The sequence below is a fragment of the Panacibacter microcysteis genome (assembly GCF_015831355.1).
GTDB classification, from domain to species: Bacteria; Bacteroidota; Bacteroidia; order Chitinophagales; family Chitinophagaceae; genus Panacibacter; species Panacibacter microcysteis.
In genome coordinates this window covers 1,903,159-2,364,531 of sequence record NZ_JADWYR010000001.1, presented here as the reverse complement: position 1 = coordinate 2,364,531, position 461,373 = coordinate 1,903,159, and the positions used below count along the sequence as shown (strand labels likewise).

371 protein-coding genes, 3 tRNA genes, 1 other RNA gene and 1 riboswitch (2 of these 376 cut by a window edge) are annotated in these 461,373 nt (G+C 42.4%); of the genes, 164 read left to right on the top strand and 211 right to left on the bottom strand.

All coding sequences use genetic code 11. The features are described 5' to 3' along the window. A protein-coding gene (gene rnr / locus I5907_RS09580; protein ID WP_196990489.1) for a ribonuclease R crosses the window boundary here: on the top strand, positions 1-299 show its end. 1,747 nt of this gene lie to the left of the window's left edge; the window shows 299 of its 2,046 coding nt (coding positions 1,748-2,046); its start codon lies off the left edge, out of view; it ends in the stop codon at positions 297-299. Between the two features lie 241 nt (positions 300-540). Continuing rightward, the gene (locus I5907_RS09575) at positions 541-750 is read left to right on the top strand and encodes a hypothetical protein (protein WP_196990488.1); all 210 of its coding nucleotides are present in this window, start codon (positions 541-543) and stop codon (positions 748-750) included. Between the two features lie 2 nt (positions 751-752). Here the strand turns inward: I5907_RS09575 and I5907_RS09570 are convergent, their stop codons facing one another. Then, positions 753-1,589 carry a CvfB family protein gene (locus I5907_RS09570; RefSeq protein ID WP_196990487.1) on the bottom strand — a complete coding sequence of 279 codons (837 nt, stop codon included), beginning with the start codon at positions 1,587-1,589 and terminating at the stop codon, positions 753-755. 258 nt (positions 1,590-1,847) lie between these two features. Here I5907_RS09570 and greA point away from each other — a divergent pair, with 258 nt between their 5' ends. Continuing rightward, positions 1,848-2,321 carry a transcription elongation factor GreA gene (gene greA / locus I5907_RS09565; protein ID WP_196990486.1) on the top strand — a complete coding sequence of 158 codons (474 nt, stop codon included), beginning with the start codon at positions 1,848-1,850 and terminating at the stop codon, positions 2,319-2,321. Positions 2,322-2,452: 131 nt separating this feature from the next. After that, a complete protein-coding gene (locus I5907_RS09560) occupies positions 2,453-2,842 on the top strand; it encodes an HIT family protein (protein WP_196990485.1) in 390 nt (129 codons plus the stop codon). On the opposite strand, the gene I5907_RS09555 is transcribed toward I5907_RS09560, so the two are convergent. Together I5907_RS09555 and ruvC are read right to left on the bottom strand one after the other, a co-directional pair. Next, positions 2,835-3,329 carry a hypothetical protein gene (locus I5907_RS09555; protein ID WP_196990484.1) on the bottom strand — a complete coding sequence of 165 codons (495 nt, stop codon included), beginning with the start codon at positions 3,327-3,329 and terminating at the stop codon, positions 2,835-2,837. The two genes, I5907_RS09560 and I5907_RS09555, sit on opposite strands and share 8 nt — an antisense overlap. Before the next feature lie 4 nt (positions 3,330-3,333). After that, positions 3,334-3,903, bottom strand: coding sequence for a crossover junction endodeoxyribonuclease RuvC (gene ruvC / locus I5907_RS09550; RefSeq protein WP_196990483.1), 570 nt, complete (start codon positions 3,901-3,903; stop codon positions 3,334-3,336). A 213-nt stretch (positions 3,904-4,116) separates the two neighbouring features. On the opposite strand from ruvC, the gene I5907_RS09545 reads away from it, so the two are divergent. The 5 genes from I5907_RS09545 to I5907_RS09525 all read left to right on the top strand — a co-directional run bounded on the left by I5907_RS09545 (position 4,117) and on the right by I5907_RS09525 (position 12,516). Beyond that, the gene (locus I5907_RS09545) at positions 4,117-4,875 is read left to right on the top strand and encodes an NUDIX hydrolase (protein ID WP_196990482.1); all 759 of its coding nucleotides are present in this window, start codon (positions 4,117-4,119) and stop codon (positions 4,873-4,875) included. Between the two features lie 422 nt (positions 4,876-5,297). Beyond that, complete coding sequence (locus tag I5907_RS09540) at positions 5,298-8,267, top strand: SusC/RagA family TonB-linked outer membrane protein (protein ID WP_196990481.1); 2,970 nt, start codon at positions 5,298-5,300, stop codon at positions 8,265-8,267. 30 nt (positions 8,268-8,297) lie between these two features. Beyond that, complete coding sequence (locus I5907_RS09535; protein WP_196990480.1) at positions 8,298-9,881, top strand: RagB/SusD family nutrient uptake outer membrane protein; 1,584 nt, start codon at positions 8,298-8,300, stop codon at positions 9,879-9,881. A 21-nt stretch (positions 9,882-9,902) separates the two neighbouring features. Next, positions 9,903-10,742 (top strand): SusE domain-containing protein, encoded by an 840-nt coding sequence (locus I5907_RS09530; RefSeq protein ID WP_196990479.1) that lies wholly within the window; start codon positions 9,903-9,905, stop codon positions 10,740-10,742. A 19-nt stretch (positions 10,743-10,761) separates the two neighbouring features. Further along, a complete protein-coding gene (locus tag I5907_RS09525; protein ID WP_196990478.1) occupies positions 10,762-12,516 on the top strand; it encodes a SusE domain-containing protein in 1,755 nt (584 codons plus the stop codon). Between the two features lie 231 nt (positions 12,517-12,747). Here I5907_RS09525 and I5907_RS09520 read toward each other — a convergent pair whose 3' ends face one another. Continuing rightward, positions 12,748-13,215, bottom strand: a complete 468-nt coding sequence (locus I5907_RS09520; protein ID WP_196990477.1) for a hypothetical protein — start codon at positions 13,213-13,215, stop codon at positions 12,748-12,750. 189 nt (positions 13,216-13,404) lie between these two features. On the opposite strand from I5907_RS09520, the gene trhO reads away from it, so the two are divergent. After that, entirely contained in the window at positions 13,405-14,451 is a 1,047-nt protein-coding gene (gene trhO / locus I5907_RS09515) for an oxygen-dependent tRNA uridine(34) hydroxylase TrhO (RefSeq protein WP_196990476.1), read from the top strand. A gap of 51 nt (positions 14,452-14,502) precedes the next feature. Here the strand turns inward: trhO and I5907_RS09510 are convergent, their stop codons facing one another. Both I5907_RS09510 and I5907_RS09505 read right to left on the bottom strand, forming a co-directional pair. Further along, positions 14,503-15,000 (bottom strand): RNA recognition motif domain-containing protein, encoded by a 498-nt coding sequence (locus tag I5907_RS09510; RefSeq protein WP_196990475.1) that lies wholly within the window; start codon positions 14,998-15,000, stop codon positions 14,503-14,505. A gap of 526 nt (positions 15,001-15,526) precedes the next feature. Next, complete coding sequence (locus tag I5907_RS09505; protein ID WP_196990474.1) at positions 15,527-15,685, bottom strand: hypothetical protein; 159 nt, start codon at positions 15,683-15,685, stop codon at positions 15,527-15,529. A gap of 10 nt (positions 15,686-15,695) precedes the next feature. Here I5907_RS09505 and I5907_RS09500 point away from each other — a divergent pair, with 10 nt between their 5' ends. Continuing rightward, positions 15,696-16,577, top strand: coding sequence for a phytanoyl-CoA dioxygenase family protein (locus I5907_RS09500; RefSeq protein ID WP_196990473.1), 882 nt, complete (start codon positions 15,696-15,698; stop codon positions 16,575-16,577). A 61-nt stretch (positions 16,578-16,638) separates the two neighbouring features. Here I5907_RS09500 and I5907_RS09495 read toward each other — a convergent pair whose 3' ends face one another. From I5907_RS09495 to I5907_RS09485, 3 genes are all read right to left on the bottom strand, one after another. Next, the gene (locus tag I5907_RS09495; protein WP_196990472.1) at positions 16,639-17,721 is read right to left on the bottom strand and encodes a glycoside hydrolase family 18 protein; all 1,083 of its coding nucleotides are present in this window, start codon (positions 17,719-17,721) and stop codon (positions 16,639-16,641) included. A 152-nt stretch (positions 17,722-17,873) separates the two neighbouring features. Next, positions 17,874-18,752 (bottom strand): bestrophin family protein, encoded by an 879-nt coding sequence (locus I5907_RS09490; RefSeq protein WP_196990471.1) that lies wholly within the window; start codon positions 18,750-18,752, stop codon positions 17,874-17,876. Positions 18,753-18,822: 70 nt separating this feature from the next. Next, positions 18,823-20,319 carry a S10 family peptidase gene (locus tag I5907_RS09485; RefSeq protein ID WP_196990470.1) on the bottom strand — a complete coding sequence of 499 codons (1,497 nt, stop codon included), beginning with the start codon at positions 20,317-20,319 and terminating at the stop codon, positions 18,823-18,825. Between the two features lie 266 nt (positions 20,320-20,585). Between I5907_RS09485 and I5907_RS09480 the strand changes: the two genes are divergently transcribed. Further along, positions 20,586-21,272: a hypothetical protein gene (locus I5907_RS09480; RefSeq protein ID WP_196990469.1), complete on the top strand. Its 687-nt coding sequence runs from the start codon at positions 20,586-20,588 to the stop codon at positions 21,270-21,272. Between the two features lie 7 nt (positions 21,273-21,279). On the opposite strand, the gene I5907_RS09475 is transcribed toward I5907_RS09480, so the two are convergent. Together I5907_RS09475 and I5907_RS09470 are read right to left on the bottom strand one after the other, a co-directional pair. After that, entirely contained in the window at positions 21,280-21,816 is a 537-nt protein-coding gene (locus tag I5907_RS09475; protein WP_196990468.1) for a DinB family protein, read from the bottom strand. Positions 21,817-21,897: 81 nt separating this feature from the next. After that, the gene (locus I5907_RS09470; protein ID WP_196990467.1) at positions 21,898-22,863 is read right to left on the bottom strand and encodes a polyprenyl synthetase family protein; all 966 of its coding nucleotides are present in this window, start codon (positions 22,861-22,863) and stop codon (positions 21,898-21,900) included. A gap of 124 nt (positions 22,864-22,987) precedes the next feature. On the opposite strand from I5907_RS09470, the gene I5907_RS09465 reads away from it, so the two are divergent. Continuing rightward, the gene (locus I5907_RS09465; RefSeq protein ID WP_196990466.1) at positions 22,988-23,887 is read left to right on the top strand and encodes an SAM hydrolase/SAM-dependent halogenase family protein; all 900 of its coding nucleotides are present in this window, start codon (positions 22,988-22,990) and stop codon (positions 23,885-23,887) included. 11 nt (positions 23,888-23,898) lie between these two features. On the opposite strand, the gene I5907_RS09460 is transcribed toward I5907_RS09465, so the two are convergent. Continuing rightward, positions 23,899-24,564, bottom strand: a complete 666-nt coding sequence (locus tag I5907_RS09460) for a DUF1349 domain-containing protein (protein WP_196990465.1) — start codon at positions 24,562-24,564, stop codon at positions 23,899-23,901. 112 nt (positions 24,565-24,676) lie between these two features. Between I5907_RS09460 and I5907_RS09455 the strand changes: the two genes are divergently transcribed. From I5907_RS09455 to I5907_RS09410, 11 genes are all read left to right on the top strand, one after another. Beyond that, positions 24,677-25,795, top strand: coding sequence for a Gfo/Idh/MocA family protein (locus I5907_RS09455; protein ID WP_196990464.1), 1,119 nt, complete (start codon positions 24,677-24,679; stop codon positions 25,793-25,795). Beyond that, the gene (locus I5907_RS09450) at positions 25,783-25,947 is read left to right on the top strand and encodes a hypothetical protein (protein WP_196990463.1); all 165 of its coding nucleotides are present in this window, start codon (positions 25,783-25,785) and stop codon (positions 25,945-25,947) included. Before I5907_RS09455 ends, I5907_RS09450 begins: the two co-directional genes overlap by 13 nt. Before the next feature lie 22 nt (positions 25,948-25,969). Beyond that, positions 25,970-26,668 (top strand): GNAT family N-acetyltransferase, encoded by a 699-nt coding sequence (locus I5907_RS09445; RefSeq protein ID WP_196990462.1) that lies wholly within the window; start codon positions 25,970-25,972, stop codon positions 26,666-26,668. Positions 26,669-26,824: 156 nt separating this feature from the next. Beyond that, a complete protein-coding gene (locus tag I5907_RS09440; RefSeq protein WP_196990461.1) occupies positions 26,825-27,811 on the top strand; it encodes an NAD(P)H-dependent glycerol-3-phosphate dehydrogenase in 987 nt (328 codons plus the stop codon). 17 nt (positions 27,812-27,828) lie between these two features. After that, positions 27,829-30,102, top strand: a complete 2,274-nt coding sequence (ggpS, locus tag I5907_RS09435; RefSeq protein ID WP_196990460.1) for a glucosylglycerol-phosphate synthase — start codon at positions 27,829-27,831, stop codon at positions 30,100-30,102. 456 nt (positions 30,103-30,558) lie between these two features. After that, on the top strand, positions 30,559-31,110 hold the full coding sequence (locus tag I5907_RS09430; protein WP_196990459.1) for a DNA-3-methyladenine glycosylase I: 552 nt from the start codon (positions 30,559-30,561) through the stop codon (positions 31,108-31,110). 34 nt (positions 31,111-31,144) lie between these two features. Next, positions 31,145-31,972, top strand: a complete 828-nt coding sequence (locus I5907_RS09425) for a class I SAM-dependent methyltransferase (RefSeq protein WP_196990458.1) — start codon at positions 31,145-31,147, stop codon at positions 31,970-31,972. Between the two features lie 200 nt (positions 31,973-32,172). Then, the gene (locus I5907_RS21650) at positions 32,173-32,475 is read left to right on the top strand and encodes a hypothetical protein (RefSeq protein WP_231402011.1); all 303 of its coding nucleotides are present in this window, start codon (positions 32,173-32,175) and stop codon (positions 32,473-32,475) included. Positions 32,476-32,507: 32 nt separating this feature from the next. Beyond that, positions 32,508-32,741: an acyltransferase gene (locus tag I5907_RS21645; RefSeq protein WP_346266777.1), complete on the top strand. Its 234-nt coding sequence runs from the start codon at positions 32,508-32,510 to the stop codon at positions 32,739-32,741. Between the two features lie 62 nt (positions 32,742-32,803). Continuing rightward, positions 32,804-33,073 (top strand): hypothetical protein, encoded by a 270-nt coding sequence (locus I5907_RS09415; protein ID WP_196990457.1) that lies wholly within the window; start codon positions 32,804-32,806, stop codon positions 33,071-33,073. After that, positions 33,063-34,130 (top strand): Gfo/Idh/MocA family protein, encoded by a 1,068-nt coding sequence (locus I5907_RS09410; protein WP_196990456.1) that lies wholly within the window; start codon positions 33,063-33,065, stop codon positions 34,128-34,130. The genes I5907_RS09415 and I5907_RS09410 overlap by 11 nt, the downstream gene beginning before the upstream one ends. A 54-nt stretch (positions 34,131-34,184) precedes the next feature. On the opposite strand, the gene I5907_RS09405 is transcribed toward I5907_RS09410, so the two are convergent. Then, positions 34,185-34,553, bottom strand: coding sequence for a hypothetical protein (locus tag I5907_RS09405; protein WP_196990455.1), 369 nt, complete (start codon positions 34,551-34,553; stop codon positions 34,185-34,187). 232 nt (positions 34,554-34,785) lie between these two features. Continuing rightward, positions 34,786-36,531 carry a tetratricopeptide repeat protein gene (locus tag I5907_RS09400; protein ID WP_196990454.1) on the bottom strand — a complete coding sequence of 582 codons (1,746 nt, stop codon included), beginning with the start codon at positions 36,529-36,531 and terminating at the stop codon, positions 34,786-34,788. A gap of 288 nt (positions 36,532-36,819) precedes the next feature. Between I5907_RS09400 and I5907_RS09395 the strand changes: the two genes are divergently transcribed. Both I5907_RS09395 and I5907_RS09390 read left to right on the top strand, forming a co-directional pair. Further along, the gene (locus I5907_RS09395; RefSeq protein WP_196990453.1) at positions 36,820-37,710 is read left to right on the top strand and encodes an ATP-binding cassette domain-containing protein; all 891 of its coding nucleotides are present in this window, start codon (positions 36,820-36,822) and stop codon (positions 37,708-37,710) included. Positions 37,711-37,713: 3 nt separating this feature from the next. Further along, complete coding sequence (locus I5907_RS09390; protein WP_196990452.1) at positions 37,714-38,517, top strand: ABC transporter permease; 804 nt, start codon at positions 37,714-37,716, stop codon at positions 38,515-38,517. 13 nt (positions 38,518-38,530) lie between these two features. On the opposite strand, the gene I5907_RS09385 is transcribed toward I5907_RS09390, so the two are convergent. The 14 genes from I5907_RS09385 to mraZ form a co-directional block, all read right to left on the bottom strand. Next, entirely contained in the window at positions 38,531-39,538 is a 1,008-nt protein-coding gene (locus I5907_RS09385) for a TIGR01777 family oxidoreductase (protein ID WP_346266776.1), read from the bottom strand. Between the two features lie 338 nt (positions 39,539-39,876). Next, complete coding sequence (gene ftsZ / locus I5907_RS09380) at positions 39,877-41,796, bottom strand: cell division protein FtsZ (RefSeq protein ID WP_196990451.1); 1,920 nt, start codon at positions 41,794-41,796, stop codon at positions 39,877-39,879. A 158-nt stretch (positions 41,797-41,954) separates the two neighbouring features. After that, positions 41,955-43,373, bottom strand: a complete 1,419-nt coding sequence (gene ftsA / locus I5907_RS09375; protein ID WP_196990450.1) for a cell division protein FtsA — start codon at positions 43,371-43,373, stop codon at positions 41,955-41,957. Positions 43,374-43,624: 251 nt separating this feature from the next. Then, positions 43,625-44,641, bottom strand: coding sequence for a cell division protein FtsQ/DivIB (locus I5907_RS09370; protein ID WP_196990449.1), 1,017 nt, complete (start codon positions 44,639-44,641; stop codon positions 43,625-43,627). A gap of 39 nt (positions 44,642-44,680) precedes the next feature. Further along, positions 44,681-46,039, bottom strand: coding sequence for a UDP-N-acetylmuramate--L-alanine ligase (murC, locus tag I5907_RS09365; RefSeq protein WP_196990448.1), 1,359 nt, complete (start codon positions 46,037-46,039; stop codon positions 44,681-44,683). A gap of 26 nt (positions 46,040-46,065) precedes the next feature. Beyond that, positions 46,066-47,193 (bottom strand): undecaprenyldiphospho-muramoylpentapeptide beta-N-acetylglucosaminyltransferase, encoded by a 1,128-nt coding sequence (murG, locus tag I5907_RS09360; protein WP_196990447.1) that lies wholly within the window; start codon positions 47,191-47,193, stop codon positions 46,066-46,068. A 261-nt stretch (positions 47,194-47,454) separates the two neighbouring features. Next, positions 47,455-48,747, bottom strand: coding sequence for an FtsW/RodA/SpoVE family cell cycle protein (locus tag I5907_RS09355; protein ID WP_196990446.1), 1,293 nt, complete (start codon positions 48,745-48,747; stop codon positions 47,455-47,457). A 69-nt stretch (positions 48,748-48,816) separates the two neighbouring features. Continuing rightward, positions 48,817-50,217, bottom strand: coding sequence for a UDP-N-acetylmuramoyl-L-alanine--D-glutamate ligase (murD, locus tag I5907_RS09350; protein WP_196990445.1), 1,401 nt, complete (start codon positions 50,215-50,217; stop codon positions 48,817-48,819). Between the two features lie 248 nt (positions 50,218-50,465). Then, positions 50,466-51,779 (bottom strand): phospho-N-acetylmuramoyl-pentapeptide-transferase, encoded by a 1,314-nt coding sequence (gene mraY, locus I5907_RS09345; RefSeq protein ID WP_196990444.1) that lies wholly within the window; start codon positions 51,777-51,779, stop codon positions 50,466-50,468. A 63-nt stretch (positions 51,780-51,842) separates the two neighbouring features. Continuing rightward, positions 51,843-53,309: a UDP-N-acetylmuramoyl-L-alanyl-D-glutamate--2,6-diaminopimelate ligase gene (locus I5907_RS09340; protein WP_196990443.1), complete on the bottom strand. Its 1,467-nt coding sequence runs from the start codon at positions 53,307-53,309 to the stop codon at positions 51,843-51,845. A gap of 91 nt (positions 53,310-53,400) precedes the next feature. After that, complete coding sequence (locus I5907_RS09335) at positions 53,401-55,515, bottom strand: penicillin-binding protein (protein WP_196990442.1); 2,115 nt, start codon at positions 55,513-55,515, stop codon at positions 53,401-53,403. A 78-nt stretch (positions 55,516-55,593) separates the two neighbouring features. Further along, positions 55,594-55,932 carry an FtsL-like putative cell division protein gene (locus I5907_RS09330; protein WP_196990441.1) on the bottom strand — a complete coding sequence of 113 codons (339 nt, stop codon included), beginning with the start codon at positions 55,930-55,932 and terminating at the stop codon, positions 55,594-55,596. A 224-nt stretch (positions 55,933-56,156) separates the two neighbouring features. Next, positions 56,157-57,089 (bottom strand): 16S rRNA (cytosine(1402)-N(4))-methyltransferase RsmH, encoded by a 933-nt coding sequence (gene rsmH / locus I5907_RS09325; protein WP_196990440.1) that lies wholly within the window; start codon positions 57,087-57,089, stop codon positions 56,157-56,159. A gap of 33 nt (positions 57,090-57,122) precedes the next feature. Continuing rightward, positions 57,123-57,581 (bottom strand): division/cell wall cluster transcriptional repressor MraZ, encoded by a 459-nt coding sequence (gene mraZ, locus I5907_RS09320; protein WP_196990439.1) that lies wholly within the window; start codon positions 57,579-57,581, stop codon positions 57,123-57,125. Between the two features lie 341 nt (positions 57,582-57,922). On the opposite strand from mraZ, the gene I5907_RS09315 reads away from it, so the two are divergent. Both I5907_RS09315 and I5907_RS09310 read left to right on the top strand, forming a co-directional pair. Beyond that, complete coding sequence (locus I5907_RS09315) at positions 57,923-58,741, top strand: rhomboid family intramembrane serine protease (RefSeq protein ID WP_196990438.1); 819 nt, start codon at positions 57,923-57,925, stop codon at positions 58,739-58,741. Between the two features lie 91 nt (positions 58,742-58,832). Continuing rightward, positions 58,833-59,459 carry a hypothetical protein gene (locus I5907_RS09310; RefSeq protein WP_196990437.1) on the top strand — a complete coding sequence of 209 codons (627 nt, stop codon included), beginning with the start codon at positions 58,833-58,835 and terminating at the stop codon, positions 59,457-59,459. A gap of 360 nt (positions 59,460-59,819) precedes the next feature. On the opposite strand, the gene pbpC is transcribed toward I5907_RS09310, so the two are convergent. After that, on the bottom strand, positions 59,820-62,258 hold the full coding sequence (pbpC, locus tag I5907_RS09305; protein WP_196990436.1) for a penicillin-binding protein 1C: 2,439 nt from the start codon (positions 62,256-62,258) through the stop codon (positions 59,820-59,822). A 65-nt stretch (positions 62,259-62,323) separates the two neighbouring features. Then, positions 62,324-62,998: an endonuclease III gene (gene nth, locus I5907_RS09300; RefSeq protein WP_196990435.1), complete on the bottom strand. Its 675-nt coding sequence runs from the start codon at positions 62,996-62,998 to the stop codon at positions 62,324-62,326. Positions 62,999-63,169: 171 nt separating this feature from the next. On the opposite strand from nth, the gene I5907_RS09295 reads away from it, so the two are divergent. The 4 genes from I5907_RS09295 to I5907_RS09280 all read left to right on the top strand — a co-directional run bounded on the left by I5907_RS09295 (position 63,170) and on the right by I5907_RS09280 (position 69,727). Next, complete coding sequence (locus I5907_RS09295; RefSeq protein WP_196990434.1) at positions 63,170-63,562, top strand: hypothetical protein; 393 nt, start codon at positions 63,170-63,172, stop codon at positions 63,560-63,562. Positions 63,563-63,638: 76 nt separating this feature from the next. Continuing rightward, positions 63,639-64,760 (top strand): efflux RND transporter periplasmic adaptor subunit, encoded by a 1,122-nt coding sequence (locus I5907_RS09290; RefSeq protein WP_196990433.1) that lies wholly within the window; start codon positions 63,639-63,641, stop codon positions 64,758-64,760. A gap of 327 nt (positions 64,761-65,087) precedes the next feature. Next, positions 65,088-68,273, top strand: coding sequence for an efflux RND transporter permease subunit (locus I5907_RS09285; RefSeq protein WP_196990432.1), 3,186 nt, complete (start codon positions 65,088-65,090; stop codon positions 68,271-68,273). Positions 68,274-68,275: 2 nt separating this feature from the next. After that, positions 68,276-69,727, top strand: coding sequence for a TolC family protein (locus I5907_RS09280; protein WP_231402010.1), 1,452 nt, complete (start codon positions 68,276-68,278; stop codon positions 69,725-69,727). Between the two features lie 192 nt (positions 69,728-69,919). On the opposite strand, the gene I5907_RS09275 is transcribed toward I5907_RS09280, so the two are convergent. Both I5907_RS09275 and I5907_RS09270 read right to left on the bottom strand, forming a co-directional pair. Beyond that, complete coding sequence (locus I5907_RS09275; RefSeq protein WP_196990431.1) at positions 69,920-70,393, bottom strand: hypothetical protein; 474 nt, start codon at positions 70,391-70,393, stop codon at positions 69,920-69,922. A 237-nt stretch (positions 70,394-70,630) separates the two neighbouring features. Next, positions 70,631-71,869, bottom strand: coding sequence for a DEAD/DEAH box helicase (locus I5907_RS09270; RefSeq protein ID WP_231402009.1), 1,239 nt, complete (start codon positions 71,867-71,869; stop codon positions 70,631-70,633). Between the two features lie 308 nt (positions 71,870-72,177). On the opposite strand from I5907_RS09270, the gene I5907_RS09265 reads away from it, so the two are divergent. From I5907_RS09265 to I5907_RS09235, 7 genes are all read left to right on the top strand, one after another. Next, positions 72,178-73,689 carry a M28 family peptidase gene (locus I5907_RS09265; RefSeq protein ID WP_196990430.1) on the top strand — a complete coding sequence of 504 codons (1,512 nt, stop codon included), beginning with the start codon at positions 72,178-72,180 and terminating at the stop codon, positions 73,687-73,689. 51 nt (positions 73,690-73,740) lie between these two features. Further along, positions 73,741-74,349 carry a hypothetical protein gene (locus I5907_RS09260; RefSeq protein ID WP_196990429.1) on the top strand — a complete coding sequence of 203 codons (609 nt, stop codon included), beginning with the start codon at positions 73,741-73,743 and terminating at the stop codon, positions 74,347-74,349. After that, complete coding sequence (locus I5907_RS09255; protein ID WP_196990428.1) at positions 74,349-75,110, top strand: CPBP family intramembrane glutamic endopeptidase; 762 nt, start codon at positions 74,349-74,351, stop codon at positions 75,108-75,110. The genes I5907_RS09260 and I5907_RS09255 overlap by 1 nt, the downstream gene beginning before the upstream one ends. Positions 75,111-75,694: 584 nt before the next feature. Continuing rightward, positions 75,695-76,888, top strand: coding sequence for a carbamoyl phosphate synthase preATP-grasp domain-containing protein (locus I5907_RS09250; protein ID WP_196990427.1), 1,194 nt, complete (start codon positions 75,695-75,697; stop codon positions 76,886-76,888). A 198-nt stretch (positions 76,889-77,086) separates the two neighbouring features. Further along, positions 77,087-79,450, top strand: a complete 2,364-nt coding sequence (locus I5907_RS09245; RefSeq protein ID WP_196990426.1) for an ATP-binding protein — start codon at positions 77,087-77,089, stop codon at positions 79,448-79,450. A gap of 676 nt (positions 79,451-80,126) precedes the next feature. After that, positions 80,127-82,937: a M1 family aminopeptidase gene (locus tag I5907_RS09240; RefSeq protein ID WP_196990425.1), complete on the top strand. Its 2,811-nt coding sequence runs from the start codon at positions 80,127-80,129 to the stop codon at positions 82,935-82,937. Between the two features lies 1 nt (position 82,938). Beyond that, on the top strand, positions 82,939-83,841 hold the full coding sequence (locus I5907_RS09235) for a hypothetical protein (RefSeq protein WP_196990424.1): 903 nt from the start codon (positions 82,939-82,941) through the stop codon (positions 83,839-83,841). A gap of 88 nt (positions 83,842-83,929) precedes the next feature. Here the strand turns inward: I5907_RS09235 and I5907_RS09230 are convergent, their stop codons facing one another. The 3 genes from I5907_RS09230 to pruA all read right to left on the bottom strand — a co-directional run bounded on the left by I5907_RS09230 (position 83,930) and on the right by pruA (position 86,677). Then, complete coding sequence (locus I5907_RS09230) at positions 83,930-84,610, bottom strand: 2-C-methyl-D-erythritol 4-phosphate cytidylyltransferase (protein ID WP_196990423.1); 681 nt, start codon at positions 84,608-84,610, stop codon at positions 83,930-83,932. Between the two features lie 44 nt (positions 84,611-84,654). After that, entirely contained in the window at positions 84,655-84,909 is a 255-nt protein-coding gene (locus tag I5907_RS09225; protein ID WP_196990422.1) for a hypothetical protein, read from the bottom strand. Between the two features lie 136 nt (positions 84,910-85,045). Next, positions 85,046-86,677, bottom strand: coding sequence for an L-glutamate gamma-semialdehyde dehydrogenase (gene pruA, locus I5907_RS09220; protein ID WP_196990421.1), 1,632 nt, complete (start codon positions 86,675-86,677; stop codon positions 85,046-85,048). A 531-nt stretch (positions 86,678-87,208) separates the two neighbouring features. Between pruA and I5907_RS09215 the strand changes: the two genes are divergently transcribed. Both I5907_RS09215 and I5907_RS09210 read left to right on the top strand, forming a co-directional pair. Next, positions 87,209-90,724 (top strand): PAS domain-containing protein, encoded by a 3,516-nt coding sequence (locus I5907_RS09215; RefSeq protein ID WP_196990420.1) that lies wholly within the window; start codon positions 87,209-87,211, stop codon positions 90,722-90,724. A 1-nt stretch (position 90,725) separates the two neighbouring features. Beyond that, positions 90,726-91,094 carry a response regulator gene (locus I5907_RS09210; protein WP_196990419.1) on the top strand — a complete coding sequence of 123 codons (369 nt, stop codon included), beginning with the start codon at positions 90,726-90,728 and terminating at the stop codon, positions 91,092-91,094. A 420-nt stretch (positions 91,095-91,514) separates the two neighbouring features. Here the strand turns inward: I5907_RS09210 and leuS are convergent, their stop codons facing one another. After that, entirely contained in the window at positions 91,515-94,328 is a 2,814-nt protein-coding gene (gene leuS / locus I5907_RS09205) for a leucine--tRNA ligase (RefSeq protein WP_196990418.1), read from the bottom strand. Positions 94,329-94,714: 386 nt separating this feature from the next. Between leuS and I5907_RS09200 the strand changes: the two genes are divergently transcribed. From I5907_RS09200 to I5907_RS09180, 5 genes are all read left to right on the top strand, one after another. Continuing rightward, positions 94,715-95,590, top strand: coding sequence for a cell division protein FtsX (locus tag I5907_RS09200; protein ID WP_196990417.1), 876 nt, complete (start codon positions 94,715-94,717; stop codon positions 95,588-95,590). Between the two features lie 142 nt (positions 95,591-95,732). Then, complete coding sequence (locus I5907_RS09195) at positions 95,733-95,987, top strand: DUF3098 domain-containing protein (protein WP_196990416.1); 255 nt, start codon at positions 95,733-95,735, stop codon at positions 95,985-95,987. Positions 95,988-96,071: 84 nt separating this feature from the next. Next, positions 96,072-96,866: an undecaprenyl-diphosphate phosphatase gene (locus I5907_RS09190; protein WP_196990415.1), complete on the top strand. Its 795-nt coding sequence runs from the start codon at positions 96,072-96,074 to the stop codon at positions 96,864-96,866. Between the two features lie 71 nt (positions 96,867-96,937). Then, positions 96,938-98,233, top strand: coding sequence for an MFS transporter (locus tag I5907_RS09185; protein WP_196990414.1), 1,296 nt, complete (start codon positions 96,938-96,940; stop codon positions 98,231-98,233). 10 nt (positions 98,234-98,243) lie between these two features. Then, positions 98,244-99,083: an MBL fold metallo-hydrolase gene (locus I5907_RS09180; RefSeq protein ID WP_196990413.1), complete on the top strand. Its 840-nt coding sequence runs from the start codon at positions 98,244-98,246 to the stop codon at positions 99,081-99,083. A 367-nt stretch (positions 99,084-99,450) separates the two neighbouring features. Here the strand turns inward: I5907_RS09180 and I5907_RS09175 are convergent, their stop codons facing one another. Further along, complete coding sequence (locus I5907_RS09175) at positions 99,451-101,016, bottom strand: helicase HerA-like domain-containing protein (protein WP_196990412.1); 1,566 nt, start codon at positions 101,014-101,016, stop codon at positions 99,451-99,453. A 149-nt stretch (positions 101,017-101,165) separates the two neighbouring features. Here I5907_RS09175 and ligA point away from each other — a divergent pair, with 149 nt between their 5' ends. Further along, entirely contained in the window at positions 101,166-103,289 is a 2,124-nt protein-coding gene (ligA, locus tag I5907_RS09170) for an NAD-dependent DNA ligase LigA (RefSeq protein ID WP_196990411.1), read from the top strand. A 217-nt stretch (positions 103,290-103,506) separates the two neighbouring features. Here ligA and I5907_RS09165 read toward each other — a convergent pair whose 3' ends face one another. Both I5907_RS09165 and I5907_RS09160 read right to left on the bottom strand, forming a co-directional pair. After that, on the bottom strand, positions 103,507-104,931 hold the full coding sequence (locus I5907_RS09165) for a sugar transferase (protein ID WP_196990410.1): 1,425 nt from the start codon (positions 104,929-104,931) through the stop codon (positions 103,507-103,509). Positions 104,932-104,944: 13 nt separating this feature from the next. Beyond that, positions 104,945-105,922: a Gfo/Idh/MocA family protein gene (locus I5907_RS09160; protein WP_196990409.1), complete on the bottom strand. Its 978-nt coding sequence runs from the start codon at positions 105,920-105,922 to the stop codon at positions 104,945-104,947. A 361-nt stretch (positions 105,923-106,283) separates the two neighbouring features. On the opposite strand from I5907_RS09160, the gene I5907_RS09155 reads away from it, so the two are divergent. Further along, positions 106,284-106,526, top strand: coding sequence for a hypothetical protein (locus tag I5907_RS09155; RefSeq protein WP_196990408.1), 243 nt, complete (start codon positions 106,284-106,286; stop codon positions 106,524-106,526). A 245-nt stretch (positions 106,527-106,771) separates the two neighbouring features. Beyond that, the gene (locus tag I5907_RS09150; protein WP_196990407.1) at positions 106,772-108,079 is read left to right on the top strand and encodes a Gfo/Idh/MocA family protein; all 1,308 of its coding nucleotides are present in this window, start codon (positions 106,772-106,774) and stop codon (positions 108,077-108,079) included. 73 nt (positions 108,080-108,152) lie between these two features. Here the strand turns inward: I5907_RS09150 and I5907_RS09145 are convergent, their stop codons facing one another. The 3 genes from I5907_RS09145 to I5907_RS09135 all read right to left on the bottom strand — a co-directional run bounded on the left by I5907_RS09145 (position 108,153) and on the right by I5907_RS09135 (position 111,066). Further along, a complete protein-coding gene (locus I5907_RS09145) occupies positions 108,153-108,800 on the bottom strand; it encodes a response regulator (RefSeq protein ID WP_196990406.1) in 648 nt (215 codons plus the stop codon). 43 nt (positions 108,801-108,843) lie between these two features. Beyond that, positions 108,844-109,629, bottom strand: coding sequence for a sensor histidine kinase (locus tag I5907_RS09140; RefSeq protein WP_196990405.1), 786 nt, complete (start codon positions 109,627-109,629; stop codon positions 108,844-108,846). A 618-nt stretch (positions 109,630-110,247) separates the two neighbouring features. Continuing rightward, positions 110,248-111,066, bottom strand: coding sequence for a hypothetical protein (locus I5907_RS09135; protein WP_196990404.1), 819 nt, complete (start codon positions 111,064-111,066; stop codon positions 110,248-110,250). Positions 111,067-111,508: 442 nt separating this feature from the next. Between I5907_RS09135 and I5907_RS09130 the strand changes: the two genes are divergently transcribed. The 9 genes from I5907_RS09130 (at position 111,509) to I5907_RS09090 (ending at position 120,148) form a co-directional block, all read left to right on the top strand. After that, positions 111,509-112,078, top strand: a complete 570-nt coding sequence (locus tag I5907_RS09130) for a hypothetical protein (protein WP_196990403.1) — start codon at positions 111,509-111,511, stop codon at positions 112,076-112,078. Positions 112,079-112,292: 214 nt separating this feature from the next. After that, the gene (locus I5907_RS09125; protein ID WP_196990402.1) at positions 112,293-113,027 is read left to right on the top strand and encodes a DNRLRE domain-containing protein; all 735 of its coding nucleotides are present in this window, start codon (positions 112,293-112,295) and stop codon (positions 113,025-113,027) included. 177 nt (positions 113,028-113,204) lie between these two features. Then, the gene (locus I5907_RS09120; RefSeq protein ID WP_196990401.1) at positions 113,205-113,999 is read left to right on the top strand and encodes a 3-keto-disaccharide hydrolase; all 795 of its coding nucleotides are present in this window, start codon (positions 113,205-113,207) and stop codon (positions 113,997-113,999) included. Between the two features lie 267 nt (positions 114,000-114,266). Continuing rightward, positions 114,267-114,878, top strand: a complete 612-nt coding sequence (locus I5907_RS09115) for a TetR/AcrR family transcriptional regulator (protein ID WP_196990400.1) — start codon at positions 114,267-114,269, stop codon at positions 114,876-114,878. Between the two features lie 142 nt (positions 114,879-115,020). Then, complete coding sequence (locus I5907_RS09110) at positions 115,021-115,977, top strand: HlyD family secretion protein (protein ID WP_196990399.1); 957 nt, start codon at positions 115,021-115,023, stop codon at positions 115,975-115,977. Between the two features lie 76 nt (positions 115,978-116,053). Further along, positions 116,054-116,974, top strand: a complete 921-nt coding sequence (locus I5907_RS09105; RefSeq protein ID WP_196990398.1) for an ABC transporter ATP-binding protein — start codon at positions 116,054-116,056, stop codon at positions 116,972-116,974. Position 116,975: 1 nt separating this feature from the next. Further along, on the top strand, positions 116,976-117,722 hold the full coding sequence (locus I5907_RS09100; protein WP_196990397.1) for an ABC transporter ATP-binding protein: 747 nt from the start codon (positions 116,976-116,978) through the stop codon (positions 117,720-117,722). Positions 117,723-117,904: 182 nt separating this feature from the next. Further along, positions 117,905-119,011: an ABC transporter permease gene (locus I5907_RS09095; protein ID WP_196990396.1), complete on the top strand. Its 1,107-nt coding sequence runs from the start codon at positions 117,905-117,907 to the stop codon at positions 119,009-119,011. A gap of 18 nt (positions 119,012-119,029) precedes the next feature. Then, a complete protein-coding gene (locus I5907_RS09090) occupies positions 119,030-120,148 on the top strand; it encodes an ABC transporter permease (RefSeq protein ID WP_196990395.1) in 1,119 nt (372 codons plus the stop codon). Between the two features lie 428 nt (positions 120,149-120,576). Here the strand turns inward: I5907_RS09090 and I5907_RS09085 are convergent, their stop codons facing one another. From I5907_RS09085 to I5907_RS09040, 10 genes are all read right to left on the bottom strand, one after another. Continuing rightward, the gene (locus I5907_RS09085) at positions 120,577-122,610 is read right to left on the bottom strand and encodes a M13 family metallopeptidase (RefSeq protein ID WP_231402008.1); all 2,034 of its coding nucleotides are present in this window, start codon (positions 122,608-122,610) and stop codon (positions 120,577-120,579) included. 84 nt (positions 122,611-122,694) lie between these two features. Then, positions 122,695-123,618 carry a PfkB family carbohydrate kinase gene (locus I5907_RS09080; RefSeq protein WP_196990394.1) on the bottom strand — a complete coding sequence of 308 codons (924 nt, stop codon included), beginning with the start codon at positions 123,616-123,618 and terminating at the stop codon, positions 122,695-122,697. Positions 123,619-124,065: 447 nt separating this feature from the next. Next, a complete protein-coding gene (gene typA, locus I5907_RS09075; protein ID WP_196990393.1) occupies positions 124,066-125,877 on the bottom strand; it encodes a translational GTPase TypA in 1,812 nt (603 codons plus the stop codon). A gap of 533 nt (positions 125,878-126,410) precedes the next feature. Next, complete coding sequence (locus I5907_RS09070) at positions 126,411-126,890, bottom strand: tryptophan-rich sensory protein (RefSeq protein ID WP_196990392.1); 480 nt, start codon at positions 126,888-126,890, stop codon at positions 126,411-126,413. A 109-nt stretch (positions 126,891-126,999) separates the two neighbouring features. Next, complete coding sequence (locus I5907_RS09065; protein WP_196990391.1) at positions 127,000-127,818, bottom strand: sugar phosphate isomerase/epimerase family protein; 819 nt, start codon at positions 127,816-127,818, stop codon at positions 127,000-127,002. Positions 127,819-128,012: 194 nt separating this feature from the next. Then, entirely contained in the window at positions 128,013-128,516 is a 504-nt protein-coding gene (locus I5907_RS09060; protein WP_196990390.1) for a hypothetical protein, read from the bottom strand. A gap of 46 nt (positions 128,517-128,562) precedes the next feature. Then, on the bottom strand, positions 128,563-129,081 hold the full coding sequence (locus tag I5907_RS09055) for a DinB family protein (RefSeq protein WP_196990389.1): 519 nt from the start codon (positions 129,079-129,081) through the stop codon (positions 128,563-128,565). Between the two features lie 10 nt (positions 129,082-129,091). Continuing rightward, a complete protein-coding gene (locus I5907_RS09050) occupies positions 129,092-131,644 on the bottom strand; it encodes a M1 family aminopeptidase (protein ID WP_196990388.1) in 2,553 nt (850 codons plus the stop codon). A 194-nt stretch (positions 131,645-131,838) separates the two neighbouring features. Beyond that, positions 131,839-132,756: a GlxA family transcriptional regulator gene (locus tag I5907_RS09045; protein WP_196990387.1), complete on the bottom strand. Its 918-nt coding sequence runs from the start codon at positions 132,754-132,756 to the stop codon at positions 131,839-131,841. 239 nt (positions 132,757-132,995) lie between these two features. Continuing rightward, positions 132,996-136,334: a vitamin B12-dependent ribonucleotide reductase gene (locus tag I5907_RS09040; protein WP_196990386.1), complete on the bottom strand. Its 3,339-nt coding sequence runs from the start codon at positions 136,332-136,334 to the stop codon at positions 132,996-132,998. A 509-nt stretch (positions 136,335-136,843) separates the two neighbouring features. On the opposite strand from I5907_RS09040, the gene I5907_RS09035 reads away from it, so the two are divergent. Together I5907_RS09035 and I5907_RS09030 are read left to right on the top strand one after the other, a co-directional pair. Next, positions 136,844-137,041, top strand: a complete 198-nt coding sequence (locus tag I5907_RS09035; protein ID WP_196990385.1) for a hypothetical protein — start codon at positions 136,844-136,846, stop codon at positions 137,039-137,041. Between the two features lie 51 nt (positions 137,042-137,092). After that, positions 137,093-137,530 (top strand): hypothetical protein, encoded by a 438-nt coding sequence (locus tag I5907_RS09030; RefSeq protein WP_196990384.1) that lies wholly within the window; start codon positions 137,093-137,095, stop codon positions 137,528-137,530. Positions 137,531-137,716: 186 nt separating this feature from the next. Here the strand turns inward: I5907_RS09030 and I5907_RS09025 are convergent, their stop codons facing one another. From I5907_RS09025 to I5907_RS09010, 4 genes are all read right to left on the bottom strand, one after another. Continuing rightward, positions 137,717-138,535 (bottom strand): SDR family oxidoreductase, encoded by an 819-nt coding sequence (locus tag I5907_RS09025; protein ID WP_196990383.1) that lies wholly within the window; start codon positions 138,533-138,535, stop codon positions 137,717-137,719. Positions 138,536-138,557: 22 nt separating this feature from the next. Next, entirely contained in the window at positions 138,558-139,130 is a 573-nt protein-coding gene (gmk, locus tag I5907_RS09020; protein WP_196990382.1) for a guanylate kinase, read from the bottom strand. A gap of 49 nt (positions 139,131-139,179) precedes the next feature. Further along, entirely contained in the window at positions 139,180-139,914 is a 735-nt protein-coding gene (locus tag I5907_RS09015; protein WP_196990381.1) for an HAD-IIB family hydrolase, read from the bottom strand. A 131-nt stretch (positions 139,915-140,045) separates the two neighbouring features. After that, positions 140,046-140,630 (bottom strand): nitroreductase family protein, encoded by a 585-nt coding sequence (locus I5907_RS09010; protein WP_196990380.1) that lies wholly within the window; start codon positions 140,628-140,630, stop codon positions 140,046-140,048. Positions 140,631-140,732: 102 nt separating this feature from the next. Between I5907_RS09010 and I5907_RS09005 the strand changes: the two genes are divergently transcribed. Both I5907_RS09005 and I5907_RS09000 read left to right on the top strand, forming a co-directional pair. Then, positions 140,733-140,805: transfer RNA gene (locus I5907_RS09005), tRNA-Lys, on the top strand. Positions 140,806-140,815: 10 nt separating this feature from the next. Continuing rightward, a tRNA-Gln gene (locus I5907_RS09000) sits at positions 140,816-140,886 on the top strand. A 177-nt stretch (positions 140,887-141,063) separates the two neighbouring features. On the opposite strand, the gene I5907_RS08995 is transcribed toward I5907_RS09000, so the two are convergent. The 7 genes from I5907_RS08995 to I5907_RS08965 form a co-directional block, all read right to left on the bottom strand. Continuing rightward, positions 141,064-141,954, bottom strand: coding sequence for a metallophosphoesterase family protein (locus I5907_RS08995; protein ID WP_231402007.1), 891 nt, complete (start codon positions 141,952-141,954; stop codon positions 141,064-141,066). A 107-nt stretch (positions 141,955-142,061) separates the two neighbouring features. Further along, positions 142,062-143,036: a deoxyhypusine synthase family protein gene (locus I5907_RS08990; RefSeq protein WP_196990378.1), complete on the bottom strand. Its 975-nt coding sequence runs from the start codon at positions 143,034-143,036 to the stop codon at positions 142,062-142,064. Between the two features lie 529 nt (positions 143,037-143,565). Next, the gene (gene rsmI / locus I5907_RS08985; RefSeq protein WP_196990377.1) at positions 143,566-144,255 is read right to left on the bottom strand and encodes a 16S rRNA (cytidine(1402)-2'-O)-methyltransferase; all 690 of its coding nucleotides are present in this window, start codon (positions 144,253-144,255) and stop codon (positions 143,566-143,568) included. A 74-nt stretch (positions 144,256-144,329) separates the two neighbouring features. Continuing rightward, positions 144,330-144,578 carry a phosphoribosylformylglycinamidine synthase subunit PurS gene (purS, locus tag I5907_RS08980; protein WP_196990376.1) on the bottom strand — a complete coding sequence of 83 codons (249 nt, stop codon included), beginning with the start codon at positions 144,576-144,578 and terminating at the stop codon, positions 144,330-144,332. After that, positions 144,575-145,339: a CDP-diacylglycerol--serine O-phosphatidyltransferase gene (gene pssA / locus I5907_RS08975; protein WP_196990375.1), complete on the bottom strand. Its 765-nt coding sequence runs from the start codon at positions 145,337-145,339 to the stop codon at positions 144,575-144,577. The genes purS and pssA overlap by 4 nt, the downstream gene beginning before the upstream one ends. 77 nt (positions 145,340-145,416) lie before the next feature. After that, positions 145,417-146,706, bottom strand: coding sequence for an aminopeptidase P family protein (locus I5907_RS08970; RefSeq protein ID WP_196990374.1), 1,290 nt, complete (start codon positions 146,704-146,706; stop codon positions 145,417-145,419). A 177-nt stretch (positions 146,707-146,883) separates the two neighbouring features. After that, positions 146,884-147,399 (bottom strand): acyl-CoA thioesterase, encoded by a 516-nt coding sequence (locus tag I5907_RS08965; protein ID WP_196990373.1) that lies wholly within the window; start codon positions 147,397-147,399, stop codon positions 146,884-146,886. A 255-nt stretch (positions 147,400-147,654) separates the two neighbouring features. Here I5907_RS08965 and I5907_RS08960 point away from each other — a divergent pair, with 255 nt between their 5' ends. From I5907_RS08960 to I5907_RS08920, 9 genes are all read left to right on the top strand, one after another. Then, the gene (locus tag I5907_RS08960) at positions 147,655-149,037 is read left to right on the top strand and encodes an alpha-amylase family glycosyl hydrolase (RefSeq protein WP_196990372.1); all 1,383 of its coding nucleotides are present in this window, start codon (positions 147,655-147,657) and stop codon (positions 149,035-149,037) included. 125 nt (positions 149,038-149,162) lie between these two features. Beyond that, positions 149,163-149,615 (top strand): RrF2 family transcriptional regulator, encoded by a 453-nt coding sequence (locus I5907_RS08955; RefSeq protein WP_196990371.1) that lies wholly within the window; start codon positions 149,163-149,165, stop codon positions 149,613-149,615. 71 nt (positions 149,616-149,686) lie between these two features. Then, positions 149,687-151,078: an alginate export family protein gene (locus I5907_RS08950; RefSeq protein ID WP_196990370.1), complete on the top strand. Its 1,392-nt coding sequence runs from the start codon at positions 149,687-149,689 to the stop codon at positions 151,076-151,078. A gap of 64 nt (positions 151,079-151,142) precedes the next feature. Further along, entirely contained in the window at positions 151,143-152,120 is a 978-nt protein-coding gene (locus I5907_RS08945) for a PstS family phosphate ABC transporter substrate-binding protein (protein WP_196990369.1), read from the top strand. A 151-nt stretch (positions 152,121-152,271) separates the two neighbouring features. Further along, the gene (locus I5907_RS08940) at positions 152,272-153,237 is read left to right on the top strand and encodes a PstS family phosphate ABC transporter substrate-binding protein (RefSeq protein WP_196990368.1); all 966 of its coding nucleotides are present in this window, start codon (positions 152,272-152,274) and stop codon (positions 153,235-153,237) included. Positions 153,238-153,619: 382 nt separating this feature from the next. Next, on the top strand, positions 153,620-154,504 hold the full coding sequence (gene pstC, locus I5907_RS08935) for a phosphate ABC transporter permease subunit PstC (RefSeq protein WP_196990367.1): 885 nt from the start codon (positions 153,620-153,622) through the stop codon (positions 154,502-154,504). Further along, entirely contained in the window at positions 154,501-155,340 is an 840-nt protein-coding gene (gene pstA, locus I5907_RS08930) for a phosphate ABC transporter permease PstA (protein ID WP_196990366.1), read from the top strand. Before pstC ends, pstA begins: the two co-directional genes overlap by 4 nt. A gap of 41 nt (positions 155,341-155,381) precedes the next feature. Beyond that, a complete protein-coding gene (locus I5907_RS08925; protein ID WP_196990365.1) occupies positions 155,382-156,188 on the top strand; it encodes a phosphate ABC transporter ATP-binding protein in 807 nt (268 codons plus the stop codon). Between the two features lie 267 nt (positions 156,189-156,455). Then, entirely contained in the window at positions 156,456-157,262 is an 807-nt protein-coding gene (locus I5907_RS08920; RefSeq protein WP_196990364.1) for a glycerophosphodiester phosphodiesterase, read from the top strand. A gap of 2 nt (positions 157,263-157,264) precedes the next feature. Here I5907_RS08920 and I5907_RS08915 read toward each other — a convergent pair whose 3' ends face one another. Continuing rightward, positions 157,265-158,311 (bottom strand): RluA family pseudouridine synthase, encoded by a 1,047-nt coding sequence (locus I5907_RS08915; protein ID WP_196990363.1) that lies wholly within the window; start codon positions 158,309-158,311, stop codon positions 157,265-157,267. Positions 158,312-158,527: 216 nt separating this feature from the next. On the opposite strand from I5907_RS08915, the gene I5907_RS08910 reads away from it, so the two are divergent. After that, a complete protein-coding gene (locus I5907_RS08910) occupies positions 158,528-158,941 on the top strand; it encodes a hypothetical protein (RefSeq protein ID WP_196990362.1) in 414 nt (137 codons plus the stop codon). 123 nt (positions 158,942-159,064) lie between these two features. Further along, entirely contained in the window at positions 159,065-159,967 is a 903-nt protein-coding gene (locus I5907_RS08905; protein WP_196990361.1) for an SMP-30/gluconolactonase/LRE family protein, read from the top strand. 56 nt (positions 159,968-160,023) lie between these two features. Here the strand turns inward: I5907_RS08905 and tamL are convergent, their stop codons facing one another. The 6 genes from tamL to I5907_RS08875 all read right to left on the bottom strand — a co-directional run bounded on the left by tamL (position 160,024) and on the right by I5907_RS08875 (position 169,737). Next, positions 160,024-162,315: a translocation and assembly module lipoprotein TamL gene (gene tamL / locus I5907_RS08900; protein WP_196990360.1), complete on the bottom strand. Its 2,292-nt coding sequence runs from the start codon at positions 162,313-162,315 to the stop codon at positions 160,024-160,026. A 262-nt stretch (positions 162,316-162,577) separates the two neighbouring features. Then, the gene (locus I5907_RS08895) at positions 162,578-167,575 is read right to left on the bottom strand and encodes a translocation/assembly module TamB domain-containing protein (RefSeq protein ID WP_196990359.1); all 4,998 of its coding nucleotides are present in this window, start codon (positions 167,573-167,575) and stop codon (positions 162,578-162,580) included. A gap of 26 nt (positions 167,576-167,601) precedes the next feature. Continuing rightward, a complete protein-coding gene (locus tag I5907_RS08890) occupies positions 167,602-167,910 on the bottom strand; it encodes a YtxH domain-containing protein (RefSeq protein WP_196990358.1) in 309 nt (102 codons plus the stop codon). 74 nt (positions 167,911-167,984) lie between these two features. Continuing rightward, positions 167,985-168,344, bottom strand: a complete 360-nt coding sequence (locus I5907_RS08885; protein ID WP_196990357.1) for a hypothetical protein — start codon at positions 168,342-168,344, stop codon at positions 167,985-167,987. Beyond that, positions 168,319-168,708, bottom strand: coding sequence for a phage holin family protein (locus I5907_RS08880; RefSeq protein WP_196990356.1), 390 nt, complete (start codon positions 168,706-168,708; stop codon positions 168,319-168,321). Before I5907_RS08880 ends, I5907_RS08885 begins: the two co-directional genes overlap by 26 nt. A gap of 171 nt (positions 168,709-168,879) precedes the next feature. Then, positions 168,880-169,737, bottom strand: a complete 858-nt coding sequence (locus I5907_RS08875) for a pirin family protein (protein WP_196990355.1) — start codon at positions 169,735-169,737, stop codon at positions 168,880-168,882. Between the two features lie 93 nt (positions 169,738-169,830). Between I5907_RS08875 and I5907_RS08870 the strand changes: the two genes are divergently transcribed. Next, positions 169,831-170,100 carry an acylphosphatase gene (locus I5907_RS08870; protein WP_196990354.1) on the top strand — a complete coding sequence of 90 codons (270 nt, stop codon included), beginning with the start codon at positions 169,831-169,833 and terminating at the stop codon, positions 170,098-170,100. 186 nt (positions 170,101-170,286) lie between these two features. Here the strand turns inward: I5907_RS08870 and I5907_RS08865 are convergent, their stop codons facing one another. Both I5907_RS08865 and I5907_RS08860 read right to left on the bottom strand, forming a co-directional pair. Then, positions 170,287-171,561 (bottom strand): hypothetical protein, encoded by a 1,275-nt coding sequence (locus I5907_RS08865; protein WP_196990353.1) that lies wholly within the window; start codon positions 171,559-171,561, stop codon positions 170,287-170,289. Between the two features lie 32 nt (positions 171,562-171,593). Next, a complete protein-coding gene (locus tag I5907_RS08860) occupies positions 171,594-172,208 on the bottom strand; it encodes an SGNH/GDSL hydrolase family protein (RefSeq protein ID WP_196990352.1) in 615 nt (204 codons plus the stop codon). Positions 172,209-172,333: 125 nt separating this feature from the next. Between I5907_RS08860 and I5907_RS08855 the strand changes: the two genes are divergently transcribed. From I5907_RS08855 to I5907_RS08835, 5 genes are all read left to right on the top strand, one after another. Then, the gene (locus I5907_RS08855) at positions 172,334-173,425 is read left to right on the top strand and encodes an outer membrane beta-barrel protein (protein WP_196990351.1); all 1,092 of its coding nucleotides are present in this window, start codon (positions 172,334-172,336) and stop codon (positions 173,423-173,425) included. Between the two features lie 251 nt (positions 173,426-173,676). Further along, positions 173,677-174,861 carry an acyl-CoA dehydrogenase family protein gene (locus I5907_RS08850; protein WP_196990350.1) on the top strand — a complete coding sequence of 395 codons (1,185 nt, stop codon included), beginning with the start codon at positions 173,677-173,679 and terminating at the stop codon, positions 174,859-174,861. Positions 174,862-174,889: 28 nt separating this feature from the next. Beyond that, on the top strand, positions 174,890-175,396 hold the full coding sequence (locus I5907_RS08845; protein ID WP_196990349.1) for a shikimate kinase: 507 nt from the start codon (positions 174,890-174,892) through the stop codon (positions 175,394-175,396). Beyond that, positions 175,389-175,775, top strand: coding sequence for a DUF423 domain-containing protein (locus I5907_RS08840; RefSeq protein WP_196990348.1), 387 nt, complete (start codon positions 175,389-175,391; stop codon positions 175,773-175,775). The genes I5907_RS08845 and I5907_RS08840 overlap by 8 nt, the downstream gene beginning before the upstream one ends. 1,112 nt (positions 175,776-176,887) lie before the next feature. Beyond that, entirely contained in the window at positions 176,888-178,276 is a 1,389-nt protein-coding gene (locus tag I5907_RS08835; protein ID WP_196990347.1) for a T9SS type A sorting domain-containing protein, read from the top strand. A 68-nt stretch (positions 178,277-178,344) separates the two neighbouring features. Here I5907_RS08835 and I5907_RS21995 read toward each other — a convergent pair whose 3' ends face one another. Beyond that, positions 178,345-178,578, bottom strand: coding sequence for a T9SS type A sorting domain-containing protein (locus I5907_RS21995; RefSeq protein ID WP_428842559.1), 234 nt, complete (start codon positions 178,576-178,578; stop codon positions 178,345-178,347). Positions 178,579-178,786: 208 nt separating this feature from the next. Beyond that, on the bottom strand, positions 178,787-179,014 hold the full coding sequence (locus tag I5907_RS08825; RefSeq protein WP_196990346.1) for a hypothetical protein: 228 nt from the start codon (positions 179,012-179,014) through the stop codon (positions 178,787-178,789). Positions 179,015-179,185: 171 nt separating this feature from the next. Between I5907_RS08825 and murA the strand changes: the two genes are divergently transcribed. The 4 genes from murA to I5907_RS08805 all read left to right on the top strand — a co-directional run bounded on the left by murA (position 179,186) and on the right by I5907_RS08805 (position 183,711). Then, positions 179,186-180,490 (top strand): UDP-N-acetylglucosamine 1-carboxyvinyltransferase, encoded by a 1,305-nt coding sequence (murA, locus tag I5907_RS08820; RefSeq protein ID WP_196990345.1) that lies wholly within the window; start codon positions 179,186-179,188, stop codon positions 180,488-180,490. A 1,055-nt stretch (positions 180,491-181,545) separates the two neighbouring features. Beyond that, complete coding sequence (locus I5907_RS08815; protein WP_196990344.1) at positions 181,546-182,739, top strand: DUF5009 domain-containing protein; 1,194 nt, start codon at positions 181,546-181,548, stop codon at positions 182,737-182,739. Between the two features lie 4 nt (positions 182,740-182,743). Then, the gene (locus I5907_RS08810) at positions 182,744-183,142 is read left to right on the top strand and encodes a VOC family protein (RefSeq protein WP_196990343.1); all 399 of its coding nucleotides are present in this window, start codon (positions 182,744-182,746) and stop codon (positions 183,140-183,142) included. Next, positions 183,139-183,711, top strand: coding sequence for a GNAT family N-acetyltransferase (locus tag I5907_RS08805; RefSeq protein WP_196990342.1), 573 nt, complete (start codon positions 183,139-183,141; stop codon positions 183,709-183,711). The genes I5907_RS08810 and I5907_RS08805 overlap by 4 nt, the downstream gene beginning before the upstream one ends. Before the next feature lie 112 nt (positions 183,712-183,823). Here the strand turns inward: I5907_RS08805 and I5907_RS08800 are convergent, their stop codons facing one another. Continuing rightward, positions 183,824-184,102 (bottom strand): YtxH domain-containing protein, encoded by a 279-nt coding sequence (locus I5907_RS08800; RefSeq protein WP_196990341.1) that lies wholly within the window; start codon positions 184,100-184,102, stop codon positions 183,824-183,826. Between the two features lie 43 nt (positions 184,103-184,145). Then, positions 184,146-184,715: a hypothetical protein gene (locus I5907_RS08795; protein ID WP_196990340.1), complete on the bottom strand. Its 570-nt coding sequence runs from the start codon at positions 184,713-184,715 to the stop codon at positions 184,146-184,148. Between the two features lie 180 nt (positions 184,716-184,895). Here I5907_RS08795 and I5907_RS08790 point away from each other — a divergent pair, with 180 nt between their 5' ends. Next, on the top strand, positions 184,896-185,258 hold the full coding sequence (locus tag I5907_RS08790; RefSeq protein WP_196990339.1) for a response regulator: 363 nt from the start codon (positions 184,896-184,898) through the stop codon (positions 185,256-185,258). Positions 185,259-185,300: 42 nt separating this feature from the next. Here I5907_RS08790 and I5907_RS08785 read toward each other — a convergent pair whose 3' ends face one another. From I5907_RS08785 to ssrA, 8 genes are all read right to left on the bottom strand, one after another. Next, positions 185,301-185,648, bottom strand: a complete 348-nt coding sequence (locus I5907_RS08785; protein WP_196990338.1) for a hypothetical protein — start codon at positions 185,646-185,648, stop codon at positions 185,301-185,303. Continuing rightward, complete coding sequence (locus I5907_RS08780; protein ID WP_196990337.1) at positions 185,624-185,917, bottom strand: hypothetical protein; 294 nt, start codon at positions 185,915-185,917, stop codon at positions 185,624-185,626. The genes I5907_RS08785 and I5907_RS08780 overlap by 25 nt, the downstream gene beginning before the upstream one ends. A 35-nt stretch (positions 185,918-185,952) precedes the next feature. Then, the gene (locus I5907_RS08775) at positions 185,953-186,432 is read right to left on the bottom strand and encodes an FAD-dependent oxidoreductase (RefSeq protein WP_196990336.1); all 480 of its coding nucleotides are present in this window, start codon (positions 186,430-186,432) and stop codon (positions 185,953-185,955) included. A gap of 149 nt (positions 186,433-186,581) precedes the next feature. Then, positions 186,582-186,791 carry a DUF6132 family protein gene (locus I5907_RS21640; protein ID WP_231402006.1) on the bottom strand — a complete coding sequence of 70 codons (210 nt, stop codon included), beginning with the start codon at positions 186,789-186,791 and terminating at the stop codon, positions 186,582-186,584. Next, positions 186,772-187,014 carry a hypothetical protein gene (locus I5907_RS08770; RefSeq protein ID WP_196990335.1) on the bottom strand — a complete coding sequence of 81 codons (243 nt, stop codon included), beginning with the start codon at positions 187,012-187,014 and terminating at the stop codon, positions 186,772-186,774. Before I5907_RS08770 ends, I5907_RS21640 begins: the two co-directional genes overlap by 20 nt. A 191-nt stretch (positions 187,015-187,205) precedes the next feature. Next, positions 187,206-188,624: an MBL fold metallo-hydrolase gene (locus I5907_RS08765; protein ID WP_196990334.1), complete on the bottom strand. Its 1,419-nt coding sequence runs from the start codon at positions 188,622-188,624 to the stop codon at positions 187,206-187,208. A gap of 144 nt (positions 188,625-188,768) precedes the next feature. Further along, positions 188,769-189,866, bottom strand: a complete 1,098-nt coding sequence (locus tag I5907_RS08760) for a glycoside hydrolase family 130 protein (protein ID WP_196990333.1) — start codon at positions 189,864-189,866, stop codon at positions 188,769-188,771. Between the two features lie 251 nt (positions 189,867-190,117). Next, positions 190,118-190,494, bottom strand: a transfer-messenger RNA (tmRNA) gene (gene ssrA, locus I5907_RS08755). Positions 190,495-190,725: 231 nt separating this feature from the next. Here ssrA and I5907_RS08750 point away from each other — a divergent pair. Next, positions 190,726-192,528, top strand: coding sequence for a MutS-related protein (locus tag I5907_RS08750; RefSeq protein ID WP_196990332.1), 1,803 nt, complete (start codon positions 190,726-190,728; stop codon positions 192,526-192,528). Between the two features lie 55 nt (positions 192,529-192,583). Here the strand turns inward: I5907_RS08750 and rseP are convergent, their stop codons facing one another. The 4 genes from rseP to ribD all read right to left on the bottom strand — a co-directional run bounded on the left by rseP (position 192,584) and on the right by ribD (position 197,223). Further along, positions 192,584-193,948, bottom strand: a complete 1,365-nt coding sequence (rseP, locus tag I5907_RS08745) for an RIP metalloprotease RseP (protein WP_196990331.1) — start codon at positions 193,946-193,948, stop codon at positions 192,584-192,586. Positions 193,949-194,234: 286 nt separating this feature from the next. Beyond that, positions 194,235-195,395 (bottom strand): 1-deoxy-D-xylulose-5-phosphate reductoisomerase, encoded by a 1,161-nt coding sequence (locus I5907_RS08740; RefSeq protein WP_196990330.1) that lies wholly within the window; start codon positions 195,393-195,395, stop codon positions 194,235-194,237. 141 nt (positions 195,396-195,536) lie between these two features. Continuing rightward, complete coding sequence (locus I5907_RS08735) at positions 195,537-196,145, bottom strand: IMPACT family protein (RefSeq protein WP_196990329.1); 609 nt, start codon at positions 196,143-196,145, stop codon at positions 195,537-195,539. Positions 196,146-196,149: 4 nt separating this feature from the next. Beyond that, positions 196,150-197,223 (bottom strand): bifunctional diaminohydroxyphosphoribosylaminopyrimidine deaminase/5-amino-6-(5-phosphoribosylamino)uracil reductase RibD, encoded by a 1,074-nt coding sequence (gene ribD, locus I5907_RS08730; protein ID WP_196990328.1) that lies wholly within the window; start codon positions 197,221-197,223, stop codon positions 196,150-196,152. Positions 197,224-197,391: 168 nt separating this feature from the next. Here ribD and prmC point away from each other — a divergent pair, with 168 nt between their 5' ends. Further along, positions 197,392-198,255 carry a peptide chain release factor N(5)-glutamine methyltransferase gene (gene prmC / locus I5907_RS08725; protein ID WP_196990327.1) on the top strand — a complete coding sequence of 288 codons (864 nt, stop codon included), beginning with the start codon at positions 197,392-197,394 and terminating at the stop codon, positions 198,253-198,255. On the opposite strand, the gene I5907_RS08720 is transcribed toward prmC, so the two are convergent. From I5907_RS08720 to I5907_RS08705, 4 genes are all read right to left on the bottom strand, one after another. Continuing rightward, positions 198,245-198,727, bottom strand: a complete 483-nt coding sequence (locus I5907_RS08720; RefSeq protein WP_196990326.1) for a hypothetical protein — start codon at positions 198,725-198,727, stop codon at positions 198,245-198,247. The genes prmC and I5907_RS08720 overlap by 11 nt on opposite strands. 6 nt (positions 198,728-198,733) lie before the next feature. Beyond that, positions 198,734-199,129 (bottom strand): ExbD/TolR family protein, encoded by a 396-nt coding sequence (locus tag I5907_RS08715; protein ID WP_196990325.1) that lies wholly within the window; start codon positions 199,127-199,129, stop codon positions 198,734-198,736. 183 nt (positions 199,130-199,312) lie between these two features. Then, positions 199,313-199,990: a MotA/TolQ/ExbB proton channel family protein gene (locus I5907_RS08710; protein WP_196990324.1), complete on the bottom strand. Its 678-nt coding sequence runs from the start codon at positions 199,988-199,990 to the stop codon at positions 199,313-199,315. Between the two features lie 244 nt (positions 199,991-200,234). Next, entirely contained in the window at positions 200,235-201,158 is a 924-nt protein-coding gene (locus tag I5907_RS08705) for an SPFH domain-containing protein (protein WP_196990323.1), read from the bottom strand. Between the two features lie 115 nt (positions 201,159-201,273). Here I5907_RS08705 and I5907_RS08700 point away from each other — a divergent pair, with 115 nt between their 5' ends. Further along, positions 201,274-201,534: a hypothetical protein gene (locus tag I5907_RS08700; RefSeq protein WP_196990322.1), complete on the top strand. Its 261-nt coding sequence runs from the start codon at positions 201,274-201,276 to the stop codon at positions 201,532-201,534. A 4-nt stretch (positions 201,535-201,538) separates the two neighbouring features. Here I5907_RS08700 and pepT read toward each other — a convergent pair whose 3' ends face one another. The 3 genes from pepT to I5907_RS08685 form a co-directional block, all read right to left on the bottom strand. Further along, on the bottom strand, positions 201,539-202,783 hold the full coding sequence (gene pepT / locus I5907_RS08695; RefSeq protein ID WP_196990321.1) for a peptidase T: 1,245 nt from the start codon (positions 202,781-202,783) through the stop codon (positions 201,539-201,541). 196 nt (positions 202,784-202,979) lie between these two features. After that, the gene (gene tig, locus I5907_RS08690) at positions 202,980-204,341 is read right to left on the bottom strand and encodes a trigger factor (RefSeq protein ID WP_196990320.1); all 1,362 of its coding nucleotides are present in this window, start codon (positions 204,339-204,341) and stop codon (positions 202,980-202,982) included. Positions 204,342-204,425: 84 nt separating this feature from the next. Continuing rightward, a tRNA-Leu gene (locus tag I5907_RS08685) sits at positions 204,426-204,507 on the bottom strand. A 276-nt stretch (positions 204,508-204,783) separates the two neighbouring features. Between I5907_RS08685 and I5907_RS08680 the strand changes: the two genes are divergently transcribed. The 4 genes from I5907_RS08680 (at position 204,784) to clpX (ending at position 207,907) form a co-directional block, all read left to right on the top strand. Next, positions 204,784-204,957 carry a hypothetical protein gene (locus tag I5907_RS08680; RefSeq protein WP_196990319.1) on the top strand — a complete coding sequence of 58 codons (174 nt, stop codon included), beginning with the start codon at positions 204,784-204,786 and terminating at the stop codon, positions 204,955-204,957. A 150-nt stretch (positions 204,958-205,107) separates the two neighbouring features. Beyond that, complete coding sequence (locus I5907_RS08675; protein ID WP_196990318.1) at positions 205,108-205,800, top strand: ClpP family protease; 693 nt, start codon at positions 205,108-205,110, stop codon at positions 205,798-205,800. A 141-nt stretch (positions 205,801-205,941) separates the two neighbouring features. Then, the gene (locus I5907_RS08670; protein WP_231402004.1) at positions 205,942-206,574 is read left to right on the top strand and encodes a ClpP family protease; all 633 of its coding nucleotides are present in this window, start codon (positions 205,942-205,944) and stop codon (positions 206,572-206,574) included. A 97-nt stretch (positions 206,575-206,671) separates the two neighbouring features. Continuing rightward, a complete protein-coding gene (gene clpX, locus I5907_RS08665) occupies positions 206,672-207,907 on the top strand; it encodes an ATP-dependent Clp protease ATP-binding subunit ClpX (RefSeq protein ID WP_196990317.1) in 1,236 nt (411 codons plus the stop codon). 203 nt (positions 207,908-208,110) lie between these two features. On the opposite strand, the gene I5907_RS08660 is transcribed toward clpX, so the two are convergent. The 12 genes from I5907_RS08660 to I5907_RS08605 form a co-directional block, all read right to left on the bottom strand. Next, the gene (locus tag I5907_RS08660) at positions 208,111-208,599 is read right to left on the bottom strand and encodes a c-type cytochrome (protein WP_196990316.1); all 489 of its coding nucleotides are present in this window, start codon (positions 208,597-208,599) and stop codon (positions 208,111-208,113) included. 107 nt (positions 208,600-208,706) lie between these two features. Continuing rightward, a complete protein-coding gene (locus I5907_RS08655) occupies positions 208,707-209,849 on the bottom strand; it encodes an acyl-CoA dehydrogenase family protein (RefSeq protein ID WP_196990315.1) in 1,143 nt (380 codons plus the stop codon). 68 nt (positions 209,850-209,917) lie between these two features. Beyond that, on the bottom strand, positions 209,918-210,637 hold the full coding sequence (locus tag I5907_RS08650) for a ComEA family DNA-binding protein (RefSeq protein WP_196990314.1): 720 nt from the start codon (positions 210,635-210,637) through the stop codon (positions 209,918-209,920). Between the two features lie 35 nt (positions 210,638-210,672). Further along, entirely contained in the window at positions 210,673-211,422 is a 750-nt protein-coding gene (locus I5907_RS08645) for an MBL fold metallo-hydrolase (protein ID WP_231402003.1), read from the bottom strand. A gap of 44 nt (positions 211,423-211,466) precedes the next feature. Then, positions 211,467-211,742 (bottom strand): hypothetical protein, encoded by a 276-nt coding sequence (locus I5907_RS08640; protein ID WP_196990312.1) that lies wholly within the window; start codon positions 211,740-211,742, stop codon positions 211,467-211,469. A 78-nt stretch (positions 211,743-211,820) separates the two neighbouring features. Continuing rightward, a complete protein-coding gene (locus tag I5907_RS08635) occupies positions 211,821-212,252 on the bottom strand; it encodes a response regulator (protein WP_196990311.1) in 432 nt (143 codons plus the stop codon). 205 nt (positions 212,253-212,457) lie between these two features. Beyond that, entirely contained in the window at positions 212,458-213,489 is a 1,032-nt protein-coding gene (gene recA, locus I5907_RS08630) for a recombinase RecA (protein WP_196990310.1), read from the bottom strand. Between the two features lie 346 nt (positions 213,490-213,835). Further along, entirely contained in the window at positions 213,836-217,030 is a 3,195-nt protein-coding gene (locus I5907_RS08625) for a VCBS repeat-containing protein (protein WP_346266775.1), read from the bottom strand. Between the two features lie 327 nt (positions 217,031-217,357). Then, a complete protein-coding gene (locus I5907_RS08620) occupies positions 217,358-220,723 on the bottom strand; it encodes a VCBS repeat-containing protein (RefSeq protein WP_196990308.1) in 3,366 nt (1,121 codons plus the stop codon). A gap of 111 nt (positions 220,724-220,834) precedes the next feature. Beyond that, positions 220,835-221,764, bottom strand: coding sequence for a hypothetical protein (locus I5907_RS08615; protein WP_196990307.1), 930 nt, complete (start codon positions 221,762-221,764; stop codon positions 220,835-220,837). Positions 221,765-221,971: 207 nt separating this feature from the next. Next, complete coding sequence (locus I5907_RS08610) at positions 221,972-223,513, bottom strand: RagB/SusD family nutrient uptake outer membrane protein (RefSeq protein WP_196990306.1); 1,542 nt, start codon at positions 223,511-223,513, stop codon at positions 221,972-221,974. Between the two features lie 21 nt (positions 223,514-223,534). Then, entirely contained in the window at positions 223,535-226,492 is a 2,958-nt protein-coding gene (locus I5907_RS08605) for a SusC/RagA family TonB-linked outer membrane protein (RefSeq protein ID WP_196990305.1), read from the bottom strand. Between the two features lie 516 nt (positions 226,493-227,008). Here I5907_RS08605 and I5907_RS08600 point away from each other — a divergent pair. Further along, entirely contained in the window at positions 227,009-227,866 is an 858-nt protein-coding gene (locus I5907_RS08600; protein WP_196990304.1) for an AraC family transcriptional regulator, read from the top strand. 32 nt (positions 227,867-227,898) lie between these two features. Continuing rightward, positions 227,899-228,888, top strand: a complete 990-nt coding sequence (locus I5907_RS08595) for a LacI family DNA-binding transcriptional regulator (RefSeq protein WP_196990303.1) — start codon at positions 227,899-227,901, stop codon at positions 228,886-228,888. Positions 228,889-229,074: 186 nt separating this feature from the next. Here I5907_RS08595 and I5907_RS08590 read toward each other — a convergent pair whose 3' ends face one another. After that, on the bottom strand, positions 229,075-229,908 hold the full coding sequence (locus tag I5907_RS08590; RefSeq protein WP_196990302.1) for a murein L,D-transpeptidase catalytic domain family protein: 834 nt from the start codon (positions 229,906-229,908) through the stop codon (positions 229,075-229,077). A gap of 460 nt (positions 229,909-230,368) precedes the next feature. On the opposite strand from I5907_RS08590, the gene I5907_RS08585 reads away from it, so the two are divergent. The 7 genes from I5907_RS08585 (at position 230,369) to I5907_RS08555 (ending at position 240,910) form a co-directional block, all read left to right on the top strand. Further along, the gene (locus tag I5907_RS08585; RefSeq protein ID WP_196990301.1) at positions 230,369-231,148 is read left to right on the top strand and encodes an alpha/beta fold hydrolase; all 780 of its coding nucleotides are present in this window, start codon (positions 230,369-230,371) and stop codon (positions 231,146-231,148) included. Positions 231,149-231,180: 32 nt separating this feature from the next. Next, complete coding sequence (locus I5907_RS08580) at positions 231,181-231,840, top strand: CBS domain-containing protein (protein ID WP_196990300.1); 660 nt, start codon at positions 231,181-231,183, stop codon at positions 231,838-231,840. 111 nt (positions 231,841-231,951) lie between these two features. Continuing rightward, a complete protein-coding gene (locus tag I5907_RS08575) occupies positions 231,952-233,418 on the top strand; it encodes a POTRA domain-containing protein (RefSeq protein ID WP_196990299.1) in 1,467 nt (488 codons plus the stop codon). A gap of 173 nt (positions 233,419-233,591) precedes the next feature. Then, positions 233,592-234,461 (top strand): NAD kinase, encoded by an 870-nt coding sequence (locus I5907_RS08570; RefSeq protein ID WP_196990298.1) that lies wholly within the window; start codon positions 233,592-233,594, stop codon positions 234,459-234,461. A gap of 330 nt (positions 234,462-234,791) precedes the next feature. Continuing rightward, positions 234,792-236,834 (top strand): penicillin-binding protein 2, encoded by a 2,043-nt coding sequence (mrdA, locus tag I5907_RS08565; RefSeq protein WP_346266774.1) that lies wholly within the window; start codon positions 234,792-234,794, stop codon positions 236,832-236,834. Positions 236,835-236,837: 3 nt separating this feature from the next. Further along, entirely contained in the window at positions 236,838-238,178 is a 1,341-nt protein-coding gene (gene rodA / locus I5907_RS08560; RefSeq protein ID WP_196990296.1) for a rod shape-determining protein RodA, read from the top strand. 161 nt (positions 238,179-238,339) lie between these two features. After that, positions 238,340-240,910 carry a cation-translocating P-type ATPase gene (locus I5907_RS08555; protein ID WP_196990295.1) on the top strand — a complete coding sequence of 857 codons (2,571 nt, stop codon included), beginning with the start codon at positions 238,340-238,342 and terminating at the stop codon, positions 240,908-240,910. 142 nt (positions 240,911-241,052) lie between these two features. Here the strand turns inward: I5907_RS08555 and I5907_RS08550 are convergent, their stop codons facing one another. The 3 genes from I5907_RS08550 to I5907_RS08540 form a co-directional block, all read right to left on the bottom strand. Next, positions 241,053-241,841, bottom strand: a complete 789-nt coding sequence (locus tag I5907_RS08550; protein WP_196990294.1) for a segregation/condensation protein A — start codon at positions 241,839-241,841, stop codon at positions 241,053-241,055. Between the two features lie 108 nt (positions 241,842-241,949). Then, positions 241,950-242,333, bottom strand: a complete 384-nt coding sequence (mscL, locus tag I5907_RS08545; RefSeq protein ID WP_196990293.1) for a large conductance mechanosensitive channel protein MscL — start codon at positions 242,331-242,333, stop codon at positions 241,950-241,952. 64 nt (positions 242,334-242,397) lie between these two features. Beyond that, positions 242,398-243,144, bottom strand: coding sequence for a PPK2 family polyphosphate kinase (locus tag I5907_RS08540; RefSeq protein ID WP_196990292.1), 747 nt, complete (start codon positions 243,142-243,144; stop codon positions 242,398-242,400). A 66-nt stretch (positions 243,145-243,210) separates the two neighbouring features. Between I5907_RS08540 and I5907_RS08535 the strand changes: the two genes are divergently transcribed. After that, positions 243,211-244,083: a DMT family transporter gene (locus tag I5907_RS08535; protein WP_196990291.1), complete on the top strand. Its 873-nt coding sequence runs from the start codon at positions 243,211-243,213 to the stop codon at positions 244,081-244,083. A gap of 24 nt (positions 244,084-244,107) precedes the next feature. On the opposite strand, the gene I5907_RS08530 is transcribed toward I5907_RS08535, so the two are convergent. The 3 genes from I5907_RS08530 to I5907_RS08520 form a co-directional block, all read right to left on the bottom strand. After that, entirely contained in the window at positions 244,108-246,153 is a 2,046-nt protein-coding gene (locus I5907_RS08530) for an adenylate/guanylate cyclase domain-containing protein (protein WP_196990290.1), read from the bottom strand. Continuing rightward, complete coding sequence (locus I5907_RS08525; RefSeq protein WP_283016269.1) at positions 246,134-247,546, bottom strand: metallophosphoesterase; 1,413 nt, start codon at positions 247,544-247,546, stop codon at positions 246,134-246,136. Before I5907_RS08525 ends, I5907_RS08530 begins: the two co-directional genes overlap by 20 nt. 271 nt (positions 247,547-247,817) lie before the next feature. Continuing rightward, positions 247,818-251,249, bottom strand: coding sequence for an alpha/beta fold hydrolase (locus I5907_RS08520; protein WP_196990288.1), 3,432 nt, complete (start codon positions 251,247-251,249; stop codon positions 247,818-247,820). A gap of 370 nt (positions 251,250-251,619) precedes the next feature. Between I5907_RS08520 and atpD the strand changes: the two genes are divergently transcribed. The 4 genes from atpD to I5907_RS08500 all read left to right on the top strand — a co-directional run bounded on the left by atpD (position 251,620) and on the right by I5907_RS08500 (position 254,917). After that, positions 251,620-253,122: a F0F1 ATP synthase subunit beta gene (atpD, locus tag I5907_RS08515; protein ID WP_196990287.1), complete on the top strand. Its 1,503-nt coding sequence runs from the start codon at positions 251,620-251,622 to the stop codon at positions 253,120-253,122. A 61-nt stretch (positions 253,123-253,183) separates the two neighbouring features. After that, positions 253,184-253,435: an ATP synthase F1 subunit epsilon gene (atpC, locus tag I5907_RS08510; protein WP_196990286.1), complete on the top strand. Its 252-nt coding sequence runs from the start codon at positions 253,184-253,186 to the stop codon at positions 253,433-253,435. A 208-nt stretch (positions 253,436-253,643) separates the two neighbouring features. Next, positions 253,644-254,273, top strand: coding sequence for a DUF4136 domain-containing protein (locus I5907_RS08505; protein ID WP_196990285.1), 630 nt, complete (start codon positions 253,644-253,646; stop codon positions 254,271-254,273). Positions 254,274-254,284: 11 nt separating this feature from the next. Next, on the top strand, positions 254,285-254,917 hold the full coding sequence (locus I5907_RS08500; RefSeq protein ID WP_196990284.1) for an outer membrane beta-barrel protein: 633 nt from the start codon (positions 254,285-254,287) through the stop codon (positions 254,915-254,917). A 272-nt stretch (positions 254,918-255,189) separates the two neighbouring features. Here I5907_RS08500 and I5907_RS08495 read toward each other — a convergent pair whose 3' ends face one another. From I5907_RS08495 to I5907_RS08455, 9 genes are all read right to left on the bottom strand, one after another. After that, positions 255,190-255,603: a VOC family protein gene (locus I5907_RS08495; protein ID WP_196990283.1), complete on the bottom strand. Its 414-nt coding sequence runs from the start codon at positions 255,601-255,603 to the stop codon at positions 255,190-255,192. A 253-nt stretch (positions 255,604-255,856) separates the two neighbouring features. Further along, on the bottom strand, positions 255,857-256,435 hold the full coding sequence (locus I5907_RS08490) for a MarC family protein (RefSeq protein WP_196990282.1): 579 nt from the start codon (positions 256,433-256,435) through the stop codon (positions 255,857-255,859). A gap of 107 nt (positions 256,436-256,542) precedes the next feature. Continuing rightward, on the bottom strand, positions 256,543-257,253 hold the full coding sequence (locus tag I5907_RS08485; protein WP_231402002.1) for a Dph6-related ATP pyrophosphatase: 711 nt from the start codon (positions 257,251-257,253) through the stop codon (positions 256,543-256,545). After that, the gene (locus tag I5907_RS08480; RefSeq protein ID WP_196991042.1) at positions 257,250-257,465 is read right to left on the bottom strand and encodes a cysteine-rich CWC family protein; all 216 of its coding nucleotides are present in this window, start codon (positions 257,463-257,465) and stop codon (positions 257,250-257,252) included. Before I5907_RS08480 ends, I5907_RS08485 begins: the two co-directional genes overlap by 4 nt. Beyond that, positions 257,458-258,393, bottom strand: coding sequence for an ABC transporter substrate-binding protein (locus I5907_RS08475; RefSeq protein ID WP_196990281.1), 936 nt, complete (start codon positions 258,391-258,393; stop codon positions 257,458-257,460). The genes I5907_RS08480 and I5907_RS08475 overlap by 8 nt, the downstream gene beginning before the upstream one ends. 52 nt (positions 258,394-258,445) lie before the next feature. Next, on the bottom strand, positions 258,446-259,024 hold the full coding sequence (locus I5907_RS08470; RefSeq protein ID WP_196990280.1) for a DUF6580 family putative transport protein: 579 nt from the start codon (positions 259,022-259,024) through the stop codon (positions 258,446-258,448). Between the two features lie 30 nt (positions 259,025-259,054). After that, positions 259,055-260,920 (bottom strand): TonB-dependent receptor plug domain-containing protein, encoded by a 1,866-nt coding sequence (locus tag I5907_RS08465; protein ID WP_196990279.1) that lies wholly within the window; start codon positions 260,918-260,920, stop codon positions 259,055-259,057. A gap of 119 nt (positions 260,921-261,039) precedes the next feature. Then, positions 261,040-261,225, bottom strand: a riboswitch (cobalamin riboswitch). A 308-nt stretch (positions 261,226-261,533) separates the two neighbouring features. Continuing rightward, positions 261,534-262,814 carry a Xaa-Pro dipeptidase gene (locus I5907_RS08460; RefSeq protein ID WP_196990278.1) on the bottom strand — a complete coding sequence of 427 codons (1,281 nt, stop codon included), beginning with the start codon at positions 262,812-262,814 and terminating at the stop codon, positions 261,534-261,536. Positions 262,815-262,879: 65 nt separating this feature from the next. Continuing rightward, on the bottom strand, positions 262,880-264,448 hold the full coding sequence (locus I5907_RS08455) for an N-acyl-D-amino-acid deacylase family protein (RefSeq protein ID WP_231402001.1): 1,569 nt from the start codon (positions 264,446-264,448) through the stop codon (positions 262,880-262,882). 170 nt (positions 264,449-264,618) lie between these two features. On the opposite strand from I5907_RS08455, the gene I5907_RS08450 reads away from it, so the two are divergent. The 4 genes from I5907_RS08450 (at position 264,619) to I5907_RS08435 (ending at position 270,363) form a co-directional block, all read left to right on the top strand. After that, the gene (locus I5907_RS08450; RefSeq protein WP_196990277.1) at positions 264,619-266,220 is read left to right on the top strand and encodes a L,D-transpeptidase family protein; all 1,602 of its coding nucleotides are present in this window, start codon (positions 264,619-264,621) and stop codon (positions 266,218-266,220) included. 120 nt (positions 266,221-266,340) lie between these two features. Continuing rightward, entirely contained in the window at positions 266,341-267,837 is a 1,497-nt protein-coding gene (glpK, locus tag I5907_RS08445) for a glycerol kinase GlpK (RefSeq protein ID WP_196990276.1), read from the top strand. Between the two features lie 316 nt (positions 267,838-268,153). Continuing rightward, a complete protein-coding gene (locus I5907_RS08440) occupies positions 268,154-269,632 on the top strand; it encodes a glycerol-3-phosphate dehydrogenase/oxidase (RefSeq protein ID WP_196990275.1) in 1,479 nt (492 codons plus the stop codon). A gap of 23 nt (positions 269,633-269,655) precedes the next feature. After that, complete coding sequence (locus tag I5907_RS08435; protein WP_196990274.1) at positions 269,656-270,363, top strand: MIP/aquaporin family protein; 708 nt, start codon at positions 269,656-269,658, stop codon at positions 270,361-270,363. A gap of 217 nt (positions 270,364-270,580) precedes the next feature. Here I5907_RS08435 and I5907_RS08430 read toward each other — a convergent pair whose 3' ends face one another. The 3 genes from I5907_RS08430 to I5907_RS08420 form a co-directional block, all read right to left on the bottom strand. Beyond that, positions 270,581-270,847 carry an ArsR/SmtB family transcription factor gene (locus I5907_RS08430; protein ID WP_231402000.1) on the bottom strand — a complete coding sequence of 89 codons (267 nt, stop codon included), beginning with the start codon at positions 270,845-270,847 and terminating at the stop codon, positions 270,581-270,583. 135 nt (positions 270,848-270,982) lie between these two features. Beyond that, complete coding sequence (gene tsaB / locus I5907_RS08425; protein ID WP_196990272.1) at positions 270,983-271,675, bottom strand: tRNA (adenosine(37)-N6)-threonylcarbamoyltransferase complex dimerization subunit type 1 TsaB; 693 nt, start codon at positions 271,673-271,675, stop codon at positions 270,983-270,985. 64 nt (positions 271,676-271,739) lie between these two features. Further along, a complete protein-coding gene (locus I5907_RS08420; protein WP_196990271.1) occupies positions 271,740-272,348 on the bottom strand; it encodes a 3-hydroxyacyl-CoA dehydrogenase family protein in 609 nt (202 codons plus the stop codon). Positions 272,349-272,419: 71 nt separating this feature from the next. On the opposite strand from I5907_RS08420, the gene I5907_RS08415 reads away from it, so the two are divergent. Further along, on the top strand, positions 272,420-272,806 hold the full coding sequence (locus tag I5907_RS08415; RefSeq protein WP_196990270.1) for a RidA family protein: 387 nt from the start codon (positions 272,420-272,422) through the stop codon (positions 272,804-272,806). A gap of 87 nt (positions 272,807-272,893) precedes the next feature. Here the strand turns inward: I5907_RS08415 and I5907_RS08410 are convergent, their stop codons facing one another. The 5 genes from I5907_RS08410 to I5907_RS08390 form a co-directional block, all read right to left on the bottom strand. Next, entirely contained in the window at positions 272,894-273,616 is a 723-nt protein-coding gene (locus I5907_RS08410; RefSeq protein ID WP_196990269.1) for a YoaK family protein, read from the bottom strand. A gap of 60 nt (positions 273,617-273,676) precedes the next feature. Then, positions 273,677-274,084 carry a YidH family protein gene (locus I5907_RS08405; RefSeq protein WP_196990268.1) on the bottom strand — a complete coding sequence of 136 codons (408 nt, stop codon included), beginning with the start codon at positions 274,082-274,084 and terminating at the stop codon, positions 273,677-273,679. Between the two features lie 186 nt (positions 274,085-274,270). Next, complete coding sequence (locus tag I5907_RS08400; RefSeq protein ID WP_196990267.1) at positions 274,271-275,644, bottom strand: Gfo/Idh/MocA family protein; 1,374 nt, start codon at positions 275,642-275,644, stop codon at positions 274,271-274,273. Between the two features lie 173 nt (positions 275,645-275,817). Further along, positions 275,818-276,765, bottom strand: a complete 948-nt coding sequence (locus I5907_RS08395) for an aldose 1-epimerase (RefSeq protein ID WP_196990266.1) — start codon at positions 276,763-276,765, stop codon at positions 275,818-275,820. Positions 276,766-277,099: 334 nt separating this feature from the next. Then, complete coding sequence (locus I5907_RS08390) at positions 277,100-278,254, bottom strand: MFS transporter (RefSeq protein WP_196990265.1); 1,155 nt, start codon at positions 278,252-278,254, stop codon at positions 277,100-277,102. A gap of 97 nt (positions 278,255-278,351) precedes the next feature. Here I5907_RS08390 and I5907_RS08385 point away from each other — a divergent pair, with 97 nt between their 5' ends. Then, a complete protein-coding gene (locus I5907_RS08385) occupies positions 278,352-278,759 on the top strand; it encodes a Dabb family protein (protein ID WP_231401999.1) in 408 nt (135 codons plus the stop codon). Between the two features lie 112 nt (positions 278,760-278,871). On the opposite strand, the gene I5907_RS08380 is transcribed toward I5907_RS08385, so the two are convergent. The 9 genes from I5907_RS08380 to I5907_RS08340 all read right to left on the bottom strand — a co-directional run bounded on the left by I5907_RS08380 (position 278,872) and on the right by I5907_RS08340 (position 297,082). Then, positions 278,872-280,599: a RagB/SusD family nutrient uptake outer membrane protein gene (locus I5907_RS08380; protein ID WP_196990264.1), complete on the bottom strand. Its 1,728-nt coding sequence runs from the start codon at positions 280,597-280,599 to the stop codon at positions 278,872-278,874. A 36-nt stretch (positions 280,600-280,635) separates the two neighbouring features. Further along, positions 280,636-283,911, bottom strand: coding sequence for a SusC/RagA family TonB-linked outer membrane protein (locus I5907_RS08375; protein WP_196990263.1), 3,276 nt, complete (start codon positions 283,909-283,911; stop codon positions 280,636-280,638). Between the two features lie 152 nt (positions 283,912-284,063). Next, positions 284,064-286,007: a T9SS type B sorting domain-containing protein gene (locus tag I5907_RS08370; RefSeq protein ID WP_196990262.1), complete on the bottom strand. Its 1,944-nt coding sequence runs from the start codon at positions 286,005-286,007 to the stop codon at positions 284,064-284,066. 221 nt (positions 286,008-286,228) lie between these two features. Then, positions 286,229-287,929: an FG-GAP repeat domain-containing protein gene (locus I5907_RS08365; protein WP_346266773.1), complete on the bottom strand. Its 1,701-nt coding sequence runs from the start codon at positions 287,927-287,929 to the stop codon at positions 286,229-286,231. Positions 287,930-288,016: 87 nt separating this feature from the next. Continuing rightward, positions 288,017-289,786 carry a RagB/SusD family nutrient uptake outer membrane protein gene (locus I5907_RS08360; RefSeq protein ID WP_196990260.1) on the bottom strand — a complete coding sequence of 590 codons (1,770 nt, stop codon included), beginning with the start codon at positions 289,784-289,786 and terminating at the stop codon, positions 288,017-288,019. Between the two features lie 20 nt (positions 289,787-289,806). Beyond that, on the bottom strand, positions 289,807-293,016 hold the full coding sequence (locus I5907_RS08355; protein WP_196990259.1) for a SusC/RagA family TonB-linked outer membrane protein: 3,210 nt from the start codon (positions 293,014-293,016) through the stop codon (positions 289,807-289,809). A gap of 188 nt (positions 293,017-293,204) precedes the next feature. Then, on the bottom strand, positions 293,205-294,113 hold the full coding sequence (miaA, locus tag I5907_RS08350) for a tRNA (adenosine(37)-N6)-dimethylallyltransferase MiaA (protein ID WP_196990258.1): 909 nt from the start codon (positions 294,111-294,113) through the stop codon (positions 293,205-293,207). 161 nt (positions 294,114-294,274) lie between these two features. Further along, positions 294,275-295,435: a sigma-54-dependent transcriptional regulator gene (locus I5907_RS08345; RefSeq protein WP_196990257.1), complete on the bottom strand. Its 1,161-nt coding sequence runs from the start codon at positions 295,433-295,435 to the stop codon at positions 294,275-294,277. Positions 295,436-295,549: 114 nt separating this feature from the next. After that, the gene (locus tag I5907_RS08340) at positions 295,550-297,082 is read right to left on the bottom strand and encodes a hypothetical protein (protein ID WP_346266772.1); all 1,533 of its coding nucleotides are present in this window, start codon (positions 297,080-297,082) and stop codon (positions 295,550-295,552) included. Between the two features lie 562 nt (positions 297,083-297,644). On the opposite strand from I5907_RS08340, the gene I5907_RS21765 reads away from it, so the two are divergent. The 3 genes from I5907_RS21765 (at position 297,645) to I5907_RS08330 (ending at position 298,468) form a co-directional block, all read left to right on the top strand. After that, positions 297,645-297,770, top strand: a complete 126-nt coding sequence (locus I5907_RS21765; RefSeq protein WP_283016268.1) for a hypothetical protein — start codon at positions 297,645-297,647, stop codon at positions 297,768-297,770. Between the two features lie 217 nt (positions 297,771-297,987). After that, on the top strand, positions 297,988-298,188 hold the full coding sequence (locus I5907_RS08335) for a hypothetical protein (RefSeq protein WP_196990256.1): 201 nt from the start codon (positions 297,988-297,990) through the stop codon (positions 298,186-298,188). A gap of 28 nt (positions 298,189-298,216) precedes the next feature. Continuing rightward, a complete protein-coding gene (locus I5907_RS08330; protein WP_196990255.1) occupies positions 298,217-298,468 on the top strand; it encodes a hypothetical protein in 252 nt (83 codons plus the stop codon). Positions 298,469-298,619: 151 nt separating this feature from the next. Here the strand turns inward: I5907_RS08330 and I5907_RS08325 are convergent, their stop codons facing one another. From I5907_RS08325 to I5907_RS08305, 5 genes are all read right to left on the bottom strand, one after another. Next, positions 298,620-299,108 (bottom strand): hypothetical protein, encoded by a 489-nt coding sequence (locus I5907_RS08325; RefSeq protein WP_196990254.1) that lies wholly within the window; start codon positions 299,106-299,108, stop codon positions 298,620-298,622. 100 nt (positions 299,109-299,208) lie between these two features. Next, the gene (locus I5907_RS08320) at positions 299,209-301,176 is read right to left on the bottom strand and encodes a DUF3857 domain-containing protein (RefSeq protein WP_196990253.1); all 1,968 of its coding nucleotides are present in this window, start codon (positions 301,174-301,176) and stop codon (positions 299,209-299,211) included. Positions 301,177-301,184: 8 nt separating this feature from the next. Beyond that, a complete protein-coding gene (locus I5907_RS08315; RefSeq protein ID WP_196990252.1) occupies positions 301,185-303,131 on the bottom strand; it encodes a DUF3857 domain-containing protein in 1,947 nt (648 codons plus the stop codon). 202 nt (positions 303,132-303,333) lie between these two features. Continuing rightward, positions 303,334-306,633, bottom strand: coding sequence for a tetratricopeptide repeat protein (locus I5907_RS08310; protein ID WP_196990251.1), 3,300 nt, complete (start codon positions 306,631-306,633; stop codon positions 303,334-303,336). A 408-nt stretch (positions 306,634-307,041) separates the two neighbouring features. Further along, the gene (locus I5907_RS08305; RefSeq protein ID WP_196990250.1) at positions 307,042-308,403 is read right to left on the bottom strand and encodes a glycoside hydrolase family 140 protein; all 1,362 of its coding nucleotides are present in this window, start codon (positions 308,401-308,403) and stop codon (positions 307,042-307,044) included. Between the two features lie 304 nt (positions 308,404-308,707). On the opposite strand from I5907_RS08305, the gene I5907_RS08300 reads away from it, so the two are divergent. From I5907_RS08300 to I5907_RS08280, 5 genes are all read left to right on the top strand, one after another. Continuing rightward, positions 308,708-309,496 (top strand): universal stress protein, encoded by a 789-nt coding sequence (locus I5907_RS08300; RefSeq protein ID WP_196990249.1) that lies wholly within the window; start codon positions 308,708-308,710, stop codon positions 309,494-309,496. 180 nt (positions 309,497-309,676) lie between these two features. Next, the gene (rsmA, locus tag I5907_RS08295) at positions 309,677-310,444 is read left to right on the top strand and encodes a 16S rRNA (adenine(1518)-N(6)/adenine(1519)-N(6))-dimethyltransferase RsmA (RefSeq protein ID WP_196990248.1); all 768 of its coding nucleotides are present in this window, start codon (positions 309,677-309,679) and stop codon (positions 310,442-310,444) included. Then, on the top strand, positions 310,441-311,364 hold the full coding sequence (locus I5907_RS08290) for an NAD(P)-dependent oxidoreductase (RefSeq protein WP_196990247.1): 924 nt from the start codon (positions 310,441-310,443) through the stop codon (positions 311,362-311,364). Before rsmA ends, I5907_RS08290 begins: the two co-directional genes overlap by 4 nt. Before the next feature lie 290 nt (positions 311,365-311,654). Continuing rightward, positions 311,655-312,677 carry a histidine kinase gene (locus tag I5907_RS21635; RefSeq protein WP_196990246.1) on the top strand — a complete coding sequence of 341 codons (1,023 nt, stop codon included), beginning with the start codon at positions 311,655-311,657 and terminating at the stop codon, positions 312,675-312,677. Then, the gene (locus I5907_RS08280) at positions 312,674-313,384 is read left to right on the top strand and encodes a LytR/AlgR family response regulator transcription factor (protein WP_196990245.1); all 711 of its coding nucleotides are present in this window, start codon (positions 312,674-312,676) and stop codon (positions 313,382-313,384) included. Before I5907_RS21635 ends, I5907_RS08280 begins: the two co-directional genes overlap by 4 nt. Positions 313,385-313,547: 163 nt before the next feature. On the opposite strand, the gene I5907_RS08275 is transcribed toward I5907_RS08280, so the two are convergent. The 4 genes from I5907_RS08275 to I5907_RS08260 all read right to left on the bottom strand — a co-directional run bounded on the left by I5907_RS08275 (position 313,548) and on the right by I5907_RS08260 (position 318,559). Beyond that, complete coding sequence (locus tag I5907_RS08275; RefSeq protein WP_196990244.1) at positions 313,548-315,605, bottom strand: LTA synthase family protein; 2,058 nt, start codon at positions 315,603-315,605, stop codon at positions 313,548-313,550. Further along, positions 315,602-317,059, bottom strand: coding sequence for a glycosyltransferase family 2 protein (locus I5907_RS08270; protein ID WP_196990243.1), 1,458 nt, complete (start codon positions 317,057-317,059; stop codon positions 315,602-315,604). Before I5907_RS08270 ends, I5907_RS08275 begins: the two co-directional genes overlap by 4 nt. Beyond that, on the bottom strand, positions 317,056-318,147 hold the full coding sequence (locus I5907_RS08265; RefSeq protein ID WP_196990242.1) for a HEAT repeat domain-containing protein: 1,092 nt from the start codon (positions 318,145-318,147) through the stop codon (positions 317,056-317,058). Before I5907_RS08265 ends, I5907_RS08270 begins: the two co-directional genes overlap by 4 nt. Positions 318,148-318,211: 64 nt before the next feature. Continuing rightward, entirely contained in the window at positions 318,212-318,559 is a 348-nt protein-coding gene (locus tag I5907_RS08260) for a response regulator transcription factor (RefSeq protein ID WP_231401998.1), read from the bottom strand. A 412-nt stretch (positions 318,560-318,971) separates the two neighbouring features. Here I5907_RS08260 and I5907_RS08255 point away from each other — a divergent pair, with 412 nt between their 5' ends. From I5907_RS08255 to I5907_RS08245, 3 genes are all read left to right on the top strand, one after another. After that, positions 318,972-320,090: a GAF domain-containing sensor histidine kinase gene (locus tag I5907_RS08255; protein ID WP_196990241.1), complete on the top strand. Its 1,119-nt coding sequence runs from the start codon at positions 318,972-318,974 to the stop codon at positions 320,088-320,090. Between the two features lie 285 nt (positions 320,091-320,375). Continuing rightward, positions 320,376-321,659: a YaiO family outer membrane beta-barrel protein gene (locus tag I5907_RS08250; RefSeq protein WP_196990240.1), complete on the top strand. Its 1,284-nt coding sequence runs from the start codon at positions 320,376-320,378 to the stop codon at positions 321,657-321,659. Further along, a complete protein-coding gene (locus I5907_RS08245; RefSeq protein ID WP_196990239.1) occupies positions 321,660-322,829 on the top strand; it encodes a hypothetical protein in 1,170 nt (389 codons plus the stop codon). 120 nt (positions 322,830-322,949) lie between these two features. Here I5907_RS08245 and I5907_RS08240 read toward each other — a convergent pair whose 3' ends face one another. Next, the gene (locus I5907_RS08240) at positions 322,950-325,451 is read right to left on the bottom strand and encodes a phosphocholine-specific phospholipase C (RefSeq protein ID WP_196990238.1); all 2,502 of its coding nucleotides are present in this window, start codon (positions 325,449-325,451) and stop codon (positions 322,950-322,952) included. A 249-nt stretch (positions 325,452-325,700) separates the two neighbouring features. Further along, on the bottom strand, positions 325,701-326,126 hold the full coding sequence (locus I5907_RS08235) for a hypothetical protein (RefSeq protein ID WP_196990237.1): 426 nt from the start codon (positions 326,124-326,126) through the stop codon (positions 325,701-325,703). A 261-nt stretch (positions 326,127-326,387) separates the two neighbouring features. Between I5907_RS08235 and I5907_RS08230 the strand changes: the two genes are divergently transcribed. Beyond that, the gene (locus I5907_RS08230) at positions 326,388-326,831 is read left to right on the top strand and encodes a DUF2721 domain-containing protein (protein WP_196990236.1); all 444 of its coding nucleotides are present in this window, start codon (positions 326,388-326,390) and stop codon (positions 326,829-326,831) included. 3 nt (positions 326,832-326,834) lie between these two features. Here I5907_RS08230 and I5907_RS08225 read toward each other — a convergent pair whose 3' ends face one another. The 4 genes from I5907_RS08225 to I5907_RS08210 form a co-directional block, all read right to left on the bottom strand. Continuing rightward, complete coding sequence (locus tag I5907_RS08225; RefSeq protein WP_196990235.1) at positions 326,835-327,065, bottom strand: DUF3820 family protein; 231 nt, start codon at positions 327,063-327,065, stop codon at positions 326,835-326,837. A 265-nt stretch (positions 327,066-327,330) separates the two neighbouring features. Further along, complete coding sequence (locus I5907_RS08220) at positions 327,331-327,528, bottom strand: hypothetical protein (protein ID WP_196990234.1); 198 nt, start codon at positions 327,526-327,528, stop codon at positions 327,331-327,333. 242 nt (positions 327,529-327,770) lie between these two features. Continuing rightward, entirely contained in the window at positions 327,771-327,962 is a 192-nt protein-coding gene (locus I5907_RS08215; protein ID WP_196990233.1) for a hypothetical protein, read from the bottom strand. A 78-nt stretch (positions 327,963-328,040) separates the two neighbouring features. Further along, complete coding sequence (locus I5907_RS08210; protein WP_196990232.1) at positions 328,041-328,595, bottom strand: type 1 glutamine amidotransferase domain-containing protein; 555 nt, start codon at positions 328,593-328,595, stop codon at positions 328,041-328,043. A gap of 324 nt (positions 328,596-328,919) precedes the next feature. Here I5907_RS08210 and I5907_RS08205 point away from each other — a divergent pair, with 324 nt between their 5' ends. Beyond that, the gene (locus I5907_RS08205) at positions 328,920-331,061 is read left to right on the top strand and encodes a xanthine dehydrogenase family protein molybdopterin-binding subunit (RefSeq protein WP_196990231.1); all 2,142 of its coding nucleotides are present in this window, start codon (positions 328,920-328,922) and stop codon (positions 331,059-331,061) included. Positions 331,062-331,237: 176 nt separating this feature from the next. Here the strand turns inward: I5907_RS08205 and I5907_RS08200 are convergent, their stop codons facing one another. Beyond that, complete coding sequence (locus tag I5907_RS08200) at positions 331,238-332,014, bottom strand: alpha/beta hydrolase (RefSeq protein WP_196990230.1); 777 nt, start codon at positions 332,012-332,014, stop codon at positions 331,238-331,240. Positions 332,015-332,359: 345 nt separating this feature from the next. Next, complete coding sequence (locus I5907_RS08195; RefSeq protein WP_196990229.1) at positions 332,360-333,157, bottom strand: TIGR00266 family protein; 798 nt, start codon at positions 333,155-333,157, stop codon at positions 332,360-332,362. A 96-nt stretch (positions 333,158-333,253) separates the two neighbouring features. Here I5907_RS08195 and I5907_RS08190 point away from each other — a divergent pair, with 96 nt between their 5' ends. After that, positions 333,254-333,811: an ExbD/TolR family protein gene (locus tag I5907_RS08190; protein WP_196990228.1), complete on the top strand. Its 558-nt coding sequence runs from the start codon at positions 333,254-333,256 to the stop codon at positions 333,809-333,811. 221 nt (positions 333,812-334,032) lie between these two features. Here the strand turns inward: I5907_RS08190 and I5907_RS08185 are convergent, their stop codons facing one another. From I5907_RS08185 to I5907_RS08130, 12 genes are all read right to left on the bottom strand, one after another. Beyond that, positions 334,033-334,692: a response regulator gene (locus I5907_RS08185; protein WP_196990227.1), complete on the bottom strand. Its 660-nt coding sequence runs from the start codon at positions 334,690-334,692 to the stop codon at positions 334,033-334,035. Beyond that, complete coding sequence (locus I5907_RS08180) at positions 334,685-335,473, bottom strand: sensor histidine kinase (protein ID WP_196990226.1); 789 nt, start codon at positions 335,471-335,473, stop codon at positions 334,685-334,687. Before I5907_RS08180 ends, I5907_RS08185 begins: the two co-directional genes overlap by 8 nt. A gap of 628 nt (positions 335,474-336,101) precedes the next feature. Next, positions 336,102-336,944 (bottom strand): hypothetical protein, encoded by an 843-nt coding sequence (locus tag I5907_RS08175; RefSeq protein WP_196990225.1) that lies wholly within the window; start codon positions 336,942-336,944, stop codon positions 336,102-336,104. 248 nt (positions 336,945-337,192) lie between these two features. After that, a complete protein-coding gene (locus tag I5907_RS08170; protein WP_196990224.1) occupies positions 337,193-338,074 on the bottom strand; it encodes a lysophospholipid acyltransferase family protein in 882 nt (293 codons plus the stop codon). Between the two features lie 15 nt (positions 338,075-338,089). Further along, the gene (nadB, locus tag I5907_RS08165) at positions 338,090-339,703 is read right to left on the bottom strand and encodes an L-aspartate oxidase (RefSeq protein ID WP_196990223.1); all 1,614 of its coding nucleotides are present in this window, start codon (positions 339,701-339,703) and stop codon (positions 338,090-338,092) included. Between the two features lie 304 nt (positions 339,704-340,007). After that, positions 340,008-340,421, bottom strand: a complete 414-nt coding sequence (locus tag I5907_RS08160; RefSeq protein WP_196990222.1) for a hypothetical protein — start codon at positions 340,419-340,421, stop codon at positions 340,008-340,010. A gap of 338 nt (positions 340,422-340,759) precedes the next feature. Next, complete coding sequence (obgE, locus tag I5907_RS08155; protein ID WP_196990221.1) at positions 340,760-341,761, bottom strand: GTPase ObgE; 1,002 nt, start codon at positions 341,759-341,761, stop codon at positions 340,760-340,762. Positions 341,762-341,912: 151 nt separating this feature from the next. After that, positions 341,913-342,512, bottom strand: a complete 600-nt coding sequence (locus I5907_RS08150) for a hypothetical protein (RefSeq protein ID WP_196990220.1) — start codon at positions 342,510-342,512, stop codon at positions 341,913-341,915. Between the two features lie 26 nt (positions 342,513-342,538). Continuing rightward, on the bottom strand, positions 342,539-343,138 hold the full coding sequence (locus I5907_RS08145) for an acyltransferase (RefSeq protein WP_196990219.1): 600 nt from the start codon (positions 343,136-343,138) through the stop codon (positions 342,539-342,541). Positions 343,139-343,149: 11 nt separating this feature from the next. After that, on the bottom strand, positions 343,150-343,572 hold the full coding sequence (paaI, locus tag I5907_RS08140; protein ID WP_196990218.1) for a hydroxyphenylacetyl-CoA thioesterase PaaI: 423 nt from the start codon (positions 343,570-343,572) through the stop codon (positions 343,150-343,152). Positions 343,573-343,586: 14 nt separating this feature from the next. Next, positions 343,587-344,363 carry an enoyl-CoA hydratase-related protein gene (locus I5907_RS08135; protein ID WP_196990217.1) on the bottom strand — a complete coding sequence of 259 codons (777 nt, stop codon included), beginning with the start codon at positions 344,361-344,363 and terminating at the stop codon, positions 343,587-343,589. A 342-nt stretch (positions 344,364-344,705) separates the two neighbouring features. After that, on the bottom strand, positions 344,706-345,806 hold the full coding sequence (locus I5907_RS08130; RefSeq protein WP_196990216.1) for an AI-2E family transporter: 1,101 nt from the start codon (positions 345,804-345,806) through the stop codon (positions 344,706-344,708). A gap of 429 nt (positions 345,807-346,235) precedes the next feature. Here I5907_RS08130 and I5907_RS08125 point away from each other — a divergent pair, with 429 nt between their 5' ends. After that, positions 346,236-347,060 carry an energy transducer TonB gene (locus I5907_RS08125; RefSeq protein WP_196990215.1) on the top strand — a complete coding sequence of 275 codons (825 nt, stop codon included), beginning with the start codon at positions 346,236-346,238 and terminating at the stop codon, positions 347,058-347,060. Between the two features lie 163 nt (positions 347,061-347,223). On the opposite strand, the gene bioB is transcribed toward I5907_RS08125, so the two are convergent. Then, positions 347,224-348,234, bottom strand: coding sequence for a biotin synthase BioB (gene bioB / locus I5907_RS08120; RefSeq protein ID WP_196990214.1), 1,011 nt, complete (start codon positions 348,232-348,234; stop codon positions 347,224-347,226). A 220-nt stretch (positions 348,235-348,454) separates the two neighbouring features. On the opposite strand from bioB, the gene uxuA reads away from it, so the two are divergent. Further along, positions 348,455-349,633, top strand: coding sequence for a mannonate dehydratase (gene uxuA, locus I5907_RS08115; protein WP_196990213.1), 1,179 nt, complete (start codon positions 348,455-348,457; stop codon positions 349,631-349,633). A gap of 93 nt (positions 349,634-349,726) precedes the next feature. On the opposite strand, the gene I5907_RS08110 is transcribed toward uxuA, so the two are convergent. The 3 genes from I5907_RS08110 to I5907_RS08100 all read right to left on the bottom strand — a co-directional run bounded on the left by I5907_RS08110 (position 349,727) and on the right by I5907_RS08100 (position 352,210). Beyond that, a complete protein-coding gene (locus I5907_RS08110; RefSeq protein WP_196990212.1) occupies positions 349,727-350,260 on the bottom strand; it encodes a rod shape-determining protein MreD in 534 nt (177 codons plus the stop codon). Further along, the gene (gene mreC, locus I5907_RS08105) at positions 350,260-351,111 is read right to left on the bottom strand and encodes a rod shape-determining protein MreC (RefSeq protein WP_196990211.1); all 852 of its coding nucleotides are present in this window, start codon (positions 351,109-351,111) and stop codon (positions 350,260-350,262) included. The genes I5907_RS08110 and mreC overlap by 1 nt, the downstream gene beginning before the upstream one ends. Before the next feature lie 73 nt (positions 351,112-351,184). Beyond that, positions 351,185-352,210, bottom strand: coding sequence for a rod shape-determining protein (locus tag I5907_RS08100; protein ID WP_196990210.1), 1,026 nt, complete (start codon positions 352,208-352,210; stop codon positions 351,185-351,187). 501 nt (positions 352,211-352,711) lie between these two features. Between I5907_RS08100 and gcvT the strand changes: the two genes are divergently transcribed. Both gcvT and I5907_RS08090 read left to right on the top strand, forming a co-directional pair. Next, positions 352,712-353,803: a glycine cleavage system aminomethyltransferase GcvT gene (gcvT, locus tag I5907_RS08095; RefSeq protein ID WP_196990209.1), complete on the top strand. Its 1,092-nt coding sequence runs from the start codon at positions 352,712-352,714 to the stop codon at positions 353,801-353,803. A gap of 17 nt (positions 353,804-353,820) precedes the next feature. Next, positions 353,821-354,183, top strand: a complete 363-nt coding sequence (locus I5907_RS08090; protein ID WP_231401997.1) for a septal ring lytic transglycosylase RlpA family protein — start codon at positions 353,821-353,823, stop codon at positions 354,181-354,183. A gap of 371 nt (positions 354,184-354,554) precedes the next feature. Here the strand turns inward: I5907_RS08090 and I5907_RS08085 are convergent, their stop codons facing one another. The 3 genes from I5907_RS08085 to I5907_RS08075 all read right to left on the bottom strand — a co-directional run bounded on the left by I5907_RS08085 (position 354,555) and on the right by I5907_RS08075 (position 359,560). After that, on the bottom strand, positions 354,555-355,460 hold the full coding sequence (locus I5907_RS08085; RefSeq protein WP_196990208.1) for a hypothetical protein: 906 nt from the start codon (positions 355,458-355,460) through the stop codon (positions 354,555-354,557). 39 nt (positions 355,461-355,499) lie between these two features. Beyond that, positions 355,500-356,498: a 2-hydroxyacid dehydrogenase gene (locus tag I5907_RS08080; RefSeq protein ID WP_196990207.1), complete on the bottom strand. Its 999-nt coding sequence runs from the start codon at positions 356,496-356,498 to the stop codon at positions 355,500-355,502. Between the two features lie 140 nt (positions 356,499-356,638). Continuing rightward, the gene (locus I5907_RS08075) at positions 356,639-359,560 is read right to left on the bottom strand and encodes an FAD-binding and (Fe-S)-binding domain-containing protein (protein WP_196990206.1); all 2,922 of its coding nucleotides are present in this window, start codon (positions 359,558-359,560) and stop codon (positions 356,639-356,641) included. Positions 359,561-359,941: 381 nt separating this feature from the next. Between I5907_RS08075 and I5907_RS08070 the strand changes: the two genes are divergently transcribed. Next, positions 359,942-360,937 carry a DUF4421 family protein gene (locus I5907_RS08070; protein ID WP_196990205.1) on the top strand — a complete coding sequence of 332 codons (996 nt, stop codon included), beginning with the start codon at positions 359,942-359,944 and terminating at the stop codon, positions 360,935-360,937. Between the two features lie 3 nt (positions 360,938-360,940). Here the strand turns inward: I5907_RS08070 and I5907_RS08065 are convergent, their stop codons facing one another. Next, positions 360,941-361,987: a transglutaminase domain-containing protein gene (locus tag I5907_RS08065; protein WP_196990204.1), complete on the bottom strand. Its 1,047-nt coding sequence runs from the start codon at positions 361,985-361,987 to the stop codon at positions 360,941-360,943. A 256-nt stretch (positions 361,988-362,243) separates the two neighbouring features. Between I5907_RS08065 and I5907_RS08060 the strand changes: the two genes are divergently transcribed. Continuing rightward, positions 362,244-363,650 (top strand): BatD family protein, encoded by a 1,407-nt coding sequence (locus tag I5907_RS08060; protein ID WP_196990203.1) that lies wholly within the window; start codon positions 362,244-362,246, stop codon positions 363,648-363,650. 15 nt (positions 363,651-363,665) lie between these two features. On the opposite strand, the gene I5907_RS08055 is transcribed toward I5907_RS08060, so the two are convergent. Beyond that, positions 363,666-364,376, bottom strand: coding sequence for a response regulator transcription factor (locus I5907_RS08055; RefSeq protein WP_196990202.1), 711 nt, complete (start codon positions 364,374-364,376; stop codon positions 363,666-363,668). Further along, positions 364,373-365,353, bottom strand: a complete 981-nt coding sequence (locus I5907_RS08050) for a sensor histidine kinase (RefSeq protein WP_196990201.1) — start codon at positions 365,351-365,353, stop codon at positions 364,373-364,375. The genes I5907_RS08055 and I5907_RS08050 overlap by 4 nt, the downstream gene beginning before the upstream one ends. 107 nt (positions 365,354-365,460) lie before the next feature. Here I5907_RS08050 and I5907_RS08045 point away from each other — a divergent pair, with 107 nt between their 5' ends. The 3 genes from I5907_RS08045 (at position 365,461) to I5907_RS08035 (ending at position 370,099) form a co-directional block, all read left to right on the top strand. Further along, positions 365,461-366,801: an MFS transporter gene (locus I5907_RS08045; RefSeq protein ID WP_196990200.1), complete on the top strand. Its 1,341-nt coding sequence runs from the start codon at positions 365,461-365,463 to the stop codon at positions 366,799-366,801. A gap of 218 nt (positions 366,802-367,019) precedes the next feature. Further along, entirely contained in the window at positions 367,020-367,973 is a 954-nt protein-coding gene (locus I5907_RS08040) for a carbohydrate kinase family protein (protein WP_196990199.1), read from the top strand. Between the two features lie 188 nt (positions 367,974-368,161). Continuing rightward, positions 368,162-370,099, top strand: coding sequence for an alpha-amylase family glycosyl hydrolase (locus I5907_RS08035; protein WP_196990198.1), 1,938 nt, complete (start codon positions 368,162-368,164; stop codon positions 370,097-370,099). A gap of 132 nt (positions 370,100-370,231) precedes the next feature. Here the strand turns inward: I5907_RS08035 and I5907_RS08030 are convergent, their stop codons facing one another. Continuing rightward, positions 370,232-371,995 carry a peptide MFS transporter gene (locus I5907_RS08030; protein WP_196990197.1) on the bottom strand — a complete coding sequence of 588 codons (1,764 nt, stop codon included), beginning with the start codon at positions 371,993-371,995 and terminating at the stop codon, positions 370,232-370,234. A gap of 138 nt (positions 371,996-372,133) precedes the next feature. Here I5907_RS08030 and purD point away from each other — a divergent pair, with 138 nt between their 5' ends. Beyond that, positions 372,134-373,411, top strand: a complete 1,278-nt coding sequence (gene purD, locus I5907_RS08025; RefSeq protein ID WP_196990196.1) for a phosphoribosylamine--glycine ligase — start codon at positions 372,134-372,136, stop codon at positions 373,409-373,411. 406 nt (positions 373,412-373,817) lie between these two features. On the opposite strand, the gene I5907_RS08020 is transcribed toward purD, so the two are convergent. The 3 genes from I5907_RS08020 to I5907_RS08010 form a co-directional block, all read right to left on the bottom strand. After that, positions 373,818-376,010, bottom strand: a complete 2,193-nt coding sequence (locus I5907_RS08020) for a PspC domain-containing protein (RefSeq protein WP_196990195.1) — start codon at positions 376,008-376,010, stop codon at positions 373,818-373,820. Then, on the bottom strand, positions 376,007-376,384 hold the full coding sequence (locus tag I5907_RS08015; RefSeq protein WP_196990194.1) for a PadR family transcriptional regulator: 378 nt from the start codon (positions 376,382-376,384) through the stop codon (positions 376,007-376,009). Before I5907_RS08015 ends, I5907_RS08020 begins: the two co-directional genes overlap by 4 nt. A gap of 442 nt (positions 376,385-376,826) precedes the next feature. Further along, positions 376,827-377,267, bottom strand: coding sequence for a hypothetical protein (locus I5907_RS08010; RefSeq protein WP_196990193.1), 441 nt, complete (start codon positions 377,265-377,267; stop codon positions 376,827-376,829). A 396-nt stretch (positions 377,268-377,663) separates the two neighbouring features. Here I5907_RS08010 and I5907_RS08005 point away from each other — a divergent pair, with 396 nt between their 5' ends. Beyond that, a complete protein-coding gene (locus I5907_RS08005; protein WP_196990192.1) occupies positions 377,664-378,485 on the top strand; it encodes an alpha/beta fold hydrolase in 822 nt (273 codons plus the stop codon). Positions 378,486-378,774: 289 nt separating this feature from the next. Here the strand turns inward: I5907_RS08005 and I5907_RS08000 are convergent, their stop codons facing one another. Further along, positions 378,775-380,466 (bottom strand): GMC oxidoreductase, encoded by a 1,692-nt coding sequence (locus I5907_RS08000; RefSeq protein WP_196990191.1) that lies wholly within the window; start codon positions 380,464-380,466, stop codon positions 378,775-378,777. Between the two features lie 36 nt (positions 380,467-380,502). Then, the gene (locus tag I5907_RS07995; RefSeq protein ID WP_196990190.1) at positions 380,503-381,036 is read right to left on the bottom strand and encodes a gluconate 2-dehydrogenase subunit 3 family protein; all 534 of its coding nucleotides are present in this window, start codon (positions 381,034-381,036) and stop codon (positions 380,503-380,505) included. Positions 381,037-381,319: 283 nt separating this feature from the next. Here I5907_RS07995 and I5907_RS07990 point away from each other — a divergent pair, with 283 nt between their 5' ends. After that, entirely contained in the window at positions 381,320-383,164 is a 1,845-nt protein-coding gene (locus I5907_RS07990; RefSeq protein ID WP_196990189.1) for a sensor histidine kinase, read from the top strand. Between the two features lie 149 nt (positions 383,165-383,313). Here the strand turns inward: I5907_RS07990 and I5907_RS07985 are convergent, their stop codons facing one another. Beyond that, positions 383,314-385,734: a TonB-dependent receptor gene (locus I5907_RS07985; RefSeq protein ID WP_196990188.1), complete on the bottom strand. Its 2,421-nt coding sequence runs from the start codon at positions 385,732-385,734 to the stop codon at positions 383,314-383,316. A gap of 190 nt (positions 385,735-385,924) precedes the next feature. Here I5907_RS07985 and I5907_RS07980 point away from each other — a divergent pair, with 190 nt between their 5' ends. From I5907_RS07980 to uvrC, 4 genes are all read left to right on the top strand, one after another. Then, positions 385,925-386,632 carry an RNA polymerase sigma factor gene (locus I5907_RS07980; RefSeq protein WP_231401996.1) on the top strand — a complete coding sequence of 236 codons (708 nt, stop codon included), beginning with the start codon at positions 385,925-385,927 and terminating at the stop codon, positions 386,630-386,632. A 48-nt stretch (positions 386,633-386,680) separates the two neighbouring features. Beyond that, complete coding sequence (locus I5907_RS07975; RefSeq protein ID WP_196990187.1) at positions 386,681-388,153, top strand: outer membrane beta-barrel protein; 1,473 nt, start codon at positions 386,681-386,683, stop codon at positions 388,151-388,153. A 261-nt stretch (positions 388,154-388,414) separates the two neighbouring features. Further along, a complete protein-coding gene (locus tag I5907_RS07970) occupies positions 388,415-388,858 on the top strand; it encodes a hypothetical protein (RefSeq protein WP_196990186.1) in 444 nt (147 codons plus the stop codon). A 15-nt stretch (positions 388,859-388,873) separates the two neighbouring features. Then, complete coding sequence (gene uvrC, locus I5907_RS07965) at positions 388,874-390,676, top strand: excinuclease ABC subunit UvrC (protein WP_196990185.1); 1,803 nt, start codon at positions 388,874-388,876, stop codon at positions 390,674-390,676. Positions 390,677-391,167: 491 nt separating this feature from the next. Here uvrC and porN read toward each other — a convergent pair whose 3' ends face one another. From porN to I5907_RS07940, 5 genes are all read right to left on the bottom strand, one after another. Further along, positions 391,168-392,271, bottom strand: a complete 1,104-nt coding sequence (gene porN / locus I5907_RS07960; protein ID WP_196990184.1) for a type IX secretion system ring subunit PorN/GldN — start codon at positions 392,269-392,271, stop codon at positions 391,168-391,170. Between the two features lie 21 nt (positions 392,272-392,292). After that, a complete protein-coding gene (gene porM / locus I5907_RS07955) occupies positions 392,293-393,813 on the bottom strand; it encodes a type IX secretion system motor protein PorM/GldM (RefSeq protein WP_231401995.1) in 1,521 nt (506 codons plus the stop codon). 54 nt (positions 393,814-393,867) lie between these two features. Further along, a complete protein-coding gene (porL, locus tag I5907_RS07950) occupies positions 393,868-394,629 on the bottom strand; it encodes a type IX secretion system motor protein PorL/GldL (protein WP_196990183.1) in 762 nt (253 codons plus the stop codon). Positions 394,630-394,731: 102 nt separating this feature from the next. Next, entirely contained in the window at positions 394,732-396,018 is a 1,287-nt protein-coding gene (gene porK, locus I5907_RS07945; protein WP_196990182.1) for a T9SS ring complex lipoprotein PorK/GldK, read from the bottom strand. Positions 396,019-396,137: 119 nt separating this feature from the next. Continuing rightward, positions 396,138-398,183 (bottom strand): thioredoxin domain-containing protein, encoded by a 2,046-nt coding sequence (locus tag I5907_RS07940; protein WP_196990181.1) that lies wholly within the window; start codon positions 398,181-398,183, stop codon positions 396,138-396,140. Between the two features lie 313 nt (positions 398,184-398,496). On the opposite strand from I5907_RS07940, the gene I5907_RS07935 reads away from it, so the two are divergent. From I5907_RS07935 to atpA, 6 genes are all read left to right on the top strand, one after another. Continuing rightward, a complete protein-coding gene (locus tag I5907_RS07935) occupies positions 398,497-399,339 on the top strand; it encodes a penicillin-binding transpeptidase domain-containing protein (RefSeq protein WP_196990180.1) in 843 nt (280 codons plus the stop codon). 97 nt (positions 399,340-399,436) lie between these two features. Further along, positions 399,437-400,618 carry a F0F1 ATP synthase subunit A gene (gene atpB / locus I5907_RS07930; RefSeq protein ID WP_196990179.1) on the top strand — a complete coding sequence of 394 codons (1,182 nt, stop codon included), beginning with the start codon at positions 399,437-399,439 and terminating at the stop codon, positions 400,616-400,618. Between the two features lie 33 nt (positions 400,619-400,651). Then, on the top strand, positions 400,652-400,900 hold the full coding sequence (gene atpE, locus I5907_RS07925) for an ATP synthase F0 subunit C (protein ID WP_196990178.1): 249 nt from the start codon (positions 400,652-400,654) through the stop codon (positions 400,898-400,900). A gap of 206 nt (positions 400,901-401,106) precedes the next feature. After that, complete coding sequence (gene atpF, locus I5907_RS07920; RefSeq protein WP_196990177.1) at positions 401,107-401,601, top strand: F0F1 ATP synthase subunit B; 495 nt, start codon at positions 401,107-401,109, stop codon at positions 401,599-401,601. A gap of 76 nt (positions 401,602-401,677) precedes the next feature. Next, positions 401,678-402,241, top strand: a complete 564-nt coding sequence (atpH, locus tag I5907_RS07915) for an ATP synthase F1 subunit delta (RefSeq protein WP_196990176.1) — start codon at positions 401,678-401,680, stop codon at positions 402,239-402,241. Positions 402,242-402,404: 163 nt separating this feature from the next. Then, positions 402,405-403,982 carry a F0F1 ATP synthase subunit alpha gene (gene atpA, locus I5907_RS07910; protein ID WP_196990175.1) on the top strand — a complete coding sequence of 526 codons (1,578 nt, stop codon included), beginning with the start codon at positions 402,405-402,407 and terminating at the stop codon, positions 403,980-403,982. 150 nt (positions 403,983-404,132) lie between these two features. Here atpA and I5907_RS07905 read toward each other — a convergent pair whose 3' ends face one another. From I5907_RS07905 to I5907_RS07890, 4 genes are all read right to left on the bottom strand, one after another. Further along, a complete protein-coding gene (locus I5907_RS07905) occupies positions 404,133-404,927 on the bottom strand; it encodes a DUF6515 family protein (protein WP_196990174.1) in 795 nt (264 codons plus the stop codon). Positions 404,928-405,082: 155 nt separating this feature from the next. Beyond that, positions 405,083-405,997 (bottom strand): hypothetical protein, encoded by a 915-nt coding sequence (locus tag I5907_RS07900; protein ID WP_196990173.1) that lies wholly within the window; start codon positions 405,995-405,997, stop codon positions 405,083-405,085. A gap of 184 nt (positions 405,998-406,181) precedes the next feature. Continuing rightward, positions 406,182-406,481 (bottom strand): hypothetical protein, encoded by a 300-nt coding sequence (locus I5907_RS07895; RefSeq protein WP_196990172.1) that lies wholly within the window; start codon positions 406,479-406,481, stop codon positions 406,182-406,184. A gap of 167 nt (positions 406,482-406,648) precedes the next feature. After that, on the bottom strand, positions 406,649-406,948 hold the full coding sequence (locus I5907_RS07890; protein ID WP_196990171.1) for a PepSY-like domain-containing protein: 300 nt from the start codon (positions 406,946-406,948) through the stop codon (positions 406,649-406,651). Positions 406,949-407,136: 188 nt separating this feature from the next. Between I5907_RS07890 and I5907_RS07885 the strand changes: the two genes are divergently transcribed. The 3 genes from I5907_RS07885 to I5907_RS07875 all read left to right on the top strand — a co-directional run bounded on the left by I5907_RS07885 (position 407,137) and on the right by I5907_RS07875 (position 410,422). Then, positions 407,137-408,030 (top strand): sugar phosphate isomerase/epimerase family protein, encoded by an 894-nt coding sequence (locus I5907_RS07885; RefSeq protein WP_196990170.1) that lies wholly within the window; start codon positions 407,137-407,139, stop codon positions 408,028-408,030. 268 nt (positions 408,031-408,298) lie between these two features. Beyond that, on the top strand, positions 408,299-409,720 hold the full coding sequence (locus I5907_RS07880; protein WP_196990169.1) for an alpha-L-fucosidase: 1,422 nt from the start codon (positions 408,299-408,301) through the stop codon (positions 409,718-409,720). 9 nt (positions 409,721-409,729) lie between these two features. Next, a complete protein-coding gene (locus I5907_RS07875) occupies positions 409,730-410,422 on the top strand; it encodes a DUF1345 domain-containing protein (protein ID WP_196990168.1) in 693 nt (230 codons plus the stop codon). 23 nt (positions 410,423-410,445) lie between these two features. On the opposite strand, the gene I5907_RS07870 is transcribed toward I5907_RS07875, so the two are convergent. Continuing rightward, positions 410,446-411,222 carry an enoyl-CoA hydratase/isomerase family protein gene (locus I5907_RS07870; RefSeq protein ID WP_196990167.1) on the bottom strand — a complete coding sequence of 259 codons (777 nt, stop codon included), beginning with the start codon at positions 411,220-411,222 and terminating at the stop codon, positions 410,446-410,448. A gap of 80 nt (positions 411,223-411,302) precedes the next feature. On the opposite strand from I5907_RS07870, the gene uvrB reads away from it, so the two are divergent. Continuing rightward, positions 411,303-413,339 (top strand): excinuclease ABC subunit UvrB, encoded by a 2,037-nt coding sequence (gene uvrB / locus I5907_RS07865; protein WP_196990166.1) that lies wholly within the window; start codon positions 411,303-411,305, stop codon positions 413,337-413,339. Positions 413,340-413,627: 288 nt separating this feature from the next. Here uvrB and I5907_RS07860 read toward each other — a convergent pair whose 3' ends face one another. From I5907_RS07860 to I5907_RS07850, 3 genes are all read right to left on the bottom strand, one after another. Continuing rightward, a complete protein-coding gene (locus tag I5907_RS07860; RefSeq protein WP_196990165.1) occupies positions 413,628-416,078 on the bottom strand; it encodes a T9SS-dependent choice-of-anchor J family protein in 2,451 nt (816 codons plus the stop codon). A 109-nt stretch (positions 416,079-416,187) separates the two neighbouring features. Further along, the gene (locus I5907_RS07855) at positions 416,188-418,467 is read right to left on the bottom strand and encodes a S41 family peptidase (protein WP_196990164.1); all 2,280 of its coding nucleotides are present in this window, start codon (positions 418,465-418,467) and stop codon (positions 416,188-416,190) included. 171 nt (positions 418,468-418,638) lie between these two features. Beyond that, positions 418,639-419,361 carry a hypothetical protein gene (locus I5907_RS07850; protein ID WP_196990163.1) on the bottom strand — a complete coding sequence of 241 codons (723 nt, stop codon included), beginning with the start codon at positions 419,359-419,361 and terminating at the stop codon, positions 418,639-418,641. Between the two features lie 108 nt (positions 419,362-419,469). Between I5907_RS07850 and I5907_RS07845 the strand changes: the two genes are divergently transcribed. Next, the gene (locus tag I5907_RS07845; RefSeq protein ID WP_196990162.1) at positions 419,470-421,467 is read left to right on the top strand and encodes a S9 family peptidase; all 1,998 of its coding nucleotides are present in this window, start codon (positions 419,470-419,472) and stop codon (positions 421,465-421,467) included. Between the two features lie 275 nt (positions 421,468-421,742). Here I5907_RS07845 and rplS read toward each other — a convergent pair whose 3' ends face one another. From rplS to I5907_RS07825, 4 genes are all read right to left on the bottom strand, one after another. Further along, on the bottom strand, positions 421,743-422,093 hold the full coding sequence (gene rplS, locus I5907_RS07840) for a 50S ribosomal protein L19 (RefSeq protein ID WP_196990161.1): 351 nt from the start codon (positions 422,091-422,093) through the stop codon (positions 421,743-421,745). Positions 422,094-422,161: 68 nt separating this feature from the next. Further along, positions 422,162-423,727: a ribonuclease Y gene (rny, locus tag I5907_RS07835; RefSeq protein ID WP_196990160.1), complete on the bottom strand. Its 1,566-nt coding sequence runs from the start codon at positions 423,725-423,727 to the stop codon at positions 422,162-422,164. A gap of 348 nt (positions 423,728-424,075) precedes the next feature. After that, on the bottom strand, positions 424,076-424,999 hold the full coding sequence (gene fmt, locus I5907_RS07830; RefSeq protein ID WP_231401994.1) for a methionyl-tRNA formyltransferase: 924 nt from the start codon (positions 424,997-424,999) through the stop codon (positions 424,076-424,078). A 46-nt stretch (positions 425,000-425,045) separates the two neighbouring features. After that, on the bottom strand, positions 425,046-426,305 hold the full coding sequence (locus I5907_RS07825; RefSeq protein WP_196990159.1) for an exo-beta-N-acetylmuramidase NamZ family protein: 1,260 nt from the start codon (positions 426,303-426,305) through the stop codon (positions 425,046-425,048). Positions 426,306-426,518: 213 nt separating this feature from the next. On the opposite strand from I5907_RS07825, the gene I5907_RS07820 reads away from it, so the two are divergent. Further along, a complete protein-coding gene (locus tag I5907_RS07820; RefSeq protein ID WP_196990158.1) occupies positions 426,519-426,974 on the top strand; it encodes an FKBP-type peptidyl-prolyl cis-trans isomerase in 456 nt (151 codons plus the stop codon). Positions 426,975-427,099: 125 nt separating this feature from the next. Here I5907_RS07820 and I5907_RS07815 read toward each other — a convergent pair whose 3' ends face one another. From I5907_RS07815 to bla, 3 genes are all read right to left on the bottom strand, one after another. After that, positions 427,100-429,007, bottom strand: a complete 1,908-nt coding sequence (locus tag I5907_RS07815) for a RecQ family ATP-dependent DNA helicase (RefSeq protein WP_196990157.1) — start codon at positions 429,005-429,007, stop codon at positions 427,100-427,102. A 105-nt stretch (positions 429,008-429,112) separates the two neighbouring features. Beyond that, positions 429,113-431,239 (bottom strand): heavy metal translocating P-type ATPase, encoded by a 2,127-nt coding sequence (locus tag I5907_RS07810; RefSeq protein WP_196990156.1) that lies wholly within the window; start codon positions 431,237-431,239, stop codon positions 429,113-429,115. 230 nt (positions 431,240-431,469) lie between these two features. Continuing rightward, entirely contained in the window at positions 431,470-432,321 is an 852-nt protein-coding gene (bla, locus tag I5907_RS07805) for a subclass B3 metallo-beta-lactamase (RefSeq protein ID WP_428842558.1), read from the bottom strand. Between the two features lie 242 nt (positions 432,322-432,563). On the opposite strand from bla, the gene I5907_RS07800 reads away from it, so the two are divergent. After that, on the top strand, positions 432,564-433,973 hold the full coding sequence (locus tag I5907_RS07800; RefSeq protein WP_196990154.1) for an FAD-binding oxidoreductase: 1,410 nt from the start codon (positions 432,564-432,566) through the stop codon (positions 433,971-433,973). Between the two features lie 32 nt (positions 433,974-434,005). Beyond that, positions 434,006-434,626: a hypothetical protein gene (locus I5907_RS07795; protein ID WP_196990153.1), complete on the top strand. Its 621-nt coding sequence runs from the start codon at positions 434,006-434,008 to the stop codon at positions 434,624-434,626. On the opposite strand, the gene I5907_RS07790 is transcribed toward I5907_RS07795, so the two are convergent. Further along, positions 434,595-435,146 carry a TIGR00730 family Rossman fold protein gene (locus I5907_RS07790; protein ID WP_196990152.1) on the bottom strand — a complete coding sequence of 184 codons (552 nt, stop codon included), beginning with the start codon at positions 435,144-435,146 and terminating at the stop codon, positions 434,595-434,597. The genes I5907_RS07795 and I5907_RS07790 overlap by 32 nt on opposite strands. A 280-nt stretch (positions 435,147-435,426) precedes the next feature. On the opposite strand from I5907_RS07790, the gene I5907_RS07785 reads away from it, so the two are divergent. The 5 genes from I5907_RS07785 (at position 435,427) to I5907_RS07765 (ending at position 441,368) form a co-directional block, all read left to right on the top strand. After that, positions 435,427-436,884 carry a sodium:solute symporter gene (locus I5907_RS07785; protein ID WP_196990151.1) on the top strand — a complete coding sequence of 486 codons (1,458 nt, stop codon included), beginning with the start codon at positions 435,427-435,429 and terminating at the stop codon, positions 436,882-436,884. After that, a complete protein-coding gene (locus I5907_RS07780; protein WP_196990150.1) occupies positions 436,884-437,522 on the top strand; it encodes an O-methyltransferase in 639 nt (212 codons plus the stop codon). Before I5907_RS07785 ends, I5907_RS07780 begins: the two co-directional genes overlap by 1 nt. 2 nt (positions 437,523-437,524) lie before the next feature. Beyond that, positions 437,525-438,598: a glucosaminidase domain-containing protein gene (locus I5907_RS07775; RefSeq protein WP_196990149.1), complete on the top strand. Its 1,074-nt coding sequence runs from the start codon at positions 437,525-437,527 to the stop codon at positions 438,596-438,598. A gap of 9 nt (positions 438,599-438,607) precedes the next feature. Next, on the top strand, positions 438,608-439,144 hold the full coding sequence (hpt, locus tag I5907_RS07770) for a hypoxanthine phosphoribosyltransferase (RefSeq protein ID WP_196990148.1): 537 nt from the start codon (positions 438,608-438,610) through the stop codon (positions 439,142-439,144). Positions 439,145-439,601: 457 nt separating this feature from the next. Further along, complete coding sequence (locus I5907_RS07765; protein WP_196990147.1) at positions 439,602-441,368, top strand: YfbK domain-containing protein; 1,767 nt, start codon at positions 439,602-439,604, stop codon at positions 441,366-441,368. 10 nt (positions 441,369-441,378) lie between these two features. Here the strand turns inward: I5907_RS07765 and I5907_RS07760 are convergent, their stop codons facing one another. Together I5907_RS07760 and I5907_RS07755 are read right to left on the bottom strand one after the other, a co-directional pair. Continuing rightward, positions 441,379-444,687, bottom strand: a complete 3,309-nt coding sequence (locus I5907_RS07760; RefSeq protein WP_196990146.1) for a T9SS type A sorting domain-containing protein — start codon at positions 444,685-444,687, stop codon at positions 441,379-441,381. Between the two features lie 314 nt (positions 444,688-445,001). Beyond that, positions 445,002-446,996: a T9SS type A sorting domain-containing protein gene (locus tag I5907_RS07755; RefSeq protein ID WP_196990145.1), complete on the bottom strand. Its 1,995-nt coding sequence runs from the start codon at positions 446,994-446,996 to the stop codon at positions 445,002-445,004. A gap of 378 nt (positions 446,997-447,374) precedes the next feature. Here I5907_RS07755 and I5907_RS07750 point away from each other — a divergent pair, with 378 nt between their 5' ends. After that, on the top strand, positions 447,375-450,707 hold the full coding sequence (locus I5907_RS07750) for a TonB-dependent receptor (protein ID WP_196990144.1): 3,333 nt from the start codon (positions 447,375-447,377) through the stop codon (positions 450,705-450,707). A 716-nt stretch (positions 450,708-451,423) separates the two neighbouring features. Here the strand turns inward: I5907_RS07750 and I5907_RS07745 are convergent. Beyond that, entirely contained in the window at positions 451,424-452,302 is an 879-nt protein-coding gene (locus tag I5907_RS07745; protein WP_196990143.1) for a TraR/DksA C4-type zinc finger protein, read from the bottom strand. A 6-nt stretch (positions 452,303-452,308) separates the two neighbouring features. Next, entirely contained in the window at positions 452,309-455,698 is a 3,390-nt protein-coding gene (ileS, locus tag I5907_RS07740; protein WP_196990142.1) for an isoleucine--tRNA ligase, read from the bottom strand. A 177-nt stretch (positions 455,699-455,875) separates the two neighbouring features. Between ileS and I5907_RS07735 the strand changes: the two genes are divergently transcribed. From I5907_RS07735 to I5907_RS07725, 3 genes are all read left to right on the top strand, one after another. Beyond that, positions 455,876-456,445 carry a hypothetical protein gene (locus I5907_RS07735; RefSeq protein WP_196990141.1) on the top strand — a complete coding sequence of 190 codons (570 nt, stop codon included), beginning with the start codon at positions 455,876-455,878 and terminating at the stop codon, positions 456,443-456,445. A gap of 243 nt (positions 456,446-456,688) precedes the next feature. After that, positions 456,689-459,295: a T9SS type B sorting domain-containing protein gene (locus I5907_RS07730; RefSeq protein WP_196990140.1), complete on the top strand. Its 2,607-nt coding sequence runs from the start codon at positions 456,689-456,691 to the stop codon at positions 459,293-459,295. Between the two features lie 175 nt (positions 459,296-459,470). Further along, positions 459,471-461,373, top strand: partial view of a PSD1 and planctomycete cytochrome C domain-containing protein gene (locus I5907_RS07725; RefSeq protein ID WP_196990139.1) — the 5' portion only. It continues 434 nt past the right edge of the window; 1,903 of the gene's 2,337 nt are visible here — the first part of the coding sequence; it begins with the start codon at positions 459,471-459,473; the stop codon falls past the right edge of the window.

Here is a 461,373-nt window from a genome sequence, read left to right as displayed (position 1 = left end):
AGACTGTTGCACACAAATGCGAAGGGCTGGTAAGCCTTGCAAGCCTCAGCGATTATGATGATTTCAGGCACATTGAATCTGATTATGCCTTGGTGGGTCGCAGAAGCGGGCGCTCTTTCAGAATGGGCGACAAAGTGTTTATACGCGTGGTTGCAGCCAACCTCGACAAACGCCAGCTCGACTATGAGTGGATCTTAAAACCTGAGGCAGATGAAACAACAGCAGAGAAAAGCCAGAAACCCAAAATCAAAAAGGAAAAAGGAAAAGGCGCAGTAAAGAAACCAAAGAAAGAAAAATAGCATTTGGTTACAGGCATTTGTTTTTATGGCATCGCCTGTTGTGTCACTCACTTGTGCGTTCCATTCATGTGGCAGCTGCAGCGATCAGGCAATATTCCCGCCAGACCACCCCGGCCTGGCGTATTTTTTCGTTTCGCAGACTTGCTGGTTTTAGTAGCATTATAATTATGCATAACGCTCATGGTTTTACGCCGTACAGTGTGTTTGGCAGCATAATTGTTTGCATTAATAAAACATAACCATGAAAGCACTATCAATCGCTGTTTTTACCACCATACTTTTAAGCGCATGTGGTAATGGCGCAAACGAAAACAAAGGAACAGAAACAGAACCAGCCACCACTTCTCCGGGTGCAACCGTTACAGATTCAGGCAAATCAATGGGTGATACCATGATGCAACCTAACGGCGTAAGTAATGGTACGGTAGTGGTAGACAGTACAAAAGATTAAGATTACACGGCGGTAATCAGTGAAATTCCTTCACTATCTATACTGATGCGTTTTTGCTTATACAAAGCCCCAAGCGTCATTTTAAAAGTTTTTTTGCTCATCGCAAAAAAACGATAAATATCTTCGGGTTCACTTTTATCGTGGTAAGGCAGAAAGCCATTATTTTCTTTCAGGAGGCGCAGAATTTTTTCTGCCTCTCCTTCTACTTTGCTATAGCCTGGCTTGTCCAGAACAATGTCTATTTTATTATCTGGTCTTATGGTTTTCACAAACCCTTTCAGTCGGTCACCTACATGCACATCCCTGTACACTTCGTTAGCATGCAACAGGCCTGTGTGTTTACCATTGATGATCATTACAAAGCCAAGATCACTTTTACGTTGCACGTAAAGGTCAACTTCCTCCGCTTCTGCAACAGTTAGCTCTTCATTACTTATCTGCCGTTCTACTTTTTCGGTTGCGGCCACCCTGCCGGTTTGCGCATCTATGTAAATTTTCACCAGGTACTCACCGCCTTTCTGCATACGTGCAAGCTGCTGGGATTTTGGTACAAAAATGTCCTTCATTAAACCCCAGTCGAGAAATGCCCCATGCTCTGTGGTGCTTACGCATTTCAGCTTTACAACATCGCCTACAATACCTTTGGGTTCCTGGGTGGTTGCTACCAGCCGGTTATCAGAATCATGGTAAATAAATACTTTGATTTCATCCCCGGTACGAAGGTCTGCAGGCGCAAATCTTTTTGGTAATAATATACCTTCCTTACCATCATCAAGATAAAACCCAAACTCAACCTTGCGGGAAACTTTCAGTGTATTATAAACTCCAACTTCTATCATGCGTATTAAGTAAGGGGTCAAAAGTAAAAAACAATAAACTGCAAAAGGAAATTTACTTGTGGGAATATTCTAATACAAGTTTTGCCGGGCAAAAAAGTGTACTTATACCGACAGCCTCAAAACACGAAAAAGTAGTGCAGGCAGATTATTTTTAATACTTGTCTTTGTATATGGATTTTTGTATTTTTGATATTCTGCAACGCTACGTACAAAATATGTGGCGTTGTATTTTTTTTATCTAACGCAAACCTCAATTTTATGAGTGACGTAATGTATGTATCCAAAGAGGCTTATGAGAATATGAAAGAGGAGCTTCACCGCATGAAAACCGTAGACAGGCCTGCGGCCTCCAGAGCCATAGCTGAAGCAAGAGAAAAAGGGGACCTTAAAGAAAATGCTGAATACGATGCCGCCAAAGAAGCGCAGGGAATACTCGAAGCCAAGATGAAGCTGCTCGAAAGCCAGCTTGCCATTGCACGCATTGTAGATGCCAGCAGTGTGGATACAAGCAAGGTTTCCATTCTTACAAAAGTTACCATTACCAATGTGGCCACCAAAAAGACGGTTACATACCAGATTGTTGGTGAAAAAGAAGCAGATCTTAAAGCCGGCAAAATTTCCGTTGGTTCTCCCATAGGCCAGGGCCTGCTGGGAAAAACAAAAGGCGAAATTGCTGAAGTAAAGGCACCTACCGGTCTTATAAAATTTAAAATAGAAGATATTACGGTGTAACAAATATTTACCTCTTTGTATAAAAGCCTTCAATGAAAATTGAGGGCTTTTTGTTTGTTCAAAATATTTTGCTGCAGGCTATTTCTTTATCAGCAATAATCACTAAATCTGCACACACAAAACAGCGTTATATGACCATCTTTTCAAAAATAATAGCCGGGGAAATTCCCTCTTACAAAATTGCCGGGAACGATAAATTCTATGCCTTCCTCGATATTTTTCCCACGGTTAAAGGCCATGTGCTGGTTATTCCAAAACTGGAGATCGACAAATTTTTTGATTTGCCGGATGATTATTTAAGTGAGCTGCTCATATTTGCCAAACCAATTGCCAAGGCTATTGAGAAAGCTTTCCCGTGCGACCGCTGCGGTATAGAAGTTATAGGCCTTGAAGTGCCGCATGCACACATGCACCTGCTGCCAATCAATTCTTCAGACGACCTGAACTTTACCCGGAAAAAACTACAGCTAAGCGCGGAAGAATTAGTGGAAGTGCAACAGCAGATACTTGCTGCTATGTAACATTGGCAGCGTTTTGCAGCGCTTCCAGTTGAAGAATGTATTTACGGCAAACAAGTAAGGGTATAATACCGAACACTCCAAAGCTGCAATCGATAAGTATATGATATAAGGGTATACTTCGGATGGTTCCACAAATAAAGGCAAGCGGTATAATGCAAACACAGCAAAACATACCCCAGCCCATGATAAACTTGTTGCGCACAGGATCTCTATACACACCATAAAATAAAGCTGCAATCATCAGGTGGGCAAATGCCAGCCAGTCGTAGCCATAAAACAAAAAAGGATATTTTTTATAAGTGTCTGCAACACCGTTATATACTTTATCCAGCCATGCACCCAATACATGATCAGTATTTATAAAGCCCTGTTGTTTTAAAAAAGTGAGTTCTGTATAAACCGGGAAGGCGGTAATGCCGCTTATTGCAAGCGCAATGATAAAGAATACAACAAGTATTCTTATTTTCTTTAAGAGTGGGTATGTCATCGGTTTATTTTTTAAGAATCCTGTCCTGGTTTTTTACAACAAATTCTTCCCATCCTTTAAATCCTTTACTCATTTTACCAATGGGCGAAGATGTTTGATAATGGTGGCACAAGGCTACAGCCAGTGCGTCTGTGGCATCGAAGTATTGCGGCTTTTCTTCAAGCCCAAGTGTTTGCTGCAGCATCTTCCACACCTGTTCTTTAGCAGCATTTCCATTGCCTGTTATTGATTGCTTCACCTTTTTGGGCGAGTATTCTGTAACACCAATTTTACCCTGCATAGCTGCTGCAATAGCCACTCCCTGTGCCCTGCCTAGTTTAAGCATACTTTGTACATTTTTACCAAAGAATGGTGCTTCAATGGCAAACGTATGCGGCTTGTATTGGCTGATGAGCAGGTTTACTTTGGTATGGATCATCTCCAGCCGCTCATAAATATCTGCCACGGCGGCCAGTTTAAGCACATCCATGGTAAGCACCCGTATATGGCTGCCGTTTACATCTATGATAGCATAGCCCATTACCAGTGATCCGGGGTCTATACCAAGAATAATATTGTTTTTTGTGGCCGTCATACAGGCGTGAAGATAAGACGATAACCAGAAAACAGTGCAATGATCGCTGCAGCCGCACAAAGAACAGAATGATGCAGTGAGTGACACAACCAAAGCTGAACAGCGATCTGCAGCCGGTTTCAAAGCGTCACTTATACACAATTAAAAAATAGTTTTATTTTCGGGAAGTTTTAGATTTGCCAACAACTGACTGTCTTTTCGAAATTTGCCAACATGAAACAAGAAGCTACTGCTCAATCTGAATTCCGGCTAAAAAATGAGGGGCTTATAAACGACGCAAAAAAACTGGTGGAATCTTACCCGCGTGTTCCAATTACCGTTGACTGTGTAATTTTTGGCTTTGATGAAAATGAACTGAAAGTATTGCTGATACGTAGCGATCTTGAAATTTTTAAAGACAAATGGTCGCTGCTGGGCGATTTTGCTGCCGACAATGAACTGCTGGATGACGCCGCCTACCGCGTACTTAAAGAAAGAACAGGTATGGATGATGTGTACCTGGCCCAGGTAAAAACCTTTAGCCGGCCAAACCGGCACCCCGGTGGCCGCGTGCTTACCGTTGCGTACTGCTCACTGCTCAATATTGAGCACCACCAGCTTAGCAAAATGGATAATGAACTGCACTGGCACGCCGTAAAAACCATACAGGAGATGGACATGGCATTTGACCATAAAGAAATTATGAACGAATGCTACTGCTGGCTGCAAAAAAGAATACAGGAACACCCGCTTGGCTTTAATCTTTTACCCGAAAAATTTTCTCTCAGAGAACTTCAAAACCTCTACGAAGCCATTCTCGACATAAAAATGGACCGCCGCAATTTCCGGAAGAAATTCTTTGCCATGGACTTCCTCATAGACACCGGCGAGTTTGAAGACGATGTACCACACCGCCCCGGAAAGCTTTACCAGTTTGACTTTCAGAAGTACAAACACACCAAGAAAAAATGGAGCGGCATCGATTTCGGTTAATTTTTTTATGAGCCCGGCAGTATTGCTACTATGTGGCTTTTGTTGCGTCGCACTCTTCAGCGTTCTGCTCTTTGTTAAACAAGTGCTGCCCCGCATCTGATATACCTGCCTCTAAAAAGGCTAACCAGTAATGTTCTATAACCTGCCCCGGCAAACAGTATTTTTCGCCTTATTTTCTACGGCCATTGTTTAAGCAGGAATTTTTAAAAAATTTTTTCTGTTGTGTAAAAAATACACATATTTGCGTACTAATGTGTATAAATTACACCTTACCTGAAACGATTGCCAGATAAACCATGAGACTGACTGCACTGCTTAAGAACGACTAAACCAGCAATAAATACATGGGCCTGCCTGATCATCTTTCAGTATAACTGCGGCTTTTAAGAACTCACATAAAACCAAAGTAAAAAACCATTACTATGAACTTTAAGCGATTGTTTACGACGCTTGTGTTAGCGCTGGTATTGTATGCCATGCCCGCACTGGCACAAGAGAAAACTGTAACCGGCAAGGTTACCGATCTCAAAGACGGAAGCCCCGTGGCCGGCGCTTCTGTTTTGGTTAAAGGAACCAATACCGGAACACAAACAAAAGAAGACGGAAGTTTCTCGCTAAATGTACCGGCAAGTGCCACGACCATCGTTATCAGCCATATTGGCTTTGCACCACAGGAACTGCTTATTGGCAGTGCACCCATGAAGATTTCTCTGGTAGCAGCAAACAGTTCTCTCAACGACATTGTGGTGGTGGCCTACGGCACACGCAAAAAAGGAGACCTTACAGGTGCCGTAACTGCAGTTACCACCAAAGACTTTCAGAAAGGTGTAAACAACTCGTCTGAGCAATTGCTGCAAGGCAAGGTTGCCGGCCTGCAAATAACATCCGGCGGCGGTTCTGCAGGTGGTGGCAGTAAAATACGCATACGTGCAGGCGCATCATTAAATGCCAGCAACGACCCACTCATTGTTGTAGATGGTGTACCGGTAGAAGGCAATGGTATAGCCGGTAGCGCAAACGTACTTAGCACCATCAACCCAAACGATATTGAATCGATGAGCGTACTGAAAGATGCATCTGCAACAGCATTGTACGGATCCAGGGCATCCAACGGAGTAATTATCATTACCACAAAAAAAGGCGCAAAGGGCAAAATAAAACTCAATTTTAATTCCACTGCATCTGCCGGCATAGTGCCCAAAAAGATTGACGTACTATCCGCAAACGAAGTAAGAAGTATCATCAATGAAGATGCTGCCGCATCCGGGAACAATACATACAAAGACCTGCTTGGCAGTGCAAACACAGACTGGCAGGATGAAATTTACCAGGCGGCGCTGGGCTTCGATAATAACATCAGCGCCAGTGGCAGTATTGGTAAAATACCGTTCCGTGTTTCTCTCGGCTACCTTAACCAGGATGGTATTCTTAAAACAAATAATTTTAAAAGATTATCTTCTTCACTAAACCTTAACCCCCGTTTTTTTGATGATCACCTGGCAATAAACCTTGCCGTAAAAGCATCTAAAACCAATAACCGTTTTGCCAATGAAGGCGCTATTGGCTCGGCTGTATCATTTGACCCTACGCAGCCTGTTTATGCAGATAATAAGTATGGCGGATTTTTCGAATGGCTGCAGCCAAATGATACACCGGTAAACCTTGCTACAAGAAACCCGCTTGCATTGCTCGAACTGCGTGACAACACATCCGGTGTGAACAGGATTATCGGGAATGTGCAACTTGATTACAAATTACATTTCTTACCTGACCTGCATGTACTGGTAAACCTCGGTATAGACAATATCAGCGGTGATGGTAATGATAACACAGACCCTATAGCCGCCACAAATTTTCTAACCAACGGGCGCTATGTCTATTATAAAGAGAATAAAAAAAATACGCTGGCTGATGTATCACTCTTTTACAACAAAGAACTAACCAGCCTTAACTCAAAAGTTGATCTGCTTGTGGGGCACAGTTACCAGGATTTTCTTACGGAAAACTTCAACTACCCGGCATACGGCGCAGATGGAGTATTAATACCTGGTTCCGAACCCGCTTTTGCAACTGACAGACCAAGGTTTAGACTCGAATCTTACCTGGCAAGGCTAAACCTTACGATTGCTGATAAATACCTGCTTACAGCTTCTTTAAGAAGAGACGCCAGCTCTAAATTTTCGAAAGAAAACAGGGTAGGTTATTTCCCTGCACTTGCTGCCGCCTGGAAGCTGAAAGACCAGTTTTTTAAGACTTCATCTTTTATCAGTGATCTGAAATTACGTCTTGGCTGGGGCATCACCGGTCAGCAGGATGGCATTGGCTACTATTCATATCTGCCTGTTTATAAAGCGAGCAATAATACTGCCCAGTACCAGTTTGGAGATATGTTCTATACTTTTCTTCGCCCGGAGGGTTATGACCCGAATATCAGGTGGGAGACAACCACCACATCCAACGCAGGTATTGATTTTGGTTTTTTCAATAACAGGATTACCGGTAACGTAGATTATTTCTACAAAAAAACAAAAGACCTGCTTAGTACAGTGCCTGTAGCACCCGGTGCCAACTTCGTAAACCAGATCACCACGAATGTGGGCAACATGGAGATCAAAGGCGTTGAACTGGCAATCAACACAGTTCCCGTTAAAACAGCCAATCTTACATGGGAGTTTGGTTTCAACTATACCTACAACAAGCAAACTATTACCAATCTCTTAAAACAGGAAGATCCCAACTTCAAAGGCATTGAAGTAAGCGGTATTTCAGGCGGCACAGGCAATAATATCGGGAAACATTTTGTGGGGTATAGCCCATACACATACAATGTTTACAAACAGGTATACGATCCTACAACCGGCAAACCTATAGAAGGTTTATACGAAGACATTAACCGGGATGGTCAGATCAACAGCGATGACAGGTATTTTTATAAGAAACCTGCACCGGATGTATTGATTGGTATCAACACACAGCTAACGTATAAATCATTCAGTCTTGGACTGGCTGCACACGGCTATTTTGGTAATTACCTCTACAACAACTATTTCTCAAACAGTGGTGTGATCAGGTCGATAAAAAACCCGATCAATTTTATTGGTAACGCATCAGCAAATTACCTGGAAACAGGTTTTGAAAACAACCAGTATCTCTCCGATTACTATATCGAAAATGCCTCGTTCCTCAGGCTGGATAACATCAACATTGGGTACAACGTAGGAAAAATATTCAAAGATGCTGCATCGCTCAGGCTGGCAGCCAGTATCCAGAATGTGCTGATCATAACAAAATACAAAGGTTTAGATCCGGAGAATGCAAGTGACAGTGGTGTTGATAACAATATTTATCCAAGACCGCGCATCTTCTCGCTCGGTTTAAACCTCGATTTCTAAAAACTAATGCTGAACAAGATGAAAAATTCAATGAATAAAATAGTTGTGGCGCTCATTGCTGCAGCAATGATCTCTTCCTGTGCAAAAAAGCTGGACCTGTACCCGCAGAACGATCTTACACCGGAAACAACTTATGCCACAGCAGACGGCTATAAGAACGTATTGGCAAAAGTGTATGGTGGTCTTGCCACTACTGGTAATACAGGGCCTGCCGGCTCTTCTGATATTCAGGGGCTGGACGAAGGTTCGCAAAGTCCATTCATACGCGGCTTTTTTAACTGCCAGGAATTGCCGACAGATGAGGCAGTTGTTGCCTGGAACGACCAGACCATCAAAGATTTTCATAATTTAAAATGGAGCAGTGCAGATCCTTTTTTGCTCGGTATGTATGCCCGCCCTATCTATAATATCACTATTTCCAATGAATACCTGCGTGAAGCAACAGACGATAAACTGGCATCCCGGGGTATTGAAGGTGCAGAAGCTGATGATATAAAAAAATCAAGGGCCGAGGTGCGTTTTCTAAGGGCATTCAATTACTGGGTAATGATGGATCTCTTTGGAAAATCAACTTTTATAACAGAGGATGATGCAATCGGTACAGATCTGCCTGCAGAGATCGGCAGAGCCGATCTGTTTACCTACATAGAAAGCGAACTGCTTGCTATAGATGCGGATCTTGCGCCGGCAAAAACAATTGAATACGGCCGGGTAGACCAGGCCGCAGCCTGGGCGCTGCTTGCAAGAATGTATCTCAATGCTAAAACATATTCCGGAGCAGACAGGTATGCAGATGCGTTGAACTACGCACAGAAAGTGATCAGCAGCGGCTACACCCTCCGCCCTGGTTATGCCAAACTTTTTATGGCTGATAATGACAAGCAAAAAGATGAATTCATTTTTGCAGTAAACTGCGACGGTCTTAAGACACAGTCTTATGGCAACACAACCTTCTTTGCACATGCAGCAGCAGGTGATGATGCCAGCAGCAAATATGGTGTAAACGGCGGGTGGTATGGCTATCGCACCACAAGTGCGTTTGCAAACCTGTTTGCAGACAAAACCGGCGCTACCGACCAGCGTGCACTATTTTCCAATCTTGGTAATGAAACCATCAGCGATATCAGCAATTTCGGCCAGGGTGTGCAGGTAAGAAAATATGTGAATCTTCGTTCAGATGGCCAACCCACTTCAGATGTACAAAGAAATTTTGCCGACATTGATTTTCCTGTTTTTCGTCTTTCCGAAATGTACCTGGTATACGCAGAATGCTTCCTGCGCGGCGGCGGCGGAGACAAAGCAACAGCGCTCGAATATCTTAATAAAATAAGATTCCGTGCCTATGGTGAAAGCTATGGCCCCGGTGATGTTGGCAGGCTAACCGACTTCGATCTGCAAACTATTCTTGATGAAAGAGCAAGAGAACTTTATTGGGAGGGCCACCGCCGTACAGATCTTATCCGCTATGGATTGTTAACAAGCAATACTTACCTGTGGCCATGGAAAGGTGGTGTTGCTTCGGGTACCGGTGTAGACAGCAAATACAATATTTTTCCTGTACCTGCCACTAACCTTACAGCAAACCCAAACCTTACACAAAACGACGGCTATTAATTCATCTAACAAATTATTGATATGAAAATGCTTTCAAAAATACCGGGACTACTGTTATTGTTCACAGTATTGCTTTGGTCATGCGAAAAAGACGAGCATAAAGTTTACCTCGAAGGCGGTACGCCGCCGGTCTTTACTGCCAGTGCCACAGAATTTGTGTTGCTGCCTGCAAACGCAACACAGCAGGCCGTTGTGTTTAGCTGGACTAACCCCAATTACCAGTTTAGCACAGGTGTGAGCTCGCAGGATGTTACTTATATTTTGCAGGCAGATACCGTAGGTGCCGATTTCTCAAGTCCTGTATTACAGGAAGTATCCATCTCCAAAGACCTGGGTCTTACCTACAGTGTGAAGGAATTAAATGCCATTCTTACAAAGATGGACTTACTGGAAGATGTGGCCCATAATATTGAGTTCAGGATAAAAGCTTCCCTTCTAAATAACACTGCAGCATTATTCTCCAACACTATTCAAACGGTGATCACACCTTACCTCGATGTAGCAGTGCCCATACCACCAACAAACGAGTTGTTTATTACCGGTGATGGCACGCCATCCGGCTGGACGAATGCGCCACCCGAAGATCAGCAATGTACACAGGTAAGCAAAGTGGAATACAACATTGTAATGAATTTTACGCCTGGGTTTTATTACAAGTTTCTTACTACCGAAAATCAATGGCAGCCACAGTATGGCATCAGTAAAGCTGCAGGTGCAGGCGGCGATGCGTCCGGTGGAGATGTTGGCTATAATTTTGGCCCCCAGGGCGACCCTGATGCTATTCCAACCCCATCTGTGGCCGGTACATATAAAGTAACCGTAAACTTTAAAACAGGCAAATACACTGTTACAAAACAATAACCCAACTAACTTTTATAATATGAGAAAGATCATTCTTGCTGCAGGAGCTGTACTCACAGCAATATTATTCCTGGCAGCTTGTAACAAAGTAAAAGATCTGCCATTCTATGCAAACGGAAACGCGGTTACGTTATCAGCATCCGGTACCGAAATTGCGCCAACCCCGGCAGATTCATTAAATGAAGTAATCAGCTTTGCATGGACCAATCCCGCCTATGCTTCAGACTCTGATACTTACAAATATGTATTGGAAATTGACTCTACCGGCAGAAACTTCTCCGATAAATTTACCAAAACAGTTACCGGGGCATTATCTACATCATTGACGGGTAAAGAACTAAATGCAGTGTTGTTAAACTATGGCTTTACACTGGGCTCCCCTACCGTGCTGGATGTTCGCATCATCTCATCCTATGGTAATAACAATGAGCAATACACATCAAATATCATAAACTTAACTGTTTCTGCCTATGGCGATGCGTCTGCACTAACGGCGTCTGAAAGCAGTATAGTTTGTGATATAAATACCGCAAACCAGGATGTTATTACATTCTCCTGGACGCCGTCTTTCAGCGGTTATAATGGCAACATAACGTATGTATTACAGTCAGATTCAGCAACACAAAACTTTGATACGCCGGTTGAAACCGCACTCGATGCAGGCGCGTTAAGTAAAACACTTACACAATCTGTAATGAACGAAACAGCCCTTACTGCCGGCATTGCAGGCGGTAACAGCGGCAGTGTTGAATATCGTATAAAAGCAACAACCGACCTTGGTGCTACCGTATACTCAACGCCGGTTACAGTTGCTGTAAAAACGTATTTTCCCTTACTGAGGTTTTACCTGCCGGGCAGTTATCAGGCAGCAACAAACAATGGAGCCAACTGGGATCCGGGTACCGCACCTGAATTTATCAGGGACCTTCGTACAGCCGTTTTCAACGATATGTATTACATGTACATTTATCTGCCCGCCAATTCATCTTTTAAAATTACACAGGGAAGAAGCTGGGATGTAAACTATGGCGGTAGTGGTGGTAACCTTGCACAGGGAGGTTCGGATATTTCCGTTTCAGCTGCCGGCGTTTACCGGATCTCTATTAACAGGAAAACCATGAAGTACGATATTCGCGCAGGACGAATGGGTTTTGTAGGCGGTGGTGTAGACGCGGGCTGGGAGCCTTCTAAAGTATTTCCAAATTACCAGATGGGTGCACCTGCAGACAATCTTTTTGTAGGTATTACCAACTTTAAAAGTGATGAATGGAAGATGATCGATAACGACCAGTGGAACAACGGCAGCAATACCGTTGATGAAACAAGAAGTTACGGCAGCAAAAGTGGCAGCGGCAGTACCATGCAGGTAAATGGTGACAATTTTACACCGGTACCGGCGCCAGGCATATACAGGGTTATCTGGGATGGCCGCAATAAAGACGACATAAAGTATGAAATGTCTCCGGCCACAGAAATGCGTGTGGTAGGCAATGGCATACAGGGCGTAAATGAGTGGGATCCCGGCACCAGCCCCCAAATGACCTATCTTGGCAACGGCGTATGGCAGATATCTTTAACGCTTATTGCCGGCAAAGACATCAAATTCGTGGCAGGCAATGCCTGGGGTGCTTTTGATTACGAAGACAATGGCGACAATGGCAATGGTGGCCGCAACATTAAATGGGAAGGTGGAGACAACTTCAAAACACCTGCTGCTACCGGCACATACACCATAACGTTAGATGAATATACACAAACACTTACCATAGAGTAAGAGAAAAGAACGCAAAAAAAAGGCCACCGGCAGGTGGTCTTTTTTTGTTTGCAGTAATTATAAAAGAAAATGTATGAGCCGGGGCTGCATTGCTACTATGAAGCTTTTCTTGCGTCGCACTCTTCTGCGCCTTGCCGGCCACTCAGCATCGTGTAGCTGCGTAATGATATACTGTACAAGTGTGCGACGCAACAGCCGTTAAGCAAAGCGTTGCTGCCGGGCTCATAAAAATTACTTCGCTTTCAGCGCCGGGTGAGATGCATTGATAACAGTAACTTTTGTACGCTGCACCTGTTGCTGCCGGTAGCTTTCTGTAAGTATATTGTAAAGTCTTGTAAGAAGCAGTTCAACAGAACTGTCGTTGATCTTACGCAGAAAGTATTCTTCAAATGTTTTATTTGTCCATATAGCGTAAGTTAATGCCTGCAGAATGGCACTTATGTCCAGCGTATTAGCCCATGCTTCAAAACCATTGTTGCCGGCGGGCTTCTGAAGAATAACGGAATAATCGCTGTCTGCAAGATTATGCTGGCAAAAAATTTCTATGAATGAATCGATGAATTGCTGTAGTGTTAGCTTGCTGCCGGGTACAGGCTTTGTCTTCAATGTAAGCGGGGAATCACTTGACTTGAAGACACTCCTATATTCAGCAAGCTGTTGAAGTGCTGCGATCTGGTATTGGTTAAATTCTTGAGGCATCGTCCGTAAAAACTAAATTATGACAGTGGTCATACTTTGGCTAACCTTTTATACTTATTTATACGCATTTTAATAAATCCATTAAAGCACTATTAAATTCTATCTTGTTTTTTACAGCATATGAATATGCATAAAACATAATATGATATAGCTTTTTACCGAACCATTCTGAAATAATAATTTTGCACTATGGCAGTTTTACACAACAGGATCTCCAACAAAGAGTTGAAGCAACAGCTGATGGAAGAAAAGGAAAAGCGTGCTACCATTAGCTTTTACAATTATTTTCATATTGCAGATCCAAAACATTTCAGGGATTACTTATACACTAACCTGTACCAGCTAAAAGTTTTTGGAAGAATTTATGTAGCGCATGAAGGTATCAATGCCCAGGTAAGTGTACCTGAAAGCAACTTCGAAGCATTTAAGGCTTTTCTTTATTCCATTGAGCCACTCAATAACCTGCGCCTCAATATTGCGGTAGACGACGATGGAAAATCTTTTTGGGTACTTAAAATAAAAGTACGCAACAAAATTGTGGCCGATGGTATAACCGACGATTCGTTTGATATGCGCAATAAAGGCAGATATGTAAACGCGCAGCAAATGAATGAACTGCTGCATGACCCAGAAACAATCGTAATAGATATGCGAAACCATTACGAGTTTGAAGTGGGGCACTTTGTAAAAGCACTGGAAGTACCGTCTGACACTTTTCGCGAACAGCTACCCATGGCAGCAGATATGCTGCATGGTAAAGAAGATAAGAATATTATTATGTACTGCACCGGTGGCATACGCTGCGAGAAAGCAAGCGCGTATATGCTGCACAAAGGTTTTAAGAATGTGTTTCACCTGGAAGGTGGTATTATCAACTACGCAAAGCAGGTAAAACAAGCCGGGCTGGAAAGCAAATTCATTGGTAAAAACTTTGTTTTCGATGACCGGCTTGGCGAAAGAATTACAGACGATGTTATTGCGCATTGCCACCATTGCGGTAAACCATGCGATACGCACCGCAATTGTAAAAATGACGGCTGCCACCTCTTGTTTATACAATGCGATGACTGTGCTGAAATGTATGATGGCTGTTGCAGCACAGCCTGTAAAGAAACATTGCACATGCCCGTGGAAAAACAAAAAGAAATAAGGAAAGGAGTAGACAAAGGGCAAAATATCTTCAATAAAAGTAAAGCTAGGCTAAGGCCCCGCATAAAAGACAGGCAGGAGCATTAAAACAAAAAGAGCCGGGTAGCCCGGCTCTTTATTATTCCTGGTAATTTGTTATTAATACCTGTCGCGATCACGGTTGTAACCACCGCTGCGGCCGCCACCATCATTCCTGTCCCTGTTATAACCACCGCCGCCGCCTCTGTTACCATCATTACGGTCGCGGTTATAACCACCACCGCCGCCACCTCTGTTACCATCATTGCGGTCACGGTTGTAGCCACCGCCGCCGCCACCAACCCTGTAGCCCCCAACAGGACCACCACCACCAGGTGAAGGCCTGCGCGAAGAATCTCCGCCGCCGGAAGGCATGCTTCTTTCTTCCGCTGCTTTAACTACTAGTGGTTTCTTACCAAGAGAGATATCATTGAGATTCTCTATGGCATCATTGGCTTCATCGGTATTGGGCATCTCTACAAATCCGAAGCCCCTGCTTTTACCTGTTTCCCTGTCAAGCGTAACTTTTGCTGATTTTACGGTGCCGAATTTTTCAAATATTTCTTCCAGTTCTGCATCGTCCAAATCATAGGGAAGGCCTGCTACGAAAATATACATGTTGGTGCTTTTTTGTAAAATTACAGATTAAACGTGTTTTAGCCGTCACTATTGCCTTTTTGATAACAATTACTTTTGAATTCAACGGCCCCACCGCCACCTGCATATTGCCGCTACGTCTGAAAAGAGCTTTTAACGTGCTAAAACCCCTGCGGTAAAACGATAACCCTAAAAGACATTTGTTAAAAACACTAACTAAATAACGTGTTTTACCCACGCTTCTTAACGCCCTTTTCTGTTTTCTGCAAATCCTTGGTTAAAGACATAAGCGCAACATTACTTCGGAATACACTTTGCAAAAGCTGATGCAGCAACACATTCATAACGATAAAAACTTGAAGCAATGAACACATCTTTACACTCAGCAACAGAAGCAAAAAACTTTACCGTATTTATGCTTATAGCAGATGCCATTTTTGTAAGCCTGCTATTCATTACGCATATGAATTAGTTTGTATTATGTTTCTTTTACAAAAGAGGTTACGCCCATGTAACCTCTTTTTTTTGGTAGCCGGCTGCATTGCTACTATTGAGCTGCGGTTGTGTCACTCACTTCATCATCATGTTCATTATTCGGCATATGCAACCACGCTTTTTTGTTCTTTGCAGCACGTGCTTCAACGCACTGAGCAACCCATAAAAATCGGGCACTTTTTATACGCAGGAAGTCTTTAATTTTAGTCAAACGATTTGCTATGTTATATAAAGACCTCAGCACAGTGCATGCACTGGTAAGCGATATATTTCGCCACCCGCAAAACCGCGAAGAATGGGAGCAATACAAGCTAAGCGATGAACAGGTAGACTTCTTCAACGAGAACGGCTACCTGCCCAATGTTAATCTGCTCGATGAAAAACAGATTGCCACGATCAATGCAGAAATTGAACAACTGGCAGACGTAAAACATCCCGGCCACCAGCTCTTTTACGAATTTCACAGCAATGAGTCAACAGATCCTTCCACCATACTCTTTCATGCACTGGGTGCCTGGCGTATAACACCGGGCTTACACGATGTTTTATGGAACCCGCGTTTTCTTGTGGCCGCAAGCCAGCTATTGGGCAATGAGCCTGTACGTTTCTGGCACGACCAGTTATTTTGTAAACCACCCAAAAAAGGCGGCGTGGTAGCATGGCACCAGGACTACAGTTACTGGACCAGGACAAAGCCTGTTGCACATTTAACATGCTGGTGCGGTCTAGATGATTCAACTGTTGAAAACGGTTGCCTGCAATATGTACCGGGCAGCCACCGCTGGGGCTTACTGGATAAGCCCGCACTGGCAGGAGATATGATGGAGATCGTAAACTACCTTTCAAGAGAACAACGCAAAGAATTTAATCCTGTACATGTTGAAACAAGGGCCGGTGAAGCCATCTTTCATCATTCGCTTACCCTACATGGCTCGGGAGAAAATAAGAGCGACCGGCCACGCCGTGCATTTGTATTGAATGTTTTTAAAGACGGTGTAATAAGCGACAGCAACGAACCATTGCTAAGCGGTGTACCGCCGGTAAATAAAGGCGAAAAAATGAACGGACAATTCTTCCCGCTGTTGTTTGAAGGTTTGAAATAAGCATAGATAAAAGATAACGGCGGCCCTGCGGGCCGCCGTTATCTTTTAAGGCAAATTTCCTCTACTCATGTGCAGCTTTATACATTACATCGAGCAGGCCACCTGTTGGCTTGTCATCTGCAAGTTGCCAGAACATAATTCCATTCAGCTTTTTATCAATGGCATATTTTGTTTTTAAGGCAATTGATTGTTCGTTATCAAAAGTGATGATCTTCTTTTTTGCTGCATTGTACATGTACGGCGCTTTGGCTACATCATCCCAGTAATAAACATACCCTTCTTTCTTCAATGCTTCCATATCAAACTGGTTCCAGGAAAATCCGCGATCAAATTTGCCGGGCTGGTACAGTCCATTGCTGGCATCTACATCTGCATCAAAAATCCTGGCGTAAAAAGCTGCACCAATGACCAGTTTATTTTTTGGAAAACCAATGGAATCAAGATAACGGATAGCATTATCTGTTGACTCTGTTTGTTCCGGTGTTGAATAAAGCGGTGTATGATGGCCGGTTACTTTGCTATAGCCATGTACAAGATCGTATGTCATAAGGTTTACCTTGTCAACATACGGAACAATTTTGTCCCACTCAATCGATTGCTGCAAAAATTTTGTAAAGCCACCTGCTGCAAAACTAACTTCATATTGATCGCCAAGTACCTGGCGCAATTCCTGTAACAACAGGGTAAAGTTGTGTTTATCTTCCGGCACAAAGCGATGACCGGGATAGCCTTCTATGGCAGGATATTCCCAATCGAGGTCTATACCATCTGTTTTAAAATATTCATTCAGGTGCTTTACAGAGCGTGCAAATTCATTTCTGCCTGCGGCTGTTGAAAACACCTGTGAGCATGGTTCGCAGCCGCTCCAGCCACCCAGCGACAAGATAACTTTTAAACCAGGCTTTTTCTTTTTGAGTGCTACGAGATGTTGTATGGTTTGTGAATCGCCTTTATTATCTACGTTTAGCTTGTTGCCTTTTAAATGGCAAAAGCTGTAAATGATGTGCGTAAGCTTTGTGACATCATAGTCATCTATGCGTTTTGCATCTCCGGCATAATAACCGATTATGGTAACCTGGTCTTTGGTTTGTGCACATACTACAGAAGCAATAAAAACAACACTTAACAGGAGTAATTTTTTCATTTTACAGGTTATACTTTTTTACGGTCTTGTTTAAAAAAGAAGGTGAAGGAAAACATACGCCGGTTGCGCTCTTGCTGAATAAAGCCTCATACGTACAAGTGAGTGACACAACCGCAGCCCAATAGTAGCAATGTTGCCGGTTACCAAAAAAACTACAACAGCTCGGCCACGTGCTTGTTGATGTTTTCAGATATTTTTACAATAGGTAAATCGTTCTCATCGCCATCAAAAGGATCTTCGATTTCTTCCGCAATTATTTCAAGGCTTGTTAAGGCATAAAAAATAAATATTACCACAGGTATAGCCCAGTATTTAAGGCTTAGAACAAAACTGAATGGTAGTGTAAGCACAAAAAAGAAAATGAATTTTTTGAGGAATGTGCTGTAAGACATAGGGATGGGCGTGTTCTTAATTCTTTCGCATGCGCCACAGATATCTGTAAAAGAAAGCAGTTCTGCATTTAAAACGATCAGTTGATCTCCTGTTATCTTTTTTTCTTCGTACAGCCTGTTTGTTCTTCTGAAAATGAGCGCGGCCACATGGTTTGGTATATGCTTATTATGATCAATGGCTGCCAGTTCGGGATGTTCTTTTTCATCGAGTGCAAGACGTGTTATTTCACTACGTAAATGCAGCGATAATACATGCGCATACATAGGTATCATTTTTTTATAGAACATCCTGTTGTGCTTATCTTCCTGCGGCAGCATGGCGCCCAGCTTTAATGCCAGGTTGCGGCTATTGTTTACCAGTGCGCCCCAAAGTTTTCTCCCCTCCCACCAGCGGTCGTATGCAGAGTTTGTTCTAAACACCAGCAGCATGGATATTACAAACGTAAGCATGCTGTGCATTACGCTCAGGTTTTTAATGTATTCCCTTTCTGTAAGTACAAGATACTTTAGTTCGAGAAACGCAATAAGCCACGTAAAGAGGCCTACGCCGATGATACCGGGCAGCAATGTTACCACCGTATCTGACCGTCTGAAAAAGAAGATAAACTTGAACCAGTCTTTGGAATTGTACGTGAGCATATTGTAAAAATAGAAAAGCGTACCAAATTATGATACGCTTTTTATACAATTGATTACAACAAATTAAACATTACGGCGCTGCCAGGGCCCAATCGAAAAAGGCATCGGTGTCTTTTTTAAATTGTACAAGATCTGGTTTGTTGATATAATACATATGCCCCGCATGATAAAAATAATGTTTAATGTTTGCCTGTACCTCTGGGCGAAGGAACATGTGTGCCAGATCAAAACCGGCAATAAAGTAAGGCGTGGCAAAATCAAAATACCCTGAGCCTACATACACTTTCAGTGCCGGGTTTTTTGTCATGGCATCGCGCAGGCTTTCTGCAACATTCAAAAACCTGTTTTGCACATTGCTGTAATTCCACGGGTACACATTGCCAAAAATATTGTACGCCTTTTCTTCTGCCAGCTTAAGGTCTTTTTGAAAATAATCATTAATGGCAGATGTAAAAGGCCCGTCAATATTGGTAAACGAAGGATCATAACTTACATATTCACCGGCATCGTCAATGTCTCTGCCGGTAAACCTTGCATCAAGACGGCCAATGGTTAAACCATCTCTTCTCCTCAGCTCTTTATAAAACCTGTTCTCGTCCACACGCAGGTTTGCCTGCAGGCAGTAGTTTTTATCAAGGCCTGTATAGTAGCTCATTTTTGCTGCTATGTTTTCTTTCTCTGCCTCGGTAAGTAAAGAGCCTTTGAGCAGAGCGGTGGCATATTCGCCCATGGCAAATGCCTCTGCTTCTTTCAATGCTTTCTGCAGATCGCCCTGTAATGCAGGCAACAGTTTTTTATGGTACCAGGCAGCGGCTGTATAAGATGGCAGGTACAATGCACGTGGCAGATCATGCCCCTGGTAGTAATCACTGCTGCCAAAATTTAAAACGGGAGAAATAAGAAAAATACCATTGAAGTAGATCCTGAAATTATCCTGCAGGTATTGCGATAAGCCTGCAGCTCTTGTGGTACCGTAGCTTTCGCCCGCAAGAAACTTTGGTGAACCCCATCTTTCGTAACGTGAAAGGAAATCTCTGATAAATGCGGCAACAGAACTGATGTCTTCTACATAACCATGAAACTGGTCTGCCTTCTCGCCGCTGGCGGCTTCACTAAAACCTGTTGATACAGGATCAATGAAAACAATGTCTGTTTTATCAAGCCATGTGTATTCATTGTTGATCACCGTATAAGGCGGTGCAGTAGCCGTGCCGTCATCTTTCAGCGCCACACGCTTTGGCCCCAGCCCGCCCATGTGCAGCCATACAGATGATGAGCCGGGCCCGCCATTAAATGCAAACGTTATGGGCCGCTTACCTGTGCTGTTATCTTTTTTGTAGTAGGTAAAGAATATTTTTGCCATCAGTTTGCCTGTGTCATTTTTTAAATCAAGGTAACCTGAGTGTGCAGTATAATTAAGCACTGTATTGTTGACGGTAACAGACCCTTTTGCAACAGTAACATGCACGCCTGCAGGCACTAACTCTTTAACGTTTGTGTTGTCGTTCTTTTGCGCAGCCGCAAAAAAACATACCAGTAATAAAAAAGCGGTAACAATATTTTTCATGTTTTCTACTTTATGCTTATAGCCCGCAATAAAGTTATTCGCTTTACCTGTGCAGGTACAATATTTTTTAAGAAAGATTTATGTGCCGGCTGCATTGCTACTATTGGGCGGCGGTTGTGTCACTCACTGCAACGGTTTTTTCTTTATTGGGCATGTGCCGGGTGGCTGGCATAACACAACCAAACTTGTTTCCCGGGGTTGATTTCCTGGTGCATGATAACCACAGGTAATAAAAAAAATTTACCTTGTAGCACAAACCATAAGTTATGAAAACGATGCTGCTTGCTTTGCTATGCTATTTGTCTACTATACCGCTGAATGCACAAACAGAAGAGTTTCGTGTAAAAGCCGGAGACGATATTACAACCAAGATATCGGAGCATGGCAAATACCGGTTTACCGCTTTTAAACAAGGAAGAATATACTATGATTACGGAAAGTCTGCTTCCGCAAAGTTCAACTACAATTACCTGGTAGAAGAAATGCAGTTTATCAACCCCGATGGAGACACGCTTTCTATTGCCAACCCCGAACAGGTGAAGTATGTTGTTTTCGACAGCGCTATTTATTACTACAACGAAGGCTTTATTGAACTGGTAAAAAACCTTGACTCAGTAAAGATTGGCAAAAAACAAAAACTGAAAATAGTGTATGAAAAAATTGGCGCTTATGGGCAACCAACAAATTCTTCTGCCATTGACAACAATAAGTTTTACCTGGAAAACAACACTTTCTACAGGCTCACAATCAACCAGGATGCGATTATAAAAAAGCAAACTACGTGGTATATTATTTCAGATAAGGAAGAAAGGCCGGTAGAAGCAGATAAGGCCGGCTTTACTAAATTATTTCCACAGCATAAAGATGATATCAAAGTATTCACCAAAGAAAATAATGACGCATTAAAAACTGCGGATGGATTGGCCAGGCTGCTTTCTATCTGTATGAAGTAGCAGCAGTTTAAACCAATGCCCTTTTGTGCAGCAGCAGTGCCACGCTGTTCCGGTGGTGTTCTGCATGTAGTATATTGAAATATAACATTTCCCTTAAGGTAAGTTTACCGAGCAACGGGTGAGGGAGCAAATAGTTATCCAGCGCGGCTTCAGTGTATGATCTAACTCTGCGGCATAACCTATTGTTTACAGCAAGTATAGCAGCGCATATTTTTTCTTTATCGGTATAAGCAACCTGTGGTGGCAGGAACCTGCCCGATGCCCGGCCACCTGCAGCCAGTTTGGTTTGGTATTTCTCCAGCAAGGCATCATACGTTCGGGATGCGCGGTTTGCCTTGCCAAAAAACACACTCAGCAATAAGGTTGGTAACCCGAATGCAAGTTTCACTGGTTTTATTGAGCGCAAAATATGTTCTGCCTGTTGGCCCGCAGTCCACTTTTCATGCGCAGTAAAAAGAAAATCTGCTTCGTTCAACTGCCTGATTAATTCAACAAATGCCAGGTGATTTTCCTGTAGCTGCGTGATGATTACTGCCTTCTCCATAGCTCAATATTTGTACAAAAGATGAACGGAATGCGACGCAACGAAGCTCAACCGGAGTTACAGGTGCCGGTACCATACAAATTACGACTCCCGCTGCAGCAGGTAGTCTGCCAATTCAACCAATGGCATTTTCCTGGAAGAAACTACCGCAATACTATCGAGGTGCTGCATTGCTTTATCGGTATAGCTTTGTTTTAGTTTTTTTGCCCACTCATCAATATTGCAGTCTTTAAAGATCTGCAAAACACGCTGCACTTTATCCTCCGGGTTTGTATCCATCAAGTATAACAATTCCTGCCTTTGTGTGGTACTTGCTGCTTCCAGCGCATGTAGCAGCAGGAATGTTTTTTTATTCTGCCTGATATCGCCGCCTACATCTTTACCAAATTTTTCAGGGTCTCCGAATGCATCAAGATAATCATCCTGCACCTGGAAAGCGATGCCGAGGTTTCTGCCAAATTCATAAATATTTTGCCTGTTGCCTTCTCCGGCACCACCGAGTATTGCACCCATTTGTAAACTGGCCGCAAGCAGTACAGACGTCTTTAGCTCTATCATCCTGATGTATGCATCAAGGCTAACGGTTTGCTGTTTCTCAAAATCCATGTCCAGTTGCTGGCCTTCACAAACTTCCCTGGCAGTCTTGTTAAACAATGCAATTACTTTATGCAGGTAATTGCGGTCAATCTTGTTTAAATAATCGTACGCAATTACAAGCATTACATCTCCGCCAAGCAATGCCGTATTGGTGCCATATTTTGTGTGCACAGTTTGCATACCTCTTCTCAACGGGGCAGCATCCATAATATCATCGTGCAGCAACGTAAAATTGTGGAACAACTCAATAGCTGTTGCTACATGCCATGCATCAGGATTAATATTATCAAACAATTCGTTTCCCATCAGGCACATAACCGGTCTTACACGTTTACCACCAATGCTTAAGAAATAATCGCACGACTCATACAAACTGGCAGGCTCCTGCGGAAAATGCTTAACCTCAAATTTGCTCTTAAACTGCTGTGCTAACGCTTCAAATGAATACATGATTTTATATTATGAACAGCCGCTAAAATAACGATGATCGCTTGCATAAAAAAGATTATTCGGCAAAAGACAGGCGGCTACTCATTTACCGATTGATTATATTTGGTTCAACAATTTTGTACACATGAAAAAATCTTTTTTACTGGCCATCTTTATTTTCTGTATTGTCTTCAGCAACCTTTATGCGCAGAATAAAATTGTTGTTTTTCAAACAGATTTTGGTTTAAAAGATGGCGCCGTTGCTGCCATGAAAGGTGTGTCAATGGGTGTTTCCACAGAACTTAAATTGTACGATCTCACGCATGAAATACCTGCCTATAATATATGGGAGGCATCTTACAGGCTTTACCAGACTGCACAATACTGGCCCGCAGGTACAGTGTTTGTTTCAGTGGTAGACCCTGGGGTGGGCAGCAAAAGAAAATCAGTGGTATTAAAAACAAAAACCGGTCATTATTTTGTTACGCCGGATAATGGCACCCTTACACTTGCTGCAGGATCTTTAGGCATAGAAATGTTGAGAGAAATTGATGAAACAAAAAACAGGCTCAAAGGCTCCGGCGAATCTTATACTTTTCATGGGCGTGATGTGTATGCGTACACCGGCGCAAGGCTGGCTGCTGGTGCTATAAAATATGAAGACGTGGGGCCGCTATTGCCTGCTAAAGTAGTTACCATAGATTACCAGCAACCTGTATTTGAAAACGGTATTGTGAAAGGCAATATCCCGATTCTCGATATTCAGTATGGCAATGTGTGGACAAATATTGATAAAACCACTTTTGCCAAAACCGGAGCAAAAGCAGGTGACCTGCTGAATGTTACAATATACCACAACAATACAAAAGTCTTTGAAGGAACGATGCCTTATGCAGCTACATTTTCAGCAGTTGAAGAAGGCAAACCGCTGCTTTACCTCAACAGTTTATTAAACGTATCTTTTGCACTGAACATGGATAATTTTTCTGAAAAGAATAAGGTATTCAGTGGTGCAGAATGGAGTGTGGAAATAAAAAAACAATAGCTGTAAAAGCATCATTCACCCGCATACGGGTCTTTGATTTTTTTTGCTTCATATTGTATGTTGCTGAAAGTAACAGTACACGAATCACCGGTGGGTGACTGCGCCAGGAAGCCTGCGGCAAAGCCTTTTGCAAAATCAAATTGCAGGTGGCGTACCAGCAACCATTCTTTACCTGTCAACGAATAATACAGTGTTATTACATTGCCCGCCTTCGCAATTTTGAAAAATACTTTATTACCTGCAACTTCCGCAGCATTGCAATCGTCAGACACATTTTTTGTTACAACGCTTACAATCCTTTTCGCACCTGTATAATCTTTTTCAAAGCAAAACTTTACCCAGTTTAGACTGTCGGCTTTTAATACCAGTGCACCACCATCCCATTTACTGGTAAAGTCATGCTCAATGGCTGCGGTAAGTACAAAATCATTATCAGGCTTAAACAAGAGTTTGGGAGCATTGTCTGTATTGTATGTAACATTCGGATCCCTGAACATATCTGTCTTGGCACCTGCCGTTATTACAAGTTTATCTGCGGTTGCTTCTACTTTCGCAGCGCTGTTTTCGAGGTATAGTGAAAATGGAATTGCGGGAACTTTCACCGGCTGATTATTTTGGGCACAAAGAGAAAAAGATGTGCACAGTAAAGTAAGAAAGATCAATAAGATTTTTTTCATTTTTATATACTTGTTTATATTATATGAATTTAGCCAATAATCTTTTCTGCTGTTGGTGTAACTTCAGGCAGCACAGACACCATCGCCTTACAAAAATAAAAATTGTTTCACCATGAGTTCACGCCGCAACTTCCTGCAAAAAATTTCTTTCTCCGCCGCAGCATTGCCTTTTATGAGTTTAAAAGACACAGCACCGGCTGCTGTTGAAAAAAACTATGACGGACCGGTTTTGCGCGTGGCCATCATGGGTCTTGGCAGTTATGGAACAAGGGTTGCAGAAGCAATGCAGCAATGTACAAAAGCTAAACTGGTGGGCGTTATAAGCGGCACGCTATCCAAGATCGCAGCATGGCAGGCCAGGTACAACATACCCGCAAAAAACTGTTACAACTACGAAAATTTTGATGCTGTAAAAGATAATCCGGATATCGATGCCATCTATGTAATTACGCCAAACGCTTTGCATAAAGAACAGGTAATACGTGTGGCAAAAGCGGGTAAACACGCCATTTGCGAAAAACCCATGGCCGTAAATGCTGCAGATGCACAGCAAATGGTAGATGCCTGCAAAAAAGCCAATGTGAAATTACTCATCGGCTATCGCATGCACTTCGAACCAAAAACGCTCGAGGTAATACGCATGCGCAAAGCCGGCGAATTTGGTGCCATCAGGTTTTTCCAGGGTCTTAGCGGTTTTGTCATTGGAGATCCGTCTCAATGGAGAATGAACAAAGCGCTGAGCGGCGGTGGTGCTATGATGGATATTGGCATCTATTCCATCAACGGTGCACGGTACATGACCGGAGAAGACCCTGTATGGGTTACTGCGCAGGAAACAAAAACAAACCCTGCCAAATTCAAAGACGGGCTGGATGAAACGATACAGTTCCAGATGGGTTTTCCATCAGGTGCAGTTGCATCATGCCTCTCTACATACAACATGAATTTCCTGGATAAATTTTACCTCAATGGTGAAAAAGGCTTTGCTGAAATGCAGCCTTCCACCGGCTATGGCCCTATAGAAGGTAAAACCCACAAAGGTCCGCTTACACAACCACACATCACACACCAAACGCTGCAGATGGATGGAATGGCCGCACTCATACTCGAAAACAAACAGCCTGTTGTGCCGGTAGATGGTGAAGAAGGAGTAAAAGATATGAAGATCATCGATGCCATTTTCGAAGCCATTAAAACAGGTAACAAAGTTTCACTATCATGGCAGAAATGATGGTACCGGCATTTGTACAGGTGGCATCGCCTGTTGCCACGCTCGGTTCAGGGTTCCACTTTTATGGCGACACCAGCGATCCTGGTCCCCCGTCTTCCTGCGGTCAGTTGCCACAGCATACAAAACTGTTACGTAAGTTCTCATTTGTCTAATTTTACAGCAACTTCATTGTTAATGCAAACGCACAACCATGTAAAATTCAACGGGCCATTATTAGATAATTTACTGGCACAAGGCTACTACAGGATGCGCCAGGAAATATTCACAACAGATTTCATTTTTGATAAAGACAATATTTATCACGTTTACTGGTTACGCTTTAAACTGGCAGATTTCCGGTTTTCCACCGCGGCAAAAAAACTGCTCAAAGCAAATCAACATTTCTCGGTTTCTTTCACTCCTTTTCAATTAACAGGTGAGCTTACAGCGCTGTACCAGTTATACTTCAGCCAGGTAAATTTTGATGCGCCGCCAACCATACAGGATTTTCTTTTTGGAGAAAACAACAAAAATACAAAGCGCAAAAATCTTTTCGAATCAATAAAGATTGAGTTAAGAGACAATGATCATTTAATTGCAGCAGGCTTCTTCGATAAAGGTTTTTCAACGCTCGCAGGTATCATGAATTTTTACGATCCTGCATATAAAAAACATAGCCCGGGCAAACTGCTTATGCTGCTCAAGATGCAGTACGCCATACAAAATAATATGTCCTACTATTACCCGGGTTACATCGCTTATGGTTATCCAAAATTTGATTATAAACTTTTCCCCAATGCATCCTTCGCAGAAGTGTACGACTCAGGTAAAAGACTATGGTATCCCTACAACAATACATTGTTGCAGTTATTGTCTGCACGAAAAGCACCATAACATCTTTGCATTTCTTTAACATCCGCTATGTTGTTAAAATAGCCTGCGTTACAGGCTGTACACAGTTGCTTTTACCGCGCTACAATTGGCAACTACGGCCATTCCGGCCATTTATAGGTACCTTTGCACCGCTTCAGATAATTAATAAAAAAATGTATGCTAACACATGTCGCTGTTTTAGGCAGTGGCAGTTGGGCAACAGCATTGGTTAAAATTTTCGCTGAGAGTGGTGTTTTTGTTTCCTGGCACGTTCGCACACAAGACCAGGCAGACGATATTAACGCTAACGGTAGAAACCCACGCTATCTCAGTTTTGCCGAATTAAAAATGTCATTCATCAATGCATACGCTGCTGTTGAACAAACAGTAGCGCATGCAGAAATGGTCATTTTTGCTATGCCCGCTGCTTATCTGCCGGATTATATAAAAAATATTGATAAAAGTTTGTTCGACGGCAAAACGGTCGCTGTTTCAATAAAAGGTCTTATACCCGGTACATCTACAATTCCCGGCCTGTACCTTGAGCAGCAATTGGCAAAAAAAAATGTGGCGGTCATTGCGGGCCCGTGTCATGCAGAAGAAGTGGCTACACAAAGTACAACCTACATGACCATTTCATGCAATGATGAGACGATTGCAACTACTATTGCCTCTTCTATAAAAACAGGTTATGTAACCACTATCATCAATAACGACCCCGCCGGCGTTGAATATGCAGCCATTCTCAAAAATATCATTGGTATTGCCGGCGGTATTGCAAAGGGCTTACAGTTCGGCCACAACTTCAGGGCGGTACTGGTTAGTAATGCCATGCGGGAAGTGCAGCAGTTTATGACAGCCATCGTGCCACGCAGCCGTGATTTGTTTGACTCTGTTTATTTTGGTGACCTGCTGGTAACTGCATACTCAGACTTTAGCAGGAACAGAACATTGGGCAAACTGGTGGGCAGAGGTATGAAACCGGTAAACGCGCTGGATGCCATGGAAATGGTTGCAGAAGGTTACCAGGCCTCAAAGGAACTTGCACCTGTAATAGAGAAAGCACAGCTTAACCTGCCTGTTATAAATGGCGTGTACAGGATACTGCATCAGCACGCCAATCCTTATTATCAATTTATGCTTATTGAAAAACATTTACGTTAACACTAAAATTATTTTCTATGCTTTTAGCAACAGATCTCGACGGAACTTTCCTGGGCGGTAAAAGCCTGCACAAACAACAACTTTACAGGATCATCAGGAAAAATCCTGGTATACGTTTGGTGTTTGTTACAGGCCGCGGCCTGGAAAGTGTAATACCGTTGTTGAACGATCCTATTATTCCGAATCCTGATTTTATAATATGTGATGTTGGCGCAACGATTGTTAACGGTCATACCCTTGACGCAATTGATTCCATACAGGGAGAGATCGAAAAGAAATGGCCCGGCGCTATCAACATCCAGAAACATTTCCAGGGTGTGGACTGGCTGCAATACCAGGAAGTACCGCAACAACGAAGGTGTTCATTCTTTTTAAAAAATACCGCACTGTTGCCGCAGGCCAAAGAACTGGCAGATGATATCAACTGCGATATGTTGTATTCCGCAGGCCGCTTTTTAGACATTCTTCCAAAAGGTGTAAACAAAGGAAGCAGCCTTATCAAACTCATCGATCATCTGCAGGTTTCAAAAGATGATGTACTGGTAGCCGGAGATACGCTTAATGACCTGGCCATGTATGAATGTGGCTTTAAAGGTGTAACTGTAGGACTTTCTGAACCGGCATTACTCAATGCCACACAGGAAATGAAAAACGTGTACCACGCAGAAACGCCCGGTGCAGGTGGCATACTGGAAGCCATGAAACATTTCGACAGTTTTAGAACCTTTATACCCGAAGAAAAAGAACTGAACTTCAAAACCGGCAACGCAGATGAAGAGCCACAACTCATCATGATGTACCACCGCTTTCCTTATGAGCTGAAGAATGTTGGCGGCGAAGTACATCGTGTACCACCCAAAAGCCCCAATGGTATTTTACCAACATTGCAAAGTTTTTTCGATAAGGGCCGCTCCGGCGTTTGGATAGCCTGGGAAGAAACAGCCAAAAGTGGCGAAATTTTGCGCAATGTGTACATCGATAAAGAACGCTACCCAAACCTGATGGCGTCACGCATCGGGCTTACAAAAAAAGAGGTAGACATCTTTTATAAAACGTTCTCTAAAGAAGCATTCTGGCCCACTATTTTTGCCTTTACAGATAAGGCAAAATTCAATCATGCACACTGGGATCACTTTGTAAAGGTAAACCGGCTCTTTGCAGAAAAAGCTGCGCAGCAGGCCGATTACGAAGCCATTGTATGGATCCATGACTATAACCTTTGGATGGTGCCGGGCATACTGAGAGAACTAAGGCCCGACCTGAGAATCGGCTTCTTTCATCACACTGCATTTCCTGCAGCTAATACGTTTAATATTTTACCGTGGCGCAGGGAGATTATTGGCAGCCTGCTTCAATGCGATTACATAGGTTTTCACATACCGCGTTATGTAGAAAATTTTGTAGATGTTGTAAAAAGCCTCATGCCTGCAAAGATCAACAACAAAGTAAATTGTGCACCGCGTTTTCTTACTTACAGCACTGCGCTTGGCGTAGAGCAGATGACTACCGAATTACAGCTTGGCAACCGCACGGTGTACCTTGGCGCAAACCCTGTAGGCGTTAATGTTGATTATATAAAATCTCTCATGGAGAAAGACAAGATCCGCAGTAAGATCAACGCACTAAAAAAACAAACCGATGGCAAGCAGGTTATCCTGAGTGTTGAAAGACTCGATTATGTAAAAGGGCCACTTGAAAAAGTGCTTGCCTTCGAAGAGTTTCTGAAAGACTATCCCGAATTTCATGGAAAGGTAGAACTGGTAAATATTTGTACACCGCCTGCACAAGGCATGAAGGTCTACGAAAAAATACAACATGAACTGGAACAGGCTATCGGCAGGATCAATGGCCGTTATGCGCAACTAAACTGGACACCCATTCATTTCTTTTTCCGCTCCCTACCCTTTGAAGAAGTGGTAACATATTATGCACTGGCAGATGTTGCATGGATTACACCATTGCGGGATGGTTTAAACCTTGTAGCCAAGGAATACATTGCAGCACAGGGCGAGCTTGATAACACCAATGGCATCCTTATATTGTCAGAGTTTGCAGGTGCTGCAGTAGAATTGCAATATGCGTTGCTTACAAACCCGTATGACTACAGGTCATTAAAAGACGCTTTGTTGCAGGCACTTATCATGAACCCTTCTGAAAGAAAAATGCGTATGCAGCGTTTGTATGAGCATGTTACACATTACGACATAGATTTTTGGGCAGATGATTTTATTGGCAACCTTTTACATGCAGCGCCCAAACAAGATACACAGGTGGTAGCAATGGCATCTTAAATAATTGTTTTTGTTTCTAACCGAGGCATGCGACATTGCGTTGCATGCCTTTTTTATGGAATACCGATCAATATTTCTGTACAGGCAGTGGAATGCATGGCATCGCCTGTTGTGTCACTCACTTGTGCGTCCCGTTGTTATGGCGGCTGCAGCGTTCCGGGCATAATCTTACCAATGTACCTGCACGCGCTAAACAACGAATGTCACTATCATTTTTTTATAAGCGTCTGTTAAAGAATGTGGTGATGATTTTTTTTAATGCCGGTGGTTGTACCGCTGCGAACAGCCGCCATGAAATACGGCAGTACAAGTGTGCGACGCAAGGAACGATGACACCTGCACTATTGCCCGGCCCCAAAAAACCATTTCCGGTAATTTAACCGGCCACTATTCGCAGCATTTGCTTTCTTTGTGTACAGGCTGAATTAACCCACATTACTTTTAAACCAACAACGCATGTCTTACTGCAACGCGATTATAACAATGCAACCTGCTGAAAGAAAAGCTTTGCACCAAAATTATCATGATAACCTTTACGGCTTTCCGATACACGACGACAATGAACTATTTGGCAGGCTGATCATGGAAATAAACCAGGCCGGCCTTAGCTGGGAAACGATTCTGAAAAAAGAAGCCGCGTTCAGAAAAGCATACAGCCAGTTCAACATAAAAAAAGTTGCTGCTTATACTGAAACAGATGTTGAACGGCTGTTGAATGATGCGGGCATTATCAGGAACCGCCTTAAGATCAATGCTGCCATTGAAAATGCAAAGTCAATACTTGCATTGCAGCAAACATTTGGCTCTTTTGAAAACTGGCTCAACCAGCAACATCCTAAAACAAAAGAAGAATGGGTAAAGCTTTTTAAAAAGACATTTCGTTTTACAGGTGGCGAAATTGTAAATGAATTTTTGATGAGTGCAGGCTACCTGCCGGGCGCACATGCAACAGATTGCCCGGTGCATAAAAAGATATTAAAAGCAAAACCAATGTGGGCTTCAAAATAATGCTGCTATTGTATAAGAAATTAAACGTTGCTGTATGAAACCTGTATCTCAGACTGCCTGGTACTGTTGCGGTGTACGCATGACAGATGCTGAATCGAAAAATCCTTTAACCGGTGATGCCTACGCCAAACTTTTTATGGGTGATGAAGGCCTAGCATACTGGCAGGAATTCAGGCACTTCAAAGCACCTGTTGCCAGCAATATTGCCAGGCATTACCTGATAGATGCCGGTTTGCAGGAACTGCTTGCCCGGCAACAAGCATCAACAGTTATACTGGTTGGTGCAGGGTTCGACAGCAGGGCGTTCAGGTTTAACACAGGTGAGTGGATTGAAATTGATGAGCCCGCGGTTATAGAACGCAAGAATGAGATTTTACCACCTATCAAATGCAGTAACATGCTTACGAGAATAGCGATCGATTTTACCACAGAAAAACTTTCTGATAAACTGGCGCCGTATAGCACGCGTGAAAACATCATTATTGTACTGGAAGGCGTACTGATGTACCTTACCGATGCAGAAAAGAAAACTTTGCTTGATACGTTAACGGCTTTGTTTCCCAAGCACCATTTATTCTGTGATATCATGTCCAGATATTTTTTTGATAAGGTTGGGCACCGTATTCACAAACATTTTGCTATGCATGGTTCGCCGTTTAAAGACCTGCATGCAATACAGGAAGCCTTATACCTTTCTTACGGCTACACGCTGATCGATGTGCAATCAACGATCCGAACAGCATCAGGCAAAGGCATCTTTCCTGCACCAAAATTTATTGTACGCATGCTGCCCAAAAAGCTGGTTGATGGTTTCAACGTGTATCACTTTGCTTATAACAGGCAGGTTTTACTTCATCAATAGCTGACACATGACAACTAATATTTCTATAGCCCGCGGGTAAAAGTATACGGCGAAACCATTTAAATTACACGTGTATACAAAGGCCATTCTAAAGATATTTACCAGCTTGCAAAAGAGTAATGAAACACACTTATTGAGATTGCGGCGTATAGATAAAAAAGCTAAGTTTGGCCAGGCTTACCTATTAAAACCGTGATCTGATGAGCAACAATACCAACTCTATTTTCGACGACATGCTTGCAGGCGGCATAATCAGCAACAATGACCCGCGTATGCCTGCCATGTGGGAATATGTGTATTGTGCATTGAAACTGGTACCTGTATTAAACACTTCTACAGATATAAACGATACAAGAACGCAGTTAAGCAACATTACGGGCCGGGAAATAGACAACAGTACGGTAATCTTTGTACCTTTTTATACAAACTTCGGCAGACATATAAAACTGGGCCGGCGGGTATTATTAATCACGCATGCACTTTTCTCGATCTTGGCGGCATAACTATTGAAGATGATGTACAGATTGGCCCTAAAGTGAATATTATAACAGAGAACCACCCGCTTGACCCGGCTACAAGAAAAATGCTTGACCTGAAAGCAGTAGTGATAAAAAGAAATGCGTGGATCGGCGCGGCGGCAACTATTCTGCCGGGTGTTACCATTGGCGAAAATGCCGTGGTAGCTGCCGGTGCTGTGGTTAACAAAGATGTTGCAGACAATACGGTAGTGGGCGGCATACCTGCAAAGGTTTTGCGAACATCACTCTGACGACTTAGCAATTCAACAATGCAACCTTGCACAACCGGTATTTATAAAACAATGCCGGTAGCATGGCATACCAAATGAGATTCCTCAGCCAGGCGCAACAACAAAGCGCTGGTACACCCGCAACTGCTGCAAAAGGTTATACTGTACAAGTGTGCGACGCAACAGCAGATGCCACAGGTTACAAATGCCCGGCCCATAAAATTTTCATTGCTCAACCGCCTGCAAAAAAATTATTTCAATACAGCACAAGTGCTTTACTTCGCAACAGGCCGGTGCATGAGCGCATGCGGCCGTTGGGCGTAAACAATAAAAAACTTTTTTATGGCAATTAAAGTATTGGTTGTTGGTTGTGGCAACATGGGCGCATCTCATGCAATGGCTTACCATACCACAGATGGTTTTGAAATTTGTGGTATTGTGGCAAGAGGCAACAGCAAAGTAGTATTGAATGAAAAGCTTGGTGGCAGTTATACACTTTATAATGATTATGCCACAGCGCTGGAAGCTTCAAAGCCAGACGCCGTATGTATTTCAACGTATCCTGACACGCATGAAGCATATGCGATGATGGCGTTTGAAAAAGGTTGTCATGTGTTTATCGAAAAGCCTTTGGCAGATACCGTGGAAGGCAGTGAGCGTGTAGCTGCGGCTGCAAAAAAAGCAGGTAAAAAGCTGGTGATTGGTTATATACTGCGCCATCACCCATCGTGGGAAAAATTTATTGAGGTAGCGCAGACACTTGGCAAACCACTGGTAATGCGTATGAACCTTAACCAGCAAAGCCATGGCTATATGTGGGATGTACACCGCAACCTGATGAAAAGCCTTAGCCCCATTGTTGACTGCGGCGTGCACTATATAGACGTGATGTGCCAGATGGTACGCAGTAAGCCGGTACAGGTAAGTGCAATTGGCGCAAGGCTTACAGACGATATTCCGGAAGGCAATTACAATTATGGCCAGTTGCAGATTCGTTTTGAAGATGGCAGTGTGGGCTGGTACGAAGCAGGCTGGGGACCTATGATAAGCGAAACTGCTTTTTTTGTGAAAGACGTTATAGGCCCCAAAGGTTGTGTATCTATCGTGGCAAAAGATGCGGGTGGAAAAGGCAAGTCTGATTCTGTGGAAGCACATACCAAAACAGAATCGCTGCGTTTACACCATGCTGATATTGATGCAGCCAACGAATTTACCAGGGCCGATGAATGGATCAACCTTGATGATGAACCGGACCACCAGGAATTGTGTAACCGTGAGCAGCGTTATTTTTTAAAGGCCATTACGGCAGATCTTGATCTTACAGATCACGTGGAGGACGCTGTAAACAGCCTGCGTATTGCTTTCGCGTGTGATGAAAGTGTAAGAACGGGCCAGGTAGTAAAATTGTAAAATATATAAGTGCTTATAAAGAAAATGGCGCCGGCTTTGCCGGCGCCATTTTCTTTATTGTTTAATCCATGTGGTGTTGTTCAATACCCCAGACCTGTTGTAGCATTCATCTTCCACAACGGTAAGTACCAGTTCATTGTTCTTCATTTCGAATTTATACTTTGCAACGGCAGATTCTGCGCAATCGCTCTGGCCGCTTATTTTTTGTATGGAAAGCACGTTATCTTTTACACTGTACTTCATCAGTTCAAGCGTTGAGTTGTCTGCTACCACGAGCGCCTCAAGCGTGTCTGTTTTGAAATCAAACATTACATCTACCAGGTTTTCAAGCTGAAGGCTGCCTTTCCATTTGGTGTTTTTAAATTGAGCGTCAGCGGCAGTTCCAAGGCAGGCAATCAATGCCAGGAGCAAAAGTTTTTTCATTTTTTGTAGTTTTTAAATTGGTGTAACGATCTGTCAAGCATTTTGTAACAATATAAAGCTATCTGTTTGTTTATAGCACACGTTTTTTGGCCAGTGGTAAAAGAGATATGTGCCGGGACTGCATTGCTACTATCATCGCCTGTTGTGTCACTCACTGCACCGGCAGCGCCTTTATTCAACAACGGCGATGTTGCTGCTGTATGCACTGCCTTTCATTCAATACAGTTAATGCTTAAAAAACAGGCACTGTAATTTTTATATCTGCTTTACTAAAAGCAAGCTTTGCCTGTTGCTGTATTTTAGTGCTTTCCTTTAGTTTGCCCTGCAGTAACAGGCTGGTGGCAAGGCCATTTAAAGACCAGCCGTTATTGGGGTTTTGTTCAAGATCTTCCAGGAACACCTTTTCGGCTTCCCGGTATTTACCGGTTTTAAGCAGTGCGCTGCCCAGGTATTGGCGTACAGGCAGCAGCCAGTCGCGTGGTTCGTTGTAAAGCATGTCATCTTCTTTACCCATGGCCATGGTAAAATGCTCCACTGCTTTGTCCATATCGCCATCTTCTTCATCGATCAACCCTTCGAGCAATTTCTCGGCCAGGGCAGTGCCTGCAATGGCCGCATTAAATGCCGGCGGATGATCCTGTAATTGCGGATCGTTGATGCGTAACCTGAGTGCCGCCAGTTCATCTTTTGCTCTTTCTGTATCATGTTTGCGGGTATAGGCATAGCCGCGTGCAAAGTGCCAGAGCAGGTTTGCGTAAACGAACTGACCAGGTATTGCGGGCTGGCTAAGTATTTCATCTGCCTTACCAAACCGTATCATAGTAAAAACAGGTGTCATATACAGGTACTGTGCATATACACCAAAATAGCCATCACCTGCCATTGAAGCGCTGTCAATGGCATTGTGGCACTGGTTTGAAGCCGATATGGCTGTTGTGTAACTGCCCGTCATTTGTGCACAGGCAGCCTCCATATGCAGGTTGTGCAAGAGGTAAAGAAACATAGCGCCTGTTGCCGGCGCATATTCCTGCTCATAGGTACGATAACTTTTTATCGCGTCTTCATTTACCTGAACGCCTTCATGGTAATAACCGGAACGAATAAAAATGTGGGAAGGCATGTGTACCATGTGCGCAAGACCGGGCGCCAGGCCGGGCAGCGTTTTTGCTGCTGTTACAGCTTTTTCCGGGTGATCAGAAGCTTCTACTGCATGTATGTAATAATGTATAGCCCCGGAATGCTGCGGATTTACAGCAACCAGTTTCTCCAGCGTGGTAACGATTTCGGGTGTCCATGGTTTGGGTTTGCCGTCATGTGTATAAAAATCCCAGGGGTGCTGTACCATTAATGCATCTGCATACAATGCTGCGGCATCCTGGCTTTCCGGGAAGGCAAGATGCACCGTTTTCATAGCGTCTGCATAGTGTTGGTTAAGTACAATCCTGGACAGCGTTGTATCAACAGCATACCTTGTCTGCATGGCATCGATCAGGGCTTTTTCCACAGGTGTATTGTTTGCATACAATGCTTTTGCTTTGGTGGTGGCACTCAATGCCTCCGGCGAGGCTGCATAACCCAAATCGTTGATGTTAGGGCCGTAAGCCAGCGCCTTGCCCCAGTATGCCATAGCAAAACTATCGTCAAACTTAAGCGCCTTTTCAAACGACGCAATGGATTCTATAATATGAAAACCATAATACATATTTATGCCCTGCTGAAAGTAAATGTTTGCGCTGTCGTTGCCCGCTGTAACGGGCATGCGGTACACGCCCCAGCCTTTCATCAGCGGTATTTCGTTTACAGGATCGCGGAAGTCGATGGCTGCTATGCCTGGTGCACAACCCGTGGCCAACAGTTTTTTTTGCTTTGTAGCCTTAAACCGTCGTTCTGCAGCATGAATGCTGTAATATGTACGGTTATAGACATACGTAAATGACAGGAATAACACAGCAAGCAGGGCAGTAAGCAGCAATCTCATTTGCAGTAAATTTAGCTGTTCTAAATTTAATAAAATACCTGCAGTAATCTGCTGAAAGAATTTAGCCACCACAACCCGGGGATTGTACCCGCAACAAAAACGCACAAAACAGATCGCTACAGATGCCATACCAGTGGAACCCTGAACTGAGCGTAGCAACAGGCGATGCCACAAAGATCTAAAGCCTGCTACATAATCATTCCTCCTCTTATAACAATGAAACTGCCTTTTACATAGAATTGCCGGGGATGGATGAATAAATGCTAATTTCCGCAAAAATTTTTCCTGGTGAACGTATTAACACTAAACGGCATTACTAAATATTACGGTCGCATTTGTGCACTGAACAACGTATCGTTTTCTGTGCCGCAGGGCTGTGTATTTGGTATTCTTGGCCCTAATGGCAGCGGCAAAACAACTATGCTGGGCATAGTAATGGACATACTAAAGCCGAGTGCAGGCAGCTTTACATTTATGGACCAGGCGCCTTCTGCGGCAATGCGTAAGCGTATAGGAACCCTACTGGAAACACCTAACTTTTACCACTACCTTTCTGCGGAACGTAATTTGCGCATTGCTGCCGAAATAAAAGGCAAAGGCTTTGAGCAAATTGACAGCGTGCTGCAAAAAGTAAACCTGTACCATCGCAAAACCAGCAAATTCAGCACTTATTCGCTGGGTATGAAACAGCGGCTTGCCATTGCATCGTGCCTGCTGGGAGACCCTGATGTGCTGGTGTTTGATGAACCAACCAATGGCCTGGACCCTGTTGGCATTGCTGAAATAAGGGAGCTGATCAAAAACCTGGCTACCGAAGGCAAGACCATTATTATGGCCAGCCACCTGCTGGATGAAGTGGAAAAAGTTTGTACGCATGTGGCCATTCTTAAAACGGGTAATCTTATTACGGCAGGGCATGTGGATGACGTGCTGGTAAATGAAGATATTGTGGAGGTAAGCGCAGCAGACCTTCTGCAACTGGAACAGGTTTTACAATCTGTGGCGAACTATAAAGAAATCAAAAAACAGAAAGACTTTGTGCAGCTATACTTTGCGCCAGGCACTGCAAACATGGAGCTGATCAACAGCCACTGCTATAGCAATGGCATTGTGCTGAACCACCTGCAACTGAAAAAGAAAAGTCTTGAAACAAAATTCCTTGAACTTACCAACCAATAGCACATGTTACAGCTTTTGAAAATTGAATGGCTGAAAGTAAAGAACTACCGCACATTCTGGATTTTGTCGATATTGTATTTGTCCAGCATTGCCGGTATTAATTACATTGTTTACACCATCCAGAATAAACTCTACAGCGAGCAACAAACAGGCGATATTGCAAAGATGTTTCTGGGCGGCCCTCCCTACGCATTTCCCAAGGTGTGGATCATGGCGCCGTATGTCAGCAGTTTCCTGTTATTTATTGCGGGTCTTATCATGATCATTTCTGTGACGAATGAGTTTTCTTTTAAAACGCACCGGCAAAATATCATTGATGGTGTTACAAGAACAGAATTTATTGTTACCAAGCTGGTTTGCGGGCTCATCGTGGCATTTGTTTCCACGGCTTTCCTGTTTTTGACAGCGCTCATTTTCGGCATTATTTCCAGCACCGATGGTTTGGACTTTGAGAACATCCAATACCTGTTTTATTTTTTCCTGAATGCACTAAGTTATTGCTGGCTGGCCGTATTGATTGCGCTGCTTTTTAAACGCAGCGGAATCTCGCTCGGTGTATTTTTCCTGTATACCATCATTCTCGAAAACGTATTGGTACGTGTACTGAATTATTATTTTGGAGACATTGGCAGTTACCTGCCCATACAAAGCAGTGACGAACTGTTACCACTACCCATACTGGAAAAGTTGCAGGAAGAACTGGTAAATACAAGTGTGAATGTGCCGCTGCAACTGGCATTGGTTGTGGCTTACCTTGTTGCATACTTTTTCATCAGCAAAAAAAGATTTGAAACGGCCGATTTGTAACTGCTGACCAACACTATTTACTGAGCAGTTCATTCAACGCAGCATCCAGCGAGGGGTATAGAAATTTAAATCCTTCCTGGCGAATTTTATCAGCATTTACGGTACAGCTTTTTAATACTTCTATGCTCATTTCACCCAGCATTAACCTTAGTACAAAAGATGGTACATGTACAGGTATAAATGCTTTGCCTTTTTCCGCTTTTGCCAGTTGCAGCGTAAATTCTTTGTTGGTAACCGGCTTTGGTGCAACAGCGTTGAACGAACCGTTCATTTCATGCTGCAGTGCGTATAAATACATGCGGCACATGTCTTCAATATGTATCCAGCTTATAACCTGTTTACCACTGCCGAGAACAGCAGCCACACCAAACCTGAGCGGGTTTTTAAATTCTTTGAATGCACCGCCTTCATTGCTCAGCACAATGCCTGTTCTCAGGTAAACCGTTCTAATACCTTTATTGCTTAATTGCTGCGTGCTTGCTTCCCATTGCAAACAGGTACTGCCAAGAAAGTCGTTGTGTGCCTGCGCATCTTCTTTGAATCCATCTTTTATAGATGCGGCGTTATCGGGGCCGTACCAGCCAATGGCCGATGCACTGATAAGCGCTTTTACATGGTGTTTGTTTTCAGTCAATGCCTTTACCAGCAATGCGCCGCTTTTGGTTCTGCTTTCGAGTATTTCTTTCTTCCGCTTTGTTGTCCAGCGTTTTTCTGCAACATTTGCGCCTGCCAGGTGAATAATATAATCGGCTTCTGCAATGGCATTTGTATCGATAGACTGCTTTTCAATATCCCAGTGCGCAAAGGACACAAGTGGATTATCCGATGGTTTTACTTCGCGTGTAAGGATGATCACTTTATACCCTTGCTGTGTAAGCATCGTTGTAAATGCCTTACCAATCATACCTGTTCCACCTGTTATTATTACTGTCTGCATGTCGTTGATTATACTGTTTAAAACAAAGAAAAATTGTATGGCACCGGCAGTATTGCTACTATCATCGCCTGTTGTGTCACTCACTTGTACGGCAACAAATATTTCAGCAGGGTGTAACCCGCTATGTTATTGCCGGCAGGTGTAATACGTAGAACATAACAGTGTAAAGGTATTTATGTTCGGGCTTTTATGTGTAATGCAACAATGCACTGCTTAGTGGGGAATATTGTGCCCGGAAACAACGGGGCAAACAAGGCTGTGCGCTGCAACACCATGGAATGCCGCGTAAAGAACCAGCCGTACAAGTGAGTGACACAACGATGCCCAATAGCAGTACTGCAGCCTGCTGCAAAAAAAAATCCCCCCGGCACAAAAGCCAGGGGAATAACAACTAAAAACACGATAGAGTCTTAAATGCTTCTTTAGTCTGGTTTTTTCCCGTCCAGAAAGGTATTGATCGTTGAGATCTGTGTTTCATCATTATCGTCTTTCTTTACGGTGTACTTGCTGTAAAACTGCTCCACAGAAGTAAGCGTATTGCCGAACAACTCCATGTTCCTGCGCACATAGGCAGGTACATTATCGTACTCGTTGTTGGCTTCTGCACTATTCATATTAAAGGAAAGATTGCGTAATTTGCTGATGCGTTCTGCAGCCCTGCGTTTTTGTTCTTCTTCTTCACTTAAAGAATCGGTAAGATCGGCTTCAGAGATAAATTTGGCCTGCGGCTGTGCAGATTCTTCCTTTACAACAAACTGAAAATTTGTTTCTTCTTCCGTTTCTTCCCTGAACAGCATTTTTGGTTCCGGCTCCGGCTTTGCAACAGGCTGTGGCTTTATTTCCATTTTAGGCTCAGGCGCTCTTTCTACTACTGGTGGCGGTGTATAAGCCTGCACCGGTGGCTGCTGCTCACTGGCATAAATATTCTGCGGCCTGGAAAGGAAAGGGCTAGCCGTTACAGCAGGTTTTACCGGCTCCTGTTTTTCTTCTGCCTTTTCTGTGTACTGCATAAACGGCATTTCAGGCGCGGCTTTTACCTCTTGTTGTATTTCCTGTACAGGCGGTGCCACAACCGGCTCAGGCATTTCTGCAGCCAGTTCGAAAACCAACGTTTCATGGTTGTCTTCCACCACCGGCTCTTCCACTACTGGTGGCGGCGCAGGTGCAAAAGGCATAATAACAGAAACCGGCTTTGGTTGCTCTTCTGTAAGTTGCGGTGCATATACATCTTCTTTCTTTTCTTCCACAACAGGTTTTACAGGTTGTACGGCCGCCTTTTTTGCTTCATTTTCCATATTGAGCGTAAGCACTACTTTTTCCGGTGCTGCTTCCACTTTCTGTACTTCTTTTGCCTGTGCTTTTTTATTGAACGGGTCTTTGTATTCAAAACCTGTAGCAATAATGGTAATGCCAATTTTATCGCCAAGTGTGTTGTCGTATCCTGTACCAATGATCAGGTCTGCATCATCGCCGCTTTGTATGCGCAGGAAGTTATTGATTACTTCAAACTCATCCATCGTGCACTCATGCTCGCCGGATGCACTGTTGATATTAACAAGAATCCACTTGGCCCCGCGGATGTCGTTGTCGTTTAGCAATGGAGAGCTTAATGCCTCCTCTATTGCTTTTTGTGCACGGTCTTCACCATCTGCCGTGGCACTGCCCAGGATAGCCACACCGCCGTTTTTCATTACCGTACAAACGTCTGCAAAGTCAACAATGATTGTTCCTTTACTGTTGATAATATCTGTGATACATTTTGCTGCTGTGGCCAACACATTATCGGCCTTGCCAAATGCGTCGGTCATTTTGAGATTGCCATATTGCATACGCAGTTTATCATTGCTTATTACAAGCAACGTATCTACATAGGGCTGCATCTGGCGAATACCTTCTTCTGCCTGTTTTAAACGGCGTGGGCCTTCGAACCCGAAAGGTGTGGTTACAATGCCTACGGTCAATATGCCGAGATCGCGACATATTTTAGACATGATAGGCGCACCACCGGTACCGGTACCGCCGCCCATGCCAGCAGTGATAAACGCCATTTTTGTATTTACTTCCAGTATACGGCGGATTTCTTCGAGCGATTCTTCTGTTGCCTGCTTACCCACTTCCGGGTTAGCGCCGGCGCCAAGGCCCTGTGTAAGGTGTGGCCCAAGCTGAATCTTATTTGGCACACGACTTTGTTCTAACGCCTTGGCATCTGTATTACATATTATAAAATCTACGCCTTCAATGTCCTGTGCGAACATGTAATTTACCGCATTGCTACCGCCACCACCTACACCAAGAACCTTGATGATAGATGACTTTTGCTTCGGCAGATCAAAATGTATCATGTTTTTGAATTTATGTGTTTGGGTAAGTAAGTAAATGTTATGCGTTGTAAGTAATAATTTGTAAGTAGTAGCTTATAAGTGTTGCCAGGCGTTGTGTTTTTGCTAATGCTTATAACTTATCACCTGTTACTTATCATTTACCAACTATTACTTATAACTTATTTTATTTCCATATCGCCTTCTTCTTTAAAAAGATCGATGATGCTGTCTTTGAATTTATCCCAGAAATTATTCAGTCCTTTTCTCTTTTTTGTATCAACCATATCGGTTACTGCAACCGGTGTTTCAACCGCAACGCCTGCCGTAGTTTTCAACAACTCAGGAACATGCACCTTTTTAAAGCGACCATCAAACTCTTTGCGTTTGTTTTCATAATCGCTGTAGCCTTTCAGTATAAGGCCAATACATGTAGAATACATTGGCTTTCTTAATTCATCTATATGGTTTGGTGCCAGGTGCTCTGTGGGCAAACCAATTCTTGCACTTAAACCGGTGATGTACTCAGTAAGCTGCAATAGATGATTAAGCTGGGAACCACCACCGGTAAGGATGATACCACCATTCAAAGCACGGTTATCCATACCTACCTGCTTAAGGTGATACGTAACAAAATCCAGTATTTCTCCCATTCTTGCCTGGATGATGTTTGCAAGATTTTTTACACTGATCTCTTTTGCAGGCATGCCTTTCAGACCAGGTATCGTAATATAGGCATTGGCTTTTGCCTCGCTTGCCACAGCAGAACCAAACTGTACTTTCATTGCTTCTGCCTGGCTCTTTAAAACCCCCAGCCCCATGCGTATGTCGTTGGTGATATTTTCACCGCCAAATGGTATAACAGCCGTGTGTCTTAATGTGCCTTCGTAAAACACTGCAAGATCACTTGTACCACCGCCGATATCAAGTATGGCAACACCCGCTTCCATGTCTATCTCGCCCATTACGGCACTTGATGATGCGAGTGGCTGCAACACAAGGTCTTTTGTTCTCAGCCCGCTTCTTTCCACTGCACGATTGATATTGCGTATAGCATTTCTATCGCCTGTAATGATGTGGAAGTTTGCACCAACTTTCACGCCATTGTAGCCAACAGGATCTTTAATGTTTTGAAAATTATCCACATGGTAATCCTGGGCAATTACATCAATGATCTGATCGCCTGCAGGAATGAAGGTCTTGCGTTGATTTTCTATCAACTGGTCTATTTCATTTTGCCTGATCTCTACTTCGGGATCCTGCCTTACGATGTCTCCGCGGGTTTGTAAACTTTTGATATGATGACCTGCCACACCAACATATACTTCGTTGATCTCGAGGTCTGGATTACTTTCTGCGCAGTTAAGCAATGCAAGCTGAATTGCTTTTATCGTCTGATCGATATTCAATACCTGGCCATGTTGCACGCCATTGCTGTTTGCACGTCCAAAGCCGAGGATCTCCAGCTTGCCGAATTCATTTTTTCTTCCGGCAATAGCAGCAATCTTAGTGGTACCGATATCGAGCCCAACGATGATAGGTGCCTCTGAACTATCGTGTTCGTTCTTTGGTAGAGTCACCGAAACATTTGTGCCGTTCATATTATGTGTTTTAGTTGTTTTTATAAAAAGGCAACGAGACTATTAACGCAGTGAGGCAAAGAGTAATGTTTTGTACTACCTGCTTTTTGCGTTGTGATTAATTACTCATTATCTGTCATTCATTTTTCGTTGTGCTTCGCATTGCTCCGTTAACATTCTTCAGTAAAAGAGTGCGACGCAACAATGCCCAATGCATGTACTGAAGCTGATAACAAAAAAACTGCCTTTGCCCTGTAACAAGTGATTTTACACTAGTGCTTCTTCAATACTGCCTTTGGCTGTTTCTTTTGTGTTGCAGCCTTTACTGTCTTTTTTGCCGGCGGTGCTTGCTGCACAGTTTTTTTACCTGTAGCAACCGGTTTATCATTTTGTTGCTGCACCGAATCTTTTATAACAGCAGGCTTTGGCATTGGCGCAGCATACATTGTATCGCTCATGGCAGCCTGCATTTGCTTAATGGTATTGGCAAACTGCTTTACAGCTTCGGCTGTATCCATATACACTTTACTGCTGCCACGCTTTACCGCCACTACCTGGTCTCTATACTGAACATCTATCGTTTCATATTTTTCAAACCCGGCTTTTGCCCAAACCTGCCGGTAAAAGCTTTTCAGCTTTTCAAATTTTTGTTCCAGGTCTTCTGCATTGCCAATCTTTATAAGCTGATCGCCAAGCACAGGTGTTATTTCGAATGTTTTTTGTGGCGTAATATCTACCTGTGCTACCTGCGCCATAAAAAAACTGTCCTGCTGTATATATTGCGCAATGTGTTTAATATCTTCCATCAACAGGCTGTCTGGCTTTGAGAGTTTTTGTTTGTCTGACGGGAAAGAAGTAAACATGGGTACACGCGCCGACAACTCGTTGCTTAACGGTAACCGCTTGCTGCTGCTGTCAATATAAAAAGAAGTGCCGGCCAGTGTAAAAATGCGGGCAAGCGGCTCACGCTCTTCTATATCCACATGCAATACCTGCTTATTATCAAAGAACAATTCTGCTTTTTTTATCCAGGCATTTTTTTCAAGTGCCAGCTCAATATGGCTTAATGCAACCTCGCTTATTTCCTTTCCTTTGACGGCGCCGTTGGCCAAAAGAATTTTTGTTACATCTTTATCATTTACAAAAACATGATCGTATGCTCCTTCAATGTTGATCTTTACCGCACTGCATGTTTTCCTTTCTTTTGTTTGCATGGCAGCTACCAGCAGGGTGCATGTGCCTGCACCCAGCAAAACCCATAATGATATTTGTAACCGCTTCTTCCACATAGCTCATGAACCCTGAATTATAAAAAGCTTTTACACCAATTACTTTTCTAAAATTTGTTTTACAGGTTGCAACAAAGTATCTATATCTCCGGCACCGCACATTACTAACAGTTCCGGTTTATGCATCTTCACCCAATCGAGCATTACATCTTTGGTAAGCACCTGCTTTTGCGGCAACTGCATATTATCCAGTATGAGCTCACTTTCAACGCCTGGCATTGGCAACTCCCGGGCCGGGTAGATGGGTAGAAGAATTACCTCATCTGCCATATCGAGACTTTGCGAGAATTCTTTTGCCAGGTCATTCGTTCTGCTGTATAAATGTGGCTGAAATATGACCGTACATTTTTTATCGACGAACAAACTTCTAACGCCGCTGATCAATGCTTTCAACTCTTCCGGGTGATGGGCATAATCGTCTATGATTATGTGTGCATCGTTTTTAAGAATGTACTCGAATCTTCTTTTTACACCTTTAAAATTTTCAATTGCACGCTTTATTTTTTCGTCATCAATGTTCAGATATTTTGCCACTGTTATTGCAGCAAGGCTGTTTTCGATATTGTGCAAACCGCCCATGTGCAGCACCACGCCTTTCATTTTCCAGTCTTTGCCATTTATATCGAAGTGGTAACTGCCATTGATAACATCTATGTTGGTTGCATATACATCGGCTTTAGGATTATCAAAACTGTATGTATAATGATGGGCTGCCTTTAAATCGTTGTGCCTGCTGAGGCCATATTTACTGATAAGGCAACCACCTGCTTTTACTCTTCCTGCAAACTGCACAAATGCATCTTCCACTGCCTGCGGCGTACCATAGATATCGAGGTGATCAGGATCCATTGCAGTTACCACGGCTATATCTGGTACCAGCTTCAGGAAAGAACGGTCATACTCATCTGCCTCTACCACGCAAACATTTCGTTCACTACTCCAGAAATTGGTTTGGTAGTTGGCAGCTATGCCACCGAGGAATGCATTGCAACCATAACCAGTGTCTCTTAAAATATGCGCGGTCATTGTGGTGATGGTAGTTTTACCATGTGTACCGCCTACGCATACATTGAATGATGCTTCGGTAATCCACTGCAAAACATCACTACGTTTTACCACGGTATAATCATTCTCCCTGTAATAGGTGAGTTCTGTATGGTCTGCCGGTATTGCCGGTGTATAAACCACCACGTCCACATCCTTTGGTGCAAGTGCCACATTATCTTCATAATGAATGTTAATGCCTGCATCTTCCAGTGCTTCGGTTAAGGCCGTGCGTGTTTTATCATAGCCGCTTACACGTTTACCCAACGATAAAAAATAACGGGCCAGTGCACTCATACCAATGCCACCGATACCGATAAAATAAACGCGCTCTATGTTGTTAATTCCTGTCATTATATTTAACTGACCCGTTAATATTGTTAAATGAGTGCCAGAATTTCCCTGGCAATTACATCATCTGCATTTGTTACTGCATACCTGGCAATGTTTGTTTTCAATTTTTGCTGCAATGTTTCATCGCCTGCCAGTCTTGTAATGGCACCAAACAATTTTGCACTTACCTCGCTGTCTTTCACCATCAGGGCTGCATCTCTGTCTACCAGGTATTTTGCATTTACTGTTTGATGATCTTCGGCCGCCAGTGGGTAAGGAACAAATACCACCGGCTTTTTTGCTACACATAATTCAGCAACACTCATAGCGCCGGCCCGTGATATAACCACATCTGCAGCAGCATATGCTTTGTCCATATCCTGTATAAAATCGTTTACCCATACAGCTTTTACCGGTCTGCCACGTTCAATATATTGCGCGGCGGTTGTTTTACCTGTTTGCCATATCAATTGCAGGTTCAACGATCCCAGTTCTGTTACATGTCTCGCCATTATTTCATTAATGCTTTTCGCGCCGAGGCTGCCCCCAACCGCAAGAATGGTCTTTTTATGCGGGTCGAGATTGAAATAGGCCAGTGCCGCTTCTTTTGTTACTGTTGAATGCACAATCGGCTTACGCACAGGGTTGCCGGTAATCCTTATCTTATCTGCCGGAAAAAACTGCTCCATGCCTTCAGTGGCAACAAATATTTTCGTGGCACGTTTGCCCAGCATAATGTTTGACTTACCAGCAAACGAGTTGCTTTCATGTATAAAAGTTGGTATGCCTTTATGCTGTGCGTGCTTCAATACAGGAAAGCTTGAATAACCACCAACACCGATTGCTGCATGCGGCTTAAACTGCCGCACAATACTTCTTACCTGCGCAAAACTTTTAATAAGTTTAAACGGCAGCGATAAATTTTTAAACAAAGAACTTCTGTCAAACCCTGCTATATCTATTCCTTTTATGTTATAGCCTGCCTGTGGCACTTTCTCCATTTCCATCTTGCCTTTAGCACCCACAAACAAAATCTCCGCTTCGGGTCTTTGCTGTTTGATGGCATTGGCAATAGCAATAGCCGGGAAGATGTGTCCGCCGGTACCTCCCCCTGCGAGGATGATCCTTACCTTCCCGGTGCCTTTCGAGGCACTATTGCCGTTGTTTGTTTCCATATCCAGTACTTCTTTTTTCTCCCTTTGCCGCCTGGTTTATATAAACTTCGGAGACATTATTTTTAATGACTTGTTGTTATAACAATATGTTTTTTATGTTGCCGGCTTTTGCACTTTGTGCATCGCCTGTTGCCACGCCCGGTTCAACGTTCTACTTTTATGGCGACTGCAGCGTGCTGTTTAGGGGCTCCCTGCTAACTTTTCATCAGCACGTAAACCTCACACCAAAAATCAACCCCCAACCTCTTACCTCCCAATCTCTTACGCTACTGCTTCCCCTTCACCCGCAGCTTCTTCGGGTACAGGTTGCGCATTGCCTTCCATTTGTTCCAGGTTTCTTGCAACACTTAGTACAATACCTATGGCAGCGCAGGTAAAAAGAAAAGAACTGCCACCCATGCTTACCAGCGGCAAGGTTACCCCCGTTACAGGAATCAGGTTTACACCTACCGCCATATTTGCTATAGCCTGTATTACCAGTGTAAAACTTAACGCCAGCGCCAGGAAAGCTCCGAATGCGTAGGGGCATCTTCTGAATATTCGTATACACCTGAATAAAAAAACGAGGTATAGAAAAATAATCACTGCACCGCCAAACAATCCATACTCTTCTATGATGATGGGATAAATAGAATCGTTGTAAGCCTGTGGCAAATAATTGCGTTGCAGACTATTGCCCGGACCACGACCAAATAATATACCACCATTTGCAATGGCTATATTTTGTTGTTGTACCTGGTAAGGAATTTCTAAATCGCCTGCGTAAATAAAATCCTGTACACGGCTAACCCATGTACCAAAACGACCAACAGAATTCAGTGCAGATTCAGAAGCTTTTACATTATCTGTTTTATCAGCATCATAAGTGGTTACTGCAACGCTTATGATAACCAGGATGGGGATCATGGCCACCGCTACCACCATTAATATGTGTTTGGTATTTACACGGCCAATAAACATGAGCAGCAAAGAAGTGGCACCGGTAAGCAATGCATTGGAAAGGTTTGCAGGCATTATGAGTGCACAAGTAATACACACAGGTATAATGACCGGCAAAAAACCCTTCTTAAAATCTTTGATGTCTTTTTGCTTCCTGCTTAGCTGCCTTGATATATACATAAACAGGGCAAGCTTTGCAAAATCACTTGTTTGAATGGTAAGGTTAATAACGGGAATCTTTATCCAGCGGCTTGCATCATTTACTTCCACACCAAACAACAACGTGTACAACAGCATGGGTACCGATATAAGGTACACGATAAGAGACACACGCGAATACAACGTATAGTTTACCCGGTGCAAAAAATACACCACGAGCAAACCAATTGCAATAAAAGACAATTGCCTGAAGAGATACACCTCGTTATTGCCCTTGTTCATTTTGTATGCCAGTGAACCTGTAGCACTATATACCACGAGCAATGAAATGATCGCCAGCATAAGTACAATGCCCCAGATGTATTTATCGCCGCGGGTACGTGTAAGCAAACGCCCCCCTGCACCTTCTACAGAAGGTATTTGCGAGAAAAATTTATCTGCGGCTTCGTTAAACATGATGCGCCCCGGACGGGAAATATTTTTTATACTTTTTACAATAAATGCGCGGTTTCTACACGCAAAAACTTACAACTCTTTTACTGCTTCTTTAAACTGCCTGCCACGGTCTTCATAATTTTTAAACAGGTCAAAGCTTGAGCATGCAGGGCTTAACAAAACCACATCACCTTTTTCTGCCAGGCGAAAAGATTGTTTCACACAATCCAGTGCATTGTCTGTGTCTGTTACAGGAACGATGTGCCCAAACGCTGCGTGTATCTTTGAATTATCAATACCCAAACAAACAATGGCCTTAACTTTTTCCCTCACCAGTTCTTCAATAAGCGTATAGTCATTGCCTTTGTCTACACCGCCAAGTATCAAAATGGTGGGCCGGCTCATACTCTCCAACGCATACCATGTACTGTTTACATTGGTTGCTTTACTGTCGTTGATAAACTCTATACCACGCACGGTAGCAACATGCTCCATCCTGTGCTCAAGGCTGTGAAAATCTGCAACAGCCTCCCTTATCTTCTCTTTGCGGATACCAAGTGTAGCCGCTGCAATTCCTGCTGCCATTGTGTTATACTGGTTGTGTTTACCCTTTAAAGTAAAATCGTAAATACTCATACTTACTCTTTCTTCCTGCACTTTTAGCATCATTTGATCACCTTTTATCCAGGCTCCTTTGTTTAATTCTTGTCTCATAGAAAATGGCAATGGGTTAGTTTGGAGGTTAATGTTTTTTAGATACCCTGTTATCACTTCATCGTCCTGGCAATAAATAAAATAATCTCCCGGCTGCTGGTTCTGTATGATCTTAAACTTACTGCTGATATAATTTTCGAACTTATAATCGTACCTGTCAAGGTGGTCTTCTGTTATATTCAGCAGCAACGCTACATCCGGCCTGAATTCTTTTATATCATCTAGTTGAAATGAACTTATTTCTGCTACATATAAAGGCTTTGGATCTTCTGCCACCTGCTTTGCAAACGAATAACCAATGTTGCCAACCAGTGCACAATCAAGACCTGCCTTCCTGCAGATGTGATAGATAAGAGAAGTTGTTGTGCTCTTACCATTACTGCCGGTGATGGCAATGATTTTACTATCACCCTTAAACCTGTAAGCCAATTCTATTTCACTTATTACCGGTATTCCCTTTGCCCTTATCTTTTTTACCATTTCATTCTTATCCGGAATACCAGGGCTCTTTACAACTTCATCTGCCCGCAGTATTACATCTTCAGAATGATGGCCCTCTTCAAACTCAATTCCGTTATCAATGAGTTCCTGTTTATAATTTGCTTTTAGCTTTCCTGCATCGCTCACAAAAACATCATAACCTTTTTGCCTGCCCAGCAATGCTGCACCCACACCACTTTCGCCGGAACCCAATATTACAAGCAGCTCCTTCCTGTCTACACCGTTGGCGGAAATTCCCGGTGCTGTTGTATTTCTATCGAGATCATTAGTTGCCACCTGTTATCATTATTTGTTTACCAGCTTTTGTTCTTTGGTCATCTTCGTTGTGTCACTCACTTGTACGTTCTGTACAGTATGCATCTTACCGAAGCGGAGATTGCGTTTTGTTGTGCGCTCAACCTTCGCTTTGTTGCTATATGTGGTACAGTACAAGAGTGCGACGCAACAGAAGCTTCATGCTTATTCAACTGCCCGGCTCACTATCTTTCTTATTACTCCAACACAATAACTATTCTCTTCTTATGCTACCTTATCTTAAGTGTAAGTATAGATGCAATAACAAGTAATATTGTTATGATCCAGAATCTTACAGCTATCTTGCTTTCATGAAAACCCTTCTTCTGATAATGGTGGTGCAGCGGGCTCATTAGGAATATCCTTCTACCCTCGCCATATTTTTTCTTGGTGTACTTGAAATAACTTACCTGCAATACCACGCTTAAATTTTCTACGAGAAAGATGCCACAGAAAATAGGTATCAATAATTCTTTGCGTACAATGATTGCGAGTGATGCAATGATGCCCCCAAGTGCAAGGCTTCCTGTATCGCCCATAAAAACCTGCGCAGGGTAAGCATTGTACCACAGGAAGCCCACACAACCACCGGTAAATGCGCCTACAAAAATCGAGAGCTCACCAAGGTTTGGTATGTACATTACATTCAGGTAATCTGCGAAAATGTAGTTACCGCTTACATACACGAATATGCCCAAACCTGCGCCAATAAAGGCACTCACGCCTGCTGCCAGCCCATCTAACCCATCGGTAAGATTTGCACCATTGGATACTGCAGTTATGATAAACGTGACGATGATGATGTAAACGATCCATGTATAAGCCTCTGCACCCGGCCCAAGCCAGCTAACGAGTTGTGCATAATTGAATTCATGGTTTTTTACAAATGGAATGGTAGTAATAGGTGTGTGTACACGTACAAATTTTCGCTCCTCTCCATTAATGTTTCTTACAATAACATTTGTATCGCTTGCAACCCTTGCGCCTGTTGTAATAGACGTTACAGTACTGTCTTCAATTACTTCACGCTCCATTACAACAGACTCGTTGAAATACAATGTGGCGCCAATGATGATACCGAGCCCTATTTGCCCGATGATCTTTGATATACCCGCAAGCCCGTCGCTGTCTTTCTTTTTATATGCTTCGCCTGCTTCTTTCGCTTTCTTCCTGGCTTTTATTTTAAAGTAATCATCCAGAAAACCGATAACACCAAGCCATACCGTGCAAAGCAGCATGAGACGTACATAAACTTTTTCGAGGTCTGCAAACAACAGTGTAGGAATAATGATTGCCATAAGGATAATAATACCGCCCATGGTTGGCGTACCCTTTTTCTCTGTTTGCCCTGCAAGCCCGAGGTCTCTTACTGATTCACCAATCTGCTTACGTTTTAAGAAATTGATCATACGCTTACCATAAATGGTAGCAATGAGCAATGACAATACTACTGCCATGGCAGCCCTGAAGCTGATATACGAGAAGAGGTTTGCACCGCTTAGGTGGAACTCTTTAGACAACCATGTGAACAGGTAGTATAACATAAATCGTTGTGCTTTGTAAGTGTTGCATACCGTATAAGCATACACGGTTGCTTTTTACCCTTACTATTTTTCTAATAAGTCGAACATTTGTTTTAAAGTTTCTTTATCATCAAAGTCTATATATGCGCCGTTGATGATCTGGTATTTTTCGTGGCCCTTTCCTGCAAGCAGAATGATGTCTTCTTTATTGGCAATACTTACTGCTGTTTTAATTGCTTCTCTCCTGTCTGCGATGGATAAAGATTTTCTTCTTGCTGCACTGTTCAAACCAGCTTCCATATCTCTCAATATTTCAGCAGGATCTTCACTCCGGGGATTATCGCTGGTAAAGATTGCACGGTCGCTGTAGTCGCAGGCTATTTGTGCCATCACGGGTCTTTTTGTTTTATCTCTCTCACCTCCGCAGCCAACAACTGTAATTACCTGCTCATATCCTTTTTTCAGCTTTTTGATTGTGGCCAGCACATTCTCCAGCGCATCAGGCGTATGCGCATAATCAACAATACCGATAATGTTGTGCGTATTGCTGATGATATAATCAAACCGGCCTTCTGCACCGCTAAGCATACTGAGTATGCGCAGCACTTCTTCACTGTGCTCACCCAAACACATGGCAGCACCGTACACTGCTAAAAGATTGTAGGCATTAAATTCGCCGATCAACCTGAAATGCACTTCTTTATCATTTACCGTCATTACTAAACCACTCAGTGCATTTTCTAAAATCTTCCCTTTATACTCGGCAATGGTTTTTAAACTGTAGTAGTATTTTTTTGCAGCAGTATTCTGCAGCATTACCGTACCACGCTTATCATCCAGGTTAGAAATAGCAAATGCGTCGCTGCCTAATCCATCAAAGAACTTTTTCTTGGCTTTTATATATGCTTCAAATGTTTTATGATAATCGAGGTGGTCATGCGTAATGTTGCTAAACAATGCGCCTGCGAAACTCAAACCTGCTATCCTGTTTTGCTCTATTGCATGGCTGCTGCATTCCATAAACACATGGGAGCAATTTTCTTCTGCCATTTGATTGAGCAACGCGTTAAGACTGATTGCATCGGGTGTTGTATGGGTGGCAGGTATAATTTTATCAACAATCTTATTCTCTACCGTGCTTACGAGGCCACACCGGTAGCCGAGCTCTGAAAACAGTTTGAAAAGCACGGTGGCAATGGTTGTTTTTCCATTAGTGCCCGTAACTCCAACCAGCCTGAATTTGAGTGAAGGTTCATCATAGAAGTTATGTGCCATATAACCGGCCGCTTCTGATGTGTTGGCTGATTGAATGTAAGTAATGCCCTCTGCGAGAAACGAAGGCATTACTTCGCAAACAATCGCCGAACTACCCAATCCAATTGCTTTGTCAATGTAATCATGCCCGTCAACCTTTTCCCCTTTGATAGCAATAAATACAGAACCCGTGGAAACTTTTCTTGAATCGATCTGAATATCTTTCACCGGTATATCCGTTGCACCGTTTACCGATTGCATCCTAACCTTATATAATATATCCTGTAGTTTCTTCAATGCTTTATGTTAACACCCTGCAGGCAAGGAATTGTGATTAAATTTTTTACAGATCGCTTTACAATACCGGATCAGCCGTACTGATCTATTATTAATTTAACTGTATACTTATTTTTTGCCCGTTGTTAATGGCCAGCCCTGCATTAAGGGATTGATAGGTAACCCGTCCCTTGCCCTGTACATTTACTTTCAGCCCGATATGCTCGCACAGCAACACCGCATCTTTGAGCGTCATACCGGAAAGCTGTGGCATAACATTTTTATTGATGTACTGCCCTTTCACTACAGGTCTCTCTTCACTTTTGGTGACTATTGCATACTGCGCTTTTACCGAAGCAGAGTCTTTGAAATTCATTTTGAGCGTACGCATTACTGTCTTTACATCTTTAACATTACCGGCATATGCATAAGTGATACTATCATTTCTTCCGGCACTGGCATACTGCATTTTATTGTTTACAAACATTGGATACAGCCTGTCTGCTATTTCTTTGAACACAGGTGCAGATAACTGCCCGCCATAATGATATAATGCATGCGGTTTTGTCTTTACAACAACGATACATGTATACTGTGGGTCTTCTGCCGGAAAATAACCTACAAATGAAGCCTGGTAAACCCCATCGGTATACTTGTATGTTCCATCTGCAACGTGTGCAGTTCCCGTTTTACCAGCTACTGTATACGGCGCATCTTTGAAGATGCCCTTTGCCGTGCCTTCCGTAACAACAGCTTTCATACACTCCTGTGCGTCTTTAACCACTTTCGGTTCCACAATCTGCCCGCTTATTACCGTAGGTTCTATTTGCCTGTAAACCATACCATCACTTTCTATACTGCTTACGAGGTAAGGCTTCAGCATTTTTCCATCGTTGGCAATTGCATTGTATAGTGTGAGCGTTTGCATTGGTGTAACCTGTAAAGCATAACCAAAACTCATTGTGATCATGGCATGCAGCCCTTCCGTATTTTTTTTGACCCTGGTGATATGTGGCTTCTCCTCTCCTTTAAGATCGAGACCGGTGATCGTATCCATTTTAAGTTTGTGCAGGTAACTCCTGAATTTATCAGGCTGTGCCGCAAAAGTGTTGTATGCTATTTCGCTCATGCCCACGTTTGAGCTGTGTGCAAAACATTCTCTTACTGTCATTACCGGCTTTGGTGCACGCTCTGCGTCATTTACATTTCTTACACCCACAACAGCATGACCGGCGGTGCCCACATTTACCATATTGTTGATCGATGTTTTACCCTCACTCAATACCGCAAGCAATGTTGCAAGCTTTATAGTTGAACCGGGTTCCGTAGCACGCAAAGCGTAGTTGTAATCTTCCCAGTAAGAACCATCTGCTTTACGACCAAGGTTTGCAATGGCTTTTATCTGCCCCGTCTTTGTTTCCATTACCACGCATGTACCATATTGCGATTCACTCTCCACCAGTTTTTTCATTAAAGCATTCTCTGCTATTTCCTGTATGCGGGTATCGATCGTGGTAACAATATCTTTCCCGTTTTCCGGCTCAATCTCGTTTTCGCTGTTTACAGGAACGGCTACACCACCTGCTATAAAACGAACCAGCCGTTTGCCTTCTTCACCCCTTAGCACAGTATCGTAAGCCTGCTCTAACCCTATCTTCTGCGCATTTTGTCTTTCCAGGCCAATTGTTCTATAGCCCATTAACTGGTAAGGGTTTAACCTGATGCTTCTTGTTTCTGCAATAAAGCCGCTGGTATTTTTACCCAGCCTTACCAACGGGAATTGCCTTAACTGGTAGTAATCCCGGAAGCTTACTTTTCTTTTGAGCAGGAAGTACCGGTCTTTCTTTTTATACCCTGTTGTAAGAATTTTTTTGTACGCAGTTTCTGACCTGTCTTTGAACAGTGTTGCCAGGCAATAACTCAACGAATCAATATTTTTATGAAAGGCTTCTCCGTTTTTTGCGCGCAAACCATCTGCCCCAAAGTCTACATAGATATCAAACTGGGGAACGCTGGTGCTTAGCATTTGCCTGTCTGCACTGTAAATCGTTCCCCTGTCTGCCGCGATGCTTTGCATTTTCAAATGCAGGCTATCACTCATGCCTCTCCATGCATCTCCCTGCACCTGTTGTATGTAAAATGCTTTTACAAAAATGGCAGCACACACTACTACGATGGCTATGTATGCCACGTATACCCTCCATAGTATGTCGCGTTTTACTTCCATTTACATTTCTTTTTCGAGGTTAGCAACCTCTTTACATGGTGCCTCAATGGTTATATGCTATGTTGGTTTTTCGTTTATCTACTTTGCTGATTTCCCGGGAACAGTAAGTTTCATTGGCTGCTCTGAGGAAATCTTTAAACCAAGTGGCGTGGCGGCCTGGACAACTTCCGTTTCCCGGCTTTTAAAAATGGCTTCACTCTTTAAACTCTTGTATTCGTATTGTAATTCTTTTACTTCTTTGGCTGTTTTATTAATATCCCTGATCGTATTATCTGCCATATGCCCATTGGCTATGTAGATAACTGCAAGCAGTGAGAGAAACAAAAAGAATACGAGGTTTTTTAAAATCCACCCGTACCCTATCCACCTGCTGAACAGTTTCTTTGGTTTCGCTGTATGTTGTTTTTCTTCTTTCAATTCTTTTTATTTAAGCTACAAGACAAGGTTCTGAAGCATAAGGCGCGAAAGCGTAATCTTCATTTCGATCTTCGCACTGCTGCGTAAAGATTCATACGTACAAGAGTGCGACGCAACGATGTTTCATGCCTGCACTGCAGCCGGGCTCATCATTTTCTTCCTAACGCTTATGGCTTATTGCCAATCATTGCACCAGGAGCAACGAACCTTATTCCTGAACCTTGCTATGTTTTTTCTGCTATTCTAAGTTTTGCACTTCTGGCCCGTGGGTTTCTTTTCAATTCTTCATCAGACGCTGTTACCGGTTTTTTGGTAATGACCTTTAACAACACTTCTTTTTCTGTTTGTACGAACGGATTATCCGGAGCTTCTTCGAAACTGCCTTGCTTAAAGAAATTTTTGACTATTCTATCTTCAATGGAGTGAAAGGTTATGATTGCGGCCCGACCACCTTTATTTAATACCTGCGGTATTTGTTCCAGCATTTCTTTTAGCGCACCCATTTCATCATTTACCTCTATTCTTAGCGCCTGGAATACCTGTGCAAGGTATTTGTTGGGATTGCCTTTTACTACGGGTTGCAGCAATGCCCTGAAATCGCTGATCGTTTTTAGGGATGCCTGTTTACGATGTTGCACAACATGCTTTGCCAATGTTTTGGAATTGGTCACTTCTCCATACTGCTCAAACAGTTTATGCAACTGTGCTTCCGGATAAGTTAACAGTATATGCGCCGCGGTTAGCTGTGTGCGGCGGTCCATACGCATATCGAGCGGACCATCGAAACGGGTAGAAAAACCACGCTCACCTTCATCGAACTGGTGGCTGCTTACGCCAAGATCGGCGAGCACGCCATCAACTTTTGGAAATTTATGCAGGCGCAAAAAGCGCTGCAGGTGCCTGAAATTTTGTGCAACAAAAACCACACGCTTGTCTGCGGGCAGGTTTTGCTGTGCATCAGCATCCTGGTCGAAAGCGATGAGCGTTCCACGCTCATTTAGCTGTTCCAGTATACCGCGACTGTGGCCACCACCTCCAAAAGTGCAGTCAACATAAACCCCATCCGGTCGTATGTTAAGTGCGTTAAGGCATTCGAAAAATAAAACGGGAACGTGGTACCCCGAACCTGATGCCGCATTTTTAGATTCTTCATTCATCACTTTTTGTTTTAGTGAAAAAACAATGCATCATTACAGGGAAAAACCTCCGCCACCCATTACATCTTCTGCCAGGTTGCTAAAGTCTTCTGACGAAAATTCTTCAAAGAACTGTTTATACTTACCTGCATCCCATATTGCTATTTTATCGAGGCTGCAGGCCAGTACAATGTCTTTTACAAGACCTGCATGCTCTTTTAAAGATGGCGGCAACAACATTCTGCCGGCACTATCCAACTCTACCTCTGTAGCGCCACCTAAAAACAAAAGCTTGAAACGACGTACCTTGGGGTCAAAATCATTCAACTTGTTCAGTTTTTCGACAATACCTTCCCATGTTTTAAGTGGGTACAGGTTGAGGCACTTTTCAAAACCGCGACTGATTACAAGGCGGGATTCTCCTTCGGGCAATTGCTTTTTTATGCCGCCCGGAAGGAGGAACCGACCTTTAGAGTCGACCGTTGCCTCATATTCGCCAAGAAAACCAGTCATTTATGCATTATTGAATGAAATTTCCATTATTTGACACAAAATAACACTTTTTCCCACAGAGTGACCAAAATTTTTGTTTTGGAATTTATGCACACGTGCCATACCCCTGAAAGCTACACCTGCATTGGATTTGAGTAGTTTTTTTGCAAAAACCGGCTGCGTTTAGTGTGAATAACTGTGGATAAGCTGTGAATATTGATTTTTATAGCTGCTGCTGCCGCGAAACAGCGCCTGCCCAGGCTACCGGGGCCGGGTTTATTCTTAGATATTTGTTAAGCACTTTACTAATTTGTACCTATTACTTAAGTTTGGACGAATTATTAAACCTGCAACCTTAAACGATGAATACGTCGGGACTTATTAGTATCGCTATTTTACTGGTGACTTTTCTTGTGTCTTCAAAAGGCTTTAAAGACACTGCCTTTTATAGCCGCTACAATTTTGTGGTAGACAACATATTGCTGTATAAAGACTACAAACGCATTCTTACCTCGGGCTTTTTGCACGTAAACTGGATGCACCTGATCTTTAATATGATCACCTTGTATTTTTTTAGCGGAGCCATACAATCCATCCTGGGAGCGCTGGCTTTTTTGGTCATCTACCTCGTAGGTATAGTCGGGGGCAATCTTTTATCGTTGCTCATTCATAAAAATGCAGGCGATTACAGTGCGGTGGGCTCTTCGGGCGGTGTTAATGCCATCATTTTCGCTACAATTGCACTCGTTCCGGGCATGACAATCCTGTTCTTCATTCCCGCATGGCTCTTTGGGATCATTTATGTAGGGTACTCAATCTATGCCATCAGATCGCACTCGGATAATGTGGGGCATGATGCACATCTTGGTGGTGGTATTGCCGGCATGCTGGTGGCCATTCTTTTTCAACCATCCGCTTTTGCAGATAACTACCTGCCCATTTTACTCATTGCCGTACCCGCAATTGTTTTTATTTATATTATCGCTACCAGGCCGGGTTTCCTGCTGGTAGACAGTTTTTTTTACAAAAAGAACCATCAGTATTCAGCAGATCATCAATACAATTACGAACGTAAACAAAAGCAGGATGAACTGGATGAGTTGCTGGACAAGATCAACAGGCGTGGTATAAAAAGCCTTTCAGCAAAGGAAAAACAACGTTTGAAAGAATTATCAAAGTAATACCAGCTGTAGTACTTATGGCATCATCGTTGCGTCGCAATCCTTTCATCTTCCTGTTATAAAGCATCAGCGATGCACTAAATAAAAGCTTGTGAAAAACTATATCATTATTTTATTCCTGTCAGCGTTTGTTTTGTTTGCCTGTAGCGAATCTGAAGAGTATAAACCCAAAAAGAGTAAAGGTATACCGGCAGCATTCCAGGAAAGGTCTGTAGATGTAAGCGGTTTAAAAAAGAAAGATACCGATCTTATTGAAGTGCTGTACAAAGAAATATTGGATAAAGATCCGGGTCTGCAACAGTTAGAAAAAGAAATTACGCAGCTCAATGACCACAAAGATGATTCGTTGAAAAACTTTGCTTCCTACGATAAAAATAACATAGACTATTACAGTATTTATGAACAGCACTTAAGCAACATCAAAGATTCTGTGCTGAAAAAAAGCATGAAGATCTTACTTGACAGCAGCACCCTCAGGTATAAAAAAAAGATAGCCGCGCAAAGAGCTGTGTACGATAGTGCCAACACCAGGTATAACATGCTGGCAGACCTGCACTGGCTGCTGAAACTCTCAAAAACACTGGAAGTAATGGAGCGTTACCAGGATAACAATATCCCGGATACACTTACACTAAACAACAGCATTAACCAGTTAAACAATACTATAGACCGAACAGATTCCCTGGTAAAACTGCGTGATATAAAACAGCCCCGGTGATTTGTTCTGCCGGGGGGATGAATGGTGAATGGTCAATGGTGAATGGTGAATGGTCAATGGTGAATGGTGAGACGTGAAACGTGAGATATTCTGATTCAATCAACGTAACTGCTATCTTACATTGTACTGATGCAACCACCAGTGCAGAAGCCACAGTAGTGCAAAAGCTTTAGCACTGCAAAAGAACAGGCAACTACTTAGCAGACGCAAATCACTGTCTGCAACAAAGCATATCTATTGCAGCAAAAAAGGCAGCTGTTGAAACGCAGCAAGGTCGGGCTCTTGCTGCGTAAAAGACCAGCCGTACAAGAGTGCGACGCAACGATGCTTCATGCATGTGCTACCGCCGGGCTCATTACTTTACTCTGCTTTCTTTTTATTCATTATTTCAAAGTGACGGGTGATGGTTTCTCCTGTCTCATCTACCACTGTAAGCGTATGCATACCCGGCGGAGGATCTACCGCCACCTGGTGAAAGCTGGTAGTGGTTGTTAGAAAAGCATCGTCAAGATGCCAAAAGAGTTTTGCTTTATTGCTGCGGTGTGTTGCAGTGAAAACTGTCTTTCCACGTGCACCGGAAATTTCAAACGGCACATAAATCTTTGCATATTCTTCGGGATAAATTATATCGAAAGGTTTTACATTTTCATTATTGCAACCGGGCATGAATGGGGGCAATGCTTGGTAACCGGTATGATGTTGCCTGTAATAATACTCAGCAGTGGGCGGCAATACAAACCAAGGAACATGCTGCATGGCTGCGGGAGAAACACAGTTTTCAGTAACGCGGAATTTTCCCGAAGGATCGAGATGTACCATGCGGTGGTATGGACATTGTGCTGCCTTTGCTGTATTTGCAGGCACCAATACTGTATCTACATCCGGGCAATCTGCACCTGCTTTATAGCCAGACTGGTGGCAGACGGAAATATACGAGATGTTGTATACCGGTGGCTCAAACCATTTTGACGCCGGCAATAACCGGAATATATCAAACATAACCGGCGCTGCAGTATTGATGCCGGTAAGACCGGGCCTGCCTTCTCCTGTTGTATTACCTACCCAAACCACTACGCAATATGCGGGGGTAAAACCAATGGCCCAGCCATCCCTAAAACCGAAGCTGGTACCGGTTTTCCAGGCAATGCGCTGCGCTGATGAAAACAACCCCCAGAGTCCTTCTTCGCCCGGCCGCATTACTTCATTCATGGCATTGAATGTATGCCAGAGGGCTGTGTAATCAAACAGTGCTGTATTGGCATTTTGTGTTGCGGGATCGATGTCTTTCTCCTTTTCAGTTGTGTAAGAAGGCATAAACCAATCGGCCTGGTTCCATTTACCTTTATTGCTGCGTTGATGGTTATACATTCTTGCCATACTGCTGTAAACGCCGGCCAGTTCAAACGGTGATATTTCGCAGCCACCAAGTATTAAACTCATACCATAATAATCTGCGGGTTTGTTTAGCGTGGTAAAACCGCACCGTTTAAGTACATCATAAAAGCGCTGGTACCTGTATTGCATAAGCATTCTTACGGCAGGTATGTTTAAACTTCTTGCCAGGGCGCGGTTTGCAGGAACAGCACCGTCATAACCAAGATCGAAATTTTCCGGCATGTAACCACCAACCTGTGTTGGCACATCTAATACCAGTTGCTTTGGCAACATTGATCCTTCTGTTAAGAGCGATGCATAAAGTAAGGGTTTAAGTGTACTGCCGGGGCTGCGCCTGGAAGCCAGTACATCTACACTGCTTTGCAACGTGGAGTCTGCAGGCAGGTAAACATTGCCCGTATAGGCAAGTATTTTCCCGGTTTCTACTGCCACCACCATTGCTGCAGCATTGTTTACCTGGTTGCCTTTTAATTGCCAGTGATGTTGCAGGATTATGTTGTTTACCTGCTGCTGAAGCGCCCCTTGTATGGTAGAATGGGCATAAGTACGTTTGTCCTGCTGTATGTTGGCTGCATAATCTTTTTTGAACCTTTCCAGCAGGTGTGGTGTAAGCTGTGGTAATGGTTTTGGGGCGCCGGGCAATGGCTCCAGCTTTGCAAGCCCGCCTGTAGAAGCGTCTATTACCTTGTTAGCGATGAGTTTGTCAAGCAACTGGTTTCGTTTACGCAATAATGCATCCCTGTTTTTCCCGGGGTGTACCAATGATGGCGCATTGGGCAACACCGCCAGTGCGGCAGTCTCACCCCAGCTCAGGGAGGCAGGACTTCTTCCAAAATAGCGCCATGCTGCAGCGTCGAGGCCTACCACGTTGCTACCAAAAGGCGCATTGGATGCATACAGGGCAAGAATTTGATTTTTATTGTACGAAAATTCCAGTCTTACTGCCAGCAAGGTTTCGTTTAATTTATTCCAGGCTGACCGCGTGGCGTTTTGCTCATGCATTCGTGCTACCTGCATTGTTAATGTGCTGCCACCACTTATAACAGCACCGCTTTTTATATTTTGTATAATGGCCCTGCTCATGGCGAGCGGATCTATGCCTGGATGATAAAAAAACCTGCTGTCTTCAAATGCAACAATGCACTGCACAAATTTTGCGGGAATACTGTCATTGTAAGGAAAACGCCATTGTCCATCCGCAGCTATTGAAGCATTGAGCAGTTGATTGTCCTTGTCGGTGATGACAAAACTTGTAGGTGTGGTAAACAGTCTTGCAGGAAGTAGCAGCCAGAACCAGGCAAGAAAACAAATAACCAACAACCACTTAACCAGCGGTAGCCTTACTATGTGCAGTATTTGACTGATAAAAAGATTTTTTGCTTCTAAAATCCGAAATATTTGCAAGGTTTCAACAATTGGTCAACAGCCGCAAAAGAAATTAACGTGCATTACACAATCAGCGTATGTTTTCATCCGGCATATGGTATACTGTTGCTTTTGTTTTTCCGCAGCATTGCCTGGTAATATTTGCATGCAGGTCGTAACCCACATATTTCACATTTTGGGTTGCGCGCCACACATACATACCGGCCATGCAGTATGAGCCAGTGGTGGGCAATATGCACGAGCTCTTTGGGAATATAAGTAATCAACTGTTTTTCTGCTGCCAACGGAGTTTTGGCATTTACCGTTAAGCCAATGCGTGCAGATACGCGAAATACATGTGTGTCTACAGCCATATTTGGCTGTGCATCCACCACAGATGTAATTACATTGGCAGTCTTTCTTCCAACACCCGGTAGTTTTACCAACTCGTCTACCGTCATCGGTATCTCGCCGTTAAACTCATTTACTACCATATGCGCCATATTAATCAGGTGCCTTGTTTTGTTGTTGGGGTACGAAATGCTTTTAATATAAGGGAACAAAGTGTCGAAATCTGTTTTGGCAAGATCATATACAGTGGGAAAGCTTGCAAAAATTGCAGGGGTTGTTATGTTTACCCGCTTATCTGTACACTGCGCCGAAAGTATGACTGCCACTAACAACTGGTAGGGGTTATCATAAATTAATTCAGTTTCCGCTGCGGGCACATGTGTTTGAAAATAGTCCAGTACAAAGTGGTATCGCTCTTTCTTTGTCATAGCTCAAATAAAGTAAATGATCACGCATTTTACAAAAGATTAAGAAAAAAATTGATAAAAGCTTTCAACCTCCTTCGGCACGTTTTTGTTATCTTTACAATCAACAAACTAACAATGCCTGCCAGGTGAGAAAGTTAACTATTGCAAACCTGTAGTTAATCGAAAAAAATTATGTTGACAAAATGGTTGTGTTGTTTATTGTTTATCTGTCTCGGGTTGAAGAATGTAACCTTCGCCCTGCAACCATTTGCCTCAAAGAAAATAGATTCTTACGCCGATCTTAAATCTGCACAGGAAGACAAAGACATCTCACTTTTACGGGCTCTCGCCAGTTTACTTAATCTCGATGTGAATGGGGATGGCCATGATGTTTTCAAAAGTAAACTCGACAAGCAGTACAGTGGCCGCCAGCAATTTCAATTCAGGAACAATGCTGCCAAAAGCAGCGCAGAATACGCTTTCCGCAGCGCTACAGTCAGAGAACTAAAACACCTTACAGACAATAACAGGAAATTCAGCGTTCCTGCCCATTACCATTTTCTTTTCAGGCTTACTCCTTTCTGATCATTGTTGCACATATAAGTCTTATCGCCTGCTTATACGCCATATGAGCATTCCTAACTTTAAAACTCTTGTAACAATGAATGTAAAGAATTTTATAAGCTATGCTATGGTTATTACAATAGCATCATGCACCACCGGCAACAATAATGAAGTAGTCTCGGAAACACCTGAATTGCCGGTTATACAATTAGCCACACTCGATACCAGTATACAAAACGGTTATGTTGCAGATATACAGGCCGTACAAAATGTGGAAATACGCTCCAAAGTACAGGGCTATCTCGAAAAAATATTCGTAGATGAAGGCAAAGAAGTAAAAAAAGGACAGCCTTTATTCAAGCTAAACGACCAGCAGTTTCAATTGCAGGTAAACAAAGCAAAAGCCGGTGTGGCAAATGCCCAGGCAGAAGTGAATGCTGCAGAACTCGAAATAAAAAGAATACAGTTACTGGTAGACAAAAAAATAATCTCCAAAACAGAGCTCGAACTTGCGCAATCAAAATTAAAAGGTGCGCAGGCAAGATTAAGTGAAGCAAAAGCTTACGAGGCAGATGCATCACTGAGGTTGTCTTATACAATGATAAGAGCGCCTTTTACCGGTGTGCTCGATCGTATTCCGCTTAAACTTGGCAGCCTTGTAGACGAAGGCACACTGCTTACAACTGTTTCAGATCTTAGCGAAGTGGTGGCTTACTTCAACGTGTCTGAAAACGAATACCTCGACTATAAACGCAAGCTGCAAAACAAAGACCTGACTCCATACAACAACGTAAAGCTGGTATTGGCAGATGGCACTATTTACAGCAGCCCCGGTAAAGTGGAAACACTGGAAGGTGAGTTTGACCAGGGCACGGGTTCTATTGCTTTTCGTGCACGATTTCCTAACCCTGACATGCTGCTGAAACATGGTTCATCTGGCAAGGTTAGCCTTACTACCAGGGTTCAAAATGCCTTACTGGTGCCGCAAAAAGCAGTGTTTGATATACAGGATAAGAACTATGTATTTATAATGGGTGCAGACAGCACCGTTAAAATGAAAACTTTCACACCAGGAACAAGGGTTAATGAATATTTCCTCGTAAAATCAGGCCTCAGTGCCGGCGATAAGATCGTGTACGAAGGTGTACAAAACATTAAAGATGGCATGCGCATTCAGCCACGTATGGTACAAACAGACAGCCTGCTGGCTATGAAGTAGTGTGTGTTGGTTACCGGCAATAGTGCATATGGCATCGCCTGTTGTGTCACTCACTTGTGCGTTCAGATCATTGGGCATCACTGCGTACACAAACACGCTTACAGTTGCAAACCAGTTACCACGTTACAGGGTTGACGTTGCATGCAGTGCTGCAATATGCTATGATAACATGCGCTGTTACACCCGGAGCTGCTGAATAATGCAATACAGTACAAGAGTGCGACGCAACAGAGGCTTAATAGTACTACAACAGCCGGGTACACCAGATACACTTGCAAAGATTAATGGGTTTGCCAAACTGAATATTCATTTTACAACTTATTTTGGATGGTAGAGAAATTTATACGAAGACCGGTTTTATCACTGGTTATTTCATTGATCATTGTACTATTAGGTGTACTGGCACTTTTTACATTGCCTGTTACACAGTTTCCTGATATTGTTCCCCCATCAGTTGTTGTTACGGCCACCTATAACGGCGCCAATGCCGAAGTGTGTGCCAATGCCGTTGCTATACCACTTGAAAGAGCTATTAATGGCGTGCCTGGTATGACTTACATGAATTCTGTAAGCAGTAACAATGGTGTTACCATGATACAGGTGATGTTTAAAGTAGGCACAGACCCTGACCAGGCTGCCGTTAATGTGCAAAACCGTGTTACCACTATTCTTGATGAACTGCCGGAAGAAGTGATTCGTGCAGGTGTAACTACAGAAAAAGAAGTGAATGCCATGCTGCTGTTCCTGAATGTATATAGTACAGACAGCACCATGAACGAAGAGTTCATCTACAACTTTACAGACATTAATGTATTGCAGGAACTCAAAAGAATTGATGGCGTGGGGCTGGTAGATATTATGGGTGTACGTGACTACGCCATGCGTGTATGGCTAAAGCCCGACCGCATGCTTGCCTACAACATTTCCAGTGAAGAAGTAATAAAATCGTTGCGCAGCCAGAATATAGAAGCCGCGCCGGGTGTGATAGGAGAAAACTCCGGCAAAGACAGGCAGGTGGCGCAGTTTGTATTAAAGTATACCGGTAAATTCAATACACCCGAGGCGTACGAAAACATTGTACTTCGTGCAGATGCGGATGGCTCTGTGCTGCGCCTGAAAGACATTGCCAGTGTAGAGTTTGGCACAGAAAGTTATGATATGTCATCTAAAACAGATGGCAAACCATCAGCATCCATCATGATCAAACAACGCCCGGGCAGTAATGCAAGAGATGTGATCAACAACATCAAAACAAAGATGGATGAGTTGAAGCAAACTTCTTTTCCACCAGGCATGACGTTTAACTACGCATATGACGTGTCCAGGTTCCTGGACGCCAGTATACACGAAGTGCTGCGCACGCTGGTAGAAGCATTCCTGCTGGTGTTTGTAGTGGTCTTCCTCTTCCTGCAGGATTTTCGTTCTACCATTATTCCTGCACTTGCCGTGCCGGTGGCGCTGGTAGGTACGCTTGCGTTTATGCAGGCACTTGGTTTCTCGCTTAACATGCTTACACTGTTTGCACTGGTACTGGCCATTGGCATTGTGGTAGACAATGCCATTGTGGTGGTAGAGGCCGTGCACGTAAAAATGACGGAGCATCATTTACCACCACTTGAAGCAACGATTGCTGCAATGAAAGAAATAAGCGGTGCCATCATTGCTATTACACTGGTAATGTCTGCGGTGTTTGTGCCCGTTGCATTCCTGTCTGGCCCGGTGGGTGTTTTTTACCGCCAGTTCTCGTTAACGCTGGCCATCTCCATTGTTATTTCGGGTATTAATGCACTAACGCTTACGCCTGCACTGTGTGCGCTCATGCTTAAGCATCATACGGCTGTAAAAAAGAAAAACCTGCTGCAGCGCTTTTTTGGCAGTTTCAACAAAGGGTATGATAAAACAGAAAAAAAGTATGCGGGTCTTGTAGCAAGGGTTGCCGGCAGAAAAATGATGACCGTTGCGTTGTTCATTTTCTTCTGCGTGGCGGTTGGTGGTTTGGGTGCCATATTGCCAGGTGGCTTCATCCCTTCAGAAGACCAGAGTATGATTTATGTAGACGTTACTACGCCGCCAGGCTCTACTGTTGACAGAACAGAAAAAGTTTTGGATGAAGTGGAACGTGCTACGAAAAATATTGCGCAGGTGGATAATGTAAGTACCCTGGCCGGTTACAGCCTGATCAGTGAAATATCGGGCGCTTCTTATGGCATGGCCATGATCAATTTAAAATCGTGGGAAGAGCGTGAAGAAAGCATAGATGAAATCATTGCGATTTTTAAAGAAAAAACAAGGCATATTTCAGATGCATCAATAGAGTTCTTTTCACCGCCTACCGTGCCTGGTTTCGGTAATGCCAGCGGTTTTGAAATGCGTTTGCTAAACAAGAACAAAGCAACAGGCCTTGCACAAACAGCCGAGGTAACGAAGCAATTTGTGGAAACACTTAATAAAGATGCTGCCATAGGCGGGGCTTATACAAGCTTCAATCCCAATTTTCCTCAGTATGTTATTCATGTAGACCAGGAAATGGCAGCTAAAAAAGGTGTAACAATCGACAATGCCATGAGCACTTTACAAACTTTACTGGGCAGTTATTATGCTACCAATTTTATACGCTTTAACCAGATGTATAAAGTAATGCTGCAGGCTTACCCTTTTTACCGGAGCACAGAGCAGGATATTATGAGTTTATATGTGAAGAATGATAAAGATGAAATGGTTCCCTATTCAACATTTATTACGCTGGAAAAAGTATTGGGCCCGGAACAGATTACCCGCTATAATATGTACAACGCGGCAATGATTACCGGTAACCCTGAAAACGGCTACAGCAGCGGCGATGCCATTACGGCCATACAAAACCTGGCCGCAACAAAGCTGCCTCGTGGCTATACGGTAGAGTTCAGCGGCATGACGAGGGAGCAGATCGAAAGCGGCAACCAGGCAATATACATTTTCATTATCTGTCTTGTGTTTGTGTACCTGTTGCTGGCGGCACAGTACGAAAGCTTTGCCCTGCCACTTGCCGTAATCCTTTCTTTGCCTACAGGTATATTCGGTGCCTTCCTGTTTTTGCAGGTGCTTGGTTTGGAAAACAACATTTACGCACAGGTTGCCCTGATTATGCTTATAGGGTTGCTCGGTAAAAACGCCATTCTTATTGTTGAATTTGCAGAGCAGCGCCGGCAGCACGGCTTAAGCATCATAGAAGCAGCCAAAGAAGGTGCAGTATCGAGGCTCAGGCCAATTCTCATGACCTCTTTTGCCTTTATTGCCGGTCTTATTCCATTGTGTATTGCCAGCGGGGCAGGCGCTATGGGTAATCGCTCAATCGGAACTGCAGCGGCAGGTGGCATGCTTACAGGAACGTTGTTTGGCGTAATTGTAATACCCGGTTTATACGTGCTTTTTGCAGGCATCGGCAGCAGAAAGTCTTCCGGCAAAGCCAATACACGGCACCACGAAAAACCTTTGTCTGAAGAAATCAACATTGAAGAACCAATCGCTAATTAAACATGATCTATAATTATAAAAGAAGTTTTAATTGTATACTGGTTGCATCCATTTTTGTTATGGCAGGCTGTAAAGCTTACCAGCCTGTTGTAACACCTGCTTTAAAGAATGTACCGGATAGTTTTGTTATAGCAACTTCAGATACTGTGGGTATAGCAGATGTACAGTGGCGCAATTTTTTTGCAGATAGCTTACTCGTTTCTTTAATTGATACAGCTTTATTAAACAATCCTGACCTGCAGATAGCCATGCAGCGTATTGAGGCCGCAAAAGCCATCGTGCGAAGAGCGAAAGGTGCTTTTTTGCCTTCGGTTAATGCGGTTGCCAGTACGGGCATTGATAAGTTTGGTAATTATACCATGAACGGTGTTGGAAACTTCGATACCAATTTTTCTGAGAACATAGATAAAGACAGGACCATTCCTTATCCTGTTACGCCAGACTTTTTTCTTGGCCTGCGCAGCAACTGGGAGATTGATTTGTGGGGCAAATTAAAGAACAGCAAAAAGGCAGCAGCTTCAAGGTTGCTGGCATCTGAAAAAGGCAGGCAATTTATCGTTACATCGCTTGTGGCCGATATTGCTTCAGGGTATTACAACCTGCTGGCGCTGGATAACCAGTTAAAGATCATCCAACGCAATATCAAATACCAGCAGGATGCATTAGATATTGTCAGGGTAATGAAGGAAACGGGCCGTGCCACACAGCTTGCTGTGCAACAATTCCAGGCGCAGCTCTACAATACACAAAGTTTTGAATACAGCACCAAACAGGAAATTGTACAGGTGGAAAACAGTATGAACTACCTGCTTGGCCGCTACCCGCAATCTATAGCCAGGGATAGTAATACATTGAACAGTACCTTGCCTTCAATCATCAATGCAGGCATTCCTGCAACATTGCTTACAAGAAGGCCTGATGTACAACAGGCTTCACTCGAACTCGAAGCAACAAAGTTTGATGTTGCTGCTGCAAAGGCTGCATCGTTACCTTCGCTTACCATTACACCCTATCTTGGCCTCAATGCATTCAAAGCAAACTTATTGCTAAACACCGGATCTGTAGCGTATGGCATCATCGGTGGTCTTACGGCGCCATTGCTGAATAAGAAAGAGCTATATGCCAGCTACAAACTTGCCGGCGCAAATCAGCAGGAAGCATTTTACAGGTTTCAGCAGTCGCTCATCAACAGTTTTACAGAAGTGCATACGGGGCTCAACGATATTGAAAACAAAAGGCACATGCAACAACTAAAATCCAAAGAGGTGGAAGAGTTGCGGTCTGGCGTTTCTTCGGCAAATGATCTTTACGTGGCCGGCTATGCTTCTTATCTCGAGGTAATCACCGCGCAAAAAAGCGTATTGCAGGCAGAGTTTGAACTCAATGATACCAGGAAAGATGTGTTTGTTGCATTGATCCAATTGTACCGTGCGTTGGGTGGTGGCTGGCAATAAGTTTTGTTTACCGGCTATGGTATTTTATGGCATCGCCTGTTGTGTCACTCACTTGTGCGTCCCTTTTTTATGGCGGCTGCAGCCTCCCGTTTACCGAAGTGGTAAAAAACATCACGGCTGTTTCACCAGTACGTCAGCGTTATGCTTTAGCCGGCAAAGCAACACGGGCCACAAAGTTGCCCGTGTTGCTTTTTACATGTAATCTTCTTTTCTTTTTTGAGACCATCGCTCTGCAGATGTTTCCACATGCCGCATATTATACCGGAACATTAAAACAAATGTGCCTGCCAGCATTACCAGGCAGCCGGATAACCACAACCAATAACCGGCGTTATGACTAACAATGCGATGCGCCTGGCCGCCCTCATTATCGGTAATATTATCAAATATCAAAAATGAAAGAGAGAGCAAACCGGCAAATGCGCTGAATGTCATGGATAACCTGAGGTTTGGTTTAAGCAGCCACCACGCAGCAAACAACAGAGGGTTGGCATACCAGGCCATACCTGCTGCATCGGAAAATATGGCACCCCAGCCAAGTAACAATACCATTATTGAATCACTGCACTCCGACGTAGTACAAAAACTCTTTTGCGTTAATGACAGTACAAACAACGTAATGCTTGTAATAAGCACAGCCTTTTTAAGCTTGCTGTCTTCATTCATATATCATATTTTAAGTGTACACGATTGGCATTCACCACACGGGCATTACTTAAACTAATATATGAATAAAGATAATATCAGCGTTGCAGGATGTGCAAATGGGTAAAGCAGTATTGCCTGCAGGTTATGTAAGCTTTCTCTTCGGCTATGCAGTATCGTTTGCTGCGTGTAGCACTGCAGTACAAGTGAGTGACACAACCGGTGCCAAATAGCACCAATACTGCCGGTTACCCAAAATTATTTTTTCCTGTTTGCGTTGGGTTTAAAATAGCGGCGTTTGCCATTACTACCGCCGCCACCGCCACCGCCGGTTCTTCTCTGCCTGGGTGTGTAAGCAGGTGTTTCTCCGAATGTAGCAGGAACGGTTGCTTTTGTTACAGCATGCCCCAGCAGTTGTTCTATACGGGCAAATTTGTTTTGTTCGGTTTCGCTGATGAAAGTATAAGCGGTGCCGGTACTTGCGGCCCTGGCTGTACGGCCAATACGGTGTACATAATCTTCACCATCGTTTGGTACATCGTAATTAATGACCAACTCTATGTCTTCTATATCAATGCCACGGCTAAGAATATCTGTAGCTACAAGTATTTTTGTTTTCCTGTTTTTGAAATCGAGCAATACCTGCTCACGCTGCTCCTGTTCAAGATCTGAGTGTATTTCGTTTACTGAAAACTTAGCCTGTTTCAGGTCTCGTGTAAGTTGCTTTACATTCTGTTTGCGGGAGCAAAAAATGATAACGCTGTTGTATTCCTGCTGCGTAAGTACATATTTTATCAGCGGGATCTTTTGTGTTTCATACACCACAAACGCTTCCTGTTTGATTTGCTCGGGTGGCTTGGAAACTGCAATGTTTATTTCTACAGGATTGTGTAAAATTGTTCTTGCCAGTTCACGGATCTTATGCGGCATGGTTGCAGAGAACAGCAGATTTTGTCTTTGCTTTGGCAGGTAGCCAATGATGCGCATTATATCGTCTTTGAAACCCATATCCAGCATACGGTCGGCCTCATCGAGTATCAGGTAACGCAGGTCGTTTAGTTTTACATAACCCATATTTAAATGCGCAATCATTCTGCCCGGTGTGCACACGACCACGTCTACACCGCTGGATAATGCTTTTTTCTCCGTGGTAAAAATGGCGCCATCGCTGCCGCCGTAAACGGGTATTGAACTTACGGAAGTAAAATATGAAAGACCTTCCAGTGCCTGTGAAATCTGTACCGCCAGCTCACGTGTTGGTACAATGATCATGGCATTGATATGATGGTGATCGTGTTCTTCTGTAAGCAGTTTATGCAGCAGGGGTAGTAGAAAAGCGGCGGTTTTGCCTGTTCCTGTCTGCGCAGATGCGATGATGTCTTTACCGGCTAATATTGGTGGAATTACCTGCTCTTGTATAGGTGTGGCTTTTTCATAACCCATGGAGTCAATGCCTTCCAGTAGCTGTTCGTTAAGTTTTAAATCTTTAAATGTCAAGTGTTGTTTGTTTGAAGTCCGTTGCGGCAAATATAAGCAGATAAAGGGGTTTGTGAGCGTTGGCCTGCGAATGTTACACCTTTTGTTAATTAAATAAGCTTACAATGAAACAGGAAACGCCATCGTGGCTGCGCAAAAAAAACGTTGATCGAAACACCCGCAGTATGCAGGCATTTAGGTGAGCCGTAAGTATCTGCAATGGATAAGTATAACAACGGATATTGCTTAAAAAATAAAAATCTTCCCAATAGTTTTTCCATCGATATTAGCGGAAGTTTTAAGCATATCGTCATTTATAAATTTTACACATGAGAAGAACGTTTGTTTTAGCTGCATTGCTATGCACCACATTAACTTATGCGCAAAGCACCAAAAAATTACAGAAGATCGCCAAAACAATTACAGAAGCTGATCTTAAAGCAAAACTTTCTGTAATTGCAGGCCCGGGAATGGAAGGACGTGAAACCGCAACCCCTGCACAAAAAAAAGCAGCAGCCTTTATTGAAGATTACTTTAAACAACTCGGCTTATTACCGGGTAACGGCGATAGTTACCAAATGAACTTTCCCGTGTTCCAGGATTCGCTTGCCACCTCATCCTTTACTGTAAATGGTAAGTCGCTCAACATGTATACCGATTATGTAATAAGCCCATTGTCTATGTCAACCGGTTCGTGGAGCGGCGACAGTGTGGTATTTGTTGGTTTTGGTATTGCAGACTCTACAAGAAATGATTTTAAAAGCAATAATGTAAAAGACAAATGGGTAATTGTTGCCGAAGGTACTGCCACAGATGCTGATAAACCCGCTGTGCAATATAGTTTTCGCAACCCTGCTTCTGTATATGCTAAAATGATGCAGGCAAGAACCAATGGCGCAAAAGGTATTATTGTGATTGCAAAGGATTTTCCTAAAAAAAGTACTACTGTAAAGGGTAACATGTACCTGAAGCAAAGCCAGGGTAAACCCTTGCCCGCTGTTTCTGTTTCTTATACTACCGCTGCGTTGCTGCTGGGCAAATCAATGGCATCTTTTAAAGATGTACAGCAGGTGCAAACAGGCAGTTATGCGGCCGCTTTTACATTCTCGGCAAATACCGTAACCAATAACCTGCAGAGCAGTAATGTAATGGGTTTATTACCAGGTGGCGAGAAAAAAGACGAATATGTATTCATTACTGCTCACTACGATCATCTTGGTAAAAGAGATACGGTTATCTATTACGGTGCAGATGACGACGGCTCTGGTACAACAAGCGTGCTTGAACTGGCCGAAGCTTTTGCCAAAGCAAAACAAAAAGGCTACACGCCCAAACGCTCTATCGTGTTTATGACGGTGTCGGGCGAAGAGAAAGGTTTATGGGGTTCAGAATACTACGCTGCACATCCCGTTTACCCGCTCAACAAAACCTCTGTGGACCTCAATATCGATATGGTGGGCAGGATAGACCCGGAAAGAAATTACGGCGACTCTATGAACTATGTGTACACCATTGGGGAAGATAAACTAAGCAGCGATCTGCTGCCCATCAGCGACAGTATTAATAACAGGTTTGTAAAAATGGAACTCGACCGGAAATACAATGACCCAAAAGATCCAAACCGTTTTTACTACCGGTCAGATCATTTCAACTTTGCCAAAAATGGTGTGCCTGTTATATTCTATTTCAACGGTACACACGCAGATTATCACCAGCCATCAGATACTGTTGACAAGATCAATTTCGACCTGATGGCAAAACGTGTAAAACTTGTGTTTTACACTGCATGGGAAATGGCCAACCGTAATGAAATGCTCAAACGCGATATACCGCTCAAATAACCGCCCACAATAGCTGTTTTTCTTTGCGGCTTTTTCAGTATGTTGCAGCAGATGGAGTATAAACTTTTTCTTCCCGCACGTTATACCAAAGCAGCCCGCATAAACGCACACCTGCCGCATGTAAGGCATGTTTCCACAAACTTTGCCACATGCCGCAGGTGTTTTTATATAAATGACAACAGCCATCATTTCTGCACCAATTGCGGCTTTCCGCAGCAGGAAGATGAAACACAACTGCTTTTCCAGTATCGCGAAAAACAGCGCAAAGAAACACTTCAGAAGAATGAATTTACCATACAGGTAGCAAGAAGTGTGTTATACATCTTGTCGGCAATATTCTTTGCCAGTGCCGTCGGCATTTTATTTTCCACGCTTGATGAGCGCATCTGGCTTAGTCTTATTTCGGCTGCCTGCACCGGGCTTTTTTTCCTGCTGGCAAGGTGGAGCGCCAAAAGACCGTTTACTGCCATACTAACAGCTTTTGTTATTGTGGTTACCTTTTCAACCATTGCCGTATTCGGCGAGCTTACCAACTCGTTTAAGACTGTGCAGGGTATTTACACCATTATCTTTTGCACCACCATATCGTGGTTATTGTTCAGGGGTATACAGGCAGCTTATAGAACAGACCTTGTAAATGAAGAAATGCTGATAATTTAATGGAGCCAGATCAGGATACATATTATTGCGACGATTGCGATACCAGCGTAAAAGGCTACCATCGTTTTTGCCATCATTGTGGTGCTTATCTTGGTACAGATGCCGGGCGGGTAGATATCTTCAATAACCGGCACCTGCGCGGTGCCCTGGTATTCTACACCATCTACCTGTTCTTCTGTCTCACGGTGCGTTTTACCAACTGGTTTACAAGTTACGACAGCCTGTTCTTCGTAGAAATATCCCTTGCTGCGGTCACAGTATATTTTGCCTGGAGAAACAGGGCCACTATAAAGCCGGTACTAAAGTTCAACAACTTCAATGTGTTGGTATTGCTTGGCGTTATTGCAGGGTCGGTTGCTTTTTCCACAGTTATCAGTCTTACCATTAAGCAGATCAATGTCTCTATTTTCCAGGTAGATACCAGTCTGTTCGAGCCCTACCGTATTTACCAGTTCCCCGTGCTGGTCATGATCTATTCTATCGCGTTCATGCCCGCAGTATTTGAAGAAATTGCTTTTCGCAGTGTGTTGTATAATTATTTCAATGCCTTCCTGGATGAGCGCATGGTGGTAATGATTACCGGTTTTATTTTTGCCGCCATACACCTCAATTTTTTCTCGCTGGTCTGGCTTATCCCCTTCGGTATCCTGATTGGCTCGTTGCGCAGAAAATATAATACGCTCTGGTATGGTATTATCTTTCATTTCGTATTTAACCTCACTGCCTGCCTTATTGATCTGTACGGCCAAAACGTTTTTTAATGTTTTGTATTAAGCTGCATTGCTACTATCATCGCCTGTTGTGTCACTCACTTGTGCGTTCTGTTCTTTGTGCATCAAGGGTGCGGCCTTGCTATGATTTTCAGCAAATAGCTTTTGTGCAGGTAATGAGCATTTTTCGGTTCATATAATGATTTGTTTCTTCCAGGTTGTTTACCGTTCTTTTGTTTTGACACAAAAGAACCAAAAAGCCAGGCAAAAAAAGATGTACGGCCTTTTCCTGCTTTCGTGCTGAATAAGCCTGACATACTGATATGGCTTTAGCAGTGGTTGCATCAGCACGATGCGGAATTGCAACCACGTTGATTGAATAAGAATATTTCACATCTCACGTCTCACGTCTGCCGTTTCACCATTCACCATTGACCATTCACGTCTCACGTCTCACCATGCTGCGCAAAGCTTTGCCGTACAAGAGTGCGACGCAACGAACGCTCAATAGTTTTGCTGCTGCCGGGCCCACCATTGTTTTTTAAACGACCGCATATGCACATGTTATACATAATGCGGAATTTTATGTTTCTATAAGTTTTCATACCCTTAATTTTGCGCAATCTTTTCAAGAAATGAATCAAACAATTTCATCAAACGAGTCTATTCCTTCGCAAAAAAAGAAAATCATTGTTTTAGGTAGCGGTCCTAACAGAATTGGTCAGGGTATTGAATTTGATTATTGCTGTGTACATGGTTTACTGGCAATAAAAGAATGCGGCTACGAGGCAATTATGATCAATTGCAACCCGGAAACAGTAAGTACGGATTTTGATATGGCCGATAAGCTGTATTTCGAACCCGTTTACTGGGAGCACCTGTGGGAAATTATAGAACTGGAACAACCGGAAGGTGTAATTGTGCAACTGGGCGGACAAACTGCGCTGAAGCTTGCCAAAAAGCTTACGGAAAAAGGGATAAAAATCATCGGCACATCATTCGATAGTATGGATATCGCCGAAGATCGTGGCCGCTTTAGTGATTTGCTGAAAGACCTCGATATTCCTTACCCTGCTTACGGTACGGCCTTTACGGCTGATGAAGCCATAGAAGTGGCCAACAAAGTTGGTTACCCGGTACTGGTAAGACCCAGCTATGTTTTGGGCGGACAAAGAATGCGTATCGTGATCAATGATGATGAAGTGGAAAAAGCCGTTATCAGCCTGCTTAAACACATACCCAACAATAAAATTCTCATTGACCATTTTCTCGATCGTTGCCAGGAAGCAGAAATAGACGGCATTTTTGACGGGGAAGAATTTCATGTAATGGGCGTAATGGAACATATTGAGCCTGCAGGTATACACAGTGGCGATAGCAATGCGGTATTACCAGCATTTAACCTTACACCGCTGGAAGTAACCACCATGGAATACTATGCTGAAAAAATTGCCCGGGCACTCGATATAAGAGGACTTATAAACATACAGTTTGCTATTAAAGATGGTAAAGTGTATGTAATCGAAGCTAACCCGCGTGCAAGCCGCACCACGCCATTTATTGCAAAAGCTTACCAGATACCTTACCTGAACATCGCTACCAAAGTAATGATTGGTGCTGCAAAACTGAAAGAGTTTACCATGGAAAAAAAGCTGGATGGTTTTGCCATCAAGGAACCGGTGTTCAGCTTTAATAAATTTCCGAACGTAAACAAAGAGCTCGGGCCCGAAATGAAAAGTACAGGAGAGGCCATCCGCTTTATAAAAGATCTGCGGGATCCATATTTCAGAACTTTGTACAAAGAGAAGAGTATGTACCTGAGTAAATAATTTAAAGACCGGTTTCCCGGTCTTTTTTATTAATGGCCGGTAAGCGGGATGCAATGAATGAAATTTATCTCTTCTTTCTTATGCGGCCTTTTTTGTTAAAACTTTTCGATGGCATTCTTTCTGAAACAATAAAAGCAACGTTTTGCTGTTATAGTGGCGAGGAAAAGCGATAAATTTATTGCGTAAATCCAACAGACTTTGAAGAACCTGAGTTATATCCTCATCTGCATACTTATTGTATTAACAGCATCGTGTGCCCACGCTGCTGATTCTTCATACCACCTTACCGCAAAGAAAGGCTTATTAGATCTCCGTTCTGCGTCAATTGGCGAAGATGAGATTTCCTTTTCGGGAGAGTGGGCATTTTACTGGCAACAACTGCTTACACCAGATTCTCTTGAGCATTTTAAACCCCGTTATACTGCATTTCCGGCACTGTGGAATAATACAATCATAAATGGCAAAACCCTTCCCGCAAAAGGTTACGCAACCTATGCATTAACGGTTTTATTGCCGCCAGACAGTAAGCCTCTTGCGATTAACATTCCCGATGTATACAGTTCTTACAGGCTGTATGTGAATGGTAAGGTCATTGCCGAAAATGGAAAGCCCGGCAGATCAGCCGATGACTCACAACCATGGTGGTCTAATGAAATGCGAACCATTGCACCCGGTACCGATACACTCCGCATCGTATGGCAGATAGCCAATTTTTCACATGCCAAAGGTGGCGCAGCCCAAACGATCTCGATTGCCGAAAAAGACAGTGTTATTTACAGGAAAGATCAATCAACTGCTTTTAGCTTTTTGCTTACCGGTTGTTTGTTTATGGGCGGTATGTTTTTTCTCGGACTGTATATTTTTGGCCGCTACGATAAAACGCTGTTGCTGTTTTCACTTTTTTGCATTACATACAGCTACCGTATTGTTGGCGCAGATCCGTATTCGCTGCATACCTTTATTCAGGGCACGCCATGGTGGATCACCACGCGTCTCGAATACCTCTCGCTCTATTTTTCTGAATTCCTTTTCACACTGTACGTGTTAAACCTTTACCCTGCGCAGGCCAGCAGGGCGGTAAGCAGTGTAATTGCAGTTATATGTGCGCTGTTTTGTGTAAGTGTGTTTGTATTGCCGGCCTACATTTTTACCATGCTCATCAAGGTATTTCTTGGTTTTTCACTGGTAAATATGTTGTACACGTTATATGTGTTCAGCAGTGCCGTACGTAAAAAAATGACCGGCTCTGTTTATTCATTGGGCGGTGCAGTAATACTGGTACTTGTGTTTGTATACATCGGCCTTGCTTACATTCAACAGTTTAAGGCCAATGAGGCCTTTGTAATCATCGGCTATATTCTTTTTTTCTTTTTACAGTCATTGATACTCTCTTACCGGTTTGCCCATAACCTGAAAAAAGCAAAAAGAGTAGCAGAAAAAGCATTGCTCGCAAAGTCGCAGTTTCTTTCCACTATGAGTCATGAGATACGCACACCACTCAATGCGGTAATAGGTTTAACGCATCTCATGCTTAAAAACGATCCGCGCAAAGACCAGGAAGAAGAACTAAAGATCATGCTGTTTTCTGCGAACAACCTTTTATCAATTGTAAATGATATTCTCGACTACAATAAGATTGAAGCCGGTAAAATTCATTTTGAATGCATTGAAACAGATATGCACAGCATTGTAAAAAACATTGCCGGAGGTTTTAAAACCTATGCAGAAGAAAAAGGTATTCAACTCGAGTGTTCTACAGACGAAACACTTGATGTTACGGTGCTTGCAGACCCAACAAGAATGAGCCAGGTACTTACCAATCTTGTACACAATGCAATTAAATTTACCGCCAGGGGTAGCGTAAAGATAACCGTTGCAGCGGAGCAGCGGAATACCAACACCATTACATTGCGGTTTACGGTAAAAGATTCCGGTATTGGTATTCCTGCAGAAAAGCAACGCATCATTTTCGATCAGTTTACACAAGCAGATTCGTCTACTTCAAGAAGTTTTGGTGGCACAGGTCTTGGCTTAAGCATTTGCAAAAGCATACTGGAAAAACAGGGTGTTACCATGCAGCTCGTAAGCGAAGAAGGCATTGGTACAGAATTCTACTTTGTGCAAACTTTCCCGGTATGTAAAAAAATTGCGCAGGACAAAAAGCCGGTAACTGTTTCCAATGCAAGACCACTTGAAGGCATCAGTATTTTACTGGTAGAAGACAGCGAATTCAATATTGTGGTAGCAACGCGGTTTTTACAGTCGTGGGGCGCAGAAATTGAGGTAGCCCAAAACGGGCAGGAGGCGCTTGATAAATTCAATGAGGCAAAACACCAGCTTATCCTCATGGATTTGCATATGCCCGTTATGGATGGCCGCGATGCCACCATCGAGCTGAGGAAACAAGGCACAAAAGTGCCAATCATAGCCCTTACAGCCAGCATTTATGCTGATGAAAACGATAAGGTAATTGCCTGTGGCGCCAATGATGTTGTGATAAAACCTTTTGAACCGGAATCTTTGCGCAACAAATTATTGCACTATCTTAAAATAGCGTCCTGAATCTTTTTTTAATGCGGTAGTCGGCGGCATTGCTACTATCACCGCCTGTTGTGTCACTCACTTGTACGTTTGATTCTTTATGCAGCACGTGTGCGGTCTGGCTGCGTTTCAGCAGATCCCCTTTTGCATGCAATGAGCATCATTCGTTTCATATGCTGATTTGTTCCTTCCAGGTTGTTGCCTGTTCTTTTGTCTCGAAAGTAAAGTTCGATTTTGTTGTGGGTTTAACCGTCCTCGGAAAACAGGCGTGAAGAAATTACGGAATGCAGCGTTAAGCAGCGAAGCAGATGCGTAATGTTCAAATGCAATTCACAAGTCTACGTTCAATAGCTAATCTGCTATTACATGTATGACTTCTTCGCTGTAGCGTAAGGCAGTAAATTTTAGCCGATTTTTCCGCAGCCTTGATCTTTCTTGTTACTTTTTTGCATCAAGGCAAAAAAGTAAATACGCTGCTGCACGATGCGGAATTGTAGTTACGCTGATTGAATAATAGTATCTCACGTTTCACGTATCACCATTGACCATTCACCATTGATCATTCACGTCTCACGTCTCATCTCTCACGTTTCACATCTCACGTCTCACCAATCACCTCCCGAAATACTTTTTCAAAATCCTCAGGCAGCATAACATTATTGTTTACTTATGTATCTTCAACCCAAATTAATTGTCTGTGAGATTTTTTGTGACGGCAATGCTGTTATTATTTGTACACAATATTTATGCGCAACAAACCTGGCAGCAGGAAGTAAACTACACCATAGATGTAACCCTCAACGATGCAGAGCATACGCTTGACGGTTTTGAACAGATCAATTATATCAATCATTCCCCCGACACATTGCGCTATATTTTTATTCACCTTTGGGCTAACGCATATAAAAATGACCAGACGGCCTTTAGCGAACAGTTATTAAGAAACGGAAGAACAGATTTCTACTTTTCATCTGAAGAACAACGTGGATACATAAACAGGCTTGAATTTAAAACCGGGAAAGAAACACTTGTAACCGAAGCAACCAAAGACATTGATGTTATTAAACTGTTGTTGGCAAAACCACTGGCGCCCAACGAGGAAGTTACTATCGCAACCCCCTTTCATACCAAATTGCCATTTCTTTTTTCGAGAGGTGGTTATTACAAACAGTTTTACGCCATCACGCAATGGTATCCTAAAGCAGCGCTGTATGATAAAGATGGCTGGCATGCTATGCCTTATCTTGACCAGGGAGAGTTTTACAATGATTTCGGCAACTACCACGTCTCAATCACCCTACCGGGAAATTATAAGGTGGCTGCTACTGGTTTATTAACTGAAACACATGAGGGGCCAACACTGAAGCAAATGGTTACTGACCAAAAGCCGGATAAAAAGAAACAACCCTTTCTTCCCAAAAAAAGAAAAGTAGAAGAAGAAATCACTCCTTCTTCAGGAAAACAACAGACCTGGGTTTACGATGCCCGCCATGTAACAGACTTTGCATGGTTTGCTGATAAAAGGTTTATTGTAAGAAGTGATACCATAATGCTTGGAGATAACATAGTAAAAGCCAACTGCTATATACTGCCTGAAAATGCCGGTCTGTATGCAAACAGTTTGCAGTTTACCAAACAGGCTATCCGTTTCTACAGTGCACAGTTTGGCAACTATCCCTATCCTGCAGTAAATGTCGTTTCTGCACCTAAGGCTTTGGTTTATCCTACAAGTATGGAATATCCCATGCTCACAATGATTACCGAGTCAACCGAAATGGAAGTAGATGCTACGATAGCACATGAAGTGGGTCATAACTGGCTGATGGGTATCCTGGCTACCAACGAAAGGGACCATGCATGGATGGATGAAGGCATCAATACCTTTATAGAAAGAAAATACCGGTTGCAATACTATCCTGAACATTACAGTACGTCACTGGACTTTTCAGGGCTTAATGGAGCAGGCGTTCATAAGTTGCTGAATACAACGATTGGTCTAAAAAAAGACCAGCCGATTGATCTTACAAGCGATGCGTACAGCGAATTTAATTACGGGGCCGTTGTGTACGAGAAAACGGCAGACTGGATGGAATACCTGGAAAAGATGGTTGGCAAAGACACCATAGCAGCAATTACCCGAGCTTACTACAGCAACTTTTCGTTCAAACATCCATCGCCAGCAGATCTTAAAAATACCGCGGAAAAGGTTTCTGGCCGTGACCTTACCGCAGCCTTCAACAAGATTTATTCTACAGGCTATATCGACAGTTCTGTAATGCAGGAGAAAACGAAATTTTCGTTTGGGATACCAGGCTTTAAAGAACAGGCAAAATATATCATTTTTACGCCGGTAGCAGGCTTCAACCATTATGACAAAATAATGATTGGCGGTATGCTGCATAATTACCAGTTGCCATTACAAAAAATGCAATTCCTCATTGCACCGGTATATGCAACCGGCAGCAGGAAATTAAATGGTACTGCGCGGTTGTCTTACAATCATTTTACCAAACGCACATGGCTCGAAATTGCCACAAGCGGGATTCGTTACTCCATTAATGATTTTTCAGATGAGAAAAATGACAAGCTTTATCTTGGTATTACAAGATTTGTACCCTCGGTAAAACTTTCATTGTATAATAAAGAACTGCGTGAAAAAACAAAATGGACATTTCTGATAAGAAGTTTTATTCTAAAAGAAGACCAGCTCAATTTCAGAGATATTACTACACCAACAGATACTTTTAGCCAGGCCTATAAGACAACGGCAAACAACCTCGTAAACCAGTTGAAGATAAGCTACGAAAATAACCGGGTGCTTTACCCGTATAATGCCAACGTGGTAATAGACCAGGGCAAAGACTTTTTACGCATTGGCTTTACCGGTAAATACTTTTTCAATTATAACCAGGCAAGGCAAGGCATTGCTGCAAGAGTTTTTGCGGGCAAATATTTTAATCTTAACAACACTAATCCTTTTGCTGCCTATAAAACAGCCCTGAATATGAGTGGACCAAAAGGAGATGAGGACTATACCTATAGCGGTTACTTCATTGGCCGTAATGAATTTGAAGGCTGGCAAAGTCAGCAGGTAATGGAGCGGGATGGATTCTTTAAAGTACGTACAGACCTGCTGGGAGATAAAATAGGGAAATCTGACGACTGGCTGGTTGCAATAAACCTGAGTGGCGATATACCGGACAAAGTAAACCCGCTGAATGCTTTACCGTTTAAACTTCCGATAAAATTATTTCTTGATATAGGTACGTACAGCGAAGCATGGAGAAACGATGAAGCCGCCAACAATAAAATCCTTTTTGATGCAGGCCTGCAACTGTCTTTGTTCCGCGGTGGCCTGAACGTATATGTACCACTTGTATACAGTAAAGTATACAATGATTATTTCAAAGCTTACCTTGGCGATAAGCGTTTTGCAAAAAATATTTCTTTTAATATTAACCTCGACGTGTTTCAGCTGAGTAAGCTGAGCAGAACCATTCCATGGTAGTATGCAGCAAACCAGGATAGATATTGTTTCTTCTGTTGATATTGATACCATAAAATGGAATAGCTGTGTTGAAAGCAGCCGTAACCCACTGATATATGCGTACACCTGGTACCTTGATTATATGACCGATAACTGGAGCGGTATTGTGATCAACGACTATGAAGCGGTAATGCCCGTACCATGGCGCAAAAAATTTGGTATAATATATACATATACCGTACCTTTTATACAACAACTTGGCGGATTTACAAAGGCCGAATTTGCACAAGACTTTTTTCTTAAAGCACTTATTGACAACTATAGTTATGGCGACTATAACTTCCATTATAACCATCAATCTTTAGCGTTACAACCCCTCACAAATTATACGCTTGATTTGTCGTTGCACTACGCATTGCTTAAGCAGCGTTACCATATTGACCTGCTGCAAAACCTTAACAAAGCCGCCAAGGAAAATATCTTTTATGTAAATGCGGATTACAAGGAAGCAGTTTCAATGTATGAAAAATTATATGGTGACAGAATGTTGAATGTAAAACCCCGGGATTACCAAAACCTGTTACAATTGTGCACGCACCTGGCTGGTGCCAACAAAGTAATGGCAAGAAAAGTAACAGATAGTAATAATGAAACCCTGGCAATTGCATTACTGCTTTCTGACGGCAGGCGTTTGTACAACCTGGCAAACAGCGTGTCTAACGCCGGAAGAAAAAAAGCAGCCAATCATTTTTTATTTGATGCATTGATCCGGGAGTTTGCGGGCACCGGTCTGATACTGGATTTTGAAGGTTCAGATATTCCGGGTGTAAAGCATTTTTATAAAAATTTTGGCGGGGAGAACCAGTTTTATTACGCGTGTCATTTTAACCGGTTACCTGCCCCGCTGCGCTGGTTGAAACCTTAGCGGGGTTGTTGCTGCATAGCAAACAGGAAGTACAAGAGTGCGACGCAACAGGTGCTTCATGCTTTTACTGCAGCCGGGTACATCATACCTAAAATGCAGACCTGTCTTCAATAATACGCTCAGCTATGAGCAGGTCTATAGGTCTTGTAATTTTTATGTTATCGTACTCCCCTTCTGTTAAGTGTACGGGTGTGCCATACGCTTCCACCACTGTTGCTTCATCTGTAAAAGCCTCGTCATATTGTTGTTCGAATGCTGGCAGAATAATGGTACTTAAAAAAGTTTGTGGTGTTTGTATAATGCGTACCTGCTGCCGGTCGCTGATATAGTGAGTACCATCTTTAACAATGCGGATGGAATCTGTGGCGGCCACTGCGGGTATTGCACTGCCTTTTTCTATAGCCTGGTTAAAGCAGCGTCTTATCAACGGTACGCTGATGAGGCATCGCACGCCGTCATGCACAAAAACAACAGCTTCTTCTTCGATCGTTTGCAGACCAGCTTTTACAGAATGGAACCTGGTACTGCCACCTTCTATCATTACTATTTTTCCGTTTGCATGGTCCAGCTGGTTGATGATTTTCTCTCCTTTCTTTAAATGATCCTTCGGTAAAACGAGTACAATATGCATGTCATCATAGGCACGTAAAAAAGAATCTATCGTATACCACAAAACAGGTTTACCTTTTAGCAACAGGAACTGTTTGGGTGTTACATTGCCCATTCTTGTACCGGCGCCGCCTGCTACGATAACAGCATATTTTTTCATGTGTCCAAAGAAAGCAAATAAATCTCATTTGCTATTACGCCGCTTCAGGAAAGATATTTACGCAGCTGGTTCTCTATTTCACTGCAGGGAACAAACATGGGCTTTTTGACGATGTTGATGTTTATCTCGCTGTTTAGTATTGTGTAAGTGCCTTCTATAGCACCCATAAAAGTTTTAATATCGAAGCCGCCTGCTGCTTCATTACCGTTAAAGTTTCCACCGGCACCGGTAATAGCATCTTTTGCTTTACTGATGATGTGGTGCACATTACTGTCGAACTTTATAGAGAAGTTACACATAAATGCTTTTTTTAGTTTCTATCAAATTGCGTACAAATATTACGCTACAAAAATACTTTTTAGACGATAAGTGCTTTGCATAAAAAAGACCGGCCTTTGGGCCGGTCTTTTTACCATGATCCTGTCAAAAAAATTTTTATGCTTCATTCAAAAATGCATAGCGATAATCTGTTGGCGGGTTGTATGTTTCTTTGATTGTTCGTGCACTCAGCCAACGATAGAGGTTTAGCATGCTGCCTGCCTTGTCGTTTGTACCGCTGGCCCTTGCACCACCAAAAGGTTGCTGGCCAACTACCGCACCGGTTGGTTTATCGTTGATGTAAAAATTTCCTGCAGCATTCCTCAGTTTGGCGGTGGCCATTACAACGGCTTCTCTGTCCTGCGCAATAATAGAACCGGTAAGCGCATAAGGCGATGTATTGTCAACCAATGCCAGCGTTTCCTCAAACTTATCCGCATCATACACGTATATGGTTAGCACTGGCCCAAAAATCTCTTCGCACATGGTGGTGTACTTAGGGTCTTTCGCTTCAATAACCGTTGGCGCTATAAAATATCCTTCAGATTTATCATAAGTACCTCCTACAAGAATGGACGCTTTTTTATCTTTTTTTGCATTGGCTATATAGGTAGCAATTTTGTCAAAACTTCTTTCATCAATAACAGCATTTACAAAATTGCCAAAATCTTCCACACTGCCCATCTTCATGGTTTGCACTTCCGCCACCAGTTTACGCTTTACTTCTTCTGCTATGTTAGATGGCAGGTATGCCCTTGAGGCGGCAGAGCATTTCTGCCCCTGGAATTCAAAAGCACCGCGTGCAAGTGCAGTAACTACCGCATCAACGTTTGCGCTTTTGTGCACCATTACAAAATCTTTACCACCGGTTTCGCCAACAATACGCGGGTAAGACCTGTAGCTGGAAATATTTTCACCAATTGTCTTCCACATCTGGTTAAACACACCGGTAGAACCGGTAAAGTGTACGCCTGCAAATTCAGGATGTGCAAAACAAACTTTACCAAGTACGGGGCCATCCACATAAATAAGGTTGATCACACCATCCGGCAAACCTGCTTCTTTTAAAATACGCATAAACATTTGCGCAGAATATACCTGTGTATTGGCAGGTTTCCATACCACGGTATTGCCACACATAGCGGCACTTGTTGGCAGGTTACCACCAATAGCGGTAAAGTTGAATGGGGTAACAGCCAGCACAAACCCTTCAAGCGGGCGCCACTCCATACGGTTGTGTACACCGGGGGAAGATATTGGCTGTTGCCTGTATATTTCGCTTAAGTAATGCACATTGAAACGTAAGAAATCAATGATTTCGCAGGCACTGTCTATCTCTGCCTGGTATGCATTTTTGCTTTGCCCCAGCATAGTGGTACCATTCATATAAGAACGGTATTTGGTGGCTATAAGGTCTGCAGCTTTCAGAAAGATGTGCGCCCTGTCTTCCCACGGCATATCTGCCCACGCCTGCTTTGCTTTAAGCGCAGCATCTATGGCCTGTCTTACATGTTTTTCATCACCCATATGAAATGCACCCAGTGTATGCGCTATTTCGTGTGGCGGGTGTATGTCTACCCTATTACCACTCTTTACCGCTTTACCACCAATATACATTGGCACATCAACCGGTTTCTTCTTCAATTCAGCAAGCGTTCTTTTCAAGATTGCTTTTTCCGGAGAACCTGGTCCATATTGCAGTACCGGTTCATTTGCCGGCAGCGGGTAAGAGAAATATCCAAGATTCATGTACAATAATTTAAGGCCGCGAAGTTAGTAAAAGACGCTGACATGTGTTAGTTACCCGTTAATGCTTTCAGGTTAAAGTAATGAACCCGGCAGCAGTGCTGCTATTGTGCATCGTTGCGTCGCACTCTTGTACTGTAAAGCATTATTCAGCAATGCGAAGACGAATGGCTGTTGTAATAGCTGCTGTTTGTTTCTTACTATCAAACTATTTATCGCCGTTGTGCATTTTTATGAAAAAAATGAACTAATTTTTCCCCGAAATCAGTTCAAAGAGTTATTGCGAATCAGGTCTAAAAGAGAACTGTTTACAAAGGCGCTGAAAAACACTGCCTCCCACTTCCACCAGCAAGCACACCTTGGCAATGCGCATTCCACAACAGGAATGTCTGCATAACATGCGTTACTCCCCTTCAGAAAAAAGATCAGTACACAAGGAACATACATATGCATGTTCTGAAATCATTGATCAACAACTTAAAAAGTACCAGGCATGCAAATGCCGTCAAATGAAATTTTTTATAATATTTGAGCATGAAGTTTAGTGAGCATACCAGGTCGGCAAAACAAAACTTTCTTAAAGGTGGTTTCGAAGCGTCTGAGCTTATTGCTTCTATAGACTGGGGCAATACGTCTTTGGGAGACCTGGATGAATGGCCTCAAAGTCTTAAAACCGCGCTTGGCATAGTGCTAAACGCCCGGCTGCCTATGTTGCTGTTCTGGGGCGCTGAACAAACTTGCTTTTACAACGATGCATTTCACCAGACATTGGGTAATAGAGCAAAGCATCCCTGGGCAATGGGTAAACCCGGTAAAGATGTATGGCCTGAGAAGTGGTACAGTATAAAACCCGCAATAGATAATACACTCAGCGGTGTACATACCGACCTGCAGGAAGACCAGCAGGTACCGCTTTATAAGAATGGTAAACTGGAAGAAACATTTTGGACATTTTGTTATTCTGCCGTAAGAAACGAACACGATGAAATAGCAGGTGTGTTGCTTGTATGCAATGAAACTACTGAAAAGATAAGGGCACTTAAAAGGTTTGAAAACTACGAAAAACGCTTTTTGGATATCGTAGACCAAACACCTGTAGGCATCGCCATATTCATGGGTGCCGAATTTGTGTTTACCGCGGCCAATAAAACATACCTTGATATCGTAGATCGCAAGCTGGAAGATGTTTTATACAAACCAATGTTTGATGTACTGCCGGAAATGGAATACATCGCCAGGCCAATTGTAACCAAGGTTTTTAAAACAGGAGAAACGTTCGCCGGTTACGAATTTCCCAGCAATCTTAAAAGAAACGGAAACATAGAACTGGCTTTTTTCAATTTCATTTACCAGCCGCTTTTTTTCGACGGGGAAATAAAAGGTGCCATTGTTGTTGCGAACGATGTAACACACATGGTAAGATCCAAACTGCAGCTGGCGGAGAATGAAGGCGCATTCAGGGATTATATCAATGCGGCCCCTACGCCTTTCGCCATTTACATCGGCGCCGAAATGCGCATTAAGATGGCCAACGAGGCTTTGCTGAAAGTATGGGATAAAGACAAATCCGTTATTGGCAGAACGCTGCGCGAAATACTTCCCGACCTCGAAGTACAGCCTTTTTACCAGGTACTCGAAACAGTTTTTAAAACGGGTATCCAATACCATACAAATGAAGAAAAAGTTGAAATCATAAACGGCGGTAACAGCCAGTTGTTTTACTTCAACTTCACTTACACACCGCTTAAAAATGAGAAAGGCGATGTATATGGCGTTCTTCATATTGCAACAGATATTACAGAGCAGGTTTTATCTAAACAGAAACTCATAGATGCAGAAGAAAGGGTACGCATAGCAATGGAAGCAGGCGATCTTGCCAGTTTTGATCTTAACCTGCTTACAGGCGAAACACATGCCACACCCAGGTTTTACCGCATCTTCGGGCTCGACTACCTTATACCACAGGAAGAAAGTATAAAGATGGTGCTGCCGGAAGACCGGCATATAAGGGCTGCCGCTTATCAGCGCGCATTTAATGACCCCGGCGGTAAATTGTTCTATGATGTACGCATTAAATGGCGAGATGGCAGCATACACTGGATAAGAAACCAGGCACGTGTATTTTTTGATGATAACGGTAAACCGCTGCGCTTACTGGGCACGTTAAAGGAAATCTCGGCAGAAAAAAATGCACAGCAAAAACTGGAAGAAAGTGAAAAACATTTTCGTTCATTAATACAGGAAAGCCCGGTACCAAAGGCGCTCCTCCGTGGCAGGGACTACACCATTGAAATAGCAAATGATGCCATGCTCGAGCTATGGAATAAAACGGAAGATGTTATCGGGCAGCCACTCATAAAAGCACTTCCCGAACTGGCCGGCCAGTCGTATATAGAGCCACTGGCCGAAGTGTATAGCACCGGTATCATATACAAAGGCAACGAACAGCAGGCATATATTGAAACACCTGACGGTCAGCTAAAGAAATTCTACCTAAACCTGGTGTTCAAGAGAATTACCAGCTATTTCAAGGAGGGTTTCGATATACTCATGACCAGCTACGATGTTACACCGCAGGTATTAGCACGCAAACGGGTTGAAGAAAGCGAAAACGAGTTACAAAGAATCAATCAAAGACTTGAAATAGCATTGGATGCTGCAAGGCTGGGCTCTTATGAACTGGATTTTGATACTGGCTTTATTAACTGTACACCGCAGTGTAAAGCAAACTATGGCTTTAGCCCCGATGTGCAGTTCAACCTGCAGGACCTGCTGAGACAACTTACCCCACACTACCGTGACATGTATAATGCAGGCATTGAAGAAGCCATTAAAAACAAAAGCGTCTTTAACTGCGAGTACCCCGTAACATGGCCTGATGGAAGCACACACTGGCTAAGGACCGCAGGTAAGGTTACCTACAACGAAGACGACAAAGCTGTAACACTGGTTGGTGTAAACCTTGATATAACCCAGAATAAACTGGCATTACAGCGGGTAGAAGAAAGCGAGCAGCGCCTGAATATGGCCCTCGAGTACACCAATACCGGTTCTTTCGATCTTAACCTGCATACGTTTGAAGTTATTTATACACCCAGGCTTGCTGAAATATTTGGCCACACGTCTAACACGCTGCTCACCTATGCACAAATGAGGAGTCATATTCACCCGGAAGACCTGAAATCTATCGTGGAAAAAGCCTTTAGCGCGGCCATTAAATCCGGAAACTATTTTTATGAGGCACGCATTTTAAAAGGCGATAAAATGATCCGGTGGATAAGGACGCAGGGACGGGTAATGTATGATATAGACGCCATACCTATGAGAATAGTGGGTACTATTATGGACATAACTGAGGAAAAAACCGAACAACAGCGTAAAGATGATTTTATGGGAATTGTGACGCACGAATTAAAAACTCCTTTAACTTCGGTTAAAGGTTTTGCGCAGTTCCTTCATGAGCGGGCACTTAATGCCAATGATAAACCCTCGGCAGCATTGCTCAACAAGATGGTGTCTCAGATAAATAAATTAAACGTACTCGTACAGGATCTGCTTGATATAGCAAGGATGGAAGGCGGGAAAATGAAATTTCAACAGGTAGTTTTTGATTTCTATGAATTAATTTCGGAAGTAATTGAGCAGGTTGGTATAACCACTACGAAAAGAATTGAAACTCAATTAGCTGACTGGAATGGTTCAATTATTGGAGATAGAGACAGAACCGGGCAGGTTTTGATCAACCTCCTCACTAACGCAATCAAGTATTCCCCCGAAGCCGACCGGGTAATTGTCAAAGTAGAACAAACGAACAAAAAGGTTACATGTAGTGTTACAGACTTCGGGATAGGGATATCGAAAGAAAGCCTTCCGTACATTTTCGACAGGTTTTACAGGGAAGCGGAAGCACAGGTTAGCACATTTCCAGGCCTTGGTCTGGGTCTTTACATTTCAGCTGAAATTATAAAAAGGCAGAACGGCGAGATCTGGGTACAAAGTGAAAAAGGCAAAGGTTCAGTATTCAGTTTTAGCCTTCCTTTAAATACATAACATGATTAAGAAGAAGATTTATGTAGCAGATGATGATCCGGATATCCTTGAAGTTTTAACGATTATTCTCGAAGGTCGCGGATACGAGGTCATCACTTCTCCAGACGGCAGATCCCTTACAGGTATCACTCAACTGCCAGACCTTATTTTTCTTGACATCCGTATGTCTGGCAGCGATGGCAGTGAAATCTGCCGCTCATTAAAAAATAACACCACCACTTCTGCTATACCCGTAATACTCATTTCCGCAAACCGTAACCTGCAGGAAATTGGCGAGTCATGCGGCGCAGATGCTGTAATACCAAAACCTTTCGATATTAAAGACATCGTAAACGCAGCGGGTAAATACACTACCGCATCAATGCAATAACAATCGTTTATTTCAATTGCAGGGCAACATATATTGGTTGCCGGCAGCGGTGCTTCGTGGCATCGCCTGTTGTGTCACTCACTTGTACTGTATATTTTCATGGCAGCTATGGCTGCTCTTTCCACGTACAGGCTGTAAACAACAGGTGCATTGTCCGGCCATCATCAACAGTTTCTACAATCACACATCCTCTTTATGTACGGCTGGTAGGTTGTAAAAGAAGCCACCAACATTAAAGCGTTAGAGCTTCGTCTTTAAGATAAGCTGTTGTAAAATGAGCATGATAGCCTGTGCCGCATAATGATCTGAACGCACAAGTGAGTGACACAACAGGTGTTGATAGTAGTAATACAGCCCGCCCACAAAAAAAGCCGCTGCACTGCTGCAACGGCCTATAATCGGGTGTTTGGATGCGGTAAATTAAATAACCACGTTTACCATTTTGTTTTTCACGTAGATGATCCGCTTAGGTGGTTTACCCTCCAGCCACTTTTGCACCACATCGTTTGCAAGTACAATTCTTTCTACTTCCTGCTGATCTACATCGAGCGCAATCGTAATGGTAGTGCGCATTTTACCATTAATGCTTACCGGGTATTCCTTAGATGATTCTTTCAGGTACTTTTCTTCCAGTGCCGGGTAGGCGGCATCGAGAATTGTTCCTTCATTGCCAAGAAGGTGCCATAATTCTTCGCTTATGTGCGGGGCATATGGCGCTAACAATACGAGCAACTGCTGCAGTACCTCTTTCTTGTAGCATTTAAGATCGTGCAGTTCATTTACACAAACCATAAATGCACTTACTGCCGTATTAAAAGAGAAGCGTTCGGTATCTTCTTCAATCTTCTTTATTGTTTTGTGGAGCACTTTTAGTTCCGCATCTGTTGCTGTTTCGTTATTCCATACAGCAGTTCCTTTTGCTTCATCAAAAAACAGCCGCCACAGTTTGCGCAGGAAGCGATGTACACCCTCAATGCCTTTGGTATCCCAGGGTTTGCTTTGCTCCACGGGGCCCAAAAACATCTCGTACATACGAAAAGTATCTGCGCCGTATTTAATAACAAGATCGTTTGGATTTACTGTATTAAATTTCGACTTACTCATTTTCTCTACCTCGCTGCCGCATAGGTATTTCAACTCCTGGTTACCAGTGCTGCACTGGAAGGAAATGGTGCCATCTTCAAAAACAAATTCTGCATCTGCATATTCGGGCCGCCATTTTTTGAAGGCTTCCACATCAAGCTCCAGCCCGTTTACGAGGTTTACATCCACATGTAAAGGTTGTACATCGTAACCGGCTTTTTGCCCGTGCGATACAAACTGGTTTGTATTTTTTATGCGGTACACAAACCTGCTGCTTCCCTGTATCATACCCTGGTTAACCAGTCTTTTGTACGGTTCGTCATGGCTTATCAGATCGCGGTCGTATAAAAATTTCGTCCACATGCGGCTATACAGCAAATGGCCAACGGCATGTTCTGTACCGCCGATATAAAGATCTACCTGGCCCCAGTAATTGCTGGCATCGCGGCTGCAGAATGTTTCATCATTGTGCGGGTCCATATAACGCAAAAAATACCAGGATGAGCCTGCATAGCCGGGCATGGTATTGGTCTCCAGGTTTTGAGCGGTCCATTCGGGAATATTGGCCAGTGGCCCCTCGCCTTCCGGGCCGGGCTTATAACTTTCTACAAAAGGCAGTTCGAGTGGCAATTCGCTTTCATCCATTGGTATCGCAATACCGTTTTCCCATTTTATCGGGAATGGCTCGCCCCAGTAGCGCTGCCGGCTGAAAGCAGCGTCGCGCATTTTATAATTCACCTTGCGTTTGCCTTTGCCCCATCCTTCGAGTGCCCGCATGATTTCTTCCGTGGCATCTTTCATCAGCATACCGGTTACAAAATCACTATCTACCAATTCTGCATCATGCGTTGGATTGGCTTCTTCGCCGTTAAACTTATCACCGATGATGTTGGTGATGTTGATATTAAAATGTTTGGCGAAACGAAAGTCTCTTTCATCTCCGCACGGTACGGCCATGATAGCGCCTGTACCGTACCCCGCCAAAACATATTCGCTGATATAAATGGGAATTTCCCTGTAGTTCAAAGGATTAATGGCGTATGCACCGGTAAATGCGCCGCTGATCGTTTTTTCTGCCATACGTTCTCTTTCGCTACGGCTTTTTACATAGGCGATGTAATCATCTACTTCCTGCCGGTGCTTGCCGGTAGTGATCTTTTCTATCAGCTCATGTTCCGGCGCTACCACCATAAAATCGACACCAAAAATGGTATCGGGCCTGGTAGTATAAACCACCAGCTTTTCCTCGCTGTCGTGTACGCTGAATTCTATTTCTGCTCCAAAGCTCTTACCGATCCAGTTGCTTTGCATTTCTTTCATGGCATCACTAAAATCAACAGTATCGAGCCCCTGCAGCAAGCGGTCTGCATACTCGGTAATACGGAGGTACCACTGGCGCAGTTTCTTTTTTACTACCGGGTAGCCGCCACGCTCACTTACACCATTTACTACCTCGTCATTTGCAAGTACTGTTCCCAGCGCTTCGCACCAGTTTACTTCACCATAGCCGCAGTAGGCCAGGCGATATTCCATTAAAATATTTTGCTGTGTTGCAACATCAAAGCTTTTCCATTGGCTGGCTGTAAAATGATTGCTGCCGGTAGCTGCCGGTTTATAGTTGGCATTGGGAAAAGGATGGTGTTTGTTTCCTTCTGATTCGAAGATTTCAACCAGTGTATCTATACTTTCGGCTTTGTTGTGCTGCCTGTTGTAGAAGCTTTTAAACAACTGCAGGAAGATCCATTGTGTCCACTTGTAGTAGCTGGCATCGGCTGTTTTTACTTCCCTGTCCCAATCGAAACAAAAACCAATTTTATCGAGCTGGCTGCGAAAGTTGCCGATGTTTTGCCGGGTGCTTATTGCGGGGTGTACGCCATGTTCAATAGCATATTGCTCTGCTGGCAACCCAAAAGCATCGTAACCCATCGGGTGTAAAACGTTATAACCTTTGAGTCTTTTGAAGCGTGCAAAAATATCGCTGGCTATATAGCCAAGCGGGTGGCCTACATGCAGCCCCGCACCGCTGGGGTAGGGAAACATATCGAGCACGTAATATTTTGGTTTGGATGAATCGTTAGACACTTTATATACTTGCTGCTCCTTCCATTGCTCCTGCCATTTTTGCTCTATTTGTCCGAAGTTGTATTCCATCTAAATGCTTGTTATAAGTTTATGTTATGGTTAGTTTATGGGCCGGGCTGTATAACGCTTATGATGCTTTCGTTGCGTCGCACTCTTGTACAACATAGCTTTTATGAGCTGCAGGCTTCTGGCACAGTCTTACTATTTAACTCCTGCTTTGCTGCTAAAGATTCCAGAGCGCAATACTCACTGTGCGCTGTTGCCCAACATTGCTTCGCCAGTACAAGAGTGCGACGCAACAGGCGATGCCACACGATCTGCTGCTGACTTCATAAAATTAAAAATCAACATAATAAGCCCGTAAAACTAACGTTAAGAGTGAGTGCAAATGTAAGCGAATCCCCTAAATTTGCGCGGCATGCACTGAACGTTGCATAATCCATTAAATCAATTGTATGGCTGAATCGGGTAAATCTTCATTAAGACGCAGCAAGCCAAATTATATCTACAGCATCGTGGGCGTGGCGCTTGTGCTGGTGATTATGGGTGTAATGGGTTGGATGTTGCTGAACTTTAGCAAAGTGGGAAATACGTTTAAAGAAGACATACGTATAAGCGCATACCTGCGCACGCAGAATAAAGATACCATTGCGCAGATACAGCAGTTTATTGCCGGGCAGCCTTTTGCAAAAGATGTGAAGTATATTGACAAAGAGGCTGCAAAAGCATTGTGGAACAAAGACAACAATGAAGACTGGGGAAAGATACTCGATGTAAACCCGCTGCCGGAAAGCATTGATTTTTTTGCAAAGGCTGATTATGTAAACCCTGACAGCCTGAAAATGATCTCGTCTTTATTGCTGTCGCAGTACAGTAATCAGATTACCGATCTTCAATACCCGCAGGTACTGGTAAGCAGTATCAGCGAAAAGACCAGGATATTCAGCATTGCATTTATCGTGATCTCTGTTGTGTTGTGCATTATTGTAATATTCAGCATTGACAATACTATAAGACTGGCAATGTTTAGTAACAGGTTCCTGATTAAAACGATGCAGATGGTTGGTGCTACCCGCAATTTTATAAGCCGGCCAATGAATATAAGGGCCATTATTAACGGTTTGATAAGTGCGGGTATAGCAATTGCCGTTTTGCTTGGATTGATTACCTGGCTTGAAAATCTCATTCCTTGGCTGAAAGCGATCAGGGACATGCAATTAAACCTGATACTTTTTGGTGGTATGATCTTTTTGGGCGTTGGTATTTCCTTGTTTAGTACATACAGGAGCGTATTGAAATATCTTAAAATGAAGCTGGACGATCTTTATTGAGCGCATCACAGCTCTATTGAGCGAACCATTACTTAAGAACGTTTATTAGTATACAATTCATTCATTTTTCTTACAGGGCAGCAAAGGCGCTTGTTTTTTTAGAATTTATTACAGTATCTTGCAGCCCGTTAAAAGTAGCAGCATGGCAGAACAGAAACAAAAAGCAATACCTGCGTTATTCACAAAGGAAAATTATACCTGGATGGCAATTGGTGCGGCTGTAATTGTTCTTGGCATGATCCTGATGTCTGGTGGCAAAAATGAAAATCCTGCTGTTTTTGACTATAATGTTGTTTACAGCACCACCAGGATTACTGTAGCGCCTATCTTAATCGTATTGGGCTTACTTGTAGAAGTCTATGCGATTTTCAAATCACCCAAGCCCGCTGCAAAGTAATGACGAAGACTGTATTATCCTCTTTAACCCCCTATGCGCAATACCACATATTTAATCCAACAATAGAATAAACCAAAACTTTATATGTCCACCATTCAAGCAATAGTGTTAGCTATAGTAGAAGGTCTTACTGAATTTTTACCAATTTCCTCAACCGGCCACATGGTGATGGTAAGTTCACTGATGGGAATCGGCAAAGAAGATTTTACAAAACTGTTTGAAGTAGCAATTCAATTTGGCGCAATACTGGCAGTAGTGGTGCTTTACTGGCGCAAATTCATCAACTTTAAAAGCTGGTCGTTTTATTTTAAACTGGCGATTGGTGTAATACCGGCACTGGTTTTCGGTTTCGTACTGGGAGATAAGATAGATCTTCTCCTGATGAACCCATTATATACAGCCCTGGCCTTACTGGGTGGCGGTTTTGTTTTGTTGTTTATTGATACCATTTTTTACAAGGTTGAAATAAAAGAAGAAAAAGACATTACCATAAAAAATGCGCTTATCATTGGTCTTTGCCAGTGCGCTGCGCTGATACCGGGTGTAAGCCGTTCGGCAGCATCTATTATAGGAGGTTTACAGCAGAAATTATCCAGGAAGCTTGCCGCAGAATTTTCATTCTTTCTAGCGGTACCTACCATGGCTGCAGCAACCATCTATAAATTATTCAAAGCGGTAAAAACAAATCCTGATATTTTAAACAGCGGCAATATTAAACTTTTGATGGTAGGCAATATTGTAGCGTTTGTTATTGCATTTTTAACCATGCGGTTTTTTGTAGATTTTCTTAAAAAGCACGGCTTTAAAGTGTTTGGATGGTACAGGATCATTGCAGCACTTATCTTCCTGCTGATGATTAAGATGAACCAGATAAGGTAAAATGAATTCATAAATTAATTGCTTAATTTTCTGCCCCCGATTACCGGGGGCAGTTTTATTAAACGACTACAATGCAAACAGCATCTAAAAAAGTAATCAATGGCTGGGCCATGTACGACTGGGCCAACAGTGTATATAACCTGGTTATTACCACTACGTTCTTCCCCATATATTTTACTTCTGTAGCTAAAACGGGCGATACAGATAAAGTAGTCTTTCTTGGCCGCACATTCGTGAATTCATCTTTATACGATTATACGCTTGCCGCCGCTTACCTGCTGGTGGCATTTTCTTACCCGGTACTTACTTCCATAGCTGATACACGTGGCAACAAAAAAAGCTTTATGCAGTTCTTTTGCGTGCTGGGTGCGGTGGGCTGCAGCCTGTTATTTTTCTTTACCAGCAGCAACATATGGCTGGGCATCCTGGCATTTATGATGGCATGTATGGGGTATGTGGGCAGCCTTGTTTTTTACAATGCCTACCTGCCCGAAATAGCGGCACCGGCCGACAGGGACCGCATTAGTGCCAAAGGTTTTTCCTATGGATACATCGGCAGTGTTATTATGCAGGCGGTGGGTTTTGGGCTGGTACTGCTACTGCCTGATGCTGCTATGGCTACACGCATTACGTTTTTACTCGTAGGCATTTGGTGGATTGGTTTTGCACAAATTACCTTCAGCAGGCTGCCTGCCAACACTGCAAGTGCCCGTACCACTGCCAACGTTGTAACAGACGGTTTTAAAGAAGTAAAAAAAGTGTTTAACGAGGTAACCAAACTACCTGTGCTTAAAAGATTTTTGCGCGGCTTCTTTTTTTACAGCATGGGTGTACAAACAGTAATGCTGGCCGCCACATTATTTGGCAGTAAACTGCTGCAACTGGACGATAAAAAACTTATTATAACCGTTGTAATTATCCAACTGGTAGCCATTGCCGGTGCTTTTTTTATGAGCCGCCTGTCAGAAAAGATTGGCAACCTGCCGGTGCTGATGGGTGTAATTGTATTTTGGATCATTATATGCATTGCTGCATACTTTATTGCCGAATATAAAGAAGCAGGCGGCGATCCGGAGTTCCTGTTTTATTTCCTTGCTACTGCTGTAGGGCTTGTAATGGGTGGCATACAATCGCTTAGCCGGTCTACTTATTCCAAGCTGATGCCGGTAACAAAAGATACCGCTTCGTATTTTAGCTATTACGATCTTACAGAAAAAATTGCTATTGTAATCGGCATATTCAGCTTTGGTTATATAGAAGAACTCACAGGCAGTATGCAGCACTCCATACTCTCACTCATTATTTTCTTTGTAATAGGTTTTGGTTTTTTATTTACTGCCTGGCGCTTTCAAAAGAAAGTGCAATAAAACAGTTGCTATGAAATTATACACGATCGATACGGAGCTTTTTAAACTGGATGGCGGCGCCATGTTTGGCGTTGTGCCCAAGAGTATCTGGCACAAGATGAACCCATCAGATGAAAACAATATGTGCACATGGGCCATGCGTTGCCTGCTTGTTGAAGACGGCAACAGACTTATTCTTATAGACAATGGCATTGGCAATAAACAATCAGAAAAATTTTTTTCGCATTATTACCTGCATGGCAATGATACGCTTGGCAGCTCTTTGAAAAAACATGGTTTTGGTAAAGATGATATAACAGATGTTATTCTTACCCACCTGCATTTTGATCATTGCGGAGGCAGCGTTGAAAAAGTAAACGACAAACTGGTGCCGGCATTTAAAAACGCCACCTACTGGAGCAATGAGCGCCACTGGGAGTGGGCCACCAAACCAAACGACCGCGAGAAAGCATCTTTTCTTAAAGAGAATATACTGCCCATACAGGAGCATGGCCAGTTGCAGTTTGTACCTTTTACAGAAGGCCACCAGCTATTTGAACATATTAAGATCCGTTATGTAAACGGCCATACCGAAGGTATGATGCTGCCACAGATCAATTATAACGGTCAAACAATTGTGTACATGGCAGACCTGCTGCCCGCAACATTCCATATACCGCTGCCGTATGTAATGGCCTACGACATGTTTCCGTTAACAACACTGCACGAGAAAAAATCTTTTCTCACAGAAGCACTGGAAAATAACTATACACTTTATTTTGAGCATGACCCTTTCACAGAGTGTTGCAACCTGCAGCAAACAGAACGTGGTATAAGGGAGAAAGATAAATTCAGGTTATCTGAAATATAGTTGCGGGGAATGCTGAATAAGAACGGCTTTGATGTATGGCAGAACAGGATATTGTTTTTAGTTGCAGCAAATGCCTGTTACTATTGTTTCAGCAGTAGTATTGTATGGCATCGCCTGTTGTGTCACTCACTTGTACGTTCCGTTGTTATGGCGACTGCAGCGTTCCGGTCATTTACTCCCAGACGTAGCATAAGCGCTGCACGTTTGGTGTGGTAATGCTGCTGTATGCATAAGGTTGTTTTGTTGTTTAAAAAACTGCTATTACTACACCTGTACATGCCGCTGCGAACAGCTGCCATGAAAACTGGCTGCCGAAGTGTGCGACGCAACCGGCGATGCCACCTGCGCTGCTGCCGGGTACATTATTTTACCACAAACTTGTTTTCCGCTTCCGGCTTCTGCCACCAAGGCCAAGTGCACCTAGCAAACTCCTCGTAATGATAGATGCGGCTGTACGCTGCACCTGCTTTACCGTCGGGTCATCAAAAAATCCTTTGTCTTTTGGTTTGCTTTTCTCTTCTTTCGCTGCTTCCTTTGCACGTTGCTTTTCTTCCTGTTCTGCCTGTGCCTTTTCTGCTGCTTCAGCTATCTTATCGTTGAGTAATTCATACGCACTTTCATTATCGATGGTGCGGTTATATTTATTTACCAGTTTACTCCTGCTGTTCAGTGTATCTATCTCACTATCGCTGAGGATATCCATACGGCTGCGGGGCGGGCAAAGCATGGTATGCACCAGCGGTGCAGGAATACCTTTTTCATTGAGCGTTGTTACAAAAGCCTCGCCGGTTCCCATTTGTGTAAGCAATTCATCCGTTTTATAATAATCACTTTCAGGGAAATTTTCGGCAGCCTGCTTAATTGTTTTACGGTCGGCAGCAGTAAACGCCCTGAGCGCATGCTGCACTTTTAAACCAAGCTGGCTGAGTATAGCAGCCGGTACATCCTGCGGGTTTTGCGTACAAAAGAAAATGCCAATACCTTTTGAACGGATGAGTTTGATGACCGTTTCTATATGTTGCAACAGTGCTTCTGTTGCTTCTTCAAACAAGAGGTGTGCCTCATCAATAAACATTACCAGTTTGGGCTTTTCCATATCGCCTTCTTCGGGGCATGTGGCATATAGCTCTGCCAGCAACTGCAGCATAAACGTGGAGAATAATTTCGGCCTGCTTTGCATGTCTGTAACACGCAGAATATTGATCATACCCCGGCCATCATCGCTAATACGCATCAGGTCATCCACTTCAAAACTTGGTTCACCAAAAAACACATCAGCACCCTGCTGCTGCAGTTCAATCACTTTGCGCAGAATGGTACCGGTTGTGGTAGATGAAATGTTGCCATACAGTTTTGTAAGCTCTGCCTTGCCCTCATTACCGGCAAACTGCAGCACTTTTATAAAATCTTTCAGGTCTAGCAAAGGTAGCTGGTTGTCATCGCAGTATTTAAACAGCATGGCTACAAGGCCACCCTGCGTATCATTCAGGCCAAGAATTTTACTCAGCAAGATAGGCCCGAATTCGGTAACTGTTGCCCTAAGCCTCGCACCTTTCTCATTGCTGAGCGTAAGCAGTTCAACGGGGAATGCTGCAGGTTTGTAATCTATGTTGAGGAGTTTTGTACGTTCAGCTATCTTATCATTTACACTGCCTGCAGCGGCAATACCACTCAGGTCGCCTTTAATATCCATCATTACCACCGGCACGCTTGCATCACTCAGGAATTCACTGAGTACCTGTAACGTCTTGGTCTTACCTGTGCCTGTGGCGCCTGCAATTAACCCATGGCGGTTGAGCATTTTTAGCGGTATAAAAACATCTGCACCCGGCACAACCTGGCCTTCGAGCATGGCGCAACCAATCTTTACATGTTCGCCTTTGAAGTTATACCCGGTATTAACAGCAGCAAGAAATTGACTTTGATCAGGCATTACAAAAGTTTTGCGGAAGTTAAAGATTAGCTGGATGCAAAGAAAAATTTTGTTACCCGCCCGGCCTGTTCTTTTTAGCCTGCCCCCGGTTCGAATATGCATGCGCATGTGCAAATCTCTTTTATCTTTATCGCGATTAATTGTAGTTTATGTATACAGCCGAACAAACAAGGGAAATTCAAAAAGACAGCAACCGGTTTCTTAAAGAAAACGCTACGGCAGAGGAAATTGCGACACTGAGGGAGGTGTTGCGCTTTCATGAATACAGGTACTATGTAATGAATGACCCGCTGGTGGCTGATGCAGAATATGACCAGTTGTACAAGCAGCTTGAAGCAATTGAAAAGCAGCACCCGGAGCTTATTACACCCGCTTCGCCAACACAGAGAGTAGGCAGTACCCTGAATGCAGCCTTTCCTACTGTACAGCACCTTGTGCCGATGCTAAGCCTTGACAACAGCTACAATGCTGAAGACCTGTACGACTTTGACCGCAAAGCAAGGGAACTTACCGGCCTGGCAGTGGTAGAGTATTGCGTAGAACCTAAGTTTGACGGTGCCAGCATTTCCCTGATCTATGAAAATGATATGCTGGTTCGTGGCGCCACCAGGGGCGATGGCGTAGAAGGTGAAGATATTACGACCAACATTAAACAGATCAAATCCATTCCGCTGAGTGCACCGTTCTCAAGGTATGGTATAACACAGGTGGAGATCCGTGGAGAAATTATACTGACAAAAGACGTGTTTAAAAAATACAACGATGCACTAATGGAGCAGGGGCTGCCACCACTCGCCAATCCGCGCAATGCGGCCAGTGGCAGCCTGAGACAAAAAGATCCGCGTAACGTAGCAAAAAGAAACCTGGACGCTTTCCTGTACCACATTAGTTACTATACCACTGCCGACGGTTATACACTTTCACTTGATGGGGAGCCGAACGATACTTTACCGCAAAGTAAATACCTGCGCACACACGGCGGTTCTTTAGATATGCTGTGGGATTGTGGTTTCCGGTCGCCGAAAAAAGAGAAGCTTGTGCTGAAAGGCATAGATGAGGTAATTAAACATGTACACGATTTTGAAGAAATGCGTGACACGCTGCCTTACGAAATTGATGGTATGGTGGTAAAAGTAAATGACTTTGCGCTGCAGGATAAAATGGGTATGACCACCCACCACCCGCGCTGGGCTATTGCGTTTAAGTTTAAAGCAAGACAGGCCACCACAAGGTTAAAAGCGGTGGAGTTCCAGGTGGGGCGCACGGGTGCTGTAACGCCCGTTGCCAAATTGGAACCGGTGCACATTGGCGGTGTAACCGTTTCTAGCATATCTATACACAATGAAGATTATATAAAGGAAAAAGACCTGAAAATAGGTGACAGTGTGCTGATAGAAAGAGCCGGCGACGTGATACCGCAAATTGTAAAATCTTTGCCGGAGGTGCGAACAGGCGATGAAGTAAACATCAAATTTCCGCGGCAGTGCCCGGTATGCAGCAGTGAGCTGTTCAAAGAAGAAGGTGAGGCGGTATGGCGCTGTATCAATATTGACTGCCCGGCACAGGTGGTAGAACGCATCATACATTTTGTGAGTAAAGATGCCATGGACATTAAAAACTTTGGTGAGGCCAATGTGCGCAAATTTTATGAGTTGCAGCTATTGAAAGATGTACCCGGTATATACCGGCTGGATTTTGATGTGATTGGCAAGATGGAGGGTTTCGGAAAAAAATCAATCGACAATTTAAAGACTGCCATTGAAGCCTCGAAACAACAGTCGCTACACCGGCTGGTGTATGCACTGGGCATACGCTACGTGGGAGAAACAACAGCGAAAACATTGGCCAATGCGGTAAACAACATCAACGACTTTGCGCATAAAACAGAAGAAGACCTGCAGCAAATGGAAGACGTGGGTATAAAAGTGGCACAAAGTATTTACCGCTTTTTCCATAATGATCAAAACCTGGCCATGCTGAAAGAGCTGGAAGAACTAGGCCTGCAACTGAATAACCAGAAAAAAACAGCGGCCGGCGATAGCACATTAAAAGAACAAACTTTTCTTTTTACCGGCACGCTCAACAAGCTAAAACGAAGCGAAGCAGAGGCAATGGTGGAAGCGCATGGCGGTAAGATCGTTAGCGGTGTAAGCAGTAAACTCAACTATCTTGTAGTGGGTGAAGATGCAGGCAGTAAACTGGAGAAAGCCAAAAAGATCAACACTATTAAGATCATTAGTGAAGATGATTTTTTAAAGCTGATCGCACAATAGAAACGATGTGTTTTGAGTTTGTACCTGCCTGTAAAAACACAGCGGGTTAGCCGATGCTGAAATGATTGCTGCAGTACAAGTGTGCGACGCAAGTACAGCATAATAGTAGCAATGCAGCCTGGTACTGAAAAATAAACTGACCAATAACACTGCGTGACAGCATTCTGCTTTGGCAACCGATCGTATAACTTATAACAATTGACGATTCCCGGTTTACTTATTTTCCTTTACCGGAAAAAATGATTTTGAGTGTGTAGATCATTATTTTAAGATCGAGCAGCAGTGAAATGTTTTCAATGTAAACAAGATCATACTTCATACGCTCAATCATTTGCCCTACGGATGAAGCATAACCAAACTGCACCATGCCCCAGGAAGTAAGGCCGGGCTTTACTTTTAGCAGGTAACGGTAATAGGGTGTTTGCGCATTGATCTGGTCTATATAAAACCTGCGCTCTGGTCTTGGACCTATAAAACTCATTTCGCCCAGCAGTATATTCCACAATTGCGGCAGCTCGTCTATACGCCACTTGCGCATAAACCTGCCCCATGGTGTAATGCGCGGATCATTCTCGGCAGATAATGCAGGCCCGTTTTGTTCGGCATTGATAAACATTGAACGAAACTTGTGTATGATGAATGGCTTGCCTTTGTAACCGATTCGCTCCTGCGAGAAAATAATACTGCCGGGCGAGGAAAGTTTTGTTTTAATGGCCACGAAAAGCAGGAAAGGACTTAGTGTAATCATTGCTGTAAGAGATGCAGTAATATCGATCAGCCGTTTGATGTTTTCCTGCCATGCAGGCATCAGGCCGGTGTCAATATCGATCAACACAGCATCTGGTATGTTGGCGGTCTTTACGGCGCCGGAAAGAATTTCATACGTATCAGGCACCAGTTTTACTTCTACGTCTTTTTCGCTCAGCCTGCTGATGATCTGCTCTTTTAAAGATGCTTCGTTTTTATCCAGCGCAACAATTACACGCTGAATCTTTTTTTCATAGATCATTTGTTCCATCGATGGCAGATCGCCCAGGCAGGTAAGTGATTTTGTAATACCATTCTTCAGCGCAGGGTCTGTGGCAATAAAACCAACAATATCATACCCTACAATAAGACGGCTTTTCCTGATCTCCTTTAATGCATCAGATGCTTTACGGCTATTGCCTACGATGAGTGTACGAAAAGAAAATTTACCCGATTCCAGTTGCCGCCTTGCCATGGTAACAATGATAAAGCGGCCAATAAAAGTTGCTATGGTTTGCAAAAAGAAAAGAGAGAAAAATGTAATATAGAAATAGTTGTAGTTCCTTTCACCATCGTTCATGAAAAGTACAAAGAAGAGAATGATGGATCCTGTAAAAGATTGTATAAGCGTGTTATTAAAATCTGTAAGCCGGGAGCGTTTATAAACAGCGTTGTTGTAAGCACCGGTAATGGAGTACAGCACCAGCCAGAATAACACCGTAAGCAGTAATGAGAGCGGAAAATATGCATCAGCGGTAAACAGACCCTTCAAAGTTTGCGGCGCTTCATTAAGCAGCTTTTTCCGCTGTAAGGCTATACCTGTCCATACTGCAGCAGATGCAATGATATCGCTGAAAATATAAACATTTATACGTATTGGCCTGGAGGTATCCATAGCTAAAAAGAAATCACGCCGTTATGCTGGTTGCCCCGATTTTTTCCAAAATACGGTGGGCAACTTCCATTGCAAGAAAACCATCAATTTCAGAAACTTCAGTAGCTGTATTGTTCACAACAGCAGTTACAAATGATGATAATTCGTCTTTAATGGCATTGGCGGGTTTTGTTTCGGGGTTTATTACAGCAATCGTTTTTGTTTCACCGTTGGGTGTCTCAAGCTCAAAAGAAAATGCATTTGCGTCAGCCGGCTCGTGTAATTTAATGATCTCTGTTTTCTTTTCCAGGAAATCAATACCAATGTATGCATCTTTTTGAAATACCCGCATCTTGCGCATTTTTTTCATGCTGATCCTGCTGCTGGTAAGGTTTGCCACGCATCCGTTGTTAAACTCTATACGCACATTTGCTATGTCAGGCGTGTCTGTCATTACCGCTACACCGCTGGCATAAATATTTTTTACATCGCTTTTAACCAGGCTTAGAATAATGTCAATATCATGTATCATCAGGTCAAGAATAACGCTTACCTCGGTACCACGTGGGTTAAACTGGGCAAGCCTGTGTACCTCTATAAAACCTGGTTTTATGGTCATGTTTTTAATGGCCGTGTAGGCAGGGTTAAATCTTTCTACATGGCCAACCTGTACTTTTACACCTGCCTCCCTCGCCATCTTTACAATCTGCCGACCTTCGTCAATAGTATTTGCCAGTGGCTTCTCCACAAAAACATGCTTGCCGGCTCTTATTGCAGCTTCGCACAAAACAAAGTGGTGATTGGTAGGCGCCACAATATCTGCTGCATCTGTAACGGCAAGTAAAGCGGCTGCAGTGTCAAATCTTTTCAACCCATATTTTTCAGAAACCTCTTTGGCCGCAGCGTCATTAGGGTCATAGAAACCAACCAATGTTACGCCTTCAATCTCTTTCCAGTTATTCAAATGAAATTTTCCCAGGTGGCCCACACCAAAAACACCAACTTTCAACATACTAAAAATTTGCCTGTAAAGATAAGGGGATTGCCCGTGCAGCCACCTGACCTGTTTTGCACACGGCAAAAGGGTATTACACGTTAATGGTGGCCAGGTAACCGGCAGCAGATTTCTATGGCAGCTTTACTTGCGTCGCACACTTGTGCAGCAGTTTGCTATGGCGGCTGTTCGCAGCGGCACAGTCACCACAGCGCTGCAGCAGCTGCCTCTACGCTATTAGCATTCGTTTTGTGCAGCGTTTGCCTGCACTACACTAAAAGTGTGGAAAAAACAATACACTGCCAGGCATCGCTGTATCGTTCCAGGCACAGGAAACGATAGAAAATGCATTGGCAAACATTTTGAATTTACTGGTAGTATGAGCATTCTCGAAGAAATCAATCTTACATTTTATCATGGTGGCGAATTACATTCATTGTCAGCCACACCATACCTGCTGCCGGTAGAGAACGGCATGCCGGCCTGCTTCAATGCAAAACTGAATGGTAAAAACATTGGCGATATCAATTGTAGTATGAACCAGTGGCTGAATGATGAGATTACCGATGCCGCACTGCTTTCCCGCATTGGTTGCCTGTTATCATCCTGCTACCGTAGCTAATAAACAATTACGTAAATATTTCATGTATAATCAACCCTTTTACTTTTTTATCCATTTCTAAAACTTTATTAAGCCCTCCCGCTTTTATAAGTGTATTTCCTGATTTTATTATTTATTCTTCGTTACTTTAAACGGGTAATGGTTTAAAACGATGCTTGCTGGTGCTGTTATCTCTTGGCGCCAACAACAGGTTGCTATAACACACACCCGCTCAATTTTACTTTCACATATAAGTATTTCAACGTATGAAGCGCAGACAATTCTTACAGAACACCGGTATGTTTACTGCAGGCTCTTTAATCCTCCCTGCATCATTACACGCCGCCAGGAAGATCGCGGCCAATGAAAAGATCAACATCGGCGCAATTGGTATCAATGGTATGGGGTGGAGCGATGTAAGAGCCATCCTCAAAAATCCTGAAGCTCAGCTGGTAGCTATTTGCGACGTTGACAAATCTGTTCTCGACAAACGCATGGCCGAGCTGGCGAAAGAAAATATAAAGCCGGTTATCTATGGCGACTACCGCAAATTACTGGACGATAAAAATGTAGATGCTGTAGTAATTGGTACACCAGACCACTGGCATTGCAAAATAATGGTAGATGCCGTTGCGGCAGGCAAAGATGTGTATTGCGAAAAGCCTGCTGGTAATTCCATTGCAGAATGTGCAGTAATGATCGGCGCACAACAAAAATACAACCGGGTGGTGCAGGTGGGGCAGTGGCAGCGTAGTAATAAACATTACCAGGATGCAATGGAGTTTGTACACGCTGGTAAACTGGGCAATGTGCGCCTGGTAAAAGCCTGGGCGTACCAGGGCTGGATGAAATCTATACCCGTACAACCAGACAGTGCACCGCCACCAGGCGTTGATTACGATATGTGGTTAGGTCCTGCTAAAAAGCGCCCTTTCAATCCCAACCGTTTTCACTTTAATTTCCGCTGGTACTGGGATTATGCAGGCGGTCTTATGACAGACTGGGGCGTTCACATGATAGATTATGCACTCATTGGCTCTAAAGCACCTTTGCCTAAAAGTATTGTTGCAAGCGGTGGCAAATTTGCTTATCCTGATGATGCAGAAGAAACACCGGATACTTTAACGACCGTTTTTGAATTCAATGGCTTTAACCTTTTGTGGGAGCATGCTACCGGCATTAACGATGGTCCGTACCAGCGCGACCATGGTGTAGCGTTTATTGGCAATAACGGCACCCTGGTAGTAGACCGTGGCGGCTGGGAAGTACTGCCCGAAACCATCAATGGTAAACAGATGATGGAAGCCGTTGCGCGCCAGCAACGCACAGATAATGGCCTCGAGCTGCATGCAAAGAATTTCCTGGATGTAATAAAGTCAAGGAAAATGGAAGACCTGAAATGCCCGATTAAAGATGCGGCGCATGTAGCTACTGTATGCCAGATGGGCAACGTAGCTTTCAGAACAGGTAAAAAGATTTACTGGGATGCAGATGCGAAAAGGTTCTCCGATGCAGATGCCAACAAGTACCTCGCGGCTGAGTATCACAATGGCTATAGTTTGCCGAAAGTGTAGACATACATTGCGTTCCGCATAATCAACCGGGTTTAAAATATTCAATGATTAGGGCGGAACGCATTTTTTTAGATTATACCTGGATCAGGTTATTTCGTATGGCAAACACCACTAACCCAACTCTTGTTTTAAAACCAAATTTTTGAAAAAGATCATCCCGGTAACCTTCTACTGTTCTCGGACTACAAAACATTTTATCGGCGATTTCTTTATATGTAAGTTCTGTAGACGCCAATTGCAGGAATTCTTTTTCACGATCTGTCAATGCCGGCAATTGGTCTACCGTTTTATTATTACCGGAAAGATTTTTAAATACTTTTTCTGCTGCCCAGTCAGAATAGTAATACCCTTTCGTCGTGAGTGCATTTAAAGCATTTTCCAGTTCAACAGGATTACAATTTTTTAATAAATATCCTTTTGCCCCACTTTTAATCATGCGCAGTAATGCCTGTTCGTCATCCTGCATCGAAAGCGCCAGTATGAGTACTTCAGGATGGTTATCCGTTAACCATTGTGCTGTTTCGTACCCATCCATCACCGGCATCGAAACATCAAGTAATATGATTTCAGGAATATTCTTTTTTTGTCGAAATTTTTCAATCAGTATTTTACCATTTTGAACTTCGTACAGTACTGTATAGTTCCTGAAATTTTCAATAATGCCTCCAATTGCCTGCGCTATTAATGAATGGTCATCTGCTATTACAATTGAATATTGCATCTTATTTCAGTGTTTATTTATTTTGTTTGCACCTATAATGATATCATGGCAAGGCAAGGGTAAAATTGATTTCAGTGCCTTTGTTAAGGGTGCTGGCAATTGAAAAACGTGCACCAATCATTTCTGCTCTCTTTCGCATATTTTCCAACCCTATGCCTGCGGTTTTTTTTGTTGTAGCACCAACATCAAATCCCACTCCATCATCGTTACCAACAATTTGCAGGCAGTTTCCATCATACAACACAGCCAGATGTATTATCCTGCATTTAGCATGTTTGAGACTGTTTTGCAAGAACTCCTGTACTATGCGCAATGCAACTTTTTTCTTTGTATCGTCTATTGGTATAGTAGCCTTAGAAAGCTCATATACAACTTTGCACCTTCCCGATAAAATAATACGTTCACACTCAGTTTTTATCAGTTGGGTTAATGTCGTCTGCTGAATATAATTACTCGTAAGACTTCTGGAAAGACTTTGCAATTCTAATAATGCAGTATTAATAACACTGCAGATAATATCTATTTTTTCATTGGCGCCGGGATATTTATTTTCATATACAAATTGCTGGGCATAAATAGATGCCAGGGTAAGTTTCTGGCTAATGTTGTCATGTATTTCCCTGCCAAGGTCCTGCATGGTTTGCTGCTGAATTTCTAGTTGTGTACTTAGTATCGCTTCTTTATGTGCCTGGTTTATTATTTCCATTTCTTTGCGATGCTCTATTTTACGTTTACGGTAGATTAGCATTATTAAAAAAAATGCAAGCAGGAAAATAATTAGAATAACTGTTACAGTGCCTATAAGTATGAACCCGTTTTTCTGATCCATATAAATGCTATTGTATATGTACCGTATAAAACAATATTTAGTGTATCCAGCACATTGTTAAATATGGAAATAAAAGCTGCCGCTTTTGTATTCGTCATCCAATTATTCATAACGAAAAATGGCAAGCCGGCTACATTAAATATCAGTGTTGCGAACGAAATATAAAAAAAAGGAGCTTTCAAAAAATCCATTTCCTCTGAACTATCAATCAACTCATACAGCTTACCTATTATAAAAACGATCAATAATACTGCGCCGCTTAAATAAACAGAAATGTTCAGGGTTGTTTCAGTATCGTATGTAAATACGCTTAAAAGCATGTATAAGAAAATACTTACAAGAATTATAGTTCGAAATTGGTTTTTACTAATTGCATAGTAAAATATAATAAAATAAAGCAGGTATTGAATTGGTGTAAACAGATTGTAAAACCATCTGTTATTATGATATTTTACCGCCAGGTAATAGCCTGCTATTTCACCCAGAACAATTATCAAAAGCAACAAAGGAAACAGTCGCATATACTTGCTGTTCTTTATTGTACTCCATGTAAATAAAGAGGCAAGAAATGCAGTCGTTTCAAAATAATTAGTACAAGACATCCCTCATAAAATTTGTTTAGTACCCCAAACCCATGGGGTTTATCGCATCTACACTTGTGAGCGTGTTATAAATTTGATTATTGGGGCCAGGACGAGGGCAATTAGTAGGACATAGATTTCCATTATTCCAAAAAACTCTTGAAGCATTAGTTATCGTATTTGCATTTGGGTATGGTCGGACAGGGTAATTAGAAGCTGCAGGACCGCAAAGCATCAATTCCTGGGGAGATGCGGGATTCATAAGGTCCGCCATGAACAGGTAATTAACTACTCCGGTGCCTCCGGCATTAATATAATTTGCTGCTGTTAGGTGTGGATCGAAATCAATCGCCTGTCCTTCTACATCTATTGTAGGAGACATGAAAAGAGTATGCTGCCCACTTCGTTGCGGGTAAAAACTAAAATTGCCAGGATAAGTGGCATAATAGAATCTAATACCTAATTCATTAGACCTTACATGTAACTGAGCCGAATATTTTTCGATATTGCATATAAACTTCTTAATTGTATCTAAAGGAAACCATACAGCCCTGGCATCATCATAGTACTGCTGTCCCTGAACTTGCGTAATATATTGTTGACCTTGACTTTGCGTATTGGATATACCGTAGTACTGCGCTGCATCATGATTGATGATATCGTAATGTGTTTTCTTATACCTCGACACCACATCTATAAATTCAGCCGCTGTGTGCCCTACTAAATCTTGGCTACAGGAAGTACAGAAAGTAGTACTTGCAACTACGTCCGGAATTGTAACCCTTGACGTCCTGCATGCCTGGAAAACAATAATGCCGAGCAACATGATATTTGTTGCGACCAATATTTTTTTCATGTTTGTTTTTTTGGTTTAATAAAGTGTAAAACTATAAAGGCTTGGGAAAATATTTACATTATCTAATATAATCATTCCTTTTGTCAAAACACTTATTTCATAAATTACTTACTGCTGCTGCAATTCGTCAATTGTTCCGCATTTAAGGCGTGATTTTTCACATACAAAAACCGTTATTCAACGATTTATATGACCGTTTGAAAAGACACAATTACCAGTTGTTCAACTCCTGTAAAACAAACACCGCTATTGCAATTTTGTAATGCATTTAAAACTGGTTGGCGGTCTATCTAATAAAAATCATGAGCCAGGCTAAAATGCATTGATCATGCTTTGGTTGCGTCGCACCCTTGTATTTCCGGAATACAATGTGCCAATTCGCAAAAGCATTCGCTAACAGAGCCGAAAACAACATTACTTATTAAACCAAAAAAAGTACAAAATGAAAAAGATCATTATTGCAATATCAGTATGTGTATCGTTGATATTCGCATTTTCTTCCTGCAGGAAAGCTGCAGCGGACCCAACCCTTAGCTACATCAAAGATTTTTACGGAGTAAATATTAAGCACTCATTTATTTGCCTTAACCCAACAGACAATCAAAAATCGCTTCAGGTAGATTTGATATGGGATGAAAAAGGTGTCGCCACTTACACAACTAAAGAAATTCCACGCGATACAATGAATGAACATAATTCAAGGTTATTTATGCCTGCTTCAGAATTCGATCAAAAAGATGGAACTGTCATTCCAACAAAACCCGTCAGGACGCTTATGCTTGTGTATAACAATGGAGCACCTGAAGTGGTAGAAAACTATAACTGCAATGGAATATGGACATGGACTTGCAGCAATTGCGGCTATGGTGATGGCGACGCGCATGTAATAACTCAAGGTTTAAATAGCTGGGTGGTTTGCGGAATTAGTACAAACCCTTATTGCTACGCACATTGGTATTGCCAGGAAATTGCAAAAGAATACAATGTGATTATCGGTTGGCAAAGCAATTAATGCTATTGAGAAGTGCACAATTACTGGTTTTTTGTTATAACTGCAACACAAATGCACCAAGGGATTGCAAGGCTGGTTATACTTAATTGCAGCACTTATTTACAGGCCATATAGTTTCAAACAAGAACGTTAAAAAACACAACTCAAACACGGACATGCCGAACACCGTATTGCATAAAACAAAGTAGGCACTCAAATCTCAAAACAAACATTTATGAAAAACATCTCAAACGTTATGTTGTTAGCAGTAGCGCTAACCATCACATCAACAAGCTGTAAAAAATCAATTGAAGAGCCATCCGAAGCTGTGGCAACCGTTACATCAGATGCCGCATTGGCTCAAAACACGGTGGACTTAACAAGCGGTGATAATGCAATGCTTCATGGTTTGCAGGGTTATCAAACAACCAACTACAACCAGTTTCCAAGTTTTCAATCCACTGTGTGGACGTATCTTGGCACACCGGCGCCGCGCAGGTCATTGCTAAAATTTGATTTCACAAATCTTAATCCTTTGATAACCGCCAGTACCCTTGTATCAGCAAAACTATACCTGTACCAATACGACGAACTAAACAATAGTGGTAATTATTACAGTATTGCACAGGTTAACAACTCATCTGAAATAAGGAGGGTTAAAACCGCATGGACACCTTCTACAGTTAACTGGCAAACACAACCACTTACTTATCCTGGCTTACCAACACTTGCAAGAAATGCTGTAGCCGTTCCTGCTATTACAACGCCCTTCGCAGGCAACCAGGATAATCCTGTTATCAACGTTACCCAAATGGTAAAACAAATGCTCGCTGGCGGAGCGCCATACTCAAACAATCATGGTTTTGAAATAATCTTTCCAAACGAAACTCAATTCTATAAAGGCAGAACATTCGGAAGTTTTGCATCTCCTGCAGGTTACAAACCCGTGCTCAGGTTAACATGGCAGTAAACAATAAATACCCGCAACGCTTTACAGCCTGCGGGTATTTAATTTTATTATCATAGTAAGAAATAATATTTTTCAATATGCTGTTCACAAAAATCTATAGCCGAAATAAAATGGCAGTATTTGAAAATGTCAACTGTTGAATCTATAACTTTATAGCTCAAACATATCTAAGACAAAATGAGCAAAAAAATTTTCTTTCTGCTTGGTTTGGCAACTGTAAGTCAGTATGCAGATGCGCAGAAAAAACCAAACTGGGATAGCCTGGCCAGAGAAGCAGCACGTACAGAATTGTGGGAACCCGTTCCGCCTGTTGTTACACCCGGCGCTACGCCTGCTGATGCACCTTCTGATGCCATTATTTTATTCGACGGTAAACATGGTTTAGATGCATGGTATGGCAGCGATGATTCTACAAAGCCTGCACAATGGACCGTTGGCGATGGCTTTTTCACCGTTAAAAAAGGAACCGGCGGCATTGTTACCAAACAAAAATTTACCGACTACCAATTACACCTTGAGTGGAAAATTCCTGAAGGTATTCATGGCGATAACCAGGGCCGTGGCAACAGCGGTATCTTTCTTGCCAATACCGGCAAAGGAGATGTTGGCTACGAAGCGCAGATACTCGACATCTACAACAACAAAACATACGTAAATGGCCAAACAGGCAGCATTTACAAACAAATTATACCACTTGCCAATGCCAACAAAAAACCAGGCGAGTGGCAGGTATATGATATCGTCTGGACTGCCCCGCGTTTCAACAAAGACGGCATTGTTGTGTCGCCTGCATATGTAACCATTATGCTCAACGGCGTGTTGTTGCAGAACCACGCACAGGTGCAAGGCCTTACACAATGGATCGGTAATCCATACTACAAAGCCCATGGCGCATGCCCCATTCGTTTACAGGATCATGGAGACCCGAGTGAGCCAATCAGTTTTAGAAATATATGGTTAAGACCTTTGTAATTTAAATACTGAATCATTCAATAAAAGCAGTGCCCAACCGGCGCTGCTTTTTTATTGCCCCCAAATGATGTTTATACGTTATGATAATTATTGGCCAGGCAATATTACTACTATGTATCTTCCGTTGCGTCGCACACTTGTACACCAGCAATTCATTCAGCAACTGCAACCAGGTCCTGTTTTACAGGCATCTTTTCGACGAAGGTCATTTTTTAATTGCAGGGTTTATAAAAATAAATACCTTTGTTAACCATCTGGTTAAATTATATGGTTAACAAGACAGACGAGACGACGGAACAACGCATCATGGCCGCAGCAAAAAAGATATTTTTAGCCAAAGGGCTGGATGGTGCCCGCATGCAGGATATTGCAGACGAAGCCGGCATCAACAAAGCAATGCTGCACTATTACTTTCGCAGTAAAGACAAATTATTCGAAACCATTTTTGAGGAGGTAGCCACCCATTTTTTACCACGCATCACAGAGATCTTTGCATCGGGCAGCACATTGTTCGAAAAAATTGAAGCCTTCTGCGAAGCCTACATAGAGCAGGTAAAACAGATGCCTTACCTGCCGGTGTTTGTATTGCATGAGGCCACCAGGCAACCCCATGTATTGGTAAAGAAAATGTTTGGTAATAAAAAACCGCCAGTTCACCTGTTTGCACAGCAGGTAGAAAAAGAAATACAACTTGGCATTATTAAACCCATACAACCGTTGCAGTTGTTTCTTAACATGCTTTCCATGTGTGTATTTCCTTTTATGGCAAAACCAATGTTTGAGCATGCAGCAGGTATCTCTAAAAAACAGTTTGATGCAATGATTGAAGAACGTAAAAAAATGGTGCCTCAATTTATTATTGCAGCTATTAAAAAATGATCGCAGGCAGTAACAAACAGCGGCAGACGGAACCGGAGCCGCTGCATAAAGTGATACAGTACAAGTGTGCGACGCAAGGAACGGTGAACAGTAATACCAAAGCTGGTAACAAAAAATAAAACTACAAAACACAACAGGTAATATGAGAAAGGCAACTTCAATATTGCTGCTGGTACTGCTGCTCGCCTGCAGTAACAAAAAAAACAATTACGATGCATCGGGCACCTTTGAAGCTGATGAAGTAATTGTATCGGCGCAGCAAACAGGGCAACTGCTTTCTTTTACAGTAAACGAAGGTGATAATCTCTCAAAAGACGAGGCAGTTGGCCTGATAGATTCTACCAACCTCGTGTTGCAAAAACAACAGGTGCAGGCAACCCTACAATCGCTTTCGCAAAAGACCGCAGACGTGCAGCCGCAGATAAAACTACTGCGCAATCAACTGGCTGTACAACAATCGCAGCTGGATCATACAATCAACGAACGGAACCGTTTTCAGCGGCTGGTAGAAGCACAGGCTGCAACGCAGAAACAACTGGATGACCTGAATGCACAGGTTGACCAGTTGCAAAAACAAATGCTGGTAACACAACAGCAGATTGCTGTACAGCAAAGCAACACCGGCACACAAAACCGCAGCATACTCAGTGAAAGCGACCCGCTGAAAAAACAGGTGGCGCTGATTGATGAACAGCTATCCAAAGCTACCATCACTAACCCGATGGCAGGTACCGTTATAGCCAAATATGCCCAGCAGGGTGAACTGACCGCAAGTGGCAAAGCGTTATATAAAATAGCAGACCTCCGTGTTCTTAACCTTCGCGCCTATATTTCGGGAGAAGATTTGCCGAACGTACAACTGCAGCAGCAGGTAAAAGTATTGGTAGATGACGGTAAAGACAGTTACAAAACATACGACGGTGTTATAACCTGGATAGCTGGTAAAGCAGAATTTACACCAAAAACGATACAGACAAAAGATGAACGGGCAAATCTTGTGTATGCAGTAAAAATAAAAGTAAAGAACGATGGCTATTTAAAAATAGGCATGTATGGCGAAGTACAATTAACACCTGCGGCAAACAAAGAAACCAAATAACCCGGTTAAAGCCCTTCTCCTTTGCATAGAGTGGTTTCGGAGGAGGTCTGCCAGTCAACAAAGAAATTTTTAAACCATGAACGCAGCCGTATCAGTAAATAACCTTATAAAAAATTATGGTACAAAGAAAGCCGTTGTAGAAGCCGTAAAAACGGTGTCTTTCGATGTGCTTCCTGCTGAATTGTTTGGTATTATCGGCCCTGACGGCGCTGGCAAAACTTCTCTATTCAGGATGCTTACCACACTGCTTTTACCGGATGGTGGTTATGCAACTGTTGATGGTTTTGATATTGTAAAAGATTACAAAGCCATACGCAACAGGGTTGGTTACATGCCGGGCAGGTTTTCTTTGTACCAGGACCTTACTGTAGAAGAAAACATGCAGTTCTTTGCTACCATCTTTAATACCTCGATTGAAGATAACTACGACCTGGTAAAAGACATTTATATACAGATAGAGCCCTTTAAAAAGAGAAAGGCGGGAAAACTTTCCGGGGGTATGAAACAGAAGCTGGCTTTAAGTTGTGCGCTTATACACCGCCCCACAGTGCTTTTTCTTGATGAGCCCACCACCGGCGTAGATGCCGTATCAAGAAAAGAATTCTGGGAAATGCTGAAACGGCTAAAGCAGCAGGGTATTACGATTCTCGTCTCTACCCCTTACATGGATGAGGCAGGTTTGTGCGACCGTATTGCACTGATGCAGGATGGCAGTATACTCTCTGCCGGCACACCGCAACAGATCATCGCTGAATTTAAAGAACCGGTACTTGCTATAAAAGCCGACGATATGTATAAGCTGCTGAAAGATCTTGGCGGCTACGCTTTGATAAAAGATGTTTACTCTTTTGGTGAGTACCATCATGCTGTTATGCAGGATGTATTTGATGAAACGGATCTCTGTCATTTCCTTGAGCGTAAGAACAATTACAACGTTACAATTAAGCGTACAACACCTGGTATAGAAGACCGGTTTATGCAACTGATGAAAAATTAATATGCTTACAGAGAAGATTATATCAACAGCATCATTAACCAAACGCTTTGGAGATTTTACAGCGGTTGACAATATTTCCTTTGATGTGTACAAAGGCGAAATATTTGGTTTTCTTGGTGCCAATGGCGCAGGTAAAACAACGGCCATGCGCATGTTGTGCGGGCTAAGTTTGCCAACATCCGGCAAAGCCATCATCGCTGGTTTTGATGTGTACAAACAAACGGAAAAGATTAAACGCAGCATCGGTTATATGAGCCAGAAATTTTCCTTGTACGAAGATCTGACCGTGCGGGAAAATATACGCCTGTATGCAGGTATTTATGGCAAAAGCAACCGGTTTATCAAAGACAAAACTGCCATACTGCTGCAACAGTTGCACCTGGAAGCAGAAGCTGATAAACTGGTACGTTCATTACCACCTGGCTGGAAGCAGAAGCTGGCATTTTCAGTTGCGGTTTTTCACGAACCACAGATCGTTTTTTTAGATGAACCTACCGGCGGCGTAGACCCTGTTACACGCCGGGAATTCTGGAACCTGATTTATGCTGCTGCAGCTACCGGCATTACCATCTTCGTTACAACGCACTACATGGACGAGGCAGAGTATTGTAACCGTGTATCGATAATGGTAGATGGCAGGATTGACGCGCTGGATTCGCCTTCCAAACTTAAAGAGCAGTTTAATGCCGCATCGATGGACGAAGTGTTTGTGCAACTGGCAAGGAAGGCCAGCAGGAGTGCTGACTGATTTTTAAAGGCTGGTTGCTGTAAAGAAAAAAGTAGCTTTTGGGTCTTTGCAAACTTCAACGTTCAGCTCAATATTGAACAGGAAGTACAAGTGAGTGACACAACGAAGCTGCCATGAAAAACAACAGCTGACAACAACATATATTTCAATTTTCTTCATGCTCCTTCAGCGAGACAGGGCTTATGAAACAATTTTTATCATTTGTACGAAAAGAGTTTTACCATATCTGGCGGGATAAACGTACCATGTTCATTTTGCTGGCCATGCCCGTAATACAGATCATCATCTTTGGTTTTGCATTGACCAATGAGGTAAAGAATGCCAGGATCGCCATCTTCGACCAGTCGCACGATGCAGCTACGGCGGGGCTTTTAACGGAAATAAGCGCCAGTAAATATTTTGATATACAGGCCAACCTGCATAGGCAGCAGGATATTGACGCCATCTTTAAAAGCGGGCAGGCAAAAATGGTGATTGTATTGCCGGCCAATTTTCAAAGCGATCTGCAACACCTTAACCAGGTGAATGTGCAGTTGATTGCTGATGCCTCTGACCCTAATACGGCCACCACACTCATCAACTACGCATCGGCCGTTATAAGAGATTACAACCAGCGGCTCTTGCAGGATCAACAGATACCGTACATCATCAACACACAGGTACGCATGCTGTATAACCCGCAGTTAAAGGGCGCATACAGTTTTGTGCCGGGTGTAATGGCAATGGTGCTGATGCTGGTATGTACCATGATGACCGCCATTACCATTGTACGGGAAAAAGAAATGGGCACGATGGAAGTTATGCTGGTATCACCCGTACAGCCGCTCAAAATTGTAACGGCCAAAGCGGTACCTTATTTACTGCTGTCTGTAGTAAACATCATCAGCATCCTGTTGCTGAGCGTATTTGTTTTAGATGTGCCGATCAAAGGAAACATCGTATTGTTAATGGGAGAAAGCATTTTGTTTACCATTACCTGTTTATCTTTTGGTTTGTTCATCTCGGCTGTTACAGATTCCCAACAAACAGCCATGTTCATTTCACTTACAGGTATGTTTTTACCAACTGTTATGCTCAGCGGTTTTATGTTCCCGGTTGAGAATATGCCACTGCCGCTGCAGGTTATTTCCCATGCGGTACCGGCAAGATGGTTTTACCAGGTGGTAAGGTCGGTAATGATCAAAGGGCTTGATATAACCGGCGTATGGAAAGAAACACTCATCCTTTTGGGCATGACTGTTTTTTTATTATTGCTTGCGATCAGGAAATTTAAAATAAGGCTTGCATGAGCTTTAAAGTTTATTGATATGCGCACATTATTATTTCTCTTACAAAAAGAATTTAAACAGATTTTCCGCGATCCGGGAATACTGCGCGTTATTTTCATGATGCCTGCCATGCAACTGATTGTGCTGCCTATGGCTGCCGACTATGAAGTGAAGAACATAAAGCTTGCGGTAGTAGACCATAACCGCAGCACATACACCCAAACACTCATCAACAAAATAACAGCGTCAGGTTATTTTCAACTCGACCAGTACACTGCCTCTTATAAAGAAGCCCTGCATGAAATGGAAAGCGACAATGCAGATATCATCCTCGAAATTCCGCTTGGGTTTGAGAAAGACTTTGTGAAAGAGCAGCAGGCCGAAGTACTGATTGCCGTTAATGCCATCAATGGCGTAAAAGCCGGACTTGGCGCGGCTTACCTGCAAAGCATTATTACAGATTACAACCAGGAACTGCGGGTAAAATTTGTACAGCTACCACGGGTTAATCATACGCCTGCCATCAATGTTACTTACAGCAACTGGTTTAACCCGCTCATGAATTACAAATTCTTTATGGTGCCCGGCATACTGGTGATATTATTAACCATGGTTGGTTCTTTCCTTGCATCGCTGAATATTGTAAAAGAAAAAGAGAGCGGCACCATTGAGCAGATCAATGTAACGCCTATTAAAAAATATCATTTTATTTTAGGCAAGCTGATTCCTTTCTGGGTGCTTGGGCTTGTTATACTCACCATTGGTTTAAGCATTGCACGCATTGCATACGGCATTATACCGGCTGGCAGTTTATTTACCATATACATTTTTGCAGCGGTGTATTTACTGGCTGTGCTGGGGTTGGGTCTGCTGCTTTCCACCTATTGTGCCACGCAGCAGCAGGCCATGCTTATCTCCTTTTTTATGATGATGATCTTTGTGCTCATGAGCGGTCTTTATACACCTATTGACAGTATGCCTGAATGGGCACAATGGATCACACGTTTCAATCCTGTTTCTTATTTTATAGAAGTGATGCGTATGGTAGTACTAAAAGGCAGCAGCCTTGCAGATATAAGCAGGCATATCCTTATTGTACTGGGTTTTGCGGTTGCACTTAATACATGGGCTGTATTGAGCTACAGGAAACGTGCATAACGTTTACGCGTATACGCTGAATGAACAGTGCGGACACTGATGAGCCCGGCAACATAACCGGTGGCATCGTTCCTTGCGTCGCACTCTTGTACAACAGTTTTTTATGGCAGCTGTGCGCAGCGGTACAGGCATGCTTTGAATACTTTTAAACCGCAACGGCAAAAGGTCACAAAGCATCGCAAAGGTGCTGTGCGCTTCTCAACTACTTTCTCGCTGTGGTTTTGTATTTCCAAATTTTAACCATACAGGCACAGATGCATTTTCAACATGTTTATGGAGTATTGAACCGGAACGCTGCAGCCGCCATAACAACAGAACGTACAAGTGAGTGACACAATCGGCGCTGCCATGAAAAACCGCTGCCGGCTACACACCATAAAAAAAGCACCAACCACGGTTGATGCTTTTTTTACCAGATCGCTTTGTTACTACCATATTTTTACCCTGGCACTGTCTGGCCTGTACATCTTCTCTCCGGGCTGTACATTGAAGGCTTTATAGAAAGCTTCCACGTTCATCAGCGGGCCGTTTACACGCCAGTTGGCAGGTGAGTGTACATCTGTATTTACCTGGCTGCGCACAAACTCATCTTTAAATTTCAGCCGCCAGATTTGCGCCACCGAAATAAAGAAACGCTGGTCTGGTGTAAGCCCATCGATCTTGGCGGTATCCTGGCCCTGTTTGGTCATTTTAAACGCATCGTAAGCAATGTTTACACCGCCAAGGTCTGCAATGTTTTCACCGTTTGTTAAGGCGCCGTTCACATGCAGCGAATCAAGCACCGTAAAGCTGTTATACAACGCAATTTCTTTCTTGCCTTTTTCCTGGAACTTTGCATAATCATCTTTGCTCCACCACAATCTCAGGTTACCATCTTTATCATACTGCGCGCCCTGGTCATCAAAACCATGTGTTATCTCATGCCCGATAACCATACCTATACCACCATAGTTGATAGCATCATCTGCATTAAGATCGAAAAATGGAAACTGCAATATACCCGCGGGAAAAACGATCTCGTTAAACGTTGGGTTGTAATATGCATTGATCTCAGAAGTTGAAAGATCCCACTCTGTTTTATCTACAGGTTTGCCTGCTTTGTTTACCTGGTATTGAAACTCGTTGCGTGCACATGATTGCAGGTTTTCGAAATATTTATTTTTATCGATGGTTACATTGCTGTAATCTCTCCACTTATCAGGAAAGCCGATTTTTTTGATGATGGTTTGCAGCTTTTCTTTGGCCTTCGTCTTGGTGCTGTCGCTCATCCAGTCGAGTTTCGCTATTCTTACCTCCAGTGCTTTCTGCAGGTTGTTTACCAGCTCAAGCATTCTCTTTTTGGCATCTTCAGTAAAATATTTTTTTACATACAGTTGCCCCAATGCATCTCTCAGATTATTTTCAGTATTGGCTGTAATGCGCTGCCAGCGTGGCTTTAGTTCTTCCTGGCCGCTAAGTGTTTTGCCATAGGCAAATTTGGCATTTACAAAATTGCTGCTGAGTGCATTGGCCGCATCGTTGAGTACATTGAAACGCAGGTACTGCTTCCATGTTTCAAGGGATGTGGCGCGCAGCAGTTCATTGACTTTTGCATAGAATGCAGGCTGGCCCACATTTACAGAATCTGCTTTTGCACCTATTTCGTTTAGCACGTTTGTCCAGCCAAACTGCGGCATTTGTGTATGAAGTGCTGCAACGGCCATTTTATGGTAATTGCTTTCCGGATCTCTAAGCTCAACATTTGTTTTATGGCTGGTGGCCAGTTGTGTTTCCAATGCAAATACATTGGCCGCATTTTTTGCAGCGGTTACAGAATCATCGCCGGTAAGCTTAAACAATTGCTGCATGTAGGTCTTGTAGGCATCTACCACTTTCTTTGTTTCTGCATCTGTCTTAAAATAATAATCGCGTTCTGGTAAACCTAAACCGCCCTGGTAAAAAGAAAGAATGTTTACCGAGCTGTTCTTTTCATCTGCGCCTATCAGAATGCTGAATAAAGTATTGTTCATAAGCTTTTGCTGGCTGGCAACAAAATTCATCAGTTGTTGTGTATTGGTAATACCACTGATCTGCTCCAGCGCAGGTTTTACAGGCTCATAGCCCAGTTTTTCAATGGTTAAAGAATCCATTCCTGATGCGTAAAAGTCGCCCACTTTTTGCTCTATGCTGCCTGCGGCAGCACTGCCTTTGCCCGCTTCTTCAATAACCGTTTTCAGGTTGTCGCGGGTTTTATTCATCAGGTCGATAAACGAACCCACGCCAAATTCTGTGGATGGTATCGTAGCGGTCTTCAACCATTTACCATTCACAAACATGTAGAAATCATCGCCGGGTTTTACCGAAGAATCCATATAAGCGGTTTCTACAAATTTTTGTGTGGTCTTCTCATTGGTTTGCTTATCTGCGCAACCGGTTACTGCTGCCAGTGAAACCAATGAGAGTACAGGCAATCTCATTTTCATATTGTATATGCTTTTAGTAAACCCGAAAAGTAAAAAAACTTCCTGTACACGAGGAAGTTTTTTGAAGAAAGGAAGCGGCCTTTATCAGGCAAGCGTAATATCGAAGCTTACGAGCTGTACAAACTCGTTCAGTCTTGCATCAATATCTGCCCTTGTAATTTCTTTTAGGCGTTCTGCACCAAATTTTTCCACGCAGTAGCTGGCCATTGCAGAACCAACAATAATGGCTGTTTTCATGTTCTCGAAAGAGATGTCTTTTGTTTTGGCCAGGTGGCCAATAAAGCCGCCTGCAAACGTATCTCCTGCACCTGTGGGGTCAAACACTTCTTCCAATGGTAATGCAGGCGCAAAGAACACATCATTGCCATGAAACAGCAATGCACCATGTTCGCCTTTTTTGATGATGAGGTATTTTGGGCCCATGGTAAGAATTTTCTTTGCTGCTTTTACCAGCGAAAATTCCCCGCTGAGTTGTCTTGCTTCGCTGTCGTTGATAAGCAATACATCTACCATGCTCAGTGTAACTTTCAGGTCATCCATGGCAACTTCCATCCAGAAGTTCATAGTATCCATCACAATCAGTTTAGGGCGTTTGTTCATTTGCTGAATAACGCTCTGTTGTATTTTTGGTACCAGGTTGCCCAGCATTACAAACTCCGCATCGCGGTATGCTTCCGGCAGTACAGGGTTAAAATCTGCGAGTACATTAAGGTCGGTAACCAGTGTGTCCCTTGTATTCATATCCATGTGGTAGCGGCCGCTCCAGAAGAATGACTTTTTATCCGGCACTATTTCCACACCTGCAAGGTCAACACCCCTTGCAGAAAGATCATCGAGTTCTTCCTGCGGGTAATCGTACCCTACAATAGAAACCTGCTGCACATCTTTGATAAAGTTGCTGGCAGTATATGCAACATATGTGGCAGAACCACCAATAATTTTGTCTGTTTTGCCAAACGGCGTTTCAATGGCATCAAAGGCCATGGTACCAACAACAACTAAACTCATAGTAGAATTTTAAACGGCGCAAACCTATTGCATTTGGCGCACATACGGCAGATTTATTTACGGGTTGTAGTATATGGTTTTATAGCTGTTGAGCCGGCTTTTGCAGTAGTGGCATCGTTCCTTGCGTCGCACACTTGTACTGTAGTTTTTCATGGCGGCTGTTCGCAGCGGTACATGCATGTTTCAATGGCTCTGTGTACTCCGTGCTCTTACTCCTTTAACTCTGTGGTTTGTATTCTTAACCACAGAGTACACAGAGCGTTTGCACAGAGTGCATGGAGTACGAACCGGAACGCTACAGCCGCCATAAAAAACGGAACGTTCAAGAGAGTGACACAACAGGCGATGCCATGAAAAAACATTGCCGGTAACACACACCAATTTAGCAATATAGCCCATAAAAAAAGCCGCTGAAAATTCAACGGCTTTGTAAAATATCTCTATGTGTTATGCCATTTCGGCTTTCATGCTTTTGGCTACTTTCTTGCGCTCTTCTTCATCAAGAATTACTTTGCGCAGACGAATATTCTTTGGCGTTACTTCAATACATTCATCCTGCTGTATGTATTCCATACATTCTTCAAGCGTCATCAGTATTTTAGGAACGATGCGTACAGAATCATCACTGCCGCTGGCACGGTGGTTGGTTAATTTTTTACCTTCTGTTGCGTTTACCACCAGGTCGCCTGGTTTAATGTGCTCGGCAATGATCTGGCCTGCATACACATCTTCACCCGGGTCTACAAAGAAAGAACCCCTGTCCTGCAGTTTATCAATAGAATAAGCAGTTGTGGTAGCCTGGTTCTTTGACAACAATACACCGTTGTTCCTGCCCGGTATTACGCCTTTCCATGGTTTGTATTCGTTGAACGTATGCGCCATTACAGCTTCGCCGGCTGTGGCGGTAAGCATATTGGAACGCAGACCGATAAGCCCTCTTGAAGGTATTTCAAACTCCAGGTGCTGCATCTCTCCTTTTGTTTCCATTACATGCATCTCGCCTTTGCGTTGTGTAACAAGGTCGATTACCTTACCGCTAAACTCTGCAGGTACATCTACCACCAGGTTTTCGTAAGGCTCGCATTTTTTGCCATCAATGATCTTTACCAGTACCTGTGGCTGACCAACAGTAAGTTCATATCCTTCGCGGCGCATGGTTTCTACCAATATACCCAGGTGAAGAATACCGCGGCCATATACGAGGAAGCTGTCTGCACTATCTGTGTCTTCCACACGCAATGCAAGGTTCTTTTCTGTTTCTTTCATCAGGCGGTCGCGCAGGTGACGGCTTGTTACAAACTTGCCATCTTTACCAAAGAAAGGTGAGTTGTTGATGCCAAACATCATGCTCATGGTAGGCTCATCTACACTAATGAGTGGCAGTGCTTCAGGATTTTCTGCATCGGCAATGGTATCGCCGATATTGAAATCTTCCAGGCCAACCACGGCACAAAGGTCACCGGCAATAACTTCTGTTACTCTTTTCTTGCCCATGCCTTCAAACACGTAGAGTTCTCTAACCTTTAATTTTTTGATGGTTCCATCAGCCTGCATTAACGCGATTGGCTGGTTTTCCTTTATAGTGCCGCGGCCAACTTTACCAATGGCAATACGACCAAGGAAAGAAGAATAATCCAAAGAAGTGATCTGCATCTGCAGCGGACCTTCATTTACCTGTGGCGGTGGCACATGTTTTACAATGCCATCCAGCAATGGGGTAATATCCTCGCATTGTTCATTTTTATCGTTGAACCAGCCATTTTTACCACTGCCGTAGTAAGTAGGAAAATCGAGCTGCTCTTCGGTAGCATCGAGGTTGAAGAAAAGTTCAAATACCGCCTCGTGTACTTCATCGGGGCGGCAGTTTGGTTTGTCTACCTTATTGATCACTACGATCGGTTTCAGGTTGAGTTGTAGTGCTTTTTGCAACACAAAACGTGTCTGTGGCATAGGGCCTTCGAAGGCATCTACCAGTAAGATTACGCCATCGGCCATTTTCAATACACGTTCTACTTCACCGCCAAAGTCACTGTGGCCCGGGGTATCGATCACGTTTATTTTAACGCCTTTATAGGTAACGGCTGCGTTTTTACTAAAGATGGTAATGCCACGTTCCCGCTCCAGGTCGTTGCTGTCCATGATCAGCTCGCCTGTTTCCTGGTTCTCACGAAACACCTTGGTAGCGTGTAATATTTTATCTACCAGGGTAGTTTTTCCATGGTCAACGTGTGCAATAATAGCAATGTTCCTTATTTCCATATAAAATTTTCAGGCCGCGAAGGTACGTATTTACAACGGGATAGCGGCTAAAAACGGCGTGAATATTATGTTACGGGCTGTAGTGCAGGTGGCATCGCCGGTTGTGTCATTCACTTGTGCGGTTGGCTATTATAGCAGCTTTGGCGATGTGGTTTGAGCGACCGTGGTAATGCACCACATTGCTGAACTATATACTTTTTGAAGCAATGCACACAACAATCATAAAAATAATATGAGCAAATACAACGGCGACATATCTTTTATCGCGGGCAAAGGTGATATAAATATTTTTTACTATAAGTATGGCAGATATGATAAGCAGAGCAAAAAAAGCTACTTCTCCCAAACCGATAACGCACGGTCCGGGTGGTGCAATCCTGTCCAACATAACAAATAGCAATAAACGCTATAAGACATAAAAGTACTGTAGGGTATAATAGTTTAAGCAGCATAATTAAGTTGGGTTGAAAATATGTTGATGATCTCCACAAAAATACGCCTTGTGCAAAGTATAAAAGAATAAAGATCCTTTACTATATGAGTCTTTGCTGTTTCATTTCACCCAATACAATAAGGCTTGCATAAGCCGTCCACAAGATTACGGGCACGGTAAGCAACGCAGCAGTTTTTGAGACAGGTAGCAGTTTTACAACTACCAAAACCGCAAAAAGTATAACAATGATGTTCCCGATAAGACCAAACCACAACGCCGAAATATGGGTAAGTTTTGCCAGGCCAAGTGTATAGTAAGCATAGGCAGCACATAAAAATGCCAGCACAAACAACCACCACTGGTAATCTGGTAGCTGCTGACTAACCAATTTATATCGCGCAATGCCAAGCAAAGTAAACAACACAAACCATACGATGGGAATAACAAAACCCGGCGGCGCATACCATAATGATGGCTTATTATCACTATCAAACTCCAGCCCTACAAAAGGTGCCGGAATATTTACCACGACGAGTATGCCATAAAACAGGAGTATGCTCAGCAGGATGGTAGCAGTCATTGTAATTAAGCTTTAAAGGTTGTTTTAAATTACAACAACCGCTGCCGGTTTGCGCAGAATGTTTAACAAAAAAACCGGCGATGCTGAACAACATCGCCGGTTTTCTATTTTATAAGCTTTTCAAATACTTCAAACTTTCGGGCACTTGCTGCACGCAGCGGCTGCTTTCATCTTCTATAAAATAGTGCGCCACGCCTGTTTGTTTTGCGGCCTTCATAACGCCTGCAATATTTACATCTCCGCTACCAAGCGTTACATTGGTTTCCACATCCTGCTCACCATCGTTGTTATCGGGCGTACCCGGTTTCCTGTCTTTTAAATGCAGCAGTTTAAAGCGGCCGGGGTATTTATTGAGCAGCGCAACAGGATCTTGACCGGCATTCTTTACCCAGTACACATCCATCTCGTAGCTTACATACAAGGGGTTTGTACCTGTCATCATTGCGTCGAATACTGTTCCATCATTGTATGGCCTGAACTCATAGCCGTGTGGATGGTAACAAAATGTAAGCCCATTTTCGCTGAATAATTTTCCGGCGGTATTGAAAACCTCTATGGCCTTTTTTGCATTTTCTATACCGAATGCACCGTCATGCGGTATCCATGCACACATGATGTATTTTGCACCAAAGAATTTTGCTTCCTCTATAATTGCCTGGGGATCTTTTTGTAGTTGCTCATAGTCTGCACCTACACTCACCATCTTTAAACCGTTTGCCTCCAGCAATTGTTTGTAGGCGTTTCTATCCATACCATAAGTACCGCCGCCTTCCAGCTCTTTTATACCCATACTGCTGATGAGTTGTATGGTGCCCTTTACATCATTCTTAAACTGGTTACGGAAAGTGTATAACTGTACGCCAATTTCCTGTGCGTGTAATATTGATGTGCTTGCAAAAAGTGCGGAACAGAGTATCCATTTTTTCATATGGTAAGTTTTTACCGGAAGTTACGGAACAACTTTGGTAAACAAAAAAGCGATGATGTATGCGGTACGAAGGAGGGGCAGGTACAGGCGTGTGTATGCAAGGTATGGCAGCATATGCCGAATAATGAACTGTAAGTACAAGAGTGCGACGCAACAACAGCTTCATAGCAGCAATACTGCCCGGACCATTATACTTACCTGGCACTGTAAATGAACTGGCCGTTCCGGAGTAGTACTGCCGACAGCTCGGCTGGTTTTTGGGTACCGATAAGCAGGTTTTTACCATTGGTAAATTCTATCTGCAAGCCATCATTTCCGGAAATATTGTATGCTTTTCCATTAGAACCATAACGCACTCCCCAGCCGCCAAATTCTTTCAGCGGCGCATACTTTCTTACATACAACCGGGATATGGATGACCAGCTATAGCATTTGAATTTTATATGCAGCGGAAAGAAGCGCACATATACGCCATCTTCACGAATTTCCGTATCGAGCCGGAATAGCAAAAACAACAGCAGTACCAGCAAAGAAATGGTGATTGACAAAATAATACCTGTGTAGCTTGCGGGTGCGGTGCCGTTCTGCAACGGCTTTATTATACGCCACAAGGTTGCACCATTTATACCGATCAGTAACAGCCATAACCACCATTGGGTAAAACGTTGCTTTTCTGAGAAGAGGATTTCATGTGGCATAGAACTGCAATTTAAATTTTTGCTGGTATTAAATTGCATTGTTTCGTTACGCCCGGTGAAGGCTATAATATCTTTCTTTGATAATATTCCAGTGCCACCGCTGGTGGCCGGCGATGATAAAGCCAATAGCATGCACCGTGTATTCACCTTTGAAACCCACGCCTGCTTTTGATAACATGTCTTTATCAAAACTGCTGAACAGCAGCATGGTTGCTTTTCTTACACCAATTGCTTCCTCTATCAATTCTTCCAGGCTTCTGCGCCCGGCATTGGCCATAGAGGCATAATTGTTTTCATCGAAAGAGCGCACGTCTTTTTCGCCTCTCGCAAAGGACAATGCCCTGTAGGAGAATACTCTTTCTGTGTCTACCAGGTGCTGCAGAATATCTTTGATCGTCCATTTGCCCGGTGCATATACCGCATTACCTATGGCTTTCCATTCTTCAACAGGTAGTAGCTGTAATTCCTGCAGGCTTATGAGCAATGCTTCTTCAACGGTTACATCATCAGTTTGGTTGATATACCTGTCGAAGTAAGCAGGCAAAATGATTTCGCTCCTTTTCATATCGTTGATTCTATTTGTTTGCGGATAATTGTTGTGTGTATTGCTTTAACATCAGCAGTACTTCTTCGTTATCGTTGTACACTTTTTCCAATGCTGTAATTATTTCCCCTGTTTTTGGATCATTGAGCATCATGATCAACTGCAGGTTGAGCAAAGTAGTACTGATATCATGTTCTTCTGATGCTTCCAGGATTCTCTCAGCCAGTATATCGTAGGCTTTACCTGTTTTGCCCAGCGCAACCAGCGTTTGTACCGCTACAAAAGGATAGTCCCACGCATTGCCCAAAAACCATCGTGGCGAATGATTATCTTTCAATGCCTCAATTGCAATATCAGATCCGCGTTCATCACCCAGTTGTGCCAGACCAGCCAGGCAATGCATCAGGCTCTGGCTTTTCCATGATGGCTTATCTTTTAGTTTAAGAAGTGCATCAAATGCTTTGGAACTTTTTGATTGTCCAAGTGCAATAGCTGCTGCACTGATCACCCTGTCACTTGTATCACTGAAGCAGCTGATATAAAGATCAGCGTAAGAACTGTCGGCTGTTATGCCAAGGCTGGTGATGGCTGCTGCTTTTACCCATGATGTTTCTTTTTGTACAAGTGTGTGCAACATATTCTTTGTAAACTGATCGTATGGCAAAGGTTGTATGGCACGCAACTGCCCGATAGCGTTGAACCGAAACCGCCAGTACGCATTGCTGTTGATAACAGTTTGCAGCGACTCTATGATTTTCTGTTTGCTTATTGCAGTAGTCGTTGAATCTTTATACAGGTTAACCAATTCAGCCATTGCATTGCTTCTGCAGAGTGTATGTTTATCAAACGATAATTCCGCTTCAAGTTCTGCCTGGCTTTTCTGCATGTTAATCTCCCTTATCCAAATATTTTCCGGATCAAGGTTAATGACGGCCGGCTGCACAGCAAAGGGTATCTCGAATACATTTTTTTCCTGTGGCAGCAGGGTCAATGTCCTGATGCTGTCGTTTATTGCAAGCTCTATATTACCCCGGAAATAAGCAGGCTGCTCATACGCTGCATTATTCTCCTTCTGCTGTAGCTGTGTTACAGTCAGCCTAAGTTGCCTGCCTGATTTATCATACAACTTTTTCACGTCAAAAACAGGGTGGCCTGTTTGATATATCCACTGGTCAAAAAACCATTGCCAGCTTCTTTGTGAAACACGCTCAACTGTACGCTGGAAATCTGCTGTAGTAACTGTTTTGAACGCATAAGTGTGCACAAACTGCTGAACACTTTTAAAAAACAATTCATCGCCCATTTCTTCTCGTAACATTCTTAATACCAGTGCCCCGCGGTATTTACTATAACTATCTGTAACAAAATCTTCCGCGTCATCTACTTTCGCCGGCACTATGGGATGGCGTTTACCATCGGCCCAGTCAGTCATTACATTGCCGGTTTCCCATGAATGATACCATAACAGGTACTCCTCCATTCCATGCACAGCGGCCACATACATGCCTTCAAAATATTGTGCAAACCCTTTTGCAAGCCACATGTCTTGTACTTTTGCCGGCATAATGATGTTGCCAAACCACTGGCTTGCCAATGCATTACATTCAACACCATCCCACAGGTACAGGTAATCAAGGTGTGTACCGTAATCATCGATCATATTGTCTGAAATAATACTGAAAGTATGCTGCCCGGTAAGACCGGGAAAGGGATATTGCTGCACCACTACCTGCGTATACTGCCGGTACGGGTAGGCAAAGCCTGTTACTTTTTCAAGAAATTGCAGCATGGCAGGCAGCTCTACTGTTGTTGCTTTTGCCGCTGCTTCTTCACCAGGATAACAATAAGTATATAACGTTACACCATTGACTGTTTGGCTAATCGCTGTGTACTCCCCTGCAGCAAAGGCTGTTAAATAAGCAGGATGTGGATACGTTGTCTTGTAGCTGAATGTTACCGAGTTATCATCATCGTTCACACGCCTGCTTACCAGCGCACCGGTTGCAAGAAACATCATTCCCTTTTCTACTGTAGCGGTAATTTCCGTGGTGGCAATATCTGCAATGGATGCACTGCACGGCAACCAATACGAAGTATTCATCAACTCACTTTGCGACCATAACTGCCTGCGTCGCACCGGGCTTGCTGTTGATGGGATTATAAAACGTATTCCTTTACCAAAACTGCCACCCAAAGCATTTACATCCGGCTCGTTGCTGTGCAATGTTTCGTAGGTGATGCTGATGCTGACTGTATCATTAACCTGGTATATTTTATCCAACAGAATAATAAGAGTGTGGCCTGCTGTATCTGTTACAAAACGATGTTTAACGCCACCGGTTTTAACTTCATAAATTAACAGGTTGTTAGCTGCCAGGCAAACCGTTTGCAAGGGTTTTGTAAAAAGTAAAGACACTTTTACATCGGCTTTGGCCCGCATCTTTTGCCAGTCAAATTCAAGATTAATCTTGTAGTGCTGTACGTCAATGCCATCACCAGCTATATATGTTTGCGGCTGCCGCGCCAATAATGATGTGGTTATAAACAGCAGGGCATTTATTACAAAACATCTTTTTTTTCGCATAAGGCAATTGCATAAGAGCAATGTAAAAGTATCAGCCTTATCAAAACTTACCGGGCCTGTTTACAGACATTTTCGGCCAACCGGCATAAAGAACCATTTTGTTTTTTATGTTCCCGGCAATAGCCTGTATGGCATCTTTGTTGCGTCGCACACTTGTACTGTAATGCATTATGCAGCAAGGTGCGTCCGGCGCATTATTTCTTAAGCAGCCTTTGTATTTGTTTTTCCGTTTTCAGACCTACAAGGCTGGCTATCTGTTTCCTGGAGAGATCAGGTGCTTTCATCAGTTCTTTTATTTTTTCCAGCCGAATGGTATTGATGTATTCAATAACGCTGATACCAACTTCTTTCCTGAAAATTCTTGTAAAATTTCTTTCACTCATGTTTGCAAGTTCTGCAAGCTGGTACAGGTACAATTTTGCGGCAATATTTTCAATAATATAATCCTGCACATGATGAATACCTGCATGTACATGGTTCCTGTAATTGAAGTACGATGTTATTTGTGTTGCCACACTGTTGCGCCTGTTATAAATAACCAGCTCGCGGGCCACCTTATGCGCAAAAAAGCCGTCCGTTAATGTTTCTACCAAATGTAAAACCAGGTCTATACCTGATGCTATGCCGGCACTGGTATGTATGTGCTCACCTGATGTAAAAAGTATATGCTCTTTAACTTTTGCAAGCGGGTACTGCTCCTGTAACCGGCGCGTAAGCTGAAAATGTGTTGTGCATTCCCTGTTATCAAGTATACCGGCCTCTGCCAGTACAAATGCGCCTACGCAAATGCTTACAAGGTTGATGCTGCCGGCATGTGCAGACTGTAGCCATGCAAAGAGGTCAGTATGTTTTTTAAAAGCTGCGGATTGAATGTATTTAACCCTTGAACCCGGAATGATGATGTAATCGCCGGGGTTACAAACTACAGTTGAAAAATGTTTCAGGTTGTTTATACCCAAACCTGCGGAAGATTGTATGGTTTGTTCTACGCCGCAGTATTCAATGGTAAAATCAGCGCCGAAGTCTATTGATTCGCTTATTACCTGGTCTGCACCTGCAAGATCCAGCAGGTGTACTTCGGGCAGTATAACAAAAACAAATTTTACAGGCATTTGTAAACAGCTTGACGAAAATTATCTGATACAAATATTGCTGTTATTACAAACCACGCCAAATAATTGCCTGCCAGTATTTGCTTAACCAGACTGTGCACATGCTGATGTAGTTGCTGCCGTACAAGAGTGCGACGCAACGAAAGCCCAACAGTATTGCTGCAGCCGGGTTCATAAAAAAAGAAAACCACGCTCAGTAAACTGGCGTGGTTATTATTTGCATTCCAAAAGTTACATCATTAGCTGCAACCCATGCTGTTGCCACAATTCAAACACTTGTAGCAGGTACCGCTGCGTAAGGTAATATGACCGCATACGTTACAGGCCGGTGCATCACTCTGCATATTTTTTGCTGCTGCATTTACGGCATCGAGACCAACTTCTGCTCTTACGGCTGTAGCTTTTTGTGTACGTACCGGTTGTGATGCCGGTGCGGCAACGCGTACATTGCTTAAATCTGGTTTACCAATAAGCGTAACCTCGCTGCCATCTTCTTCACCGGTATTACCGATTTCAGGCCTGTCTATTACATGTACAAGATCTGTTCTGCCAAGGTATTCGTAAGCCAGCGCACGGAACACAAAGTCTACCAGCGATGTTGTTGTCTTAATGTTCGGGTGGTCTACCATACCTGCAGGTTCAAACTTGGTGAAGACAAATTTTTCTACAAACTCTTCCAGCGGCACACCATATTGCAGGCCAACTGAAACAGCAATGGCAAAACAGTTCATGAGGCTGCGCAGCGTAGAACCTTCTTTGGCAAGATCGATAAAGATTTCGCCAATGGTACCATCGTTGTACTCACCGGTGCGCAGGAACAATACCTGGCCACCAATCTTTGCTTTTTGTGTAAAACCACGGCGTTTGGCCGGCAGTTTCTTACGCTCAACGATCTTGGAGAGCTCACGTTTAAGATTGGTATCGTTACTTGCCTGCATACGTTTATGCATTTCATCGAGCAGGTCTTCTACGGTAAGCTTGCTTAAATCTACAATGTGAGATTCAGGTGCCGTTGCTTCTGCAACTTTTTCTTCTTCTTTTGTTTCTTCTGTTTTTTTCTTCTTGTCTGATTTGTTGCTCAGCGGCTGAGAAAGTTTTGAACCATCGCGGTATAATGCATTTGCCTTCAGACCAAGCTTCCAGCTAAGCATGTAGCAGTCTGCTATTTCTTCTACAGATGCTTCATGTGGCAGGTTAATGGTTTTGGAAATAGCACCGCTCAGGAACGGCTGGCATGCACCCATCATTTTAATGTGGCCATGCGCATGAATAAATCTTTCGCCTTTCTTACCACATTTATTGGCACAGTCAAATACCGGTAAATGTTCGTTCTTCAGGTATGGTGCACCTTCTACAGTCATGGTACCACATACATAGTCATTAGCTGCATCTACCTGATCATCTGTAAAGCCCAACGCTTCGAGCAGGTTAAAGTTCCAGTCGTTGTATTGTGCTGCAGTAAAGCCGAGTCTTTCCAGGCAGCTTTCGCCGAGTGCAAATTTGTTAAACACAAATCCAATTTCAAAAGCCGATTTAGCGGCCTCATTCAGTTTCTTGATTTCATCTGCAATAAAACCTTTCTCGCTTAACGTTTGCGGGTTGATGAAAGGAGCACCTTCAAAACTACCTGCACCCACAGCATATTTAATGATAGAATCGATTTCATTTTCTTTATAGCCCAGGTTTCTCAATGCTACCGGTACGCTCTGGTTAATGATCTTGAAGTAACCGCCACCTGCGAGTTTTTTGAATTTAACCAAAGCGAAATCCGGCTCAACGCCTGTAGTGTCGCAATCCATTACCAGACCGATTGTTCCTGTAGGTGCAATGACGGTTGTTTGTGCATTGCGGTAACCATATTTTTCACCAAGCTGTACAGCATCATCCCACGCTTTTGTTGCAGCTTTTAATAAATAATCAGGGCAATATTTTGCGTCTATACCTACAGGTTTTACGCTAAGGCCTTCGTATGCTTCGTTTGCATCATAAGCTGCGGCGCGGTGGTTGCGCATTACACGCAGCATATCGTTTTTGTTCTCGTTGTATTTGGCAAAGGGCCCGAGTATGCCTGCCAGCTCTGCAGATGTTTTGTAAGCAATACCTGTCATGATAGCGGTAACGGCACCGGCGATACCACGTGCGGCCTCGCTATCGTAAGGAATACCGCTTACCATAAGCACTGTACCAAGGTTTGCAAAACCAAGACCCAATGTTCTGTAATCGTAAGAAAGCTGTGCAACTTCCTGGGACGGGAATTGCGCCATCAATACCGAAATTTCGAGTACCACTGTCCACAGGCGGCAGGTATATTCAAAACCTTCCACATCCAGCAGGTTTCTGTCTGTATCAAAGAACTTCATGAGGTTGGCACTTGCCAGGTTACATGCCGTATTGTCCAGGAACATGTATTCTGAACATGGGTTAGACGCATTGATGCGGCCACCCTGCGGGCAGGTATGCCATTCGTTGATGGTTGTATCATACTGTGTACCGGGGTCAGCACAGCGCCACGCTGCATAAGCAATCTGGTTCCACACTTCGCGTGCCGGAACTTTTTTCATTACCCGGCCATCTGTTCTTGCTTTCAGTTCCCAGTCGCCATCTTTCTCCAATACTTCAAAGAAAGAATTGGGTATACGTACAGAGTTGTTGGAGTTTTGTCCTGCTACGGTCATGTAAGCCTCACCTTCGTAGTGGCTGTCGTAACCTGCTGCAATGAGTGCGCCTACTTTTTTTTCTTCTTCTACTTTCCAGTTAATGAATTTCATGATCTCAGGATGGTCAAGATCAAGACAAACCATTTTAGCGGCACGTCTTGTAGTACCACCACTTTTGATGGCGCCCGCTGCGCGGTCGCCTATTTTCAGAAAGCTCATTAAACCACTCGATGTGCCGCCACCGCTCAGCTTCTCTCCTTCGCCGCGGATTTGTGAGAAGTTGGTACCAACACCAGAGCCATATTTAAAAATGCGTGCCTCACGAACCCACAGATCCATGATACCGCCATCGTTCACAAGATCATCGCTTACGCTTAAGATAAAGCATGCATGCGGCTGTGGGCGCTCGTATGCATTTCTTGATTTTTTTAGTTCTCCATCTACAGGGTCTACATAGTAGTGCCCCTGGGGTTTACCGGTAATGCCGTAACTCTCGTGTAAACCGGTATTGAACCACTGAGGACTGTTAGGCACGCAGGACTGGTTAAGAATACTGTACACCAGCTCATCGTAAAAAACCTGTGCATCGTTTGCAGAAGCAAAATAACCATAGCGCTCACCCCATACGCGCCAGCAGTTTGCCATACGGTGGGCAACCTGTTTTGCCGATGTTTCCCGGCCAAGTGAACCGTCTGGCTGTGGCACACCCGCTTTACGAAAATACTTTTGTGCAATAATGTCCGTGGCAATCTGGCTCCATTGTTTGGGTACCTCTACATTATTCATCTCAAACACTACCTCACCGTTAGGATTGCGGATAACGCTGGTGCGGTAGTCATACTCAAACAGATCAAAAGGGCTCTTATCGTCTGCAGTAAAACGGCGATTAAACTGCAACCCTTTTTTAGGTTCATTTGCCATGGTTTAAACAATTATATAGTTAAGAAAATTAGTGTCTGAATCGTTGTACTAATAGCGAAGCAGGAGACGAAAATATCTTTCTAAGCTGAAAACTACAGTTTTGAAATATGCACACTTTGTGGAAAATAAGCGTGGAAAAACTCATAGGTCAACACAGTGTTGCATTACAGCAATTATCCACACGAAATCAACGGTAAGTTAATAAAAATTAGGCCGATCGTAGCTCATTAATCACTATATAAAAGCAAAGAATGGCTATGTACCCGGCACCATTGCAAAGCCCGCCTTCCGTTGCGTCGCACACTTGTACAGCAAAGCATGATTCAGCTGCTCCGGGTGTAACAGCGTACACATTGATAAGCTTGCCAGGCTGCCTTGGCTACATAACCGATAATGTGCCTGCATATGAAAAATTCAAATGTGAAAGAAAAGTTTAATTCCTACCAGTCTAATAGGAGTTTTAGATAAAGCGTTTACTTTTGTGCGGCATTTAAAATCCAACTTCCTATATGATCGTGGCCGTGCTAACCATTTTTATGCTTGTTTCCGGTGTTATAATCTTTTTGTGTTTGAAAGAAGCCGTTGCGGTAGATGAAGATTATAACCCGGTAACCAACCCCAGAACGCATAATAAGCCTGTTGCACCGCAGGCAAAAACAGGTTCTATTGTATTCCACCATTTTTCATCATCGCGGCATATTGCATAAGTTTTACAAACTGGGCATGTACAGTTTTTTAAAAATCTTACTTTAGGGGCCATGCGCAAGTTTTCACAAAAACCCGAGCTGGATATTATTTTAGATATTCTTGATACAGCAATTGTATACAGGCCCGATTCGCCTTTTCTGCAAAGCCTGCGCATGCAATACCTGGAGCGTGGCAGCCTTAGCAAAAAACAATTACAGGGGCTGCATAACAAGGCTTCGAAAATAAATGAGGTCGCTACTTCTAAACTGGCCACACTGGAAGCAAAAATCATCAAAATGCCTGACCGCTTTAGATCTGACCTGCCGGAAATTACCAAACCGCTTTATGAAAAAGATACTGCCAGCGAAAACCTTGTTGAGGATATACTGGCTAGATACCCACAACACAAGCGGGTACTTTTCTTTAAATCTAAATTAGCCAACAACGAAATATTGCAACCGGCAGAAGTTGCAGAGCTGAATAAATTTGCAAAGCTGTTACTGAAATAAGTTTTATACACGGGCGGCTTGCCTGCAACAGATCGCTACAGTCGCCATAATAACCAACCGTACAAGTGAGTGACACAACAGGCGATGCCATAGCATACTACTGCTGAAACAATAAATAAACAAAGCACTCAGCGCAACGAAAATTTTGCTGACAAGAATAAAATCACCATTCAAGTGCGTAATTGGCTAAATAAAAAGGTCAGGATATAATTGGGAACCGGGTTTTACTGCATATGCATCGAAATTACCAATGCCTTCTTTTTGTAAAACGTCTTCGTCTATAAACGTGTTGCCCGTATAAGTAAGGTCAGTCTTGCTGATGATGGCATAAGCGGCATCTGCAAGAATAGCAGGCGTTCTGCTCATGTTCGCAAGCATCTCTCCACCGAGCAGATTTCTTACTGCCGCGGTATCGATGGTTGTTCGCGGCCACAGCGCATTTGATGCAATGTTGTATTGCTTTAATTCTTCGGCCCAGCCGAGCGCCATCATACTCATGTTATACTTACTTATTGTATAGGCTACGTGTGGTGCAAGCCATTTGGTTTGGAGATTTACCGGAGGGGAAAGTGTGAGTATATGCGGATTTGTGCCTTTTTTTAAATGCGGAATGCAATGCCTGGTTACGAGGAATGTGCCACGTACATTGATATCGTGCATTAAATCGAAACGTTTACTCTCTGTTTGCTCTGTATTGGTAAGCTGTATGGCTGAAGCATTGTTGATCAATATATCTATACCACCAAATGTTTCTGCCGCCTGTTTTACGGCTGCTATTATATGCTCTTCATTGCGAATATCTACCTGTACGGCCAGCGCCCTGCCACCGGCTGCTTCTATTTCCTGCGCGGCGGAGTAAATGGTGCCACCAAGTTTTGCGTTTTCCTCTACACTTTTGGCTGCCACAACAATATTGGCACCCTCTGCGGCAAAACGCAATGCCATTGCTTTGCCTATGCCGCGGCTTGCACCTGTGATGAGGATTGTCCTGTTTTGAAAATTCATGGCCATACAGTTTGGTATTGATTTATGAAGCTAAAAATTCGCGGATGATATGGGCCGTTTCTGCGCAGGCTTTGTCAAGCACATCGTTTACAACAATTTTATTGAACTGGTGGCGGAAAGAGATTTCATAGTTGGCTTTGCCCAGTCTTGTCGCAATCGTTTCGGGTGTTTCTGTTGCCCTGGTATGCAGTCTTCTTTCCAGTTCTTCAATAGAAGGCGGTTCAATAAAAATACTCAATGCATTTTCTTTGAATTGCTGCTGCACATGAATGGCGCCCTGCACATCAATATCGAGTACGGGCACTTTTTGTTCATCCCATATCCTGAATATCTCACTTTTCAGTGTGCCGTAGTACCTGCCTTCGTACACCATCTCCCATTCTATAAAGGCATCGTCTTTTATCTTTTGCTGGAACTCTTCCACACTTATAAAATAGTAATGCATTCCATGCTGCTCGTAATTGCGTGGGCTTCTTGTAGCTGCGGAAACGGAAAATGTTAATTGTGGAAATTGCTCAATAAGATATTTGGTAATCGAGCTTTTACCGGCACCCGACGGCGCAGTGATAATAATAAGCTTGTTTTTATTGGCCATGCGCAAAAGTAGAATAATTGCAAATGCTGAAAAATAGTACGCCTGCAGTTTAACTGAAATTAACTGACGGTTCTGATATGGCCGGCAGCATACGGAAATGACTGATAGCCTCCAGAATACCTCCTGCACCGGCTGCTTCAGCATGGTACACGTGTTGCATGCCCGTCGTGGCTTTAATGAGACCGTGCTCAGAATCTCCTACCGCCACGCTGTTCAGGCCACAGTGATACATGGCCAGGTCGTTGAGTGTATCGCCTGCAACCAATACTGCTTTCCTGTCTACCTGCAGGTGGTTGAGCAGGCTTGTAAGTGTGGAACCTTTGTTTACGCCTTTCGGTAATACATCGAGAAATTTACCTGCCGAATAAATAACATCGCAATGTATCTCTTCTGCCATTTGCTTTACAAGCGGCAGTTTAGCCTGGTCTTTTAAGAAGAATGAGCAACGCCTTTGCTGGGGTACGGGCTGGTATTGCAGCCACTCAATATCTTTAAAATGATGCAGCACTTCTGATGAGCCCGGCCAGTTGCTTTTGATGACAGACTGCACTTCTTCAACAGGCTCGAAACTGTTGCCGTACACAACGGTTGCACCCACATCTGCTATTATGTAAGCGGGGCGCGGTACTGCATTGTCTGTAAATAAAGGATAGATGTTTGCCACACCTCTTCCTGTTACGAACACAAGGGTTACATTATGTTGATCTATTAATGAATATAGCTGCTCTTTTTGATCTGCCGTTCCACCGAGAAAAGTTCCATCGAGATCCGTAGCTAATAACATGCAGTGATGATTTAGGTTAACAATACGTTTTCACAGATTACTGCAAAAGTAACCGAATTGTAACTGTACACGTGTTAATGAATTGCTTCTTTATGAAAACTAATGGTGTTCTAATTTGTTGTAAAACAATACTATTTCCAGGTTATTTTATCTGCTGCGGGAACAATGCGCCTGCCCTCTTTTGCAACCTGGTCATCTGTATAACCAAGGTATAAAATACCAAGCACCACATCTTCTTCTGCAAGGTTTAGGTATTGTTTCATGGCAGGATGGTGCGTCATGCCGCCACTGCCCCACAAAACAGCTACATTTAATGTGCTTGCACCCAGTAATACATTTTCTACTGCGCATGATGCAGCGGCTATTTCTTCCAGTACCGGGATTTTTGGATTATTGCCACGCTTCATGTACACGAGTATGATGTGGGAAACAAGGTCTCCCTGTCGCTGTAATTTATCGTAAGTGGCATGCATAAATTTTTCTTCCGGGGTGTTTGCTTTGTAAAGCGATGCATGATCATTACAAAATTCCTTTACTTTTTCTCCGCCATACACCACAAAACGCCATGGCTCTGTATGGCCATGGGTAGGTGCCCAGTCTGCAAGTTCCAGTAACTGTTGTATGGTGCTGTCATCAATGCTTTTCCCGTTCATCAGCGCAGGTTTTGAACTGCGCCTGTTTCTTATGATATGTTGTAATGTTTCAAAATTTGTCATACACCAAAAGTAAGCGCACAGGCCCGGGATAAATTACGAACTAAGAAAATTGATGAAATAGGTTTTGCAATTTGAAAAGAGCACGTAAATTTGCAGCCCGCTGACTCCGTAGCTCAGTTGGTAGAGCTACTGACTCTTAATCAGTAGGTCCAGGGTTCGAGTCCCTGCGGGGTCACAGAATTCATTGCCCGATAGTATAATGGTAGTACCGCAGATTCTGGTTCTGCTTGTCTTGGTTCGAATCCAGGTCGGGTAACAAAAAAAAGCCTTGAGTAATAAACTTGGGGCTTTTTTGTTTTACTGCATACGAAAGCCAATAACATACTGGTGTTTGAAAACCGGAACGCTGCAGCCGCCATAAAAGAAGAACCCTGAAGTGTGCGACGCAACAGGTGATGCCACATGCACTGCTGCCGGGTACACAATATAACCTTTAATATTTATGGGGGTGATAGGTGTTCACTACTGTACCATCTGCATACAGGTCTATGATAGCATAGCCCGGTGGCGTTTGGAGGTAGTAATATTTTGCCGCAGAATTTTTGTCGCCATCCTCCCACCAGAAACCGCTCATGGCACCATTGCAGTAATATGAAAGATTGTTGTATACCACGCTATCCTGCAGGTGAATGTGGCCGCTGATGCAGGCTTTTATTTTGTCGCGGTGCCGGTAGAACAATTCTGTAAGATATTTGAAATCTGTATGCATGCCACCGCCATCCAGGTGTGTGCAGGCTGCCAGTAAAGGGTAGTGACTCATAACGAGCACAGGTGTGCCCGCAGGTAATGCATGCAATGATTCCTCAAACCAGCTACTTTGTGCTGCATCGAGCGAGCCGGCGGGATCATTGTTACTATCGAGTATAAAAAAATGCCAGTTGTTTTTGCTGAAGCTGTAGTAGCGGCCGGGCATAGACAGTTGTTTTACCACATAATCCTTTCCGTACATCCCGTCATCTTTACCTGGTGCGGCCCACCACATGTCATGGTTGCCGAGGCAGCTATAAAGCGGGTAATGCTTAACAGAAGCAATACATTTGTTCCATATCTCCCATTGTTCATTAACACGCTCCCTGGTGATGTGATCATAGTCTGCGGCGTAGATGGTGTCTCCGCCATTGAGAAAAATATCCGGTTGATGTGCCTTGATAGCTTCAAGGCATTGCATGAACCGTGTGGGGGCATTGTACTCCGGTCTTATATGCACATCTGTAATATGGGCAATGCGTAGCACCCGCTTACTGGCTGCAGCAAAAGAAGGCTGGCCTAACGCTAACGCGCTGCCTGTAAGTGCTATATTTTTGAGAAGATTCCGGCGTAGCATGGTAATAAAATTAATACGTGTGACTGTAAAACTGTGCTGCCTGCGTACAAAATAAAAGATCCGGTGCCTGCGGCACCGGATCTTTACGGCCATTACTACTATATATTTTACCAGCCCAGTATATAGGCAAACATAAGCGGGGCAACAATTGTAGCATCACTCTCTACAATAAACTTGGGCGTGTCTATACCCAGTTTACCCCAGGTTATTTTTTCGTTTGGTACGGCGCCGCTGTACGATCCGAAAGATGTGGTGCTGTCGCTTATCTGGCAGAAATAACTCCAGAAAGGAACATCATGCCATTCGAGATCCTGGTACATCATAGGTACCACGCAAATAGGAAAATCACCGGCAATGCCACCACCGATCTGGAAGAAGCCTACACCTTTTCCACCACTGTTCTGCCGGTACCAGTCTGCCAGCCACACCATGTATTCAATACCATTTTTCACAGTACTTGCCTGCAGTTCATTCTTGATGACATAGCTGGCAAAAATATTACCCGTGGTGCTGTCTTCCCAGCCTGGGCAAACGATTGGAATATTTTTCTTGGCAGCCGCAACAATCCAGCTGTCTTTGGGGTCTATTTCAAAGTATTGATCAAGATCGCCGCTCAGCACGGTCTTATACAAAAATTCATGCGGAAAATAACGTTCACCCTTTGCCTCTGCATCCTTCCATTGTTTTACCAGGTGCTTTTGCAGGCGGCGAAATGCTTCTTCTTCAGGTATGCACGTATCTGTTACGCGATTATAGTGGTTCTCGAGCAGGTCCCATTCATCCTGTGGTGTAAGATCGCGGTAATTGGGAACTCTTTTATAGTGCGAATGTGCCACCAGGTTCATTACATCTTCTTCAAGATTTGCACCGGTACAGCTAATGATAGCAATCTTATCCTGGCGAATCATTTCAGCCAGCGAAATACCAAGTTCAGCAGTACTCATAGCGCCTGCAAGCGTCACCATCATTTTACCACCTTCTGCCAGGTGCGCCTCGTATCCCTTGGCAGCATCTACCAGTGCAGCCGCGTTAAAATGACGATAATGGTGCTGTATGAACTGAGAAACAGGTCCTTTATGCATATTCAAAAATTTAGGCTGCAAATGTAGTAAACGCGTGGGGTGTTTAAATATGTATTTGGTGTTTTTATGTACCCGGCTGCAGAACAGGCATTTGGCACCTGTTGCGTCGCACTCTTGTGCAGCAAAGCTTTACTCAGCTGCGCCGGGCACGGGCCGCGCAACGGTTGTGCGGGAGGGGGGGGTGATGGTGAATGGTGAATGGTCAATCGTGAGAGGTGAGACGTGAATCGTGAGACGTGAAACGTGAGAGGTGAAACGAAAGACGTGAGTAGAATGCTGTTCAAATAACAAACCTGCTGTTAAGCATCGTGTTGACGCAACTACCATTGCTGAAGCCACAATAGCATAAAAGCCTCATCAGGGCGTGTGCACAGATGTGTCGTAAGATCACTGTGCCTGAACTTTAATACTTTTTTTCAAGAAAATGGTACAGTAAACAACTTCGTAGAAATAAGCGCCTGGCGGCAACAAAGCTGAACTTTATTTCCCGGAGAATAAACAGCGGTATTGGCTCGTAATATATAAGCAGCTACTCAACAGAAGAGTGAACAAACTTTTCTTTTCCCTGCACTACCATCACAATCTCCCCTTTAATGGCTTTCGAAGAAAAATGATCATAAGCCTGCTGCAAAGTACCACGGTAATTTTCTTCGAACATTTTTGTTAGCTCCCGGCTTATACAGCATGGCCGGTCTGCACCAAAGTATGCTACCAGGTCTTTGAGTGTTTTAAGCAGTCGTACCGGGCTTTCGTAAAATACCATGGTACGTTCTTCGGTGGCAAGTTGCGTAAACAACGTATGGCGGCCCTTTTTCAAAGGCAAAAATCCTTCAAATATGAAACGGTTGATTGGCAAACCACTATTCACAAGTGCCGGAACAAAAGCCGCAGGACCGGGCAGGCATTCTACCTTAATATTCCGCTTATTACATTCTCTTACCAGTAAAAATGCGGGATCAGAAATGCCGGGTGTGCCGGCATCGGTAACCAGGGCCATTGTTTTACCCACGGCCAGCTGATCGGCTACATGTTCAAAAATTTTATGTTCGTTGTGTTGGTGGTAAGGAGATAGCGGCTTCTGTATATTATAATGCTGCAACAGTTTTGATGATGTGCGGGTGTCTTCGCAAAGAATTACATCAACCTGCTGCAGCACCTCCAGTGCACGGAGCGTGATATCTTTTAAATTACCGAGCGGAGTGGGAACGAGGTAAAGCATCAACGAAAATTACGCAGTTTGGAAATTTTAAAATGAATGCAGGAATTTTCAAATTAGCTTAATCTCTAATCTGATCAATTGATCATTTCTATTTCGTAGAACTCCATTACAGGATTAGCCAGCAGTTTTTTACTTGCCTCATCTGCCAGTGCTTTTGCTGCATCTTCCGATGCTGCCTCTATTTGCAGGGTGATATGTTTACCTATACGTACATCATCAATTGCAGTAATGCCTAAGTTCTTCAGCCCGCCCATTACAGCTTTACCCTGGGGATCCAATAAGTCTTTTAACGGCATTACTTTAATCTGAACATTATAAGTCATGATTCTTTTTGTTTTACGAGCAAAGATAAAATAACATACGCAACAAAGGAAACAGGTACAGCAATCCAACCGAATGTTATTGCGGTAATAGCTGCTATTGCCGCAATACTGATAAACGGCATCAGCTTTTTTATGGATACACCACTAAACTTTAATGCCAGCATAGGCAGTTTGGAAACCATCAGGTAACTAACCACCAATATGACAACATACCAAAACCATTGATTGGTAAAAAGCTTAATAATAAGATCTGTATTACTAAACCAGTATATTAACGGGAAAGAAGCCACCAGTAACCCCGCTGCAGGAATAGGCACACCTTTAAACCCGTGCGATTGTGTAGTATCAATATTAAATCTTGCAAGCCTGTAGGCACCGGCGCATGGTATAACAAAGGCCGGCAGCAACCATGCTGTACTAACGTCCAAACCACCTTCCTGCTGGGCAAAGCTTAAGCGGAGAAACTGGTAAACGATCAAACCCGGGGCAACACCAAAACTTACCACATCTGCAAGAGAGTCCAGTTGCTTTCCTATTTCTGAAGATGCCTTTAACAACCGCGCTACAAAGCCATCTAGAAAATCTATAACGGCTGCACAACCTATAAAAATGGAAGCCATATAAATTTTTTCCGGCATTATAACAAACGCTTCTGCGTTGTCATTTACGGTATAGGAAAGCCCGTATTGCAGAATACATACAATTGCCATACAACCAAAGACAAGGTTGAGCAGTGTAAAAATGTTGGGGATTTGTTTCATTATAAATCTGAAAATTGGAGAACCTGGAAATTTGAAAACCGGCCATTTTCAAATTTTCAAATCAACTCATTAGCTAATTATTTTTTCATCAGTTGCTCAATTTCCTCTGCCTCTATCGGGATGTTCTTCATCAGGTCTTTGTTGCCATTTCTTGTTATCCACACGTTGTTTTCTATGCGCACACCCATCTGCTCTTCTTCGATGTAGATACCAGGTTCAACTGTTAACAACATCCCTGGTTTTAGTGGTTCTGTTTTGGTACCGAGATCGTGTACGTCTATTCCAAGATGATGAGAAATACCATGATACAGGTACTTCCTGTATGCCCTGTTATTACTGTCTTCATTCTTTACATCTTCTTTGGTAAGCAGGCCAATTTTTATAAATGTTTTGGTGGCTTCATCACCCACTTTATCGTGGTAATTTAAAATGGTGATGCCTGGTTTTAATAAACTCCTGGCATAATTGTGCAGGTGCAGACAGGCATTGTAAACCTCTTTCTGCCGTTTGGTAAACTTACCGTTTACCGGAACCGTTCTCGTAAGATCTGCTGCATAACCACCGTAGTTGGCACCAAAGTCCATGAGAATAAGTTCGCCGTCTTTACATTCTTCGTTGTTGAAGATGTAGTGCAATGTTCTTGCCCTGTCTCCGCTGGCAATGATACTTCCATATGCTTCGCCGCGGGCACGGTTGCGCAAAAATTCATGCACAAGTTCTGCTTCTATCTCATGTTCAAAAACACCGGGTTGTATAAACTTCAATAACCGTCTGAAAGCTTTTTCAGTAATGTCAATAGCTGTTTGCAGCACTTCTACTTCCAGTGCAGACTTTACAGCGCGCAGGTTACGCATAATCTTTGCGCTGCGCTCAAACTTATGCAGCGGGTAACGCTGCATTATTTCTTTTGCGTAGCGGTAATCCCTTGTTTCAAGAAGGCTGCCTTTGCGGTCGTTTTCGTTGGTGTTTAAATAAATATTGTCTGAAAGGTGTATCCATTGCTGCAATAATGCATCAAGGCTGTCGAGCCAGACGATGGTTTGTATACCGGTAAGTCCGGTAGCTTCATTTGCACGAAGCCGCTTGCCATCCCATTTTTCCTTCAGCTCATTTGGCCTTACCAATACGAGTACTTCCCGGTATTTTGCATCCGGGTTATCAGGAAACAATACCACCATAGTGTCTTCCTGTTCTATACCGCAAAGCCAGTACAAATCGCTGTTTTGCTGAAAACGGTATAGTGCGTCGCCGTTAGAAGGCACTTCATCATTGCTGTTAAATATAGCAATGCTGTTGGCTTTCATTTCTTTGGTAAACCTTTTACGGTTCTCTGTAAATATTTTGGCATTAAGCGGCAAGTGTTTCATGCTTACTCAAATAAAGTGGTTAAGTATATAGTTTCGCAAGATAAGTGTTTGCTCCAAATGTATGATTGCATACGGTGGCTGAATAAACACATCGCTGTTGCCGCCATAAAAACGGAACGTACAAGTGAGTGACACAACTGCCGATGCCATAAAAAACGACAGCCGGCCCATACAAGATTACTTTGTCATAAACAAGGCTTTTAACTCACTGGCATCGTCTGGTTTCATTTTGCCGGCAAGAATCAAACGCAACTGGCGCCTGCGCAAAGCGCCGTCGTATAATTTTACTTCTTCGTCTGTTTCGGGAATCAATTGCGGCACCGTGCGGGGTTTACCGTTGGGGTCGAGTGCCACGAATGTAAAATATGCTTCATTGCTTTCGTACTTGTATTGATGCAGGTTGTCTTCTCCCCACACTTTCAGGTGCACTTCCATAGATGTATTGAATGCCCTGGTAACCTTGGCTTCAATATGCACCACGTTGCCCAGTTTAATGGGTGTTTTAAAACTAAGGTTGTCTACGCTGGCAGTCATGTTGGGTGCATTACAGTGTTTGCCTGCCGCAATACCGGCGGCAATATCCATCCAGTACATCAGCCGCCCGCCCATGAGGTTACCAAACGTATTTGTATCGTTGGGGAGCACCAGTTCATTCATGATCGTAAAACTTTCAACAGCTTTTTTGCCATCCATGCCATTACATTTTGCACAAAGATATAGGCGCCGTACAGTAAGCGGGTGAGTTCTTTTATGAACCCGGCTGTCGTTTTTCATGGCATCGCCTGTTGCGTCGCACTCCTGTACTTCCATGCAAATGGCAACAGCGATGCGGAGGCAATACCATGCTCCGGGTAATGCTTTAACATTTGCTGCTATATTTGGCAACTTGCCGTTGCGCGTATTATTGCTAAATTTGCAGCGCTTTAGTAGAACGAATGAAAGTTTTCCATGTATAAATACAGCAGTTATATTGCTTTGTTATTGCTTGCCATCAGCCTCTTTTCCTGTAAAAGCAATACCACAGAACAAGCCGGCACCGCAACGGGTAATATTGATACGGCCATCACCGATGGCCACCCTGCATGGATATTGCAGGGAAATATTTACGAAGTAAATGTGCGCCAATATACACGGGAAGGTACTTTCAACGCATTTGCTGCAAATCTTGAACGGCTGCAGGCCATGGGTGTACAAACGTTGTGGTTTATGCCCATAAACCCTATTAGTAAAGTGGACCGTAAAGGTGCGCTGGGCAGTTATTACGCCGTGGCCAACTACACACAGATTAACCCCGAGTTTGGTACAATGGCCGACTGGAAAGCACTGGTAAAGCAATGCCACAACATGGGGTTTAAAGTGATCATTGACTGGGTGCCAAGCCATACCGGCGCAGACCATTACTGGCTGGAGCAACATCCTGACTTTTATGTGAGAGACAGTATAACAGGCAAGGCTATTTCTTTGTACGACTGGACAGATACAAGAAGGCTCAATTACGCCAACCCGGTATTGGTTGACAGTATGATCAACAGTATGAAGTTCTGGATAAAAGAAACTGATATAGATGGATTTCGCTGCGATGTGGCGGGCGAAGTAGCAGATGATTACTGGCAAAAATGCATACCGGAGCTAAAGAAAATGAAGAACATCTTTATGCTGGCAGAAGGTAATAAAGCATCGTTGCCCCGTGATGGTTTTGATGCAACCTACACATGGAACGAATTTAATATGATGAAGCTGATTGCGAAAGGAGAAAGACCAGCTTTCGCAATAGATAGTGTAATTGCACAAACAGACAGCAGCTTTCCAACAAATGCATTGCTGATGTATTTTACGAGCAACCATGATGAGAACAGCTGGAACAAGGCAGACTATGGCACAATGCCCGGTGCTGCCCACGCACCATTTGCGGTACTTACACAAACATTACAAAGATCTGTACCGCTTATTTATAGCGGGCAGGAAGAGCCTTACCTGGACAGCATCAGCTTTTTTTACAAAGACACTATCAGGTTTGAGAACTATGCGAGGGCCGGTTTTTATAAGACCTTGCTTACGCTGCGAAAAGAAAATCCTGCACTTGCCGCCAACGCGGCCTTTAGAAAAATAGCGACAGACAATGATAAAGCGGTGTATGCATTTGAAAGAAGCAATGGCAATGCGGGTGTACTGGTAGTTGTAAATCTAACAAACCAGCCTCAGCAGGCAGTGCTGAAAAATATTGCTGCAAAAGGTGAAGTAAAGAATGTATTTTTAGACAAACCTGAACAGTTGAAGAACGGCCAGGTGTTTAGTCTGAAACCCTGGGATTATCTTGTTTACAGCTACTGATCTCTTGCCGAGGCACCTGCAGAACGTACAAGTGTGCGACGCAACAAAAGCTTAATAGTAGTAATACAGCCCGGTACATCATATTTCTTTTTTTTAAACCCGGAAAATACCGGCATTTAAAAACTATGATCTCAAAAAAAACAAAATACGCCATAAACGCACTTGTATATCTTGCCAAAGAACAAAAGGGCACAGAACCAATACAAATAAGCAGGATTGCAGAGCATGAAAATATTCCGCGCAAATTTCTGGAAGCTATTCTGCTGGACCTAAAGAATGCGGGATTGCTCAGCAGCCGGAAAGGGAAAACCGGTGGCTATTACCTGCACAAAACGCCGGAAGAAATAAACATTGCAGAGGTAATGCGACTCTTTGATGGGCCCATCGCCTTACTGCCTTGTGTAACACATATGTATTACGAGCGCTGCGAGGAATGCAAGGACGAAGCTACCTGTGGTATACGCTCGGTTTTCCTGGATGTACGAAACGAAACAGTAAATATGCTTAAGAATGCCACCCTTGCAGAAATAATGATGCGTACGCATAACCTGGAAGAGGGAAAAATTAAAAATCCATAAAGATGGATTTTTTTTGCCCTCAATTCCTACAATACCGATAGGAGTTATATATTTGTGAAAATTTTTCCAATATGAAGTTGAAACTGACACCAGGATTAGTCCTATCCCTATTATTAGCCTTACCCTTTTTATCCAATGCCCAGGACACAACCAAAACAATGACGCTGAGTGACTCTTTGCGTTGGGCATTTGCAAAACTGGATTCTCTTAAAACTGCGACAACACCAGCTAAAACAAACAACAGCCTGAATGTATCGTTTGAATTCAGAACGCGCAGTGAATACCGGTATGGTTACCGCGTTTTACCTACAGAAGACACAACAGCCGCATTCTTTACCAACCAGCGTGGCAGGCTTGTACTTGACTTTAAAACCAAGCGATTTGACTTCAGGGCCTCTCTGCAGGAAACCAGGGTTTGGGGCCAGCAGGATGGTGCCAACCCAACAATCCCGATCACATTTTTTGAGCTATATGCAGAGCCAAAAATTACAGATAAGTTTTCTGTAAGACTGGGCCGCCAGAGAGTAATTTATGACAACCAGCGCCTTTTTGCAGAAAATGACTGGAGGGCAGCGGCCAATGCGCACGATGCTGTAAGACTGATTTATAACAACAACAGGAATTTTACAACAGAATTTTTGGCAGCATATAATCAATCTGCCGAAAACAACCTGAGCACCAATTACAAGCCGACGGGTTTCAATAATTATAAAACCCTGTTGGTACACTACCTGAACTATAAATTAAGCAGCCACTTTTCTTTTTTAACGCTGAATACCGCAGATGGTTTTCAAAGCGCTAACCCAACAGATTACACAACTACATTTATGCGTTTTACCAGTGGCGGCCGTTTGGAATATACTGCATACAACTGGTACGCAACTTTGAGCGGGTATTACCAGTATGGAAAAGACTCGTCCGGCAAAAAGCTTGATGCATATTATTTTCAGCCGGAGGTAAAATATAACAATAAGGCGTGGACCTTCCGCCTGGGAATGGAATACCTCAGCGGCCATGATGGCAACCAACCTGCAGATAAAGACAACAATTTTGTTCCTCTATATGGTGTGGCGCACAGGTTTATGGGTAACCTTGACTTCTTTACGAGATTTCCTGTAGATGTAAGCAGTGCCGGCCTCATTAACCCTTATCTCTTTATCTGGTACCAGAAAAACAAACTGTTCCTGAGAGCGGAAAACCACCTGTTTTATACTCAAAAGGATTACATCTATAAGAACTCGCCGCTTAATCATTACCTGGGCTTTGAAAATGATCTCAGGATCAACTACAAATTCAATAGTATGATTGAACTGGAAGGCGGTTTTTCCTGGGCGCTTGTAACCAACTCTATGGCGGTAATTCGTAACCCCAAAATTGCTGAACCCGAGTCTGCTTACAAAACCCCATTCTGGTCTTACCTGAGTTTTAAATTCACACCAACATTAGCAAAACTTAACTTTTAGCACAACAACCATATAACAATCACCACCGGATGCGATCTGCACTGCATCCTGTAAATCTATTGTCATGAAAAAAACAATTCTCGTATCCGTAACCGCCCTTGCAGCACTATTTACCAATTTTTCAGGCAAGCCAAAAGACGAGCCCGATCCGGAACCGAAAAGCGTAAAAGCTGTATCTATTTCCTTTTCCGGTGCATTTGCATTGTACCCTTTGGTGCAAACATGGGCAGCAGAATACAATAAGATACACCCCGAAATACGCTTCGATATACAGGCAGGGGGAGCGGGCAAAGGCTTGACCGACTGCCTTTCAGGCTCTGTGGATGTGGGCATGTTTTCCCGTGAATTATCTGATGCGGAAAAAGCCAAAGGTGTGTGGACACTTGCTTTATGCCGCGACGCAGTTATACCAACATACAATGCCAAAAACGCCAACAGCAAAAGCATACAGATACGTGGGGTGAAAAAAGCAGAATTCAATTCCATATTTGTTGATAAAAGCATTACCACATGGGAGAGCCTGCTGGGCATTAATACAAAAAGCCCGCATAAGATCAACGTTTACACAAGGGCTGATGCTGCGGGTGCGGCAGATTCATGGGCTGCTTTTTTTGGTAAAAAACAGGAGAACCTGAAAGGTATCGGCGTATCTGGCGACCCCGGCGTGGCTGATGCCGTAAGGAAAGACCTGAATGCTATTGGCTATAACAACACACTTTTTGTATACGATGCTGCGTCAGGAAAAAAACTGCCCGGTATAGATGTGGTGCCTATTGATGTAAACGGCAACGGCACAATAGACGCAGATGAGAACTTTTACGGCAACCTGCGCCAGTTCCTGAAAGCTGTGAATGATGGAAAATATCCTTCCCCGCCTGCCAGGAACCTCTATTTTATTACAAAAGGCAAAACACAGAAGAAAGAAATCCTCGACTTTTTTAAATGGGTTCTTACAGATGGCCAGAAATATGTAGGTATAGCAGGCTATGTTCAGCTGCCTAAAAATGCAGTAGCAGACCAGCTCAAAAAACTTTCTAAATAATATTTTTCTCCGACCGTTTTTTTCGTAATCTTTTTTTAATCCTATAATTATTTGGTGAAACGGGAAAAACTCATAATTTTAATTCCTATTAATTTTATAGGTAATATAGAATATATAGGATAAATAGAATTTTAAATCTTAAACTAATAGTATGAAGACCAGAACACTTCTTTTTCAACTCTTAACTGCTGCAGTACTCTTTAGCTCTTGCTCGGGTGGCAGTAATGAAAACACTTCAGGTGACGAAAATGTATCCATTTCTTTCTCAGGCGCCTTTGCACTTTACCCGCTTGCGCAAAAATGGGCACAGGAATATAATAAAACGCATCCCAATGTAAGGTTCAACATACAGGCAGGTGGCGCCGGTAAAGGTCTTACTGACTGTCTTGCAGGCACAGTAGATGTGGGCATGTTTTCCAGGGAAATATCTGATGCAGAAAAGGCAAAAGGTGTTTGGTGGGTTTCACTTTGCAAAGATGCCGTTATACCAACCATTAGTGCTACCAACCCATACCTCGACAGTATAAAAACACGTGGCCTGAAAAAAGATGAATTCAAAAGCATCTTTATCGACCAGCGCCCCGGCACATGGGACAGCCTGCTCAACATCAAAAACGGCAGCAAGCTGAAACTGGCTGTGTACACAAGGGCTGATGCAGCAGGTGCAGCAGATTCGTGGGCAGCATTTTTCGGTAAAAAACAGGAAAACCTGAAAGGCATTGGTGTATCGGGCGACCCCGGCGTAGCCGAAGCTGTAAAGAAAGACAAAGGTGGTATTGGCTATAACAACACATTGTTTGTATATGATAACACTACCGGCAAAAAAAATCCGGGTATTGAGGTAGCGCCCATTGACGTAAACGGAAATGGCAAAATAGATGCCGACGAAAATGTTTACGCAGACCTGAATACATTTCTTGATGCGGTAAACACCGGTAAATTTCCAGCGCCACCTGCACGTGAACTGTATTTTCTTACAAAAGGCAAATCATCGAACAAAGCAATACTCGAATTTTTCAAATGGGTGTTAACAGATGGCCAGACAATGGTAAAAGAAGCCGGTTACGTGCCGTTGCCGGCAGATGTGGTTGCAGCGCAACTAAAGAAACTTGAATAATAACCGGACGAGGGTTAATAAACCGGATGATGCATAGAACGCACTGTTTAATCTTACCCGGTGCTTCTATAAAGGCCGCAGGTATATGTGTCCTGAACAGCGGTTTTTCATGGCATCGTCCCTTGCGTCGCACACTTGTACTTTGGGGGTTTTAAGCAGCAATGTGTGTGACGCAAATTTTCTAAATCAAATCAACAAGATAATTATGGCGTTTACATGCTTCGCATTTAAACGCCGCAGCCGAAAGCACATCGTTGCCGAATAAAGAACTGAACGTACAAGTGAGTGACACAACAGAAGATGCAGCATGCACTGCAGCCCACCCCCTAAAAAACAATTCGTACCAATGTAAAACCGAAACCAAAACTTAAAAATAAGAACTATGACTAAACGCAAACTTCTTGACGCAGTATCCTCCAAATGGATGGTCGTCTGTTTAATGTTCTTCCTGATGTTGCCACTGGCAATTGCGGCAGGACTTATTGTAAAATCTACCGGGCTTTTTGAAGGCCGGTCAATCGGAACGCTCATCACATCTTCTGAATGGGCACCGTGGGAAGGTAAGTTCGGCTTCTTTCCTTTTATCTTAAGCTCTTTGTGGGTAACAGTTGTGGCACTGGTTATTGCTATTCCTTTTTGCCTGCTGTCTGCCATTTACCTTACACAATTTGCGCCGGGCTGGGTATTGAAATTTATGCGCCCGGTTATAGACATACTGGCGGGTATTCCATCGGTGGTATATGGCGTATGGGGTGTATTGGTTATTGTGCCTTTTGTAAGTGAGCAACTGGCGCCGTTTTTCAATACCGAATCGCTTGGCTACAGCATTCTTGCGGGTGCACTGGTACTGGCGGTAATGAGTGTGCCTTACATCTTAAACATGCTGCTCGAAGTGTTCAGGCAGATACCTGTAGAACTTGGCGAAGCTTCCCTGGCACTGGGATCTACCAAATGGGAAACCATTAAACATATTTTCTTACGCAAAGGCGCAACGGGTATTATATCTGCCTACGGCCTCGGCTTTTCAAAGGCATTGGGTGAGACCATTGCGGTTATGATGGTTATTGGCAACGTGGTGCAGGTGCCCACATCTGTATTTGATGCAGGATATCCTTTGCCGGCACTTGTTGCCAACAACTATGGTGAGATGATGTCTATTCCATCTTACGACGCTGCACTGATGTTTGGCTCTTTGTTGTTGTTTGTGATCATCATAGCCATCAACGTTATTTTCCGTTACATGATCTATAAATCTGAAGCCCTATGACACTAAGAAGAAAACTGGAAGAGAAATTTTTCCGCGTATTATCGGCCATATTCACACTTGTTATTGTGTTTGTACTGGCACACATTATCATCAGCATTGTGGGAAAAGGCTTTTCATCGCTAAGCTGGGATATTATTACCAAAGAACCACAAGGCGGTTTTTATTTTGGTAAGGAAGGTGGCATTCTCAATGCTATTGCGGGTTCTTTTTACCTGGCTATATGCGCCACTTTTCTGGCCTTTGTTGTAAGCCTTCCGGTGGCATTGTTCATGAATGTTTACCTTATCAAATACCCGCGTACATTAACAGGCATCAGGTTTTTCCTTGATGTGCTGTGGGGCGTACCTTCTATTGTTTATGGTGCGTTTGGTTTTACATTAATGGTGTACCTGGGGCTGCGCTCTTCGCTTGGTTTTGGTATTCTTACGGTAGGCGCCATGATCTCTCCTATTATGATACGCGCCATGGACGAAGTATTGAAAACAACACCTATCGGTCTGCAGGAAGCGGCCTATGCATTAGGCTCTACCAAAACAGAAACATCTTATAAAGTATTGTTCCGCCAGGCATTGCCGGGGTTTGCAACCGCTATCCTGCTTGCTTTTGGCCGCGGTATTGGCGATGCTGCATCTGTATTGTTTACTGCGGGCTACACGGATTATATACCTCGCAGCTTTAGCGATCCTACTGCTACCCTGCCACTGGCCATTTACTTCCAGCTTGGCTCACCCATACCGGAAGTGCAGAACAGGGCTTTTGCTGCAGCGATCATACTGACATTTATCGTACTCGTTATAAGTGTATCTGCCAGGTTATTATACCGTGGCAAAAAATAAAAACAACAACTGATAAACTCAAACATTTAAAACCGCTTTTTATGGAAACATTAACCGCCCCAAATACCGGCACTATACTACAACCTGTAACGGTTGAAGTACCCGTATTAAACATTCGTAACCTGAATGTATACAGCAAGAATGCACACATACTTAAAAATATCAACCTTAAAGTACCTAAAAATGCTATCACTGTTTTTCTCGGCCCTTCAGGCTGCGGCAAAACAACTTTACTAAAATGCATGAACAGGCTTACTGACCTGTATGCAGACCTTAAACTTGATGGCGCCATTGAGATTGACGGGCAGGATATACTGAGCGAAAAACATGACATTACCGCCATCAGGCAGAAAATGGGACTGGTTATGCAAAGACCTTTTCCACTGCCGATGTCTATTGCAGATAACATTACCTACGGCCTTAAACTAAAAGGCGTAAAGAATAAAAAAATACTGGCAGAGAAAGTTGAAAAACACCTGCGTGAAGTGGCATTGTGGGACGAAGTGAAAGACAGGCTTAAAACATCGGCACAAAGATTATCAATCGGGCAGCAACAACGCTTATGCCTTGCCCGCGGGCTGGCCGTAGAACCTGAAATTATCCTGGCTGACGAACCTACTTCTGCACTCGACCCTATTTCGAGCCGTGTAATTGAAGAAGAATTTTCGAAACTGAAAGATGATTATACCATTATCCTGGTAACACACATCTTAAGGCAGGCAAAGCGCCTGGCAGATTATGTGGTGTTTATGTATTATGGAGAAATCATTGAATACGGACCTGCCAAAGAAATTTTCGAGAATCCAAAGACTGATATACTCAAAGAATATTTACGTGTAGGACACTAAGATTTTTGGTATTTTTTAAGTTTGAGTTTTAGTTCTACTAATGAGAGCCACATGTCTATGTGGCTCAATTTTTTTATACTGCATTGTATCCACTTACCATTAAACGGGTACAAAAAAAGGCAGCGGGCTATACCATGCTGCAATACCTGGTGCAGTACAAGTGAGTGACACAACAGGTGCTGAAAGTAGTAATGCAGCTACGGCCAGATACTACCCGGTATGCCACTTAACCGCGCTATAAAACTGATAAGTTGTAACATTGCAACAATGAAAACCATTTACATGAAATTGCTGGCCGTTGTTTCCTTCACTGTGTTGTTATACGCCTGCGGCAACGCAAAAAAAGCGGTAAGAAAATCAGCCAACCCGGTGGTGGCGCACCGCGGCGCATGGAAGGAAAATAACCTTCCCGAAAACTCGATCGCATCACTGCGGCAAGCCATTGCACTACATTGTGCCGGTACTGAATTTGATGTGCGCATGACGGCAGATGATTCGCTGGTTATTAACCATGACCCCGTTTTTCATGGTTTAAAAATAGAAGCAAGTGCTTATGCCGACCTGGTAAAAACGACATTGGCAAACGGTGAAAAATTGCCTACCCTGTATGAATACATTACCGCAGGTTTACAGGAAAATACCGGCACTACACTCGTTGTAGAGATCAAACCATCAGATATTGATAAAGCGCACGCAGCAGCAGCAGCACGAAAAGTGTACAATACAATCACGGCCCTGCATGCAGGTAACAAAGTTCAATACATCAGTTTCGATTACGATATACTGCTTACGCTTGAACAACTGAACAAACGGGTTATTACACAATACCTTAACGGTGATAAGTCTCCGGTGCAGTTGAAGGCTGATGGCATAGACGGCGCCGATTATCATTTCTCTGTATATCAAAAACACCCGGAATGGATAAAAGAATTAAAAGCACAGAGGCTTATTGCAAATGCATGGACGGTGAATGAATCAAAAGATATGCTTGTACTGCTCGGTAGTGGCATAGATTATATTACTACCAACGAGCCCGGTCTTTTGTTTTCATTGTTGAAAGAAAGACAGCAGTAATGCTAAAGGTCTTTAGGCTTTAAATAATTACGCCATTTGTCAATTACCTTATTCATATCATCCGGCAGGGCGCTTTCGAAAAAAATCTCTTTGCCCGTAAGCGGATGTTGAAAGCCCAGTGTTCTTGCATGCAATGCACAGCGCGGACACGCAACGAAACAATTTTCTACAAACTGTTTGTATTTGGTATAGATGGTTCCTTTCAAAATTTTATCGCCGCCATATTCCCAGTCGTTGAATAAGGTATGGCCAATGTGGCGCATGTGTACCCGTATCTGGTGTGTGCGCCCTGTTTCCAGCACACACTCTACCAGTGTTACATAATTAAAACGTTCCAGTACACGGTAATGTGTAATGGCATGTTTACCATGATCGCCTTCCGGGTAAGCATCAAACATTTTCCTGAAACGCTGGTGCCTGCCAATATGTGCCTCAATGGTGCCGCTGTCTTCTTCCACATTTCCCCATACCAGCGCCACATATTTTCTTGCCACCGTATGGTTAAAAAACTGTTTGGCAAGACTGGCAGCAGCTTCAGCCGTTTTTGCTATAACCAACAGGCCCGTGGTGTTTTTATCTATGCGGTGTACCAGGCCATAGCGTGGCAGACTCTCTTCATCTATTGCCGGGTTTTGTTGTAATAAGTGATAAGCAATACCATTGAGCAAAGTGCCGCTGTAATTACCCACGCCCGGGTGCACCACCATATTGGCGGGCTTGTTGATTATCATTACCGCATCATCCTCATGCACCACCTGCAACGCCATTGGTTCCGGCTTTATATCAGATTCATCGGGGTGTTCAAGGCTCAGCAATATAATATCATCACCCGGTTTTACTTTGTAGTTGCTTTTAACCGTCTTGCCGTTAACCGTTAAAAAACCATCTTCAATACCGCGCTGTATTTTGTTGCGTGTAGCATTTTCCATACGCTGCTGCACCCATTTGTCTATACGCATGGGCTCCTGGCCTTTGTCTACATGAAAAGTGCGCCGCTCATACAGCTCTTCATTGTTGTCATCCTGTAATATGTCCTGTGCTTCCTGCATATAAGATGTGCAAAATAAAGGGAATTAATTGATGTAGGTTTTAGCAGTTCTTTTATGTAGCCGGCTGTATTGCTGCTATGAAGCTTTGGTTGTGTCACTCACTTGTACGGCTGGTACTTTATTCAGCTCTCCGGTGCATGCCGCGTTTCAAAAAACAATCCGGGCATTGGTGCAACGCTTGCACTACATTCACTGTCAGCAATGCAAAATGGCAATATGAAAAAAGCAGCTTTCGTCTTCGTTTGTCTGGCAGCACTGGCAGCTTGTAGAAAAGATCTCACGGTATTAAAAGATGACCTCAATGGCACATGGGAGCTGAAGCGTAGTTTTTCTGGCTGGGCTGGAGAAAGAGTATATGAACCCGGCAACGGAAACACCGTCAGGTTCAGCGAAAACACGTACACTTCTGTAGTAGTGTATGCTGATACAACATACACAACAGAAGGCACATTCTCACTCACCAAAGGAAAACCATCCTGTATAACCGAAGGAGATGACCGCGCACTGATAAATTTTGACAACAGTATTTTCGAGAATACTATTTCGATTGTTGATAATGAACTCACCATTTCCAATACTGAATGTATTGCAGATGGAGGCTCCTCTACTTACCGCAGGATTGCACCATAACCGCCTTGCTTGCGCAACAGATAATTGTTTAAATTTAGCAGCGTTAACATTTAAGGCATGAAATTATCTGTGTTATTGGCCATATGCGCACTACTATCAGGTGTGCAAAATAATAAGCAAACTATGGAAGCAACCGTTGTTCTACATGCAAAAGCGCAATTGGGTGAAGGCTCTTTGTGGCACCCGGCAGAAAAAAAACTTTACTGGATCGATATTGAAAAAGGTGAACTGCACCTGTACGATCCTGCAACAAAAGCAGACAGGCATTTTACACTGGGCAGCAGGATTGGAACGGTTGTGCCTGTTAAGATTGGCGGTGCCCTGGTGGCCCTGCAAAACGGTATTCATTTCATAGATACCAAAACAGGCAAACTCACATTTCTTACCAACCCGCTTGGTGATAACATCAGGTTCAACGATGGCAAATGCGACCCCGCCGGCAGGTTTTGGGTAGGCACCATGGGCCTGGACTTTAAAGAAGGCGCTGCTGATCTGTACCGCTTTGATGCAGATAAAACTTTACATACCATGATAACAGGCGTTACCTGCTCCAATGGTATAGTATGGACCGCCGATAAAAAAACAATGTATTATACAGACACACCTACCGGCACTATTGAAGCATTCGAATACGATGTGTCAACCGGCGCCATCACAAACCGCAGGGTGGTGATCAAAGTACCGGAGGGTAATGGCTCTCCTGATGGTATGACGATAGATAGTGAAGACAACTTGTGGGTGGCACTGTGGGGCGGCAGCGGTGTTGCAAAGTTCGATCCTCGTACCGGCAAAATGTTACTGAAAGTAAACGTACCGGCGCCGAATGTAACTTCCTGCGCCTTTGGCGGCGAAGACCTGCAAACGCTTTATATTACTACAGCACGCAACGATATGACCAAAGAAGATTTGGATAAATATCCTGCCAGCGGAGATGTCTTTACCGTTAATGCCGGCGCAAAAGGTGTACCGGCTAATTTTTATGCGGGTGACCCTGCGGCTGGTCATAAAGATTTCATCAGGCCTTAAAAAAAATCCGCGGTGTTATTATAACCAATAACACCGCGGATAATAAAATTTATTCTTTAGAATGGATAGCCGATGGCAAGGTTTACAATCAGGTTATCCCGTCGCCATTCGCTGTCTCCAAATTTGATCCTGCCAAACTCCCATTTCGAATCGTTGGTAATATATGGTTTTCGCAACGGAAAACCTACGTCTGCACGTATTACAAAGAATTTTACATCTACACGCAAACCAAGACCGGTACCAACGGCAAAATCATCCAAAAAGTTTGACGTAAACTTAGCACCCGGCCGGTTTACATCGTCTCTTAACGTCCACACATTACCTGCATCTACAAACAAGGCGCCGTAAAGCACCGATACCAGTTTAAAACGCAATTCAGAAGTCAATAATATTTTTATGTCGCCCGGCTGATCTGCCACAAAACTATCTTTCCTGTTGCCGGCATAGTAACTGCCGGGTCCAAGGCTTCTTGCCCTGAAAGCCCTGATATCATTGGCGCCGCCGCTAAAAAATTGTTTGATAAAAGGCATAGTAAGGCTGTTACCCCATGAATAACCCATACCACCGAGTGCTCGGCTGGCCAGTGTGTTGTTCTTTCCTATACGCATATAATGCCTGAAATCAGCTTCGCCGCGTATATATTGCGAGAAAGGTGTACCAAATATCAGTTTCTGGTTTTCTGCTTTGGCGTTTGCACCTGTAACAAGGCCAAGAATATTACCGGAAACATCTACGTTTCCATTAACATAAAAATTGTGTTTCTTCCTGTTGGCAACCGCCTGCGAGTTAAAGTTGTAATTATACACCATTCCAAGAATTACCTGCTTCTCTATACTTCTTGCCAGTGTAATATTGGTATCCAGCGCCTGCTGAAATGCCGGTGTAATATTTGTTGGCCGCACATAGTTAGCTGATAATATTCTCCACTCGTGCTCGTTGCGTATACTGCGCTTCCACCGGTAACCAAAACCGAGCCTGATAGAATTCAATGTGTATTGCGTATCTCTTGAAAATATCTCGTAGCCGGCATTAATAAAAGTCTGCGGCACAAAAGCATTGGCATTTTTAATTTTAAACGGACCTACCACGCGTGGTATAACAAGATTAAGATCCAAACCGCCGCGAATGGTATTTACACGCTGCTGGCCTGAGACCTGTTTTTCAAACCCGCCGTAAACTGTAGCGGTAAATTGTTCTGCACCCCGTAAAAAATTCCGGTTCTTCCAGTTGAGCGATACATCGGTACCCGTTGCATTATTAGATTTTGTAAGCCCTGAAACCTCCAGGCTTAAAGATTTTTTTGGTGCAGGCGTAAGATAATAAAACGCATTTAGCATAGGCCTGCTCAATGTATCCACGTCATCGAACCTGATCTTTACAAACTTGTATACACCAAGGCTTACCAACCTGTTCAGTGCACGTGAATGATCTGAACTGCGGTACATTGAATTGGGCCTGAAGACAAGTGTACGCGGGAAAAGTTTGGGGTTAAATTTTTCTTCCGGATCAATGATCTTATAGCCCTGGAACTTAGGCACGCTGTCGAGGTCTACTGATGCAGTATCAGACGTATTGATGTCATAATCGGCATACACGATTACATCGTTGATCCGGTAGTTCACAAGATCCCTGAATGGTACGTTCGATTTAAAACGGACGTACATATCTACTTTATGGTCCCCGACAGACGAATCAACATCTACTATAAGATCATCTGGTTTAAAATAATAAAAGCCCTGTTGCTTAAGCCGGGCATTAATTCTGTCCCTTTCGGCAATCACCGCATCCAGCGTATATGCCCTGCCTTTTTTCAGCGGGGATCCTTTTTTAATATTCCTGATGATACTGTATATGGCACCGGAATCGTTCGGGTAGTACACATTCCTGATCTTGTATTGCTGCTGCACAGACACGTTGAACGTTGCTTCCATTTTCTTATTCTTCACCACCGTGTCTGCAACAGCCTCACTCCTGAAAAAGCCACGGTTCTCGAGCCTGTTTACCATAATGGTGCTGTTCTTCTCCAGGTTTACACTGCTTGCCAGCACGGGCGGCTCTCCTACTTTATACTTCAACCAGTATTTCAAACCGTGATCTTTTTTTGGTGTATCTACCATATTAAAGATCATGAGCTTGAACCTGATGCCAAGTATGCTTTTATTTGGTACCGGTCTTATAAGATCTTCCAGCTCTGCCGAAAGGTCTTTCTTATTAAACTTTGCACTGTCTGTTGCAGGCTTCAATTTCACCTTTGCGCCTGTGTACAATGCATCTCCCGGCGGTATTTGTTTGGTAACACTGCATGCGCCGAGCATGGTTAAGCAAAACAATATGACTAAATTTTTCAACTGCATTCTTTAGTGCCTTTTCATAGTTTGATATAACATAAAACGCTGCTGACAGATAGCTGAACATCTTAACAGGAATGGATCGCTTCAGCTCAATATAGCTTCAACAGTTGAAGAGTGCGACGCAACGAAAGTTTCATTATTGTTCAAATGCCGGGTACATCATTATGTTTTTTATTGTGCCGGCGGCATTGCTACTATTGGGCTTTTGTTGTGTCACTCACTTGTACTTCCTGTTCGCTTTGCAGCATGTGCAACGTGCTTACTTTTTATTTTTTGCCTTTGTCTTTTTGCTTTTATTAAACAGTTCCCTGAACTGGTCATAATCAAGCGTAAAGGCGAATGTTAATCCTGTTTCTACCACCTGGCCTTCTACCACACCTTCAAATTTATTTACACGATAAGCACGTACACGGTAGCGGCCATCTTTTGTAAGCTGGTAATCCAGTTCCACATCGCCCGCAATATTAGATCCGCTTTCGTTTGATGCGGTTGCGCCTTCGACAAGAAAATCGCTGCCCACGCTTACTTTCAACCTGTCATTCAATAAAGATTTTGACACGCCCACGGTGAGGTCGGTTCTTGTTTGCGCAGTACCTGTGCTGTAATCTTCGCCGGAGTTTAGACCAAAGTTGAGGTCAACACCTTTTACCAGGTTACCCGCAAGCTGGTTGAGCTGTTGTGTGAGTATACGGCTTACACTTTCTCTTACCATTGTTTCATTGCTGCTGCCACCGGCAGATTCAAAAGGATCTTCCTGCGTAAAACGGCCAAGCAACAAAAGTGAAAATACCTGCTTGTTCATCTCAGATTCATCGAGCCTTAACTGCGCAAGCTTATCATCTACTTCTCTCCATTGTGCGCTTATGCTGGCCGGTAATACCACATCGAATGTTATCTGCGGTTTCAATAATTCGCCGCTCATTTTCAGTAGTACCTGAACAGGAATTTTTTGTTTAAAGCGTGTAACATCTGCTGCTGCCTTGCCCGCAAGCTGGTTCTCTATAAGATCGATCGTTGGTGTGTTTAACTGGTACACTGCCGTAATATCCACATCTGCAGTTGTAGGATCACCTTTCCATGTAAGCACACTTCCTTTTTGTATCTCGAATTTTCTTTTGAGCAGGCTTAATGTAACCTGGTAAGAGCCACGGCTTAATTCATAATTACCTGCCATGGTAAGTTTACCACCCTGGTCTATACCACCGGTAAGCTGGGCATTGCCTTTTACCTGCAGTGCATCGCCATTGCGCTCATCTACCACCAGCGTAAACAATGCCGCTGTATCTGTTGCGAATGTTACATCAAAATCTGAGCCTGCAAGCTGCTTGTTCTGCAATGCAGAATCGAGTGCCGATCTTAATGCGCTGCTGTCTGTATTTCCGTTGCGGTTAATAAAGTTTACCACACCTTCGCGGCTTACTACCTCAGGATCTGAAGAAGGCAACACGAAAGTAAAATTGGTGTTACCGTTTGCTCTCAACACCGCTTTTACAGATGGCGCATCCATGGTACCGGTTACTTTAACGTCGGCGTCCATATTGAGTTTGCCATAAAAAAGCGGGTTATCTTTTTGTGTAGAATTGATGGCGGTAAAATCATCTGCTTTAAATGACAGGTTAAAACCAAAGCTGGAATAATCTTCTGTGGTAATATTTCCGTTTAATACGGCCTTCATACCTGCAGAATCTACCATCGTAAAATTGTTGAACGCCACACCTTTACTCGTAATATCTATTTTTTCATCGGTAAGTTTAAAAGGCGCACCTAAAGCCGTAGGCGCTATTACTGCATTTTCAAAATGCACGGAACCATTTACATCGGGCTGCTTTGTAGTGCCGGCAATAGTGATGTTTCCTTTCAGGTTGCCGCTTGCATCTTTCAACTGACCGGCAGCAAAATTTTTGACAGTAGCCAGGTCAATGTTATTGATGTCAAGCTTCATGTCCATCCTGCTTTCGCCTGTAAAATATTTTCCGGCCAGTACAATATCATTTCCGTTACCTTTTACCTGCACGTTTGCATTGAATGCATTTGCAGTTTCATTGTCAACTTTTACGGTAATGTTGCCAATGGTATCTTTTTTATAGCTAAGATTATTAATGGCGATGTCAGAGGTAAATACAGGATTTGTCATTACATCTCTTACAACAGTGGTACCATTTACAAGGCCGTCTACCAACAACGAATCCTGGTCTGCAAAATTGGTAAGTGTTTTTATTCTGAAATCCTTGAACACAACATCAATTGGTGATGTAGTGGTTTTTGTCTGGCTGTTAATGCTCAGTGATTGCTCATTGTGGCTTAAGGCAAAATTATTGGCTATAATGCCGGTAGAATCGTACTGTATATAATTATCGTTACTCACCTGCCACTTGTCGTAGTTGAGAAGCAGGCTGTCTGCATTTAAAGATAACCGGTAAGCATTACTGTCGGGCTGGTCTATTTTTGCACTGATGCGGTAACGATCCTTATCATTTTTATCTTTCAACAAAATATTGGTGAAGAGTTCATCATTGGCAAGTTTGCCATCAACAGAAGTTTTATACAACCTTACCGATGATGTGCCGAGGCGGTCTGCTTTAATGCTGTAATCCAACTGTGCATCATTTGTTTCTGCAGACACTGCAATGTTATCAATCGACTGCCCGCCGAATTGTATGTGCGGCCCGTTGATCTTTACATCGAGATCATTTGCTTCGCTGTTAAAAGCTATACGTGCGCCAAGGGTATCTGAACCCTTAAGCTCAGGCATAAATTTTAGTACGAGTGGCGCAGAGGTGTTAACAAGGATATTCATTAACCAGTTCTGCGGAGAGAATGTGGTGTCTTTTGTTGTATAAGGCAAATTGTAGTAACGCTTAATGGTTTGCATTACCTGGTCTCCTGTTTCGGTAAGTTTAAATTCTCCTTTCCAGTCAAGCGTGGCCACTTCCGAGTTCAATGCAATAGACTGGATACCTGCATCTCTTTCAGCAACCAGTTGTACGGAATCTGTTGAAAATGCCTCCGAGCCTTTTACAACAGATGTTTTGGCCAGCGTAAGTGTGCCAACCAGCGAGTCAGGATTTACTGATGCCATATCTGCGTTTACAACTGTGTGCAGTGTAAATAAACTATCAGTAAGGTTCAGCCCGGTAAGGTTGAGCGTATCGAGCTGCAATAACATGGTAAGATTGGTAGGATAGGTAGATTTTACATTGGCTGTTGCCTCAAGCTTGTAGCGAATATTCGGGTCGTCCATTGAAGAATTGACCACAGCCTCGCCGTTGTTTAAGTTGGCACCTAGCTGCAGGCCTTTGTAAGTATATCCTTTTACATCTGCGCTGGTTACATTCGCGTCTATATCTGCACGCATTGTTTTATAATCAAAGCCACTGCCCTTTGCTGTTGCTGTCATCGAAATCTTACCCAGTACAGTATCGGGCTGTTTCAGGATATAGCCAAGGTCAAGTGCATTCAGGTTTGCTTTCACATTGTAGCTTTTACCCTTGCCGGCCATATTTGCAATGATGTCAGCATTTCCTTTATTGGTCCTTGCGTTTAACCGGCTGTTAAAGTCATTCATGGTGCCTTTAAAAAAGCCGGAGGTCTGAATTACATCGGGTAAGGCTATACTTTCGGGCAATGTGTTTTTCGGAACAAATGCCAGTATATCTTTTCTTGTTGTATTGAAACGGTTAAGCTTTATATCGTAGTAAGCTTTATCTGCGTTTGGCAATCCCTTAATATTGCCGGCCACATCTACGTTTGTCTGGCCTATGCCGCTGAGAGTAAAGCCAGGAATAGCAATGTTATTTACATATCCCTTTGCCTGCCCGTTTACTTTTATCACTGCATTCTCATTACCTTTTAGCTGTGGTTGTAATGCAGGATTGATCAGCAACACATCCTTCACTGCAACAGCAGTATTTTGGATGGAGGCATCAACAAAAAGTAGTCCTATATTTTTTGAAATAGAATCAATAGACGGGTAAGCAGCGTTAATAGTAGTATTAATGGCGGAATTAGGCGTTTTCAGCACCAGGTTTTTAAGTGCAGCTTCTTTTTCATTATAAAAAAAAACGGTATGCAGTTCCGTAAGTTCCAGGCCGCTTTGCTCTTTGAAAGCAAGCTGCTGCAGGTTACCTTTATACTCTGTAGGTGTTAACACCAGGTCTTTCGTAGAAAATGTAAAGCCTGTAATGCCAAGGTGATTGTAATCTATTCCTTTTGCTACCTTTTTAAAATTGTTATCGTCGAAATATAAATTGTTACTATCCAGGAGGAGATCGGCTACCTGAACTTTCCACGGATTATTTACCTGCGCTTTTGTCTCTTTCTTCACTTCTTCTTTTACTACTACTGCCTGCTGAGATTTACCAAACACCACACCCACTGTTGTTCCGGCCAATTCAATTTTCCTGAGATCGATAAATAACTTCGACAGGTCTATTGCATTGACATCTACTGCCAGCAGACCAAGATCCAGGTTACTTTTTAGCGCTGAAACATCATTCTGGTAGTCAAACTTAATACGGCGAAGGTCAATTGTATTTAGCTGAAGATTGATCTTTATTGGCTCATTGCTTTCTGCCTCAACAACAGCTTCCGGTTCGGGCTGCATTAAAGGCTTGTACTGCCGCAATGATGAGGTGATATCTGCAATTTCGATTTTGGGTATGGCATAAACTGCTTTGTCCGGGTCGAATGTTTTGATATTTGTCTCCAGTTTGCCAAGCCTGAAAACGCCATCATTGCCTGTTACGTCATCTCTGTACCGGAGCCGGATATTTTTCAATTCTATCTGGCCAAGCTGGAAGCTCATTGCACTGCTTTCTGAAGTAGTGGTGTCTGTATCTTCTGATGCGAATGCTTTTGCAATGTAATCGTAGTTAAAGACATAATCCGGCTTTAGCCGTTTTACGTTTACATACATGTCTTCCAGCCCCAGGTAATCTACCTGAAGCTTATTACTCAACAGTTTCAATAAAGCGATATCTACCCGTATTCTGCCACCTGATAGCAAGGTATCTTTCTGCTGATCTTCAAAATATACCTGCTCCAAAACAATTTGTTTTGGAAAATCGATAGCAAGTCTTTGAATAACTACTTTGGTATGAATTTTATTTTCGAGATAGGCTACAGCTTTATCCTTTGCAAAATTCTGAACAGCGGGAATCTGAATAAGGATCAGCACAAGCAATACAAGTGCAATAATGCTACCTGCTACCCATGCCAATACTTTGAGTGTTTTACGTAAGATTTTTCTTCCTGTCATTAAACGGTGTTGATACAATGTTAGCGTTATACATCTTCCTCGGTTTCATTTATGGCAAGCTGCTCTTTAAATTTCTGTTCTACTTTACCAAACCGCTGAATGGCATCTTCCATCGTATCGGATGCCATATCTTTAATGTCTGCCAGTAGTTGTTTTCCTTTTTCTGTCTGGAAAAATAAAACAGCAGCAACGCCAGCGGCTGCGCCAATCAGGATGCCTGCGATAATTTTTTCATTTTTACTCATAAGTCCGTGTATGTTGAATTGTTGCTTAAGTGTATTTTTCGTTTGTTGTTCCGGCCTGTTGATGTTTATACCACCTGTGAATCTTCGCACTGCTGAGTAATGTTATATTGTACAAGAGTGCGACGCAACAGCAGCTTAATAGTACAACCGGTGCCTGGTACACACTATTTTTTCTTATTCTTCCAGAAGTTATAACCTGCTCTTATAGCTGTAAAAAGACCCAGTTTTTTTGCATTGCCCAATACTTCTTTCTTAGCCGTACTGCGTGTGCCTTTACTCATAAAACCGGTTAAGGCACTTACAACGCCCCACGATTTATCGAGCACTTTATTATTCAGGTAAAATGGTACCACCTTGCGCACTACCAGCTTAAAAGATTCTGCAGGCAGCTTTTTCCATTGGTCTTCGATTTCTTTTTCCTGCTGTTTAAGCCGCGCCTTGAGCGCACGCTTTTCCTGCATCAGATCTGCAAGAGTATCTATATGCGAGAGGTCTTTCTTACGCTTCTTTATTGTCTGTGTCATCGTCGTCATCATTATCTGCAGTTTGGTCGAATATTGTTTCTATTACAGTATTGGTAATAAATTTTTGCAGTAATTTTTTACCACCCAGTATAATGAATACAAGGAGCAAAATATAAAAACCGCATACAATTCCAAAACCAAGGTATAAACTGTTTGTAAGCGCTGCAAAATAGTAGCCAGCCATAAAACTCAGGAACAAAAGAATGAAGAGACTGAGAATGGCAATCAATAGCCCTATGAACATGACTGATACCAGCTTGGAGGTTTTTTCTACCATTTCCAGCCGAAGCAACAACATCCTGTTTTGTATATACTCTTTTACTTTCTGCTTCGAATCTGCAAAAAAATCGGCTTCTTTTTCCATTATTCAGCTTGCTGTTTAAGTGTTATGGAAAGATAATAAAATCGTGCCACACTAAATATGACGATAATAATCAATCCATATGATCATTACTTTGTATGTATCCGTTGCAGTTTTACTATAGTGTTGCCCTAACTCTACACATTGTTTACAAGCTTTTACAAACTGTCTGTATCAGGATACTGTGCCAAACTTTCCTGCATGATAATCTTCGTATGCATGCATGATCTCTTCCTGCGTATTCATTACAAACGGACCATATGCGGCAAAAGGCTCATGAAAAGGAGTAGCATGGCCAAATAAGACCAATGCATCTGATAACGCTTTCATCTCTATGCTGGATCCTTCGTGGCTAAACTCTACCAGGTGATGCATTGCCGCTTCTTCTCCATTGATGCGGGTTGAACCCTTTACCACGTATAGAAAAACGGTTTTATTTTTTTCTATCGAAAACGTTACCCTGCCGCCTGCGGTAAAGGCAATGCATGCAAGGTGTACATCTGTAAGCGGTTTTACAGGGCCAATCACACCATCCCAGTTTCCTGCAATGATCTGCGCCTGCACTTTGCCATCATCCCACTTTTGTACGGGGATCTCTTCTTTTTGCAAACCCGTATAGGCAGGCGGCGTCATTTTAAACTTAGATGGAAGGTTTATCCAAAGTTGTAGTATTTCCAAAGGCCCGCCTTTCTCTTTAAACGTGTCAGAAGAAATTTCTGCGTGTACCAGGCCGCGGCCGGCCGTCATCCATTGCACGCCACCCGCTTTTATTATGCTTTGCTGCCCGCTGCTGTCTTTGTGCGTAAGGTCTCCCTCAATAATAAATGTTACTGTTTCAAAACCCCTGTGCGGGTGTGGCCCAAATGGCAATCCATTGTTGTTGGGCGCATATTGCTGCCAGCCATGGTGATTGAGAAAAATAAATGGGTCAAGCGCATTCATTGGCATCAATCGTGTAGGCATTGCACGGTAGGTAACGAGGTCTGCAATGGGCTCGTATACTGCCTTGTGTTTGGCTTTAATCGTTTTCATAAGCGCAACATTTGTTATTTAAATTTCGGATTAATATTTTAGTATGTGACATGCATTTTTTGATGCTATCTTAGACGCGAAAAAAATTTTATTATGGCTACGGTAAATCTTATTGTAAAAGGAAAAGTTCAGGGTGTTTTTTTCAGGGCAGAAGCCAAAGATGCTGCAGATAAACTCGGTATAACCGGCTGGGTAAAAAACCATGAAGATGGCAATGTTGAAATTATGGCCAAAGGTTCGCAACAGGCCATCAGCGAATTTATTGAGTGGTGTAAAAACGGCGAAAAGAAAGCAACTGTTACTGATGTATTGGTAACACCGCTTCACCTGGACGATTTTGATGCTTTTGAAATTATAAGATAGTTTTTGGAGCCCGGCAACATTGCTACTATTAAGCACCTGTTGCGTCGCACTCTTCAAGGTTCTGTTCTTTAGTGAACACATTGCGCAGTTCCCGCTTTTTCTTAAAATACCAAACTCAACAAACTTTAGTAGAACAATTATTGGCGTGGCTGGTAATATTACCGGCAGGTAGTTTTATTGTCCTTATTACTGCGACGCTTTGCCTTTAAAAATCTTTTCAGCAAATGATGAGAGGTTTAAAATAACCGGCACAAAAAGAAAAGGTAAAATACAGGCTTTATAGCGCACAATAGCTCCCGAAAAAGTGATGGTATAACCTGCCAGTAAAAGAAAAGAAAAGGAAAAGAACATACAAAACACAAGAAACGAAACCTGTTTGTTAGTATACGCTACCTTTTTTCTCACAAATATTGATACAATGACCACCGCCCAGAAAAAGTAAATTTCTGCCACTGCAGGTATGTAGCTGATGTTCTTAATTTCTGCAACATGCGGCCTGAAGAATGCAATATCGAGCGCATAAGGCAGAAAACGTAGAAAGCCGGCAACGCTGTGCTCCAGCACCGGAACATCTATACCCGAATTGCCGGATAAAGCTTTAAACTCGGCCTGCTTCTGAATAATGTATTGCGGCATATCGGTGGCCGTACTAATGGAGGCCGAAACAAAAAAAGCGACAACAGCCAATACGATCACTGTACTTACAACCCATATTTTTTTAAGGGGTAGTATTTCGCACAGCAACCACACCACCAAACCACCCAGCAGAAGCAGCGCCATAAAATTGCGGAATGCAAAAAGTATGGTGAAGAAAAACACCATCAACAGCAACTGCTGCCAGTTTATTTTTTTATGCAAAAGCTGCTCATTAAAGTAGTAAACAACCAATGCCAGTGTGGTAAAGATCAGCCCGTCTTTGTGCACCCCGCTATACCAGAAAAGAAAAGATGGTATGAGGAATACACCGGCGATCAGTAATAACCTGTTTACTGTAAATAGTTGCTGAACGATCCTGAACAGTGCTACGGGGCCAAAGAAAAAAATGAAATTGAAAAGCACGATATCTGCGTAATATTCTTTCAGCGTTAACACGTTGCAAATAGCAAGCAGTTTAATTACCAGGTTGCTTTTGAGATCGTTCCAGTAAGAATTTTCACTTAGAAAAAGATTGCCGCTGCGCTCGTAGCCGTACACAAAAATGTCTTTGAGAAATGCCACCGGGTCGTTTAAAAGCCAGTCAGTTTCCCCTTTGCTCAGTGCATAAAAATGCCAGGTGTCGCTGGTGGCAAAATAAGCCGGCTGACTATAAAACCATGCATAGCCAATACCCGCAATAACCTTAATACTGAATAATGCGATGATCCACCATGCACCCAGGCCGGTTTTGGTAACAAATTTTATCTTGGTAAGCAGCCATGCAAAAACAATGAACCAGCAAATAAAAATCAAAAATGTCTGCACGTGTATCTTTTAGTGAATGTAGAGATCAGCTTTTATGACCCTGCTGTTTTACTGATATGCCCGGCAAGCAATTGCGCCCACTGCGCATATACCTTTCCTGAGGGGTGCAGGCCATCTGCGGTAACCTGGGTACTGTCTGTAGCGGCACTTCTGGTTGCGGTTGTAATATCCAGGTAATGTACGTTATACTGTAGCGCTACCTGTTTGTTTAAGCGGTTGTATTCATCAATTTCCATTGCAATCTTTTGCGTGTCTTTTTCTTTGGCAAAAGGCGTAACGCCCCAATCTGGTATTGATAAGACTATTACATGATCGCTTCGCTCACCTGCAAAATGAATGGCCTTTTTCAGGAGAAACTCAACATCTGTTTTATAATCACCGGCATTGAGATTCCTGTATTGGTTATTTACGCCAATTAACAGTGTTACGAAATCATAGTGCTCATTCAGTGAAGTATGCAGTATATGCTCCGCAAGTTCAAAAGTTGTCCAACCTGTTTTAGCAACAAGCTCCGGCGCATGAAAATGGAATCCCTGTTTACGCAACATTTGTACCGCCTGGTATGGAAAACTCTCATAAACGGGTACACCTTCACCAATTGTGTAAGAATCGCCAAGGGCCAGCAGTGAAAAAATATGTTTGGTCATATTTTACTTTGTAAAATAAAGATAGCGCAAATGCACGCCTTAATTAGTAGTTAAGTACGGCAATAAAATTTCGTAATTTAAATTACTTCTGTACTTTAGCTGCAAAACCTTAAACGCTTTCTGATATGAAATTTTTCCTTACTCTGGCAATGCTTGCTATCTCTGTTGTTTCCTATTCTCAGAACAATGACAAAACAGGCTACATCGTAAAAACAAGTGGCGACACTTTGCGTGGCTTTCTCAACGCTGTTGAATTAAAGCTGTTGAATAACACGATATCATTTGGTGCCTCAGCAGGTAACTTAACTACCTATACCAGTGCTGAAATTAAAAGTTTTGGTTACGATGGAGGAAATAGTTTTGAAAAAGTATCTTATACCAATACAGTTGATGCAAGCGAGGTAACAAGGTTTGCGAAAATGCTAAGCACAGGCTATTATAGCCTCCTGACTTTCTGGAGTAAGGACATAAAATACTTCATCATAAAAAAGCCTGACAATACTTATCGCCTGCTCATGGATGACGAGAGGCTAACCACAGGCTTCGTTAACGAAAAAGGTAACTTTCAAAATGAGCTGCTTTTCTTGTCTCAGGCATGCAGTGAACTAAGGCCGGCCCTGGAGCGGTTAAACTATTCGGAAAAAGACTTAATCGGCTATGTCAGCAAATTAAACAATTGTGCGGCACCTTCCCAGGCCAATAACATTGTTCTGAAAAAAGAACAATCACAATTCAACATTTTTGCATATGCCGGAGGTATAACACTTGGTTCTAAAGGACATGAATACACGGCCCGGGTGCTTGGCAAACTGAGTGCTCCCTCAATAGATAAAAACCTGTCTTTGAATTTTGGCATCAATTATATGGCGCAAAGAAAGGTATCAACAGAGAAAGTAAGTATAAATGGGTACCCTGCTTTTAAAACACAAACAGCAGAAAGATCTGTTCTGAGCGTGCCATTAACAGTACAATACTATCTTACCAAAGGATTTATAAAACCATATATCGATGCCGGTCTTTCTATAGATTATCTTCAGCGGAATGGAGAGTTGGATGGTGCCGGAAAAATCATCAATGAAAACAAGGCTGGCCTGGCATTTACCGCAGCTTTCGGCATTGATTGTTATATAACTAACCGCCTTTTTATTCGCGCAGATTACCGTTACGAATTATTCATGCATTATCCTACTATAGGAATTGCGTATATTTTTAAGTAAGCTTACACAAAACACTTAGTTTCCAAAACCATTCCCCCGGGAATGGTTTTTTGTTTGTCTATTAATGATTATTTCTACAATATTTATTTGCGAACAAATGTTAGGGCTTTAATTTTGCTGCTCATTGTGCCGCAGTAAGCAAACCGCATTGAAGCTGCTCCATGAAGAGATACAGTACAAGTGAGTGACACAAGGGACGATGAGCAGCGTATCAGCAGCAGGTACACAAAAAATCATTTCAAACTATTGCCATGGCCGTAAAAACAGATCTTTTCCAATCGCCGGATTACTACCAGCTGGATGAATTGCTGACAGAAGAACATATCATGATCAGGGAAACTGTACGCAATTACGTGAAGAAAGAAATATCGCCCATCATTGAAGATTATGCACAACGTGCCACCTTCCCGGAACATATTGTAAAGCAAATGGGCGAACTGGGTTGTTTTGGGCCAACCATTCCTGCGCAATATGGCGGCGGGGGTATGGATTATATAAGCTATGGGTTAATGATGCAGGAACTCGAACGTGGCGATAGTGGCGTACGCTCTACAGCCAGCGTGCAGGGCTCGCTGGTAATGTTCCCGATATATGCTTACGGCAACGAAGCACAACGCATGAAATACCTGCCCAGGCTTGCCAGTGGTGAGTGGCTGGGCTGTTTTGGCCTTACTGAGCCAGACCATGGCAGTAACCCCGGCGGTATGGTTACCAATATTAAAGATGCCGGAGACCATGTAATACTCAATGGTGCCAAAATGTGGATCAGTAATGCACCCTTTGCAACTGTTGCGGTGGTATGGGCCAAAGATGAGGCAGGTGATATTCGCGGCCTGGTGGTGGAGCGCGGTATGGAAGGCTTTACCACACCTGTTACACATGGCAAATGGAGCCTGCGTGCCAGCGCAACAGGTGAACTGGTTTTTCACGATGTAAAAGTGCCCAAAGAAAATATTCTGCCTAATGTAAAGGGATTAAAAGGACCATTGGGTTGCCTTACAAAAGCACGCTATGGTATTGCATGGGGCGCATTGGGAGCTGCAATGGATTGTTATGATACCGCTTTGCGCTACAGTAAAGAACGCGTGCAGTTTGATAAACCAATTGGTGCGTTTCAGTTGCAGCAAAAAAAACTGGCAGAAATGATCACCGAAATAACCAAAGCCCAGTTGCTGGTATGGCGCCTTGGTGTATTAATGAGTGAGGGCAGGGCCACACCACAGCAGGTAAGTATGGCAAAACGCAATAGCTGCGAAATTGCAGTAAACATTGCTCGTGATGCGCGTACCATACTGGGTGGCATGGGTATAACAGGCGAATACAGTATTATGCGGCATATGATGAACCTTGAAAGTGTACTTACCTATGAGGGTACACACGATATTCATTTATTGATTACAGGTATGGATGTTACAGGTTTCAACGCCTTCAAATAAGGTACGTTGCACAAAAAATGGTTAACCAATGAAGATTTTCCTGACAGGTATGATGGGTACGGGCAAAAGCTATTGGGCACAGCAGGTAGCCGATGCACATGAAATGGATTGGATAGATCTTGATGCGCAGGTGGAAAAAGAAACCTCCATGACCATTAAAGAAATTTTTGCAACTGACGGTGAGGCATATTTCCGCGATAAAGAAAAAGAAGTACTGCATGCGCTTGCAACCTTTAGCAATATGGTAATCGCCACAGGCGGCGGTACACCGTGTTTTCATGATAACATTAAGTGGATGAATGAACACGGCATCACCATCTGGATAGACGAAAAAGTAGAGGTGCTGGCAGACCGCCTGAAGAAAGAAAAAGAGCAGCGCCCGCTCATAAAAAATCTTACCGATGAAGAACTGCTTCATTTTCTCTCCATCAAACTGGCGGAGCGAAGTAAATTTTATGCACAAAGCCAATACCATTTACAGGCCGATAAAATTTCTGCCCATAGCTTTGCCGAAATAATACAGCAACATGCATAAATCATTTCTTATTACTGCTGCGCTGCTTGGCGCACTGGCAGTGGCGCTGGGCGCATTTGGCGCACACGGTTTAAAAGCAAAAGCAAACGATTATACCCTGGGCATTTTCGAAACCGCCGTTAAATACCAGTTTTACCATGTATTTGCGTTACTTGCTGTAGCCATTCTATTTCAATTCTTCAATGCCACGTGGCTACTTTGGAGTGGCCGCATGTTTATAGCAGGCACCGTATTATTTTCAGGTTCACTCTACCTGTTAACAGCTTTCCTGGTAGCAGGCAACGAAAGCATGAAATGGCTTGGCGCCATTACACCCATCGGGGGTTTATGCTTTATTGCCGGCTGGGTTTGCATAGCCGTTGCAGTGTGGAAGAGTTAATGATGTACCCGGCTTTTGCCTAAGCATGAAGCTTTGGTTGCGTCGCACTCTTGTACAGCATAACAATATGCAGCTGCAGCGATCATGGGCGGGGATGGTGAATGGTGAAGCGGGAGACGTGAAACGGCAAACAGGAGACGTGAAAATGCTCATTGTTCAATTAACAAGACTGCTATTCTGTATTGTGTAGATGCAACTACCGTTGCTGAAGCCAAAGGACGCGTGAAACGTGAGACGTGAATCGTGAGATATTCTTGTTCAGCCACGTAATTGCAATTCTGCATCGTGTTCATGCAACTACTGCTGCTGAAGCCAAAGTAGCATAAAACCTTCATCAAGGCGAAAGCAGGAAAAGGGCTGTACATCTTTTCTTACCTGGCTTTTTGTTTTTTTTGTGTCAGTACAAAAGAACAGGAAACAACTTTGAAGAACCAAACCTTTGTCTTCACCAGCAGCGTGTTTACTTTTTTGCCTTGATGCAAAAAAGTAACAAAAAAGATCAAGGCTGCGGAAAAATCGGCTAAAATTTACTGCATTACGCTACAGCGAAGAAGTTATACATGTAACAGTAGAATAGCTATTGAACGAAGACATATAAATTGCATTTGAACATTACGCATCATCTTCGCTGCTTAACGCTGCATTACATAAATTTCTTCACGCCATTTTTCCGAGGCCGGCTAAAGCCGCAACAAAATCGAACTTTACTTTCCATAAAATAAACAAGACTGCTATTCTGTATCGTGTAGATGCAACTACTGCTGCTGAAGCCAAAGTATCACTGTTTGCAACGAAGCACATGTATTGCCCGAACAACACTATTTGCTGAAATGCAGCAGGGCCGCACCCTTGCTGCATAAAGAACCAGCCGTACAAGTGAGTGACACAACAGGCGATGATAGTAGTAATGCAGCCCGTCAACCAAAAAATGCTTTTGCAAAAAAACCAGCAAACATTTACTACCTATTTTCTACAATTCATACAACGAAAAGCACTGTTAACCCGGCCCGGCCATACCAACTTTCCGGTTGCTGCTACCTTTAAAATTATTAACCGCCAGGAGCGGCCAATGATTATTTGTTATACACAGATCAAACACAAAAACACCGTTTATGAAAAAAATTTTATCTCTTCTGCTGCTGCTTTCAATTGTATTTAATGCACAATCCCAGGCGCTGGATACAACCCTGGCTTATGAATGGAAAAACAATGCGTGGCAACCGTTTATGCGAAGCATTTATACCAATAACGCCCAATGCCAGGCAGCAACAGTTTTAACCCAAAACCTGGCGGCAGGTACTTCTCAGTGGGTGAATGCATCTTTGACAACAAATACCTATACTGCAACAAAAAAGCTGGCACAATCGGTAACACAAAGCTGGACGGGCGGAGCATGGAAAAACCTGCTACGAATTACCTACAGTTACAATGAAAATGACCAGATGGATAGCATGCTAACGGAAAACGCACCACTCGGCACCACTTTTCAAAATACTTATTTATCAGTGTACGGATACAACCCGGATCTTACGTTGCAAACCGTAACAACAAAGCTCTGGTTTATTACAGACTGGACAGATTTTTCCCGCCAAACATATACCTATAATGCAGACAAAACAGTAAAAGAAATGGTTACGGAAGGATGGTCATTTGTTAGCTGGACAAACCAGGCAAGAAACCGTTATACCTACGATGTAAACAAACACCAGGTGACAGATACAATGGATTCCTGGAATGCGATTGCGTGGGTACACGATGCACTTACAAAAAGTACTTACACCGGTAACAATTTAACCAAAGAGCTGATACAGGACTGGACAGGTAGTGCGTGGATCAATGATGCACAAACAGATTTTACTTACAACGGCGATGGTACAATAGCTGAAAATGTTTCGCAGGACTGGCTTAGCAACGCATGGGTAAACGATTCAAGGTTTACTTTCTCTTATACAGGTTGTACACTGCCGCTTACATTGGTAAATTTTACCGGAACAAAAAACCACAACACGGTAGCGTTGCAGTGGCAAACTACAAGCGAGATCAATACTTCTCATTTTGTTGTGCTGCGCAGCAGCAATGGCAGCAACTTTACAGCCGTTGGTAATGTTAACGCCCTAAATAATGGAAGTGCAGCCAAAAACACTTACCGGTTCGCAGATGACATTGCTGCCGTAAAAGCTGACAAGATTTACTACAAACTGCAGATGTTTGATAAGGATGGAAAACATACTGAAAGCAGGATCATCACGCTGAGTATAACAGGTAAAGTGTTACAGGTTACGCTTCAACCAAATCCTGCACGCACTTATTGCGTGGTAAAAACCAATTCAGAAAAGGCCGCACTTGCTATTGTAAACTTTGCAGGCAATATCGTTTACAGGCAAAATCTCAATGGTGCCGGTTCGCACACGATCAATACTTCAGGGATTGCAAAAGGAGTTTATGTGGTAAGGGTTGTGGAAGGCACAGAAAGCCACAGTCAAAAACTGGTGATTGAATAAATACGCATTGCACGTAAACAAAAGCGCCCGGGTAATTGCCCGGGCGCTTTTTACATAACCAGCTTTTTTTATTCTTTTATAAATTTTGTGCGCATTGTTTCTTTACCATTAAAGATTTGAACGTAATAAATCCCTTTACTTAAGTGAGCTACATTAATATTTACGAAAGTGCTGTTTACGTCTATAGGCCCGGTACACACTCTTCTTCCGCTTATGTCCATGATAATGTATGAAGCCGGCGAACTATTTGGATTGAGATTGTAGTGAACGGATAAATTGTTTTTTACAGGGTTAGGATAAATTGTTAAGTCGCCTTTATTGTTACTTAATTTAACCGGGGCAATATTGGAGTATAAAGCTTTGTTGTCTTTGTCAACAGATTGAACGCGATAGTAAAGTGTCGTTGATTTTATACCTGAAACATTCGAGTGTATATGGATTTCGAAAATCTGCCACCTCTTTTACACTGCCATCGCTATAGTTAATGTAATTGTATTCCCACGTCTTATTTCAGATGCTGGACATAGCGTTCCAACTGTAAATACATCGGTTTACAAGAAAATCCGATGCATTGTAAGTATTAATTGTAGATCCTGCATTTGTCCAGCCCGACCCTATTTTGTATTGTATCGTTGATGATAATAATTTGCCTGTGGCATTGTATTCATTAACCTTTAGACTATAGTCTTCCCATTCTTCTGTTATGGTAAAGTGTATCAACTTTAAATTTTTGAGCATTAGCTCCGGATAAGATCAGCACCATCAAAATAAGCAGCCGGTTTAGCATGAAAATGGATTTAGGCTTCAAAAAAACGATAAATTAAAAAAAATTATGCAAGCCTTATAAAATACCCAACCTTTAATACATTCGCCTCAATAACCAATCAATCAACTTTTCAATTATAACAAATGGCATCTTTTGAAGTACGTGGCGGGAAAAAATTAACAGGAGAAATAACGCCACAGGGCGCTAAAAATGAGGCACTCCAAATCATCTCAGCCGTATTGCTCACGCCTGAAAAGGTAACGATCAGTAATATTCCAGATATTATTGATGTAAACCTGCTCATCGAATTATTGGGAGAACTGGGAGTAAAAATCGACCGCGCTTCAAGAGATATCTGCACTTTCCAGGCAGATAATGTTGATGTTGACTTTCTCGGTTCAGAAGCCTTTAGGAAAAAGAGCGGCCGTTTGCGCGGTTCTGTAATGATTGCAGGGCCCATGCTTTCCAGGTTTAAAAAAGCATACATCCCCAAACCCGGCGGTGACAAAATTGGCAGACGAAGACTTGATACACATATCATCGGTTTTGAAAAACTCGGCGCCCGTTTTGAATACAATGAAGAACTGAATTATTTTCAACTCGTAGCACCCAACCTGCAGGGCACTTATATGCTGCTCGATGAGCCTTCTGTAACAGGTACGGCAAATATTGTAATGGCAGCAGTAATGGCAAAAGGCACCACAACAATTTACAACGCAGCCTGCGAGCCGTACCTGCAGCAATTGTGTAAAATGCTTAACCGCATGGGTGCAAAAATAAGCGGTGTTGGCAGCAACCTGCTTACCATAGAAGGTGTGGAATACCTTGGTGGCACAGAGCACCGTATGCTGCCAGATATGATTGAGATAGGCAGTTTTATCGGGCTTGCGGCAATGACACAAAGTGAGATCACCATTAAAAATGCAGGCATCGAACATTTGGGTGTTATTCCTGAAAAGTTTCAGCAACTCGGTATACAAATGGAGTTCCGTAAAGATGATATTTATATTCCCGCACAGGAAAAATACGAGATCAGCACTTACCTCGATGGTGGTATTTTAACGGTATATGATCATCCATGGCCGGGTTTTACACCAGACTTGCTAAGCATCGTTTTGGTAGTGGCCACGCAGGCAGTCGGCAGTGTGCTCATCCACCAAAAAATGTTTGAAAGCCGCTTGTTTTTTGTTGACAAGCTGATCGACATGGGTGCCCAGATCATTCTGTGTGATCCGCACCGCGCAACGGTTATAGGTCTTGCCCGCAAAAACCAGTTGCGTGGAATTACAATGAGCAGCCCGGATATTCGTGCAGGCCAGGCATTGCTTATTGCAGCGCTTAGTGCAGAAGGTAAGAGCACCATACAAAACATCGAGCAAATAGACCGCGGGTATCAAAACATCGATGATCGTTTAAGAAATCTCGGTGCAGATATCAAACGTGTATAAATCAATCGGGGTGAATGGTGAATGGTCAATGGTGAACCTGAATCGTGAGACGTGAAACGGTAAACGTGAAATATTCCTGGTCCAATCAACTTAACTGCTACTCCGCATCGTGGTGAGGCAACTGCAACTGTTGAAGCCGAAGATGCGTGAATGGTGAATCGTGGGACGTGAAATGGTAAACGTGAAATTTTCCTGGTCCGATCAACTTAACTGCTACTCCGTATCGTGGTGAGGCAACTGCAACTGTTGAAGCCGCAGAAGCGTGGATGATGAATCCTGAATCGTGAGACGTGAAACGGTAAACGTGAAATATTCCTGTTCCAATCAACTTAACTGCTACTCCGCATCGTGCTGATGCAACTGCAACTTTTGAAGCCGCAAAAGCGTGAATGGTGAATCGTGGGACGTGAAATGGTAAACGTGAAATTTTCCTGGTCCAATCAACTTAACTGCTACTCCTCATCGTGGTGAGGCAACTGCAACTGTTCGAAGAAGCATGAATGGTGAATGGTGAATCGTGAGACGTGAAACGGTAAACGTGAAATATTCCTGTTCCAATCAACTTAACTGCTACTCCGCATCGTGGTGAGGCAACTGCAACTGTTGAAGCCGCAGATGCGTGAATGGTGAATCCTGAATCGTGAGACGTGAAACGGTAAACGTGAAATATTCCTGTTCCAATCAACTTAACTGCTACTCCGCATCGTGCTGAGGCAACTGCAACTTTTGAAGCCGCAGATGCGTGAATGGTGAATCCTGAATCGTGAGACGTGAAACGGTAAATGTGAAATATTCCTGGCCCAATCAACTTAACTGCTACTCCGCATCGTGCTGAGGCAACTGCAACTTTTGAAGCCGCAGATGCATAACAACAAAGCATGCTTATTGCCAGCACCAAAACTATTTGCTGAAACGCAGCAAGCCAGCACCCATGCTGCATAATGAGCCAACCGTACAAGTGAGTGACACAACAGGCGATGATAGTAGCACTGCAGTTGGCTACATAAAACAATCATTATATTTGAACCACTGCAACGCACACAACCAACGCTCTCATGCAATATAATCAGCTAAGCAACCAACGGGTATTGTCTATCGATGCATTTCGTGGCATAACGATCCTGGTAATGATTTTTGTAAATGAACTTGCGGGTATCAGGGACATACCCGCATGGATGAAACACATGCCGGCAGATGCTGATGCAATGAGCTTTGTAGATGTGGTATTTCCTGCATTTCTTTTTATAGTGGGCATGTCTGTTCCATTTGCCATCAATAACCGTTTGAAGAAAGGAGATGGGTTCTGGCAATTGCAGGGCCACATTGCGTCTCGTACACTTGGACTGCTTGTACTGGGTGTATTTCTTGTAAACACGGAAGGCGGCTATAATGAAGCGGAGATGGGTATGTCTATCAACGTATGGGCGTTGATTTTTCTTGCGGCTGCGATAATGATATGGAAGGTTTATTACACGCAAAATAAAATTCTCGTATATAGTTTTAAAGTGCTGGGCATTGTTGTACTGACTATACTTGCGTTTCTTTATAAGAACGTGCAGGGTGGCCATATTACCCCACAGTGGTGGGGCATACTCGGCCTTATTGGATGGGCTTATTTATACAGCAGTATTATTTACCAGTTAACAAGGGGTAACATGCTGATGATCTTTTTGATGATCGCTGTATGTATAGGGATATATGTAGTTAGTCGTACGGAGTCTGTGGCAGCGCTAAGCTGGCTGCAGTGGACACGCATACAAAGCGGCAATGCAATTGATACCGCTATAACTTTGAGTGGTATATTACTTTCCCTGCTATTCTTCCAGGCAGATAAGCCAACAAGTGATTACAAAAGGTTTGCCAACGCTTTTGTGTTTACGTTTGTATTATTTATTGCAGGTTATATACTGAGACCTGCCTATAAAATCTCGAAGATTTACGCAACACCTACATGGGCTTTGTACAGTGCAGGCCTTTGCTGCATCATCTTTATTTTCCTGTACTGGCTGACTGATAAAAAACACATTGACAAATGGACAGGATTTTTTAAGCCGGCTGCGGCTAACCCACTGCTGACTTATATAATACCTGACATCATTTATTTTTTAACAGCATGGCTTGGTATAAGCCTGGTACCAGACAGCCTGCGGTATGGTTTGCCCGGAACATTATGGTCTGCAGTATACGCTGTAGCAGTAATGGGAATAGTAACAGTGCTTAATAAAATGAACATAAAATTGCAATTATAAAAACATGAATCAACGTCTTGTACAAATAGCGCTTTTGGTAAATGATTATGATGAAGCGATAACTTACTACACGAACATACTCCATTTTGAATTACTGGAAGACACCACGCTTTCGGAAACAAAACGCTGGGTAGTTGTAAAACCTGCAGGCGAGGGCGGGTGTAACATTTTACTTGCAAAAGCGGCCAATGAAGAACAGCAATCGAGAGTTGGTAACCAGACAGGCGGACGTGTATTCCTGTTCCTTCACACAGATGACATACGCAGAGACCACGGGAAACTTACTGCACAGGGCGTAGTATTTATAAGACCACTGACTGAAGAAACGTACGGAACAGTAGCGGTGTTTAAAGACCTTTACGGAAACCTTTGGGACCTGATTGAGCCAAAACAACCATCGTGAAAAAATTTATACTACCGGCCTTTCCAATACTGGAAAATAGCAGGTTACGTTTACGAGCTTTACGGCCTGAGGATGCAGCAAATATATTCTATCTGCGTGCTGATGATGCGCACAACAAATACCTCCACCGCACCAAAGCACATACGATGGAAGATGCTCTGCAGTTTATAGACCTGGTAATACGAAAGGTAGCAGAGGGCGCAACATTGTTTTGGGTAATCGAATTGAAAGAATCAGCCGCATTTGCAGGAACTATTTTGTTATGGCATAACGAGGATAATACAGCAGAAACAGAAACCGGCTACGAACTGTTACCACAACACCAGGGGAAAGGTATTATGACTGAAGCGCTGGGGCTTGTACTGGTATTTGCGTTCACAACACTGGCCCTGCCGGCTGTTACGGCTTGTATACATAAGGACAACTTCTCTTCTATAAAACTGTTGCGTTCACACAGTTTTCAGTTTGAGGGTGCGGTAGACGAATGTTTGTATAAGTTTATACTTGCATCAACGCCGGCTGAAAAAATTAGCGCTGCATGTATAAAAAATGAAGACAAGTATAGCTAGTTGACGGAAAAGATTTCTAAAAAAGGGATCCGGCCTTTTTGAAGGCCGGACCATTCATACCAAAACTACACTACATACAATCTTCCTTTCGGAAGACAAAATTTAGTTCATTTTAGGAAAGTTGAGAATCTGCCTGCTTTTTATAACCCTGGAGTTTTTCTTTTCCCTTCGCAAGCATATCAGAAATTTCTTCTTTTGCAGATTTAATTTTATCGCTCATTTCTTCTGCCAGGTCATTCGCTTTGGCTTTTAAAGAGTCAGCAAGTTCGCTGCTGCCATCTGCTATTTTCTTCCTGGTTTCGGAGCCTTTATCCGGCGCAAATAAAACGCCTAATACTGCGCCTGCGGCGGCACCTATAACAAGTGCGGTAATAATTTTTTGTGTACTCATAAATGTTTAATTATTGATTTGATAGAATGTTGTGTACGATATTTTACTTTCCCTGGTCATCCTTGCCTCTTTCACTAGACGAGAATATGCCACCTAATGATTTCATCATCCCAGACATAGGACCTTCCATTTTATTTACATTGTCATCAAGTGTACCATCATTAAGCAATTCGCCCATGTGTAACGATGGCGGCAAATAGGAAAGAATGGCGTTGCGCTCTGCGGCAACAATATTTTTGACTTCATCAGACGAGGCAGGATTAGCAGTATTTATCAATGCTACTGCCTGCTTTGCGATTTGTTCCATGCGTTCCAGGGCTATTACTTCAGGCACATCGCTATATTTTGCCACTTTAGCCACCGCATCCACGGTGTCTTCTGCAAGCATTTTCTCCATCCAGTCACTTGTAATAGATGAAGACAACACTTCCTGCGCCCCTCCATCTGTTCTTGTATACTTATATAAAACGATCAGCACTGTTGGTATAGCAGACTGATTCAGGCGATCTTCCTCCCTTCCATCGTCAACGGGTCGTTGCGTGTTAGGATCGATTTTCTTTAATTCTGCGAATCCGAGATTTTTCTTAATGGATTGTATAAGGTTAACAGACATAATGAAAATTTTGGTGTATGAATATGAAAGGGAAAAAAACCATGCCATAATATTTTAAAACGACATCCGCCATTAACTTATATAAATTTTATTTAATACAATTTTATGCCGTTGAGTATATAAATCAAAGTTTTACAGGCGTTTATCAGAAAGAATAATCATGCTTTTAAAAATGTAGTTATGGAAAATAAGGTGTTGATCTGTGATGATGATGAAGGTATCTTAGACCTGCTAACGCTTGTGCTGGCTGCAAAAAAGATCAACGCGGTTACCGAGCGTAACAGTGCAAACATTTTTGAGAAGATTACACAGGAACAACCTTCTGTAGTTATCCTGGACCTATGGATGCCCGTATTAAGCGGCGAACAAATTGTAAAAAAGTTAAAGCTAAATGCTCAGACAAAAGATTTGCCCGTAATTATTTTTTCTGCAAGCATTGATGGGAAAAAAATTGCTCACGATGCAGGTGCCGATGAATTCCTTGAAAAGCCTTTTGACCTTAAAAAACTACTCGACAAAGTGAACGTACACCTGCGTCATTAGGCTTGGTTACATTTTACCGGTAAGAATCTTATTCCAGTATAATCACGGTAAAACCTGCTTTTTTAACTGGTACATACTCCATCTTTCCTTGCTTTGGTCAAACGGGAATGTTTCAGCGGGCATGTTGTTGTAGTCAAATTCTGCCAATACAAGCTTGCCATACTCCGTTACAAGCGGGCACGATGTATACCCGTTGTAAGAACCATGCATGGCTTTATGTGCCATAAATGCCAGTAAATTTTCTACCAGTACGGGTACCTGCTTTCTGATGGCTGCGCCGGTTTTGGAAGTGGGCAACCCTGACGCATCTCCCAAAGAAAAGATATTGCCGAAGCGTACATGCTGCAATGTTTGTTTATTTACATCTACCCAGCCTGCCGCATTGGCCAAAGGACTTTCTTTGATAAAATCAGGCGCAGACTGGGTGGTGTTACATGAATCATATCAAAATCTACCCAGTATTCATGGTCCTTGTTTTGTTCGCCAAAGCCAACAAACTTAGCCCGTTTATTTGATCCGTCAATTTCATCGAGCCGCACAAAAAAATGGAGTTTTATGTGGCCACGTTCTACCACTTTTCTTAATGTGCGCTCATACTTTTCTATTGCGAACAATCTTGTACCGCCACTCCGGTACTGAATGTCTATGTTATCAAGCACCCCATGTTTTCTGAAGTAATCCGCAGCCAGTTACATTATTTTGTGCGGTGCACCGCCACTTTAACAGGTGTATGCGGGTTAGTAAAAAGGGCTTTTCCTTTCTTCAGGTTTTTTATGCATTCGAAAGTATAAGGTGCCGTTTTGTAATTGTAATTAGAGCAAACACCGTGTTTGCCAAGTGATTCCTGCAAGCCCTTTACAGCGCTCCAGTTTAATTGTATGCCGGGTACTACGATCATGTAATCGTATACGATCGTTTCACCATTATCAAGTGCTACCTGGTTTTTTTCTGGAAAGAACAGCTTTACCTTTTGTTTGATCCAGGTGGCAGATGATGGTATAAAATCAGCCTCATTGCGCTGCGTCTTTTCAATATCGAACACACCGGCGCCTGCCAGCGTCCAGGCGGGCTGGTAGTAGTGCTTATCAGAAGGCTCAATAATACAGATATCAAGACCTTTGTTTCTATTGAGCAACTGCGCTGCCGCAGATATGCCTGCATTTCCGCCACCCACTATTACAATTTAAAAATGTTGTGACATAGCAATCTTTTTATAGCAGCATACTAAACCTTCGTGCAAAAATAAACGTGACATTTATCACCTTCGAAAAATAAAAAAAGCTTTCTTTTCAGAAAGCTTTTACATTACCACCAGCAAAAAAATTATACTTCTGTATGCTTTTTTTCTTTGCGAAACATACCAAATAATAAGGCCCCCATTACAGCAAAATAAACAGTACTGTTTACAGGCTTGCTTGTGATAGCACATGTGCCAGAAGTGCACCCAATAAACTTCCAGTACAGATAGCCGGCAAGTGCGCCGGCAAAAGCCCCGGCTATGTATAAAATATTTTTATTTACCCAACTCTTCATATGTTATTCCTTCTTTGTTTATGTGGCGTTGCTTTCTTTGCTTGCTTACTGCACAGCCAGCAGGGCCACAGCAACCTAAGTTAGCAATTGCAGCTATCATTACAAAAAAACCTGCAATGCCCATTATCCATGAACCTTCGGTGAATGCCTGCACGAGGGCCATAATACCTATGGTCAGCCGCAAAATGCGCATTACATTCCATTCCGTTAATATTGTATACATAATTTTGTACCAGGCTTTTGCATCACAGATGAAGCTTCTGTTGCGTCGCACACTTGTACTGTAACAAGTAAGGGCAGCAACGTACATCGTAATAAATGTAGCGCCGTGCACATTGCCGGGTTTACAACCGAACGCACAAGAGTGCGACGCAACACAGGCTTAATAGTAGTAATGCAGTTTGGCTAATAAAACTATAACAACGTTGTAGGGCAAACGTAGTCGGTTATTTTAAAGTTGCCGCTTTCTTTCAATGCTTTAAAACCACCTTTTACATCAACCAGGTTATTGTAGCCCCTTGCTTTTAAAACAGAGATAAAGATCATAGACCTGTAACCACCTGCGCAATGCACAAAGTATTGTTTGCTTTTATCTACAAGCAACATGCTGTCGTTTATATAATCGAGCGGCGCATTTTCTGCAGCTACAACATGCTCGCTGTCGTATTCACTTTTCTTACGCACATCTAGTATATGCATATCATTTTTCTTTAATGCATCTGCCACTTCATCTGCAGTTACAGAGGTTATGGTGTCTGTTTCTTTGCCTGCTGCTTTCCATGCATCGAAGCCACCTTTCAGGTAGCCAATGGTAAAATCGTAGCCTACGCGTGCCAGGCGCGTAATAACTTCTTCTTCCCTGCCCGGCTCTGCTACAAGCAGTATTTCCTGTTTTACATCTGGTATCATGGTACCTACCCATGGCGCAAAGCTGCCGTCTATACCGATGTTGATAGCATTAGGTATAAAGCCTTTGGCAAAAACCTGTGCATCTCTTGTATCGAGGATCAATGCGTTTGTTTCATTGGCTGCAGCTTCAAAAGCATCGGGTGTAAGTTCGTGGCGGCCACGTTGCAATACCTCATCTATACTATCGTAACCTTTTATGTTCATCAAAACATTCAATGGAAAATATGCGGGTGGCGGCGTTAAGCCTGTGAGTACTTCCTGTATAAACTGTTCTTTGGTAAGCCCTTTACGCAGTGCATAATTGGTTGCTTTCTGGTGGCCCAGTGTATCTGTGGTTTCTTTACTCATATTTTTACCGCATGCACTGCCGGCGCCGTGTGCAGGGTATACAACAATATCATCTGCCAGTGGCATAATTTTATATTGCAGCGACTCGTATAAATGTGCTGCCAGTTTTTCCTGTGTTAATGCTGCGATCACTTTCTGCGCAAGGTCGGGGCGGCCAACATCGCCTATAAACAATGTGTCACCGGTAAATATGCCTGTGTCTTTTCCGCTTTCATCTGCCAAAAGATAACATGTGCTCTCCATTGTATGGCCTGGCGTATGCATTACTTTAAAAGTTACTTTGCCCACTTTCAACACTTCTCCATCTGTAGCTACATGTGCTGCAAAACCGGGTTTTGCAGTAGGGCCATATACTATGGTAGCACCTGTTTTCTTAGCAAGGTCTAAGTGCCCGGAAACAAAATCTGCATGAAAATGCGTTTCCAGTACATACTTAATGGTGGCACCATTGCGGGCTGCTTTTTGTATATAGGGTTCTACTTCCCGCAATGGGTCAATTACTACAGCTTCGCCATCGCTCTCAATATAATAAGCGCCTTGTGCAAGACAACCGGTATAGATTTGTTCTATTTTCATACAACTCAATTTTTATGTTTATTAATACCACACAAATTTGAGGTGTATAAAACCACCGGATTGTGACTTCCATCACGTTGGAAAATAAAAAACAAAAGGCCCCGCTGCGGAGACCTTTTGCTGTATACGCTTTCGCAAAAATCTTTAGTCTTTTGTTACTGCAACGCCCACAAATGAATCTGCGGTGCCATAATACAGGAACCATTTGTTTTTAAAATACACCAATGCTTCAGCAAATGTTGTTCCTGCCTGGTATTGGCCGGTTACTTCATGCGGAAGTGTTGGCCGCAAAAACGGCTGATCTAAACGTTCCACTACTTTTTTGGGGTCTTTAACATCGAAAATAACACGACCAACCGAATACATACCTTGCGGCAGATCTGTGGCCGCATTTTGGTTTGTGGCGTTCTTACCATTGTACAATAACTCAATTCCTTTGTCGGTAATTATTGCCGGCGGGCCACATTCGGTAAGATCACTGTCAAACATTTTAGGTCTTGTTCTTACAACAGCCAGCAGATCACCTTTTTCATCAAGCAGCGGATTCCAGTCGTACAGGTTTTCGCTCCATGCAAGGTTAATAATATGCTCACCCCAGTACATCCAGTACTTACCATCAATTTTTGCGGCAACAGGTTTACCATTTAACCACCTGGTGATAATAGAACCGGACTTGCTGGCTTCGTTGGCATATTTTCCATTATGCGCTTTTAAAAATGCAGGGCCTTTTTTCTCCCAGTGAAAAAGATCCTTTGAGAAGGCAATACTCAGCCTCGGCACTTCATAGTTCCAAGCTGTATAAGCCACAACGTACATGCCTTCTTCCGTTTGCACCAGCCGCGGATCTTCGCAACCGCCGGGAAAATCATATTCCTGGTAAGCATCTTTATCGGGGTATAAAACGGGCTCAGGAAATTTTTTAAAATGTATGCCATCTTCGCTTTCGGCAAGGCCTAAGCGTGAGGTTCTGCCGCCCAGGTGTGCCGCAGGATTATCTTCGCAGCGGTAGAGCAGGAAGACCTTATTGTCTTTAACAATGGCAGCAGGATTGAAAACATCTGCTTTCTGCCATTTCACTGTTTCATTTTTTATAGGATCCTTAAAAGTATAAGAGGAGTCTGCCCGTACAATGGGGTTCTCAGCTGGCTTGTAAAAGCTGTTTACTTTTAATACCGGTGCATTTTGCGCGGCAGCATTAAGAGACAGTGCTATAAAGCCTGCAGCAATCTTTATTCTTTGCATAAGGTCTTTTCTTTGGCGTAAGATAGTGAATGAATGGATGAGAAGATTGAAAAGTGTGCAGTGCCGGCAGTTTTGAGTGTTGCAGTAAAATATAAGCACGCCGGTGTTTCTGAACGCGGCAAGCCGCCATAAAAACGGAACCATGAACCGAGCGTGGCAACAGGCGATGCCATAAAAAACTACTGCTGACTACATAAAAAATACTACAGGAAGTAAATAAAAAAGCCGCCATTGTTTGTCAATGGTGGCTTTAGTGGAGCTGAGGGGACTCGAACCCCTGTCCAAACACAATTACCATAAGCTTTCTACATGCTTATTCCATTATTATTTGTCGGCACAAAGCAGGAAATGAACAAACCGACCCTGCGCTTAGCTGCATAGTCTTTTGCAATGGTCACAGCCTTCCATTACAGCATTCTGTATTTGTTTTTTGAGTCGGCGGCGGAGCGTGGCAACAGAACAACCGGCTCAACGCGGCCCTAATGACTAACTAATCACTGATTAGGCAGCCATGGCATACTGAGTATTGCCATTTAATGTTTGAATCTTCAGATTTAAGTGCTAATGATACAACGCACTGCATGCTTACACCTACCGTAACCTATGCTGTCAAAACCAATACAGCCCCATAAAAAATGTACGATATAAGATGTGAGATATTGTGTATGTAAAACGATGGTATGAGCCCGGCTGCATTGCTGCTATTAAACGTACGTTGCGTCGCACTCTTGTGCGCTTTGTACGCTTTTCGGCAACGTGCACCCCGCTCATATTTTCAAAGAACTGCACAAACGAACAGCAAATTTACAAAACACCGCGCTATTTATTTCATAAAACTCTTTTCCGTAGCTTCACCCGCATGAATAATAATGATACTGCAGCCTCATATTATCATAAGAGAATAACCGAACTGGATACTGCACTAAAAACACGCTACAGCAGGAGAACCCTTTTTGGATGGTTACGTTTTGGCGTTATTGCACTTACCATTCTTGCCGTGTACGCCACCTGGAATGCAGGTACAGCATATATTATAGCTACTATAACAGGCGGTGTGGCATTGTTTCTTTTCATCGTTTCAAAAGATTCTGATAACAAAAGCACTATCGAAAACCTGGAAACATTACATGCTGTTAACAAAGATGAGATAGCCTACCAGCAAGGCGATTATTATCACCAATACGATGGTAAAGACCTTGAACCATGGAACCATGCTTATGCAGCAGACCTGGACCTTTTTGGCCGTGCATCGTTGTACCAGTACATTAACCGCTGCCATGCAGAAAAAGCAAAAGCGTTGCTGGCAGAACGCCTGCTGCAACCATTACCTAAAACCGACATTCTGCAGCAGCAACAAGCCGTAAAAGAACTTACCTCAAAACCGGAATGGCGGCAGCAGTTACAGGCATTTGGCAGCAGGCAGAAGATTACCGTACAAACAGAACAGCGCGTATTAAACTGGCTTGCAGAACCTGAAAAATATTATACCCGGTCTTACTGGAACATTTTACGTTTTTTGCTGCCCGCTGCAGCAGTTGGCACACTGGTACTTTATTTTACGGGCCTGGTAAGCACCACTGCCTTGTCGGCACTCATCTTTATTTTTTATATCGTTTCATTAGCTGTCAGCAAAAAAATTACAGGCACATATCATTTATTGTCGAGGATCGTTCCTGAAATAAGTGTGCTCTCTAACCAGCTAAACTGGTTTGAGAAAGAAAAATTTGAAAGTGATCTGCTGGCCGGTTTACAAAAAGAGCTGCGGCAAAACAACCTGCAGGCGTCCGGTGAAATTGCGCAACTAAAAGCAATATTGAACCGCTTTGATGTAAGACTGAATGTTTTTGCATTTATACTGCTCAATACTTTCCTGCTGTGGGACCTTCAGCAGTTTATGGCCCTGAAAAAATGGAAAGAAAAAAATAAAGCTGCCGTTCCCGGTTGGTTTAGTACCATTGCCTCTGTTGAGGTAGCGGGCACGCTGGCAACGCTTGCATTCAACCATGAAAAATGGGCTTACCCGATTATAGCTGACGAACATTTTGTATTAGCCGGCGAGGCTATCGGGCACCCGCTTATACCGCAGGCAAACAGGGTAAACAATTCATTTACCATAAAAGGTACAGCACGCATAGATCTTATTACCGGCTCTAACATGGCTGGTAAAAGTACGTTTCTACGGAGCCTTGGCATTAATTTGATACTGGCGTATACGGGTGCGCCGGTGTGTGCCAAAAGCTTTACCATTTCTATTGCTAAACTGATGAGCAGTATGCGCATAACAGATAACCTTGCAGAAAACACCTCTACTTTTTATGCAGAACTTAAAAAGCTGAAATCAATTATTGAAGCAGTGGGTAAGCATGCGGACACCTTTATATTGCTTGATGAAATATTGCGTGGCACCAACTCTTTAGACAGGCATACAGGATCAGCGGCGTTGATCAAACAACTTATTAAAGAAAATGCCGTAGCACTTATTGCAACGCATGATGTGGAGCTTGCAAAACTTGAAACAGGCTACCCTCAAAACATTGCCAATTATCATTTTGATGTGCAGGTAGCGGGAGAAGAGTTGTACTTCGATTACAAACTAAAGCATGGCATTTGCACCAGTCTCAATGCTTCTATACTCATGAAAAAAATAGGCATCGAGTTATAAAAAAAGGTTGACAGCTTTCGCTTGTCAACCTTTAAAATATTTTATGACAGTTGTATTACTTAAACATCCGGAATATGTCCAGCCCTAATGCATAAGCCATTAACCCGAGCAACAGCACCATACCCACCATTTGCGCATATTCCATGAATTTATCACTTGGCTTACGGCCACTGATCATTTCTATTAATGTGAACAATGCATGCCCTCCATCAAGACCAGGTATTGGCAAAAGGTTCATCAGCGCCAGTACCAATGAGAAAAATGCCGTTCTCTCCCAGAAGGTAAACCAATCCCAGGTGGTAGAATACATTTTACCAATGCTGAAAACACTTCCCAACGATTCGTTGAGGTTTACTTTACCACCAAAAATTAATTTCAGTTGCAACCAGTAAGACTCCAGTGTTTCATAACTCTTTCTGAATGCTGCAGGAATGGATTCGCCAAAAGAATAATCGATCTTTTTTACTTCAAACAAAGAGTCCAGTACCTTTTCATTTATTTTATTGGCAATACCTATCATGCCGCTTCCCGGGATATTTACGGTAACCTGTACAGTATCTGCGCCGCGCAGCAATACCATATTTACAGGCTTCTTTTTATTGGCAATTACTACTGACCTGAATTCATCAAAATAGGTAACAGGTTTACCATTTACTGAAAGTACTTTGTCGTTTGCCTTTATGCCGGCTTTAGCTGCTGCAGATGTATCTGATGCCAGTGAATCTATACCCAGAAAAGGCATACGTAAGCCGATATAACCAACATCTTTAAAATGAATAAGCTTGCTGGAAAAATCTTCCGGTATTGTAATGTTTACTTTTTCTCCATTCCTGTCTACCGTTAAAGATTTGGTTGAATTGAGCAACACATTCATTCTTATTTTTTCAAATTTGTCTACATACTCACCGTCTGCAGCAATAATCTTATCGCCGCTTCTTAAACCAATACTTTGCGACAATGAATCTGCTGCTATACCATACGTCATCTTATTGGTGGGAATATATTCTTCGCCCCAATGCCACAACATCATGGCATAAATAAGAAAGCCGAGGATAAGATTTACAATAATACCGGCGAGCATAATAATGAGCCGTTGCCAGGCGGGTTTTGCGCGAAACTCGTACGGTTGCGGCGGCAGTTTCATTTGCTCTTTGTCCATGCTCTCGTCTATCATGCCGGATATTTTTACATAGCCGCCAAATGGCACCCAGCCCAAACCGTATTCAGTTTCGCCAATTTTTTTCTTCCATAAACTAAACCATGGATTAAAGAACAGGTAGAATTTTTCAACACGGCATTTGAACCAGCGTGCGGTAAGAAAGTGTCCTAATTCGTGTAGTGTAACGATGATAGAGAAGGAAAGAATAAACTGTAAAGCCTGTATTCCTGCATCGCCCCAGTTAATCGCTAATAAAGTCATATATCCTTGTAACCCGAAGGATTTTTTACGTGATAAATTTTATGAACCCGGCTTTTGTATTTCAATGGAGCTGCCGTTGCGTCGCACACTGCATCGTTCTGTTCATTGCTCAGCACTTTGAACCGGGCGTTGCCGTGTTTATGCTGCCGGTTTTTGTCCTGATCGCCAAAGCTCAATAAAGCTAAAGGCGTACAAGTGAGTGACACAACAACAGCTGAACAGCGCTGTAAAAGCCGGTGCAATAATAGTACAATAACCGTTAACGAAAACAGATATTATGGCCGGTTTACATCTGTATAAGAGAAGCGGCAAAATGGCGGGCTTCGCCATCGCTGTCGAAATATTCATCCAGCGTGGGGTTTTCAATAAAGCCTATTTTGTGCATGGTACGCTCTACCATTTCTGTAATATCAAGAAAACCAATACGGTTGCGCAGGAAAGCAAAAACGGCTATTTCGTTGGCGGCATTTAAAATACAGGGCATGTTGCCACCTTTTTGTAAAGCCTCTGTAGCCAGCGCCAGGTTGCGGAACGTGCGTGTATCGGGCTCTTCGAAAGTTAGCGTATTTGGTTTTTTAAAATCGTACCGCGGAAATGTGTTGGGCAATCTTTCAGGAAAACCGAGTGCATACTGAATGGGAAGCTTCATATCGGGCAAACCCATTTGTGCCTTTATGCTGCCATCCTGGAACTGCACCATACTATGTATAATACTCTGCGGGTGAATGATCACCTGCACCTGGTCTGGATGCAGGTTGAACAGCCATTTGGCTTCGATCATCTCGAGGCCTTTATTCATGAGTGTGGCTGAATCGATGGTAATTTTGGCGCCCATGCTCCAGTTGGGGTGCTGCAGTGCATGGTCTCGTTTTACATTTACCAGAAAATTGGGTTTCTTCCCCAGAAAGGGGCCACCGCTGGCAGTAAGTACAATTTTTTCTATCGGGTTCCTGCTTTCGCCCACCAGGCATTGAAAAATGGCGGAATGCTCGCTGTCTACCGGTATTACCGGTGCTTTATTTTCGGCGGCTTTGCGCATTACTATATCACCGGCCACAACCAGTGTTTCTTTATTGGCCAGCGCAATTGTTTTGCCTGCGCCAATGGCATTGAGTGTAGGTTTTAGCCCTGCAAAGCCCACAATGGCGGCGAGCATTACATCATAAATATCCATGGCGGCCACCTCATCCAGCGCTTCTTCGCCTGCAAACACCTTTACATGTGTTTTTGACAGCGCATCTTTTACACGCTGGTATTTCTTTTCATCGCCTATTACTACAATATTAGGTTCAAACCGGAGCGCCTGCTGTACCAGCAGTTCGTCGTTTGTATGTGCTGTTAAAACCTCAACGGTAAACTTGTCGGGATTTGCTGCAATAACTTCTAAAGCCTGTGTGCCGATAGAACCTGTGGAACCGAATATTGCAATACGTTTTTGGGCAGTCATTATATCACTTTGCAATTAGAGCGTTAACAAAGATGGTAAAGATAGGTAAACAGTATACTGTAATGTACACAAATTGTATGTACCAGCTTTACTGGCTATTCCTGTAAATACGGCGCCGCTAAAACAAAAACCGTTCCGCCATTATTTTATTTTCTGGATTTCTACGTTTCTGAGGTCGTTCAGTTTATAAAGAAATTCTTCCAGCCTGCTCACAGGTACGCCAACTTTTAGTATGCAAAACAACTGCGCTTCCTGTGCTATAATGGTGCAGTTGCATTTTTTTACCTGCAGCATTACATCATTCATCTGGGTATAATCAAACTGCAGCATATAATTTACCTCCACAGCTTTGGGTACTGTTGGTGTTAGTTGCAGGGCCATAGATGTGGCGCTTTTATATGCGTTGATGAGGCCTGGCACACCCAATAAAGTACCGCCGAAATACCTTACAACCACAACCAGTGTATTGGTTAATTCTTTACTGTCTATTTGCCCCAGGATAGGTTTGCCCGCTGTGCCAGAGGGTTCGCCATCGTCACTTACCCGAAAGTTGTTTCCATCCAGCCCGATACGATAGGCAAAACAATGATGCACCGCTTTGGCATGTTCTTTCTTTAGCTGCTGCAGCAGTGTTTTAAACTCCTCCACATCTTTTATGGGGTAAGCATAAGCAATAAAACGGCTGCCACGGTCTTTAAATTCTGCTGTAGATGGCTGCGCTATGGTGTAATAGAATTCTTTTGATTGCATGTAATTATGGCTTCGCCCGGTAAAAGGCTATCGTGTCTGTAAAAATCCTGTCTTGCTTTACCAGCATTGCGTTTAATAATTGTGGTGCCGGTAGTCCCTGTTCAATGGTCAAGGTTTCATTGGTAATGATCCTTGCCTCATCCCATGCTTCCTCATCTATAAAACTTTGCAGCAGCCTGGCACCGCCTTCTACCAATATACTCTGGATATTATTCTGGTAACAGGCATTGAGTACCTGGTGTACCATACTTACATCTTCCGTTACCTGGTAAAGGCCACCCCTTATGCCACCCGCAGGCAGCAAGACCTTGAATACATCTTCAGAATGTTGCAGGGAATTGAAAATTACTGTGGGTTGTTTGCCATCAAATATCTGCAGGTGATGTGGCAACCGCAGGTGCATGTCTATAACCAGGCGTACCGGGCTCTTGCCAAACCACAACCTGTTTGTTAAAGCCGGGTCATCAAGCATAGCAGTGTTGGTGCCAATAAGAATCGCAGCTTCCTCACTGCGCCATTTGTGTACCAGTTTATTTGAAACGGCATTCGATATCAATAGTCTTCCGGCAGAAAGGGTTGCTATTTTGTTATTTGCCGTTTGTGCCCATTTTAAAACAATGTACGGACGGTGCTTTGTATGGAAGCAGAAAAAACGCTTGTTCAGCGCTACGCATTCTTTTTCTAAAACACCGGTTGTCACTTCAATACCTGCTGCCCGCAGTTTTTCTATTCCTTTACCATCAACCTGCTTAAACGGGTCTCTGCAACCTACCACAACGTGTGGAATGCCACGGGCTATAATCAGGTCTGCACAAGGAGGCGTTTTACCAAAATGTGCACAGGGCTCCAGCGACACATACAATACAGACTTTTCTATAAGGTGCATATCGTGCGCTGCCACACTATTAATGCAGTTAACCTCTGCATGTGCCTGGCCATATTGTATGTGGTAACCTTCGCCTATAATTCGCCCGTCGTGCACCAGCACAGCACCCACCATGGGGTTGGGTGCAACAAAACCGGCCCCCATACCCGCAAGTTGTAAACACCGATGCATGTATTGTTCGTGAACTGCCATTTATTATTGGGTAAGCTGCATTACTACTATAATACTTTTGTTGTGTCACTCACTTGTACAGGTGGCTCTCTATGCACCACTAATACCGGTCTCTGTAAAAATTTGAACAGTACATTGTGAAAAAACAACGACGCGCAAAACTAACCGAATTCATCTTAACATTGCAGCATGGGTATACAGGATGCATACAACAAACTTATGTACCAGCTTTTTGAACGCTACGACGACAGGGAAGCTGCAAACATTGCAGACTGGGTAGTAGAGCACATTACCGGCTTTAAACGTATTGACCGGATCATCAACAAAAAGTTTCCCCTAACCAATGAACAGCAACAACTTCTGAATACTTACACCAATGAATTGCTGCAACATAAACCTGTGCAATATGTGTTGCATGAAGCTTGGTTTGCAGGCATGCAGTTGTATGTGGATGAAAATGTGCTGATACCAAGACCAGAAACAGAAGAACTGGTTGCGTGGATTGTAAACGATGTTACAAACGCCGCATTTCCTGTTACTACTTTGCTTGATGTAGGTACCGGCAGCGGTTGCATTCCTGTTGCAGTAAAAAGAAAATTACCGCAGGTAGCGGTGCATGCGCTGGATGTTTCTGAAGGAGCATTGCACGTGGCAGAGAGCAATGCGCAGACATTCAAAACACCTGTTACGTTTTACACATTGAACATATTGGATGACGCTTTATGGCACACATTGCCTTCATTTGACATTATTGTAAGTAACCCACCATATATAAAGCAATCCGAACAGCTGGAAATGCGTCGAAACGTTTTACTCCATGAGCCGCACCTTGCTTTGTTTGTACCCGATAATGATCCTTTATTGTTTTACAAAAGCATTGCTGCGTTTGGTTTAACGCACCTGAATAAAAACGGGTGGTTGTTTTTTGAGATCAACGAAACGCTGGGAAACGAAGTAAAAGCGCTACTTGCAAGTGCGGGTTACACCAATATTGAATTGAGAAAAGACATGCAGGGAAAAGACAGGATGGTGAAGGCAGTATTCACCTGGTAAAAATGAGCAGGCGAATGTCTTTAACGAGGTGCTGCTTGTCGTAGATTTGAAGCGTAGCCATACAATTAAAGTTGTTCGACTCTTTTGGAAACATTACACTCAGGAGTGAATAATATGCATTAATGCCTTCGTCATAACCAATATTCTGGAACAGGTGTTTGTCGTATTCAATTTTACCATTGTATTTCTTAGAAACAAGCATTCTTCCAACAAGCTCCCCAGGTTTGGTATCCAGCACAGCAACTACAAGCACCTCTTTATCAGTGTAGCAGGGAAAAGCATCTCCTGCCGGCATTTCACTACTGGTATTGTTTATTGCCGGTGTGATAGACTTATCCAGTTTGTATTGCAGTTTTTCGAACCTGGCGGTAATAATTTTTATCGCAGAGTCTGATATAACTGAAGCATTTACATTGCTTACAAAGAAAATAACGGGAAATAACAGTAATAAAGCTGGTTTAAGGATTTTCATATACGGCTACTTAACAATTGCCACCACCTTAGCGCCTGCGCGTTTTGCGCTTTGCATTACGCGAAATACTTCGCCGTAATAAGCAGAGGTATCAGCGTTTACCACAACAGAAGGCGTGTCTACAAAAGAACGTTGTTTTAGCACTTCTGCTTTTAGTATTGTATCAATGAGGTTAATATCAATAAGTTTCTGGCCGAGGTAAAGCTTTTGTTCTTTATCGATAGAGATAACAATATTCTGTTTTGCCTTTGTATCTTTTTTGCCTGCGGGGTTGTTCACCTTTACAATGTTTGGATTTGCAAGCGTAGATACAATCAGGAAAAAGAACAATAATATAAACAGGATATCATTCAGCGCATTTGCATGAAGTTCTCCCTTATCTTTTGTTCTTTTTAGTTTCATTACCTGTTATTACTTGTTAAATTAAATTTGTGTTGTTTCTAACGCTGGTGCCCGATCTCCGCTTCAATCTTCGCATTTGCCCCGTAAAGTTCTCACAGTACAAGAGTGCGACGCAACGGAAGTTAAATTCCTGTTCTGCTGCCCGGCCCAAAATATACTCCGGGCTTGTTTTCCGCTTCCCGTTTATCTGGTTGGCTCCTGCAGTATATCTACGAATTCTGCACTTGCGGCTTCCATTTTGTTGATTGTTTTACCAATCTGCGCATTGAGAAAATTATAAGCCAGGTAAGCCAGTAAACCGATGATTAAACCACTTGCAGAAGTAACCATTTTTGTATAGATACCGCCTGCAATAGATGCCGGTGTAAAATCTCCCGTTGTACTAATGGCAGAGAACAACTGCAACATACCAAAGATGGTTCCAAGAAAACCAATCATTGGTGCAATACCGTATACCAGTGATAATATGGACAGGTTGCGTTCCATTTTATATACTTCAAGATTGCCCACGTTTTCCATACTTTTTTCAATGGCATCAATGGGTTTACCAATACGTTGAATGCCTTTGTCTATGATGCGCGCAACAGCATTATCTGTATTTTTTGCAAGACTGCGGGCAGCGCTCAGGTTGCCCGTCATAATGTTATCGCGTATAATGCTCATGAAATTGCCGTCAATTTTAGACGCTTTATTGATTGCAAAAAACCTTTCGAAAAAAACAAAGATGGTAGCTACAAAAAGCAGATAAAGCGGGTACATTAAGAAGCCGCCTTTTTGTAAAATGCTCCAGGCATTTTCTGTTTGCGGGGCAGCATTAATGGCAGCGCTGACTGTGTCCTGAACCTGTAATAATACACCCATGATACGTAATTAGGTTTTTGCTAAAGTATATGTTAAGTCAAAACAACGGACAATGTGTGTATAAATTATGCGTGTGTGTGTGTTTTAAGAAAGCTTTTGCACAAAGGGGATAATGTTTTTGTAACAGGCTTCAGCTTTTCATGGCATCGCCTGTTGCGTCGCACTACGTTCATCTGTAGATTTTTATGGCAACAAAATGGCGCAGCCTTCGGCTGCGCCATTACTTATGCATGTATGGGCATGATTATTTTTCCTTTTCCAGTTTCATCATAGCCATTACCTGTTTCATATTTTTTTCCATGCCTTCGGGGCTGCCATCCAGGAAGATGATATTGCCTTTACCAACCTCAGCAAAATTCTTGATTGCTTCGGTCCACATACTGAAAAGAATAACATTGGTATCAAGGTTTGCCTGCTTCATTTGCTCTGCAGCCATGCTCATACCACGGGCTACTTCTTCGCGGAATAACGCTACGCCCTGGCCTCGTAATCTGGCTGCTTCCCTTTCTGCCTCTGCCGCAATTTTTATGGCATTCCCTTCTGCTTCAGCAGATTTTGTTTTGGTAATCAGCAATGCCTGTCCTTCATTCTCCGCTGCGGCTTTCAGGTTGTTACTTGCCACAACCTTACTCATACTGTCCATAATAGCCTGGTCGAATGTAATGTCGTTGATCTGCAGATCGAGCAGGTGATAACCCCATTCTTCCAACACATGGTCTACTTCAAATTTTACGGCTTCTATGATTTCTTTTCTTAAGCCCAGGATTTCTGCCTGGCGTTTTGTGGCAACAAATGAACGGATGTTTCCTTCAATCGTTCTCACCATTGCCTGCATCAGGTCTTTATCGCTGATGAATTTGAACGCAACTTTTTTGATGGTCTCTTCATCTGCATTCATTACCGCATATAACAGCATGCTTTTGAAATAAACATTTGCCTGGTCGGCAGTTACTGCCTGGAACTCCAGCTCAACAGAGCGGTTTTGAATACTGATGCGCTTATATATCTGCTCGATCACCGGTATTTTAAATTTTAAACCGGGTGTAAGTATGCGCTGGTATTTACCAAACATGGTAATTACAGCAATGGTACCCTGGTTTACAGTTACAAGGCCGCTAAAAATGATAAAGAGTATAACCAGTACCCACCAATAGGATAAAAATTCCATAAACGTTAGTTTTATAAAGGAAAGATAAGTAATGAAAAATGAAATGTGTTTTATTATTAGTATGCGGTTTTCTTAAAGTATTACATTTGAATTATAATTTTCAACCCAGATATTTATGCAACAATCTATAAAAAAAGAAACCAAGATAGTGCTCAGTCTTGCTATGACTTTGTTCTTCATTGAACAAATGTTAAGACAAGTTATTATCGAACATTTTTCAAAAGGGCTTTCAGATGTAATTAGGATAATTGTTCTGGTCCTTCTTTATACAACTTATATTGTAGAAAAACGTCCGCTTAAGAAAGATCATATTCTTTTCTTAGGTACTGTAACAGCTTTTGCAGTTAGCATGATTATTTATCCTTATATCTTCTAACTGGTTAACTTTTTTCTTCCCATACCTGTACGAGATGCGTTAATACCTCTACAGCTTTTTCCATATCTTTTACACCAACCCATTCGTGTTTACTGTGAATGGCATGCATACCTGTAAAAATATTGGGGCAAGGCAGACCCATAAAGCTTAACCTGCTGCCATCTGTGCCGCCACGTATTGGTTCTTTAATCACAGGTAACCCTACACGGCGATAAGCCTCTGCTGCATATTCGGCAACATGCGGGTGTTGGTCCAGCACTTCTTTCATATTTCTGTATTGCTCCCAAACTTCAAACTGCATGCTTGCTTTGGTATGCCTGGCCATTACTTCTTCTGCTATTGATTCAAGGCGCTTTTCATGTTTTTCAAGATTGGCAGTAACAAAATCTCGAATGATAAATTCTATAGTGGCTTTTTCCGCAATGCCATTTACCGCCACCGGATGTATAAAGCCTTGTCTGCCGCTGGTGGTTTCAGGGCTTAGTTCATTCGCCGGTAATGCAGCCAGTATTTCTCCTGCAATCTTCAACGCATTAACAAGCTTGCCTTTTCCATAACCCGGATGTGCTATAACTCCATTAATTGTTATTCTTGCGCCATCTGCACTGAATGTTTCGTCTTCAAAAGTGCCTGCTTCTCCTCCATCGAGTGTATACGCATAATGGGCGCCGAGTTTTGATATATCAAGTTTGGCTGTGCCTTGCCCAACCTCTTCATCGGGCGTAAATAATATTTTTATGGTACCATGCTTAATGGAAGGATTAGCACTTAGATAGCTGGCAAGGTCCATAATGATGGCAACACCTGCCTTATCATCGGCGCCCAATAGCGTTAAACCACTTGCGGTAATAATATCGCTGCCAATATGATTTTGAAGGTACGGATAGTCTTTGATGGAAATGACCTGCGTAGCATCATCCGGTAATACAATGTCTGCTCCGCTATATTGCCTGTGCAGGATGGGTTTTACGTTGGTTCCGCTACAATCCGGGGCTGTATCTATATGGCTGCAAAAGCAAATAACAGGCACATTATTGTCTGTATTGGAGGGTATGGTAGCATACACATAACCGTATTCGTCGGTATGTGCATCGGCTAACCCGATTGCTTTTAATTCGTTGGCCAGTATTCGGCTGAGGTCTTTTTGTTTCCCGGTAGAAGGGTGGTTATTGCTGCCCGGATCACTTTGTGTATCTACCTGCACGTAACGCATAAATCTTTCAGCAACTGTAAAATTGTAATTCTTCATGAAACAGCATTTAGAACGCGAATATCACGATTTAGGTTAATTGCACGAAGCTTTTGGCCGGGGCAGCTTCATTGAAAGAGGAACGATGAAAGGATTGCGACGCAACAGGTGATGCCATTGTTACAGTAGCTGGTACCCACAAAAAAAATCCGGAGTTTAAACAAACCCCGGATTACTATAGTCAGTACAAAATTTATTAATGATGATGATGGTGCAGTTTATTTGCAAAATCTTCTGCGCTGATGCCCTCTTCGGAAGCCTGTACCTGTGTCTCGAGCTGGCGGAACAGTTTCTCTGTCTGCAGCTTGATGTATGTCTCTTCCACAAATTTTTGGTCTTTCATCATGCGGTTTGCGTATTCATCGAGCCACGGCGCCTCATCAATATTCGTCATACCCATATAACCAGCAATCTGCTGCAAAGCAAACTGCCTGATTTCGTTTGGCTCAACAGTAATTTTATTATCGTTGATGAGTTTTGAGCTGATAAGCGTCCATTTTAACTGGTTGGCAAAGGAAGGATATTCCTGCTCTGCTTCATCTTCAGTTTTTGGTTTTTCCGTACCATCTTTCAGCCATCTTTTCAGGAAGCTTTCGGGAAACTCCATGGTGGTATGGTCTACGAGGTGGTGATAGATCTGATCGTGCACCTGGTTGCTGCTTTGCGCTGCATAGTAGTTTTCGATCTCTACTTTCACAGCATTGCGAAACTCTTCTTCAGTATTGATGCTGCGACCGGGATAAACTGCTTCAAAAAAACCGGCGTTGAGGTCAGCTTTTTCAACAAATCCAACTTTGGTAATATTAAGTCTGAATGTCTTTTCAGCATCGGAAGCCTTGCTTTTATCAAGACCAAGATCTCCCATTACCCAATCCAGCTCTTTATCAGCAAATGCCTTATTTAATTGGATGGTAATTGTGTCATCTTTCTTTTTACCATTTAATTCAGCACGAACAGGCTCTGTAAAATACTTGACCAACAAAGAATTGGACTTTATCAATCCACCTTCTACCACATTACCGTCTGCATCAACTTCTGTAAAATCAACGTTCAGCACATTCTCCTCACCTGTCACGCTCTCAGGGTCGGTCATTTTGCCGTGCCGTGTTCTGAGACGATCGATTTCTTCATTTACCATTTCATCAGTAACCTGTACTACATAGCGGGTTACTTTTATATCACTGCTGTGAATATCGAATGCAGGTTTTAAACCGATTTCAAAAGCAAATGCATAGTCTGCAGGATTATTCATATCCAGCATTCTCGCATCATTTTCCAATGGCAGTGGCTGGGCAAATATGTCAATCTGCTCCTGTACCATATAATCCTGCAGTTGTTTTTCTACAAGGCGTAAAACCTCGTCTGAGAAAACTCCTTGTCCATACATCTTTTTCACCAGCCCTGCAGGAACCATTCCTTTGCGAAAGCCTGATATATTAGCTGTTTTAGCGTATTTTTTGATGCTGCTTTCAAACGCAGGCAGGTAATCTTCCTTCGCCACTTTCACAGTAAGTTTGTCTGTGAGTTTACCGATATTTTCCCTGGTAACAGTTGCCATTTGTGAAGTTGAAATATTTGTTTATGAAAAGTTGACAAGCGGAAAGGTGTTGTTCATAACCTTTCAACTTGTCAACCAGATGAGTGCGGATGATAGGAATCGAACCTACATGGATTGCTCCGCTAGATCCTAAGTCTAGTGCGTCTGCCAGTTTCGCCACATCCGCAAAGAAGACCCAAGGTACAGAAACCCGGTTCAATGCCTGGTTTGTGTGCTTGTCCTGTTCCTGAAACTTTCAAACAGGGGCGCAAAAATAGGGATTTTATGCAAACAGGCAAAAGCATTGGTATTCTTATTTTTATTTTTTAGCAACGGTATTAACTTCGATGGTGTTGGACTTCTTTGGTTGTTACTTGAAGCAGGCTTTCTACGGGGCTGTATTTTGGGCATCCTTTTACAGGGTACGGTGAAAAAACAACCTACCTTAGTTGAAAATTACCACATGCAGGAGCTTATTGACAAACTGAAAGCGCAGGGTTTAACAGAAGACCAGGCCTACAAGGCGATTGACGTGATCAAAGATTTTGCAAAGGAGAAGTTTCCCATTTTCGCCGGCGCTATCAATAAACTATTTGACAAATATGGGCCAAAGGAAGAAGAAGATTTTATGCCATAAAAACTTACATGGGTAATAAATGGGTTTGTACCACCAGTAAACGCCTGCTGTTTACTGACCTTTTGGCGCAAAAAACCGTTTGCATGGTATTTGGTATTCACTGGCATTGATTGTCCGAAATACTTATCTTCAATCGAAAATAGTTACTAAATGAATTATAGAAAGGAATTTGAGAAATACGCTGTAAAACACCAGGGTATCAGCAGCAGTACATTGCACAGTTACCTTAATCACAATGTTACCAATCTTACGCCATACATTATTGAAGAAAGGCCTTTGAATGTTGCGAGTATGGACGTGTTTAGCCGTTTGATGATGGACCGCATTATCTTCCTTGGTGAAGGCATTAATGATTATGTAGCAAACATCGTTACAGCGCAGCTACTGTTCCTCGACAGCACAGACCGCACAAGAGATATTCAAATGTATATCAACAGTCCGGGAGGCAGTGTTTATGCTGGTCTTGGTATTTACGATACTATGCAGTTTGTAAGTCCTGACGTGTCGACTATCTGTACGGGAATGGCTGCAAGTATGGGTGCTATTTTAATGTGTGCCGGCGTAAATGGTAAAAGAAGTGCACTGAGACATGCACGCATTATGCTGCACCAACCAAGTGGTGCCATTGGCGGCCAGGCAACAGATATAGAAATTACCGCGAGGGAAATCAAGAAAGTAAAACAAGAGCTTTATCACATTATAGCACACCATACCGGGCAGGATGTGGCAAAAGTGGCCCAGGATTGCGACCGTGATTTTTGGATGACTGCAGACGAAAGCAAGGCTTACGGCCTGGTAGACGAGGTACTGTTGACCAATCCAAGAAAAGAGAAAAAAGCTTAATCGAACCTGGTTATTTGCCCAGGCACATACCTGCAATGCCGGGGGGCAACGGTCAAATTAGCTTCCAAAGCTGAAGCGTGCGACGCAACAAAAGCCGAATAGCATTACAATAGCTGACTACCAAAAATTACAAATTAAACTATGATGCAGTCAAAATATATTATACATCCTGTTATGGATGATGAAGAAGAGCATGAAAAAGAGGCAAAACCGGACCCACAAAGTCCTTTCCTCATGAAAAAAATGGAGCAACTTTTTCTAGAAAAAAGAGCCGTTTACTTATGGGGAGTGGTTGACGATAAATCTGCGAGAGATATTGTTTCGAAACTGTTACTGCTGGATGCAGACAAACCGGGTGAAGAAATAAAATTCTTTATTAACAGCCCCGGCGGTATGGTAACCAGTGGAATGGTAATGTACGATACCATGCGCCTGATAAAATCTCCTGTAAGCACCATTTGCATGGGACTTGCAGCCAGTATGGGTTCTATACTGCTTAGTGCAGGTACAAAAGGCAGGAGATATATTTACCCCCACGGCGAGGTAATGATCCACCAGCCAAGTTTGGGCGGGTATTTCCAGGCAACCTCTGCAGATATTGAAATACAGGCCAACCAGATACGCAAAACAAAAGAAATAGGCGCCAAGATACTCGCAGAAAACTGTGGTAAAACCGTTGAGCAGATCATGAGGGATTTTGACCGTGATTACTGGATGGATGCTACTGAATCTGTTGCATACGGTATTGTAGACCATGTGCTGGACAAGCTTTAGCGCATCATTAAAATATTTTAAAAAATCGCTTACAGCGATTTAAGTATTTTTGTGGGGCCTTGTGCCCTTCAATCAGACTTAAATCGCTTCATTTATTATGGCTAAACAAACAAATCTACATTGTTCCTTTTGTGGAAAAAGCCGCGACGAGGTTAAAATTCTTATCGCCGGACAGGAAGGGCATATATGTGAGAACTGCGTAGAGCATGCCCAGGAGATCATTGTACAGGAACTGCAGAAAAGGCATGAGATACAAACCACCCAATACAGGTTTAATATACGCAAACCACTTGAAATAAAACAGTTCCTCGACGAGTATGTAATAGGGCAGAGTGACGCCAAAAAGATCCTTTCCGTTGCTGTATACAACCATTATAAACGTATTACCCAGAAACAGCAAAATGATGAAGTTGAAATAGAGAAAAGCAACATCATTATGGTGGGTGAGACCGGTACAGGAAAAACTTTGCTGGCAAAAACCATTGCGAAACTCCTCAATGTACCTTTTGCAATTGTTGATGCTACAGTATTTACAGAAGCTGGTTACGTAGGTGAAGATGTAGAAAGCATGCTCACCCGCTTACTGCAGGTGTGTAACTACGATGTTGCGGCTGCAGAAAAAGGCATTGTATATATAGATGAACTTGATAAAATTGCCCGCAAAGGAGATAATCCTTCTATTACACGAGATGTAAGCGGAGAAGGAGTACAGCAGGGGTTATTAAAAATGCTGGAAGGTACTGAGGTGCTTGTTCCGCCGCAAGGTGGCAGAAAACATCCTGAGCAAAAAATGATCAAACTAAACACCAGCAATATATTGTTTATTTGTGGTGGTGCATTTGATGGGATTGACAAGATTATCGCACGCCGTATCAACACCAACGCAATCGGGTTTAATGTTAATAAAACAGAACAGGAAAACAACAAGAAAAACCTGCTGCAGTTTGTAAACGCACAGGATTTAAAATCTTTTGGTTTAATTCCCGAATTACTTGGTCGTTTACCGGTGGTTACACATCTTGATCCGCTTGATGCAAAAACCTTGCGCTCTATCTTAACGGAGCCCAAAAACAGCCTGGTTAAACAGTATACAAGGCTTTTTGAGTACGAAGGCATTAAGCTTACCATTGAGCCCCCAGTACTTGATTTTATGGTACAGAAAGCGTTAGAGTATAAGCTTGGCGCCAGGGGTTTAAGAACCATTTGTGAGCATATTCTTACAGATGCTATGTTTGAATTGCCAGGCTCAGGTATAGATAAGCTGGATGTAACGCTTGAATACGCCATAGAAAAGATTGGCAACAGCAAATTGAATATGCTTAAGGTAGCGTAAACATTTTTTTGTGATGAATATTTTAAAAGCAACGTTAACAGCGTTGCTTTTTTATGTGAGCCAGGCAGTAGTTTTTCATAGCATCGCCTGTTGCGTCGCACTCTTGTGCTGAAGATCCATTATTCGGCAGCTCCGGTATCTCAACCTGCCTTTTTTACGTATTTTACCTTCCGCATTTTTTACCTGGAAAGAATATCGGAATTCTAATATACAAACACAGGCTGTGCTATATAATCGAGAATTGCGTCAATTTCTTCGTCTTTCAGATTCGGAAATTTACTCATAGAAGCCTGGTTGAACTGGTTATATAAAGTTGTGAAGTAAGGATCCTGAGACTTTAGCACTTCTTCACTGTCTCTTATCCACCTGTGTAGCATTTTCCTATCTGTCACACGATTTTCAATCCCTGCAAGAGCCGGACCTGTTAATTGCTTGTGTATCGCATGACAAGACGCACAATTTTGAGAGAAAAGTGCTTTGCCGTCTATTCCTGATGTTGAAATATAGTAGGTAGACTGATCAACCGTTCCACAGAAAAAAGAGGATTTTTCTTCTACAACTGCAAAATCTTTTTCGAAAAATAATGTCCCTGATTTTATAATGGCGCAAAATAATATCGCCATTATAAACCCCTTTAATCCATATTGAGCTTCTTTATTCACAAGATAAAAATAAAACGCAGCTTTTAACATACAATGTTCTGCGCGTTAATCTACGCGTTTGTTGAGTAATGTGCTAAACGCACAAGAGTGCGACGCAACAAAAGCTACATACTTTTACTGCAGCCGGGCTCAAAATATTATTCCTGCAAGCTTTCTCTTGCTATTACTATTTTCTGTATTTCAGAAGTCCCCTCGCCTATCGTGCAAAGCTTGGCATCGCGGTAGTGTTTTTCAACAGGAAATTCTTTTGTATAGCCGTTTCCACCAAAAATCTGCACAGCGTCGTTGGCTACTTTTACAGCAACTTCACTGGCGTAATATTTTGCCATTGCGGCCTCCTGGGTAACCTTCTTGTGACGGTTTTTGAGATCGCAGGCTTTAAGGGTAAGCAGGTCGGCAGCCATAATTTCAGTAGCCATATCTGCCAGTTTAAAACTAACCCCCTGGAAATTCGAGATGGGCTGATCGAACTGGTAACGCTCTTTGGAATACTGCAACGCCGCTTCGTAAGCGCCTTTTGCTATTCCCAGGGAAAGTGATGCAATGGAGATGCGACCGCCATCAAGAACCTTCATGGCCTGTTTAAAGCCTTCGCCTACTTCGCCAAGTCTTTGCTCATCTGCAATGATGCAATTATCAAATATCATTTCAGCAGTTTCGCTGGCACGCATACCCAATTTATTTTCTTTTTTACCACCTAAAAAACCTGTAATTCCGCGTTCCACTACAAAAGCCGTAGAGTTGTTTCTTGTTCTTGGCTCACCGGTCCGGGCAATTACCACGGCAACATCCCCGGTTTTACCATGCGTTATCCAGTTTTTAGTGCCATTGAGCACCCATTTATCACCATCTTTTACAGCGGTGCATTTCATATTACCTGCATCGCTCCCGGTATTTGGTTCTGTTAATCCCCATGCGCCAATCCACTCGGCAGTTGCCAGTTTTGGCAGGTATTTTTTCTTTTGTTCGTCGTTTCCAAACAAAAGAATATGTCCTGTACAAAGTGAATTATGTGCGGCAACACTTAAGCCGATTGACCCACACACTTTAGCTATCTCTTCTATTACCACCTTGTATTCAAAATACCCGAGGCCAGAGCCTCCATACACCTCGGGTACGAATACGCCCATCATGCCCAGTTTGCCTAGTTCTTTAAAAACTTCCACGGGGAAATGTTGCGATTCATCCCATTCCATTACAAAGGGCTTTATATGCTGTATTGCAAAGTTTCTTGCTGTTTCCGCCACCTGGCTGGTGATTTCATCCTGATTAAAATTCATATTGCTAACAATTGTTAGCGGCAAAACTAAGTGTTTATAATTTAAACAGCGTGAGTATCTGCATAGGTTTATCTCTTTGGCGTGATTGTTAACATGGGCCTGATTTTTTGGAAGGTTGTATCACTCAGACCGTAGGTTTTTCGAAGGTCATCAATTGATTCAAATCCATGAATACTGTTACGAAATTTTACAATGCGCTTACTTAATACATCGCCAATGCCGGGCAGCGATTTAAATTCTTCCTCAGTAGCAGTATTAATATCAATTTTTGAAATAACCGGTTTGGTATAAGCTGGCTCGGAAGCTACCCTTTCGTTGGCAGTATTGATGCCCGGTGTATGGATTCTTATGTAGGGAATTAACCTGTCTGCTTCTTCTTCCCTTAACCCATATATTTTTTTAATGTCTGAAGGTTTGGCAAACCTTCCACCTTTATTGCGGTAGTTGATAATGGTATTGATTGTTTTGTCTCTTAAGCCGAGTTTACGGAATCCATCCGCACCTAAAGTATTGGGGTCAAAAGGAAACATTTCGCCTACTTGTGCAGGCTGCTGAAAAGTCTGCTGACCGGTACTAACAATGTTGTTATTGTCATTACCTACAGAATCTTCTTTCAACAATGCATTCAATTGTTCCTGCAGCGCAGGATCTGTAACGGGATCTCTAAATTGCTTCCTGTAAAAGTAAGGTAGTATGATACTTGCGATAATGATACAAAGCAGGATGTAAACAGATATCCGTTCACTTTTAGTGAAAGTAAAATAGTCTTTCCAGGCATTTGGTGCCATACAAATTAATTTTAACGATTAATTCTATGGAAGGGTTATAAAGCGATGGTTAAGCCATCGTAAGCGAGTTCAATATTGGCGGGCAGTGTTTTGCTTACATCATCATGTTTACCAAGCTGATGACTGATATGCGTAAAATAGGCTTTTGGGACCTGTAGTTCCTGCACAAGATCTATGGCCTGCTGCAGTGTAAAGTGAGAAATATGGTCTTCTTTCCGCAGCGCATTTAGCACGATTACCTGAGAGCCTTTAATCTTTTCTTTTTCGGGCTCTTCAATCCTGTTTGCATCTGTAATGTAAGTAAAATTACCAAACCTGAATCCGTACACGGGCATCTTATAATGCCAAACCTGGATGGGTATAACTTTTATATCACCAATGTAAAACGGTGTTTCATCTATGGTATTCAGTATTATTTCAGGAACACCGGGATATTTCTTATCAGAAAAAACGTAGGCAAATTCTCTTTTCAGCGCTTCTTCAGTAAGGGAGTTTGCATAAACGTTCATTGCCTCATGCTGAAAAAAATTATAGGCTCTTACATCGTCCAGGCCGGCAGTATGATCTTTATGCGGGTGCGTAAATAAAACAGCATCCAAACGACGGTTATTAATGCGCAGCATTTGATACCGGAAATCGGGGGTTGTATCTACTACGAAAGTGGTGTTTTCAGACTGCACAAGAATGCTGCTCCGAAGTCTTTTGTCCTTTCCGTTGGTTGATAAACATACCTCGCATGGGCAGGCTACCATGGGTACACCAGTACTTGTACCTGTACCTAACATTGTTATCTTTAGCGTGGTGATGCTCACCGTTCAAAAATAGTGTACTATTTGTTTTCAGTAACTACTTTCTTCATGATCTCTTCGTACAATTTCTGGGACTCATGGGTAAGTTTATCGAAATCTATCTGTAGTTGAGGAATAATATCTACCAGGGTATTAATTCTGCCTTCAATATCCAAAAACTTGTTTAACACTACTACTTTTTTTTGCTCCAGCAGGCACCAGCCACTTTGAAAAGTACCGCGCTCATATCTTGTGGTAAAACCAGACTGGTTTAATACATCTTCCAGCTTATCAAGATTTGACTGTGTAAACTTCATAGTACAAATTTAACGAGGGTGGCAATGAAGACTGTCCTGTTTTATCCACAGAAAAACAGAAATCTGTCAATATGCATTTCAGGAAAATCTTGAAATTGTATCGAATGCCAGAGAGATTTTATCGTAAAAAATTTCCGGCTTATACGATTTCTGCATTACTCCTGAAAAGCCTTTCTCTATTAATTCCTGCTCCATTTCGTCATCGATAAAAAACGCTGTAAAAGCGAAAACGATCAATTCAGGGTAATGTTCTTTTATACGCCTGACGGTCATATAACCATCTAATCCGGGCATATTTATATCCAGCAAAATTAAATCTGGTCTTAGCCCAAGCGAAAGTTGCTGGAGCAGTTCATGACCATTGGCAGCCTTGGAAATTGCCGCATTTTTTGCGACCAGCATTTTGCCGGCAATCATCATATTGATTGGCTCATCATCGGCAATCAAAATATGTTTACCGGAAAAATCAGTACGTATGGCTGATACACTTGAAGTTGATGGTGTTTGCATTACTTGCCTGGTTTTGCCTTCAGGGGATATTCTAATTTTTTTGCAAATTATTGATACTCTTTTACAAATTATGCATTTTCAACTTAAAAAGCACTCAAAATGTAAACCAATATACTATGTATATACAACAATGTAGGAAAGATGTAAAAAAAGAAGCCACCGTACAGAAGTACAGTGGCTATTATTTACTAACCCATAGTAAAAATTAATCTTCTTCTTCCTCTACAACAACAGGTGCATTAGCAGTGGCTTCAATAAGTTTGGCCCTGATTTTTCCTTCAATTTCATTTGCAAGTTCTGGATTGTCATGTAACAACTGTTTTACAGCATCCCGACCCTGGCCAAGCTTATTGCTATCGTAACTAAACCAGCTACCGCTTTTATTTACAACGCCAAGCTCTACACCCATGTCGAGTATTTCACCTATTTTACTAATACCTTCACCAAAGATGATATCAAACTCCGTAGCCCTGAAAGGAGGAGCAACTTTATTTTTTACCACTTTAACCTTAACCCTGTTACCTATTGCTTCGTCACCATCTTTAATCTGTGAAATACGACGTATGTCTAACCTAACCGAACAATAAAATTTTAATGCATTACCACCGGTTGTTGTTTCAGGATTACCAAACATAACACCGATCTTTTCACGCAACTGGTTGATAAATATACAAACCGTGTTTGTTTTACTGATGGTCGCCGTAAGTTTACGCAATGCCTGGCTCATCAAACGGGCCTGGAGGCCCATTTTACTATCTCCCATTTCGCCTTCCAGTTCACCTTTGGGAACAAGTGCTGCTACAGAGTCGATTACCACAACATCTAACGCACCTGATAAAATAAGACGATCTGCTATTTCCAACGCCTGCTCACCATAATCGGGTTGCGAGATTAAAAGGTTATCTACATCAACACCAAGCCGCTGTGCATAGGCACTGTCAAAAGCGTGCTCCGCATCTATAATAGCACAGATGCCCCCTTTCTTTTGAGCTTCAGCTATTACGTGTGTTGCAATAGTGGTTTTACCGGAAGATTCAGGCCCGTAGATTTCAACAATTCTACCTTTTGGTAAACCGCCGACACCCAATGCAACATCCAGCCCTATAGAACCGGTTGAAATTACTTCAAGTTTACGGTCTCCTTTGTCACTCATCATCATCACACTACCCTTACCAAAATCCTTATCTATTTTATCTATTGTAAGCTTTAGTGCTTTAAGCTTATCTGCATTACTCATGTTAATTTGTTTATTGTTCAAAATTAATCAGGCCATAAAAGTAAAGTAATTTTACTTATCAACACTAATTATTTTAGTATTTTTTTGATAATTTTTTTGGGAATTTTAGGAGCCAGGCTATAGTATTGCAAATAAGCTTTCGTTGCGTCGCACACTTCAGCAGTTAGCACTTTATGAGGCAAAAGCGAAGATCGAAGCGTAAAATTTCTAGTATGCTGCACACGCAACAAACAAGAACAATACACAGGGAGGTGAAACCGCAACGCTACAGTTGCCATAAAAACGGAACCCCGAACCGAGCGTGGCAACAGGCGATGCCATAAAAAACTACAGCCGGTTCCATTATTTATTTCCTGAATTGTATGACCATTGAACTGTCGTTATTACGTGCAATAACATAAGCAGTATCTCCCGCAATGTTCAAAGCTTTAACATGCCTTGACTGCCCTTTAATGACAAGGCCATTAATTGTTTCGGCTGTAAACAGGCCCTTTCCTTTATTGATCAGTACAGTTCCATAATCAGCATCGTAGCGGCCCATCTCGATATTCGTTGCATAAAAATTACCTGCGAGTAAAACATCCGGAAGGTGATCATTGTTGGCATCTACAATTTGTGCATCACGGTAAGTAGTAAGCTGTGCCAACCATGGCAATGGCTGAACAGTAAAATTCATGTTTCCATCGTTGATAAAAACGGCATTTGAAAAATAATCCGCAGTAAAAACCTGCGCACTACTCAATTTTTGTTGCGGAATAATTTCACTGACGGATGCTTTCGCAAAATCATCTGCATATAAAAATTTCTTTTTAATAAAAGGTAATTGTTTTTGCAATTCATCTTTATTGGCAAAGACAAGTTCTCTTCCGCCGAGATAATAGGTCATTAGCTGTTCCTTCCTGCCATTGTCATCAAAATCGTTGTAATACATTTTAACCGGTTTCTCTTCAGTTGCCTTTAGACGGCTGTTTAAACCCAGGTTGCCAGCTATAAAATCATCATCGCCATCGTTATCAATATCTGCTGGTATTACAAAATTCCACCAACCGTTCTGCTTACACAAAACGGTTTTTGTAAAACGGCCTTTTTCATTTTTCATCATTACAATACCGCCCCACTGCAGCGAGAGCAACAGGTCTTTGTCGCCATCTTTATCCATATCGTACCACTGGGCAGAAGTAACAAAACCCACGGCCGCTAACTCTTTTGAGGTGGCGCCTGTAACATCTTTAAAATGTCCTTTGCCATCATTCTGCAGTAGATAAGATCCTGGAATTTTTCCATACTCCCAGGGTACAGCTCTGCCACCGATGAAAAGATCCGTGAAACCATCACCATTAAAATCATACGGAGCAACAGACGATGCAGTTAACCATATATTATCGAATGCGTGTTCCAGCTTTAGCAAAGTTCCTTTGCCATTGTTTATATAAACGCGTGGCTGCATGTGTGTATCATGGCCAAAAAATTCATTGCCGCCACTTGCAATTATAAGATCTGCATTTCCGTCGTTGTTTACATCAGCAAACACGGCACCGGCATCTTCATACATGCTATCGGCGGCCAGCGAAGGCTGCACGGATTGAACAAACATGCCAGCATTTGTTTGTGTAAACAACGCTCCTTTATTTCTCTTGGAACCGCCGATAAACACATCTTCAAATCCATCACCATTAACATCGCCAACGGCCAACGCAGGTCCTTCTTCAGACAACATTTGAGGAATAAGGGCTTCCCTGTCAAATTCATTAAAGTCGTTTTCAATGTGCCGGTAGTTAAACCCTGTACGAGCAGTAATGTCAACCATTTGCAATGCAGCGCTTTTAAAATAATTGCGTAACGATGTGTAATCAAAATGCGGCAATCCGGGTTTATACGTAAGCTGAAGGGTTGTATCCTTCTGCAACGATAACTTTTCGTAAGTGTTATCCGGCCATACAATAAATGCAGAATCAATTACCTGGTTTTTTATGCCAATGTGCAAAGGCGTTTCCATTGATGAAAGAAAACCCCTCGAAGCGAATTTCTCGTATGTACTAATGTTCCCATCATGATATAATATAGCTTTTGAACCTGTAGCGTTGATGTTTTGCGCCGGACCTTTAAACTTAAGCTGCATGTAAGATGAGGTAATCGTATCGTTTGTAACATTCCTGTACAATAGCGCAGCATCGGCAATATTGCTGGTCACAATATCAAGGTCACCATCATTGTCAAAATCAGCATACACTGCACCGTTGGAAAAACTGTTCACATTTCCTTCTATACCGGCAGCAACATCAGCAAAAGCCGCATCATGATTGTTCCTGAAAAAAGCATTGGGCAACTTTATCTCAGGAAATTTATTGATAAGCGCCATGTCCTTTTCATTCAATGTCCTGTTCTTCATTTTTTGCTGCATCTCTTCATTGGAGACAAAGTTTACATAGTCAATATCATTTAATCGTTTGGGTATACCGTTAGATATAAATAAGTCTTTCCAGCCGTCGTTATCAAAATCCATCCACAGTGTACTCCAGCTCCAGTCAGTGGCATACATGTTTGCGTATAAACCAACCTCGCTAAACATACCATTGCGCCGGCTTAGCTGTAAGTTGTTACGTGTGTATTGATAAGCGTAACCATACCCGATCTTCATATTGAAGATATCCGTCTTATCTTCTCCAAGTGAGCGCTTAAGCATATAAGGATCGGATGGAAGCATATCCGCAGAAACAATATCAGGCCAGCCATCGTTATTTATATCTGCTGCATCAACACCCATTGTGTACTGGCTGGTATGCATCATGTCGCTTTGCATTGCTTCTTTAAATGTACCGTCCTGCTGGTTAATGTATAAATAGTCATTTTCATGAAAATCGTTACCAATATATATATCGGGCCAGCCATCGAGGTTGATGTCTGCTACTACTATACCTAACCCGTAACCAATTACAGAACTGTTGATATTTGTTTCTTTTGTTATGTTCGAGAAATGCCCGCTATCGTTTCTGAAGAATTTATCACCTGATAAATCGTGGTAAGTACCGATGAACTGTTTACGCTCAGCAAAAGTGCCGTTCTGGTGTACAGAATGATTCAGGAGATACATATCCAGGTCTCCATCAAGATCATAATCCAAAAAAGCAGCCTGTGTGCTGAAACCGGAAAAATCGAGCCCATAACTGGCGGCAGCTTCTTCATATACAGGCGTTCCATCTTCCAGTATTTTTCTGCAAATGAGCAGTTCATTTTTGCTTTGCAGTTTCATATAATTACCTACCCTGCAAACGTAAATATCAAGCAGGCCATCGTTGTTGATGTCAACTACAGAAACACCTGTACTCCATCCACCATCTTTAGGTATGCCCGCCGCATCTGACGCATCTTTGAAGTGGAGCCCGCCTTCATTCAGGTAGATTTTATCTGCGCCCTGGTTTGATGCAAAAAAAATATCTGTACGGCCATCATTATTAAAATCTCCTGCACCAACACCTGCACCGTTATAAAAGTACATATAATCAAGTACGTTAAAAGTTGAATCAGGATGAAGTTCATTCACAAAAGCAAGTCCTGTTTTATCATGCTGCAGCGTTTCAAATATTACAGGTTCGGCAGGTACCTGACGCGATGTACAAGCGGCAAAAAATACTGCAAAAAAACAGCAGTATAATTTTATATGGAGCCAGGCTGCATTACTACTACTGAGCTTTGGTTGCGTCGCACACTTGTGCAGCAATAATTCTTTGCAACACGTGTTCAACGCCGTTAATTGTTTATATAAATGTTTCATTACAATTTGTAGTATGCTTTGCTGATTATTGATATTACTGCTGAAGTGTGCGACGCAACAGGTGATGCCATGAAAAACTTCTGCCGGGTTCATAACTTATTTTACCAATTCAAAAACTACAGGAAGATCGTTGTTGCGCAGAAAGATAATTTTATCCTTCCTTTGTCCGGGTATATCTGCTATATCCCGAACTTCGCCATCTAATTCTATACCGGATTCCTTTACAGAGGCAACAACAAAATTTCCATTACCGCTGTTTAAAAGCAACTGCCCAAAACTTGCATCGAGCCTGCCAAACTGCGGTAAAAAATGCAGCATGTTGCCACCGAGTAAAATATCTTTTTTACCATCTTTATTAATGTCTTTACACAATATGGCATTGACAGAAGAAAACTGCACTGAGGGCGGCAATTTTACCAAGGTAAAATTTCCTTTGCCATCGTTCAAGGCAATACATGAAGCGCTGTAATTCCATTGTTTTACGGTGCTTGTTTTAATAAAATCCTGCGCAAAAAGATCTGTGATAGATTTCTTAGCATAATCTTCATGCTTAAGATTCTGCTTTTTAATAGCAGGTATTGCATCCTGTAAATCACGTTTCATAAAAACGGGCATGTCTTTGCCGCTTATACTGCGTGTAATGATTTTTTCAGGTACATTATTTTTGTCAAAGTCGTTTATAAAAATTTTGACAGGATTTGCAGTATCAGGATGCAGGTAAAAATTCTCTCCATAGTTGCCTAATACCATATCGTTATCTCCGTCACCATCAAGGTCTGTAACGCTTACGGATTGCCACATACCGGAGAAATTTTTCAGGTTTGTTCTGAGTTCAATAAATTTTTTGCCATTGAATGAAAAAATACGTGGTTGCATCCATTCTCCAACAATAATAAGTTCTTTCCTGTTATCGCCATTAATGTCAGCAAAGGAAGCACTGGTTACCATTCCTGCTGAAGCAATTTCAGGGTTTCCTGTTTTTGCTATGTCAGTAAAGTGACCATTACCATCATTTACAAACAGGTAGCTGCGGGGTGTTACACCATAATCGAGCGTAACATTCCTGCTGCCAACAAAAAGATCGTTGTCGCCATCGCCGTCAAAGTCATCAGCAACAGCCACAGCTATATTCATATCATTTGGCGGAAATGCTTTGGTATCAATGTCAAAGTTTCCTTTGCCATCATTTTTGAAAAGCCTGTGTTGAAGTTCCTGCCTGCCCGGCGACCTGTTGTTGCCGCCTGCGCCGACGTATAAGTCAAGATCGCCGTCTTTATCTGCATCGAAGAAAAGCGCTGCTACATCTTCAAAATTGGCAAACCGTTCGAAAGACGGCTGCTTCTTTATTTCGAAACTGCCTTTTGACGATTGCATGTAGAGCACCCCGGCTTCCCCACTGGCGCCGCCGATAAAAATATCTGCCAACCCATCCCCGTTTACATCACCCGTAGCAGCTCTTGGCCCTTCCCTTGAAAGCAATACAGGTACATTTCTTTCATTGTAAAAATCAACATAATCGTCTTCGGTATGTTTTTGAAAACTGGCTGTTACGGCAGACAAAAAAGGAGAAGCAGGTTTATTTTTTGCAGAAATAATTTTTTGAGCATTGGCAGGGTATGTTATCATGTGCAGCGTATCTGTGCCAAGGTTATAATAAGATGAAAATGTATGGTTTGGCCACATGATGACAACAGAATCGATGGTACGGTTTGCACCAAGTCCAAACACATTTTTGTAATCTACCGAAGATTGAAAACCACGGCTTGGTATAACTTCTCTTGTATACAGGTTTTTACCGGCATACATCTTTATCAGGCTACCTACTGCATGTGTATTAAACGATTCTTCTCGCAATACAATGCTTACATAATGATTACCGGTTAGTTCTCTTGCATTATTGCGGTAAACAAAAGCGGGCTCGTTTACATTGTTTACCACAAGATCCAGGTCTCCGTCATTGTCTAAATCTCCGTATGCCGCGCCGTTTGAAAAAGATGGTTGTTGAAAGCCCCACGCTTTGTTTGCATCTGCAAACCTGAGGTTACCTTCATTCTTAAAAGCGTTATTGGGTATTGGCTGAGAAGGCATTTTACTGATCACATCTTCTATCTGTTCCTTCTTGCCGGTTAAGACCATTTTCTGAATGACTTCATCTGCGAAAAAATCAATAAAGTCCTGGTTTGTTACATCATGATTAATTCCGTTACAAACATATAAATCAGATAAACCATCATTGTCTGCATCGAAGATCAAACCACCCCAGCTCCAGTCTGTAGCAGCAACGCCGCTGTAATTTGCGATCTCCTGGAACTTGCCATTTCCATTGTTTAGCTGCAGCGTGTTCTTGGTAAACTGGTGATAAAACCCCGATGTTTCCTTGAGATGATAAACGTCATAATTCTCAAAAGAAGTAGTTGTTTTTAAACGGTATTCATCACCAGGTAACATATCTGTTGTAAAGATATCCGGGTAGCCATCATTGTTTATGTCTGCCATGTCTGCACCCATAGAAGAAAGGCTACTATGCTGTACCCACTTTTCCAGCTCATCTTTGAAAGTTCCGTCCCTTTGGTTTATATAGAGGTAATCTCTTTCAAAAAAGTCGTTTGACACATAAACGTCCGGGTAATAGTCCCCGTTCACATCCCCAACTGTTACACCCAGTCCAAAACTGATCAAGCTTCCATAGATGCCGGCTTCTTTACTAATGTCAATAAACTTCCCATTGTCATTTCGGTAAAAGTGGTCACCACCACCCTTTAAGAAGTCTGCCACGGGCCACTCAGGTGCACGCAGGTCTCTTTTATTGGCGTAATTCAGTGTATTTACCGGTATAAAACTATTGTTGATAATAAAACAATCGAGGTCACCATCAGCGTCATAATCAAAGAACGCTGCATGTGTTGTGTAACCGCCTTTATTTGTAAGGCCATAAGCAGCGGCAGAGTCGGTAAATGTGAGATCATGATTATTGATGAATAGTTTGCACTCTGGTGCACGACCGTTAATATACCCTGCATTACAAACGAAAATATCCAGCCAGTCATCATGATTAATATCCACCATTACAACGCCGGTACTCCATTCTTCTTCTTCAGCAATGCCCGCACGTTCAGAAATGTCATCAAATTTCCAGTTGCCTTTGTTCAGGTAAAGCTTATTGCTTCCCATATTGGCCGTAAAGAAAACATCTGCAAGGCCATCATTATTTACGTCGCCAACAGCTGCTCCTCCGCCATTGTAGAAGTTGCGGTAACTAAAAATGTTGAAATCTTTTGTATTACCAATATTATTAGAAAAGGTGATGCCACTACTATCAACTAACGAAAACAGAGCAGCATCTTTTTTTATTTGAACGCTACCCCTGCATGCCTGCAATACCGCCAGAAGTATTGATGCAACTATCAATATTGCTGTACTTGCTTTTAAACCAACATTACTTTTATTAAACTGGATAATCATGAATGTTTATTGTTGTGGCAACATTTAAATACCGGCGACAGCAACCGTGGCATCGTCCCTTGCGTCGCAATCACTTCATCAATATATCTTTATTGAGCACCCTTTGATATTTTAAAATACAGGAGTGCACAATCTTGTAATCCACTGCGCTGAATCTTTTTCTGCCAGCCTGTTTGTTACCAACGACTGAAAGCCTATAGCCGGGCTTACATATTTATGATCTTTGATATACACACTCATTTGAATTTCGGCCCTGGCAATGGTGGCCGGCCCACCCTTTAATTCGGCAATAAGTATGTTACCAAGCACCATTTTTTTCTGCTCAATGTTTTTGAAAGAAGCTATATCTCTTTCCACTGGTATGGCCACCATAACACTGTAATGCACAGAATCAACTGCAGAAACATTCAGCATGGGAAAACCTGTTTCCTTTATGTTTTTATCCCGGGCATACTTTTGCAAGGTGCTGATCATCGTGTAAATCTCTGTATTGTCGGGGTAATGATTAAACATGGCTCTTGTTGATACCAGGCTTGAATCTTTTACTTTCTGCTTCTGAACCGAGAAACCGTATATATTCTCCTCTTTATCAAAAAAAACTTTTAAATCATTGGCAAGCGATTCAACAAGAAGCTGGTGTTTTTTAAATGCAAGGTATTGCGCAACACGCTTCCATGGCACGGCTGAAAAAACAGCTTCGCTTTGCACAGACAATTTAGCTGACATATCCGTAAAATAAACAACCTGCAGGTGAGAAGATGTTTGTAAGCCTTCTTCATTGATAGAAAAGTCGAATCCTTTTAGCGTAAAGCGGTCTATGTTGATCTTCCGGTTTTGATATACAAGGTTTTTATTGTCTATGACTTTCCCCGGCCACCAGGCATCCCATGCATTCCTGTTAAGCATAAACCTTTGTGCCGCGCTTTCTGTACAGTTCAATTCCAAAGAGTGAAAGATCCGTTGTTTGGAAGGTATTAACAGGTACACAGAAATCAACACAATGCATATAACAACAGCAATTACAATTACAACTTTCTTCATTACAATTCAATCGTTTTCTTATAACAAATATGCCTTCGATTTATTAAACAGCAAGAATGTACGCGCTAAAATGCTGATAAATGTTATACAGATAAAGTGATTGCGACGCAAGGGACGATGCCATATTTTCCATAGCTGGTATCACAATCTTACCATTAATAAAAAGAGGCTCTCATTGAGAACCTCTTTTTCATTTCCTGTTAACTATTAATATCCCGGATTCTGAATCAAATTAGGGTTTGCGGCCAATTGTCTGAACGGAATTGGGAAAAGTAAGTTCTTGGGATCATCAGACGGTTTTTCCTGCCATACTTCGAGGTATTTACCAAACCTGATAAGATCTGTTCTTCTATGACCTTCCCAATAAAACTCACGACCTCTTTCGTCAAGCATCTGGTCGAGGCTTACAGAACCGAGTGCTGCAACACCGCGCTTTTCACGTACCTGATTTACCAGGGTAAGTGCGCCACCGGCATCGCCTTTTCTCAGCAGGGCCTCAGCTTTCATCAACAATACATCAGCATAACGATAGTAAACATAATCATTGTCTGAGTTATCTCCTGAAGAATAGTCTATAGGATATTTGACAACCCTTATACCTGTTACTTCAAGGTTTGCTCCTCTTTCAATTGCGCTAACTTCCCTGGTGAAGGCAAGTGGTGCGCCTGTTCTGTCTTTTAATGCCGTACCATTCTGATCATACTGCTGACCAACCAGGAAGCCTGGCTTAATACCGGAAACATCTGTTACGCCATCGTACTCCTGGCTTCTGCGTAAATCGGCATCGTCAAACTTGTCGTAGAAATCTGAAAGGGTTGTAAAGCCATTCCAGCCGCTTGGGTTCTGGTTGTAGTGCAATGTGCAGAACCATCTTGAGCGAACGTTACCACTGTTTGAACCGCCGATATTTTCAGCAGTAAATATGTTTTCGGTAGAAATCTGGTTGTTATTTTTTGCAAAATTGTCGAAATAATTATCTGCCAGTGAATATTTACCACTGTTGATAATTTCGTCTGCAAGACTGATTACCTGGTCCATATCTGCTGCGTCAAAAGTTGGATTTTGACGATTAGCAAGCGGATCGCCTGATGCAGGAGAAATGGTGCCTTTGTTAAGATAGCATTTCATTAATAAAACCTTCGCTGCATACTTGTTTGCTTTGTTTGCAGGACCATCAGGAAGATCGCCCATAATATCATTAAGTTCACTGATAATATAGTCAAGTGCATCGCTACCAACTCTTACCTGAGGAATTGCTAATGGGTCGCCACCTGGTTCCCTGTATGGGCATTGATTCCAGCCGCACAGCCATGAGAAATTGGCAAAAGCTCTAAGTAATCTTGCTTCAGCAGCCTGCTGTGTTGAAGGGCTAAACTGAAGGATATCAGTAGCACCGTAAACAACACCACCCAAATCGTCAAAAGTGCTGGCTAGAAAGCTGTGGTTACCATCCCATTTATGCACGTGCAGCAAACGCCATACTCCGTTATCATCCCAGTCGCCACCGCGTGTGGGCCCCAGACATTCATCAGATGTATGCTCTTCGGCAGCCCACCACCTGCTCTGATCCTGGTATGGTAGCCTCATTGAATTATAGATACCGGTTAACAGCGCATCTACGTTAGCAGATCCACCTCCACCAACCTGGTCTTGTGTAAGATCTCCATTAAAAGTTTCATCCAGCTTTGTACAGCTAAACAGCAGTACAGAAGGAATGGTTATAGCATATAATAATTTTCTGTATTTCATACGAACAAATGTTTAATTCATTTACAAAGAGAAATTCAATCCAAATAAGAATGTGCGTGCAGATGGATAAGGTGTATACTCTATACCTACTGAAGGCACACCATTCACATTTTTATCAGTATTTACTTCAGGATCAAAACCAGTAAACTTGGTTATTACAAAGAGGTTGGTACCAGTTACAAACACATTCATGCTTTTGAATACCTTGCCAATACTTCCAACATTATAGCTAAATGTTGCATTTGCAAGTTTCATGTAATTGCCCTTTTCGAGGTATCTTGAAGATGGAGAAATAGGATTTGCTCTTGATTCTCCAAGACCAATCAAAGATTTTGCGATGTTTCTTGAACCAAGGTTACCAATAGGTAACACTGTATTAAGTGTATTGTTGTAAATATCCTGGCCAAATGCTCCGTTCATATTGGCTGTGAATGAGAGTTTCTTGTAAGACAACGAAGTACTTAAACCCAGGATCGTTGTTGGATTTGGATTACCAACATAATACAATGTATATCCATCGTCTGTATAGATGGCAAATCCATCTTTATCAAGGCCCTGGTATTGCTTCGTAAAGAATGCGTTTACAGGAAGATCATTTTGTATCACCTGGGCTGTAGCGCCGCTTATACCCTGGCCGCTAAGGCTACCTGTTTGAATTGGGGCTGGTAAGCCGCTAACGTTGTTTTTAACGAATGTTGCGTTGATACCAAAATCCCAGGAGAAGTTGTTTTTATTGATGATCTGGGTATTCAAAGTAACCTCAACACCTTTGTTTACGATAGTACCATCCAGGTTTTTCCATGTTGGCGGAGCACCGGGTGGAGCTGGCTGCGGTGTAACAGTTGGATATAGCAAACCTGTAGTTGTCTTTTTGAAATAGTCAACAGTTGCGGTGATCCTGTTTTTAAACAAGCCGAAATCTGCACCTATGTTTGTTTGCTGGTCTGCCTGCCATTTAAGGTCGCTGTTCTGGTAGTTTGAAAGACCAATTGAACCGATACCGTTCGGTGTATAACGGAATTTAGAAGAACCGGCCGGAACATCCTGCGTACCTGTCTTACCCCAGCCACCACGGATAACGAGGCTATTTACGAATGTTACACCTTTAAAGAATTCTTCATTGCTAACAGTCCAGGATGCAGCAAATGACGGGAAGTAACCATAACGGTTATTTTCACCAAACTTGCTGGATCCATCAGCGCGTAGCGTTGCTGTTACGCGATATTTATCCATCAGGTTGAGGATAGCCCTGCCGAAATAAGATTGCAGTTCTGTAGTTGGATCAGCGAATGAGCCCATTCCACGACTTGCCTGGCTGGAGTATTGAAAATAGTTTGTGTATGCGATCGGGTATGTACCGAAATCGCGTGCACTCATATTTGTTCCTTTGTTATCAAATCTCATGTACTCGTAACCTACCAGAGCATTCAAGCTTAAGTTAGAAGACAGTTCCTTATTGAAGTTAAGGGTATGTGTGATCTGCTGTGTAGTAAGTTCATTATTACCATAATAAGCAAAACCTCTGTCAATAATATTCTCAAGGTTTATAAAAGAAGCAATCTGGCTTCTGCGTATACCTGTACCATAATTGATACTGTAAAGGAAGCGATATTCGAGATCTTTGGTGATCTTGTAATATGGTGAAATGCTTGCAAGTACAGTTGTTACTTTGGTAACATCGTCGTAGGCTTCAGACATTGCAACCGGGTTTACAGTTGTAGAACCCCTTAAGATATTCAAACTTCCATCATCATTGTACAGAGCCTGTGTTGGATTCCATTGAAGCGCCTGGCCAACAATGTTACCTGTAAAACCTGCATCATTTGATACCGGTGGAATATCTTCCCTGGTTTGGGTTGTAATGATGTTTACATCTAACCCCAATTTCTTACTATCCAGAAATTTGTAGTTACCGGAGAAATTAGCAGAAACTTTTTTGAATGCTGATTTCAAAATGATACCCTGCTGATCTAGGTAACCTGCAGACAAGCGGTATCTGCCGTTTTCAGTACCACCACTCATAGCCACGCTATAATTCTGCTGAAAACCGTTACGCAAAATGGCGTCGAACGCATCTACATTATCGCCATTATCTCCGGAAGTCAACCCGTAATCTGATAAGGCTTTCCTGTATTCATCGCCATTCAGTGTCTCAATTCTTTTCAGAATGCTGCTGGTACCAATATTACTGTTAATGTCCAATTTTGGCTGACCAACTTTACCTCTTTTGGTAGTAATGATGATTACACCGTAAGCAGCCCTTGAACCATAGATAGCTGTGGCTGACGCATCTTTAAGTACATCAATTGAAGCAATGTCGTTAGGATTAATAAAATTGAGCGGGTTAGCATCGGGAGAGGTACCAATACCCTGGCCTGAACCGCCTGGTCTGGCAGATCTTCCATCCAATGGCACACCATCTACCACATACAGGGGCTGACTTCCAGCACGGATAGAGGAGTTACCCCTGATTTTCACAGTAGAAGCACCACCCGGCTGGCCACTGTTGTTTAAAACCTGAACACCAGCTACTTTACCCTGGATCAACTGGTCAGGAGCTGTAAAATTTCCTTTGTTGAAGTCTTTTTCTCTTACTGTTGCAACCGCACCGGTAAGATCTTTCTTTTTAACAGTACCATAACCAACCACAACCACATCATTTAGTGCAGATGATTCCGGTTGTAAAGTAACTGCCACATTGGTTGCAGAAGAAACACTTACTTCCTGGGAAACATACCCTACATAAGAAATAACCAGTGTGTTGGTGCTGGCAGGAACATTCAATGTAAAAGAGCCGGTTGCATCAGTTGATGTACCAACACTTGTGCCTTTTGCGAGTACCGAAGCTCCCGCAACAGGACTTCCCTTTTCGTCCGAAACTTTACCGGTAACAGTTTTGTTTTGCGCCCATGATTGCTGCATGATCAACAGTAACAGCGGGCATAAGAGCAGGACTCTTAGCAATCGAGTTGTAGTCATAATAACAAGCAGTTTTGATTTGTTAAAAGTAGGTAATCTGTGTAATTTTTACACAATCGTTCATAAAATATTTAATTATAGACAGTTTTCTTTCATTTTAGCTGCTCGTAAAACAAGAAGGTTGCAGAATTTTTTGTCCCGAGAAACTACTAAGATTAAAAACAACAAAATGCATTGAAATGTGTTCACGCAACCTTCTGTTTAAGACCTGCCGTTATGAAAATAAAAGCCAATTTAGTAATCTAAACGTCATCTTAAGTACCTGCAAAATTTCAAACGTTTGCGAAAATGTTTGCGGTGGAAAAATTTATCATTTGTTTCCGTTCCCATCCATCTAAAACAACCCCGGCATTTAGATGTAACTAACTGATTTTAATATCGTAATAAGTACCGCATTCATTCACCCAGTTAACAAAAGTGATTTTTTTACAAAGAAAAAAATTCATCCCTATTGGCAATTCCTTATACTCCATTAAGCAATTTTCATTTTATATTTGATTAATAACGATTAACCAGATGAATGTTGAATGCGAGATCATTCTCCCCGACGAAGGCAGTTCGTTCCGGCTGCTGCACACCAGGACCTTACCCGAGCAATACCCCTGGGAATACCACTATCATCCTGAATTTGAAATAGTTTGTGTATTAAGAGGTGCAGGCACCAGACATGTCGGTAATCATTTCAGCAGTTACGATAATGGCGATCTTGTATTGATAGGCCCCAATCTTCCGCATGCGGGTTTTGGGCTTAATGCGCATGGTCAACATGAGGAAATTGTCATACAAATAAGAGAAGAGGTTTTAGTGGAATCAATCGTGTCCAGGCCAGAAATGCTTCCTGTTGTGTCACTGCTCGAGAAATCAAAGTTTGGCATATGTTTTAAAGGTGCTGCCAAAGAACAAATTAGCCGGCGGCTGCAAAAACTACTCAAACTGCAACCTTTCGAAAGATTCATAGAACTGCTGCATGTGCTTTACCAGATGGCTGTTACTACGAACTACGAATTATTGAACCCGTCCACTGTTCTATCTCAGCTTACGAGGAAAAACAACGGGCGATTGCAGCACATACTTGCATATGTTGAAAAACATTACAATGAAGACATCGATGTAAAGAAGGCTGCGGCCATTGCCAACCTTTCCGTTCCTTCCTTCTGCAATTACTTTAAGAAACTAATGAGTTTTACGTTTACAGATTTTATCAACCAATACCGCATACACAGGGCATGCGTAATGCTCAAGCAGGAAAAAACGATTGCCGAAGTAAGTTTTGCATGTGGTTTCAATAATGTTGCTTACTTTAATAAAGTATTCAAAACGATTATGAACAAAACACCATCTCAATACAAAAAAGAGATGCAGTTTTCCTGGTAGTAATTACCATAACAGCCATATAGCATTAATGCATGAGCAACAATACCACGCTTAAAAAGATTTCACAGATACTCGATATCAGCATCTCTACGGTATCGAGGGCATTGAAAGACCATCCGGATATTTCTGCAAAAACGAAACAAAAAGTAACAGAGCTGGCCAATGCGCTGGAGTATGAGCCAAACGCTTATGCCATTAATTTAAGAACCAATAACAGTAAAATATTCGGCCTCATAGTGCCAGACATTTCTTATTATTTCTATAATACATTTATATCGTCTGTAGAGGAGGAATGCAGGAAAAACAATTATTCACTGCTGATATTACAGTCTGGTGATAACCCGGAAACGGAGTCTGCCAATATTAAACTGTGCCGGCAAAACCGTGTTAGCGGCGTTTTTGCCTGTATAACTTCATCCACCGCAAATATTGAGGCATTTTATAAATTGAAAGAAGCAGATATTCCGCTGATATTTTTTGACAAAGTGCCCGCAGACAATTCATTTTCCAAAGTATGCATTGCAGATACAGAAGCGGCACGGCTTGCGGCAGAATTTATTGTACAAAAGCAAAAGAAAAACGTACTGGGGCTTTTTGGAAATACAAGCCTTTCTATTACCCAAAAGCGCTTGTCTTCTTTTAAAGAGGTTTTTGCTGAAAACGCGGCTATCAACCTGGTGATAGCGCACGCAATAAGCTTTGACGATGCTTACGAAAAATGCCTTGCCTGTTTAAACACTCATATACCAGATACGATTTTTTGTATGAGCGATGAGATTCTCATCGGCGCAATGAGAGCCGTGCAGGAGAAAAGGCTACACATACCCAAAGACGTTTCCGTAATTGCCTTAAGCAATGGTTTTATGCCATTATTGTATGTACCCCAGATAACTTATGTAGAGACCAGCGGTTACCAGCTTGGCAAACTCGCTTTTAAGAATATGATGGATTCGGTAGTCGGCAATACAGTGGAAAGTGAAGTGTTTGTGCCGTGCAGGCTTGTGGAAGGTGCATCTTTCTAAAATGTTGAGCCCGGCTGCAATACTACTATGAAACACCTGTTGCGTCGCACTCTTCAGCGGTTTGAACCATACTGAACAAGGTGCACAATGCCCAGGCTTTTGCTACAGTACAAGTGAGTGACACAACCGCAGCCCAATAGTAGCATTGTTGCCGGCAAAACAATATTGATTACGTGTAAGCGCCTGTTACATGTTTGATACAAAAGGAACATCCTGTGCCGTGGCTGAAGAAAACGCCGGCAAAACAACCGGTGAAGCATTGGCAATTACAGGCCAGGTAAATTTAGCACCAAGTATTTTTGAAGTAGAGGCATACCATTTGTCATCTGCAAAAGCAAAAAAGCAACTGCCGCCTTTTATGGCATCAATAATTTTACGGTGTTCTTTGTATGGCACCGCAGGGCAACCATAACTTCTGCCCATCATGGTGCCGTTATCTGCACGGTCTCCGGTAACATAATTGCTGCCATGCATTACAATTGCTCTCGGCCTTACATTTGAGTTTACACCGGTTTCCATACCATCGAAGTACATACTGTAACCAGCCTTCCCGATATATGTATCGCCGGTAATCATAAAACCGAGCGAACTTTTATGCGAGTCTGTTTTATTAGAGAAACTGGTGGCATATTCTGAGCCGGAATTTTTGCCGTGGGAAACATAAGTATTATACTTTACGACACCCTGCTCCATATCGAGCACATAGAGGCGTTTGTGTGCGCTGCTTTGCGTATAATCGCATATAGTGAGCAATTCCGGGTGTTTCAGTTTGCCATTATTGAGTAAAAACTGGTAGCCTTTGCAAGCGTAGAAAAAAGCTGTTTTATTAAGCCCGAGGGAATCGAGGTTTAAAACATTATACATAGAGTCTATCCATGGCGCCACACCTGCACCTTCATCTGCTATCGAAGGCAGCAGTGAGCCAAATTTTTTATCACCATTATTATCTGCAACGGAAACGGGGGCCATTGAAGTAAACACGCTGAAGCAGATCATACACAAAAAAATCAGTTTCTTCATTTCCATAGTTTTTCAGGTAAAAAAGGAATATTAGAATTGAAACTACAAACGCGCCATTTCAACGGATATTGCGGGTTGCAAAAGTAGCCACTAAGCAGGCTGTATGGTTATTTAATTAATTTAAAAACAAAACTTTCACATAACAAAAACTGGATCATATTTAAAGCCCTCTTGCAGAATATATTATGCAGCTTTCTCTTACCCTCAATCATCCACAATCTTATACTGCCAAATGTGTATTTCCTGTTTTTAAAGTTGTGTTATACACAGTTAAAAATGTTTAATTGGTGTTTGTGTAGCAACCGAAGTTTTAAGGCATGGAGCAATATTCATTCATATTCGCCTAAAAAAGGTATTTTAGCACATAAGTTGAGACATAACATATAAATTATGTATGTTGTTTTTTCACGGCATTTCACTTTATTTGCATTGGTCATCTTTTTCGCAGAAAAATTAGCAGATGAATTACGAGGTAAAACAAATTGATAAATTCAGGTTTATAGAAGAAGGAGAAGGCGAACCCCTTATTCTTTTGCATGGTCTTTTTGGGGCATTGAGCAATTTCCAGGATCTGATTGAATATTTCAAAAATTCACATAAAGTAGTGGTTCCTTTACTGCCACTTTTCGACCTGGATATCTTCCATACTTCTGTGGGCGGACTGGAAAAACACGTACATAAATTTATTGAGGCGCGTAATTACGATCAAATACACTTACTGGGTAATTCGCTCGGCGGGCATGTGGCGCTGGTGCATGTGCTTAAACATCCGGAAAGAATAAAATCACTTATCCTCACCGGTAGTTCAGGACTTTTCGAAAATGGTATGGGAGACAGTTACCCCAAACGTGGCGATTACGAATACATAAAAAGGAAGACTGAGGTTACCTTTTATGATCCCGCAACTGCTACCAAAGAACTGGTAGATGAGGTTTATGAAATATGCAATAACAGGCTAAAAGTTATCAAAATCATTGCGCTGGCCAAAAGCGCCATCAGGAACAACCTTGGTGAAGAATTGAGCCAGATTTCCCAGCCGACGTTGTTGATTTGGGGAAATGACGACACCATTACGCCCCCATTTGTGGCCAAAGAGTTCAACAAACTTATTCCTAACAGTGAATTATTTTTTATCAATAAATGCGGGCATGCGCCAATGATGGAAGTGCCTGCAGAATTCAATAAAATTCTTGAAGAGTTTCTTACAAAACTCAAACAACCCGCTGCAACAATTGCCTAATTTTATTGTATTAAAGAGTGGAGTGAATATAGATGCTGGTATCACAAATTATAGAATCAGGCTTCCCGTTACTTTCATTAACAGATAAGGTTTCTTTCGCATTACAGTTAATGGATGATTATGACGTATTGCATTTACCGGTTATACATGAAGAAAAATTTGCCGGTATAGTAAGTAAAGACGACTTACTCGACGCTAACGATTCAGCGGCCCTGGTTACGGTGCAATCTCATTTTATTATTGCCGCTGTTTTTCCTGAAGAACACATTTTAGCCGCACTTAAAGTTGCAGGCCGTTTTGATATTTCCATTATACCGGTAACTTCAAGGACAGGTGAAATTGCGGGCTGCATAAGGCGTAAAAAGCTCATCCAGACACTTGCCGCATTCCTGAATGTAGAAGAACCAGGTGGCATGATTGTGCTAGAAATGGATAAGCGAAACTTTTCCTTTGGAGAAATTTCCCGCCTTATTGAAACAAATAACGCCTTCATTACCCAATTAAACTCCTATACGGAAAATACCACGGGCTTCTTCATCGTTACTATCAAAATCAACAAAGTAGAAATCTCAGATATAATTGCTACGCTTCAGCGTTATGATTATTCGGTAAGATATTATTTTGGCGAAGAAGAGTACGAAAATGAATTAAAAGAAAATTACGATTTGCTTATGACCTATCTGAAGATCTAGGCTGCCTTTTGCAAGTGCCTGCTTCCGTATGTTAAAATGGCAACGTTCCCTTTCAGGATTGTTACAATACCATATTTTTACCGCTCACCACCAACTCAAGGTAATTGATTAATGAATTTCAGCAAACGCATAATACTGGTTTGGATAAGCTGTGGCCTGTATTTGTTTGCATACACGCAGGATTCTATCCCGCCGCTTATACCCAACCGTGATACTACGGGCCTTGCAGCACTTTTAAACAGCATCGTAAGCCCTGAAACAGATACATCGCTCGTAACAATTGCCGACATATCGGTGCATGGCAACAAAAAAACCAAGCCTTACATTATTGAGCGTGAAATTCCCTTCAAACAAGGACAATACCTGCGATACAACGAGCTTTACCGCTTACTTACACTGGCCCAGCAGCAGGTAATGAATACAACACTTTTCACAAAAGTATCTGCCTACGTGTACAGCCGCCAGGGAAACATTGTTTTTGTAAACATCGACGTAAAAGAAAGATGGTACCTCTTCCCGTTACCTTATTTCAAACTGGTTGACAGGAACTTTAACCAGTGGTGGGTTGAGCAAAAAGCTAGCCTTAACCGAACCAATTACGGCATAAAGTTTATGCAAAACAATGTAAGCGGCAGAAATGATAAACTGGCAGTAAACCTCATCGCCGGCTACAGTAACCAGGTACAGGCAAAATACGAACAGCCTTTTGCAAATCCGTCGCTAACCAAAGGTTTTAGCGTGGCCTTCAATTTTTCCAGGCAGCGGGAACTCAACTTTCAGTCAGAAGGCAGCAAACAGGCATTTTTCAAATTGGATAATTTTGTGATACAGAATATCCGCGGTGAAATTGCTTACCTCTACAGGCCGGCAATTAAAACAAGGCATTCTGTAAGACTCACCTACGTAAACAGCAAAGTAAACGACACAATTGCCCGGTTAAACCCCAACTATTATGGTGGCGGAAAAACAGCCGTTTCTTACCCGGAACTTTCGTATAATATTCAATACTACAACGCCGATTACAATGCCTACCCAACAAAAGGTTTTATTGGCGATGCCACCATTACACGCAAAGGCATAAACAAAGATGTAGATCTTACGCAGTTGCAATACCATGCACATTACATTGTGCCAGTTGCAAAAAAAATGCAGTTGTACCTGCAAAGTGCAGGCATTCTTAAACTGCCTTTCAATCAGCCTTACTTTAACCAGCAACTGTTTGGTTATGGAGATGCATTTTTAAGAGGGCTGGAATATTATGTAACCGATGGCGCAGCAGGTATTATGGGCCGCGGTACCATACGCAGAGAAATTTTTGCCTACACATTGCGAACACCGCCCAACCTCAAAAAAAGTGTGGTTATTCCAATGAAGTTTTATATAAAAGGCGGTGGAGACATTGGTTATACTTACAACAAGAACCCCGGCACCAGCATTTTGAGCAACAGATTTTTATATACTGAAAGTATAGGGCTCGATGTGGTTATTCCCTCATACGATATTGTTTTGAAATTTGAATACAGCTTCAACCAGCTTGGCGAAAGTGGCCTGTTCTTCCACGTGCGTACAGATTTTTAGATTTTTTTTGAGCCAGGCATTTGAATATCCATCAGGCATCCGTTGCGTCGCACTCTTGTACGTTTAGATCTTTATTGAACAAACCGGAAGATTGAAGCGTAGTTAGCTGATGCACGTGCAATGGCTGTAAATAAATTAATCTCCGGTTATACAACGGCACTTAATTTTACAAAATGAAAGTAGCTATATATAGCCGTGGACTGGATCATGATCTAAAGGCGCAACTGGTACTATTGCTGAAGGCATTGCAAAAACACAATACAACCATACTGCTTTTTCATTCCCTTTCAATGTACGATCATGAAGACAACACCGGCATTTCATATTTCTCCAAAGCAGAAGAATTAAACGCATCAGTAGATTGTCTTATCAGCCTTGGCGGAGATGGTACCATTCTCGATGCTGTTACGCTTGTAAAAGAGACCAATATTCCTATCCTCGGTATAAATTTTGGCAGGCTTGGTTTCCTGGCGGGTATAAGTAAAGAGGAGATTGCCATGGCTGTAGAAGCTTTAATGGCCGGCACGTACGTAATAGATAAAAGAACACTTATTCACCTGGATGCGAGCACACCGCTATTTGGCGATGCACCGTTTGCATTAAATGAATTTGCCATCCATAAGAGAGATACTTCTCCTATGATCAAGATACATACCTACCTGAACGGAGAGTTTTTAAACACCTACTGGAGCGATGGCCTGATAGTAGCAACACCTACAGGCTCTACCGGTTATAATATGAGCTGCAACGGCCCTATTGTATTCCCGGAATCTTCCAGTTTTGTTATTACACCCGTAGCACCGCATAATCTTAACGTAAGACCCATTGTGGTACCAGACAGCAATGTAATTTCTTTTGAAATTGAAGGCCGTGCAGACCAGATGATCTGCGCCATGGATGCAAGACGTGAAATTGTGGAAAAAGATATTCAACTGGCGGTGAAAAGAGAAAAGTTTAAAATAAGCCTGCTGCGTCTCAACGAAAACAATTTCCTTTCTACACTGCGTACAAAACTTACCTGGGGGCTCGACAAACGTAATTAACTGCCTGCTGCAGCTTATTACACTGCAGTCATTACAGGCAGTCTTCTGTAGCATGTTTATAAAAGCAGTGCGCTGCAGCCCCGCAATGCTCAAAAGTACAAGAGTGCGACGCAACCAAAGCTGCACAGCATTACAAATGCCCGGTACCAAAAAAATAATTGTATAAATGTTAACGGGGCACGCAAATACAAAGCGCATTAATCACGTTTGTTAATAAAATTTTTGCTGATCATTTACGTGGTTATGCATAAACAATCATCAATTTTGCACTCATAACTTTTCTTTCATTTCAATCAATATATGCCGGTATACAATCAGTCGCGGAGCAGGGTGATACAATTAATTTTTGCTGTCATTTTCATTGTGATCATTGCGCAGTTGCTGCATTTGCAGATGTTTTCTTCTGATCTTAAAATACAGGCGGAGAACAATGCTATTTTCAGGAAAGTGGTTTACCCTGACAGGGGTATTATTTACGACCGCAAAAAACGCGCAGTACTTGAAAATACCATTATGTACGACCTGGTAGTAACGCCCAACCAGGTGAAGGGCACAGACACCGCTGCTCTGTGCAGGATACTGGCTATAGATACCGCAGAATTTCGCAAGAGAATTATTACCGCTATCATCAAGAACAGTTACTATAAACCAAGTGCATTTGCTGCACTGGTAAGCCCCGATACGTATGCAAGGCTGAACGAAAACATGTATAAATTTCCCGGCTTTGTGTTGCAGGAAAGACCTGTGAGAACTTATCCTTACAGCGCTGCGGGCAATGTGCTCGGTTATATTGGAGAGGTTGATACCACCTACCTGCGCAAACATAAAACTGAAGGCTATGAAATGGGCGACTATGCTGGCTTAACCGGCCTGGAAGCCACCTATGAACCCGTATTGATGGGCCAGCGGGGTGTAAAACGTTTTATCAGGGACAACAAGAACCGCATACAGGGCAGTTATGAAAACGGCAATTACGATACAGCCGCCGTGGCAGGCCGCAACCTTTACACGAGTATGGATATAGAACTGCAGCAACTGGCAGAAAAACTGCTTGGCAGTAAAATAGGCAGCGCTGTGGCTATTAACCCTAAAACCGGCGGCATTCTTGCAATGGCTACCAGCCCTACCTACAACCCCAACCTGCTTACCGGTTCTGAAAGAAGAAAAAACTTCAGCCAGTTATTTCTTGATACTGCGCGGCCATTGCTAAACCGTGCTATTAAAGGTCAATACCCTCCGGGCTCTACCTTTAAACCGCTGGGCGCACTGGTGGCATTAGATGAAGGCCTCATTACACCATCATTTGGTTACGGCTGCAGCGGTGCATATTATTCATGCGGCAGGCCTGTAAAATGTGAACACCACGATGCAGGACACGCTGCTAACCTTCGTGCTGCACTTTCACATTCCTGTAATTCTTATTTTTCCCAGGTGTTCAGAATGGCCATAGATAATCCCAACTTCAGCAGCACACAGCAGGGTTATCTTAAATGGAAAGAATACATGAACGCTTTCGGGCTTGGTGTAAGATTAAACATTGACCTGCCCAGTGAAGACAAAGGGAATATTCCCGACACGTCGAAATACAACCGCGACTTTGCCGGGCCGCGCTGGAACAGTTGCAACATTCTTACGCTGGGCATAGGGCAGGACCGTATGCTGGCAACGCCTTTACAACTGGCCAATGCCATGTGTTTTATTGCCAATAAGGGTTATTACTACACGCCGCATTTTGTTGACAGTATAGAGAACGAATCTATTACCGATACCAGCTACCTGGGCAAATACCGCACAAAACATAAAGTAACCAATATAACAAACGATGTGTTTGATGCCGTGCAACTGGCAATGCTTGATGTAACACGCTCCGGTACAGCGGTAAATGCGAAAATTGATGGTATTGATATTTGCGCCAAAACAGGTACTGCGCAAAACCCGCATGGCAAAAACCACTCTTTGTTCGTAGCATTTGCGCCAATGGATGACCCGAAGATTGCCATTGCGGTAGTTGTGGAAAATGCAGGCTTTGGTTCTACATGGGCGGCACCTATCGCATCGCTGATGATGGAAAAATATTTAAATGATACAATCTCTGCAAAACGTTTACCGGAGGTTGACCGTATTTCCAAAGCCGATCTTATACCTGCTGCCATCAAACACTGGTATGCTGTAAAAGATTCCATTAAGCTGGCCAAACTTGCCAAACAGATCGATGCAGATAAAGCCCCTGTTTTCGAAAACACCACAGATAACCGCAAACACACATTCGATCCTGAAGCAGAGCCTAACAGGAAGGAAAATGATTCCACTGATGTGTCTGCCAAAGATTCCGGGATCATACCCAAACAATATCAACCGAGGAAACCAAAATAAAGCATGGCAAATACTTCTCCGATCTCAAAAGGTGTTGACTGGTTAATGGTGTGGTTGTACGCTACGCTTGTTGCAATAGGTATTCTCTGCATCTTTATGGTGGAGTACAACCCGGATACCTTTACACCCGGTGCATTCTTTGCATTCAATACCAACTACAGCAAGCAGCTATTATTTGCCGGTGTATCTGCAGTAGTGGCAATTTTTATTTTGCTTAGCGATAGCAAGCTTTACACCGCATTTGCCAACCTCTTTTATGTTTTTGGTATTGGATTAATGCTCCTCACTTTTGTTATCGGAAAAGATATCAATGGCTCAAGAAGCTGGATACCGCTTGGCGGGGGCTTTAACCTGCAGCCTGCCGAATTATGTAAGATATTTACCTCCCTTGCGCTTGGCAAATATTTATCTCAGCTCGATCTTGATTTTACAAAGATCAAATCCCAGGTTATTGCCGCAGCAATCGCACTAACGCCTGCCCTGCTTTCCATTATGCAAAACGAAACGGGTCTTGCACTTGCTTATGCCAGCTTTTTTATAGTAATGTACCGCGAAGGTTTACCAGGCATTATCCTTATCATCGGCTTTTCTATTGGGGCACTTGTGGTGGCAACACTTGTTATGGAGCCCAATACGCTTGCCATCATTCTTACCATAATCGCAGCACTGTTTGTCTACTTCCTGCGCTACCAGGTAAAAAGAAACAAAAGCATTCTTCTTTTTATTGTAATGATATGGGGTGTGGCCGTAGGCATACAACGGTTTGCTGTTCCGTATGTTTTCAACAATGTGTTTCAATGCTACCAAAGCCAGCGTATTTACAGCATGGTAGGTAAAGATTATGATTGCAGCCAAAACCGCAGTGCACAAATAAGTGAAGCGGCAGATAAAAAAGTTACAAAGCCGGATGATTACAATGTACGCCAAAGCAAGATAGCCATCGGCTCAGGTGGTTTAATCGGTAAAGGCTTTTTAAAAGGCACACAAACACGCGGCAAGTATGTGCCCGAGCAACACACAGATTTCATATTCACCTCATTGGGTGAAGCCTTTGGCTTTGCAGGGTGCCTGCTGTTTTTGGGCATTTATTTCCTCTTGCTGTTCCGTATTATTTTTATCGCAGAACGGCAGCGCAGCACATTCAGCCGCGTATATGCTTACTGTATAGCCAGTATTATCTTCTTTCACATCGCGGTAAATGTGTGCATGACAATTGGTCTCTTCCCTATTATTGGCATTCCATTGCCACTGATCAGTTATGGTGGTTCTTCACTACTCACATTTACTGTACTCATTTTTATCCTCATCAGGCTCGATGCAGACAGGCAAATGGTATTGAGATAAAGATGTAACCGGCATTTGCATTTCATGGCATCGCCGGTTGTGTCACTCACTTGTACGTTCCATTTTTATGGCAACTCCGGCGATCTGTTTGTTGCTTACAGCGCATCAATGTTATTCGTTCCATTCATAATTGTTGAGGTAACTTTATAAAAACCTGCAGCATGCATTGGCACACCATTTCTCCAACCGAGGTATTAACCAAAACCGGTAGCCAAAGGCAGGGCCTTTCTGCCACCACCGCAAAAGAGAAACTGGCTGCCAACGGACCGAATGAACTACAGGAAGGTCCCCAACGCTCCGTTTTATCTATATTCTTTTCACAGTTTGCAGACATTATGATACTGGTGCTCGTAGCAGCAGCAGTTATATCCGGCCTGGTAGGAGACTTAAAGGATACATTGGTTATTTCCATTATCATCGTTTTGAATGCAGTGGTAGGCTTTTTACAGGAATACCGCGCCGAAAAAGCGATGCAGTCACTAAAGAAAATTGCTGCGCCCGTTGCCACCGTAATAAGAGACAATCTGCACCAGAATATACCGGCAACAGCCCTTGTTACCGGTGATATCGTTTTACTGGAAGCGGGCAAAATCGTACCGGCAGATATAAGGTTAATGGAAACAGCATCACTGAAAATTGATGAGTCTGGCCTTACCGGAGAATCTGTGCCTGCAGAGAAAACCGAAAAGACTTTACATAAAGAAGACCTGCCACCTGGTGACAGGCTGAACATGGCTTTTAAAGGCACTGTTGTAACATATGGAAGAGCAACAGGCATTGTTACAGCCACAGGCATGGAAACAGAGCTTGGTAAAATTGCGAGCATGCTACAGGAAGACACGCCGCCGACACCTTTACAAAAGCGCATGAGCGATTTTAGTAAAAAACTATCTGTATTTATTATCCTGCTTTGTGTACTGCTGTTTTTTGCCGGCTATCTGCGGGGAGAAGACTGGTTGAAAATGTTGCTTACCGTACTTTCCCTGGCCGTAGCCGCAATTCCTGAAGCACTGCCTGCTGTAATAACAATTGCACTGGCCATGGGTGCAAAAAGACTGGTACGTAATAATGCGCTGACCCGAAAACTGCATGCGGTAGAAACGCTTGGCTCTGTAACCTATATCTGCACAGATAAAACCGGCACCCTTACCGAAAACAGAATGACCGTAAAACAGGTAAAAACTTTTGAAACTACCGTGCACATTGAGGATACCAAAAGCCCACTGTTATTGCTGGCCTTACTTAATCATGATGTAAAAGAAGGCAAAGGCGATGAGTTGAACGGAGACCCAACAGAGATTGCCGTATACAGGTACGCGATACAACATGTTGAGAACGCAGACCAACTCGTAAACACTTATCCCCGGGTGGCAGAAATACCTTTTGATGCTGATAGAAAATTAATGACCACCATTCATGCCTATAAAGATAAATTCCTCGTGGTAACCAAGGGTGCCATAGAATCTTTACTTGCCGTAAGCGCCGATCATAATATGGAGGAAACAGTAAAAAATGAGGCAGATATTTTTGCAGAAAAGGGAATGCGGGTGCTGGGCTATGGCATGAAGTGGCTACATCACTTACCTGGTGCGGTTACACCTGGCAGTATAGAGGAAAAACTGCACATCATCGGTCTTGCGGGTATGATAGATCCGCCAAGGCCAGAAGCCGCAGAGGCTATAAAAGAATGCAAATCTGCCGGTATTATACCCGTAATGATTACAGGTGACCATCCTGTGACGGCAAAAGTTATTGCAAAGGAATTGGGAATTATTTCCGGCAAAGAAGATAAAACGATTACCGGGGCCGCGCTAACCAAACTGGATGATGGATCTTTTGCCGCAGTAGTAGAAAATATAAAAGTATACGCAAGGGTTTCGCCGGAACAGAAAATGCGCATTATTAAAGCATTGCAGGCCAGGGAGCACTTTGTTGCCATGACGGGGGATGGTGTAAACGACGCTCCGTCATTAAAAAAAGCAAATATTGGAATAGCAATGGGTATAACCGGTACGGACGTATCAAAAGAGTCGGCCCATATGATCTTACTCGACGACAATTTTGCAACCATTGTAAAAGCTATAAAAGAAGGCCGCCGTATTTATGATAACATACGCAAGTTTATTAAATACATTATGACTGGCAATTCTGCGGAGATATGGGCCATCTTGCTTGCCCCGTTGATAGGATTACCCGTTCCACTGCTGCCCATACATATTTTATGGATCAATCTTGTTACAGACGGATTGCCTGCACTGGCGCTTGCTATGGAACCTGCCGAAAAAAATATCATGCAGCGGCCGCCACGCAGGACGGATGAAAGTATTTTTTCGGGCGGTATGGCTTTTCATATTGTATGGGTGGGCCTGCTTACAGGTGGACTAACAATTGGTATACAGGCTTTTGAAATTTACACGGGCTCTGAACACTGGCAGACGATTGTTTTTACGGTGTTATGCCTCGGGCAGATGTGGCACGTTATGGCTATACGCAGTGAATATCAATCGTTGTTTAAACAAGGCCTGATGAGCAATAAATTGCTAACCGGTGCTGTACTGGTTACTTTTCTGCTGCAGCTTGCAATTATCTATTTGCCTGTACTTAATACATTTTTTAATACCCAGCCTTTAACCACAGTGGAATTGCTTACAGCTATTGGTGTTTCATCTGTTGTGTTTTTTGCAGTGGAAGCGGAAAAAATCCTGAAGAGGAGCAGAAAAGGCAGCGCTTAGTTGCTTTCTCATATACCGGTGCTGTTACACCCGGATCGCTATCGCTGCACTGTGTACTGCAGTACAAGAGTGCGACGCAACAAGAGCCCCACCTGTGTTATGCAAATGGGGCCATCAATAAAAAAAATTATGTCAACAGCGGCTAATTGGCGGGAACATCGATGATCGTTTCTACTTCTTCTTCCCTGTTTTCATTCCATTCCACAATAAAGTTGTTGCGGCCATCGCCAACCATGATGGTCATGTAGCGCTGCTGCGCCAGCTCGAGCATGGAGAGAAAAAGGAAGATGGCGTGTATGCGATCCTGGCACACATCGAATATTTTTTCGAAAGCCACGGTTTTTTCTGTGCGTACAAGATCCATCATGTTTTCGCGGCTGCCTTCCATGGTGTAATTGTAGCGGACCACGGTGTGCACAGGTTTATTATTTCTGTCGTGTACGCGCTGCATTACTTTCTCGAACGCCTTCATTAGTTTGAAGAGCGTTACCGTTTGTATTTCTGTTCCTTCGGCTGCTTCTTCACCAATCATTGCGAGTTCTTTCTGCAGGTTGCCGCGTTTAAGCATAAGCATGCGCATGGCTTCCATTTCTGCCATTTGCACAGCGGCTTCTTTAAATTTCTTGTATTCGAGTATTTTATCAACCAGTTCCTGACGCGGATCTATTTCATTGCCCTGCGCATCTATTTCTTTTCTTGGCAATAACATTTTTGCTTTGATGCGCATGAGTGTAGAAACAAGCAAAATGAACTCGCTGCTTAACTCAATGTTTAATTTTTCCTGCTCATGTATATAGGCGAGGAAATCTTTGATAATACGGGTAATGGGAATATCGTATATATCGAGCTCATCTCTTTCTATGAAAAACAGTAAAAGATCGAACGGTCCTTCGAACTGTGGCAATTTTATCTGGTAACCGGGTGAATTCACTTTGTAATTTTTAAAAAGAAAAACCCCGGCGCTGTATGCTGTACCGGGATTTCAAAGGTATGATGTATGCGTAAACGTGGCCTTGTTTACCGCACAAGTATTCCACAATTAACCTTTTTTCAGCTCGTCTCTTATTTCCATGAGCAATTTTTCTGTTGTGGATGGAGCAGGTGGCGCAGCAGGTTTTTCTGCTTCTTTCTTTTTGGTTGCGTTTACACCTTTTACAATAAGAAACAAAACAAAAGCTATTATGACAAAATTTAATATGGCAGCGATAAAATTGCCATATTTAACCGAGCCAAATATGGTTAGCTCATTTAGGTTGGTAAGATTTGCGGCTTCCAATGCAGGTTTCAACAGCAGGGGGGTAATAACATCTTCATTTAAAGATGTAACGATTTTGCCGAAAGCGCCGCCAATAATTACTGCGATTGCAAGATCTACCACATTTCCCCTGATAGCAAAGTCTTTAAATTCTTTAATAAATCCCATAAGGTTCGTTTTAGTTTTGAAGAAGATAATCTAAGATAATAAAAATAGTACTACTTCAATATTGCTATTTCTTTAACCCCGGGTAACGCATATTGAGGCTCTTAAGCAATGTATACAGCGCCTCAGTTATAAGGTATTCTTTATACCAGTTCTGGTCTGCAGGAATGATATGCCATGGAACAGTATTGCAGTTTTTAAAGCAATCTTCGTACATGTTCATATAAACATCCCAAAGCTTTGCTTCTTCAAAATCTTTCTCATTGTATTTCCATTGTTTTGTTTTGTCGCTCAATCTTTCTTCCAGGCGTTTATGCTGCTCTTCTTTTGATACATGCAGGTAAAACTTTAGCACATGGGTATGATTGTGTTTTACAAGCAGGTCTTCAAAATCGTTGATGGCCTTCATTCTTTTTTTGGCGATATCATCATCTATAAGTTTATGCACCCTTGTTATAAGAATGTCTTCATAATGAGACCGGTTAAATAGCTGCATCATACCTTTTGGAGGCGTATGCTGGTGAATGCGCCAAAGGAAATCGTGCGACAGTTCCAGCGGTGTAGGCGCTTTAAAGGACTGCACAGTTACCCCCTGCGGGTTAAGGTTACCAAATACATTTCTGATGACACCATCTTTTCCACTGGCATCCATACCCTGTATAACAATCAGTACCGAGTGTTTGCTTTCTGCATATAAGAGATTCTGCAGCTCATCCAACGCTGCCAGCATCGTTGCTGTTTTTGCTTTGGTTTTTTCTTTGTCCAGTTTCCCCGGGGCCCTTGTACTTATTTCTGACAGCTTAACAGAAGCCATATATATCATTTTTTTTAAAGTTATCTTTTATTGTTTTAAAAAAAGACCTTTGCCAAAATTTTCAATTTGGCTAAAAGTTTTGCAGGCTGGGTGTTGTTTGTACTTCTTTGTGTTATATGGGGTAGTTCTTTTATACTTATGAAGCTGGGTATGCAGGCTTTGACAGCTTACCAGGTGGCTTCTATTAGAATATTGAGTGCGGCCATTGCATTATTGCCGTTTGCGTATAAAGCTTTCAGGAATGTACCAAAAAATAAGCGGGGTTTTGTAATACTCTCCGGTTTGCTGGGTAGTTTTTTTCCGGCTTTTTTATACTGCATTGCGGAGACTAAAATAAACAGCTCACTGGCCGCTATCCTTAACTCTCTTACACCGATGTTTACAATAATAGTAGGCGTAACGTTTTTTAAACTTACCGCCGGCATTTACAAAATACTCGGCGTAGTTACAGGTTTTATCGGGTTGCTGCTATTGCCTTTTGCAGCACATGAAGGGATAAGTGTAGGTGACCTTTCTTATGCATCGCTGGTTTTAATGGCAACTGTGTGTTATGCCTGCAACGTAAATATGGTAAGCCGTTACCTGCAAAATACGGCGGCTATCAGTGTTGCTGCCATGTCATTTGCTTTTTTATTATTACCGGCATTACTGATACTTATCTTCTCCGGTTATTTTGAACTACCCTTTACCAGCGAACCTGTAATGCATGCCACACTTGCTTCCTGCCTGCTCGGTGTAATGGGCTCTGCCGTTGCAACAATATTATTCTACATGCTGGTAAAAAGAGACGGACCATTGTTCGCCTCGCTGGTAACGTACGGCATTCCGGTAATAGCTGTAATATGGGGCATGCTGTATGGAGAGCAGGTAACACTTGCAGAGATTGGTTGTTTGCTGATCATTCTGGCAGGTGTGTATATGGTAAATATGAAAAGATAAAACCTTTGCCATTTTTCAAATCAGCTAAAGCGCGCCTTCTACAAAATACATGTCAATTTCTCCTTTGCTTTTGGCGGCAATTTTTCCGCGGTAAACACAATTGAAATTGTCTTTTATAAGCGCATAAGTAGCCTCACTGATATTTATTTTGCCCGGAACGCCGGAACTTTCCATACGCGATGCGGTGTTTACTGTATCTCCCCATATATCGTAAGCAAATTTTTTGCTGCCCACAATGCCTGCAATAACAGAGCCTGTATGAACACCTATACGAATTTCAAAAGGTTTTAACCCGCCTGAAATTCGCATCTCGTTATGCTGATGCATAAAGACCTGCAATTCGATTGCTGCTTTGATGATCTTAGTTGCTCCTGCATCATCTGGTACAGGCAAGCCTGCCGCCGCCATATAACTGTCACCGATGGTTTTTATTTTTTCAATATCATACTTGTCTATAATACCATCAAACGCCCTGAAACAATGATCTAATTCGGTTACCAGTTCTGTAGGCTGCATATGCTCTGTAATACTTGTAAAATCTTTAAAATCTGTAAACATTACCGTTACATTATCATAGAACCTTGCAACTGCTGTACCGGTCTCCTTCAACTCCTGTGCGGTTTCATAAGGCAATATATTCAGCAAAAGATGGTCACTTCTTTCCTTCTCTTTTGTAATAACGAGGTTTTTTTGCTGCAGTTCATTCTGCGATATTTCCAACGCACTCAATGTTTGCTGCAAGGCTTTGGTACGTTCATCTACTTTTATTTCCAGTACTTTGTTTTGTTCGGTTATCAACCGTTCATTTTCTTTCAAAGATTGAATGAGTTCTTTCTGCGCTTTTGCTTTTTCTTTCTTGAATGTCGTTATACGGTCTGCCATTGATACCGAAAACAACATCATTTCTATGGCCGAACCCATTTCCATAGCATTTGATGTGAAAAGATTATATGGAATAACAGCAAATGTTTTAAGTATAAAAATGGTAACCCCGATAAAATAAAAACCACAGGCCAGTATATAAAACCTCGCCGAATAAAAACCCCTTTTATAAATGGTGAACGCATTTATGCACATAAACAACAGCAAGCCAAAACCAATCACTTGGTTGATTACAGAGGCGTACAGATTTTCATTTAAAAGATTGAAAAGAATACTCAGACACAACAAGGGAATAAACCCGTAATTGATAACTGCGTGTGCACGCGGTGTAAACCTTTTGGTTTCAAGAAAGGATTTTGAAAATAGCAAAAAGAAAATTGCTGCAAGGGATAGTATCAAAGGGCCACGGTTCCATAAGAAGTGAAATTTGTCTCCCCAGACCAGCGCTATCACCCCGGCATGCTCTGCCATAAGCAGAGCTGTAAAGAAGATGTAAATAATATAGTAGAGATAATTGCGGTCTTTTAATGATACAAACAGTATAAGATTATAAATTATGATCAATATAACAAACCCATAATAAAGCCCTTTGAGTAAATTGTTAATGTGCAGATCTTCTATGTATTTTTCCTGCGAGCTTACCACCATCGGGTACTGGAATATATAGGTTTGCACTTTCAGGTAAAAAACGGCAGTATCATCAATATTTGCAGGCAGATCAAACGTATAGTATGGTGTTTTGTATTTTCTCGAACTAAGCGGCCGGGAGCTGCCGGCAACAATTTTTTGCACATTGTTCAGGCTGTCTTTATAATGAAATACAAGTGTGTCAATATCATAGTTCAAAACAGATAATACCCATTTCCTGGAAGATTTGTTTACTACATAAAACTTGTTCCATATCGTGGTTTCTACATTGCCAAAGTTGGGCGCATCCTGGTCGAGTTTTAAAAAAAGCCGGTTCACAGAGTCCTTTACTATTTCATCAAACGACAATTGTGCTGCTGCGTCTTCCAGATAGTAAACAGCTTTGCCAATCCATAAGTCATCAGTACTGTCTGTTAAGGTAATAACAGACTGAGACTTTGCCCCGCAAGCAGCACACAAAAAAAAGAGCAGGAAAAAGAATCGGTAATGTTGGCGCATTTTCTGGTATTGCGGGTAATAACTAATTATTGCTTTTTGCAATCTCTGCCAGGTATTTATAACGCAGGTTAATCTCCTGTTCGGCAATTGAGGCAAAACTGCTCCACGGCTCCTGCTTCATATCGATCAGTTTGTTTACGCGCTGATAAAAATCGCAGCTTTTCTCATTTACATCCTTCAATTCCTCGAGTGTTACATTGTGTTTTCCTTCTTTATACATCTGCAGTACTATTACATCCATATGTTCATCAACCAGTAACACAGAGCCGCCATGCAGTGGCTGAGGTTTCATGGTATCTACTACCCAACCCCCACTGTTGTACACTTTTACCGGCGTGGTATAACCGGTATAGTTCATCAGTTGCTGAAAAGGTTTATGTGTATGCCCAAATATAAATGATATGTTTGGCGGAATATATCCATTGAGCTCATGACGCAACTGGTTCATTACAAAAATTTCCATGAAAGCTTTCAGACCTTGCGTGGCATCTGGTGTTAGTACTACATCGGGCTCATTACGTTCATTGGCGGCAAGCCTGCCAACTGTAAAAGATAATATCTCCTGCAGTATTTCCCTTTCTGCCCAGCGGAGTACCATATTTTTCCTGTTCGCTGTAAAACTTTCCGCAATGTTGTGGATCATTATTTTTACCTGTTCGGGGTCTTGTATCTTATCGTAAATAAGATCTATGTCTTTGCCCACAGAGCCCGACCTGCCCAGTGTTGACCAGAAAAAATCCACCCATGCAAAGTTCTCCTGTTCCAGGTGTTCAAATGTTCCGGGCTTTATTCGGTCAGGAAAAATTTTAGAGCGCAGGTTTGTCATTAGCGAATACATAGATTCCACGTAATGGCCATGACAAAACACTACACATTTTTGCTTGTCTTCGCTTAGTACAGCATGGGCAGGGTAAGCAGCATTTACATTCACGTCCTGCAAATGCGGGTAGCGGTGCACCAGGGCATTTAGCAGATTCTCAGCTATAGGCTCCGGATTAAACATGCTGGTACAATGAATTTCATCTCTTATGCGTTCTCCCCCCTGCAATGTTTTCAGGTATTCTATGTAATGATAATTCCTGGAACGCTCCCACATGTTATGATCGTGATTGCCGGACAGGAAAAAGATGTCTTTATCAAATAAACGCTCTGCATTTGCAGGCATAGTCAGTTCCATAAACCGCTCAAACGCCATAGAAGCGTTATTGGTCGTGTTTAATGCAAGCTCCATCAGGTCTCCATTCAGTACCAGCGTTGGCTTTTTGCTGCCTTCATTTTTACTGATCACATCCCGCAGGCAATCAATAAGCCTCATCATTACAGGGCTTGCCTTGGTGGTATCCGTTTCATACGAATTTTCTGCAAGATTGGTAAGAATACTGTTTTCTGCACCCAAGTGCATGTCGGAAAAAATTACGTAGCGTATATCGGGCATGGATGTAAGTTTTTGCTGGTAGTTAAATGTGTGTACTTAGCTGCATTGCTACTATCATCGCCTGTTGTGTCACTCACTTGTACGTTCTTATAATAACTCAGCATGCTGCGGCCACGTTAAGGTTATCCGGGCCCGCAACCAAATGCCCATGTATGTAATACAGTACAAGAGTGCGACGCAACGAAGATGACCTGTGTTCTACAGCCGGGTACATAAATTTATTTTCAATGTTATAAACCACGCTGCAACAGGCTATTGCGGCGTACTATCTTTATTGGTAAAACCTGCTGAAATGTTGCAGCATAAGCGGGTACACGTCTGCCGCAGCATTTTTTCCATACAGGCAATCGTTATGTCCATAATCTTTTACCAGGTGATGTGCGTATAACGCTTTACCATTACTGTTGCAAAGATTATTATAAGTTGTAAGCGTGCTTTCAGGGGCAAACACACGGTTCTTTTCTCCATGAATAAATGTGATGGGTATAGCAAGCCTGTCTATATGCGGCATGTAAACATCTTCACCGGCAGCATTCAGCAATTTCTTTGCACGTATCATTTTTGTAAGCTGGCTATAGGTGGTCATATTGGCAATGCCCCACATTTCGATGTTTGCACTGTGTGTTGCTGCGTTCAGGTTAGTGTGTTCATATAAAGGACCGAACATGAACGTCATGCGCTGGCAAACAGGATCTGTACAAAAATCTGCAACCGCATCTGCGTAAAGTTTTACAAATTCATTGTAGAGTTTTGTTTGCCATGATTTGTCGTTATCAACAAATGCATTAAGCGAGTGAATACCCAATGCATCGAGCACCTGCGGCAAATGCAGGCCCGCTTTTAGTTTTACCTGTGTGGCAGGGTAAAAGTCTGACGCAATTTGTGTACTGATCATTGATCGTACGCCCTGCAAACCCTGCAGCAATGACATAAACATGGTAATGGAACCTACACAATGTGCCAGCACATCTACCTGTGCCGCACCTGTTACAGATCTTATTGTATTAATTGCGGCAGGGTAATCGTACTGCGCAATTGCATCGCAGGTATGCTGGCCGGATGCCGAAGGCATAAAACTGCTAAGCCTGTTATCGAGCAACCATACGTCAAAACCGTTGTTATAGAAATATTCTGTAAGATTGGTATCAATGGTATCAATAGAAAAATTAAGCCGGTTGCCATTGAAAGGATGCACCATAAGTAAGGGCCCTTTGGTTCCGCCATTATACCTTGTAAGCAGGAGTTGAATATTATCCTGCGTAGTGAAAGGATAGTACCCGGGTGCTGACGTACGCAGTTCTCTTTTCTTTCTGGGTGGCGCATCCAGGCCGAAGAACTGCAGTGGGGCTGCAATGCCACCATATACTTCAAACAAAGAACGGGCAAAATATTTTCCAAACGCAGCAAGTGCTTTTAGTCCTTCTGCGGTGGAAGAAGCATTCACGGCTTTCATGGTGCGCATTTGCTTTGCAAAGTCTGCCATCAAAATGTGTAGTATACCCTGCCCTGCAACTGCACCGCTGTCATTGTTGCCTTCAAATATTGTAATGTATAAAGTTGACGTGTCCGGCCATTCATCCAAACCGCGGTCGTGGTGCACATACTTGAAGCCTTTGAAATAATATTGTTTGCCTTCTTCGGTATCCAGGCGCATGGCATACTTCATCAATTTCGTGTTTACACTATCCGGGTCGTCTACAAACAGGTTGAACAACCCTTCAGAGACATTGATAGGGCGGGCTGATAGTCCGGGTGCCATCACCGTGCCACTCATAAAAGCAGGGTGTGTAGGATCGCTGATCGTTTTATAGACATCGTTGCTTCTTATGGTGAGCGTAAATTCAAAAGATTCTGCAGCAACTTCCCCTTTTTCAAAACCGGTTTTATAATCGTTATTGGTAATGCCTTTGGTAAAAAAGCCACGCATGGTTTCAGAGAACTCCACGCCTACCGTTTTATCTGCAGATGGTGGCGGTGCAACTTTTTTTGCGGAACCGTAGTCAATCGTCCACCCGCGGTCTGCAGCCAAAATAGCGCAACATCTTTCTGCAACTGCCGAAATGGTGAGCAGTGGATTAACACCCAATGATCGTGGAATGACAGAGCCATCTGTTATATAAAAATTCTCGTACACCCCTGCGGTACTGTCTTTTGCAAATACCTGTCCTTTGTGATTTACTACACCGCTTTCTATCGTCTCGCCCATAAAACAGCCACCAAGCGGGTGAACTGTTACCAGTTCATTGTTCATCTCCTTTACCCATACCGGGTTTTTGATATATACACCAGACAGGCTCAATGTTTCCTTTCGCAATTGCGCATCCGCTTTTTGAAAGATAGCTTCTTTACCTACGGTAGACCAATCGATATTAAGTCGGTCATTTTTCAGCTCAAATTTTCCATGTTCGCCATCATGGGTCATTAACAGATAGGTCTGCGTATTTTTTATTGCGCCATGGTAAGCGCCTCTTACAATACTGTCTACAATACGCGCTTTGTGCTTTATTTTATTGACCATTCCCTTATCACTGTCATCTTCTTCCACTTTGCCCAGCAAGGTACTATCAAGCGAAAGCGCTTCGGGTAAAATAGCGGCCAGCGCACCTGGTATTGCAGCATCTTCCACTATCATACCATCGTCAGGATTTTGCTGGTAGCGCAAATCAATAACGCCTGTTATGCATGGCCCCGGCAGTTTGTCTTCATCCAGTTTATGGGAGCCTGCACCAACGCCATTTACTTCCACATCTGTATTATATGCAAAACCTAATACATCTCCGTTGCCGGAGAATTCATAGCCAACCTTATCAGATACGGCTAGTCCTTTTTCTTTAGAGCGTAGAAGAATTTCTGTGGAGCCGAGTGTGCCGGCAGAAAGTACCACGATGTCGGCTTCTACAAAAAGTTCGGGTGCGTCAAAGAGATTTTCGCCTGTGTTTACGGTGACATAATGCACGTGCCATTTATCGCCTTTCTTTTCTATGTGACTAACAGCCGCCTCTGTAAAAATTTCTGCACCATGCGCTTTCGCGTCGGGCAGGTAATTCATTATAAGCGTGTTTTTAGCGCTGTAGTTGCAGCCGGAACAGCAGTCGCCACAGAGGTTGCAGGGCTTTTGTTGCACACCCACATGGTTTTCACCATCTACATCGAAATTTACATTGATAGCTGTTCTGTAAAATTTCTCATGGTTCGTATCAGCGGATTTTTGCAGCGCCTGTAGTTTACCCGTTATAATATGAGCAGGCATTGGTTTGGCTTTCAACATATCTGCAGCCAGGTCATACCCACGGACAAGCAAACTGCCCGGGTTATCAAACTCATCGCGCAGAACCTGTGGCCAGCGCGGATCATCAAATACTCTTTCTTCAGGTTTAATAGAAACATTTGCATTGATAAGTGAGGTGCCGCCAAGACCGCAGCCAACCAGTACGCTAATGCCTTTGTGCACATGAAAATCGAACAGGCCTGTTGCAGAACCGCGGTGACCACCTGCTGTGTGCACCTGCATATGTTCAGTAGCTTCCAATAATGTATCGGGGTACTCGCCCGGTTGAAATTCTTTGCCGCGCTCCAGTACACATACCTTTTTACCTGCACGCGACAACCTGGAGGCTGCAATGCCTCCTCCATAACCGGAACCGATGATAACAACTTCGTATGCAGGCTTGATTTCTTCAGGGGGTAAAGACAAATATCTCATAAGGCGTGGTTTGATTAGGAGCCATTGAATATAAGTGTTTTTATTCACTTATCATAATATTTTAATATGTCCTTTTCACAAAGGAAAGGTGGTGGTACGGGAGCTATCTTAAGTTCTGACGGAATAGTTTACAGGTACGTGGATTGCACCGGAGACTGCAGCTGCCATAATAACCCAAAGATGAACGGAGCGTCGCAACATCAGCCCCATCTTTGTTGAATAGCTGACCCAAAAAAATACTTTGAAACTTCTTTTTGTAAATACTTTGAAACCGCTATTCCCTTACCTTTGCGGCCAAAATTGGAATTGACGCTAAACACGCCAATTTTCTATTGAAATTATTTAAAACCTGCTGAAATAAACGTCATTTATGGCTAATAAGGGTAAAGTAAAACAAATCATTGGCGCGGTAGTAGACGTGCAGTTTGCAGATGGCAACCTGCCTGAAATCTACAACGCGCTGGAACTGAAAAGAGACAACGGTGATAAACTGGTTCTTGAAGTTCAACAACACCTCGGTGAAGACAGCGTTCGTACCATTGCGATGGACGGTACCGAAGGTCTGGTACGTGGTACAGAAGTAATTGATACCGGAAAAGCAATTGCAATGCCTACCGGCGACGGTATTAATGGCCGTCTGTTTAATGTAACAGGTGATGCAATTGATGGTTTGCCCCAGGTTAGCAAAGAAAATGGTCGTCCTATACATGCCCTGCCACCATTATTTGAAAACCTGAGTACTTCTACTGAAGTATTGTTTACAGGTATTAAGGTAATTGACCTTATTGAACCTTATGCAAAAGGTGGTAAGATCGGTTTGTTTGGTGGTGCCGGTGTGGGTAAAACAGTACTGATCCAGGAATTGATTAACAATATTGCCAAAGGCTACGGTGGTTTGTCGGTGTTTGCGGGTGTGGGTGAGCGTACACGTGAGGGGAACGACCTGCTGCGTGAAATGATTGAGGCCGGCATTATGAAATATGGTGATGCTTTCAAACACAGCATGGAAGAAGGAGGTTGGGATCTTAGCAAAGTGGATATGGAAGGTTTGAAAGATTCCAAGGCTACTTTCGTATTCGGGCAGATGAATGAGCCGCCAGGTGCCCGTGCACGTGTGGCATTGTCTGGTCTTACTATTGCTGAATATTTTCGTGACGGAGATGGTACCGGAAAAGGTAAAGACATCCTGTTTTTCGTAGATAATATCTTCCGTTTTACACAGGCAGGTTCTGAAGTATCTGCATTGCTGGGTCGTATGCCATCAGCGGTGGGTTACCAGCCAACACTTGCCACAGAAATGGGTTTGATGCAGGAACGTATCACTTCCACCAAAAATGGTTCTATTACGTCTGTACAGGCGGTATATGTACCGGCAGATGACTTAACTGACCCCGCGCCGGCTACAACCTTCGCCCACCTTGATGCCACAACGGTATTGAGCCGTAAAATATCTGACCTTGGTATCTACCCTGCGGTGGATCCGCTGGATTCTACATCACGTATCTTAACACCGGCAATTGTTGGTGAATCGCACTACAACACTGCCAACCGTGTAAAGCTGATCTTACAGCGCTATAAAGAGCTGCAGGATATCATTGCCATCCTGGGTATGGATGAGCTGAGTGATGAAGATAAATTAACAGTAAGCCGTGCACGCCGTGTGCAACGCTTCCTTTCCCAGCCTTTCCATGTGGCAGAACAGTTTACCGGTTTGAAAGGTGTTTTTGTTGACATTAATGATACCATCAAAGGTTTTAATATGATCATGGATGGTGAAGTTGATGAATATCCTGAAGCAGCATTTAACCTGGTAGGTACAATTGAAGATGCCATCGAAAAAGGTAAAAAATTGCTGGCCCAGGCGCAGGGATAGGATCACTGTTGACCGGAGGTTTTCTTTATGAAATCTTCCATCCATATTTCAAATAAATATCATGACTTTAGAAATATTAACTCCTGAAAAGAAACTATACAGCGGTGATGTTTATGGCGTTCAGTTGCCGGGCATTGATGGCTTGTTTGAAGTGCTTGACAAGCACGCCCCGCTGGTTAGTGCGCTTGGAAAAGGCAAACTGAAGATACTGAAAGACAAAAGCAGTTCTGAGTCTTACATGATACAGGGTGGTTTTGTAGAAGTATCCAACAATAAAGCTACTGTATTAATAGAAGGAGCACAGGAGATATAGTTATAATTCATTTTTTATGAAAAGAGCGCTGCATACAGCGCTCTTTTTTATTTGTGGCATTATTGCTTCACAAGTCTTTGTTATTACACATTTAACATCTTCTCTAAATGTTTCTTAAAGCCATTTAGGCAAGTAAACTAATGGCCGTAAACCCGTCTTAATAAATGGTTTAGTAATTGTTATTAATCTATAGAAAAAGAAACATCATATGAAACGCACACTTGTAGTATTGTCCGGAGCGGTGTTGATTGCAGCAACAGGTTGCCAGAAAGATCCGCTGAATAACCTTACGCCGGAAGAATCGAGAATTTATGTTACCAATTACGATTCATCGGCAAATTTTGAAAGTTATAAGACATATAACCTTGCCGATTCCGTAGCGGTGATTGATAATGGTAAGGCCACCAAAGAGGCGACAGCATCTGACCGCGCATACGTTGATGCAGTAAATAAGTATATGCAGGAGCGCGGCTATACCAAAGTAAGCAAAGCCCAGTCCCCGGATCTTGGTTTAACCGTTAACAGGATCTACCAGAGTTCCTCAGGCGTGGTAACGTATGGCGATTATTGGGATTATTATGGCGGCTATTGGGATCCTTATTACTGGGGCTACGGCGGCTATGGTTATTATGTGCCTTACGGTTACAGCGTATTTGAGATTACAGAAGGCGCAGTATCAATTGACATGCTTGATCTTAAAGATGCTGCAGGCTCAAACAAAATAAGCCTTATATGGAACGGCCTGGTGCGTGGTACAGGTATTTTCAATGAAACCAATGCAGATGCACAGGTAAAAGCATTGTTTGATCAGTCGCAGTACATTAAAACCAACAATTAAAATCTACAGCAATGAAAAATATAAGATATACGGGCGCATTGATGGTATTGTTTCTTATTGCAGCAGTTTCTGCGAGTGCCCAGCAAAAAGGAATGCTTAAACTGGATTTGAATTATAATTACAGCATTCCACTGGGCAGTTTTAAAAACGACATAATAAGCAATGCTTCTCCGCGTGGTGTAACAGGCGCTTTGATGTATGGAATAAACGAAAAATGGTCTGCCGGCGTACAATTTGGCTACCAGGATTATTACCAGAAATACCCCAGGGCTATTTATAAAACGGGCGATAACGAAGAGACATCCGCTGTACTTACCAATTCCATACAATCTGTGCCCTTGCTGGCCAAAGGAACATTTAAACCGCTTGGTGGCACCGGATCATTTATACAGCCTTACATATCTGCGGGTGCAGGTGTAAGCCTTATAGATTTTAAACAGTATCTCGGCCAGTTCGGCAGTTCATCTACCAGTGGTTCATTTACGGCACAGGCAGGTGCCGGTATAATGATGCCGTTTAGTAAAGGCGGCGCATCAGGCTTTAGTTTGGGTGCAGATTACAACTATGTTTCATATAAAAAGTTTGGCTACAGCAATATGAATAACCTGTCTTTACGCGCAGGTGTTCATTTCCCGCTTCGTTAAAATGCTTTGGTGCGGTGTTTGGATAAGCCCTCCTGATCATTCAGGGGGCTTTTTTATGGGCCGGGCTGTAGTTTTTTATGGCATCACCTCTTGCGTCGCACTCTTGTACAGCATATCAGCTATGAGCTTAGGCTTCGGCTTATGACTTTAGTTACTTATTATCTGGTAAACTCAAAAGTAAGTGCTCATATTGCAGGCATATGAAGACAGAGGTAAATCAACTTCGTAAAACCTGGCTTAGCAAAGCTGTATGTGATGGTTTTCCATACTGCTTATTTACCTGTTATTGTTTTAAATTTATCAACATCAAGAAACATTACAGCCCAATTGTGCCCGTCTAAATCTTCAATGTTTCTAATTTGCATAAAGCCTTCATCAATCAATTCTGTTGATTCCGCTCCACCTGCTTTTAACCCCCGTTCCATCATTTCATTGACCGTCTCAAGACTTTCTACAGGAAGTGTAAATGTTGCAATTCTGTTTGTTTTAGGGTCAGCAATATTTTTTTTCTCCCTTTTTTTAGACATTTCGAGTGTCTGTAACATCACATAGATCCGGTCAGTCCATACCATGCATTTCTGGTCGTTAAAAGTGAATAAAGGGTTAAGTGTAAAACCTAATTCTTTGTAGAATTGCATTGATGCTTCTACATCTTTTACCGGCAGATTGATAAAGATTTGTTTCACTGGTTTTTTTGTGTCAAAATTAATTTACTGTTTGATTGGCCATGCATGCGTAATCCGCCAATTTCGGGGGTTTTTGCGGCAAAGAATTGTTTGGCAATCATTTCAATACAGCACTCATATGATCATTTTACCATGACTGTTAACGCATTGCTTATAGTTTATACGTTGCTGCGTATAAACTTGCCCAATATTGATTCAGCCGTACAAGTGAGTGACACAACAGGCGGCGATAGTAGCAATGCAGCCAAGTACATTATTTTATAAACTGCGATACATTGGTACCAAAAATCTTTACGGCAATGGCAAGAAGTATAACACCAAAAAACTTGCGGATGGCCGCCAGTCCTGCTTCTCCCAACACACGCTCTATATAACTGAGTGATCTTAGCACCAGGTACACGATAACAAGGTTTATAATAATGCCAATAAGTATGTACCAGTCTTCATAGTTTGCTTTGAGCGACATAACGGTGGTAAGTGTACCACTGCCCGCTATTATAGGAAAAGCGATGGGCACAACCGTTCCGCTTTTTGCATTGGTTTCGCTGTGAAATATTTCTTTACCTAATACCATTTCGAGCCCTATCAAAAATATTACAATAGAACCTCCAACGGCAAACGAATGAACATCGAGACTGAGAATAGCCAGGAACTGCTCACCCACAAAAAGAAAACCTACCATAAACACACCGGAAACCACTGTTGCCTGCAGCGTTCTTATACTGCCCATTTTGCCTTTCAAACCAATAAGAACGGGAATAGAACCAACAATATCTATAACGGCAAACAGCGTAAAGATGACGGTGATAAGTTTGCTGATGTCGATTGGCATGGCGTCATTTTTAGTAAAGGTACGTATCGGGAATCGGGAATGGGCAATGGTGACTGATGAATCGTAAAGCAGAAAATGCAGAAAATGGTGCACCGCTTATTATATGATCATGTATACAAAGGCAGGAGATCGCAGAAATAAAAGCCATAGTCTGGTACAGGGCTACCGGCGGGTGCCGCATATGTTTTACGCACCACGTCGCCTTTGGTAAAATTTACGGGCGTTTTAAAAATAGGTCCATCAAACACGAAAGAGTGAAATTCGCCATGCTCCCCACAAGGATCTACGTTTGGCGGAAGAGCGCTGATAAAATCATGATCAATTATTCTTCCGCAAAAAGAAGCATCCAGGTATTGTTCATTTACACAAACGATGATACTTTTAAAACCTGCAGCAATAAATTCATTTACCAGTTGCAGCGTATTTATCTTCCATAAAGGAAACACGCAGTTTATACCCGAAGCGGCCAGTTTTTGCTGCCGGTAAAGTTTCAAATCTTCTAAAAATATGTCGCCGAAAATAGCATGTGTACAACCGGCATTACGTTGTTCTGCTACTTTTTGCTGCATCATTTCTTCGTATTCCTGCATGCCCGGTTGCTCCGGCAATTCGATTGTTGTTAATGGAATGCCGATTGCCGCCGCCTGGACCTGCAGTAAAGACCGCCTTACGCCGTGCATAGAAATACGGTCATGTACAGCATTAACACTGGTAAGTAATCGAGAAACGTTGTATAAACCACTTTGCAAAACCCTATACAGGCAAAGTGCTGAATCTTTGCCGCCACTCCAGTTCATATATGCCTGCAGCCTGCTCAACGGCCTAAAAATTTTTCTTTGAAAAAAACATACCTGTTCTTTAGCGCGTGTAAACAACCTGTACAAAGGCAGTCGTTGTAGCGGTCTTCTATGAATGCCTGTTCTTCTACGGTTAATGCTACAGCACTGCACTGGCAATTTGTAATATCCCCTGCACGACATTCAAACTCGTTGTTGCATCGCGGACAAACCTTCGGCTCATGTTTAGGCATACTCATTTACAGTAAAAAAGTTAACAAACTTCTGTTGCAGGTGTGCCGGCACATGGAATAGTTGCGGATGAAAAATTGCCGAGAGCAGTTCTATTCCATCAACCAGCGTAGAGGCACTGGGTTGGGTAAACAAATCAAAATCGAGTATAAAAACCTGGCCGTTTTGTACAGCCTGCAGGGAATGCCATCCAGGCTTTTGGGTTAGCAGGTGCATTTCCTGTAAAGAACGGCTGACATTGAAACCGCATGGTGCCACAACCAAGACCTCCGGGTTGTACTTCACAATTTTTTCCCATTGCGTTACTATAGAATCACCACCGGGATTGCCAAGCATATCTATACCCCCGGCCTGTGCCACCTGGAAAGGGATCCAGTGTCCGCAATTATATACAGGCGCTATCCATTCCATCAGCATTACACGTTTTAACGGCATGCGGTGCGCACGCAGTACATCCAGTATGGCAGCAGTACGTTGCGATAAAGCAGCAAGGTGGGTATAAGCCGCTGTTTCATTCCCCAATGCTGCAGCTATTGTAATGGCAGTAGTGTATACATCATCGAGGTTTTGCGGAGTAAGCGGTATAAGCAATGGTTGTTTCTCCAGCCGGGCAACAGCTGCAGCGGTGCAGGCAGTATCTATCTGGCAAACTTCGCATACATCCTGCGTAAAAATTACATCTGGTTGTATTGCCTGCAGTATAGTATCATCAACATAATACAAGCTTTTACCCTGCGCCCTGGAGGCGGAAAAAATACGGTCGATTTCAGTACTTGAATAAGCCTTTCCCTCCAGCACACAACGCACAACTTTTGCTTTCTCTTGTAATGCTATTGCCGGGCACTCAAACGTAACGCCATGCAACAAATGTTGCAAACCCATGTCATAGATCATCTGCGTTGCAGCCGGAAGAAAAGAACAGGCTTTCATAGTAACAATATTTTTGTTGAGGGATATATGTTATATAAAGAAGACTGTTAAGCTACATTGCTTTTAGTGCCACATATTTACGCTGCATAAGCTCGAATATGCCAAACATAATAGTACTATAAATAATGGTTGCGGTAAGCAAACGCAACTCAAACGGGATCGCCGCCGCAAGACATGCCATAAATCCGCTCCAGGTTTGCGCATAGGTTTTGCTTCCCAGCCAAACGCCAAAATCAGTAACCAGCCAATGTATTAAAACGGCCGTAATAACCGCTGCTGCTATACGCGGCACGCTGATCTTCCTGATGATAAGCTTTGCTGAAACAGCGATCACTAAAAATGCGCCGTATACCCAAACCCATCCATCGTACAAAAAGCCATTGCCATAGTCTTTGTAAACAGTTGTAAACAAAACAACATCACTGATAAAAATTGCCATTAACGGAAACAGGAGCGGTCTTACGTTTCCTTTAAAATATGCGCTGCCAAATAAAGCCATTGCTGCAAGTGGCGAATAATTTGCCAGCACACTGATGTTGGTGCTGAAATTATTGAAGAGCCGTATTGCAGCGATGACGATGATCATGAGCAATACAACAGTATTGCGCGGATTGATTTTACTGTTAGACATCAGAAATAGTATTATTCTTTTTTATAAAAATTATAACCTCAATCGTACCCCACCTGTTACATTAATGCCCTGTACACCGTAACCGTATACTTCGTAAAAGTTCGTTTTGTCAAACAGGTTTTTTGCATCAACAAACACATTAAGCCTGCTCTTTAAAAAACGGTATTCTGCATACATATTTACCAATGCATAGGCAGACAAGTCAACCTGCGTGGCCACAAATGTGTTTGGATCAAAATAGTTGTCTGTGCGCTTGCCAATAACCTGTGTAGATGCACTTATAAAAAGTTGCTTGGATACCTGGTAGCCTGCGTAGAGATTTACACTATGCTTAGGCCTGCGCAACAGGTTGTAATAAGATGTGTCTTTCCCCTGCAGTGCCTGTGTAATTTTACCATCGATATACGCATAAGAAGCTTTAATATTCAGCTGCTCAACAGGCGTAATGCTTAATTCCAGTTCAGCACCAAAGTCATGCTGTTTGTCACGGTTTTCGTAAGTGTAATTGGTGTTATAAACGATGACATCTGTAATTGTCCTGTTAAAGCCGGTAATTGTTGCAGTTATTTTTTTGTTTGCTATAACGGCCTGTACGCCTGCTTCCTGGGTGTTAGATTTTTCCGGTTTAAGATCCGGGTTTGCCCCGTAGGGTCCAAACAACTCTCCTATTGAGGGTGCACGAAAACCACTGGTAACATTGGCAAACAGTTTTATCTTTTCGTTGATGAGATAAGATGGGTTAAAACTGTAAGTAGCGTTGCCGCCATATTTGTTATGCTGGTTATATCGTCCGCCCAACTCTATATTCCAGCCATTGTTGCTGTGTAAAAACAAGGAAACAAAAGGGCTTACAATACTGTTTACCGTATCTGGTGCATCTATCCTGTACACTTGTAAATTGGCGCCTGCCACCATTTGCAAAGCTTTGCTGAAAGTATGGTTTACAAAAAGTTCTGCATGATGAAATTTACCTTTCATAGTAAAATCGCCATACTGTCCGGCGTACAAACGTTTTGTAAAGTCGTACCCATAGTTAACATGCACGGTTCCTTTTGCATAGTTGTAACGGCCATCGAGCCCGCTGTTCACCAGCGATGCATTGTAGTTATTGGGCGCGTCTGTAAATGCATCCGCATCATACCCGCCGGTAAACTGTGTAAAGCGGTAGTAGGGTGAAATTTTTAGCTGCTTTGTAATATTTATACCCACAACCGCCTGCACGGCATGTTGTGTGAAACCGTCTTTATCAAAATTTGCCTTGCCCGTTGTGTCTTTCGCTTCAGAAATACCATCTGTATTGTAGTACGTGTAGTTGAGATCGTACTCCAGCACCTTGGCTTTCTGGCTGATGTTTGCATTGCCTTTAAAAGTATTGAAACTGCCGTAAGTAGCCAGCGCATTGAATTGTGGCTTAGCAGTAGCAGGCTTTTTAGAAATGATATTGATTACACCTGCTACAGCATTGGAACCGTAGAGCGTACTCTGGCTACCTTTTAAAATTTCTATGCGTTCAATGTTATCTAATGATAGCAAACGAAGATCAAAGCTGCCGCCAACGCCTGCCGGTTCATTCAACGGTATATCATCTAAAAGTATAAGCGTGTATTTATCTGTTGCACCCCGCAAAAACAAAGACTTGTCTTTACCCGCATTACTTACAGCGCCGTTAACAATAATGCCCGTTTGTTCGGTAATGAGTTGCGCAAAATCCTTTCCACCGCTGCGCTCAATCTGTGCTTTTGTTATAACGGTTAAGACTTTGCCTGTCTCGCTCAGCTTTTTAGGACTTTTGGTAGCGGTAACCACTACTTCATCCAATGCATTGCCTGTAGAATCTGACTGGGCGCAAACGCCTTGTGCTGCTGCAATGGCAGCCAGTAAAAATAATTTTTTCATGCTCATTCTTCTGAATGTTTAAGTTGTTGTTTGAAGAATAAGCCTCCGTAAAATGAAAGTAGTAGAAATGAAAATGTCTTTGAGACCCTCTCATCTCCGGCTTTTCACCCGAAAGCTCGTGATAAATGCTGGATATGGCAGGTCTTCTGGCTCGCTTCCTGTTGAACACCTTCCCGTATATAACAGTGGTATGCAGATTCAACAGTATAAAAAGCTTACAGCTACGGGGATAGCGCCGGATTTACACCGGACTTCCCTTTTAATCTCGTGATAATTTTTTTGATACCGGCAACAGATCGTTGTGGCATCGTCCCTTGCGTCGCAATCCTTTCATCTGTAGAATAAAGATGAGGCTTCAGCGATCCGGGTTTCCATTATCTTGAGAACCAAATCCACGGCAAAAATAAGTGTTGATGCCATGAAGCAAAATTTTTTATTACACATAGCATGTGGAAAGAAAAATAAGCGGCTTTGCCATTGCTGCATTATGCAGTGCAGTACAAGTGAGTGACACAACAGGCGATGATAGTAGTAATACAGCTTAGTTCATAATATTTATTTATAACCTGGTATTGTATATAACATTGAATAATCTTCTATGTAAAACTTTTCATTATTGTTTAAAAACTTCGCCGCCCTTCATTACAAACGCTACGTTCTCCAGCGTAGTAATGTCTTTTAACACATCAGCTTTTACAGCAATGATATCTGCATAACAGCCCGCTTTTATATTGCCAATTTTTGCATTGCCAATGAGGTCGGCAGCATTTATTGTTGCGGCTTGTATGGCCTGCATAGGCGTGCAACCAAACTTTACCATATAATAGAACTGTTTCGCATTCCAGCCGTGGGGGTATACACCGGCATCTGTACCAAAAGCAATTTTTACACCCGCTTTTACTGCCTGCTGAAAACTTTCCCGCTGTACCTGCCCCACCAGTTTTTCTTTCTCAATGATCTTATCCGGGTAGCCCAGTCTTGCATATTCTGTGCGTATATAATCGTCGTTGTAAATGTCTGCAACAAGGTAGGTTCCATATTGTTTCATTAATGCAATTGCTTCATCATCCAGCATACTGCCATGCTCTATAGATGCCACGCCTGCTTTTACTGCCATTTTTATAGCTTCGGTACCGTGCGCATGTGCACAGGCTTTTTTGCCCCATGCTTTTGTTTCTGCTACAATGGCGTTCATTTCTTCCTGCGTATACTGCGGTGCACCAACGCTTTCTTCTTCGCTTAATACTCCTGCACTGGCCCCGAACTTAATGATATCTGCACCATATTTTATATTGTAACGTACCTGCTTACGCAATTCATCTATACCATCTGCCACGCCCAGCATTTGCCTGGGCAGATCCCACTGCAGGTAAGGTGAAAACCCGCTGATATCTCCATGACTTCCTGTGGCCCCGATAAACAATGTTGCGACAAACAAACGTGGCCCGGGCACTGCACCGCGGTTAATAGCATTGCGCAAGGCTACATCTGCAAAACCTCTTGCACCAACATCCCTGCACGTGGTAAAACCGGCTTCCAGTGTTTTTCTTGCAAACACGGTTCCCATAATTGCATCATCTACCTGCGTGGCACGAAAAATATCTGCATAATAATCGCCACTTGGTTGCGCTGTTATATGCGTATGACAATCTATAAGGCCAGGCAACACTGTACTGCCACCAAGATCAATGATCTGCGCCGAATCTGGTATTGGAATATTTTTACCGACAGCCTTTATAGTATCATGATCAATAAGAATGATCACATTTTCCAGCACAGTTGCATGCTCCACATCTATCAGTTTACCTGCCCTGATAGCCTTTAATGTTTTGGTCTGGGCAAAAGATAACTGGGCAAAAAATATACATAAGGTAATAAGTAGTTTTGTTTTCATGTCTGGCTGATTAAATAATAAAAGGAAGTATAATGCTAAGATACAGTTTACAGAAGATCGTAAGATCACCGTGGTTTGTTGTACAATGCCATACCATTTCTTACGCCGGTGTGTATACCATTATTCAAAGTAATTTTCCCATTTACAATTACATATTTAAAGCCTGCTGAATATTGATGTGGCTGTTGAAAGGTTGAAAGATCTGTTACCGCATCTGCATCAAAGAGCACGATGTCTGCGGCAAATCCCGGCCTTAGTAACCCACGATCTGTAAGATGAAATTTCTGCGCCGGTAACGATGTCATTCTTCTTATGGCTTCTTCGAGGGTTATTATTTTTTGTTCCCTTACATACCTGCCTAAAATTCTTGCATTGGTTCCATAACCACGCGGATGTGGGGCACCTTCATTCATTACCCGAATGCTCGCATCAGAAGCAGGCATATTAAACGGGTATTGCATAATACACTTTACATCGTCTTCACTCATGCCATGAAAAACCATGGAAGCTCCCCCGCCGATAACCATGTCAATAATTGTGGTAGCCTCTGCTGCAGCGGTGTGTTTTCTTTTCCATAACAGGTTGATCGCTTCAATACTTTTTCCATTAAGGGTTGTGTCTGCTTTATAAAATGCCACCACAGCATAACTGAAATGATGCATTTTCCGGGCCGCAAGCTTTTTCAACATGTAACCGGTAGCTTCTTTTACAACAGCCGGCTGCCGCAGGCGCTGTTTTACAACAGAATCGTTGCCGGCCAGTATCCAGTCTGGCAGTAATGTATTCAATGCAGTACTGCTTGCAGTGTATGGATATTGATCGATGGTTACATCCAGGCCGTCTGTCCTTGCCTTCTTAACCATTTCAATTGTTTGCCTGCTGCGGCCCCAGTTTTGTTGTCCGCCAATTTTAAAATGAGATATCTGCAGTGGTATACCCGCAGCTTTTGCAATGCGCAAAGCTTCATGAATTGCATATGTTACGCTGTCACTTTCATTGCGCATGTGTGTAGCATACACACCATTATAGGCGGCCGCAACTTTTGCAAGGGCAATAATTTCATCAGTCGAAGCATAGGAACCCGGTGTATAGATGAGCCCTGTTGAAAAACCAACTGCACCTTCTTGCATTGCCTTATTAACCAGGGCAATCATTTTATCCAGTTCCTGGCTGGTTGGCGGCCTGTTGGCTTTCCCCATTACGGCTTCACGCACATCATTGTGCCCAATAAACGTGGCGGTGTTTACGGATAATCGCAGACTATCGATAAAAGCAAGATAGGCACCTGTATTAACGTGAGATGAACCGCAATTTCCGGTAATAACCGTGGTAACGCCATCCCTGATAAAATTGTTTGCTGTAGGGTTTTTTACCTCATCATCTTCAATGTGCGTATGCACATCTATAAAACCCGGCGCTATAATAAGCCCTGTGGCATCAATAATGTTATCAGCACTCCAGGTGTTTAAATTCCCGGTGGCAACAATGGTATGGGCTCTTATGGCTACATCGCCATAATACCACGGGTTGCCTGTGCCATCTATAATTTTACCATTGCGTATAATAATGTCGGCACGGTTTTGTGCCATAAGGTTTCCTGTGCACAGTACCAGCAAAATGAACAAAACTTTCATGACTTTAAGTTAAACAGATTACAGTGAATGTGGGAAACATTTCAACCGGCATGACGACTTCTCTTTGTACATGGCTATACTATTTTGTTTACTTAAGCCTGCTTTGATAGCGATAAAAAAGTTTGTGATCATTCTGCTAAACACTAAATTCATATTACTAACACGTTTCTATGAAATCGATAGGCATTTTTGTATCAATCATGTTGCTATACTTATGCGTTGCCTGCGGAAATGGTGATGATAAAAACGTGGAGCGCGACACCAGCATTAATGAAATTACTTCTTTCAATAATCTCTTTTTAGACAGCAATAAGCTGGAAGGTTTCCTGTCCGGCAACAATCGCTTTCGCAAATATGAAAAGCAGTTTATTGACTTTTACAAACAAAGAAATTACGAGTATGCATGGTTTGACAGCAGTGGCCTTGGCGAACAGGCACGTGGTTTCATCAACCTGCTTAGCAGTACAATCAGTACCATGCACGACAGCAGTTTATATAACAGTAAACTTGTAACACTATACAATGCTTTTGAAGATAATGCAGTAAGAAAACACACGGCAGAAGAAGTGCTGAATACAGAACTGCTGCTTACAGGCCAGTTCTTTCATTATGCTGCAAAAATGTACAAGGGTACGGATAGTAATATCGCAGACCTTGGATGGTTTATTCCGCGAAAAAAAATTAATATCACAGCATTGCTCGATTCCGTTATTCAGACCGGGAACACAGAGGTAGATAAGTTTGCTGCACTTAATGCGGAGTATAAAAAGCTGAGTTCCTTCTTACCGTTTCTATATAAATTAGAGAAAGAAGGAAACTGGGATTCTATTCCGCAACGAAAGAAAGCATTGCATATTAATGACGATACTGTTATAATCGCGACAATAAAAGACCGCTTATACCGACTGGGAGATCTTGCCTATAACGACTCTACTACATTATTTGATTCGGCTTTGTTTTCAGCCGTACAATCATTCCAGCGTAGAATGGGCATTGGGGCCGACGGTGCGATTGGCCCTAAAATGATCGAAGAATTAAACATTACGCCTGCACAAAGAATACAACAGGTAATGGTAAACCTGGAGCGCATGCGCTGGATGCCGCCGCCGCACCGCGATCATGAATTTATTGCTGTAAACATACCCGAATACAAGATGTATGTTTACAATGAAGACACGTTGAAGATGGATATCAATGTTATTGTAGGTACCGCTGCCAATAGTACGGTAGTGTTTTCCGGTGATCTGAAATACATTGTGTTCGCTCCTTATTGGAAAGTTCCTTCTAAAATTGTGCGCAACGAGATTTTGCCCGCCATGCGAAAAGATACCGGCTACCTGCGTAAACACCAGATGGAACGTACAGGCGGCCCCGACACACTTCCGGCAATAAGGCAGTTACCCGGACCATTAAACTCGCTGGGCAAGGTCAAGTTCCTGTTTCCCAATAATTACGATATCTATTTCCATGATACACCCAACAGGAATCTTTTTTCAGCGTCCAGCAGAAGTTTTAGCCATGGCTGTATAAGAGTGGGAGAACCTAAGAAACTTGCAGAGTTCCTGCTGCGCAACGACACTTCATGGAATGAAACACGGATTGATACACTCATGAGTGGTGTGAAAGAAAAATGGGTAACATTACCGAGGGCAATACCCGTTGTAATCACTTATTTTACTGCATTTGTAGACGACCAGGGCATTCTCAATTTCCGGCGAGATATTTACAAACACGACGAGAAACTGGCTGATAAACTATTTGCGAAAGAATAGTTATTCATACTCTATAAAACCTCAAAAAAATTTATCATTACTTGTTGTATAAATGTGCTTCATCTAAGCTGAATCCTGTATCTTGAATGCCCATCGCTTCTTTACAAAACGATTTGCTTAATGAAAAAATTTATACTCGCTTTCGACCAGGGCACAACAAGTTCCAGGGCCATCGTATTCGATTATAACGGCAGCATTGTTGCTGTTGCGCAAAAAGAATTTACACAGATATTTCCCCAGCCCGGCTGGGTAGAGCACGACGCAGGGGAAATCTGGAGCACTCAACTGGGCGTTGCTGCTGAGGCCGTTTCGCAGGCAGGCATTACCGTAAAAGATATTGCTGCAATTGGCATTACCAACCAACGCGAAACAACCGTTGTATGGGACCGTAGAACAGGCCAGCCAATTCATCATGCTATTGTATGGCAGGACAGGAGAACCTCAACTTATTGCGATCAGTTGAAAGAACAGGGTTACCTGCAACCGATCCAGCGCAAAACAGGTTTAATAGTAGATGCTTACTTCTCGGCAACCAAACTAAAATGGATACTCGATAATGTGCAGGACGCAAGAAAGAAAGCAGAAAATGGAGACCTCTGTTTTGGTACTGTCGATAGCTGGTTGTTGTGGAAACTGACCAATGGAAAGGTACATGCTACAGATGTTTCCAATGCATCAAGAACCATGTTATTCAACATTCATACACTCGCCTGGGATGAAGACCTGCTTCAACTCATGGATATACCAAAGAATATGTTGCCCGAAGTTAAAAGCAGCAGCGAAATCTATGGCTATACAGAAAACATTATTACACCTGCCAATATACCCATCGCAGGCATTGCGGGAGATCAGCAGGCCGCATTGTTTGGCCAGATGTGCACACACGAAGGCATGGTAAAAAACACATACGGTACCGGTTGCTTTATGCTCATGAATACAGGAGAGCAGCCCGTATTTTCCAACAACAACCTGCTTACAACAGTTGCCTGGCAAATCAATGGCAAAACGAATTACGCATTGGAAGGCAGCGTGTTTATAGCAGGTGCAGTGGTGCAATGGCTTCGGGATGGTTTAAACATCATCCGCTCTTCCAAAGAAATAGAAGCACTGGCACAGCAGTGCGATACTACTGACGGCGTATATCTTGTGCCTGCATTTGCCGGTCTTGGCGCGCCTTACTGGAACCAGCATGCCCGTGGCACCATCGTCGGTATAACCAGGGGTACCGGCACGGCACATATCGCAAGAGCTGCGCTGGAAAGCATAGCATTTCAAACAATGGATGTGGTAAAAGCAATGGAGGCAGATTCAAAAATTTCCGTAAAAGAACTGCGTGTAGATGGTGGTGCAACAACCAATAATTTTCTCATGCAGTTTCAAAGTAACCTGTTGAATACAAAAGTTATCCGCCCAAAAGTTACTGAAACTACTGCCCTGGGTGCCGCATACCTTGCAGGCCTTGCCGTTGGCTACTGGGAAAATATGGATGCCATAAAAGCGCAGTGGCAGGTAGACCAGGTTTTTGAATCAACAATTGCAGCAGATGAAAGAGCAACACATGCCGGCAATTGGAAAAGAGCTATTGCAGCAACACGCTACTGGGCAGACCATGCGTAAAATGATGATGTAACGGGCAGCAGTTTTTTATGGCATCGCCTGTTGCCACGCTCGGTTCAACGTCCCGTTTTCATGGAGGCTGAAGCGATCTGTTTAAACGTGCCGTCAAAATGTAATGCCCGAAAAATGCGCTAAACAGAATTTCTTTTATATTAGATGTAAATGGCACACGGGTTTGATAATGTATAAGCGTCTCATGCATCAATAAAAAATCTTCGCCAGGCACACATGTAAAGACTGACATTTAACAAACAACAATATTGATTAGAATACAGGCAACAGCTTTTATAACCAAAGAAAAAGACAGGCAGGCAGCATGAACAGGAACAACATGTTGCAGCAATTGCAACAAACTTCAGAATGGGATATTGTAATCATCGGCGGCGGCGCTACCGGTCTTGGCGCAGCAGTTGATGCGGCCACACGTGGTTATAAAACTCTCTTGCTGGAAGCCTACGATTTTGGCAAAGGCACTTCCAGCCGCTCTACCAAACTGGTGCATGGAGGTGTAAGATATCTTGCACAGGGTAATATAAAACTGGTAATGGAAGCATTACGGGAAAGAGGTTACCTGCTAAAAAATGCACCGCACATTACAGCCCCGGCACCTTTTATTGTACCCGTATACAAGTGGTTTGATAAATTCTTTTACGGCGTCGGACTTAAAATGTATGATATTCTTGCAGGCAAACTAAGCCTCGGCAAAACACAACTGCTCAGTAAAAAAGCCACGCTTGAAAAACTGCCTGGTATCAATCCAAAAAATCTTAAGGGCGGCATTTTATATTTTGACGGACAGTTTGATGATGCAAGACTTGCAACCGACCTGGCCTCTACAGCCGCAAAACACAATGCTGTAATCATCAACTATTGCGAGGTTACCGCGCTTGATAAAACCGGCGGAAAAATAAACAGCGTAAGTTTTGAAGATATACTAAACAATGTCTCCTACACCGTTAAAACAAAAGTTGTCATCAATGCAACAGGCGTTTTTACAGATGACATTATGCAAATGGATGATCCGGAAAACGAAATGCTTGTTCTGCCATCACAGGGCATTCATCTTGTTGTAGACAAACAATTTTTTCCTGGTGAGAATGCATTGATGATACCTAAAACAGACGACGGACGTGTACTCTTTGCCGTACCATGGCATAATAAAGTTGTACTTGGCACAACAGACACGCCTGTAGACAACATAAGTTTTGAGCCTGTGCCGCTGGAAGAAGAAATTGTCTTTGTACTGCAACACGCCAATCGCTATTTGTCGCGGCAAATAGAACGCAGCGATGTACGAAGCGCCTTTGCGGGTTTACGGCCGCTGGTGAAACAAAAAGGGGCAAAAAGCACTTCTATGGTAAGCAGGGACCATACCATCATTGTTTCTACATCCAACCTTGTAACGATTACCGGTGGTAAATGGACAACGTACCGGCGAATGGCAGAAGATGTGGTTAACAACGCTGCATTTGCTGCTAAACTTCCTAAAAAAGCATGCATAACAAAAACACTTGTTATCGGCAACAGTAATGCGGGTAAGGGAACAGGCTTTCTTCAAAGAGAATATGCACTTACAGATGATGAGATCGTGCGTATGACACAGGAAGAAATGGCCATGACTGTAGATGATATCCTGGCAAGAAGGACAAGAATTTTATTGCTCGACGCAAAAAAAGCCATGGCTATGGCACCCCATGTAGCACGTATTATGGCCGGTGTGCTTGCCAAAGATGAAGAATGGATAAACAACCAGGTGGAAGACTTTTTACAACTGGCTAATAATTATACCATCTAACATTTTATAAACCTCTATTGATTATGTCACCATTTATTGCAGAAGCGGTGGGCACCGCCATTTTACTTATCCTTGGCGATGGCGTTGTTGCCAATGTTATACTTACCCGGACAAAGGGTTTCAACGGTGGCCTTATTTCTATAACGATTGGCTGGTGTATGGCCGTATTTGTTGGTGTGTATGTTTCTGCAGCAGCCAGTGGTGCGCATTTAAATCCTGCTGTAACCATTGCACTGGCATATGCAGGAAAGTTTGACTGGGCGCTGGTGCCGCAATACCTGGCAGCGCAAATGATTGGTGCAATGACCGGTGCTTTTCTTGTATGGGTTGCTTATAAGCAGCATTTTGATGAAACACCAGACCCGGATGTAAAACTGGGCGTATTTTGTACTGCACCGGCCAAACGGCATTCGATGCATAATTTTATAACGGAGTTTATCGGAACATTTGTTTTTATGTTTGCGGTGTTGTCTATAAGCAAGGCTTCTTCAAGTCTTGGTTCTTTAGATGCTTTACCTGTTGCGTTGGTTGTACTGGCAATTGGTTTAAGCCTGGGCGGGCCTACAGGCTATGCTATAAACCCTGCACGTGACCTGGGGCCACGCATTATGCATTTTCTGCTACCTATTAAAAACAAGCGGGACAGCGACTGGAGTTACAGCTGGATACCGGTTGTTGCGCCTATCGCAGGTGCCATGGCTGCTGTACTGCTGTATAATGCGCTGGTATAAGATTGACTGCGCCGGTACAAACCCTTAGATCAGAAGACTGGTAAAATGCAAGTTGTTAGGCCCGGAGTTGTTGCTTGTTGACCTGCTGTACAAGAGTGCGACGCAACAGACGATGCCATAGAATACAACTGCCCGGCCCATCAGTTTTTTACCAGGGGCATAAAAAAGCGACCATAACAGCGTGCTGCTGTTATAGTCGCACTGCTAGCAAAATTTTTTAACCCACGAGTTGTTCTACAAAGTTGTTCACTTCTTTAATACGCTTGTAATTAACAGCGTAGTAAATAAATTTTCCCTCCCGGAGTGCAACTACCAAACCTGCTCTTCTTAGAATAGCGAGGTGTTGTGAGGTAACTGACTGCTCGAGTCGTAACTCAATGTAGATTTCTGTTACGGTTACTTTTCGTTTTTCGTCCAGCAACTTTAAAATTTGTTGCCTCAGTTTGTGATTCAATGCCCGTAGAATGAGCATTGCTTTTTTCATGTGCAAAAAGTCTAACCGTACGTTCTCGTTTGTTTCGGGGTCGTTAATAACTGCGATTTGCTGGTGGTTCGTCATTACGGTTTCATTCTGAGATTAAAAAATAGTAACAGGTATATGTAAAATTATAATAATTTTTTAAGTTTTTGGCACTGATTGATGTGTAAAGAACTCCTTTACGTACACCGGCTCACTGTATGCCAGGTTATTAAATAGTTGTTTATCAAATGCTTTGTGGCCCAAAACGGCTGTTTGCCGTATAGTGTGCTCAACCGGCGAAAATGATGTATGCATTTTAACTTCCAATTGCTTTAATTTATTGCTTCCGCTGCCGCTAAAAACTATGTGCGTATGCGGCGGAAAAAAATCCGGCGGAATTTCACTTAAAATCATTGCACAGGCCTGCCGGATGTAATTCAAAGAACTGTCAAACAATGCTGTAAAAACCTCCATGCGTCTTGCGTCAATCATGGGGCAATAAACCACATTTTGTGTATCAATAATCTCGCCTGTTTCAATTACCGCCTGCGCCATTACCTCCAGTGTGTTGATCATGATCAAAGGCTTTTGCAAGGCGTAGCATAACCCTTTTGCAGTTGCCAGGCCTACACGTAACCCTGTATAGCTACCCGGACCGGCTGTTACAGCAACGGCATCAAGCATGTTTAAATCAACTCCTGTATAATTACGTAGTGATGCAATTGCCGGTTGTAAAAAAGCGCCATGATTTTTTTGATCACGACTCTCCTCCAATGCTAATATATATGCATTTTCGCTAATACAAACACCGGCATAGCCTGTAGCGGTATCTATGCTTAGTAATAAAGCCAATTCTTACAATATTTATTAAGCTCAATAATAAAAGAGGCCTGGCAGTAGTGGGGAAAATTGACCTTTAAGAAAACACCTCCTGTTCAATTATTGGTGCTGTAAGGTACCTATTTTCCTTAACAGAAAGCGCAATAAGTAACATATAAATTTTTTTTAACCCAATCACCTGCGCCCATTCAAACGGCCCGTATGGATAATTGGTGCCAAGCTTCATTGCTGTATCTATGTTTTCTTTTGTGCTTACGCCCTCTTCCAGGGCAAAATATGCTTCATTTACAATCATTGCAATTGTTCTGGCCGCTATCATCCCCGCCACGTCGGGGGCAAAAGTATGTGTCCAGCCAAGTTCGTCCATAACTTTTTTTACGATCGGCTTGTTTTTTTCCGAACTCGCTACTTCCACACGTTCCCGCTTCAAAAATCCATTCCATGCGTTTATGCGAATAAAGTTAGCAGGCAATTCTTCCAATGTTTTAATAACGGCACTAACAAAAACTGGTTTTTGCTCCGGGTAAAAGAGAGCAGATTTTTCTTCAAACAAAAGGTCAACATATACGTCAGCGTCCACATTGAATACATCATCACCATACACAAATGAAACATCAGCAGCGCCTGCAGGCTTGCTTAACCATTCTTCCTGCTGCTGCGGGGAGGATCTGACAATTATACGCATGGTAAAAAAATAAGCAACAAAAATAGGTTGCCCGGTTCAGCCAAATGCTGCAACTTGCCTGAAAATTTTGTATGAGCAAACAAATCATAAATACCACCAATGCACCCGCTCCCATCGGCCCTTATAACCAATCTGTAAAAGCCGGCGGGCTGCTGTTTATCAGCGGACAAATTCCTATGCACCCGGAAACAAGTGAAATTGTAAGTGGCGACATCATTGCAGAAACAACACAGGTAATGAAAAACCTGGAAGCTATTTTAGCTGAAGCCAAACTAACCTTTGAGCATGTAGTAAAGACAACAATTTTCCTGACTGATATGGGTTTGTTTACTGCTGTAAATGGCGTGTACGGATCATTCTTTAACGGCGATTACCCAGCCAGGGAAACAGTAGCAGTAAAAGCGCTGCCACGCAATGTAAATGTGGAGATCAGTATGATTGCAACGGTAGCATTATAGTTTGTTTACGGGCAGTTGTGCATGCATGAAGCTTTTGTTGTGTCACTCACTTGTACGTCCTGTTCTTTGCGCGGCAGTTGCGGGCACTTACTTCTTCAGCTTTCTGGCAATGGTAATTACTTTGAATTTGAAGTAATCATAAATAATACCTGCCAGCAGGCAAACAACGCTTACCAGTAATACATGCATATTAAAGCGGTTGTAAAATACACCGCCAACTATACCACCGGTAAAGAAGAAGCTTATAATCGTCAGCCGCAGCCTTATGGAAGAAAGCAACTGCTTTTTCTGTTGTGCTTCTTTATAAAAAAACAACTGAGATAACTCAATACCAAGGTCTGTAAACAAACCCGTAAGATGCGTGGTTCTTACAACCGCATTGGAAATTTTTGTAACCAGCGAATTTTGCATACCCATAGCAAAAAGCAGGCTGCATGCAATTGCATCAGGCAAACGTGTTGCATATGCAGGCCCATATACGGCAACAACCAGCAGAATAAGGCTTTCTGCAATAACCGGTACAATAAACTCGTAGCGTTCATTTACACGCTGCAGATACTCCACCATAACGCCCGATACAAAAGAGCCAAGCAGGAAAAAAAAGATATATGAGAAAAAAACAAGCGCCTTCAAAAAGTTTAGCCTGAATACTTCATCTACCAAAAAAGCAAAATGCCCGGTAACATTGGTTGTTAACCTTTGCACAGCAAGAAACCCAACCACATTTACCATGCCTGCAACAAAAGAAAGTAACGATGCAATTTTAAGATTGTGGGCTAATGTTCTTGTTTTACCAGTATGCCTGAACATGCAGAAAGTAATTAACGGGAGTTGACATTAAACTATTACTGATACAATTACGGCGCAAGGTTATTTTATATTTGGCAACAGGTAAATTACCAACAAAATGCTGCCTGCAACAATGCTTATAGTAACCACTACACTTAGCCATTGCGAAGGAAAAAAAGAACCGCTCTTTAGTTGCTTTTCAATAGCACGGTAACGCCAGAAAGCCAGTACGGCCATAATAGCACCCAATGCTACCATAATGACACCAATAATTACCGAGTAGCCCCTGCCGGTGCTAACCGCGCTATTCGTTTTTTCGCCCAGCACAATACCAATCTGTTTTATAAACAACGCAAACTTTACAATAACAAAACCAAAACCCATCAATGCTATGCTTGTTCTTATCCAGGCCAGAAATGTTCGTTCATTGGCGAGGTGATCTGCAGGACCAGCAGTTTTTTTTGCGGCTATATCAGTATTATTATCCATGAAAAAGATTGCCGTAAAGATAACTATTTACAACCTTTATGTATGGACATCAAAAGACTTGTATGAACATCAAAACTCCGAATAAAAGATGGCAGCCAACGAAGCATCGTTGCTGCATAACGATATACAGTACAAGTGAGTGACACAACAGGCGATGCCACGAAGCACAAAGGCCGGCTTCCAAAACTACTTGTTCAACATAACAGGCTCGATGGTTTTGTTTAACCTGCTGCGTTCTGCAGCAAATGCCATGAGGTGGCTTTCAACAGAAACGTCGATGGTTGAAGAAAGTACCTGTGCATCCTGGTGACCAACAGCCTGCACCCAGTCCTGCATCAGGCGGTGATCTCCGCCACCATGGTAATCTGTTTTAAGGCTCCAGCTTGTTTCGCGGCCTGTTTTAAAATCTGTAATGGTATAGGTCTCCATGTTCCCCACTATGTCGCCTTTTGTGCCCATTACGCGTGTACAGCGGCCTTCGTAAGAAGTAAAGGCCTCCATAGAAAATGCGGCAGTAATATTTTTTTCGAACTGGATGTTTACCGTAAGATGATCAGGCTGGTCATTATCCATACGATACACACAGCGCCCATAGTTGGTATTGAAAAGATTGCGCAGAATGATCTTATTCCATTTGCCGGTATCTTCAGGCAAGTCGAAAACGTACAAGCGCTTTTTATCTCTTAAATAAATCTGTATTGCAGAAAACGGGCATTCGCCTTCTACTGCACAACCATCGGTACACCGCTCTGTACTTCCTTCAGGCGCATTCTCTTGTTTAAACCAGGAAAGGCCTCCAAAACACTGAACATACCGGGACGGTTCGTTGATAAGCCAGCGAAGTATATCTGTATCATGACAACTTTTGGCCAAAATGATTGGTGAAGTTTGTTTGCTGTTTCTCCAGTTACCACGTACGTACGAATGCGTCATATGTACATACTCTATAGGCTCCAGGTGTTGCACACTGATGATTTCGCCGATGGTTTTTGCATCCAGAATTTGTTTCAGTTGCCGGAAGTATGGGGAATAACGCAGCACATGGCAAACACTTACAATGCGCCCATAGTTTTTTGCTGTTTCGAGTATGATCCTGCATTGCTCTTCTGTAGGTGCGGCCGGCTTTTCAAGCAGCACATCATAACCACATTCAAGTGCTTTCATGCAGGGCTCAAAGTGCAGGTTATCGGGTGTTGCAATGATAACTGCATCGGCAAATTTTTCGCGTTTGAATACATCTTCCCAGTCATAAAACCTGTTGGCGGCAGGTATGTCGTGCTTGCGTGCAAACCTGCCATTGCGTACTGCATTGGGTTCGGCAATACCCACTATATTTACCTCATCTGGTCGTATAAAGGAATAATCGGCGTATATATTACCCCTGTGGCCGGCACCGATCAATATAGCTGTTACAGGCTTTGAAAGTGGCCTGTGCAAAGGGTTTACATAGATATCCTGGCTTAGCCCGAAAAGATTGGCAATCTCTTTCCACGTTAGCAATATCGATTCCGTTGCTGTTTTAAGTGCCCGTGTTGGTGATAGAAGTTCCCTCAGTGTCATGCTTAGTGTTTTTCCGGTTTATTCCTGCGCACATTGCCAGACAAGATGATAAAGGTATAGACTGTAACACAAGTTGTGCCATACAGGCAATCAAAAAATTTTACATTGATATTTTACAGAATTATATAGATTTTGATCTTTCGGTTTGTGGTTGCCAGGCATTGTAATCTTATCTATACAATGGCCAACTGGTACGTAGTTTCAAACGTTGTAGCATTACCTGGCGGTAATACTATTAACCCTATGCCATTATTAAACGCATCGGGAACACTGCTGAGATTTTCAATAGCAATGCTGCGCCTGTCGTTTGGTGTAAATATTTGCAGGTAGGGGTATGAGGCAGCAGGCGTTATACTTAGCTGAAGCCCGTTAAAAGGGTTTCTGATAGTGCACGAAACTTCATTTGTAGCTGCGAGCTCGAAACAATTATCCAGCGCGGTGTTTCCAAATCTTTTTGTGCGTGCAAAAGTTGTGTAAGGTACAAGATCGCCTGTCGGCAAAAGGCCATTGTCAAATACAACCATACGCCTGCTGTTAAACTGTACCAGCAGTTCATCAACCTTTACACCAAAAGTAAAGTATGGGTGCCAGCCATCGCTTATTGGTATGGCTGTACCAGCTTTATTCGTAACTTTTGTTGAAAGCAATAATCGGTTTTCTTCGTGCAGTTTATAGGTGACCTCCATTTCAAACCCGAATGGGAAACCCTCGTCTGTTTTGTTATAGGTGTATAACAGCACTACATAAGCGGCGTGCTCATCTGCACCATGCTCTTTTACCTTAAAAGACTGATCGAAGAGCAGGCCATGTATTGCAGCGCTGCCCATGTAAAACTTTTTTATTTTGTGCGCCACGCTGTTAAATGTGTATTCACCATTCTTTAACCTGCATACAAACGGACTAAGCTTTGTACTTTTAAAACCTTTGGAAACATTGGCCACGGCATCCTGCATTGAGATAAACCCATCTATAACGTTTACGGGCTTATGATCTACCGGAACAGCAAATGTATTGAGCAATGCACCAAAAGAATATATCTCTGCCGTGCACCCGCTAATATTATCCTGCAGCAGTATAATGTTTTCTTCACCTTGTTTTGTAATACTTACCGAGCATGCCATGATCTCAAATTTCGGTCAAGCTAATAAATTTTGCCGGCCGGTAAAAATTCAATCGTTTGTGTAAATGTTCGTAGGGCACCTGATAGTTTGTGATCGCACGATTTAAACAGGTGGATGGTTTTGAGAGCGGGCATTGGTTTTTCATGGCATCGCCGGTTGTGTCACTCACTTCAGCGTTCCTCTTTTATGGCGTCTGAAGCGATCTGTATGTATATTTCGCATTGTTGGATTACGGGAAAATCTTTGCTTCGTTCTTCGCGTGGCTGCACAATGCTTCTACAGTACAAGAGTGCGACGCAACGAAAGCTTCACTCTTATACTGCTGCCTGGTACATTATTCCACTTTAGCATTAGATGCCAATACGGCTGTGCCAAAACCAATAATAGCCATAAGCCCAAACGACCATTGTAAGCTAAGTGCTTCCGCTATATAACCAATAATTGGCGGGCCAAAAAGGAAACCAAGAAACCCTACACTCGAAACAAGTGAGATAGCTATACCGGCAGAGAGTTTTGTTGATTTGCCGGCAAGACCATAACTGAGTGGCACTACAGAAGAAACCCCAAAACCGGTGAGAAAAAAACCGAATGCAGCTGCGTAGATATTTGGAAAAATAACTGCGGTTAATAACCCGGTTGTAATAAGCGTACCACTGGCCTGTAAAACGCGTGTAGCACCAAATTTTGTAACCATTGTATCTGCAATAAACCGGCCTGTTGCCATTGTTGCCATAAACACAGTGTAGCCTACGGTTACCAGGTACGATGGTGCTTTTACTATATCTCTGAAATAAATACCACTCCAGTCAAACATGCAACCTTCGCAACCCATACAACAAAACGCAATAATACCAAGTGTTATAACAGACTTTATATTGCTCCATTTAAACTGGAATTTGGTTTTTTCACGACCATGATCATCTTCGCGTAGTGTGTGTCGAAAAAAAATGATTACGGCGATTATCATCAACGATGCCACCAGTATAAAATGGTGTAAAGGTGATATGCCTTGTGAGACCATTAATGTACCGATGGCAGCACCTGTAAACCCTGCAAGGCTCCACAACCCGTGAAATGACGCCATGATAGAACGTTTGTACAACGCCTCTACCCCCACAGCCTGTGTATTTACCGAGATATTCATAAGATTACCGGCCATACCGAAAAAGAAAAGCGCCGCCACGAGTTGCCAAACGGTATCGACAAGGCCTATGCAACAAAGAATAACGGCATAGATGAAAGAGCCTGCCAGCAAACAGTTGCGGCTGCCAAATCTTGTAACAAGAAACCCTGCTAATGGCAGGCACAACATAGAACCTACAGGCGAAGCAAAGAGTACAGAACCAAGTGCTGCCTCACTTAAGTTTAAATGATGTTGTATATCTGGTATGCGTGCTGCCCATGTGGCAAAACACAAGCCGGAGATGAAGAAAAAATTGCTCACGCCAATTCTTGCCGGGCGATGGAGCGCAATGTTGCCTGCTAACATATGCACAAATTTAATGTCAAAAGCATTCTGCATTTTATTTTAGAGGGCTCATTTACAGTGTTTGTTTTATGTGCATCTTCTTTTGTATTTTCATAACATGAAAAAAACCAGCAGAAGAAAATTTATAGCAACAGCAACATCTGCCGGTTTTGCTGTTGCAGTTTCAGCAAAGCCATTAAACATGAAAGCAAAAAGCAAACAGGTAGCACACCATGCATTATTTTGGTTAAAAAACCCAACTTCAGTGGAAGACAGGGATAAACTGGTGGAAGGCGTAAAAGGTCTTGCCAAAATAGAGACGATTAAACAAATACATGTAGGTGTACTGGCGAGTACAGAAAAGCGGGAAGTAGTAGATACCAGCTGGCAGGTTTCTGAAATCATGTTTTTTGATGATCTTGAAGGCCAGGCCACTTACCAAACGCATCCTATACACCAGGAATTTATTAAAAACTATGGGCACCTGTGGGCGAAAGTAGTTGTATATGATGCGCTTGAAGCTTAGGCCTTAATGCATTCTGTTTTTGAATTATCGTATGTGTATCTACACCTTATAATTAAAAAGCTCACCGGAAATAACCGGCGAGCTTTTTTTCAACTGCTTGTTTTAAGTGATACTAGTAACCTGGATTTTGTGTCAGGCTGGAGCCATACTTTGTTGCAAGATCAATAATTGAAGAAGGTATTGGAAAATATTCGTGTTTACCTTTTACAAAAACTGCCCCGGCTTTATACACTCTTTTTGTTTTTTCCTTTTCAATGTATGCGTTAAGTGTTTCGGCGGCTATTCCCCATCTTACAAGGTCAAAGAAACGATGACCTTCCTGGGCAAGCTCTAACCTTCTTTCGAAACGCACGGCTGTTCTTGCATAATCCTGGTTAGGGAAAGATGCATACAATCCGATCTGGTAGTTCGCATCTGCCTGCTCAGACGTAAGATCGCCAGGTACTTCTCTCACCCAGCTTATCGGGTTTTCAGCTCTTGCACGTACCCTGTTTATATAACCACGTGCCACTTCTAAAGAACCAACTTCTATTTCAGCTTCTGCAGCCATTAGCAACACATCTGCATAACGGATAATATAAATATCTTTTGCTGTGATATTTTTCCAGCCGGAAGACGTTAATACATTCGCTTCTTTTTTGGAGAAGATGTGTTTTTTAGGGCTGAAAGGGCCTGCATAGTTCTGGTCGCGAATCCATGAAACACCCGGATGCACACCCCAGTCCCAGAAAAATATACCTTTTCTACCTACTGTCCAGTCTAACCTTGGATCCAGCGGAGTAACATTATCATTCTGATATGCTGCTCCATCTGCAACACCCTGGTCGTTCTTAAGATCAGCGTTATTGAAAGTAGAGAACAACGGCAATCCGTTAGCGTCAGTCTTATACGCGTTCACAAGATTTTGCGAAGGCTGAAAGAAGCCGCAGCAACCAAAGTCGCCACCGTAAGGGAATGCAAGACCTAAAGAACGTTCACCGCTACCGTCCACAGTTCCAGAAGCCGCTGAGGCTACTGCAAAAACACTTTCCATACTGTTATCATAAGCTGGATCAAAATTTTTCCAGTAAGCATCCTGTAAGCCGTATGCAGCACCTGATGAATTTTTACCACTGGTAATGATAACATCGAATAATGCTTTTGCCTGCGTAAACTTACTCTGGAACATGTAGCATTTAGCCAGGTAAGCTGCAGCAGCCCATTTGTTTACCCTTCCAACCTGAGATTGTGTTTCAGGAAGATTATCATAAGCAAACTGGAAATCTGCTTCAATTTCAGGCCATATATCACTTGAATTATTGTATACTGTTGTTGTGTCACTGATAAACGGCACCTTATTCCACAAGCGCTTTGCATCAAAATGGTAATGTCCACGTAAAAATCTCGCCTGGGCAATAACAACTTTCTTTTCATCGTCTGTCATATCTACAACCGCTGGATCAGATGTTAATCTAATAACATCGTTTGCACGAGACACACCTTCATAGACTGCAACCCATTTGTCATAAAAATAAGGATTTGCAGATTGTGATTGATACATTTCAACCTCAGTCATTTGTGGCTGATCATTTGCATCCGTACCTTTATAAGCATCATCTGCGGCAACACCTGCAGTAGCCCAGTTTACAGCAGAAGGGGCCCATGTACTATTTACACCCTGGCCGTCTAAAACCCCGTAGGCTCCCACCAACAGCGCGTCAATTGCCTTTTTATTTTTTACTTGATCCAAACCATACTGACCGTATGGTTGGGCAGTCAAAAAATCTTCCTTGCAACTATAAATTACAGTCACAAATCCCGTCAGGATGATTGCGATTATAATCTTATTTGTATTTTTCATTACACAAATTTTAAAATAATTAATAACTTTTATTGACTAAAATACAACGTTAGCTCCTACAGAAATTATTCTTGGCGTTGGGAAATTTCCGTAATCTACCCCGAGGCTGTTTGCATCGGATCTTCTAGATCTGTAGTCGTTCCGACCTACAATTTGAGTTGAGATTTCAGGATCTAAGCCAGTATATTTTGTAATTGTAAATAGGTTCTGGGCCTGAACATAAATGCGGAATCTGTCAATGCTTAACCTCTTAAGAATATTTGCAGGCAAGGAGTAACCGATGGATAAATTTCTAAGTCTCAAGTATCCACCAGATTCTACGTAATAACTTACGGGTACCTGGCCGCTAGCGCCATCAGAACCATCAAGTACAGGCAGCTTGGCATTGGTATTCTCAGGAGTCCAGCTATCATATAAAACCCTTCTGTCCCTGTTGCCCTGAAATGTATTGAAATCAGTCCAATACCGAACATAGTTCACAATATCGCCACCATTTTTCCAATATAAAGACGTGCTTACGTCAAAATTCTTGTAAGAAGCATTGAAATTAAATCCCATCGTGAAATTAGGATGTGGATTTCCCATGAAAGTTCTATCGTTTACATCAATAATACCATCAGGCTTTCCTTCCGGACCAGATAAGTCTTTGTATCTCCATTTCCCAATACCCTCATTATTCTGAACGATTGCGTCCATGTCTGCCTGCGTTTGAAAAAATCCATCGATGATATAACCATAAAACATCGAAATAGGCTGACCTGTAACAGACCTGTTAAATGGATCAATTCTAGATCTACTTCCTTCGAAATATGGATCAGCGATATTACCCACCTTGTTACGATATAAAGAGAAGTTTATACCAGCATCATATTTGAAATCTCGGTTACCACCTCTATAGCTCACAGCCAAATCAATACCTTTATTAGTCATATCACCAATATTTGTTGGCTGTCTGAATATATTTCCACCGTATAAAGTGGGGTCTAATTGTCTGTCATAAATCAGATCAGTGGTTTTGCGGGTATAAAGATCTAAAACTATATTAAGGCTACTTTTGAATAAAGTGGCATCCAAACCAACATTTGTAGTTGCTGACTGTTCCCATTTAATATCTGGATTACCTATGGATCTGTGCATCATTCCCGGGGTAAATCCTGTATTATTTCCGTCAATAGGATATCCTGCTGCAAAAGGATCAAATACGTAAGAAGTTATAAATCCAAAATCTACAGTGTTGTCATTTCCTAGTAGACCATATCCGACCCGAAGCTTAAGATCGTTAAGCCAATCGATCTTTCCCTGCATAAATTTTTCTTCTGATATTCTCCATCCCGCGCTACCAGAAATAAAGTTTCCATATTTGGAATTAGGACCAAATGCGTTTGATGATCCGTCTCTTCTAAACGTTCCACTAAGTAGATATTTATTTGAATAAGTGTAATCGATTTTACCTATAATCGGTGAATATTTGCGGAATCTATATTCGTAGCTCTCACCATAGGGTGTAGTTCCCAGGCCGGTACTAACCTGCTGAAAAAGCCTCTCAAACAAAAAGTAATTGTTATTTCTTGCAAAAACACCTCTTCCCTGTCCCTGTACCATTTCAGTTCCGATAAGGGCTCTTATGTCATGATCTAATCCAAATGTTTTATGAAAATTTAATGTATTGTACCATGTCATCGTATATCCATAATTATGACCCTCGCCATATTCTCCTACTCCACCTCTGCCTTCTGCATTTTCATAAGCCGGTATGTTGAAATAATTATACCATCCGTTGCTATAATCCATTCCAAGTACTGTTTTCAACGTGAAATACTTAAGGAAATCTACTTCAGCGTACGCCGATCCTATGATACCAACCTTTTTGTCTTTGTTATTTTGCCCCCTGTAAAGATCAGCATATGGATTAGAGGCATTTCCAAGGTTTGATCCTCTTGTTCCTGCGAAATTTCCCGCTATATCATATACCGGAACGATAGGCTGCATACGGTAAGACATTGAAATAGCATTTCCTTCATCCTGGTTGTTAAACCCATGCTTATCAATTATGCTTACCTGTAAATTCTCTCCAAGGCGAACCTTATTTTTAATTACAAAATTGGTATTCGCCCTGATTGAATATCTTTTGTAACCAGTGAATACTATAATCCCATCCTGGTCAAAATAGTTTAAACCTAAAACATAGTTACCTGTTTCCGATCCTCCCGATACGCTAAGATTATGGCTTTGCATTGGGGCGGCTTTAGTAATAGCATCCATCCAGTCTGTTCCTGTTTTATTTGCAGCAACTATTAAATAGGTACCGGATCCATTAACGTCATTAAGATTTAGCTTGTATTTTGCAGGGTTTGCGCGATCTTCGGGATCACCTTCCATTACGCTACTACCAGAGCCAGCTAGAATGTAGTCAGGAATGATTGGAACATCTGTTGAGTCTTGACCGCCATTGTATTGTCCTAAATTATACTTAGTAGTTCCTGGAGGTAGGTCGGAGCCAAGCTGAAGTCTTAAAAGATACTCGCCATATTCAGCGGTATTTAACAGGTCATATTTTTTTGTGAGTGACTGCACACCATAATATGCATCATAAGTAACTTTCGGTTTACCTTTTCCTCTTTTGGTTGTGATGATGATTACACCATTAGCTGCGGCTGCACCATAGGCGGCAGCGGAAGAACCATCTTTCAGTACCTGCAGAGACTCAATATCATTCGGGTTAAGATCAGAGATAGAGCTAACGCGTGCACCATCCACTACGTACAGAGGTTCATTCTGATTGAAAGTAGTAAATCCACGAATACGGATTGACGCACCGGCACCTGGTACGCCCGATGTACCAACGGTAACGCCTGAAGCTTTACCTTGTAGAAGGCTTTCAACGTTAGAGCCTGGATTTGCCAGCAATTCTTTGGTATTCACCACCGTAACGGAACCAGTGATATCCTTTTTCCGTTGTGCTGTATAACCTGTAACCACAATCTCATCCAGCGTAGACGATTTGTCTTTTAGCGATACGGTTACATTCGTCTGGCTCGTAACATCTACTTCCATTTCGTCAAAGCCCACAGAAGAGATTACAAGCGTGTTTTTGCCGGCAGGTACATTAATTGTAAATGTACCTGTAGCGGAAGTTGCTACACCTACACTTGTGCCTTTAACCAAAACCGATGCACCAACGATCGGCTGATTGTCTTTCGCACTTTTTACAGTGCCCGAGACGGTTTTTTGCGCAAATGCTGCAACGGAAAGAAAAACGAGAATAAAGGCCGCGCAAAGGCGCACGGCCAAGCAATCGATTTTTTGTCTCATAAACGGCTGTTTGGTGTTGTTTTTATTAATTGGGACAGTCTAAATTAGGGGAAAAATAATATTTTGTTAAAAAAATTATACTATTTTTTAGGAATTTGTTGTGATATCTCATTCTGAATGAATGAATTCTCCACATTTTAGAGCGTTTCCAATTACCGAAGCAACGTAAGCGTTCCCTGCTTCACGAGCGATTTTTCCTGGACATTCACCAGCTCCAATCGATAAACATAAACGCCGGCAGGTTGAAGCATGCCATTGTAAGTTCCATCCCAACCTTTGTACTTGTCATTGGTTCTGAATAATAATTTACCCCATCGGTTAAATATCAAAAATTGTTGTACTCGATAAGTATCCAACGGGATTATCCTGAATTTATCATTTTTACCATCCCCGTTTGGAGTAAAAGCATTCGGTACCCTGATGTCCTTATAAACAGTTACCATTACTTTATCAGTACCTGATCCGCAGCCGACTGCTGAACTTGCTGTGATAGTATATTCTGTGCTTTTCACCGGATTGACCTTTGGTTTCACTGTATTGATATTGTCAATAAACGTATTGGGAGCCCATGAAAAATTAACCAATGTACCTTTTACCCTGGCATCCAAAACAGCAGTATCTCCTTCAAGAATGACTTTATCTATTCCTGCACTGAGTTCGAGATTTCTATATACGTTGATAGTTAGGTAAGTGGAATCTTTGCAACCGTAACTATTTGTTACAACAATCTTATATTCAGTTGTATCTCCCGGAGTGGCAACAGGGTTAGGAACAGCATCATCTGACAATCCTGCAGAAGGATACCATTTAAATGACCCTCCTCCGGAAGCGGACACGAGCAACTGCTGACTCTGCCCTTCACAAACCGCTTTAGCCGGTTGCGCTGAGATAGTAGTGCCCGGGTAAATTTTCAGGTAAAACGAATCAAACTTTGTGCAGCCATAATAAAATGTTTGCTTGAGTGTATATAGCCCTGTGTCTTTATAGCCGACTGATGGAATAGTGGCACGGGGATCGGCTACGGAATAAACATAACTGTTGGGGCCTCTCCACAATACCTCCAAAGCCGACGGATCTGTTGCAGGAAGTAAAAGATCTTTCTGTAAACAGCCAATAATGTTTTGTGGAGGATCGTGCGGTGGTACGGGGTAAATTTCGGTCGGTATAACATTAGACGCAATTCTGCAATTGATGGAACCAATGTTTGCATTTTCTGCCGCAACCATCCGATATTCAATGTGTCCACTAGTTCTTCGTGGAATGGCATACAGGGCAGATTGAGCCCCCGCAATATCCTGCCATGTTTTACCTGAGTCTGTACTGGCCTGCCATTGAACAGCAGGATTTGCAAAACCGGCAGATATATTTCCCTGTAATATAAATGGATTTGAGTAATCAGCACACACGTAACCAGGCTCTGTACTGCCATCAAGTGTGATGGCCGCCAAAGGCCCACAACTTTGCAATGTGATATCATCTATTACAAAACCGCTTCCGCAGCCGGGACTGGGATTTGTAGTAATACTGGCAATTACAGATGGTGTATTGGCCGGCGTATTGAATGCAACACCATATTGTACCCATAGCCTGTCATCTGCAACCGGAATATCCCCTGTGGAAGCTGATGCGAGTATTGTACCATCAAGTGTTTTGATGGTAAAAGTAACGTTGGCCAGAACAGGGTTTCCACCGCAGGTGAAATGCTGCATAGCATTCGAAATCCAACCGGAAAAGACATAGTTGGTGTTATCGCACAGATCATTGGCTGTATCTGTAAAAACAGTGCCGGGCGTACTCTCTGCGTTAATGAGCATGTAATTGCCATTGAGATCTCCGGTATGATCGCCAATCATTTTGATCCACGATTTATCATCATTACTGCCGCAGCCAAAAAGAAAACTGCTTATAACGTACTGACCCTTGCCGGGGCAGCCACCTGTACGCTCAAAGGTGGTAGTTTTCCCGGGCATGCTAAAGTTTCCACCTGCTCCAAAATTCATGTTGATGATAGGATCTCCTAATGTTCCGGAACATAACTGTGCCTTCACCAAAGGCGCGATGATAACGAAACAACAAAAGAGAAAGTAACTTTTCATGGCATCGATTTCAAGGCAGGATGAATGTTTGTATTACAATAGCAGCCAAAAAACAGATCGCTTCAGCTCATACCTGCTGTGCAGTTGAAGAGTGCGACGCAACGATGTTTAATAGTATTACTGCTGCCGGGTACAAAATATTTATTGCAATTTATGTGTTTTACACAGCCATGCATTGCTTTGGCAAACTTATTCTTTTACAAACAAAGGCATGGGTGGAGCTATTTTTTTACATTTTTGAGCAGCAGGAATGGAGGTCCCTTTTCAAATGACCTGGCAGATTTGAACATTGCCGGTGCTGAAAAATTCCCGAGCACTATATCCAGCCTGCCATCACCATCCAGATCGCCTGCGTCCATTGTTAGCCACCGGCCCGATTGTGTGGCGGGAATGGTAGATGCGCTGAAGTTTAAGCTGCCTTTGTTTTCGAAATAGACAAAACCTTCTTCCGGCCTGTTGATGTAATCTGCGAAAAATGAAATGGTAGCAATATCGATATCCCCGTCTTTATCAAAATCTCTTGCAATTGCTTTAAAGCATCCATTGATATGAAAGAAAAATTGTTGGGTAAAATTATTCTTACCATCATTCAGGTAAATGTATAAGCCGTGATACGGCTTTAATACCGGAGAAAAATCTGCATTATCTCCGCAGGTATACACGATGTCATTAAAACCATCTTTGTTAATGTCTGCAAGATCGAAACTTGTTGAACCAAAAGACGGGATAAAGCGCAGCAGGCGCTTTTCTTCGAAGCTGCCTTTGCCTTTATTGGTATACAAAAAGATACTTTCATCGCCCTGTGCAAACAAAACAAATATGTCCTGCAAGCCATCATTGTTATCATCTTGAATAAATGCTTTAATAGCACCCGGCACCTCTCTTATTACATGCTTGTCATACACATTACTCCCTTTGTTTTCAAACCACGATAGCATTCCTTTAAGATTGCCATATTCACATACCAGGTAGTCCTGCTTACCATCATTATTAAAATCAACAGCGGTGATCTGAACAGGCCGCCTCAGGCCGCCGAACATTACCGAAGTATCATATTCCATTCGTTGTTCTTTACCAAGCCTGATCTTATTTGCGGTACCTGTAGTGCCATTGTTTGGTATCATAATACCAATGTTACATGCGATAGCGCTATCATTCAGTTGGTCAACGTCAACAACGGGCCACTGTGCATAAATTGAGTCAACTGCCTGTAACCTGTTGTTATATCTTGTTACACTCCTGTTGTTTACATCATTGATGAGCAGTGTATGATTTTGCCTGCTGGTATCTATCCCTACAAAGCAAATGCGGGCACTATCATTGGTTGTCTGAGGATTCAAAGCCTGGAACAATGGCAGTTGTTTTTCGATGGGTCGATCGTTTGCGGAAGCATGCAGACTGTCTGGCGCAAGTGACGTATAATAATCTACAATGTTCTGCCATTGCGTGCTGGTAAGTACAGCCCGGGCGGGATAAAAAGCAGCACCAATATCTTTATCATGCTTATAAGACGGATAAGTTTTATAGTTGTGCTCAAAGATGCCCAGACGCGGCCCCATCATAGGAAGCACGCCGCTCTCCCAGCTTTTGGCATCGAGGTCTTTCGGGTCTGGCAATGCATGGCAGGACTGGCAATAAATTGCGGCCAGTTTCTCACCCGCTTCAATACTTTCATCGCTTACGTGTTGGTGACTTCTATTTTTTTGATATTGCTTACATGAAGCCAGGCTAATACAAGTTATCAATATGCAAAAGGCTGTAATTAACTGGTTCCTTACGCTCACGTTATCTCCTGATGTTTTAAGCTTTAAACGAATAGTGTATTGTAGTATGTACCCGGCAAATACTTTCAATGAAGCTTTTGTTGCGTCGCACTCTTGTACTGCAACAAATATGGCATCGGGTGCGTAAATGTAAACCACGCGACCATTATATCGGTTGGTTTTGTTCACACAATAATAAAAAAGGTAGAGCCAGAGCTCTACCTTTTTACTATACATATAAGACTACTAGTAACCCTGGTTTTGCACCAATCTTTCAGTACCATCTGAATTAAGGTTGTCAATCTCGCCCTGTGGTATTGGGAAGTACTCGTTTTTGTTTGGAGTCCATTTAGCATTTGCTTTTAATGGCATGAATGCTCTCTCCCTGTCGTAATACGCATTCAACACGGTGTTTGCGGTTCCATACCTTACAAGGTCGAAGAAACGGTGGCCTTCCATTGCAAGTTCCAATCTTCTTTCGAACTGAACAGCTTTAACAGCATACTCCTTAGAAGGGAATGATGTATACAAACCGATCTTGTAGTTGTCAGCAGGAGTAGTTTGTGTAGCATACATTGCTGCACCGGCATTGTAATCGCTGTTCTTGTAAACCCATCCTGTTGGATCTGCTGCCCTGCTACGAACCTGGTTCACATAATCTTTAGCGGCTGTAAGATCGCCTGCATCGGCAGCACATTCGGCAGCCCAAAGAATTACATCGGAAAAACGTATAATATTCACGTTGTTTGCCACAAGTTGGGTAGGTCCCCAGTATGCACTACCTACGTCAGAATACTGATCTTTTTGAGATGATGCATAAACATTCTTCTTAGGGCTAAAGTGGCCATCGGCACCGGGATTCCTGATCCATGCGTCACCTGGATGTGGACCCCAATCCAGGTAAGGGATTCCTTTTCTACCCATTACCCAGTCAATTCTTGGATCAAGCGTTCCAACATAGGGACTTGTAACAGCGCTAACACTTAAACCAGTGTACCAGGTATCAAGCAATGGCAAGCCATTAGCGTCTGTTTTGTATGCATTGGCAAGATCCTGTGATGGGTTGTAGAAACCGCAACAACCACCAGGACCACCGTTATAAGGAAAGTTTAAAATGTCTCCGTAGTTACCATTCGGATCGCCACCCCAGTCTACAGAAGATTGATCCTGTACTGATGTCTGCGCTGCAAAAACCGACTCAGCACTATTCTTTTGTGCAGGATTAAAATTGGAGTAGTAGTGAGGCATTAGCGCATACTTCTCGCCTTTAGCTGTTTTACCATTTGCAATAATGTCTTTCAGAAGTGTATATGCCTCTGCATATTTATGCTCAAACATGTATGCCTTCGCAAGCATTGCTTTAGCAGCCCATTTATTAGCTCTACCAACGTCAGCGCCCCATGAGTCAGGGAGATTATCCGCCGCAAATTGTAGATCAGCTTCAATTTTAGGCCACGCATCTACCGTGTTTGTAGTTGTCTCTAAAGTATTCAACTCGTCTGCATAGACAATGTTATTGAAAACTTTTTTCAATTCCATATGAAAATAAGCGCGTAAGAATCTGGCTTGGGCGGTTATTGTTGTTGACAACTCAGGGGCGATATCAGTTGCCAAAGGCAATACTCTTAACACATCATTACAACGCGACGCACCTGAATAACAAAGCTTCCATTTCTGAGGAATTGCCCCATTGGTAGGAGTGATCGACCAGTCTTCCATAGGAGCAGCATCAGCTACATCGGACGGGTCTGATCCTTTATATGAATCATCCCCTGCTACACCACCATAAATCCAGTTGGAAGCCCCGGATGCAAAACCGTCACCAGAAGCACCTTCGCCATCGACTAGTGAATAAGCTCCTATGAGAATCCCCTGAACCCCTGTTTCAGTGGCAACAATTTCCGGGTTTAAGGTTCCTAAAGGTGGTTTATTCAGAAAATCTTTACTACAGGCAGCTAAGACTGCAAAAAGCGAGAGTCCGGCTGGTATTATAAATTTAAATTTTATCTTTTTCATATAGACCAAATAAGTTAGGATTAGAAATTAAGATTAATGCCAATCAAATAAGACGGCGTGTGTGGATAATTACCCTGATCAATACCCAGATTTGTTGCACCTGCGGCACTACCAGGATTATTAACATCTGTAATTGACTGCAATTCCGGATCAAGTCCCTTATACTTGGTAATGGTAAAAAGATTAGCAGACTGCAAATAAATTCGGAAATTCTCAATACTTAATTTCTTCAAAAAGTTAGAAGGAAGTCTGTAACCAATCTGCAGTTGTTTACAACGTAAATAAGAACCTTTACTTAAAAAATAACTGTTCACAGCCTGATCTGAACTAAAACTTCCTGTGTTATAAAGTGCAGGTATAGACGTATTTGTATTTTCTGGAGTCCATGAATTTACTGCCACTTCTCTCCTTATACCGCCCTTGAAGAAATCCGGGAAGTCGGTGTAGTATTGTGTTTGATTAAAAATGTCATTTCCTTTTGATCCATAGAAAAATGCTGACAGATCAATATTCTTATAACTTAACGCTAAGTTCAGACCATAAGTAAAATCCGGGTGGGGATTGCCGATATATGTTCTGTCCTGATCATCAATCTTACCATCCGAATTTACATCGCGGTATTTGAAATTACCGAGTCTAGATCCTGATTGAGTAGGAGATTTATCAATATCTTCCTGGCTCTGGTAAAGACCAACAACCTCGTATCCATAAAATGCACCTAAAGGATGGCCAACTTCATTACGCTGAATCTGAACATTCCTGATTGTTGGACCAAAAAAGTAACCTGAACCAGGGATAGAGATGATCTTATTTTTATATGACGTAAAGATTCCGGTTACATCTAACTTAAGATCTTTATTTAGGTTTGCATGATATGTAAGGTTCAGATCTATACCTGTGTTCTGGTTGTCAGCAACGTTAACATACGGTAAATCTGCGTCTCCCACAAGAATAGAAGCCCATTGCGGACCCTGAGCCTGATATAATAGTCCGTTCACTCGTTTTTTATACCACTCAATTGTTACGTCTATTTTATTTTTAAGGATAGTGGCGTCAATACCAACATTTGTTATAACGTCTTCTTCCCATGTGGTGCCGGGATTTCCTACATTACTTTTATAAAATCCTGCGTATGGAGTTGTGCTGTTTCCACTTATATCATAGGCAGATTTACCTAAACGAGTGCTGTAAAGATTGTATGGATTTGTATTAAGTACGTTACCAGATGTACCCATAATACCCCAGCTTACACGCAACTTTAAATCATTAAAAAAGGAGACATTCTTCATAAAATTTTCCTGAGATATTCTCCACGCTGCGGATGCTCCAGGAAAATATCCATATCTCACATCTTCGGCAAAAACAGAAGCACCGTCTCTTCTTATACTCGCATTTAAGAGATATTTCCCTGCATATCCATATTCTAGCTTAGCAAACTGTGACCAAAATGAACTTTGATAGGCACCACCTGCATTAGATTGAGCACCAGTTCCTGCACCTAATACCCAATAATTGGGATCTTCAGAAAAATAATTGCTTCTCGTACCCGATAGATTTCTTCCATAGTAATTTACGGCCTCTGTACCTAAGAGTAGTTTCACATTATGATTACCGAAACTGTTGTTGTAAGTCAAAGTGTTTGTGAAAGTCCAGTTAGAGTTATAACTTGATCCTTCAGAAAATGAATTTGCACCTGTGTTACCTTCAGCATTTTCGTAACCTACAAAATTGAAATTATAGTAATAATTATTATCTACAACTCCTCCAAAACTTGTTCGGGCAGTAAAATGTTTCAACAAGTCAACCTCAGCAAATACATTACCCTGGATATTCCATTTATTAGAACGATTATCTTTTGTTCTGTAAATATCCGCGTAAGGGTTACGTGCATTACCCAAATCCTGAGATTTTGTTCCGGCAAAATTTCCCATTATATCATACACGGGAATAATTGCATCCTCACGAAATGCAACACTGAAGGGACTTCCTTCACCCTGATTGCCAAACTTTGGATTTTGCTGATAGAAAACAAAAGCGTTCTCCCCAATACGAATTTTATTGCCTACATTAAAGATAGTGTTAGCTCTCACAGAATACCTTTTATTATACTGAAATCGAGCTATGCCCTGCTGATTCAGATAACCAAATGAAAAGTAAAAAGCACTTTTATCAGTACCGGAACTGACAGATATGTTGTGACTTTGCATTGGAGCATTCCTGGTTATAACATCATACCAATCGGTACCAATCTTATTAGCCTTGGTTATCTGATTTGAATTGATATTGTAGAGTTCAGGATTTGTACCGGGATCTCCTTCAGAAGCGCCTGCAGGAGTAATGTAATCAGGAATTACGGGCGTTGCTCCATATCCAAATTGTTTGTGCCCCCAACCTTCATCACCTACTGAAAGACCTGAATTGATACGCTGCTGCCAAATAGCATTACCTTCCTCAGCAGTGTTAGCCATATCATACCCGGGACCTTTAGTTGTTACTCCATAATAGCCATCATAAGAAACCTTGGCTTTACCGGCCTTTCCTCTTTTTGTTGTAACGATGATTACGCCATTTGCACCTGCCACGCCATAAATCGCTGCAGATGCATCCTTTAATACCTGGATTGACTCAATATCATTTGTATTAATGTTTGTGATGTTTCCGCGAACACCATCAATAATAACCAATGGCTGGTTATTACCGAAAGTGGTCACTCCGCGAATACGAATGTCGCTCGGCGCACCTGGCTGACCAGAACTAATAACTGTAAGACCTGAAGCACGACCTTGTAATGCTTCCTCACCGGTACCAACTGGTACCTGTCTCATGTCTTTTACGTTTACTACCGCTACAGCGCCGGTAATCTCTTTTTTCTTTTGTGCTGTATAACCTGTAACAACAATCTCGTCTAAAGATGAAGATTTTTCTTTCAGGGAAACAGTCACGGATGACTGGCTTGTAACATCTACTTCCATGTCGTCAAAACCAACGGAAGAAATTACGAGTTTGTTCTTACCGGAAGGAACATTAATTGAAAATGAGCCGGTGGCGGATGTTGCTACACCCACGTTTGTTCCTTTAACTAAAACTGAAGCACCAATGATGGGCTGGTTGTCTTTTGCACTTGTAACAGTACCCGATACTGTTTTTTGTGCAAATGCTGTAGCAGATAGAAAAACGAAGAAAAAGGCTGCGCATAGGCGCACAGCCAAGCAATCGATTTTTTGTCTCATAAGCGGGCAAGTTATGGTTGTGTTATTTAATTGGGACGAGCTAAAATTAGGGAATTAATCTTTTGTTAAAACAAAAATGAAAAAAAAATTTTATTGTGTCTTTGGTACACATTGACGCTTGTGTTTTGTTGACACAATGGTAGTTGGATTTAATTGATTTTTAATATCTTAGACATATGCGAAGAAAATTATTGGAATGCTAAATTTTCATCAATCCAAGACAATAATTCATCAGAATTACCCCAGATTATACCATCCATCTTCCTAAACCATGTGAGTTGTCTTTTCGCGTAATGCCGGGTATTTTGTTTGATTTTTTCGACTGCACCGGAAACCGGCATTTCATTTTTAAGTGCAGCGAAGATTTCCTTGTAACCAACAGTTTGCAGTGCATTTACATTCTGCCAGCTTAAAAGAGAAGCTACCTCATCTATTAAACCTTCTTTCAGCATTTGATCTGTTCTTGTATTGATGTAGCTATACAACACATCTTTTGGTAACTGAATGCCAAGCGTTATAATATTAAAATCCCGATCCTTTTTATTGCCTCTTCTAAAGTCTGTAAAAGATTTGCCTGTGGCTAATTTTACTTCCAGCGCACGCATAAGTCTTTGCGGATTTTGTTGTTCCGCCTGTGACCAAAACAAAGGATCCTGGCTTTGCACTTCATGCTGTAGCCATGACAACCCTTTTATTTCATAAGCATTTTGAATTTTGCTTCGCACGATTGGATCTATTGCTGGCATTTCATCGAGACCTTCGCAAAAGGCTTTAACGTATAACCCCGTGCCACCGGCCATAACGGCAACCCTGCTTTTTTGAAAAATTTTGTCAACTGCATTAAGCGCATAAGTTTCAAAAACCTGGGCGGTTACATTATCGTGTATTGAATGGGAGCTGATAAAATGGTGCTTGACAAGCTGCAGTTCTTTAGCAGACGGTTTTGCAACACCAATATTCAACTCTTTATAGCATTGCCTTGAATCTGCGGAGATGATTTCTGTATTAAAACGTTGGGCAAGTTGAATGGCAAGTGCCGTTTTACCGGATGCAGTGGGGCCTGTAATAATTATTACTGTATGCTGTTTTTTGCTCATGATTAGTTGTACAGACTAATAAGCGTTCAATATTTAAGTGGCGCAAATGCATATTAAAAATGCCAGACGCTTTTCGAATCGATGCTCAGATATGTTCCCAAAGTACAAGAGTGCGACGCAACAGGCGATGATTAATGTTTCTACTGCCGGTTACATAAAAATTACCTTGGCGCCACATAACTTTTTACATCAGCTTCTGTAATGATTTTACCTGAGAGAATTACCAGTCTTTCAACAACATTTCTCAGTTCGCGTATGTTGCCTGTCCAGTTATGCTCCTGTAACTCCTTCATTGCTGTAGGATCTATGGATTTTTTGGCCTGTCCGTAATCTTCTGCAATATCTTCCAGGAATTTTTCTACCAGTAATGGTATATCATTTCTTCGTTCATTCAGCGAAGGCACATGGATCAATATTACGCTTAGCCTGTGATAAAGATCGAGCCTGAAATTCTTTGCTTCAGTTTCTTTCAACAGGTCTTTGTTGGTAGCGGCAATTACACGCACATCGACAGGTATCTCTTTGTCTGCACCTACACGTGTAATTTTTCCTTCCTGCAATGCACGTAACACTTTAGCCTGTGCGCTTAGACTCATATCTCCTATTTCATCAAGGAAAAGTGTACCACCGTTTGCCTGTTCGAACTTACCAATGCGTTGTTTGATTGCAGAAGTAAATGAGCCTTTTTCGTGACCAAATAATTCGCTTTCGATAAGCTCCCCGGGTATAGCTGCGCAGTTAACCTCCACCAACGGCCCCTCTGCGCGGCTGCTCTTTTCATGTATCCATTTTGCCACCAGTTCTTTACCTACACCATTTTCACCTGTAACCAACACACGTGCATCTGTTGGAGCTACTTTTTCTATTGTTTCTTTAATCCTGCTTATTGGCTCGCTGCTGCCAATCATTTCCTGCACACGATTAACACGGCGCTTTAGCACCCTTGTCTCTTTACTGAGTTTATTTTTATCCAGCGCATTGCGGATAGTAATCAGCAGCCGGTTGAGATCTGGTGGCTTTGCAACATAATCGTAAGCGCCTTTCTTGACCGCATCAACAGCAGTTTCAATGGTACCGTGGCCGCTGATCATAATAACGGGCACATCGGGCAATTTTTCTGATGCCCTGGTAAGAAATTCCAGCCCATCTAACTTTGGCATTTTAATATCGCAAAGCACCACATCGTAATTCTTTTCTGTAAATAACTTCCACCCTTCTTCGCCATCTGCCGCCTCATCTACTTTAAAGCCCTCATAACCCAAAATTTCACTAAGGGTTTTGCGTATGGCCCTTTCGTCGTCTATAATAAGTATGTTAGACATGATAATACTTGTTTGCCGCTAAGATATATGTAATTGTTTGTGCAAGTTATAAAAGAAAGTTAACGCCTGGTTTGTGCGGACGATATGGTTCCCCGTTTTTTGCTGACCAGAATACTACGCAACCTTTTGTGTGTATTGGTTTTTATGCCTTTTTTGCCTGTCCAGGTATTTACCGTGAATTACATCGCCCATGGATTTGTTGTAAACTTTTCCTTCGAGCCAGGAGATAACGTCGAGGTATGCGAATGCACGTGTTTCGAAACGGCTTTTTTCGAGGTGCTTAATCTTGCTGAGAAATTTTTCCAGTTCAGGCTTCAACTGGCGCGTAGTTAAACTAAAAGAAGTCCGTACAAATCGGAACATCTCTTCTTCAACCACAGTAAGGTTTTTCATCCTGGCCATGAAGCGATATACTGACTTCATCAATGATTCAATGATATCATCGTTGCCCATTTCATAATGCGACATGAGGTGTAAAAGACGTGCGTAACATTGCAGATCGATACGCAGATCGGCGCTGTCTGTAATAATTTTCTGCAGGAAATCTATGGCCCTGCTATAATCCCCGTTGCCAAAATAAAGGGATGCAATTTTATAATTGAATACAAGTATGCGATGCCTGTCTATATAGAGACCATACTCTGCCAGTTTCTCTTCAATATACGGTACGGCTGCAAGCCCTTCTTTAAAAGTACCGGTCATTAAATGCCAGTTTATCTTGGCACTGTAGATGTAAACAAATGTGTGAATGCGAAAGTTGTCATGCAGGTTGGCAGCCTCGGTTTGTGCAAAAGTCTCAAAATCATGTAAGGTGATCTCGAACTGTTCAAAATTGCGCAGGTCGAAATGTGCATTGAGCAGATTGTGCATGCCTTTAATATAGTGCCCGGTTTCCACGGCTATCATAGCCGGTTCTTTTTCGAAGAGACCGATCCACTTTCTGCTGTAACGGTAATACATCAGGAAATCCTGCTTGATAAAGGCATACCAGCTGTAACTCTGGTACAGGTACATGAGCTCATAAAAGTCTGTAATACCTTCTACATGTTGCGGCAGGCTGCTTTTGAAGAATTCATTGATGGCCTTAATATCCTGGTCGTGCCGGGCATGACCATTCTTAACATACCAACGATATAGGAGCAATGCCAGGTTCGATAGCTGGGAAACACGGGTGATATGACCGCTGATATCATTTGATTCGACTGCGAGGTATTCCGTTTTTTCGAGGGAACTTCTTGTAATATGCAGTGTTTCAATCTTCTTTTCCAGTGATATTACCTGGGCCAGGTAATTGTATTTATGATTTGCTTTTGCAAGCTCTTTGGCTTTTTCAAGAATTTTCAGACTCTGGATTTTAAGACCTTTATTGTATAATATCCTGGCATGATCAAGAAGTTCACTTAATTGCAGATCAATGCTTACCGAAGTTTTCAGTAAGCGCAGGCTGCCAAGCAATTCTTTATAAAGATGTGTTTTTAAATTTGCCAGCTGCGGCTTTGTTACAGGCGAAAGTCTTTTCAACAGGTGTTTCTCGTCATACTCCTCCATTTTATCCATTGCATCAAAAAGCTGAATTATTTTGAGGTCTTCTTTTGCAGAACTCCGCTTTATATACAGCTTAAAATGCCTTTTTTCAGCCTTTTCCAAGGACCTTACCAATTGAAATAATGCGTCTGTAAAACGGTTGGACATCATAACGAAAATCTCCCAGAACTCAATGCCATCAATAGTTTTAACAAAATTTATCCTGCTTTGGCATCATTAAACAAGGACTAAATTGATTATAACAGTGTGTAAACGCGTTATACATTTGTACTCGTAAACGCGAAACACATAGCAGGCAATCGTTAGAGATAAGCAAAACAAGCAAAAAGTTAAGAGGCCTGAAAAGCAACTTAAGGTTGCAAAACTAAAAAAGATTATTCAAGAATTTTCATATGGCAAGCAATCGTTAGAGGCCGTCCTGTTTCCACAGGAGGGCTTTTTTCATTTTGGCCGTCGAATATACTGCTAATTAGGTAATTGCAAAAAAATACTTCGCTTTTTTCTTAAATGACCAAAAAATTATGTTTTTCCGGCTTTGGAGCGCTACTCATCCCGGTTGTGTCACTCACTTGTACTGTATAACACTTTTCGGCTGTAGCGTTCTGGAATAATATTTGGCTAATAGGGTTAAAAGAAATCTGACACAATTAAACCGGGCATCTTTATGACAAACAAATCCAAAAAAACAGCCGGCATACTACTTTCGGCAGCCGCCATTCTCGCAGTAATATGGTTTATAAAAAAGAAAGAAAAAGAAGAAGTTGATGAATATGATTGGATAATGTGGTAAACAGTTTGTTAATAATAACTATAAAAACTGTATTGCAATCTTTATTGCGCACAATATCAATAGCTTGTCATTGCACTAGTTGCCGGTTATCGGGCTTTATTGCCGCCCGGACCAGGTATATGAAAAATTGCTATTTACCGTGATTTTTCACCACAAAAACGGTGGTTTTTCACCTTGTAAATGAGTTTTGAAAAATTAGCTTTGCATTTCAAAACTTATGGAAATGGAAAATATTAGCGAGACTGTCATGTTGTGTATGATTACCATTGCTGCGATTCAGTTTATTGTTATTTACTTTCTGGTGCGCCACACAGTCAACGAAAAAGAAGAAAATTCTACACCGCATAAAAAAATTGTAGAATTATTGAAACCTGCACACCGAAACAGTGAACAACTAAACAGTGAGTGTTGTAATTAATTTTGTAAATTGTATTAAATGCTAACTTATGAGGCCAAATGTACCCTTCCTGGATTATAAACAATCTTCTGAATTCCTGGTAATATTGGGTTTGTATTACGAAACAAAACATGCTTTACTTACTAAGCAGTTGCCGAGAGTGCCTGCAAATGATTTCAGGCGCGTACACGCTTCGCAGGCTGTTGCGGATACTGGCAACAGGCAACATTATGGCATAAAACAAATCATTACCGCACAGGTAAGTGGGTTGATACCTTCTTTCAAAAGGTCTGCTGCATAGCCATATTAAAGTACGGATAATGATTTGCCTTTAGCTTTTTGCGAGGCTGCTGAGGTTGATGTTGTACGCACATGTTTAACAGCGTATAAAGCGTTGAAGAGTGCGACGCAACGATGTTTAATAGTAGTAATACAGCCTGGCTCCAAAAAAATTACAACATATTGTTGCCAATGAACCGTAACTCCCGGGGCGAGAAACCATTTAGCATTTTGATCTTTAAGAATGCGAAAAGCATTTCGTTTTGCTGAGACCTGATAAGTTCCCTGATTTCCTGCTGTACCTGTATGTCATTTATGATTGCACGAAAAGACCGGAGGATTTTCTTTTCATACGTTCGGGCACATTCGAAAGGGCAATTAGGCTGATAATCATCGTTCTCATCTTTTTTTACATGAGAAATGTCGTTTACAGGAAACAATTGCTGTAAAGAAGCAATTGCATTTTTTACCTGTTCTTCGTAAGGCGCTGTTTCGATAACAAAGTTTAGAATGTTGTTTCGTAATCCCTTTTCTTTTGTGTTAAGTGCAATCTGTTCCATCTTTATCCTAACTGCGCTGAGCAGTTCCCGTAGCGGTTCCAGCCTTGCTAAAGTGTAGCGCATGCTTACTCTTTCCTGAGAATTAGGTTGAGTATAAATCATGGCGGTATATTTCCAGAAAAGTTACGAAACTTTTAGTGCTGGTGTATGACCATGATCAGCTTAAATTTTTTGTTGTTAACACTGACGCATTGCCGGCCTATTAATTTTCTTTTTGTAACACCAGTGTAATTTTATTGAAGTCGGCAGATGCATTGATTACCTTTTTAAAGTCTTCAAATTGCTCTAAAGGATAATAAATTTTGGCATAGGTCTCGTAAATATTTACGGTAACTGCATTGCCGGATTTCGTATAGTTGCTTACAAAGCCCATTGTTACGGTATCGTTTTCTTTGTGTACCACGCTCAGGTTTATATCGTCGAGATTTTTGACGCTGTAACCGCCTGGTATTTCAAAAACAATCTTCCTGTTCAACACATGCGGGTAAGGCAATTCAACAGGTAGATGCCGTGGTTTTTCCTGGTACATTTCTGCCTGCTGACCGATGATTTCACCGAGTTTAAATAAGACTTTATTGCCGGCGCGCTCAAGTAGCGTAGTGCTTTTGATATCTGCGCCGATTGTCAGCGGTTTATTGTCGAAATAATCGTTGAGGTTAGTACCCTCAATTTTTATATTGGAAATATCTTCACTGCCAGCCACCCCTTTAATAATTTCTTTGTTTGCTTCATCCTGTTTGTCTTGCGGCAGGAATGTATAAATGGGCCTGTAATTAGTGGCGCCATAGCCTGTAAGTATTTGCCTGCTTGAAATGATAACCGTGTCCATTTCACGGGAAAACTTAATTGCAGCTTCCATATTCATGGCATGCTGATCAAAACTTTCTGCACCTATTGTGGCGAAGCTGCCTACTGCTGTTTTTAATTCGCCCACCACTGTTCCTTTTAGAAACAGGCCTTTTGTGTATATATACTGGTATGGTATGTAGGGATACCTTAATTCAACATTAACCGGTGAAATGAATTTTTTTACTGAAGGAAAATAAATGATCATATCATCAGCCCTGTCCCAGTTCTCAAGCTGTTCATCTAACGTAAAGCCGGTTCTTGTGCCGGGGTAAACCAACTGGTAACTGATGTTCATTTTGTCAAATACACCTGCAAAAAGCCTGATGATACCTGAATGATTAGTGGATTTATTCTTTACAATGAATTCAATATTTGCTGCCTCATCAGCAATCAGTTCTTCATTTACATTAATGTTGGTCTTTATATAATCTTCAATAGCAAGAATGGCATTGGCGGTTTTTAGCGCATCAATGGCAGGCATCTTTTTAATGAACGATTCAAGCGCTTTTTCTTCTTTGGAAGTGCGTACTGTGTAATAGGGATAAACCTGCTTTGCAAGATCTTTCCAGGTATACATCCTGATGTTTTCATTTTTTGAAAGATTATAACTTAGCTTGTAGTCTACTCTCTGCAGGTATGGGTCTGTAAATGCATATTTCTCTTCTTCCATCTGGTCTATGTTATCAGAGAAGCCGGCAATGATACGTTCCTCGCCTATTAAAGAATCCTGGCTAATCCGGAAGCCGTTGTAACCTTTAACATCGAATTTTAAATGAGATGGCGTACTCAGGACAAAGCGTGTGCTTTGGGACGGAATGTTACCACGCTGGAACACTTCTGAACCAAAAATTGAAAGGGGTCTTTCTTCCTGCCATGAATACTCTACTTCGCAACCTTTTTCGAGGCCGTCCATGGCAAAAAGCTTGTAAAGCCTGCCATCTTCTTCTATCTCTTTTATGGCGGACTGTGAGAGTTCAATAATTTTGCCGCCTGGTAAAATTGTTCTTGCTTTTATATTCTTTATGGATGATGATCTGTAAAGGGGAATGTAAATCTTGTTGTACATTTCAATACCATTGTCATCCATAATGTGGATTATAACGTGGTCTGTTTCATGCACAACAAGGTCTTCTTTTATCTTTACATATTCTATTGAACGCTCATCAAGAATTGCGACGGCGCTGGCAGAATCGTATCTCGTATTTACTTTATGCAGTACTGGTTTATCTTCCCATTTTTGCTGTGTATCATAATTATACTCCTGCGCATAACCATTTGTTATACCAGAAAATATCAACAGTGCCAATAGCGATCTTTTCATATTGTAAATTATTTACGTGCCTCTAGCACCACTTGTTCTTTATATTGATTGTTTATTTTTTTTACGGCGTTGTTCCATTCAGTAAAATCTTTGGGATGCATCAGCAGGTAATTATTACTCATTTCCTGCATGGCAATAACTTTATTTCCCTGTTGCGTATATTTTATAGCAAAACTGAATATGCCTGTATTGAGATTAAAGTCTTTCGGTATATAGGTTACATTATACGATTCCGGAACTTCCAGGATAGTGTATTGTTTGATGAGATATTTATACTCATTCTCCAATGGAACACCTTTTCGTTTTGCGGTATCAATAATGCTGTAGTCTGTAAAAAATTTTTCGAGGTTGAGATTAATGTATAATTCATTGGCTACCTTCCTGCTGTAGTCAGGCACTTCAAAATCTGCTTTGATGTTTACAGATTTATCGGTTGCACTTAACTTGTTTATAGTGTAACTACCAAGGATAAACTTATTGCTTGCTTTACCCATGCGGTATTTTACATAGTCTTTTGTTTCTTTTGCATCGCTGTACATTAACCGCGTATATACATCTGAACCCATATAACCATTATAATAAACACTTGAAAAGCCTTTTATACCATTGCCGCTCAATGTTATGTATGTACTGTCTACCACAGAACTTTTGGCCACATCCACTTCCGGCACGCGGATGATTTTGTATTCTTTGCCGGAAATACCAATCAATGCCTGTTTGCCTTGTATAAATGCACTTGGCAACCCGAAGATGCAGTTGGGATCTGTACCATCGAGAAATATCCAGTCATTATTTATGTTGAGTGCGGCTATCATGTGGTTATCTGTAATGGGCAGCGCAACCTCTGTATAATCATACGGGATGTCTCTTGTGCCAATCCATGTAAAGTATGCTTTTAGACCTGCCAGTTGCAGCAATGCCGTCAATACACTTGCCATGTCTTTACAATCTCCGTAGCGGCGTGTACATACAACAGCGGCCTGGCGTGGCACAAAGCCTTCAAGCCCATCTTCAAAAGCCACATACTTGATATTTGATTGTACCCATTCGTAAATCTTTCTTGCTTTGGTCAGCTCATCTTTAACACCCAACGTTAAACTATCAGCAAGCTTTTGCAAATCTTTTGTATCGGTATTCACATTATTGATAAACCCATAATTCCATTTATAGAGATCATTAACATCATCGAGAAAATTAACCAGCTCATTTTTTTCGTTCCTGTAGCTTACCAGTTGTACAATAATATGAGGTTCGTAATAGGATGCGGCAGGCGCATTAGAAAAACGGGCTGTAGGCTTTACATCTGTAGCTGTAAAAGTGTAGATGCGCTGACGGCCTTTGGAGGTTTCCTCTACTTTTACTTTTTTGTCTGCATCGTTGCGGATGGTGTATTTAATCTGCATTTCTGCGGGAACCGTTACAATATAGACTGCCTTTATAACAGGCATATACGACTCGCAATAAAATGGTGTTATCAGGTGTACGTCTTTGTGTGCCTCTGAATATTCCATATGCGCTACCGCACCTTTGATGAGTGACGGAAAATCGAAACCTGTTTGTTTGGTATCGTCGTAAAAAACGCTACGGCCTCTTGCGCTTTCAGTCTTTACATCAGTAACCTTTAGCTTATTGTATTTTCTGCCATCGGGCACTTTTGTATACGCTTCAAACTCCAGCAGTTTATTGTAAGAGCTGTTGTAGATGTATTGCCGGTTATAAACACCGTTTGCTTTGTCGCTTAAGACTAAAATATCCTGGTCTGTTTTGCTTTCTGCATACGGCTGCCCATCTTTGATGGATAACGTTAATGACTCATACATATGCTCAATAACCGCATATTCATTTGGGTATTTTGCTGCAATCTCATCAAAATCCTGCGCAGACAATTGTTGTGATGCTACGACACAGACTACAACAAAAAACAATTCCTTTACTTTTAATCGCGCTGTTTTCACGTTTTTTGATTTTTTAGTGATCATCGGGCAGCAATACTCTTGCCCGCCGCACCATTATTTTAAACACACTTCACACGCAAGATTGCATTACAGATTGCCTGAGAAAAATTATGATGACCGAACCTTGCTGAATAATGATATGCCGTACAAGAGTGCGACGCAAGTAAAGCTTTATAGCAGCAATGCAGCCCGGCCAACAGGTTTACTCTTTTATTACGTTTACCAGCAGGTCGTAATAATACACACGTGTCTCTTTTAGCTTTCCCGTTTCGTCGTACAATTTACTGGGGCCATTCAATTCTCCGTTGTACCAGTTTTCTTCTAATCTAACCTTTCCATTGGGAAAATAAGACCTGGCTACGCCATGTTGGTTTCCATAATAATACTCTTCTTCCCGCTGCTTTTTGTTGCCGGTATAATAAACCTTTCGCGGACCATGCTGATAACCGTGTATCCAGGCACTTTCTACAAAAAGTTCTCCGTTGGTATGGTAAAATTTACGCACGCCATCTATTTCATTGTTTTCATAATTTACTTCCACACTTTTATTCCCATTGCTATAGTACGCAACTATTTTTACTGTACCGTTTTTTACCGGTATTGGCGCAAGGAGCTTTCCATCTTTACCGTTGTACGTGTAGCTTACCACTTCATCATTGTGATAGTTGAGCTGCAATGCCGGCTCATTATTATCTCCATAGTAAATATACGGGCCTTCGAGATTGCCTTTGTGATAGGTGATAACCCTGTCTTTGGTGCCGTCATCATTATATAATATTTCTGTACCTTCTTCTTCTCCATCTATATAATTCTCTATATAATTTAGTTTGCCATTGCTGTAATAATATTTCCATTCCGCGGTTTTGTCGCCCATATTATAGCGTCCTTCGCTTCTTACTTTGCCGCCATAAAAATATGTTTTGCTAAGGCTGTCTCTATAACCGTTTTTGTAGTGAATAAAAGTATTTGGTGTACCATCGAAAAAGAATGCTTCGTAGTTGCCCTGTACCATGTAATTACGATAAGCGCTTTTTATATACACTTTGCCGTTGTAGTGCTTATAAACAAGATCTCCGTTGCCTTTGGGAAAATCTGTTTCTGCAAGAATGTTACCCATTGTGTCATACTGAATTGCTTTGCACAACCAGCCATTTTTATACAACTCTTCATAGTCTTTTTTCCCGTTGGCTGAATAGTAAACAGTATAACCATTCTGGTCATTATCCAGGTAATAAAAGGATGACACGGGTGTTCCAAAAAGATTATACGTAATATGCTCTGCCTCTTTAGACCCGCCATTATAATAGCCATTGTACCGCTTGTTTCCGTTTATATGAAATCCTTTAAGGATGCCCTGTTCATTATCATTTTCAAAGTTTATTTTCTCGGACACTTTTCCATTGGTATAATAGATCGTTCTTTCACCCTGCAACAAACCATCTTTGAAATTTGCTTCTGTACGCACTTTACCCGAAGCGTAGTAATAGGTAGTTTTACCTTCCCGGTAGCCATCTTTATTAAAATAGCCCTCATCTGTTTTTGTACCATGCGCATTATAAAAAGTAAGATTACCGGCGCCGCGACGTGTAGTGAAGTTATTCACTGCATTGCCTTTTTTATCGAAGAAAGAAAGCTCTCTCAGGCGGCCGTTCTCATAAATACTTTCACTGAATTTGATGCCGTCTTCATCAAAATTCTCTTCTTTGCCATCAACCTTGCCATTGTTATAATTTTGTATTTGGCGGGGCTTTCCATTTTCGTAGTAAGTTTTGTAGGGCCCTGTTAACTTACCGTCTTTATATGCATACTCACTTTTGATCTTTTTATCATCATAGTACTCTTTCCATTCCCCGACCAATTCATCATCTGCATAATTACCTTCCTGCGTTAATGTTCCATTGGCTGCAAATACTTTATATAAGCCGTTTAGTTTACCATTTGTATAATGTTTGATTACGTGTACTTTACCATTGTTGTGATAACCGGTAACCTCCCCGTCTAATTCATCATTTTTATAAATGGCCACATAATCGGGAAAACCATCGTACGTGTATCCTTTTTCTTCGCCTTCTCTTTTATCATCGCTGTAATTGCTGGTTCTTTTTATAAGACCGTTGTAGTAGTAAACTTTCGTTGGCCCGTTCAGCTTATCATTTTTATACTCGTTTTCTTCTGATGGATTACCATTGTCGTACCACGAATACACTTTGCCATGTATTTTACCGTCTGCAAAAGGGCAGGTTTGCTTTAACTGGCCATTCTCATGGTAATAGCTCCACTCACCTGTTTTTTCACCGCTGGCATCAAATGTGCCTTTTGATTTTACATTTCCATTTTCAAAATAGAAGGTCCACGGGCCGGTAAGTTGATCTTCTGAACCAACAGTTGTCCAGCTACCAATACCCAGCAGGTACCCATCTGAGAAATAATATTTTTTATTTGCATCTGTTCGCTCGTTTACCATCAGTTTGCCGGTTCTTCTTATGCCTGTAAAATACAGGCCGGCATCGTTTGCAAAGGCATTGATCTCTTTTTTGTTTTTCTGGTTGTAGCTTTTTACTGCTTTAATATCAAGACCGCTAAACATGTAATTCACCATGACATTAAATGATCCTTTTTTATATACATCTGTAAAGAAAGGAACATAATACTGCATCCAGAACCCTTTGTCTGCCTCATTGTACTCCAGCTTTTCCATGATCACCTGTAACTGCCTTGTTATTGGGTCTTCCAGGTCTGTCTTTAACTTGTACTTTGCATTAAGCGCAATCTTGCTGATGACAATTTCCTGCAACAGGTCAAAATCATCATCACTCCATTGTTTGGGCGATGCCGTATATTTTGTAATATCATCTGCAGCATTGGCAATGCTGCTCAGGAATTTTACACAGTTACCTGCATATTTACCTTCTGTACCCATCAGCAGGCATGTTGAAAAGCTGAGCATTGCAGGTACTACCTTACCATCCTTTACGGCACAGGCACCCAAAAAATAATGAGACGATGGATGATAAGGATTGATCATTAATGCTTTTTCAAAACATGTTTTTGCGTCTGCAAAATTGTCTTTGTGGTAGTATACAAGACCTTTGTTAAACCAGCCCTGGTAATTGTATGGATTACGCGTAAGCATGCTGTCGTAACTGCCAAGCGCCTCTTTTGTTTTACCAAGACCATCATAGCTGTTTCCCAAAAGATTGTACCAGTCAACAGCTTTTTCAGGATAAGCCGCCATGCCAAGCCTGGCATAACTCACGCTGTTGTCAAACTGGCTGTCGAGGTAACTTGCATAAGATAACTCATGTAAAACACGCTTATAATTGGTATCGTTGCGCGATACTGTTTTGCATGCTGCTATTACTTTTTTGTAATTGCCCTCTTCGTAATATTTAACGCATTGCTCTAAAACTTCGCCACTGTTCAGCGGCTCATCGTTATTTTGTGCATGCAAAGAGAGCGAGAGAAAACTCAGGATAGCGACAAATAATGGTTGTTTGTGCATGGGGGTTTTAGGCTTAAAATTGAAACACTATGCTTTATAACGCAAACTAATGCCTCCATCTTATAGATGCCTGAATATTTTATTAAAATTGATACGGCCGCCTTTATTCTTTTATTTTTTGGTGCCGGCAGCAGTAATACTTATTATCGCCTGTTGTGTCACTCACTTCAGGGTTCCACTTTCATGGCGGCTGCAGGCTCCGGATGTACCAGCGCAACACGTAAAGCGCAGGCAGCAGGGTTTGAGAGGGAAAACATAAGCGGTAAGCCAACAGTAGCGTACAACCGTGCAAACTCCGGGGGGAATATCATTCTTACAGACTGTATTCCACATTCAGCAACACAAGTGATAAACTCCTAAATACAGATCAAGGCGTAACCCATCATACGACCAATACGGGCCATGCCGCTATCTTCCTTCTGGCGGGGGGTAATTTTTAGAGGCATCATCGAGTACCAGTACCCAATCGCTGCCCCTGCCAACAGATGTTGGTGTAAATGTTTTCTTCCCGGTGTTTCCAAATTCACCAAGTTTGATTGCCCGCCCATCCCTTGGGTTAAACCACCAGCCGCGTATGGTTCCGGCGGCAATGCGTGACATATCTACCGTGGTCTTTATTCCATAAGGAATATACACAAACATAAAATCTTTGTCTGCCGAAACCGCTGCCACCTTATACTCCACCCCCTCCGGGTTTTCATCGGTAATCACTGACTGATCCATTACCAGTTTTTGCCAATTACGCTTTTCGAACATCCTGCGCATGTAACCCACACAGAATGCCCCGCGGTAATCCATGGCTGTTTGCCAGTGTGTTCTTGCATTGTTTACCGGTACACGTTCTTCTGTATACATTTGCCATATATTGTGGTTGCCATATGTATGCCCGGCACCACCGGAAAGCATGTTCCAGTATGCCGCTTCCCGTGTGTCAAAATCATCCATCCAGCCTTTTTCGCCTGGGTTCCAGTCGTTGGGGTGATCTTCATAGTTTGGTTCACCATTTATATGCGGTTTTATTACTTCCAATGCATAAGCGTTTATGTTTTGCTTATAGTCGGCGTTACCTACTTTATGGCCTGTTTGAGACATATGAAAATCAATCCACGCATCTTCGGGAAAAAACTCGTAAGAACTATGCCCGCCGTTGGGGTGAAACGTCATTAAATGATTTGTATCAACACTTCTTACACCCTCTGCCATTGCCCTGATGATGGAGAGGTGAACATCATTTTGCGGCATACGGTCGCCACCCATTACCCAAATGATATTGGCAGCGCCGGCGTACCTCTTTGCTATCCATGCACCATATGCTTTTGCATTTTGTGCATTGAATATTTCCGGCCCCACGCCCCATTGGTCTTTATACCATTTATCTGCCCATGTTGGCAACATGGCAATGTAAAGGTTTCGTTTTGCTGCTTCCTTTACAATAAAATCAACATGTTTAAAGTATGCTTCGTTGGGTTTGGCCGGGTCATTGTCAATAAGCGGCTTATCGCCGTATACGTTAGGTGTATTCAAACCGTCGAGCTCTGCAAGTACAACAGCCTGTATTACGGTAAAACCTTTGTCTGCGCGGTTTTGCAGGTATGTAACAGCCTCTTCCCTGCTTAACCGGTGAAACAGTTCCCAGGCGGTATCTCCCAGCCAGAAAAATGGCGTACCGTCTTTTTTCTGCAGGTAATGTTTATCGGCACCTATGCGTAACTGGGCAAAGAGGTGGACAGTGATTGTAACGAACAGCAGCAGGCAAACTAATTGTTTCATAGAAAGCATTATTGTATTGAAGATAATAAGACGGAAACACTTCTCCTAAAAATGAATACCCGCTAAGATCTTCGCACTGCCCAGCAGCGTTATAGCCGTACAAGAGTGCGACGCAACGGAAGCTTCATTTTTATTCCGCTGCCGGGCTCACAAAAATTTTTACATAATTATACTTTATGATTGATATAACTATGCTGCGCTGTGCGATCTTATTTTTCTAAAATGAAACGGCGCAGTTGATATGGGTTTCATAAAAAACAATAACTTCATTGCGATTAATTTACTATACAAAACCAACCAGCTTATGAACACTGTTATTGTTCCGGTAGATTTCTCTGATACATCGTTGAATGCGGCAGAATATGCTGCCAATTTTTTGGCAGGCCACTATGGCGTTGAACTGATCTTATACCATTGCTATGAAATGGATTTTGGTGATGTAAACGCACTTGAAAACCTGGAAAACCTTAAAAACAGGCTGCTGGATATTACACCACTAAAAATTACTTTGCTGGTAGAGCAATCGGAAGACTTTTTAGATGAACTTGAAAAGCTTGCCCGCCACCGCCAGGCAGACCTGGTGATTATGGGTATAACCGGCGGTAAATCGAGAGCAGAACAACGTTTTATGGGAAGCAATACCCTGAAGCTTGCAGACAACAAATATATTCCGGTATTGATTGTACCCGAAGACAGTAAATATACGGGTATGAAAAATGTTTTGCTGGCAACAGATTTAAAAGATGTTGTTAGTACCGTACCATCTGTGCCGGTAAAAAAGATATTGAAAGAATTTCAGCTGAGCCTGCACATTATTAATGTAAACGAAGACCATTACATAGCGCTTTCTGAAGAGTATGAAGGCGAGAAGAAAAAACTGGAAACGATGTTTGCTGAGTTCTTTCCGCAATTCTATTTCCTGCGCCTGTTTGATGTGGAAGAGGCCATTAACCAATTTGCATCTGACAAAAGCATTGACCTGATTATTACTGTACACAGGGAGCATTCTATTTTTCATAAACTTTTTATCAACAGCCATACAAAGAAACTGGCTTTCCAGAGCAAGGTGCCGCTGCTGGTGGTACATGAATAAAAGCAGGCAAAAAAGAAGGTTGAAAGATTAGGGCTTATTAGGCTTAGGGCATAACGAATTAAACACTCCGCAAAAAAAAACGGGGTGTTTTTTATTTTATCTATCCACAAGAAAACAAAAAAAATCGCACCTTCTACCCTCGCATTGCCTCATTGCCTCATTGCCTTACTTTTGCCCTGCATGCAGTACACGCTAAAAAAATCACTTGGCCAGCATTTCCTGAAAGATGAAAACATCAGCAGGAAAATTGTTGCAGCATTGGAAGAAACGATGCACAGCACCGCCATCAACAAAGTAGTGGAAGTAGGCCCGGGCGCAGGCGCTATCACAAAGTATATGCTTGGCCTGCACGGTATTGAATTTAAGGCCGTAGAGCTTGACGATGAAAAGGTAGCTTACCTGCTACATACCTACCCGGCACTAAAAGATAAGATCATTCACCAGAGTTTTCTTGATGTAGCGGCACCTTTTACTGATCCGTTTATTGTAATTGGCAACTTCCCTTATAATATTTCCACGCAGATCGTATTCAAAGTACTGGAATGGAAAGATCTTGTTCCGGTTACCATTGGTATGTTTCAAAAAGAGGTGGCCCAACGTATAGCTTCCGGGCCGGGCAGCAAGGTCTATGGTATTATGAGTGTGCTTACACAGGCTTTTTACAATGTGGAGTACCTCTTCGATGTACCGCCCGGCTGTTTTAACCCGCCACCAAAAGTAATGAGCGGCGTAATAAAACTGCACAGGAGAAAAGACAGCATAGCAGTGAAGAGTGAACGGTCTTTTGTTGTACTTGTAAAAGCCGCCTTTAACCAGCGCCGTAAAACTTTACGCAACGCTACCAAAAGCCTTTTTACAGAAGACGAACTGACAAACGATATTTTCAACAAACGGGCAGAACAACTGAGCATTGCAGATTTTGCCGCCTTAACGTATAAGATGAAATGAAAAAAGTTTTAGTTACTGCCAAAGTCCACGACTCTTTAATTGAGCGCCTGCAGAACAGTGGTTACGAAGTATTATTTGAACCCGCCATTACATACGATGAATTATTAACCGTTATCGAAAATATCACCGGGCTTATTATAACAACAAGGCTGAAGATAGATCGGCCTGTGCTAGATAATGCTACACAACTGCAATGGATAGGGCGGCTGGGCAGCGGTATGGAACTTATTGATGTGCCTTATGCGGAATCAAAAAACATCCGGTGTGTTAGCAGCCCCGAAGGCAACCGCAATGCTGTTGCCGAACATACGCTTGGCTTATTGCTTAACCTGACGAACAAAATCAGCAGCAGCTTCGATGAAGTAAAGCAGGGCAAATGGATACGGGATGCCAACCGCGGCACTGAGCTTAGCGGCAAAACAGTTGGCATCATCGGCTTTGGCAATACGGGCTCAACCTTTGCAAAACTGCTGGCTCCTTTTAATGTTACCGTACTTGCGTACGATAAATACAAGCACGGTTTTGCGCATGATTACATACGGGAAGCCGCACCGGAGCAGATCTTCCGCTATGCAGACGTTATAAGCCTGCATATACCGCTTACAGAAGAAACGCATCATTATGCCAATGAAACATTTTTCAACGCATTCAAACAACCACCTTATTTTCTTACAACCTGCAGGGGTAAGGTTACAGATACGGCGGCACTCATCCTTGCATTGAAAGAAAACAAAATAAAAGCCGCCGCACTCGATGTGCTGGAAAACGAAAAGCTGGAAACACATACAACCATGCAACAGGAACAATTATCCTGGTTGTGTACGCAGCCCAATGTAATCGTTACACCACATATTGCCGGTTACAGTCACGAAGCATATTACCTTATGGCAAAGATTGTGTTAGACAAACTGGGTATTTAATATTATGTACCCGGCAGTATTGCTACTATTAAGCTCCTGTTGCGTCGCACTCTTGTACTGCATAACTATATTGGGCAATAGCGATCTTCATGCCGCGTATAGACCCTGTACAAACCCAACCATTATAGAAAACCCGGTAAGCAAATCCTGTGGTACCAAACGCTATTATTCAATAATTGACTACCTGTAACATTTACAGCATAAAACGAAGCTTACGCAATTCATCACGAACGGGCTACATTTTGCATAATACCCTTTCTCATATTGCAGGTTTGGCGTAATTTATACGGGTGAAACTTTTTTTTAAATATAAACTCGACCATGTTTTATTCTGGTTTGTAACCATCCTGTTTCACTGCTTTTTAAAAAGTTTCACCTGGACGAAGGCCGGCCCTTTTCATTTTGTTCTGGAGATCATTCTACGCAATGGTTTATTGGCCGCTGTTTGTTACTTTAATATGCTTTACCTGTTTCCGCGGTTTTTTAAGAAAGGCAGTTACAGCTTTTATATTTTTTCACTCATGTTATGCCTTGTAGTTTATACTGCCCTTAAAAACCTGCACGATACATGGCTTAACGGCTATGTAATAGGCGATGTTGCCAAACGCAACTTCTTTCTTAATAGTTACTATAATTTTTCTACAGCCTTATTCTATGTTGCTTTCACACTAGCGCTGGAATTAAGTAAACGTTGGTATAATCAACAACAACTGTTGCAAAAAATACAGGTAGAAAAATTAAACACCGAGCTGCAATATCTTAAAGCGCAGATGAACCCGCATTTCCTTTTCAATTCGCTTAATTCTATTCATTTCCAGATTGACAAAGCAAATACCACTGCCAGGGAATCTTTACAAAAGTTTTCAGCTATGCTGCGCTACCAGTTATATGAATGCAATGCAGATACCGTACCCATAGAAAAAGAAATCAATTACCTGCAACATTATGTAGATATGCAGCGGCTTCGTAAAGACAACCATTACCAGATCAACTTTAATGCAAGCGCCACCACAGGAAACTTTAGCATTGCACCTTTATTATTGCTCCCCTTTATAGAAAATGCCTTTAAATATTTATCTGCACATACAGATAAACCCAACTACATCAATATTCATATAAACAAAACCGGCAATATGTTTTCCTTCAATATTGTAAACACCAAAGATGCAACAGCGCCTGTGTATGAAGAGGGTGGTATTGGTTTAAAAAATGTAGAAAGAAGACTGGAACTTTTATACAATGGCAATCATGAACTATACATTGATGACAATGCCGAAACATTTTCTGTGCAACTAAACATTACACTGCCATGAAACTAACATGCATGATCGCAGACGATGAACCGCTGGCCCGAAAAGGCATGCAGGAATATGTACAGGACATCGAATTCCTGGATCTTGTTGCAGTATGCGAAAACGGATTGCAGGCAAACAGCTTTCTAAAGACAAATACGGTTGATCTTATTTTACTCGATATACAGATGCCCAAACTGAGCGGTATTGAATTTCTGAAATCTCTGCAGCAGCCGCCGGTGGTAATTATTACAACAGCTTACCAGGAGTACGCACTGGAAGGTTACGAGCTGGATGTAGTGGACTACCTGGTGAAACCCGTTGCTTTTAGCAGATTTGTAAAAGCGGTAAATAAAGCAAAAGACTTTATAGCATTGAAGCAAAAGCAACAACCACAGGATGCCAGCTATTTTTACCTGAAGGTTGACAACCGCTTTGAAAAGATCAATTACGATGAAATCCTGCTGGCAGAAGCGTTGCAAAACTATGTTGCCATTTACACGGCCGACAAAAAGATGCTCAGTTACATAACGCTTGCACAGGTTGAAAAACAACTTCCTGTAAACAGGTTTATAAAAGTGCACAAATCTTACATTGTTGCACTTGATAAAATAAAAAGCATAGAAGGAAACATCATCAATATTGCGCAACATGCAATACCGGTAAGCCGCAGCCTGAAAGATGACGTAATGCAAAAGATTGTGTTTGATAAACTGCTGAAAAAATAGAAACAATAGTGTTCATGGAGGATATGCCCCGCAACACGATTGGTTGCAGGAACGCTACAGTTGCCATAACAAACGGAACGCACAAGTGAGTGACACAACAGGCGATGCCATAGTGTACCGCTGCTGACAAATACTATCCCCAAAAAATCTACTCCAGGATTATTTATTTTACTGCCAGCGGTGTATTGGCTGTTTGGTAATGCCGGTACAGTGAATCAGGAACAAGCCTGCTGTTTGCTTTCACCATTTCGTTTTTCTGCCTGAAGCCATTGAAGGCCGCGGTGATCTTTACTTTTATGGACTCATCATTTACAGGTATAAGATCCATCTTATTTGTAATTTCAAAGAGCTGGTTGTTATTGAGCAGGTAATTGCCGTATATAAAATCTACCAGGTCGGTTTTTGTTTGCTTTAACGGATAGGCGTGAACGTTACCAAATGCGCGGCTGGTATCGAGCCCTGTGCCGATAAATGTTGTTTGCGAAGGAACGGCAATATTATACCGGTGGTTTAAAAATGAGAGCAAAGTAGGCGCCACATCAAAATGCGTGGAAACGGCCCTGAAAGTCGCGGTACGACTGAGCATAGGCGAGTAAACGATCAGCGGCACATGATAGCGTTCCAGTTTATTTTCCATTGGAATTTCGGGCATCCTATGATCGCCTGTTATAACAAAGATCGTATGCCGGAAAGATGGCTGTTGTGCATATTGACTGATAAAGTTGCGCAGTGCATCATCGGTGTACAATACACTGGCAAATTGTGGTTTAAACTTTAGTAACATGGATTTTTCTGCTTCAGACGTGGCGATCTTACTGATGCGGTCTTCTGCTGCACCGAGATATTTTTCCTGCTCATTGATTTTGAAAGGGCTGTGCATGGAAACCGTTAACAAAACATCTAGCGCAGGTTGCTTTTTAGCGGGTAACTGCGACAGGTAAAAGCGGAACAAATCTTTATCTCCATAACCCCATGAAAACCCATTTTCTGAAGGTTGTTTTGTATAGCCGGCGGGAAAAGACCGCATATCCTGCACCATACCGTTGCTGTTTTTTACAAACAGATCCATGTTATCGAAATGCGCATCTCCACCATAATAAAATATGCTTTCATAACCGTTGTGATGCAGCGTATTCAAGAGGTTGATGTTATGTGGCATGGTGTTGCCAAGCTCTGCAAAACCGTTTTCACCAAAAGGCAAAGAACCAAGCAGGGAAGGCAATACAGCGAAAGTCCTTCCACCTTCACTCAAAAAGTTGGGCCAGTACAAACTTTGTTTGGATAACGAGTCCAGAAACGGCGTAAAGTTTCCCAAAGGAGCATCTTCGTTAGCAAATGACCTGCCGAGCCCTTCTACAATAATGAAAACAATGTTCGGTTTCTCCGCCGTTGAATCAAAAAAACTACCGAGCACATCGGGCACTGCATTTTGGTGTAGAAAAGGAAATGATTGTTCATCCACGTAGCTAAATGCAGCAGCCATCGAAAAAATCCCTGCAGCTGCAGGATCGTCTATATAGTTATCTGCATAAATGTCCACCTCATACACCGGTGGAAAAAAATGCAGTACAGACTGGTGCCAGAAGAAAAATAATTTGTTTGTTGCAAGCGCATTGTCAAATTCTTTTGCTGATGCTTTCCATTGGTCTGCTTTGGCGGCAACAGCGCATATATTGCCAGTTATAGACAATACCAATAGCACTGGTGCTACATACAAGCTTATACTTATTTTATGCGGCACGTAAATAAATAACAGCACCAGTGATGCAATGATAACAACACCAAAGATCACCATGCCTGCAGATAAGGCACCGCCGGCACCTACGGTTTGTTTTACTTCCTGCAAAGAATAACCCCATATATCTCCGCCTAGTGGCACCAATGCTGTTAGAAAATATTTGGCAAGTGCCATTTGCGTAATCAATAACAGGATAGCAACGGTGATGAGAACAAAGTCGGCCAGCTTTTTACTGAAGAAGAAACAACAACTATAAAAAATATAGAGCATCACACATAATGGCAACAACACAAAGAAGGTTTTTACAAAAGCCTGTAGCACTAAAATGCCTGCTGCTTCACCCGAACCAAACGTGTAATAACCGTATAAAATTTCAACAACGCCTGTAATAACAGCCGCCATGCTATACACCATGAACAATTGCATAAAGCCTTTGCCGCTGTTGGCAAAAAAAGATTTAATATTTTTCCCTTGCTCACTCATGATGCCTTCGGTTTAGGAGGTGTTGCGGCAGGCGTTGTATTAAAGCCCGCCCTGGCCATATCGCCCCATTCATGTTTATCGCTTTTTATCTTATCCATAAATCCTTTTATGGCTGACCATATTACAAAAGGATGAAAAATAAAAGGCTCCGTAAGCGCTGCCAGGAATAACCTGGCTATTTCTGTTTTTCGTTTGTACTGGTTGTAAGTGGTTACCTCCATATAAATGGAAAACGCAGAATACAAATAACCAAAGCAGATAATGAAAACGAAAAACGAAAAAAACATTTCCCAATCTATAATGCCCATAACGGCCATAAACACGAAAGCAATGAACCCTATAAATTCTATTACCGGCGCCAGCATTTCGAAAAAGAACCAATAGGGGTAGCTAAGCATGCCCAGCAGGCCATAGCGAGGATTTAAAAACATTTTTTTGTGAATCGACAATGTTTCAATAGTGCCGCGTGTCCACCGGTTTCTTTGCCTGCCAAGAATGGTATAGTTGTAGGGCACTTCGGTCCAGCAAAGCGGATCGGGAATGTAATTAACGCGGTAAGGCAGTTTTTTTTCTTCCATATACCTCCGCATGCGCACCACCAGTTCCATGTCTTCACCAACGGTATTGGTATTGTAACCGTTGCATTTAATAACAAGTTCTTTATCAAATGCACCGAATGCCCCGGATATAAGCAACAACCCGTTCAGTCTTGCCCAAGCCATGCGGCCCAGTATAAATGCGCGGATATACTCCAAAGACTGCATGCGTGGAAGGTATTGCCGGGGTAACCGCACTTTATCCAGCTTGCCATGTTTTATATCACAGGAATTTGCAATGCGTATTACGCCGCCCGATGCAATTACTTTTACACCATCGGTCTCTTCCATAAATGGCTTCACCATTTTTAGTATGGCATCCTGCTCCAGTATACAATCCACATCTATACAAACAATGTAATCATTGGCCGATACATTTACACCTACATTCAATGCATCGGCTTTGCCGCCGTTCATTTTGTCAACTACTACCAGCTTATTAAATACCGGATTTTTACTTTTATAAATTCCTCTTACCTCTTTTGTTTTTACCTGGTACGATACAAGGAAATCAATCTTTTCCAGTTGGTAGGCATCAATCATCTTCTGCAGCGTATCATCTTTACTGCCATCATTTACAATGATCACCTCAAGGTTGGTATAGTAGATAGAAAGCAGCGAACGCACATTTTCAATGATGGTCACACCTTCATTATACGCCGGAGCTATAATACTGATAGAAGGCGAGTGGACAGAAGAAGCAAGCAACCTGTAATCCGTATAGTTATTTTTGTGCAGGTAACGGCGGGTCTCTCCTACTGAATAAACTGCAATAAAAATATAAAACAACAGCAACGTAACCGAATAGGTGAAGATCGCATAGGTGAAATAATCAAATATCAAATTTGTCCAGTTCATCTGCTTACCTGGAATTTTACATGTTGATAAATATCGGCATACAATTGCGGAGCAAGGCTGGCCTTATCCTTCAATAACTGAATTCCGTTTGAGCAGCATGCAGCAATAACATTTGCTGCAGCTACTTTTAAAAAGTGGTTACTGTTTTCCAGCTCCGCCGCAAGAAAATCCAGGTCTTCGTCAGACGCAACAGCGCTGATATTATTGAGAATATTCAGTTTATTGGTAAAGCGTTCTTTATAATATTGCCTGGTCAGTGCGGCGGCCGTTGTTTCATCGGCAATATGTACCAGTGTTTTTACAGCCTGTATCCTTACTTTTTCACTTTGGTGAGAAAGTGCATGCACAACTGCTTCATGTACCTGGAACTGCTGGTACACTTCTGCAAGTCTCAATGCAAACAACACCACTGACTCATTCTCAGAACGCAGCCATTTGCTTAACCCTGTCAACTCCTTTGGCGTAAGCTGTTTTAGTTGTTCCAACAATTTTACCTGCTGCCAGTCTGATATGGGTGTGGAAACCAAATCAAGAAAACGAAGACCATCAAAACCAGAAAAGTATACCACTGCGGTTTGTGCTTCTGTACGCACATACTCGTTAGCGTTATTAGTATGACGGTATATATGCACCAGCATATCCTGCTGGTTCATCATATACAACTCATGTATCCCTTCTGCTTTCAAATGCCACCTGCGGCTTTTGAATTTACTGATGGAATCGTGCTTGAAACCAAGTTGCAGGTAAAGAGAAACGATGTTCTCACCCGCAATACCGCGCATGCTTCTCCGTGCATTGACCAATAACTGTATCGCATATGCACGTTTTATTTTACTGCGTAAATGTCTTGTAATTCCTGCCGGTATTTCAGCAGCCGTTTCTTCTTCGAGCAATGCGTTGCTGATCAGCGTTTCAAAACGCTTTTCCACCTTGCGCTTAATAAAGTAGCTCCTTTTCCGGCGGTAGAGACTGGTAAAAGAAAGGGTTAGAAAAACTGCAGCCAGTATAGCAAAGAAAAACGCAGCGTTAATGAGGTAAGCCGGTCTTACATAATGAAAAAAACTGGTATGGTTCAGCAGTACCGGCATTGATGGATATTGGAATTTTTAAACGTCTGTACAATAACAAAACCGGTTATCACCGGCTCTCATTTTACCTGATCAGCTTCTTTACCCTGATCGATAGTTCTGATAAACTAAAAGGCTTCGTCATATAATCATCAGCACCAAGACTAAAAGCCTCGGCCACTGTTTTTTCCTGTCCCAGTGCAGATAACATGATCACGTATATTTTCTTTTCGGCGATCGCTTTTACTGCGTTTACAATTTCAAAACCAGATGCATAGGGCAACATAATATCTGCAATAACCAAGTCAGGATGCAGCTCATTGATCTTCGCAATTGCCTCCTGTCCGTCCTGGCAGGTTATTACATCGTAGCCATCTTTCCTGAGTTTAATGGAAATGGTTTTAAGCATCAAAGCTTCATCTTCTGCAATCAAGATTCTGGTAGTTTCCTTCACAACGCTGGTTCTTAACAATCATAAATAAACATACTAACACGCACTTTTAGTATTACGGGCAGCTATTATTTTCGTAAGTGTAGTATCATAACTACAAACAGCCTCAACATATTATCAATTTTTTGTAACCCATCTACAGGCTATCTGCTGAGCTTCCGTTGCGTCGCACTCTTCAACTGCAGGAATTGGCATGAGCAAAGCGAAGACCGAAGCAAAGACCAACTGGTATGTAGGCTAAAATTTCCCTGGCAAAAAACTTATGCTGAAAATAAAAATATAACAGGCTTGCCATAATAGTAATCAGGCAATGCAATAAAAAGCATCAAACACTCATTTATAAAGCACGTCTTTTACCATCACTGGTTTTACCGGCGTTACGAAATGTGTGCGCATGCAGCTTACCAAAACATATACTCCTTCAAAATACCAGCAAGACTTTCAACATATCATTGATCTTGCAGTAAGCTGTTTTCCCGCTGCTTTGGTAAGCATTCACCTGTGGGAAGAACTTAGTTACCATACCATAACTTATAGTGGCGAGACCGTTACAACAATTACCGGTTTTGATGAACAGGCGGTGGCGTTCCTGCAAACACCAAGAGCGTTTTGTATGCCAAACGCTAACGGCTTACCTCCAACAGAATGGTTTAAACAACTGCACCACTATCGCTTTTATGCCAGTGTGCCAATTATAACAGGCCAGCAGCAATATACAGGCGCTTTTATCATTGCGCATCCTTGTATTGAATCTTTTACAGCAACACAACAAAACAACCTGCATAGCCTTGCCAGGCAGGCTGCAATAGTGGCCACACAGCAGCATGACAAAAAAGAGCATGCTGTTTTGAAGCGTAAGATGGAGCAGATCGTGTTTAAGGTTGCGCACGATATAAGGAACCCTTTGAGCGCCCTTAAAAATATTATTGAATTACATACATCAGGTCTGATTGATGCAAACGATGCAAAAGAATTGGAAGGCATGCTGCTGAAAGACCTTAACAGGGTTGTACAGCTAACACATATTGTCTCAGACTGGAGTAAGGCATTGCTGCATGCAACAGGTGCAGGAGAATATTTGCTGTTAAAAGATTGTATAGACGAACAGTGCCGGCAACTCGAAAGCGTGAACACCGGCAAAAGAAACACTATTGTAAGCGCGGTAAATCCCGGTCAACATATTTATACAAACAAGGCGGTAATTGCTTTTACTATTTCATCTGTATTGAACAATGCCATAAAATTTACAACAGGTGGCAGCATCATTTTTACCACCACCAGAAGGAATAACAAGGAAGTGTTGAAGATTACCGACAGCGGTGCCGGCATTGCACCCCGCGAACTTGATAAGCTGAACGGTGCTGGTGAGTTTGTGACCACGAAAGGTACTGCAGGCGAAAGTGGCAGCGGTGTAAGCCTTTTTCTTGTTAAAGAACTATTGAAAGAAGTTGGCAAAGAGATAACCATTAAAAGTGAGGCGGGGAAGGGCACCGAGGTATTGATAGAGTTGTAGCGGTCAAAAAACAATGTGTATACGAATTGCGATATTGTTGTCGAGATGCTTTAGTTCGGTCTTCGCACATGCCCGGTTGTATTGGTTCAGTTGAAGAGTGCGACGCAACAGGCGCCTGATGGATAGGAGAAAGCCGGGTACATTATAAAAGAAAAAAACAAAGCCAATATCCAGATGAAAAGATGTTTTACATACCATTCTCACCTGCAACAGTTTTGTGCAGGCTCTTTTACATGCACTGTTTCAAAAAACCTGCAGCAGGTATAACCTTTAAGTAACAACCGAATGTATACACAGTGCTCTTATTTTATTCATCGCTTTTACAAACTCAAATACGGGCTTGCAATTTTCGCCCTGTTGCTTTGTACAGGTATGTGTGCACAGCAAACTGACACAATTACCAGCGATGGTTTATTTACCGCTGCAAGGCATGCGGCGTTTGAACAAAAAGATTATAACAAAGCCAAAGAGTATTGTATTAAGGCGCTTTCGCTAAGCCCTGACTATGCCGATATTCAAATCTTCCTCGGCAGACTGTATACATGGACCAACAGCTATGATAGTGCCGCAGCCTGCTTTAAGAAGGTATTATCGGCAAGGCCGGCACACGAAGATGCTTCATCAGCACTGGCCGATATGTATTACTGGACTGACCAATACAATGAAGCTTTGCAAACATTGAACAGCGCTCTGCAATACAATGCGGCATCGCAGGAGTTGCTGCTAAAAAAAGCAAAGGTACTTGCTGCTATGCATGCTTACAGGCAGGCAGATTCTATTGTACATATTTTACTCGCTAAAAACCGTGGCAATACAGCGGCGCTCAGCCTTGCCAGCAGCATTCAAAACAGTGTATCGTTAAATAAGATCGGCATAGCTTATGATCTTGTAACATTTGATAAGAAATTTAACTCTACTACTCCGTGGCATCTTGCATCACTGTCGTTTACCAGGCAAACAATGAAAGGTTCTGTAACGGGAAGGATCAATTATGCAAACCGTTTCAATGAAAACGGCATTCAATATGAGGCAGACGCTTATCCGCGCATATCCAAAACGTTTTATAGTTATGTAAGTGCCGGCTATTCTGATAATGTTGGTGTATTTCCAAGGTGGCGAGCCGGTTTTTCGCTGTATGCCAACCTGCCCGCAAGTTTTGAAGCCGAAGCTGGCTGGCGCTATTTATACTTCTCTGCGCCTACCAACATTTTGACAGCATATATTGGCAAATATTACAAAAGCTATCTTTTTGGTGCAAGAACTTATCTTACCCCGGGCAGAAGTGGTCTGTCGCAGTCTTACAATGCATTTGGCAGGTATTACTTTGGTAGTACAGATGACTATATTGAATTGCTGCTCGGCTCAGGCATCTCTCCTGATGACAGGAGTATTAACCAACTGATCACAGCAAACCTGAAGACATACAAAGCATCTGCAGAATATAAACACAGGCTTGGTGTATTAAATATACTTTCTGTAAACGCATCTGTTCTTAACCAGGAGCAAAGCAATGGTGCAAAGGGCAACCAGGTGCAGGTTGGCATTGGCTACCAAAGGAGGTTTAAGTAAATGAACAGGAACATCAAACGTGTGCTGGCTGGCGCTGTCTTGCTTACACCACTATGGATGTATATGGCATGGCTGTGTACGCCAAAAAAACAACTGGTAGCCGCTATAATAGACAAAACGGTACTTACATCAAAAGGACAGGAACATGCATCTTTTTCATGGGTATTGAACCATGAAAAATATACCAAAAACAAAACAAGCCTTTATGATGTGAGCAGTGACTATTTTGGCTTCTTTCCGGGAAAAGATGAACAATACAAACTAAAAGGCCTGGAACGGTTTTCAACAAACGATCTTGAAAAACTGAGCAACGATGCTGATCTTGTATATGTAACAGATGCGTACGGTATCTACCGTAACGAATGGTATAAGGAAAACAGGAAAACAGAGCGATCCGGTATTGTTTATGGTGGTATGAGCACAGAAGATATGCACTATCTGGAAATGATGAAAGCTAAGCATAAACTCATTCTTACAGAATTTAACTGCATTGGCTCGCCTACCAATGATCATATAAGAGCACGGTTTGAAGAAAACTTCGGACTGCGATGGACCGGCTGGACGGGCAGGTATTTTAATTCCCTAGACACGTTAGAAAACCCTGAACTGCCACGCTGGATCATACGCGACTATCAACGGGATCATAACAACCAGTGGAATTTTAAGAAGGCAGGAATTGTATTTGTAAACACAACAGATGAAGTAGTAATACTTGAAACGAAAAATCATTTGAATGATGCGCTGCCAAAGATCATTACCAACGCAGCAGGCACAGCACATTTTAACCTGCCGCAAACTATGCCCTACCCTTTTTGGTTTGATGTAACAATGGCTGATACAGCAGTAAATACCGTTATTGCAAATTTTTCGATAGATGTAAATGAAGCCGGTAAAAAATCGCTCACAGAAAAAGGTATTCCCTGCTCCTTCCCGGCGGTACAATACCACCGGCAGAACGATTATACATTCTTTTACTTTTCTGCAGATTTTTCAGACAACCCGGTGAACCTTTTCTCATCCCGGTTTAGCGCGGTGGAAAGTATGAAGTTTTTATTCTATAATCATTTTGATGAATTGAACAGGGCAGCGTTTTTCTGGAAGTACTACAGGCCGCTTGTTACTACCATTCTCAAAGATTATTACCACACAAAACCTAAAGCGTCACAATAAAACAGATCGCTGCAGCCCCCAGGTACACGGAACGTACAAGTGAGTGACACAACAGGCGATGCCATGAAAGACCAATGCCGGCAACACTTTATTGCTTACCCAAAATTTGTGTCAGCAATTTTAAACTGTACCACCCATTAGCGGATCTGTAAAACTATGTTTACCTGTTTCTATATGACCTGCAAAACGCTTGATAAAATTGTTGCTGCCATCGACCGTAACCGTTACATCGTACCAGCCGGCGGTAACCCCGGGATTTAATATGATGATCTCCTGTGAGCTGCCCTGTATAGTAGTCGTTTGCGTACCATTGCGGTAAGCATTGTCTTTTACCTGCACGGTAAACGGTGCACTGCCTACATTGTACAACCACAACATAAGATTACCGGTGAGCTTATTGCTGCCACCTTTTTCAAACTCAAGCTTTAGTTGTGCTTTTAACCGCGGGTCTTTTTCGTGGCCCATAAAATGACGGTAAAAACCATTTGGGCCATGCACGTGAATATCATAGCCACCGGCGGTGTTTAATGGAAACTTATCTTCCAGTTCTGTACCGGCGGCAAGTGTATAAGACTTTACCAGTAAGTCTTTGTCGTACGCATATACCTGAAACGGTGCACCTAAAGATCTGTTACCAAATACAGTATTACCGCTCTTTAGTTTAATCATATACATTTTCCTGTCGGCACCCAGGTTGCCATCAGCATACAACTCGTAAGCCAATGCGCAAGCAGGCTTTACACCTTTCTCCTGCTGCGGCATATATGGAGATGTTTTAGGACTTTTATTGGCTACCGCTATTTCTTCTGCAGTCAATTGTTTGTAGTTATCCGGAATGCTTTTGAATTTTGCCTGGTGTATAGATTCGATAAACGTCTCTTTTGATGGAAATTGCAACGCCCCTGTTTGTTCGCCATTGTATTGCCTGAAAACAGAAGTGAGATCTCCACACACCGTTCGCCGCCATGCACTGATGTTTGTTTCTTCTACTTTCTTAATGAACTTACTACTAATAAATTTTTCAAGAAACTGTAGTGAGGATGTATGATCAAACACTTCTGAATTAACCCAACCACCGCGGCTCCACGGAGAAGCAATTACAAGCGGCACGCGGTAACCAAGGCCTACCGGGCTTTCCCGTGCTTCGTCTTTGGGATAATATGTTAAATCCTGTTCAAGACTTACGTGCTCAACAGTTGTATCAATGTTGCCGGTTACCAACCCTGTTGCAGGTTGCTTGGTATGCGGTGGCACAAACGGGGGCACATGGTCGAAACAGCCATCGTTCTCATCGTACGTAAGAATAAAAATTGTCTTCTTCCACACCTCAGGGTTTTGTGTAAGTATGTCCATTACTTCACTCACATACCATGCGCCGTACCATGGAGCAGTAGGGTGATCGGAAAAATTTTCAGGTGCCACTATCCATGAAACAGTGGGCAATTTGCCGGTTTGTACATCCTGCCTGAACTGGTGCAGTACATCGCCTTTTGGCAGAGCAAGCTTTTCTTCTTTATCGCCACTTTTATAAGTAAGCTCCGCCAGTTCGTGATAATGTGCATCGCCACTGTTTACTGTAAAAGCTTTGTCGTGCAGGTTTTTTGCAAGCGGAGAAAGCTGTTCGTATTTTTCTTTGGTATAAATCTTTTTATGTGCCGCTACCGTTTCTAGTCTCTTTTCAAGATCAGCAATGCTGCTGTTTATCTTTTTCTTTTCTTCACCTTGTGCAAGTGCTTCTTTATTTCTCAGCCCTTCTAATTTTGGCAGCAACAGACTTTCAGCTTTTTGCAGGTATGCCAGGTACCCTTTTGATAAACGTACATTGTATTGTGTAAACCATTCGATCGGGTTATCGGTAAAATTGGCAAGCCATGCATCTTCTTCACCTTCAAACCCAACGCCCACGCTTATTTCGTTCTGGTATATTTTCCACGATACACCGTTTTCTTCCAGTCTTTCAGGAAACGTTTTCCATGCAGCTTCAGCATCGTAATCAGTATCCTGGTTACGCACTCTTGCTTTGCTGTTTGCATCTTCCCGCACTTTACCGGTCCAGAAAAATAAGCGGTTTGGTGTGGTACCTGTCAGCGAAGAACAGAAGTGTTGATCACACACTGTAAAAGCATCTGCCAGTGCGTAATAAAACGGAATGTCTTCGCGGGTGTAGTAGCCCATGGTCATGGGTATATTTTCATAAGGGTGGCCCGCCTGCTTGGCATCAAGCCACTTATCGTACCTGCCGTCATTGCGGGCATCTACCTGGTTGCTCCACGAATGTGGCAGCGAGTTCATCCATGTGGCTTTGGTGTCTTTTATGTTTAAACGGAAAGGAGCATAAGTTTCACCTTTGGCATTGGTTTGCAACCACACCTTATTTTTATCAGGCAGTGTTATAGCACGCGGATCATTAAAGCCCCGCACGCCTTTCAGCATGCCAAAGCAATGATCGAAAGACCTGTTTTCCTGCATCAGCAGCACCACGTGTTCTGCGTCCTGCCAGGTTGTACCCGGCTCAGGATTTATAGCCAGTGCTCTCTGCACTGCCGGTGGCAAAACATTCATTAAACCTGCACCACCTGCAAGCATTGCAGCCTTCTTTATAAAGTCTCTCCTGTTTTCCATAAATAAAATTGCTGTAAGCAGGCAATTTAATAAACTTGGCTTATACGTGGCTGTATTGCTCGTTTATTAAATCGTTACCCGTTTACAGCAATACCGGCTTTTTTATGGGCCCGGCAGTTGAATAACTATGATGCATTTGTTGCGTCGCACACTTGTACGGCTAAATCTATATTGAGCAAACGCGAAGACCTTAGCGCAGGTAAAAACAGCCGGCAATTGTACACCACTATGCGACGATCTTGAGATCGGTTATTTTACTACAGCATAATCAGCAACATCCAGCGTTATTGTTGTTTGTTCTTCTGCCGCTACAAGCGTAATAGTAGTTTTACCTTTTGCCGCTTCTATGGTAATTGTTGCATGACGTACATTACCGGAGCCATCTGTTATATCTGCCTTTACAACTGTTTTGCCTTCTTTGCCCAACTGCTGCCAGTTACAGTCAAATGCACTTACTGTACCGGTCATTTCGCCGTTGGCATCTTCCGGTGTAATGACTACACTTTTTTTATCTACTACAACGGTTGATCTTTCGTCTTTCTCCACCAGTACATTTCCCGATGCATCGGTAATTTTTAATTTGTTACAATTCCATTTTATGGTGCTGTCGCACTGCGCTTTGGAATAAAAGCTTACACCTATAAAGGCAATCGTGATCAATAAGAACTTTTTCATGTTTGTGCTTGTTTAAAATGATTATAATAAGTGAATAGTGTTAGCAAACAACCTTGTGGCAGGTTATGCCGCCTGGTTATGTAAAAACTGTGGTTAAGTGGTGCTGTAATTACACCGGTTGGAAACAATGTAAAAGTAACCATGCATTACATGCATGCATATGCAGAAAACACCAATGGTTATTTATGGCATGTAAGCGGATGAAATCATGGCTTTTATTTTTAATGGTAATTATATTGCAGTATTAGTAACAGTCATTTTATGGATATAACAATTAATACACCAGCCCTGCTTTTTCCTGCCATCAGTTTGATTATGCTGGCGTATACCAACCGCTTCCTGGCATTGGCAAGTCTTGTGCGTAACCTGCATGATAAATACAAAAGCGAGCAGCAAAATACAGTCATTCACGGGCAGATTAAAAACCTGCGTTTTCGCCTCAGGCTTATTAAAAACATGCAGGCATTTGGTGTACTAAGTTTTTTGCTGTGCATTGTGTGTATGTACCTTATTCATACCGGCAATACGCTTGCAGCAAACATAACGTTTGCGCTGGCACTGGTTTCTTTTGCCACATCATTAATCATTTCATTGTGGGAAATATGGAAAAGCAATAAAGCACTGGAGCTTGCACTAAGCGATATGGAAGGCCTGGAAGACCCGACCATTGTGGAATACATCAGGAAAAAACTGGACCGGGAATAATTTCTATCTTTTCTTCAACGGCCCGAGTAAATGCTCGAGGCCATTGAGCCTTATCTCGTACATTGTTTGCAACAGTAAGCCCAATTTACCTTTTGGAAAACCCTTTCGCTGAAACCATTCCAGGTATGCTGCCGGCAGATCGCACAGCACAACATCTTTATACTTACCAAAGGGCATTTTCATTTGCACAAGTTGTACTAAGAGTTCCGGGTTTAGCCCGTCTGCATTTTCCATTGTTGCAAGATAACCAGTATACCTGTTATTTGTATTGTATGGCCGCTTTTGGTTACAGGTAGCTGTTGCCCTGTGTGCGCTGTTGCACCCGGAAATGTTGCATAAAGTTTTGCTGTACAAGTGTGCGACGCAACGATGATGAATAGCCATACTGCTGCCGGGTTCATAAAAAGAAAAACCCGCATGGTTAGCGGGTGATAAGTTAGCAACGGTGTTTGCAAGAAAGGTTTTTCTGTCCTGTAAGCTCTTATATGCTACCAGTGTACTAAGCTGATAGTTTGTATGCGTTTAATGACAGGTCGTTGCGCTGAATGGCATCGAGTGCTTCCTGTGCAAGCTGCCTGCACACATTCTCTGTTGTTACATTGTTGGCTACTTTTTCTTTTGAGGATGCAACAACCAGCTTTAACAGCGTAGATAGTTCCACTTTGTGCTGCATCCTTCTTCTTTTCTGATGTTCCATGGTTGTGCGTTTTAAGTGTTAATCATTTTGATGATGTAAAATTGCAACCAAAAAACCTGTGTGAAAAGTACATTGAGACAGGGCACACAAATCACGTTACGAAGTGTATAAAAAAGGGAATGAACCGTTAGTGTAAAAGTTTGAAGATTGATGCCCGACATATAAAAAGCCACTGCTGTTGGCAGTGGCTTAACCCTCTATCAAACCAAAGAGATAATTCGTGTTATAATATATTACACCAATTAATTTTGTGTTGTGTCAGTCTGAGGTTGCATAGGTGTACTGGTAGTATCACCCTGCATAGGAGTAGTAGTGCTACTGCTATCCATACTAGTACCTTCAGGACTTGAATCTGTTGCCGGTTTAGGCTCGCCACATGCTGTAAAACCAACTATTGCGCTGGCAACAAGTAATGTTGAAATGATCTTTTTCATGGTTATATCTTTTAATTCGTGTGTATTTTGCAATTACCCTGCCACGTGCCGGTTTTTACAAACAATATTGTTAAATAATCAGGCAGGCTGGTGTGCGCCTTCATATATTTCTTCTATCAGCTTTTTGTTAAAAGCTTCGAGGTCTTTGGGGCTCCGGCTTGTAACCAGTCCATTATCTACGATAACCTCCTTGTCTTCCCAAAGTGCACCTGCATTTTCAAGATCGGTTTTAACAGAAGGGTAAGAAGTCATGTTTTTTCCTTTTACAAGACCAGTCTCAATCAGCAATTGCGGCCCGTGACAAATTGCACCTACAGGCTTGCCCTCTTCAATAAATTGTGCGGCAAAACTTACACATTCTTTGTTTACACGCATCAGGTCGGGATTTATCACACCACCCGGTATCAACAACGCGTCGTAATCTTCCGGTTTTGCATTGTGCAATACCACATCCACCGGTAATTCGAGTGACCAGTGGTCATGATCCCAGCCTTTTACCTTTTTATCCTGCGGAGATACTATGTGTACTGTTGCGCCAGCCTCTTCCAGCGCACGTTTTGGGCTGGTTAGTTCCACTTCTTCAAATCCATTTTCTGTAAGAATAGCAACTTTCTTACCTGATAAATTTTTCATACTGCTATAATTTTTTTATGAAAGAATAGTTAGCTGTTATGTGAATGACAATTACCCTGCCAGTAAGCTTTGCATGGGCACGCCACAGGAAACAACGGTTTTTGCAGCGGCAGGCACCGATTATTTTCTTTATGAAAACCTTCGGCGATTCAATAACAATTTGAAGTAACTTTAAACATCTGTAGATTTTCCAGTTATCCCTTCATATACGTTGTAAAATTTAGTTTTATGAACCGGTTTTATTTTGGATGACAACAACTGTTTACAGAATCGCTTATACCTTACACATCAAAAAATAAAAACACCCGGCTAAAATTTTAACATATGACAGCCAGACATAACAACAGCAGAAGAAATTTTCTAAAGCTATCCACTTTTACAACGGGCGGTTTTATACTAGGCTTCAATGCCTTTGGCGCACCGAAAAAAAATCCTGCAATTATTGGTGATCCATCGTCTGGCGAAATGGCCAGCTTCAACAGCTATCTTGCCATTGCTACAGACGGAACAGTTACCATCTATTCTCCCAACCCCGAGCTTGGGCAGAATATCAAAACATCTTTCCCCATGATTGTGGCGGAAGAGCTTGATGCAGACTGGACCAAAGTAAAAGTGGAGCAGGCTGCTCTGGATACCAAAAAATTTGACCGCCAGCTTACGGGTGGCAGTGGTGCTGTACCACATTCATGGATGCGCCTGCGCAATGCAGGTGCAACTGCAAGGGCAATGCTTATTGCGGCGGCTGCCGCAAAATGGAGCGTGCCCGCAACAGAATGTACCGCAGAGAATGGATTCGTTTTGCACAAGGCCGGAAATAAAAAAGCCGGTTATGGAGAGCTGGCCTTGGACGCCGCAAATATTCCTGTACCAACGAACGTAACACTCAAAGACAGGAAAGATTTTAAAATCATTGGTACGGCAGTAAAGAACGTTGAGAACAAGAATATACTTACCGGCAAGCCCATGTTTGGTATGGACTTTTACCGCGAAGGCATGTTATACGCCATGCTGCAAAGGCCGCCTGCGTTTGGCACTAAAATAAAATCTGCAGATACGGCCGCAGCAAAGGCAATGCCCGGCATAACAGCTGTTGTTACTTTTAAAAACAATATTGCCGTGGTGGGGAAATCTACATGGCACATCATTAAAGCGCGTAAGTTGCTAAAGATAGAATACGAAAAAGACGGCAATATTGAAAGCTCTGCTGACCACGACAGAATTTTTACAGACCTGCTTGATAATGGCAAAGCAGAAGTAAAACGTAAAGACGGTGACGTTGATGCAGCTTTTAAAAATGCTGCCAAAGTGGTAAAGGCAGAATATGAATGCCCTTTTATTGCGCACAGCCCAATGGAACCGATGAACTTTTTTGCGCATGTTAAAAATGACGGCACTGTAGAGCTTGCAGGACCAAGCCAGACACCCCAACGCGCCAGGGAAGCGGTTTCCAAACTGCTCAATATTCCCGAAGAAAAAATAACACTGGAGCTTACAAGGCTTGGCGGCGGTTTTGGCCGCAGGCTTAAGTTCGATTATGTAACAGAAGCGGCAGAATTGTCTGCCCTTATTAAAGCGCCTGTAAAAGTGATCTGGAGCAAAGAAGATGACATGCAGGGCGGTAGCTACAGGCCCGCTGTTCGTTACCGTTTTGAAGCAGCACTGGATAGTGCCGGCAACCTTACAGGCTATAAATTAAGGGGCGCAGGCATTAATGCCGGCAACACAACAAGAGAAGACAATTTTCCTTCCGGCGCAGTTGATAACCTGCTCATAGAATCTGTAGAACATCAGTCGCCCATTACCACCGGTGCATGGCGTGCGCCTATCACAAATTTTCTCGCTTTTGCAGAGCAGTCCTTTATAGATGAAGTGGCCATGGCTGCCGGCAAAGATGTGGTGCAGTTCCGGCTGGAGCTGCTGGCAAAAGCAAAGCAGCAACCCGTTGGTGCTATTAAGTACAACATCAGCCGCATGGAAGAAGTAATAAAAATGGCAGCAGAAAAATCTGGCTGGGGCAAAAAGAAAAATGTTGCACAGGGCTTCAGCGTGTATTTTTCACATGCCTCGTACGTAGCGCAGGTTTGTGAAGTGGTTATGAAAAACGGCAAACCCGCAGTACAAAAAATTTATGCTGTTTCAGATTGCGGTCAGGTGATCAATTCCATTGGTGCAGAGCACCAGGTTATGGGTGGTATTGTAGATGGATTTGGCCATGCCATGTATGCCAAACTAACGTTTAAAGACGGTGCAACGGAGCAAAAAAATTACCACAATTACAGGCTTATACGCATCAAAGAAGTTCCTGAAATTGAAACACATTTTGTTGACAACGGCATGGACCCTACAGGTCTTGGCGAGCCTGCACTGCCACCTACCGGCGGCGCTGTTGCCAACGCAATTTTTAAAGCCACCGGCAAACGTTTAAGAAAACAACCTTTTATAGATGATGATCTTTTTAAAAGTTAGTGGGCGAGCTGTAGTTATTATGGCATCACCTGTTGTGTCACTCACTTGTACGTTCGGTTGTTATGGCGGCTGCAGCGTTCCGGGGTTGAACAACAAAAATCAACTATAAGCTTTTCTGATGTATAAAGGCAAAAGCCACGCAATGCGTGGCTTTTGCTATATGAGGTGCTCAAAGATCAGTATTGATGAAAGCTGTCGCCTATAAAAGCCAGTGCATCAGTAATGCCGGTACGCCAGTAGGGCCAGTTGTGTACACCATCTCTCACACGAAACTCGTGTGGCACATTTTTGTCTTTCAATGCCAGGTGCAACATACAGTTACCTTTGATAAGAAAATCATCATCGCCGCAATCAATATACAAACGAACCTTCTTTAAATCATCAGCAGGTTTTGTCTCTACAATTTTTAATATGGAGTTATCAAACCAAGCTTTGCTGAGCCTGCTTTTGCCTTTCAGGTTGTGGCCATACAATTGCCCGAATACATTCTTCCAGTTATCATCATCCATGGCCACCATTTCATCATCTGTAAATACACCTGCGCTTAGTGGTGCGGCGGCAGCAAAAAGATCAGGATATTTAAGCGCATAAATAAGCGTACCATAACCGCCCATACTTAAGCCAGCAATACCCCGGTAGGTTTTTTGTGCTTTTATGCGGTAGGTCTTTTCAATGGCGGGCATAAATTCTTTGATAAAGAAATCTTCATAGTTTTCTTTACCATCAAAGGAATTGATGTACCAGCTTGAATCTCCGTTTGGCATTACAATGATCATTGGCGGAATAGTGCCTTCTGCAATAGCTTTATCTGCATAGCGGTTTACTTCGCCAAACTGCAGCCAGCCTGTATTGTCATCTGTATAACCATGCAATAAGTAAACTACAGGATAACTTCTTTCAGATGTTTCGTAATCTGCAGGAAGGTAAACGGTGTATTTAACGTCTTTATTCATCAACGCGCTTTTAACTATGCGTTGCTCTATTACTTTGCCTGCTGGCTGAGTGTAAGCGGCTGCGCTTACAAGCAGGCATACAATAAACAAACAAGTTCTGGTGCTACAATATTTCATACCGGCATTTGAATTAAATAGTAAATGAATAACCGAAAGGTAATAATTGTTTACACACAACTGTGCCGGGCAGCAAGGTTTAAAAAACACGGGGTGGTGGCGCTTGCTGAGTAACGAACAGAACGCACAAGTGAGTGACACAACCAAAGCTTAATAGTAGCAATACAGTATAGTACATAAAAAAGCCTTCGCTTAAAACGAAGGCTATTGTAATATTCGATGAAGCTGCTACCTGTAGCCATCACCATCGAGCAGGTTACCCAGGCCACCGAGGATGCTGCCTTCTTCTTTGCGCTGGTAAGTGCCGTAAGCAAGTATGCGTGCAGCAAGGCGGCTGATGGGTAAAGATTGAATCCAAACCCGGCCGGGGCCTTGCAGCGTAGCAAAGAAAAGACCCTCGCCGCCAAACAACGTGTTTTTGATACCGCCCACAAATTGTATATCGTAATTTATACTGCCTGTAAATGCAACGATGCAACCGGTATCAATACGTAACAATTCGCCGGGCTGTAACTCTTTCTCGAACACATGCCCGCCGGCGTGCATAAAGGCCATGCCATCTCCTTCAAGTTTTTCCATAATAAAACCTTCGCCACCGAAAAGGCCCGTGCCCAGTTTACGCTGAAATTCTATACCGATGGAAACGCCTTTTGCCGCGCACAAAAAAGCGTCTTTCTGGCAAATGATCCTGTTGCCAAGGCGTATAAGATCTAGGGCAACGATCTTGCCGGGATATGGGGATGCAAAGCTTACATGTTTTTTTCCATGACCGACGTTGGTGAATGCCGTCATGAACAAATTTTCACCAACAAGCAATCTTTTACCTGCGCTAAAAAGTTTGCCCAATAAACCGCCGGTCTGCTGCTGGCTGCCATCGCCAAAAATGGTTTCCATCTGTATGTTGTCATCCATCATCATAAATGCACCGGGCTCTGCAACAGCAGTTTCACCGGGGTCGAGTTCTATTTCAACATACTGCATTTCTTCGCCGAAAATGCGGTAATCGATCTCGTGATTACGTATCATGTTTATCCTTTTTATTGTTTAAATGTGCTACAAATAAATACAGAATTTTAAGAGTACGGCTATACAATTTTGATAAAAGGTAACAAACATTATTGTATGGAGAAAACTGCTGCGTTGCATCTTAGTGTAAAACCAAAAAAGATGGCTGAAATACAAACCAACAACAGCACAAAACATACTGGTGTGCGCCGCAGTAAAAAACTTTCTACCAAAGTAGACCTTACACCGATGGTTGACCTGGGCTTTTTACTCATTACCTTTTTCATCTTTACATCTGTTGTTGCAAAACCAACAGCAATGGGCATTTATATTCCTGATGAAGGAGATTCAATGACTACAGGCAGCAGTAAAACGTTAAACATTATTCTTGCGGGTGATAATGAAGTGTACTATTACAACGGCGATGATTTGAATAACATGCATGCAACGAACTATTCACCGGATGGCTTACGTGCTATAATAAGAAGCAAAAAAGAACAGGTAGCATTCAAATTTGGAGACGGCAACGAAACTGTGATTTTACTCAAGCCAACAGATGACGCCTCTTACAATAATATTGTTGATGCATTTGACGAACTAACCATTAATAGCATTACGCGATACGTACTGATGGATGTTGACGAAACAGAAAAATCATTATTGTTTAAACATTGAAAAAAAGCTGCCCTTTCATTAAACGCAGGCATCATAATTTAGTCATAAACCGGTAATAAAAAAGCAATATTATAACGTTATACGCATTGTTGGCATTATGATTGCTTTTTAAGTTACAGACAACTTACTTTACATAATTACTTTTGGGGGTACATATTACAGCCCCGTCTCTTTTGGGATGGGGCTTTTGTAATTATGGGTGGTGATTATGTGAGATACCTTTACAATTCGACGATCCGGTTTTTTAATGCAAACATGACAAGACCGACTCTTGTATTAAGATTTAATTTTTTGAACAATGCGTCCCGGTAACCATCAACGGTCCTTTCACTCACAAACATTTCTTTGGCTATCTCCTGGTATGTTTTTTCACTACAGGCTAATTTAAGAAACTGTAATTCCCTTTCGCTCAATTTTGCAAAAGTGGGCAAAGGATTTTTTTCGTCTACAAGATGATTAATGCTTTGCATGACCTTTCTTGTAACAAGATCGTTGTAAAAATAACCTCGGCTCAATACTTCATCAAAGGCAAGTTTAAGTTCTGCCGGATCTGCATCTTTCAAGACATATCCTTTTGCACCGTGACGTATCATTTTGATGATGGCGGTATCAGCATCCATCGTACTTAGTGCTAAAACTTTTATTTCAGGGTAATTGATGCGCAGCCATTCTGCGGTTGCATAGCCATCCATTTCGGGCATGGTTATATCGAGCAACACAATATCTGGCAGGTGCCTTGGATTGAGTTGTTTTATGAGATCTTTACCATTAGCCGCATCGAACAATACTTTATAGTTGGGGAAAATATTGATGAGCATCATTAAACCCTTCCGGAACATGGCATGATCGTCGACAATCGTTATATATTTTACATCAGGCATAAGGTATTGAGATTTTTATACTGGTTCCTTTATCAATTACACTATCAATAACTGCACTACCGCCGATCAAAGTTGCCCTGCTGATGATGTTTTGCAGACCAAGCCCGCCATTTTTTTGCAATGCAGCAGCAGTATCGAAACCGGTACCATTATCGGTAATTGCAATGTCAATTTTATCTGCTGCATAGTTAAACAATATTTCTACATCAGAAGCTTTTGCGTGCTTGATGATGTTTTGTATGCTCTCCTGAATAATGCGGAACAGGATGAGTTTTTTTTGCACTTCAAGGTGTTGCTCATTGCCTGTTGTATTGATAACAATATTTATTAAACCTGTACGGTTGATGCGTTGCATTTCATGCGCAACAGTCTCATGCAGGCGGAGTAACTGTATGCGTTCACTGCTGAGGCTTTTGGCAATGTCACGAAGATCATTCATTGCCTGGCCAATGTTTTCCCGGAGTTCTTTTAATGTTGCTGTGTCTTTGGTTTCTTTATGCTCTACAATGCTGACCTGCACTTTTGCAAGGCTTAATATTTGCCCGACATTGTCGTGTATTTCCTGGCTGATGGTGTTGAAAGTGTGTTCCTGGATTTCGAGTTGGGATTGTAATGATTGTTCAATAAATTTTTTCTCTAATTCAATAAACTCCTTCTTGTGCTTAAACTTATCTTTTTGAAATCTATATAAAATAAAGATGATAATTCCTGCTAATACAAGAAAGACAATAACAATTGTGACAATTGTTATTAAAACTTCTTCAGTCGAGGAATTTGGCATATAAAAGCATAAATAAAAATCGAATACATAATCACATTGAATATTTGTAGTAGCGGTAATAATCCAGTTGCGAGACCAGGATAATTTTTGATAAGGAAGTTTAACATCCCTACATAAGGTAATTGACAGGAATAAAAAACAATTAGCCCGGTAGATATCCAAAATTCCGAGTGTTTTTTTAGGCTTATTGAAGCGAGGCTATTTGAAGTAAAAAACTGGTAATAGTGTGAAACAGCAAAACAAATCGTGAAGAAACTACCTACTATTATTGAGTAGCTATTCCACGTAGTCAGTTTAAACAACAATAGCGTGGTAATAAACCAGAATAAAGGAAATACAAAAAGAAAAAACTTGATTATTCTTCTCAATAGCATTAATGTAACAATCTTGTAAAAATATAAACCATAGCCCCAAAATTCAATAAGCATGAAAACATTATAAACCGGAACATTTGTTTTAAAATGAAATGCTTTAGTAAAGTAAACCGCAAGCAATTCTGTGATAAAAGCCAATCCTATAATCAAAGAAAACAACTTTAAATGAAAAGGATAATCCAGCTTGAAACTAATCAAGCTGGATAAAAATGCAAAACCTATTGTTGATATGTATATATGTTGAAGCAACTACTTTAAGGCAGTTTTGTTTGGCCACAGGTAGCTGGAGGGCATGGGGATCCCGTGTCGAAAGAATCAGTTCCTAAAAGCTTGATTAACGAATCGACTTTACTTACTTCTTTATTTATTAGATCTGCTTGATTATTAATAATTTTCATTTGCCTTTCGCGTTGAGGAAAATCTTCACGTTCATCGATGAAAAAATCCTCATGGCTATTCCCGATTAATTCTGTTAATACAAATTGCAAAATAAGCTGTTTTGGATATTGATCTCTCGAATGATCGGTATCAATATTACGATACGATGAAAAATAAATTTTTACTCCACTTGCTTTTTGATAGTCCATTTCTTCACTCAATTCGAGAAGTTTTTTTATTGTATAAATTATACTTTTGGTATCTCCCTCAGGAGTATCTACAGTTTTGTTAAGTTCCTTTAAGTCATTCTTTTGAAACTTAGAAACAGATGTGCTAGCAACAGAATAACTTAATTTCTGAAAGTGACCGGAAATTGGATCAAAATCATAATATTGCCCTTCAAGATCGGAATGCTCCTGTCCTTTTTTTTCTGCTGGAACAAATATTAAGGTTAATAAATCTTCGAAACCTTTTGGCGCGCTGTTATCATTGGGATAACTAGCAAAATAAATTCTTACTGCACCATCAGGTCCACCCTTCGTATTAGCTAAAAATATAAAATTTTGAAAATGTTCTTTTTCAATAAAAATAAATTTTCTTTCAGACTTGTTTTTTAATTTGCATAACGGTTTATATTTATTTTTTATAAACCATGCTATTCTTTCTTCTATCAGATATTTTTCCACATACATATGCGGTACAGGTAATAAAGTTGCCATATTTAAATTTTTAGTTAAGCACTCAATATACTCTCCACCTCTTTCAAATACAATACCCCCCAAAAATTTAATCTTTAAAAAAGTAAGATTTCGATAAAACCTACACGCAGTAAGCCTTTCCCGCAAATGCAGAAAAACGCTCAAATCTAAAATACGCGGAAAAGACGGTGTATTGTCCCGGGGAAAAGGCCGGGAGATTAAATGGTGAAATCACCGCCCTACGCAAGAAGCATTAAGAAAACAGATGCCTATATCACAAACTGCCCATGCTTTTCATCATCAAATTCCCATTTCCATCTTCTGTGGCTCCAGAGATAATTGGCGGGGCGTTGGCGGATGCATTTTTCTATAAAGGCCACCATTTGTTTGGTAATGGCACCTTCGGGTAGTGTGCGCGGCTCGGTGGTGATGACCTCAAATACGGAGTGGTAATAGCCGCGTTTGACTTTATAAAAATTTACGAGTATCACAATCTCGTTATTCATTTTTGCATTGCGCTCCGGACCTTTTACAAAAGCCGTCTTGCGACCGAAAAAGTCTGTCCAGTATGCAATGTCAGGGCCGCCGGGGTTCTGGTCAGCAACAAGCCCTAAAGCATAACGTTGTTTGGCGTATGGCAGAAACTCTTTACGGAATCTTGTGGCTGCAACGAGATTGGTACCAAAGCGTTCACGGATCTTTTTAAACAGCCTGTCAAACACCTTGTTTTCAATAGGCATATAAACGAGTACAATAGGGTACGTGATCTTAGATGCGTAAGCAATGTTGGCAAACTCCCAGTTAAAAAAATGCCCCAGCGTTAATTGTATATTGCGGCCAGTAGGGTAAAGATCATTGATAACGTGGGCATCAAACGTAAAGCGTTTCTGTACTTCAGCTTTAGAGATAGAAACAAACTTGATGACTTCAATAAAATTATCGACAAAACCTTTGTAGAAATCTTTGGCTATTTTTTTTCGCTCCTGTTCAGATTTTTCAGGGAATGCAATAAGCAGGTTGTTGTCTACTACATCCCTCCTGTAACGAATGATATAATACAACAAACCATAAATACCATCGCTGATGATATAAATAACACGCCACGGCAACAATGAAAGCAGGTAAAAAATACCATATACCACGTAGTACATAAATCTTAGCTAAGGTTAAAGAACAATATCCTGCAGCAATGCACTCTTCCCAGGATGATCAGTGTTAAAATGCAGTCCGCGGCTTTCTTTCCTGAACTGTGCACCTTTTACGATGAGGTAGCCCACAGTGATAAGGCTACGCAGTTCGCATATCTGCGGGGATACCTTTGTACTGGCATATAATTGTTCTGTTTCTTCGTATAAAAGATCGAGCCTTTTCATTGCCCTGCGCAAACGCACATCTGTTCTTACAATGCCCACATAATCACTCATGATCTGCTGCAGCTCTTTCTGGCTTTGCGTTATCAGGATCATTTCCCGGGGATCGGTTGTACCCTGCGCATCCCAATCGGGTATGGCTGCAGCATTCATTGCAGCGGGCGTATGATTGCCTTGTAATAATCCGGTTGCATGTAAATATGCCCTGTGTGAAAAAACCATCGCTTCCAGCAGGCTGTTACTGGCCAAACGGTTGGCGCCATGCAGGCCTGTGCTTGCACATTCACCGGCTGCGTATAAATTGATGATGGATGTTCTGGCCCATTCATCTGTTTTTATGCCGCCGCAACTGTAATGTGCCGCAGGTGCAACGGGTATCATCTGCTGCATTACATCTATACCAATGCTTTTGCACTTTTCATAAATGTTGGGAAAATGATGAATGAATTTTTCTTCGTTCATGTGCCGGCAATCAAGGTATACATGCTCTGTTCCGGTACGCTTCATCTCACTGTCTATTGCTCTTGCCACAATATCGCGTGGCGCAAGATCTTTGCGGCTGTCATAGCGCTCCATGAATCCTTCACCATCTTTATTGCGAAGGATACCGCCATCGCCCCTCACCGCCTCTGTAATAAGGAATGATGGTGACACCCCTGGCTCATACAAAGCAGTTGGATGAAACTGTATGAATTCCATATTCTCGATTCTTCCTTTTGCACGATAAACCATTGCAATACCATCACCTGTGGCAATTTTAGGATTGGTGGTGGTTCTGTATGCCTGTCCGCAGCCGCCACTTGCAAGCAACGTTATACCTGCTATAATTTTCTGGATGGTATTTGTTTCAAGGTTTAAAACGTATACGCCATAACACGTAATATCGGTGGTAGCTTTTGTAACGAGGTAGCCAAAATGATGTTGCGTTATAATATCCACCACAAAGCAATGCTTGATCAACTTGATGTTCTTGTGCAGTCTTACCTGTGAGAGTAATGCCCTTTCCATCTCCTGGCCCGTAACATCTTTATGGTGGAGTATACGATGTTTGCTGTGCCCGCCTTCCATACCTAAAGCATACTCACCACTTTCTGTTTTATCAAATTCTGCCCCGTAATTGATGATCTCTTTAATACGCTGCGGGCCCTCTTTTACAACGATCTCCACGATATCTCTCTTGCACAATCCGTCGCCCGCAATAAGGGTATCTTCTATATGCTTATCGTAGCTGTCATTTACTTCGTCCCACACGCCGGCCACACCACCCTGTGCATACTTTGTATTGGTTTCATCAGCCTGTGTTTTGGTAATGATCAGTACCTTTTTATCCGGGAATTGTTTGGCTACTTTCAGGGCATAGGTTAAGCCCGCAATACCTGAACCAATTACAAGAAAATCTGTTTGCTGCATTCGTTATTATCTTTTTTTGATGGGTCTATACAACCAGTACTACCGCTTAAACATGCCGGTTTAATGGTTTGAATACAATTGCGCTGCCGGTGCCCTGCGTGCTGAAAAAAGATATGCAGTACAAGAGTGCGACGCAACAATGCTTCATGCTTATACTGCTGCCCGGCCCATAAATATGTTGTATAAACCCAAAGCAAATCTACTAATGCACGGCAATAATTTAACAACTGATTTTTTGGGGCTCCAATAAAAAAGCATGCAACAACCTGCTGCATGCTTTTTCGTGTCTTGATAAGGTAGGATATTAAAGCTTCGTTACAACCACATCATCTACTGTTTTTGTAGCAGCATTTACCACAAAACTGTTTTCGAGTGATTTGTTGGAAGACTTAATAGTAAACCTGTAAGATGAATTGTCTGAACCTTTCAGCAACTTAACTTTTTTAGAGAAGTTTACATCGCTATACACCTGTGAGAACAATACCTCGCCATCTGCAGACTGAATGAACAAAGTAAATTTGTCTGCTTTTGGGTTGTTGATCTTTACATCGAACAGCAACGCATTGTCTGTGCTTCCTGCAAACTGTACAGATGTTGTATTTTCAGTTGACAAAATTTCAATGGTAGCATTTTTGTTATCGTTAGCCTGGCTTACTGCTGGTGTTAATACTGCTATTGTTGCTGCGATTAACACTGCTGACATTAATTTCCTTTTCATAATTCTTACATTTTAGATTAACAAAAAAAGTTTATTATGGCGCGCAAACGCGTATGCAAGAAATCATTAAGGCTAATAAACAATCGGGATGGAAGTTATCGTTATAGTTCTACAGTGCAGTTGTAGTTTTTCAAAGCTTTGAAATATTGGGGCGGGCTGGAAACCCTTTGTGTAATTCTGACGCAAATATATACGCAAAATTTGAAAAGGTAACCTGTCTTCACAAAAAATTAATAAACCTGATAAGTGTTGTAATGACAATTATCAATGCTGGTCAATACTTTAGCGCTGAAATTATGAACTTGTTAAAAGTAATTCGCCAAAAGGCTAACAACTGTTTAACCAACTTTTTTATTGAGCAATTGCCATAATTTATCTTTCAGCTCCATCAACCCCTGCTGCGTAACAGACGATATAAATACATGTGGAATATTCTTTGGCAGCTCATTCTCTACCGCCTGTTTTAGTTCATCATCCAGCATATCAGATTTGCTTATCGCAATAAGAAAATCTTTCTGCAGCATTTCGGCATTGTATTCTTCCAGTTCATTAACGAGAATATCAAACTCCTTTTTATGATCGGCACTGTCTGCAGGTATTAAAAAAAGCAACACCGCATTGCGCTCTATGTGCCTCAGAAAACGGTGACCCAACCCTTTCCCTTCTGCTGCACCTTCTATAATACCCGGCAGATCTGCTATGCAAAATGATCTTCCGTTGCGGTATTCTACCATACCTAATTGTGGCGTTAAGGTGGTAAAAGCATAGTCTGCAATTTTAGGTTTTGCAGCAGTTATTACAGATAATAAAGTAGACTTACCGGCATTGGGAAAACCCACCAAACCCACGTCTGCCAGCACTTTCAGCTCGAGCACCTTCCAGCCTTCCTGTCCTGCCTCGCCGGGTTGGGCATAGTCTGGTGCCTGGTTGGTGGGTGTGGCAAAATTTGAATTGCCAAGACCACCACGGCCACCGGGCATTAATATCACTTCCTGGCCATCTTCTAAAATTTCTGCACCTATTTCACCTGTTTCTTCATCGCGTGCAACCGTGCCAAGCGGCACTTCAATAATAATGTCTTTACCATCCCGACCGGTGCTCCTGTTTTTGCTGCCACTCTCGCCATCTTCTGCCAGCACATTTTTATAATAACGCAGGTGTAGCAATGTCCACAATTGGCTGTTACCTTTTAAAATAATATGTGCTCCGCGGCCACCATCACCACCATCAGGACCGCCAAATGCGGTTAGTTTATTCCGCATAAAATGCCTGCTGCCTGCACCACCGTGTCCGCTTTTGCAGAATATCCTTATATAGTCTATAAAGTTTGATTTGTCCATCGTTGTAAAAAAGCAAAGATAAAAGTTATGAAGCAAGCAGTAGCATATATGGCATCGCCTGTTGTGTCACTCACTTGTACGTTCGGCAATAGTTTGAGCTGAAGCGATCCTTTATAGCCAGTGCCTGAAGATGCCGGAACGAGGTTACTGATCATTCATCATCATCATCACCAGGTGCATGTGCGGCTGCTCTTAATATGTCTGTAGTAGTGATGAAGAGTTTACGTTCTGTATTGCCCGGGCAGCAATCATCATAAAACCGGGGCTCGTAATAAGATGGGTCAGCTATTCTATCTCTGGTAATAATCATTAACCGCCAGGTAACACCATCGTAAATATTACAATTGCTTTTCCTCTCTCCAGCACAAAAGTCTTTGCCATTGTCCCCGCTTATCTTCCATGCTTCATTGGCTTGTACAAAATGCCAGGCCGCATTGCAGGAGTCCTGCACTACTTCAATATCATTTATTGTTTGCGAAGGTGCGCCACTCGTACGTTTGTAATATGTATAACCTTTCCATGTTCCCTTATTCAAAGCAATAATCCTGTAATCAACTGCTCTTACCCAAGCGTTGCTTTCTACCGCAAATGCGAGCACTACTTCATTTTGCTGCTGCAGGGCGTGTAAAAAAGAATCTGTAGCCTGTTCAGTGCGTGCATATTGATCGAAGGTACCTGCAGACATTTTATGTGTATTACTGCATGAGAAAATAGCTGTTATCATTAAAGCGGAAAAAATCATCTCCATCATGTCTGTTTGTGTAGCAGTTTGCTGTATTAGCTATTGTTCTTTACATCGTTCCATGTTTCATATAGTACATCCTGCTTTGGTAGTTCAGGCGGTAACTCACGCAATGGTTCGCATACACGCCAGTGATTGTGCATGTTGGCAGGCAGTACCTGGTATAGCGCTGTGCCCTCTGTTTTCCAGGCAATCATTTCATCGCTTACTTCTTTTATTTTTTTTGCGGGGTTGCCCACTACCAGGCTCCGGGCCGCAAATGTTTCACCGGCTTTTATAAAGCTCAGCGCACCTACAATACATTCATCGTCCAGCGTTACATTATCCATGATAACGGCGTTCATGCCTACCAGGCAATTCCTGCCGATCGTTGCTCCATGTATAACTGCACCATGACCAATGTGTGCAGCTTCTTTTAATAAAACGGTAACTCCCGGGAACATGTGTATGGTGCAGTTTTCCTGAACGTTGCAGCCATCTTCAATGATGATTGCACCCCAATCTCCACGAATGGCGGCACCCGGACCCACATATACATTTTTACCAATGACTACATTGCCTGTAACACAAGCCTGCGGATGTATAAATGAAGATTCATGCACAACGGGAATAAAATCTTTATAAGCGTAGATCATCTGCTTTTCTTTTAAATCAAAGGCTTTTCTGTTTTGTAACAGGTGCCTTTAAACAAGCCAACAAGTTCATTTTGCCGGTTACAAACTTCTACAAGATACAGGCCGGTTTTTTTTGTTTTATTGATCAGCTTTGCTTCTGCCGTTAATATGTCGCCTTCTTTAACGGCTTTGGGGAAAGACATGCTTACATCCAATGCAAGTGTAACCTTACCATCACTGTTGCAGGCAAATGCAAATGCACTGTCTGCCAGCGAGAAGGTAATACCACCATGTGCAATGCCAAAGCCGTTGAGCATTTCCCTGCGCAGCGTCATTTGTATTTTACTGTAGCCTGCTTTTACGTCAATAACAGTTATACCCATCCACGCACTGAAATGATCGGTCTGTAACATGCGGTCGACCACTTTTTTAGCAAGAGCATCCTGTTCTGTCATAGCCTTATTTTATATTATTCACCTGTATACTCGGGAACACGTTTTTCGAGGAAAGCTTTTACGCCCTCTTTATAATCGTGTGTTTCTACTGCCTTTTGCTGAAATACGTCTTCAACTTTCAACTGCTGTTCAAATGTATTGCTTACAGAAAAGTTTAATGCATGCTTTATCATGGCCAGGCTTCGTGTAGGCATTTTAGAAAGCTTTTCAGCAATTTTTACACTTTCCTGCAGGAATGTTTCATCTGTATAGGTTTTATAAAGCATGCCCATTTTCTCTGCTTCTTCGGCAGATATTTTATCTGCCAGCATCATTAATGCACTGGCGCGTTGCCAGCCAATAAACCGCGGCAAAATAAACGTACCACCACAATCGGGCACGAGACCGATCTTTGAAAATGCCTGCGTAAAGTAAGACGACTGCGTGGCAATAACCACATCGCAGGCGAGCGCCATATTTGCTCCGGCACCTGCAGCCACGCCATTGATAGCGCCAACTACAGGTTTCTCCATCATACGGATTTTCCAGACAATGGGGTTGTATTGTTCACGCAGCATTTTATTAACGATCTCACCATCTGTCTGTACTACTTCAGAAAGGTCCTGGCCGGCACAAAAAGCTTTACCTGCACCGGTAAGGTATACACACCTGATGTTCTTGTCTTGCTGACATTCATCCAGCCGCTGCTGCAGCATCATGGCCATTTCGCGGTTGAAGGCGTTCAGCTTATCCGGCCGGTTAAGCGTTATAAAGGCAATCTGGTCTTTAACTTCAAAATTTATGGAGGTCATAGCAGGCAATTTGTGCAAATCTATCCGTTTCTTTTGAAAACTAATGAGTGTTAACTTTTTTATTCGGGCTGCAATCTAATCTGGTTTGCAACGCCAGCGTAAAAAAAAACGTGCTTATGGTTATACAGATACCCCTGACCAACATGCATGACCCGCGTTTACTTTGACCTGGTTGACTTTACTATTTACAAAACAGTGGACACCCAAACAAGCCTGTGCCGCTGCGAACAGCTGCCATGAAAGATACAAGTACAAGTGAGTGACACAACAGGCGATGCCTAAAGAACTGCTGTTGGCAACATATATAAGCACTTATATAAAAACGGCCGCCGCGGGAAGCGCTTAGACTTTCAGTTTCTTTTTTGTGTTTCCAAGAAATGGCTGCATGTAAGAAGGCATAAGCTGGCGTGGCTTGTTGGTTCGTTTTGCGGTGGCAGGCTTCTGGTATTCGAGGTAGTAGATCTTTAGCAAAAGGATAAAAAACGAGATGAGAATAGGACCGAATATCAAGCCTGCAAAGCCGAAATATTTTAAACCCAGGATAACGCCCAAAACGGTAACAATAGGATGCACATCTGCCATTCGCTTGGCCAACAGGAAACGGATTACATTATCTGCACTGCCCATGACAAGCAGGCCCCACGCAGCAACAAAAATGCCCTGCCACGTATGGCCGATAGCAAAAAGATAAATACTTACCGGTGCCCAAACAATGCCTGTACCCACCACAGGAATTACGGATGCGAAACCTGCAATTACACCCCAGAAACCAGCCTCGGGCACGCCTGCAATAAGAAAACTTACATAACCGCAAACACCCTGTGCAACAGCAATCATGGGGATACCTACGGCATTACTGAATGTTTGTGCCACCAGTTCATTACCAAAAAGCATGAGCTTATCTTTTTTGAAGGGCAGATAAAATACAATGGCTGCCTCCATCTTACCGGTATTGATGATCATAAAATACAGGAAGAAATACGTCATGATAATTGTACTGAAGAAGTTGAGGCTTTGTGTTAGTATAAGGGAAAGGCCGGCCGTAGCATAAGCCTGGAGATCCGCTATGTTTTTGGTTGACAGCAACTCAACACCAAAACGGCTCTTCATATATGCATCGAATGTTTTGAGGGTGTTCATAATTGTCTCCGGGTGCATGACCACGCCGGCAATCTTATTGTACAGCAAAGACACCAATGTAATGATGGGGAGCAGGATGATGAAGAAGGAGACAAAAATGATAAGAATGGCGGCCATGCTTTTTTTCCATTTTCGCTTTTTGATAAGCTTATCGAACAATGGCTTGCCCAGGATATAAAAAATAATTGCCAGCAGGAAAGCTGTAAAAAACTGGATGAGGCTAAAAACAAGAAATAGCCCCAGGGCAAGAATAATGATGAGAAATACGTACCTGTTTACTTTGTACTCTTTTGAAGTGTCCATTCAGTTTGTCTTTAGATGTAATTGCAGTCAGTGCCTGTTTCAGACACCTGAAATTATAAAAATTATGCCTATAATATGCAAGGTATAATTAGCGCCAAAATAGGCGATTGCTGATTTTTACCGTAGCAATAATTCCACAATGTGCGACTTATTACTGAGAAGTTGATGATAGAAAAATAAAACAATGTAACAGCGCTGTTATAATAAGATACAGCAAAAGGCATTGGCAACAATCTTCTGCTAACGTGTGCGGCCTGGCCTGTGAAAAACCTTTTCGTGTAAGGTGTGTGTGTTTCTGCATAACCTTTGTGGCAGCCTGCTGCCGTGGTTTTTCTGCCGTTTTTACGATGCATGAAATTCAAAATTCCACACAACTTTATTTTTATGGAATAGTCCGGAGTGCATCGTCTTAGTTGCAAAACTATAACCATGGAAGCTAACAACATTTTGAAAGCCGATGTGCTTGACATTATCTTCGAAAACAGAAACAAAGCCTATGGCGCTTATGATTTGCGAACCACTTACAACAAACGCATCAAACGATCATTATTGGGTATGGGTGCTGTGTGCCTGGTATTTACCGCGGGCGTAATGATTGCCAATGCAAAGAAAGATGATGGCCGGGTAGTAATGACGGTGAAGGATTATGAGCTGACCAACCTTGTGCCGGAAGAAAAACAAGAGCAGGTAATTGTAGAACCGCCAAAACCAAAACCGCTCGAAGTAAGAACAATTGCGGTAACTATTCCACGCATCGTTCCGGATGAGCAGGTGGCGGAAACGGAGGTGCCATCAGAAGAGCAGATTGAAAATGTAACAATATCGAATGTTACTAAAGATGGGCAGGACATAGGTGATATTGTTGCTCCGCCTATCGAAAAAGAAGGAATAGGCGAAGTAAAGGAACTTGTGAAAGAAAAGGCGCCAGAGGTATTTACTATTGTACAAGTAGAGGCCCGGTACCCGGGCGGGCTAAAAGAATGGAGTAAATTTTTGGAACGCAACCTCAACACAGAACTACCGGTAGAGAATGGTGCGCCGGTTGGGCAATACACGGTAGTGCTGTCTTTTATCGTAGATGCAGAAGGCAACATTTCTGATATAGCGGCATTGAATGATCCCGGTTTTGGCACTGCCCAGGAGGCCATAAAAGTTATCAAACGCAGCAAGCAATGGGTGCCTGCCATTCAGAATGGCCGTAATGTTATTTATCGCCAGAAGCAATCCATCACTTTTGTAGTAAATGAAGGATAGTATTTATACAACCATAATGCACATCCTTCCGGCGCAGCCTGCGGCTGCGCCGTTATATTGCTTTAAAAACATCTTTATTTATTGTTATGTCATTCACCCGGCCCCAAAAAATAACCCGCTGCAAAAAACAGCGGGCTATACTTTTATATAAGCACTTACATAATTAATGCACCATTGCTTCAACAGCTTCTGCAAGTGTCTGATTTTTTTCTGCTTTAAATGCTGCTCTCGGTTTTAAACCCAGCAACCGGAACATGGCATTGTCTTCATCAAACGATGGGTTGGGCGTAGTAAGCAACTTATCACCCGCAAATATTGAGTTGGCACCAGCCATAAAACACAATGCCTGTTCAGATACACTCATGCTCGTTCTGCCTGCACTCAACCGCACCATTGCTTTGGGCATTAGTATACGTGCTGTTGCTATCATCCGCACCATGTCCCATATATCTACTTTGGTATTATGTTCCAGTGGTGTACCTGCAACAGGCACCAAAGCGTTGATCGGCACACTTTCCGGGTGCTCCGGCATAGTAGCCAGTGTATGCAACATGTTTATACGGTCTTCTTTGGTTTCTCCCAAACCTACAATACCGCCGCAGCAAACGCTTACACCGGCTTTTCTCACATTATCCAGCGTTTGCAAACGGTCTTCATAAGTGCGTGTGGTAATGATTGCTTCGTAGTATTCCGAAGATGTGTCCAGGTTGTGATTATACGCATACAAGCCTGCATCAGCCAGCTTCTGCGCCTGTGTTGCTGTAAGCATTCCAAGGGTGCAACATACTTCCATACCCATTTCGTTTACGCCTTTTACCATATCTATTACGCGGTCAAAATCGCGGTTATCCCGCACTTCCCGCCATGCAGCACCCATACAAAATCTTGTGCTGCCTGCTTCTTTGGCCTTGCGTGCATATTCCAGCACTTCTTCCTGCTTCATTAGCGCATGTACATTTACGCCAGTGTTGTAGCGTGCAGCCTGCGGGCAGTAAGCGCAGTCTTCACTGCAGCCACCCGTTTTTATACTCAGCAGTGTACAAACCTGCACTTCTGCAGTATCATTATAATTTTTATGCATTGTGGCGGCTTTATAAATCAATTCCAGGAGGGGCGTTTCATAGATGTCTTTTATTTCATTTACACTCCAGTCATTCCTTATAGTGTTCGTCATACTTTTTTTATTTGAGCGACAAAAATAGGGAGTTTGTTATTTATTGTGTACCCGGCTGCATTACTACTATTGAGCTTTGGTTGCGTCGCACTCTTGTACGGCTTAATCTATACGCAGCAAGTGCGACGAGCGTAGTGAAAATTATAACGACCGCATATCATGTACGATATATCTTTACGCCACATATTTTTATACAATGAGCAACGCAGCTTCAAAAAAGATGTATACGTTTTTACAAACCATGCGCTGGTTTGGCCCTTCAGATCCTGTAAGCCTGCAGGATATTAAGCAGGCAGGGTGCAGCGGCATTGTATCTGCACTACACCATGTTCCCAATGGCGCCATCTGGACGGTAGAAGAAATACAGAAAAGAAAAGAAGAGATAGAAGCCGCCGGTCTTTACTGGGATGTAGTGGAAAGTGTACCTGTACACGAAGACATTAAAACGCAGACCGGCAACTATAAACAATACATCGAAAATTATAAAATAACGCTGCTTAACCTTGCCGCATGCGGTGTAAATATTGTTACCTACAACTTTATGCCGGTGCTGGACTGGACAAGAACAGACCTCTCTTTTACCATGCCCGATGGCAGTAAAGCGCTCCGGTTTGAGCGTGCTGCCTTTATTGCTTTTGACATGTATATGCTGCAGCGCGAAGGCGCCGAACATGACTACAGTTGGGAAGAACTTGCGCGTGCAAAAAAACGATATGCTTCCATGCCTGCAGAAGACAAGATACTGCTTATGCAAAATATCATTGCAGGCCTGCCTGGCAGCGAAGAAAGCTTTACACTGGATGATTTTAAAGATGCGCTGGCAAAATACAAAGACATCGATACACAAAAACTGCAACAACACCTTATTGATTTTTTACAAGAGATTATTCCTGTGGCCGAAGAAGCAGGTGTTAAAATGGCTATCCACCCTGATGACCCGCCATACAGTATTTTAGGGTTGCCACGGGTGGTATGTAATTACAGGCAGGCGCAGCAGATATTTGAGGCTGTTCCGTCTGCAAGCAATGGCCTGTGTTTTTGCACAGGCTCATTTGGGGTAAGGCCCGATAACAAACTGCCGGAAATGGTATTGCAGTTTGCAGACCGCATTCACTTTGTGCATTTGCGCAGTACAAGGACAAACGAATGGGGTGATTTTTTTGAAGACAATCACCTGGATGGAGATGTAGATATGTATGCGGTAATCAAAAATCTTTTGCAGGTTATGCAGCAAAGACAAACTGCTTTGCCCATGCGCCCCGACCATGGCCACCAGATGCTCGATGACCTGAAGAAAACAACCAATCCTGGTTATAGCGCTATAGGCAGGTTAAGAGGCCTGGCAGAAATACGCGGACTTGAAATGGGTATTTACAGGAGCATGATGGAGCAGTCGTAAGCAGGCGGTGCCCGTTGCTGCGTAACGGACAGTACGTACAAGAGTGCGACGCAACAGGCGATGCCACCAGTACTGCAGCCGGGCCAATAAAAATCAGGCTGTATTGGTTCTGTACCTTGCCTTGCGGGGAAACAACATTTCTGTTACAAAGATGAGCAATATGCTTAGCGCGGTAGATGCGGCTACCTTGCCGATGAAGAAAATGAAATCTCCAAACTGCAGCCATTCGATCAATACCAGGCATGCATGATGCAGGAAAGTAAGTACCACAATATAAACGCTGTACGGCGCCCAGCCAAGGCTGGTAATACTTGGCTCTGCATAACTGACTTCCTTCTTCTCCTGGGATATTAAGACGTTTAAAAAGAAAGGCCGCAGGTAGGCAATAAGCACGCAGGGTATGGCATGGAGGCCGGGTGTGCCTGTAAAATAATCCATGCACAAACCAAACACAAATGCAATGATCATTTGCACACTTCGGTTAATGCTGAATGGCAGCCACAATACAAACAGAAAATAAAAAATGGGCTTTACATACTGATGCAGCGGCGGTACTTTATCCAGCACAAAAGCCTGTACCAGTATGAATAAAATGAAACGGATAATATTTTTAAGCAGGCTGCTCATTAATCTTTGGGTGTTTTTGCTTCGAGTGTTTTTTGCTCCTGCAACTGAAGATTGCTTGTTACATATACATACTGCAGGCTGTAAAAATTAGTAGCGGCCTTTACCCTTAATTTCAGGAAGCTGCTGCCCTTGTCTGCAATAACTTCGGCTACCGTGCCTACCATTAAGCCCGGTGGAAAACTGAGTGACTGGGACACATTGCTAGTAAGAACGGTATCGCCTTTCTGTGCCTTGGCACTTTTAGAAATATTGTTCAGCATGAGGTAAGAAGGATCTGCACCATTCCACTCAAGATCGCCGGTATAGAAGCCATTTTTCAACATGGCGTTTACTTTGCTTTTCCTGTTTAGCAGGCTCATGATACGGCTGTAATTATCACTTACCATTATTACCTTGCCAACAATACCATCGGGGCCAATTACCGCCATATCTGGCTGTATGCCCTGCTTTGCCCCACGGTGTATCGTGATGTAGTTGTTCTCCTGTGTTACAGAGCTGTTCACCACTTTTGCTTCCATAAAAAGAAACTTCCTGGCGCCCATAGTATCTTTCAGCAGAGAGTCAATTTTTACAACATTTGTTGTATCGGCACTTTCAAAACTGGACGCCTGCAGGTTATGCAGTCTTGCATTTTCCTTTACCAGGGAGTCGTTGGTGGCTTTTAAATGGAAGTAGTACTCCACATCGTTGTACTTTTTACTTACCGAACCTGTAACCTCGTTGGCTACAGCCCCCAGCACGGCCTGGTGTGTTTTGTTGTAATTGGTAAGAATATAAACACCTGCCCCCTGCAATACCAGGAACAGGATGAGGTTAAAGAAACGTCTTATGAAAAGAAAGATGTTACGCACGGTAGTACATGATCCCGGTTTACAGGTTTCAGGTTACCGGTAACCAGGGCCCGGCAACCTGCAGAAAACTCTTTTAACGCATTACAAACGGGTAGCGCTGATAATTTTTAAGTGCAAGACCGGTACCACGCACAACGCTCTTCAGCGGGTCGTCTGCAATATGTACAGGCAGTTTTATTTTTTGACTAAGGCGTTTATCCAGCCCGCGCAATAATGCACCGCCACCGGTTAGGTATAAACCACGGCGGTAAATATCTGCAGCAAGTTCGGGCGGCGTGGTTTCGAGTGCTTTAAGAATTGCTTCTTCTATTTTAAAGATCGATTTATCCAATGCTTCCGCAATTTCCTGGAAGCTTACCATGATCTGTTTCGGAATACCGGTTACTAGGTCGCGGCCGTTTACAGGAATATCATCCGGCGGATTTTCCAGGTCTTTCATGGCGGCGCCAATCTGTATTTTTATCTGTTCTGCTGTACGCTCACCAATCAGTAAGCTGTGGTAGCGGCGCAGCGCTTCCATAATATCTGCGGTAAATTCATCTCCGGCAATACGTATAGACTGATCGCATACAATACCTGCCAGCGCAATTACAGTAATACCTGTGGTACCACCACCAATATCGATGATCATGTTACCTACCGGCTCTTCTACATCTATACCAATACCAAGTGCGGCTGCCATTGGTTCGTGAATAAGGTATACTTCTTTTGCACCTGCCTGTTCTGCACTGTCTCTTACTGCCCGTTTTTCTACTTCTGTTATAGAAGAAGGAATACAGATCATCATTCTCCAGCTTGGCGGAAACAAAGGTTTTTTGGGATAGATCATTTTGATCATTTCCCGTATCATCAATTCTGCAGCGTTAAAATCAGCAATTACTCCATCTTTCAAAGGGCGAACGGTACGTATGCTTTCATGCGTTTTTTCATGCATCATCAATGCACGCTTACCAACCGCTAAAACCTCTTTCAGGTTATTACGATTAAGGGCAACAATCGACGGTTCATTTACAACAATCTCTTCATTATGAATTATCAGGGTATTGGCGGTACCCAAATCCATGGCAATCTCCTGCGTGAACAAATTAAAAAGTCCCATTTATATGTTAGGTTCAGATTTTTTAGTAAAATGTTTGAATGCCTGCAAAATTGCTGTAATTAACCGGAATTAACAAAGTGCAAAATGCAGATTTTTCCAGCCTTATGCTTCAATTAACAAGTATTGTTTAAAAAGGGTAAGAAGTATATTTGGACAATCCCATTGAATCCCCTATTTCTTATCATAAATGCATCGTCAAAAATTCTAAAACGAAACACATATCAATTTATTGGATACTATGAAAAAATCGCATTCCATTAGCAAACACAGTGCCTGATTTTGCGGCGCGTATTTTGGTAGCCGGCTACAATGCAGGTGGCATCGGCAGTTGTGTCACTCACTTCAGGGTTTGGAACAATATGCAGCATGCTCCGGCCATGTTCATTAAAGCAATACAGGCTCCTGTTCCGGCAGCAGCGTGGCACATAATGGATGCTGCTGAACATAATTTTTTCCTGCACAGCAACTCTGCTATTTTTGCCGCACACAAAAATGATTGCAATGAAGAATACTCCGTTTACAAAAAAGCATATAGCACTGGGCGCAAAAATGGCTGAATTTGCAGGTTACAACATGCCCATCAGTTATACCGGCATTAATGATGAGCATGCAGCAGTACGCAACAATGCCGGGGTATTCGACGTAAGCCATATGGGAGAATTTATTTTAAAAGGGCCTAATGCATCAGACCTTATACAACGAGTAACCACCAACGATGCATCCAAACTTACAAACGGAAAGGCACAGTATTCGGCACTTACCAATAACACCGGTGGTATTGTAGATGATCTGATTGTTTACTGCATCGAGGAAAACAAGACCTACATGCTTGTTGTAAACGCTTCCAACATCGAAAAAGACTGGGATTGGATTAGCGCTCACAATACCGCAAACGTTGAGATGCACAACATAAGCGACAAAACATGTTTACTCGCTATACAGGGCCCGAATGCCTGCAAAATATTACAGCCGCTTACTGGGCTGGATATTATGAACCTGAAGTACTACACTTTTGTAAAAGGCAGGTTTGCAGGCGTGGAAAATGTACTCATCAGCGCAACTGGTTATACCGGCAGCGGCGGCGTGGAGATCTACTTTGAAGACAAAGATGAGTGTGCAGAAAAAATATGGAACGCGATTTTTGAAGTGGGCGCAACGGCAGGTATTAAGCCCATTGGGCTTGGTGCAAGAGACACACTGCGTCTTGAAATGGGTTATTGTTTATACGGCAACGATATAGATGATACCACATCTCCGCTGGAAGCCGGCCTTGGCTGGATCACCAAACTAAATAAGACAACTGATTTTACAGCAAAAGATATACTGACACAACAGAAAGCCGAAGGCGTTAAGCGCAGGCTGGTTGGCTTTGAAATGGTGGAGCGCGGCATTCCACGCCACCATTACCAGATTGTTGACAAAGACAATAACGTTATTGGTTACGTTACAAGCGGCACACAGGCCCCTTCTCTGGGTAAGGCAGTTGGCCTTGGTTATGTAACAACGGAGCACGCTATGCTCGACAGTGAAATATTTATTGCCATACGCAACAACCCTGTAAAAGCAAAGGTTGTAAAGTTTCCTTTTGCTTAAGCCGCTAAAATTATCCTATGCATAAATCTTACATCATTGTTTTACTTGCCGCAATGCTGCTTGCTTCATGCAGCCGCGCCGTGTATGAAAATGGCAAAGCATCTTACTACGCAGATAAATTTGAAGGCCGGCCTACCGCAAGTGGTGCAACATTTCACCAGCGGAAACTTACCGCAGCCCATAAAACGCTGCCTTTTGGAACGAAAGTGAAAGTGGTAAATCTTGCCAACGGCAAATCTGTAAAAGTGCGTATCAACGACCGCGGACCTTTTGTGCAGGGACGTATTATAGACCTGAGTAAAAAAGCTGCGGATAAACTTGACATGACAAAGCAGGGCGTGCAGGAAGTTGAAATAAAATACAAAAAGAAAAAGAGCTGACCGCTGTTTTCCTTTTTACAAAATGCAGCGTTAACACCGGCGGCTGTGATGATTTGCTAACTTTACTGTTCTTATAAACGTGGCAGACAAAGAAAAAATAAAAGCATGGTTTAAAAAGATCGGCATTGCCGGCTTTTTATTTTTCCTTATCAAGGGCCTTATATGGCTTGCCATTATTTTTGGTGCGGGAAAACTATTTGATTAACTGTAGCGCCTTCTGCAGGACCGGTAAAAACATGACGACTTTGCAGCATGCCGAATAAAGACCCTGCAGTACAAGTGAGTGACACAACAGCAGCCTTATAGTAGCAATGCAGCTTACCACATACCATAAAAAACCCCGCTGCCGCGGGGTTTGAACTTTTTATTTATCAGGTGATTTTTGCTGTAAAAGACCCGTCAGTTATCGGGACGACAGCGCCTGTTTCATCAACAGCGTCTCCGCTTACCGTGCCGGATATAATACCTGTACTGCTATTGTAAGAGGTAATGGTAATAGTAACTACACCACTTGTTGATGTAGTACCATCAGCCTGGTAAACCGGGACAGGCGTTGTGCCTGTATAGGTGGTTAAGTAAAAGCCTGCTTCAAACGCCGTGGTATACGTACCTGGCTGTATGCTGCCTGATGTAAGCAGTATGCCCATTAAGAAAGCAGTATCCTGCCGGGGTGCTGTGCTGCCCACAAATGTGAGATATTTTAATCCAAGTGTATCTATAACAAAAACCGTATCGAAAGATCCATGATGATAACTGGTGCCTGCATTGAACTGCCATGCAGTATCGGAGAGATTGGTAGTATCTGAACCGCCGGTGCCGGTTGTATCTCCGCCTCCACCAAGACCTGTGCCTGTACTATCCTGCACATATACAATAAAATTACATATAGCAGAGTCGACCGCCAATGTAAATACTGCAGGTCTTATTTCAAGGGGAATACCTGTTGGTTTTAAGCGGATGGTATTGATACCTGTTGTAGCAAAGAAACCGGAGTCTGCAAACGTTAACCCGTTCTGTGCATCAGATGAAATAAAGTATGTACCGGTCTCCGTAACATTTACCTGCACCTCCACAAAAGCCGTATCGCCCCGTGGCTGAATGCCGTTGTAATATGTACCATACACGCTGTCGTAGATACATGCACCTGCGCTATCCCACAAGGTATAGTTTGCTGTACCGGTTTTACCGCCTGTTTCTAGACTTAATTCTTTGCTGCAGCTATAAACAAAAAAAAGTGAACATAGCAGGGATACAATGACCAGCGTGTTTCTTTTCATAAGTGTGATGTATAAGGACTGTTTCTGCAAAAATAATTCCTACACTAATAACGCCTGCCGGTTTATTAAATTGTTTGTTTTAAGCAGTTCACCCACGTTGCGAAAAGTGGTAAGTGTAATTTGTGTAAGTGCTTCTTCTGTGAAAAATGCCTGGTGGGCTGTTACCAACACATTTGGAAAGCTCATGAGCCGCTGTATGGTATCATCTTCTATGACTGTTGCAGAAAGATCACGGAAGAAAAGATGTTCTTCCTGTTCATAAACATCAATACCGAGGAAGCCAATCTGCCCGCTTTTTAACGCATCTATAACAGCCTGCGTATCTATCAGTGCACCACGGCTGGTGTTAATAAGCATTACACCGCGTTTCATCATGCCTGTTGTATCTGCGTTGATCAAATGCCTGGTCTGTTCATTCAACGGGCAATGCAACGAAATAATATCCGCTTTATTCAGCAGCTCAATCAGCGGCACAAACTGCACCCCCGCTGCTTCCAGTTCCTTATTGGCAATAAGATCGAATGCGAGTACGGAGCAACCAAAACCGCGCATGATCCTGCAAAAGGCTTTTCCGATATTTCCTGTACCAATAACCCCGATCGTTTTGCCAAATAAATCGAAACCAAGCAAACCGTTTAAGGAGAAATTTTGTTCTCTTACCCTATTGTATGCCTTATGTGTTTTCCGGTTGAGCGTTAACAACATGGCTACCGCATGCTCGGCCACCGCCTGTGGTGAGTAGGCCGGTACGCGGCAAATGCGTATGCCCAACTGCTTAGCAGCGTTGATGTCTACATTATTAAAGCCGGCGCAACGCAGTGCAATAATTTTTACACCCCGCTCACTGAAGATTTTCAGTACTGCTTCGTTTACCAGGTCGTTTACAAAAACACATACTACTGCGGCACTACTTACCAGGGGTGCCGTTTGCACATTGAGTTGTGTTTCCAAAAATTCCAGTTCAAACCCAAAGCTGTCATTGTAGCGGTTAAAAAACAAAGTATCATAAGGTTGCGTGGAGTAAAATGTAATTTTCATACGCCCGATTTATTGAGTGTTTCAGTAAGGTCTTTAGCATTCGCAGCCGTTTTCTACCGCCGTTTTTTGCGTCGCGGGCATGGATAACCAGCATATTTTTTCATACCGCATGCCAACCGTCTGCACAGACGGGAAAATAATTATAACAGTGCGTCGTATAAAATTTCTACCGGGTGTTGGGCATGCTTACCGGTGCCGTCTTTTACCTGGTGACGGCAACTTGTGCCCGGCGCGGCAATAAGCACATCATCTGCCTGTTTGCGTACGGCGGGGAACAGTACCAGTTCACCAATCTTCATGGAAATTTCGTAGTGCTCTTTTTCGTACCCAAAAGAACCCGCCATACCACAACAACCCGAGGGTATGGTTTCAACAGAATAGTTTTCCGGCAGTGTAAGTGCCTTTATAGTATGCGCTACCGAAGACAATGCTTTTTGCTGGCAATGCCCGTGCAATACAATTTTTCTTTTGTCTGTGGTAAAATGCCCGCTACGAATGTTGCCGCGCTCTATTTCTGCAGCAATAAATTCGTCTATGGTAAAGACATTTTTGCTAAGGTCTGCTGCCAGTGTATACAGGTCATCATCTGCAAGGTCAACATATTCATCCCTGAAAGTGAGGATGGCAGAAGGTTCAATACCAATAAGCGGGGTTTCTGCACTTACCAGTGAGCAAAGCAAGCGGATATTTTTATTGACAATCTTTTTTGCTTCACGTATCAATCCCTTGCTCAACCACGCACGGCCACTTTCTTCGTGATTAGGTATCACCACTTCGTAGCCAAGCTTTTCCAATAACTGTATCGCTTTTATACCAATTTCAGTATCGTTGTAATTGGTAAACTCATCACAAAAGAGATAAACCTTCTTTGTTGTTTCTTTGTTTGCTGCAGCGTTATGCTTATTGTTTTTGTACCAGCGCATAAGCGTTGTTTTGTACATGGTTGGCATAGACCTGTCTGCTGCAAAACCGGAAATCTTTTTAACCAGCGTACTTACCGGTTTATTGGTCATTACAAAGTTGTAAATACCTGGTGCAATAGCTCCAAGCTTAGCAGAAGTATTAAAGTTTGCTATTAATTTGCTTCTGAAAGGAACACCGTTTTCATCGTAATAATGTTGTAAAAACTCTGCTTTCAATTTAGCAACATCCACATTACTGGGGCATTCAGATTTGCAGCCTTTACAACTCAGGCACAGGTCCATTACCTCGTAAATCTCTTTATGGTCAAACCTGTTCATCTTATCAGAGTTGGTAAGGAACTCACGCAGTATATTGGCCCGCGCCCTGGTGGTATCTTTCTCGTTACGCGTAGCCATAAATGAAGGGCACATGGTGCCGCCGGAAAGTTGTGTTTTCCTGCAATCGCCGCTGCCATTACATTGCTCGGCATGCTGCAGCACGTCCTGGTTATAATACCTGAAAATGGTATTGAATGCAGGTGTTTGCTGGCCCGGTGTATAGCGCAGCATAGTGTTCATTGGCGGCGTATCTACAATCTTGCCGGGGTTAAATATCTGCCCGGGATCCCAGGTATATTTTAAATCGCGCAATAACTGGTAGTTCTTCTCCCCCACCATTTGCCTGATGAACTCTCCACGCAATCTTCCATCGCCATGTTCCCCGCTTAAAGAGCCCTTGTATTTTTTTACCAAGGTTGCAATCTCTTCTGCAATTGTTCTGAAGAGACGATTACCTTCTGCAGTCTTTAAATTAATGATGGGTCTTAAGTGTATTTCACCGCTGCCCGCATGCGCATAGTGAACAGAATACAGGTTGTGCTGCTTTAGTATAATGTTGAAGTCTCTTATAAATGCGGGCAGGTCATTTACATCTACGGCTGTATCTTCTATTACAGGCACAGCTTTATCATCACCCGGCAGGTTACTCAGCAAACCGAGGCCGGCTTTGCGTAGTGTCCATATTTTTTTGCTGTCACTGCCAAACAAAAGCGGGAAGTGATAACCCAGGTTTGCGGCACGCATGTCCGCTTCCACTGCTGCAGCTATTGCGGTAATTTCTTCTCTTGTGTCTTTTAAAAATTCAATCACCAGGATAGCACCCGGGTCACCCTGTACAAAAAACCTGTTCTTTCTTTGTTCAATATTGTCTTTGGTACATTCCAATATATAGTGGTCGATCAGTTCGCTTGCAGAAGGGCCGTATGTAAGACCGATAAGGTTTGCACGCAATGCCTCATCTACATTATTGAAGTGTACGCAGAGCAAACCTGTTTCCGCCGGCGGCAGCGGCACTACGTTCAGTTTTATTTCGGTTATGAAGGCCAGCGTGCCTTCAGAGCCTGCAATCAGTTTACAAAAGTTAAACTGTTCCGCACCCGCCGTAAATGGATCTGTTTCCAGCAGAAGGTCTACTGCATAGCCGGTATTGCGGCGCTCCACTGTTTTTTTGGGAAACTCGTTTCGTATCTCTACCTGGTTATCGTAATTGCCCAGCAGGCTGCGTACCTTTTTGTAGATCGTACCTTCCAGCGTGGGTAATTCGCATTTGGCATGAAATTCTTCAGTACCAATGCTTTTAAACTCTACCTCGCTTCCATCACTCAGTAAAGCCTTTACTTCCAGCAAATGTTCTCTCGTACTGCGGTACACTACAGAGTTGGAGCCACATGAGTTATTGCCCACCATTCCGCCAATCATGGCGCGGTTTGCGGTAGATGTTTCCGGCCCGAAGAATAAACCATGCGGTTTTAAAAACATATTCAGTTCGTCCCGTATTACACCAGGCTGTACACGCACCCATCGCTCTTCCGTATTTAGTTCAAGAATACCTGTAAAATATTTTGATACATCCACTACAATACCATTACCAACCACCTGCCCGGCAAGTGATGTACCTGCCGTACGTGGTATAAGCGATGTTTGATGTGTTGTTGCAAAACCGATCAGCTTTTTTATATCGTCCACGTTTTTGGGCATAGCAACAGCCAGTGGCATTTCCCTGTACGCAGACGCATCTGTAGCGTAAAGTGTGCGAATGGTGTTGTCATAATAAAACTCACCTTCTAATTGCTGCGCTAACTTCTTCAATTGCTCGTTCATGTTGGAAGACTGCTTTAACGGGCTGCAAATCTACAATCGTTTATGCTTAATTAAAGTTGTTGTTTTACTTACGCGTGTTAGGCTTTATGAGCCCGGCGGCATTGCTGCTATGTAGCTTCGCTTGCGTCGCACTCTTGTGCGCTTTGTCCTTTATGCAGCTTTGGGGCACTCCCCGTAGTTTCTCCGGGCATCCACCAAAGCGGTATTTACAGCATTAATACCTGGGTATTTTTTTCACCAGGCCGGCTGGCAGATCTCTCCGGTAAATGCCTCACGCCTGTTCCGCGCTATTCAAATCAATCTTTCGTTTATATTCACCGGCATTTTGCCTTATTTTCTTTGGCATGGTATTTAAACATAATGATGCATACCAATATAAACATGAAAATTTACGTTTACGGAAAAGGTCTTATCGCACTCGGCATGCTGTTTTTTTCACTGAATATTTTTGCGCAATACAAACCACAGCACGATACTGGCTATTACACCACTTTCCCAAAAAAACTCACCACCCGCTTTTATTTCTCCAAAAAATACACTTCGGTACATTTTCCTGCGGCTGAGCAATCAAACGATATTGATTACCGTGCCAACACACCGTTGGTAATGGGCGTGGGCGCTACTTATAATAACCTGTCGCTAAACCTTGCCTATGGTTTTGGGTTTATCAATCACGATGACGAAAAAGGCAAAACCAAAAGCATCGACCTTGAGCTACACGTTTACCCATACAAATGGGCCATTGATGTGCTGGCCATAAGACACAAAGGCCTGCATATTGACAAAGATGATTTTGCACAGGGCAACAATCAATATTATTATCGTGCAGATGCTGTACAAACGCTGGCCGGCATTGCAGCCTATCGTGTTCCCAACGCAGGTAAATTTTCCTACAATGCTGCCATGATACAAAGTGAGTGGCAAAAAAAATCTGCAGGCTCTGTATTATACGGCGGCGAGTTTTACTATGGTGCTATGAAAGGCGACAGCAGTTTGATTCCCGCGGCAAAAGCGGCTTCTTTTACCCAGGCACCAATGGATAAAATGCAGTTCTTTACTGTTGGTATTGGTGCCGGCTACGCATATACACTGGTTATTCAAAAACACTTATACATAATGGGTTCAGGTATCGCCAACCTGGATGTACACTTCAGCTCCGCTTTTGCCAATGGTGTAACCGCTGCAAAAACAGCGGTAGCACCATCATTTATATATAAAGCTGCTATTGGGTATAACTGGAAAGACTGGAACCTGAGTGCTAACCTGGCCGCCAATACATTATGGATAAATACAGCAACTGCTGACCGTGCCTACGTTGTACCAACAGGCAATTACAGGTTTATACTTGCTAAAAGAATTGATGTGCGCAGAAAATAGCAATTAGTGTTTATAAATGACTGTATCAACCGCTGGCGGTGGTGGTGCGAGGCTTTCTGAAATAATATTCAACTTATACCGCAGTATAATCTCATCATCGAAAATGATATGCAGCCATTCAACCCCCGGTGAGAATACCTGGTAAGTGTAGCTTACTTTCTTACCGCTTCTCTTATTTACTGGTTTTGAAGCTCCGCAACACTGCATCAGCTTTACCGTATTGGAATCTGTATAACGGATATCTGACACCCATATAGTTTCGGGTCTTTCTGCTTCTATTTCAAAAGTTATACTATCGCCAGGTCTTGCATTGATAATACCGGCGGCAGGCGAAAAAGACTTAATGTAAAACCTGTTGAACGCTGTTGTTTTAAAAGGCGAAAACATAAATTCAGTAAGTACGGGCGGTTGTGGCAGCAACGCCCATCGCTGGTCTTCGGGATAGTGGTCTTTGATAAACTCGGCAGGATCTGCAAAGAAATAAACCGGATTATAAAACTGCTGAAACTCGTTCCGGTAATTGATATAACCACTTGCCCATGTAGCATCCAGCAAATGCCAGGCAGTATCTGCGAATACGGCATTCCAGCGGTGGTTGCTGGTAAACCGCTTATCGATGCGGCCAGGGCTTACTTTGCCGAGCCCTGTAACCACTTCGCAGGGTATACCTATTCCTGAGCAAAGTGCTTTAAAAAGATTGGCGTAACCACCGCAAACGGCAGTCCTTCTTTTTAGTACCTGTATGGCTACACGCTCATACAAAGGTTTTAGCGGTGATAGAGAATCTGCTTCTTCTTCATCATCCAACACTGCCACATAACGGTTATTATAATTATTATCAAACCGTTTTGTATTGTATGCAATGTTTTGAGTAATCCATGTAAACAGAGATGTTATGCGCTGAAGGTCTGTTGTATCATTCGCGGTAAGGTATTGCGCCAACAACTGTGGTGAATAGGTTTTTGTAACATCAAACGCAGGTGATGTGCTATTTTGCGCAGCAGCAAAAAAGGGGTGTAAAGCAAAGCAAATACATAACAAACGCCACATGATCTTGCAATCTTTTTACTAAATATAGGCATTAAACCTGTTGCATAAAAAACGCCGTGCTGCCACTTATTTGGGCGAACCCGCAGCAGCAGAACGCTGCAGCCGCCATGAAAACGGAACGATAAAGTGAGTGACACAACAGGTGATGCCATGCAAAACTACTGCCTGCCAACAAACATACCTGCGCTTTAACCCATCATTAACCAGCACAAAAAATTGTTGCTACGGTGTAGTCTCTATTTTTGTGTTCCTTATTATGAACAGCAGGCCTTTTATATTGATGATTTTTTTATGTATGGGCTTTTATGGCGTGGCGCAAACACCGGCGCAACTGCCATCGCTGTTTAATGATGGTTACCAAACGCCAACTGTTGAAAAAAACGAAAACCCCGAGGTTATTATACGTAAAAGCATTTTTGTAAAAGCGATTGCCAGTAAAACATCTGCGTATGTTGGTGAGCCGGTGGTGGTTACTTATAAACTTTATTCGTGCATTTACTGCCGTTCGAGAATAAACAGGCAACCTTCGTTTGACGGTTGCAGTGTAAGCGATGTGCCGTATTCATCTGACCCGGAAATTGAAGATATTAACGGTAAAATATTCCATGTATATACGATAAGAAAAGTACAGGTTGTACCACTGGAAGAAGGGCCGCTGCAACTGGGGCAGGCTGCGATAGACAACATTGTGCCTTTTAACAATACCGATAACACGCCGGATAATTATTCACTTACTATTGCAAATGACCCGTTGATCATAGACGTGAAAGCGTTGCCGGAGCAAGATAAACCAGCAGATTTTAGTGGCGTAATCGGCAGCTTTTCTATAGCAGCGGCTATTGACAGCAATGATATACCGGCAGGTGAAAATGCAGTGCTGCGTATTACGATAAAAGGCAGCGGTAATTTTACCGGCATTCACCTGCCGGGGATAAGCTGGCCCGCACAAACGGAACATTTTGAGCCAACGGATTCGCAGCAGATCAATGAGAACGATTACCCTGCCACAGGCTATAAAAGTTTTGCGATACCTTTTATTGCATTAAAGGAAGGACCACTGACTATACCACCGGTTTCATTCAATTATTTTGATGCTGCTGCCAATACTTACAAAACTGTATCGACTGACGCTGTACGTGCAACTTTTTCAAAACCGGTTAACAACAAAGCCCGGCTGGAAAGTATAGTGCAGGAAGATGTAAGCAACAGCAAATATTTATGGATCATTGGTGCCATTGCGTTAACCGTGCTAACGGTGCTTTTTGTAAGCAACAACCTGAAAAACAAAAAGCAGAAAACCCGGGAGCAACAACCTGCTGCACCGGTTGCTGCTGCAGCAGCAAAATTGCCTGAAGAAAATGGTGTTGAAATTCTTTCTGCTTTAAATAGTTTGGGTGCAGTAACTGATGACAGATCATTTCTATCGGGCGCATCGCACCTGCTTACGGCATCGTTACAAAAAAGGTTTAACAAAGAACATGCACCGGCCGCAGAATGTATAATGCTTTTACAGCATGAAGACGCTGAAATGGCTGCGCTGTGTAACAAAATTTACGCGGCCTGTAACCGCAACCTGTACTCGCCGGATATTGCGGAAGGCGTAAAAGAAGATATTTATTTTGAACTGAGTGCAGTTATAAAGAAACTTTACCCGATAACCTAAAGCACCTTTGCGCCATTATTCTTCGGTAAACTTATAACCCATACCGCGTACGGAATGAAAATACCTGGGGTTCCTGCTATCGGGCTCAAAATACTTGCGAAAGCTAAGGATAAAATTATCAATGGTTCTTGTAGTGGGATAAACATTGTAACCCCAGACCATCTGCAATATTTTTTCCCGGGTTACTACCTGGCCTTTGTTTTCGATGAGCAGTTTGAGCAGCATGATTTCTTTTTTGCTCAGGTCAACCTTATGGCCATTCCATGTAATGGCATCCTGCGCTTTAAAATTGATGGTATTCCCGCTGAATTCGTATTTATCGCCTACTGTTTCTTTTACGCGGATCTTTTTATTCTTATCAATGAGCTTTTCTACGCGTAGTAATAACTCTTCCAGGTTAAAAGGTTTGGTAAGGTAATCATCGGCACCTTTTTTTAAGCCAGTTACCCTGTCTGCCCCGGTATTTTTTGCACTGAGCATTAGTATGGGTACTTCATTTTGTTGCAGCCTGATGTTTTCCGTAATGCTGATGCCGTCTATGCCCGGCAACATGATATCCATAATGATCAGGTCGAAATATTCATTGTGAACAGCTTTCAACGCTTCATTGCCATCGTAGCAGGAAGTAACTTCGTAGCCTTCCATTTCAAGATTTAGTTTTAATGCCTCGTGTAGGTTTTCCTCATCTTCTACCAACAGTATACTCAGTTTGCTTTCGTTGCTCATATAACAGGAATGGTTACAGTAAATACGGAACCGCCGGGTTCATTATCAGTTACATTGATGGTTCCCTTGTGATCTTTTACAATACGCTTACAAAGATACAATCCAAGACCGGTGCCTTTAGTGGTTCTCACAGATTCATCTCCCGAGCGATAAAACTTTTCAAATATTTTTTTCTTTTCCGCGGGTTTAATACCTGCACCTTCATCTATCACTTTCAATACCACATCATTATTGCTTTGCTGTAGCCGAACCGTTACAGGCTTGTCTTTAGCGGAATATTTCAGTGCATTCTCTATTAAATTATTGATCAGCATCTGCATCAGCATCAGTTCGCCTTCTATAAAAATATCACCGGTTATAGCAGTATCAATCTGCCTGTTGCGAAACCTTTTACCAAAGTCTTTTACGGCCTCCTGTGTTACAACACTTACATTGATCTTTTGCCTGTTGATCACGTAATTCCCCGCATCGAGCTGTGCGGCCACCAATATATTGTTGGTAAGCAGGTTGAGCCGGTTGGTTTCATCAAGCGCAAGGCTGATCAGTTTTTCCTGCTGCTGCTCTTCCAGCTTTCTTTTTTGTAACGTCTCAAGGTTAAGGCGTGTAACAGCAATGGGTGTTTTGAGTTCATGCGTTACGGCCATCATAAAATTTTGCTGCTGCTGGGAAAGGCGCAACTGTTTGCGTGTGGCCCGGTATACAAAAACAGCACCTAATAAGATCAGCAATAAGAATGTTGAACCTTCACCTACATACTGGGCTGTTTTGCGGTTACGGTCTTCGTTCAGTTGCGCCAGTTTATTGTTGTATTGCAGATCGTCTTTGTTCAGTTCACTTAAACGGTAAGTGTACATCAGGTCGTTTTGCCGCTCCAGTGAAATAAACCACCACACCAGCGCAGCAATGATATAAATAAGCAAAAACCAGTACACCAATGTTATAAATGCAAGCCGCTGTTTTCGTAGTCTTCTTATCATGCCGTAAATTTATTCACCGCAAACGATTGCAACCAAAGCACAAATGTATAACTGTATTTTGTTTTAAGTGTTTGAGTAAATTTATTGTTTCCAATTAATGATTGCTTATGTCTTTTTTTAAACCGCGCCTCAGTTTTATGCAGATCATCAATATGAATGTTGGTTTCTTCGGCATTCAGTATAGTTTTGGTCTGCAGCAAACCGCAATAAATCCTATCTACGATTTTCTTGGCGCAAAGCCGGATGAAATTCCCTTTCTTAACCTGGCTGGCCCTATGACCGGTTTACTGATACAACCCATCATCGGCGCTATGAGCGATAAGACATGGCACTCACGATGGGGGCGCCGTAAACCATATTTTTTTATTGGTGCATTGTTTTGCAGCCTTTGCCTTTTTGTGTACCCTTTCAGCAGTACACTCTGGATGGCAGCAGGATTGTTGTGGGTGCTAGATGCAGCCAACAACACGGCCATGGAACCATACCGCGCCTTCATTGCAGATAAACTACCGGCAGATCAGATGGCCACCGGTTTTCTTACCCAAAGTTTTTTTACAGGCCTCGGTATTACACTGGCCAATGTTTCGCTGTTTATCTTTCAAAAAGTTACTTACCTCAAACAAATGCACGGGCAAATACCTTACTGGGTTTTTGCATCTTTCTTTCTTGGTTCATTGTGTTCCATCACTTCTGTTTTATGGTCAATTAAAAAAACACCGGAGATACCACCAACAGCAGAAGAGCTGGCAGCATTAAAAGCAAATAAACAAAGTATACTGGATCCCTTTATTGAAATACCGCACGCCATCAGGGATATGCCTAAAGTAATGTGGCAGCTTGCCCTCGTGTACCTCTTTCAGTGGTATGCACTTTTTTGTTATTGGCAGAATGCCGCAAAAAGCATCGCCCAGTCTGTCTGGAAAACCTCGCCCTCCAAAGATCCCACGTTGTACCAGGAAGCTGTAGGCTGGGCCGGACTGGTAAATGGCTGGTATAACATAGTAACCTTTTTGTCTGCCTTTGGCCTCGTGTTTCTTGCCAAAAAGTTTTCACCAAAATTTGTACATATATCCTGCCTGTTGCTGGCAGGCCTTGGCCTCATCATATTTCCACAGATTGAAAACAAGTACCTGCTTTTTGCACCTATGACGGGTTTTGGCATAGCATGGGCAAGTATGATGGGCATACCTTACCTGATGGTAGTAAACAAAATTCCCAAAGAACGCTATGGCGTATACATGGGCATTATTAACATGATGATCGTTATACCCATGATACTGCAAACAACAACTTTTGGTTTTATACTGGACAGGTTTTTAAACAACGATCCCGGAAGAGCCATCACCTTTGCCGGTGTGCTGTTGCTGATTGCATGTGCCGCAACAATGCTTATAAAAGCAGATAAGCCTGCTGCAGAGGTAGTATTGCCCGTTGGCGGGGCGCACTGATTTTTTGGAGCCAGGCAGCAGTGCAGGCATTAAGCTTTGGTTGCGTCGCACTCTTGTACGGTTGAAGCGCTGTTGAGCAAACGCGAAGATTGAAGCAAACGGATCTTCCAGGAAAGTATAGCTGGCCCATAAAACCAGCCATGCGTGAAGCTCCACGAAGTATTTGCTTCAAAGATTAACGGGTGACGAATATTATTGCTGGTCATAAAAAAAAGAACATGAAAAAAATACTCTGCATTGGTGAAGCGCTCATAGATATGATCTGTGTAGATAAAGGCAGCTCTTTAGCTGATGGCAATAATTTTTTAAAGAAAGCGGGCGGCGCGCCCACAAATGTAGCTGCAGCAGTGGCTGCATTGGGAGGCCAGGTAGAACTTGCTGCAAAAGTTGGTATAGACCCGTTTGGTAAACACCTGATAGAAGTAATGCAATCATTTGGTGTTTCTACAAAATGGATGCTGCAGGATGAGCACCATTTCACCACGTTTGCTTTCGTATCGCTGATGGAAAATGGTGAACGTGATTTTTATTTTAACCGTGGTGCAGATGGTCAGCTTAGCAGGCACGAAGTAGAAGGCATCAATCTCAGTGAATTTTCGATTGTGCACTTTGGCTCCGCCACCGGTTTTTTGCCAGGTCCTTTACAGGCTGCGTATGCAGGCCTTATGCAGAAAGCATTGCAACAAAACCTGCTCATCAGCTTTGATCCAAACTACCGTCACCTGCTGATAAAAAAAGATACTAAAAGTTTTATTGACCAAAGCCTGAATTTTATTGAAAGCTGCCACTTCTTTAAAGTGAGCGATGAAGAGGCCATGCTGCTTTCCGGCAAGCCCACGCTGGAAGATGCGGTGCATTACCTGTTTGGCAAAACAAAAGCTGTATTTGCCATTACATTGGGCAAAGACGGCACAATGTTATGCATCAATCATAAAACAATTATTGTTCCCAGTATTGCTGTTAGCCCGGTTGATACAACAGGCGCAGGTGATGCGTTTGTGGGTGCGGTACTGTACCAGTTAAGTAATCAAACGCTGGAAGAAATTAAGCAGCTTGATGAAGCTTCATGGACAGCGATCGTTCACAATGCGAATAAAGCCGGCGCAAGAACCTGCGAATACATGGGGGCAATGGAGGCGTTCAAACATTTAAGCAGCGATATTTTTAAATAGGTTGCTACCATTGTTTGGGCCACACTTGTTTTACAGGCAAAATACGCCAATACACGACCTGCCTGGCCGGGTTTGCGTAAGCACGGGCAAACCGATCGCTTCAGTTGCCATAAGAACTTTCAGTACAAGTGAGTGACACAACAGGCGATGCCACAAAGAACCATAGCTGGTAACATAAAAGAAAAAGCATGTACAATTACCAACTTCACCAACAACTAAACAAACTGCTGCAAGCCGAAACCGATATAGCCGGTAATGATAATTTGTTTTATACAAGATTCATGGCCAATGCTTCGGCTATTAAAGCATTGTATGATGAGCTTTACCAGCAACACAGCAACGGAGCCGCTGTGTTTGCCAAACTATTGCAAACAATTACTGACGCTAATAAACATCGCTCCGCCGCTTTGAAAGAAAGGGATGAAGTAAAAAACAAAGCAAACCATTGGTTTCTTTCCAATGGTATTGCGGGTATGAGTTTATATGTTGACCGCTTTTGTGGCAACCTGCAAAAGCTGGGTGATAAGCTTACTTACTTTGAGCAACTGGGTGTAAATTTTTTACACCTGATGCCGGTATTTGAAAGCCCGGCCAATGAAAGCGATGGCGGTTATGCCGTAAGTGATTTTAGAAAAGTTGACAAAAGGTTTGGCACCCTTGCAGACCTTCAGATGCTCCAGGAAAAGATGTTGCAAAAAGACATGTACCTGATGATCGACATTGTACTTAATCACACTTCTCACAAACACGAATGGGCAGAAAAAGCAAAGCAGGGCGATGCTTATTACCAGGATTTTTTTTATTTTTTTAACGACCGCACCTTGCCCGACGAGTATGAGAAGACCATGCCGGAAGTCTTTCCTGAAGCGGCGCCAGGTAGTTTTACCTATGTGCCGGAATGTAAAAAATGGGTAATGAGCGTATTTCACAACTACCAGTGGGATCTTAACTACAGGAACCCGGAAGTGTTTGTAGCCATGCTGGAAAACATTTTCTTTTACGCTAATCTTGGTGTTGATATTCTGCGTATAGATGCGCCTGCATTTATATGGAAAGAAATTGGAACTACCTGCCAGAACCTGCGTGAGGCACATACCATACTACGCCTGATAAAACAGTGCGTGCAGGTGGCGGCGCCGGGCATGGCTTTACTGGGTGAAGCAATTGTTGCACCTAAAGAGATCATGAAATATTTTGGTACGGGTTCTTACACAGCTAAAGAATGTGACTTTGCCTATAACGCCACACACATGGCACTGCAGTGGGATGCACTGGCAAGTGGTGATACGCGTGTAATGCTTGCTGCACAACACGAAATACTGCGCAAACCGTTTGGTACATCATGGATTACCTATACGCGCTGCCACGATGATATCGGTTTAGGCTACGATGACTATATGATTGAGCAGGCCGGCAAGAACGCTTATGAACACAGAACTTTTTTAAAAAACTACTACTCGGGAAATTTCCCGGGATCGCCTGCTACAGGTGCCTTGTTTGCCACCAACCCTAAAACAGGCGATGCGAGGATAAGCGGTTCGCTGGCATCATTGTGTGGCCTGGAAAAAGCTGTAGCAGGCAATGATAGCTACCAAACCGATCTTGCAGTAAAAAAGATATTACTGATGCAGGCGCACAGTTTTTTCCTGGGCGGCGTACCTATGATTTTCTATGGTGACGAAACTGGTTACACCAATGACTACTCTTACTTAAACGATGAAGGAAAAAGTTATGATAACAGGTGGATGCACAGGCCGGTTATAGACTGGAAAAAAAATGAATTAACTACTGTGAAAGGAACGGTTGAAGAAAGAATTTTTACAGGTACGCAGCACCTGCTTAGCCTGCGCCGTAAATTAGCGGTTGTAGCCGACCACAGCAACATTACATGGCTGAGCCCTCATAACATACATGTGGCTGCTTATATGCGCGACTTTGACGATAAGCGGATGTTTTTTGTATATAATTTTTCTGCTGAAACTGCTTTTCTAACGTGGTACGCGTTTAAAGAAAAAAATCCTGCACCAGAAAAGCTGTATGATCATTGGAGCAAACAATACCTAACTATTGGCCCGGACAATGAATACCTGGTGCTGGAGCCATATACATTTTACGTGCTCGAATAAACAGTCACTGGAAGATGTATGATTGGGGATGTATGTCATTTCATGTTTTACCTTATTCATTAAAACCTACCAACTACAATAGAAAAAAGGGATGCTGTTTGCATCCCTTTTTGCATTAATGTATTGTCTCTTTTATCTTACGCCGTGCATCATTTTTTTGATCAAAGGCGTTAACGCAAAGAGCAATATTGAAGCCGAGATACAAAGCGTTACAAACACCATAAAGAAATCGTACAGGTTGTGTATTTCGAAGCCTGCAAATGTGGGATAAGTTGCGGCAATTTTATTGTCTGCAAGAAACTGAAGCTGGTCAGCTGTTGCCTGGATAGTTTTGTCCAAAACACCCTGCAGGTTTATTCCTTTTTCTGCGGCCATGGTATATTTATCACCTGTAGGAGGGAGTATTGCACCAAGTGTTCCTGCCAGCGCATAACCGGCCGCGTTACCGATAAACCATACACCCATTAATAAAGAGGCAAATCTTTTTGGTGCCAGCTTAGCAACGAGTGAAAGGCCTATAGGAGATAAACATAATTCGCCCCAGGTATGTAACAGGTACAGTACAGCAAGCCATACCACACCAATTTTATCATTATTTCCCAGGCCTTTAACCTGCATAGCTATTATAAGATAACCAATGCCAATAAGCAGGAGCCCGATTGCCTGCTTTACGGTAGACATGGGCTCAATGTTCTTTTTTTGCATCCACATCCACATATAACTAAATGGGATGGCAAAAACCACAATGAACAGGCCATTAAAGATCTGCACCATACTTGGCGGCATGTTCCAGCCAAGAATATTTGTATCAGTCTGCTTGTCTGCTATAAATGTAAGTGATGATCCTGACTGCTCAAACGCAGACCAAAAGAAGATTACAAAGAATGCAACAATATAGAGAACATATATTCTCTGTGTTTCAACCCTGGTGAGTGATTTGTCTGTAAGAATAAATACTGCCAATGCAATAGCTGCAGCATAAATAAACGGGTAAACATATGTTTTGATTGGCGATATGGCCAATGCGGTAAAATATACGCCGATACCTGAACCATTCATCGGCATTTTTACACTATCCCATGAGAAATACTGGAAAAGGAAGAATGAAGCGATTAAAGTAATGACTAATATTACTACAGACTGCTGTGAGAAGGTGGCATGCGTTGCCTCATCTTCGTGTACTTCATTTTTATCAGGAATACCGCCAATAGGATTGCCTTCAGGCGTTACAATATATTTGTTCTTGAGGAAAAAGAAAGATATGGTACCAATCGCCATTGCGCAACCTGCCGCAAGAAAGCCCCATTTAAATGCGCTGAGATCTCTTACCATTTCTACCGTGCCTGCTGCATTGGTAACTTCGTGTTTCACATCTCCCAGCCAGGGACAGAGAAACTGTCCCATGGTTGCGCCAACGTTTATACCCAGGTAAAAAATCGTGAAAGCTGAATCAAGCTTGCTTTTCTGTGTTTTGGGATACAACTGCCCAACCATAGAAGATATATTGGGCTTGAAGAAACCATTACCAAAAATCAACAATGCCAGTGAGGACCACATGAGGGTTTTTGCGAGATCGAGGTTGGTATGAAAGAGACTCGCACTACCGAATAACACAATTTGTCCGATTGCCATTATACTACCACCGAGTATGATGCAATTCCTGTTGCCGAGATATTTGTCAGAAATATATCCGCCCAACATGGGCGTTAAATAACATAAACCAAGATAGCCGCCATAAATGATAGAGGCCGTTTCATTACCCATCAACAGCGCCTCGGAAAGAAATAAGGTAAGCAGCGTTCTCATGCCGTAGAAGTTGAAACGCTCCCACATTTCTGTAGAGAACAGCACTGCAAGCCCCTTAGGGTGTCCCTTTTGTTCAATAGCTTGATTCATAGCAGGCAGATTTGAATTTCGATTGAAGGTTATTAAAATTATAAGTGCCCAAAATACAGTAAAATTCTAAATGCTAACATTCATTTATAAATACTGCTTTACTTTCGCGCAACTTTACTCATTTTTAACTGCGCTTTTATGAATATACTTCTTTTGGGTTCCGGTGGGCGGGAACATGCACTTGCCTGGAAAATGATACAGAGCAAACATTGTGATAAACTATTCATTGCTCCGGGTAATGCAGGCACGGCATTGTGTGGTACCAATATACACATGAGCGCAACAGACTTTGAAATGCAAAAGAAGTTTTGCCAGGAAAACGAAATAGGGCTTGTTGTAGTGGGCCCGGAAGAACCATTGGTAAAAGGTGTTTTTGATTTTTACCAGCAGGCATTGCCTGATGTTCCTGTAATAGGGCCTGCAGCCTATGGTGCGCAACTGGAAGGCAGTAAAGCCTTTTCGAAGAAATTTATGCAGCGGCATAGCATTCCTACTGCGGGCTATGCAGAGTTTACCACTGAGAACTTTGAGGAAGGAAAAACTTATATAGCCAATCATAGCCTGCCTGTTGTACTGAAGGCTGACGGCCTCGCCGCAGGCAAAGGTGTTGTAATAAATACTACGCATGAAGACGCGTTGAAGACATTTGAAGAAATGATCATCAACAAGCAATTTGGTGATGCCAGCAGTAAAGTAGTGATTGAAGAATTTCTGGATGGTATAGAAACGAGTGTATTTGTTTTGACTGATGGTAAAGATTATCAAATTATCGGGCACGCAAAAGACTATAAAAGAATTGGCGAAGGTGATACCGGCCTTAACACGGGTGGTATGGGCTGTGTAACACCTGTTCCATTTGTGGATGACGTATTTATGCAAAAAGTTATCAGCCGCATTATTGAACCTACTATCAATGGTCTTGCTGCGGAAAATATTACTTACAAAGGTTTTGTTTTCTTTGGCTTAATCAGTGTAAACAACGAACCATACGTGATTGAATACAACTGCCGCATGGGCGACCCTGAAACGGAAGTTGTAATGCCACGCTTACAAAATGATCTTGTAGAATTATTTCTTGCTGTACACAATGGCAATCTTAAAGATCAGGAAATCAAATACAGCGATAAAGCCTATGCAACGGTTGTTGCGGTAAGCGGCGGCTATCCTGGTGATTACAAAAAGAACCTGAAAATTAGTGGTCTTGATAATTTGAAGATGGAAAATGATTCAATCGTTTTTCATGCAGGCACAAAGCAAAATGGCGATGATGTCTTAACCAATGGCGGTCGTGTTTTAACAGTAACTTCTTCCGGCGGGAACATTACCGAAGCAGTAAATAAATCGAAAGAAATATTACAACAAATCTCTTTCGATGGCATGAACTTTAGAAATGATATTGGTTACGAGTTTCGATAAGGCGAGATGAAGCGGCCATCGTGAATCGTCAAACGTGAAAGGTGAGAAGTGAAATGTCAAATCTTATAACTCGCTTATTTATGTATACACTGATCATTTATTATTCGATTTTATAAGCATGATTTATTTCCACATTTGACGTCTCACGTTTCACGCCTCCCCATGTTCTTCCATCCACGTACTTCGCAATTTCGCTTCGTGTTGCCGAATATTGTTTTAGCCGTACAAGTGAGTGACACAACAGGGGCTTAATAGTAGTAATGCAGCTGGCTACATAAAAAGAAAACTGCAGTCTTTTATTGACCGCAGTTTCTGATTGTGTCAGCGAATGAAATTTTTTTTAAGAAGGGAAGAACCCCGATCCGGAATTGGTCCAGGGTTCTTTTGCTCCCAACCTTAACCGAGTTTAAATAGCAGTTCTTTCAATAAATGTTGACGCAAGGTCGTGCACGTTTATATTCATGATGCTTTTTGTTTTGGGTGCTTCTACCGTAACCTTTACTTCTGTCTTCTGCTGTTCTTCTTTTGCAGGCTGGTAACGGTAACGGCTTGAGTCTGTGCCTTTGTTCCTGATTGTATCTACCCTGTCTTTGTATTCTTCTGCAGGTGCCCTGTTTTCATCATCATTGTTGTCATCGTTACGCTCATCGTCTGCTTCTGCATATGTGCGTTTTAAACCATCGCCTGTCATTGTATAATCTACGTTGCTATCCCAGTGAAATCCGTCTTCGTCGTATCTCCATCTCCAGCTATCTACATCGTTGCCAAGCTGTATATGAAACCTGTCGCTCCAGCCCACGTTGTCTTTTATATAGATCCTTTTTCCTACGGGTACATATACAGTGATGTATATTGTCTGGTTGCGGAATTTATCCTGCTTCGAGATTGGTATGCCCCGGTCGAAAAACAGGCTTGTATCTTTTTGTGCCAGGCTGAATTCCATTCTTGAAGCTTTTGCATCTGCTTCTGCTTTTGTTGCAGCATTTACCATTTTCAGCATTGTTACATGAAAGCTGTCTGTTTCAGATTTCATTACACGTATGTGTATGTTTTGTACAAAAGCTGTGTCTTCATCTATGTTAGCGAACGGCTCAAAGTGTAAGAAATTATCGGTAAAATAATAGCGGGTATCTTTTTGCAACTTCAGTTCCAGCTTGTTTACTCCAGGGTTACTCAGTGGCACATTTGTTTCAACCGGGTTATTGTGGTAAGAGAAATCATTTCTTAAAGAAGCAATGAGACCAATTACACAGAACCAGCCAAGTATCCACATTGCTGCAAAGCTGAAACGCATTACACTGCTGTTGCTTTTGATCTTTGCTATTCTGCGGATGATCCAGGTAATGATGCCGATTACAGGTACCCATATAAAGAAGATGTACGCGCCCCATGCCAGCATGTTCTGCCATCCATCGTTGATGATGTATCCTTTAAGTGGCAGCAAACCTGTAAAGGCAATACCGATACCAAACAAAGAACATACAATGGCTATTAATACTACAGCAAGTATAAAGTAGGCAAATATTTTAAAGATCAGCACAATGATATCGCCAAGAGTAGTACCGGCCTTTTTTGCCACACCGCCTGCTTCTGCACTAAACTGCTTACCTCTTGCGCCTATGGTACTGCCTAACTCTGCTGCCCTCTCGCCCACTTCTGCGCCAAATGCTTTTGCACGCTCGCCAAAACCTTCCATATCTTTCTGGATGGTATTTTTGATACTGTTCAGGTCTACTTTCTCGCCTTTCATTTCCAGCTTATCAGATGTTGTAAGCGCCTCGGGTAAAATGAGCCAGAGGATAATATAGATCAATGTTGCTCCGGGGCTAAAGGACAGGTTTACAAAATTGGGAAAATCAAACATGCCCCAGTGGTTCCAGCTTGTAACGATTGATAAGAATGGTATCAAAAACAATATTCTTGGCACCCATACATTTACTCCAAAGTAAGAAGCCAGGCCACCACATACACCGCCGATAAGCTTATTGTCCGGATCTCTGAAAAGGCGTTTACGTACAGAACCGATAAGTGTGGAAGCTGAACTTGGAATTGCTACCCACAAAATAAGGTAAGCAATAAAGCCAAAGCCAAAACCAAAAGTGAATATAACAAACAGAATACGTACCACCAGTTTGTCGATATTAAAGTAGTTGGCCAGACCGGCACATACACCACCAAGCAGCTTATTGTTTTCATCCCTGTAAAAACGTTCAGGTCTTACTGAGCCTGTTGTTGTGTTATCGGTATAAGACTGGTAAGAAGAGGATGTTGAAGAAGATGCGTTTCCTGTATTGGTGTATTGCTGGCCACCAAGTTGCTCACGTACACTTGCTTCTTCTGTTTCAAATTCTTCGGGGCGGCCCATGCTGTTGATGATGGCATTTACATCATCATCTGTAATACAGGTACCACCTTTCTTAAGTGTTTCTCCAAAAAGTTCGGCAATACGACCTTCTATATCATTTATGATCTCATCCTTTCCTTCTTCGTTGGCAAAAAAGCGGCGAAGGCTTTCTACATACTGCTTCAGTATGTCGTAAGCAGTTTCTTCTATGGGAACCACCCTGCCCTGGAAGTTTATGTTGATTACCTTTTTCATTGTTCATCATTTATTTGGTTAAGGTGTGAGGTACCGTTCTCGTTGTTGGCCGGTAAAGTAAGCGCATGTACCGCATCTGCCAGTTCTTTCCATGTTCTTTCCAACTCGGCATAAAATTCAATTCCCTTGTCGGTCATCAGGAAGTATTTTCTTGGCGGTCCGCTATTGCTTTCAACCCAACGGTAAGTTAAAAGCCCGGCATTTTTCAGCCTTGTAAGCAGCGGGTAAAGGGTGCCTTCCAGTATATTCAGGTTGGCGGCCTTCATTTTTTCTACTATATCACTCGGGTAAACTTCCCCCTGGCGTATAACAGATAAAATGCAAAACTCCAATACTCCTTTCCGCATCTGGCTTTGTGTGTTCTGTATATCCATGTTCCGGAGTTTGTGTTTGTTCCCCCGTTGCTTACTTCATATTGCAAACAATGGCGGAACGGTTATTAAATATTGTTAGATTTTTTGGTAACCGGCTGAAGCACTCTTTTCAGCTCCTGTTGTGTCACTCCCTTGTACGCTTTCGCCCTGGGCAGCAGCGATACACTTTTGTATAAAAAACTTCCTGTTATTATCTTCCTTTTCCTGTGCTCTAACCTTGACAACACAAAGATGGGGAGTTTTTCAATACTATGCAATACAAAGTACCAAGTTTCTTAAAGTAATTTGCAGTAGAAGATAATAGGCAAAATATAAATACATTGATTTTCAATAATTTATACAAATTCTGTTAAATTCGAAATGATCGGAAATCTGATAAGCGGTAAAATAGCGGGATAAAAAAAGCGGCACTGACGTGCCGCTTTTACTCAACGCTCATTTTTTAACGCTCAAAAGTTAGTTCGTAGATATATGGCGAACTAATAATGAGTTTATCACCTTCCAGCGTATAATCACAAGGTTTGCACGGCGATGAAGAGGACAGCAAACAGGAACTTAATACACTAAGCAGTGGATGGCCAAATTCATCCTCTTCTACATACGTGGTGTTATAAAAACCAAATACAATTTTACCGGCCCCGGGAGTAGTAAAACTGCCATCTGTAATCGTGTTTTTAAAAGTGCTGCCACTAAAACTGTTTCCCCTGAATTGCAAAACAATATGGTCACCTGTACCGTTTGCCGGCAGCAATGTAATATCGTTGACACGGTCATATATTGTTGTGAGCTTCCAAGTACCCTCCGGCAGACCTGCGTTGCTACTTTTACTACAGGATAAACCAAAAATCCCGATAACGGTTAATAGCAAAAACATATACTTCATGCGCAGATTGATAGCAAAAAAGTCTTACCCGTTGCACCAGCATGCAATTAAAATAAGTATACCGGTATTCCTGCTTTCAAACAACCTTCTATAAACATGCCTAACCAAAACGTAACAAACAAAATTCCCTGGCATTCCAATTATCTTATATATTGCGTAAACAACATTTAACCAAAGAAAAGCACACCTTGCCTTTCTGTTTGCTCTAACTACAATTTATTGCTTGTTGAAAGAAACGCCCTGAATTCTTACAGGATACCCGGCCGCTGTAAGCATGCTGCTGTGTAAAATGATGAACATTATACTGAATAATGAAGTTACCGGTAACTGTAACCTGTAAGTTCCAGGAAAATAAAACCAGACAAAATTTTCAATCACCACTAAAACATGTAAACCATGAGTACACTAAAGTTAAAAGACGGCGTTGAGATCTATTACAAAGACTGGGGAACAGGGCAGCCCATTATGTTTCACCATGGCTGGCCGCTATCTTCTGATGATTGGGATGCACAAATGATGTTTTTTCTTGACAATGGCTTCCGCGTGGTAGCACACGACCGACGAGGTCATGGACGCTCTACCCAAACCTTTGAAGGAAATGAAATGGATACATACGCTGCTGATGTGGCGCAACTGGTAGAACACCTGCAATTAGAGCAAACGATACATGTTGGCCACTCAACAGGCGGCGGTGAAGTGATAAGATACGTAAACAAATACGGTAAAGGCAAAGTGGCCAAAGCCGTATTGGTAAGTGCTGTAACACCTTACATGATTGTAGACGAGAACAACCCGGAAGGCGTACCATTGGCAGTATTTGACGATATTCGTTTTAATACCGCCAGCAACAGGCAACAGTTTTACCAGGATATTACATTTCCATTCTACGGCTATAACAGGGAAGGCGCCAATGTAAAAAAGGGCATACAGGATAATTGGTGGCGCCAGGGCATGATGGGTGGCATAAAAGCACATTACGATTGTGTAAAGGTTTTCTCTGAAACCAATTTTACCGAAGATCTCAAAAATGTTGATGTACCGGTGCTGATTTTGCATGGTGAGGACGACCAGATTGTTCCTTACAAAACCACGGCTTTAAAAGCGGTTGAATTGTTGAAGCATGGAAAGCTGATTACTTACCCGGGCTTTCCTCACGGGATGCCTACAACCGAAGCAGCAACCATTAATGCCGATATACTGGAATTTATAAAACAGTAAAACCAACGGAACAACAACATTGACTGAACCAAAAGGCTGGCCGGGCAAACCGGTTCAGCCTTTTTAAATGATAACTTACTTGCAGGATTATAACGCTTACCAGGTTGTGTAGAAGCCCTGAAGCTTTTACGTGCAGGCTGCAGCCGCCTAATGAGACAACCGTACAAGTGAGTGACACAAGGGACGATGCCATGAAAACTGTTGCCGGCAACATAAATAATATAACACTGGCATCTGTTGAGCTGACACCCTTAAAACATTACATAACGCAAAAAAATCGAGGAGCAAATCAGATATTTCCTTTCTTCATTTCACCGAAAACATAATCTGCTGCTCTTGCTGTTAGAGCCATATAAGTAAGCGAAGGATTTTGGGTTGAGGTAGAAGTCATACACGCACCATCTGTTACAAAAACATTTTTACAGGCATGCATTTGGTTCCATTTATTGAGCATGGAAGTTTTTGGATCGTTACCCATTCTTACGCCACCCATCTCATGAATATCGAGACCCGGTGCCTGTTTCGAATCCATCGCATTGATATCCTTAAACCCAGCCTCCGTAAACATTTCCTTCATTTGTTCAATATAATCTTTCACCATCTTTTCATCATTGTCATCATAATCAACTTTTATTTTCAGGAGCGGCATATCCCATTCATCTTTTTTTGTATCGAGGCTGACCATGTTGGATTCTTTGGGAATAGTCTCCCCCATCATATGCGAGCTTACGTGCCACGGGCCTAAATCTTTTTTTGCCAGGTTTGCCTTAAACGTTTCCCCAAAACCTTCCTGCGTGTTTGCACCATAACGACCGGAATAGAAGCCTGCAGCATACCCGCGCAGAAAACCGGTTTCCTGTTTGTACACATTTCTAAATCTTGGAATGTAGGCTGCGGTAGGGCTTTTACCGTCTGTTGTATAATCGAGATGGCCTTCATGTTTTGCCGATACCCGTGCACGATAGTTGTGAAACGCAATGTATTTACCGAGCACGCCGCTATCATTTCCAAGACCGTTTGGGAAACGCCTGCTTACAGAATTAAGCAGTATAAGATTGGTATTTAACGCAGCAGCATTTACGAAAATAACCTTTGCGAAATATTCCGTAGCCGTTTTTGTTTTACTGTCTATAACTCTAACGCCTGTGGCTTTACTTTCTTTATCATCGTAAATAATGGAATGTACAACAGCGCCCGGCTTTAGCGTTAGATTGCCTGTTCGCTCTGCCCATGGAATAGTAGAAGCGTTACTGCTGAAGTAGCCGCCAAACGGGCAACCACGCTGGCATATCGTTCTTTTCTGGCACATGGCGCGGCCCTGGTCTAAATGAATTTGTTGCGGCTCTGTAATATGTGCACAGCGGCCATAGATAACGTGACGATCTTTGTATTTTTTCGCAACCACATCCTTAAAATAATTGTCTACACATGTAAGATCCAGCGCCGGCAAAAATTCTCCATCGGGTAATACATCCAGCCCGTCTTTATTGCCTGATATTCCTGCAAACTTTTCTACGTAGCTGTACCATGGCGCAAGATCATTATAACGGATGGGCCAGTCCACGGCATAACCGTCGCGTGCAGGCCCTTCGAAATCAAATTTACTCCATCGCTGTGTTTGCCTTGCCCAGAGTAAAGACTTACCGCCCACCTGGTAGCCACGGATCCAATCAAACGGCTTTTCCTGCACATACGGGTGTTCAGTATCCTTTACAAAGAAGTGCGCCGCATCTTCCTTGTATGCATAGCAGCGGCTTATAACCGGGTTTTCTTGCTGTATATTAAAGGGTATTTCGCCTCGGTGCTCAAACTCCCAGGGCATCATGTTTGTGGTAGGGTAATCTTTTATATGCTTTACATCTTTGCCTCGTTCAAGCACAAGTGTTTTTAATCCCTTTTCTGTAAACTCCTTGGCAGCCCAGCCGCCGCTAATACCAGAACCAATTACAATTACATCAAACGTATTCTTATTATCTGCCATCGCAAGTTGTGTTAGAATTATTACCTGTTGATAAGATTATGCTTTTACCGGTACGCAGCCATGAAATCTTCCGGGTATCAGCTCGTACACCTTTACTTTTGTAAGAAAGAACTGGCTGGAGGTGTATGCCTGGATAGTATACCTTTTTACGGTTGCATAAAATGATGCTGCATCACCGGACTTCTGATCTTTTTGCTGTGCTTCAAGCAGGGTAAGTAACTGAACCCTTTCCGCAAGAGTAGCGTTGGCAAATTTTTTACCGGTTTGCTTATCTGCAAGCGTTTCAAATGCTTCCATACCCTTTACAAATTCATTCTGCTTTTCCCTGCTGTTGCAGTCATCCATCATTTTTAAAAGAAACAAATGCGCAGATATATCTCTGGCACCAGGAGTATCTGTTTTAGGTATAATGGTTTCCGCAAGTTCGGCCAGCAGCGCTTCCTGTTCTGCTGAGATGGAAAAATTTTTTAGTATAACAGCAGACTTGTTCTTATCATCCATACAGGATGGAATTAACGCTGCCCCCGCTGTTACCAAAAGAATTTGTTTGAAAGCATTTCTTCTGTTCATAAAGTTATTCGTGATGCTTAAAGATAAAAGATTAGATATACAGGACAACAGACCTTATTAAAGCTCAAAGCTTTTTGCGCAATAATGTGCAGAATAAGCTAAAAAAGTATTCCCTGTACTTTTACTGAGGTAACCAAACAGGTTGTTTATCAAAAAGATGGGTTACAGGATGAAGTTTTAATAAAGGGCAGCGATATCGTATTATTATTTTTTTTGGGTAGAACAACTGCAAAAATTGTAATTTTAAAGAGATCAAACACACATTTTTCCAAATATCCTGTATATGTTAACCAAAAATGAGTTGACTAACGAATATGTAGTCACGAATGAAACTGCTACAAATTCCTGGCATTGGACGATTGCTGCAAATGGTAAACCCCTGGACGGTGTCTTTAAAAAAACAATCTCTAGCCGGGGTACCGCAGGCATATACAAACAAGCCGGCAACTACAACATTTTTAAAGATGACCTTATACAGGCTATGGAACTCTATTACCTGCATGCGGAACAAAAAGAGTTGCCTGAAATTATTACCACTTTACGTTATGTGCACGGAAATAAGTCAGTGATTCATACTTTACTGAAAGCCCGTGTAAATGACTGGTCAGATTCCGGCAAAGCATTAAGTATGGAGATCAGCTTTATGAACGTAAAAAAAGAAAGACAAACCTTTTTGTATGAAGAAGAGCAACATAAACTGATTCTCGAAGGTGTAAATGCCGGGATCTGGGATCTTGATGTAAAAACTGGAAAAATCTGGTGCTCTGACAAAGTATATGCACTACTCGGTTACAAAAACGGAGAGATTGATGCCAGCTACCACACCTTCCTCCAAAACCTGCACCCGGATGATGTGCAGCGCACCACCAAAATGATCACGAGCCGCTTTAGAGCCAGCACTGCTTACATAAACGATATAAGATTTAAACACAAAGACGGCACGTACCACTGGTTCGAACTGGCAGGCAAAATCAAGCTTGGCAAGACAGGCCGCCCGGTACGGATTGTAGGATCACTGATCAACAAAGACCAAAGGCGACGTTTACTGGTAGAGCTTGAACGTTACCAGTTTTTAATAGATGAATCTACCGCTTTGATTCATGCCGGAAGCTGGGAAATCAACTTTGTAAACGATACACTTACATGGTCTGCCGCCATGTGTAATATTCACGAAACCGGCGAAGACTACAGACCGCTGATACGCAACCTGTTCCAGTTTTTGCAGGAAAGAGACAGGATATATTTTAAACAGCTTTTAAAAGACGCTTATCACCATGGCAAAGCATACGACGCTACTTTCGAATCAGTAACCGCCAGGGGCAATCTTAAATGGATACGTATGATTGGGAAGCCGGTCATCAATGACGATGGTTCCATTACCACCATAAGGGGAATTACGCAGGACATTCATGAACAAAGATTGAAAGATGAAAAAATAAAACATTCTTTTGATGTCATCACTGCCAAGAATGAATCACTGAGCAACTTTGCACACATCGTTTCCCATAACCTTAAGTCTCATGCAGGCAACATGGAAAGCATTCTAAAATTGCTTGATTATACCGATGACCCCGATGAACAAAAAGAATTGCTCGGCTACCTCAAAAAAATTTCAAACAACCTCAATCAAACAATCGAACATCTTTCAGAAACTGTGCGTGTGCAGCACAACATGGGCATAAAGAAAACATTACTCAATTTAAATACCACACTCAACAATGTGCTCGATGTATTGCGGCCAACCATCAACGAAACAAATGCCATTATCATTACCGATACCGCCGCATACAACGAAATTGAATACATACCGGCCTATCTCGAAAGCATTATACTAAACCTGCTGTCAAACGCGCTCAAATACCGCAGGCCAAATGCCCAGCCAATCATAGAAATCAAAGCATTTATAGAAAACGGTAAAAAATGCTTTTCAGTAAAAGATAACGGTGAGGGCATAGACCTAAAAGCCAATGGGCACAAAATATTTGGCATGTACAAAACATTTCACGCAAACCCCGATGCTGTGGGTATTGGGCTTTTTATAACAAAAAACCAGGTAGAAGCCCTTGGCGGTGCAATAGCGGTAGAAAGCAAGCCTGGAAAAGGTTCCACCTTTATTGTAACATTTTAATTTTTGTTGGAGCCAGGCTGTAGAATAAGCATGAAGCTTTTCTTGCGTCGCACTCTTGTACTTTCTGTTCAATATGCGGCACTATCAACGTATCAGCGCATAAGGCGTTTATTACTTCAGCCCTTTTATAACGTTTATGTATTACCTTTCTATAGCTTGTAGGTAAGTGGCACATCTACTCTTACAGAAAAATTCCTTCCCATATCAAATACGCCCTGCCTGCCCGTAACATTATTTACCGCGGTATATTTTAGCCTGCTTAAGTGGTTCTGGTAAGCAATATCACCAAGGTTAAAAGCAGACAAGTGAATACTGCAAATTGTTTTTCCCTTACTTGCTATATCTGCACCAATACCCGCATTCAACAGGAAATATGAAGAAGTGGCGGTTTCAGTGTTAAAGCCTGTGAAAGGGTTGTTTTGCGCAAACGAATAATCACCCGTAACGCTCACATAAAGGTTCCTCATTGTTTTACCCTTACCCAAAAAATTGCCGCGCAATTCAGATATCAACCTTGCTGCTGGTATAAAAGGAATATTTTTTGAACCGTCTACCGCATTTACAAACTGGCCGCGTGTATAAGAAAAAGTGTTCTCAAAGTGCAGCCAGTCAAGTGGGTGCGGATGTATATCTATGTTAAATTCCGCGCCGTATAAGTAAGCATTGTCCTGGTTAAAGCGATATACGTTCAGCAGGTCGCCGCTCTCCGGATCTGTAAGTACAGAATCTCCGCCACTAACGTTCTGAACTTTACTGTAGAAGATAAACCTGGAAATATTATTATAGAAAACACTCGCACTTAACGATATGTGCTCTGTGTTTACTTCTGCACCGGCATCAGCCTGTAAACTTACTTCGCTCTTCAATTTATTGTCTCCTGCTTCATACCGGTTTGTACCCTCATGAGCGCCATTACTTGCCAGTTCTGCAAGGTTCGGTGCCCTGAAACCTCTTGCCACATTAAACTTTAATGATACAGCTTTAGAAGCCTGGTATGCCAGGCCTATGCTTCCCGAAATATTGGAAAAGTTTCTTTCAAACTGGCTGAACTTTGGTTCATCCTCCACGATCATCGCGCTGCCGTTTATGTGCCTGTTATCGTACCTTAAACCACCGCTTACCGATAGCTTGTCTTTTATATACTGGCTATAAACAAAGCCACCAACATCAAAAAGCCTGTAATCGGGGATAATGACTTCTGCTGCCCTGTTTGTATTAGATTGCGCCATACCTGTTAAACCAAAACTTGTCTTCCAGTTTTTGTTTGATGGCAAATGAAAACGTGCTGCGTAGCTAACAGTCTTCAGATCGAAATAGGCATCCGGTGTATTTGTATTATCAGCATTTCCAAATTCCTGCCTCCTGTTTTGTTGGAAACCGGCTACAAGATCCAGCCTGTTGCTGCCAAGATTAATCGTGTTATCGGAAGTGATCTTAAAGTGCCTGATATGTTGAAAGGGAACCTGCGGATCTATTTGCTTAAAATCATTGTCTGTTGCTGTTGTTTCCTCACCGCCCGGTAATGCTTTAAGAAAACGGCCCGTAGCTTCGTCCCGTTCACCTTCTACCATACCTATGTGCTGGTTAAAGTTGGAAACCAGCAGCCTGCTGTTTCCCCAGTTACCCCGGTATGCAAGCATTCCACCAAAGTTTGCGTTGTAGAATTTTGAATTGTATACATACCCGTCGTACTTATTCTGGTAGTCGTGTGCTCCTTTATAAGATCCGTAGGCATTCCAGGAAAAGCCATTTTTGGTACCGGCCGTATTGCCATAAAACCCGCGGAGACCATTATTGGTCTGGTACTCGCCTGAGAAATTTATTTTTCCGGTTGCTTCAGGGGCTACTGCCTGCGACTGAATGTTTATTACACCTGCAATGGCGTCACTGCCATACATAAGTGAGGCCGGGCCTTTCAATACTTCTATGCGTTGCACGCTATAGTCATCTATCTCTATACCATGCTCATCGCCCCATTGTTGTCCTTCCTGCCTGATACCATCGTTAATAACCAATACCCTGTTGTATCCCAGCCCTCTTATAAAAGGCTTTGAAATGGCCGGACCTGTTGATAAAGCGGTGACACCAGGAACTGTTTTTGCAAGTGCATCTATCAAGTTTGTAGAAACAACTTTCTCCAGCTCCGATTGCTTTAATACACTAACCGGCTGTGGCGACTGCTTTAATCTCGTGGCAAATGTTGTTCCTGTTACGGTAACCGCATCCTGCTCGATAAAAGTTGGCTGCATTTGAAAATCGTGATTTGTTTCACCATTTATTTCAACCGTTTCAATTAGCGTTGCGTAACCCTGGTACGATATTTCAATAACGTGCTTTCCATTTGCAATACCTGCAAATTTGAAATTGCCATTATTGTCTGCAATAACCCCCTGCTTGAGATCGGGCAGGTAAAGCGAGGCTCCCGCAAGTGGCTGGTTTGTTTTGGCATCTTTTACGCTGCCGGTAAAAGCTGCACGTTGTACAGGATATGTTTTTGCGCTCATCTCAGTTTGACCAAAAGCAGTAGTGCAGCTGAGCAGGATTACGAGGAGGATGAAATGTTTTCTCATAGTAAAATTGTTACATTGTTGCAAATATAGGCAGTTTCAATATTTAAAACATTGTTGCAAAAAATTTAACAGTAATGGATAATTAGGTCAGCCGTATGCGCTTCTTACAAGCCAGCAGGGTGCCTGTAACCGGGAACTACAGATGCCATTCTATATGCAGATGACGTGATTGCGACGCAACGAGGATGCCATGAAAACCTGTGCTGGTATTGAAAAATATTATATGTGGCGGGAAAAAATAAATCTTTGCCAGCCCATATGCATGCAGCAATTAAATGAAAATTTTGTCTACATTTATAGGGTAATACCGTTTACCTGCATGACTGAACAAACGATTTTAGCTGGTTGTCTGAAAAATGATCCGGCCGCACAAAGGGAGTTGTACAACAGGTACAGCCCCCGGATGCTATCCGTTTGTTACAGGTTTGCGCAAAGCCGTGAAGATGCCGAAGATATGTTGCAGGAAGGCTTCATAAAAGTTTTTACCCAGATACATACTTTTCAGAATAAGGGCTCCTTTGAAGGATGGGTGAGAAGGATAATTGTGCATACGTGCATCAACTTCCTGAAAAAATACAAGAAATTTAATGAGAGCCTGGAGCTTGAAGTTGCAGGATATATTGCGGTAAAGGAAGAAACGATTCCTTCGATTATGCAGGCGAAACAGGTGGTTGAGTGTATAAGGTTATTACCGGTAGGTTACAGAACTGTTTTAAACCTTTATGCTATTGAGGGTTATAACCATAAAGAAATAGCAGAGATTCTTGAAATAGAAGAGAGCACTAGCAGAAGTCAATATACAAGAGCAAAAGTTATGTTGGAGTCCATTCTGGTTAAAAAGAAAATTCTGGAAAAGCCAGCGCAGGATTTCAAAATGGTTGCCTTGTACAAGGGCTGAACATAACATTTTATATAACCAACTAACTGATTTTTATAGAGCAATTCTATGGAGAATCGTTTATACGATAACGAACTAGAGGATTTATTAAAGCAACAGGCTAACCAGCACCGGATGTATCCTTCTGATCATGTATGGAGAAAAATTCATGCAGAAGTACATAGCCCGAGCAAATGGCCTGCTTTGAGCGTTGTAGCGTTCTTTATAATTGCTTCCCTTGTGGTAGGAACATTGATAATAAAACCACATCGCGAACCAGTACTTACAGCCTTAACTACACCTGCATCATTACAAAACATCACCACAGTTAATAATGACGCTAAAACTGCGGCGCAGGTAACTGATTATGCCAAACATTTACAGGTAAATAACTTTACGCAACAAACAATAGCCTCTGTTACAAGAACCATTGAAACAAACGGGGCAGATGAAGTGTTGATACTTCCATCTTACGGGGCTGTTGCGGAAAAAACTGTATTGGTATCTAACGTTGAAAAAACACCGCAGGCCGCGCACATTATTATAGCAGAAAAGGAAGAAAGACCAGATGAAACACAGGAGAACAGGCATGTAGCACATGCCGAAACTTTCCCGGATGTGCGTCTCTTATTCAGCAATAATTTTACAATACCTTCTTCCAATAATAATGGCTTCTATTTCTCTAATGCTGTATATAGTTATGGCAGCGAATTTCCGTTTATACGGCACACCAATAATACTGCATTAGATATTGATCTTGCATCTGCACCAATTGTTTATTCATCACCGCTTACTCAAATTGGAAAAAAATCTTCGAGGCTCGACTTCCAGGTGTATGTTACACCTTCTATCAGCTATCGCAGGCTTGTGGATGATGTACAGGGTTCTTTATCTAAGTCTTATATTACTGCGCTGCCTTATGCGGCTAACTACGTTATAGATCTTAATAATGTTATTAAGCACAGACCTGCTGTAGGCTACGAGATCGGTTTTTCGCTTGGTTATAATCTCAACAAAAAATTTGCTATCCGTTCAGGTTTTCAATTTAATACACGCCAGTACAATATAGCTGCTTATGCACACAGTTCAGAGCCCGCTACTGTAGCGCTCAGTGCTAATAATTCAGACCTGGTGCTGAACACCGTTTCAGGCTTCAGGAACATAGAAGGCAGCCAGCCGATAGAACTTAAAAACCGCTATTACGAAATTGCAGTTCCAATAGGTATAGACTGGCGCCCCATCAATAAAAAGTTTGCATGGGGTATTTCCGCCTCTGTGCAGCCAACCTATACATTCGATAAAGAACCTTTCATTATTACCTCCAATTACAAAAACTACGCAGATGGTTCGCAACTTATGCGCAACTGGAACATTAACGCAAACTTTGAAACCTATCTTGGTTACAATACCGGCAAATACAGGTGGCAGATAGGGCCACAATTCCGCTACCAGGTTATGGCCACAATGGCAAATTCCTTCCCTATTCGCGAATACCCGCTTGATTTTGGTATTAAGCTTGGCCTGACAAGATCGTTGCAGTAATTCTCTAACTTCCGTTTTTTAAACAACCCGTTATTGTCTTAAATTTTTATTATGAAGCAGGGGCCATTGCAACTATTAAGCGTCTGTTGCGTCGCATTACGTTCATCGTTCGGTAATACTATTCAGCTGCGACCAGCGTATATATTATTTGCTTTTTATGCTTTGCTTACTTCCTGCAGCAATATAGAAAACACAGCCAGCGAAGAAAAATTACCATCAACAAGCAATGCAGTTTTTTACCCGGTGCATGAATATTTTATCATGCAATTATTGAAAGCAGATTCCGCAAACGAAATCAAGTATTATCATACCATCGCAGCAAACACAACAGATTCTTCCGTCATCGATTCAGTTCAGTTGAACCAACTTGCCAAACCTTTTTTGGTTGATGACATAAACGATACCGCCATAAAAAAGTATTACAGAGAATCGATTTTTCATGATGCCACAACCGCAAGCAATACGTTTACCTATACCAGTGTAAACAAAGCTTTACCAATTCAGTCGCTTGATGTTTTGCTCGATACACTCAGCGATAATATCAAACACGTTTTTATTACAAAGACTTTCAGGAAAGGAGATACATCAATAAACGAGAAACTTACCTGGAAGACAGACCTGCATTTTACAATCTACCGCACTACCCAAATAACAGGTAAAGAAACTACAGAGCAGTTTAACATTTCGTGGAAGAGTAAGCAGTAATTTTGCTGTTTTACTATGACGGCTAAACAATTCCAGGATATTGCACACACCATTCCGCAGCAACCAGGCATTTACAAATATTTTGATGCTTCAAATGAATTGCTATATGTAGGCAAAGCGAAAAGCTTGCGGAAACGCATCAGTTCTTATTTTTCCAAAACATTTACCAACTATAAAACACATGAGCTTGTACAACGAATTAATCGTGTAGAATTTACCATCGTAGATTCTGAGCAGGATGCTTTTCTGCTGGAAAATTCGCTGATCAAACAATTTCAGCCGAGGTTCAACATCAACCTGAAGGATGATAAAAGTTACCCTTACATTATCATCAAAAAAGAACCTTTCCCAAGAATATTCCTTACCCGCAGGAAAATAAACGATGGCTCGGAGTACCTTGGCCCGTTTACCTCTGCAGGAAAAGTGCGTGAACTCATCAGCTTTATAAGGCAGTTTATTCCCCTGAGAACCTGTAAGCTAAATCTTGCACCAGGCAATATTGAAAAAGGCAAATTCAAAGTGTGCCTGGAATACCATTTAGGCAATTGCAAGGGCCCTTGTGAAGGCTACCAAAGTGAGACAGATTATGCAGAAGGTTTACTACAAATAAAGCAGATGCTGAAAGGTAATCTCAACCCGATTATTCAGTATTACAAAAAAGAAATGACTGCATTTGCGCTCGATATGAAGTTTGAAAAAGCTGAGCAGGTAAAGAAGAAAATTGAATACCTTGAAAACTACCAGGCCCGTTCTGTAATTGTAAGCAAACATCTTTCGAATATCGATGTATTTTCTATACTCAAAGAACACGACGTTGCCTATGTAAATTACCTGATGGTACAGAATGGCACAATTGTTCAAACACATACAGTAGAATTACAGCCCAGGCTTGACGAATCTGAGGCCGATGTGCTTGCTTTTGCTATTGCCAGCCTGCGTGAAACATTCAACAGTTTAGCCAACGAAATAGTTGTTCCTTTCGAAATTGAAAACGTTTTTGAGCATGTATTGGTTACAGTACCAAAAGGCGGCGACAAAAAGAAGCTCCTATTGCTGTCTCAAAAAAATGCCGATTACTTTTTAGCGGAGATAAAAAAGAAAAAAGTGCTGCAACTGGAAGGCAGATCAGACATGGAAAAAAAGCAGGTGGTTTACAAATTACAACAGGATCTGCAGCTGCCGGTTGCGCCCGTACACATTGAATGTTTTGATAACTCCAACTTCCAGGGCAGCTATCCCGTATCAGCAATGGTTTGTTTTAAAGATGGGGTTCCAAGCAAGAAAGATTACCGTCATTTCAATGTGAAGACTGTAGTAGGTATAAACGACTTCGCAACAATGAAAGAAGTAGTTTACCGGCGCTATAAAAGACTGGTGGACGAATCACAACCGCTGCCGCAGCTGGTAATAATAGATGGCGGAAAAGGCCAGCTTGGTGCAGCTATGGAGAGTGTAAATGAGCTGGGCCTGAATGGCCAGATGGTGGTGGTTGGCCTTGCAAAAAATGAAGAAGAGATTTTTTTCCCGGGAGACAGTGAATCTTTTAAACTTCCGATGAACAGCGATAGCATGCGACTTATAAGATACGTGAGGGATGAGGTACACCGGTTTGGCATTACGTTTCACCGTAATAAAAGATCCAAAGGCACTTTCACAAACGAACTGGAGGGCATCAAAGGCATAGGTGAACAAACCGCTACACAGTTATTGCAAACTTTTAAATCAGTGAAAAATATCAGTAGTCAACCCTTAGAAGAACTCGCAAAAATAATAGGCCTGAAAAAAGCACAACTTGTAAAAAATCATCTCGTAAAATAAAAAGGGGCCTGGATGAAGATCCAACCCCGTTTTAAAATCCAATATCCTATGAAAAACCGTTACAAATTTACGATATAATTAATCATATACAATTTTTTTTTAAGCAACTTCAAAAAAATATTTTCATTTAACACCGGGTTAACTTTCTTTCACTATAACCCGTTGTTAATTAGTCTTTTATAAAAGTATTGAGCCAGCTTTTGCACGTGTTTCAGCACCTGTTGCGTCGCACTCTTGTACTGAAAGAAAATATCCGGGCTGTGGCGTTTCCATTAGCGATCAGCAAGCCAGATAAGGCACATAATTTTCACATTACATAAGCCGCATACTACTTTTATTTATGAAAATACAGGAAGATATTCCCTTGCTGAATAGTATTGGTAGAGTTGAAGTGAGTGACAAAACAGGTGCTGAATATTGGGACAAAAGTTCATTACCAAAAAAAGTCCCGTTGCTATGCAACGGGACTTCGTTTATTCAAACATTTTTTACTAATACTGCCAAAGTGATTGCTCGTAATTAAAAATCTTTTCCTTTATTCTTTCTCCTTCCAGCAGCCTGAACAATGTGTTGTTTGGATATATGGAAGCTAAATCCATGTCGTAGGGATTATCGAACGATGATTTAATAATATAGCTGCTAAACATCCGGCTTTCAAACAGGTCTTCCCAACTCATACGTGCACCAAAATTTTTTGGATTGTAAACCTGGCTTTTTGCAAATACGGGTCTCGCATCAGGGTAATAAATCCACCAAACCGGGCCTTCAGAATTCGGGATTGGTTCGCCATTCGACAGTTTACGACCAACCACCGGTGCTATACCCAGGATTCTAACGAAAAGGCGGCTGGCCTCTTTATCAAAAATCCACTCCTCTTTTACCCTGAATTTGTAAATAGAATCGGGGTCAATTGCTTTCTCACGTACCTGGTATCCTACAACATTGCCATCAAAATCATATTTGGGAACTGTATCATAACCACTGCCAAAAGCAGCTATTGCCGCATCTGCCGTAATAGGGGTAGTAAAACGATCATCGGAACCTTCAAATGCAGTGATTTGACCATCTTTGATTGCTCTTACCAGTATGCTTATAAAGCGCTGACTACCGTTGTCTTCTGTAGAGGCATTCCTGAACGAAAGATTCAGCTTTTCCCTGGCATCGATTTCTCTCCAAACCCTTACGCGGTATACCGCATCATCTTCACGGATATTTTCGTAAGGAAGCGGAGATTTTTCTTTGATCAGATCCTGTTCAATACCAGCATCGTTTCTTAAAGACATTTTCGTACTGTCCAGCAAACCACCTGAAGTACTGCGCACCACCTCTATTGGAAGGGTAGTATCACGTCCCGGAGCGCTGTAGCTCTGCCCGTAAGCGGAACCTCCGGCGGTATTGTTTTTCTTAACTGGTGTAGTATCAGCACTGTTATTGCCATAAGCTGAACCGGAATTACCCTGGTTACCATATGCACTGTAACCACTTGTTGAAGAGGTTTTCTTCTTGGTAGTTCTCTTTTTTGTCTGGGCATCAGCTGAACCTAAGATAACAAGAGATGCCGCAAACAAAATCAGCTTAAATGAATATGTCCTCATGATCCTGATAAGTTATATAAATTAACGTAAGTTAAAAACTATTGGTGCAAGAGTTCTTGTACCGCCCGGGCCGGCTGCTTTAATCTCATCTATTGAAACTGTTGTGCCAGGCTTTGCTTTTTCTATCAAATCCCTCACCCCATCGAACGATGCACCTTTCACCTGTCTGTACTGCAATGTTGGAAATCCTGCGCCTGTAAGCACCAATGTATAGCCTGTAACATCGAACCTTACCCCTTCGAAAACAAAGTTTTCCAATTCTGCTCTTACTCCCATCTGGGCCTTAAACTCGTTAACGCCCATTTGACCTCCTTTATTGTTACCAACTTTGGCAACAGGATCTGGAACACTCTTAACCCTGAATTCAAAAGTTTGAGGTTTTCCGTCGATATTTAAAACCACGTTAGCTTTTCCAGGCGTTCTGGGACGTGATATATACTTACCATTTCCCTGTTTTGCCAGTTCGCCGTTGTCAATTGAAACCTTCACACGCTCATCACCTACATTACCGCCGCTTACACTAAGTGGGTTATCCAAACCTATATAAAGCACTTTCACGGCGTCTGCACTTACACTGGCACCTGTAGGCGAACCAACTGTGTACTTAATTTCCTTTTCCAAGCGACCTGGTGTGCCATCTGGTTTTGTAAAACTAATAACAACTTTTTTGGAATAATCACCTGGACCACCAACTGTTGTTTTGTATTCTGCTATTCCATCAGCATTTAACGGAATGCTTTGACCATCAATAGTAACCGTGGGTTTTGCTGCTTTACTGAATGCTCCTACACCACCTTGAATTGTTAATTCCTGGTTAGGCATCATGTATTCGGAACTCTGGCTTGCAATTGCCTGAAACTGGTCAAAAATGATTTTAACTTCCCCGGTCTTTCTGTGACAATAATCAACTGCAATTGCTTCACTGTTCTTTACATCGTTCTGAAACTTGCTTAAAATTGTAAGCGCTGCAACCGTTGGTGTCATATGAAAGTAGCTGTAACCCCAGTCTCCTTTAGCGGCAGCACTATTAACATTTGCCGGAGGATCAAGATTGAGCGGTAATGTACTTGCAATTTCTTTTGCCATACTATCATCAACAGCAAGCAAATTACTTTTAAAATCAGCAAGCTTTTTTTGCAAAGCGGTTCCTTCTTTTTTCTCAACAAACAACCTTGTGGCAGGTTCAAGTGCATCTTCCTTGAATGCGCCTGTCTTAGGATCTAAACCAGCTTCTGTTTTAAGATTAGATTTAAGACCGTCAATGTAAGTTGAAATATCATCGGATAAAGCTTTGATTTTTAATGCTTTCGCATTCCATACCTCAGCCCTTTCTCTTGTAGCAGGATCTTTTACCTTTTCAGCAAATGATTTGAAAAGCGTATTATTTTTTTCGTCTATAACACCGTTTGAGTTCATCAAACTCGCATCAACAGTTTTAAATGCATTCAAAATCTCAGATGATACGTTGAGTGCTAGCAGGGCAGTAAGAACCAGATACATCAGGTTGATCATCTTCTGCCGTGGCTCTTTAGGTAATGCCATTCTATGTCGGTTTTAATTTTGTTAATTAATTGTGTCCATTTTGGGTTAACGAAATTATTTACCAGACATAGCGCTGATCATATTACCATAAATTGTATTCAATTTATTGAGGTTACCGGCAAGAAGAGCTATTTGATCTTTTGCTCTCACTGCATCATCAGCAGTAGTAGTCATCGCTTTTGAGGCTTCAGCAAGTTTGCCATAAAACTGGTTCATTGCTTTTAGATGATTATTGCTTTCAGACAATTCCAGCTCATAGATTGTATTCAGAGAAGATAAATTTTTTGTTAATACCTGAACCTGCTCGTGAAATACTTTCGCACCATCAGACGCATTGGTAAACGCGGCGGCTGAATTGGCTACGTTTGCATAAGCAGTACCTACAGCACCCATTGCTTTACTTGCTTCCTTTGTTTTTTGCTCAAACTCACCAGTTGCAGCAACCACACTTCCGATTTCTTTCATTCCATCTACAGTTGAACCAAGTTTTTGAAAACCCGCGCTCAGTTTGGAAAGATTAGTAGGTGTAATATCTGCTTCCTGTAACATTTTTTCCATTGACTTCAACGCAGGATTTCCTGCAGGCTCTGCACCCGCAATTTTAACCTGATGATCATCGATTGCAGGATACCTTAAATATAATGCACCATATACACCGAACACGAGGGCTTCAGTACCCAAACCGATAATCAGCATTTCATCAGCACCTTTCCAGTGCATGATTTTAAATAATGCACCAACAATAACTACTGCTGCTGCTAAAGAAACAAAGATGTCAACGATTCGACTTACTTTGGGAGGAATCTGGGCTGCCATAAGACTAGATTTTTAAATTTTCCTTTGATTGTTTTGAGTTTTGAGAATAATCTCCCTATGCATCACGGAAGTAACGCCGGCCCGGGTGATTAGTATAAGCTTTTATTTTTTACGCAGTTGTGCAGGTAAATCAATTACACAACGGAAACCAATGTAAGATTTCGCTGTATCCTGATATTCGTATTGTCGGGAACTTGTCTGCAGAAAATAACCTACATCTTTCCAGCTTCCACCACGTACCACTTTACGTTTCATTCTTGGAGGATCAGAATCCAGTGCGTTCCACCTGATATCAGGATTCATATCATGTACGAAATTGTAAGCACTTTCATAATATAAAGACGATGTCCATTCAGCTACATTTCCTGCCATGTTGTATAGATTGAAATCATTCGGCCAGTAAGCGTCAGCCCTTACAGTATAAAAGCCGCCATCTTCAACATAGTTTCCGCGTCCGGGTTTAAAGTTAGCAAGTAAACATCCTTTCATATTTCTTAAATAAGGACCTCCCCAAGGATAAGGAGACTGGCTTCGACCTCCCCTCGCTGCATACTCCCATTCAGCTTCGGTAGGAAGTCTGAAATCACTTTCAACAGCTTTCTTGTTCTTAAGGAGCCATGAATTCATGTGACGCGTTCTCCAATGACAGAAAGCTACAGCCTGCTTCCAATTAACACCCACTACAGGATAATTACCAAAAGAAGGATGAGAAAAATATCTTTTAGCCTGCGGCTCATTATATGAATATGAGAAATCACGCATCCATACCAAAGTGTCAGGATACACCTGCTGATTATATCGATAAATAAAATCTTTTCTCGGTTTACCTTTATTTGAAAGTTGAGATGCGGCTTTGTAATCAAAATCCTGAACATTATACACTACTTTTTCTGGGTCAATCTCCATTTTACCATAAAGTCGATTTTCCGGAGTTAACATCAGCGGACTCAATTTCTCCATAGTTGCCTTGTCACCCCACTTTAATGACGCAGCTTTTTTCCAATCTATGGCTGTGTCACCTTCGTTACCACCTTGCTTTAAATAACCCATTTGCACCGCTGCAAGCGAGTCTCGTGTCCAGAACACAAACTGGCGATATTCATTATTGGTAATTTCGGTGGCATCCATCCAAAAACCCATGATAGATATTTCCCTGTTTCTGGCAGAGAGATTAAAATTGATATCTTCATCACTAGGACCCATGTGAAATGTTCCTGGTGGGACATAGACCATACCAATTGGCTTACTCATTCCGCCTTGTGAATTTGGGGAAACGCCCACAAGCTGGCCGTTATCGGGTACACCTTTAGTTCTGGCTTTCGAAAAGCAACCTACCGAACCGAAGACGATTGCAGTAAGCGCAGAAATTGTTAATAACCGGGTTCTCATTTATATATTTTAATTAAGTGGGATTGAGCAATTGTCATCCTTTTTCTTTTTCAATAGTTCACATCAACCATTTCCAGCAAATACTATTAACGATGATCGTTATTTGTTATTGTATCGCCTTAATTTTTGAGTAACAAATTAAAGTCCTTTATAGTTTTTACAGGTTTACTACAGGCGTAATTACTGCATAAAAATATTTCCGTGTCATTGGCATCAACGTTTTTTGCTTTTAGTAAAGGAAAATCAACCATTTCATTTTTACTAGTCTGGATAATCTTATTTGGTAAAAACTGGCTGTTTATTTGTTTACACAGATCATGATAGTTTTTACCAATAACCGCAATTTCTTTCACACCACAAACCAGGGTTTGCATAGCTAACGCCCATGCCCCGAATGAACCCGGGTACCTGATTATTGCCTTACCCAACAACGACACCATACGTGTAGCTCTTTCTATCCAATCAGGCTTGTCAAAAACAATACCCAGATAATGTAGATTAGAAGCCATCACAGCATTTGCAGAAGGAACAGCTCCATCATACATCTCTTTTTTTCGCAAGATTACGTCTTGCTGATCAGCCGATGTGTAATAGAAAAGCACTTGCTCTTCATCTGAGAATTTGTTTACGATGTATTCAACTATCAACCTCGACCTTAGCAAATAATCCTGCCTGCCGCTTATTTCCTGAAGGTGTATATACGCCTGCGCCAAAAAACAAAGATCCTCTAAAAAAGCAGGATGCTTAGCCTCATCATTTTTCCAGGTATGGAACCATTCACCGTTTGCAAACATTTTATTTTCCAAAAAGCTTATGGCGCCTGATATACCGTGCATCATGGATTCATTCCCGGTTGCAGCATATGCTTTACAACAAGCAGAAATCATAAGAGCGTTCCAGCCAAGCAGGCATTTATCATCCAGGGCAGGTCTTACTTTCTCGCTTCTTGCCATCAGTAATTTCTCACGTATTGTCTTCAGTTTTTCTTCCTGCGCAGGATTAGTATCAGCTGCCGCAAAAATTTCTTTCTTAAACCTCAATATAATCTTGCCTTCCCAGTTTCCTTTTTCAGGGATATCGTAAAACCCGGATAGCGTAGAAAATTGCTCATCATCCAATATTTCCTTTATTTCTTCGTAAGACCAACAATAAAATTTTCCTTCTTCTCCCTCGCTATCTGCGTCTAATGCACTGTAAAACCCACCTTCAGAATTTGTAAGTTCTGAAAAAACAAATGAAAGCGTATCACTTATAACCTGTGCATATTTCTCTTTTCCCGTTAATTGGTATGCTTCAGATAGCGTTCCTATCAGTAAAGCATTGTCATAAAGCATCTTTTCAAAATGTGGAGCCAGCCATTCTGCATCAGTACTATACCTGGCAAATCCACCTGCCAGGTGATCATAAATCCCGCCTTCGATCATCCTGTCAAGACTTAGCAATGCATGCTCAAGTGCAGCAACATCTCCTGCAAAATGAAAGTGCCGTAACAGGTATTGAATGCCAAAAGTTTGCGGAAACTTAGGCGCCCTTCCAAAACCACCCCATTCCCTGTCAGCAATAGCTAATAAGTTTGTTGCAATAAGGTTTAGATGCTCATCTGTGAAAAATGTATCACCATCTTCAATCCTGCCAACGCCAAAAGAATTAGCATTCACAATGTGCTTTGTCAGGTTTTCAGCCTGCTCTTCTATTTCGCCCCTTTTTGTGGCAAAAGAACCAGCAATCGCCTGAAGTGTTTCTTTCCAGCTCATCCTGTTATAAGCACGAACGGGTGGAAAATAAGTGCCCCCGTAAAACGGCTTTGCATCCGGGGTGAGAAACATATTCAAAGGCCACCCACCACTACCTGTTATAGCCTGTAGCGCCTCCATGTAAATGTGATCCAGATCAGGTCTTTCCTCCCTGTCTATCTTAATGTTTACAAAGAACTCGTTCATTATTGCAGCCGTATCCTCATCCTCAAAACTCTCCCGTTCCATTACATGGCACCAATGACAAGCTGAATAACCAATGCTTACAAGTATAGGCTTTTGCTCATTTTTTGCTTTTTGCAAAGCTTCATTGCCCCAGGGAAACCAATCTACAGGATTGTGTGCATGCTGCAATAGGTAAGGACTTGATTCATGCGCCAAACGGTTGGTAAACTTTGTTTCCAAAGTCATGCTACTGGTTTTCTTTTGATTTCAGCTGTATTACTACTATCATCGCCTGTTGTGTCACTCACTTCAACTTTCAGCACATGGGTGAGCATTAATACCGTGCATCTTACCGTGATCGTACCGATACTGCCGATTACTGCACTACAGTACAAGAGTGCGACGCAACGGAAGCCTGACCAAGGTACAAAAGCCGGGCTCAAAATACTGCTTTTTATGTAATAACACCAAGCTACTCACAAAATTACACGCTATACTTTACTATATTATTTTTATTTTGAAGAATCCACAGTATTAGCTTTGCGCAAAATTTAGTGTAATGAAGCTGATTCTGCCTGTTTTCGCCATCGTAGTGTCTCTACTTTCTACATCCTGTTCCAATAACAATGTTACGGTCGATGACAGTCTTCAAACATTTTTTGACCAGAATAAAGTTAACGGCACATTTGGATTATTCGATAACGGCCAGGGATCATTTACTATCTACAATCTCAGCCGCTTTAAAGATTCGGCTTACCTGCCGGCCTCTACTTTTAAAATTGTAAACAGCCTGATTGGCATACAAACCGGTAGAATTTCAAACGAAAGAATGATTATTCCCTGGGATGGTGTAGTGCGGACTTTTCCAAACGGGGATACGGCTGTTTCGTGGAATAAAGATCTTACTATGGATGAAGCTTTCCGGCAATCTGCAGTGCCCTACTACCAGGAAATTGCCCGCAGAATTGGCAAAGACACCATGCAGACCTGGTTGGACAGCTTAGGCTATGGCAGCAAAGACCAAAAATTCAGCATCGGGAACAATCTGGATACGTTTTGGCTCGATAACACCCTGAAAATTACACCCGACGAGCAACTGGGCCTTGTTAAAAAATTGTATTTCAAGCAATTACCTTTTCAATCCAGGGCACAGGAAATAGTGAAAAAAGCGATGACGCAGGAAAATAATGCGAATTACCAGCTGAGCTACAAAACCGGTTGGGGCTTCGCGGAAAATGGTAACGCTGTTGGCTGGGCCGCCGGCTGGATTGAAGAAAACCAGCATCCTTATTTTTTTGTACTGAATATTGATGGACCCCATAGTACAAACATTGCTACTGCACAAAAAAATATACTTGCGGGAATACTAAAACAGCTCGGTTTCTTTGAAGGCAGAAAATAACCTGCGGAACATTTTTGGCTTTTCAACAAAATACATTTTTTCAAAGCTCATTTTTAGTTTGCCAACTCATATCTTTGCGGCAAATTTCAGAAACCGTATGATATCAGGACGTGTCAAATGCTTATTGGTAGCGGCTTTCAGCTTGTTTTTTACTCATTTTTCAGCACCGGCGATTGCGCAGGAAGAACATGGAGATGCTGCTCATGCTGAAGCGAATCATGCAGAAACGAAAAAAGAAGGCTTTGATGCTCAGGAAGTTATTTTTGGTCACGTGCTGAATGCGCATGAGTTTCATTTTATGGACCTGGAAGGCGAAAATGGAGAAAGTCACCCTGTAACAATTCCACTCCCGATCATTGTTTATTCTCCTGAAAGAGGTTTTACATCTTTCATGTCTTCAAAATTTGAGCATGGGCATGCTATTTATGAAGGTTATAAACTGGAAGAAGGCGTGATAAAAGCTGTGAATGCAGATGGTAGCACAGACGAATCTGTGAAAGTATATGATCTTTCTCTTACAAGAAACGTGGTTCAGATGATACTTGCACTTGTAATTCTTGTGTGGATCATGATGATTGTTGCCGGCAGATACAAAACGGGCCAAGGTGTAAAGACTGCCCCCAGGGGATTACAGAATCTGATAGAGCCCGTAATTACCTTCGTAAGAGATGAAGTTGCAAAACCAAATCTTGGCCACAAATACAGTAGATATTTGCCCTATTTGCTTACAGTATTCTTTTTTATCCTTGTCAATAATATTTTCGGCCTTATACCGGGATCGGCTAATGTAACAGGTAATATTGCTTTCACGATTGTGTTGGGAGTTATTTCATTCCTTGTTATAACATTTAGCGGTAACAAACATTATTGGGGCCATATATTCAATCCTCCTGTACCCGGTGGTATTAAAGTAATTATGATACCGGTAGAAATACTGGGCATTTTCACCAAACCGGTAGCTTTGATTGTTCGTTTGTTCGCCAACATGCTGGCTGGGCACATTATTATCATTTGTCTTGTGTCTTTAATTTTTATCTTTTCGAACATTAGCACCGGAGCCGGGTGGGGCTTCTCTCCCGTTTCAATAGCGTTCGCATCTTTCATATATATTATTGAAGTATTGGTTGCCTTTATACAGGCATTTATCTTCACAAATCTTACGGCTGTATTCATCGGGCAGGCAATTGAGGAAACGCATCATGGAGATGATCACCACGATCAGCATGTAGAAGGTGAAAAGATAACAACTGCTGCTTATGACGATGCAGTTATAGCGTAGTCTTTTTTTAAATCAACATAAAAGAACACAATTATGGACTTATTAACCGTGTTATTAAGCGACGTAGCCTGGGCAAACGCTGGTGGTGCTCTTGGTGCAGGTCTTGCTGCAATCGGTGCTGGTATTGGTATCGGCCAGATCGGTAAAGGCGCTGTAGAAAGCATTGCACGTCAGCCCGAAGCTGCAAACGACATCCGTGCAAACATGATCCTTACTGCGGCTTTCGTAGAGGGTGTTGCACTGTTTGCGGTAATTGCAGGTATCCTTGCAATGTTCGTGTAAACACAAATTTTTTACTGCATCTAAAGCACAGGGCGGCGGATGCAGTAATTTTTAGTTCTTTTATTTTGTATCACAAAACTGGTACTTTATATAATTTGGTTTTAATAGGTCTTTTGATTTAAAAAATGTCGATAGACTATATTAGGATTGATTCAACAAAAAATTAGATTAATAAACAAGCTCCAGTAAAGGAGACGGAGGTTTTTATGCAACTACTTACACCTGAATTTGGCTTGCTGATATGGACACTGATCGCGTTTTTGATTGTGTTCTTTATCCTCGGAAAGTTTGCTTTCCCTGCTATTACCAAAGGTTTAAAAGAGCGTGAAGAAGGAATTGCCAATGCTTTAGCTTCTGCTGATAAAGCAAAAGCTGAAATGGCACAGCTTAAAAATGAAAATGAAGCCCTGCTTGCTAAAGCCAGAGAGGAACGGAACATTTTATTGAAAGAAGCAAAAGAAACGGCCGATAAGCTTATTGCAGACGCAAAAGATAAGGCTAAGAATGAGTTTGACCGTATTATTGCTGAAGCGCAGATAGCTATTCAACAGCAGAAAAATGCTGCTCTAACTGATGTTAAAAACCAGGTAGGCAATCTTGTAATAGAAGTAGCAGAGAAAGTTTTACGCAAAGAGTTAGCAAACAAATCTGAACAGGAGAACTACATTAAGCAATTAGCTGACGGTGTAAAACTGAACTGATTTGAAGATCCGGAATTGAAATGCATCAAATAATGCGTGATTAATTTCAGATTGAGTCATTTTCAAATTAAATTAAATGCCTAATCCACGTTTAGCCGCCCGGTATGCAAAAAGTTTAATCGATCTTGCCACAGAAAAAGGTGAGTTGGAAGTTGTATATGCGGACGCGAAATATCTACAAGCACTTACCAAAGCAAGCAAGGATTTTGCAAACCTGCTGCGTAGCCCGATCATTAAAGCTGATAAAAAGCAAAGTATCATTGATGCAGTAGCGGGTAGTAATGTTTCTGCAATAATGAATGCTTTTACAAAGCTTTTGGTGAATAAAAGCCGTGAAAGTGATTTACCGGAAATCATTGATGCGTTTATTGAGCAATACAATGTCATTAAAGGTATTCATAAGGTTAGGCTTACCACTGCAGTTCCTGTGAGTGATGAGGTGAAGAATGCTATAGTAGCAAAAGCCAAAACAGAGGCCGGGCTGGAGAACGTGGAGCTTGAAACAAAAGTTGATGAACAAATCATTGGCGGCTTTATGCTGGAGTACAATAATAATCTCGTTGATGCAAGTATACTGAGAGACCTGAATGATATTAAAAAGCAATTCAGCCAGAACGTGTATTTACACAACATTCGCTAAGTACGCTACCGGCACAAAGTGCATCGTCAAATCTTCGCATTTGCTGAATAGTGTACCAAAAGTACAAGAGTGCGACGCAAGAAAAGCTACATTGAAATACTGCAGCCTGGTTCCAAAAAACTTTGCTGCTTAGTTATAAAACACAAATAGTAAACAGTTAAATATGGTTCAGATTAAACCCGACGAAATATCAGCGATACTGAGGCAGCAATTGAGCAACTTCAATGCCTCTGCTGATCTTGAAGAAGTGGGTACCGTACTCCAGGTGGGTGATGGTATTGCACGTGTTTACGGATTGAACAACGTTCGTTCCGGTGAACTAGTTGAGTTCGAAAACGGTGTAAAAGCTATTGCGCTTAACCTTGAGGAAGATAACGTGGGTGTGGTTTTGATGGGTGAAAGTAAAGGTATTAAAGAAGGCGACAAGGTACGTCGTACCGGTAAAATCGCTTCTATTAAAGTAGGTGATGGCCTTGCCGGCCGTGTTATTAACACGCTCGGTGAACCAATTGACGGCAAAGGACCGATTGCCGGTGATCTTTATGAAATGCCGCTGGAGCGTAAAGCCCCGGGTGTTATATACCGCGAGCCGGTAAAAGAACCTTTACAAACCGGTATTAAAGCAATCGATGCGATGATACCTGTTGGCCGTGGCCAACGTGAACTGGTAATTGGAGACAGGCAGACCGGTAAAACTGCTATTTGCCTGGATACCATTATAAATCAGCGGGAGTTCTTCGAAGCAGGAAATCCTGTTTATTGTATATATGTTGCAATTGGTCAGAAAGCTTCAACCATTGCCGGAGTTATGAAAACGCTGGAAGACAATGGTGCGATGAAGTACACTACAATTGTTGCGGCAAGTGCGAGTGACCCGGCTCCACAGCAGTTCTACGCCCCGTTTGCCGGTGCTGCAATTGGTGAATATTTCCGTGATACCGGACGCCCTGCATTGATCATCTATGATGACCTTTCCAAACAGGCGGTAGCCTACCGTGAAGTATCATTGTTATTACGTCGTCCTCCCGGCCGTGAAGCTTATCCTGGTGATGTATTCTATCTCCATAGTCGTTTACTTGAACGTGCTGCAAAAGTTATTGCTAATGATTCTGTGGCAAAGAATATGAACGACCTGCCTGATTCTATTAAGCATCTGGTAAAAGGTGGTGGCAGCTTAACGGCTTTACCAATTATCGAAACACAGGCTGGAGACGTTTCTGCGTACATTCCTACAAACGTTATCTCTATTACAGACGGACAGATATTCCTTGAAGGCAACCTCTTTAACGCCGGTATCCGTCCCGCCATCAACGTGGGTATTTCTGTAAGCCGCGTGGGTGGTAATGCGCAAATCAAATCGATGAAGAAAGTGGCTGGCACACTTAAGCTTGACCAGGCTCAGTATCGTGAGCTGGAAGCGTTCTCAAAATTCGGCGGAGATCTTGATGCGGCAACCAAATACGTAATCGACAAAGGCGCACGTAACGTGGAAGTGCTGAAGCAGCCTCAGTTCTCTCCGTTCAGCGTGGAAAAACAGGTTGCAATCATTTACCTTGGTACGCAAGGTTTATTGCGCGATGTTGCTGTTAAAAACGTAAAAGCGTTTGAAGAGCAATTCCTGATGGAAATGCAAAGCAAATTGCCCGAAGTACTGGCTGAATTTAAGAAAGGTAATTTACCGGAAGATGGTATAGCCAAAATGGTTCAGCTTGCTAAAAATATAATGCCTGCTTATAAATAAGCGAGCCCCGATTAATGCAAAAGGCGATGAGTTATCATCGCCTTTTTTATGTTGGTTATGTACTTAACACTATCATTTTACTCAGCACCTGTTGTGTCACTCACTTGTACTGTATACCTGTATGCAGCACGCCGGGCACAATTTCGCCTGCTAGTCTTGTACGTCGTCAGATGGCTTTCCTACCACTTCGTAGCGCGTTGTACCATCCTGTTCTACTCCCTGGTAGTAAGTGTCATTTGCATCCACATAGTAGGTATTGCCGTGCAGTGTTATCGTCTTACAATTTTCCGGCAACTGATCTATGATATCACCTTCCTGAGGAATAAAATTTTGTGTATCATCTGCCTGGGCAGCGCTGTTATTTACTTCACCGTTTTTACCTGTAACAACATATACCCGTTTTCCCTTTTCATTTTCTGTTTCTTTGTAGTATACGCCATTCAACTCGTAAAATTCCTCGCCATTTACTAATACACTTTTGGCGCCACGTGGCAGAGAAGACAATGTAGCTCCCATCGGCGGGTCTGCTACCTCATAGTTGTTATCATCGTACCTGCGATAATAAATGCCATTATATGCATAATAGGGTACACCACCCCAGTAATAAGAGGAATAGCCAAAAGGTAATACACTTATTCGTAAACCAAGTGGTGGCCTGGTCATTCTCCAGTAACTGCCATAAGGTCTGTAATAATAGCCTCCGCTAAACCTGAAATTAATTCCGTGGTATGGATAATAGGCAGGTGGTCTGCTAACAAATGCAGGACCACGGCCAACTACAACCGGGCTCCTGTTTACAACTACCGGCCCCCTGTTCACAATAACCGGGTTTCTGTGAACCACAACAGGATTTCTGTGAACAATTACCCGTCTTTGTCTTACAGGCTGACTAAAAGCCGAGATAGAAAAAAAGGTAAGTATCAGTATTGCTGCAAATCTGTTCATATTTATAGATTTAACAGCATAAAAGACTGCAAATTCACCAGATAGTTTATTAAGATGATTGTTAAATAATACAAAGCCCGGGTAAATAATATTTACCCGGGCTGGTCATATGAAAGTACGGATTAAAATGGTTGGCTAATCTATAATGCGCCAGATTATTTTTGTACAACAATAATATATGGGGGTCTGCATTTTACTTCTCCTGCGCCGTTTTTTGCAGTTGAAAAGTTTGCAGTTGAGACATTAAGATTGTGATTGCTTCCGTCATTTAAAATTACCTGAGATTTTTTTGCCAAAAGCTGTCTTTTCAGCCTTGGCGGAATCTGCGATTGATCCTGGTAATAGTAAAGGCGAAAAGCTATTTTGTTAAGTGTTTTTTTACTTTTATCCGATATCCGATAGTTGAGTACAAAATCCTTGAATGTACCTGGTACAGGATTTGGGCCTAACGCTCCATTTGCAATAGTTTGCCTAAGATTGATATTACCCGTTGCTTTATCTAAAGCAACACCTTGCGGTATTACTTCCTGTCCTGCAAGCGGCTCATCGGTAAATCCATCACCATCATCATCATCGTGGCCATCATCAAATTCGGCATTGGCGCCTGCAGAAAGACCTGGTGTTGAATTGTAAACCGGTTTTGCTACACCGGGATTGTTCTTCAATACATATATACTGTCTGTAAAATCAATCCCCGACACTGTAAGGTATTTTTTACAAGTATCTTTTGTGCCTGCTGGTACAAACCATACGAGGTATTTTAATCCGGTTTCACCTTCTGTTATATCAATGTCTCCGTTTATTGGATTTATCTTTAATTCATCCGGAAAACAACCGAATGTTCCGCTTAACGGTACGGTTGTGTGTATAATATAATCATTCGGTAACTCCTGAACGTAAAAGATTGTATCACCATAACTGAATTGATCACAAACACTAAGTACATTGTCCTGCAACGTGGCAGATAATACTGTTGATTCACTACTGTTCTTAAAATCTGTTTCTTTAGTGCAAGCGGCCATCACAGTAAAAAAAAGACTGCTGGCGTAAAAAAAAGTTTTTGTTTTCATGATTTCAGTATTGGGGTTCAGACAAAAATTCTTCGTATGGCATCCAGGAATCAACAAAGCTATATTATTACTTTTTTGGTATGCAGCCTATTAGTGCTGAACAGGTAAATTATCATTCTGAAATAGTTAGATAAAAGCAAACTAACCATCCTTTTAGGGATGGTTAGTTTATCATCAAGTAATATTAGCGTGGGCCTGCGCTTAATAAAGTACCGTCAGCAGAGAACTGTGCTCTCCAACGTTGACCATTTTGTACAAAATCTGCCTGGTAAACAACCTGGCCATGCTCTCTTTCTACCTGCCACTTTACATTTGTAGCTGTAGGAAAAGTGCTGTTAAATGTAGCCAGCACAGGAGCCGGAACCTGAGAAGCCGGAATATGCCTTCCACCTGCTTTTACAATTACCGCTGCATTGGCTGTGTTGTAACCTGTAAAGCTTGTTGCTGCTAAAAGCATTGCTGCCGCTAAGAATACTTTTTTCATGTTGTTGATTTTTTTTGATTGATTATTTGTTATTGTAGTGTTTTAACACCCTTTACATACTTAGGTAGCAGCAAAGGATCAAAGCGTAATCACTGGTTATATATTTTTTAAAAAAAATATAAAAAAAAAACGGCCGGTGAAACCGGCCGCTTCTTAAAGAAAACTGATTATTTTCTTTTTTGTCCAAGGAAAGTACCATCTGGTGCAAAGCGTGCTTCGTAACGTTGGTTACCAATCATGAAATCTGCTTTGTACTGAAGACCGCTGTCTTCTCTTTCTTTTTCCCACTTAACGTTTGTAGCTGTTGGGTAACGTGCATCAAAGCTTGCCAGTACAGGAGCTGGTACCTGTGAAGCAGGAATATGTCTGCCACCAAATTTGGCAACTACTGTAGCGTTTGCATAATTAATACCTGTAATTGTAGTTGCTGATACAAGCAACGCTGCTGCCAATAAGATCTTTTTCATAATAGCTTTTTTTTTGATAATTAAAGATGTTGTTTTCGTGTTCCTTTTTCGCAAACACATATATAGGTAGCAGCCCAATTTTAAAACGTAACCGCAAAAAAACTTTTTGCAAAAAAGTTTTTCTTACCCATGCAGCCTTTTGTTGGTTAACTTTCCATCTTTATTCATTAACTAATTAAAAAAGAACAATGAAACATTTAGTTAAGGGTTTGGTAGCTGGCTTATCGCTGACGGTAGCTGTTGCGTGCGGCAGCGGAAACAACGCAGGTGAAAACACGGATTCAACAAGCACTACTTCTGCAGATACCAGTTCTTTCGATGTGTCTGCTAACTGGAAAATTGGTACGCAAATGTGGACATTCAACCATTTCACACTTGCACAGGCGCTGGATAAAGCAGATAGCGCCGGCGTTAAAAATGTAGAATGCTATTGGGGTCAGCCGCTGGGTGCAGACATGAAGGGCGAATTTGGTATTAACATGACGGACGATGCAAAAGCAAAACTGAAACAGCTCTTACAATCCAAAGGAATACAGGTTGTGGCAATGGGTGTAATAGCGCCCGCAGACCAGGCCGAATGGGTAAAAGCATTTCAGCTTGCAAAAGATTTTGGCCTTAGCTATATTACATCTGAGCCAAAGAAAGACCAGTGGAACATGATTGACAGTCTTGCCGGCTCATACGGTATTAAAGTGGCCATTCATGAACACGCCAAACCAAATCCTTACTGGCACCCAGATTCTGTACTTGCCGCAATCAACGGCCATCCAAATATTGGCGCTTGTGCAGACCTTGGCCATTGGGCACGCAGCGGTCTCGATCCTGTAGAGTGCTTAAAAAAACTGGATGGCCACGTATACGGCGTTCACCTGAAAGACATTAAAACTTTTGGCGAAGAACATGCTGAAGACACGATTGTTGGCAAAGGCGTAATTAAGTTTGACCCAATATTTGATGAACTTAAACGCCAGCAATTTCGTGGTATGATCTCTATAGAACACGAGTCTAACTGGTTAAACAACCTGCCAGATGTAATAGAAACAGTAAAATTTTATAACGACCAGGTTACGAGACTTAAGTAGTATTTTTAGGTAACCAACGGTTGAATAACTATTAAGCTTTCGTTGTGTCACTCACTTGTACGGCATAGCCCTGGGCATCAACGATACTGCATATACGTACTTCTTATTACTTACAAACTGCAGGTAAGAACATGTATATGTTTACAGAACAACGCAGACCATTGCCGAAACAGGTACTACAGTACAAGAGTGCGACGCAACGAAAGCCAAATAGCAGCAATGCAGCCGGGTTCATAACAATGAACCTGATAACCTTAACCAGTAGCGCATGAAAAACATTTTTACACTGTTACTTTTTTATTCTCTCTCTCCGCTTTTGTTTGGTCAAAAAACAGGTGAACCGGCACCATCTGCAAGACAATTACAGTGGCATGAACTGGAGTTTTACCTTTTTGCCCATTTTGGGCCCAATACATTTACAGACCTTGAATGGGGAAAAGGCAATGAACAGGAAGAAGTATTTAACCCTACACAACTCGACTGCAGGCAATGGTGCCGCATTGCAAAAGCTTCCGGCGCAAAAGGTATTATTATTACGGCCAAACACCACGATGGATTTTGCCTTTGGCCAAGTGCTTATTCCACGCATACCGTGGCACAGAGCAAATGGAAAGAAGGCAAAGGGGATGTGCTGAAAGACTTGAGCGATGCCTGTAAAGAATACAACCTGAAACTTGGTATTTACCTTTCGCCATGGGATCGTAACCACCCAAAGTATGGAACAGCGGATTACAACGAAGTATTTGTTAATATGATGAAGGAAGTGGTAACCCGTTACGGACCTTTCTTTGAATTCTGGTGGGACGGTGCTAATGGTGAGGGCCCCAATGGTAAAAAGCAGGTGTACGACTGGCACAGCTTTGAACAAACTATGCGAACCATAGCGCCTAACACACCAGTGTTTAGTGATATAGGGCCGGACATAAGATGGGTTGGCAATGAAAAGGGTATTGCAGGCAGTACCAACTGGAACATGCTTGACACGGCAGGTTTTAACAGGGGCGAAGGTGCACCCCCAACAGATACACTAACAACCGGAAACTATAACGGGAAGAACTGGATACCTGCCGAATGCGATGTAAGCATAAGGCCGGGTTGGTTCTATCATGCCAATGAAGATGATAAAGTAAAATCTCCGCAGCAGCTTTTTGATCTATATTTAAAGTCTGCCGGCCGCGGAGCTGCCTTATTGCTGAACGTACCCCCTGACAGAAGAGGTCTAATAAACGAAAAAGACAGCGCAGCATTGATAGGTTTTAAAAAACTGCGTGATGAAAGTTTTGCAGTGAACCTTGCAGCCACTGCAAGAAAAGAAACTTACTACGATAACGTATTGTTTAAAAAGCAGTTTTTTGCAGATGGAGATGCAACAACTTTTGAACGAAACATCAACTACCAAAAAACCTCTTACTGGTTGCGTTTTGATAAAGGTCAGCGGCTGAACTGCGTTGTACTAAGAGAAGCGATACAGTTTGGGCAGCATACAAGCGGCTTCAAAATAGAGTTGCTGGATGGCGCCAGGGTGTTGCAAACCATTACCGGCACAACGATTGGAAGGAAAAGAATACTTACATTTCCATCCGTAAAAGCAAGTGCGGTAAGATTTATTATCACCGCTGCAAAAGGCACCCCGGTAATAAGTGAGGTGGAAGTATACAATATTGATGATTCATTGATTGAAACTAAGTAACCAACCTGTATGAAAGAAGAAAGCTATCTGCTGCTAAAGAAGTTATCTTCTGCAAAAAAAGGATTAATTGCTTTTGGATTGGCGGTGTCAGCCTTTTTTGTGGCCGACACCTTTGATATTGATGTACTCTCACAGCTAATGATAAGCTGGAACGTATTCAGCCTGGTAGTTCTGATTATTGACTGGATCGTTTTCTTTAACACACCATCCAAACAAATAAGAACGCAGGCAAGAATTGAAGACAGTTCGAGGGTTACCATTTTTTTCCTGATCATTATTGCAACACTGGCCAGTCTTACGGCTGTTACATTGTTGCTTTTAAGCGGCGATGAAAATCATAAGGCCCTGCACATTGTGGTTGCAGTATCAGGTATGGCTTTATCGTGGGGCACGGTGCATACAATTTTTACAGTACGTTATGCACACATGTATTATAACGACCATGCAACAAAGAAAAACATGCACGCAGGCGGACTTGATTTTCCCAATGAAGGGAAAGAAGATGAAATACATGACCGGCCAGACTTTCTTGATTTTGCCTATTTTTCCTTTGTCATCGGTATGACTTTCCAGGTTTCTGACGTGCAGGTGATAACCAAAAAATTCCGCCGCTTTGTATTATTGCACAGCATACTGTCTTTTGTTTACAATACTGTTATTGTTGCATTAACTATCAATACCCTTGCAGGCCTCAACAAATAATTTTAAGAGCTTAGTTTCCGGGTTTATTCTCCTTTAAAAACCGGTTTCCTTTTTTCAAGGAATGCGGTGGTGCCTTCCACTTTATCGGCTGTAGCAAAACATTCACCAAAAGCATTTACCTCCACATCGAAACCATCCTGCTTTTCACTGAATACGGCATTGGCGGCAGCTATACATTTGGCTACCGCAATTGGCGCCTTTGTTAAAACAACCTGCAAAATCGACAAAGCTTTACCATGTAATTCTTCCTGCGGTACTACGTAATTTACAAGACCAAACTGCAAAGCAGTTGCTGCGTCTATCATGTTGCCGGTTATCATTAACTCAATTGCACGGCCTTTACCTATTAACTGTGTTAACCGCTGTGTACCGCCGTAGCCGGGTAACAAGCCAAGGTTAACTTCCGGTTGGCCGAATTTTGCATTGTCACTTGCCAGGCGAAAGTGGCAGGCCATTGCCAGCTCGCAGCCGCCACCCAATGCAAAACCATTTACGCATGCTATAATTGGCTTAGGTGCGTTTTCTATCTTAAAAAAAACATCCTGGCCCTTTTTGGCAAGTGCTTTACCTTCTTCAACAGTTAGCCCTATAAATTCGCTGATGTCTGCACCTGCCACAAAACTTTTCGGTCCTGCGCCGGTTATAATGGCTGCTTTAATCGTTTCATCTTTGCACACTTCATCAACAGCCATGCTTATTTCTTCCATTACGGTTTTGTTCAGTGCATTAAGTTTATCAGGCCTGTTAACCGTGATGGTAAGAATGCCATTTTCTTTATTGGTAAGCAATGTTTGATACATAGAAGTTATTTTTCCAAAAGTAAAAGATTCTTTTAAAGATGTGCCTGCAACAATCATTCGTTACTTGCTAACTTAGCAGTATGCCTTTCAAATTACATGCGCCATACGAGCCGAGCGGAGACCAGCCGGGCGCCATTCAACAGTTAACCGAAGGATTGATAAATGGCGAAAGATACCAGACACTACTTGGTGTTACAGGCAGTGGTAAAACATTTACCATGGCCAATGTTATTCAGAATGTACAGCGGCCTACACTTGTTCTTACACATAACAAAACCCTCGTGGCGCAATTGTACGGAGAGTTTAAACAGTTCTTTCCGGACAATGCCGTAGGATATTTTGTAAGCTACTATGATTATTACCAGCCCGAAGCTTACCTGCCCGTCAGCGATGTGTACATTGAAAAAGACCTGAGCATAAATGAAGAACTGGACAAACTTCGTTTGCAGGCCACGGCAGCTTTGCTTACCGGGCGACGGGATATAGTTGTGGTTGCCAGCGTTAGCTGTATCTACGGCATAGGTAATCCAACTGATTTTGAAAACGGTATCGTACGTATAGAACGCGGTCAGACCATTTCGAGACAAGGCTTCCTGCATTCGCTTGTAAATAGTTTATACTCGAGAACACAAATTGAATTTAAGCGTGGTACGTTCCGGGTAAAAGGCGATACAGTTGACATCAATTTGCCATACGTGGATTATGGCTACCGCATAACGTTCTTTGGCGATGAAATAGAAGAAATAGAAACCATAGATGTAACCACCAATAAACGCATCGAAAAAGTAGATAACGCAGCTATCTTTCCTGCAAACCTATACATAGCACCTAAAGACATGCTGCAAAGCATTATGCACGAGATCCAGGATGAGATGACAGCCCAGACAGAATATTTTAAAAGCGTGGGTAAACTTATTGAGGCGCAGCGCCTGAAAGAACGTGTGGAATATGATCTTGAAATGATTCGTGAACTGGGATACTGCAATGGCATTGAAAACTATTCACGCTTTTTTGATCGTCGTCATCCCGGCACAAGACCATTCTGTTTACTCGATTATTTTCCAAAAGATTTTCTTTGCATTATAGACGAAAGTCACCAGACTGTTCCACAAGTTGCTGGCATGTATGGTGGCGACAGAAGCCGTAAGCTCATTCTTGTTGATTACGGATTTCGTTTACCTTCTGCCCTCGATAACCGGCCACTCAATTTTCATGAATTTGAAAGCCTCATCGGTCAAACAGTCTTTGTAAGTGCCACACCGGGCGATTACGAACTTGAGCAAACAGGCGGCGTGGTAGTTGAACAGGTAGTGCGCCCTACAGGCCTGCTGGACCCACCTATTGAAATACGACCCAGTGTAAACCAGATTGATGACCTGCTCGATGAAATCGATAAACGTGTAACGAAAGGCGACCGTGTGCTTGTTACAACACTTACCAAACGCATGGCAGAAGAAATGGACAAATACCTGCACCGCATCAACATTAAATCTAAATACATACACAGCGATGTTGATACGCTTGAACGCGTGGAAATACTGCGGCAGTTGCGTTTGGGTGACATTGATGTGTTGGTTGGCGTTAACCTCTTACGTGAAGGGCTTGATCTGCCGGAGGTTTCCCTGGTTGCCATTCTTGATGCTGACAAAGAAGGCTTTTTACGTAATGAAAGATCACTTACACAAACTGCCGGGCGTGCTGCGCGTAACGTTGACGGACTTGTGATCTTCTATGCCGATAAGATGACGGAGAGTATGCAAAGAACAATTGACGAAACAACACGCAGACGTGAAAAACAGGTTGCATATAACATACAACACAACATTACGCCAAAGACAATCAAGAAATCGATTGAGCAAATTATGAAACAGACCTCCGTGCTTGATATCAAAGGCTTTAACGAAAAGAACCCATATGCCATTGGTGCAGATGAAGGTCTTGTGCAACACGCTGCTGAGGAGCAGGAGGTATATAAAACCATTCCTCAAATGGAAAAGGCAATCAGCCAAACAAAGAAACAGATGGAAAAAGCAGCACGTGACCTGGATTTTATTGAGGCTGCAAGATTAAGAGATGAGATGTTTCGTTTGCAAAAAGAGCTTGAAGCAATGAAGTAATTTTATGTACCCGGCAGTAGCATTTTATGGCATCGCCTGTTGCGTCGCACGCTTGTACGTTTGAAACTTTATTGAGCAATGCGAAGACTATTTATGCAGTTATAATAAGTTTCTCTGACCTGCATTTGTACCTGGTATGAAACTCAGCTTCGTCCTGTTGAAGAGCCAACAGAAAGTACAAGTGAGTGACACAACCAAAGCACAATAGTAGCAATATAGCTGACCAAATAAACATTTAAAAAAAAGATCACGCTTTTGCGTGATCTTTTTTATTGTAAACTACCCTTTTTATTGTTTGATGACCTTGATATATTCTACACCATTACTTTTTTGAATCTTTAATGTGTACAAACCTTTTGCAAGTTCACTAGCAGGAATGTTTATCTGTGTTGGGCCTGCATCCACGTTTCTGTTAACAGCTTTTAAAATATTGCCTTGCATATCAACAACAGTTATAGCTACATGCACAGGCTGTTTTTCATTAAGAGTAACGAGAAAGCTGCTTGTAAAAGGATTCGGATAAACAGTGGCCTTTACATTTTGTTTTACTGCATCTGCTGAAACAGCGGTGATGGAAGCATTAGCGCTTAAAGGCTTGTTACCGCCATGCAGATAGAATGAAGAAAGATGATCGGTATAAAACTCTATGTACTTGTATTCTGTACCATATTCTCCACTTGCCTTTTGCCTGATAAAGTTTGTAGCAGCACCGGTAAAGTTTGCTGCGCAGTTATCATTGTTCTGTGTAATATTCAGGTCTTTGATACTGTTAACACCTGAACCAGGTTGCGCTATTAGCCGTTCCAGTTCTTTGTTTGTAATGTATAAACGAACTGCTATTTTTTTGGTTAGTGTACCTACACTTTGTAATGTAAAATTTCTATCAAGGTAATAAGTACCGCCAGCAGATCTTACAGTGCCACTATTTATAAATAGACCACTTGAAACTTCATTAAGATTATTTGTATTGGCATTCACCTGTGCGATCAGTTTATATTTATCGTTTGTCAAAGGCACCCACTTCTGTGTATTATAATTTCCAAAATCGCGGTTGATGGTAAACGGCAAACCTTGCTGGCATGTATTTTCAATGCCTTTACTAACATCAAGATCCATAATACACATGTTAAATGTGGCGTAAGAAAGCAAATCTCCTGTAAACATGCGTATGTAATACGTTGAGTCTTTCTTAAGCAGGTAAGAATATATCTCTTTCGGCATGCCTTGCCTGATGTCTATCCAACCACAATCTACAATACTGGAGAGATCGCATTGTTTACTATAGATATTGAAATACATACCAGGGCGTAAAATACTTTGGTATGGATTTGTATAAACCATATCTGTGAACCGGAACAATTGTGCATGGCCTGTTGCTTTAAACTTCACCCATATATCATCATCTTCAAATGAAACGCCACATGTTTTATAGCCGCCTTTCAATTCCTGTTTGGTCGCACCGATTGTTGTTAATTTTGTTCCGTTACATGCAGTGTCATAAGTTGTAGCAACAATTTGAGTGGCATTACTGCAATCATCATTTGCGGGCGGCTGTGAATAACAATCAACAGAAAACTTAAATGATGAAGGGAAACCAACTGACCTAACTGCTTTTTCAATGATATAATATTCTTTGCCTGCTACCAATGGACCGAAAGAATATTTACTGCCTGCATCGCTTGTGCCAATGCATGTCCAGCCACCCGGACCTATTCGTTCACCGGCTTCTTTGTAAGCAAAGATTACGGACTGTCCTGTATTTACTTCAAGAATATTCAAATTGTAATAACCAGAAGTTGTTGGTGTAAACTTATGGAAGAACTCAAGAGAGTATCCTTCCTGCTCGCAAAATGAATTGGTATATAAACCGGTATTGGCTACAAAATTTTGTTTGATTATTGTACCACAGTTCAGCGTTTCAACTACTGATGTATCGTAGGCAGTTGCAAATTCTTTTATCTGCCAATTGGATTTTTCTGTTGCACCACAAGAACTTCTTACAAAAAGATAATACTGTGTTGAGGCCTGCAAATTGGTAAGCGTTACATTATTACCTGTTGTTACAGTTATTTCCGTTGGCGGCACAGTGTCTTTACTTACACCATATTCAAATGTACTTCCCGCACTTGCTTTCCACGATGCATTTGCAGTACTGGTTGTAATGCTGTTGATATCTACTGTAACGTTCAATGGTTCAAAACAGGAAACTTCTTCTATTACAACATAATCAACATATACATAAGTATAAGTTGTTGGTGTTATACAATGTATACCAAGATGCCTGCCGCCGGAAGTTTTAGGCGTATAGTTGATCTGCATTTTTGTGTACAGTGCAGAATTAAAAGTGGTTGTTTCCAACACTTCTGTTTGTGAAGCAGCAGTGGTATCGTTACCCAACGTAACCTGCAACGTGTTACGGTTGTTTACCTGGTTTTTATAATAGAAAGAAATACTATAACGTTTGCCGACAGTTAAATTAAATTTGGGACTAATGAGCCATGCATCAGCCTGATCGCCATAATAACTGCGGTCCAGAAACATACATTGCAAGCCTTCATAACTGTTGCCATCAAGACTGCGCCAGTTTGCATTACCTGTATAAGGTGTTGACCATCCTGAAGGAGGCAAAGGCACTTTTGCAGATTCGAAATCTTCCTTTAACAATAGTTGTGCAGAAACCTGCAAGCCGAAAAAAATCAGTAGTACCAGCAATAACAAACGGGTAAAGCTCTTTTGCATAGCAGTAATGTTTTGGAGGTTGTGAATAGGTACAAGATAATAATATTACCACAGATTAATCACCTCAATTACCAGTGGAAGCTATGCTATAAAAAAGTATTTGTAATCGCTATTTACCTGTTTCAATAAATGTAATTGCACGCTCAAGCACTTCATCTTTCCCGGCTTGTAAACCAGCAGGAGTAGGCTTTGCAGGTATGTCTATTCTTATACCGCATTGTTGCGTAAGCTTACCATCAGGATATAAAACTTCCATACCCGAAAAGTAAGTCTGAAAACCACCGGGTAATGTTATAGATGTTACATTACCATCTGCACCGGCGGTAGGGCTGCCAATAACAGTTACACGTTTACCCGCAGCTCCCTGAAACATCATGATCGTATATTCGGCCTGGCTCTGGGTTTCTGCGTTGCAAAGCATGATGATCTTTCCTTTATAAGGAGGTTTCGTTTTATCTGCATCTACGATAAAATAATCAGTCTTTACAGTTACCTGTGGCTGCAGGTAAATGCTTTCGTATGTAACATATGGTTTGCCAAATTTAACAGCAACGGAATCATGCACGGCAAGACGTGGCACAATGCTCCATGCTGTTCCATTAGGATAATTCCTTATGTCGAATACAATTGCTTTTGTATGCATGAGTGTGTCGAATAATTTATCAATGCGATCTGTATTCAAAATGTCCATGTTGACATAGCCAATATTGCCAGGCAATATTTCTATGTCTTTGTGTTTATTATAAAAGTTGATTGTTTTATAATCAGGATAAAAATCAGATCTGCTTCTTGTTGCAGGAATAATAATTTGCCTGCCTTTGCGCTGTATGGAGAGTTGTACAATGCTATTTTTTGCACCGCTTAAAAGTATTCTGCCGGTTACATCACGTTCGAAAGTCCACTCATTACTGGCCGCAAATCTTGTCCGGAATTTTTGTTTATATGTATTTACCGGAATACCATCAATGTGCGTTACTTCATCCCACAACCAAAAATCTTTTAATTGTTGGGCAGTGTCTTTTGCAACAATATAATACCGGTTGTCAATTGATTTAATTGACAACGGAACCGTAAAACCGAATTGTGCCGTAACACCGGGCATAGCTGGTAACCGCCCGAAAAAACCATGTGAATCATGTATGCGACTACCCAGATCTCTTATGGTGAAATAGTAGGTTGCCGAGTCAGTGGCATTAATAAAACGTGGAATAAATTCAGTGAGCACGCTATCCCATGATTGTTTGATCAAATGCATATTGGGATTGAAATACCTGATTGCATTCCAATAATTGTATAAACCAAACAAACGGAGCCCGACAGGCACAAACATGTCCTTTTCATGCAAGGTTGGATAAGGATGTATGTACAAAGCAGCACCAACATCTTTTTTATCAGGTGTTGTATTTAATGTAAGGCGGGTACATTGATCGAAGAATGTTTTCTTATCACTTATCTCCGGCATTATAAGATCTGGTCCGCCGATAATATTGCCGTTTTTTGTAAGCAAATCGCCTACACGAATTTTTAGCTTAACACTATCAATATCGGTGACGTAATCAATAGCAATACCATTGGTGTAATCTTCAGCATTTCCTTCAAAAATTATTTTGCATTTGCCTGCTGACTGCAATGCAATGATGTATGCAAGCAACTCTCCGCCGGTAAATTTGTTTACAACAAAACATATGTTACTTTTTATTACCGTTTCTTTCTTATGAGATGGAAATATGTCTGCTGCTGTTGTATACCATCCGGCGCTATAAACGTTGTTGCCAACCGTCTGGTCTTTCTGATCAAGAAAACCGGCCTGGTAACGAAATTGAGACATTGGCAGGCGCAACTGGTCATCTATGATGCTGTTTAAAATTTCTGCACCATACTTTTCTGTGAATGCGTAATCACCGTTTTCGTTGTTTTTATTCCGCAGGTCTAATACAATGCCTTTATAACGTGCAAGATTTTTTAAATTCATCCACGGTAATTTCTTTGCAGTATCATAAACGGCAAAGCCGGTTGGATAGGCGATATATATAACATCTCCTTCCAATTCATAATAAGATGGAATGCTGTCGCTCTCTGTAAAGATTGTAACAGTTGTATTGGCATCATGCATAACATGTGTAAGTGGATCATGAAGTTTTGCCAGCATTTTTGATAAGCCGCTCTTTAAAGTTTCTGCAGATGGATCGTTTGCCAGTGCTTCCGCAACATCTGTTATGAGACTATCTGTTGCAATAGTTCCTCTGGCCATTGCAGGGCTAAAATTGTGCAGCATTCCCCATACTTTCCCAAGTTCTGCAAGCCTTTGTATTTCTGCATTGCTATAATTTTTTTGTGCAAAAGTTGTGAATGGTAAAGAGATGATCAGCAAAAGAAAAAACTTTCTCATGTTATTTGGTTGCGGTGTAAATTGTAAAAAGCTATTATTTGAGACGACTTTTAAAGATTGTACACTACAGCAATTTCAGAATGCCTGCATCATATGCAGAATAAAGATTTGCAGTACAAGTGAGTGACACAACAAAAGCTTAATAGCAGCAATGCAGCCGGCTACATAATCTTATTTATATTCTTTATCTATCTCTGCTATAATCTTGTTTGCCTCATCTATTGTTGCTTTGTATTGTAACAAAATTTCCTCAATTCCATTTGATCTTCGTAAAGCATTTTGCATGTATGGCGTTCTAAGTACCTGCAGCCAGTTGCCATTATCATTTTTATCTACTACAAGATTCTGATCGAGATAGACACCTAAAACACCGGTTTTATAACTATTAAACCCTTGGTTAAGCATGTTTAGAAAAGGAATATTTTCCTGGTAAAAATCAAGTATATCTGCAAGGAGTTCTTTCTGCTCGATTATATCAAGTTTGCCGGAAGCTTTCAGCCCTTCGAAGCGACTTGTATTCGGGCTTAACATTGTTGTATTGTGAAAAAGGAACTTATAATTATTAAGGCTATCGGTATTAAGCGTATCGCCATAAGCAACTTTTGCAAAATACCGTGACCCATAAAGTACCTCCCTGTATGATGCCATATCATTCTTCATTTCCTGCACATCTCTTTGTAAATCTGTACGAAGCCCTGTGAGAAAAGCTTCTGCCTCGTGTCTGTTGTGGCTTTTTTCACTAAGGCCATGCAACCATATGGAAAGGGACACGGCAAACACTATGATGAGTATCTCTACCAGTATTTCCTTCAACTTATGTTTCCAGCCGGTATGCGGATTATTCCATGCTTTGTAAACCGCTTTTGTATGTTTAACAACTTCCTGCTCAGCCATAAAATAATTTTTAATAAGCCCAACAATAATAAATGATTTTCAGGTTTATGTACTGTGATGCTGTTTTATTTTTTTCATACATTTAGTTTCTTACCATAAATGCTTATTATGAGAAAAGCGTTGCTGTTTTTTGCCGTTTCCTTTATTGTTTATATCTCCCATGCACAAAACAAAAGACCTCTTAAACCTGAAGATGTTTATCGCCTTCAGGAAGTAAGTGGTGCACAGGTATCACCAGATGGCAAGTGGGTGGTATATGTTGTAAGTACTGTGGATACCGGTAAAGACGCAAGGGATAATAATTTATGGATGATCAGTTGGGACGGAAAAGAAAAGGTTCAGTTAACCTTTACGAAAGAAGATGAATCCGCCCCAAAATTTAGTCCGGACGGCAGATACCTTTCCTTTCTTTCTTCACGTAAAGATGGAACAGAAGATAAAACAACAGAAGGATTAAGCCAGCTTTGGCTGCTCGACAGGCGTGGTGGCGAAGCAAAAAAAATATCTGCGGTTACAGGCGATATTGATGACTATGTATGGCGGCCCGATGGCAAAAAAATGCTGATGGTTGTTAAAGACCAGGACTTTGCTGATACAGCGGAGTCTGGCATCAGAAAACCATATGTTATGGACCGCTATCATTTTAAACAGGATTACATTGGCTACCTGGACAGGCGCGCCAAACACCTGTACATGCTGGATGTTGAAACCGGTGCGGTTGATACACTTACCAACGGTGTTTATGATGAAACAGAGCCTGACTTTAGCCCCGATGGAAAACAAATTGTTTTTACCAGTAACCGCACGGCAGACCCCGACAAGAATGAGAACACAGATATTTATGCGATGGATGCAACACCCCATGCACCCATAAAACAACTAACCTCATGGGCCGGGCAAGATCATCACCCGTTTTTTAGCCCGGATGGCAAAAGCATCGCATACCTGCAAAGCAGCAGCGATTTGCCATATACCATGTATGGCCATGATATACTTGCCGTAATAAATGCCGGCGGCGGCGCACCAAATCTTCTTTCAAAAGCCGTTGACAGACCGGTAACAAATATTGCATGGAGCAATGATGGTAAATATATTGCTACACTAATGGAAGATGACAGATCGAGTAATGTAGTAGCCTTCGATATATCAACTGGTACAATGAAAAAGTTGTCTGATGGTAAACGTGCCACATTCGATCTTGCTGCCAATCCCGCTGCAGATGGTTGGGTAGCATTGATGAGTGAACCGCAGCTGCCATTTGAACTGTTTGTTGTTGAAAACAGTAGTACCCGACGCCTGACGCATACGCACGATGCTTTTCTTGCCCCGCTACAGTTACCCACCGTAGAAAGTTTCCAGAGTAAGAGCAAAGATGGTACACTTGTTTCGGGCATATTATATAAACCGGCCAATGCAGTTCCCGGCCAAAAGCTACCTTTTGTATTGTACATACATGGCGGTCCTGTGGCGCAGGATGATTATGAATTTGATATTGTTCCGCAAAGCGTTGCCAGCGCCGGGTATGCAGTTGCGCAGGTCAATTATCGTGGCAGCAGCGGCCGTGGCGTAGACTACATTAAGGCCATTTATGCTGACTGGGGCAATAAAGAAGTAATGGACCTTATGGGTGCCGTTGATTACCTGGCTGGCCAGGGCATTATAGATGAAAACCGCATGGGTTTGGGGGGATGGAGCTACGGTGGTATTCTTACAGATTATATTATCGCATCAAACACACGTTTTAAAGCAGCATGCAGCGGTGCGGGAAGCGCTAACCAGCTAAGTATTTACGGCACTGACCAATACATTACGCAGTACGAAATGGAGCTTGGTGTACCATGGAAAAATATTGATAAATGGATAAAAATTTCATACCCGTTCTTTAAAGCAGACAAAATAAAAACACCCACTTTATTTATGGCTTCGCAAAATGACTTCAATGTGCCTGTTGCAGGTGCAGAACAAATGTACCAGGCGCTTAAAAGCAATGGCATTCCAACCCAGCTAATCATTTATCCAAAACAAAATCATGGTTTAAATATTCCGAGTTACGAGGTTTTTAAATACAAAAACTATATCAACTGGTTTAATAAATACCTGCAATAAAAGGCAATGATGGGCCAGGCATTTAGTTAAGCATTGAGCTTCCGTTGCGTCGCACTCTTGTACTGTATAATGCTATTGAGCACTCAGGTTCAGTCTTCATTATGGCATTAGACCAGCTTTTAATAAGAGATGCAGGTTCACATGGCTGAATAAAGAATAAAGCGCATAAGAGTGCGACGCAACCAAAGCTTAATAGTAGTAATGCAGCCGGGTACAAAAACAAAAAGGCAGCAGTTTTAATAAAAACTGCTGCCTCTAATATGTTTGGGATAAAACTACATACGTTTTTCCTTGATTCTTGCGCTTTTACCGCTACGGCCTCTGAGGTAGTACAATTTAGCACGGCGTACTTTACCTACTTTATTTAACTGTACAGAATCTACGTTTGGAGAAAAGAAAGGAAATACCCTTTCTACGCCCACGCCATCAGATATTTTACGTACAGTAAAAGTGGCCGTAGCGCCTGTACCCTGTAATTTCACAACGTCTCCACGAAAACTCTGGATACGTTCTTTACCACCTTCCACAATTTTATAGTTAACGGTGACATTGTCACCAGCTTTAAACTTTGGAAATGTTTTTTTTGCAGTAAGCTGCTCGTGTACAAATTGAACTGCTGCGTTCATGACTTAAAATTTAAGGACGGCAAAGGTAAGGAGTTTTACCTTAACTCAATGCCTTTATTTATAATTTTTTACCTCGCTACGTTAACCGCTCGTTTTTCGCGGATCACTGTAACCTTTATCTGACCGGGATAGGTCATTTCTGTCTGTATCTTTTGTGCTATCTCGAAGCTCAGTTTGTCGCTGTCTGCATCGCCAACTTTATCGGCTTCAACAATTACACGCAACTCACGGCCCGCCTGTATGGCATAAGCTTTTTCCACACCAGGATATGCGATAGCAAGATTCTCGAGGTCTTTTATACGTTGAATGTACTGTTGCATTATTTCACGCCTTGCGCCTGGCCGTGCACCGCTGATGGCATCGCAAGCCTGTATGATGGGTGAAATAACATATTGCATTTCCATTTCATCGTGGTGTGCGCCGATAGCATTTACCACTGCAGGGTTTTCGCCATATTTTTCGGCAAGCTTTGCGCCGAGCAATGCGTGGCTCAGCTCAGTTTCTTCATCCGGCACCTTGCCTATATCATGCAGCAGGCCTGCACGTTTAGCCAGCTTTACATTAAGACCCAGCTCTGCAGCCATAATACCGCAAAGATTTGCTGTTTCGCGGCTGTGCATCAGCAGATTCTGCCCATAGGAAGAACGAAAGCGCATTTTTCCTACAATTCTTACCAGTTCTTTATGTAAGCCGTGTATGCCTAATTCTATTACTGTCCGCTCTCCTATTTCCATTACCTGCTCTTCGAGTTGTTTGCGGGTTTTTTCAACCACTTCTTCTATACGTGCGGGGTGAATACGGCCATCTGCTACGAGGCGTTGTAAACTTAACCGTGCAATCTCACGGCGAAGCGGGTCAAATGAAGAGAGCACGATTGCTTCTGGGGTATCATCTACAATAAGATCTACCCCGGTAGAAGCTTCAATTGCGCGGATATTACGTCCTTCGCGGCCGATGATCTGGCCTTTGATCTCGTCGCTTTCGAGGTTAAAGACCGTAACGGTGTTTTCGATTGTTTGCTCTGCTGCAGTACGTTGAATGGATTGAATAATAATTTTCCTGGCTTCTTTATTAGCTTTCTGCCTTGCATCTTCAATAATTTCCTGCTGCAGCGCCAGCGCCTGTGTCTGGGCTTCATGCTTAAGGCTTTCCACCAACTGGGATTTTGCTTCGTCTGCTGTTAGTCCGGCAATCTTTTCCAGGCGGCGAATATGTTCTTCCTGGTGTTTTTCGAGCTCATTGCGCTTTTGGTTAACTACTTCAATCTGGCGATTCAGGTTTTCTTTAATTGTTTCATTTTCGCGAATCTGTTTGTCAAGAGCGGTATCTTTCTGATTGATGCCAATCTCTTTTTGTTTAATCCGGTTTTCAGCGTCGCTCATTTTCCTGTTCCGGTCTAAAACCTCCTTGTCGTGCTCTGCTTTTAATTGTACAAACTTTTCTTTTGCCTCCAGTATTTTCTCTTTTTTTATAGTTTCTGCTTTCAACTCTGCTTCTGAAACTATTTTCTGAGCCTGCGCATTTGCGTCATCTACCTGCTTTTGTGTGTTCTTCGCAAAAATAAACTTACCTGCAACTATACCTATAATCAGTGCAATCAAACCAATTATAATATACACAACATTCTGATCCATGCTTTTGGGTTTTTAAATAATTCTTTCTAGATGTCATAACCTTTATCATTCTCAAGATAAACGGTAATCTGCGAAGATAATTAAAGGATTAAAATAACAATCGATTAGTATATTCCAAATTATGGAAATGAAATTCCACTTATCGGAAGCATTATGAAATAATATATTTATAACAATTTGTTTTATAATTACACATTATAAAATTTAAATATGGTATCTGATTTGCCTTAATATAATCAGTCCGTTTTTAGTACCGTCCCCTTCAAAACTCAAATGTATCCCTCTTCCGAAATCTTTTGATAAAAGCCCTGTCCGGGGCTTTTATTCTTTGAGAAATTTTTTTATGTTTTACACTTTATTCCCCCGCAAAAAATCCTGTACAGCCATCCTCTTTTTACCTTCCAGTTGTATATCGTTTGCATAAATGTATCCATCCTTACATGCAAACTTTATGTAGGTTTTGTGATCGGTTGTCACACTACCTGCGGCATCGTTTAAGACTGTCTTTTCTTTTGACGACTTATAAATTTTAAAAGTTTTTCCATTTAGCATTGTGTACGCTCCGGGAAAGGGCGAAAGCCCTCTTATTAAATTATGAATGTCATCCACACTTTTAGTCCAGTCTATTTTACATGTTTCGGTGAAAAGCTTAGGAGCATGTTTCAGATCATTGCTTACCACCTTTTGAGGTGCTTCTGCAAGCTTACCACCGGCCAGTTTTTGTATTGTTTCTACCAACAGGGCTGCTCCAACCTCTTTCATTTTATCATGTAACTCTCCTGCGGTTTCATTTTCATGTATAGGAATGGTTCTTTGCAGCAAAATATTACCAGTATCAATTTCGTGTTGCAGTTTGAAAGTTGTTACGCCAGTTTCTTTTTCACCATTTATAATTGCCCAGTTTATGGGTGCCGCACCCCTGTATTGTGGCAGCAAAGATCCATGCACGTTTATAGTTCCCATAGGAGGCATGTTCCATACCACTTCCGGTAACATGCGGAACGCTACTACAACCTGTACATCTGCCCTGAGCAACTGCAACTGCTGCAGGAAGCCAGGATTTTTTAATTTTTCAGGTTGCAGTACCGGGATGCCTTTTTCAACGGCGTATTTCTTAACGGCGCTTTCCGTCATCTTCATGCCCCGGCCGGCAGGCTTATCCGGCGCTGTAATAACACCTGCGATATGGTACCCGTTTTCAACCAATGCTTTTAAAGAAGCTACAGCAAATTCGGGAGTACCCATAAATACAATTCTTAGATCCTTTTGCATACTGCAAAAGAACAATTGTAAATCTATACCGGAAAATATGAGACGGTTAAAAGTCTGTGTAAAGCAGGTATTTTTTCCTGGTGGCTTTAAAAGCATTCAAAGCGGGCTGCCAGCTTGCGCATATTTCTTTTGCAGACAGGCCATCTTTTATTTGCTGCATCAATGTTTGATTACCGGCAAGCTTGTTAAAAAAATAGTCAGATGGATCTGCATCAATCTTCCTGGGTAAGATGAAAAAATGGGCCTTATCGGGAAAGAGCCGGTAGGCATTGATCAACCAATCGAGCTGTACCTGCGCCGGTGCTTTTAAGCCTGCAATGTTCCATCCGTAACAGCGCTTATCTTTTAGTTTGGGCTCCTGTGCGCCTGCATTGGTTTTTGGTGTAAATGCATATAGTGAGTCTGGCAGATCCGGATGACCAAAGATGCGAAAAGGGTACTCTGTACCCCTGCCCTCGCTTAAAACAGTCCCTTCAAAAAAACAAGTGGAAGGATACCAGTAGATCGCATTCATATCTGCGAGATTGGGTGATGGTTTTACTGGTAATATATACCGGCTTTTATGTGTATAGTTTTTGCATTTTATAACAGTAAGCCTGAAGTTGTTGTGCTCTTCCTCAAAACCGAGGACTTCAGCCATTGAAATTTTGCCATCACTCTTGCGGGAAGTTTTCCAGGGCAACATATTTTCTCCCAATAACATCTTCGCGTATTCGCCTATTGTCATTCCGTAAACCACAGGTACAGGCTGCATACCTACAAAGCTTTTGTAGCCCGGCTCTAGCACCGGACCATCTACATAGAAGCCGTTGGGATTTGGCCTGTCAAGTATTATTAACGGTAAATTATTTTCTATGGCACCTTCAATAAAATACTGCAACGATGAGATAAAGGTGTAGAAACGTACGCCTACATCCTGTATATCAAACAGCAGAACATCTACATCGTTTACATCTGTACCGGCGGGTTTTACTTTGGCACCATACAACGAAACGACTGTAATTCCGGTGGTTTTATCTACGTATGTTTTGATATGCTCGCCTGCATCTGCCGTTCCACGAAAACCATGCTCCGGTGCAAATATTTTTGTGATAGTTACGCCAAGTTTTTTTAACGTATCCACGAGATGTGTATTGCCAATAACAGATGTTTGATTGGCAAATATTCCTACCCGTTTGCCCTTTAGTAATGGGATGTATTCATTTAGCTGGTACGCACCGGGGTATATGTTTGCATGATCTGCAGATTGTGCGAACAGCATTACGGGAAAGAAAACTGCCAGTAAGAACAACATTTTTTTATACATGCCTGCAACTTATAAAGGGCGAAAGTTAACTAAAAATAATTGCCTGTGCAGGCAGATAAACTTACCTTGCAGCCTTTAAACGGACAAGCTAGATACATTGCTGATCGAACCGCGTACTACAGTCGCCCAATGATCTACAGCACAAGAGTGCGACGCAACAGGTGCTGACAGCAGGCCAAAAGCTGACCTCAAAAAAAATAAAAAGACATTTACATGCAACAAGTAAAAAACGGAGATACAGTTAAGGTTCATTACCATGGAAAATTGACAGACGGCACAACATTCGATTCTTCGGAAGGCCGTGAACCACTTGAGTTTGAAGTGGGCGCAGGCATGATGATTCCTGGTTTTGATAGTGGTGTTGTGGGCATGAGTGTGGGAGAAAAAAAGACGATTAATATATCTGCAGAGGAAGCTTACGGCCCTTTCCAGGATGACCTGCTGATGGAATTTCCGATGGATCGTTTTCCGCCGGATATGAAACCTGAAGTTGGTATGACGCTTAGCATGAGTAACGGCCAGGGGCAACAATTTCCTGTAGTTATTACTGATGTGAAAGAAGATGCGGTGGTGCTTGATGCTAACCACCCGCTGGCGGGCAAAGAATTAATTTTTGATATTGAAATGGTAAATATTGAAGGTAAAAGTCCTTTGATCATTATGCCATAAAAACTTTATGTGATAAAAAAGCCCGGCTTATGCCGGGCTTTTTTATGCAAGTATTTTTTATGCCTGCTTACACGAACAAATCGTCGCTTTATCTGCACGCTAAAAGCGGTTTGGCAGGGAGAGATCTACGTTTCGCTGATGACACCAAATTCATTAATTATTAACTTTTTTTCTGCCTGCAAAAAATCGAGCACTTTCCAGATATTTTCTTTTTTTACTCCTTTGATCAGGCCAAGCAATGCTTTCACTTCTGTTTGCCTGCCATGTATGTTGTCTAAAATCTGCGCTTCAATTTTTTTGAATTCTTCGGCAGACAGCACCGAACGCTTTTTTTGCAGACATACATCGCAAATACCGCATTCCTCTACATTGTTATCTCCAAAGTAAGCAGAAATATGCTTGCTTCTACACATTGTTTTTAAACCGAGGTAGCGCAACATGGCTGCTGTTCTTAACTCAAACTGTTGTTTGCGGTGTAAATAATTTTCATGATTGATATAAAGAAACTGTGCAGGTGCCCTGTTTAGTACAAAATAGATTTGCGGTGTTTCTTTCTGTGGCAAATACTCAATGATACCAAGTGTATTTAGCTGCAGCAACTGTTGTTTAACATGATCTACATGTTTATAAGTAAGTTTGGCGATTAGTTTTTCGTGTATGGAAACCCTGGTATCGTAAACGCCTTCGTAGGTGCGCAGCAAACATTTTATCACTTCTTCCAGCGCAGGATGTGCCTGTTCAAAATCCAGCAGGGTATCTTTTGTTATTAGAAATTTTACCTGGGATGGAAGAAATATGCTTTCATTAAAAGTAAGATGCCCTTCCTGTTCCAAAACTTTCAGCGTATTTATTACCAGGTGTATATCAAGTTTAAAATTTTTGACAAATTCATTCAGGTCAAAATCGTAGTAATATCCCTCGCCGCTGCCAACAGGTACCTGCAGGTAATCGGCCAGTGACTGATAAACCTTCCTGATGTCATACATTACGGGAAAACGCACATCAGGTAAATGCTCCAGCGCTGTAGCATCCAGCTGCTGGTACAATAATACAGCGTACGCTTTTTTTGAGTCCCTGCCTGCGCGGCCGGCCTCCTGGTAATAATTCTCCAGGCATTCGGGAATATCATAATGAATAACTGTTTTTACATCTGCTTTATCTATACCCATACCAAACGCATTGGTGCATACTATCACCCGGGTTTTGTTATTGATCCATGCTTCCTGCCGGTGGCTTCGCTCATCCTGCGATAAACCTGCATGGTAAAAATCTGCCGTGATGTTTTGAAGCGCTAACAAATGCGCCACTTCTTTTGTCAGCCGCCTGTTACGGCAATAAATGATGCTGCTGCCGGGCACGTTGTTCAATATATCAAACACTTTATTGATCTTACTGTTTACTTTGAAAACACTGTAAGAAAGATTGGGCTTTGCAAAAGACTGGCGAAAAATATTGGCCTGAATCAGTTGTAGTTTGTCAACGATATCGTCCTGTACAAGCGGTGTGGCGGAAGCAGTTAGCGCTATTACCGGTACGGCAGGCAGTTCGTGCCTTATTGCGGCAATACGCAGGTACGGAGGCCTGAAATCGTAACCCCACTGCGATACGCAATGTGCTTCATCAACTGCAATTAAACTGATATGTAAGTGACGCAGGTACTCCCTGAAGATGGCTGTCTCCAGGCGTTCCGGGGAAAGGTATAAGAATTTATAAACGCCGTTGGATGCATCATTTAATGTATCGTGCACCTCCTTTATATTCATGCCGCTGTACAATGCAGCAGCAGCTATACCTTTTTTCCGAAGGTTTTCCACCTGGTCTTTCATCAGGGCGATTAACGGGGAGACGACGATGCACAAACCATCTCTCATTAATGCGGGCACCTGGAAGCATACGGATTTTCCACCACCAGTGGGCAATATTGCCAGCACATCTTTTTGTGCAAGCACTGCAAGAATAATTTCTTCCTGCTGTGGCCGAAATGTACTGTGTTGCCAGTATTGCTGAAGTATTGCCAGCGGTGATTGATTCATTCAAAAGAAAGGCAGCTTTTTTTATTGCTGCCTAAAGATATAAAGATGAAAGGATTGCGACGCAACAGGCGATGCCATGGAAAACTACAGCCGGTATCAGACAAATTATACTACTTTTTTCCAGTTCAACCTTACAGAATTTATGGCCAGTACAACATCACTCAAACCCATGAGCAAAGCGCCAAATGTGGGGCTTAAAAAACCGAACGCTGCAACAGGTATGGCTATGATATTATAAAGAAAAGCCCAGCCAAGATTTTGTTTGATGGTAAGATAGGTATGCTTACCAAGCCCCAGCGATAACGGTAAATTTTTCAGCCCGTGATTTACCAATACTACCTGCGCACTCTGCATAGCCAGTTGTGTGGCTTCGCTAAGCGAAATGCCCACTGTAGCTTTTGCCAAAGCAGGCGCATCATTAATACCGTCACCCACCATTGCTGTAGGCGCTATGCTGTTGAAGCGCTCAACCTGCACTAATTTTTGTTCGGGTGTTTGTTCGGCCATCACTTCATCTATACCCAACCGTGCTGCCACATAATCGCATTTGTCTTTCCTGTCGCCACTGAGCAATATGGTTTTAAAACCATTTGCTTTTAAAAGCTGCACTACCTGCTTTGCCTCAGGCCTTATATCATCCACAACATCAATCCAGCCGATCAGATCATTATTGCGGATGATGTATATGCTGTGCGAATGATCTGCGGTTAACGTTTCTGCGGCCTTAAACGAACCTGCTACATAATGGTTGCCTTCTTTGTCAGTGGCTTTCATGCCGAAACCTTTTACTTCTTCTACTTTTTGCCAGCGTTGTTCATTTTTGATCTTCCATTCACGGGCAATGCTTTTTGCAACAGGATGATTGGAATAACGCTCCAGCGAATATGCTATCCGTTTAAATTCTTCCTCAGTTACTGCAGTATTGAGCACCTTATAATTTGAGATACTGAAATTACCTGTGGTTAACGTGCCTGTTTTATCGAAGACCACCTGTTTTATACTTTTAAATATTTCCAGGCTCCTGGCATTCTTAAACAACACACCGTTTTTTGCAGCCCTGCCCAGGCCAACAGCAATAGCTGCCGGTGTTGCGAGCCCCATGGCACAGGGGCACGAGATTACAAGTACAGCTATGGCCCTCAGCAAGCTTGCACCAAAACCAATGTCTGTAAAAAAATAGTTAGCAAGCAATGTTATGACCGAAATACTGATTACAGCCGGAACAAAAACTGCACTTATTTTATCTGCCAGTTGCTGTACAGGCGGCTTTTCTGTCTGCGCTTCTTTAACAAGCTTTAAGATATTGCTCATGACAGTATCTTCTCCAACCGCGGTTATGTAAGCCTTTACTGTGCCGCTTTCTACCATGCTGCCGCCAATAAGTTTGTCGTTCATTTTTTTCTCTACAGGTGCGCTTTCACCGGTTATGATGGCTTCACTTACACTTATTTCTCCCCACAAAATTTTACAATCCATCGGTACCGTTTCGCCGCTTTTTATCAGCACCAGGTCTCCTACTTTCAGGCTTGTGCTTTCTACCGGGAAAACATGTTCATTATGCTGGTCATCATAAGCGATCATATGGGCCATTGTTTTCTGTGTAACCGCCAGTTTGCGCAGTGCGGCCTGTGTTGTTTCAACAGATTTATCTTCCATCCAGTTACCAAGAAAAACAAGCGTAATAATGGAAGCAGCAGTTTCGTAAAACATGTAGTTTGCAGCATCTCCAATCAGCGTTCCGTACAGGCTGTAACCAAACGCAGCAACCGAACCAAGTGCTATCAATACGTTCATATTGGGTATGCCTTTCGATATACTTTTGATGGCACTTCTGCCAAAAAAATCCATACCAACCACAAATACGGGGATTGTTAAAGCAAGTTGTACATAAGGGTTCATCAATGCATGAATGTGCACGCCGGGAATCATATGCACCAACAGTGGCAGCGTAAAAACAATACAAAACAGGAAACGCTGCAGGTGATTTTTAAAAAATCTTTTTTTACCTGTTCCGGCATTGACCAGCTCGCCATTTGCCACGTGGTAGCCGAGTGCTGCAATCCCTTTTTCGAGCTCAGGTTTTGTTGCACTGCCATTGATATCAAAGCTTACGTCGCCACCTATAAAATTTACTTTTACATTTTGCAGACCTTTTTCTTCGAGGTATTTGTGTACCGTTAATGCGCAGTTGGTGCAACTCATGCCTTCCACTTTCCAGTTTACCTTTTCCATGTAGTATTTTTTTGGAGCCCGGCAGCAGCAAAACTATTAAGCTTTCGTTGCGTCGCACACTTGTACGGCAACTCATTGTTCTGCTGCCCCGGGCAAAACAGGCTTATTAAATTGCAAAATTATCAAATGCAATACGTGTGTCTTTTCCTGTTAACGGAATATCTTTTTAACCGCGTTGCAATTCACCATTAAATCTTTACTACCATGTTGCAATTGAAAGCAGGGCCGGACTATTTATTACCGGTTTTTACTTTTTCGTCAAATGCCTGCTGCATATCGTCAAGCAGTTCATCATAACCTTTTTGATCGCGAAAAGCTTCAGGGTTGTATTTATCGCCGGGCTTATGCTTTTCATGAAGCCCAAACTGGCTTGCATGAGAGGCAAGCCATAGATCGAACTGCAGGCCTTTCATGGCCTTTAATGTGTAAGCATAATCTTCTTCGATTGCCGGGTAAGCAGCAATGCTATGAAAGCTGCGATCGGTTATAATAGTGGGAAAGTTTGCGATCAGCACCCTATAATTCTGCTGCCCGTCGTGTACTGTAAAGATATAGCTGCATGAACCTTTTGTATGGCCCGGGTGGTGCAGCATTTCCAGGTGTATATCGCCAAGTGCAATGCTATCGCCATCTTTCAAAAGCCTGCCGGGTTTTACCGGCGCAAATGTTACTCCATACTTTCCCATTTCATAATCTGTGGCGCCACCGTTTGCAAGTGCTTCGGCATCTTTTTCATCGGCCATCAGGGTGGCACCTGTTTCCTTCTTTATAACCGCCATTGCACCAAGGTGATCAAAATGTGCCTGCGTGGTAAGCAGTATTTTGATATCATTATACTTAAAGCCTAAAGCCTCTATGTTATTTTTTACCTGTTTTGCAGATGATGCAAGGCCTGTATTGATAAGTATGTGCCCTTTATTTGTTGTAATAAGATAACAGGCAAGATCATATGTACCCACGTAGTAGAGATTACCGGCAATGCGAAAGGGTGCATAGTTCTTTGACCATTCCGGGCTATTGGTGGCTGGTTCTTTCACCTGCTGTGCGTTGCCGCAAAATGCATAAACAATCATCAATAACATGATGATGCTACGGGTTACATTTTTCATAAAATTATTTGTAAGGTGCAAAAGTATTGCGGATGCCGCCTGGCTTTTTCAACTGCTCATTATTTATTTTGAGTTTAACAACCGCCGTGTGTAACATTGCGCTGACTTTACCCGGCGCTGATGCCTGCTGCATTACTGTACAAGAGTGCGACGCAACAGGCGATGCCATAAAAGACTGCTGCCGGGCTCCAGAAAATTACTACTATTTTTATAGCATGAACAGGGGTATTGTAACCACAGAACATATACAGGAATTTAAAAACTTCATTGGCGCATCATTTGTGTTTGCCGATGAAGAAACGCTGCGCCATTACGGCCATGATGAAACAGAGCAACTCCTTTTTCCGCCTGAAGTAGTGCTGAAGCCACGCACTGCAACGGAGATAAGTGCCATAATGCGTTTTTGCAATACGCACCAAATACCGGTTACACCGCGGGGTGCCGGTACGGGATTGAGTGGTGGCGCCATTCCTCACCTGGGTGGTGTATTACTCTCAATGGAAAGACTGGATACCATCATCAACATTGATGAACGCAATTTGCAGGTAACAACAGAACCCGGTGTTATTACCGAGGTTTTACAAAATGCCGTAAAGGAAAAAGGATTGTTTTATCCGCCAGACCCCAGCAGCCGCGGCTCTTGCTTTATTGGCGGCAATATTGCTGAAAACAGTGGTGGCCCGAAAGCTGTAAAATACGGCGTGGTAAAAGATTACGTGCTAAACCTTGAAGTAGTATTGCCAACCGGAGATATTATATGGACCGGCGCCAACGTATTGAAAAACTCTACCGGTTACAACCTTACACAACTGATGGTAGGCAGCGAGGGTACGCTTGGCATTGTTACAAAAATTGTATTAAAGCTTATTCCGCTGCCGGCATACGATTTACTGATGCTTGTACCTTTTAAATCGCTGGAAAAAGCAAGCGAAGCGGTAAGTGCTATTTTTCGTGCCGGTTTTACACCAAGTGCACTGGAGCTGGTGGAAATAGATGCCATACTGATTACCGCTAAAATGCTTGATAACTATGTTGTACCTATTACCGATGATGTGGAAGCACACCTGATCATTGAAACAGATGGTAACGACATGGATGTATTGATGAAAGAGATGGAAGCGATCAGTGAATTATTAATGCATTACGATGCCGGAGATATTTTGTTTGCCGACGATGCCCAACAAAAGAATGAGTTGTGGAAGCTACGCCGGCGTGTGGCTGAAGCGGTAAAAGTCAGTGGCTACACCATTGAAGAAGATACAGTGGTACCGAGGGCAGAACTGCCAAAACTCGTAAGGGCAGTAAAAGCATTGGGTAAACAATACGATTTTCATGCAGTTTGTTATGGCCATGCCGGCGATGGCAACTTGCACATCCGCATAAAGAAAGAAGGCATTCCTGACAGTTATGGCAATGCAGTAATGCATACTATATTACGTGCACTGTTTGAAGAAGTGAAGGCACTTGGTGGCACCATCAGCGGGGAACATGGCGTAGGCCTTATTCAAAAAGATTATGTGGACATTGTTTTTGCAGATGCCAACCTGAAACTTATGCGTGGTATAAAGCAACTGTTCGATCCTAACAATATTTTAAATGCCGGTAAAATTTTCGATTTACATTAATCTGTTACGTTTGTACATAAATTAGCGACTACATGAATAAAAGATTCCTGGTTTTACTCCTGTCCCTGCTGAGTGTTGGTATTGCAAAAGCTCAACGACCATCAACTTATGAATCTGACGAAGGGGTGAAACCCGGGTTTAATACAAACAGGATATTTGCAGGTGGTTCTCTTAACCTTGGTTTTAGTTCTTACACCTTCCAGGTAGGTGGCGTTCCGGAGATAGGTTACAGCATAACAGACTGGCTTGACGCTGGTATTGGCATCAATATCAATTACCAGTCAGAAAGAGCAGACCCTTACTGGAATGGCAACATTCGTTACAGAACACTTACGTATGGCGGCGGCCCTTTTTTCAGGGTGTACCCGGTACGTTTTCTTTTTTTACAGGGGCAGTTTGAACACAACTGGTTTCGACAGAAAGCGAGAAATATGGGTACAGGTGTAGATTTTCCGCAGTTCAATGCTACATCGAACAGTCTTATTGCCGGTGTAGGTTATACACAGCGCGTCGTGGGGCAGAGCAGCTTTTATACTATGATTGGTATGGACCTGTTGAACGATGCCTACTCACCATACCGCGACTGGAACGGCAGAATCTACCCGATCATAAGAGCAGGTTTTAACTTTTACCTAAAGCCATCAAAGAGATAACAGCATCTGGTGTATCGCATACCTGGAAAGTATCTCTGAGGTCTGTATGCAGGAAGCCTTTTACCTGCATCATGTTTAAATGACTGATCAACGCATTGTAATATCCTGCTGTATTCAGCAGGATTATTTTTTTCTCGTGTATGGTCAATGCATTCCAAGTAATCATCTCAAACATTTCATCCATTGTTCCGTTGCCGCCGGGTAAAATAATGGCGGCTTCAGCAAGATCATACATCATTTTTTTACGTGTGTGCATATCCGCCACCACATGCAGGGCAGACAGCGATGTATGCTGGCGTTCTTTATTGCGGAGCAATTCAGGCATAACACCCACAACATTACCACCGTTTGCCAATGCTGCATTAGCCACGGCACCCATCAAACCGGCATTACCGCCACCATACACAATGGTAATGTTCTTCTCGGCAAGCATACTGCCAAGGTCTTTTGCGTGTTGCTCATAGATAGGATCATTGCCACTGTTGCTGCCACAAAAAACTGCTACTGATGTATACATCATATCCGTTGTTTAAAAGGCAATATTAGCCGCCTTTCCTGATTTTAATGTTATATAACTGATATTTGTTTGTGATATATTTTTGAGCCCGGCAGCAGTACATGCATGAAGCTTATGTTGCGTCGCACTCTTGTACTGTTGGTAACAATACTCAACAAAAGCGAAGATCTGTGCAAAGACAAGCGGGAGAGAAAAACAGCCAAATTTTTGCTGGTGCTTTTTTTCTTACTCACTTTGCATAAGTCAACATTTCAAAAAAAGATTATTCATATAAAACTCTTACATGTCAGCTACACTTTTGTTTTCTTTCGTAATAGCTTATTTTCTTTTATTGCTCGGGGTGGCCTGGTATACAAGCCGCAACAGTAATAATGATTCATTTTTTATTGGCAACCGCAACAGCAACTGGATGCTTGTATCGTTTGGTATGATCGGTACTTCGCTTAGCGGTGTTACATTTGTAAGTGTACCAGGCACGGTAGGGTCTAATAATTTTGGTTATTTCCAGGTAGTGCTGGGATATTTTATTGGCTACTTCGTTGTAGCGTATATCCTGTTGCCGTTATATTACAGGCTGCACCTTACTTCCATTTACAATTACCTCTTGCAACGTTTTGGTAATACCGCTTACAAAACAGGCGCCATGTTTTTCATTATTTCAAGGGTGCTGGGTGCCACTGCCAGGCTGTACCTTGTCATAAACGTGTTGCAGCTTTTTATCCTTGATAACCTGCATATCTCTTTCCCCGTTACCACATTTGTGATACTGTTAATGATATTGCTCTACACTTTTGAAGGCGGTGTAAAAACAATTGTGTTTACCGATACTTTGCAAACAACGTTTATGTTGCTGGGTTTAATTGTTTGCGTGTTCTACATTATGCATTCGCTCGATCTTTCATTTACCGGCACCATGCAGCAACTAACGGACAAAGGCTACACAAAAATCATTAACACAGATATCAACAGCGGTGGTTTCTTTTTGAAGCAGGTTATAGGCGGCGCGTTCATTACCATTGGTATGACCGGCCTCGACCAGGAAATGATGCAAAAAAATATCAGCGTAAAAACATTGGGCGGCTCACAGAAAAATATGGTTACGTTCAGCTTTGTATTGGTTGTGGTAAACTTTTTATTCCTGCTGCTAGGTGGGCTGCTGTACCTGTATGCCGCAAACAATAACATTGCCATTAAGGGCGATGACCTCTTTCCAACCGTGGCCTTGCAGCACCTGCCTTCATTCATTTCAATCATATTTATTATTGCACTTATCTCGGCCCTTTTCCCCAGTGCAGACGGCGCTCTTACAGCACTTACTTCTTCGTTTTGTATAGATATTTTAGGCCTTAAAAGAAGAGATGATCTTAATGAAAAACAACGAAAGAAAATCCGCCTGACAGTGCATCTCATCATGGCTTTTGTCTTTTTTCTTTGTGTAATGATGTTTAAGTGGATCAATGATAAGTCGATCATCAACATCATACTTATAGTTGCCGGCTATACATATGGGCCACTACTGGCTTTATTTACATTTGGTATTTTTAGCAAAAGAACTTTACCCGATAACGCCCTTGTAGTCGCCGTTTGCATTATCGCGCCTTTTATATGTTATTTTATAAGTTCAAATGCCTCTGCATGGTTCAACGGTTATACAATTGGTGTGGAACTACTGTTAATAAATGCCGCAATAACATTCCTTGGCTTATACTTCATTTCCAAACCCGCAATAAAAACTGCCTGATGGAACTGGTAAACATACTGGCAGAGCAATATGCCGCTTTATACACATCGCCCGAAGACGAGCTGCTGCATAGTATCAATGACAGCACTTCAGCCACACACAAACAACCACACATGCTTAGCGGGCATGTACAGGGCAAAATGCTCGAACTGATCAGTTTTGCCATGCGCCCAAAGTACATACTTGAAATAGGCAGTTTTACAGGTTACAGTGCTTTATGTCTGGCAAAAGGTTTACAGCATAATGGAGAACTGCATACCATCGAGATACGCCAGGAAGATGCACACACCTGTGCAGAAAATTTCAGCAGGTCTGCATTGCATAAAAAAATACATTTGCATGTGGGTAACGCAATGGAAATTATACCAACATTGCCCTTCGTGTGGGATCTTATTTTTCTGGATGCCGATAAAACGGGCTACATAGCATACTATGAGTTGTTATTGCCTCGTTTAAGTACAAACGGGTTGATAATAGCGGATAACGTGCTCTTTCATGGACAGGTTTTACATGAAAAAATCTCTGGCAAAAACGCCCTGGCCATTGATGCATTTAACAAACACGTAGCTGCAGACGACAGAACCGAACAGGTGTTGCTAACCGTACGAGACGGTTTATTACTGATAAAAAAGAAATAGACATGAAGCGTTTACTCCTTGTAGCAGTTTCCTTTTTTACAATATTGTTCTTTGCAAACGCACAGTCCGCTGATGTAATACAGCAATACATAGATCAGTATAAAGAGATCGCAATCAATGAGGAGATTCGTACAGGTGTACCTGCCGCAATCACACTTGCACAGGGTATCTTTGAATCTATGGCTGGTAAAAGCGACCTCGCCATAGCCTCCAACAACCACTTTGGTATTAAATGCAAAGAAAACTGGACCGGCGGCAAAGTATACCATGACGATGATGCTCGCGGCGAATGCTTCCGCCAGTACAACAGCGTGGAAGAATCGTTTCGCGATCATTCAGATTTTCTGAAAACAAGACCCCATTATGCTTTCTTATTCGATCTGGATCCCACAGACTACAAAGCCTGGGCACATGGTCTTAAAAAAGCCGGGTATGCAACCAACCCCTCCTACGCATACGCACTAATAAAAAAGATTGAGGAAAATGATCTCGGTCAATACACATTAATTGCATTACAACGTGGTGGCAATGGCCAGGATGTTGCCATGAATAGAGCAGATCTGCCCGTTATCATGAACGCAATAAAAACGTCTTTGCCCAATGTAAACCAGATACAGCCCGGCGCCGCAGTGCCTGAAGAAATACTGGAAGAATACTCCGGCTATGATAGCTACCCTGCCGGTTTGTTTACCATCAATAAAACCAAAGTAATTTTTGCAAGTGCCGGCACCTCTTTGTTTGCGCTGGCAGCCAATAACAACATATCGCTCGAAAAACTACTTAATTTCAACGATATGGAGGGCAATGTTGACATTATTAAAAATGATCAGCTTGTTTATCTTGACAGGAAGCCAAAGAAAAGCGATAAACAGGATTTTCATATTGTAGCGCCTGGTGAAACAATAGAAATCATTGCCCAAAAGGAAGGCGTGCAACTCGAAAGCCTACTGGAGTATAACAAAATGCAAAAAGGCCTGCAACCTGCCCCCGGTGAAAAAGTGTATTTGAAACCCGGCAAACAGGCTTACTACCCCAAATTGCTTCCACGCACTGCCACCAAAACGCCACAGGCATAAATACTGCACATGCAAGAGATCAAAGTACACGATAAATTGTTTGTGCCCTGGCTTACCGAACAAACAATAACCGACAGGGTAAAGGATATTGCTGCAGACATCAATAATGCATATGCCGGCAAAAAACCTTTATTTATTGGAATACTCAATGGTGCATTTATGTTTGCATCAGATCTCCTTAAGCATATAACCATCGAGGCTGAAATATCTTTTATAAAACTGGCTTCTTATAAAGGCATGAAATCATCCGGCCAGGTTGTAACCGCAATAGGTTTGGATGTAGATATTACTGACAGGCACGTGATCATAGTTGAAGACATCATCGATACCGGTAAAACACTGCACCAGTTTTTACCACAACTTCACAACCAGCGACCGGCATCTTTAAAAACAGCAGTGCTGTTACACAAGCCTGAAGCCACCATTCATCCTGTTGATATTGATTATTGTTGCTTCTCTATACCCAACAAATTTGTGGTAGGTTATGGGCTGGACTACAATGGTCTTGGCAGAAACCTGCCCGCCATATACCAGTTAAAAGATTAGTTTGGCCGGCTGCATTGCAGGTGGCATCGCCTGTTGTGTCACTCACTTGTGCTTTTAGCGCTTTATGCAGCATGTGCAATGTTGTGGTGTTTATCACAACCTTCTTTCATGCTGTGGTAAACGGCTCACACCATACAACTGCAAAAGACTTTCATAAACGTATGCACCCGAAATACCGGCACGCTTATTTTTCATAACTTTTTTGCACTGCAAATATTTGCCTGGCTGTATGCATGGCTACAAACGTGGCCAATGTTGCATTGTACTACTACAGTACAAGAGTGCGACGCAACCAAAGTCTTATAGTAGCAATACAGCACTGGCCCAAAAAAATATAAAATAACTTTACTGTTCTTAAGAATCAATTAAAAAAATGTTACATACGTTATTTAGCACGTTATAACATTGGTTACAGATAGTTTTGTATCAAAGGCTTAACCGTATAAAGCATATATCCTTGAGAGTTGGATTGCTATTTATCATTGCTTGTTTATTTGCAAACCCCGGTCATTCTCAGTATTACCTGCGTGGCATTGTAAAGGATGAGAATGGACAACCAGTTTATCATGCAAAAATTTTCCTTTCATCTAAGGGAACAGTACCTTTTTACACCGGTAGCTCCGGTGCTTTTGGTATACCACTCTCCAAGCCCACAGATAGCGTAACCTTTATGGCAGACGGCTTTGAAACGTTTAAAACGCTGGCAGATGCCAGAAAATATACAGAATACACAATAAAGTTTTCATCAGCCAACTCCCAGCTTGCCAGGCATAAACTCTATTCACTCTTACCAGCCTACAGCGAAGATTTTAGCGGCAACTACAACCAGCAGGGCGAGACTTATACAAACCTGGTGGAAAATGATTTTGCAGCCGCCGAGCGCTATCCTGAAACAGGCTTTGCGCTTAATATCAACCGCGCATCGTACAGCAATATCCGGCGTTTTTTAACCAATGATATGGTAGTACCAAGAGATGCTGTGCGCATAGAAGAAATGCTGAATTACTTTGAATTCAGCGAAAACAAAAACCCACGTGCCGATACGTTTAGCTGCAGCACACAATTAACACAGGCGCCATGGAACTATAATAACAGGTTGCTTTTTTTGCAGTTACAGGCTCCTTATATAAACGTAGAAGCCGCGCCTGCTGCAAACCTCGTTTTCCTGATTGATGTATCAGGATCTATGGACCACCCCAACAAACTGCCTTTACTAAAAGAAGCATTTAAAATGCTGGTGAATAACCTGCGGGATAAAGACACCGTGGCGGTAGTGGTATATGGCGGTTTTGTGGGTACATATATGCAACCTATTTCGTGCAGGTATAAAGACAGCATAAATCAAAGAATAGAGCAACTTGTTGCAAGCGGGGAAACACCGGGCTCGGCTGCTATTAATACAGCTTATGCGCTGGCGGAGCGCATGTATAATAAAGCGGCCAACAACAGGATCATTCTGGCTACAGACGGCGACTTTAACGTGGGCCAAACGACAGAAAAAGAACTGGAGAATATCATTGTTCAACATCGCCAGTCAGGTATTTACCTTACCTGTCTTGGCGTGGGCATGGGCAATTACAAAGACAGTAAGCTGGAGGTACTGTCAAAAAAAGGTAACGGAAATTTTGCTTACATAGACAATATTTACGAAGCAGAAAAAGTGTTGATTGCAGAATTTGCCAAAACCATGTATACGGTTGCCAACAATGCCTATGTGAACGTTTACTTTAACCCTTATTATGTAAAAAGTTACCGGCTTATAGGTTACGACAACAAGAAGGAACTGCTTGAAAACAATGCCGGTGAACTTGAAGGCGGCGAGGTTGGCAGCGGACACTCTATTACGGCAGTTTTTGAAATCGTACCTGTAAATGAAATAAACGACAGCATTATGCTAAACAACCCTGAAGTAAATATTGCACAACTGCAGCTTCATTATACTTTGCCACAAAATGGAACAAGCATATCAAAACACTTCCCGGTTGTGAACAACTATAAGCCATTCAGTAATGCCAGCAGGAATTTTCGTTTTGCCGCCTCGGTTATTATGTTTGGCGGGCTTTTAAAGCAATCAGAAATCTGGCAAAATTATAACTGGGATGATGTAATTAAAACCGCAGCAGCGGCTGTATCGCCAGGCGACCATTCGCAGGCGGAATTTCTTTCATTGGTTGAAAAAGCCAAAACAATTTATGAACCCTATAAGAAGAAAAAAAAGAAATAAGAGCCGGCCACTAATGCCGGATGATTTTATTTACCACCAGGTTTTTGCTTAATTTATTCCTGATCAATAGTACATAAACACCGGCTGGCAAACCCTGTAAACTGATCGTGCAAACCTGGTTGTTATATGTTTTCTCCACTTTGGTAGTGCTGATGACCGCTCCCTCCGCTGTACATAAACTGACTTCGCAGGTTGCGTTATCATCCAACAGCACATTAACATAGTCGTGCGCAGGATTGGGGAATATTTTCGTTTCGGCATTTTGCTGCGTTGTAACCCCTGAAGCAGCCGGCATGGCAGCAATAACTGCAGATAGTTTTACATCTAAACTTGCAGGACCTGAAGTACCGCATGCATTATTCGCTTTTACATTCACCTTACCATCTGTAATGCCCCACGTAACGGTGGCCTGTAATGTGTTTGTACTTACCGTAAGTTTGGTACCGGTGGAAGAAGTCCATGCATAGGTTAACCCTGGCAAAGGTGTAACTACCCTATATACCAGGCCAGCCTGGTTTGGTAATGCAGACGTTGGCCCGGTTATGCCTGCGGGGTTTGCAGGAAGCGCGGTTACATTTCTCGATGTTGGCACGCTGCTGCCACATGCATTTACAGCAGATACATACAACACTCCTTCTGTAAAGCCAGCCTGTGGAGCAATGGTAATTGAATCCATGTGTGCATTGATCTTTTTCAAAACAGTTCCCTGTGGTAATATCCAGTTGTACGAGGTGGCAGTTGGTACCGTTGCAATGGTATAAAAACTGCTCGTGTTACAGAGCCCTCTTGCATCATTGCCAATAACAGACTCAGGTTTTGCCGGCGGCGTTAAAGTACCCGGCGGAATAGTAATTTTCTCCGTTTCAGCCTGGCAACCATTTGCGTCTGTTATGGTGTATGAAACGTTACTGGAAAGAACCGTGAATATACCGGTACCCGCATAGGGTGCCACACCCCCGGATGCCGTAACTGTAACTGTTGTGATACCACCCCGGCAAACAATATCGCTGTCTTTCCTGATGGTTGTGGAGAGTACAGCAGGTTCGGTAATGCTATAATTATACCCACTGGTACAACCACCGGCTGAAGTAATGGTTACGGCATAGTTGCCCGGCGATAGTGAAGAGATATCTTCTGTTGCAGCTTTATATAAAGGCGATATGTCGCTAGTCCAGTTGAATAAGAAAGGGCCTGCACCACCATTTAATGTAAGATTGATATTGCCGTTTTTTGCTCCGTTGCAGGACACATTTATAACTGATGAAGAGACCATAGGCCGGCTGTTGGCACCTGTACCCCTTACAACAAGTGCAATAGCTTTTGCACCCCCACCCGCAATAACAACACTGCCATTATACTGACCCGCTTTTTGCGGATTGAATTTGATGTAGATCGTTTTATTAAAACCAGTTCCGTAGCTACCGATAAAAAGCGAATCCCTAAATGAACTATCCAGGCTGGCAGAGAAGGTATAGCCTGCCAACGGACTTATTTTTACCTGCTGCCCGTTTAAAAAGTACCCCTCCAGTTGGAATGATTGAATATTTCCTGAAGATTTTATACAAGCAGAATCGAATAAAACCGGGCCCTTTGCAAAAAGCCCTACTCTGGGATTCAGGGAATCAGGTCTTGAAAGTTCAACCATGCTAAACAACACGTTTTGCCCATTTAGTGCCTGTATATAAAAGTCTGAATTGTTAGTGGCCCTGTTTCCAAAATAGGCATCATAAAGCGTTACAGATGTTTTTTTCCAAACGCCCGTATTGGTAAGGTTTACAGTAACAGAAGCTTTGTTGGCAGCCGTTCTCGCATCGTAATTAAGCCTGAAACCTCCTGCACCAACATCGAGGTAAATCAAATCTATTGACACAGGATACCGGCCATTAACGGGTGCATAATTTAAGAAAGCACTGTCTACATCAAAATACATGGCGTTACGCGTTCCGGAGGTACTGATGCCACGTGCAAACTTGCCGTAAATGGCATTTGAATCAGCAGGTGCTGTTATATTCCAGTAACCGGTACTTGTCTCATTGGCTTTGATCTGGTAAAGGTACCTTTCGTAGTTTCCGGCAAACACATCCCAGCCTACATCGTTAATTCCTTTTGCCAGCAGGTTATTGAATTCGCTCATGGTTGCGGTCAGTGCATCTTCCTGCCTGGCGCCTGCTCTGGCAAATTTTTCTGCAATATTTTTATACCGCATGGTGTCTGCCCTGTCTGCTTTTCCATAAATACTTACAGGAAACCTGATGGTATCGGCAGCATTTAAACCATCCCGTAATGCGCACATGGCATTGGTAGCAAGCGCAGGATTTTTCTGACCTGCATACCTGTTGTAATAATCGAACGCAAGATCATACTGCTTATCAAACAACTGGTTCGGTGCCTGGTTGGTCCAGTCCAAACCCCAAAAAACACAGTATGTCATCAATGCAAACATGTTCCTGTACTTAAATTCTCTCCACCAGCCATTATCTTCCGGATTAAACTGCACTTCTGAGCGTGACCGCAGGTACTCTCCATTTTGTGGTTTGTTTAGCAGATCATACAACCATTTTGATTTGGACACTTCATCGTTTAGCTGGAAACCTTTACCCAGTGAGCCACATTTAACCCATCCATTGGGGCAGTTTTGTATAAGCCATTCCATTTGATCCTGGCCATTGTTTTGCGGGTTACTCAGCAGGTATACCTTAGGATTTGTATTCAGGTATTCATTGTAATAATGTAAACTAAATTCTTTGAACAGGTCAAAAAACTGCTGATCAGTCAATTGGTATCTGGCCTCAACAGCGCCTTTGTATGCTATATAGTCTCCGGTACTGCCAAAGCAACCCTGTACACCCACCACCCATTTACGTACATCGGGCGATAGGGTTTCTATATGCTGGCGAACTGTTGTAATCATTCTTTTAAAGAAAGATTTATATTTCGCATTGGCATAAAACGGGGTGTATGTAATAATGCCGTTACTATTTTGCGCTACTTTAGGCACACCTGACTGGTAGAGCCATTCCGGCGCCCCCTGTTCAGTGTAAACCATAAATATTACGGGTAAAGAATCTTTCACCTTGTCCCTTAATTCAATATCCAGAGAGTCCCAAACCCAAACATTATTTGCTGTTTCTATATCTTTCCAGTTAACGTTACATAGCCTGCCTTTTACCTGCGGGTAGGTTTTTACATCTACGGGGTCGCCAAAAGTTTGCCATACACCATAATTGTAAAATGGTGATGCTGTTTGCGCCATTAGCGCGCCAGGTACAAACAAAAAGAAGGCGCTGAATGTGTACGGAATTAAAGCAAGTTTTTTCATGGGGGTATTAAAATGCAAAAATTATAACTTTCATTCATGTGTGGTTACGGGGGCACTTAAATAAAAATTATAAAGGAATCGTAATATAAATATAATGTATATGTCGCTTAAATTCAAATAAACGATTGCCCATATCTTAATCAAATGTTGAAGTGTGCGACGCAACGATGCCCAATTGAAATACAAAAGCCGGCTACATAATATTGCTCTTATCATGTATAACCGGTTATAATTATGAAACGGGCAACTGATCGCTTTTCAGCATCGTTGCGTCGCATTACGTTTATCTGCAGTGCTTTGATGAGCGGTAGCGATCATTGTATAATTACCCTGCCGGTAAGCATACCTGCATCTGTTTGTGCCTTTATAAAATAAATACCTGAAGCTCCGCCAATCTCATTCCTGTTAACTGCAAGCCGTACGGCTGTAACATTTTTTTGAAAAACCAACCTGCCTGAGACATTATATATCAAAAGCTGTTTTATTGGCTTGCCATCCGCAGACTGTACGTAAAATGTTTGTTGTGCGGGGTTAGGATTTACCGATAAAACTGCCGCTTTGTTTTCTGCAACGGCGGAAGTATTTGTAGTAGTCTGCATACTTGTATTGAATACCTTCCCGCCTACAGACCCGGCAGACCTTGAAAGTTCAACCACAGAAAAAATGATGTTTTGATTTTTTCCTGCACTTCTTATGCTAAAGTCAGAGCCGGCTTTACCGCGGTTGGCAAAATTTGCATCCGGTAATGTAATGGTTGCTTTTTTCCATTTATTGCTATTGGTACATTTAACTGTTACAGAAGCTTTGTCTTTACTGCTTTTGGCATCGTAAAAAAGCTGCCAGCTTCCTTTTCCCTGGTCGAGATAAGTAACCTCAATTGTTACCTGGTATTTTGCTGCCAGCGGTTTATTTGCCAGGAAAGCATTGTCAACATCAAAATACAGGGCCGTCATATTGTTTGCAATATCGAAACCCCGCCCAAATTTGCCATACATAGAATTGGGGTCTGCTGACTGAATGTTCCAGTAGCCTGTGCTGGTTTGGTTGGCATTGAGCTGGTGCAGGTATCTTTCGTAGTTCCCGGGAAGCAGGTTCCAGCCTACATCATTAATACCCGCTGCACGAATGTTGTCCATCTCTGATAAAGTAGCAGAGCGAACATCTTCCAGCAAGGCACCTTTGGATGCATATTTATTGGCGATATTAACATAACGCTGTGTATTGCTCTGCGATACATTTCCATAAACCGAAGCCGGAAATCTTACCGCGTCTGCAGCGTCGAGCACATCTTTTAGAGCGCAAACAGCGTTGGTGCTTTTGGATGCTTCTTTCTGACCTGCGTATTTATTAAAGAACACAAATGCGGAATCGTTGCCTGCATCTTTAATCTCATTGTACGTCTGGTTTGTCCAGTCGAGCCCCCACATAATTCCATAACACATTGTTGCGAACATATTTTTATAAGGCGATTTTTTCCACCAGCCGGCTGAAGTATTAGCAGCCGCCAGTTCAGATCTTACCCGCATATATTCTCCATTAGCCCGCGGAACATTCATCAGGTTGTACAACCAGCCATACTTGGTTACTTCATCATTCAATTGAAATCCTTTGCCCAGTGTGCCTGCTTTTTGCCAGCCGGGGCAGTTATCCTCCGTCCACAAAGCAGCATCACTACCCTGGTTACGCGGATTGCTCATGAGGTAAATTTTTGGACTGGTATTTTTATATTCATCATAATAGTACTGGGAAAATTCTTTGTACAGTTCTAAAAACTGTTTCCCATCAAGGGCATATTGCGCAGGCACATTCCCGGCATAACTGATGTAATCTCCCGTACTGCCATAACAACCTTGCACGCCAATAACCAGGTTTCTTACTGAAGGTGATAAAGTTTCCACGTGGCTGTGCACCTTTTGTATCATCCTTTTAAAGTAAAACTTGTAATCTGCATCAGCATAGTAAGGCGAGTACCCGATGACTTTGCCCCTATTGTCAGTCTCTGTAACCTTTGGCACACCTGCGTTATAGATCCAGCCGGGTGCGTCCTGCTTTGTGTAGACCATGAAAATTACCGGCAGACCATCTTTAACACCGTCTGACAAGCCTTTATCGAAACCTGCCCAGTTCCATGAATTATCTGACGGTTCAATTTCTGCCCATGTAAAATTTAACAACCGGCCGTCGATAACTGGATCACTAGCAGGCGTACCAAAGTATTGCCATATGCCAGGCCTGGTTTCAATAGATTGAGCCTGTGTTGCATGCGTAAGAAAACAGGTATACGCAACGAAAAGAATAATGTTTTTCATTACGGAAACTTTTGGGGGTTATGAATGTTAATCCCTTTAACAAATACAGTACCACAGTAGTTTAAATTTAAAGTGATGATGAAGAACCCATGGTCTTTCTCTTATCAGCCTAATGAAAAAACCAAATAAAAAGGCAGGTTTTTAGCATAATCATATTATTAAAATTTACAATTACTTATATATATTATTTTATTTAATATTTTTGCTTTATCAAGATTTTATCCAAAAAGTGACTCCTGGCGAAAAAAATTGCAGTTCTTTCTTGATTTTATTTATTAATAGGCTTTAAAAATTGATAAAATTTCAGTTAACAATTTCTTAACAAACGAGCAATATGTAATTGATACACAGCGCTCACCTTTGCAAAAAATTAACAATATGCGCAAAATCTTAGAGGTGTTCATTTTGGTGTTGGTACTTGGTGCGCTGCCCTTTGCACAAGCAACGGGGCAGGTGACAACAGCGAGTATCTCCGGTACCGTAAGAACTGCTGACGCTCAGGCATTGGAAGGAGCTACAGTTACTGCGGTTCATGTGCCATCTGGAACAAGGTACGTTGTTGTTTCAGGTAAAAATGGTGTTTACACGTTCGCGAATGTTCGTGTTGGCGGTCCATTCTCTATCAGTGTTAGCTATGCCGGTTATGAAAACAAGGAAGAAAAAGATATCTACACCAGTCTTGGCAACACAACAACGGTCGATTTCGCAATGAGTGCAGGTTCTGCAACACTGTCTGATGTGGTTGTTGCGTCAACCGCCAGGAGTTCGCTTATTAACTCAAGAAAAAATGGCGCTTCCACAACGCTCGGCACCCAAACCATCAATACTGTTCCTGTAATTAACAGGACAATTAATGATGTGACCAAATACAATGCTTACAGCAATGGCCGCTCATTCGCAGGCCAGGATCCGCGCTTCAATAACTTTACAATTGATGGTTCTGTCTTTAATAACGGTTTTGGCTTAGGTAGTTCCGCTATTGCCGGGGGAAGAACCGGTACGACCGCCATTTCTTTAGATGCTTTGGAAGAATTACAGATCAACATTGCGCCCTTCGATATCCGCCAGTCCGGATTCGCAGGTGCTGGCATTAATGCCGTTACAAGATCGGGCACAAATGATGTGAACGGTAGTGCATACTACCTTTGGAACAACAGAAATCTGGCCGGCAAAAAAGCAGATACCTCAGAAGTTCCCAAGACTCCTTTTGAAAGCAAGACTTACGGTTTCCGCGTTGGCGGACCAATTATCAAAAACAAACTTTTCTTTTTTATCAACGGCGAATCTGTGAGAAGTACACGGCCGGCACTGGATTATGTTGCAGACAAACCCGGTGCGGTTGGCAACATCTCCAGAACAACTGCCGCAGACCTGGAAGACCTGAAATCGTTTATGCAGACCAATTTCAACTATGATATGGGTGCAATAGATAATTTCAATAACGAAGTAAAAAGTGACAAATTCCTGGTACGTCTTGATTATAATATCAGCGATAAACACAAACTAACTGTTCGTTACTCACACCACAATTCTGAGTCTGATGTTATTGTAAGCAACAGTTCCAGTGGCAACCTTGCAGGTAACGGCAACCGTCAGAACCTGCCGCTGGCTATCTCTGCACAAAACAATGGTTATAAAATACAGGATAATACGCGCTCAATCGTTGCTGAACTAAACTCAACATTTGGCCGCAAATTTTCAAACCAGTTTCTTGCTACCTACAATAAGCAGATAGAAGACAGGAAATACAGAACCGACATTTTCCCAACAGTTGATATATTAAAAGACGGTTCTACTTATACTTCTTTAGGCTTCGATCCCTTTACGCCAAATAACAGGCTGGACTATGCAACCATTAACTTCACAGATAACTTTACATGGTTTGCAGGTAAACACACCCTGGTAGCAGGCTATTCGTTTGAAGCATTTAAATCAAACAATCTTTTTGTGCCATCATCAAATGGAGTGTGGGTATTTAACTCTATTGAAGATTTTAAAACCGCGGCACTGGCATATAATGCCAATCCAAACCTGGAAACTTCTCCTGTTGCAATAGGCCGGTTTAATTACAGATATTCATTATTACCTGAAGGCGAATTGCCATGGCAGGTATTTAAAACAAATACACACAGCTTATATTTCCAGGATGAATTTAAAGCCACAAGAAACTTTCGTATCACTGGTGGCATCAGGTTCGATTATGTGAGCATACCAAATACCGCAGAAAAGTATTTCAACCCGGTTGTTGATACTATTGATTTTAAAACACCGGATGGACAGAATTACCACGTAAATACAGGCATCACGCCAAAGTCCAGGATTTATGTATCTCCAAGAATTGGTTTTAACTGGAATGTAAAAGGCAATTCTTCCTTGATCATTCGCGGTGGTACCGGTATATTTTTATCCCGTATACCATATGTACTTATCTCAAACCAGTTGGGTAATAATGGTGTAAACACAGGCGTCTTAAATATTACAGGCGATGCTGCAGCAAACTATCCGTTTACATTAGATCCATCCCGTTACAGGCCTGCTAATACAGATATCACAGCACTTTCCGGCTATGCAATCAACGCCTCAGATCCAAATCTGAAATTCCCGCAGGTATGGAAAACAAACCTGGGTATAGATCAAAAATTACCTGGTGGGCTGGTCGCTACTATTGAAGGTATATTCAACAAAAACATCAATGCCCTTAACTATATTGATGCAAACCTAAACGCACCAACAGGCAAATTCAACGCCGGTGCCGATACCAGAGACGTTTACCCGGCGTTTGGTCTTTCAGGCTCAGCCGCTACTGCTGCAAGGTTTATCAATTCAAAAGTTTCAAACGCTTATGTGTTAACAAACAATGATAAAGGTTACTCCTACAGCCTTACTGCCAAACTCGAAAAAACCTTTGTAAGACATTGGGGTGGTATGCTGGGCTACACCTACGCAAAAGCAAAAGATGTTTCTTTTGTAGCAAGCACTGTTAACGCCAACGTTCCAACTATTTATGGTGTAAACTACCTCACGAACGCTTATTCTGATAATGACCTCCGCCACCGTATTGTAAGCAACATCAGTTACCGCATCAATTATGGCAAAAAAGTGGGTGGTGCTACCACACTTACACTCGGCTTTATTGCAGCAAGCGGTAACAAATTATCTTACATCCTTTCCAACGACCTTAACGGGGACGGACAGATCAATGATCTTATTTATATTCCAAAGTCAGCATCTGAGCTTAAGTTTGTTGATATAACTTCAAGCGGCACTGTGTTGTACACTGCGGCACAGCAACAAACAGCTTTTGATGCGTACATCAACAACAACAAATATCTTTCTGAACGCAGAGGCAGCTATGCAGAGAGGAATGGCGCGGCATTACCATGGTTAAAACGTCTTGATCTTAGTGCAGAGCAGGATTTCATTGTAAGAACAGGTAAGAACAATAAACCAAATACACTCCGTTTTAGAATCGATATCCTCAACTTCACCAACCTGATCAGTCAAAAATGGGGTGTAGCACAAATAAGCACTACAGCAAGCCCGCTTACTTTTGCAGGTAAAGACGCAGTAACCGGCGAACCTACTTACAGGCTGGCTACGCAAAACGCAAATGGTTCCACCATCCTGTTGAGAGATTCATTCGTAAAATCGAGAACGATTGATGATGTGTACCAGATACAGTTGGGCATCAGGTATATTTTTGGTAACTAGTTTCAACATTTACATTATAAAAAAGCAGTCTTTCGGGACTGCTTTTTTGGTTTTATGATACCGGCTACAGGAACTCCGGTTGAGCTTCGTTGCGTCGCAATCCTTTCATCGCCTGAATGGCTATTGGGCTGCAGCCTGCGGATGTAACACCCTGTCTTACCCGTTAAGTACTGCCGGTACAACTAAGCACTTACACCAGCAGCAGGTCTTTAAACAGATTCTTTTAAATCTTAGTTGTGTACGTTACTTCATCTCTTGAAAGAGCAGGTACAAAAGCCCGGGTACAGATGATCGTGCAATAAGATCGTTCAAATGCCCTGATAGGCTTTTGCACGACCGTGGTTTCAGCAATGGCAGTTGCATCATCTCGATGAGATACAGCAGTTTTCTTACTTGAACAGAAATCATTTCACGTTTGCCGTTTCATGTTTCACGGTTATTGCGGCTTTCGCAATGATAGCTGCATCAGCACGATGCGGGATTGAGGTAACGTTAATTAAACACAGAATATCTCACGTCTTATGTTTCTCCATTCATTATTTATGCTTACACCATTAACGAACCAGGCTAAATGATCGCTGCAGCCGCATAACGTTATACCGTACAAGTGTGCGACGCAACCGGGATGCCATACATATTGCAGCCGGGCTCAAAAGTATGATAACACAAAAAACCGCCTTACAGGCGGTTTTATTAGAAATCTTATTGAAAAGAAATTATTCTGTGGCAGGGCCGGGCTTTACAAGACCCAGTTTGGCTTCGAGGCTCAATGTTGCATGAGGAACGGCGCGTAAACGCGCTTTATCAATCAACTTACCGGTTACGCGACAAATACCGTATGTTTTATTTTCAATACGTATCAGCGCTTTTTCCAGGTGATCGATGTAAGTAATCTGGCGGCTTGCCATCTGACTTAACTGTTCTCTCTCCATGCTCATGCTGCCGTCTTCCATTGTCATATAACGGTTGTCGGTCTCATCACCGCCCAGGTCATCTTTCCTGGTAATAAGACCCTGCAGATAGGCCAGTTCTTTTTTTGCGGCTTCTAATTTCTTGTTGATGAGATCTCTGAATTCTGCCAGTTCGTTGTCACTATATCGTACCAATGGTTCGTTTGTTTTAGGTGAATCTTTTCTTTTTTCTAATGGTGTGTAACCGGGTTCGTACGGTACACTTGTCTTCACTGAAGTTTTTGGAACCTTTACCTCTTTTACCGGCTCGGGTTTTACTGGTTTGGGAGCTGGTTTAACCACCGGCGCCTGTTTAACTTCTGCCACTACAGGTTTGGTCTCTGCCTGTTTTTTTTCTTCTTTCTTTGCAACCGGCTTAGTGGCAACCGGCTCAGTTTTAGCCGTAGTTTTCACAGGCGTCTTTGCCACTGCCTTCGGGGCAGGTTTTACAACGGGTTTAGGAGCAGGTTTTGCAGCTTTTGCCGCTTTTTTAGGGGCTGCTGCTTTAGCTACAGGTTTGGCAACGGGTTTAGCTGCCTTTACTGCTTTCTTGGGTGCAGCTTTTTTGGATACCGCTTTGGCGGCTGGTTTCGCAATCTTTTTTGCCGGTGCTGCTTTCTTTGCTGCCGGTTTCTTTGTAGCCATAACCTTTTAACCTTTTTTATTTACACGCACTTTCAACAGAATATCATTTATCTCTATTTCAGTACCATTCTGCATTTCGGGCACCCAAGCTAAATCATCTGCCAGAATTTCCGCGCAAATATAGTTTTTAAATTTAATAATGGATGGTCTCAGCAACTCGTTTTCGACCAATTCTACGAATATACGGTCTGTTAATTCAAAACCATTATCTTTTCTAATATTTTGTATGCGGTTCACCAATTCCCTTGCTTCGCCTTCCTGCTTTAGTTCTTGGGTAATGGTTATATCGAGTGCAACGGTAAGACTGCCCTTTGATGCAACACTCCAGCCTGGGATATCTTCGGCTGCAATCTCTACGTCTGGCAAAGCAAGTTCTACCGGCAGACCTTCTATTACGAGTGTACAAGTACCGTCTTTTTCAAACTGCGAAATATCATGCTGGCTAAATTGTGCCAAAGTGGCTGAAACCATTTTCATTTTTTGTCCCAGCCTGCTGCCCAGCGATTTGAAGTTGGGCCTTATCTTTTTATTGATGAAGCCTTCTGTTTCTGTGATATATGATATTTCTTTCACATTTACTTCTGCTTTTAGCAGGTCTTCCACTTTTTCAAGCTGGTGCTTCATTTTAAGGTCCAGCACCGGTATCAATACTTTCTGCAGCGGCTGACGCACTTTGATATTTACTTTTTTGCGCAGCGACAATACCAGCGAAGATGCATCCTGCGCCAGTTGCATTCTTTCTTCAAGGTCTGTATCGATTGCAGCATCATTTGCTACCGGGAAGTCTGCATGGTGCACAGATGCAGCATTCAGTTTACCCGTTACCGCTTCAAGGTTGCGGAAAACGGCATCGCTAAAAAACGGAGAGATGGGTGCGATTAATCTTATGAGTGTTTCAAGACATTCATACAAAGTTTGATAAGCACAGATCTTGTCATGCTCATATTCCCCTTTCCAGAAACGACGGCGGCAGAGACGAACATACCAGTTACTTAAATGCTCATCTACAAAATTTTCTATTGCACGACCGGCAATAGTGGGCTCGTAGTCGTCCATTGCAGCAGTAACCTTTTTAATAAGCGTATTAAGCGATGACAATATCCACCTGTCGATTTCCGGTCTCTCAGTGAGCGGTATGTACGCTTCTTTGAATGCAAAGCCGTCTACATTTGCGTACAGCGCAAAAAACTGGTACGTGTTGTATAAAGTACCAAAAAACTTACGCTGTACTTCCTGAATACCGGCAATATCAAACTTCAGATTATCCCACGGGGATGCGTTTGTAATAAGGTACCACCTTGTTGCATCTGCACCATATTTTTCTATGGTTTCGAAAGGGTTGACAACATTGCCAAGCCTTTTGCTCATTTTGTTGCCGTTTTTATCCAACACCAGCCCGTTTGAAACAACTGTTTTGTAAGCAACACCCGGGTAGCGCTTTTCCAGTTCATGTGTGGCCATGCCCGTTCTTGCCAGTTGCTCATGTACTGATTCTTTCATTAAAGAGCCGAGGGCATGCAAAGTATAGAACCAGCCGCGTGTCTGATCTACCCCTTCTGCAATAAAATCTGCCGGGTAACTATTTTTAAACGTGCCAATATTTTCGAAAGGAAAATGCCATTGCGCATAAGGCATGGCGCCACTGTCGAACCATACATCTATCAGATCTGGTACACGTTTCATCGGTTTCCCTTTGCCCGATACCAGGATTATTTCATCTACGTATGGCTTATGCAGGTCCAGAATACCTTCATGCAGGTAATGTTTGTTTAAATCGCCACCCAATACTTCATTTGCTTTCCTGATGCCTTCATTTAGCTCCTCGATAGAACCGATACATATTTCTTCATCGCCATCTTCTGTTCTCCAAACGGGTAAAGGTGTACCCCAGTAGCGGCTACGGCTAAGATTCCAGTCTACCATGTTTTCCAGCCAGTTGCCAAACCTGCCTTCCCCTGTTGATTTGGGCTTCCAGTTAATGGTTTTGTTCAGTTCAACCATCCTGTCTTTAAGTGCAGTTGTTTTAATAAACCATGCATCTAACGGGTAATACAAAACGGGTTTATCTGTACGCCAGCAATGCGGGTAGCTGTGTTCATACTTCTCTACTTTAAAAGCACGGTTTTCTTTTTTGAGTTTTACAGCGATATCAACGTTTACATCCTGGTATGCAGGATCATCTTTGTAATTTTTTACATACCTGTTACTGAATTCACCAAGGCCGTCAACAAACTTACCCTGGCGATCTACCATGGTGAGGATGCCGATATCGTATTTTTTTCCAACTTTAAAGTCATCTGCACCAAAAGCGGGTGCAGTATGCACGATCCCGGTTCCATCTTCCGTAGTAACAAAATCAGCAAGCAAGACCCTGAATGCATTGGGATTATCTGTCTTATTCGCATCATATGGCAACAACTGCCCGTAAGCACAACCTTCTATATCTTTTCCTTTAAACCCGGCAAGGATTTTCCACGGCAATATTTTAGCTTTCTCATTATATTCTTCAAACCCTGCATTTTCACCTTCGGCTTTAAAGTACTTATTCAACAATGCTTTTGCCAGCACTACATTCACCGGGTTGTGCAGGTATGGGTTAAATGTCTTTACCAGTACGTAATCGATGTTTGGCCCAACAGTTAGTCCAAGGTTTGATGGTAGCGTCCATGGAGTAGTTGTCCACGCCATGAAAAACACTTCTTCATCATTTGCGGCCTGGAATAAGAACTCGCTTTTCTCATTTTTCACAGCTTTGAACATGACAACAGCACTGGTATCCTTTACATCTTTATAGGTGCCGGGCTGGTTTAATTCGTGAGAACTGAGACCGGTGCCTGCTGCCGGTGAATAAGGCTGTATACTCACGCTTTCATACAGCAGCCCCTTCTTATAAAGTTCAGCAAGCATCCACCACAGGGATTCGATGTATTTGTTATCGAATGTGATGTAAGGATCATCCAGATCTACCCAATAACCCATCTTCATGGTAAGTTCATCCCATTTATCCTTGTAACGCAGTACTGCTTCACGACACTTTTTATTGTATTCTTCTACCGAAATCTTCTTACCGATATCTTCTTTGGTAATACCCAGTTCTTTTTCCACACCCAGTTCAATCGGTAAGCCATGTGTATCCCAGCCACCTTTACGTTTTACCTGGTAACCGCGCATTGTTTTGTACCGGCATACCAGGTCTTTGAGTGTACGTGAAATAACGTGGTGAATGCCGGGCATACCATTGGCACTAGGCGGCCCTTCGTAAAACACGAATGGTGTTGCTCCTTCCCGCAATGCTACACTTTTTTCAAAAGCATGATGCTTACTCCATGCAGCCAGTATTTCCTGTTCGATAACGGGAAGGTTTAACCCTGAAAACTCTTTATATTTTGCGCTCATATCCTTGGTAGCGTTGTATTTCCTGATTTTGAAAGGCTGCGAAGTTAAGAAATATCAAACGAAAAGCTTTAGCACAAGAACGGCAGTTTATCGGCAAAACAGCACTTTTTGACATGGTGCTAATAAGTAGCATCAACTTTTTGCCTACCTTTCATTTCTCTTTAGAAAACAAACCGCATGAAAACTCTTTTCCCGATCTTATTTTTCTTGTTAACGGGCATGGGTGCCGCAGCACAGCGTAATATGAAGGAAATAACTCAATTGGTTTCTTTGAAAAGCGGTCTTTCAAAACAGGCGGTAGCGGATTCCCTTAAAAACATTAAACCGCTAAGTATTTTGAGTGACAGAACCATGGGGAACAAAACCGTTATTACCTGCCGCCTCGCAAAAAGTGAAGCCATGGGTGGCCGGGAAGCTATGATTTACCTGACTTTCTTAAACGGTTTACTTTCTGATGGCTACCTGCAGGCAACATTCAAACGCGCAGATTTTTACGACCTGGAAGATAATTTCAAGTGGATACGTACATACCTGAATGAAAACTGGGAAAAAGAAAAGGAAAAAAAGACCGCCTCAGCAAACCTTGTAAGTACAGGCTATGAATACAGTAAGGCAAAGCATGATTTCCAAAAAAATGCCAACATTAACCTGCAATACATTTATTCAAAACCGGGTAAAGGTGAAGGAGTGTACATGCTGCGCCTGGGCTGGATAAGCAGTATACCAGCGGAAAACATCCTGTATTAACAGGGCTTCGGTTTGATCTTCGCTTTGCCCAACAGTCATCCTGCAGTTGAAGAGTGCGACGCAACAGAAGCCCAAAAGAGCGCTACAGCCGGCTACATAATCTCTCTACTCTTCACCCGGCAGCGGGTAATACCAGCTTAACCAGTTCAAATAAAATTTCTGCTCAAAAAATCTTACATTAGGTTTTGCCGTATCTGAACAAAAGATTTTTGTTTTTGTCATTGACTATTAACGAGATGTAATGTGAGAAAACTGATCCTGTATATCATTTTTTGCTGTATTGTTTTTAATGCCAATGCAGACCATATAACAGGTGGGCAGATTTACTATACGCTAAAATCTGTAAGCGGGCCAAATTACACTTATGCAGTTACAGTAAAAATGTATATGGATTGTAATTCTTTTCGTGAATTTTATAATCCGGCTTATATATCTGTTTTCAATAAAAAAACCACAGCAAGGGTTCAGGATCTGATGGTTTCTCTTACTAATATAGAAGTGATCAGGCTTACAGATGTGGACGAATGTATAACCAACCCGCCGGTAGTTTGTCATAAAATTGGATATTATATTTTTGACATTACTCTTCCTGCATCTCCCGATGGCTATCTCCTGACTACCGAAGTTTTTTTTAGGGTGAATAATATGAATAATCTTGTTTCCGGTTACGATAATGTCGGTGCAACCTATACAGCCGAAATTCCCGGTACGTTCTTACTTACTGCTGGCCCTACAAACAGCAGTGCAAGATTTACAGGATCGGATCTTGTAATTATTTGCGCATCGCATGAGTTTGAATACAGCTTTGGTTCTGAAGACCCGGATGGAGATGAGCTGACGTACTCGCTTTGCAATGCATACAGGTCTGATAATTTTATGTTTGGAGTAGATCTTACACCCGCAGCAGCACCGCCATATCCATCAGTACCTTATGACCCTGAGTTTTCCGGAGGCCGGCCTCTGGGAAATAATGTACATATTGATGCAAAAACAGGATTAATAAGTGGTATCGCACCGGGACCTGGTACCTATGTAGTAACAGTTTGCGTGGAAGAAAAACGAAATGGAAAAATTATTGCTACACAGCGCAAAGATCTGCAGATCCGGGTAACCGACTGTTCTTTTACCTCTGCCACGCTCGCCGATCAATACCTGCTTTGCGATACCTCTAAGACGATTTACCTGGAAAATCTTTCCACCAGTGCCCTTATTCAAAGCTATAACTGGCGCATTACTGATAATGGAGGCGCAACGTTGTTCAGTTCTCCAGACCCAACCGCAACCTATAGCTTTACAGATACCGGCAAATACAATATAATGCTTGACATAAACAAGAACCAGAAGTGTGCAGACTCTGCAAACAGCACCATCCTGGTATACCCCGGCTTCAAGCCAGGATTTGACTATAAAGGATTGTGTGTGGACAAACAAACGCAGTTTATTGATATCTCATCATCTTTTTATGGCACAGTAAACTCATGGCAATGGAGCTTTACCGGTCAGGTTACACTCCCCGAAACTTCAACATTGCAAAACCCCGTCTATACATATAACAGCCTTGGCAGTAAACTGGTAAGTCTGGTCGTGGCGGATTCAAAAGGCTGTACGGATACAGTTTATAAAACAATTGAAGTGGTTGATAAGCCACCGCTCAACCTTGCATTCAAAGATACTTTGATCTGCAAACCTGATACACTTCAACTGGTAACCGGCAACACGGGAAAATTTTTCTGGACGCCGGCTAATCTTGTATCAAACGTTGCTGACCCAAACCCTGTGGTCATGCCTGATAGAACAACCACTTATTACGTAGAGCTGGATATTGATGGGTGCAAAAACAACGATTCAGTAACAGTTAATGTGGTAGATCATGTAACGTTGACCGCTATGCCAGACTCCACGATCTGCAGCGGAGACCCTACAATACTGCACATTGTATCAGATGGGTTGCAATTCAACTGGCAACCTGCGGACAAGCTTACCGATGCCTCTTTAAAAGAACCGTCTGCAACCACAAATAACCAAACCCTGTTTACCGTTACCGCAAACATTGGCAGGTGCATCGCTACAGATAAAATCAATATCACCACTGTGCCCTACCCTGTGGCGTTAGCCGGCAACGATACCATCATCTGCTTCGGCACCTCCGCGTTGCTGCACGGCTTTACAGATGGTAACCGGTTGCTGTGGTCGCCTGCCGGCCAGCTTCAGAATACAGCCTCCATTAATACCACTGCCCTGCCGGCAACTTCCACAACATATACCCTTACGGCATTTTATGACAAAGGATGCCCCAAACCGGGTATCGATTCTGTACGGGTAACTGTATTGCCTAAAATCAACGCATTTGCAGGCCGCGACACAACCGTTGTGGTTAACCAGGTGCTGCAACTAAACGGAAGTGGTGGTACTACTTATACATGGGTGCCAGCTGCAAATCTTTCCGCAGCAAATATTGCAAATCCGGTTGCAAGATTTTCTTATGCATCAGACAACGCATACAAACTGGTTGTTGGCAATGAAGCCGGTTGTCATGATTCAGCGTATATTCAGGTCAAAGTATATAAAACACGTCCTTCCATATTTGTACCCACCGGTTTTACACCCAACAAAGACGGCAAAAATGACGTGCTGCGGCCAATTATTGCAGGCATGCAAAAAATGGAAATATTCAGTGTTTATAATCGCTGGGGCCAGTTACTCTTTAGTACCGCCGTTGAGCAGCATGGCTGGGATGGTACTGTTAGCGGCAACCCTCAGCCAACAGGCACATACGTGTGGATGGTAAAAGCCATTGACTATACAGGCGCTCCGTACTTCACCAAAGGCACCACAACTTTAATAAGATAAATTGTTTACCCGGCTGCATTACTACTATTCAGCCCCGGTTGTGTCACTCACTTGTACGGCAGCAAATAATTCAGCATGCATACGGTTTTCGTCATTTTTACCAATAATGCGCAATATATAAGCATGCAGGACCCACTTGGTATTTTTTCATTAGCTTTAAACCAGCGATTGTAATATGAAAAAATCTTTTATTCTTTTTGGGATAACCACAGTGGTGTTGGCATTTCCACTCATTTTCAATAGTTGTGAAAATAACGGCGATGTTGTGGCAGACGGCAATGTTATGCCGGATAGCGTAAGCTACAATTTTCACATTCGTCCTATACTGTCAGACAAATGTTTTGCCTGTCATGGCCCCGATGGCAACAAGCGCAAAGCAGACCTCAGACTCGATATTCCCGAAGCAGCTTACGCAGCACTAAAAGAAACAAAAGGTGGTTTTGCCATTGTACCTTTTAAACCGGAAGCTTCTGAACTTTTTAAAAGAGTAGCATCAAAAGATACTGCTTTTATGATGCCGCCTGTTGAGTCTCATCTCGGCGCCCTCACTCCTTTCGAAATTTCATTGATAGAAAAATGGATTGCACAGGGTGCAAAATATGAGAAACACTGGGCCTTTACTGCACCAAAGAAAGCAGCGCTTCCAAAAGTTAAAGACGACAAATGGGTAAAGAACGAAATAGATTATTTTGTCTTAGATAAACTTGAAGACATTAACCTTGCACCCAACGAAGAGGCAGATAAAGAGCGTTTACTCAAACGCGTTTCTTTTGATCTTACAGGCCTGCCACCCACGCTCGAAATGATGGATGCTTTTATCGCAGACAATACACCCAACGCCTACGAAAAAGTAGTGGATCAACTCATTTCCTCTCCGCAATATGGCGAGCATATGGCTGTGCACTGGCTGGATGTTGCACGCTATGCAGACTCGTACGGCTATCAGGATGATAATATCCGTTCGCAATGGCCCTGGCGCGATTGGGTTATACACGCATTCAATGAAAACATGCCGTATGACTCTTTTGTAACATGGCAGATTGCCGGTGATATGCTGCCGCAGGCTTCCAACGAACAAATACTTGCTACCGGCTTTTTGCGCAACCATAAATACACAGAGGAAGGCGGTGTGGTTCCGGAAGAATACCGTATTGAATACCTGCTTGATAAAACAAAAACATACAGCAAAGGCGTACTCGGTATTACCATGGAATGTGCGCAGTGCCACGATCATAAGTATGATCCTTTTTCGCAAAAAGATTATTATTCCATGCTTGCCTTTTTCAACAATACCAAAGAGGCAGGTTATGAAGGCGATGTAAGTATTTCGCAGCCCGCCAAAAATCCTATTCTTACGTTGCATGATACCGATATTGTAAAAACCATGCAGTTCATAAACAAGAAAGATACGGGCAAACTGATGATCTCTGTAATGGGAGAGTTAAAAGACAGCGTGCGTAAAACATACCTGCTTGCCAGGGGGCAATACACCAACCCTACAGAAGAAGTACAGCCACATGCGCCTGCCTCTATTCTTAGTTTTGATACGGCCAAATATCCACGCAACAGGTTTGGGCTAGCAAAATGGACAGTTGATAAAACCAACCCACTTACTGCACGTGTATTTGTAAACCAGTTGTGGCAGGAGATTTTTGGGAAGGGCCTTGTAAAAACTTCCGGCGATTTTGGTATGCAGGGCGAGCTGCCAAGCCACCCACAATTACTGGATTGGCTGGCAGTTGATTTTATGGAACATAACTGGGATGTAAAACGCCTGGTAAAACAATTGCTCATGTCGGCCACTTACCGGCAGAGCGATGTTGCGCCCAAAGACAAGATGGAAAAAGATCCTGAAAATAAGTACTACGCACGTGGGCCGCGCAACCGCTTATCTGCAGAATCTATACGCGATATGATTCTTGCCAGCAGCGGCTTACTCAACAAAACAATTGGCGGGCCAAGCGTAAAACCCTACCAGCCCAAAGGTCTTTGGGAGTCTGCCACATCTGGCCGTGGCGTGCTGGCTACCTATAAGCAGGATCACAAAGAAGACCTTTACCGCCGCGGCATGTACACAT

Excerpts from the sequence above, each read along its gene's own strand:
- I5907_RS09120 (WP_196990401.1), top strand. The coding sequence starts at position 113,205 with ATGAGCAAAAAAATTTTCTTTCTGCTTGGTTTGGCAACTGTAAGTCAG.
- porN (WP_196990184.1), bottom strand. The coding sequence starts at position 392,271 with ATGAGGACATATTCATTTAAGCTGATTTTGTTTGCGGCATCTCTTGTT.
- I5907_RS08715 (WP_196990325.1), bottom strand. The coding sequence starts at position 199,129 with ATGAAACTAAAAAGAACAAAAGATAAGGGAGAACTTCATGCAAATGCG.
- I5907_RS07800 (WP_196990154.1), top strand. The coding sequence starts at position 432,564 with ATGAACAGGGGTATTGTAACCACAGAACATATACAGGAATTTAAAAAC.
- I5907_RS08160 (WP_196990222.1), bottom strand. The coding sequence starts at position 340,421 with ATGAAAAGGAAATTAATGTCAGCAGTGTTAATCGCAGCAACAATAGCA.
- I5907_RS08065 (WP_196990204.1), bottom strand. The coding sequence starts at position 361,987 with ATGTGGCGTTTGTTATGTATTTGCTTTGCTTTACACCCCTTTTTTGCT.
- I5907_RS09530 (WP_196990479.1), top strand. The coding sequence starts at position 9,903 with ATGAAAATGCTTTCAAAAATACCGGGACTACTGTTATTGTTCACAGTA.
- I5907_RS08265 (WP_196990242.1), bottom strand. The coding sequence starts at position 318,147 with ATGCCGGTACTGCTGAACCATACCAGTTTTTTTCATTATGTAAGACCG.
- I5907_RS08840 (WP_196990348.1), top strand. The coding sequence starts at position 175,389 with ATGCATAAATCATTTCTTATTACTGCTGCGCTGCTTGGCGCACTGGCA.
- I5907_RS09405 (WP_196990455.1), bottom strand. The coding sequence starts at position 34,553 with ATGAAAAAACTTTTGCTCCTGGCATTGATTGCCTGCCTTGGAACTGCC.
- I5907_RS09195 (WP_196990416.1), top strand. The coding sequence starts at position 95,733 with ATGGCAGAACAGAAACAAAAAGCAATACCTGCGTTATTCACAAAGGAA.
- I5907_RS08255 (WP_196990241.1), top strand. The coding sequence starts at position 318,972 with ATGCAGCTTACCAAAACATATACTCCTTCAAAATACCAGCAAGACTTT.
- I5907_RS08850 (WP_196990350.1), top strand. The coding sequence starts at position 173,677 with ATGGCCGTAAAAACAGATCTTTTCCAATCGCCGGATTACTACCAGCTG.
- I5907_RS09540 (WP_196990481.1), top strand. The coding sequence starts at position 5,298 with ATGAACTTTAAGCGATTGTTTACGACGCTTGTGTTAGCGCTGGTATTG.
- I5907_RS08465 (WP_196990279.1), bottom strand. The coding sequence starts at position 260,920 with ATGAAAAAATTATTTTTACTGGCTGCCATTGCAGCAGCACAAGGCGTT.
- I5907_RS08070 (WP_196990205.1), top strand. The coding sequence starts at position 359,942 with ATGAAAATTTACGTTTACGGAAAAGGTCTTATCGCACTCGGCATGCTG.
- I5907_RS09495 (WP_196990472.1), bottom strand. The coding sequence starts at position 17,721 with ATGAAAAAATTACTCCTGTTAAGTGTTGTTTTTATTGCTTCTGTAGTA.
- I5907_RS09215 (WP_196990420.1), top strand. The coding sequence starts at position 87,209 with ATGAAGTTTAGTGAGCATACCAGGTCGGCAAAACAAAACTTTCTTAAA.
- purD (WP_196990196.1), top strand. The coding sequence starts at position 372,134 with ATGAATATACTTCTTTTGGGTTCCGGTGGGCGGGAACATGCACTTGCC.
- I5907_RS09025 (WP_196990383.1), bottom strand. The coding sequence starts at position 138,535 with ATGAATTTTCAAAACAGGACAATCCTCATCACAGGTGCAAGCCGCGGC.
- I5907_RS09010 (WP_196990380.1), bottom strand. The coding sequence starts at position 140,630 with ATGACAAATTTTGAAACATTACAACATATCATAAGAAACAGGCGCAGT.
- I5907_RS09560 (WP_196990485.1), top strand. The coding sequence starts at position 2,453 with ATGACCATCTTTTCAAAAATAATAGCCGGGGAAATTCCCTCTTACAAA.
- I5907_RS08045 (WP_196990200.1), top strand. The coding sequence starts at position 365,461 with ATGTCTTTTTTTAAACCGCGCCTCAGTTTTATGCAGATCATCAATATG.
- I5907_RS09450 (WP_196990463.1), top strand. The coding sequence starts at position 25,783 with ATGGCAGAAATGATGGTACCGGCATTTGTACAGGTGGCATCGCCTGTT.
- I5907_RS08040 (WP_196990199.1), top strand. The coding sequence starts at position 367,020 with ATGAAAAAAATACTCTGCATTGGTGAAGCGCTCATAGATATGATCTGT.
- I5907_RS08420 (WP_196990271.1), bottom strand. The coding sequence starts at position 272,348 with ATGCGTATAATTGTCAGATCCTCCCCGCAGCAGCAGGAAGAATGGTTA.
- I5907_RS08250 (WP_196990240.1), top strand. The coding sequence starts at position 320,376 with ATGTATACACAGTGCTCTTATTTTATTCATCGCTTTTACAAACTCAAA.
- uxuA (WP_196990213.1), top strand. The coding sequence starts at position 348,455 with ATGTATACGTTTTTACAAACCATGCGCTGGTTTGGCCCTTCAGATCCT.
- I5907_RS09475 (WP_196990468.1), bottom strand. The coding sequence starts at position 21,816 with ATGGAGAAGGCAGTAATCATCACGCAGCTACAGGAAAATCACCTGGCA.
- I5907_RS08875 (WP_196990355.1), bottom strand. The coding sequence starts at position 169,737 with ATGAAAACGATTAAAGCCAAACACAAGGCAGTATACGAGCCCATTGCA.
- I5907_RS08395 (WP_196990266.1), bottom strand. The coding sequence starts at position 276,765 with ATGGCATGCTCGGTAAGTATTACAAAACAAGGTGAAGAAAACATTATA.
- murA (WP_196990345.1), top strand. The coding sequence starts at position 179,186 with ATGGCATCTTTTGAAGTACGTGGCGGGAAAAAATTAACAGGAGAAATA.
- I5907_RS08335 (WP_196990256.1), top strand. The coding sequence starts at position 297,988 with ATGGAAATGGAAAATATTAGCGAGACTGTCATGTTGTGTATGATTACC.
- I5907_RS08860 (WP_196990352.1), bottom strand. The coding sequence starts at position 172,208 with ATGACCAAACATATTTTTTCACTGCTGGCCCTTGGCGATTCTTACACA.
- I5907_RS09545 (WP_196990482.1), top strand. The coding sequence starts at position 4,117 with ATGAAACAAGAAGCTACTGCTCAATCTGAATTCCGGCTAAAAAATGAG.
- I5907_RS09115 (WP_196990400.1), top strand. The coding sequence starts at position 114,267 with ATGGTTAACAAGACAGACGAGACGACGGAACAACGCATCATGGCCGCA.
- I5907_RS08230 (WP_196990236.1), top strand. The coding sequence starts at position 326,388 with ATGGATATAACAATTAATACACCAGCCCTGCTTTTTCCTGCCATCAGT.
- I5907_RS07990 (WP_196990189.1), top strand. The coding sequence starts at position 381,320 with ATGTTAACCAAAAATGAGTTGACTAACGAATATGTAGTCACGAATGAA.
- I5907_RS09425 (WP_196990458.1), top strand. The coding sequence starts at position 31,145 with ATGAAACCTGTATCTCAGACTGCCTGGTACTGTTGCGGTGTACGCATG.
- mraZ (WP_196990439.1), bottom strand. The coding sequence starts at position 57,581 with ATGACTGGTTTTCTTGGCGAATATGAGGCAACGGTCGACTCTAAAGGT.
- I5907_RS08655 (WP_196990315.1), bottom strand. The coding sequence starts at position 209,849 with ATGAATTTTAATCAGGATGAAATCACCAGCCAGGTGGCGGAAACAGCA.
- ribD (WP_196990328.1), bottom strand. The coding sequence starts at position 197,223 with ATGGCAGTTCACGAACAATACATGCATCGGTGTTTACAACTTGCGGGT.
- I5907_RS09490 (WP_196990471.1), bottom strand. The coding sequence starts at position 18,752 with ATGCTCACGTACAATTCCAAAGACTGGTTCAAGTTTATCTTCTTTTTC.
- I5907_RS08500 (WP_196990284.1), top strand. The coding sequence starts at position 254,285 with ATGAAAAATATAAGATATACGGGCGCATTGATGGTATTGTTTCTTATT.
- I5907_RS08905 (WP_196990361.1), top strand. The coding sequence starts at position 159,065 with ATGGAAGCAACCGTTGTTCTACATGCAAAAGCGCAATTGGGTGAAGGC.
- I5907_RS09440 (WP_196990461.1), top strand. The coding sequence starts at position 26,825 with ATGCTAACACATGTCGCTGTTTTAGGCAGTGGCAGTTGGGCAACAGCA.
- I5907_RS08135 (WP_196990217.1), bottom strand. The coding sequence starts at position 344,363 with ATGACCTCCATAAATTTTGAAGTTAAAGACCAGATTGCCTTTATAACG.
- I5907_RS09055 (WP_196990389.1), bottom strand. The coding sequence starts at position 129,081 with ATGAAAAGGAGCGAAATCATTTTGCCTGCTTACTTCGACAGGTATATC.
- I5907_RS08145 (WP_196990219.1), bottom strand. The coding sequence starts at position 343,138 with ATGATCTACGCTTATAAAGATTTTATTCCCGTTGTGCATGAATCTTCA.
- I5907_RS07745 (WP_196990143.1), bottom strand. The coding sequence starts at position 452,302 with ATGGCTACAAAGAAACCGGCAGCAAAGAAAGCAGCACCGGCAAAAAAG.
- I5907_RS08540 (WP_196990292.1), bottom strand. The coding sequence starts at position 243,144 with ATGGCTTCTGTTAAGCTGTCAGAAATAAGTACAAGGGCCCCGGGGAAA.
- I5907_RS08600 (WP_196990304.1), top strand. The coding sequence starts at position 227,009 with ATGAATGTTGAATGCGAGATCATTCTCCCCGACGAAGGCAGTTCGTTC.
- rsmI (WP_196990377.1), bottom strand. The coding sequence starts at position 144,255 with ATGCTTTACCTCGTTCCCACTCCGCTCGGTAATTTAAAAGATATCACG.
- I5907_RS07820 (WP_196990158.1), top strand. The coding sequence starts at position 426,519 with ATGCAACAAGTAAAAAACGGAGATACAGTTAAGGTTCATTACCATGGA.
- ftsZ (WP_196990451.1), bottom strand. The coding sequence starts at position 41,796 with ATGATACATTTTGATCTGCCGAAGCAAAAGTCATCTATCATCAAGGTT.
- rsmA (WP_196990248.1), top strand. The coding sequence starts at position 309,677 with ATGCAGTACACGCTAAAAAAATCACTTGGCCAGCATTTCCTGAAAGAT.
- rplS (WP_196990161.1), bottom strand. The coding sequence starts at position 422,093 with ATGAACGCAGCAGTTCAATTTGTACACGAGCAGCTTACTGCAAAAAAA.
- I5907_RS07885 (WP_196990170.1), top strand. The coding sequence starts at position 407,137 with ATGAAACATTTAGTTAAGGGTTTGGTAGCTGGCTTATCGCTGACGGTA.
- I5907_RS07755 (WP_196990145.1), bottom strand. The coding sequence starts at position 446,996 with ATGAAAAACATTATTCTTTTCGTTGCGTATACCTGTTTTCTTACGCAT.
- I5907_RS08490 (WP_196990282.1), bottom strand. The coding sequence starts at position 256,435 with ATGCCAATCGACATCAGCAAACTTATCACCGTCATCTTTACGCTGTTT.
- I5907_RS08055 (WP_196990202.1), bottom strand. The coding sequence starts at position 364,376 with ATGAGCAACGAAAGCAAACTGAGTATACTGTTGGTAGAAGATGAGGAA.
- I5907_RS08060 (WP_196990203.1), top strand. The coding sequence starts at position 362,244 with ATGAACAGCAGGCCTTTTATATTGATGATTTTTTTATGTATGGGCTTT.
- I5907_RS09285 (WP_196990432.1), top strand. The coding sequence starts at position 65,088 with ATGGTAGAGAAATTTATACGAAGACCGGTTTTATCACTGGTTATTTCA.
- porM (WP_231401995.1), bottom strand. The coding sequence starts at position 393,813 with ATGGCATTACCTAAAGAGCCACGGCAGAAGATGATCAACCTGATGTAT.
- I5907_RS08920 (WP_196990364.1), top strand. The coding sequence starts at position 156,456 with ATGAAAACCATTTACATGAAATTGCTGGCCGTTGTTTCCTTCACTGTG.
- I5907_RS08870 (WP_196990354.1), top strand. The coding sequence starts at position 169,831 with ATGGCTACGGTAAATCTTATTGTAAAAGGAAAAGTTCAGGGTGTTTTT.
- I5907_RS07900 (WP_196990173.1), bottom strand. The coding sequence starts at position 405,997 with ATGAAAACAAAAACTTTTTTTTACGCCAGCAGTCTTTTTTTTACTGTG.
- I5907_RS09130 (WP_196990403.1), top strand. The coding sequence starts at position 111,509 with ATGAAAAAGATCATTATTGCAATATCAGTATGTGTATCGTTGATATTC.
- I5907_RS09415 (WP_196990457.1), top strand. The coding sequence starts at position 32,804 with ATGGCATACCAAATGAGATTCCTCAGCCAGGCGCAACAACAAAGCGCT.
- gmk (WP_196990382.1), bottom strand. The coding sequence starts at position 139,130 with ATGGCCAATAAAAACAAGCTTATTATTATCACTGCGCCGTCGGGTGCC.
- fmt (WP_231401994.1), bottom strand. The coding sequence starts at position 424,999 with ATGCAAAAGGATCTAAGAATTGTATTTATGGGTACTCCCGAATTTGCT.
- I5907_RS08710 (WP_196990324.1), bottom strand. The coding sequence starts at position 199,990 with ATGGGTGTATTATTACAGGTTCAGGACACAGTCAGCGCTGCCATTAAT.
- I5907_RS08505 (WP_196990285.1), top strand. The coding sequence starts at position 253,644 with ATGAAACGCACACTTGTAGTATTGTCCGGAGCGGTGTTGATTGCAGCA.
- I5907_RS08020 (WP_196990195.1), bottom strand. The coding sequence starts at position 376,010 with ATGAAAAAGGTAATCAACATAAACTTCCAGGGCAGGGTGGTTCCCATA.
- bla (WP_428842558.1), bottom strand. The coding sequence starts at position 432,321 with ATGTTATTGATGATTGTTTATGCATTTTGCGGCAACGCACAGCAGGTG.
- I5907_RS08740 (WP_196990330.1), bottom strand. The coding sequence starts at position 195,395 with ATGACTGCCCAAAAACGTATTGCAATATTCGGTTCCACAGGTTCTATC.
- I5907_RS08190 (WP_196990228.1), top strand. The coding sequence starts at position 333,254 with ATGGAGAAAACTGCTGCGTTGCATCTTAGTGTAAAACCAAAAAAGATG.
- I5907_RS09095 (WP_196990396.1), top strand. The coding sequence starts at position 117,905 with ATGAAACAATTTTTATCATTTGTACGAAAAGAGTTTTACCATATCTGG.
- I5907_RS09040 (WP_196990386.1), bottom strand. The coding sequence starts at position 136,334 with ATGGCAAATGAACCTAAAAAAGGGTTGCAGTTTAATCGCCGTTTTACT.
- atpE (WP_196990178.1), top strand. The coding sequence starts at position 400,652 with ATGGACTTATTAACCGTGTTATTAAGCGACGTAGCCTGGGCAAACGCT.
- I5907_RS08015 (WP_196990194.1), bottom strand. The coding sequence starts at position 376,384 with ATGGATATACAGAACACACAAAGCCAGATGCGGAAAGGAGTATTGGAG.
- I5907_RS21650 (WP_231402011.1), top strand. The coding sequence starts at position 32,173 with ATGAGCAACAATACCAACTCTATTTTCGACGACATGCTTGCAGGCGGC.
- I5907_RS09175 (WP_196990412.1), bottom strand. The coding sequence starts at position 101,016 with ATGCCTGATCAAAGTCAATTTCTTGCTGCTGTTAATACCGGGTATAAC.
- I5907_RS07735 (WP_196990141.1), top strand. The coding sequence starts at position 455,876 with ATGAAAACTCTTTTCCCGATCTTATTTTTCTTGTTAACGGGCATGGGT.
- ggpS (WP_196990460.1), top strand. The coding sequence starts at position 27,829 with ATGCTTTTAGCAACAGATCTCGACGGAACTTTCCTGGGCGGTAAAAGC.
- I5907_RS08450 (WP_196990277.1), top strand. The coding sequence starts at position 264,619 with ATGAAATCGATAGGCATTTTTGTATCAATCATGTTGCTATACTTATGC.
- I5907_RS08000 (WP_196990191.1), bottom strand. The coding sequence starts at position 380,466 with ATGGCAGATAATAAGAATACGTTTGATGTAATTGTAATTGGTTCTGGT.
- I5907_RS09470 (WP_196990467.1), bottom strand. The coding sequence starts at position 22,863 with ATGTATTCATTTGAAGCGTTAGCACAGCAGTTTAAGAGCAAATTTGAG.
- nth (WP_196990435.1), bottom strand. The coding sequence starts at position 62,998 with ATGACAAAGAAAGAGCGATACCACTTTGTACTGGACTATTTTCAAACA.
- I5907_RS07815 (WP_196990157.1), bottom strand. The coding sequence starts at position 429,007 with ATGAATCAATCACCGCTGGCAATACTTCAGCAATACTGGCAACACAGT.
- I5907_RS08855 (WP_196990351.1), top strand. The coding sequence starts at position 172,334 with ATGAAATTTTTCCTTACTCTGGCAATGCTTGCTATCTCTGTTGTTTCC.
- I5907_RS08430 (WP_231402000.1), bottom strand. The coding sequence starts at position 270,847 with ATGAAAAAAGCAATGCTCATTCTACGGGCATTGAATCACAAACTGAGG.
- I5907_RS09085 (WP_231402008.1), bottom strand. The coding sequence starts at position 122,610 with ATGAAAATGAGATTGCCTGTACTCTCATTGGTTTCACTGGCAGCAGTA.
- I5907_RS09125 (WP_196990402.1), top strand. The coding sequence starts at position 112,293 with ATGAAAAACATCTCAAACGTTATGTTGTTAGCAGTAGCGCTAACCATC.
- I5907_RS07780 (WP_196990150.1), top strand. The coding sequence starts at position 436,884 with ATGGAACTGGTAAACATACTGGCAGAGCAATATGCCGCTTTATACACA.
- I5907_RS08760 (WP_196990333.1), bottom strand. The coding sequence starts at position 189,866 with ATGCAAAGAATAAAGATTGCTGCAGGCTTTATAGCACTGTCTCTTAAT.
- ligA (WP_196990411.1), top strand. The coding sequence starts at position 101,166 with ATGTATACAGCCGAACAAACAAGGGAAATTCAAAAAGACAGCAACCGG.
- I5907_RS08180 (WP_196990226.1), bottom strand. The coding sequence starts at position 335,473 with ATGCCAAATTCCTCGACTGAAGAAGTTTTAATAACAATTGTCACAATT.
- I5907_RS09355 (WP_196990446.1), bottom strand. The coding sequence starts at position 48,747 with ATGTTTAACGAAGCCGCAGATAAATTTTTCTCGCAAATACCTTCTGTA.
- I5907_RS09230 (WP_196990423.1), bottom strand. The coding sequence starts at position 84,610 with ATGAAAAAATATGCTGTTATCGTAGCAGGCGGCGCCGGTACAAGAATG.
- I5907_RS08585 (WP_196990301.1), top strand. The coding sequence starts at position 230,369 with ATGAATTACGAGGTAAAACAAATTGATAAATTCAGGTTTATAGAAGAA.
- atpC (WP_196990286.1), top strand. The coding sequence starts at position 253,184 with ATGACTTTAGAAATATTAACTCCTGAAAAGAAACTATACAGCGGTGAT.
- I5907_RS07980 (WP_231401996.1), top strand. The coding sequence starts at position 385,925 with ATGAAAACCTGTGCTGGTATTGAAAAATATTATATGTGGCGGGAAAAA.
- I5907_RS08385 (WP_231401999.1), top strand. The coding sequence starts at position 278,352 with ATGAAAAAAACCAGCAGAAGAAAATTTATAGCAACAGCAACATCTGCC.
- I5907_RS09110 (WP_196990399.1), top strand. The coding sequence starts at position 115,021 with ATGAGAAAGGCAACTTCAATATTGCTGCTGGTACTGCTGCTCGCCTGC.
- I5907_RS09060 (WP_196990390.1), bottom strand. The coding sequence starts at position 128,516 with ATGCCACATGAAATCCTCTTCTCAGAAAAGCAACGTTTTACCCAATGG.
- pstC (WP_196990367.1), top strand. The coding sequence starts at position 153,620 with ATGACTAAACGCAAACTTCTTGACGCAGTATCCTCCAAATGGATGGTC.
- obgE (WP_196990221.1), bottom strand. The coding sequence starts at position 341,761 with ATGGACAAATCAAACTTTATAGACTATATAAGGATATTCTGCAAAAGC.
- I5907_RS09265 (WP_196990430.1), top strand. The coding sequence starts at position 72,178 with ATGAGAAGAACGTTTGTTTTAGCTGCATTGCTATGCACCACATTAACT.
- I5907_RS07940 (WP_196990181.1), bottom strand. The coding sequence starts at position 398,183 with ATGACTTTGGAAACAAAGTTTACCAACCGTTTGGCGCATGAATCAAGT.
- clpX (WP_196990317.1), top strand. The coding sequence starts at position 206,672 with ATGGCTAAACAAACAAATCTACATTGTTCCTTTTGTGGAAAAAGCCGC.
- I5907_RS08570 (WP_196990298.1), top strand. The coding sequence starts at position 233,592 with ATGAAAGTAGCTATATATAGCCGTGGACTGGATCATGATCTAAAGGCG.
- I5907_RS08610 (WP_196990306.1), bottom strand. The coding sequence starts at position 223,513 with ATGAAATACAGAAAATTATTATATGCTATAACCATTCCTTCTGTACTG.
- mscL (WP_196990293.1), bottom strand. The coding sequence starts at position 242,333 with ATGGGATTTATTAAAGAATTTAAAGACTTTGCTATCAGGGGAAATGTG.
- I5907_RS08375 (WP_196990263.1), bottom strand. The coding sequence starts at position 283,911 with ATGAGACAAAAAATCGATTGCTTGGCCGTGCGCCTTTGCGCGGCCTTT.
- I5907_RS08010 (WP_196990193.1), bottom strand. The coding sequence starts at position 377,267 with ATGAAGTATATGTTTTTGCTATTAACCGTTATCGGGATTTTTGGTTTA.
- I5907_RS08205 (WP_196990231.1), top strand. The coding sequence starts at position 328,920 with ATGACAGCCAGACATAACAACAGCAGAAGAAATTTTCTAAAGCTATCC.
- I5907_RS09150 (WP_196990407.1), top strand. The coding sequence starts at position 106,772 with ATGAAGCGCAGACAATTCTTACAGAACACCGGTATGTTTACTGCAGGC.
- I5907_RS08910 (WP_196990362.1), top strand. The coding sequence starts at position 158,528 with ATGAAAAAAGCAGCTTTCGTCTTCGTTTGTCTGGCAGCACTGGCAGCT.
- I5907_RS07995 (WP_196990190.1), bottom strand. The coding sequence starts at position 381,036 with ATGAACAGAAGAAATGCTTTCAAACAAATTCTTTTGGTAACAGCGGGG.
- I5907_RS08280 (WP_196990245.1), top strand. The coding sequence starts at position 312,674 with ATGAAACTAACATGCATGATCGCAGACGATGAACCGCTGGCCCGAAAA.
- porK (WP_196990182.1), bottom strand. The coding sequence starts at position 396,018 with ATGAGAACCCGGTTATTAACAATTTCTGCGCTTACTGCAATCGTCTTC.
- I5907_RS07810 (WP_196990156.1), bottom strand. The coding sequence starts at position 431,239 with ATGGAAAAGGTAAACTGGAAAGTGGAAGGCATGAGTTGCACCAACTGC.
- murC (WP_196990448.1), bottom strand. The coding sequence starts at position 46,039 with ATGACAGGAATTAACAACATAGAGCGCGTTTATTTTATCGGTATCGGT.
- I5907_RS09390 (WP_196990452.1), top strand. The coding sequence starts at position 37,714 with ATGTTACAGCTTTTGAAAATTGAATGGCTGAAAGTAAAGAACTACCGC.
- I5907_RS09260 (WP_196990429.1), top strand. The coding sequence starts at position 73,741 with ATGGAGTATAAACTTTTTCTTCCCGCACGTTATACCAAAGCAGCCCGC.
- I5907_RS07880 (WP_196990169.1), top strand. The coding sequence starts at position 408,299 with ATGAAAAACATTTTTACACTGTTACTTTTTTATTCTCTCTCTCCGCTT.
- I5907_RS08650 (WP_196990314.1), bottom strand. The coding sequence starts at position 210,637 with ATGGCACCAAATGCCTGGAAAGACTATTTTACTTTCACTAAAAGTGAA.
- I5907_RS08615 (WP_196990307.1), bottom strand. The coding sequence starts at position 221,764 with ATGAAGAAAGTTGTAATTGTAATTGCTGTTGTTATATGCATTGTGTTG.
- I5907_RS08590 (WP_196990302.1), bottom strand. The coding sequence starts at position 229,908 with ATGAAGAAACTGATTTTTTTGTGTATGATCTGCTTCAGCGTGTTTACT.
- I5907_RS07750 (WP_196990144.1), top strand. The coding sequence starts at position 447,375 with ATGCGCAAAATCTTAGAGGTGTTCATTTTGGTGTTGGTACTTGGTGCG.
- I5907_RS08400 (WP_196990267.1), bottom strand. The coding sequence starts at position 275,644 with ATGACACTGAGGGAACTTCTATCACCAACACGGGCACTTAAAACAGCA.
- I5907_RS08460 (WP_196990278.1), bottom strand. The coding sequence starts at position 262,814 with ATGAAAACAAAACTACTTATTACCTTATGTATATTTTTTGCCCAGTTA.
- I5907_RS09410 (WP_196990456.1), top strand. The coding sequence starts at position 33,063 with ATGGCAATTAAAGTATTGGTTGTTGGTTGTGGCAACATGGGCGCATCT.
- I5907_RS09070 (WP_196990392.1), bottom strand. The coding sequence starts at position 126,890 with ATGACTGCTACCATCCTGCTGAGCATACTCCTGTTTTATGGCATACTC.
- pstA (WP_196990366.1), top strand. The coding sequence starts at position 154,501 with ATGACACTAAGAAGAAAACTGGAAGAGAAATTTTTCCGCGTATTATCG.
- I5907_RS09570 (WP_196990487.1), bottom strand. The coding sequence starts at position 1,589 with ATGATAGAAGTTGGAGTTTATAATACACTGAAAGTTTCCCGCAAGGTT.
- I5907_RS21640 (WP_231402006.1), bottom strand. The coding sequence starts at position 186,791 with ATGAAGAGTTGGGTAAATAAAAATATTTTATACATAGCCGGGGCTTTT.
- I5907_RS09460 (WP_196990465.1), bottom strand. The coding sequence starts at position 24,564 with ATGAAAAAAATCTTATTGATCTTTCTTACTTTACTGTGCACATCTTTT.
- paaI (WP_196990218.1), bottom strand. The coding sequence starts at position 343,572 with ATGACAGAACAGGATGCTCTTGCTAAAAAAGTGGTCGACCGCATGTTA.
- I5907_RS08825 (WP_196990346.1), bottom strand. The coding sequence starts at position 179,014 with ATGCTCAAAAATTTAAAGTTGATACACTTTACCATAACAGAAGAATGG.
- I5907_RS09180 (WP_196990413.1), top strand. The coding sequence starts at position 98,244 with ATGAAATTATACACGATCGATACGGAGCTTTTTAAACTGGATGGCGGC.
- I5907_RS08355 (WP_196990259.1), bottom strand. The coding sequence starts at position 293,016 with ATGAGACAAAAAATCGATTGCTTGGCTGTGCGCCTATGCGCAGCCTTT.
- I5907_RS08405 (WP_196990268.1), bottom strand. The coding sequence starts at position 274,084 with ATGGATAATAATACTGATATAGCCGCAAAAAAAACTGCTGGTCCTGCA.
- I5907_RS08225 (WP_196990235.1), bottom strand. The coding sequence starts at position 327,065 with ATGGAAAATGCAGACGGGCTAAACCCGGAACTCTTAGTACAACTTGTG.
- I5907_RS08080 (WP_196990207.1), bottom strand. The coding sequence starts at position 356,498 with ATGAAAATTACATTTTACTCCACGCAACCTTATGATACTTTGTTTTTT.
- I5907_RS08620 (WP_196990308.1), bottom strand. The coding sequence starts at position 220,723 with ATGATTATCCAGTTTAATAAAAGTAATGTTGGTTTAAAAGCAAGTACA.
- I5907_RS08795 (WP_196990340.1), bottom strand. The coding sequence starts at position 184,715 with ATGTCTGTTAACCTTATACAATCCATTAAGAAAAATCTCGGATTCGCA.
- I5907_RS08810 (WP_196990343.1), top strand. The coding sequence starts at position 182,744 with ATGAATCAACGTCTTGTACAAATAGCGCTTTTGGTAAATGATTATGAT.
- I5907_RS09275 (WP_196990431.1), bottom strand. The coding sequence starts at position 70,393 with ATGAATGAAGACAGCAAGCTTAAAAAGGCTGTGCTTATTACAAGCATT.
- I5907_RS08945 (WP_196990369.1), top strand. The coding sequence starts at position 151,143 with ATGAAAAAAACAATTCTCGTATCCGTAACCGCCCTTGCAGCACTATTT.
- I5907_RS09200 (WP_196990417.1), top strand. The coding sequence starts at position 94,715 with ATGGCTGAATCGGGTAAATCTTCATTAAGACGCAGCAAGCCAAATTAT.
- I5907_RS09335 (WP_196990442.1), bottom strand. The coding sequence starts at position 55,515 with ATGGAAGTAAAACGCGACATACTATGGAGGGTATACGTGGCATACATA.
- I5907_RS21765 (WP_283016268.1), top strand. The coding sequence starts at position 297,645 with ATGACAAACAAATCCAAAAAAACAGCCGGCATACTACTTTCGGCAGCC.
- I5907_RS09400 (WP_196990454.1), bottom strand. The coding sequence starts at position 36,531 with ATGAGATTGCTGCTTACTGCCCTGCTTGCTGTGTTATTCCTGTCATTT.
- I5907_RS09520 (WP_196990477.1), bottom strand. The coding sequence starts at position 13,215 with ATGCCTCAAGAATTTAACCAATACCAGATCGCAGCACTTCAACAGCTT.
- I5907_RS08270 (WP_196990243.1), bottom strand. The coding sequence starts at position 317,059 with ATGAACTGGACAAATTTGATATTTGATTATTTCACCTATGCGATCTTC.
- I5907_RS08940 (WP_196990368.1), top strand. The coding sequence starts at position 152,272 with ATGAAGACCAGAACACTTCTTTTTCAACTCTTAACTGCTGCAGTACTC.
- I5907_RS08310 (WP_196990251.1), bottom strand. The coding sequence starts at position 306,633 with ATGCACAAACAACCATTATTTGTCGCTATCCTGAGTTTTCTCTCGCTC.
- I5907_RS08100 (WP_196990210.1), bottom strand. The coding sequence starts at position 352,210 with ATGGGACTTTTTAATTTGTTCACGCAGGAGATTGCCATGGATTTGGGT.
- I5907_RS09525 (WP_196990478.1), top strand. The coding sequence starts at position 10,762 with ATGAGAAAGATCATTCTTGCTGCAGGAGCTGTACTCACAGCAATATTA.
- purS (WP_196990376.1), bottom strand. The coding sequence starts at position 144,578 with ATGACTTATAATGTTCAGATTAAAGTAATGCCGTTAAAAGACTTATTG.
- I5907_RS09015 (WP_196990381.1), bottom strand. The coding sequence starts at position 139,914 with ATGTTATTAGCTACGGATCTCGATGGAACTTTTCTCGGTGGAACGGCA.
- I5907_RS09080 (WP_196990394.1), bottom strand. The coding sequence starts at position 123,618 with ATGAGTTTAGTTGTTGTTGGTACCATGGCCTTTGATGCCATTGAAACG.
- I5907_RS09480 (WP_196990469.1), top strand. The coding sequence starts at position 20,586 with ATGAAAACGATGCTGCTTGCTTTGCTATGCTATTTGTCTACTATACCG.
- I5907_RS08215 (WP_196990233.1), bottom strand. The coding sequence starts at position 327,962 with ATGAAAAAGATCATTTCAACATTACTTGTTGCCAGCGCAATAGTTGGT.
- I5907_RS07855 (WP_196990164.1), bottom strand. The coding sequence starts at position 418,467 with ATGAGAAAGTTTTTTCTTTTGCTGATCATCTCTTTACCATTCACAACT.
- I5907_RS08705 (WP_196990323.1), bottom strand. The coding sequence starts at position 201,158 with ATGGAATTTTTATCCTATTGGTGGGTACTGGTTATACTCTTTATCATT.
- I5907_RS09455 (WP_196990464.1), top strand. The coding sequence starts at position 24,677 with ATGAGTTCACGCCGCAACTTCCTGCAAAAAATTTCTTTCTCCGCCGCA.
- I5907_RS08290 (WP_196990247.1), top strand. The coding sequence starts at position 310,441 with ATGAAAAAAGTTTTAGTTACTGCCAAAGTCCACGACTCTTTAATTGAG.
- I5907_RS07760 (WP_196990146.1), bottom strand. The coding sequence starts at position 444,687 with ATGAAAAAACTTGCTTTAATTCCGTACACATTCAGCGCCTTCTTTTTG.
- I5907_RS08880 (WP_196990356.1), bottom strand. The coding sequence starts at position 168,708 with ATGGAAAAAGAAGCCGATTTTTTTGCAGATTCGAAGCAGAAAGTAAAA.
- I5907_RS09160 (WP_196990409.1), bottom strand. The coding sequence starts at position 105,922 with ATGTTGAAAGTTGGTGTTTTTGGTGTGGGCCACCTGGGAAAATTTCAT.
- I5907_RS08800 (WP_196990341.1), bottom strand. The coding sequence starts at position 184,102 with ATGAGTACACAAAAAATTATTACCGCACTTGTTATAGGTGCCGCCGCA.
- I5907_RS08150 (WP_196990220.1), bottom strand. The coding sequence starts at position 342,512 with ATGATGGAGATGATTTTTTCCGCTTTAATGATAACAGCTATTTTCTCA.
- I5907_RS07970 (WP_196990186.1), top strand. The coding sequence starts at position 388,415 with ATGCAATTATTGAAAGCAGATTCCGCAAACGAAATCAAGTATTATCAT.
- uvrB (WP_196990166.1), top strand. The coding sequence starts at position 411,303 with ATGCCTTTCAAATTACATGCGCCATACGAGCCGAGCGGAGACCAGCCG.
- I5907_RS08325 (WP_196990254.1), bottom strand. The coding sequence starts at position 299,108 with ATGATTTATACTCAACCTAATTCTCAGGAAAGAGTAAGCATGCGCTAC.
- pssA (WP_196990375.1), bottom strand. The coding sequence starts at position 145,339 with ATGAAACAAATCCCCAACATTTTTACACTGCTCAACCTTGTCTTTGGT.
- I5907_RS09050 (WP_196990388.1), bottom strand. The coding sequence starts at position 131,644 with ATGCGAAAAAAAAGATGTTTTGTAATAAATGCCCTGCTGTTTATAACC.
- I5907_RS08455 (WP_231402001.1), bottom strand. The coding sequence starts at position 264,448 with ATGAAAGTTTTGTTCATTTTGCTGGTACTGTGCACAGGAAACCTTATG.
- I5907_RS07845 (WP_196990162.1), top strand. The coding sequence starts at position 419,470 with ATGAGAAAAGCGTTGCTGTTTTTTGCCGTTTCCTTTATTGTTTATATC.
- I5907_RS09035 (WP_196990385.1), top strand. The coding sequence starts at position 136,844 with ATGATCGTGGCCGTGCTAACCATTTTTATGCTTGTTTCCGGTGTTATA.
- I5907_RS08380 (WP_196990264.1), bottom strand. The coding sequence starts at position 280,599 with ATGAAAAATACAAATAAGATTATAATCGCAATCATCCTGACGGGATTT.
- I5907_RS08245 (WP_196990239.1), top strand. The coding sequence starts at position 321,660 with ATGAACAGGAACATCAAACGTGTGCTGGCTGGCGCTGTCTTGCTTACA.
- I5907_RS08480 (WP_196991042.1), bottom strand. The coding sequence starts at position 257,465 with ATGCCTAAACATGAGCCGAAGGTTTGTCCGCGATGCAACAACGAGTTT.
- I5907_RS08235 (WP_196990237.1), bottom strand. The coding sequence starts at position 326,126 with ATGAAAAAGTTCTTATTGATCACGATTGCCTTTATAGGTGTAAGCTTT.
- I5907_RS07825 (WP_196990159.1), bottom strand. The coding sequence starts at position 426,305 with ATGTATAAAAAAATGTTGTTCTTACTGGCAGTTTTCTTTCCCGTAATG.
- I5907_RS09315 (WP_196990438.1), top strand. The coding sequence starts at position 57,923 with ATGAATACGTCGGGACTTATTAGTATCGCTATTTTACTGGTGACTTTT.
- I5907_RS08990 (WP_196990378.1), bottom strand. The coding sequence starts at position 143,036 with ATGCATAAAGGACCTGTTTCTCAGTTCATACAGCACCATTATCGTCAT.
- I5907_RS08330 (WP_196990255.1), top strand. The coding sequence starts at position 298,217 with ATGAGGCCAAATGTACCCTTCCTGGATTATAAACAATCTTCTGAATTC.
- I5907_RS08720 (WP_196990326.1), bottom strand. The coding sequence starts at position 198,727 with ATGAAAATCCTTAAACCAGCTTTATTACTGTTATTTCCCGTTATTTTC.
- nadB (WP_196990223.1), bottom strand. The coding sequence starts at position 339,703 with ATGCAGCAAACAGATTTTCTTGTAATTGGTTCAGGTATTGCGGGCTTA.
- I5907_RS09155 (WP_196990408.1), top strand. The coding sequence starts at position 106,284 with ATGAGCATTCTCGAAGAAATCAATCTTACATTTTATCATGGTGGCGAA.
- rseP (WP_196990331.1), bottom strand. The coding sequence starts at position 193,948 with ATGACTTTATTAGCGATTAACTGGGGCGATGCAGGAATACAGGCTTTA.
- I5907_RS08275 (WP_196990244.1), bottom strand. The coding sequence starts at position 315,605 with ATGAGTGAGCAAGGGAAAAATATTAAATCTTTTTTTGCCAACAGCGGC.
- I5907_RS08345 (WP_196990257.1), bottom strand. The coding sequence starts at position 295,435 with ATGTCTAACATACTTATTATAGACGACGAAAGGGCCATACGCAAAACC.
- I5907_RS08635 (WP_196990311.1), bottom strand. The coding sequence starts at position 212,252 with ATGCAAACACCATCAACTTCAAGTGTATCAGCCATACGTACTGATTTT.
- I5907_RS08575 (WP_196990299.1), top strand. The coding sequence starts at position 231,952 with ATGAATTTCAGCAAACGCATAATACTGGTTTGGATAAGCTGTGGCCTG.
- I5907_RS07905 (WP_196990174.1), bottom strand. The coding sequence starts at position 404,927 with ATGAACAGATTTGCAGCAATACTGATACTTACCTTTTTTTCTATCTCG.
- mraY (WP_196990444.1), bottom strand. The coding sequence starts at position 51,779 with ATGTTATACTACCTGTTCACATGGTTGTCTAAAGAGTTCCACCTAAGC.
- I5907_RS08895 (WP_196990359.1), bottom strand. The coding sequence starts at position 167,575 with ATGACAGGAAGAAAAATCTTACGTAAAACACTCAAAGTATTGGCATGG.
- atpA (WP_196990175.1), top strand. The coding sequence starts at position 402,405 with ATGGTTCAGATTAAACCCGACGAAATATCAGCGATACTGAGGCAGCAA.
- I5907_RS08125 (WP_196990215.1), top strand. The coding sequence starts at position 346,236 with ATGGAAGCTAACAACATTTTGAAAGCCGATGTGCTTGACATTATCTTC.
- I5907_RS09510 (WP_196990475.1), bottom strand. The coding sequence starts at position 15,000 with ATGTATATTTTCGTAGCAGGCCTTCCCTATGATTTGGACGATGCAGAA.
- I5907_RS08220 (WP_196990234.1), bottom strand. The coding sequence starts at position 327,528 with ATGGAACATCAGAAAAGAAGAAGGATGCAGCACAAAGTGGAACTATCT.
- I5907_RS09485 (WP_196990470.1), bottom strand. The coding sequence starts at position 20,319 with ATGAAAAATATTGTTACCGCTTTTTTATTACTGGTATGTTTTTTTGCG.
- I5907_RS09370 (WP_196990449.1), bottom strand. The coding sequence starts at position 44,641 with ATGTGGAAGAAGCGGTTACAAATATCATTATGGGTTTTGCTGGGTGCA.
- I5907_RS07790 (WP_196990152.1), bottom strand. The coding sequence starts at position 435,146 with ATGATGTATACATCAGTAGCAGTTTTTTGTGGCAGCAACAGTGGCAAT.
- I5907_RS07785 (WP_196990151.1), top strand. The coding sequence starts at position 435,427 with ATGTCAGCTACACTTTTGTTTTCTTTCGTAATAGCTTATTTTCTTTTA.
- I5907_RS08090 (WP_231401997.1), top strand. The coding sequence starts at position 353,821 with ATGCATAAATCTTACATCATTGTTTTACTTGCCGCAATGCTGCTTGCT.
- I5907_RS08580 (WP_196990300.1), top strand. The coding sequence starts at position 231,181 with ATGCTGGTATCACAAATTATAGAATCAGGCTTCCCGTTACTTTCATTA.
- I5907_RS09575 (WP_196990488.1), top strand. The coding sequence starts at position 541 with ATGAAAGCACTATCAATCGCTGTTTTTACCACCATACTTTTAAGCGCA.
- rny (WP_196990160.1), bottom strand. The coding sequence starts at position 423,727 with ATGGATCAGAATGTTGTGTATATTATAATTGGTTTGATTGCACTGATT.
- tig (WP_196990320.1), bottom strand. The coding sequence starts at position 204,341 with ATGGCAACTGTTACCAGGGAAAATATCGGTAAACTCACAGACAAACTT.
- I5907_RS08520 (WP_196990288.1), bottom strand. The coding sequence starts at position 251,249 with ATGAGATATTTGTCTTTACCCCCTGAAGAAATCAAGCCTGCATACGAA.
- I5907_RS09290 (WP_196990433.1), top strand. The coding sequence starts at position 63,639 with ATGAATGTAAAGAATTTTATAAGCTATGCTATGGTTATTACAATAGCA.
- atpH (WP_196990176.1), top strand. The coding sequence starts at position 401,678 with ATGCCTAATCCACGTTTAGCCGCCCGGTATGCAAAAAGTTTAATCGAT.
- I5907_RS08965 (WP_196990373.1), bottom strand. The coding sequence starts at position 147,399 with ATGGATGGCAAAAAAGCTGTTGAAAGTTTTACGATCATGAATGAACTG.
- I5907_RS08300 (WP_196990249.1), top strand. The coding sequence starts at position 308,708 with ATGAACACTGTTATTGTTCCGGTAGATTTCTCTGATACATCGTTGAAT.
- I5907_RS08370 (WP_196990262.1), bottom strand. The coding sequence starts at position 286,007 with ATGAAAAGTTACTTTCTCTTTTGTTGTTTCGTTATCATCGCGCCTTTG.
- I5907_RS08110 (WP_196990212.1), bottom strand. The coding sequence starts at position 350,260 with ATGAGCAGCCTGCTTAAAAATATTATCCGTTTCATTTTATTCATACTG.
- I5907_RS07875 (WP_196990168.1), top strand. The coding sequence starts at position 409,730 with ATGAAAGAAGAAAGCTATCTGCTGCTAAAGAAGTTATCTTCTGCAAAA.
- I5907_RS09250 (WP_196990427.1), top strand. The coding sequence starts at position 75,695 with ATGAATCAAACAATTTCATCAAACGAGTCTATTCCTTCGCAAAAAAAG.
- hpt (WP_196990148.1), top strand. The coding sequence starts at position 438,608 with ATGCAAGAGATCAAAGTACACGATAAATTGTTTGTGCCCTGGCTTACC.
- I5907_RS09500 (WP_196990473.1), top strand. The coding sequence starts at position 15,696 with ATGTTATATAAAGACCTCAGCACAGTGCATGCACTGGTAAGCGATATA.
- I5907_RS08390 (WP_196990265.1), bottom strand. The coding sequence starts at position 278,254 with ATGTTAGCAGGCAACATTGCGCTCCATCGCCCGGCAAGAATTGGCGTG.
- I5907_RS08595 (WP_196990303.1), top strand. The coding sequence starts at position 227,899 with ATGAGCAACAATACCACGCTTAAAAAGATTTCACAGATACTCGATATC.
- I5907_RS09185 (WP_196990414.1), top strand. The coding sequence starts at position 96,938 with ATGCAAACAGCATCTAAAAAAGTAATCAATGGCTGGGCCATGTACGAC.
- I5907_RS08845 (WP_196990349.1), top strand. The coding sequence starts at position 174,890 with ATGAAGATTTTCCTGACAGGTATGATGGGTACGGGCAAAAGCTATTGG.
- I5907_RS09295 (WP_196990434.1), top strand. The coding sequence starts at position 63,170 with ATGTTGACAAAATGGTTGTGTTGTTTATTGTTTATCTGTCTCGGGTTG.
- I5907_RS09430 (WP_196990459.1), top strand. The coding sequence starts at position 30,559 with ATGTCTTACTGCAACGCGATTATAACAATGCAACCTGCTGAAAGAAAA.
- I5907_RS09210 (WP_196990419.1), top strand. The coding sequence starts at position 90,726 with ATGATTAAGAAGAAGATTTATGTAGCAGATGATGATCCGGATATCCTT.
- I5907_RS08305 (WP_196990250.1), bottom strand. The coding sequence starts at position 308,403 with ATGAAACAATTAGTTTGCCTGCTGCTGTTCGTTACAATCACTGTCCAC.
- I5907_RS09090 (WP_196990395.1), top strand. The coding sequence starts at position 119,030 with ATGCGCACATTATTATTTCTCTTACAAAAAGAATTTAAACAGATTTTC.
- I5907_RS08525 (WP_283016269.1), bottom strand. The coding sequence starts at position 247,546 with ATGCCCGATATACGCTACGTAATTTTTTCCGACATGCACTTGGGTGCA.
- I5907_RS09465 (WP_196990466.1), top strand. The coding sequence starts at position 22,988 with ATGAAAAAATCTTTTTTACTGGCCATCTTTATTTTCTGTATTGTCTTC.
- I5907_RS08750 (WP_196990332.1), top strand. The coding sequence starts at position 190,726 with ATGAATAATAATGATACTGCAGCCTCATATTATCATAAGAGAATAACC.
- I5907_RS08440 (WP_196990275.1), top strand. The coding sequence starts at position 268,154 with ATGAACAGGAACAACATGTTGCAGCAATTGCAACAAACTTCAGAATGG.
- I5907_RS08320 (WP_196990253.1), bottom strand. The coding sequence starts at position 301,176 with ATGAAAAGATCGCTATTGGCACTGTTGATATTTTCTGGTATAACAAAT.
- I5907_RS08790 (WP_196990339.1), top strand. The coding sequence starts at position 184,896 with ATGGAAAATAAGGTGTTGATCTGTGATGATGATGAAGGTATCTTAGAC.
- I5907_RS08765 (WP_196990334.1), bottom strand. The coding sequence starts at position 188,624 with ATGAAAATAGAACAAATCTATACCGGTTGTCTTGCACAAGGCGCTTAT.
- ftsA (WP_196990450.1), bottom strand. The coding sequence starts at position 43,373 with ATGAACGGCACAAATGTTTCGGTGACTCTACCAAAGAACGAACACGAT.
- I5907_RS08075 (WP_196990206.1), bottom strand. The coding sequence starts at position 359,560 with ATGAACGAGCAATTGAAGAAGTTAGCGCAGCAATTAGAAGGTGAGTTT.
- I5907_RS08995 (WP_231402007.1), bottom strand. The coding sequence starts at position 141,954 with ATGCTACGCCGGAATCTTCTCAAAAATATAGCACTTACAGGCAGCGCG.
- trhO (WP_196990476.1), top strand. The coding sequence starts at position 13,405 with ATGGCAGTTTTACACAACAGGATCTCCAACAAAGAGTTGAAGCAACAG.
- I5907_RS08915 (WP_196990363.1), bottom strand. The coding sequence starts at position 158,311 with ATGCAGGAAGCACAGGACATATTACAGGATGACAACAATGAAGAGCTG.
- ileS (WP_196990142.1), bottom strand. The coding sequence starts at position 455,698 with ATGAGCGCAAAATATAAAGAGTTTTCAGGGTTAAACCTTCCCGTTATC.
- I5907_RS08960 (WP_196990372.1), top strand. The coding sequence starts at position 147,655 with ATGTATAAATACAGCAGTTATATTGCTTTGTTATTGCTTGCCATCAGC.
- I5907_RS07975 (WP_196990187.1), top strand. The coding sequence starts at position 386,681 with ATGGAGAATCGTTTATACGATAACGAACTAGAGGATTTATTAAAGCAA.
- glpK (WP_196990276.1), top strand. The coding sequence starts at position 266,341 with ATGAAAAAATTTATACTCGCTTTCGACCAGGGCACAACAAGTTCCAGG.
- I5907_RS08130 (WP_196990216.1), bottom strand. The coding sequence starts at position 345,806 with ATGGACACTTCAAAAGAGTACAAAGTAAACAGGTACGTATTTCTCATC.
- I5907_RS09255 (WP_196990428.1), top strand. The coding sequence starts at position 74,349 with ATGGAGCCAGATCAGGATACATATTATTGCGACGATTGCGATACCAGC.
- greA (WP_196990486.1), top strand. The coding sequence starts at position 1,848 with ATGAGTGACGTAATGTATGTATCCAAAGAGGCTTATGAGAATATGAAA.
- I5907_RS08645 (WP_231402003.1), bottom strand. The coding sequence starts at position 211,422 with ATGTTAGGTACAGGTACAAGTACTGGTGTACCCATGGTAGCCTGCCCA.
- I5907_RS08675 (WP_196990318.1), top strand. The coding sequence starts at position 205,108 with ATGAATTATAGAAAGGAATTTGAGAAATACGCTGTAAAACACCAGGGT.
- I5907_RS08170 (WP_196990224.1), bottom strand. The coding sequence starts at position 338,074 with ATGTACTACGTGGTATATGGTATTTTTTACCTGCTTTCATTGTTGCCG.
- gcvT (WP_196990209.1), top strand. The coding sequence starts at position 352,712 with ATGAAGAATACTCCGTTTACAAAAAAGCATATAGCACTGGGCGCAAAA.
- I5907_RS08470 (WP_196990280.1), bottom strand. The coding sequence starts at position 259,024 with ATGTCTAACAGTAAAATCAATCCGCGCAATACTGTTGTATTGCTCATG.
- I5907_RS08970 (WP_196990374.1), bottom strand. The coding sequence starts at position 146,706 with ATGAAACACTTGCCGCTTAATGCCAAAATATTTACAGAGAACCGTAAA.
- I5907_RS09140 (WP_196990405.1), bottom strand. The coding sequence starts at position 109,629 with ATGGATCAGAAAAACGGGTTCATACTTATAGGCACTGTAACAGTTATT.
- I5907_RS09030 (WP_196990384.1), top strand. The coding sequence starts at position 137,093 with ATGCGCAAGTTTTCACAAAAACCCGAGCTGGATATTATTTTAGATATT.
- bioB (WP_196990214.1), bottom strand. The coding sequence starts at position 348,234 with ATGACGAACACTATAAGGAATGACTGGAGTGTAAATGAAATAAAAGAC.
- I5907_RS08005 (WP_196990192.1), top strand. The coding sequence starts at position 377,664 with ATGAGTACACTAAAGTTAAAAGACGGCGTTGAGATCTATTACAAAGAC.
- I5907_RS08770 (WP_196990335.1), bottom strand. The coding sequence starts at position 187,014 with ATGTATACAATATTAACGGAATGGAATGTAATGCGCATTTTGCGGCTG.
- I5907_RS09280 (WP_231402010.1), top strand. The coding sequence starts at position 68,276 with ATGATCTATAATTATAAAAGAAGTTTTAATTGTATACTGGTTGCATCC.
- I5907_RS07870 (WP_196990167.1), bottom strand. The coding sequence starts at position 411,222 with ATGTATCAAACATTGCTTACCAATAAAGAAAATGGCATTCTTACCATC.
- I5907_RS08835 (WP_196990347.1), top strand. The coding sequence starts at position 176,888 with ATGAAAAAAATTTTATCTCTTCTGCTGCTGCTTTCAATTGTATTTAAT.
- I5907_RS08240 (WP_196990238.1), bottom strand. The coding sequence starts at position 325,451 with ATGGAAAACAGGAGAGACTTTATAAAGAAGGCTGCAATGCTTGCAGGT.
- I5907_RS07895 (WP_196990172.1), bottom strand. The coding sequence starts at position 406,481 with ATGAAAAAAGTATTCTTAGCGGCAGCAATGCTTTTAGCAGCAACAAGC.
- recA (WP_196990310.1), bottom strand. The coding sequence starts at position 213,489 with ATGAGTAATGCAGATAAGCTTAAAGCACTAAAGCTTACAATAGATAAA.
- porL (WP_196990183.1), bottom strand. The coding sequence starts at position 394,629 with ATGGCAGCCCAGATTCCTCCCAAAGTAAGTCGAATCGTTGACATCTTT.
- atpD (WP_196990287.1), top strand. The coding sequence starts at position 251,620 with ATGGCTAATAAGGGTAAAGTAAAACAAATCATTGGCGCGGTAGTAGAC.
- murG (WP_196990447.1), bottom strand. The coding sequence starts at position 47,193 with ATGGAAACAAACAACGGCAATAGTGCCTCGAAAGGCACCGGGAAGGTA.
- I5907_RS09065 (WP_196990391.1), bottom strand. The coding sequence starts at position 127,818 with ATGAAAAAATGGATACTCTGTTCCGCACTTTTTGCAAGCACATCAATA.
- I5907_RS08200 (WP_196990230.1), bottom strand. The coding sequence starts at position 332,014 with ATGAATAAAGACGTTAAATACACCGTTTACCTTCCTGCAGATTACGAA.
- I5907_RS07850 (WP_196990163.1), bottom strand. The coding sequence starts at position 419,361 with ATGGCTGAGCAGGAAGTTGTTAAACATACAAAAGCGGTTTACAAAGCA.
- I5907_RS09135 (WP_196990404.1), bottom strand. The coding sequence starts at position 111,066 with ATGAAAAAAATATTGGTCGCAACAAATATCATGTTGCTCGGCATTATT.
- atpB (WP_196990179.1), top strand. The coding sequence starts at position 399,437 with ATGATATCAGGACGTGTCAAATGCTTATTGGTAGCGGCTTTCAGCTTG.
- I5907_RS08030 (WP_196990197.1), bottom strand. The coding sequence starts at position 371,995 with ATGAATCAAGCTATTGAACAAAAGGGACACCCTAAGGGGCTTGCAGTG.
- rsmH (WP_196990440.1), bottom strand. The coding sequence starts at position 57,089 with ATGAATGAAGAATCTAAAAATGCGGCATCAGGTTCGGGGTACCACGTT.
- I5907_RS07890 (WP_196990171.1), bottom strand. The coding sequence starts at position 406,948 with ATGAAAAAGATCTTATTGGCAGCAGCGTTGCTTGTATCAGCAACTACA.
- pruA (WP_196990421.1), bottom strand. The coding sequence starts at position 86,677 with ATGAATCTTGGATATTTCTCTTACCCGCTGCCGGCAAATGAACCGGTA.
- I5907_RS08360 (WP_196990260.1), bottom strand. The coding sequence starts at position 289,786 with ATGAAAAAGATAAAATTTAAATTTATAATACCAGCCGGACTCTCGCTT.
- prmC (WP_196990327.1), top strand. The coding sequence starts at position 197,392 with ATGGGTATACAGGATGCATACAACAAACTTATGTACCAGCTTTTTGAA.
- I5907_RS08035 (WP_196990198.1), top strand. The coding sequence starts at position 368,162 with ATGTACAATTACCAACTTCACCAACAACTAAACAAACTGCTGCAAGCC.
- I5907_RS08735 (WP_196990329.1), bottom strand. The coding sequence starts at position 196,145 with ATGCAATCAAAAGAATTCTATTACACCATAGCGCAGCCATCTACAGCA.
- I5907_RS08185 (WP_196990227.1), bottom strand. The coding sequence starts at position 334,692 with ATGCCTGATGTAAAATATATAACGATTGTCGACGATCATGCCATGTTC.
- I5907_RS07860 (WP_196990165.1), bottom strand. The coding sequence starts at position 416,078 with ATGCAAAAGAGCTTTACCCGTTTGTTATTGCTGGTACTACTGATTTTT.
- I5907_RS09535 (WP_196990480.1), top strand. The coding sequence starts at position 8,298 with ATGAATAAAATAGTTGTGGCGCTCATTGCTGCAGCAATGATCTCTTCC.
- I5907_RS08885 (WP_196990357.1), bottom strand. The coding sequence starts at position 168,344 with ATGACACAGACAATAAAGAAGCGTAAGAAAGACCTCTCGCATATAGAT.
- I5907_RS09045 (WP_196990387.1), bottom strand. The coding sequence starts at position 132,756 with ATGCCTGTAAAATTTGTTTTTGTTATACTGCCCGAAGTACACCTGCTG.
- leuS (WP_196990418.1), bottom strand. The coding sequence starts at position 94,328 with ATGGAATACAACTTCGGACAAATAGAGCAAAAATGGCAGGAGCAATGG.
- I5907_RS08175 (WP_196990225.1), bottom strand. The coding sequence starts at position 336,944 with ATGGCAACTTTATTACCTGTACCGCATATGTATGTGGAAAAATATCTG.
- atpF (WP_196990177.1), top strand. The coding sequence starts at position 401,107 with ATGCAACTACTTACACCTGAATTTGGCTTGCTGATATGGACACTGATC.
- I5907_RS07775 (WP_196990149.1), top strand. The coding sequence starts at position 437,525 with ATGAAGCGTTTACTCCTTGTAGCAGTTTCCTTTTTTACAATATTGTTC.
- I5907_RS09165 (WP_196990410.1), bottom strand. The coding sequence starts at position 104,931 with ATGGATACCTCCAGGCCAATACGTATAAATGTTTATATTTTCAGCGAT.
- miaA (WP_196990258.1), bottom strand. The coding sequence starts at position 294,113 with ATGAGCAAAAAACAGCATACAGTAATAATTATTACAGGCCCCACTGCA.
- I5907_RS09100 (WP_196990397.1), top strand. The coding sequence starts at position 116,976 with ATGCTTACAGAGAAGATTATATCAACAGCATCATTAACCAAACGCTTT.
- pepT (WP_196990321.1), bottom strand. The coding sequence starts at position 202,783 with ATGAAGAATTACAATTTTACAGTTGCTGAAAGATTTATGCGTTACGTG.
- I5907_RS09235 (WP_196990424.1), top strand. The coding sequence starts at position 82,939 with ATGCAGCAAACCAGGATAGATATTGTTTCTTCTGTTGATATTGATACC.
- I5907_RS08700 (WP_196990322.1), top strand. The coding sequence starts at position 201,274 with ATGCAACAATCTATAAAAAAAGAAACCAAGATAGTGCTCAGTCTTGCT.
- I5907_RS08050 (WP_196990201.1), bottom strand. The coding sequence starts at position 365,353 with ATGATAAGAAGACTACGAAAACAGCGGCTTGCATTTATAACATTGGTG.
- ruvC (WP_196990483.1), bottom strand. The coding sequence starts at position 3,903 with ATGACGGCCACAAAAAACAATATTATTCTTGGTATAGACCCCGGATCA.
- I5907_RS08435 (WP_196990274.1), top strand. The coding sequence starts at position 269,656 with ATGTCACCATTTATTGCAGAAGCGGTGGGCACCGCCATTTTACTTATC.
- I5907_RS08925 (WP_196990365.1), top strand. The coding sequence starts at position 155,382 with ATGGAAACATTAACCGCCCCAAATACCGGCACTATACTACAACCTGTA.
- I5907_RS07935 (WP_196990180.1), top strand. The coding sequence starts at position 398,497 with ATGAAGCTGATTCTGCCTGTTTTCGCCATCGTAGTGTCTCTACTTTCT.
- I5907_RS08410 (WP_196990269.1), bottom strand. The coding sequence starts at position 273,616 with ATGTTCAGGCATACTGGTAAAACAAGAACATTAGCCCACAATCTTAAA.
- I5907_RS08950 (WP_196990370.1), top strand. The coding sequence starts at position 149,687 with ATGAAGTTGAAACTGACACCAGGATTAGTCCTATCCCTATTATTAGCC.
- I5907_RS07795 (WP_196990153.1), top strand. The coding sequence starts at position 434,006 with ATGAATAAAAGATTCCTGGTTTTACTCCTGTCCCTGCTGAGTGTTGGT.
- I5907_RS07985 (WP_196990188.1), bottom strand. The coding sequence starts at position 385,734 with ATGAGAAAACATTTCATCCTCCTCGTAATCCTGCTCAGCTGCACTACT.
- I5907_RS08210 (WP_196990232.1), bottom strand. The coding sequence starts at position 328,595 with ATGAAAAATTTATCAGGTAAGAAAGTTGCTATTCTTACAGAAAATGGA.
- rodA (WP_196990296.1), top strand. The coding sequence starts at position 236,838 with ATGGCAAATACTTCTCCGATCTCAAAAGGTGTTGACTGGTTAATGGTG.
- I5907_RS08955 (WP_196990371.1), top strand. The coding sequence starts at position 149,163 with ATGATCTCAAAAAAAACAAAATACGCCATAAACGCACTTGTATATCTT.
- I5907_RS08640 (WP_196990312.1), bottom strand. The coding sequence starts at position 211,742 with ATGAAGTTTACACAGTCAAATCTTGATAAGCTGGAAGATGTATTAAAC.
- I5907_RS08195 (WP_196990229.1), bottom strand. The coding sequence starts at position 333,157 with ATGATACGTAATCACGAGATCGATTACCGCATTTTCGGCGAAGAAATG.
- I5907_RS08415 (WP_196990270.1), top strand. The coding sequence starts at position 272,420 with ATGAGCAAACAAATCATAAATACCACCAATGCACCCGCTCCCATCGGC.
- I5907_RS08680 (WP_196990319.1), top strand. The coding sequence starts at position 204,784 with ATGCAGGAGCTTATTGACAAACTGAAAGCGCAGGGTTTAACAGAAGAC.
- I5907_RS08660 (WP_196990316.1), bottom strand. The coding sequence starts at position 208,599 with ATGTTAAAAGCTGCGTTTTATTTTTATCTTGTGAATAAAGAAGCTCAA.
- typA (WP_196990393.1), bottom strand. The coding sequence starts at position 125,877 with ATGGAAATAAGGAACATTGCTATTATTGCACACGTTGACCATGGAAAA.
- I5907_RS09555 (WP_196990484.1), bottom strand. The coding sequence starts at position 3,329 with ATGACATACCCACTCTTAAAGAAAATAAGAATACTTGTTGTATTCTTT.
- I5907_RS08670 (WP_231402004.1), top strand. The coding sequence starts at position 205,942 with ATGATGCAGTCAAAATATATTATACATCCTGTTATGGATGATGAAGAA.
- I5907_RS09145 (WP_196990406.1), bottom strand. The coding sequence starts at position 108,800 with ATGCAATATTCAATTGTAATAGCAGATGACCATTCATTAATAGCGCAG.
- I5907_RS09105 (WP_196990398.1), top strand. The coding sequence starts at position 116,054 with ATGAACGCAGCCGTATCAGTAAATAACCTTATAAAAAATTATGGTACA.
- I5907_RS08605 (WP_196990305.1), bottom strand. The coding sequence starts at position 226,492 with ATGACTACAACTCGATTGCTAAGAGTCCTGCTCTTATGCCCGCTGTTA.
- I5907_RS09225 (WP_196990422.1), bottom strand. The coding sequence starts at position 84,909 with ATGTGTAACTTCTCTATAAAGTTCGACAGTAATGTGCACCACATCATC.
- I5907_RS08085 (WP_196990208.1), bottom strand. The coding sequence starts at position 355,460 with ATGAAAAGAAACACGCTGGTCATTGTATCCCTGCTATGTTCACTTTTT.
- uvrC (WP_196990185.1), top strand. The coding sequence starts at position 388,874 with ATGACGGCTAAACAATTCCAGGATATTGCACACACCATTCCGCAGCAA.
- I5907_RS09445 (WP_196990462.1), top strand. The coding sequence starts at position 25,970 with ATGCAAACGCACAACCATGTAAAATTCAACGGGCCATTATTAGATAAT.
- I5907_RS08555 (WP_196990295.1), top strand. The coding sequence starts at position 238,340 with ATGCATTGGCACACCATTTCTCCAACCGAGGTATTAACCAAAACCGGT.
- I5907_RS08475 (WP_196990281.1), bottom strand. The coding sequence starts at position 258,393 with ATGAAAGCCTGTTCTTTTCTTCCGGCTGCAACGCAGATGATCTATGAC.
- I5907_RS08815 (WP_196990344.1), top strand. The coding sequence starts at position 181,546 with ATGCAATATAATCAGCTAAGCAACCAACGGGTATTGTCTATCGATGCA.
- I5907_RS09190 (WP_196990415.1), top strand. The coding sequence starts at position 96,072 with ATGTCCACCATTCAAGCAATAGTGTTAGCTATAGTAGAAGGTCTTACT.